The sequence below is a fragment of the Floridaenema flaviceps BLCC-F50 genome, from assembly GCF_041929275.2.
Classification (GTDB): domain Bacteria; phylum Cyanobacteriota; class Cyanobacteriia; order Cyanobacteriales; family Aerosakkonemataceae; genus Floridanema; species Floridanema flaviceps.
The window spans coordinates 535,172-996,544 of record NZ_JBHFNR020000002.1 but is presented as its reverse complement, the minus strand read 5'-3'; the positions used below and the strand labels follow the sequence as shown (position 1 = coordinate 996,544).

Genomic DNA, 461,373 nt, shown 5'->3' with positions numbered 1-461,373 from the left:
ATGAATGGAATGATAACAGTTAAAGGGTCTTCTTGTAATTCACTCAACACACTATAACCATCCATATCAGGCATCATAATATCGCACAGAATCAGATCGGGAAGTTGATTTTTTGCTTCTTGAATTCCGATCGCACCGTTTTTTGCGCCAATCACATCAAAATCTTCAGATTCCAGGATTTCTATGATATTAGCTCGCACAGATTCTTCATCTTCAATTACCAAAATTTTTGTTTTGCGATCGTTTAATTTCATAAGTAACCAGACCTAAATTTGTGTAAGTTAATTAATTTTGCTTGACTCCTCTGCGAAATTTGTCAGTGGTAAACTCACGGTAAATGTGGTTCCAATTCCCATTTCGCTATCTACTTTAATTGTCCCTCCATGTAAATCTACAGACTTCTTCACTATTGCTAAACCTAGTCCTGTTCCGGCAATTGAACCGACATTAGTTGCGCGATGAAAAGCATCAAATAGCCGTTTTTGATCTTCTACAGGAATGCCAATTCCTGAATCTTTAACCTCAAAGGTAATTTGATTATCTTGGCAGGAAACACTAAAATTAACTGGGGTATTTTCAGGAGAATATTTAGTAGCGTTGCTAAGTAAGTTAATTAAGATGTGACGCAGCAATTTGTCGTCCATTTTAACCTCTGTCAATGCACACTGAATATTTACATTCAGAGGATGCTGATTTTTATCAGCATTTTGGATGTCTTCTACTAATTCTCGACAGAATTTTGCTAGCTCAAGGGGACGGGGATTAAAATCTAGTTTTCCGGCTTCGGCTTTGCCAATTACTAGTATATCATCTAACATTTCAATCATGCGTTGGATAGCAGATTGAATTCTATGAATATGGGTCTTTTTCTTCTCTTCCGGCCATTCATTCATATACATTTCTAAGAGGTCAGTTGAGAAGAGAATTGTAGACATTGGTGTGCGAAATTCGTGGGAAACCATTGATACAAAACGAGATTTTAATTCGTTAAGTTCCCTTTCTTTTTCTAAGGCTTTTCGGATTTCTGATTCGGCTTTACACCTAGCTAAAGCAATTTCTACCGTAGTGTGTAAATCTTTTTCTTGAAAAGGTTTAACAATATAACCAAAAGGTTCAGTTTGTTTAGCACGTTCTAAGGTAGTGCGATCGGTATGAGCAGTCAAGAAAACTACAGGTAATTTTAACTGAGTGCGAATTTTTTCGGCGGCTTGTACACCATCGATCGCACCTTTTAACATAATATCCATCAGAATTAAATCTGGTTGAATTACAGCAGCTTTTTCAATAGCTTTTTCGCCAGTAGCTACAACAGCAGGGACGTTATAGCCTAATTTTTTTAAGCTATTTTTGATATCCATGCCTATAATTACTTCATCTTCCACAACTAAAATTGTCGCCGTCATTTTTCTTTTCCACTCCGGTTGGTAAATGTAATTTTGAAACTAGCACCTTGCTCGGAATTAATTTCAATTTCTCCATCCAATTGTTGGGTTAAATTGTAGACTAATTGCAACCCTAATGATTCAAGTTCTGTCACATCAAAATCTGGCGGTAAACCGATTCCATTATCACCGATCGCTAAAGTAATTTCGTTTGTCTCTTCTTGGCAGGAAAATTTAATATATAACTCTCCTTTCTCTTGGTCGCTGAAGGCGTATTTCAGCGAATTAGAAACCAATTCATTGATAATTAAACCGCAAGGAATTGCTGTATCAATATCTAATTCTATATGTTCTATTTGCAGGTTTAATTTGATGGAGCCTGTTGCTACATTATAAGAGCGAAATAGATTATCTGTCAGGTCACGGATGTAATCAACAGCATCAATTCTGGCTAAACCTTTAGATTGATATAACTTTTCATGAATTAGTGCCATTGACCTCACACGATTGTAACTTTCTGTGAATAAAATCAAGGCTTCTTCATCTTTAATGTAGCTAGATTGCAGCTTGAGTAAGCTAGAAATTACCTGTAAGTTGTTTTTAACTCGATGGTGAATTTCTTTAAGCAGAATTTCCTTTTCTTTAAGAGATGTTCTTATTTCACTTTCGGCTTTTTTACGTTCGGTGATATCTCGATACATCCATAAATGTCCTTTGTAGTTCCCTTGAACAAAAATTGGTGCATAATATTGTTCTAAAATTCGACCATCTGCCATTGAAATTTCTTCATTAATTGTTAGTTGTTGGATTTGCAAAATTTCTTGATGGCGTTGGACGATTTGCTCAGGATTTGCAAAACAATGTTGATAGGTTTTTATATAATCGGAAAAGTCAGCGCCAATTAAGGCACCAGGTACTATGGGTATATTGAAGATATCGCAGAATGCTTGATTGAGTAAAACAACTAGTTCAGATTCATCTTTTACTAAGATACCGAGTTGTAAGTTTTCAATCAATGTTGATAGGCGGGAAGTTGAGGCTCGCAGTTCTTCTTCTGCTTGTTTACGTTCAGTAATATCGGTTTGAATACCAATGTAATGAGTCAGAATTCCATCATCGTCGTAAATGGGTGAAATACTTAATTCATTCCAGAATAAGCTGCCATCTTTCCGATAGTTACGTAGGACAACTGTACAATCTTTTCCTTGGCGAATTGCAGTTCGCAGTCTTTCTAATTCTGCTTGTTCAGTTTCCTGACCTTGGAGAAAACGACTGTTTCTCCCTAATACTTCAGCAGCAGAGTATCCGGTGATTTTCTCGAAAGCTGGATTAACGTAAATAATGGGTTGATTAGGTATTCTGGCATCGGTAATAATAATACCATTGTTGCTGGCTGCGATCGCTCTATCTCTTAATTTTAAACTTTCTTCTATTGCTTTGCGTTCGGTAATATCACGACATACACAAATTAATCCGCCATCTGGAATTAAAGTGAGAGAAAGTTCTTCCGTGAAAGTTGTGCCATCGCGTTTTTTAGCAATTGCTTCTCCTTGCCATTTTCCTTGTTGCCAAACTAGCGGAATTACTTCCCTTTCTAATCTCTCAAGTTCTTCACTATTGTATAACTCATGCCAAGTTTTCCCGATTAATTCCTGTGCGCTTTCATAGCCAAAAATCTTAACGTGAGATTCATTCAGATAAGTATATTCTCCGGCAGAGTTAACAATAGCAATTCCATCACTGGCAGCTTCTACAGCAGCAATTTGTCGCCGCATTTTTTCTTGTATTTCTTTACTTTCGGTGATGTCGCGGCAAACTCCAACTAAACCTAGTGTTTCACCGTCGGATGACATATAAGGGGATTTAGTAGAAAGAAAAGTGTATTTTTTGCCATTGACTTCTGCCGTTTCTTCATAAGTCCAAGTGATTCCACTCCTAATAATTGTGTAGTCAAGCTCCCAAACTTGCCTACCTGTTTCTTTTGTGAATAATTCATCATCTCGCTTGCCTAAAATCTCTTCTACTGGACGCTGTAAAACTTTGGCTCCTACAGGATTAATAAATAAATAATGACCTTCTTTATCTTTGAGAAATATTGCATCATTACAGTTTTCTACTATGGTGCGGAGTTTATATTCACTGTCGCGCAATGCTGTTTCTGCTTGTCTGCGTTCAGTGATATCCATAACTACACCACTCATACCTAGAGTTTGTCCTAATGAATTACAAATTACATCACCTTTACCAGCAACCCAACGAATTGAGCCGTCAGGCAAAATTATGCGATGTTCAACGTTATATGGAATTTTTTGTTCTATGGCGTGAGAAATTTCTGTAATGAGATAGTCTCGATCGCCAGGGTGAATCAGATTATAGTAAGCTTGATAATTCCCTGGAAAAGTGCCAGGAGTATAACCAAAAATTATTTCCGTTTGCTCAGACCAAGTTATTTTATCAGTTTGAATTTCCCAATCCCAAGTTCCCATATTAGCAGCATTCAGAGCAATTCTTAATCGTCTTTCACTTTCGCTTAAGGCTGCTTCTGCTAGTTTGCGATCGCTAATATCAATAAACAAACCATCCCATAAAGTATCTCCATTAGCTTGTTTTTCGGGACGAGAAATGCCTTGCACCCATTTCAAATTACCCGATCGGGGAATGATGCGTCCTTCCCATTGCCAAGGTTGTAAAGTTTGTGCGGAAATTTTAGTTGATTCAATTAAAGATGGCAAATCTTCAGGATGAATAATATCAAAGCCAAGCTGAGGATTTGACTGCATTTCTTCTGGTTCTAATTCCCAAATTTGACTGCTACCAGGGCTAATATAAGGGAAGGAATGAGAACCATCATGATGTAGCACGTACTGATAAATCATTCCTGGCACACTGGCTGTTAGTTTTTGTAATCTTGCTTGACTTTCTTGCAGTGCTTTTTCGGCTTGTTTGCGATCGGTAATATCGGTAGAAATGCCACAAACAGCATAGATTTCACCATCACTATTTTTTAAAGGAAACTTCACCGTCAGATAAGTATGTAATCCATCTTCATGAGGTGCAACTTCTTCAGTATGTACCGCAGTTCCTTGTTCTCTTACCAGGCGGTTATTTGTGGCAAACACATTAGCAATTTCTGGCAACCAAAAATCATATATACCTTTACCAATTATTTCTTCTTTCTTCACATTAAATAAAGTTTCAAACTGACGATTAATTAGTAAGTATCTATCTTGAGTGTCGTATAGATACATAACTGCTGGTAAATTATCCAAAATTGCTTGTAATTGTGTTTGGCTTTCTCGTAATGAAGCTTCTGCAAGTTGGCGTTCTGTAATATTTCGATCGATTCCCCGATAACCTTTAAATATTCCCTTTTCATTGAAAATGGGAACTCCACTAGCTTCTATTACAACATAGTTACCATTTTTGTGAATCTGAGTATTCTCAAAACAGGTAAATGGTTGTTGTCTTGCCACAATAGACTCAAAGATTTTACTAACACGCTTCGCTTCTTCAGGCGGCATCAAATCCAGGGGAGTTTTACCTAAAATTTCTTCTGGTTCATAACCTAAAATTTCATTTATTTTCGGACTAACATAAGTATAAACAGCATTTTCATTGACTTCCCACACTACATCGCTACTAGTTTCAACTAAGATCCGAAATCTTTGTTCACTTTCCTTGAGTGCTGCTTGTGCGCGTTGGTGTTGCACAATTTCCTTTGCTAGTCCCCTAACTATTTGATTTAATTGTTCGGTGCGTTCTGCAACTTTAGTTTCTAATTGGGAGTTAAGTTTTTGTAGCGCAATTTCGGCACGTTTGCGTTCTGTAATATCACTAGCTACACCCAACAATTGAATAGTTTCACCATCTGAAGATAATATTGGTTTTTTTACTATCTGCAACCAGCGCACTTCACCTGTAAAATTAGTTAGTTGTTCTTCAGCAATAAATTTAGTTTTGCGGGTGGTCATTACCTCGCGATCGTCACGATCAAATTGTTGCGCTTCTCCTGAGTTTGGATTTAATTCTGCATCAGTTTTATCAAGCATTTGCTCAACAGTTAAGCTGACAATATCCGCGCAAGCTTGATTAGCTAAGACGAATCTACCCTCCCAGTCTTTAACAAAAATTAGATTGGGATTAGTATCAATAACATCTTGGAGAAATTTCTTTTGTTCTCTTAAGGCTGCTTCTGCTTTTTGCCGTTCTTGCAGTTCTATTTGTAATTGTTGGTAAAGATTTGCTTGATGAATGGCGATCGCGCAATGATCGGCAATTGCTTTCACAAAAGCTATTTCATCTTCTGTCCATTCTCGTTCGCGATCGCATTGATGTAAACTAATTCCGCCAATATAAGTTTGCTGATAAATCAACGGCATAATCATAATGGCACGAATATTACATTCTTGAGCAGCTTCCTGAATTTCCGCAGTCAGATTAGCATTTATTTCAGGTAAAATCAGCGGTTCACCTTGACTTATTTGCGAGTGATAAAGGCGGTAAAAATTGCAGCGTCCACTAATTAAACCTTCACATTCCGAAGTGAATTCTGAAACATAATAAACTGGTAGCTGACTAGCAGGATTTGGGCGAAAAATTAAGCAACGGCTAACATTTAATGCTTCATGCAACTGATTAACTGTAGTTGGCAAAATTTCCTCTAATATCAAAGTTTCCCGTATTGCTTGGGTAATTTGGTTAATTAGTGTCGCTTGCTGTACTTGTCGCTTCAGTTTTTCTGAATCTTGGCGCAGTTTTTCAGTTTGTTGCTGTACTTGCTCGGTTAATTCAGCATTACGACGAGACAAAATTTGCGCTTTTTCAACTTGAAGTTGTTGGACAAATTGTTGAGTACGTTTGAGCCGTCGATAAATCTGCATTGGTTCTAGCGATCGCAATAGTTCCATTGCTGTTATGATTCCCCATCGTCCACTCGAAAATTCACTTTTACCATCAGAAACTAAGAGTGTATCTAGGCGATCGTTTTGCATTTGCTGATAAGCATAAAGCAGCGAATTTGTAGGATTTAATTCCTGTCCTAATCTCCGCATAATTAAGGACGCTGGTGTTTGCGTTACATCCATTCCTAGCGCCCAAGCTTGCACTATTTGGCGTTCTGTAACTATTCCTATAGGGATAATTTTTTCTGGTTCTCTTTCAGTAGTGATTACTACTGAGTTGCCTGAATTTTCTCTAATTAACTGAGCAACTTTTTGGACGGAGGTTGCGCGATCGACACTCAGTATTTCACTGTTCATCACCTCCTCTACGGTGCCCAGTTTAAATAAATTTATCAAGTTTAAACCTTGAAGAATTGTTGTGGGCGTGACAATTCCTAATAACTCTTTTTGTTCATTAATAATTGGTAAATAACAAGTTTTATACTGTTGGAAAAATACTATTGGAGTAACGATATTTTCGCTCTGTGAAAAGCGCAGAGTAACTAGCCGTTTGGTAATTAAATCCCCAACTTTAATTTGATTATTTAGCTTAACTCCAGAGCCAATTAACTCTACCAAATCGCCCACAGAAAACACGCCCAAAATCTGGTCATTTTCCATTACTACAACATAATTACAACTGAGATTTTGTAAAGCCTCAGCTTGTTCATTTTCTTCTCGCCACTCATCACTAGAAATAGTACTTTTATTACCCTGTGAAAAACCCATCAGAGATAGGACATTTATCAACAGCGTATCAGCAGCTATCAGGGTAGGATGACGGTTAATAGCCTGCTCTAATTTGGGTAAGTTTAGCCATGAATCGTTAAATTGCATAAGTTTACCTATCATGAGGCTCGATCCTATTCAAAGGATAGCAAGCAATTTTTAAACGGGACTAGGAACTTGAGAAACGTTACCTCTAAGAGGGAAAGTAATGCGAAAAAATGTTCCACATTGCCAATCAACTTCAATATTTCCATCTAACTGATTAGTAAGATTATTAACCAACTGCAAGCCTAAAGTTTCGCTCATCTCAATATCAAAATCTGCTGGTAATCCAATGCCATTATCGGCAACTTCCAACAAAACGAATTGATTTTTTAGTACTGTTAACCTAATATAAATTTTACCACGAGAGCGATCGGGAAAAGCATATTTTAAAGTATTGCAAATCAACTCGTTAATAATTAATCCGCAAGGAATAGCTGTATCTAAATCAAAAAATATTGGCTCGACTTGGATATCTAAATCTATTCCTTGAGAAATTGGTGTGTGGGAAGAGACTAAATTGTAAACCAGGCTCTTAATATAATCAGCAGCATCAATTTGGGCAAGACCTTGAGATTGATAGAGTTTTTCATGAATTAGTGCCATTGACCTAACTCGGTTATAACTATCACTGAAAAGTGAGATTACTTCCCTGTCCTTGATATACTCAGATTGCAATTTAAGCAAGCTAGAAATAACTTGGAGATTATTTTTAACTCTGTGGTGAATTTCCTTTAGTAATACTTCCTTTTCTCGCAACGAAGTCTTCAGTTGTTGTTCTGCCTGTTTTTGTTCGGTAATATCAATTCCTACCGCTACAGCAGCTTGACCTTGCTGATACTTCTGAGCAGCAATTAAGTATTTTTTGATATTACCTTTAATTTTTGCATCAATGACTTGGTGATCGGCTTTTTGCGAACTACACATAAAAGAAGTCATAAAGTTAGCAAAAGCAAAGCTACTTTCTAAAAAACCCAGTTCTTTACCGAGAAAATTTTCTGCGGGTTGGTTAAAAGTTGTACACAAATGTTCATTGACACCGATATATTTTAGGTCAGAACTAATCCAAGAAACCAAGCCAGGAACAGCATCTAAAACTGCTTGCAGTTGGTCATTTGTTTGTTGTAGCGCCGCCTCTGCTTGTTGCCGTTCTTGCACTTCTGCTAGCGCCCTGTCTCTCATGGTGCGGTAATCGTGAACTCTTTGGGTAAGCTTTGTAACATCTTGGATAGAAAGTAAGGCATAGTAACTTCCATCAGGCGCAGGTTCAGCAGTAACGGTGGTATACTGCACTCGCAATTTTCCATCAGGTAAGTAAGCCGGAATTAGATGTTTGTGAACTTGTGACGAGAAGATTATTGATGAACCCCCGGCAAAGATTTCCTGGAGACGACTAACATATTTCGGTTGACTTAAATGAGGGAAATAAGTAGTAATATTAGCGCCGACTATTTTCTGTTTTGGCATATTTGTCCATTTTTCTAAACAACGATTCCAATAGATGACAACAAAATCTTCTCGTAACAGGCAAATACCAATGGGTATGCGATCGAGAATTTTAAATTTTTCCCCTGATTCTTCTATGCCGTTCATAACTGATTTTTTCTTGGCTTTTTTAGAAATTAGCTGGAAATGCGGATCTGTTTAGCGATCGCATTGGTAAATAAATCAAATCAGCACAATATCGTTAGGAATAATATTTTTGCAAAACTCAATCCTACAACCTATTTCTAACATAGTTATTTTTATTAACCTTGAGTAAGACTACGTTAGAGAATTTCTTGGTTTTCCGTATTACTACTGAGCTTAATTAACCCTCTATTTAAAGCCTGAGAAACGGTATTTTGTTGGTTATTTATAAGTAGGTGTAAATAAATAAAGTGATAATAGTTATATGAGGATGGGGCGGGCAGGATGCCCACCCCACAAGAATTACAGCTTTCTTGTGGGGTGGGCATCCTGCCCGCCCTACTTTTCACTTTATTTATATCTACCTACTTAATGAATTAAGTGAGAAGCGAATTTAACTACTCAGAATTGATTCAAAACGGCAAAATTTACAGCAGCCAGAACAGTAAATAAAGCCTATAATTATAGCATTAAAGTCAGAAAATTCTAAAGATGCACTCAGAACGCCCCTTTCTGGATCGTGATAAATACGTAAATCCCAAATTTGACACAAAGCAATTGATGTGATATTTATGGCGATCGCCCACACCATCAACAAGTCACAGCGTAGGGGTAATTCATGAATTACCCCTACGCTGTGACTAGCGGACTTCGACAGGAGATTTATTTGCTGGTGGTACATAGTACTCACCTTTTTCGTTAACTCCCACTACCCCCATAGATTCATTTCCTGTAATTAGACGAGCGCCACCTTTGCGAGTAAAATAATTCCAAGCCCACTGAATCATTACTATTAGTTTGTTATCAAATTCAATTAAGTAGTAGATATGCACAAACACCCAAGTCAGCCAAGCTAGGAAACCAGATAATTTGACAAAACCTAAATCCACTACAGCGTAATTTTTGCCGATAACTGCCAAACTTCCCACATCAACATAACGGAAAGGAAAAGCATTTTCACTACCTTTTAACCGCTGTTGAATCAGTTTAGCAACATATTCTCCTTCGTGCATGGCTACAGGCGCAACTCCCGGTAAAGGTTTGCCGTCTTGATGGGAAAAATTCGCCAAATCACCAATGACAAAAATATCGGGATAACCCTTAACCGTCAAATTTGGTTCCACAATAACTCTACCGACTCTATCTAATTGTACGCCTGTGCGTTCTGCCAAAACTTTGCCAACAGGAGAAGCTTTGACACCAGCTGCCCATAAAATTGTTTTAGCAGCAATTTGTGATTCTGTGTCTCCTTGTTTCATAGTTACTACATCGCCATCAATGTTAGTAACTAAAGTTTTAGTTAAGATAGTTACGCCTAATTTGTTTAAAGACTTTTCCGCTTTCGCAGAAAGTTCTGGTTTATAGGGAGGCAATATTCTATCCATGCCTTCCAAGAGATAGATTTTAGCTTCAGAAGTATCAATATTACGAAATTCTTTTCTTAAGGTGGCAAAGGCTAAATCTGCGATCGCGCCAGCCAATTCTACCCCAGTTGGTCCCCCACCCACAATCACAAAAGTTAACCAAGCACGGCGTTTTTCTAAATCAGTTTCCTTTTCCGCTGCTTCAAACGCCATGAAAATTCGCCGCCGCATTTCCAAAGCATTTTCTACTGTTTTTAATCCCGGTGCAGCTGTTTCCCAATGCTCATTCCCAAAATAGTGATGCTTAACTCCAGTAGCAATAATTAAAGTATCATAATCAACTTCACCACTATTTAAAAATAGCCTTTTTCGTTCAGGATCGATATCCTGCATTTCGGCTAACAATACTTGCGTATTTTGGTTATCACTTAATACAGCGCGGAGTGGAGAAGAAATATCAGCAGGAGACAAACTTCCCGTTGCTACCTGATACAAAAGTGGCTGAAACAAATGAAAATTTCGTTTATCAACCAAAGTCACTTTTACAGGAGCACGACCCAAAGCTTTCGCCGCATACAATCCACCAAAACCACCACCGACAATTACTACACGATGAGGTGTCTGATTTGTTTGTGCATCTATCATTAGAATTATCCTCTTTGCTAAAATTGAAGAGCGTTATTTTACTCAAACATTTCTTATATTAGCTATGCTTTCTTTTTAGTGTGGAATCAGCAAAATATACGTAGTGAAGACTACAAAACGAAATAGATCCCCGACTTCTTCAAGAATTAGATCCCCGACTTCTTGAAGAAGTCGGGGATCTAGATTGGAAAGCCCAAGAGCAAAAATTGATCTACTTAATTGAGTTAACTGCTGCTTGCGATCGAGATACAACAGCGGACGGCAAAGGAATATATCCTAAATCATCTGCCACGTTCTGTCCTGTGGTTAATCCATAATTCAAAGCTTGCTTCAGTGCTCTTGATTTATTTTGATCCGGGTATGTTTTGTAAGCCATGATCCAAGTGTAAGAAACAATTGGATAGGCATTTGCTCCCGGAGGATCTGGAACAAAGGCGCGTAAGTTGGAAGGTAACTGCACTGATGCTAACGCAGCCGCAGAATTAGAAGGAGTTGGTGCTACGAAATTTCCGGCTTTATTTTGTAAGGTAGCTTGTGAAATTTTGTTAGTTCTGGCATAGCCATATTCAATGTAGCCGATCGATCCTTGAGTTTGGAGAATTTGAGCAGTTACGCCTTCATTACCTTTAGCACCTGAACCTGTGGGCCAAGATACAGACCTACCTTCACCAACTTTACTTTTCCACGCACCACTAATAGCGCTTAAATGTTGGGTGAAAATGGCAGTTGTACCGCTACCATCAGCACGATAGATTACACTAATAGGCGTACTTGGTAACTTCACTCCGGGGTTATCTTTGGCAATTCTGGGGTCGTTCCAAGTCTTAATTTCACCTAAAAATATTGCAGGTAATGTAGTGCGAGAAAGTCTTAAAGAATTCACGCCAGGTAAGTTATAACCTACCACAACGCTGCCTGCGGTCATCGGAATTAACACTACGCCTCTGGAAACTTTTCCCATTTCCGCGTCAGTCATCGCCACGTCACTGGCACCAAAGTCTACGGTTCCATTGATTAACTGTTGTACACCCGCACCGCTACCAACCGATTGATAGCTGACTTGAATATTGGGATTAGTTTTGTTGAAGTCTGAGAACCAGCGTTGATACAAAGGTGCAGGAAAAGATGCGCCAGCACCAGTGAGAGTTACTCTACCTTGAGCTAAAAGCAATGAAGAGTCGTTGGCAGTAGCGCTTTGAGGACGGAAATGGTTGGAAGCGATAGTCGCAACAACAAAGGCTGAAAGACACAGAAAAACCAGCAGGTTTCTCCGCTTTAATCGAACTCTAACCGACATAGTTTAAAAATCTATTGGATTATGCTGTCGAGTATTGACAGTAGGGTTAGGTGATAAAGCGCAGGTTAAGGAATGTGTTTTGGAACACTAATTTATACAAATCTTTACAATCTTCTAATAAATAAATATATCTTTAGGAGTAGTTATTTTTTGGGAAATTCATGCTATATCATGTACCGAAAAAAGGGAATATGGTGCGTTAGGCGTAGCCGTAACGCACCCTACTGGATCAGCCTGTGTTTCTCATTCCGGCTGCGATACCGTTAATAGTTAACAATGCGCCTCGTAATAATTCGCCGCGACTGTGACGAGAGTCTATTACACCTGTGAGGTTTTGGGATTTGCTTTGGCGCAGGCGTTTTAGGAGGGAAACTTGTAAAAATCCTAGAGGTACAATGTTTCCGTTGCGGATTTGGACCGATCGCTGTAAGTCAGGATCGCCATCTAACAAACGTTTGTGATCGGTGATGTTTAAGACTAAATCGCGAGTTAAATGATACTCTTCTGCGATTTGAGCAAACAACTTTTCAAATCTGGGTAAATCTTCTGGTGCTGACAATTCTTTCATGTAGTAGTGAGCGATTTGTAAATCGACTTTTGATAAAGTCATTTCTACTTTAGAAATCACTACTTTGAAGAAAGGCCATTTGTAATAGAAGTAACGTAACAACTTGAGATTTTCTTGGGGGTCTTCTTGCAAAAATTGATTAAGTGCTGTTCCTACGCCGTACCAAGCTGGTAATAAAAAGCGGCTTTGTGTCCAACTAAATACCCAAGGAATTGCTCTTAATGTGCTTAAATCTTTTTTCCCGGTTTTTCGTCTAGCGGGACGAGAACTAATTTGTAATTGGCTAATTTCTTCGATCGGAGTTACTTGCATGAAGAAATCAACAAAGTCTGGTTGTTCGTAAATCAAAGAGCGATAATGTTCGCGAGATTTGTCAGACAATTCTTCCATGATTTCGTTCCAAGGTTCAATATTATCGAACCCTGTTCTGAGCAAGCTGGCTTGAATTACCGCTGTAGTAACAGTTTCTAAATTATACAAAGCTAATTCCGGCCAAGAATATTTAGAAGCTAAAACTTCGCCTTGTTCGGTAATTTTAATTCTGCCGTTGATTGTGTGTCCTGGTTGGGCTAAAATCGCCTCGTAGGAAGGGCCGCCACCACGTCCCACAGAACCGCCTCTGCCGTGAAAAATGCGGAGGGAAACGCCGTATTTACAAGCGATCGATTCCAAAGCTTTTTGCGCTTTGTGAATTTCCCAGTTACTACTTAAGAAACCAGAATCTTTGTTGCTATCAGAATAACCCAACATTACCTCTTGTAATGATGAAGGTAAGGAACCCATAGAGGTAACATTATTTCCCAGTTCCTTTTTCTTTTCTACTTCATACTTTTGATAACCACCAGCCAGTAAAGCGCGATAAAATGGCAACTCAAACAGAATTTGCATGATGGAAGGAGCTTTTTTCAAATCTTCCACTGTTTCAAATAGTGGTACTACTTGCAGAGTTCCTTCACCTGTGGAGGGATCGTAAAGTCCTGCTTCTTTGGCAAACAGCAAAACTTCTAACAGATCGCTGACATCATGGCTCATGCTAATAATATAAGTTTGGCAAATCTCTTGTCCAAACTCTCGCTGCATTTGCCGCACTACGCGCAATGTTTCAATTGTTTCGCAAGTCTGAGGACTAAAGGGCAATTCGTTAGGAACTAAAGGTCGTCTTGTTTGCAGTTCCGAAACTAACCATTTAATCTTTTCATCTTCTTCTAATTCATTATACTGACAAGGTAAAACTTGCAGATAATCAACTATTTCGTTGATGGCATCGGAGTGTCTGGTACTTTCTTGGCGGACATCTAAAGATGCTAAACAAAATCCGTAAACTTCTACCTGACAAATCAGCTGTTCTAAGTCGCGGCAAATTAAACCTGTTTCTTGTAAGTTGCGTTGAATTAATCGCAGTTGTGCCAAAAATTCTTCGGCTGTTTTATAGATCGGTGTTTGCGGTTTTTGTAGGAGAGATTCTGGTTGGAAAGCTTCGCCTTTGTAGAGTCGCCAATTGCGATCGCGTGTATACTCCAACCGCTTCTTCACATAAGATAACTTTAACCGATAAGGTTCTTGGCGATAGCGAATCGACAATTCCTCATAAACATCTGGCATTTGTAAACGGTTTTGTTCCAGAGATTCTAACAACTCTGGCAACACATCGCACCAGTGCAAAGACAAACTTAAACGATTAATTAATTTGTCTACCGATCCAATGTATTTCTGCAAAACTAAATGCCGTTGGTAACAAGCTGTTTGCCAACTAACTGCGGGGGTAACAAAGGGATTTCCATCTCTATCTGACCCTACCCAAGAACCAAACTTACAAAAATTAGGTTTTGGCGGACGCAGATCTCTCCACACAGTTTTTAACCCATTTTCTAATCTGTGATAGAGTAGGGGAATTGCTTCAAACAAAACTTCTTGGAAGTAGTGCAAAGCATAATCAACTTCATCCAAAACCGAAGGTTTAAACTGATGCAATTCATCAGTTCGCCACCACAGACGAATTTCTTCTGTTAACTCCTCTTTGAGTAACTTACCTTCCCAAGAATTTTCCGCTTCTTCGATCAGCGTACTCCCTTCTTCTAAATCATCAAGTTCTTGGAGAATCTTGGCAATGTGGCGCTGTTTATCTCTAATTGTATGCCGGACAATTTCTGTTGGGTGGGCGGTGAATACTAACCGAATGTCCAAATTGTCAATTAATTTTTGGACAGCTTGCGGCGGCATATTCAACTTTCGCAAATAAGGAAACAACCATTGGAAAGTACCCTTTTCTTTGCGCGACCAATTTGCGGCTTGCCAACTTTTTTCTAACGAATCTGTTCCGGGAACACTTTCTTTAGATTCTGCATCCAATTTAGTAAATGCTTGCAGTGCGGGATCGGGAACTTCTTGCTTAAACGACATTCGTAAAGCTTGTTGTTGCGCCCTTTGGTCGTAGTGCTGTTCCACAATATTAATTAACTGAAAATAAAGGGCAAAAGCACGCGCCGCACGGATGGCATCATTGATTTCTAAATTTTGAATGATCCGAAAAACTTCTTCTTCTTGAAGACTGTCGCCAGTTGCTTGTCCTTCTGGGGAACAAAGCGATCGCAAATAATTACACAAATCTACCAGTTCTTGACCGCATTCTGTGCGGAGAACGTGCTCCCATAAGTCCTCTACGACTTTAAGGCGATGCCGCAAAAATAGGTCTGATGGGGAAGCGAGATGAACTGCCTGATCGGATTGGAGTGTAGGACTCATAGGTGTTGTTCTTTCTATCCAAGCAATAATAACCAACAAATTTTACGAGGCTTATTGGGCTAGATTAGTGTCAGATTCAACCGATCTAGCTTGCCCAAGTACAGGAAGGCTCACAGGCAGAAGGTTCTAAGGCTCCAAGGAAATATTGCTTTTCTGTTCAGCTTTTACCTTTTTTTCTGCGCTGTTGCCCTCGAAAATCTTTTCTACAATTGTGTTATTCTTTTAGGTTTTGTAATTCGCGTCACATATTTAGTAGCCAGGTATGGGGAAATCCTACAGATTTTTGCCCCCACTGCACAAGTCTTAATCTCCTTCAGATTCAACTTTGGGAAATTGCAGCACTGGCAAGCGATCGCCGCGAAATACTTCTTCGCTTGCTTCCCCTAGTGCTTGGAGAAACTTTAGTGAAGCCTTTCCACATAATACACCTAGAAGTAAAGGGGCTGTAGCCAAACTGACTATTATTTCCACCGGAAAGGTTGCTTCTGGGGTTGGGGATGTTTGTGTTTCTGGTTGGTTGATGCTATTAGAGTTCATCTTGTACCTCGATAGTATAACTAAATAAGGCAGTGTTTCTTCTCCTAAGTCCTCTTTTTCGAGAAACTGTAAAATTGATTACTTTTTTCGGAGGAGGCAGCAACTACTTATTCATCAGAAAAGGGAACAGGGAATAGGGAACTCCTGAACAGTTTTCTCGATTTACTTTTCCCTGGGGGAGTGAGAGACCCTACTTATAGAAGTAGGGAGTTTTGGGTGGGCGGGTTTAAATCCCCTTGACATTAAACTTTGTTGCCTGTTGCCCGTTCCCTGTTCCCTCATTAATATTGTGAGACAGATTTGCCATTGGGAGGTGCAAAAATACCGATCAAATGATTGAATTTTGACCGGAGCAGGATATAATGCCACTCGTAATTTGATTTAGCGAGAAACCCGGGTCAGCATTCAAAAAAATTTTGGTTAGACCTCAGTTTCTTCCTCAGTCTTTAATTAAGCGCCCTAATGTTGAACATAGAGCAACGCCAAATTACATCTGACCCAATCAGCCTGACTCAGTGGGTTGAAAGAGAGCTAGTACTTGCGGGGATGCAGGTACGAGTCCGGGTACGGGAGAATACTCTGCATATTCTCTGGGAAGGTCAAGATTGTCCCAACAAGCAAAAAGCGATCGAGCGAGTGACACAAGCTCTGGAAGCTACTAAACTAGAAGACTTGTTGGGTGGGGAACATCTGCCAATTAACCGGGTGTTTCTTTACGGTCGGGTGTTGGGTGAAAAACGACCCAATTGGACAGAACAACTAGATATTCAACAGTTGCTCGCGCCAATAGTAGCCAATTCTGGAGAAGCCCCACCAGTTAAGAAGAGTCAAGAGTTAGCGATGAAATCAACCAGTGCGGGGACAACTTCAAAAACGGTTAGTGCTCAGGTAGTTGGTGATGCTGAGTATTGGGAAAGTCAGGCGCGTCAAGGTAATCCAGAAGCGATCGCTCATTATTTAACTAAGCTTCTGAGTCATCTGGGAGTGACGGTGAAAGTAGCTACCAAAATCCTCCCTGTGAAGACAAAAAGTAGCCACCGGGAAAATCCTTTTAAAAGTCAAGATTTAGGGACACCGAAGCAGCGGTTATGGGTATTCTGCGAAAGTGCTTACAGTCCCGATCCTTCCTTGTTAGCTGCACCCGTAGCGCAACAATTACGGGAGTTAAAGTTGGAAGGTTTCCAAGATGCGGTAATTCTCAGTCAGGTGACAGGGGAAGAGTCTCCTGATTGGATGCTACGGGTGGATTTAACGCTCCCCTCAGAGATGCTGCGGGAGTGGGCGCAGTGGGGGGATGAGGCAGCGATCGAACGCTTGCTCAACCGCCCGCAAGATCATGGTATGGAAATTTCGGTGGTGATTAAGGAGTCAACACTACATATTTCCTGCACTACGCCAAATTGGGAAAGAATTAAGCAATTGCACCTGGGAGATTACAATATACGCCCAGATATTGTGCCAAATAAGCATAAGGCGATCGCAAATCTCACCCCAATGTTAAGAAGCTTAGCTCCCCAAGGGTTGAAAGCAGCGATTATTTATGGTCACGAACATTTAGACGAAACCCCAGTTTGGGTAGAATGGTTAGATTTACCAGGGAATAATCATCCCCAATTAGCGCAGTCTACAAGGTCTTTAGCAGCGAATGGCGATGAAGAAGCTTTGGAATTTTTGCTCGGGCAATTATTAAATACAGATATTGATTGGCGGTTAGCAACAGGCGGGATTCGCATTCAAGTGCGGCGGCGCGAAGATTTGTTGTACGTCATGACTGATGCGCTAGTTTGTCCGCTGCAACAGCAAGTAAGTTCGCCCGTGCTTCAGTTGATCGGTGAACTGCAAATTCCGGGCATTGCTGGGGTAAGAGTTTACGGTCGGCGATCGGGGGAAAAACAACCGAGTTGGACTTTCGGAAAAGATTTTGCGGCTCGCGGTGTAGTAGTTCCTGAAACTGCCCCAGACTTTGCAACTACCGAACATTTTGTCACCGAAAAAATTGACTCGGAACCAGAAGATTCGGGTTTAAAAAGTGCGGCTCCCAATATAGAAGATATACCATCTGGTTGGCTAGAAACGCAAGTTGAAAAAGTTCAACAGGGAGTTAATAAATTTGGGCAATCTTGCTATGGGGTGTTAACGCGATCGCAAATTTGCACCCCCAGCGAAACCGGACAAAATTTCTTAGCTTTACCAGGAAATGCTAATTACAGCGGCGCAAGAGTAGCTTTGGTTTGGGGCGCTTTGGGCATTATGTTGGCTTTAAGTACAGATTTAATTGTCGGTAGTGTACTGAAAATTCCCGACAGTCCCCAACAAAATTCTGCGGTGTTAAATGATGCCGCTTTCCGAGAAAGATATGAAAATCTCACCCCGGAACAACAAGCAGCAGCAAACAGAGAATTAGTTCAGGAAAATACCACTCAAAACCGAAGAGATCGCCAGCGAAAACGCCGCCAATCAGAAAATATTTTTGATACCACTGGATTTACAAAACCAGGAAATACGGAAGTAAAGGTAGACCCAACCGGGGAAAATGTTACCTTAAATGTTAAACAGCCAGATTTCCCCAGTTTTGACAATGTTCAGTTTGATGAAAAGCTGGCAATTTACCAAAAGCAAGTGGAGAAACAAGGCCCACCTGATATATTAATTATCGGCAGTTCTCGCGCTATGCGTGGTATCGATCCGGCAATTTTGCAAAAAGCTTTAGCAGAGCAAGGTTACGGTCAAGCAAAAATTTTCAACTTCGGAATTAATGGCGCAACGGCTCAAATTGTTGACCTATTAGTTCGTCGGATTCTCACCCCAGAACAAATGCCAAAATTGATTATTTGGGCAGATGGCGCAAGGGCTGTTAATAGCGGGAGATTTGATTTAACTTATAGCAAACTGGCAGCATCTCCAGGTTACAAAGAAGTAGCAGCAGGGACATTTCATAAATCAGTTAAAACAGAAAATTTAGCTAATGAAACTCCAGAAAAGCAGTCAGAAAGTCCACCAATAGTGGCAGAATTCTCAGGAAATATCGGGGAAATAAAAGCCCAAGATGTTGATAATTTGTTAAATCAAAAATTAGGTGAGATTTCCGCAAGTTATGAAGAACGCGATCGCTTAAATGCCAAATTACGCGATTGGTTTGCCAATACTTTTGGGAAACCAGAGAAACCGGAGAAAGTGCGATCGGAAAATCAACAAATAGAAATAGAAGAACGTCCCCTGGATTGGGATGGTTTCTTACCAATTTCTCTCCGCTTTGAGCCTGAAACCTACTACGAAAAACACGCCAAAGTCAAAGGTGATTATGATACTGACTACAAAGATTTTTATTTAGGAGGGCCACAAAACTCCGCCTTAGAATCTTTAGTGGAGTATACTCAATCTCGGCAAATTCCCCTCGTTTTCATTAATTTACCCCTAACTAGAGAATACTTAGATGCCCACAGGCGACAATACGAAAAAGAATTTGAAATTTATATGTTGCGCCTTTCTTTAAGAAAAGGATTCGTGTTCCGCAATTGGAATCAATTATGGCCGAGAAAAAATGAATACTTCTCAGATCCCAGTCACCTAAACCGCTACGGTGCTGCTGCTGTAGCTAAAAGGCTAGCACAAGATCCCCTGATTCCTTGGCCCAAAAATAACGGGGAAGTGGGGAGATAGAGAGATGGGGGGATGGGGAGATGGGGGGATGGGGAGATGGGGAGAATCTGGGGGTTGGGGGTTGGGGTGTGGGGGTGTAGCGGAATATGTCTTCTTCCCCAAACCCTACACCCTTTCACTCCATCCCCAACCCCCAACCCCCTAACCCCTAACCCCGCCCTAGTCCCCAACTACCAACTACCAACTACCCATTACCAAGAATGACTTTTGTTTCCCTTTTATATGGCGTATTCCTATTAGCTGTCCTCGCAATTTACTGGTTAATTCAAAGTCAGTGGTTGCGGTTATGGATACTTTTGTTAGCCAGCGTAATTTTCTATGCTTCGATCCAAATTTATTACATTCCTCTACTTTTTGCCCTGACGTTTTTTAACTATCGCCTGGGATTAATCTTAGGTAAACGATCGCTATTAAGATTAAATTCTAAAGATTGGCGATTGTCTAATCAAGAATGGCAAACAGTACAAGAAAACTGGAATAAGAAACGCTTGCGCTTTTTATGGCTAGGGATTTTCTTGAATGTTGTCTTACTGTTTGGCTTTAAGTATATACCGTTCTTTTTAAATTCGATCGCATATCTATTTAACTTACCAGTAATCAAAGAACAAGCAACTTGGCTGAATCAACAACTAATTGCCCCCTTGGGAATTTCCTTTTTCTGTTTTGAATGTATCGCTTATTTAATTGATGTTTATCGCGGTGCGCCAGCTACCGGAAACTTCCTGAAATTTTCCACCTATAAATTGTTCTTTCCTAAATTAATTTCTGGACCGATTACCCGATATCATCACTTAGCAGCGCAACTAAATACCCTGCGATTTCCCAGCACCAATCAAATAGTTGAAGGACTTTGGTTAATCGCTTGTGGGGCAGTGAAAAAAGCCTTAATAGCAGATAGAATCGGCATTTTAGTCGGAGTCAGCTTTGATAATTTAGAACGTGCTGGTAGCGGAGATTTGTGGTTAGCGACCTTTGCTTATGGATTACAACTGTACCTCGATTTTAGTGGCTATGTTGATATTGCCTTGGGTACAGCTTTGTTAATGGGATTAAACTTACCGCCAAACTTTGATTTTCCCTATTTTACTACTAGCATTGCTGAATTTTGGCGACGTTGGCATATTACATTAGGAGATTGGTTGCGGAATTATCTTTACTTTCCCTTGGGCGGTTCTCGACAAGGTTTAAAACGCACCTGTTTAAACTTATTAATTGTCATGTTAATTGCCGGAATTTGGCATGGTGCAGCTTGGGGTTTTGTAGTTTGGGGTGCATATCACGGCATCGCTTTAGTAGTTCATCGCTTAACAGAAACTCTATCTGATAATGTTTCAATCCTGAAAAAATGGTGGCAAACTATTCCCGGTATAGTTGTAGCTTGGGCGATTACTCAATTAATGGTATTTACTTCTTGGATCTTTTTCCGATTGCCTAATTTAAGAGATGCGACTTGGGTATTTACTCATTTGTGGGGACACAATGCTGATATTCAGTTTGCCCAAAAGGTATACTTAGAAGCGATCGGACTACAAAGAGGAGAAATCGCCTTATTACTTTGGGCAATAGTCGCCATCATGGCAATAATTTTCGCCGGGGATCGCCGTTTAAAGCTACAACTAAATTGGCCGATCAAAATTATGTTAGTACCCCTGAGTTTGTACGCAGTTTGGATGTTAGCCCCCAAACAAGGTCTGCCTTATATCTACTTTGACTTCTAAACTTGTTAGCATTTGAATGCTGAGGCGAAAGTCCTGAGTCACTACTCGGCATTCATAACTAGAAATGGTATATACACGCCCTTTAGCTCGTTTGATTGAACAATTACAACGTTTACCAGGAGTTGGCCCAAAAACGGCACAACGCTTGGCTTTACATATTTTGAAACGTTCCGAAGATGAAGTACAAGCACTTGCCCAAGCTTTAATCGAAGCTAAAAAGCAAGTGGGTTTATGTTCCGTTTGTTTTCACCTATCAGCTGAACCAGTTTGCGAAATTTGCCGCAACCAAAACCGGGATAACCATACTATTTGTGTAGTCGCTGACTCTCGCGATGTCATTGCTTTAGAAAAAACGCGAGAATTTAGCGGCAAATATCACGTTTTAGGCGGTGTAATTTCCCCAATGGATGGCATTGGACCCGAACAATTAAATGTTTCTCCATTAGTCAGAAGGGTAAGTCAGCAAAAGCCAAAAGAAGTAATTTTAGCCATTACTCCTAGCGTAGAAGGTGAGACAACTACTCTTTATGTCGGTCAATTATTAAAACCTTTCACCAAAGTAACGCGAATTGCTTTTGGTTTACCAGTAGGGGGAGATTTAGAATATGCCGATGAAGTAACATTAGCCCGTGCTTTGGAGGGCAGAAGAGAGATAGATTAGGGGTATTAGTAATGGGAAAAGAAGGGATTTTTGGGATTTTATCCCATCTCCAAATCTCATTAAGTAGGTAGATATAAATAAAGTGAAAATTAAGGCGGGCTCTCCTGCCCGCCCCACAAGAGTTACAGCTTTCTTGTGGGGTGGGCTCTCCTAGCCCGCCCCATCCTCATATAACTATTATCACTTTATTTATTTACACCTACTTACTTGTTAATTATCTTGCTGTTTAGAATGTTCAATGCGAAATACATTGGAAAATAAATTTGCCAAAATTTGTTTACCTTCCAACGTTACGTCGAGAAATTCCAAAGCTGGTTCAATATAAGGGTAAACTACTCCCCAATAAAATTTGGGATAGTTTTTGCGTAAGTCATTGGGGTTTTTATAACCCAAAGTTTTATTCGTTCCTGTTTCTTCAAATTCATAAAACAAAGCACTAATTTTTTGTAAATAGCGGGGGTCACTTAATTGACCAATTAAATCCCCAGCACGAACTAAACCAGGATATTCCTTGGTATCCTGGTGGTCTTTATCATTTGGTACGGGAAAACGAGTTAGTTCGATATTCTTTTTGATGATGCTGGCATCAATAATTCTGTGACCGCCAAAACGTTCTTGAATAAATAATTTACCTCGGTCTACGTGATAGTTATTCAGACTTGCATCAGTACAACCAAAGGGTAGTGTAATCATCAAATCATCTATACCTGTAGCATATTTTCTTTCTGATGGTTTGTCAGTTCGGCAAACTCCTTTGACAAATCCGATATCATGACATAAAAGAGAAATGATACAATGTAACCAATCTTCACAAGTTACGCCACCCTCACGGATGTGTTTACCCCAAAGAATTTCCTGTCCCACTAAAGTGACATAAATTGTGTGTTCAACGTTGTGGTACAAAGCGTCGCTGTTGGCAATATTTTCTAGCGCCATGTTAGCCGCCCAGCCTATAATGTCGGCGTAGTCAGGTTTCAAACCTCCGTAATTGCGACGGTAGCCAGCTTGTATGTTTTCTACGAAACCATCGATCATGTATTTTGTCGGATTGTACATTAGTTCCCCCCCCCGGAAATATTTTCAATTGGTTGTTTGGGTAAGTATTGGCCTGCTTTATTAGTATTTTGATAGACTGTCCCTGGGAAAACTGCGTTAGTATTATCTGTTTTGTCTTAGAGTTCAAAATAAACCATTAATAGGCTTTAATAGTAGTTATAGCAATATTTTAAGCAATAGCAAACCAGAAAAGTCCATGTATAGAAAAATTATGGATCTATTTAATTTTTGATGGTTTAGGAAAAGTCTGTGCGATCAAATTAATTGATTCATAATTTTTCAGTAAAACTCTGTAAAGCTCAGTAATTTAAGGTTTATGGACAAGAATTCTAAATTTTTGTTATACTAATCCTGATTGCTCAGGGTGAATTAAGATGAGAGAATTTTAACCAGGCAGCAGCAATAGGAACTAAGTTGATTATATGGAAGTTGAGCAAGCTTTGGAATTTGTAGATAAGTTAGTCTATGATGATGCGGGAAAGTATTTGAGTGATTTAGAAAGAAAGGTATTTATTGGTTCTTGGTCGGGACTGACTTACGAAAAGATTCATCCTGAAAATCCTGAATATGTGGAAAAGGATGTTGCTTATAGGCTATGGAGAAAGTTATCTCAAGTATTAGGTGAAGAAGTTAAGAAAAAAACTTTACAAGGTGCAATAACCAGAGCATATAAAGCTAAAAATTCCCAATTAGACAGGACAGGTACAAGCAAGACTTTTTTTATTAGCTATCATCATCAGCAACCGGATACTAGTTTAGCTACGGAGTTAGAGCGATCGATCGCAGAATTAGGCGGACAATCATACAAGTTTCCTCTCAGTTTTAACAATGGGGTAGGAGGAAATTCTCATTCATATCAAGCCCAGGCAGATTGGGTGGCTGATATTAATCAGAAATTGCAGCAATCTGATTATTTCTTGCTGCTGTTATCTCCCGAATCTGCGGTAAGTGAAATGGTGATTGAAATTTTACGGCGGGTGCGGGAGTTGCGCGATCGCCAGCGAAATCATCAGTTAACATTATTAACTATTCGGGTAAATTGTCCAGCTAATACTATTTTAAATCATGATTTGCGTGGCTATTTAGCAGAAGTACGACAACGGGAATGGAATTCCCCTACTGATACGCCTTGTTTACTCGAAGAAATCAGTAATTTATTATCAGGAAAAGCAGTCGAATGGGATAAATCTACACCTCCATCGACTGACAGGGTTACGCCTGCAATTCCTTTACCAGTAGCGGAACCAGAAATACCCAGCGGACAAGTGCGCCTAGCTTCAGCTTTTTATGTGGAAAGAGTTCCTTGTGAAAATCAGTGCTACGCAGCTATTTCTCAACCTGGGGCGTTAATTCGGATTAAAGCACCCAGACAGATGGGCAAAACATCTTTAATGGCGAGGCTTTTGTATCATGCAGAAGAAAAATTAAGTTACCGGACAGTTCCCTTGAGTTTTCAGTTAGCAGATACAGAAATTTTTACTGATTTAAATCAGCTTTTGAGATGGTTTTGTGCGATAATTTCGCGCAAATTAGGTTTAGCTTCTCAACTAGATAAGTTTTGGAGTGATACCTACGGAAGTAAGGACAATTGCACAATTTATTTTGAAGAATATCTGTTACCAGCAGCAAATAATGCGTTGGTTTTAGGTTTGGATGAAGTCGATCGCATTTTCCAATACCCCAAAATTGCGGATGATTTTTTTGGGTTGTTACGTGCTTGGTTTGAGGAAGCGGGATATGGCAGTGGTGATAGTAATCTTTGGGGAAAATTGCGGTTAGTGGTAGTACATTCCACTGAAGTTTATATACCTTTAAATGTTAACCAATCACCCTTTAATGTAGGGTTGCCCATTGAATTGCCGGAGTTTAATTTCGAGCAGGTACAGGTTTTAATTGCGCGACATAACTTAAATTGGCAAACCAGTAAGATTGAGCAATTAATGGCTTTAGTTGGAGGACATCCTTATTTAATTAGATTAGCACTTTATCGAATTTCCCAAAACGAAATTACCTTAGAAAAACTTTTAGAAACTGCGCCCACAGAGGCGGGTCTTTATAATGACCATTTGCGGAGACATTTATGGAGTTTGCAACAGCATCCAGAATTAGCAGATGCTTTTGCTAAAGTGGTGACGGCGGACACAGCGATAGAATTGGAATCTGTGCCAGCATTTAAATTACATAGTATGGGATTAGTGAAATTTCAGGGTAATCAAGTAATTCCGCGATTTAATTTGTATAAGCTTTATTTTCGCGATCGCCTATGAACAAGCAATTAAGTATTGACCAATAGCGAGAGAATCATCAAAAAACTTTCTTCCATTCTGCCTTCTTGCACTAGCGGTGTTCTCTACTCATTAATAAATAATAATGATTACCACAGGAAACTTAACCTACACTTATAAAGTTGGCGGACATTTACCTTTAGATGCACCTAGTTATGTTGTGCGACAAGCCGATCGAGAACTTTATGAAGGTTTAAAAGCTGGTGAGTTTTGTTATGTCTTGAATTCCCGACAGATGGGAAAAACTAGCTTGAGAGTGCGAACAATGCACAGATTACAAGTTAAAGGTTTCGCCTGTGCAGCTATTGATTTAAATAAAATTGGTAGTCAGGATATTACGCCGGATCAATGGTATGCGGGAATCATGCGGCGGCTATTAACTAGCTTTCAACTAACAGAAAAAATTAATTTGCAAAGTTGGTTGCGCGATCGCGCTTTTCTCACACCTGTACATCGATTAAGCGAATTTATCGAACAAGTACTTTTAGAATCAGTTAACCAAAAAATCATTATTTTTATTGACGAAATTGATAGCGTTCTTAACCTCAATTTTCCCACCGACAATTTTTTTGCTTATATTCGTTCTTGCAATGAACCAGACAACCGAATTACTTTTGCTTTAATGGGGGTAGCAACTCCCTCCGATTTAATTCAAGACAAAAAGACGACACCTTTTAATATTGGACGTGCTATAGAATTAAATGGGTTTAAACTAGAAGAAATTGGCTCTTTAGTTGAAGGTTTAGCCCATAAAGTACGTCACCCTCAAGCTATATTAAAAACTGTGTTAGATTGGACGGGCGGACAACCATTTCTCACCCAAAAATTGTGTAATTTAATTTATAGTTTAGAAGTAGATATCCCCGCAGGTAAAGAAGAAAATTTTGTGGAAAAATTGGTGCGATCGCGTTTAATTGAAAATTGGGAAGCCGGGGATGAACCACCACATTTAAGAACGATTAGAGATCGGTTACTGACAATTAGTAAAAGATCGCGATCGCTACTCAATATTTATCAAAAAGTTCTGCGGTCAGAAGAAATTATAGCCGATGAAAGTACAGAACAAATAGAATTGCGTCTTTCCGGTTTAGTAGTTAAACACCAGGGAAAATTAAAAATTTGTAACCGCATTTATTCAGAAATATTTCACCATATCTGGGTTGGCAAAGCTTTAGCAGAATTACAAGCAGATTTTATCCAGGTTATTGAAGCTCAAGAGCAAAAATTACTTTCTATGTTAGATGCAATGGAAGGTAAAGCTTTTGAATTTATTTTGAAAGAAATAATCGGTTCAATCACCAAGAAATTAGGTGAATTGATGAATGCGGAACGCACCAGAATTTTTTTCATTGATGAAGAGAATCAAGAACTTTGGTCAATTACTGCTACAGATAGGTATGGGCAGCAACCAGACTTAGAAATTAATGTTAATAAACAAACAGAAAGTATTCTTATTAACTTCAAAAAACTCATTAATCAGCCATTTAAGTTTGGCAATGAAAATATTAATTTATTCCCAGAGGTAGCCCCAGAAAAAACTTCCTATCCCATATACAATAGATTAGTTATACCACTGTTTGATGAACAGAAAGATGTAGTCACAGTTATTCAATTAATTAATAAGCTTAAACCACATAATAATCCCCGCGCCTCATTATCAGAAAGAATCGATCGCCAAGGGTTTACTGAAATAGATGAAAAACAATTTGCTGAATATGCACCGAAAATACGCCAAATTCTGCAAAAGTGCCAATTATTTTATAAACAAACTCAAAAAGTCCAAGCATTAAAAGCCTTAACAGAAGCTACAGTATCTCTTTCCCAAACTAGTTTAGACTCAGAAGCTACTTTAACTAGAGTTATGGAAGAGGCAAAAAAATTGATGAATGCCGATCGCAGTACCCTTTGGCTTTTAGATCCAGAAAAAAATGAACTTTGGACAAAAATTCCCTTTGAAAATGGCGAAATTAAAGAAATTAGAGTGCAGGTTGGACAAGGTTTTGTTGGGAAAGTTGCTCAAACAACCCAACCTTTAAATATAGCTTTTGATCTTTACAAACATCCCGATTCGGCAACCGCCAAAAACACAGATCAAAAAACAGGATATCGCACTTGTAGTTTACTCTGTATGCCTGTTTTTAGCCCAGATGGAGAATTACTTGGAGTTACTCAATTAGTTAACAAAAAAAGACAGGGTGATTTTCCTAAATATAACCCAAATGATTGGCCTAAAGCACCAGAATGTTTTCAAGCTAGCTTCGATTCTCAAGATCAAAAATCGATGAAAACATTTAACGAACAAGCTGGCGTAGCACTGCATAATGCCAAGAAATTTGAGGCGTTAAAACAAGAATTAAAAAATCAACCCAATAACGTGGTGACGCAAGCTTTAGCGGTACTCACTAGCGTTATGGATATTCAAGGTTGTGATGAAATTATTGATTCAATTTTACGCAGAATTACCTTAAAAATGGGGAGGTCATTAAATGCCGATCGCACTAGCATCTTTTTATTAGATGAAGAAAGGAATGAATTTTGGTCAATTGTTGCTGAATCAGACAGTGATGAATTTCTCGAAATTCGCATTCCCACAAATAAAGGTATTCTCGGTGAAGTAGCAGCCTCGAAAAAAATTATTAATATTCCCTTTGATTTTTATGACGATCCTCGCTCAACTACAGCAAAGGAACAAGACAGAAAGAATAACTATCGTACTTATACAATGTTAAGTTCTCCGCTATTAAATGAGCAGGGAAATTTAGTAGCAGTGGTGCAATTACTCAACAAATTAAAACCTGGAGTTTCTAAAAGTAGACCTTTAGCAGAAAAGATCGATCGACTTGGTTTTACTATTGCTGACGAACAACGTTTGCTGAAGGATACTCAAGAAATTAAAATAGTTTTAGAAAGTTTCCGTTCCTATCATAAAACAGCGCGGGGACAAAGAGTAGCAGCGGCTTTAATTGCTGCCACACGCACTGTTAGTAACGGTAGCATGGAGATTAAAGAAATTCTCCAAAGGGTAATGGAAGAAGCGAAAAAACTTACCAATGCCGATCGCAGTACCCTCTGGTTATTAGATAATGATGAACGAGAATTATGGACAGAAATTCTCTTTGATGATGGTTCATTTAAAGAAATCAAAATTAAAGTAGGACAAGGTTACGCTGGTAAAGTTGCCGCCACCAAAAAACTATTAAATATTCCCTTTGATTTGTACAATCACGCAGACTCAGAAACCGCTAGGAAAACCGATCGACAAACAGGTTATCGTACTTGTAGTTTACTATGTATGCCAGTATTTAACCCTGATGGTGATTTGATTGCTGTCACCCAATTAATTAACAAAAGAAAAACCGGAGATTTTTCGGAATTTTCACTAGCTTACGATCTAGAAGTACCACATCAATTCCAAGCTAGTTTTGATGAAAGTGATGAAAAATATATGCAAATTTTCAATAATCAAGTGGGAGTAACCTTGCAAAACTCTAAGCTTTTAGAAAAATTGAAAGGTTACTTAGCGCAAAATGATTCAGCCAGATCCCCGACTTCTTAAAGAAGTCGGGGATCTGAAGTTAGATCCCCGACTTCTTAAAGAAGTCGGGGATCTGAAGGGGAGGGGATCTATATAGCCACTTACTGCGGAATGCGACTCATAATTCTTTTTTGACGTTCAGCAGCTTTATCATCATTTTCTGGTTCAGAATGCAGCGGAACTGTGGCAATAATATCGGAAAAATGATTAATATCTTGTTCAATTCCTGCTGCATTAGTATCATAATCAGGATTTCCCGGATCGGAACTAACTTCAGAGTCAAGAAAACCAGAATCCTCAAAATTTTCGACTGGTTTATTTGAATTTAATGTCATTCTCTTGTCTCCATTTAAATGCACAAATTACAATCAATACTGTTCAGTTAAGGCAGTTTAAAGCTGAAAAAAGTAGAGTTTGGTCAAGCTACACAATCGGAATAAAATTGCTCAGGTGTTAATTTGAAAAGCTAACTTGATTATATAACTATCTGTAGCAAAGTTCTCTGATTTAGCGATCGCAAAATTGGAGAAAATCTTAAATTAAATATTAAATTAATAAAAATAAGCCTAGCAGCGTCCCATGACTACTAGGCTTAGGAAAATACTTATTTAACAAAGGCTACTATTTTAATTTCTGCTTAATAAAAGTCATAATTTGAGCCTGTTGTTTCTTCAAAGCTTCTACCTCAGCATTCAACTTAGCAATTTGCTGTTTCAAAGCTTGAATTTCTCCTGCACTTGCACCATCGCCTGCTGCTGCGGGTGCTGCTGCGGGTGCTGCTGCGGGTGCTGCTGCGGGTGCTGCTGCGGGTGCTGCTGCGGGTGCTGCGGCTACTCTCAGCTTTACCTTTTCCATTGAACTTTTTAAAGCCGCCATCAATTGCTTTTGATCGAACGGCTTAACAAGAAACTCGACAAATTTAAAAGAAGCTTCGGGAATTTTTGATGTTACTTCTTCCTTACGCCCTGACATTACTACTAAGGGAATCTTGCGAAGTTCTGGTTGTTTTTCCAACTCTTGATAAACATCCCAGCCACTCATTTTCGGCAAGATGAAATCTAACATAATCCAATTCGGGCGTTCCTTCTTGGCGAGATTGAGCCCTTCTACACCATCTTTGGCTTCTACAATCTCAAACTTACCAGCAGGTAACATATCTTTTACCGTTTTACGGATCACTCCGCTGTCATCAATAACTAAGATTTTGTTTGGCACGACCAATTCCTCTAACAGGGACTATATTACGCTTGACTGAAGTTGCCTCTTAATCATAATGCTAGTTTAACCAAAGCTCTACAATGTGTATCATGCTATTTCTTAAGAGTTCTGTTAACCTCTTTAACATATAATTACTCCAATTATCATGTCTTCTGAAGCTAACCCAACAGTTATATCTGGTTTTGTCAATTCGCAAATGCGCGAGGAAATTGCAGCAATGCCTCCTTGGTTAAGACAGCGAAGCATCGGCAAAGCTAGTGAAATTTCTACAGTACAACGAATCATTAAACAAAGACAGATTCATACTATTTGTGAAGAAGGGCGTTGTCCGAACCGAGGCGAGTGCTATTCGCAAAAAACCGCAACTTTTCTCTTGATGGGGCCGACTTGTACTAGAGCTTGTGCCTTTTGTCAGGTGGACAAAGGGCACGCACCCATGCCACTTGACCCCCAGGAACCCCAAAAAGTTGCCGAATCGGTGCAATTGTTGGGTTTGCGTTACGTAGTGCTGACTTCAGTTGCTAGAGATGATTTGCCCGATGGGGGTGCAGGTTGGTTTGTGGCGACAATGGAAGCGATTCGCCAACTCAACCGGGAAACCCAAATTGAAGTATTAACCCCTGATTTCTGGGGAGGACTCTTGGGACAAGGGGACAAGGGGACAGGGGGACAAGGGGACAAGGGGACAGGGGGACAAGGGGACAAGGGGACAAGGGGACAAGGGGACAAGGGGACAGGGGGACAAGGGGAAGATGAAAGTGTTTTAGATCGGGGCAGCTTGGGAGCGAAAAACTCGCAGGAGGAGAAGCAATATCAGCGTATTGCCACTGTAGTTAGGGCAAAACCTGCTTGTTACAACCACAATATTGAGACAGTGCGACGGTTGCAAAACCCAGTGCGTCGGGGGGCAAAATACGATCGCAGCCTAAACGTTCTCAGAATTGTTAAAAATCTTGACCCAAATATCCCGACAAAATCAGGATTGATGTTGGGACATGGGGAAACCGAAGCAGAAATTATTGCAGCAATGGCAGATTTAAGGGCAGTGGGTTGCGATCGCATCACTCTCGGTCAATATCTCCGCCCCTCCTTAGAACACCTACCAGTGCAGAAATACTGGACTCCCGAAGAATTCGATCGATTGGGTGCGATCGCCCAAGAACTCGGCTTTTCCCACGTCCGTTCCGGCCCCTTGGTGCGGAGTTCCTACCACGCTGGAGAGTAAGCAGAGGGGCAGAGGGGCAGAGGGGCAGAGGGGCAGGGGGGCAGAGGGACAGAAGAGAAGTAATCTGACCAAAATATCAGTCTTTTAGTCCATTTCAATGGACTTGAGCTATTAGCCCGGAAATTGATTTCCGGGCGATTCACTGGAAACAGGTAGCAGAACACAAGATAAATTTTTCTCCTTTGCCCCTCTGCCCCCCTGCCCCTCTGCCCCTCTGCCCCCCTGCCCCCTTTGTTAAGAGACGAAAAGATTTATATCGGTTTGTACCAAAGGGTAAGGTTCTTTGGTATTCCTGTATAAAAGTCTAATCTTTTAGGAGCTAAACCTTATGGCTACCCCAGCTACCAAACCGACTGGCGCTACTGTACCCAAAACTGGTAAACCACCTTACCCATTTCGTACAGGTTGGGCGCTGTTTCTGTTAGCAGTTAACTTTTTAGTAGCTGCTTATTATTTCCACATCATTGAGTAGTCTCGCTTTTTTGATTTCCTAATTTGATCGTCGCTGCTACTTATAGCGTGCCTTTGAATAAACCTTGGGGACGAATGAGTAGCACGACGATCATCATTAAGAGTGCTACGCCTAATTTGTACTCGCTACCTAAGAAGGGAACGCTGAGTTCTTGGGCTAAACCGATGACTAGGGCACCTGCGATCGCGCCATAAGGGTTGCCAATACCTCCCAAAATTACGGAAGCAAACATCGGCAAAATCAAAAACCAACCCATATTCGGACGCACTGCGGTAATTAAACCATACATTCCCCCGCCCAAAGCCGTTAAACTTCCCGCAATAACCCAAGTCCAAATCACTACTCGGTCTACATTAATCCCTGTGACACGGGCTAAGTCAACATTATCGGCAACTGCCCGCATTGCTTTGCCAATTTTGGTATTTTGCAAGAGCAAATGTAATGCCACAATTGCTAAGATTGCCAAAATTACCACTAAGATGCGATAGAAAGCAATTCTGATGCCCAAAAATTCAATTGCTGGAACTACAGGCAAAGCATAAGATTGGTTGCCACCGCCCCAAATAAAAATGATGCCGTTGCGAAGAAATAACGCTAATCCGATCGAGATAATAATGAGGGTTGTGGAAGTGGCACGGCGATCGCGCATTGGCGACCAAATTATTTTTTCTGACAATAACATTGCCGCTACTGTACCGATCGCCCCTAATATCATCGACAGCCAAATATTTATGTTGGCAGTTGTATTCGCTAACCAAGTAAAATAAGCTCCCAGTGTCATAAAATCGCCATGAGCAAAATTGGAAAGGCGCAAAATTCCGTAAGTTAACGTTAACCCGACTGCTGCTAAGGCAATGACACTACCTACAGCAATTCCATTGACAAATAATTGTGCAGTTTGTTGCAGATCCATAATTTTAGTGAATTACCCTAACAGAAATTTGGGGAATGCTTATTTATCATGCCTGAAATTGATTAACATTGTACGTTGTTGCGCTTTAGCGCTACTAGGAGAGCGCTAAAGCGCAACAACGTACCTAGAGAGGAAAAAACTAAAAAAAAATTAATTTTCGCTTTTTTCTCTTGACTCTCCGCCTAAAAGGAGACTTTATCATAAAAGTTATGAATTCCTAAAAGCTGAAAATAGAGCTTTGGGAGGTTAAAAGATATGTTAATGCCAAACAGATTGTTAATTGCTCTTAGTCTCGTAGGTATAAGCGCAGCAACCTTAGCCACTACCCAAGTAACAAATGCTGGTTCACCCTCAACGGATCAAGAAACAAATTCTTCAGTAACAGGTTGTCCCGGAATGATGGGCGGCATGGGAATGGGAATGATACACTCAATGAGAGTGGAAAACGAAGCTGATTTTCTCACGCAAATGATTCCCCATCATCAAGAAGCGATCGCCACTGCGAAACTATTAAAAGCGGGTACGAATCGCCCAGAAATGAAAAAATTTGCTGATGATATTATCCGCGTGCAAAGTGCAGAAATTCAGCAAATGCAACAATGGTTAAAACAGTGGTATCCGAATCAAAATACCAAAGTAACATATCATCCAATGATGCGAGATTTAACTAAACTCAAAGGAAATGATTTAGATCGAGCATTTTTGGAAGATATGCGAATGCACCATAAAGGCGCAGTCATGATGTCTCATCAGCTATTAGGAAATAATTTGGCTAAACACAATGAAGTGAGTCAGTTAGCTCAACAAATTAGTATTAGCCAACGTCAAGAAATTCATCAAATGCAAGCTTGGCTAATCAGTTGGTTTAATGCTGGTGGTATGGGCATGATGAGGCAAAGAATGGGTAGTTTTGGCGGACGTTGGATGTAAATTTTAGATCCCCCTAAATCCCCCTTAAAAAGGGGGACTTTGAAATCAGTTTTTCCCTTAAAAAGGGGGACTTTGAAATCAGTTTTTCCCTTAAAAAGGGGGACTTTGAAATCAGTTTTTCCCTTAAAAAGGGGGACTTTGAAATCAGTTTTTCCCTTAAAAAGGGGGACTTTGAAATCAGCTTTTCCCTTAAAAAGGGGGACTTTGAAATCAGTTCCCCCCTTGGTAAGGGGGGTTAGGGGGGATCTAATCGGTAATCTTGATAACTAGTTGCGTTAATCCTAAATTCTGCGATTTAGTAAAATAGTTAGTAACAAAAGATCTCAAACAGGAGTAAAAGTTGAATATGGAATTAAAAGTTCCCAGCATGGCTTGTTCTGCTTGTAGCGATACTATTACCAAAGCGATTAAAACGATCGATCCTAACGCTGTGGTACAAGCCGATCCTAAAACTAAGTTAGTGAATGTAGAAACGAACAAACCGGAGACTGAAATTCGGGAAGCGATCGCATCTGCTGGCTATCCTGTTACCTAAAAAATTCAGGTAATTTAGAAATAGAACTTATCTCTAAATTACCTGATTTCAAAGCCATTATTGGTAAATTTAATGACCAATCATCCAAGGTCTGCTAGGCTCATGATGATGGTGTTTATGTGCATGAGAATGCTTAACTTCTGAACGATTAACTAAGCGAGGTTCTGCACTTTGATCGATCCGAGTTCTTAATGCTTGAGGTGTCATAATTAAGCCAGCTACAGAATAAACTCGTTTAGCTTCTGCTTGGCAAGTTGGGCAAAACATTGGCTTGTTAGTTTCGCTCATACTGCGGAATTTTTCAAAAGTTCCACATTTTTGGCAATCAAATTCGTAAAGAGGCATAGTTGATTTTAGATTTTAGATTTTGGATTTTAGATTGAAGATTTTCAGGGGATAAAAAGCTCTAAATTGCATGATTTCAACAGAAGAGAAAATTTTTGTAATTCTCTCCCCTGCTCTCCTGCTCTCCTGCTCCCCTGCTCCCCTGCTCCTATGTTGGTAAAACATTCTTTTCAAAAATTGCTGTGGGAACTGCGAGGGTACAACAAGCATTAGGAATGTCTACAATGCCACTAATTCGCCCTTCTACTGGTGCAGAACCTAAAAGCAGGTAAATTTGCTCTCCGGTATAACCGAATTTTTTGAAATATTCGATCGCATTCAAACAAGCACGCCGATAAGCAACATGAGCATCTAAATAATATTGTTGCCCGGTAAATTCATCAACCGAAATCCCTTCAAAAACCAGATATTCAGAATAGCGAGGTTCCACAGGTCCCGGTTTAAAAATTGGATTGGTTAATCCATATTTTGCTACGCCACCTTTAATAATATCAACGTGCAAATCAAGGTATCCTGCCATTTCGATCGCACCACAAAAAGAGATTTCCCCATCACCTTGGGAAAAGTGAATATCTCCCATTGAGAGTTTTGCACCTTCTACATAAACTGGGAAATAAATTCTCGAACCTTTGGACAAGTTTTTAATATCACAATTTCCCCCATGTTCGCGAGGCGGCACAGTTCTCGCTGCTTCTTTAGCAACTCTGTCATATTCTGCTCCTTTTAATGAGCCAAGAATTGCGTTTTGTGGGTTAGGTAATGCGGCTAAAGGTGGTACGCGATCGGGGTTAGTTGCTACTAAGTCTGCTTCCCGTTTATTCCAAGTAGCAAGTAAGTCATGAGAAGGCGCACAACCGATTAATCCAGGGTGAGGAATTCCAGCAAATCTCACATCAGGAATATGACGAGATTTAGTGTAAATTCCCTGAATATCCCAAATCGCTTTTTGAGCAATTGGAAAATGTTCTGTCAGGAAACCACCGCCATTTTCTTTTGCAAAAATTCCCGTAAATCCCCATTCATATTCTGATAATGTTCCCACATCTAAAATATCAACAACCAGAATATCTCCGGGTTGGGCACCGTTGACATGAATTGGTCCACTTAATACATGAACTACCGTTAAATCAACATCTTTGACATCGTTGGGATTGTCATTATTGCCAATTTGTCCATCTGTCCAATCTTTACATTCAATGCGAAATACAGCCCCCGGATTAACAGAAACTATTGCCGGAATATCAGGATGCCAACGATTATGTCCGACTAATGCTTGTTCGGTAAATGGTTTGTTCAAGTCTACTTTGAAGAGAACTTCAGGCATAGTATTCCCCTGATTAGTGAAACTTTTTTGGTGCTATCCGTCCCGCAGATTGGCTAATTAATTTTGCCTTTTAGCTGCACTTAAGTTAAAGATAACTATACCCGACATACTGTATTTTTGAATACAAAAAACTCTGAGAATTTGTAACTATTAATTGAGTTTTAAGTAAAGTATTGTATGGTAATATTTAGATAGTTGAACAAACTTTTAAATTTAATGCAAGCCAGATCCCCAGCCAGATCCCCGACTTCTTGAAGAAGTCGGGGATCTGTGAATGAATGGCAGGAAAAAGTTAATTTAATTTATGTTTATGCCGATGTGGTTAAATAAACTTAGCTGCATTATAATTTACACTAGTTTTATGTTAACATTTAAATCCTTGAACAACTTCTCAATACTTATTAATATAAAGTGGACAATAACACTACTGAGAAAATAGCTGGTTCTTTATCTTCTGAGTGGCAGGGAAAAGTTAATTTAATTTATGCCGATCGCCAAAACACCACCCAACTAATTCACAATTTAGCGATCGCCCCCCTAAAAGTACAAAGACCTTTTTATCCTGAAGGTACAGATTTTTGTCACAGCGTAATTTTGCACACTGCGGGGGGAATGGTGGGAGGCGATCGGCTTTCATTTGATGTGCAATTACAACCAAATGCTAAAGCTTTAATTACCACTGCTGCTGCTAGTAAAATTTATCGCAGTAACGGCTTTCAAGCCAAACAAAATATCCAAATAAAAGTAGATTCTGGCGCTTATTTAGAATGGCTACCTCAAGAAACTATTATTTTTAATGGGGCAAATTATCGGCAAGATTTACGGGTAGAATTAGCCCCTAATTCCAGTTGGTTAGGTTGGGAAATTAGTCGCTTTGGGCGTAGCGCCAGAGGTGAGAAATTCTTAACAGGAGAATGGCGCAGTTACACCGAAATTTGGCGACAAGGAAAACCTTTGTGGATAGATAGACAATGGTTGCCAGCAGGGGAAGAAATTATTAACAGTCCTCATGGTTTAGCCGGACAACCAATAGTTGCTAGTTTAGTTTGGGTAGGTGAAAAAGTCTCGCCAGAAATAGTAGGAAAAGCGCGAGAATTTTGGCAAAATCAACCTACTTTTTCTAGTAAAGGTGAAGCAGGAGTTACCCAAATAACTGAAGGCTTATTATGTCGATATCGGGGCGCTTCTAGTATAGAAGTAAGACATTGGTTTAAACGAGTTTGGGATTTGTTGCGGGTGAGTTTTTGCGATCGTCCCAGTTGTCCGCCAAGAGTTTGGCAGTAAAATTAAGTAAAGTATGTTGTTGCGCTTCAGCGCCAACTGTAGCGCTAAAGCGCAACAACGTACTAATTAATTACCAGATCATTTTCTAATTCTGAAGGTACGCCATCTCGCGCCAAGTTATTCATTTTTCCACCCTTTTGCAAAAAATCATTAATCATGGCAAAAAGTGCATTGACTTTGCGCGATCGCCATTCATCAGTTAACTTCACAACTTCCGCTGCTGGTAAACGACTTTCTAATGCTTCATAAAGGTAAGCTGCATGACCTGTTTCATCTTTTGCTACACTCAAAATTCCCTTTTTGATATTGTTACTAATGGGATCTTCTGGCAAAGCATTCGCCATTCGCACAAAATCTTTGCTAGCATCCAATTCTAGGATGTAAGTACTAGCCATAAATACATCCCAGTTAATATTTTCCGGTTTCAAATCTTCACTAGAATAACCCTGATAATATGCAGCAAAAAATGGACTGCGGTTGTTATTATTGCTTTTAGGTAAACTTTTGAAATCAATTACTTGCTTGTTCAATTGTTTCAAAGCTTGGGCAAAAATTTGTCCGTGACGACGTTCATCAGCAGCATGACGCGCCAATTTTTCTGCTAGCCAAGTATTGCCTTCAGCAGTCGCCCTTTGACTTAGTTTTTCCAAAAAAGGAACTGCGCCAGATTCAGAAAGTTGTAAACCTGCTAACATACTTGGACGAGTCAGACTGTCACGCATATTACGCGAAGTTACAAAAGCTGCTGCACTAGAGGTTAAAATGTGCAAAATGTTGGTGGTAAAGTTCATAATCGAGAGTTCAGTCCTTGTCTGGAAATTTTATGAAAATTAATTCAGAATGGTTGCTGATTCTGATACATTCTAAAAAGTGTGATTCAATAATTGCAACCAGAGTTTAGCCATGCAACTGACACCACAGGAAAAAGATAAACTTTTAATTTTCACCGCTGCCCTGTTAGCAGAACGCCGTAAAGAGAGAGGATTAAAATTAAATTATCCTGAAGCAGTGGCTTATATTACTGCTGCTATTTTAGAAGGTGCTAGAGATGGTCGTACTGTAGCAGAATTAATGAGTTATGGTAAAACCATACTCAGCAAAGAAGATGTTATGGAAGGGGTGGCAGAAATGGTGCATGAAGTACAAGTTGAAGCTACCTTTCCTGATGGGACAAAATTGGTGACTGTACATCACCCAATTTTATAACTGTTGTTAATAGTTTAGTCCTCATTCTGAAGATTGATTTGCAATTCTCCGTTGGAGAGGCTACGCCAACGCTTAAACTCACCCCAAACATCCCGGACTAACTATGAAGATTGCATTTATCATTTACAACGGATTAACTACTTTAGATTTTATTGGAGTATACGATCCAATTACTCGACTAAAAACAATGGGATTTGTCTCAGATTTGCAATGGGATATTTGTTCCCATTCTCCAGAAGTAAAGGATAACACCGGACTAGGTTTAATTCCGACAAAAGTTAAAGAATCTCTGCAAGAATATGACATGATTATTGTTCCCGGTGCAGTTGTTACTAGAAAATTAGTTGAGGATGCAGAATTCATTTCTTGGTTGCAAACTGCAACACCTTGTAAATACAAAGTTTCTGTATGTACAGGTTCTTTACTGCTAGGTGCAGCCGGATTTTTAGCCGGGAAAACTGCCACAACTCATCCTAATGCTTTCGCTGAACTAGAAAAATATTGTGCTTCCGTAGTAGATCAAAGAATAGTCGATCGAGGAGATGTAATAACCGCCAGAGGTGTGACTTCATCAATTGATTTAGGACTCTATCTCTGTGAGAAATTCTGCGGTTATGATGTAAAAGAACAAATCAGGCAACGCATGGATTACCCGCATAATAATTATTAATTTGAGGAGGATAAAATGATCCCCGGAGAAATGATCACACTAGAGGGTGAAATTGAATTAAATGCAGGTCGTTATACTCGAAGAATGTTGGTAGCAAATAGAGGCGATCGACCAATTCAAGTTGGTTCACATTTTCACTTTTATGAAGTAAATGAATTTCTAGAATTTGACCGCGAACAAACTAAGGGAATGCGCCTTGATATTCCTGCGGGTACAGCAGTACGCTTTGAACCCGGAGACGAAAAAGAAGTGGTGTTAGTACCCTTTGTCGGAAGTCGAGAAGTATACGGTTTTAACGCCAAAATTAATGGGAGTCTACCAACAACATAAAATTAGTAAATCGGATGATTTTTTATGTTTCTCAAAGATAGACAACGCCGCAATATTGACTACATACAAACGATAAAAGGAGTAGTTACTCTTTTAAGAGATCCCGGACAAACTGATTCAATTTACGATGTTGAAGAAGGTCTACGTAACATTAAAGCTGCTCAATTATCTGTAGAATTTCTCAAATCAAAACCAGAGGTAGCAGCAATCATTCAAGAACGTTATCTAGCGCCTCAACCAGATATGGATGCACTGCTAAAATTACCCAAAGGATCTTTAGGATATGAATACGCATCCTATCTCACAGCAGCAGGTTTCGATCCAAACTTTTACCGCAAAATTGAAGTAGTAGATGATGTCAGTTATGTGTTTTTAAGAATTCGCCAGAGCCATGATATTTGGCATATAATTACAGGCATGAAAACTGATGTGATTGGGGAATTGGGATTAAAAGGATTTGAATTAGCCCAAACTCGTAGACCAATGTCAATTATATTACTAGCTGGCGGGTTACTACGTACTTTGTTAAGTTCTCCAGAAGATTTGAATATGTTATTAGATCGCATTGCTGTCGGCTATAGAATGGGAGCTAAAGCTAAACCGTTTCTGGCGCAAAAATGGGAAGAGAATTGGGAAAAACCTGTGGCAGAATGGCGGGAAGAATTAGGAGTTGAATTGGCTCCTGTTTATGTTCCATAATAAGTTTAGAGTGGGCTAAATGCCCACTTGACTTTTTACCAATCAAAACGGAACGCAACCTTCTGCTTTCTGCTTGCTTGGGTAAGTCGCGTCTTTTTCCCGTGTGTTGAGATCTCAAATATGCAGTCTGACCTAAAAGTAAATATTCTCTTAGTGGACGATCGTGCAGAAAATCTGCTGGCTTTGGAAGCGATACTAGAACCTCTGGGTCAGAATTTGGTCAAAGCAAATTCGGGTATGGAAGCTTTAAGGTCGCTGCTAAATCAAGATTTTGCGGTAATATTGCTCGATGTGCAAATGCCGGAAATGGATGGATTTGAAACAGCAACCTTAATTCGACAAAGAGAGCGATCGCGCCATACTCCAATTATTTTTCAAACAGCATACAATACCAACGAAACTAATATATTTAAAGGCTATTCTATCGGTGCAGTTGATTATTTACTCAAGCCGATAAATCCGGCAATATTAAAATCAAAAGTGGCGACGTTTGTTGACCTTTACCAGAATACAGAACAGGTTAAACAACAGACTTTGCAACTTGTATCTATCAATGCCGAACTTAAGGAAAGTGAAGAACGATTTCGCTCTTTAAGTGTTTGCTCACCCGTCGGTATTTTCCAAACAGATATTGCCGGACTTTGTACCTATACAAATCCCCGTTGTCAAGCAATTTGTGGCTTTACGCTAGAGGAAAGTTTGGGAGAGGGATGGTTAAAATTTGTGCATCCAGACGATCGCGATCGTGTATTAACAGATTGGTATAGCTATACTCGTCAAGGTCGGGAATATTCTGATGAATGTCGCTTTATGTCAAAAGAGGGAACAATTCGATGGACTTATTTAAGGTCATCTCCTCTATTTTCCGGTCAAGGCGAACTCATCGGTTATGTGGGAACAATTGAGGATATTACTCAAGAGAAGCAAGCAGCAACGGAACTGAAAAAAGCCAAAGAAGAACTAGAGATTAGAGTAGAAGAACGTACATCTGAATTAACAAAAGCGATCGAAGATTTACAGAGCGAAATAGCTGAACGCAAGCGAGCAGAAGAAGCACTCCAACAAGCGAAAGAAAGCGCAGAGATCGCCAATCGTGCTAAATCGGATTTTTTATCTGTTGTCTCCCACGAATTAAGAACTCCTCTAACTTCTGTATTAGGATTTGCCAAAATTATTAAAAAGAAATTAGAGACAGTCGTATTTCCTGAAGTTAAAACCGAAGACAAAAAAGTGCAAAAAACAGTCAAGCAAGTCGAAGATAATCTTGACATCATCGTTTCTGAAGGAGAAAGATTAACTAACCTAATTAATGATGTCCTTGACCTAGCAAAATTAGAATCAGGAAAAATTGAATGGAAATTAGAACCCGTTTCGCTCAAGGAAATCATTGAACAGGCAACTGCTGCTACATCAGCCTTATTTTTGACAAAACCATTGCAATTAATTCAAGATATCGAACCTGAACTTCCACAGATAGTAGCCGACAAAGACAGATTAATCCAAGTCATCATTAATTTAATCTCTAATGCAGTCAAATTTACATCAGAAGGTTCGATAATTTGTCGAGTTAAGAAAACTAATAAAGAAGTCATCATTAGTATTATTGATACTGGGATTGGTATCGCCACAGATGACCAAAATCAAGTCTTTGAAAAATTTAAACAAGTGGGTGATACCCTAACAGACAAACCTAAAGGTACAGGACTCGGACTATCGATTTGCAAGCAAATTGTAGAATATCACGGTGGCAGAATTTGGGTAGAAAGTGAACTAGGTAAAGGCAGTAACTTTTCCTTCACGTTACCAACTGCTTCTGTAACAGAAGGTGAGTTATTAAAAACGGATATAAATACCCTTCTCAAGCAACTGAAAGATCATGTTGTAACTTCCACACCCACTTCCGTCGAACATCAAAAAACTATTTTGGTTGTAGATGATGAAGCGCCGATTCGGGAATTGCTCAGACAGCAGCTAGAAGCAGAAGGTTATAGTGTCAAAGAAGCTCAAAATGGTGTAGATGCAATTAGGCAAGTTAAACAAGAAATTCCCGATTTAATTATCTTAGATGTCATGATGCCTGCAATGAATGGCTTTGATGTGGCTGCCGTACTTAAAAACGATCCGAAAACTTTCAAAGTACCCATTATTATCCTATCAATTGTCGAGGACAAAGACAGAGGTTATGGTTTAGGAATTGACAGTTACTTAACCAAGCCGATCAATACAGAAGAACTGCTGACTAATATTGAAAGACTTCTGTCTCAAGGAACTTCTAAAAGAAAAGTTTTAGTAGTTGACGAAGATGCGTCTACCGTGAAAATACTAGCTGATGTTTTGCAAGCTAAAGGTTATAGTGTTGTTGAAGCGTTTAATGGTGAGGAGTGTATTGAAAAAGCAATTTCAGTCAAGCCTGATATGATTATTGTAGATTCAATTCTTTCAAAGCAACACAATCTTGCTAAGACACTACGATTTGAAAAGGGCTTGGAGAATGTCCTATTCTTTTTTATAGCAAACGGGAAAAAACATGATTCAGGTTAGTCTCAAAAAGCTACTTCTTAAAAAACAGTTTTCAGTAATTTTAAGTAACATCAATCAAGCTTTAGGCACTCCCATCAGTATTCAAGATCGGGGCGGAAATTTATTATGGGGTGAAGCAAGTAATAGCGAATTTAATAAATACCCTGTAACTGTCGAAGTCGAAAAAGAAATAATCGGCTGGGTAGTTGGCAATGACAAAGCATCAACAATTGCCCAACTTCTCAGCTACTTAGCTAATGAAGAATTAGAAAAAAAAATATTGGCGCGGGAAACTTTAGATAATTATAAAGAAATCAACCTTCTCTATAATATTTCCGAAAAATTTACGGCTTGTCTGGTACTCAAAGAAGTTGCAAAATTAGCGCTTAAAGAAGCCACAAAAATCATCAAATCAACAAGTGCATCAGCGATGCTGCTTTCGGAAAAAACCGGACATTTAGAAATCGTTGCCGCCTGCGGTAAGGAATATCAACATAAAACAATTTTGCTTCCTGGTGAAGGCATAGCTGGAAACATATTTTTAACAGGAATAGCAGAGATAGTTAATGATGTAGAGTCCGATCCGAGATTTGTTAGGGGTGCTAATCAAGTAAAATCTTTAATTTGCGCTCCACTCAAAACACAGGATGCAGTACTCGGAATACTTACTATCAGTAATGAGGAATTAGTTAATTATACAGCCCATGACTTAAAACTTTTTACTGCTGTGGCATCTCAGGCTGCATCTGCGATCGAAAACGCCCTCTTACATGAAAATAAACTAAAAGAAGAACGAATTAAAAGTAATCTAGAGCGATATATCCCCGCACAAGTTGTTCAAGCTATTTTAGAGAGCAAAGGATATATTTCCTTAGCTCCAGCTAACAAGAATATCTCAATTCTTTTTTCTGATATTAGAAATTTTACAACTAAATGTGAAGAATTAGCACCTGAAACCATTGTAGAATATTTGAATGAATACTTAACTAATATGGTTGAGGTTATATTTGAACAAGGCGGCACAGTTAACAAATTTGTAGGAGATATGATTGTGGCGATGTTTGGCGCACCCTCAACACTTGTTGATAATGAACGACGGGCTATTGAAACAGCAATTGAGATGCAAAACCGAATTAAAAATATTTCAGTTCCCTGGATTAGAAAGAATTTTATTACAGGAATTGGCTTAAGTTCAGGAGAGGTAGTTGTGGGAAACATTGGCTCTCCTCAACACATGGATTATACAGCCATAGGAGATAAAGTAAATATAGCATCTAGATTGCAATCGATCGCTAAAGGTGAACAGATACTCATCACCCAAAGCATCTATGAAGCTACTGAAAATTTGTTTGAATTTAAGGAATTTGGCACTGTACAACTCAAAGGTAAAAAAGAAGCTATTAAAGTTTTTGAAGTAGTTTATTAAAAAATATAAAACATTTATGAAAAAAATAATATTGATTGTTGATGATGAGCCTCACATCAGGCTTTTACTAGAACAAACTCTTGAAGATCTTGAAGATGAAGGGGTGGAAATATTAACTGCTAGCAATGGCGAGGAAGCCCTAGAGATTATCAAAGAACAAAAACCTGACCTTGTATTTTTAGATGTGATGATGCCGAAAATGAATGGTTTTGAAGTTTGTAACACCGTTAAAAATGAATTGGGTAGACAGGATATTTACATCATTATGTTGACGGCAAAAGGTCAGGAGTTTGATAAACAAAAAGGAAATGAAGTAGGTGCAGATCTTTATATGACCAAGCCCTTTGACCCGGATGAAGTTATGGAAAAGTCTATAAAAATTTTAGGTTTCTCAACATCAAACTAACCATACAATTAGGCTCATAACGTTTAATTAGCAAAACTTAATTATGGAATGGTACAACGAGCCACAAAATTGGCAAATTCAAGGTGATACAATCAGTGTTACTTCTAAACCAAAAACCGATTTTTGGCGCGAGACTCATTATGGCTTTATCCGAGACAATGGTCACTTTTTCTATCAAACAATTCAAGGAGACTTTGTTGTTGATGTCAAAGTTAGCGGTGAGTACCGGGATTTATACGATCAAGCGGGAATTATGGTGCGTTTGGATGAAGCTAACTGGTTAAAATGTGGCATTGAATTTGTTGAAGGTGTGCAACAAATTAGTGCTGTTGTTACTAGAACTTATTCCGATTGGTCAGTTGTACCATTGCTAGAAAATCCCGCTTCTATTTGGATTAAAGTAATTCGGCGTGGCAGTGCGATCGAAGTAAAATACTCTTTCGATGGCGAACAATACACAATGCTGCGATTGGCATATCTTACCCCAAAAGTAACAGTAAATGCGGGTTTAATGTGTGCCTCTCCCGATGGAAATGGCTTTTCCACTAAGTTTGAAGAATTTAAAATTAGTCAGTTGTGAGGAGTGATTATGAGTTACAGAATGAATCGGCGTGCTTATGCAGAAACTTATGGGCCAACTGTGGGCGATCGCATCCGTTTAGCCGACACAGAATTATTTATTGAAGTAGAACAAGACTTGACAACCTACGGCGATGAAGTCAAATTTGGCGGCGGCAAAGTAATCAGAGATGGCATGGGACAATCGCCAATTTCTAACAGTGATGGTGCCGTTGATTTGGTAATTACTAATGCTTTAATCGTCGATTGGTGGGGCATTATTAAAGCAGATATTGGCATTAAAGATGGCAAAATTTACAAAATTGGTAAAGCCGGAAATCCCTATATTCAAGACAATGTAAATATTATTATTGGCCCCGGAACCGAAGCTTTAGCCGGGGAAGGCATGATACTGACCGCAGGTGGTATTGATTCGCACATCCATTTTATTTGCCCGCAACAGATTGAGACAGCGATCGCATCAGGCGTAACCACAATGATCGGCGGTGGTACTGGCCCCGCCACTGGTACAAATGCTACGACCTGCACTCCGGGGCCTTGGAATATTTACCGAATGTTGCAAGCCGCCGATGCCTTCCCTGTCAACTTGGGATTTTTGGGCAAAGGTAACAGCAGCAAGCCGGAAGGTTTGGAAGAACAAGTACTTGCAGGCGTGATGGGATTAAAACTGCACGAAGATTGGGGAACCACACCAGCAACAATTGATACCTGCCTCAGCGTTGCCGATCGATTCGACGTACAGGTAGCAATTCATACCGACACTCTCAATGAAGCCGGATTTGTGGAAGCTACGATCGCCGCCTTCAAAAATCGTGCCATCCACACTTACCACACCGAAGGCGCAGGTGGAGGGCACGCACCAGACATTATTAAAGTGTGCGGCGAGTTAAATGTGCTACCTTCTTCCACCAACCCAACTCGACCTTACACTTTGAACACTTTGGAAGAACACTTAGATATGCTGATGGTGTGCCATCACCTTTCGCCCAGCATCCCCGAAGATGTCGCCTTTGCAGAGTCGCGCATTCGTCGGGAAACGATCGCAGCTGAAGACATTTTGCACGACTTGGGCGCATTTAGCATGATTTCCTCCGACTCGCAAGCAATGGGAAGAGTAGGGGAAGTGATTATTCGTACTTGGCAAACCGCCCACAAAATGAAGGTGCAAAGAGGAATTCTCTCCCCTACATCACAAGGAGAAATGCAGGAGAGAGCAGACAACTTCAGGGTAAAGAGGTATGTAGCTAAGTATACTATTAATCCGGCAATTACTCACGGAATTGCTCAATTTGTTGGTTCGGTAGAAGAAGGGAAATTAGCAGATTTGTGTCTTTGGAAACCTGCATTTTTTGGTGTGAAACCAGAGATAGTGATTAAAGGTGGTGCGATCGCTTATGCTCAAATGGGAGATGCTAACGCCAGCATTCCCACACCTCAACCCGTGCATACTCGCCCGATGTTTGCTAGTTTTGGAGGTGCGATCGCGGCAACATCTTTCACCTTTGTTTCCCAAGCAGCATTAGAAAGAGAAATTCCCACACAGTTGAAGTTGCAAAAGAGTGCGATCGCAGTATCAGGAACTCGCCAAATAACCAAGCGAGATCTGAAATTAAACGATGCTTTACCGCAAATAGAAGTCGATCCAGAGACCTATCAAGTTAGGGCAGATGGAGAGTTATTAACTTGTGAACCTGCCACAGTTTTACCAATGGCGCAACGATACTTTTTGTTTTAACAGAAATTTCGGTTTCAATTTTCCTCACACACTGCACCTAAAACCCGCAATGTTTCTTGCTGACCATCAGTTATACCTTTAACTTTTGTAATGTTCATTCCTTCATAAGGTCTTGGCACTCTCAAGGTTTTTAAACATTTATCTGTTTGGACATTCCAAAACTTAATTGTGCCATCTGAACTCCCACTAATTATAGTCTGATTGTTGGGACTAAAAGCCACCGATGTAACTTTATCAGTATGTTCTTGCCAAGTATGCAAACAATTTCCTGTGTTAACTTCCCACAGTTTTAAAGTACGATCGTAACTGCCACTAACTATAAATTTACCATTGGAACAGAATTTCACAGACCATACTGAATTTGTATGTCCTTCAAGTGTTTTTAGACATTCTCCAGTACTAAGATTCCAAATTTTTAAAGTACGATCTTCACTGCTACTAATTAAGAATTTTCCTTCAGGACTAAATGCCACCGATAACACATTATTAGTATGTCCTTGTAAAGTTTGCAGGCATTGTCCAGTAGTCACATCCCAAATTTTTATTGTCTGGTCATTACTGCCAGTTGCTATAATTTTGCCATTCGGACTAAAAGTAACACCAATAATCCAACTGTGATGTCCTTTTAAAAGTCGATAACTACCAGTTGTAATATCCCAAACTTTTATGTTGTTATCCTGACCTCCACTGGCTAAAAATATACCATCAGGACTAAATGCTACAGTCCAAATTCCTCCTTGATATTTCTGGGTTGGATATTGCAAAGTAAGACGCAATTGACCGTTATTGACATCCCAAAGTCTGATAGTTTCATCATCACCACTGCTAGCAATTGTTTGACCATCAGGACTAAATGCCACTGACCAAATCCAAGCAGTATGTCCGACAAAAGTTTGCAGACATTTTCCTGTTTCTGTATCCCAAAGTCTCACTGTATGGTCTAAATGGCTACTAGCAATTGTTTGACCATTAGGACTAAATGCCACTGACCACACCCAATTAGTATATCCTTGAAAAGTTTTAATACATTTACCTGATTGTGCATTCCATAGTTTAATAATTTGGTCATTATCTCCCGTTGCTACTGTTTGATTATCGCAGTTGAAGGCAAGCGATCGAATTGCACTATAATGTCCTTTTCCCGTTGCTTTACACTCACCAGTTTCCACATCCCAAAATTTGACAATTCCGGCAAAACAACCACTGGCTAAAGTTTTTCCATCCTCACTAAAAGCAACAGTTTTAATTTCCTTTTTATGTCCTTTTAAAATTTTCCAACATCTACCAGTTTTAGTATCCCATAATCGGATTGTTTTCTCATAACCAGAACTAGCGATCGCTTTACCATCTGGATTAATTGAAACTGACCAAATTGCATCTTCATGTCCAGTAAAAGTCTGAAAACATTTACCTGTTTCCACATTCCAAAACTTGATTGTGCGATCGTAACTTCCACTAATAAGCGTTTGACCATCTGGGCTAAAAATAACAGATAAAACCCAACCTTTGTGTCCGGTTAAAGTTGTCAGACATTCCCCTGTATTAGCATCCCAAACTTTGATTGTATTGTCATTACAACCACTAGCGATAAGTTGATTATTAGGGCTAAAAGCGACAGTCCATACCCAATTAGTGTGTCCGACTAAATTGTGAAGACACTTGCCTGTTTTCACATCCCAAAGTTTTAGTGTTCCATCAATACTGCTACTGACTAACTTTTCACCATCAGAACTAAAAGCAATGGATACTGTCCACCATCCATGTTTATGAAATGTGGTAATAGTTTGTTCATCCTCAATTCTTAACAAACGAATTTGACCATTGGAGTCACCTACTGCTAACATTTTTCCATCAGGACTGAATGCTAAAGCATGAATTCCTCCGAAAGATTGGGTAAAGACTGATTTGGTTAGGTCAGAATTGGTAAAATTGATGTTATGTAAATTTACTCCTTGAAAATTAGCTTGCCAAAGGGTAAGATGGGAAAAATCGTAATTTGTTAAATTAGTATTTAATTGTCGCAATAAATTGAAAACATTTCCGCCTGTGTATCCAGGTTGAAGCGGAGAATTTTTTCGGAAGTTAGCCAGAATAAATTTTAAATTTTCTTCTAAATTTATGGGAGAATTAAATATTTCAATGAGTCTGGTTTTGATGGGATTAAGAATAGTTCTAATTTGAATTTCTCTAACATAATCTTTACTATTAGCTAACATTAAAGCATGGTTGTTAAATAAATTAAATGCACCAGTTTTAACTTGTTCACAAACTCGCGATATAAATCGATCGGTTATATATTCCATTAGTACAGGTTGCAGGGTAAAATATTTGCCATTCTCGCTTTTTTCCAGTGGCACTTTAGACTGAAGCGATCGCAAATTTTCCCACAGACTTTCTCTAGCAATTACCGAAACTATATCATCTTTCAAGGCAGCTAGAGAAACTGGTTCTCGATGAATTGCTAACCAGTAAATTATTTCTTTTTCCCTATCTGATAAACGCTCAAAGTGCCACTCTAACAATTCCCGTAAATCGGCAAATACAACTTTTTTTTCTTGTAAAAATTCCGCAATACTCCCAGCAAAAATATCTTGAATATGATGTGCAGTTAATTCTAATGCTAAAGGATGACCATTGTAAAATTCAATAAGTTCTTGCCATTGCTGATCTGAAGCAGAGAAGTCACCAATTTCTTTAAAGATAGACTTTCCTTCCCCTGGATGCAATCCTTTTAACTCTAAAAAACGAACTGATTTATGCAAGCCTTCTAATCTGGCAATTTTATTAATTTTTTCCCTGCTAGTTAGCATTAAACAGCTTTGATGAGAAACAGTTGCAATTTTTTCAAATAGTTGACCGTATTCTTCATATCCTTGTTTGTATTTTCCGGCTGAGTCACCAGCTTCTAGTATAGTTTCGGTGTTATCTAAAATTAACAGACAACGATGGAATTTTAAATATTGCAACAATAGTGATATTTGCTTATCTAAATTATCTTGTATATCAGTGCTTCTTTGGTTAGATAAAAACTTAATTAAGTCAGTAATAATTTCGGAAATTTTGGGAGCGTTGAGTAGCGATCGCCAAATTACATACTCAAACTCTGCTGCTAGCGATCGCGCTAGCATTAATGATAAATCAGTTTTGCCAATTCCACCCATGCCTACAATAGCGACTAAGCGACAGCGAGCGTCTAAAATCCATATTTTCAATGTGGCTAATTCTGTTTCTCTACCAAAAAAAACCGGAACATCGGGTGCATCTCCCCAATCTTCATGTTGATTAGTAATTAACTGCTTTGGCGGTACAACTTTATTCAAAGGGGTTTTGGTAAATAAATTGCGATCGACAATTTCTTCCCAATTTAATTCTAAAACTTGACAAAAAGCTTTAAAAGTAGCACTTCCAATAGCCGTTCCTCTTAAAAAACGTTTCCAAGTAGTTTCTGAACAACCAGGAGCATAATAACAATTATCTGCTTCCCAATCGGTTTCTGGCGACAAAATTTTACTAGCTTCTATTAACCATCTTGGATTATCTACAGTCCAACCCTTTTCTTTTCTAGCCTGTTGAACTTGAGCTAATCCTGTTTTAGAAGCCTTGAGAGTAGGTGACATATATCATCTGAACACAACCTGTCAAGGTCAATTTTATCTCACTGCAAAACAGAGCCAATAGTAATGTTACGGAAATTTGCTGAGCTAAAAATGCACTGGTGGACAACCGAAAATTAGACGAAATTGTACATAGATGCGTAGTCTAAAATGCTACTAGTGAATCGACTCTCATCTGTTGACAATTTTTTGAGAATCCTGCCACTTTCTATGAATAGTTACTTTATCAACCGTGTTTTAGAACTGACCAACATTGAACGCAGTAAGTATGGTTTGCAACCACTAACATCAAATCCTCTGTTAGCGCAAGCCGCCCAAACTCACAGCCAAAATATGGCATTGCAAGACTTTTACAGTCATACAGGTTTAGATGGTTCCCAACCTTGGGATCGCATCAAGGCTGCGGGCTACCAATATTCACAGGCAGCCGAAAACATTTATGCCAGTCCTACCACACCAGAAGCAGCGGTAGAAGGATGGATGAACAGCCCCGGACACCGTGCCAACATTCTTAATCCTGCTTATCGAGAAATTGGCATTGGTTATTACTTTCTAGAAAATGATACAGGTAATGTTAACTGGCATCATTATTGGACACAAAATTTCGCTACACCGCTCAATGATACCCCAACGAACCCACTAATAATTGGCACTCCAGGAAATGATTTACTAACAGGTAGTGCAGGAAATGATACTCTTTTAGGAGCGGCAGGTAACGACACCATCAGAGGCGCAGCAGGAGATGATTATCTCAATGGCAACATCGATAACGACTTCGTTTTTGGTGATGAAGGAAACGATTTAGTCTGTGGTGGACAGGGAGACGATTTTGTTGTTGGTGGTGCGGGAAATGACTTTCATGTAAATGGAAATAAGGGCAACGATCAAGTTTTTGGTGGGGATGGAGACGACACTGTATATGGTGGTCAAGGTAATGATATTGTCCAGGGAGAAGCAGGAAACGATCGCCTTTATGGAGACTTGGGTGCAGATACATTAATTGGTGGTGCAGGTACAGATACTTATGTGTTAAGAGAAGATGCACCCGACATTATTTACTACAACGGTTTCGAGGACTTTATCGGCTTAACTAGTGATTTATCTTTCGGTAAACTTCGCTTTGTACAAGGATTTGATGAATTTGTTAAAGATGGGCAAATAGAAGCGCAAATTATCAATGCTAGTACAGGTAATCTTTTAGCAGTATTACCAGGTGTCAATATTACTTCCCTTGCTGCTGATGATTTTGTTTCGGTTTAGAGTTAGATTTTGAGTAGGAAAATTTATGTTGATTAACAACCTTCAAAAACTTACAAGCATCGCTGCAACTGTAGCTACTTTTTTTGTAACATTGCCAAACTTAGCCTATGGTTTCGGTGGTTTTGACAACCGCACTAATTGGGAAAAAGCGGTTTCTAATTACAACATAATTACAGAGGATTTTAATTCTCTCGTAGGTAACATTACCGCAGATACAAAACTTCCCTCCAATCTTGTCAACAAAGTTCCTTTTACTGTCAATTCAGGTGAAGCTAAATCAAATTGGGCAGCATTTGATATTGTTTTCCCTGACGAAGTAATAGCTTTTGGTTTTGATATGATCCAACCTTGGCGCTCACCCAATCGCGATGCCATACTAGGAAACGTCAAATTTTTTGACGATCAAAATAACATAGTTAATCATTTAGGCGTACAATTCACTAGCTACGATGAAAACTTTGTTGGTTTTTTCCTGGGTGAAAATTCACGAGTCCGTCGCATCGAGTATCTGTGGTGTGGAGTTTGGCAAGGCCCAGATCAGCCCCCTGGTTATTGTAAAGATGAATATGCTCAACAAACCATTGACAATTTTAGTTTTGTTACTCCTAAATCTCAGCAAAAATCTGTTCCCGAACCTGATAATAGATTAGGAATTTTAGGATTGGTTTTACTCACAATTGGTTTGTTAAAAAATTCCCAACGCCAAAGGAGCATTTAATTACTCTGAGTTTAGCAAAAGGCAGATAATAATTTACCCACATATTGGTAAAATTCACTGCGATCGCACTAGTGCTTAGTTAAAGAGGAAAAGTATTTTTCTCTTTAACTTTTCCCTGTTTAATAATAATTAATAACAGTAAAATCACTAAAAATTAATAACAAATTTACCAGACAACTGAGATTCCGTAAACTTACATAATTAAACCGAGCAAAAATATAATCAAGAAACTGGCAGATGCTGCCTTGACAGATCGTTAGCTAACACAAATCAAGATCGCACAACTGAACAAGCATGAAGTGTTACAAAAATTCTATTTGCTTAGTTCTGTCTTCGTGGAACCTGCGACCTCTTCCTCTGCCTTTTCCTCTGGTACTAGGAGAACCTCTATCTGGTGGGACAGCCTCAGCTATAATGATAGTTTCTGAACTAACTTTAGCCCTATTCTGAGCTTTCAAGTTAGGGTAAAAAACTAGAAAACTACTTAGCATGATTATTTCCGAAACAATTAAAACTAATTTCATTTGCTTTGACCTCAACTGCTTTTTAACAACTTAGATGAATTACGAGTGCAATTAGTTCCCTGTTTCAGACTAAAATTATGATTTCCATATCAATGCCTAATTCTATGTAGGCTCTACAGACGTTTTACAAGAGATCTCGTGACGATCAGGAAAGAAATTTTTCTTACTCTAGCACTATTGACAATAATTATAGAAAATGTTGAGCTTTCTGCAATAGGTGAAATTACGAACCTTTTGGTAATTTCAGTAAGTATAGGACTTACGCGAAAATTCTTATTTATTGTAAGTAAATCAGTTTTTCGAGCAATATACTGTCACCAGAAAGCCAAATTATTTTGTTTTTTACATCAATTCCCAAATCTAAAAATTAGGGAATTTTTGCACAAATACGGGGTGCGTTCGGATGAGCGACAAAGTAATCTTTTAACCATAAGCAACCCCGCTTGAGCAATTCATCTAAATCTTCCACAAGCCAACGCTTTACTGTACCATCTATTCCCGCAGTGACTAAGTATTTTCCATTGGGACTAAAACTCACACTGTAAACTCTACTTTCGTGACCGTTAAATTGGGCAATTAACTGTCCTGACGGCAACCATAACTGTGTTGTTCCGTCCTGTCCAGCAGTAGCCAATAGCTGACCATCTGGGCTATAAGTAGCATTCAATACTCCGCCCTGACTAGTAGTAAATTTGTTTAATTCTTGACCAGACAAATTCCAAACTCGAATGGTTGTATCAGTTCCAGTACTAACTAACTGCTGACCATCTGGACTAAAATTGACACTGAAAACTTCGCCTTCATGACCGGAAATAATTAACTGCTGACCCGACAAATTCCACAGCCGAATAGTGCCATCTTTTCCGGCTGAAGCTATGTATTTGCCATTGGGACTAAAAGTAACACTATTAACCAAGCCTCGATGACCTTTAAATAGAATAGGTGGTGGTGATGAGGAAATTTTCCAGAGGCGAACAATACCATCTTTTCCCGCTGTGACGATACTTTCGCCATCAGCACTAAAACTGGCACTATAAACGCTATCTGGATGAATTAGCGATCGCACTAACCTTTTTGATTCCCAACTCCATAATCTCACTTGTTTGTCATCTCCTGCCGTAGCTAACAGCTTTCCATTCCGACTAAAAACTACACTATTAACTCCATCCCGATGGTATTTAAATTCAGCTAATTGTTTGCCTTGGAAGTTCCAAACTTTAGCTATCCCATCTTCTCCAGCTGACGCAAAATACTTTCCATCAGGGCTAAAATTTACACTCCAAGCTTCTGGCCTATGTGCTACCCAACTTGATGCTAATTGCCGCGAACTTGTCAGAGGCCATTCAAAGTTCCAAATTCGCACTTTTCCATCTCCGCCTGCTGTGGCGAGGATTTTTTTATTGGGACTAAAGCTGAGACTGTCCACCCGTTTTTGATGACTGGGAAATTCTCCTAATAATTTTCCACACAAGTTCCAAAGTCTAGCTTTCCCATCAACTCCGGCAGTAGCTAAGTATTTTCCATCAGGACTAAAACTGACATTTAATACCGGGCTTCGGCTATTTGTCCATTTTTTTAAAGGTTGTCCCAATGACTTTTCGGCAATATTCCAAAGTCGAACAGTTCCATCATCTCCCGTAGTTGCTAAGCGTTTTCCATTGGGGTGAAAACTCAGACTAATCACCGCCCGTTGATGTCCTATTAACTTCTTAACTTCTCTTCCCGATGGCAGCCAAATTCTTGCTGTCCCATCTTCACCAGCAGTGGCAATATATTTGTCATCTGGGCTAAAAGTTGCATTCCAAATTGGGCCTGTGTGACCTTTTAGTTCTCCTAATTGTTTACCTGATAAATCCCAAATTATCGCCGTTCCGTCTTCTCCCGCAGTCACCAGGCGCTTGCCATCTCGACTAAAATTGACACTCCAAACTTGGCCTTTGTGACCTTTTATTTGAGTTAATTCTTTGCCTGATAAATCCCAAATTCTCGTTGTTCCATCTTCGCCCGCAGTGGCAATATATTTACCATCTGGACTAAAATTCACACTCCGCACTGACTGATTATTATGGCTTTTCAATTTGAGGATTTTTTGACCGTACTGGTCTAAAATTTCGATAATTCCATTCTCTGCTGTAGTTGCTATATACTGCCCATTAGGACTGAAATTCACACTAAAAACTCGACCTGAATCAATATTAAAATAATTTTGTTCATTAATGTTACCTAAAATATCTTGGAGAGTTGATACTGGGCTGAGTGCCGGATATTTCTGCCATGAATGCGAGGATTTAACGATTTCTTTTAAGCGATTTCCTGATTCGATCGCTGATAATAAAGCTTCTAATTCTTCATTTCTAAATTGTCGCAAAGTGTTGGCTGCTGATTGTTCTAATTTTACGCCTTCTTTTGCTTGTTTGGCTTCTTTGTTGGCTTGTTGAAGAGTGGTATTTGTCCAAAAAGCAACACCGATCGCACAAGCTGTAGTTAAAGCTAATCCCACAAAACCTGTACGAACTGTTCCTCTAGCTTTCTGCTGCGCTGCTTTTAAAATTCGATTTGCTTCAATTTGGACATTTAAGGCAACTTGCACCTGTTCTTTATCTAACTTTTGGCTAGCAGATAAAAACTCATAATCCTGATTGCCTAAATTTTTATTTTCCGCCCACGCTAAAGCATCCTGCAAAGCTTGACCATGCAATAATCGCGATTTATCCTGACAATTTGAAGCTAACCAAGCTGTCAATGTTTCGGCGTAAGGTCGCAGATTACTTAATTCTTTTTTCACCCAATCTAAATTAAAAACTGCAGCATAAATTGGATTGTAAATTTTTAATTTACCTTGTTGTTCGACAACTATACCTAATAAGCGCAATTCCATTGATTCTAAGCTACCATCAGCTGTGACTTCCCCATGTTGTAAAATTTGCTGATATAGTCCTAAAATTCTCGCTAAACGTTCACCTTTGTTCAAAAAGCGATCGCGAATTGTTCTCAAATGTTCCGGTTCATCTTGAGCTTCCCAATTTTCAATAATTCGGCTCTGCACTAAATTTTTCACCGCTTCTACTTCGGCACCTGCATCAATAAAAACTTCCCCATTTCGGATAATTTTACAAAGTCTTTGCGTCAAAAAAGGTTGTCCACCTGTCCAGTACAAAATCTCTTTTAACACCGCTTTAGGATTGCTAGCTTTATCCGCTATTCCACTAGCTAACGGCGCAGCTTCATCTAACTTAAACCCGGACAATTCTATAGCTTGACCAATATTAAAAGGCGTGCGGTTTTTATCCAAAATTAAATCCGAAGGAGTCGCTACACCTAATAAAGCAAAACTCAATCGTTGATAATCTGAATTTTCCGCCCTTTTGTTGTAACAGGCGCGAATAAAAGCAAAAAAATCATCACTAGAAAAATTTAAACTTAAAACACTGTCTATTTCATCGATAAAAATTACAATTGGTTTGTCAACTTCTTTTAATAAAACTGCTTCAATAAATTCACTAAAATTTTGTAATGGCGAAAGATATTGCCGATCGCGCCACCAAGTCCGCGAACTAACTTTTAAATTAAAATTAGTTACCAACTTGTGCGTAATTCCGGCATACCATTGTTCTATTGTAATATCCTGACTACCAATGGCAGTTAAGTCAATTCCCGCACAAACAATTCCTTCCCTTTTTAATCTCTGCATTGTTTGGACTCGCAAGCTAGATTTACCCATTTGTCGCGAGTTCAACACATAACAAAACTCTCCAGCTTTTAAAGCTTCATATAACTCTTGATCTGCTTGTCGCTTCACATAAGTCAGCGCATTTAGTGGTAAACTACCGCCTACTTGATAATAAGAATCTAAATTATGATCGTGATTCATAAGTGTATTATTGGAAGCGATCGCTATAAAATTTCTAGTCATTACTTTTGTAACCTCATTCATTAAATTTCTTCGTTTTGGCTAGATTTAGCGATGAAACAATCAGTTCAAAGCTATGTAGTTACACCTCCGATTTGTTTTAAGCCTTCAGGATGGCTATCTAAATAATCTCTCAACCAATCATCAGCTTTTGTTAATAACTCATTCAAACTGACAATTTCCCAAGTATTTACCGTACCATCCTCTCCTCGACTAGTTAAATATTGTCCATCAGGACTCAATCCTACACTACAAACTCTTGTATATTGGCTACACAACGAAACCAAAGGTTTCCTTAAATCCCAAATTCGGAATGTTCCATCTGCACCTGCGGTTGCCAAAAATTTTCCATCTGGACTAAAGCAAACATCCCGAACTGTACCCAGATGTCCATTCAATTTTAATAAAAGTTCTCCAGACAAATCCCAAATTTTAATTGTACTATCCTTACCAGCAGTAGCAATATATAATCCATCATGACTAAAGCTAATATTTTGAATTTCGCTATGTTCTGTTTGCCAGTGAAACATTCGTCGTTTAGAAAAGTCCCAAAGTCGGAGAATATTGCTTTTTTCGATCATTACTAAGCGTTGTCCGTCAGGACAAAAAGTAATTTCAGTAATTTTCCCCGGAATACTTTGATTCACTTTCAGTTCCAAAGGTTGTTGCTGAAAACGCTTCCATAAACGGACTATCCCATTACGAAATGCCGCAGTAACGCATTCTCCATTTGGGTAAAAACCAACAGTAGTTATCCAACTTGGATGAATATTTCTGTTAGCTATCTGTTGCCCTGAGAGATTCCAAAATTTAATGCCATCTTCAGCAATTGTAACTAAAATTTTCCCATCCGGGCTGAATTTAGCTTCAATTACTGCACTGCGATGACGATCAAATTCATGAATCTGTTGTCCTGAAAAGTGCCAAAGTCGAGTAGTATTATCCTCTCCTGTGGTAGCTAGATGCTGCCCATCAGGACTGAAATTAACATTCCAAACTTCTCCTTGATGAGCTACAAATTCAATTAACTTTTGCCCTGAGATACTCCATATTTGTACTTTACCATTTCGATCTCCAATTGCCAAATACTGACTGTCATGAGAAAACCTAATGGAAGTAATTCCTCGCCAATCAGCAAAAAATTTGTTTTTTTCCCGGATGTAGGTTAAAATAGATTGTAAAGCTACTAAGGGACTGAAGCTGGGATAGTTTGTTAAAGAAATTTCATCATTAATCAGCGATTTTAAAGCTTGTCCTGCTTGCAGTGCCAACATTAATGCGTCAAGTTGTTGGCTTTCAAATAATCGCAAAGCACTAATACCAGTTTGCTCAATACTTGCTGCTTCTTGAGCAATTTGCTCCTCATCTGACGCAGATGAGTGAATTTCTTTTAATTTTTGATGAGCTTGAGCAATTTCTCTCGTTTCTAATGATTGGCTAGCAGTTAAAAATTGAAAATCTTGAGTACTTAAGCTTTTATCTGCTGCCCAATCTAAGGCATCTTGTAATGCTTTTCCGCGCAATAAATAGGTTTCATCTTTTCTATCTGTGGCTTCCCAAGCAACGATCGCATCTGTATAAGGACGTAAATTAGCTAAAGATTCATCTACCCACTGGCGATTAAAAACTAACTCATAAATCCGATTATAAACTCGTAATTTCCCATCTTTTTTCACCACCAATCCCGATAATTGTAATTCTAATTGGTCGGAATTATTATTAGCAGCCATCTCCCCTTGCTGCAAAATTTGTTGATACATTCCCAGCAGTCTACCTGGTTGTTGGCAACTTCTCAATAAGCGATCGCGTATTGTCCGCAAATGTTCTGGTTCATCCTGTGCTTCCCAGTTGTCAATAATTTGAGAAGTAATAATCTTTTTAATCCAATCCTTTTGGTTATAAATCTTATTTTTTGGGTGGAAATTCGCTTCACAACTGAGATAATTCTGGATAATTCGACAAACCTTTTGCGTCAGAAAAGGCTGTCCACCAGTCCAGTCTAAAACCTCTTTTAAAACCACTTTAGGATCGCGAACTTTTCCCTGAAAACCTTTAAGTAAAGGTTCTGCATCTGCTAATTTAAACCCACAAAGTAGAATTGCTCGACCAACATTAAAAGGCGTACTTTGGTGTTTAGCATCAATTAAATCGCCAGGAGTAGCTACACCCAACAACGCAAAAGTTAACCGCTGATATTCTGGGCGATCGGCCCGATTATTATAACAAGCCCTAATCGCAGTAAAAAAATCATCGACTCGGAAATTTAAACTGAGAACACTATCAATCTCATCTATAAAAATGACAATTTTTTGATTAATGCGACTCAGCAATACTTCTTCAATAAATTCATGAAATCGCTGTACCGGAGAAAATAAATCTCTTTCTCGCCACCAACTGCGTAAATTAAAGTTACCCGCCAAATTAAAACTATTAACTAATCTTTGAATAACTCCCGCATACCATTGTTCCGGTGTAATTTGCTGACTACCGATCGCCGTAATATCGATCGCAGCACAAACCACACCAGACTCTTGCAAACGCCGCATCGTCTGCACTCGCAAACTAGATTTACCCATTTGTCGCGAGTTTAAAACATAACAAAATTCTCCCGCTTGTAACGCCTCAAACAACTCATCATCTGCCTGTCTTTTTACGTAAGTGGGAGCATCTACTGGTAAACTTCCCCCAACTTGGTACATATCCGCAGAATTTCTTAAGTTTAATTCAGCCATTCCATTTTCGATTAATTTTAGATTTTCTCCCCTGTTCCGAGAGTTCCGAGAGCGAAGCTGCTGCCTTAACTAGCAACTTAAATGACTAACAGTTTAATCTAGACGATCGCGCAAATAAAACCGATAGAGATCGCATCTTGGACTACATTCATTTCCTTGCAAATATACTAAACCCATACTATGCAATTTAAACGCTGATAAAGCTTCTAATCGCACTGGACTAGTAGCATTCATCACCTGTTTAATTCCGCTCGCCAATTCTGGATTCTGTTGTAAATTCCACAAATGTCGGCGTAAATGATCGGCATAAAGCCCTGCTTCCGTAGGCGCAACTGCTAACAATTCGTCTAAAGAAAGATCGCCCCTTTGAATATTATATAAAGCCAACCTGATCAAATAAGGATGACCCCCTACCATAGCCATCAACTTTGCAACTTCCGCCTCCTCCCATTGTAACCCATAACGCTGGGCTAAATCTTGAACTTGTACTCGATTAAACTCTGGTAATTCAATAGGTAAACCCACATTAAAAGGCGATTGATTAATACTAATCGGAATATAAACCTCCGTTGAATGTACCACCACCAACCGTAACTTTTTCCAAATATCCCGATTTTTAGCATCCTCATGCCAAGCTCGTAACAAACCAAAAAAATCAGCCGCAACTTCTGGATATTGAAACACACAATCCACTTCATCTAATCCCAAAACTAAGGGACTGTCGATATTCTGTAATACATATTCTTCAAAATAAGCAGTACAATTATCTTTACTGCCAAAAATCTCATCCCAATAATCATCCAACCGATTAGCTAACCGCAATCTTCTAGCGATACTAGCAGCAAACCAACGTAAAAATTTATCCAAATCAGTAAAAACTTTCCCATCAGCTAATTGAAAACTTAAAGAAACAGCATTAAAGCCAAAATTTGCCCCATGATGTAAAATTCTCGCTAACAAAGAAGTTTTACCCATTTGTCTAGGAGCCTTAATTCTAATTAAAGAACCAGGCTGTAAAACCGTTTCATAACATCTCGATTCAATGGGGGGTCTTTCCACATAAAAAATCGAAGCTAACTCTACTTGACCTTCTGGTAATTCTGGAACTTGAGGTAATTCTGGAATTGCTACAGGCAAAGGTTTAGCTTGGGAATCGGATATTGCTACAGGATGTTTTTGAGTTTCTGTAGTTTCTTCTTGTTCTCTTCCTTCCCTAACTATTTCGAGAATTTCTTGGACAATTTTCGGAGTATCTTCAGCATTATGCCATTGACGCTGCTGAATGCAACTTAAATATTCTCTTAAGTTGTAATTTAATGGGGAATTGAGGGGAAAATTCACCCTAATTGGCAGAATTACTGGTTTATTTTGGGAATTGCGATCGCGCAACTCCTTCGCCCTTCGCACCTCCTCAATCACCATTTCACTCGTCACCGACTTCTCAGATAACAACAACAATAAATAATCACTTTCTTTTAATTCTGCCTCAATTCTTTGCGGCCATCCTTCTCCCAAACGAATACTTTGTCCCGCCATAAAAGCTTCATGTCCCGCCGCTTTTAAAGCCCGATAAAACTCTTCCGCCAAACTCAAATCTGGATCGTGACTGCGATAGCTAATAAAAACTCTCTTATTAGTTGATTGACCAATATCTAAAGCCGGAATTTGGTAAACTGTTACAAGTTCTTCAATACCTTTAACTTCCCGTACCTGTTGATAAATTCCCGGTAACGGCAAGCGATTTTTCACCACATCATAGACCGTTTGCGAAATACAAATACCACCAGCTTGGGCTGCTGTTTGCAGACGTGCTGCCATATTTACGCCATGACCTTTAACCTTTCCCCCCGCAAAATGAGCCACATCTCCTAAATGAATTCCAATGCGATGTTTGAGTACATTATTTTCTGGCAATCCAGCAGCAGATTGAGCAATTACTTTTTGAATTTCTTGAGCACAAGCTACTGCATTTACCGCACTAGAAAAGTACATAAACAATCCATCGCCAGTATCTTCAACTACCCTGCCCTTAAATTGTTCACAGATTCGCTTCATTAGTTGCAAGTCACGGTGAACTAAAGCCAAGGTACGATTTTGGTCAGCAGCCATTTTGGAAGTATATCCCTCTACATCCGTAAAGACTATAGCGGCTAATGTAGAATCTGCTTCTATTAACGGTGTTTCCAGATTTTCCTTTGATTCCATAAGTGGAGTTTCCTCGGATTAACTCAGCTTAGAAAGCGTGAGGAAATTAATCATTTGATTTTAGTATTCACAAATTTTAGTTTAATTCCGGCACCGAATCAGGCTCAAAGAATAGCGATCGCCACACCATTTTGCTAAAATTTGCTTTCGTACCCTAATTTTCAGGTGATTTTTTTAGCTTACTGTCAGTAAAATTACTGCCCTAGAAATCTAACCTGAGAATTTATCCTTCAGTCTCTTGATGTTTTTCCTAACTCATGATTTTTCTCATTTTCTCAATAATTATTAACATTTCCGCTAAGATAGTCCCTGACTCTCAAGCCCAAACCAAAAACCCCACTTTCTTTCATTACTAACCTAAGTTCCTCGTTTTGCAAAAGCCTAGTTTATCCCCATATTTTTCCCCTGCAAATCGGGTATTTACATCAAGAAACTGGGATTTAAGGAATAGCGGTTTCATACGTAGTAACTTGATTTACCAGCAAAGATCTATTTCGGTAGGATGATGTAAAGTAAATCCTCAGTAGGAAAAAATATTACTAAAGTAGATTGACAATAAAACAGTTGCTAGAAATCATTTCAAAAACTTCCTCTAATATGAATCGTTTTTCATCCTCTAATTCTGTAGAAAAAGACCGTATTTTGGTTGTGGATGATTCACCTGATAATGTGTTTCTCATTCAAGCTATTTTGGAAGAAGAGGGCTATCAAGTTTCTACAGCTTCAGATGGTTTTTCTGCTATAGCTCTCATTGAAGAATCACCACCCGATCTATTATTGCTAGATGTGATGATGCCCGGAATGGATGGCTTTGAAGTCACCCTACGAGTGCGTCAAAATACAAGTTTACCATTCATGCCCATTTTGCTCATCACTGCTTACGACAATCTTAGTGTAGCCAAAGGATTAGACAATGGTGCTGATGATTTTATCCACAAACCTGTAGAAGTGGATGAATTACTAGCAAGAGTACGTAGCCTTCTCCGACTAAAACACAGCATAGACGAACGCGATGCTATTGCTCGTCAGAGAGAAGATTTTGTTTCCCGTCTCACTCACGACTTACGGACACCATTAATTGCAGCCGATCGAATGTTGGGTTTAATTCGTCAAGGAGCCCTGGGTGAAATCTCTCCCACTATACTAGAAGTGCTAGACACAATGGTTCGCAGCAACCAAAATCTCCTAGCAATGGTAAACACATTGTTAGAAGTATATCGTTATGAAGCTGGACGTAAAACACTCACTTTTAGCCAAGTTGATCTGACAGAAATCCTCAAACAAGCAGTTCAAGAATTGCAACCTTTAGCTGATGAGAAAAACTTGTGTTTAAATCTTGATTTAGGTAAAAAAGCCACAGATTCCTCAGATGGAAAAATTACTATCGAAGGCGATCGCTTAGAACTACATCGAGTTTTTATCAACCTAATTGGCAACGCCATTAAATTTACTGAAGCTGGATCAGTAGAAGTTCACCTGATAAATCAGGCTGAGAAAAATAGCAATTCTAAACCTTCAATTATAGTAGAAGTTGAAGACACAGGGCCAGGTATTTCCCCAGAAGATCAAACCAAATTATTTGAAAGATTCCGCCAAGGTAAACACAAACAATCTGGTAGTGGTTTAGGTTTACATCTCTCACGCCGCATTGTAGAAACCCACCAAGGAACCATTGATGTTAAATCAGAATTAGGCAAAGGTAGTTGTTTCACTGTCTCTTTACCAGTCAAACAATCCCACAATTCCTAAATTTGGGCAATTGTGTTTAAATATTAGACAGCCAAGAGTTCATTCCCAGATGATAATCAACTCTTGGCTGTCACTATTTATACCATTGTTTAAACAACACTTTAACTCAAATGATTACTCAACAATTTGCAGTACAAGATATTCTTCAGCAACAACGCAAATTTTTCTCCACTGGTAAAACCAAAGATATCGCTTTTCGGTTAACTCAACTAAAAAATTTAAAACAAGCGATTTTGGACAACAAAGATGAAATTATATCTGCCCTAAAAGCTGACTTAAAAAAACCCACATTTGAAGCTTATGTCCTGGAAATTGGGGTGCTCAAAGAAATTGATTATGCCATCAAAAATCTGAAAAATTGGACTAAACCTAAGAAAGTAGCAACTCCTTTAGAGCAATTACCAGGTTCAGCATTTATTTATCCCGAACCCTTGGGAGTAGTATTAATTATTGCACCTTGGAATTATCCTTTTCAACTGACAATTTCGCCTTTAGTAGGTGCGATCGCAGCTGGAAATTGCGCCATAGTCAAACCATCAGAAATTTCCCCTAACACCTCTAGTATTATTGCTAAAATCTTCCAAAAAACCTTCGCTCCAGCTTATATTGCAGTTGTAGAAGGTGGCGTAGAAACCAGCAAAGAACTATTACAACAAAAATTCGACCATATCTTTTTCACAGGTGGTACAGCGATCGGCAAAATAGTCATGGAAGCAGCTGCCAAAAACCTTACCCCAGTCACCTTAGAACTAGGAGGCAAAAGCCCTTGCATTATTGATAGCGATATTAACATCGAATACACCGCCCGCAGAATTTCCTGGGGTAAATTCATTAATGCCGGACAAACTTGCATCGCCCCAGACTATCTTCTAGTCAATCAAACAATTAAAAAACCCTTGGTAGAAAGCATTAAAAATTGCCTACAAGAATTTTACGGAGACGATCCAGAAAAAAGTCCAGACTTCGGGAGAATTATCAATCAAAAACAATTTAACCGTTTAGTAGAACTACTAAAAAGCGGTGAAATTATTATCGGTGGAAAAACTAACCCAGAAACTTGCTACATCGCCCCGACATTGATTGACAAAGTATCTTTAGATGCGCCAATCATGCAAGAAGAAATCTTTGGCCCTATTCTCCCAATCCTAGAATATAACAATCTCGAAGAAGCAATTTCCATAGTTAACAACCAACCCAAACCTTTAGCCCTTTACTTCTTCTCAAAAAATCAAGAATATCAACAACAAATTTTAGAGAAAACTTCATCTGGTGGCGTTTGTATTAACGATACCATCATGCACATTGGCGTTTCTGAATTACCCTTTGGTGGAGTAGGTAATAGCGGTATAGGTAGCTATCACGGCAAAGCAAGCTTTGATACCTTCTCCCATCAAAAAAGTGTCTTGAAAAAATCCTTTTTATTAGACCTTAAAGTACGTTATGCACCTTATTTAGGAAAACTAGATTTAGTGAAAAAAATCATCGGTTAAACGATTTGTAGAGACGTTTCATGAAACGTCTCTACACTTTTAGAAACCTCTCTAACTAGGTAGAAGTAAATAAAGTGAAAATAAAGGCGGGCAGGATGCCCACCCCACAAGAAAGCTGTAACTTTTGTGGGGTGGGCATCCTGCCCGCCCCATTCTTAGATAACTATTGTCACTTTATTTATTTGCACCTACTTACAATTTTAGTTGCTCAAAATCCGCTGTAACGTTCTTCGGCCCAAGGTTCACCCCGACGGTGATAACCATTGCGTTCCCAAAAACCCAATTCTTCCTGATTCAAAAACTCTAAACCATTAATCCATTTAGCGCTTTTCCAAGCGTAAAGATGGGGAACAACTAATCGCAAAGGGCCACCATGTTCGGCAGGTAAAGGTTCACCAAATAAAGTATGAGCAAAAAAGTTTTCCTCGCGCCAGAAATCTTCCATACTAATGTTAGTGGTGTAACCCCCGTAGCAGTGTTCCATGATAAATTTAGCTTTGGGGTTTACCTCAATATGCTGCATAAAATCTGTAACTTTTACCCCAGTCCACTGCACATCCAACTTCGACCAACGAGTGACACAGTGGAAGTCAGCAGTGAAATTACTTTGAGGCATTGCCATAATATCAGACCAAGAAAATCTTGCCTCTTTTGCTAAACCCCAAACGCGAAATTCCCAATTTTCAATGCTAACTTCGGGTGTACTACCATAAGTCAGTACGGGAAAACCTTTGCTTTCGTACTGACCGGGAGGAATACGATCGCTCATTTCAGGCCCAGGTTTCTTGAAAAACTTCCCCATCATTAAAATCCGATAACAATTTAGACTTTTTTGTGCTAACACAACAGAAGCAATCCTTTCCTTGTTGTGTCAGCAGTTATAGTTACATTTTGTAACAGAATCGGTAGCGGGATAGAAAATTGAGCGATCGCTAAAATTACACAAACTTCCAACCCATCTCTAGGATTCTTCGTCTTCTTCGTCTTCTTCCTTAGAAGGATAGACAAACGTAGAACGTCCAGACAAAATCGACTTACCCAAACTCAAAGCTTTTTGAGCTTGTAAAGCTGCTTTCCGTCTCCAAGTCGCTCTACGTTGGTCACGTTTTGCCTTTGATGTTTTCTTCTTAGGAACCGCCATAGTCCTGGATTTGCTATTAGTAGACAACCCTCCTATTGTAGGGCATTACTACACTCATTGAACCCAGATTTAAGAACCTCCCGCTCCGCCAGTACTTCCAGTTCCACCACCAACACCAGTAGCGCCAGTTCCACCACCAACGCCATTAATTCCATTGGCACCACCAACGCCATTAATTCCATTGGCACCACCAACGCCATTAATTCCATTGGTAGCACCAACGCCATTAATTCCATTGGTAGCACCAACGCCATTAATTCCATTGGTAGCACCAACGCCATTAATTCCATTGGTAGCACCAACGCCATTAATTCCATTGGTAGCACCAACGCCATTAATTCCATTGGTAGCACCAACGCCATTAATTCCATTGGTAGCACCAACGCCATTAATTCCATTGGTAGCACCAACGCCATTAATTCCATTGGTAGCACCAACGCCATTAATTCCATTGGTAGCACCAACGCCAGTAGTTCCAGTGGCAGCGCCAACGCCAGTAGTATTATTCAGACCATTTACACCTGTGTTATTCAAAAATACTGTACCAGTGGCATTGTCATTTCCAGGTATAGCTTGTAGCCCTGCATTACCAGAGGCGTTTTGTCCGCCTGCATTACCAGAGGCGTTTTGTCCGCCTGCATTACCAGAGGCGTTTTGTCCGCCTGCATTAACAGATAAAACGTTACCGTTGGGAAGCACTTGTGTACCACCGTTATTAGTTACAATTACGCCGTTGGGAAGTACTTGTGTACCATTTCCTGTAACTACAATTCCGTTGGGAAGTACACGCACACCGTTAGGAAGTGTCTGTCCGGCAGTGGCAACGTTTGTAGGTTGAGGTTGATTAGCAACGTTATTGTTGGGAGATGGGGTATTTCTTAAGCCCAGAAGCGATCGCGAAGTAGGAAAATAAGTAGCTAAGCGTTGAAGATCCTGACCACTTGCCCAAGTTTGGCGATCGACATTTAAAGCAAGAATGGGGACAATTTGACCAGCATTTTGACCCAAAATTGTCACAGAAACTCTTTTAGCTGAAGGATTTTGATTAAAAGAACGGGTTAAAGCATTTCTCGCAGCCGCTTGCGCCCTACCAACTAACGTATCGTAACTTTCATTTGGCTGACGATTCAAAGTAACATCAACACGAGTACCATTGCTATTGATCCGAGTTGTAGTTTGTGCCCAGGCCGGGGTAGTTATTGCCAAAGTACTTCCTAACCCTGCTAAAGCAAACAACATGGGAAAAACAAAATGGTAACTTTTTAGCCAAGACCGATTAAACTTCCGCATAATTAACCTAGCTCCTGATTCCCGATCGGCACCCACTGCGCTCTATCTAAATTCAGGTTAGCTAGGTGCTTTCTAAGTTTTATCTGCTCCTTGAAATAGAACTTGCCTAGTCTAGAGAGAGATTTGGGGAGGTGGGGAGGTGGGGAGGTGGGGGGATGGGGGGATGGGGGGATGGGGAGATGGGGGAGTAGGGGAAGTAACGGAAGTACGCGAACTATTTTCTTCCCACACTTCCAACACTCCCTCCACTCCCCCCACCTCCCCACCTCCCCACATCCTGTTCCCTTCTGCTTTTAATTTTGTGGGAGATCGGTTGGCGGTCTGTTGTTGATGTCGTCTCTTAATTCCCTCGTTCGGCGAATTAAGCCTTCACCATAAGTTGCTCTGGAACGAGGACGATTTTGTTGAGTATTAGTTTGTTGAGTTGGGGAAGTTTGTCTACCAGTTTGATTTTGATTGTTGTTTGTGCGCGCTCGATTCGCGGGAGTATTAGTTTGTTGAGTTGGGGAAGTTTGTCTACCAGTTTGATTTTGATTGTTGTTTGTACGCGCTCGATTCGCTGGAGTATTAGTTTGTTGAGTTGAGGAAGTTTGTCTACCAGTTTGATTTTGATTGTTGTTTGTACGCGATCGATTCGCTGGAGTATTAGTTTGTTGAGTTGAGGAAGTTTGTCTACCTGTTTGATTTTGATTGTTGTTTGTGCGCGATCGATTCGCGGGAGTATTAGTTTGTTGAGTTGGGGAAGTTTGTCTACCAGTTTGATTTTGATTGTTGTTTGTACGCGCTCGATTCGCTGGAGTATTAGTTTGTTGAGTTGAGGAAGTTTGTCTACCTGTTTGATTTTGATTGTTGTTTGTAGGCGATCGATTCGCGGGAGTATTAGTTTGTTGAGTTGAGGAAGTTTGTCTACCTGTTTGATTTTGATTGTTGTTTGTAGGCGATCGATTCGCGGGAGTATTTGAATTAGGTTGTTGAGTCCCGCCTCCCGTCCTATTGTTAGTGTTGGTCGGTGAATTTCTGTTAGTTGTACCGGAAGTAGGTCTTTGTCTTGGATTACCAGTACCAGCGGGAGCGTTATTTCCGGGGTTTGCAGGTGTTTGTCCCGGTGCTGCGCCTCCAGCAGTAAGGTTCAAGGGAAAGCTGGCAGTTTTATTAGTATCATCTACATTGCCCGTAAGTTCTTGGGTTCTTCCTTGGACTAGTAATCTCAGCCGGAAAGGAATAGGCCCACTTCGGGTAGCACAACGTTGATAAAGATTAACTTTAACCACATAATTACCGGGGGGAGCCCCGGTGTTAGGCCAGAATATATTTTCTACAGGATTAGTAATGGTATTTTGGCAACCTGCGTTACTATCAACGTCTAGCGCTCCTCCTGATGCTACTTTCTTGTTTTGGTAGAAAACTGTCTGACCGCTGGGGTCGGTGACGGCTAAATCAAGGTCGTCTCTGGTAGACCATCTGAGGGTGGTTTGAATTACGCCTGTGCCTAATGTTGGCTCTGGTCTTTCGCCAGCTTGAGGTGTGGCAGCGACAGGAGTGGGATCGTCAATTCTTAATAGAGCTTTAGAATTTGGGTAATAGGTAGACCAGCGTTGGGCGTTAGGATAGTTCTTCCAGTTTTCCCGACTGACTTCTAAGGTCAAAATTGGTGCGGATAGACCAATATGTTCGCCTGTGACGACTATGGAGGCTTCTGTAACTAGGATGTCATTGTCGAAGCTGCGTTGTGCTGCGGCTCTGGCAACGGTTTCGGCTCTGCGGGTTAAGGTTTGAAAAGATTCATTTGGTTGTCGTTCCAGTGTAATATTGACGCGAGAGGTGTAGGCTTGGGCGGCTAGTGGTGCGATCGCACTTTCAGCAGCCGAAAAACTGCCAGCCAACCCCAAAAAAACCAATAAACTCCAAGTTCCTATTTGCATTATTTCACCTCAAGATAAATACTGTATAACATCTCGTTGAGCACTACCCAATAGCATCCTAGACATGGGAGACATCACGCTATGAGCAATCAATGGTTGATCACAATTGGCATTAATCAATACCAACACTTCCAACCTCTAAATTACGCCCAAGCTGACGCACAGGGTTTATGGAACCTTGTAGTTAGTCGGGGCAGTTTTCTGCCGGAGCGCAGTTTGCTCTCTTCAGATACTTCGCCGTTTATTGAAGGTCAGTCTACTTACCCTTCGGGCGAAAATCTGAAGCAATGGCTGGATCATTTATGTCAGCAAGCAATTAAACAAGATGACTTGGTTTGGTTCTTTTTTAGCGGCTATGGTGTGAAGTGGGAAGGACAGGATTACCTGATGCCCATTGATGGCAACCCAGCTGATGTCAGCGCTACAGGGATTGCCATTAGAGAGATCTATGAAAAACTAAAGGCTTCTAAAGCGGGAACAATTTTAGTGTTGCTGGATATGAATCACCAGCAGGAACATCAAGAGGGTCCAACAGTGGTGGGGAATCAAACTGTGGAACTGGCTAGGGAAATGGAAATTCCTACGGTGCTTTCCTCTCAACCTGGTCAATTTTCTTATGAAGTTGGGGAACTGCAACATGGTTTGTTTACTGCGGCATTGTTGGAGGGTTTGCGATCGGGTGCTGGTTTGACTCTGGCTAGTTTAAAACGCTACTTAAGCGAACGAGTCCCAGAATTAAGTCAAAACCACAGTCGTCCTTTGCAAGAACCTGCAGTCGTGGTTCATCCTCCCGGCAAGAGTCATCAGGTAATTTTACCTGAACAACCTGCCTTTGTTGGTTCTAGTAATGGCGAATGGAGTCCTGTCACTGCTCAGTTAGTCGGTAGTGGCGCTACTACTACTGCTGCGGTAGCAACTACTTCTGCTGGAGAAAATCCTTTTCAAGCTGCTTTACGTAATCAACAAGAAGCGACGGCAACTCCTGCTTTATCAACTAACAATGGGCAATCTAGACCAGCAGATGCGGCTGAGGATGATGACGATCGAGATAATGGCAGCTTAGTGCAGAAGTTTCTCCTGTGGGGCGGCGGTTTAGTCTTGTTGTTACTGCTATTGTTGACGACTTTTGGACGCAATGTACTTTTCCCGGCTGGCGAACAAGCAGAACGTTCTGGCGGTGATTCCACTGTTGGTACAGTGACTCCCACTAAAAACTTAAGTGCTTTGGATAGAGCAAAAGTTTCGTTACGCAATAATCAGTCTAATTCTTATGTAGCGGCGATTAAGCAAGCTAGTAAGATTCAGCCCGGTGATGCACAGTATCGGGAGGCACAAGCCAGTATGGAGCGCTGGAGTCGCAATATCCTGGATGTGGCTCAGGGAAGGGCTAATTCGGGAAATTACCGAGGTGCGATCGCCGCAGCTAGTGTGGTACCCCAAGATCCTCAACCAGTTTTTGCTGATGCAGAAAGGCTAATTCGTCAGTGGACTCCTTTGGCGAAAAAGCAACAAGCAAATCAAGCTGTACTATCTACTGCTAAGGGATTAATTCGCCCCAATTCTGCTTCTTCTTACCTTCAAGCCATTAAAATGGCCCAGAAAATTCCCCCTGGAGATCCGGGGCACTTCCAAGCACAAACTCTGATTGCCCAATGGAGTCAAGTTATCTTGAATTTGGCTAGACAAAGAGCTAATGAGGGGAATTTTGCTTTAGCAATTCAAGCTGCTAATTTAGTTCCGGCTAATACGCCTGCTTATAAACCAGCTAGACAAGCGATCGGGCAATGGCAAAAACAAGTTAAATAACTTCAGGATCTCTCGGAGATGGGGGGATGGGGGGATGGGGGGATGGGGAGATGGGGGGATGGGGAGATGGGGGGATGGGGAGATGGGGGGATGGGGAGATGGGGGGATGGGGAGATGGGGGGATGGGGGGACAAGGGGACAAGGGGAATTTAACTAACTCAAAACTCAAAACTCAAAACTCTCCCCACCTCCCCACCTCCCCACCTCCCCACCTCCCCACCTCCCTACCTCCTCACTCCCGAACCTACCTCCCTGTTCAGGAGTTCCCTTTCTTCACTTTTTCATCACTTGTTTAACCGGAATTTCAATGGAAAATTCTGCGCCTACTCCCGGTTGAGAGGAACATTTAAGTTTTCCGCCATGTTTCTGCACGATTATTTGGTAGCTAATAGCTAATCCTAATCCCGTGCCTTTACCTGGTTCTTTGGTAGTAAAGAAAGGGTCAAAGATTCGGGATTTAATATGGGGTGGTATTCCTAAAGCATTGTCGGCAATTTTAATTTTTACTAAATTGTTTTGGCGGATTTTTGTAGAAATCTCTATCTTTGGTTGGTCGGAATTCTCGCTGTTGATTGGCTCGGTTTGTTCTTGAGTGCGACTTTTAGCTTCTAAAGCATCAATGGCATTAGACAACAGGTTCATAAATACCTGATTCAACTGACCAGCGTAGCATTCTACCAAGGGTAAGTTATCATAATTTTTGATGATTTGAATGCCGGAATGTCCTGCTTTTGGTTTGAGGCGATGTTGCAAAATCATTAATGTGCTGTCGATGCCTTCGTGAATATCGACTGGTTTAATGTCGGATTCATCTAATCGAGAAAAGTTCCGTAATGATAATACTAATTGTCTGATGCGATCGGCTCCTACATTCATGGAATTTAGCAATTTTGGTAAGTCGTTAGCGAGAAATTCTACGTCAATTTCTTCGGTTTTTTCTTGAATTTCTGGATGGGGCTGGGGATAATGTTTGATATAAAGTTGCAATAATTCTAGGAGGTCATGGCAGTAGTCGCTGGCATAAGTGAGATTACCAAAAATGAAGTTAACTGGGTTGTTAATTTCATGGGCGACACCTGCAACTAGTTGTCCTAAACTAGACATTTTTTCGGTTTGAATTAGTTGCGCTTGGGTTTTTTGTAAGTCGAGCAATACTAGTTCTAATTGTTTGGCTTTCGCTTGTTCTAATTGGGCAGAATTGCGAGTTTGTTGGTAAAGTTGGGCTTGCTGAATGGCGATCGCTGCTTGATCGGCTAATTGTTGTAGTAAATCTATTTCTGTGGCTAGCCAAACTCTGGGAGAATAACATTGATGCACAACTAATAAACCCCAAAGTATCTCGCCCATTCTAATCGGAACTACTAAGTTAGCTTGCACATTAATGCTTTGCAAAAACTCTGAATAACAAGCGGGAATATTGGATGCAAAAATGTCATTAATTGACCCTACTCTTCCTTGTTTATAAAGTTGAGCTATTTCTTCGGTAAAACAACCTTGTGGCCCGGAGAAACCTAAAATAGAAAGCCAACTGCCGATGCTCGATTCGACAATTACTTTGCCATGCCATTGTTGGGTAAATTGATAAATTACTACTCGGTCTGTGTTTAATACTTGGCGCACTTCTTCGACTATAGTTTGTAATATGGTTTTGAAGTCTAAGGTGCTGCGAATTTGGTCGGTAATTTGCTTTAATAGGTTAGCAAATATGAGTGAATGTTGTAATTGCGCTGTACGTTCTTTTACTTGATGGTCTAAATCAGCATTAAGTATTTGCACTTTTTGATATAACTGATACTGCTGTACCGCCATTGAAAATTCCGAACCTAAAGCTGTGGCTAATTCCAATTCTTCGGGTTTCCAATCTATGGCTAGACCTTTTTTTAATTCTAACCAAGCGGCAAAAGATCGCCGGGGATAAAGTTGTCTTTTGTCGGAATCGAATCGACCCGCCCAAAGGGTTTCTTTTTCTATTTCATGACGAAAAATTGTTAGATATCCCAAAAATTGTTGCCGATATTCTAAGGAAATCACCAATAATCCTCGGATTTTGGTAGGTTGAAATATTTCTGCTAATTGGCTAATTTGTGGGTCTTGATAAACATCGGCGATCGCCCATACAGAATTAACTAATGAAGTGGCAGGTTTTGGTGAAAATCTTTTTTGCCAAATCGGGTCTTCTTCTAATAAATAATTACTGTTTCGATGGATGAGAGGATCGTCGCCATAAGTATAAATTTTTATGGGATAATATTCATCTACAGCCATGTAAAGTCTGCCACCATTACCTTGAAAAATAGCAACGGTTTCTGCTAATGCTTCTTGTAATTGAATGGTATTTAATCGATGCAATTTGATGGCAACTTTGTTAATTGCTGCTTGTCTCTCTGCTTGTTGACGAGCTTGGGTTAATAAGTTACTTTGAGCGATCGCAATTGATACTTGATCGGCGATTTGCTGCACTGTATCCAATTGTATTTGGGAAATAGTTTTTGGGTCAGCATGATGTGATACAAGCAATCCCCAAAGTTTAAGTTTAGATTGTTGAGAATTCAGATCGTATTGTAATATCGGTACAACTACGGAAGATTTTACTCCCATTGCTGTTAGATATTCAATATGGCAGGGGTCTACTGGTCGATAGCGAATATCCTCGATTTCCAGAGGTTCTCCTGTTTGGGAACAATCTAAAGGACTTAAACCTATTTCGCCTGTGGTTACGTTTACCATTGAACGTTGTCGCGCACTGACAAACATTTCCCTTGCACTTACGGGAATGTCGTCTGCGGGAAAGTTCAATCCTAATAAGGAAGGAAGACGATTTTGGGCGAGTGATTCTGCAATTACCTCGCCACTGCTATCAGCGTGAAACTGATAGATCATGACGCGATCGTTATCTAAAAAAGCCCGAATTTCTGCTACCGTAGCGGTTAAAATTTCCTGTAAATCTAGAGATTGACGGATGCGATTAATCATTCGATGTAAAAGAACAGTTTGATCGATACTTGGCTGTGATGATTGAGAGTTACTAGTAAAGGGCATTTTTACAAAAAAGTTATAAATATTACCTGTCTATACTAATTGTTAAATAAAATTTACGCTAAAAGCTACAGACTTCATAAAAATAGGTATTTATTCGCAGACTTTAATTTTTGTCATCCAAATTAATTAAGTTACTCATTCTAGAGGTAGAAAGAAAAAGAGGGATTTCTTCTTCTTTCTTTTGGAGCAGTTTTTCTGGATTTTAGTTGCTTCTTTTTAGTTCCCTGATCTCCTGACGCACACTCATGAGAATTTGACCTAAATTATTTTGACCAGTATTATCTAAACCACAACCCCAATAATAGTCTGTGAGGGATTTTTCCACAATCATTTGTTCGCCAGTAGCCAAGAGGATTCCTTGGATGTCTGAGTGAGTGAGGAATTTGGTGAGTACAGCTTGACGCATTATAGAACATTTGACTTGTTCCCAGTCGGGGCGGACTTTGCGCGTGCGATCGCGTCCCAAAGATGCAGCTTTTTCCGGGGTGGTAGCAGCTTTAATTAAGGGGATGAAAACGCTATCTTTTGTACCTAAAAATTTATTTGCTTGGTAGTAATGTTCTACTGTTTGCCAATATTCTCCTTCAATGAAAATCCCATGAGGTGAAAAATTGGAAAAACAGCCGTAAGGTTCATAAACTTTGTAAAAATATATTACCATTCCCAACTGCTCTCGATAATTTTAGCTGAAACTATTGATTAATTCATCGATAATATAAACCATCTTATAGTAAAGTAAAAGTGAGTAGTTTAACAATATGGTTAGATTCAGGGAAGCAAAAGTTGCTAGGGAAAGGTAATAATTTGCTGACTTTGGGTGTAAGTGAACCTGCGAGCAAGGCAAATTTTACCACTAGGCAAAAAAGTAGTTTCGGCAAAGTAGGAATTAATTAATTATATCATCAATTAAAATTGGGCAAATTTATTATGACTAAATATAGATTAATTCTCCTAGCTGAAGCCATACAGTAAGAAAGTATAGGCTACTAGGAGAATTGCAAATGACCGAACAAAATCAACCCAACCTAGAAGAAAAACTAATCTCAGCAGCCATAGAAATGGGGTTATCTAATCAGCTAGATTCGGCAGAAAATCTTGATGTAGATGTGCGTACTAATCTGGTGGATATAGTCCAAGGAAAAGCACATTCTGTTTCCGTTTCTGGTCAAGATTTAGTGGTGCAAAAGGATATCCATTTGCAAGAGATGGAAATCCACACAAATCGGATTGCTATTAATCCTTTAAGTATGCTTTTTGGGGAAGTGGAACTTTCGCACCCAACAGATGCCTCTGCCCGAATTGTACTTTCAGAAGTAGATATTAATCGGGCTTTTAATTCGGATTATGTCCGTAGAAAGATGCAAGCTTTTCAGCTAGATGTGGATGGGCAAATTGTCAGTTTAGAAATGCAACAAATGAGGATTGAACTGCGGGATGTTAATACGATCGTCTTCAACGGTAGCACCATATTACATGAGGTCGGGAATCAGCGATCGCTAAATTTCCAAGCGGTAATTCACCCAGGTACTATTTTTGAACCTTTATTTATGGAGTCTTTTCAATGCAATCCGGCACCGGGCATTTCTCTACAATTTGCTGTAGCTTTAATGCAGAAGTTTAAAGATCTGGTATTCTCCCCATATTTTCTCATGGATGGAACAGCTGTTCGGGTGCAAAAGATGGAATTGGAAAAAGGCAGATTAACTATTTATACCACAGCTAAAATCACCGAGATTCCCTCATAAGGCATAGATAAATTGCCTGATTTTTAGTGCCGAATGAGTCCAAATAAATGTCTGTCGTGGTGCAGATACAAATTTTAACGAGGAGAACCTAAATTATAGGTTAGTAATGCCACATTTAATGATTCAAGATGTCAGTAGAACAACCAGGGTTAGGGGAACAAGCACTGAGTAAAGCCGCAGAAATCGGTTTATCAACTCAGTTGGATCAAGTTGAGGAATTGAACGTAGATATCCGCACTGAGCCAATTCAGCTAATGCAAGGACAGTTAGAATCTGTTGCGATCGAAGGCAAAGGTTTGGTAATGAAAGAAGACTTGCGAACCGAGAAATTGGAAATGCAAGTTGGCAATATTGCAATTAATCCTTTGAGTGCAGCTTTTGGCAAAATCGAACTTTCTCATCCCACACAAGCAGAAACGCGAGTTGTTTTAACAGAACAAGATATCGATCGCGCATTTAATTCCGATTTTCTGCGGGAAAAGTTACAAAACCTGAAGGTGAATTTGGCAGATCAACCTGTGACTGTAGATACTCAACAAGTAGAATTTAGTCTACCAGGTAATGATAAATTTAGCGTGGGTGCTACTTTTTATTTACGGGAAACAGGAGAAACAAAGCAAACTGCTTTTACTGCTGTTCCACAAATAGCATCTGGGGGAAATCGCATTTCTTTAGAGCAGGTGGAATATATCGAAGGTGAAGAAATTTCGCCTGAACTAACAGAAGCTTTGTTAGCTAAGTCTAGCGAATTATTAGACTTCACTAACTTTGAACTTAAAGGAATGTCTTTACGCTTGAAAAATTTAGATGTTCAACCAGGAAACCTTGTTGTAGAAGCTGAAGCTTATATTAGAAGTTTTCCTTCGTCTTAAACAAAGGAAAAACTCGGTTCGTTGTCAGGACTTTAGTCCTTTAATTCAAGAATATACGACTAAAGTCGTTACAACGAACTTAATGGATTTATTAAATTTTTTTATCTAAAACTATTAATTACTATGAGACAACAAACAAGAAATCTAGAACAGAAAGCAAGACTTGCTGCTGCCGATCCTTGGGTAGAAAAACTAGCAAGATTCGGCTTAGTTGCCAAGGGAATTGTTTTTTCGATCGTTGGTATTTTAGCAGCACAAGCGGCTTTTGGTTTGGGTGGTAAAACTACTGACACTGCCGGGGCTTTGCAAACAATTCTCACTCAACCTTTAGGCAAGTTTTTATTAGTTTTAGTGGCAATTGGTTTGTTTGGATATATGCTTTGGCGATTCATTGAAGCATTTTTAAACCCAGAGCGAGATAATATATTTGGGCGTTTAGGTAGTTTTATTGCTGGTGTAATTTATGCAGGATTAGCTTTTACTGCTGTCAAATTAATCTTAGGAAACAGAAGCAGTTCTGGGGAGCAGGCTACTCATGATTGGACGGCACGTTTCTTAGCTCAACCTTTCGGTCAATGGTTAGTAGGAATTGCAGGGGCGCTAATAATTGGAATGGGATTTTATGAAATTTATAAGGCTTACAAAGCTAAATTTCGAGAAGATTTAAACTGGCAACAAATGGATCGTAACGAGAGAACTTGGGCAACTAATCTTGGCAGATTAGGTTATGCTGCTAGGGGTGTGGTTTTCATGGCGATCGGCTTTTTCTTAATTCAAGCGGCGCGGTTGTCTAATCCAAATCAAGCTAGAGGTTTTGGTGGTGCATTGGCGGCGTTAGCAGCACAACCATTAGGCCCTTGGATTTTGGGAATTGTGGCGATCGGTCTAATTGCTTACGGTATTTATACATTGGTGGAAGCTAAATATCGCCGGATTAGAACTGCTTAAATATTAAAAAGGTACGTTGTTGCGCTTTAGCGCTATATGTTAGCGCTAAAGCGCAACAACGTACCTTAACTTTTTTGTTTGGTTGCGCGATCGCAATACTAAAAAATTCTGTAATTTGACAGATTTTTTACATTTATTTATTTTCTTATAATTGAGAAAATAGACTACTGCCCGGAGTTGGATAGATGGAAAGTTATGATGTGGTAATTATTGGTGCAGGACACAATGGGTTGGTGTGTGCTGCTTATCTGTTAAAAGCGGGATATAGCGTTTTATTGCTAGAAAAGCGATCGGTTCCTGGAGGTGCAGCAACTACAGAAGAAGTCATCCCAGACAAAGCGCCTGGTTTCAAATTTAACCTCTGTGCGATCGACCATGAATTTATTCATTTAGGGCCAGTAGTCGAAGAATTAGAACTGGAAAAATACGGCTTAGAATATCTATTTTGCGACCCAGTTGTATTTTGTCCCCATCCAGATGGAAAATACTTTTTAGCGCACCGTTCTTTAGAAAAAACTTGTGCGGAAATTGCCCGTTACAATGAACGAGATGCCAAAAAATATGCCGAATTTACTAACTTTTGGCAACGGGCAATTGGTGCTATGATTCCCATGTTTAATGCCCCGCCAAAATCAGTAGTGGATATTATTGGCAACTACGATTTGAAAAAGATCAAAGATTTAATTTCAGTCATCGGTTCTACTAACAAAACCCTTGACTTTTTACGCACCATGCTTACCAGCGCTGAAGATATTTTGAACGAATGGTTCGATGAGGAATTTATTAAAGCACCTTTAGCAAGATTATCATCAGAATTAGGTGCGCCTCCTTCGCAAAAAAATCTCGGTATCGGGGCAATTATGATGGCAATGCGTCATAATCCAGGTATGGCTAGACCTAAAGGTGGAACTGGTGCTTTAGTTAAAGCTTTGGTGAATTTAGTTACTAGTTTGGGTGGCAAAATTCTCACAGATCAAAAAGTAGAAAGAATCTTGATTGATAATGGTCAAGCTGTTGGCGTGCGGGTAGCTGGTGGCACAGAATATCGCGCCAATCGGGGGGTAATTTCTAACATTGATGCAAGGCGAGTATTCTTGCAATTAATGGATGAAAGTGATGTGGATGCTGCCGATCCAGAATTGCGAGAACGCTTGGAACGTCGCATTGTCAATAACAATGAAACTATCCTAAAAATTGACTTGGCAATGGATGAACCTTTGCGCTTTGTGCATCACAATCACAAAGATGAATATTTGATTGGTTCGGTGTTAATTGCTGATACAGTAAGACAGGTAGAAATTGCTCACAGCGATCCTTCAGTAGGTAAAATTCCTCTAGAAAATCCATCGATGTATGTGGTACAACCAACAATGTTAGATCCTTCGATGGCACCTGATGGCAAACATACTGTTTGGATTGAATTCTTTGCGCCTTATAATGTTTTTGGGGCGGAAGGAACTGGTTTGAATGGTACAGGTTGGACGGATGAATTGAAAAATAAAGTTGCCGATCGCGTCATCGATAAACTAGCAGAATATGCCCCCAATGTAAAGACTGCAACTTTCGCCCGTCGCGTCGAAAGTCCCGCAGAATTAGGCGAACGTTTAGGAGCATATAAAGGTAATTACTACCACATCGATATGACTCTAGATCAAATGGTGTTTCTCCGTCCTTTACCAGAATTAGCTAACTACAAAACCCCAATTGAAGGACTATTTCTCAGTGGTGCGGGGACTCATCCCGGTGGTTCAATTTCGGGAATGCCAGGAAGAAATTGCGCTCGCGTTTTCCTGCATTCTCAACAACCACTTGCCCAAACTTTAAGTGATGCGGCAAATTCGATTAAATCAACGGCAAAATCGATTTTCAAGACGTTCTAAGTTTTGAGGAGTTCCGAATAACATCTTAATTTGGAACTCCTACTAATCTCTCAATTGCAGTTAATAGAAGAGCATTTTTAACATGACTGACAAAATCTTAATTATTGGAGGAAGCGGCAGAATAGGTAGCAGTGTGGCGGCGGATTTAGTCAACCACACAGAGGCAGATGTTACTATTACAGGCAGACATCCAGAAACAGGAATTAAGATAGCAGAAAAATTGGGTAAACAAGTCAATTTTTTGGCTTTGGATTTAGCAGAGAAAGAGAAATTAAGAGAGGCAATTACTGCTAGCAGAATTGTAATTCATTGCGCTGGGCCATTTCATTACCGCGATGCTAATGTTTTAAAAACTTGTATTGAAGAAGGTGCAGATTATTTAGATGTCAGCGATCATCGATCGTTCACAAGTAAAGCATTAGAATATCATTCTGCTGCCCAAGCAGAGGGAATTACCGCTATTGTAAATACAGGAATTTTCCCCGGTATTTCTAATAGCATGGTGCGCCAAGGTGTAGAACAACTGGACAAAGCAGAAAAGATCCATTTAAGTTATGTAGTTGGTGGATCTGGTGGTGCAGGAATTACAGTGTTGCGAACAACTTTTTTAGGTTTACAACGTCCATTTGTGGCGTGGATAAATGGGAAATGGCAAGAGTTAAAACCTTATAGCGATCGCGAAATAGTCCAATTCCCTGCACCTTACGGACGCGCAGGCGTTTACTGGTACGATATGCCAGAAACCTTTACCCTTCCTGATACTTTTCCTGTCCAAACTGTTATTACAAAATTCGGTTCTGTACCCGATTTTTACAATTATCTTACGTGGTGGGTAGCGAAAACTTGGCCTACGAGTTGGATTCAAAATCGCTATGTAATTGAATTTTTGGCTAATGTAAGTTTTAAAATGACTAATGTTAGCGATCGCTTTAGCGGTATTGGTGTAGCAATTCGTTCCGAAGTAACCGGAGAAAAAGACGGTAAAACTGTAAATTATTGTTCTACTTTAGTCCATGAAAATACCGCAGTAGCCGCAGCTTACGGCACAGGCAGTATAGCAGAATTAATTTTAGATGGTAAACTAAAAAAACCCGGAGTTTGGCCCGTAGAACAAGCACTTCCTACCGATTTGTTTGAGCAAACAATGATAAGTCGAAAAGTAAAAATTCAGGAAGAGTGTTTATCAATTTAGGAGGTCTTTGACGATCTTTTTGCTTATAAACGAAAATGCTGCCAAGTTTGGCAGCATCCCAAGGTAAGAAAAAACGCAAGACTATGACTGAGTTAATAATAGATTAGGTTGATAAATGGTCAGCAAAAAAGTCCTCCTTTGAGTACGGGGATTTAAAGTTAGATTTTAGGTAAAAAACCATCCTTTCTATACATCTGTTTCCCCCGGATGTCGGAAATCTTCCCCAACAATAAACCTCGTTGTATTATCGGCAGGATATGTCTTAACGTAAATAAGACAACCATCTTTTGAAGCCGGGTTATAAGGGCAATTTGGTGCATACCGTAGCCAACTGTAAGTTGGATAATCCCCGAAGTCATCACTCCAAGTTCCTTGGATAACAAAGATTTCTTTAAGCTCAGTCTCAACGACATTAGATAACTTAGTACCAGGTTGCCACCGTTCAATCCAGACTTTTTCTGGGTATCCCTCTTGCTCATAGATGGGTTGAACCTGAATTTCTGCCACAGTTCCAGTTTGCCAAGGCAACTCGAAAATATTCGTTCTTACTTGTTGACGAGTCTTGCCACCGTGTTGGCGTAATTTAACAAAAGTTAGACATCCTTCATCACTAAAGGGGCGGTGGATAAAGCCTTCAGGATTCAGCATATAAGTTCCTGGTGGATGCACACCTGTTTCGTCTTGGAAGTTTCCTTCAAGTACCAAAATTTCCTCTCCACCTGGATGACCATGCAACGGGAAAAACCCACCAGGCTCGAATCGAGTCAGCATTGTTACTGGATGTTCTTGAACTTCTCCATCAGACTCAAAACAACCAAACAAAATCCCGGTAAAGTTTGTCTGATGCCAAATTAAGGAAGTTGGTAATACAGATGCGTGGATGTGTAAATCTGCGTGAATTTTTTGGGGTTGCCACAGAACAGAAGAAGATCCCATGTTTCAATTTGAATTAATGTTGGCGATAAAGGTCGTTATTTTTGCCAATTTTATCACGAAGAGGCTATTAGCTGAAATTGGAAATAAAGATAACTAATGACCAATTAAACAAGCTATTTTTAGCAAAAACTTGTAAATTAGTCAATAACCTTAATTTGGTAGAAAATTTCCCTTCTTAAACCATACCGCAGTATAGTCAATTCGATGAAGGTTAAATTGTTCTCCTCTCAAACGTTCAAAATCATGTAAAGCTTTCTTGCAACCGTCCCAATGACCGTAGTCATCCACCTGAATCAGACCATTAGGAACAACGCTGTCATAAAGTGTATTAAAGATGTCCATTGTTGATTCATACCAGTCTCCATCAGCGTGTAGTAAGGCAATATTACCGATCTCTGATTTATATTGAGGCAATGTTTCAGCAAACAAACCTTTAACAGGTACAACAATATCTTCGACGTTTAACAATTTGCAAATCGACTTTATATTTTCTGCGATTGGAGCTTTTAAAGTGCCAACTCCAAATCCTGTGAGATTTGCGGGTATTCCATTGTATATATCAACTTCAGTTGGATCTGGCATTCCTTCAAAAGTATCACAGGCATAAAGTAAGCGTGGGCGAAGGCTGTAGCGCTTAATTACGAATGCTAAAAGTGCTGCTGCTCCCCCTTTACAACTTCCACATTCAACAAAGTTTCCGGGAATATCTTCTATACAAACTTTCTTGGCTAGAGAGTAGAGTGAAAATAAACGTGCTTCACCTAATAAAGTATAGGGTCGGATAGCCGTAACAATTTCCAAGAATTCGTTGACTAAATCAGCTGATAAATTACTTACTGAATAGTTTTGCAAATGCTCTGGTAAATCCCAATTCACTTTGGGGTCGGGTTGATGTTGAACTGGCTCAATATTACCCCGCCAAGCAACTCCCATTATTTGCATAGTTTGATAGATCATTGTATTCCACCCTTTTTGTTTTAAGTAATCTAAACCTTCAGCAACTTCGGGAGAATTCAAATCATGAAATAAAATTAAAGCATCTGTCTCTGCCAATTGTTCGCAGATTATCGCATCATTGAGTGGACTTGGAGCATCATGAGAGCCATCAATAAAAAAGAACGACCACTTGCGTTGTAATTGTTGTGCTAATTCCTCTACTTTTTGTGGGCTATAACCGATGACTAGATTAACTAAGTCTATAACACCTGCACATTGCAGAGAATTAGTTACACTTTCATAGAAATCTTCTTTGGCTAATAGAGGGTCAATCACATCTAATTCCACTCCTGCTAAAGCTATATGACAGGCAGACCAACCATACCAACAGCCAATTTCTAAAGCTCTTTTACCTCTAAATTTTAGGGCAGTGTTATAAGCAATATGGGCTTCATCTCGACTGAGAAATCCTACATAGATGTTTCTTTTATCCACATACCAATTGTGAGGAATTTCCTGTCTTAGATAAGGCCAATTGGAAACACTGGGATCTTCCACAATCATATTAGGGAAACATTTGTCTGGCTTGATAATTTCAAAACCAGGGGAAACATAATCTCTATCTGCTAACAATTCTCTGTCAATAACTTCTACTGTTTCTTTTTTCATCTTCTCTTCCTTATAGGGACAACATTACTTCAACGGGTCATGTAAAGGCGACTCTAAAATTTCGCTTCTAGGTCAACCTTTAAAATTAACTCTGGCGACTCATTCACGGTTGTAAAGACAGATGACTAATGACCAATTAAATAAGCTATTCCTAACAAAAGCTTCTAAATTCGTCAATAATCTGAATATAGTTTTTAATTAGGTGGCGAAAATCAAAATTTTGTTTGGCATATTCTACAATTTCATGCCGATAAAATTTATTCTTTTCAATTAACTCCCCAATTGTATCGCAAACAATTTGTTGATTTTCTTCAGTAGCATTACTTAAAATATCATCTGGCAAAACTCGAATAAAATCTTTGTCGTGTAAGTTAGCACTAGCTGATTCAGAAACAACAACGCATAAACCTGCTGCCATTGCTTCGAGTACTACGAGTGGTGCAACTTCTCCATCACTAATTAGCACCAAACAGCTATAATTTGTGAGATTAGCATAAACTTGTGGTAGACTCCACATTCCTAAATGTTTTGTCGTCTTTCCTTCTTTAAAATCAGGATCGTCTAAAGGCCCAACAAAATCTAACTCTATCTTTCCATCGATCGTTTCTGCCAGTAATCTCTGCTGTTTTCTTGGTTGAATCCAACCTAAACAAACAGCTTTATTATTCCCTTTTTCTTTAAAATTCAACTTTTCAGTATCAATCCCGTTAGGTTGAACTTTGATATATCCAGAATATCCTTTATTTCTAAAAAACTCTTCTGTTGAACGAGAAGGAGTAATTATCCCAGGCACGCTTATGAAAGAGGCAAAAGCTTGTTTAAATTCTTCCTCCCATCTATCTTCTTTCAATAAGTAACCATAGTGGCAGGTTAAACAATATTTTTTTTGAAGTTTTTGATTAAACCTGTCTACAAAATTAATAGCGTGTGAATGGACGAAATCATAATTCCCCTCATTCAGGTATTTGATAGTTATGTCAGGATTTTTCTCATTAAAAAAATCAACGGTATGTCCCAGATTTTCTAAAAATTTTTTCGATTCACTCATCAAAGTATAAATAGAGTTTGATAATGGTGGTTCCGGCGCATAACCCCAACCAACAATAGCAATTTTCATCAAAAACCTCCCTTGGTAAAAAACTTCAAAGTTAAACAATATTCTCTTTTGATTTCTGATATAAACCAAAAATCAAAAGATAGAGGAACCCGATTTATCTGCGAAATAAATCTAAAATTTTCTCACAAATACTTTATCACAAAGCAGAGCAGTATCCCAAATTTGCAAAAAGAGGGGAAGTGGCTAAGAATATTCTTTCACCTTACCTTTTCTGCATTTTCCTTGTCCTGGCTTGGGTTGGTAGCCTAAATCACTAAAGGTTCGCAGGGAACAGTTAAGCGGATGGTTGAAATTTCGTAATTATTGTCGCCCCTGCGACTCAAGTCATGGGCTAAAAAATTATAGATTTAGTTGGTATCCCAAATTACTTCTATACGCTCTTGGGCTTTTTGTAAGGCTTTTTTGGGAGACTCACCTAACAATGCTGATTCAATGGCTCGACCAAGGCTTTCTGAGAGACGGGTATATCCAGCAATAATTGGTCGATTTCCCGCCCATTTCATTTGTTCTAAAAACACTTTTAACACAGGTTTTCGATCGAGAAATTTCTGATAAGCTTCACTTTGGGCAGATTTGATGTTAACTGGCAAAAAACCAGTTCCAATACTAAATTCAGTTTGAAATTGCTCGCTTAAAACATACTCTAAAAATTTCAGCGCTGCTTGCTCTCTTTCGGGCGTTGTTTTCATGACAAATACGTTTCCGGTGCTTCCGACTGTGGCTCTTTTTTTATCAACAGGTATGGGAAATACATCATAATCAACTTTACTTTTCATGATATAAGTCCAAGGCCCTGTCAACTGCATTGCCACACGCCCGTTAATAAAATTATCTTCCTCATAACCGCGATCTGGAAGAGAAAGTAAAGCCGATCGATCTTTGATAAAATCTTGCCAAAATTCTAAGGCAGCGATCGCTCCTGGATTAGTCAAATCAGGACGATTATTTTCTACTATTTCTCCTTTGGCACTCAGCAAAAAAGGAAACCAAGTAAAAACTGTCCATTCTCCCTTACCCAATGGTAATAACATTCCATACTGCTCAGGGCGCTTGTCACCATTGCGATCGATAGTTAATTTTTTGGCAACTTGTCGCAACTCTCCCCAAGTTTTAGGAACCTCAGTAATACCTGCTGCGGCAAATAGTTTTGGTCGGTAAAAAATGGCAACGTTACCACTATAATATGGCACCGACCAAAGATGTCCATCTAGCCACAATTCCTTAATTGTACTTGGGATAATTTCTGACTTTATTGGTAATTTATCTAGCCAATCTTCTAGCGATCGAATTGCTCCCAACTCTACAAACCGACCTGTAATTTGCGGATCGGATACAAGAAGATCTGGCGGAGCATTACCGACGACTGCTGTTAAAACTTTTGGCAATTGCTGTTCTGTTCCACCAACAAATATAGATTCAACTTGAATATCAGGATGTGTTTTATTGAATTTATCTACCAATTTTTCAAACACATCCCGATTAGCAGGAGGATTAATACCTTGCCATAGTGTCAAATGAACTATATTACTCTCTTTATTGACGGAATTTTGACAACTGGATAAAAATACTAGACACAAGCTGAGTAAAGTTCCTAAAATAAAAACTTTCTTTTTGACGGCTAGTGCTTGGATAAAAAAGATTACGTAATTCTGGAAGAAATGTTTTAAAATCATAAATATTATTTATCACACATCAAATTAATTCTCAAGTTTTCCGAGTCAAAATAAATAAATTTTATTGAAAAGTTCCTACTGATGAAGTATACTTAACAAAAGTTAAATCAATAATACAAGTAAATCTATTGTGGCTAGTCATATATTGATATCTAGTCTGGGAGAGCCATAAAATTATGCAAACATCAGCAGATAAATTATTGTTTATTTCTACTCCTGTTGGTGCGTTAGGTACAGGTATTGGAGGTGGTGTTGAACTGACACTATTTAACATTACCAAAGAGATGACGCGACGAGGATACAAGGTGGAAGTTATCGCACCACAGGGGTCTGTAATGCAGCCATTTATTGTGAAAGAAATTCCTGGGGAATTACAGATACCAGGACAAACACAAACCCGTACTAGCCCAATTACTATGCCAAAAAATTCTGTTTTGGCAAATATGTGGGAATATGCACGGCAAGTGCAAGCTGATTATGATTTAATTATGAATTTTGCTTATGATTGGCTTCCTTTTTATTTGACACCATTTTTTCATACTCCGATCGCTCATCTGATCAGTATGGGTTCTTTGACAGATGCAATGGATCAGATAATAGAACAGGTAGCAACTAAATTTCCAGGTACTATTGGCTTTCATACTCAAACACAAGCAGCGACTTTTGGGTTGAAACAGCAATGTACTTGTTTGCTAAATGGTATGGATTTATCTATTTATCAGTTTTGTAATCAACCAAGTCAAACCTTAGCTTGGGTAGGTAGAATAGCACCGGAAAAAGGATTAGAAGATGCTGTAGCGGCAGCAAAAATCACAGGTATTCCTTTAAAAATTTTTGGGATGAAACAGGATGAAAGTTACTGGCAGAAGATTTTTCAATACTACCCAGATACGTCGATAGAATACATGGGCTTTTTACCTACGATCGAGTTACAACAAGAATTAGGTAAATGTCTAGCTTTGTTAGTAACTCCCCGTTGGGTAGAAGCTTTTGGTAATGTTGCCATTGAAGCGTTAGCCTGTGGAGTGCCTTTAATTGCTTATCGGCGGGGTGGTTTGACAGAAATTGTCCAGGAGGGCAAAACTGGCTTTTTGGTAGAACCGGATAGTGTGCCAGGTTTGGTGGATGCTATTGGTCGGTTAAAGGAAATCGATCGCTATGCTTGTCGGCAACAAGCAGAAGCAACATATTCTTTGGAGGCGATGGGCGATCGCGTGGAAAAATGGTTTAAAGGTATTCTTAATAGATGATGCCAGATCTCAATCGCCTGGGTTTAATCTTGGGATTTACTGAGTTAAAAAATGGGAATAATTCTTTCTAGGGACAAGCTATGCGATCGCCCCTACCTGAAAAGCAAACTTTGCACTCTGCCCCTACTCACTGCCAAATCCTTGGGTAAAAATGCCTTCTTTTTCTGATTGAAAAATGTATTCATAATCAAACATCAAAGAATGAGGATGGCGAATTATGGAAAATCCAAAATCGCTAACAACTTCAGTAGAAAAAGTAAACATGACAAACTCAATTAGGCGCTTGTCTGGGATATTCGGTAATTGCACAAAGTAATCATGTTTTTCAAAGAAAACTTTTTCATGCTTGGGGACAATTACGCCATTCAATCTATGTGATTTTTGGATAGGTTTGATGATATGTTTAATAAAAGTTGCCGGAGATTTTTGCAAAGCTGTTAATCGTTCATGTTGCGCCCAACTCATTTGGAAAATCATTTTCAACAACTCAAATCCTAAGATGTAATTAAAAACGCTGTTTCGTTCTTTAGTACTTAGAACTAAACGTAAAGCTGATTCCAAATATAAATCAGGCTTGCGGCGTAAATCTTGAGAGGAATGAATAAAAGATTGGCGAACATATCTTTTGAGAAGTGCCTGATTAATTTCCGTGTTAATGTAAAATCTCCGCAAGTAACTTTCTAATAGCTGTTGTGCGTCTCGATCTTGTAACATTCGAGCAACTAAACCATCAGCGGTGTAATCATCTAAAAAGTCAGCTTGCACTTCTGGTGAAGCTGCACATAATAAATGACACAAAGACAAAACATAACGGCGTTGTTCCCAAGGTAAACTTTCAGCCCATTCTCTGGCAGGTGGGGGTAATTTTTCCAGCATACTTTTAGCAGTATTGGATTCAGCAATGTGAGTTGTTGGCGAGTTGAGTTCAGTCATAACCTGAAACTAGGGGTAGAAAAGAAGAACTTGAGCAAGAATTTTACTAAGGTGAAAAATGTTTAATTGAGCGCATCTCAAAAATTTACCAAACTAATCTCACTGCAAATTTCACCTTAGTTCTGTTCCATCTAACACTAGTATTCCCACATATCTTCCAATAAACCCACTCTTTTGTTTAACTATTTTTAACAATAAGTAGGCTAAAAACCCCAAAAGTCGGTGACATCGTATCCGAGTTGATCTAACATCTGACGCAGTAAAGGTAAGCTGAGTCCGATCACGTTGCTGTGACAACCGGAGATTTTTTCGATGAAAAGACCACCTTTACCTTCTAATGCAAAGCATCCTGCACATTTTAATGGTTCTCCAGTGGCAACATAAGCGGAAATTTGCCGATCGCTAACAGAAGCAAAATAAACCTCCGTTACCTGACAACGGACTAAGGTTTTACCCTGTTGTAAATCGATTAAAGCATGACCTGTTAACAACTCGCCAACTTTAGATCGCATTTTTTGCCAACGTGCGATCGCTTCCTCTGCATCAGCTGGTTTTCCGTAAATTTCCCCATTAATTGCCAAAACCGAATCACAACCTAATACTAACCCCTCGGTTTGTTGCGCTGCTACTGTTTGGGCCTTTCGCAACGCCAAAGTTTTCACTAATTCTCTAGGATCGCTAATATTTACCTGCGACTCATCAAAATCACTAGGTAAAACAATCGGTTCAATTCCCACATTTTGTAACAGGCGACGACGCGCCACAGAAGCCGAAGCTAAAATAAATTTTGGCATTTTGTTATTAGTCATTGGACATTTGTTATAAGTCATTTGTTATAGCAATATTTTTGCATCCGTTTCTATCTGTCTTCTACTTGTTGCTAGTCATTTGCCAAAAGTCAGGAATTCCTGACTTTTGACAAATGACCAATGACAAATGACTAATTTAATAAACTTGGAATGAATCAACAACTTGCTGGAACTGATTTTTTACATTCTTCCATCGCTTTTCTGTAGTTGAAGCATTAAAAGTGTAAAGTTTACCTTTACTAACAACTACACTAGCGAGATTATGTCGTTCTTGATTGGGCAATTTTACAGCATATTCCAAAAGGTAATAAGTTTTTCCGCTGCCTTCTCTTGCTTCTGCATTAACTAATTCTGCTTCTCTTCCCGATCCCGGAGGTGCGATCGCACTTTTGGATAATTTGTATCCTACCTCACCTGGACTTCCCAAGTCTTGAACAGTTTTACCTGATGCAACTGCACTAATTACCACGCTAACATTTTCTGTTTCTTCAATTAAATCATGAAACACCACATCAGGGCCATTTGCTACTTGCACCGGAATCCAACCATTAGGATATAAAAACTGGTATCCGTCGCTGGTATCAGTATAGCTTTTCAACCCGCCTGTAGGCGAAACGCAACCACTCAAGGTGACAGTCAGAACAATTAATAGTAGCGCTACAATTCGTTTTAGCATTTGTCACATTCCCTCGATCGATGTTGTAATTTTCTAGGCGGTTATATTTTCCCATTTATGGGACACTTTTTCGGAACTAAGAATTTTCGGAGAACAGGTAATGCTGACTACTAGCGAAATTAGATGGTTCGCTCGGGGTACAATACCACCAGCAATTGAAAATTGGTTTACTGCGGATGTATTGCGGGAAAACGATCGACCATTAGAACAGCGAGACGATTTGTATTTACTAATACCTGGATGTGAATTTTTGGGGGTGAAACTACGTCAAAATCGTTTAGAAACTAAGTTAAGAGTCACAGAATTAGGAATTTTGCAGTTCAGAAATAATGTAATAGGTGCCGCCGAAAAATGGCTGAAAACCACTTGTGAAGATCCGAAATTAGAGAGTTTAATTACTCCAGAGGTAGTTGCTAAAGGACAATGGGTGAAGGTGGAGAAAGCGCGATCGCAAATTCGCTATCTAGTCGCTGATGATTATAGTTTAACTCCAGCTTCCACAGAAGAAACTTCTCAAGAAGGTTGTAATGTAGAACTTACCCAATTAAGGGTTAATGATAATCCTTGGTGGAGTTTAGGTTTTGAAGCTTCGGGAACAGATGACAAGTTAATTTCTAATTTAGAGACTGTCGCTAAAAAACTTTTTCAAACCTTCCCCGAACCTCAATTAAAATTGGTAAATTCTTATGCTTATCCCAAGTGGTTATCCCTGTTTATTTAATTCTGTAAACCAGATCCCCGACTTCTTCAAGAAGTCGGGGATCTGCTGTGTACTTCACTTTTGCCAAAACCAATTTTCTTTAAGTTTTCTAATCTCTTGATTAGATATATCTTTGCCATCAGAACGGTAAATAAAACCTGTAATTCCTTGAGAAAAACGCGATCGATCTTGGCAAAAGAAAATCTCGATCGCCTTTCCCTGCTGTTTAACAACTATTTTTCGATTTGGACAACCAACCAAATAACGATATTTACAAGGAAGTTTAATTTCTGATTTTTGATTATTAGTTGTTTCTGTTAATAATTCTCCCCTTTTTACCATAGCAGCTACTTCCGCAAATGCCGGAAAATACTCATCAAAAGTTGCTAAACTCGGATTTGGCACATTCATTAATTGAATTGCTACCAGGGTAAATATGCTAATTGCCAAGGGAAATATAACTTTTTTACAATGCTGCTTTAACTCCCAAAAAGCATAAATAGGCCAGATAATCAACAAAGGTAAAAACAATAAATAATCGCTAACGCCTTGTTGTAAATAACTTAAAATAAAACCCATTAAAATGGCTATAAATAACATATAAAAAGCCACTTTAAATAAGACCTTAAAAAATAGACTAAACCGAACTGCTAATGATTTTTGTAAATTCACGTTAAATTTTATCGCCAAGTAGGGAGGCCAATAAAATAAAACCAATAAAAATAAAAAATTAACCCAAAATAAGCCGAAAAATTCCCCTAAACTACATTTAAACTTGCGAAAAATCAACTCCAAACAACTAACAATCAATACAATCAAAGCAACCCGCAAAACCAGAAAATTATTAGCGGAATTTCGCATATAATCGGAACACTAAATTTTTTGAACCACTCCAGGCACAGAGGACACAGAGAGCAGAAATAGAGAAATTTTCCCAGTCCCCAGTCCCCAGTCCCCAATCCCCAGTCCCCAGTTACTCAGCCATTAAACTAATCTTACGCGCCGTTCTGAGAATTTGTCCTGCCAAAATTGCTGCGCCGAAACCATTATCAATGTTGACCACGCCTACTCCCGCAGCACAAGAGTTCAACATTGTCAATAGCGGGGCAAGACCACCAAAACTTGCGCCATAACCAACGCTGGTGGGAACCGCAATCACCGGACAATCTGCCAAACCTGCCACCACGCTAGGCAAAGCGCCTTCCATTCCCGCAACCACGATTAAAACATTGGATTGGGCGATGACGTGGCGGTTACTCAGCAAACGGTGAATCCCTGCAACTCCCACATCCCAGAGACGCTGTACCTGAAAACCGGAAAGTTCGGCGGTTACTGCGGCTTCTTCTGCTACTGGCAAGTCAGCTGTTCCGGCGGAAAGAATGCCAATTGTCCCGGAATATTGAGCTTCTAAAGCAGCGGGAACGGTGGCACAAATTCGGGCATTTGGGTAGTAGTAAAGCTGAGGAATTTTTTCTTGGATTTCAGCATAAACTTCGGGAGTAATTCTTGTTGCCATTACTACCGGATTTTTTTGCCGCATCGCCTGAAAAATTTGGGCAATTTGATCGGGTGTTTTACCGGGTCCCCAAATCACTTCGGGAAACCCAGTTCGCAGTTGTCGATGATGATCGATTCTGGCAAAATCGCCCACTGATTCAAAGGCAAAATGCTTGAGTTTTTCCATTGCCATATCTGGGCTAACTCTACCATTTGCAACTTCTTCTAGTAGAGATTGTAATGCTTCGGGTTGAGTCATTCGATTTTAGATTTTGGATTTGGGATTTTCGATTGATTAGTTGCTCCAAAAACCCGGTTTCTCTTGCTAATTGGATGATTATCTGGAATTCGCCAATCCCAGAAACCGGGTTTTTAGCTGGTCTAATTTTCGGTTAATGGTAGTTCGTAAATGTTCCAGAATGCGCCGCCTAGTGCTGAGTATTTTATGCCTTTAATCCGATTTCGCACAGCTGCCAATGATAGCTGGTTAACCAAGTAAATTACGGGCACTTCTTCTTGGACAATATTCTGGAATTGAGCATAAATTTCTTTACGCTTAGTTTCGTCTAATTCTTGTGCTCCGGCAATCATTAAGCGATCGATCTCTTTTTCCCAATCAGAAACTACCCAACCATTTATCGGCGGTTCACCAGGCGTTGGCCCTTGGTTAAAGCTATGTAAGCCACCTGTGCTATTCCAAACATTAGCACCATCATTTGGTTCCACTCCTCCAGTTAATCCTAGTAAATAACATTCCCAATCTCTAGTATTAGAAAGTTTATCTACCAAGGTGCCAAAGTTAATCGGCGTAAAGTCAACTTGAATTCCAATTTTACTCAAATCTTGCTTGATTTGTGCGCCCATTGCTTCCCGGATTTTATTACCGCTATTCGTCATCAATGTGAAGCGGACACGATTACCATCCCAATCTAATAATTGCCCGTCTGCGTTATATTTGAATCCCGCTTTTAACAGCAATTCCTTAGCTTTGGCGGTATTATAATTATAAACTTTCAGCCCTTTTTCGGGAGATAGGTAATAGGGGCTTTGAACCGAAATAGGAGAATTCTGTGGTTTACCTAGTCCGCGAAAAGTATTGTTAATCATGGTTTGGCGATCGATCGCATAAGCCACCGCTTGCCGAAACTCCTTAGTATTAAACCACCGCGACTTAATGGGATTTACAATTGGCTGTCCCTTGCCATTTTTCGCCTTATTTAAGTTAAACGAAATAAAAGTTGTTCCCGAAGCAGGCCCACCATTATAAATTGTAAAGTTACCCCGTTTCTCTTCTCGCTTTACTAGAGAAAAGATGTCTGGTGATATAGCGATCGAATCCAAACTTCCCGAACGGAATTGCATTAAAGAAACATCCGTCGATTCTACAATTTGCCAAACCATTCTTTCAATATATGGCTGTTGTCTACCTTGGCTATCTTTCCGCCAAAAATAAGGATTTCGCTTAAAGATAATCCGCTGACTTGTGTCGTATCTTTCTAAAGCATAAGGCCCATTAACTACTATTTCATTAGGTGGAGTATTAACTCCCCAAGTTGTCAGAAATACAGGTTTACCATCTCGGTTTTTCTCATTAACATATTTTCTTAAAATATGTGCTGGTAATATCGGCACTCCAGTTACTCTTAAAAATGGGGCAAAAGGTTCAGGAACAGTAAATTCTACTCTAGACCCATCTAATTTTTTTACTGTTGGTAAAGCGCGATTTTTACCAATTCTCAATACATCTCTAGTATCAGTAGGAATTGCTTCATTCAAGTAGATTTCATTGTAAGTAAAAACTACATCATCTACCGTTAAAGGTTTACCATCCGACCATTTCAAATTCGGTTTAATAGTAAAAACTATTTTTTTCTTATCTTCCGAAATTGTCCAAGATTCAGCCAACGCTGGTTCAATTTTACCTGTTAAACCATTTTCCGTAACTAACCCCTCAAACATCACACTAGTAGGGCTAGGTGCTTCTTGAACCAAAGGCGGATTAAAAGTTTTCGGATCGCTAAGTAAGCTAGTAACAACTTGTGGAACTTGGGCAGTTGCACTTTTTATTTTTAAGGCGTTACAACTGGTAAGTGCGATCGCGCCCATGAACAACAACGCTAACAACAATACCGAAAACCTAATTCTTTTAATAGCCGAGTATTTCATCATTTATCTTCTCTAAAAATTAGCTAGGGAAATCTACCGTGACTGTAGCCAACCCAGAAAATTTTGGGTTCTGCTAAAATAATTTATACCTGCATCACGCAGAACTTGTTGAACTGCTGGTGTACCAAAATCTCTAGTGTTTCCACTTAGAAATACCTTAATTTCTGTTGGGTGCGAAGTTGCATGACTTAATATGGATTTGATAATCAAATTATCTACAATATCATCTTTAATCATCAAAGCCTCCGGTTGTGAAAGACTTATTTGTGATATTTCCTGAACTGTATTTACATTTAATGTAATCATTTCCGCTTTTCTCAACATTCGATCGACTGCTTCATTAAGGCGTTCCTGAATATCATTTAATCGATCTCTACTGCTAATTCTGACTTGTTCAAGGGAGGAAACTAAAGACTTTGCATGAATTGATGTTAGATCTCTTTTTGATTCATTGATTTGCTTCTCCAATTCTCTCTGAAATTGCTGGCTATACACTTTCTCTTTTTGCCATGTAGAAAGAACTTCAGCATAACAAATACTTGGCATAGCTAGACGGACTGTTTCTGGTGTACTTCTTAGCAATATACCTGCTTCAGCATCTTGTCCTTTAGCAATACTCATCAGAAAATTAGTTTCAAGATACAGTATCACTTTCCAGTACTACCTCAGATTTTGTTGTTCCATCTGCTAACAGTTGTAATAAACCAATTTTTTCTACTCTATCTGAAGCAGGTGGCTTTTCTGATTTCCAGTGATAAGCTAAATCTCTTAACCAGGCTTCCAGCAATGTTTCAAAATAGGGATCAAAAATTCGTTTATTAGCAAATTCAGGGTCATAGTGGCTAAGTATATCCGCAGTTTTGAGAGTCAGCAAAGGTTCCGCAACATTGGTACTTTCTCCTGGAAAAATATCAATTTCTGACAAATCAGCTAACATTAAAAAAGGGATCACTTTATTCAAATATTTACTGTACAATTTTAATTGAGAGAAGGCTTCCTGTTTTGCATGAGCTAAAGCTTTTACTTCAGCAATTAAAACCTCTTCTCCTTCATTATTGTAGGCAATAATATCGACCCATACTTTGCGAATAGATTTTGCGGTTTCCATTACCTTTCATCCTTTTAGCAAATCTCAAGTTTTACAGCAACTTAATCAGCTGCTACTAGCAAAGCTACAGAATAGGCACAAATTCCTTCTTCTCTTCCTTCTGGGCCTAATTTTTCGTTGGTAGTGGCTTTAATGCCAACTTGGTCAGGTTTCAATTCTAAAACAGCTGCTATGCGATCGCGCATTGCCGAAATATGCGGTTTCAATTTCGGGCGTTCCGCCACTATTACCGAGTCAATATTACTTACTCGCCAACCTTTTTCCCGGACAAGTCGATCGACCTGACTTAACAACATCAAACTATCAGCCCCGCCCATTTTGGATCGCTGGGCGGGAAATAATGACCGATATCACCCAAACTCAACGCCCCCAGCATCGCATCCATAATTGCGTGAGTCAGGACATCGGCATCGCTATGTCCCAATAACCCCAATTCATGAGAAATCTGGACACCTCCCAAAATCAAAGGTCGTCCAGATACTAATCGATGTATATCGTAACCGTTACCTATGCGAATGTTCATGCTATCTGCATCATGTTAGCGTACTCACTTAACATTTCATCATAAGTTAGGCTTTCTGTGTCAGATTGTGGAGTCCAAAGTAACTCAAAAATGGAAAGGTATTCTGGTGGAGTAGCCGCAATTTTTTCTAATGCTTGCTTCAAATCTTGAGTTGAGTAAACATCACCAAACATGGGGCGATCGTTTTCTGTGCCAATTAATAAAGTAACAACAATGTATGTTCCCGGTTCTTGATCTGGTTTAACATCTTGTTTAAGTTGGCGAACTTTCCCCTTAACATTAGACAAAGTTTCCGCACTAAATTTGGTGCGTTCTTCTATGGAAATCTGATTGAAGAGTTTTTCCGCTTCTGACCGACTCTTCACAGTTTTAGAACTAGCAGAAACGTGCGTCCAATTTTCAGGAGTTCGCAACAATGCTAACACCGATTCCTGCATTAATTCGGTTAATCCTTCAGGAGTGCTAGTATCAATTTGCAAGCTTAAATCTGTTAGTTGTTTCTGCACGACATGGGCTTGTGCTAATAACCCAATTTGAATTTTACTTACAGTAACAATATTATTGTCTAACTCTTTATTGCCAGTAGAAGGAGTTGTTATTTCCTCGACAGAACTGCTATTACTGCTAATTGCGTTTTTCAGGGCAAAGACGATCGCAAACGCCAAAATACCCAAAATCAAAATCAACACAATTATCGGCAACGGTGAATAATAATAACCGTAGCCCCCGCCATAATAACCCCCAGGCGCAACATACACATTTGTCGGACTTGTATAAGTAGGACTACTGCGATAACCTCCTGAATCATTATCAGAAAAACCTCGACTCGGAGCACTGCGGGAAGGCGAAGACCGATTAAAAGACCCCCCACCACTGCGCCCCCCACCACGTTTTGCTAATGCTTCCTGACCCACATTTAAGCTTACCTGTTTGTGTGTTGGCGTAAACTCAATGTTGACTGCATTAACTAGCAATAGGGAAAGGGCAGCTGTACACCAAAATTGCAACTTAGACTTGGTTTTCATATTTCAAATAAAGAACCTTTACTCCGATCTTAGTTCTTCCCTTTAGGTTGCCCTTTACCTCAGAGGCAATTTGCTTCCTTAATATTTCTTTATATAAACTTCCTTCCTTTTATAGATGCAATTGAAAACTTTTATGTTCTTATTTTCGATCGGTGGCTTCCCCGCCTGATTGTTCCAACCAAGTATTATATAAATCTGGACGGCGATCGCGAGTTCTTTCAATTTGCTGTTGTAGTCTCCAACGGGCAATCTGGGCATGATTTCCTGATAGTAATACATCTGGAACACGCCAACCGCGAAATTCTGGCGGGCGGGTGTATTGGGGATAATCTAACAAAATAGCTTCAAAACTTTCGGCTTTCAAAGATTCTTCTTTACCCACCGTTCCTGGTAGTAACCGTACTACACCATTAATTATCGTTAATGCTGGAATCTCTCCACAAGTTAAGATAAAATCCCCCAAAGATACCTCACGAGTTACTAAATTCAACACTCGTTCATCAACCCCTTCGTAATGACCACAAATAAGCACAAGTTGGTCATAATTTGTCGCCAATTCTTTTAATAATGGTTGATTGAGAGTTTCCCCTTGGGGAGTCATTAAAATTACATCTCGTTTTGGTAAACTTGGCAAAGATTCCACAGCAGCAAAGATCGGTTCTGGCTTCATTAACATTCCCACGCCACCACCGTAAGGTTCATCATCTACTCGTCGATGCTTATCTGTGGCATAATCTCTGGGATTCACCAGATTTACAGCAGCAATCTGTTTCGCTAAGGCTTTCCCCAACAACCCGGAACTCAGCGGGGAAGTAAAAAAATCGGGAAACAGGGTAACAACATCTATCCGCACAATTTTACAATTTAATCAGGAACAACTGTCTAGAGCAGGGTGGCAGAAATAACCTATCAGTTAAAAAAAGGAAAAAGCCGACTGTACAAGCCTTCTGCCTTGGAGCCTTGGAGCCTTCAGCCTTCTTGCACTAGTTTAGCTACAAAAGTTACCAAAATATAACAAGAATAATGTTAAAAATTTAGGACTCATTACCAATTCGTTTAATTTGCAGGCTGGCAAATTTTATATATCGATACTATCAGATTTTGACACTCACCGCCCTATAAGTGCGGTGATTCTCGCATCTACAGATACTCTCCACGAGGGAGAATATCCTTCATCGAGTTCAGGGTTGTGCCAATCAACCCATCCTCTAGACCGGATGAAACCATTGCAGTAGCATCTTTCTTTAAGTCTAGAGAACAAGAGAAACCATCCCATTGTGCTAGATTTCTCGAAGCGTTTAAATCAGCGTTGTGGTAGTGACCGTGAGGACAGTGAAAGTGATGCTTTTTCCTATCCCCAATAGTGCCACAAGTTGAACAAGATTTACTTGTGTATGGAGCCGGACGCTCGATCAGTTTCAATCCCTGAAGTGCCAACTTATAATCAAGTTTTTGCTCTAAAGAATAGTACGCCCAAGAATGCCTCGATTCCCCATTGTCAGAACGATTCTTTTTACTCTGCTTCATGGTGTTTCGACATCCTTCTAAATCTTCAATCACCACAATCTAAGTAAAGCCGTCCTTTTAGGACGGGGCTTTAGACCCAAAATTTTTGGTAAATATTGGCTAATTTCTCACAATGACGGACAAAAAAATTCATAAATGTTTAATAATAGGTTTTATAAACTACTATTATGTGTTAAAGATTACGATCGAGAGCGTTAACCATACTAGTACTGAATTCTGAGTAGGGAGTTACTTACTTTAGGATTGTTAGCTTTCTCATCATAATCGTGGGAGATGAGAAGGTGGAACTCAGGACAAAAATGAGGAGAACAAACATTTGTCAAGTATGGCTTAAAACTCAGGCTAACCGGAGAAGAGGAAACATAGAATGCTGCAATTAGAAGTTCAAGTACAGGAACAGAGAAAGCCCCAACCGATGAAAACAGCAGTGATGGTGATTGGTGGTGCTGAAGATAAAGTACATGGGAGAGAGATTCTCCACGCTTTCTTTAATCGTTCTGGGGGAGCAGATGCTCAAATAGCTATCATACCATCAGCGTCCCGTGAACCTGCAATTATTGGCGAAAGATACCGGGCGATATTTCAGGAGATGGGGGCGAAGCGGATCGAGTTGTTGGATATTCGCGATCGCGTCCAGTGCGAAGAACCCGCTTACCATGAATTCTTAGAAATGTGTACAGGTGTATTTATGACAGGCGGCGATCAGCTGAGATTATGCGGACTGCTGGCTGATACACCGTTTATGGAAAAATTACGCTTGGGAGTTTGGCAAGGTAGACTGACTTTAGCCGGAACTAGCGCAGGTGCAGCGGTAATGGGACACCACATGATCGCGGGTGGTGGAAGTGGCGAATGTCCCAACCGTTCTTTAGTAGATATGGCGACGGGTTTAGGTTTCTTACCAGAAGTAATTGTGGATCAACACTTCCACAATCGGAATCGCATGGCAAGATTAATGAGTGCTGTTTCCGCCCATCCCGATCGCTTAGGCATCGGTATTGATGAAGACACCTGTGCTTTATTTGAAGGAGACGGCATTATTCAAGTATTAGGAAAAGGTACAGTCACCATTGTTGATCCTTCAGAAATGTCTTATACCAATCAACCTTATGTCGGTGCTACCGATCCAATCAGTATTTATAATTTGAGGGTTCACATTCTCAGCTACGGCGATCGCTATGATATGCGTCAACGCAAAATAATTCCTTCTTTAGGTGAAGGATGTGTCTCCGATCAAACAGGAACATAAAATTAACCTACTGTTGTTCCTTTTACCTGTGGCTGAAAATGCTGAATCTGAGTGCTGGCTATTCTAGTCAACTAGTAGTATTTTTAACTTGGTTGCTTAAGCAATTTCCTTGACGCTACAAGGAAAAGCAAAAATGCTTCTAAAAAAAGGTTGCTAGTGAACAGTTTAGTGGTGCCTCTGAATTTGAAACTAGATAATTGTGTTTACTGCTGTCCTGCTGCTCAATGACTCTCGGATACTGCCATGAAAATTCTTAAAATCCAGACGTTACGCGGTCCTAACTACTGGAGCATTCGACGACATAAACTTATCGTGATGCGTCTCGATTTGGAAGAACTTGCCGATCGCCCATCGAACGAAATACCAGGTTTTTATGAGGGATTGGTTCAAGTTTTGCCTAGCTTAGTAGAGCATTTTTGTTCCCCAGGGTGTCGTGGTGGTTTCTTGAGTAGAGTCAAAGAAGGCACGCTGATGGGACACATCATCGAACACATCGCCCTGGAACTACAGATATTAGCCGGGGTCGAAGTGGGATTTGGTCGCACTCGTGAAACGCCTGAACGTGGGATATATCACGTCGTAGTCGAATACAAAGACGAACAAGCTGGTCGCTATGCAGTGCGGGCAGCGGTCAGGCTGTGCCAAAGCATCATCGACACAGGTAGTTATGCCCAGGCAGAATTAGAGCAAGATTTACAAGACCTGAAAGAAATGGCAGCGGATGCTGCTTTAGGGCCTAGTACAGAAACTATTGTTAAAGAAGCAGAAGCACGGGGAATTCCTTGGACACCTTTGAGTGCTCGTGCTTTGGTGCAATTCGGTCAAGGGGTATATCAAAAGCGAATTCAGGCAACTTTATCTTCGCAAACGGGAATTTTAGGTGTAGAACTAGCTTCAGATAAAGAAAGTACCAAACAAATTTTACGGGAAGCGGGAGTGCCTGTTCCCAGAGGAACTGTAATCAATTTCTTGGATGAATTGGAAGATGCGATCGCAGATGTGGGCGGCTACCCAATTGTAATTAAGCCCTTGGATGGGAATCACGGGCGCGGCATTACAATTAACATTACGACTTGGCAAGAAGCCGAAGAAGCTTACGATGCGGCAAAACAAGTTTCTAAATCCGTGATTGTGGAACGCTACTATCAAGGGCGGGATCACCGGATTTTAGTTGTCAATGGCAAAGTTGTTGCCGTCGCGGAAAGAATCCCCGCCCATGTAGTCGGAGATGGAAAATCAACTATTCAAGAATTGATTGATGAGACTAATCGCGATCCAAATCGGGGTGTGGGACATGATAATGTGCTGACGCGGATTGAACTCGATCGCACTTCCTGGCAATTGTTAGAAAAACAAGGTTATACCCTGGAAACAGTCTTGCCAAAAGATGAAATTTGTTATCTCCGGGCAACAGCTAACCTGAGTACTGGGGGGATTGCGGTCGATCGTACTGACGAAATTCACAAAGAAAACGTTTGGATCGCCCAAAGAGTAGCGAAAATTATCGGCTTGGATATTGCCGGAATCGATGTAGTTACAGCTGATATCACCCGTCCGTTAAAAGAAATGGATGGGGTAATTGTGGAAGTGAACGCCGCACCCGGATTTAGAATGCACGCTGCCCCTAGTCGGGGAATTGCGCGAAATGTGGGCGGCGCGGTAATTGATATGCTATACCCCCCAGGCACACCTTCCCGGATTCCCATTTTGGCGGTTACAGGCACTAACGGCAAAACTACAACTACTCGCTTGTTAGCCCATATTTACCGCCAAACAGGTGTGGTGGTAGGTTACACGACGACTGATGGCACTTACATCGGGGAATTTTTGGTCGAAAAAGGTGATAACACAGGCCCCCAAAGTGCTCAATTGATTTTACAAGACCCAACTGTAGAAGTAGCGGTGTTGGAAGCTGCTAGGGGTGGGATTTTGCGATCGGGATTAGGATTTGATGCCTCTGATGTGGGTGTTATCCTCAATGTCGCTGCCGATCACTTGGGCATTGCAGATATTGACACGGTAGAAAAATTAGCTCACGTTAAAAGTGTAGTAGCGGAAGCGATTCACCCCAATGGTTATGCAGTCCTCAATGCTGACGATCCGTTAGTTTCCGCAATGACGCAACGGACAAAGGCACAGGTAGCTTACTTCTCCATGAATCCCGAATCCCAGTTAATTAAAGAACATACTCGTTCAGGGGGAATTGCCGCAGTTTATGAAAACGGCTATATTTCGATTTTGAAGGGAGATTGGACGATTCGGATCGAACAGGCAGTTAACGTGCCTTTGACAATGGGCGGCAGAGCACCGTTTATGATTGCTAATGCTTTAGCCGCTAGTTTAGCTGCTTTTGTCCAGGGAGTAGATGTGGACGTGATTCGATCGGCAATTAAAACCTTCCGCGCTTCCAGCAATCAAACGCCCGGTAGAATGAACTTGTTTAACTTGGGCAAGTATCATGCTTTAATTGACTATGCCCATAACCCCCACAGTTACGAAGCTTTAAGCGGTTTCGTTCGCAGTTGGCCCGGTGAAAGAATTGGGGTAGTGGGTGGCCCTGGCGATCGACGCGATGAAGATTTTGTGCAGTTAGGGAAGTTAGCGGCGCAAATGTTCGATCGGATCATCGTCAAAGAAGATGATGATAACAGAGGCAGAGAAAGAGGCGATGGTGCCAGATTAATTATCGAAGGCATCAAACAAGCTAAACCAGACTTCAATTACGAAACAATTCTCGACGAAACAAAAGCGATTAATACCGCTTTAGACAGTGCCACTGTCAACAGCTTGGTAGTAATTTTGCCCGAAAGTGTAAGTCGTGCTGTCAGCTTAATTGAAGCCCGCAATCCCATCCCCGACGCAGTACAACAATCGCCAATGGTAGAATCTACCAATGCCGTTACTTCGTCAGTAGGGAATTAGAACCAGGGAACAGGGAACAGGGAACAGGTAAAAATTTAATTCTCCCCTTGTCCCCTTGTCCCCTTGTCCCCTTGTCCCCCTGTCTCCTGCCCCTCTGCTTCCTCCTCGGTTTTGTTCAATTCATTCTTGAAACCTTTTAAAGTTTTACCCAAAGCACTGCCCATTTCGGGGATTTTCTTAGGGCCGAAAATTAGTAGAGCGACTACAGCAATAATGCCAATTTCTGGTAATCCTAATCCAAACATTTGCACCTCCTGGGAAGTAGATTTACTGAGATAAGAACACCTTGAGGCAGAGCCTCTGTTTTTCGTTACCAGGTTCAACCTGGTAACGAGACGAAAGGAGGTTCTACCTCCATACTCTGCAAGATCTGAGTTTACTAATAGTGTATCTGATTAGGAGCGTTAGAAATTTTTGGGGAACGCAGATGAAAGCAGATTAACGCAGATAAACGCAGATGTAAGCGCAAGTTTGTTGTGGGGACTTCAGTCCTTCCCTTCCCTGCAAAAAACTACTAATGTCAAATTTCGGTTACTCTCTTTCTCTTCTTTCTTCTTATATTAAGAAGCAAAACTACCTGTACAAGTCTTGAATTCTTAACTTTAATTACAGTTTATACCAGATGGTAGATAAGTCGGCTATGCTGAAGTCGATTTTCCATAAGCTCTTGATTAGGTTCAAATAAGTCTATTATGAATATTCCGGCTATTGTCGATATTATAATCGGGTTAATTTTTATCTACCTAATTCTGAGCCTATTGGCTTCCGAAATTCAAGAATTAATTTCTACATTGTTGCAATGGCGAGCGCAACACTTAAGACAGTCAATTATTAATTTGCTAGCAGGTGATACAATCACCGATCAAAATATAGAGGCAGCCAAACGACTGACAAAGGATTTATATAATCATCCTCTTCTTAACGATATAAATCAAGAGGCAAGAGGATTATTTGCCACACTATTTCGCAAAATTACTTGGTTTTTTTCATGGATCTATCAAATAGTAACTGGTAGAGAAGAAGGAGTGTTTGGCAATAAAGTTAGTGCGCCGTCATATATTCCGGCAGAAACTTTTGCAACTGCTTTCATTGAAAGACTAGGAATTGCTAAACTGGTTGAGCCGCTGATTGAGGCAAAGTTCGATCGCTTTAAAAATTCGCTGATTGAAAATATCAGTACTATTCTTGACAGCGAAGCAAACATTCCGAACTTCCAAAAGCTTAAAGGAGACTTACAAACAATATATCTCCAGTTTACCAATCGTGATATTACCTTGATCGCAGCAATAGATCAAATGTCGCTAGGAATCGATCGGGTTATTAATCAATTAGGAGATGGAGAAGCAAAAACTAAACTAACTACTTGGAAAAAAGGTTTTTTTGGCAGACAGAATGAACTGGCGATCGTCAATGGTGGTTTGAAGCCTACAGTTGAAGAAGTTGCCAGCTTGGTCAATCAAAATAGTAGAACATACCAAGCTTATCAGGATACATTTATAAAATATTATCAACAAAGATATCAAAATGTTGTTAAGGAATTGGAGAATTTTCTAGTACTGTTAGATGCAAGTATTCAGATAATTATTAACGATAAAAACCCAAATTTTAGGACAAAAAGCGATATTTTGGCATCGCCAGAATATAAAAGAATTCTGGCAGATAATTCAAGTAAATCAAAGATTAGATTAAATATGCCTTTGTCTAATATATATGAGGAGATCGTCAAGATTATCGATAATAAAATCAAAGGCAATTTAAGGGCTAAAGATAATTTAGAGGCTTTTAAGCAAGGTTTTAGTGAAGAAGGACGAAAATTACTTAGATCCAAGCTCTGGAAATTGAAACGGAAAGAAACATTTTCAATTGGTCTTTTAGTAGGCTTTTTAATTGTTACTTTGCTGGCTATTTTTCCTTTAGCACCGCTATTTATTACTATTGAGGGAGGAATATTTTTTATTATACTGATGATTGTTATTTTTGCTGTATATTTACGGCTTAATCAAGATCGTAGTCCCTATAATTCAAACGAGCAAGAAACTCTTTCAAATTTAGTTGATGTATTTTTCTCACCCGCTCTTAACATTGAAAATAGTGGAAATCCTAACACAGGTAATGATGGAGAAGCCTTTACAAAGTTTATAAAGGAATTTACGCAGAAAATTGGAGAACTGAGACAACATCCTGATAAACTTGAATGGGAGTTGAGTAGACTGGGACAGAGTTTTCGGCAATACTACCGATCTTTAGTAATTAATAATGCAGATATTGATTTGCCGTTTATTCCTAGTTCTGTGAAACAGAGTATTGCTACATTGGTTAGCCGAGCAAAAACGAAAATCGATCGCACTGAAAATGAAGTTAATCAGCTAACAAAAGAAGTTGAAATTTGGTTCGATCGATCGATGGAGCGTTCATCAGGAGTTTATAAGCGCAATGCTAAAGGAATTAGCTTATTAATCGGCTTTGGATTAGCCGTTGTGACAAATTCTAACTCAATTTACATTGCAAATCGTCTGGCATACGACGAAGAATTACGACAAGCAGTAGTACAGAGAGCAGACAAGCTTATTTCAGAAAATGGCAAAAAAGAAGTTTCTGAAATTCTAAATGAACAACTTAAATTGCCGCTCGGTTGGAATCCGCGTGTGTTAGACAGACAGTTTAATTGTAATAGTCGGTTTCCAAAAGATGCTAGTGATAATGATTGGAATACAGTATTCAATAAATGTATCAGAAATAGTAAAAAGCCATCAAATTATTTTGCTCCCACTGCCATTTTAGTCATGATTGTGACTTCAGGCAAATGGTTAGTAGGGCTTTCGTTTTTAGTCGGATGGTTTGTTACAGCTATAGCAATTTCAATGGGGGCTTCGTTCTGGTTTGATTTACTAAATAAGCTGGTAAATGTGCGAAACACGGGCAGAAAACCGCCCTCTTCAGCAAATCAAACCTCTGTGAATTCTGAAGAAAGTTCTTAAGTTTGTTGTAAGGACTTTAGTCCTTCCTTTGTCTCAAGAAAACGACTGAAGTCGTTACAACAAACTGTTCAATCAGATGGCAATTTTTTAGTTTGAATTGGTAAATTTAACCAATCGCTGATTTCAGCAGCAAACCATTCGATTTCCGGTGGAGTTAACCCATGCCCAAATTGATATTCTTGCATTCCTGCCCAAATAGCGATCGCGCAAAGATTACCTTCAGCTAAGTATACTAATTCTAATTTGTTGATTTCTTCTCTGGGCATAGAACGAGGATTAAATTTAAAACTAAATAAGGTAGAAATTCCGGGACGAAATTTTAATTTTAACCCAAACAACTTGTAAATTAAAGAAATTTCTTGTTGATTTAAATGAAAGACAGATTTACCAAATAAACTAAAAATTATTTCTAATATCATGCCAATACCAACGCCCCAAAAAGGTAATGAAAATAATATAAAGAAAAGATTCATGCCGAAGGGCGCAGCGAAAAGGACTGTAATTGTCCATAAAAATACGCCGGAATTCCAAGCGATCGCAAACCAACTAAAAAATAAAATATGCGGTTGCAACCCTGCGGAAATGTTAATTTCTAAAAAGTCAGCTTTTTTATTCAGAATAACTTTGCTACCTGAAGGCTTTTTCGGAACTACAGAAATAGCATTTTCTAAAGGGTTTTCTAAAGCTTTCAACGCAGCTTCCGCAGAACTTAACCGACGATTTAAACTCGGTTCTGTCAGCAATTTTAACCAACGAGAAAAGCCCGGACTAATATTAGTAAATTGCTCAAATTCAAGTCTTAAATCTGTTTGGGGTAAATCTGCCGGATGAGTACCTGTAACTAAATAAATTAAAGTCGCCCCTAAACTGTACAAGTCAGAAGCGGGAACTGCCCTACCACCAAATTGTTCTGGTGGCATATACCCGTAAGTTCCTACTACTGTAATTGTCCCAGATTCTCTAGCGGCGAGAGTTTGTACTGAACCAAAATCTACTAAATAAACTTCACCTTTACCACCTGTAGAACTATTAGTCAAAAGAATGTTACTTGGCTTAATATCTCGGTGAATTATTGGCGGTTGATGTTGATGTAAATAAGTAAGAATTCCTAAAATATCTTTGGCAATTTCCTTAACTTCGCTTTCGGTAAAAGTTCTGCCAGCTTTCAGGTGTTCTTCCAAGGAATTAGCAGCAATATAACTTTGGACTAAGGCAAATCCCTTGTTATTCGGTGAGTTTACCTCAAAATAATTTAAATATCGGGGAATGGCTGGATGGGAAAGGCTTTTTAAGGTTGTTGCTTCCCGTTCAAATAGCTTGAAATCTTCCCATTCCAAATCATTACCGAAAGTTAGTAGCTTAATTACCACTAATTCTTGAGTTTGATTATCCCACGCTAGTAAAGTCCTCCGTCCGGCTTTTTTCCCTAGTTGTTGGCGAATTTCGTAACGTTCTTCCCACACAGTATCGAACATTATTTTTCTTCCACTATTGTCTCTTTTCGTTCTATTGTGGAGCAAGGTTTAATTGTTGAACTTTTTATTAACCGAATAATGTTACACACTGTAAAATCTTCCTTGCGGGAACAACAACACCCTTTAATTCGCCAACTTGCTGATTGTATTGAGTCTACTTGGGAACAATACTTACAATTGGAACCATATCACCTCCCAGAAGATTTGGGATATGTGGAAGGGCGACTGGAGGGGGAAAAATTGACGATCGAAAATCGTTGCTACCAAACTCCCCAATTTCGCAAAATGCACTTAGAATTGGCGAAAGTGGGTGCTTCTTTAGACATTTTACATTGCGTGATGTTTCCCCGTCCCGAATATGCTTTACCGATGTTTGGGACAGACTTAGTTGGCGGTAGGGGAAATATTAGCGCTGCGATCGTCGATCTCTCTTCAACTAACCCCGATCTGACTTTACCAGAAAACTACACAAATGCTCTTTCTGCTTTGCCTGCGATCGACTTTTCCCAACCGCGAGATTTACCAGAATGGGGCGATATTTTCTCAGAATTTTGTTTATTTATTCGTCCGGGAAATCCAGAGGAAGAAACGCAGTTTTTAACTAGAGTTCGCGACTTTTTAACAATTCACTCTCAGCAAGCAAGCATTGCCCAACCTGTTGACGAACAACGCCGCGAGGAAATTTTAACAGGTCAACGTTATTACTGCACTAAACAACAAAAGAATGATAAAACCCGCAGAGTTTTAGAAAAAGCTTTTGGGAATGAATGGGCAGAACGTTATATGACTACTGTTTTGTTTGATTTTGTTTAATTAGACAAATGTAAATAAAGTGAAAACTCTCGTCAGGCAGGATGCCTGCCCCACAAGAAAGCAATAAATCTTGTGGGGTGGGCATCTTGCCTGCCCCACAATTTCTGCCTTTCTGATGATGCTTTTACAAGACTCTTACCCAAAGTTTGACCGATCGGTAACTGAGGATGATAGACGACGATAGAGATCGCTAAGTTGAATTGCAACACCTGTCCAACTAAAGTTTTGTTGCACTCTTAATGATGCTTGTTTGCGGAGTTTTTGCGCCCAAATTTCGTCGGTCAGGATGCGATCGATCGCCCCAGCAAAAGCCTCCACATTTTGCGGTGCAACTAACAAACCAGTTTCTTCTGGCATCACTGTAAAACCCCCTGCTTTTACCCCTGCAAAACAGATGGTAAAATCTTCGTGACTATGTTTAGAAGAACTTAGTGCAAGTTTTGGATGTCAATTTTACTGAATGTAGCTAAAAGCGCTGAAATTTTGGTGCTATTAAGTAGGTAGATGTAAATAAAGTGAAAACTAGGGCGGGCTCTCCTGCCCACCCCACAAGAGTTAGAGCTTTCTTGTGGGGTGGGCAGGAGAGCCCGCCCCATCCTCATATAACTATTATCACTTTATTTATTTGCACCTACTTAATTCCAGAAATCTCGCAAAAGGAATTGAGCAAAGTTACAGGTTTACTGTCGCCAATTTGTCTGGCGTAAAACTGGTGTATGTAAATGTCCGTTGCTGCGTTCAAATCTTCCAGCTAAAATTTGTTGATAAACTGCTTCGTAACCATCGGTCATTTGTTTGACGCTAAAGTTATTGACTATGTGTTCTCGGCAAGTTTGGCGATCGATTTGTTCAATCTTCTTCACAGCGCTAATACATTCTGCCACATCCTTGCACAAGAAACCTGTCTTACCATCGGCAATAACTTCGGAAGCTGAACCTAAATTCATCGCAATTACTGGTGTACCAGCTGCCATAGATTCCACCATTACTAAACCAAAAGGTTCGCGCCAAGTAATTGGGAATAAAGTAGCAATTGCCCTACCCATTAATTGATTCTTTTGAATGTGATTTGCTTCTCCTGAATATTGAATTTGTTCGCCGTCAATATGTGGTTTAATTTCTCGTTCAAAATACTCTACATCAACCACATCAACTTTACCAGCCATTTTTAATGGTAAACCTACTGCTTTAGCAATAGCGATCGCATGATGCGGCCCTTTTTCTGGCGACATCCGACCCAAAAAAGCTAAATATGGTGGTTCATCAGGTTGGGGATAAAACTTATGACTATCAACGTCAATTCCGTTGTAAACCGTTGCTACATAATTTAACCCTAATTTAGATTCTTTTTGGGTATGGGAAATGCTGATGTAAGGTTGCTCTTTCGCATAAGCAAACATCTTTTCATTGTCGGGAGTAAAAATTCCATGCAATGTATGAACAGTGGGAGTTTTCACCAGTTTGGCATAAGGTAATGCTGTCACACCCGTATGGGAATGAATGATATCAAACTCTGATGCCCGTTCATACACCTGACTCAGTTGCAGCATTTCATAAACGCCGTATTCCTTCACACTCGGATCGAGTCTAATCGCACGAGGATGTACAGATTCAAGCTTAGCCAGACTAATAGAATCTCCTGATGCAAATAGCGTTACTTCCTGACCCCGCCGAACTAGCTCATCAGTTAAAAGACTTACTACTAATTCAATTCCGCCGTATGCTGGTGGTGGCACTCTTTCCCAGAGTGGGGCAACCTGAGCAATCCGCATAACAAACCTCCTAAAATCGAAAATTTCCAGTTAGAAGCGCCTGCTTTTTTGACTTCGGAGTGCGATCGAGCGACTCACTTGCACTAAAACTAGGGTTAGCGATAAGCACCATGCTTTTGCGAGAATTTAACCTGAATTCTATATTTTCAAATTACTTCTGGGCCAATCACCTAAGTAGGGAAATTCCTACCTCAAATAGTCAAAAAATGTATTTTATCTAACTGATTTTTTTCCAGTTTTACCCTTGTTGCCATCTATCTTCCGACACAAAGCTAAGTCAACCGCCCCACCCACTTTTGGGATGGGGCTTGTAACTAACCAGAAAAACTGGTTGAAACATCTGGGTTATTGACTGAACCCTGCTCCTGAGTCCCTGGGGTAGAGGAGAGAAAATAATCGTCGCGAATGTTCCTAGCAGCATTCAAAAAGGTTTATGCGTCTATATTTTTGTTCAGAGGAAGATGGCTCCTTATTTTACTGTAATTCATGTTCGGTAAATACTACCTCCCAGTAGATAAAAACAGCATCAGAAAGGTGGATTAGAAACGAAAATTTGGTAATATCACCCTGAATTACTGTTAGCTAATGAACTGCTGAGTAATCAATTTCTCAGAGAAATTAATCTGATTATTTCTTTGTTTTGTTAGTTGGTTTATTACCGGGCTGATCGCCTGGTTTACCTGCACCGTTACCTGGAGCTTTGGCTGCTCCTGGTGTTGGGGGTCGTCTCATTGGTGGTGGCGGTGGGGCTGCGGCTGCTCCACCTGCGGCTTTAGGCACATCTCTGCGAGTGGCAAAGCTAACATTAACACCATCATTAGATTGCTCTAAAACTAACAGTGGTGTAGGTTTCGCCTTCTGATCCCATTCCATGTGTACAATCCGACCTTGAATTGTCGGTTGCCAATTATCTTGTTCTTCGCTAGGACTCAAGAAAGTTTCAATGCAATCAATAATCTGATTGATTGTGGCAGAAGTAGCTTGGGTGGGTAATTTCATCAGCCGAATTTGAATTCGGAACAACACAGCCTTTTTTAGCTTTTACCCCTTCTACTGGTACATATTCAACATCAAACATTTCATCAACTTGTCTACCAGAAGCAGTAGCAATACCTACAGCTGTTTGTTGAGCTTGGCTGGGGCGGAGAGCGACGGCTATTTTTTCTTTTACCTTCACCTTGATTTGATTGACAATGGCAAAGTGAAATACTTCTTCTGCCATCCGCATCCGCAAATAATCTAGGTTAAACTCCCTCGAATAAACCAAGTCTGGATTAGTTTCCATCTTGCGAATTGTTTCCAGGGCTAACTTTAATTTTTTGTCCAGTTCTTTGATGCGGAAATCTTCAAACCTCACCTTTTTGTTCAATTTGTCGATCTGAAGCTTGGAATATATACCCAAAGCTATTAGCAGTAAAGCTAAACCTCCAGAGACTCCCATCCAAATGTCAAATGATGAATCGGTGGGATTAGGTTTTTTGGCAGGGGTTTGGGCTAACAGGGGATCTACGAGAATAATGGAAGCTGACATTAGTCTAATCCTACTGGGAACTAGGTATCTACTTATAGAATGCCCGTTTAAGAGGTAATTGCATCAACAAAGTCAATAAAACTAAAGAAATATAAATACATCAGTAGTTTCACTGAAAATGTTATTTGCTTAGCTAATTTAATATACACTTCCCCAGACTGGAGGCAAGTGCTTCAAAAACGGCTAGGGGTAATCAAACGGGAAATTTTACTTAGGAAAGGGAATAGGGAACTCCTGAACAGGGAACAGATATTTTTTTCCTTGTGCTTTGGGAATAGTTGGTAGCCCAAAAAACTATCACTATTAATTATGTTGTGAAAATGTTCAACAAATGTTCCGATCGACCATGATTCAACCTAATCTTTAATTTGGAAATAATTATCAGTAATTTTCGCCGTAGGTAAGAAAGGTAAGAAAGGTAAGAAAAGTAAGGATTAATTTTACTATAACTTTTAATGAAAGTTGGTTGCTTATAATACTATATGGTTCCCTAACGGGAACGGACTGGGAAAATTTAAGTTGGAAGCGTTAAAGAAAGCGATCGCAAAAGAAGGTAGATTTTCTGTAGCGATCGACCAAATAATTCTATCTAACTTTACTAAATAGAATTAATACAATGACAAGTAAAGCAATCAGACTAGAACTAACGAAACAACAGGCTCTAACACAAATATTACCCAATTGGTTAGCGCTTGTTTCCTTATTTATTGGTATAGTTGGCATATCCTTTGCGGCAATTTTTATTAAGTTGAGCGAATCAGAACTGAGTCCTTATGCGACGATATTTAATCGTTTATGGATCAGCACTGCCAGCTTAGGATTAGTCAATGGAATACAAGCGATTCGTCGTCGGTACGCACCAGATCAAGTAGAAAAATCGCCCAAAAATAGTGGAGATTTTACTAAATATATCTGGTTATTTGTGGGATATGGAACTTTTTTTGCCGCGTCCCAATTATTTTGGGCTTGGTCAATCACTCAAACAAGTGTGGCAATTTCAACAGTATTGCATAACTTGACTCCTCTGTTTACTTGTTTGCTAGCTTGGCTGTTGTTTGGTAAGCATTTTGACAACAAGTTCATTTTGGGGATGGTGATTGCCTTAAGTGGAGTAGTTGTGATTGAATTTGAAGATTTACAAGTGGCAACAGGCAAAGTTCAAGGAGATTTAGCAGCTGTAGTTTCAGCAATTTTAGTAGCGGGATATTTGCTGATTGTGGAAAGACTGAGAACTAAATTTTCGGCTAATAAAATTTTAATGTGGGGTTCAGCGATCGCCACATTAGCAACTATCCCAATTCTGTGGATAACTCAGGAGAGAATTTTTCCCTATTCTTGGAAAGGATGGCTGTTTGTAATTGGTTTAGCACTGGTTTGTCAAATTATTGGTCAGGGGTTAATTGTTTATAGTCAAAATATGCTCTCTTCTGGATTTATAGCGATCGCCTTTCTCCTAGATCCCGTACTCACTTCCCTGCAAGCTTGGCTGATCTTTTCGGAAAGGTTAAGTGTTTCTTGTTGGATAGCTTTTGCGGTAGTTTTATTAGGGATATATTTCGCTCAACTTAGTAAATCAGCGGTGAAAGAAGAAAGTAGGGGTAATTCATGAATTACCCCTACAACGGGGGATGAATTACCCCTACAACGGGGGATGAAATCCGACATTTTTAGGTAATCAAGAAGCAATTTGATTCAGATTGCCCGTCTAAATCTTTGGCAGCAAGAGTTATCAGCATCTTAGGTAGTAGAAGAAGCCGTACCTGTGGTTCGGTTGTGCTCACTGGAAACAAAGTTTTGTACTTTGTTAAATTGAGATTACGAAACATTAAAGGACAGGACACTACTATGAATGATCTGTCAAACAAAAACTCTGATTTCTTTGACAACGCCGAAGGTAACAACCTGCTTTGGCAATATGTGAAATCTATGCAACCAGAGGTGATCGGCGAACTTTCCAGGCCTTCCTCGGAAGCGGCTAAGGTAATGGAAGCTAACTTGATGGGGATGCTGGGAAATTTACCACCAGATCACTTTGGCGTAATGATTACTACCTCAAAAGAAAACCTGGGACGCTTGTTAGCTTCCGCAATGATGAATGGCTATTTTCTGCGGAATGCCGAACAAAGAATGGGTTTTGAAAGATATTTGCAGGCAGCAACAGAAAGTAGCGACACCGATCGCTAATGCAGAGTGGCAGTAGAATACAGTTAAGAACAAGTGAAAAAGCCCCGTACAAGCCTTTTTTCCTGGGAACCCTCTGCCTTGGGCCACTACTGCCAGGTTAATTTGGTAATCTCTTCAAATTGAAAGTTATTTACCAAATCTGTTAATTTATCGGCTAATTCGGCTTTTTCTGGGGTAATTTCTGCAATTAATTCCAGAATTTGTTCGTCATCGGCACAGCTAGCGGCGTGATTTAGTTGTGCTAACCATTCAGCAGACATGATAGATAGGTCAGCCGCTGTTAGTTTTTCGCTAATTTTCACTCTTGTTTTGCTTGTTTGATTTTGCTGAGTAGGAGTGGTTTCTTCGTATAAATAACGTACTCCTAAATGTTCGCTAATTTTGGCAAAAATTTCTGGGATGCGGAAAGGTTTGCTGACGAAATCATCACAACCAGCGTTTAAAATGCGATCGCGATCTTCATCAAAAGCGCTAGCAGTCAGCGCAATAATTATTGGGTTATGGCTTGATGATTTTTGACACAATTGCTTAATTATTTTGGTTGCTTCTAACCCATCCATTTGGGGCATTCGCACATCCATCCAAATCAAATGTGGTTGCCAGCTTTTACATAAATCAATCGCTTCTTTGCCATTAGTGGCATTGCAGACTTCAAAGCCAACTGATGTTAATACTTTATGCAAAAGTTGGCGATTTTCTTTGTTATCTTCCACTATTAAGAGGCGAAAAATGGGTTGGTTTGGTGCTAAGGCAATAACGTTGCCTAAGTTATTTTCTGGTTGGCGATCGCTAGTAATCCCAATATTAACATTAACATCAAATTTGACCGTAGTACCTTTACCTAATTGACTGCTAATACTAATATCTCCACCCATTAATTGGACAAATTGGCGGCTAATTGGTAAGCCTAAGCCTGTACCTTCCATTGATTTTCGGCCTGTTTCACTTTGAAAAAATGGCTCAAATAAATGCGTAACTTCCTCTGAAGATATCCCCGGGCCAGTATCTTCTATTTCAAATAAAAGTTGGCATTTAATTGCCGATTTTTCCTCATAAAACTGACGCGAACCATCAATAACTTTTACTCGCAATTTTACTGTACCCTGTTGGGTAAATTTAATAGCATTAGCTATTAAATTAATCAATACCTGCCGTAATTTACTTTCGTCAGTTTTTACATATTGAGGCAGGTCTGGTTCCCGGTAAAATAATAACTGCAAATTTTTTGATTTCGCTTTTAGCTGTAACATTTCTTCCAAACCATCTAGTAGATGATGTAAATTAAAAGAATTTTCATTGAAAGTTACCAAACCTGCTTCAATTTTAGAAACTTCTAAAACATCATTAATTAGGGAAAGCAAATGTTCGCCACTGCGCCCAATAATTCCTAAATATTCTTGCTGTTCTTCATCTAAAGAATGCAGGGCTAACACTTGAGTAAAGCCTAAAATTGCATTTAGCGGAGTTCGCAATTCGTGACTCATTTTCGCTAAAAATTGACTTTTGGCACGGTTAGCGGCTTGGGCTTCCACTGCGGCTTGTTGCAATGCTGACTGGTAAAATTTTAAAACTGCAAACATTAAAGCGTTGCGTAATTCTGCGGCAGCATCAATCTCAATTTGTCTCCAAGGCAAAGATTTTTCTCTAACTGTTTCTTTCCACAGTTCAAAAGAATTACGGGGCGAAAGATGTATAATTCCATCATCTTTTCTATCATCTTTAATTATGAGAGGTTCATTCGGATTTCCTCCCCAGTTTACTGTTTGAATTACTTCTGGTCTTAACCAAATTATTTGGTAAGTAATATCATCAACAAAAATAGAAATTGCTAATAAACCGCTGGTTGATTCTTTGATTTGCTTCGCTGCGGGATAAACTTGGGAAAGGCAGTTTGTATGAAATACTTCTTTTTGGCTGTAATGTTGTAACCAATTAATTATACCTTGGCTTTGTTCTCTGGTTGGGGTTTTACCAACTAAAGTTAAATTTTCACCAAAACAGATAATCGCACCTTGAGCATTGACTAGTTCTAATAAACTATTTTGTTTTTCCCTGAAAATCTGAGCATTAACATTGTTAACTAATAATAGACTTTTTAGTTCTTCCTGAATCACTTTGATTTTTTCGCTATATCTTTTAAATTCTTGTTGTTGTTTATTGACAATTTCTAGTGACATTACTTGCCCAAGTAATTCACATACTTTACGAATCTCATAATTTACATATCGGGGCGAACAATGATGACAAACTATTAGCCCCCAAAGTTTTTTATCTGTAATTAACGAAGTACATAAAGATGCTGCAACTCCCATGTTTTGCAAGTATTCTAGGTGAATAGGAGACACACTTCTGAGAACTGATAAACTTAAATTTAGAGGAGTATTTGTGACAGGATTATCTTTGGGGATAATTGGTACTGGCTGATAGTTAACATCAACGATTAATCTGAGCCAGTTTCGATAATATAACTGTCGGGCTTGTTTGGGAATGTCAGACGCAGGATAATGTAAACCTAAAAAAGGTTCTAATCCTTCTCGTTTATTTTCAGCAATTACTATACCACTTTCATCTGGCTCAAATTGATAAATCATTACTCGGTCATAACCTGTGATTTTTCTCACTTCTTGAGCTAATAATTCAGTCATTTCCTGGAAACTATTGGCTCTTTTAATATTCGTAATTGCTGCCTTAGCTATATGGTAAAAGCTGAGGGCAGAAAATTGCTTTTTAACTAAGCATTGCTCCATTTCTAAAATTAAAACTCCTTCGGAGCGATGAATTATACATTCAACCTCTTTGTGGGAGTCAACAGTTTTGATGGAGAGATTTAGCGGATTATATATATCTATATTTCCTGTGGCTATATATTCCTGTAATTGATTCAGTTGAGCTTGATTTAGGAACTGACCTAAACTATGATTAATTAATGATTCTGCCGGGATACCCAAAAATTCATCTGTGTTCTGACTAGCTTGCAGAATAATTAAATCCGGTTCTTGAAGAGTTAACAGTACACCATGAGGCTGGATGTAACCAGGGGTATGGATAGCCTGTAGCTCGCAATTTGTTAAATCAACTAATTCTGAGGAAACGAACTCTGTAAGATCCATTTTAAAGAAATTATGAAGAAATAAATGCTGTTGTAGAAAAAAACAAGGCTATGATTCCTTTTTAACATAAGTTAGGTACCTAAGTTGTCAAATAGAACATTTAGTTACCAAAAGGTGTGAAGCAACTAAGTACAATTTTGCCAGTAAGAGCAAAGGTTAACCGTGACAGTAAATCAGCCTCTCAAAAACTATATTAATGGGGAATGGCAGATATCTAGCGCCAGCAACTACTTAAAAGTTGTTAACCCCGCCACAACAGAAGTCCTGGGTACAGTACCATTGTCACCCGCAACTGAGGTAAATGCAGCAGTTGCAGCCGCAGCAACAGCGGGAAAAGTGTGGCGACAGACTCCGCCAACAGAACGAGTGCAGTATTTATTTAAATTAAAAAACCTCTTAGAAACCAGTTTTTCAGATTTAGCAGAAACCATAACTGTTGAGTGCGGTAAAACATTAACCGAATCTAAAGGTGAATTGCGAAGGGCGATCGAAAATGTGGAAGTCGCCTGTGGTATTCCCATGTTAATGCAGGGATACAACTTAGAAGATGTGGCGCGTGGCATAGATGAATTTATGATTCGTCAACCTGTGGGAGTCACGGCGATAATTTGCCCTTTTAACTTTCCGGGAATGATTCCTTTTTGGTTTTTACCATATTCCATTGCTTGTGGAAATACGGTAATTGTGAAACCTTCGGAAAAAGTACCTTTGACAATGGAAAAAATTTTCCAATTGTTAGAGCAAACGCAACTACCAAAAGGAGTAGTAAATTTAGTCAACGGTGCTAAAGAAGCCGTAGATGCTATTTTAGATCATCCTACGGTTCGGGCAATTAGTTTTGTTGGTTCCACACCAGTTGCTAAGTATATTTATAGTCGCGCCGCTGCTAATGGGAAGCGCGTGCAATGCCAAGGCGGGGCGAAAAATCCGATTATAGTTTTACCAGATGCGGAGATAGAAACAACGGTAAAAATTGCGGCTGATAGTGCTTTTGGTTGTGCGGGACAACGTTGTTTAGCAGCATCTTTGGCGGTGACAGTTGGAGAGGCAAAAAATACTTTTACAGAGGCGATCGCCAATGCTGCATCGAAGCGCGTGGTAGGATACGGTTTAGATCCTAACGTAGAGATGGGCCCTGTAATTTCTCCTGAAAGCAAACAAAGAATTGAAAATTTAATTCAAGTGGGTATTGATGAAGGGGGAAATTTATTAGTAGATGGCAGAAACCCGCAAATTTCTGGTTATGAAAAAGGTAACTTTATTAAACCGACAATTCTGCAAAACATTAACCCCAAAGGAGAAATTGCCCAGACAGAAATTTTTGGCCCAGTGTTAGGTTTAATTCACTTAGATACTGTTGAGGATGCGATCGCATTTATCAACAGCGGCGAATGGGGAAATATGGCTTGTTTATTCACTACAAATGGTGCCGCTGCCCGAAAATTCCGCTATGAAGCCGAAGCTGGTAATATTGGCATTAATATCGGCGTAGCTGCGCCAATGGCATTCTTTCCTTTTAGCGGTTGGAAAGCGAGTTTCTTCGGGGACTTACACGGACAAGGAAGAGACGCTGTAGAATTTTTCACCCAAACCAAAGTAATTGTAGAACGTTGGCCGAAAGATTGGTCAAGACAATTTTAAAACGGGTACGTTGTTGCGCTTCAGCGCTCTTATAGATAGCGCTGAAGCGCAACAACGTGCCTGATATTAATTTTAATTGGGAGCAATGACAATTAGATAGTCATATTCTGTCAATATGTAATGTGTTGGAGGGTTAGAAATTACTTCTCCTTCTTCGTCTTTTTGCACAGCTATTACAGTACTTTGATGGTGTTGTTTCATATAGATAAAAACTTCCAAAAATGTCAGACCAATTTTATCTTTAGGCAAAGGAATCTTATAAATTTGATTACCGTCTTGAGAACTGAAAATATCTGAAACTACCTGAGTAATACCATGATTAATACTAGCTTGGTAAATCAGCATACTACTTAACTCACTGCTGACAATTATTTCATCGGCGTTAGCTCTTTTACAGGTTTGAATATAAGCTGAATCTACTAATTCTACAATTGTGTAAGCATTACGATTAATACTTTCTACTGTTAAGGTAGAGAGAATAACTTTCGCATCACGAGCCAAATTATCTAAACTGTCATCACCTAAAATTATGACAGTTTTAGCCTCAGCTAGATTAGCACGATTTAAAGTGTCGTCAGATACTTGACCTTGGATAAAAAATAAATATTTATCATCAACTGGTTTACTGTCAATATTGGCAATTAAAACTATGGGGGCTGTTTTTGTTTGACTGTCACAACGCAATTCATTTAAAATTAATTTAGCGCGATAATTCCATTCGCATAATATGATGTGACTCTTAACTTGAAAATTGGTCATACCTCGATCTTCTTTGATTTTTCTATCTACTAAAATGCTGGCAATAGTAGCGCTGAAGGTAGCCAAAATGCCAATACCACAAAACATATTGACGATCGCAATTAACCTACCCCAAAATGTGGTGGGTGTAATGTCACCATAACCAACAGTGGTTAAAGTAACAATACTCCACCACAAAGCATCTGTAATTGACAAATTGGGTTCTAAGAACGATAAACCGATCGAACTAAATCCCAGGATAATTAGCAGAAGTAAAATTAGGCGATCGAGCTTTTCCCGTTGTAAAAAGTACCAGAACCTTTGGCTAGAAATTGGAAAGGTAGGATCTGGCTCTTTTTTTCGTTGCAAATTATTGACTCCTTGATTAAGAATACTTAAAAGCTAAGTTTATTCTACTGGGGAATTTCTAGATTCTTGATTATCTGAATTAGCGATCGGTACCACCAAAATTTTATCAACTCGGTTGCCATCCATATCTACTACTTCAAAACAAAAACCTTTCCACTCAAATTTATCGGTAGCGGTGGGAATTTTGCCTAAATGTGCCATGACTAAACCACCCATTGTGTTGTAACTGCCTCTTTCTTCACTAGTCAATTCTTCAATTTCAAACCTCTCTAAAAATTCATCTACAGATAACATTCCATCAATTAACCAAGAACCATCATCCCGTTGCACAGCTGAGGGTTCATCAGCATCATAAACTGAAGGAATATCACCAACAATTTCTACTAAAATATCATTGAGAGTAACTAAACCTTGAATTACCCCATATTCATCAACCACAAACACAATATGAGTACCTGTCTGTTTAAACATTTCCAGAATTTTTAACCCTCTGGTACTTTCGGGAACAAATAAAGGTCGGCGCAAAGAGCTAGATAAATCTAAAGGTTGAGAATTTAAACAGCGAGAAAGTATGTCGGTTACTGGTAACACACCAAGGACATTATCTAATTCTCTTTGGCAGACCGGAAAGCGAGAATGTTCGCTATTAGTAATTTTTTGCCGATTCACTTCTGCGGAATCTTCAATATTTAACCAAACAATTTCCGGTCTGGGTGTCATTAACGCACTGACTGGTCGATCGCCTAAGCGAAACACCCTTTCTACCATATCTTGTTCCGCTTCTTCAAAAGTTCCCGCTTCCGTTCCTTGTTCAATTAAAACTTTAATTTCTTCTTCTGTTACTTCGGGTTCCGCAGAAGGAGTAATTCCCAAAACTCGCACTACTAACTGAGTGGAAGCACCTAAAAAATAAACAAAAGGCGCAGTAATCATCGCCAAAAATCGCATTGGTATGGCAACAATTGCGGCAATGGGTTCGGGACTATTTAATGCCATGCGTTTCGGCACTAATTCACCGATAATTAAAGTTAAATAAGTAATAATTAAAATGGCAATTACGGAAGCGATCGTCTCTGCGTAAGATCTGAGAAACGGGATACTAGTTAAAATTGGTCTTAAATACCGAGAAATCGTCGTTTCACCAAAAGCACCAGAAACAATGCTCAACAAAGTAATGCCAATTTGGACTGTGGGGAGAAATTGATTCGGCGCATTTGCCAAGGACAAAGCGAGTTCAGCTTTGTTGTCGCGGGTAGCCATCTGTTGCAAGCGTACCTTGCGCGAGGAGACGATCGCCATCTCCGACATCACCAGAAAGCCGTTAGACACTATCAAAAGTAAGATAATCAGAAAATCAGTAGTAAAAGACATGGAATCTGAGAATATTAAGCAAAAACTAATTAAATGCTAAATCAGATGAGCCGATAATCTACTTCCAAAACTGCCAAATCAGGGGGTTTCCTTATTTAAAATAATCTGTAGTAGACGTAGAGCGAATTCTTCAACCCTTAAATCCAAAATCCAATGACCTTTTCTTCGATTATCCGTGCTTTAGGCCGATCGCCACTGACTAACGAAATTCTCACCAAGCTTAACCGACAACAGCATCTCAGGTTGAGCGGTGTTCCGCGTCTTCCCAAGGGTTTAGTTGCTTCGACGATCGCGCAAACTGCGGCAAAAAACCTGTTCGTCGTTACCGCTACTTTGGAAGAGGCGGGACGTTGGACGGCGCAGTTAGAAGCAATGGGTTGGCAAACGGTGCATTTTTACCCGACTTCGGAAGCTTCTCCCTACGAACCATTAGCGCCAGAGTCGGAGATGACTTGGGGACAAATGCAGGTTTTATCGGATTTGGTTAGTCATGGGTTGGTGGGTGAGTCAGCGGGTAAAATGGCGATCGTGGCGACTGAGCGATCGCTTCAACCCCATTTGCCACCATCAAACGTTTTTCAAGAGTATTGTTTGACTCTGAAGTTGGGAGAAAGCACGGATTTGGATGATTTTTCCCGAAAGTTGGCGCTTATGGGTTATGAACGGGTTTCTTTGGTGGAAACTGAAGGTCAATGGAGTCGTCGGGGAGATATTATTGATGTTTTTCCGGTTTCGGCTGAGTTACCTGTTAGGTTGGAGTGGTTTGGCGATGATTTGGAGAAGATTCGGGAGTTTGATCCTTCTACTCAGCGTTCTTTGGATAAAATTGAGCGTTTATTGTTGACTCCGACGGATTTTGCGGCGATTTATCGGGGAGTTGTGGGGGAATTGAACCGCGAAGACGCGAAGGACGCGAAGGAAGAGGAAGAAGACAAAGAAGAGAAAGAAGAGGTTTGGCGGTTGTTGCGATCGGCTTTTGCGGAACCTGCTTGTTTGTTGGATTATTTGCCGGATAATACTTTGATTGCTGTTGATGAACCGGAACAGTGTGAGGCGCACAATGCTGTTTGGTTTAATGCGGTTGAGGAACAGTGGAAGTCAGGGACTAGGGACTGGGGACTGGGGACTGGGGATGGATCTACTATTCCTAAGTTGCATTGTTCTTTTGAGAGTTGTTTGGGGAATGGTTCGCGGTTTCATCGGGTAGATTTGTCGGAAATTGCGGAAGATTCTTCGCTGAATTTGTCTAGTCGTCCGGTTCCGGCGACTCCCCATCAGTTTGCTAAGTTGGCGGAAACTTTACGGCAAGAAAGGGAACGGAATTTTGCAATTTGGATTGTTTCGGCGCAACCTTCGCGATCGGTTGCTTTGTTGCAAGAACATGATTGTCCGGCGCAATTTGTTCCGAATCCTCGCGATTTTCAAGCAATCGAAAAGTTACAGATTCAGCATACGCCTGTGGCGGTGAAATATTCCGGTTTGGCGGAGTTGGAAGGGTTTATTTTGCCGACTTTTCGCTTGGTTGTTGTGACCGATCGCGAATTTTACGGACAGCATTCTTTAGCTACACCAAGTTATATTCGCAAGCGGCGACGTGCAGCTTCTAAACAAGTTGACCCGAACAAGTTACAAGCGGGTGATTATGTAGTGCATAAAAGTCACGGAATTGGCAAGTTTCTTAAGTTAGAAAAACTAACAATTAATAATGAAACTCGCGAATATTTGGTAGTGCAATATGCTGATGGTTTACTCAGAGTAGCGGCGGATCAATTGGGTGGTTTGTCGAGATTTAGAAGTACGACAGATAAACCCCCGGAATTAAACAAAATGACCGGAAAAGCTTGGGAAAATACCAAGTCAAAAGTTCGCAAAGCAATTAAGAAACTGGCAGTTGATTTACTGAAATTATACGCTCAACGCGCTCAACAGGAAGGTTTTACTTATCCCGTTGATAGTCCTTGGCAAGAAGAAATGGAGGATTCTTTCCCTTACCAACCAACCCCGGATCAATTAAAAGCAACCCAAGATGTCAAACGGGATATGGAATCTCCTCGACCAATGGATCGTTTGGTTTGTGGTGATGTTGGTTTTGGGAAAACCGAAGTTGCAATTCGCGCAATTTTTAAAGCGGTGACTGCTGGTAAACAAGTTGCGGTTTTAGCACCAACAACAGTTTTAACTCAGCAACATTATCACACCTTAAAAGAGCGTTTTGCTCCTTATCCCATTAACGTCGGTTTGTTGAATAGATTCCGTACCGAAGAGGAAAAACGCGATATTATTCGCCGCCTCGCAACGGGTGAATTAGATATAGTTGTGGGAACTCAACAACTGTTAGGTAAAACTATCGCTTACCGAGATTTAGGTTTGTTGGTGGTGGATGAAGAACAGAGGTTTGGGGTTAATCAAAAGGAGAAAATTAAGAGTTTAAAAACGCAAGTTGACGTATTAACTTTGACCGCAACTCCAATTCCCAGAACTTTATATATGTCGCTGTCGGGAATTAGAGAAATGAGTTTAATTACAACTCCGCCTCCTTCCCGTCGTCCGATTAAAACACATCTTGCACCTTACGATCCTGAAGCGGTAAGAACAGCAATTCGCCAAGAACTCGATCGCGGTGGACAAATATTTTATGTGGTTCCCAGAATAGAAGGAATTGAAGAAACAGCGACAAAAATAAGGGAAATGGTTCCCGGTGCGCGAATTGCGATCGCTCATGGTCAACTCGATGAAGCTGAGTTAGAATCCACAATGTTAACCTTCAGCAATGGCGAAGCGGATATCTTAGTTTGTACCACAATTATTGAGTCTGGTTTAGATATTCCTCGCGTTAATACTATCCTGATTGAAGATGCACAAAAATTCGGTTTAGCTCAACTTTATCAATTACGAGGAAGAGTTGGTCGTGCAGGAATTCAAGCACACGCTTGGTTATTTTATCCGAAGAAAAGTCAACTTTCTGAGGCGGCGCGTCAACGTTTAAGAGCTATTCAAGAATTTACTCAATTAGGTTCCGGTTATCAATTAGCAATGCGCGATATGGAAATTCGTGGCGTTGGTAATTTGTTGGGTGCGGAACAGTCGGGACAAATGAATGCGATCGGTTTTGACCTCTATACAGAAATGTTACAAGAGGCGATTCAAGAAATTCGCGGTCAAGAAATTCCTCAAGTTGATGATACGCAAATCGATCTGTCTTTGACGGCGTTTATTCCGTCTGATTATATCACTGATATAGACCAAAAGATGAGCGCTTATCGATCGGTCGCTGCGGCTAAATCGAAAGAAGAATTAGAGCAAATTGTGGCGGAATGGAGCGATCGTTATGGCAATGTTCCCCCTGCTGCAAGACAATTGTTAAGAGTTATGGAACTCAAACAAGTGGCGCGGAAATTAGGTTTTTCGCGCATCAAACCTGATGGGAAACAGCACGTTATTTTGGAAACTAAAATGGAGGAACCAGCTTGGAATATCTTAGCGGGGAATTTGCCGGAAAATTTGCGATCGCGTTTTGTCTTTACTCCGGGTAAAATAACTATTCGAGGCTTAGGTGTGGTAAGTGCTGATAAACAATTACAAAGTTTAATCGATTGGTTAAGCAAAATGCAGGGAGCGTTACTAGAACCTGAACTCGCTCTTAATTAGTACGTTGTTGCGCTTTAGCGCTCTTATCAAGAATTGTTATAAGAGCGCTAAAGCGCAACAACGTACCTGACCAATGATAAATGACAAAGGACAAATGACAACTTTAGAAACTCGTCTGCGCTTCCTTCAGGAAGTGGCTATTTTTCAAGAAATTGAACATAATGATTTTTTACCAGAACTCGCTAAGAGTTTAGAAGAAGTTGTGTTTCCTGCTAATCAGACAATTTTTACTAAAGGTGATGAGGGACAATTTCTTTATATTTTGGTTTCTGGTAAGGTCAAGGTACATTTAGACGATTTCACTCTTGCTTATTTAGAACCGGGTAGTTATTTTGGGGAAATGGCGTTATTTGAATCTCGGACGCGATCGGCTTCTGCTACTGCTGTTGAAGAGTCTAAATGTTTAGTTTTAACTGGGCAACAAGTTTATCAAGCAATTAAGCAAAGTCCTGATATTGCTATCCATATTATTCAACTTCTTGCCCAAAGAATTCGCAAATTTAATCGACTTTTCGGCGCTTCCGAAGAACTGTTTTACTTAAAATTGAAAAAGTCAGCTTGAGTCTAACTCAGATCTTGCACTCAAAGGAGGTTCCACCTCCTTTGTCCTCGTTCCCTGGTTCAACCAGGGAACGAAGGATGGAGGCTCTGCCTCTTGGCGCAAGATCTGAGTATAAGTCGAAATGTTTTACATTAGAAATTAGGAATGGGTAATTGCTTATGATGCTCAGTGAAACTAACCTGCAACTTTTACAAGGTATCCCAATGTTTCGGGATATTGAACGCGAAGAAGTTTTATCACGACTCGCTAATAATTTCTCAGAAGTAGAGTTTCCCGCAGGTTACACAATTTTTAAACAAGGTGGAACTGGATCTTTCTTTTACATTTTAATTTCTGGTGTTGTACAAGTTCATTTAGGAGGTTTGCAACTAGCGCAGTTAGAAACAGGAGCATATTTTGGAGAAATGTCTATATTTGCTCCAGAACCTCATTCAGTTTCCGTAACAACTTTGTCACCTTGTAAATGTTTAGTATTAACCCAAGAACAAATTTATGAACTAATTAAACAAAACCCAGAAATTGGGGTGAATATTATTCGGGTACTAGCGGGGAGAGTGCGGGTATTAAATCAACAATTCAGTGCTTGTTTGCGCGGTTTCCTCACTATAGCTTGGGCAGATGGGGAATATAATGAAGAAGAAAAAGAAGTCATTGAAAATTTGCTCCAAGATAACATTTACCCCGATACGAATCTTGGTTCTCTACACCCAATTTCTGCTACAGAATTAGCCGCTGCTTTGCATGGCAATAAATCCTTAATTGAAAACTTTGTCAGAACCGCTGTAATTGTGGCTTTAGCTAATGGTACTTATTCGGAGTCTGAAGATAAAGTATTACGAGAGTTTTGTACTGCTTTATTAGGTCAAAAGTTAGATATTTTAGAAGCGTTAAGGGTTCTACTCAGCCCAGAAACTTTAGAAGTAAAGCCGCAAATATCTGCCAAAGGAAAAGCTGTTTTTCTTACTCCATACGAGGTATTACAACCTGTACGTAAATTCTTGGATGACATGGAAATTGATAGCCCTTATATGGCAAGATTTATGTGTAAAATGATTCCTCCCCAATGTCCTTTTGAACGGGATATAGTTTTATTTGGACATAAGGTGATACATATTCCGCCAATGTGTAAACTTAACCCTTTGTATGAACAGTTAGTAGGTTTGCGTTTTCGGGCGCTCTCTTATTTAGCCGATGAGTGTAAAGAGGATATTTCTCAATATATTTGATCCCCCCTAACCCCCCTTGCAAAGGGGGGAACTAGAGGAAAATTTGATATAACTCAAAAAATTTGATCCCCCCTAACCCCCCTTGCAAAGGGGGGAACCAGAGGAAAATTTGATATAACTCAAAAAAAGGTGGGTTTTATGCCCACCTAAATTTATGAAGAAGTTGGAAAACGGAAACTTAAAATTTAAACTTTTTCGCTTTGATAAGCCGGAGTAGTTGTAAGAGGAACGGCTGGAATTGATTCCTCAAGGTAAGTGTTTTTAGGCTTTGTTGAAAATAGCCCCTTGAGAATAAAAGAACTTAAGGAAGTAATCAAATATAAAGGTAAAACAAAAGGCCAAGAAATAGTAATTATAACTAATATTATCAAGGATAAAAAGTAATTCTCTGGAGTTTTTGTAGAGGAAGCTTTAAAAAATTTTAACCAGTTTTTGCCAAAATATAGACTGATCGCAAGATAAATACTTATTGAAGTGGCTATTATTAAGTTCACTGTAGTTCATCCTGAAAAACTTCCTACTAAGAGAATTGTAGTGTTGGCAAAAGTTAATTCAAGGATTTATCCAGCAGTTTCACACAAACTTCATCAAAGTCGAGGTTTTATAAAGTTTACTTTAAATTAGCGATCGCTTCCTCATAAACCGCCAAAGTCTCTTTATTCACTCGTGAAACATTTAACCACTCTAAATTTGTTCTAGCTTGGTTTTGCCATTTAAGCAGCATTTCAGGCGAATTCAACAAATTAGATATAGCATTTGCTAAAGCGCAACTATCTTTAGGAGGAACTAAAATACCAGCTTTTCCATTATCTAATGCTTCGGGTATACCATCAACATTGGTCGCCACAATTGCACAGCCAGCTTCTCGCGCTTCTGATAAGACTAAACCAAAAGGTTCTTGATGGGAAGCTAACACAAATATGTCGCAAGATAGAAGATATTTTTGCGGTTCTGGCTGAAAACCTTCAAAATGAATTCGGTTAGTAAAAGGTGTATTTTGCGCCTGAGTTTCAAATGTTACCCTATCCGGGCCATTTCCGACTAAATATAAATGTAATTCGGGAAAGTTAGCGGCAATTTTGCTAAAAGCATCAATGAGTTCAGTTATACCTTTGCGCTGATACATTCCGGCGACAGTAGCGATCGCCGGACGTTGTAAACTTAATGGTTGATACTCAGAAATATTGCGAGTGCGCGGACTACCCAAAGTGCCATTATAAACCACAGAAATTTTACTTTTAGGGATACCTCGGCGCATCATTGAATCAGCCACAGCATTACTAATTGCAATTACGCGATCGGCTAAACCCATTAATATTGAACTACGTTGAAATTCATTATGCACCGTTGAAATTAAAGCATAATTAAACCCCGGTTTTAATAATCTTGCTAATACAACTCCAGTCATCATGTGAGTATGCACAATATCCGGCTGAAATTCGCGTACAATTTCTCGATAATATCGAGCAGCCTTAGTTAAATTTACCGGATTTCTTGCCAGATTTAAAACAAAATGCTTCACTCCATATTTTGCCAACAAAACCTCAAATTCGCCCCCCGCAGAAGCAACAGCAACCTGATGACCTGCTTTAGCTTGGAGACAGGAGAGATCGATCGCCACATTGACAATACCATTACCAATTTCTTGAACGTGATTTAAAAGATGTAAAATTTTCACGGTTGGGGACTGGGGAATGGGGACTGAGGAAAAGAAAAAATTTGCTGGCACATTCAAAAAGGTACGTTGTTGCGCTGTAGCGCTAAAGAAAGGCGCTGAAGCGCAACAACGTACCTAGATAATTTTTCTGAGACTCAACACCTAAAACTTTTAGATATTGATCCACCACATTATCCACAGTAAAATCTAACGCTCTTTCCTGCAACAACTGGGAATTTGTCGGTTTTTTCAACGTCTCTAAAATAGCATTTGCCAAAGCATCAACATCTCCCACCGAAACTAACTTACCATACTTTCCATTTTCCAAAATCTCTGCTGGACCACTCGGACAATTAGTAGAAACAACCGGAGTACCAACCGCCATTGCTTCCGCTACCACATTACCAAAACCCTCCCAAGCAGAAGAAAGTACAAACAACTTCGCCTTTGCCATATAAGCGTAAGGATTATCTTTAAATCCCGGCATATCTACATCATTTTCTAACCCTAATTCTCGCACCAAAGCTTCTAATTGAGTACGCTTTTCCCCCTCACCCAAAATCATTAACTTAGCCGAAATTTGCTGTTTAACAATAGCAAAAGCTTTAATCAAAGTAGGAAAATCTTTTTGTGGTACTAACCGACCTACTCCTAGAATTACTGGCGGTTGTCCTGATGCAAACCAAGGGTGATTTATCGGTTCTTTCGCCTTATCAAATAATTCCGGCATCACCACAGGATTGTAAATTACATCGATGTTTTTTACAGGTATTCCTGAAATTTGCGAGACATCTTCAGCAACTCCTTGAGAAGCGGCGATCGTGCCATCAGCTAAGGGATACCATTGTTTAACTAACAATGGTCTAATTTTACTCATAATTCCAGAGTCATTTTTGAATTGTTGAGAAAGATTTGTTTGCACGCACATAATTACTTTTGTCGGTGTGCCAGCCAGACGTTTCGCCCAAGTAGCGGCGCTGAGGATATCTAAAGCAGAAAGTAAAAATGTAGGTTGTTCTTGTTGTAAGTAACGCCGCAAATTTAGGGTTTTCCAAAAGATTACAGGACTGCGGGAATTTAAGTTAATTAATCGCACTTCTGGAGGGACTTTTTCTAAATATTCGCCCTCTGCTTTGGCGAGAATTAAATCGGTTTTAATGCCTCGTTTAGCCATACCTGCGGCTAAGTGTAACATGGCTCTTTCTGCACCGCCACCATCGAGGTTGGGAAGGAAAAAACTGATAGAAGAATTTGGGTTAGTCATAGGTTTAGGATGGGTAGTTTTTACTGGGGAATGAGAGCAAGTATTAACGCTTTATCTGGTACGTTCAAATTGATAGTTGAAGTCGAGGAGATTCGTTGAGATGACATATTGCCATTGTCGTCTAAGGAATAGCTAATTACTTTTTTAATCCGCGTTTTCAAAGTAATAGTAACGGGGATATCTGGGGGTGTAATTTCGCGGATAGGACGACTGCTAATATCGCCGTTAGAAATTTCATGCCAAAGTGCTAAATAAAAGGTGCCATTTTGTTTTTGGAGTAAGAGGTGATGGATGTACTGAGTGCGATCGTACCCTGGAGGCGGATTAACAGAAATGCTGTAATCTAAAGAACCAGGAGTAAAATTAGCACCAGGCTCTTTGAGCAAGTTAATTACATTTTTCAAAGCTGTGTAAGCAGGTTTCGGACTTAGATCGTTACGCAACAAACCAAAATTTGCTTCTGGATTATCGGGGTTATTGAATTCATCAAGAAATTCATACGACAAGGTACGAATAATACCTTTACGAAAATATTCTAAAAATAAGCGTGGCATATATTTGCCGTGCATTCGCTCAGAAATACCTATTTTAGAAGTGTTGTAACCTGTTTCGGTTGCTGCCATTGGTTTATTACCAAATGGCGGTGCCAAAACATCAAAAGCATAAGGCCATTCATCAATATTAACTGCCGGAAAATTCCCCTGCCAAAAGTACTTTTCGATCGTGTTATAACTAAAAGGTTCGCTATAACTATTACCGCCACCTGGGTAGGGATGAAAACTTCCCCAATCAACATAATTAGTTAAGGTATCCTTTCCTAAAGGTGACTTGGTTTCGTAACCATAACTTTTTCCTAATGCTGGCCCAATTATGATGAGATTTCGCGTGTCAGAATCATCTTTAAAAGTAGTATAAAGGTCTTTTTGAAAAGCAATTACACCTTCGGGAAAACCTTGATTCTGATAAGAAATATTACTAGGAACCCAAAAAATATCTGGTTCATTGGGCCCCTCTACAGCATCAATAGCAGCAATGGGTTGATTAGCAGCTTTGATAGCATCTTTAAGTTGAGTAGGAGTACCTTCATTTGGTTGAACTCCCACTTGACTTTTAATTCCAACTGCCGCTAAATCTTGAATACGAGGAGTGAGAGTATCGCGCACATGACGGATACCTAATTCCACCAATTTTTGCTTGACTTCTTCATATCTGGAACCGTAGGGAGTATCGGGATAACCCCAGTGAGTAACTACGCCCATACTATCAACAAAAGCCTCGGCACTTTTAGCGATTTCAACATTAGTATTCGTTACAGCTTGGAGATTATCTGATTTAATTTCTTTCCCTACTGTAAGTACTAAAATACACAGTAAGGCGACTGTAAGTAGGGTGATTAATCTCTGTTTATTCATCTGCGTTTATCTCCGCTCATCTGCGGTTAAAAATTTCTTTCTTAATATCTCTATTTCCTCCTCACAAGACATCACCCGGATCAATAATTCGCTAATCTGTTGATTAATTGTTGTCAATTCAAAGCGTTGAGTAGCAAAAATTTGTGCTTGTTGGGCAATAGTTTCGCATAACTCTGGATGCTGACGACAGTGATTAATAATTTCTGCCAATTCGAGAGAATTTCCAGGTGTTACCAACCAACCTGTTTTGCGATTTTCAACTAATTCGATCGCACCTCCAGCTTTAGCAGCAACTACAGGTTTTCTACATAACATTGCTTCGACAATTACTCGCCCGAAAGGTTCAGGTGAAATTGAGGTATGAGTAATTAAATCGCAAGCTTTCATTAAAGGTACAATATCTGCTTGAAACCCTAAAAAATTTACCCTTTTTTCTAGACCTAATTTTGCTACTAGATTGTGTAATTGCAGGACATAATCTTCTTCACCAAATAGGGCATCACCAACTAAAATTGCTGTGACATTTTCCGGGCAATGGGTGAGTGCTTCAATTAAAATATGCTGCCCTTTCCAAGGGGATAAACGGCTAAAATGTCCAATGACAAATTGTTGTTCAATTCCTATATTTTGTCTAATGTGGTAAATTTTTGATTCATCAATCTCATAGTTTTTAGCTGTAAAACCATTATAAACAACTTGCGTAATTTCCGGTTTTCCTCCCGCTTCCATAAATGCTGTTTTGGTTGCTTGGGAATTAGCGATTACTAATGATGCGAAACGATTAGCTAATGTGACAGCGATTTGACGATTAGTTTTACTAAAATGTTCTAAAGAGAGAATGTCATGTAAGTGATAAACCAGAGGGCGATGGGTGAAGAAATTGGCGATCGCACCCACAACTAAAGCTTTTTGCGTGTTAGCATAAATTAAATCATAATCCCGGCTAATTTTAATTACCTTACTAATTAAAGGTGTAATTTGACCAAAACTACTTAAACCTTGAATTAAACTGCTTTCTTTAGTAACCTTTATTGCCCGATCGGTTAAAACTTGCACAGGAATTTGTTGTTGTTCTAGCAACTGTTTAAAAGCACCATCGGCAAACAACCCTACTAGACAGTTATCTCGATAGGGTTTAGCAATATCCAACAAGCACAATTCTGCGCCTCCAGGTTTCCCGCTTTGGTCAAGAAATAGAATTTTCATGAGCAATTTACGATAGGTTAACTATAAATCTTCCAGGGTGAGTTATGAGCAAAAAGCATATTTGTTAAATGCTGACGACTCAAATCTTCCGAACAGTATTTCTCGGCAAAGTGTTTGCCATTTTCACCGATTTTCTGACATTTTTCTGGGTCATTCCAAAGATTAATAATTGCTTCTGCTAAAGCATCTGGCGCAAATGCTTTGCAGGTAATCCCATTATAATCTTCTATTACATAGTCACTAACTCCACGAGAATTAGTAATAATAAATCCTTTGCTAAGGTGCATGGCAGCAACTAAAGTGAAATGACCACAGGGTATTTCTGCGCCTTTGAGTGGTAACACCATAAACCGAGAATATTTCAAGATATTCATAGCATGAGGTTCAGAAATATTTACTAAAACTTTGACATTTGGAGGAATTTCTAAATGTTTTAGATTACTAGGTCTAACCACAATAACCATCTTTAAATCCGGCAATTTCTTCATAGCTTCCATTAGAGTTTTATAGTCTCGCGCATTACCCCCAATAGCACAGATATAATCACCCTCCTCTAGTGGTTCTTGCGGTTCAATTTTCGGTGGTTTCATAGTCCAAAGTTTCGTTTCAATAAGTTCTTTGGAAATCCCGAAATATTCGCTGTAAAGTTGCTTTTCTAACTGGGAATGAACAATGAATTGATTGACTTTTTTAAAAGCCATTTTCATGAGTTTATGCTTTAACCCATGAGGCAATTCATGAAAGTTAAAAGAATAGGCAATATGTTTAGTTTTTCCGCCTAAAAAGAAGGCAAAAAAAGCACACCAAAATGATAGCCTGGGATTATGGGCAACAAGTAAATCAGCTTGATGTTGCTTGGCAGAACGAACTGCTTCTAAACAAGTACGAACTCCCGATAATCGAGTGTATTTTTCTAAAATTCCTCGCGGTTTATCATAATGAAAATGCCAATGGAGTTGATATTCGCTTAGTTCAGGTGCGAACCATTGCCAGTTTTCGCCCCAAGCTGGTGTACAGCAAACAATACTAGAAGGATTTTTCATGGTTAATAATCTGGTTTAAAAAAGAGTAAGTTGATTTTATTTATGGGGATTTACTTGAGATTCCTAAAATATGAATTCCTGTAATCTGTTTTTTTCGGCTCAGTAACATGACGATAATTTCCTTTAATTTCAAGATAAATACTTAATTTTTTTGAGCAGCATTCTTTTGTTGACTGTTGTATTTATGGGCTGCTAAAGCTATACCTAAAAATGCCCATAAAATAACACCAAATAATCCAGCCGTTGCACCATTGAAACCTATTTGGGCGAATACACCAATGCCAATAGCACGAGCAGCACTCATGAAAGGATCTAAACGAACTTCAGGGTATTGTAATAAGCTAAAAATTAGTAAAATAATGCCGCCCAAGTAAGGGATAGCGCCCAACCAACCAAATGAGTAAAAGGTATCTAAAATACCGCTATCAATATTAGGGCCTAAAGCTGCATTTCCTCCTAAGCCATTACCAATAATTTGTGTTAAAGCCAGACCTAAATAAGTTTGATAGCGTTCAGATCTTTCGTTGTAACTTACATCATCTTCAGCATTAGTAAGGGATTCTATCCTTGGTGCTATTACTGAAGAGAAAGGCTCGATATTAGCTAAGGGAACTACGAGAATTACTATTACTAAAAGTGTAAGAATTAAACGCATCTGCAACTTAGCTTTGAGTGATGAAGTTAAGATAAAAACTGCTACTAACCAACCTAACCAAACTGCTCTTGCTGATGATAAAAGTAAGGATAGATATCCCATTCCGGCAGATGCAAAACGTAAAGTTCCTTTGCCATTAAATAATAGTAATAAACCTGCCATCATTACTACGGCAAAGGGTTGAGGAGAATTCATGGTACTAAATACCCGAATTCCTAAAGGTTCAGGTGTGCCAAAGGCAACTGCTCCGGTATTGATAAGCCAAAATCTATCCCATTCAGGTGCTACTAAATATTGCCATATTCCGTAGCTTCCGGTTACTAATACTCCCCATAAAAAACTGCGTTGTATGTTTTGACTTAATTGCGGGTAATTTCGCCAATTTATAAATAAATGAAACCCGAAAGCGATCGGAGTTAGCCAGTTAAGACAGGCAAGCATAGTAGATATGAGGGGAGCTTGAATTAAGCCGATTAAAAAAGCGTAACTAACTCCTAAAAAAGATAGGATAAAAGGCAGCCCTCCTTGGGAATAGCTTTGGGGAAGATAGCGTAACAAAGAAGCTAATGTAATTAGTGTAACTAAGGGTGGTGCTAACAAAATTGGGCTAGGATCTACCCAGCCACTTTTGAGATCTACTAAGCGACGAATCCAAGGCGTGAGGAACCATAACCACCAAGTAAAACCTATGTAAAGAATGGGATATCGTCGATATAAAAATACTCCAACTATAAAAGATGCTGCGGGAAATATTAAACGGAAAATACCGCCTGCGTTCGCTAGTATGCAGACTGCTGTGAAGAGTGAAAAGCCTAATATTACTGTCCAAGCTTGGGCAGGTTGTAAACTAATAAAAAAGCTTTTTTTTGGGAGGGAATTAGTCATTAGCGATCGCACTTTCCTAAACAAGCTTGTTCATATAATGCCAGGTTTTTTTGAGCAATTTTTGCCCAACTATAAGTTTGTGCAGTCGCATAAGCATTGCGCCGCAATTGTTCTAACAAAGAACGATCTGTAATCAATTGTTCTAATGCTTCTTCAATAGCTTGGCTGTTTCTTGGGGGAATGACGATCGCATCATGTCCATCTCTAACAATTTCTAATGGCCCAGGTGTGGCTGTAGTTATTGGTGCTAAACCACAAGCCATTGCTTCAATTAATGCTACACCAAACCCTTCAGAAATTGTGGAAAAAAGTTTAATTTGATGACCTTTTAAAAGTTCTGGCAGAGTTTCGTTGGTGTAATAGGGAATGACTTTGACGCGATCGCGCACCCCTGGAGCAAAATCTGCATAAACTTGCGCTGGATCGGGACATTCAAAACATTTTGTTCCAAAAAAACTTACTTCAACTTGCGGATAACGAGCCAAAATTTTATTTAATGCCGGAACACTGTAATGAATGCCTTTTCGAGGAATGTAAGTGCCAATTTGAGCGATGCGAATTACAGAATTATCTGTTGTTGGTATCGACTCAAACGGCAAATTTAAAAATCTGTCTGCAACTCCATTAGGAACAACAGCTACTCGTTCAGGTTTCACTTTCAAATTTTGGGTTACATACTTAGCATCGCAACTATTAAGCAGTAAAACTAAGTCCGAATAACGCATGGATTTTTCCACTTCCCAAAGTCGTACACTACCCCGATAAAGAGGATATTTCCAACTTAATTTTATATTTCCTTGTTGTGTTTCTTGTAAATATTCTTGATGTTCAATATGTTCTAAACCGTGACAACGTGCAACTAAAAGCGGTCGATTTTTTCTATTATTTTGTAATAATCCCCATAGCCAACCGTCACCTGTGGAAGCATCTACTATATCGATTCCTTGCTGGTTACATTTGCCGATTTTGTAAGTTACAAACTCAGGAAAAGTAATAAATTTTGCTAGGCGATGTAACTTTTTGGGCAGGTCATCTAGGGAATAGTAATAAACTTGATGTCCTAGTTTTTCATATTCTTGACCAAGCCGCCAAGTGACTCCAGCAGCACCAGCATTGGTATCAAAATTGTAGTGACAAGTGAGCAGAATTTTCATGGGTTTGTTTGCTAATAGATATCTCTCGAAAAACTGATTCTAGGGTTTGAAAATTAGTGTGAGCGTTAAACTTTCTTTCGACAATTTGACGACCTTTTGCACCCATTTCTTTACCTAACTTGCGATTTTCTATCAGTTGTTGAATTCTGTTAGCTAAGTCAGTGCGATCGCCTGGTTGAATTAAAAAACCTGTTTCTTCATGACTCACAATTTCAGGAATTGCATTAACTCGACTGGCAATAATTGGTAAACCTGCTGCCATTGCTTCGATAAAAACCCAGCCAAAAGGTTCAGAATAAGTTGGCAAGACAAACAGATCTGCTTGATGATAAAGTTCTAACCATTTAGGCGTGTAGGCTTTAATATCTTGGTAAATGTAAACGTGAGGAAGATCGCATTTTATCGGTGTTTGCGTGACTAAATGTAACTCTGCGCGATCGGCAAATCTTTCCAGAAATACTTCTAAAAGGTCTTGTCCTCCCTTACGTTCAAAGTGACCACCAATAAATAAAATTTTGTAAGGTTTTTGCTCAATTTGTTTGGGTTTACTTGATAAAGGAATTTTATTGAGATCTACTCCAGGGTAAATAACTGTTACCTTGTTTTCGTCAATTTTATAGTCTTCAATGACAGATTTACGAGTTGCTTCCGAAAAAGTTATTAGCTTCGCCGCCGCCTGAAAAACTCTTTTTTCTAACAAAAAGTTAGGAGTGTAAGTCCAGCGGAAATTCGGGTCAGTTTTTTCGGTAGCTGCTTGAATAGCGGTAAAGTCAATGGTAATCGCCGTAGGTAACTTTTTCAGCAAATCTAATGCTAAGAATGCCAAAGGTTGAGTATGGAAATGCAGTGCTGAGTACTTTCTTTGGTTAAGTTTTCGATCGGTTAACCGCCGACTCATGTAAGCAAATCCCAGTTGCACGCGCAAGCGAGTAAAGTCGAGATTTTGTTTTTGAATCCAACGATTAGGAAAGTTGTAACTTAGCAATCTGTTAATTATTCTGGTAGTTAACTCTTTTTCATCGTTGTACCAGAAAAAATCTACTTTGCGATCGCCATTTCTGCCAAAATACTCCCGCATCAATTCTCCATAAGTGCGATGTCCTAGATAGCTTTCGATAATGGAAAGAACTTGACAATAATTATCCATAAAACTCTCATTCTTCCAGAACATTCAAAAGTACTTTTTCTACCCCATCAATCATGCTCTTTAAACTAAATTTGTTTAAAGTATATTCACGAATTCTTGTACCCAATTGGGGATTTATATCTCGCCAATCAATCATTTTATTCAAAGTATTTGCTAAATCCTGTTTATTTCCTGGTTCAAATAATCCAGCTTGAAATTCACCAGTTAAAATTTCTGGAATTCCTCCGATTCGGCTACCGACAACAGGCGTTCCACAAACCATTGATTCAATTACTACTCTGCCAAAAGGTTCTGACCATAAACTAGGTACAACTGTTAGATCGCTAACCTGATAAACTGAGGTAGGGTTACTTAAATGACCGAGGAATTCTACAGAATTTTCTATGCCTAGATCGATCGCAATTTGTTTTAAAGATTGCTTATACTCTTCCCCAGCTAAAGGGCATTCTTTTCCATCTGCTGAAAAGTGAAGTAGAGGTTTCCCAGCAATAAATAGTTTGGCTTTCTTGCCAGTTTTCAGAAATAAAGCAAACGCTTCTATTAAAAGTTCTAAACCCTTATCCTTATCTAATCTCCCCACATAAGAAATGACTCTAGTATCTTCGGGAATGTTCCATGAATTTCTTAATTGAGCAAGATTTTCGGCGGGTTTGAATTTCTCGAAATTAGTCCCGTTATATACCACATCAATTTTTTCCTCTGTTACGCTTAACTTCTGCAACCATTCATTTTTTGTTTGCTGAGAAACAGCGATAAACTGGTTGACTCCCTTAATGCCAATTCGCCTTTGAAGATTTAATTCTTCGCGGTTAACAGGTGGTGGAATTTGCAGATAACAAACGAAGGGTATTTGCTTAAATAAAGCTAACAAATAACCGTAAAAAGCATCAGGATATTGATTAATAAAGACTACACTATTCTCCTTTGCTGTGACTTTCCAAATATCTGTTAAACTTGGTAAAAATTTAATAATATCACTAATTTTTCGGCGATTGAAGCCATAACTATTTACCTTAATTACCTGTTCGCAAAATTCTTGATACCTCTCAACTAAATCTCCATGTTTAACATAAACCAAGCTGATTTTATGTCCCTTTTCTGACAGAGTGCGGCAAATTTCAAATAGGTTTAATTCTTGTCCACCACGAGCCGAAGATGGTTGCTGCTCTACAACAATAACGTGCATTAGTTTGCAATTATTGGTTATTTCGCTTAACAGTTGCGGTAATTTTAGTTTAGTTTCCGTCATTTTAATTAACCTCCTTGATTGACTTGATTACAGTAAATTTGAAATTAAATCTTTTGCTTGTTTCCCCACTACTTCCCAATTAAATCGATTTTGATATTCGTTAAATGATGAGCGAACTAAATTTTGGTATTCACTATAGTTATTCATCAAATTATTTATGTAATCGCAGTATTCAGCAATACTTGCTGTTATGGCAAAAGTTTTACCATTTAAACCATCGCGAATCAGGCTAGGAATCCCACCAACATTGGTTGTTAAACAAGGTAAACCGAAGGAATTTGCTTCACTTAAAACCAGAGGAGAACAATCTGCTTTTGAAGGCATAATGAAAAAATGAGATTCACAAAATAATTTATTTATTTGCTTTTTGCCTTCATCTGTCGATTTATTAATAAATCCTAAAACTTTTACAAAACCAGGCAAAGGTTCATCGGTTATAGGTTCACATCCCAGCACGAATAATTCTGTTTTTAGTCCTCTTTGATTTAATTCTTTAGCCACTTCCAGAGCAATATCTCCACCTTTTCTGAACCAATCTACGCCAATAAATAATAATTTGCAGGGAGTTCTCTGTTTTGATTCGACTATGTTATTAATAGTTTCGGTGTTGCGATCGCATTCTATATTGGCTCCCCAAGGAATTACTTTCACTTTTGCCGGAGCAATTCCATAAATTTTCATAGCAGATTCAGCCGCCCAATCAGATAAAAATATCACTAATTTACTTCGCTCAAAAGCAGCTTTTTCCATTTCATAAATATGCCTTTTAGTTTCACCGCATAGATTACTAAAAGCTGGGTACCAATCAACTAAAGCTGTTTGCGGTGCATCTGTCCAAAGTACGATCGGTTGTTGACATTCAAGATAGGCAACTGGTTGAGCATTTTCAGGACATACTATTATTTCAGCCTGAGAATTAGACAATTTTTGCGAAACTTGTAAGGCATAATCTTTAGTGATAGATGGCACAGCCCAACAATGATAAAACTTGTTGAAAACCTTTCTATATAATTTTCTTTTGGCTCTATTTACTAAGTTATGGTTTTGTTTTAAAGGGCTAATATAATCAATAGCTATTGATTGATTTTCCAGGTATTTGGCTAAGAAAGCTCCGGCTCCTCGAATGCCGAATAAATCTTTTTGCCATCCAGAACTATCGAAAACTTCATAACTAGTCACATAACCCAAACGCATAATTTTAATTCCTCGTTTTCGCCAATTAAAATTTATCCAACTTGACCTAATTCATGCTGCATTTGGTGATATTTCCAAAGTTTGCCACGTTGTTCTAGTAAATCGTTATATCTTCCCTGTTCGACAATTTTTCCTGCTTCTAAAACCACCACTTTGTCGGCTCTAACAATTGTCGAAAGTCGGTGAGCGATCGCAATTACTGTTCTTCCTTGAGACAGTTTTTCTAAAGACTCTTGAATTAACCTTTCGGAAACAGAATCTAAAGCACTTGTAGCTTCATCTAAAATCAGAATTTCTGGGTCACGGAGCAGGGCACGAGCGATCGCAATTCGTTGACGTTGACCACCAGACAACCTCACACCTCTGTCTCCTAATTGAGTATCAAAACCTTCCGGTAATTCCTGAATAAATTCCCAAGCATTAGCTAATTTAGCTACTGCCAAAATTGCTTTTTCATCAGCATTTTCTGTACCATAAGCAATATTATTTCGCACCGAAGTATTGAAAATAAAAGTATCCTGACTCACCACCGCCAACTGGCGGCGCAAGGAATTGATTTCAAACTCTCGTAAATCAATCCCATCAATTAAAATTTGCCCTGCTGTCGGATCGTAAAATCGCGGAATCAAATCTGCCAAAGTAGATTTTCCTGCACCCGAAGCTCCTACTAATGCCGTTGTTGTTCCCTTTTTGATTGTCAAGGTAACATTGTGCAGTACCAAATTATTTGCGTCATAACCGAAATCTACTGACACAAACTCAATGCCTCGTTCCAAACCGGAAAACTGTAATTTACCATCGATTAAATATGGTTTATTATCAGTTCTCAGCAGTTCTTTAATACTGCTTAAAGGCCCCTGAAAACTGCTAATTTGCGCCCGCGATCCATTCATCTGCCGGATAATTGGCATTAAGCGGAATAAAACAAATAAAAATGTTAATAATCCAGCAGGTTGAAGCTGTCCTTGAGGAATTAAAGTAGCGAAAGCCAGCAACAAAATTCCTACCAAAATTGCCGTTGCTCCCCCTTCCGCTAAAGGTTCAACAGATGCACTGGCAGCTAAACCTTTAATTGCTGCTTTTTTCAACTGGGAACTAGCACCATAAAATCTTTCCCGTTCAAAATCTTGAGTAGCAAAAGCCTGAACAGTGCGAATACCATTAATAAATTCCAGCGCTACTGAAGCATACCAACCACTAGCTTTTGTCCACTCAAAACTAGCTTCCCTTACTCTACCTAACAGCATAGTTATTGCTGCTGATAATAGAGCAAACAACATGACTGAAATCACTGTTAACTGCCAAGAGAGTAAAAGCATTGATATGAAATAAGCAATTAAGGTAGAACTCCTGGTAATTAAAAAAGAAGTAATGCCAAAAGCATAACAAATCTGGTGTACTTCCGAAGTTAAGCTATTAACTAACTCCCCGGATCGAGTTTTGGCAAAGTACCTTAAGCTTAGGGATTGTAACTGTTCAAAAAGCCTTTTTCGTAAGCGATCGGCTAAATTGTGATTAGCTATTTCGCTGTATACTTGACCTAAGTAAGTAAAGCCAGTTCTTAACAAAGTTACTAATAAAATTAGGGCAGAGACTCGATAGAGTCGTTCCATATTTGGAGCATTTATTCCCAAAAACCAAACATCAAACCAGTGAATTCCTGTTTGAATTGGCTGAGCTTGAGGATCGGTTAAACTTTGCAAGAAAGCTAAGAGAAATCCTACTCCGAATCCCTCAAAAGCGGCTGCTGTGAAAGTAAAAAACAGAGCTAACAGTGCAACTTTGCGAAGGTATTTAAACTCTCGCAAAATTACATAATTTTCTTGCCAAAATTTTGTAGCTTTGAGTAAATTACGAATAGGCTTTAGCTGTTTAATAATCATGCAATTTTCCCAGGTCAGTTGTGAACTAATAAGCGCCAAAACCGGAAAGGACTTTGAGCATGGTTAGTGGTAATATTTTTAAGTCTCGCCACAAAGACCAACTACGCAAGTATTCTAAATCGCCATGATTTACAGCATCTAAATCTAACAAATGCGATCGCGCTTTTACCTGCCAATCTCCGGTCATTCCTGGTAGTGCATTTAATCTTTTTTGTCCTTTTTTATTAATCCTGACAGCATCGTATAAAGCCCAAGGACGAGGCCCGACTAAACTCATTTCGCCCCGCAGTACGTTAAATAATTGTGGCAATTCATCCAGGCTATATTTACGCATCCAACGTCCTAAAGGTGTAACGCGAAAATCATCTTTGCATTTGTGCAAACCTTTCTGATTCGCCATGACTTGATGATGAAACTTTTCTGCATCCACTATCATTGTCCTGAATTTTAAGATGCGAAATAATTTGCCTCTTTCTCCCACACGCCATTGAGTGTAGAAAATTGGCCCTGAAGAGTAAGTGCGGATTAGTAGCGCCAGTGCAACCATCAGTGGAGCCAGTGCTGTGAGCAGTAAAGCCGCAACACTCCAGTCAAATAAACGTTTTAAGCCCCAACTAATCGGATTTCGCATTCTCGGTAGTCCGTGAGCCGAAGGCAGCCGTAAAAATACTGGTTTATTGGCTTGCTCGCAGGCATCTGCCCAAAGTCTTAGTTGACTCTCGCTGATCTCAGGATCGAGTAAAACAAGGCGTACAGGCGAGTTTTTCAAGCATCTTACCAGTAGTTCTCCGTTCTCCAAGGCTGGAATATAAGGTTGATTCGTGACTTGGCGGGAACTTACCAGCAACTTACCCAGTCTCCACTTAAGTACATACTTAGGTGTGGAGTAATCGAGGTTTTGTCGATCGCCTGGTATAAATTCTTTTAAGGCAGAAACTTTAAAAGTTGTCATTTCCATTTCCTTTTTACGAAATCACTTTTAGGAAATTTGTAGTTGATATTGCCATTAATCCATTAATAAAGATTCCAGTACTCAAGATAGTTGCACTAGTTCGATTTGTTTAGTAAGTAATGACCTTCGCTTTCATAGTCTAGTTATGAAGATTTATTAAAACGTCTATCTAAAGGATGAAGAATCTGTAAGCTTACTGACTTTAAAATCCTCAATAAGTAAAGTTGACTGAAGCGCTTTTTGGGTAGGCGATTACTGGATATACCTAATAGTTGATTTCAGGATATTTAGTATATCTTTTTACAGGATAACAAAAGAAAAAAAGGAGAGGTCGTTAATTCAGTTAGTATTCTTTTTTACTCATTAAATTGCGGCAACAACCGCAACAAAGAGTAGAGTAAAGTTATTCACTTTGACTCGGGAATTCAATTTTTTATCTACTTTTAGATAGATATACAACTGACAAGTTGTTGCTAACTTTGTTGTAAATTGATCGAGATTCAAACAACATTTATTTTTATGAAAATCGCTTTAGTACATGATTATTTAACTCAAAGAGGCGGAGCAGAAAGAGTTTTTGAACTGCTTTGTAAGCGCTATCCTGACGCAGATATTTTTACATCTTTGTACGACCCAGAGAGAACAATAGATTTAGGCGATCGCACAGTTCAGACCAGCTTCTTACAAAAAATCCCCAAAGCATCAAAGTATTTTCGGCTGTTGGCTCCCCTTTATTTCCCTGCATTTCGAGCTTTAGACTTACAAGACTACGACTTAATTATTAGTAGTTGTAGTAGCTTTGCCAAAGCAGTAAGAAAATCTCATAGAGCGAAACATATATGCTTCTGTCACAACGTCACTAGATTTCTTTGGGATACTCAAACTTATCTCCGAGAGTATGCAGATTACAAATTATTTGCTCCGGTAATTGAACCGATATTTGACATCTTGCGACAGGTAGATTTAAACTACGCCCAAGAACCTGATATTTATATTGCTAATTCACACACTGTAGCCAAGCGGATTCAAAAACATTATGGTAAACCAGCGATCGTAATTAACTATCCTATTGATACCCATCAATTCACATTTTCCGAATCCAAAGAAAATTTCTATCTTGCTTCAGCACGCCTACTAAGTTACAAACGGATTGATGTTATCGTCGAAGCTTTTAACTGGTTAGGATGGCCCATCTACATATTAGGTGATGGCCCAGAACGAGAAAATTTAGAATCCCAAGCTTTAGAAAACGTCAAATTTTTAGGTCATGTTAGTGATGCAGAACGCAGTCAATTAATGGCAAAAGCTTGCTCCGTAATTGTTGCTGCTCTAGAAGATTACGGTTTAGTTCCTGTAGAAGCAAATGCCAGCGGAACACCTGTAATTGCTTACGGTGCAGGTGGCGTATTAGACACTCAAGTTCCCGGAAAAACCGGAGTATTTTTTCATAAACAAACACCAGACGCACTGCAAGCAGCATTACTCGAAGCTCAGAAAATTTCCTGGGATTATCATACAATTCGTAATCACGCAGTAAGTCAGTTTTCAGAAACAGCCTTTTTTAGTAAAGTAGATCAAGCGATCGCGCAATTTGTTTAATTATTTTGAGGTTAGATATGGTGAGCGTTAATGCAAATAATTTTAATACAACTACTGAAAATGAGCCAGGTTACGGACAACTATTAGCAATTTTAATGCGTCGCCGTTACTGGTTATTAAGCATTTTTTCCGTAGTTTTAGTCATTACTACTATCATCACTTTAATTACTAAACCTACTTATAAAAGCTCCATGCAGCTATTAGTGGAACCTAACTATCAAGGCAAACGAGAAGATTCTAAAAATGCCGAAAATGACTTTGCTGATTCCAATGTAGAAATAGATTATGCCACCCAACTTAACTTAATGCGAAGTTCGCAATTAATCCAAAAAGCAGTAAATTTACTCCTGCCTCAGTACCCAAAGATTAAAGTTAAAGATATTAAAGATTCATTGGTAGTTAAGCAGTTAGAAGAAGATAAAGTTAACACCAAAATATTTGAAGTTACTTACATCGATAATGACCCAATCAAAACTCAAACTGTACTCGAAACTATTAAGCGTGTTTACCAAGATTATAACCGCGAGCAACAACAACTTCGTTTAAATAGAGGTCTATCTTTTATTGATGCTCAACTACCATCACTGCGAGAAAACACAGCCCAAACCGAAGCTGCTTTAGACAAATTTCGCAAAAGTGAAAACCTGATTGAACCCGAATTACAAGCAAAAGCATTAATTGAATCCTTAAAAGATGTTCAATACGAACTTCGTACAGCCCTTGCTCAATACCAAGAAGCACAAGCGCGGTTTCAAACATTACAACAACAAGTTAAGCGATCGCCACAAGATGCCGTAGTTTCCTCCCGCCTCAGTGAATCTACACGCTATCAAACACTACTCAACGAAATTCAAAAAATCGACCTAGAATTAGCCAAAGAACGGCAACGTTTCACTGATGATAATCCTGCCATTCAAAACTTACTAGAGCAACGTCAAAGACAACTAGCTTTACTCCAAAGAGAACAGCAAACAGTTCAAGGAAACAACATAGTTACCCCAACTACTCGCAATACAAATTTACTTCAACAAGGACAACTAGGCGAACTTGACGTTGACCTTTCTAGTAAACTTTTACAAGAACAAACCAATGTACTTGGATGGCAAGCAAGAGTACAAACATTAACCCAAAAAGCGCAGCAACTCCAAACCCAATTACAGCGATTTCCGGGAATGTTATCAGAATACAATCGTCTACAACCACAAGTAAAACTGAATCGAGAAACCCTGGAACAACTACTAAAAGCACGACAAGACTTAAGCTTAGAAATTGCTAGAGGTGGCTTTGATTGGCAACTTGTAGAAGAACCACAATTAGGCTTAAAAATTGGCCCTAGCATGAAGCGAAACTTGCTTTTAGGGGCAGTAGTGGGATTAATGCTAGGCGGTATAGTTGCCTTTATCCGGGAAATGATTGATGATGCTGTTCATACATCTGATGAATTGAAGAAACAAGTTGATTTACCATTACTAGGAATCATCCCGCAGTTAACACCTCAGATTAGAACTGAACCAATTATTCACTTACCTTTCCGTCAACAACCAATCTTAGCCTCGTCAACTATGGAATTAATTAGTTGGCAACCTTTTCGAGAATCTTTGGATTTAATTTATCAGAATATTCAATTAGTAAATTCCGCTGGTTCTTTAAAATCTCTGGTGATTACATCCGCCTTAGCTGGAGAAGGTAAATCTGCGATCGCATTAGGTTTAGCAATCAGCGCTGCACGTTTGCATCAAAGAGTATTATTAATTGATGCTGACTTACGCCGTCCTAGTTTACATAAAGAACTGAATCTTCCCAACGATCGAGGACTTTCCACATTATTAACAAGTGATGTTTCGCTAAGAGATGAAACTAGTGTTCAAATATCCCGACAACATAATAATATTTCCATTTTGACTGCGGGGCCAACTCCACTCGATCCAGCACAACTTTTAAGTTCGCAAAGAATGCGAGAATTAATGGCAAATTTTGAGCAATCTTACGACTTAGTATTGTTAGATGCGCCTCCAGTCTTAGGAATAGTAGACGCAATTTTAGCAGCATCTTTTTGCAGTGGTGTGGTATTAATTGGACGCATTGGTAGAGTGACTCGAACTGAATTAACTCAAGCTACCAATATGCTGCATAAATTAAATGTAATTGGTGTTGTCGCCAATGGCGCTGATGGATTTAGTAACGGTTACTCTGCTTACCCCCAGCAAAATCAGGAATTATTACAGGCAAGAATGAGATAATCAATCATCGTCATCAAATTCATCAAGAAATTCTATGCTCTCAACAAATTCATAAAGTTGGTCTTTTAACTCCTCAGCTTCATCCTCAATTTCCCCTGGTTCTTCATCATGAAGGAAATTGCGCTGACAACTGACTACATACATATAATCATCCATATCAAAAACAACTATTCCTCGATAAGCATTTAACCTTATGGGAGGATGATTGTTGTGAGAAACAGTCATAGTTGAACCTTGTGGCAGATCCACAACCGCAAAGTAAGCGCCAAAATTCAGGTCTGCTAGATATTCCTGATAAATTATTTTTGCATTAGGGATACTAGTCTGAATTGACTGAGAAAAATACTCATCTAAAATAGCTTTGAGATAGCTTTCTTTACCCAAATTTTCAATTTTTTCCGCCTCTGCGTCTACGTCATCCGCTTGCCAGTAATCAATTCTTAAAAGAGTGCCGAAATCATCGGAAAATGTTACCACCCCAGGTTGAGAATCTATTTTACCACCTCTTTCTATCTCGACCGGAACTGGGACGCTAAAATTACCTGTTGGCGAATCATAATATTCAAATTCCGATACTTCTAAATCATCAATCTCAGCTACATTTTCTAATACAGCATCAATAATTTCTTGAGCTTCTTCGTCTGGAATTTCCAAGGCAATTTGTAGTTCGGTTAAAAACTCTACTCCTTCGCCACTTACCTCTCCCTCTTCTACTAGCATAATTACTGCCGCTTCAAACGCATCTAGCGTTAAATCATCTGGGAGATATTGATAAGCTGTATTAAATAATGTTCCTAAATCTTCCTGTTCAGTAAGATCGAGTATTCGATCGACAAGTTCAGTTATTTCATCTTTTGAGTAATCAGCACAAAAGTCTGATTCCCAAAGAATATTTTCTAACTTTGTTAATTCTGCATCATCGTAATTGGGTTTTACTGCTTCAATAGCAACTATAGCGATCGCTGCAACAGTTTCTTCTGGACTCAGCATTTCTGTCAATCTATCTGAGTTGAAAATATTATCATATTTGCCCATAAGTTTCACTCTCAATCTGTACAGCTGTGATATTTATAGCAAATTTTCACTTTTATTCAAGAGTACAGCATTACATCAAGGCTAATATTTTACCTATTTCTTAATTAAAAATTAGTTAGTTTCTATCAGTAAAATCTCATCTATTTTCTTTTTTCGCTGATTTAGTAACAAAAACTACCAAAAAACTTTTGCTTATAGTTCACGAAAACTTTAACCAATGATTGATTCTTTTTATCTATTCCTTCATTCAAAAACTACTTTTTGCCGCTATATTAGTAATCAAGATGAGTTAGCAAGATAATCAAAAGAAAAACTTATGAATAGCATATTGATTAGCGATCGCACCACCGTAGCACAACCACAAACAACCAAGATTAGCCAAATTGACCTACTTCAACCCTTGCGCCAATGGTTTGATCAACTAGAGATTGCCAACCCCAAGTTAGCCAAATTCATCTACAAAGCGATTCCGGCGCAATGCCCCTTCGAGCGTGATATTGTATTGTTCGATCGTAAAATCGCCCACATTCCCCCAATGTGCAAACTCAATCCCCTTTACGATCAACTAGTAGGCTTGCGTTTTCGCGCCCTTTGTTATTTAGTCGATCAATGTGGAATGGACATCAGCTAAATCTATGCAAAGCACCACCGAAATTAAAGTGATTCATCAACCGAGTCAAGAACAACTCAACCAATTAGGCGTATCCAATTGGCCTATTTGGGCAAAAGAAGTATCAGAGTTTCCTTGGACTTACGACGAATCCGAAACTTGTTATTTATTAGAAGGCGATGTAATTGTTACACCTGTCAACGGTGAACCAGTGCAAGTAAAGAAAGGCGATTTAGTCACCTTTCCAGCCGGACCTCCGTCGAGTAAATCGAAAATCGAAAATCCCTTGACTCTCCCCTAAGCTGGATAGTCTACCCTAAGCTTAGAGGTTGAGAAAAGAGGAAAAAATATGTTAGTTCAAGAAAAGCCAAAGCAGATTGGTTTAATCGCCAAGCAAAGTGGCGTATCAATTAAAACTATTCGCTATTACGAAGAATTAGGTTTACTCAAAGCATCAGCTAGAACAGAAGGCGGATACAGATTATTTGATGCAGATATTTTATCTCGCCTCAGCTTTATCAAACGCGGTCAAAGCTTAGGATTGACTCTCGCAGAGATTAAAGAGTTTTTGCAGATTCATGACCAAGGGGAATTACCCTGTGAACACGCAAAAGTTAAGCTGCAAGAACAGATTACAGAGATTGATGAGCAGATTCAACAATTACTTGTCCTAAAACAAGAGTTACAAAGATTACTTTTAACTCAAGAAACTACTCTGACAAATCTTGAAAAAGTAATTTGTCCTGTAATTGAACAGAATTAAGTATTAAACATTTTTATAAAATGGTTTGTTGTAAGGACTTTAGTCCTTTTATCTAGGGAATAAGCGACTAAAGTCGTTACAACAAACTTAATAATAATTGTTTAGCCTGTTAGCTTAAATTTATTAAGTTAATAGGTTGTTTTTTCTGCCAACCCAACCTCAATAAATTAACAGAAAAATTTTTCATTTTTACTATTGACTCTCCAGTGTAGGTGAGAATTTAAGCTGATTTTAGTTGAGGAATTAACGAAAAAGGTTAGTCAACAACTAACAAATACATTGCTGGAGTTTGATTATGAAACGCTTAATTTTGGGAAGTTTGTCTTTCGTATTCTTGTCTCAAGTAATTACATCTGTAGCTCAAGCTCAAATTCAAGCAACACAATCAACAACAGACTATACCTCAAATTTGGTTCAACAACTGACTCCTTTCGAGTTAGTAAACATGGCTTACCAAGGCTATTTTCTGGAGCAAGGTATTCCTGGATATATGCTGTTTATTTCGGAGCATCACACAGGGAGATTGCGTGCAGAAACATTAGTTGAAGCTGCAATTAAAGCCAAGAGATTATCACCGCAAGTATTAACAGATCAAGGGTATTTGAATGCAGTGGAAGCGCAAATTAGGAGACTCATTGTTCGTTAATTCAGATCTTGTACCAGTTCCAATATCCGCCTGCGAATCAATTCGCAGGCTAATAGCAAAACTCCTCTGAAGAGGACTAAATATTTACAATCAAGTTGTAGGGGCAGGTTAAAATCACAGGTGCACGATTTTCGTTAATAAATTTGCCAATTGAATAATGCCTAATTCTAATTTCATAACCCTTAAAAGCTTACAATCCTGGGGGCTTGATGATAGCTAGGTTAACCACCATCCAGCCTCCAGGATTGTGAGAAAAAATGTAATGTTTCCTGACAAACCCGAAATTTAATGCAAAACTGCTCTCATTTATTCAGCAGTTGCTAATTCAGTTTCGGTGCTGCCGCGAGTGCGTTTGCGGGTTAAGCTGTTGAACAGCATCATACCGATCGCTTTAATCAAATTACCTTCTAATTCATTGAACATATTCATGTTCATGCCAAAAGCAGCATTTGCTTCGTCTACAATGCGATCGGCAGTAGCTTCATCGATCGGTAATTCATTCAAAGCTTGACGGTAGTTATTTTTAAAAGCCTTCTCATCAGGGATATCCTTGAATTCGTAGAAAGCAGTACCACCATCAGTTAAATTCATTGCCCGAACAGCAATACCTTTGAGGATTTGACCACCGGAAAGGTCGCCCAAATAGCGGGTGTAAGATTGAGCAATCAGCAATTCTGGCTCATTTTGGGAAACTTCGCGAATCCGTTGCACGTAGGCTTGAGCAGCAGGAGAAGGAGCCACTTGATCGCGCCAGTTTGGGCCAAAATAATAGCTGAGGTCTTGTTCTAAGCTTTTTTTGCGATTGAGTTCTTTAAAATAGATTTTAGAAAGGATGGGGTGATCCTTGTGCTTTTCCATCTCCTCTTCGATTTGTGAATAAACGAAGTAGAGATTAGCTACCAATTTCCGGTAGGATTCCTTTTCTACTACACCTTTTAAAAAGCACTTGACAAAACCCACATTTTCTGCCATTGAGTGAGATTTTTTGGTGCCTTCACGCAATTTGGTTGCTAAGTTACTGCTCATACTAAATTACTGTCCCTTAAATCTTTTGAGGAGCGTGTGATTTTTGCCAAAGGTTAAAAAACCCGCCTAGAAGTTAACCTTAGACTGATTTGATGAGAATTTTCATTAAGTTTTTTTACGAAATCTGGGGGACTGGGGATTGGTGATGACAGGCAAGATGCCTGTCCTACAGGATTGGAAAAAATACTATAATTTTGGTGATTGTATAAATTTTACTACGTAATGTAATGGCGAATATTTTAATTGAAGTTCAAGGGGAAGATGCGGTTGCGGCGACAGAAGAATTACTGGCAATTTCTGGATTATCGGGAAGTTATGAAGTTGATGAAGCAGTTGAAAGAGAAGTTTAAAAAACCAACCTTTCGGGAAATCAGTAGACGATCGCCCATTGCGACAACCTTTTCTTCTTCGTGTCCTTCGTGTCTTCGTGGTTCAATTAAAATTATTTTTAACCACACATGAACGATGTCTTTAGTTAACCCCTAAAAATCTTCATATTTTAGACATAACTTAGACACATCGTAGTAATAACTCATCCCTACAATGACTGGCTAAAGATAAATCAAGGTGATTAGGTCAAATCCAATTCCTGAAAACCACTTTGATTTAATTAACTTTATTTCGAGGATGTTAAATTTATGACTTTTGATGCACTTAAATCAAACCGTTTAGTACTTGGCGCGATCGCAGCTATTTCTGTAACTTCCTTGTCGATCGGCGGAATACCTGCTTTTGCTGCCACTCCAAATCAAAGTTCATCAACCTCTAATTCTCAGTCAAATACCACTACTGCTGCGAGTAACGCAAATCCATCTTTGAAACTAGGTAACCGGGGAGATAGCGTGAAAAAGCTGCAACAATACTTGAAGGAAAATGGATTTTATAAAGGTGAAATAAATGGTAACTTTGATAAAAACACCCGTGCTGCTGTTATCGCCTTTCAAAAGTCCAAAAAAGTAAGGGCAGATGGCGTAGTCGGCGCTTCTACTTGGGCACTGATGCAGTAAAAAGAATAAATAAAAAACTGGGTTTCTAGCAATCAGAAGCCCGGTTTTTTTATTCCAATGATTCTGCACAGCATTCTAGTTATCCCAAATCGGTTGTAAATTCAACACAAATCCCGGTAAAACATCTTCACCCGATAAACTCAAAACACCCTCTAACCTCTCCACTTCTCGATTCACCCGAAAAACTTCCACCATTCGCATTTTCGGAATAATCAACCAACCTAAAAGTAACCCATTTTCTAAATATTCCTGCATCTTCAGACGCACCTCTGCCAAATCATCCGACTCGGAAACTAATTCCACTACAAAATCAGGACAGATTGGCAAAAACTTCTTTCTTTGTTGGGCCGTCAAAGCTGACCATTTCTCTATTCTAATCCATGCCACATCAGGAGAACGAGTCGCGCCATTTGGTAAGCGAAAACCTGTGGAAGAATCAAAAGCTTTTCCTAATCGAGTTTGGCGATTCCACAACCAAAGTTGTCCGTCAATCTCGAAATTGCGATCGCCCGTTTCTCCCCCCGTTGGCGGCATAATAATTAATTCTCCTTTAGCTGTCAATTCCAATCGCAAATCCCGATTAGCATCAACCAATTCGGCAAATTTCTCATCCGTCATTTGCAAAACATTCGATAAGTTGAGGCTAACAGCATTCATATTAATTAATCTCCACTTCACAGAGAATTCTATTCATTCCAAATCGGTTGCAAATTCAACACAAATCCCGGTAACACATCCTCACCCGATAAACTCAAAACACCCTCTAACCTCTCCACTTCTCGATTCACCCGAAAAACTTCCACTGTCCGACTTTTTGGATTAATCAACCAACCCAAAAGTAACCCATTTTCTAAATATTCCTGCATCTTCAGACGCACCTCTGACAAATCATCCGTCTCCGAAACCAATTCCACCACAAAATCAGGACAGATTGGCAAAAACTTCTTTCTTTGTTGAGTCGTTAAAGCTGACCATCTCTCAATTCTAATCCATGCCACATCAGGAGAACGAGTCGCGCCATTTGGTAAGCGAAAACCTGTAGAAGAATCAAAAGCTTTTCCTAATCGAGTTTGGCGATTCCAAATACCCAAATCAACGTAAATCTCGAAATTGCGATTTCCCGTTTCTCCCCCCGTTGGCGGCATAATAATTAATTCTCCTTTAGCTGTCAATTCCAATCGTAAATTGTCATTCGCCGCCGCTAATTCGGCAAAGTTTTCGTCAGTCAATTTCACGACATGAGCTAAATTTAAAGTGACACTGTTCATTTTTGTTTACCCTCTAAGCCATAAATTAAGATCCCCCTAAATCCCCCTTAATAAGGGGGACTTTGAATTTATTTGAATCCGGTTCCCCCCTTGTTAAGGGGGGTTAGGGGGGATCTAAATATCCAAATCAGTCAGGTTCAATTTTGGCCCGTAGGTTTCGATGAATTCCCGTCTGGGTGCAACTCGATCGCCCATTAAGATGGTAAAAATGCGATCGGCTTCCGCTGCATCTTCAATTTCTACCTGTTTCAAAGTTCGAGTTTCTGGGTTCATTGTGGTATTCCAAAGTTGTGTAGGCATCATTTCACCTAAACCTTTGAACCGCTGAATTGTGTATTTGGCGTTAGCGGGAAATGCCCGAATTAATTCTTGCAATTCGCGATCGCTATAACAGTAATCATGATTCTTACCGCGCTCAACTTTATACAATGGAGGACAGGCAATATAAATATAGCCTTGCTCAATTAATGCCCGTTGATAGCGGTAGAAAAATGTTAGCAATAGCGTGCGGATATGGGCCCCATCTACGTCAGCATCAGTCATTATCACTATGCGGTGATAACGCAATTGGGAAGAGTCGAATTCTTCACCTTTAACGCCTAAACCTAAAGCAGTAATTAACGCTTGAATTTCGGTATTTTTGTAGATTTTGGCATCGTCGGTTTTCTCAATGTTGAGGATTTTTCCGCGCAAAGGTAGGATGGCTTGGAAACGTCTATCCCGCCCTTGTTTAGCACTGTTATGTACAAAAATACCACTGGCTAAGGCGAAGTTATGGGTATGAGGAACTTCGATATCGTAAACGTCAACGCACTCTTCTAAACGTTCAATAGAAACAATGCGGTGGTTGTAATTAGCAACTGCTTCTTGCGCTAGTAATTCATCACCTTCAAAGTAACGTTGACAGAAGGTATCGAATCGCAAAAGTGATTTATCTTTGGTTTCAGTACGGTAGGCGTTATAAGCATCTAAATCAAGAGTACCGGCCAAAAATTCAATTTGCTTGAGTGCAGCAATTGTTTTGCGATAGTAAGTTTCATGCAGCGCTTTTTGGCGTTTAGCACGAAATTGATCTGTCCATTGTTCTTGAGTTTTTTGTCGCCGCCATTCCAACAATTCTTGATTGTTCCATTGTTGTTTAGCTGCATCGGAGAGGGTTTCTTTTGCCTCTGGATGATTAGCATAATAATCGCGAACACGCTCAGATTGAGCTATACGATTATTAGCATCACTCCAATATTCTTGCTGTGCTTTTTGTAGCTGTTCATGATTTTGTTGGCGGTAGGTTTCATTGTTGTGATAAAACTCCTGCCATTTTTCCATCATGTAAGCTTTATAAGCTTCATCTTGCCACTGTAACTTAGCTTGTTCTGAGAGAATTTGGCGAGTTTTTTCTTGCCGCATTCTCTGACTCATCCGGCTGCGGAATTCTTTAGAAGTGCGAATTTTTCGGCACTTTTCAATTACATCTTGCCGATGCAATGTTTCAGCTACATGAAGGCGATGTAAAGCTAAATGTTCCTCAACAGGTAAGCGGCGAATATTTGTTGGGTTGTTGTTGTTTTTGTTGAAGTCAATATGATGACAATGATCGCCGTCTTTTTGCTGATAAACTCCTTGCCAACGGTTATACCAATCAGCTAAAAGATGAGTGAATAACCAAGAGTCAGAACGAGGGTTCCAAACCATCTCGTAACCGTTTATTGTAATTCCTGGTTCGCTGTTGTTAGATAGCTTTCGGTATAGTGGCATCAGGGAATCATCTGATGTCAATAATGCTGCTGGTTTATAACTGCCATCCCGCAACATGAAGCGGTGATCCGGTGTACAAATAATGGTTTCACCGTTATCCAATGTCAGTTTAATAACTTCAGCATTTGCCTTTGTCATTCTGGCATTAATAATCTTCTCAATGCCGATATTTCCGTCCTGGCGAATGGTGTAACAAAAATTCTGTTTACCTAGTGCTTGTTCAGCGACAATTTGTTTGAAGCTGAGGAAGCGACCATCGGCTAAAGCAACAAGTGTATCTCCAGAAAAACAGCCGCCCGCAGAGTCGCCTTCCACAATATAAATCTCAGATTCGGCGGGATCTCTTGAGCTACAATCTGCTAATTTACCGGGTAAAGGTGAAGATTCTAAAACTGATTTTCTGCGGACTAAATCACGGGCACGTCTAGCAGCTTCGGCGGCTTTAAAGGCTTGAATTGCTTTTTCTAAAATTGCATCAGCTACGGGGGGACGAAATTCTAAATACTCGGTTAATGCTTCGCCAACTAAACCTTCAACAATTCCCCGGACTTCTGGGTTGCCTAATTTGGTTTTGGTTTGTCCTTCAAATTCGGGGTCTGGTACTTTTACGGAAATGACTGCGGTTAAACCTTCGCGAATGTTTTCTCCGGCGAGGTTGGCATCAGCTTCTTTTAGTTTATTGCGTTTTCTGGCGATCGCATTTAACGTCCGCGTCAACACCGCTTTCAAACCTTCCAAATGTGTCCCACCGTCAATGGTGCGGATGTTATTCGCAAAACCTAAAAGATTATCTGTATAAGCATCAGTACACCATTGTAATGCTACTTCTAATTGCACATTATTCCGCTCTCCCTGCACAAAAATAATATCTTCATGCAGAGGTTGTTTTTCGCGGTTCATGTAAGCAATATATTCGCGAATTCCACCTTTGTATTCGTAGCTTTCTACTTTAGGAACACCGCTTTTCAGTAATTCTAAACGGTTGTCAGTAAAGGTAATTTTTACGCCAGCATTTAGGTAAGCTAATTCGCGTAACCGAGCGGATAAAGTTGTATAATCAAACTCTGTGCCAGTGGTGAAAATTTGCTCGTCAGGACTGAATGTTACTGAAGTTCCAGTGCGATTTTCTTTGATTGATTCAACCTGCAATTCGGTGACAGGAACACCACGTTCAAAGCGTTGTTTATGTACTTTCTTTTCTCGCCATACTGTAACTTCTAAATACTCGGACAAAGCGTTAACTACCGAAACACCAACGCCGTGTAGTCCCCCGGAAACTTTGTAACCGCCTCCACCAAACTTGCCTCCAGCGTGGAGAACTGTTAAAACCGTTTCTAGCGCTGATTTGCCTGTGCGAGGATGGATATCTGTGGGGATACCCCGCCCGTCGTCTGTCACTGTCACTGAACCGTCGGCGTTCAGGTCAATTTCAATATGAGTGCAATAGCCAGCCAGCGCCTCATCGATCGAGTTGTCTACTACCTCGTAAACTAAATGATGGAGTCCCCTTGGCCCCGTTGACCCAATGTACATTCCCGGTCTTTTGCGTACCGGTTCCAGTCCTTCCAGAACTTGAATCTGCTCGGCGCTGTAACTGCTTGTCATAATAAGGATTTCTCCAATAATGGCTTTGAGCCGTCTACTGACCCAAAAGGGAAAAAACACTCCAAAATTCTAGCACAAAAGGCTTAATGGCGACCGTAGCCCAAACTCATGAAAAATTTATTTAGGGGATTGACTCCTTTAAATAGATGCCCTTGAGGAAGGGTTTCAGAACAATTAAATCTCAAATCTCAAATCAAATGAGTGATTACCAACCAGCTTTAATTACTATTTGTGGCGCAACGGCAACGGGGAAATCGGGGTTAGCTTTGGTTTTGGCGCAACGGCTGAATTCAGCAATTATTAGTGCGGACTCTCGTCAAGTGTACCGCGAATTTGATATTGGTACGGCGAAACCTTCTTTGTTTGAGCAACAGTTGGTGCGACATTATTTAATCGATTTTTGTCACCCAAGGGTGACATTAACGGTGGCGGATTATCAGGAACAAGCTCAAGCATTAATTACTCAACAGCAGGAATCAGGAAGTGTGCCATTATTAGTTGGTGGTACGGGTTTATACATTCGTTCTGTGGTGCAGGGTTTAAAAATTCCGCGTGTTGCGCCGCAGTTGGATTTGCGATCGCAATTAGAAAACCTCGGACAAATTCAACTTTACGCTTTTTTGCAACAAGTCGATCGTGCTGCTGCCGAAAAAATTCACGCTAACGATTTAGTGAGAACTTTAAGAGCATTAGAAGTATTTTACGTCACTGGCAAACCAATTTCCGAACAACAAGGAGAAAATCCACCAAATTATCCAATTTTGCAGATAGGTTTAGAGTGTAATTCGGAAGATTTGCAAAAACGCATTGCGCGACGTACCGACAAAATGATCGCTGATGGTTTGGTAGCTGAGGTAGAAAGTTTGTGTGAAAAATATGGTGCTGATTTGCCTTTGTTGAATACTTTGGGATATGCGGAAATTAAACAATATTTAGCTGGGGAAATTACCCTGGAACAAGCGAAAGAATTAACTGTTTTGCATACAAGACAATTCGCTAAACGTCAACGCACTTGGTTTCGAGCTTATCCTGAAATTGAATGGTTTAATGCTGACGATCCTGATTTATTAGAAAAGGTTTGGCGGCGAATACAGGAGTTTGTTAAAGTTAAATAACTGTGAGATTAAGGGTTTTCGATCCCCCTAAATCCCCCTTATCAAGGGGGACTTTGAATTTGGTGCCTTCTGATTAATTAGGGTATTTCGCATTTTGTTCCCCCCTTATTAAGGGGGGTTAGGGGGGATCAAACCGACAAGAATTTAACTAATGGTATCGGGATTAATCCCTAAATTTCGCAGTTGTTCTGCTAATATTTGAGTGCGTCGTTCCGCTTCCGAAGCTCTATGTTCAGCTTCGGAGGCGCGTTGTTCAGCTTGCCGAGAACGTTCATCGCCAGTTAAGAGAATGTTACCTTGGCGATCGCACCAACGCAACCAAGTATCTCGCCTACCTTCAAATTCTCCCTCCCACAAAGTTACACCTAAATCAACTTGTTCTAACCAATTTTCAGAAATTTCAAAATAACGCATTCCTCGCAATTCAAAAACGCGCAAAGGCGAATCACTTAATTGCCTAATTGGATCTTGTACCGCTCTCTTCCCTTTTGCAAACTAAAGGAAACCCAAGCTAAGTTTATTTTCTTGCGGGGTGAATTACTGAAAAAACGTTGGGAACGTGCTTTTGCTCAAGTTAATTTAAATTATGAAGATTATTGTCTGTTTCTTAATATTCCCACTCGACCAGATTATTTAATGATAAATTTACTTTCGGATGTTTTTTTAGACACTATCGGTTGGTCGGGGGGAAATACATCTTTAGAAGCGATCGCTTGCAATTTACCAATAGTAACCCAGCCGGGAGAATTTATGCGCGGTCGCCATGCTGATAGCTTTTTAAAAATGATTGGCGTTACAGAAACGATCGCCAAAACCGAAGCAGAATACATCGAAATTGCTGTAAGACTAGGTTTAGATACTGAATGGCGGCAGGAAGTAGCTGTAAAAATAAAAACTAATCACGATCGACTTTTTGATGACCAAGTTTGTGTCCAAGCATTAGAAAAATTTTATGCTCAAGTTGTACAAGAGAATACTTTTCAGGCGAACAAATATTAGGTATATTAAAGTCTAACGATCTTTAGCATTAAAAACAAAAAAAATTCCCAATGCGAAAACTAATTAGAGGGTTGCGAGAATTTCAATCCAGCTACTTCACCAGTCATCGAGAATTATTCCAGAAGCTCTCAGAAGAACAGCATCCAAGAGCTTTATTTATTACCTGTTCAGACTCCCGCATCGATCCAAATTTGCTCACCCAGACCGAGCCAGGTGAACTATTTATTATCAGGAACGCAGGCAACATTATTCCCCCTTACGGTGCAGCTAATGGCGGGGAAGGAGCAGCAATAGAATATGCTGTGGTTGCTTTAGAAGTTAAACAAATTATCGTCTGCGGTCACTCTAATTGTGGAGCTATGAAAGGGTTACTGCAAATAGGCAAACTAGCTGAAGAAATGCCATTAGTTTATGATTGGTTGAAACACGCTGAAGCTACTCGGAGATTAATTAAAGAAAATTATCAGAACTACGAAGGTAAGGAACTTTTGGATGCTACAATTGAGGAGAATGTTTTCACTCAAATAGAAAATTTACGCACCTATCCAGCGATCCATTCCAAACTTCACAAAGGCGAATTGAGCATTTATGGTTGGATTTATAAAATTGAAACAGGCGGGGTTTTTGTTTACAGTATGGAAAGATGTAATATTCAAGCAAAACATGAAGAAATAGAATTTTCCTTATCAGAAAATACCGTACAGCCAACTGATTATAATACTTCAGGAATAAGTATCAGTTAATAAAAATTGTTTATAGTAAATTCAAAATTTGAGCGACTGTAGCCAGGGAGAAAGTTTTTTGTTAATTAATTCTTTTCAGAACGTTAAAAAGATTGTAGTTAAACAGGAAACTTTTTCTAGATCTGTTTTCATAGACAAATCTGACCTCACTGCCAGCCAAAAAAATCCCCATCTAAAGAGTTTTGGTGAAGATGGTGTCGCTATGTGTCAAAATCAGGGTAAGAATGCAGTACCAGTGCTGCTGAATAACAGTGACCTAATGCTTGGAAAAACGCTGCGTGGACGCTACCAAATTATTCGCCAGTTAGGAAGCGGGGGTTTTTCAACAACATTTGTTGCCAAAGATCTCGATCTCCCTGGTCAACCTCTGTGTGTTGTTAAACAGCTAAAATCAAATGATTCAGATCCCTCGATTTTACAGACAGTTAGGCGGTTGTTCGATACAGAAGCACAGGTACTCTACCGCTTGGGAAAACACGAACAAATTCCCCAACTTTATGCACATTTTGAGGAGAACCAAGAATTTTATTTAGTACAAGAATATATTGAAGGAGAAGATTTTAGTCAAGAATTACATACGGGTAAAACGTTTAATGAAGCTCAATTAATTGGGTTTTTGCAAGATGTTTTGCGAACCTTAGCTTTTGTGCATGAACAAGATGTAATTCATCGCGATATTAAACCATCAAATTTAATTAGACGACAAAAAGATGGGAAAATAGTTTTAATTGACTTTGGAGCAGTTAAGGAAATCAGAAGTTTGGTATTGCATTCTGGGGAACAAATGACAGGCACTATTTTAATTGGTTCCTCTGGGTATATGCCAACCGAACAATTAAAAGGGAAACCAAGGTTTAATAGTGATATTTATGCTGTAGGAGTAACGGCAATTCAATTATTAACTGGAAGCTCGCCAGAAGAGTTTGAGGAAGATGCAGAAACTGGGGAAATAATTTGGCGCGAGTACGCATCAATCAGTAATGAATTAACAGTAATTTTAGAAAAAATGGTGCGATCGCATTTTAGAGACCGCTATCAATCAGTTAAAGAAGTACTTGGCGATTTAGACAAATTACACAACTACACAGGTTCTCCTACCCAAATATTAATATCGGGAGAAAGTCAACATAGTTATTTCCAAAAATACTTTTATTTAGTGATTATTTTAGTGACAGTAGGCTTAAGTATTGGGGTTGCCAAGCTTTGGAATTCTCTGCAACCTGAAGAATCAGGAAGTTCCTCACCAGAAATAATTGTTACACCTACACCTAAACCTACATTAAGTTCTCCGAAAAATGAAGCTGTAGAACTCCTAAGACAAGGAAAAACTTTAATAGAATTACAGCGTTATGAAGATGCAATTAGTAGCTTAGATAAAGCCTTGCAAATTGATAGTAAATATCCCGAAGCTTGGATGAAGCGGGGTCAAGCATTAAGCAAATTGCAAAAGTATGAAGAAGCACAAAAATCTTATGAAGAAGCTTTGAAAATTAAATCAGAATATTCTCAAGCTTGGTATGAAAGAGGTTTAGCATTAGAACAACTAAATCGCTACGATCTGGCACAAGAATCTTTAATTAAAGCTATTGAAATTCAACCTAATTATGCTGAAGCTTGGTATAATTTAGCAGAAATACAAATCAAAGAAAAGAAATATCAAGAAGCTGAGATATCTTTAAATAAAGCCACAGAAATTAAACCAGATAATCAGGAAGCTTGGTATAAATTAGGTGTGGTTTTGAATCAAATAAAACAGCCAAAAAAAGCATTGATAGCGTTAAATAAAGCCTTACAAATTGACATAAACTATCTAGAAGCTTGGATAGAGCATGGCTCAACACTAACCCAATTAAAGCAAAATGAAGAAGCACTTATTTCCTTAAATAAAGCTTTAGAAATAAATTCCCAATTGGCAGAGGCTTGGCAAAAAAGAGGCTACATTTTGGGACAATTGAAAAGATATGATGAAGCGATCGCATCTTTAGACAAAGCCATCCAAATTAAATCAGATTATGCGGAAGCTTGGTATCAGCGGGGGGTAATTTTAGCACAGATAAATAATGAGGATGAAGCGATCGCATCTTTAGATAAAGCCATCCAAATTAAATCAGATTATGCGGAAGCTTGGTATCATCGAGGATTGGTTTTAGAGAAAAAGCAGAAATTCCCGGAAGCGATCGAAGCATATAATAAAACTATCCAAATTTGGCCTGCCAATCAAGAAGCAATTGCCAAACGCAAGCGCCTGCAACGAAGATTAGGACGTTAAATCAACTGTGATACTTCCCTTTTTGCCCTAAATTTTGCACAATATTCTTAAGAGTATTTAAAGCCTAATCCACCTATCCCCACTTTAAATCCCCATGATTACCCAAGAAAAACCTCAAATTAATTGGCAACCAATTATTAAACAATTTGCCGCCATTGTCGGTGAAAAAAACGTAGTGCAGCGTCGAGAAGAACTGCTAACTTATGAATGTGATGGACTCACCAGCTATCGCCAAAGACCAGCTATAGTAGTACTACCACGCACCACCGAACAAGTAGCAGCATTAGTCAAAATATGTGACCAAAACCAAATTACTTGGGTAGCAAGAGGTGCAGGAACGGGACTTTCAGGCGGTGCATTACCAATAGAAAATTGCGTCCTAATTGTTACCGCTTTAATGAATAAAATCTTAGAAATAGATTTAGAAAATCAGCGAGTAGTAGTGCAACCAGGAGTAATTAATAACTGGGTAACTCAAGCAGTTAGCGGCGCAGGATTTTATTACGCACCCGACCCTTCAAGTCAAATTATTTGCTCCATTGGAGGCAATGTTGCCGAAAATTCTGGAGGCGTTCATTGCTTAAAATATGGAGTCACAACCAACCACGTTTTAGGATTAAAACTCGTCCTTCCCGATGGTTCAATTGTTGATACTGGAAGTCCGATTCCCGAAATGCCTGGTTATGATTTAACAGGATTATTTGTTGGTTCAGAAGGCACTCTGGGTATTGCCACAGAAATTACTTTAAAAATACTCAAAACAGCCGAATCAATTTGTGTGCTTTTGGCAGACTTTACCAGCATAGAAGCCTGCGGTGCAACTGTGTCTGATATTATCAGCGCCGGAATTATTCCTGCTGGCATGGAAATCATGGATAACTTGAGCATTAATGCCGTAGAAGATGTAGTTGCAACTGGATGTTATCCTCGTGATGCAACAGCTATTTTATTAGTAGAAATAGACGGATTAGAAGTGGAAGTTGCTACTAATAAAAAACGCATTGCTGAAATTTGTCAAAAGAATGGCGCACGTAGCATTACCACAGCCAACGACCCCGAAACTAGATTAAAATTCTGGAAAGGACGGAAAGCAGCATTCGCCGCCGCAGGTCATGTTAGTCCTGATTACTATGTTCAAGATGGCGTAATTCCCCGCACCCAATTACCTTACATTTTGCGCGAAATAGAAGCATTAAGTGACAAATATGGCTATCGGATCGCTAATGTATTTCACGCCGGAGATGGCAACTTACATCCATTAGTTCTTTATGATAAATCAGTGCCGGGAGCATTAGAAAAAGTCGAAGAATTAGGAGGAGATATTCTCAAACTTTGCGTAAAAGTTGGCGGTAGTCTTTCCGGCGAACATGGCATTGGTGCAGATAAAAAATGCTATATGCCAGAGATGTTTACCCAAACAGATTTAGAAACTATGCAATGGATACGGCAAGTTTTTAATCCCAAAGATTTAGCGAATCCTGGAAAAATTTTCCCCACACCTCGCACTTGCGGAGAAGCAGCACGCGCTCAACTTCCAAAAGAGTTTGAGTCGGTAGAACGATTCTAAAATATGTAAAATAGTCAATAGCTACTCTCAATAATTAACTGTTTGATTAGGTAATGCCAATTTTACTAATGGCGATTTCATTTGTAGCAACACTCGTTATTTTTTGGCAGATGGGTGTTGCTACAAATTCTGGTTTGAGAATTGCTTTCTTAAAAGCTACAATTGTACAAGTAATTTTGATCGCTGTTCTTACGGAATGGTTAAGTTTAAATCGCGCAATAACATTTGAGTTTGTCAGCTTTGCTTGGAGTTTATTCGCTTTAATTAACTGCTTTGTAGCAATTTATGTAATTAAGCATAATCGCTATACTATTAACCGGGAACAAATTAAACAGCAATTTTATAACAAATTTATTGAGCAAAGTTTAGAAAATAGAATTATTCTGCTTGCTACTAGCTTAATTCTTGGCATTTGTTTGTTAACTGCTTTAGTTGCGCCTCCAAATAATTATGACTCGATGACTTATCATTTGCCAAGAATCATGCACTGGATACAAAACCGCAGCGTTGCTCATTATCCTACTAATAATTTACGGCAAATTTCTTTTCCCCCCGGTGCAAATTACATTGTGATGCAGTTGCAAATTCTGGCGGGAAGCGATCGCTTTGCCAACACCGTACAATGGTTCGCTTTTTTAGGTTGCATCTTAGGAACTTCTCTAATTGCCAAAACTTTTGCTAGAGAAAGTCAAATTATGACTGCCTTAGTCTGTGTTAGCATTCCAATGGCAATTTTACAATCTACCACCACGCAAACAGATTTAACCGTTTCCTATTGGTTAGTTTGCTTTACTTTCTTTATTTTTAGAACAGACAATTATTCTAAAATAGATATATTTTGGTTAGCAGCTGCTTTTGGGTTGGCTATTTTAACAAAACCGACAGCAATTATTTTTGGCACACCTTTATTAATAGTTTTGGGAATTCGCGCTTGTCGGAGATTTTCCCTAAAAAATATGGGACAATCTATCAGGATTACTGCAACAGTATTAATCCTTAGCATCAGTTTATCGTTGCCAAATTATTGGCGCAATTACCTGACTTTTGGTAACATTTTAGGTGATGATTCTGGTACCAGAAATAAAATTATTGGATTTGTGCCGCTAATCTCTAATATTTTGAGAAACTTAGCTTTGAATATACCAATAAAAAACTTTTGGCTGTTTGTGGAAGATTTCCATAAGTATATTTTACAAATAGATGTAAATAGTAGAGATATTACCTTCGGAGCGACAATATTTGATTATCCTTTTTTTGATATAGGATTAAAAACTCCCAATGAAGATTTTGTCAGTAATCCAATTCACTTAATTTTAGGAGTTATAGCTGTTTCTGTTCTAATAATTGATAGTATCAAAAATAGAAGAAACTATCAAAAGTTTTTAACTTTGGCTGGAGCGATTATTTTAGGATTTTTCATCTTTAGCGGACTTTTAAAATGGCAAATTTGGGGGAATAGACTACTTTTACCAGCTTTGATTATTGGTTGTCCCATAAGTGGTTATTTTATCACACATTACTTGTCTACAATAATACGAAAACTTCTGATATATTTACTAGTCTTTATTAGTATTATTTGCAGCTTTACCACTGTATATCATCCATTAATTCCCTTACCGAATAGTTGGACTAATGTCCGAATTTCCCAATCTATACTCTGGGGAGAACGCAATTATTTTTACTTTAGAGGTAATGATAAGCAACGGCAACGCTATCAAGAATTTTCCCGTTTAGCTAAGCAAAATCAATGTCAAGCGATCGGTTTATCTATCGGCAAAGATGATTTAGAGTATCCGCTTTGGATTACAATGGCTCAAGAAAGCTCAAAATCTTTTAAAATCAAACATCTAAATGTAAATAATGTATCTCATTCTTTACCACCAGAATTTCCTGACTCTGAAGTATGTGCAATTTTAAAAAGTAAATGAGCGACAAAGAAAGGCAAAATAAAATAAACATAAACGAGGTATGCAAAATGTTTATACATACCTCATAACATAAAATAAATTCAAAGTTTTGAACGAACTTTCTAGACATTTACGAAGTAGGTGGCGCTGAGATTGAGGTCGATCGCACCTTGTACGATCGCAATCAGTTCCAAACTAGTTTCATTGAGGAAAATGGCTGTACCCACTGCTAAACCCGTAGGTGACGCTCCCAAAGTATATCTCGAAGTGGAACCTGACAGTTGGATTGTATCTTCCAAGATATTAAAGTCAGTAATTAAAGCATAATCGCTGATGCCATTCGTGTTCAGATCGTTGTCGCTGTAAAAGACTTCCTGTGTAACGCCGAGCACAAAGCGATCGCCTCCATTGCCACCAGTTAAGCGATCGATCTCCCCAAAACCTCTGTCTACTACTGCATCTGCTCCTGTGAGTACGTCGTCGCCATCGTCGCCAAATAAGCGATCGCCACCAGTACCACCGAAGACAAAATCATTACCACGTCCGCCATTAATGAGATCGGTGTTGCTATCCCCAAACAGGGAATCATTGCCATCGCCACCACTAATTTTGTCATTTCCCGCGCCGCCACTAATGTTGTCGTCAGCAGCGCCACCTGCGAGATTATCGTTGTTGAGAGTACCCGACAAGTTGAGAACCACAACAACTTTATTGTTTCTAGTGCTGACATTGTTAACCCCAACAAATCCCGCATTGACTACCGTGTTTAGGTTTAACAGAGAGCCGTTGGACTGGGTAAAGCTGTTGCCTGCGAGCAATTCTGTGAACAGAGTATTAGCATAGCCATGATTGCCGATAAAACTCCTCTGTCCAGGTTGAAACAAGTCGTTCCGATTCGGGTAGATATCCAGAGCAGCCAAAGGATCGTCATAGCCCAATGTAGTACTGGTATGAAAACTAACAACACGAGCCGCATCAGTTGGATCTAGGCGATCGCTTGCACCCCTGCCCTCAAACGCAGGCCCAGCAGCATCTAATCCCACAATTTGCGAGATAGATCGCCCCGTAGATTGAAAATAGGCAGCACCAGTAAATCCAGCGATCTGCGCCCCCAGGCTGTGTCCGATAAGACTTGTATACACAGGATCTACGCCGCTATTTCTCAAGTAAGCAGCTACTTGATTGCCAACATCCCTCGTTCTGTTAGCAGAAGGGAAATAAAAGGGATTACGCGCTCCATCTTCCCAGTCCACCAGAATTATATTAGCGTTGGACTCCCGCTGGCGAAGGGTTTGGGCATGGTTAGTCATCCAATCAGTTGGCTGGTAATTGTTAGCAGCATTGCCGCCTGAGTTATTCCAGCCATGTACGATGATATAAGTCTGCGAGTTGCGATCGATTTGCAAAGAAAGGTCGATCGAACCATTACCCCAAATATTAAAATTGACCTGAACCATATTAATAATTCCTATGTTAAAAACAAACACTATTGGCAATTAAGGCTTATAGTGCGTCCGATGTTTCAGTGAATTGTTTAAAATCTAATTTCCGTAGCTTACCTAATCTAACCGGAAACTTACGTTCATACCTCCGAAAGACCCATAATTTTTTTTTACATTGGGGTACTGATGAGAATTATCAGGGAATGCCAATAACTGATAATCATAAAAAAACCCGGTTTCTTGAAGAAACCTGGTTTTTAGCCTAGATTTTTCCTAAATATCTCAGTCCTGTGCGCGTAATCTTCCAGGCATTTTTTATTTGTTTAATTGGAGATATTCTTGCCAAAACATAGTAGATGTCAGATCTTTAGCAGCATTTTCCCATTCTCTGCTAATAGATTGCCATTTAACACTAGCGATTGTCAAAATTACTAAACCTGTATTTAGACGTAAAATTAAATTAATTAGATGATTAATTTTCAAATTTAATAAATTCTAATTTAACCGTAAAAACGGTATTGTTAAAGTTAGCAACCCAGAAAGAAGTCGCGCCATAATAAATACGATCGCCACAATCATAGTTTACAAGTTCACCAATTTAAGTCGCCGGGAGGTAGAAGCAATGCTGGGAATGCGATTGGAAGAAAGTAGAGTTTATCGCGAAGCTAAAGAAGAAGGACAACTTGAAGGAAGACAGCAGGAAGCTGTTAATCTAGTTCTCCGTCAGTTATTACGCCGCTTTGGAGACTTATCCCCGGATCTCAGAACACGCATTTCTAACTTACCGCTATCTGTACTGGAAGATTTAAGTGAGGCGTTATTGGATTTTAGCAGTCTGGATGATTTGTCTGCTTGGTTAGAAGCACATTAGACTGCTAATAAAAGTAACCCTTGTAGAGACGCTGTATACAACGTCTCTACAAGTTTTTTTGGAGATGTCTAATGGTGAAGGATAATTGATAGAGTAGTAAAATTTACAACTATTTCTATAAAGGGGTTTTGATACTTGATAACACAGACTGCGATCGCTCAACAACTCACATCTATCCTTAACCCAAGCGCAATTTGTACCTGGGAAGAAATAGAAGCGACCCAACAAAACACCATCCTAAAAGTAACAGAAAATTCTCCTCCGAGTTGCGTTGTTTATCCCAATACTCAAGAAGAGTTAGGCGAAATTATCACCTGTGCTCATAAAAATCGTTGGCGCGTCTTGCCTTATGGGAATGCTAGCAAACTCTCTTGGGGTGGTTTAACGAAAAATATTGATTTAATTATTAGCACAAAGCGCTTAAATCGGATTGTGGAACACGCGATCGGTGATTTAACATTAACCGTAGAAGCTGGGGCAAAATTTGCTGATATTCAGGAAATTGTCGCCAAAGAAAAACAATTTCTCGCTTTAGATCCAGCTTATCCCCAAACAGCAACCATCGGCGGAATTGTCGCTACAGCTGATGCTGGTTCCCTGCGCCAACGTTACGGCGGCGTGCGAGATATGCTACTCGGAATTTCTTTTGTTCGTTATGATGGCAAAATTGCGAAAGCTGGTGGCAGAGTAGTTAAAAATGTTGCCGGATACGATTTAATGAAGTTATTTACGGGTTCTTTTGGCACTTTGGGAATTATTACTCAAGTCACTTTTCGACTTTATCCCATGTCAGAAGCTTCCCAAACTGTAGTATTAATTGGTGCCGCAGATTCTCTTGCTGAAGCTAACAAAATTTTGCTGGCTTCGGCTTTAACTCCGATCGCAATTGATTTATTATCCACTGAATTAGTCAATAGTTTGGGATTGGGTAAAGGTATGGGTTTAATTGCTCGATTCCAAAGTGTAACAGAAAGTGTTAAAGAACAATCAAACCGCCTTTTAGAAGTCGGGGAAAAGTTGGGTTTGTTAGGTAGCCATGTTTCGGGTAATGATGAAGTTAATCTATGGCAAGGATTACAAGATTCTATGTGGGAAGTTGACACGGAATTGGCGATCGCCTGCAAAATAGGAGTATTACCCACTGCTGCTGTCACCACCCTGACTCAACTGGATAATCTTGCCCCTGAAAGTATCGGTTTAATTCATGCTAGTAGTGGGTTGGGTTTGTTAAAATTTGATAGCTCAAAGTTGTCATCGGAAACTATTTTAAAAATGAGAAATTTCTGTCAATTAAACAGCGGTTATCTTACCCTTTTAGAAGCACCTTTGGCTTGGAAAAAACAGTTGGATGTTTGGGGTTACAGTGGCAATGCTTTGGATGTAATGCGAAAAATTAAGCAGCAGTTTGACCCTGATAATATTTTTAGTCCTCATCGGTTTGTGGCTGGGATTTAGTTTTAATTGAACCGCGAAGACGCGAAGAGCGCGAAGGAAGAGAAGATGCAGATTTCTGAGAAAGTAGTAACAAATAATGAGGATTTGCAGGGATTTGATCCGAAGAATCCGCCTAATCCAAAGTTAATTGATACTTGTGTACATTGTGGTTTTTGTCTTTCCACTTGTCCGAGTTATCGGGTGATTGGTAAGGAGATGGATTCTCCTAGAGGGCGCATTTATTTAATGGATGCGATTAATGAGGGTGAAGCGCCACTTGCTGAAGGAACGGTGCAACATTTTGATAGTTGTTTGGGTTGTTTGGCTTGTGTTACTACTTGTCCTTCCGGGGTACAATATGACAAGTTAATTGCCGCAACTCGTCCGCAAATTGAAAGAAATTATTCGCGGGATTTGCCGGATACTTTGTATAGGAAATTGATTTTTAATTTGTTTCCTTATCCCCAAAGATTGCGGGTTTTGTTAGCACCTTTGTTGGTGTATCAAAAATTGGGATTTCCTAAGTTTTTCCGGGCTACTGGATTACTGAAAAAAATCTCTCCTCGTTTAGGGGCGATGGAGTCACTTTTGCCTAATGTAACCGCTAAATCTTTTGTCGATACTTTACCAGAAGTTATCCCAGCTAAAGGGGAAAAAAGATATCGGGTAGGGGTGATTTTGGGTTGTGTACAACGTCTTTTCTTTTCTAAGGTAAATGAAGCAACTGTAAGAGTTTTAACTGCTAATGGTTGTGAAGTTGTCATCCCGAAAAGTCAAGGTTGTTGTGCTGCTTTACCAGAGCACCAAGGACAAAAAGAACAAGCCCAAACTTTGGCGCGACAAATGATCGATAGTTTTGCCGAAACAGGCGTTGATTTTATCATTATTAACGCTGCTGGTTGTGGGCATACTTTGAAAGAATATGGTCATATTTTGGCAGATGATCCTAACTATCGAGAGAAGGCAAAAGCGTTTGCAGCTAAAGTGAAGGATGCTCAAGAATTTTTAGCAGAAGCGGGATTAAAAGCGCCACTTTTACCAATAAGTGATAATGAATTGACAATGGTTTATCAAGATGCTTGTCACTTGTTACATGGTCAAAAAATTAGTATCCAACCTCGTCAATTGTTAAAGCAAATTCCTGGGGTGAAATTGCGCGAACCAATTGATGCTGCTTTGTGTTGTGGTAGTGCAGGTGTTTACAATATGCTGCAACCAGAAGTAGCAGAAGAATTGGGACAACAAAAGGTTACTAATTTGTTGAATACTGGGGCGCGGTTAATTGCTTCTGCTAACCCTGGTTGTAGTTTGCAAATTAGTAAGCATTTGCAAATTCAAGAAAAGGAAATTCCGATTATGCACCCGATCGAATTGTTAGATTATGCAATTCGCGGTGTGAAAATCGACGCATAAGTTGGTAGATAGTAAACTCTAAATAACGCAAGTTGCTAGTTATTAATTATTTCCTGTTCCCCCCTTGAGTAAGGGGGGTTAGGGGGGATATTCGGCTGTGATTACTAGGTTTAGATCCCCCCAACCCCCCTTAACAAGGGGGGCTAAGAAAGAGCCAGACTTATAACTAGCAACTTGAGTTAAATAGATGGTGCGTTACGCTAAAGCTAACGCACCCTACGAATAGAGTATTTACAAACAGGGTACAGTTACGTAAAATTTAGCTGGGCCTTCGCAAGTTACTCGTAGCTTACAATTTACACCTGTTCGATCGCTACACACCCGCGCAAATTTTCCCGCTACTGGCAAATCATTAAACCAAACTTCCGCTACGTATCCAGAAAAAGAGCGATCGCTAATTCTCCAAAAGCATTCTACCGCCTCTGTCGCCTCTGCAAATCTTCTGACTACTTCGTAAATCAGCGGTTTTCTATCCTTTGCATCTAAAGTATTAATCGATCGCCTTTTGACAAGCATTTTCATTGACATCAAGAAACTTTTACGGTATTAACATGAAAAACAAGCGATCGGATATAGTAAAAACACTGTACTTCTCCTAAGAATGATCAAGAAAATCAACCAATCAATTTCTCTTTTCCTTTGTTTCACCCTTTTGGGTTTAATATCCTGTAGCCCAAAAGCTCAAACTGATGAACTAGCCGCCACTGAACAGCAAGTCGAAGCTGCTAGCCCCCCCCCACAAGCAAAGCCAACTCCCCAACCTCCCAGCCAACTTTTTCCCATTAGTAAAAATGGTAAAGAAGGTTTTATCGATCGCACAGGAAAAGTTTTGATTCAACCTCAATATGATTTAGCTCTCGCTTTCTCCGAAGGTTTAGCACTAGTTAATATCAACTCTAAATGGGGTTATATTAACCCGATGGGAAAAATAGTAATTAAACCACAATTTGAGGAAGCCAGCATATTTTCAGAAGGACTAGCAGGTGTTAAAATTGGCTCCAAATGGGGTTATATTAACGAAACAGGAAAAATCATCATCAAACCTCAATTTCTTGAAGTAGAAGACTTTTCCGAAGGATTAGCATCAGTCAAAATTGGTAACAAATGGGGTTATATTAACCCCAAAGGTGAAGTAGTAATTAAGCCAATTTATGATGAAGTTACTCTTTTTTCAGAAGGACTAGCAGGTGTCAAAATTGGCAATAAATGGGGTCATATCGATAAAAGTGGAAAAGTAGTAGTTAAAGTCATCTTTGATGACAATAGTGTTTTTTCCGAAGGTTTAGCCTCAGTTAAAATTGGCAATAAATGGGCATTCATTGACCGAACCGGAAAAGTAATAATTAAACCTATCTTTGATGAAACTAGCATCTTTTCCGAAGGGTTCGCACCTGTAAAAATTGGGAATAAATGGGGGTTTATTAATAGAAAAGGCTTGGTAACAATTAAGCCCATATTTGAAGAAGTTAATGTTTTTTCCGAAGGATTGGCAACAGTTAGAATAGGTAAAAAGTGGGGATTTATTGACAAAACTGGGAAAATAGTCATTAAACCTCAATTTGATGAAGTAGATGGTTTTTCTGATGGACTGGCAACAGTGGGAAGCAATGATGATAAAATCGGTTATATTGACAAAACAGGTAAATTTGTTTGGCAACCAACTAATTAATGATTCATTTAGATTCAGTTGTGGTATAAACATAAAGAACAAAATGGCGACAAAAACTAAAGAAATCTGTTGCCGAAAGAAGTCACTATACCTATGAGAAAAATCAACAAAGCTATTCCCTTTTTTCTTTGCCTAAGTATTTTGGGTTTAGTATCCTGTCGCCCTGTAGAACAAACCCAAGCATCAACCCCCGTAAGTCAGCAAAATCAAACAAACAATAAACTATTTCCTGTCAAAAGCAATGGCAAATATGGCTATATTGACCAAACAGGTAAAATAGTTATTACTGCTCAATTTGATGAAGCTTTTGATTTCTCAGAAGGAATGGCAAAAGTAAAACTTGGCAACAAGTTTGGTTATATTGATAGCACAGGAAAAACAGTTATTTCACCCCAATTTGAGGATGCTGATGATTTTTCTGAAGGACTAGCAGGAGTGATGACTGATGGCAAAATGGGTTTTATTGATACTACAGGACAAATGATTATTTCACCTCAGTTTGATGATGCGGAAGAGTTCTCCGAAGGCATGGCAGAAGTAAAAATTGGTGAAAAATGGGGTTATGTTAATAAAGCAGGAGAAATAGTCATTGCGCCACAGTTTGAAGACTCGCAAAATTTTTTACAAGGACTAGCATCTGTCAAAGTTGGCTCCAAGTGGGGTTACATTGATAAAACCGGAAAATTTATTTGGAACCCTACAGAATGAGCAGTTACTTTTAATACTAAAAACTAACTAGAGGCGGGAATTTGTACCGCCTTTTTTAGTAAATTTAAGCACCTGGATATTGACATATTGACAATCATCTGCGATCGGCTAAACTATAATCAGATAAAGTGACTAAGTGTATTAAAATGAAGTTAAACTTAAATAAAATTTTTTTATTAACTCTTTTAGCTGCGTGCTTCAGTGTAGTTAGCGATCGCTTCCCAACAGCACTAGCTTCAGATACTCATAATACAACCCACGAAGCCAAACCAAAACCAGCAGAAGTTCCCACTCCTCAAAACAGTAACAATCAAAATAACAGTGCTTTAGTTCCCATCCAAGAAAATGAAAAATATGGTTATGCCGATCGCACTGGCAAAATAATCATTCCTCCTCAATTTGATGAAGCCAGGAAGTTTTCTGATGGTTTAGGCATGGTAAGAATTAAAAACAAATATGGCTATGTCGCAGAAACAGGTCAAATAGTTATTGGTTTAAAATTTGATGATGCTTTAGAATTTAACGAAGGATTAGCAGCAGTTAAAATTGGCAACAAGTGGGGTTACATCGACAAAACTGGAAATGTAGTAATTCCTCCTCAATATGATGAAGCAAAACACTTTTCCGAAGGATTGGGATTAGTAGGATTAGACGGGAAGACAGCTTCTCATGGTCATTCTGCTAACAGCCAACAACCTACTAGAAAATATGGTTATATTGACCGGAACGGGAAAGTAGTTATTCCCATAAATTTAGCTCATGCTTTTACCTTTTCCGAAGGATTGGTACAAGTAATAATTGATGAAAATCCTGATGTTCCATATAGCGGCAAATACGGCTATATGGATAGAACAGGCAAAATTGTAATTACTCCACAGTTTGGCTGCGCCGATCCATTTTCTGAAGGTTTAGCCAGAGTATCTATTAATAATAAAAATGGATACATAGATAAAACCGGAAAATTTGTCATTCCACCACAGTTTGATGTTGCTGCGAGTTTTTCGGGAGGGTTGGCAGAAGTCAGACTCGGTGAGAAATCGGGATATATAGATAGGACTGGAAATTTTGTAGAAAATATTAAAAAATAATAATTTGGTTTTGCTGCAAAATATAATATTCAGTGAGGGTGCAATGGGAGATGCAGACCATTTGGTTTTACTGTGGAATCTATTAAGTGAGGTCGGATGGGAGACGAAAACCGCAGCGCCAAGCTTGGAGGAAGTGCTCAGAGCAGTGCGATTATTACTGGGGATCGTAACACTGCTACTATTACCATTACCAATTACTATTACCGTGAAAATACAACAGTAATCCCTATTGAATCTACGGATGCTGTTGATAAAAATCTTCCCTGTCCTTATCGCGGTTTGTTTCACTTTGGGCCCGATGATGCGGAGTATTTCTTTGGACGCAAGGTGTTTGTAGAAGAACTTTTTGCGGCAACTCAAACTCGTAAATTTATCCCCTTGTTGGGTGCGTCGGGAAGTGGAAAATCTTCAGTGGTGTTTGCGGGATTAGTGCCAAAATTGCAACAAGTAGGACGCTGGAAGTTTACCTATTTTCGTCCGGGTGAAGGTGATGATCCTTTTCATGCTCTAGCTTTGGCACTTGTTCCTCTTTTCATGCCTAACCTAGTTGGCGATGACAAGTTACAAGAAACTCGCAAGATAGCAAAATCTCTTCACGAAAAAGTCTATCCTCTGTCTTATATTTTTACCGAAATCCAACACAACTACCCTCAAGAGCGGGTGTTGTTAATTGCTGACCAATTTGAAGAACTTTATACGTTGTGTCCAGATCAGAAAGTTCGCCATAGTTTTCTAGATACGTTATTAGCTTACTTTCAATCTTCTCCTGACAATACTACTGTCTTATTTGCCACCATGAGGGCGGATTTTTTGGGAAATGCTCTCTCCTATCGTCCAGTTGCAGATGTGTTGCAAAATGCTGATGTGAAACTGGGACCGATGAACCGTGAGGAACTTTCCCAGGTGATTGTCAAACCTGCGGAAAAGTTGGGGGTAACTTTTCAAGATGGACTGGTAAAACGCATTTTGGATGATGTGGAAGAGCAACCGGGAAATTTACCTTTGCTAGAGTTTGCTTTGACAGAGTTGTGGAACAAGCGCACGGGTAAAGAATTAACTCACAAAATCTATGAAGAAATTGGTCAAGTAGAAGGTGCTTTAGCTCGCCATGCTGATGAAAAATATCGCAACTTGACAGATGAAGAGAAAGAAAAAGTCCGGCGGATTTTTATTCAGTTGGTGCGTCCGGGGGAGGGGGTAGAGGATACAAGACGCATAGCGATGAAAGCAGAATTGGGAGAGCAAAGCTGGTCTTTGGTAAAACAATTGGCTGATGCTCGGTTGGTGGTGACAAGTCGCAATGCTACCAGCCAAGAAACGGTAGAGGTAGTCCATGAAGCGTTAATTCGCAATTGGAGTGAACTGCGACAATGGATGGATACAGACCGCAGCTTTCGCACTTGGCAAGAGCGATTAAGAGCAGCAATGTATCAATGGGAACAAACGCAACGGGATGAAGGGGGATTGTTGCGGGGAGCGGCGTTAGCTGAGGCCGAAGAGAATCTCAAACAACGCCGAGAGGATCTGAGTTCGGGGGAGCAAGAGTTTATTGAAGTTAGTTTAGCACTGCGCGATCGCCTACTAAACCAAGAGGAAAAACGTAGAAAGCGTCAGTTCCTAATCGCTTCCATTACATCGGTGGTGTTTGTTAGCTTGTCTATTGTTGCTGCATATCAATGGAGACAAGCAGAGATCGCTTTAATTGATGCTGCGACCCAATCTTCACAAGCTAATTTCAAGGTGAATCGAAACTCTTTGGATGCCCTAATTGATGCAGTAAAAGCGGGAAAGCGTTTGCAACGACTACCTTGGAGTGGTACAGACCAAGAACTCCAAGGTAGTGTTCTTAGTGCTTTGGCACAGTCTGTGAGTTGGGTGAGAGAACAAAACCGCTTGGAAGGACATCAACAAATTGTTCAGACTGTTACCTTTAGCCCCGATGGTCAGATGCTGGCTACAGGAAGCTACGATAACACCGTCAAGTTGTGGCGACGGGATGGAAGTCTATTCAACACTTTATCTGGACATAAAGACGCTGTAATGAGCGTCCGTTTTAGTCCTGATGGAAAGATGATTGCTTCTGGAAGCCAGGATGGAACGGTCAGGCTTTGGGACAGCAACGGCAACCTGATACGAGTGATTCCTGCTCACGATAATTCTTGGGTGATGAGCGTCAGTTTCAGCCCGGATGGACAAACAATTGCTTCTGCCAGTAATGACAAAACCGTAAAACTGTGGCGACTGGATGGTGAATTGCTCCATACCCTCAAGGGGCATCGGAATTTGGTAAGGCAGGTGAGTTTTAGTCCTAAAGGTAATCGGATTATCACGGTTAGTGATGATCAAACCATAAAGCTGTGGAGCCAGGATGGTAAAAAACTACTCAAAACTCTCGACAAACATTCTGACGCTGTTAAGAGTGCAGATTTTAGCGGTGACGGTCAGAGGTTTGCCACTGCTAGTGTAGATGGAACGGTGAAGCTCTGGAGTCAAGAGGGAGAACTTGTCACCACCTTTAGGCATCCTGATGTATGGAGTGTTAGCGTCAGTCAGGATGGACAAACAATTGCTTCTGGTAGTTCGGATGGAACCGTAAGGCTCTGGAGGCAAGATGGTAAATTAGTCGATACTTGGGTAGGGCATCAGGGAGCAATTCCCAGCGTCACTTTTAGCCCAGATGGAAAAATACTGGCAACAGCAAGTAACGATGGTGTTACAAGGCTTTGGCAAGTAAATCGAAGTAGGTTGACTGTTTTAATGGGACATCAAGACGATGTGCTTGATGCTGAGTTTAGCCCAGATGGTCAAAGAATTGCCAGTGCAAGCTCTGATGGAACAGTGAAAATTTGGAGTCGCCAAGGTCAGCCACTTTTGACTCTGGAAGGACATAAAAGTGAGGTTAATACGGTTAGCTTTAGTCCAGATGGAAAGAGCATTGCTAGTGGCGGCGATGACAACACAATCAAGCTTTGGGGTCTAGATGGACAACTCCAGAGAACACTAGAAGGGCATAAAAATAAGGTCATGTCTGTTAGCTTCAGTAATGATGGAAAGAGAATCGCCTCTGCCAGTATGGATGGAACCGCGAAACTTTGGAGTGTAGACGGTAAAGAACTGATAACTCTAAAAGGACACAGGGGTAGAGTGTTGAGTGTGGCTTTTAGTCCTGATGGACAAACAATTGCGACTGCTGGGGATGATCACATAAAATTATGGAGTTCAGGGGGTAAAGAACTCCAAACCCTGAAAGGACATACGAGTCCAATTTGGTCTGTTGATTTCAGTCGAGATGGAACAAGAATTGTTACTGGTAGTGCTGACAAGACAATTAAGCTGTGGAAACAGGATGGAACTTTAATCACGACACTGAGCGGACACGGAGCTATGGTGCTTTATGCTAGTTTTAGTCCTGATGGAAAAATGATCGCCTCTGCTAGTAGTGATCAAACAATCAAATTGTGGCAATGGAATGGAACATTAATCACAACGATGGTTGGACACGAGGCTATGGTGAATACTGTAAGTTTCAGTTCTGATAGCAAATGGTTGGCTTCTACGGGTGCAGATCAACTTATTTTGCTATGGGATGTGTCAGATATGAGTTTCCAGGGGTTGCTGAGGACAGGATGTAGTCATATAGACAATTATTTGCAAACTCAATCAAAAAGTTTAAAAAAACTATGTAATTGATGTAGATGAGTGCTACTTCTGAGGGTCTATGATTGAAGACTTTTCCCTCCCAGTCATTGGGTCTATGATTGAAAACTTTTCCCAGTCATTAATTTCCAATCGATCAGCTATGAGCCTGTCCTGTTTATGCTTATCTGCACAAACAAACTTCCCATTGTCTGCTTTTAGGGCAACCTTACCGTCTTCTTGCCGGAGCCATTCAAAACGTTCCCAGTCATCAATCTTATCACGGTTAGCTACTATCTTGCCCTCATAACCAGCACGTAGATCGGCACTGACATATTGCCCATTGTGAGCCTTTAGAGCAACCTTATTGCCTTCTTGCAGGATCAATTCAAAAGTTTCCCACGTATCAATTTTCTCCTCGTCAGCTACAACTTCGTTGCCACTGTGATCTTTAGCACTGACATACAAATTGTTGTATGCTTTTAAGGCAATTGATTTAGTAATCTTTATGTACCTTTCTGGATCTTGGGTTCTTGGAAAAGCAGCAGCCGTCCCTAGTGAAAATGCTTCATCTACAACGCTTTGATTAAGAAGTTTACCTTTCAAAGATTTGTAAAAGTTTTTGGAAAATTCGACTGCGCCTCTTCTTTCAATCATTTCACCCTTATTAATTCCAATCACACATTGAACATATGGAGAAATTAATTTGACAGCTTTATATGAGTAGCAAAAATGGAGAATTACATACTTCACATCGGGGGTATTTTCAAAAAATTCTTTCAGGTCTTGTGGTTTTGCGCGGTCGAAGTTGATTTGAGTATCACGAGTTTTAGGAATCAGGATTTTCCCATCCTCTGTACCGTGTCCACAAATGTGAATAATTTGAGGTCTAGGTGTGTAATCTAGAATTAGATCCTTAATCTGATTAACAGAGATAACATCTTGACGATCTACAGAGAACCCACTGTTACTTTCTTGCATTATTGTTTTAATTTCATTGAACTCATCATCTATACCTATATCCGGACTTAGTGTTGCAATATACAAGATTTTTTGTATAACTTGGTTCATATGCTAAATCTACTTCTAAATTTATGTAGGTGAAAATTATATCTTCAATTCTTTACGCTATTCAGCAGTCATGTTTTTGGTTTTATATTAGCTTTCCTTGTCTCAATTTTTGGTACTCTTTCCAGAAGAACTTTCCTGACCATTACCGGGAGAACTTTACTAACCATTACCAGTTCCCTTCTGCTGACCCTCACCAGTTCCCTTCTCTGCTCTGACTAGATCAAGATAAAGGACGTATTGGTCACGAAATAGCGTTTCATTTAGTTTTTCAACAGCAAGTTTTTCATTTTCATCTTTATCTAGTTTTACATAGGCAACACTTTCATCACTTTTTCTTTCTATAGTGACAGATTGTATTGTGCCATAGTTCTCAAAAAGCTTATGTAACTCGGATTCAGTAATATCAACGGGTAAGCCACTAACTTTAATCATTTTGAATGCACCTGATTTAACACAAACCTCAAGTTTTACCCTAAAAGATACAACACCAAGGTTAAAACTTCCACTTTTCTAATCTTATTGTTTACTATCGCCTTTAAATCAAAAGATTGTCCTAAAAAAAGGAAATTATTGAATTTTTCTCTAAAATTAGGGTATCCCATACCCGATCCATCTGTCAATATACTTGTTGGCTCAGATGTATTTAATCTGTTAAGCTGCTGCTCGAACCGGAATTGGTATCAAATAACACTATGAAAAAAATCCTCATCCTCTCCGCCAACCCCAAAAACACAGCTAATCTGTGCCTAGATGAAGAAGTGCGGGAAATCAAAAACACACTGCAACTATCTCCCAATCGAAACGAATTTCAAATCATCACCGAATCTGCGGTACGAGTCGATGATTTAACCCGCTTCCTGTCTCAGTATCAACCAACAATTGTTCACTTTTCGGGACATGGTTCTGGTACTGATGGATTAGTCTTAGAAGATAATTCTGGGCGTATCCAACTTGTCAGTACCCAAGCTTTAGCAAAGCTATTTGATTTGTTTCAAGAACAAGTCGAGTGTGTCTTACTCAACGCCTGCTATAGCAAAGAACAAGCCACCGCAATTCACCAACACATTGATTGCGTAGTGGGAATGAATCAGGCAATTGGAGATCAGGCGGCGATTAATTTTAGCATCGGATTTTATACAGCTTTAGCGGCTGGAAGGAATTATGAAGATTGTTTTAAAATGGGTTGTACCTCCATTGATTTGCAGGGAATTCCAGAGTATTTAACCCCGGAAATTAAATTTAGGCGACGGCGTTATCAGACACCAGAAAACTTTGAGAAAGATAATAGTGTGAATAATGATAATAAGAGCGGACAAGAGAGTTCGGTTTCTGTCGGGGGTCGTGTCAAAGATAGTGTAATCATAATAGGCGATCGTAAAATCAAAGACCGTTCAGTTCGTGTCGGTAATTATGTCACTAGCGGTGCAATTATAACGGGAGACAAAAACACTACAAAGGTGCATGATCAAGAAACTACTAGTTTACCCGCACCTGCAAGCGTCAACATAGAAACAGAACTCAACGCCTTACGTGAGATACTGGCAAAGTTAGAAAGCTCAGACCGTCGTAAAATTGATCGTGCCTTTGAAGATGCTCAAGATGAGCTAAAGGAGCCACAGCCAGATAAAGACGAGGTGGGTAATGCGTTAGAACGAGCTTTAAAGTATGCCCAGAAAGCGGAAGGATTTGCTTCTGCTATAGCAAAACTTCGACCACACCTGACTAATACTACTGCTTGGTTAGGCGAAAATTGGCACAAATTGTTAAGTTTGGTGAGTTAGCAATTTGATGTTGGTACGCATTTTAGCCCGCCTGCGAATCAATTCGCAGGCTAATAGCTCAAGTCCATTAAAATGGACTAAAAGCCTTGGAATATTAAGTATTTAGTCCTCTTTAGAGGAGTTTAGCTATTAGCCTGCGAATTGATTCGCAGGCGGATTTTGGGACTGGTGCAAGATCTGAATTGGGGGATCTTGCTATATTTCATCCAATAGATAGAGATAGGGAAATATAACTAAAAAATATGCCCAAAGGTGATTTAGAGAGCCAAGCATAGCCTTGTAAAGTCAAGAGGCTGCACTCATTATATTTGCGATCGCTATGGTAGACATCTATATTCTTGACCTGCTAGTTATCGGTTTATTACTACTAATTGTTACTTTAGCCTCTGGTTGGATTGCCCGATTACCCCTTTCTTTCGCCCTGATATACTTAATTGTTGGTATATTATTAGGGCCTTATGGCACACATTTAATCCAACTGCGTCCTGATGCTAATTTTTTGGAAAGATTGACAGAATTTGTGGTAATTGTTTCCCTCTTCAGTTGTGGATTAAAAATGAATCGACCGCTGAATCCTATTGCTTGGGGTTCCACAGTTCGGCTAATTGGTCTTTTGATGCCTATTTCCATTTTTGCGATCGCCTTTATCGGACATTTTCTCCTAAAAATGGACTGGGGCCCAGCAATTTTACTAGGCGCAATTCTAGCACCAACCGATCCAGTTTTAGCTTCAGAGGTTCAAATTTCCCATGTAGAAGATAAAGAAGAACTACGTTTTGGTCTAACCTCAGAAGGCGGTTTAAACGATGCTTTAGCTTTTCCTTTTGTTTATTTTGGTATTCACTCTTTAAAAGATAGTAATTGGGAAAACTGGTTTAAACAGTGGGTGGCAATTGATTTAATTTGGGCAATTGCTGCTGGTATTCTAATGGGTATTCTAGTTCCCAAAGCAATAGTTTGGATTGACAAAATTCTACAAAAATATCGTCCTGTTGATGTATTAATGGAAGATTTTGTAGCACTTGGCATCATTTTACTCACATATTCCTTAACAGAAATTGTCAATGGATATGGATTTTTAGCCGTATTTGTTGCCGGAATTATTGCTCAACATAGCTATCACAATCCAGAAAAACGCCTATCTCAATTAGAATTTACAGAAAGAATTGAAAAATTGATGGAAGTTGGGACTATTTTATTACTAGGTTCCATCTTAAGATTACCTCAAATTATACAATTTGCTGGGCAAGGATTATTAGTAGCAGCACTGTTAATTTTTCTGATTAGACCTGTAGGCGCTTGGCTTAGTACAATAGGAGGTGGTTATCCTCAAATCACCCGTTACTTATTTGGTTGGTTTGGTATTCGTGGCGTTGGTTCATTGTATTATTTAACTTATGCTTTTGGCGAAGGATTAAAAGATAATTTAGGAGAACAAATTGCCTGGATTACTTATATAACGATCGTAATTTCTGTACTTTTACACGGTGTTAGTTCTACACCATTAATGAAGTTGTACGAACGAAGTTTGGAAAAGCGTCGTGATAAAATTGCCAGTGAAGCAGGTGTTGGTAAAGCCTGACATTTTAGGCTAAATAACGCAATTTGCTAGTTATAATAATTGAGATTAACATTAGTACGTTGTTGCGCTGTCTTCGCTCTTATCGAGAGTAGTAATAAGAGCGAAGACAGCGCAACAACATACCTATTTCTAAGTAATTTTATTTTTTATGAACCGCCCAGACGCAGAGAACGCAGAGAGAAGAGAAGGAGGAGTTAATAACTCAAATAGGATTATTATAGATGCCATATTGAGAGAAGCTTCAGAACTTTATAATGCTGGTTATTTGCTAGAAGCAGCAGAAAAGTATGAGGAAATTCTACAAATAGATGGCGACTGTCCTGAAGCTTTGCATGGTTTGGCAATGCTGTATTTTAATCAAGAGAAATATCAGGATGCACTAGAAATTCTATCTCAAACTTTAAGTTTTGATGCTGTTAACCCTAACTTACATTACAGTTTAGGGTTGGTATTAGAAAAAATTGGTTATCTTGAAGAAGCAATTACAGCTTTTCAAAAGGTTATAGAACTTTTTCCTCAGTGGATTGAAGCTTATCATAGTTTAGCTAAACTCCTCACAGAAACAGGTAACTTTGCTCAAGCTGAAGCAATTTATTTGCAAGCAATAGAACTAGATAAAAATGATTACCTCAGTTATTTATATTTCGGCAATTTCTTGATGATGCAGCAGCAGATTGAGGAAGCGATTACCGCTTATCAAATAGCTTTACAAATCAAACCATCTGACTCTCTAATTCTGCAAAATTTAGCTATTGCTTACGCTGCTAAAAATGAATCAGCGCTAGCATCGCTTTATTTTGGTTATGCTGCTTATTATCAGGGAGATTATCAACAAGCAATTACTCATTTTCAAACTTTTCTCAATACCCAAACTGGAGAAGTTGATCTTTACTTTCACTTGTCCTTAGCTTTACAAGAATGTGGACAAACTCAAGAAGCAATTCAAATAATCAATGATGCTTTAAACTTATTTCCTAATAATTTAACTCTAAAGTTGGAAAATTTACGAATCTTGCCAATTCTCTATAAAACTCCGTCAGAAATAGAGTTTTATAGACAAAGATTTAGTCAAGGTTTATTAGAGTTAACGCAAGCAATAGATTTAGTAGCTACTGAATCAAAACAAAATGCTTTACAAGCAATTAGTTGGCGAACTAACTTCTATTTACAATATCAAGGTTACAACGATTTAGAGTTACAAAAAATTTATAGTAATTTTGTACATCAAGTAATGTCAGCGAATTACCCACAATGGGCAGAAAAGCAACAAGTTACACCTCTAAAACCAACTGATAAAATTCGCTTAGGATATGTTTCTGATAGTTTTCATTGGCATACAGTTGGCACAATCTTTCTTGGTTGGATAAAACATTGCCAAAACCAAGATTTTGAAGTTTACTGTTATTATATAAACCATCAAATCGACCAAATTACAGAAGAATATCAAAAATATAGCAATTACTTTTATCATATTACTCATAACTTAGAAGCTACTTGTCAACAGATTAATGCCGATAAATTACATATTCTCGTATTTCTAGATATTGGCATGACACCCCAAATGACAAAGCTTGCAGCATTGCGATTAGCACCAATCCAATGTGCAGCATGGGGACATCCAGTAACTACAGGATTGCCCACAATTGATTATTATTTATCGGCAGATTTGCTAGAACCAGAAAATGCTCAAGAGCATTATTCCGAGCAATTAATTCGCTTACCTAACATGGGAATTTGCTACAGTAAACCGCTAATACCAGCAATTACAAAGACTCGCGCAGACTTTCAATTGCGGGAAGATGCAATTATTTATTTGTCCTGTCAATCCCTTTTTAAATACTTACCGCAATATGATTATATTTTTCCTATTATTGCTCAAGAGGTTAGGCGATCGCAATTTGTTTTCATTGCTCACCCCATAAATGAAATAACCGAACAATTCCGCCAACGCATTCAACAAGAATTTACTAAAATTGACTTAAATTTTGACGATTATTGCCTAATTTTACCCCGCCAAAATCAACAAGATTACCGCCAACTTAACTTATTAGCTGATATTTCTCTCGATACAATTGGATTTACTGGATTTCTCACCACATTAGAGAGTATTGCTTGCAACTTACCAATAGTTACTTGCGTAGGTGAATTTATGCGATCGCGTCAAACTTCCGGCATTTTAAAAATGTTAGGAGTTACTGATACAATTGCTAAAAATCCAACCGAATATATCCAAATAGCTGTAAAATTAGGCTGTCAACCAGAGTGGCGACAAAAGATTGTAGAGCAAATTAAACATTCTCAAACTTCCCTTTACAACGACAAAACTTCCATAGAAGCACTCGAAGAATTTTATCGTAGAGTACACAGATCCCTTTAGATCCCTTTAGATCCCCGACTTCTTCAAGAAGTCGGGGATCTAGCTTGCGATCCCTTTAGATCCCCGACTTCTTGAAGAAGTCGGGGATCTAGCTTGCAAAAGAACATTTTGCTAACAACTTCGTCTATATCGAAAACAAGACAGGACTTCTCATGGACAACAATACCCGCAAAAAATTAATTCTAGCACCCAAAATCGCCTTCATTTGCCTTTCAGTAATTCTGCCATTAATCGGGAGTGTCAAAGCACAAACCGCCATCAACACCGAAATTATTGCTCAAGTGGAAAAACTCAGGGATACTGATAAAATAAAACGCTTAGAAGCAGTCAGAGAATTGAGAAAAATCGGTGTTCCTGCAATTCCCATTCTCACCGCAGCATTAGAAGAAAAAGAACAACAAATTAGGGGTGGTGCAGCTTTTGCATTAGGCGCGATCGGACCTGAAGCAAAAACCGCAATTCCCCAATTAATTACCATGTTAAAAGATGAAGATGAACAGGTAAGATTAGATGCTGCTGTAGCATTAAGAAGAATTGGTTCGCCTGCGGTTTCTGCACTCACGGAAGCATTAAAAGATGAAAATGTTTTAGTTCGTAGAGGTGCTACTTTTGCTTTGGCGGGAATAGGTGCAGAAGCTCAACAAACTATTCCTATACTAATAGAAATGCTCTCCGATAATGATGAACAAGTACGCTTAAATGCCAGCATAGCTTTAAGAGGAATTGGTCCAACAGCTACACCCGCACTTACAGAAGCATTGCAACACAAAAATCCTTTAATTCGCAAAGGTGCAGCGATCGCATTAGGACAAATTAACACAGAAATTTCCCAAGTTCGCAACCAACAAAATCAACGCGATAATTTGCGTCCAAACCCTTGTGTTACTCGTCCCAATATTTGTGCCCCTCGTCCCAATATCTCTACTCCTCGTCCTAATATTTGCAATCCTCGCCCTAATATTTGTGTTCCTCGTCCTACTCCTACTCCTACTCCTATTCCTCGCCGAACTCCACTACCAAAAACTTAAAGATTTGTCTCAACAGAACTAGGGAATGGTGCGTTACTAACGCACCCTACAAATTTTTTATATTTTCTTACTCTGGCGAAATGCTTTGTTAATCTTGTTTAGAACCGTTAGCTTTGTTACCTAGCAATTTAGTTAAATATGTTTCTAACTCAGGGGAAAGTTCTACTGGTACATTGCCGGAACTTAGATGTAATTCTTGTCGAGGGTAAGGAATTTCTATGTTGCGCTCTCGGAAAATTTCATCAATCCGAAAGTAAATATCACTTTTAATTAAAATCTGTCTTCTGGGTTCGGTGATCCAAGCAACTAAATCTAAGTTTAGATAATTTTCAGCATAGCTTTTAAAAAGTACGTTTGCAGGTGGATCGGAGGCTACTTCAGGATGCTCTTTAGCTACATCTAGCAAGGCTTGGCGCACTTTTTTTAAATCAGAATTGTAAGCAATTCTTACAGGTATTTTAATTAAAGCAACTGGGCTACCATGACTCCAGTTTATTACTTCTTTTTCGAGAAAATGGGAATTAGGAACAATAATCGAAAGTCGTTCTAAAGTGAGAATTTCAGTGCTTCTAACGCTGATTCGTTGTACTGTTCCCATAAATTCTCCGACGTTGATAAAGTCTCCTACTTGGATAGGACGTTCAAAAATAATTACTAAACCACTGACAAATTCTTTGGCAATTCCTTGTAAACCTAAGCCAATACCAACGCCTAAAACCCCGGCAAAAATTGTTAAGGAACTGAGGTCTAAACCCCAAATTTGTAGTAATAAAACTGTGCCAATAAAAATTAAGGTATAGTTGGCAATAGTGGCGATCGTCTCTTGATCTCCTAAGTTCATTCCCGTAAACGAGAGCACACGCGATCGCAACAAGTTTCTCACCACTTTAGTCAGCGATAAAAGACCGAAAAATAACCCAATCAGAATCGCGATTTGAATAACTGAATAGGAATTACTTCCTAAATTAACGATCGGTTCCGCTAAAGTGTAAACTATCACATTTGATATTTTTTGACTCCAGAATCTTGTTTGGGGAAACAAATTAGCAATATACAGCAAAGTGTATAACCAAATTCCTAGCCGCAGTAATTTTAAAACTAATTTTGCTAACAAATGAACCTTCGGCGGCGCAGCAGTTTCCCTCACTCTTTCTGGCGTAGGCAGTAACCGAAGCAACCAGTATTTCCAAAACCAACCTAACAACAAACTAACAACAATTGCTAACAAAACACATCCCAAAGAAACCAAGGCTGCATAACGATTATATCCCGGTCTTCTTTCTTTTTGTGCTTGATTAATAGCAGCTTGTAAAATATTTTGCCAGCGTTTCGCTTGCTCCTCTTTGGTAACTCCAACTGGTACATCTTTATCCGTAACAGTGACTAAATTAGTGCCATTAACCTGAATTACAGGAAAACTATTTATTTCCTGCACCTTTACCTGTGCTGGATTGCCTGATGCCACAGCCTGATTTAAAATTTGATTAGCTTGATTAGCTCTTAGTTCTGCATCAATCTCATTTAATCGGCTAAGCTTAAATAATTGTCGTCCATCAAGAGTAACAGGAGCAGTAGAATTTTGTTGTGCTAAAACAGGCATCACAGACAAAACACAACCTAAAATAAAGCTGAGGGTAATTATCTTCAGAGATTTCATCTTTCTTAAATAAAAGTCAATTAGCCAACTCATAATGATAACTTGTAGAAAAGTTCATTAACGGAGCATAACAATTTATGTCCTACGATTACGATCTTTTTGTCATTGGTGCTGGTTCTGGAGGATTAGCAGCTTCCAAACGTGCAGCTAGTTACGGCGCAAAAGTAGCCATAGCTGAACGAGATCTCGTCGGTGGTACCTGCGTTATTCGCGGTTGTGTACCTAAAAAACTCATGGTTTACGCCTCCAAATTTTCTCATTATTACGAAGATGCAGTAGGTTATGGTTGGAGTGAAGTACAACCTAGCTTTGATTGGAAAAAACTAGTTACTAGCGTGGATAACGAAGTTAAACGACTGAGTAAGCTACACATTAGTTTCCTCGAAAAAGCGGGTGTTGAATTAATTCAAGGCGATGCCACTTTGTTAGATCCTCATACCATAGAAGTAGATGGACGCAAAGTGACAGCTGATAAAATTTTAATTGCGGTGGGCGGAGAAGCAATTAAACCTGATATTCCCGGAGCTAAAGAATACGGCATTACCTCTCGCGAAATATTTCTTTTGCCAGAACAACCAAAGCGTTTTGCTGCGATCGGAGCAGGTTATATTGGTGTAGAATTTTCCTGTATTATGAATGCACTCGGTAGCGAAGTTACTCAGTTTATTCGCACCGATCGCATTTTAAGAGGTTTCGATGAAGACATCCGCAGCGGTGTTCAGGATGCCATGATCGAACATGGGATTAATATTGTCACCAATACCTATATCCCTAAAATCGAAAAAGTCTCAGATGGTTTAGAAATAACCTATTTGGACAAACAAAATAATACTGAAGAAAAAATCACCGTAGATGCAGTGTTAATTGCCATTGGTCGCGCCCCTAATTTAGCACATCTCGGTTTAGAAAATACTAATGTAGAAATTGTCCAGTGTGACGATCCTGATTTGCCCAATTTACATGGATATACCGTCAATTGTGCGATCGGAGTTGACGAATATAGCCGCACCACAGAACCAAACATTTTCGCTGTAGGAGATTGCACCAACCGAATTAATTTAACCCCAGTTGCAATTAACGAAGGTCGAGCTTTTGCTGATACTGAATTTGGCAATAATCCCCGAATTTTTAGTCATGAAACTGTTGCATCTGCGGTATTTTCTCAACCAGAAGCCGCTACAGTTGGCTTAAATGAATTAGAAGCTAAACAAAAGTACGGCGATGGGGTAAAAGTTTATCAGGCTCGGTTCCGTCCTATGTACCATAGTTTTACCGGAAAAAATGAAAAAGTGATGGTCAAATTAGTAGTTGATAGCAACACCGACAAAATTTTAGGTGCTCACATGATAGGGGAAAATGCTGCCGAAATTATTCAAGGTGTAGCGATCGCAGTTAAAATGGGAGCAACTAAAAAAGACTTCGATGCAACAGTAGGAATTCACCCTTCCACAGCCGAAGAATTCGTGACTTTACGATAACTCAGGTCTTGAACCAAGAGGCAGAACCTCCATTCTTCGTTCCCAGGTTGAACCTGGGAACGAGGATAACGAGGAACAGTTTTGAGTTTTGAGTTTTGAATTCTCCACCTCCCCAGTCCCCTTGTCCCCTTGTCCCCTTGTCCCCTTGTCCCCTTGTCCCCTTGTCCCCAACCCCCAACCCCCAACCCCCAACCCCCAACCCCCAACATTGAACCTCGATCGCACTTGCCCAGTCTAAACTGGAGATAACAACGGGTGAGGGAAAGACCATTGGTTTATCTTGTGCCAGGTGTAGGTGTGCCAACAGAAGACATATCCGACTCGGATTTAACAGAAAAGTGCTTACAAGGCGATAAACAAAGTTTTCGCCAACTTTATCAGCGCTATCACCAGCGAGTCAGATCCACACTGTACCAACTTTGCGGAACATCCGCGATCGATGACTTAGTGCAAGAAGTGTTCCTGCGAGCGTGGAAAGGTTTGCCGCAACTACGTCAGACAGCGCAATTTTCTACCTGGCTTTATCGTATTACCTGGAATGTAGCTTGCGATCAGCGACGGCAATTTGCCCAACAGCGCAATTTTAATACCAAATTAGAAACCCAAGACCCAAAACAATCACAATCACCAGCGCCCGACCTGATGCAACTACATTATCAGGATTTGGTACGACGCGCACTAGAACAGCTGAGTTTAGAACATCGGGCTGTAATAGTTTTGCATGACCTAGAGGAAGTTCCGCAAAAAGAAGTAGCCCAAATCTTGGGTATTCCGGTGGGAACAGTTAAATCTCGCCTATTTCATGCCCGTGCTGCGATGCGACAATTTCTCCAAAAACAAGGAGTTCAGCTATGAGTAACTTACCAAATGATGACCAACGCTTAATCGATTTCTTACGGCAAAATCGCCCAGAAGTTCCCCCATCTCCCCCCGACTTGGAAGAAAAACTTTTCTGTGCGATCGCATCTTCTCCCCCCCCACAACTGCACCATCATTCCCCAAATCATCCCTCTCGTTTTCGACAAGTATGGTTAGTTCCTCCCGCTATTGCTGCTAGTTTAGCCTTAGCTTGGGGTGGTAATTATTGGCGAGAAAATAACTCTTTAAATAACGCTTTCGCCACCATTAACTCTCTTTCGCCAACTACTGCCCCTCTACTAAATAAAACCATTTCTAAATCAAGTAAATTTCTCATTAGTAACTCCAACTATCTCCCTGTTCAAAATCGGAGCCAGAATCATCAAGAACTCGTTAAAATAGAAAACTTTTTAGAAAACAACTGGAATGGGGTTGTTACTAATAATTCTCCAGAAATGTCGGTAGAAAATATCCAAAACGAGTACTTAAATCTGGCTAAAACTAAAGCTTATTACCCAACTAAAAATCCAAATTTAGTTACTACAAGGAGATAGAAAACAATGTTATTCAGTCGTGCTTCTGCGATCGCGTTTTTAACCCTATCGATTAGCGCAGTTGCCATTGCTAACCCTAAACCTTGGTTTTCTCAACCTACTTCCCAAAATCCCAATCTACCCAATAACCATCCTAATCAAGATGTCCCCAAATGGATTCAAAGACTCAATCTCACAACAGAACAAGCTCAACAAATGCAGACAATTAGTAATAAGTATAGAGGACAAATTGTTGAATCAGCCAAAGCTTTGCGCCAAGCTCAATTTGAATTAGGTCAAATGTTGGGAAGCGATGCCAGCATAGATAGCTTGCGGCAAAAACATCGTCAAGTCGAAACCTTAAAACAAAAAGTGGGAACTTTGCGCTTTGAAAGTTTATTAGAAATGCGAGAAGTGTTAAATCCAGAACAACGTCGTCAAGTAGCGCAAAATTTACAAAATAGAATTAAAATGCAAAAAAAACATGATTCTCGCTTTCCAGAAATGCCGCCGCCACCAAGGGTAGTAGGGGAGAAGGATTAAAGCTTTTTTCTTTATTTCCTAGAATATGTAAATTAAATCCTCAAATCGATTAAGCGAATGAATTTGGAATACATTTATCTGCACGGCTTTGCTTCTAGTCCTAATTCAGTTAAAGCCAATTATTTGCGCGATCGCTTTTCCCAAAGCCAAATTCCCCTAACAATTCCTGACTTAAATCAATCCGACTTTACTCATTTAACAATGACGCGCCAACTGCGTCAAGTAGCAGCAACTTTCCCTCCCTCACCAACACCAGTCACTTTAATTGGTTCTAGTTTTGGCGGATTAGCATCAGCTTGGTTAGGCGAAAAACAACTACAATGTCAAAAACTAGTCTTGTTGGCTCCAGCTTTTACTTTTCTTGATCTGTGGTTTTCCGCTTTAGGAGAAACAACAGTTGAAACTTGGCAAAGGGAAGGATTTTTACCAGTTTATCATTACGGGTCAAAGCGATCGCTCCCCTTAAGCTACAACTTTGTAACCGACTTAAAACAATACTCAGAAACCAAAATTCAACGCCAAATTCCCACCTTAATTATTCACGGGATAAAAGATGAAGTCATCCCGATTCAAGCTAGTCGAGACTTCGCCGCCTCACGCCCTTGGGTAAAATTAATTGAACAAGACAGCGATCACTCCCTCGCCAACGTTTTACCAGAAATTTGGCAAGAAATTTCCACTTTCTGCCAACTGAGCAATTTTTAGAGGTAAAATTTAATCCTAAACAATAATGCCCAATCCCCTCTATGCTTAACTTTATTCGTTCCGATTTCGCTCAACTGGTTGCCTATCAACCCCACCCAGGCGGCACATCTGGCGAACCAGTTAAATCAGACATTACCATCGATCGCTTAGACTCTAACGAAAGTCCCTTTGATTTGCCTAACGAATTAAAGGAAAAACTGAGTTGGACTTATCAGCAAGTAATCGAAAATAATCGTTATCCAGATGGTAGTTATGTGGCGCTCAAAAGTGCGATCGCCGAATATGTCAACGAATCCGCACAAATCACCGACATTACCTTAGATAATATTTCTGTTGGCAACGGTTCCGATGAACTGATTCGCTCAGTTTTAATCGCCACCTGTTTAAAAGGAGAAGGTGCAGTTTTAGTCGCCAACCCTACCTTTTCCATGTATGGAATTATCTCCCAAACATTAGGAATTCCAGTAGTTACAGTCGGACGTTCCGAAAGTAATTTTGAAATAGATTTAGACGCAGCACAACAAGCAATTAATCAAACCCAAAATCCACCAATTCGCCTCGTTTTTGTCGTCCATCCTAACTCGCCAACAGCCAACGCTTTAACAGCAAAAGAATTAGATTGGTTGCGAAATTTGCCAGAAAATATTTTAGTAGTAATCGATGAAGCTTATTTTGAATTTAGTCAAACTACCGTCGCCGCTGAACTAGCACAACATTCCAACTGGATGATTTTAAGAACTTTCTCAAAAGCCTTTCGTTTAGCTGCCCATCGCGTTGGATATGCGATCGCCCACCCCCAACTAACAGCAGCCTTAGAAAAAGTTCGCTTACCCTACAACTTACCCAGTTTTACCCAAGCCGCTGCCTTATTTGCCATGAATTATCGGCAAGAAATACTCGCATCAATAGGGGAAATTTTAGCTCAAAGAGAACAACTAATTAACAGTTTATCTGGACACCCAGCCTTAAAAATTTGGCCTAGCGCCGCTAACTTTATCTATCTCCGTTTGCTCCCAACAACCACAGATCAAACCGCTAAACTAACAGCATTAACTCAACAACTAAAATCCCAAGGAACATTGCTCAGACAAATTAGCGGAGGATTAAGAATTACAGTAGGAACTCCCCAAGAGAATCAGCGATCGATCCAAAGACTAAAAACCACCCTAGAAAGTTTTGAGTTTTAAGTTTTAAGTTTTGAGTTTTAAGTTTTGAGTTTTGAGTTGGCAGTTTTGAGTTTTGAGTTGGCAGTTTTGAGTTTTGAGTTGGCAGTTTTGAGTTTTGAGTTGGCAGTTTTGAGTTGGCAGTTTTGAGTTTTGAGTACGGACAATTCATTAATTGTCCGTACAGGGAGAAAGTTTTGAGTTAAATAATTTCCCAAGAGTCCCAAGAGTCCCCTCTACCTAACCATCATTAACCCTTGCAGTTTTAATAGTTTGAGGAAAAACACCCACCAAAAGAGCAAAAGCTTCATCCGGTAATTGATCCAAAGTTTGGGAATCAAAAAAGTTTTCAAACTGAAACATCAACTTTTCCGCCCGTTGTAAGGGATCGTCATATTCTGTAGACTTTTTCATTAACCGGAGCCACTGAATGCGAATTTTATAAGCAGTTTGGCGATCGTCAAAAGTTTCTGGAACAATCAAAGAAAGATTCCCCACCGGAGTCACCCTTTGGCAATCTAAATCGCAGTTACCACCAACAGCAGCCCCAGGCCCAGCAAATTCAGCATGGTGAGGTTTATAGATAATTAAACCATTGCGCTTACAGCGATTAATCGTCAGCAACCTACCTTCTTGCAAATGTTCCGTAATTTCCGCAGCAGTAAGATTTTCGTATTCTTGGGGCATATCACCTTTTTGCTCAATCGTCAACAGTTAATTTTTAGCATAAACCCGATCGCGCTGCACTAGTCAAGCGCTTATGCAACAGTAATTGTCGAGGTTTTCCCAACAACAAACAAGCCCAATTAGAATCTACTTGGTGTAAGCGATAGCCCAACTGACTATAAAGCCCTCTTGCCTTGTGGTTGTTTTCCAGTACGTGCAAATACAGGTCTTGATAACCCCAATTTAAAGCAATTTGCTCACAAGCCAGTAATAATTGCCTCGCTACACCCCGACGACGGTATTCAGACTGTACCGCCAAATTGGACAAATAGGGATAGCCAGAGGAATTATAGAACTGCCAAGGATTAGTCGATCGCAAAGACATTTCCACCGTTCCCACCACACAATCCCGATCCGGGGGAGCAACTGTTCTCCCCCTTACCTCTTGCTCAACCAATTGATCTTGACGATCGCCGAGTTGAGAATCTTTGTAGATCCCCACCAAACAAACATAACGCGACGAACTAGATTGCAACCGATGGCGCAAATCTTCGTATATCCCCAAGCGAAACAGGGGATAAAACCAACCAGTAATACCGGAGCGAGAGTGAAAGCTATTAGCCAGGATTTCCGCCAAATAGCTTAAATCTTCGGTTTTAGCAGCACGGATTTGTAAAGGAGAAGAACCAGACAAAATTACCTCCGGTTCTTGCTGGGAGTTTTTTAGGAACCAGAACAAGAGCTTCACAACGGTTTACTTTTTTACTGTTACTTAAGCTAGAGCCAAGTTATGCTTAAGTTCAATCCCGGACAATCCAAAGTTGTATAAACTACGATTGGTGAAAGTCACTCTCAACTGCATTAGGATCGTACATAAGGGTGTATCACTTACAGAAAGTATAGAATTGTAAAACTAGGATACGGGTTATCTGCCTAGATCAGTTGAGAGCAGCAATGCTAAACTTGGTATTTCTTTAAAATAGCCTAACGCTTGTCGATGTTAATGTGTTTTCTCCTTATATTTAGGTAATACTTAGCGAACAGGTTTCCCGTCTCAGGCTTCCGGTTTCAGGAAATTCTCTTGACACCCCATAACTGAGTCAGGATACCCACTTCCGTAAAGCGTAATTATACGGAAAATTGCGCTAACGCTATGTGAATCGGACAATAGTCGGTGGTGAGTAGTGGATTGGAGTTAATGAAGGGAAAAATAAAACAGAATTGGTATTTGCTGCTTTTATAAATTGTCACCAGCTAATGCACCTTGTAATGAAACCATTTGCTTCTGGGATGACTTGCTTAGGCAGGAGAGGATTATATGAAGTCCCAACACACTAATAAACCGAAACTTCTGGTTGTTGATGATGAACCAGATAATCTCGACCTGCTGTATCGCACCTTCTATCGGGAATACAAAGTGCTCAAGGCAACATCAGGGACAGCGGCTTTGGAAATTTTAGCCAAAGAAGGAGATGTGGCAGTAATTATTTCCGATCAACGGATGCCGGGAATGAGTGGTACTGAATTTTTGAGTTTAACAGCCACTCAGTACCCAGATACAATCCGCATTATTTTAACTGGTTATACTGATGTCGAAGACTTGGTAGAAGCTATTAATAGCGGTAAGGTTTTTAAGTATGTAACTAAACCTTGGGAATCGGACGCTTTACAATTAGTAGTCCGACAAGCTTTGGATACTCATAATGTCTTGCGGGCGCGAACTCAAGAATTGTGCCGTACCCTGCGCCAAGAGTCTTTACTCAATACGGTTACTAATACTATCCGCTCCCGCACCGATCATCGGCAAATCCTGCAAACAATTGTAAACACAGTTGGACATATGTTGGAGGCGGATATCTGTATTATTCGTCCTTGTCATGATAATGCGATCGCTGATGAAAGTTTTGTCTATCGCAAGCGAGGCGTTGGAGAAAAATCACCAGAGAATAACAACCGATTAGCCACTACCTCAACAGATAATAGTTTGGCTCAAACAGTTTGGGAAACTCATGATGTCCACGTTATTGAAGATGTGGCAACAGATGAACAAATTCAAGGAGATAGTCCAGAAAAACAACAAAGATCGGCAGCTTTTGCCAAAGCGGGAATTCGTTCTTCTTTGGTAGTACCTTTAATTTGTCAATTGGAATTGACTGCTGTGTTAGCGCTGCATCAATGTACAGAAAATCGTCGTTGGCAAGATGATGAAGTACAACTAGTTTTTATGGTGGCAGATCAAGCTGCTTTGGCGATCGCGCAAGCACTCGCTTATGAAAGATCGATCGCAATGGCTAAACGTGAAGCTTTAGTCAATACTATTACTAATGCCATTCGTTATAGTCTCGATCCTAAAGATATTTTTTCCGCAATTACTAAACAACTTGGCGAAGCTTTGAATGTAGATGGTTGTGCGCTTTCTTTATGGACACCAGATGATGAATATGTCCAATGTGTAGGATTATATGATGCTAATGAATTAGGTTTGCAAGTGTTCGATGTGGAATTTGGCGAATTAGAAAATAATCACAAAAAAAGGCAAACAAAGGGAATCGAGAATCGGGAAGTAACAGGTGAATTACCTCATCACCACTCCCCAGTTACCACTCCCCAGTTCCCAATTAATCACAACTCAAAATCAACAATTACATCTTCATCTCGACTGCCGCAATCTTCAGTACCAATTTCCGCAAATCCGGTATTACAAAGATTGATAGAAACTCAACAACCAGTGGTAATTAATGATTTAGAAGCCATGCCGGAAATGCAGGGGTTTGATTTGCCTTTGCGGTCTTCAGCCAGGGCTTTAATGATGGTACCTTTGATTTGTGATGGACAATTAATTGGTAGCATTACTCTCCGGGAAGCAAGTTCGGTGAGAAAATGGCAACAGGTAGAAATTGATTTGGCGTTAGCTGTGGCAGCACAAGCGGCGATCGCAGTTCAACATTCTCGGCTATATCAAAAAACGCGGCAACAAGCTGAAAGATTATTAGAATTAGATCGGCAAAAAACTGAGTTTTTTCAAAATATCTCCCATGAATTTCGCACTCCCCTAACTTTAATGATGGGGCCGTTAGAATCAGCAGTAGCCCAAACAAGTGACCTGCCCCACCAACAAGCAGTAATTGCTTTAAGAAATACGCGCCGTTTACTGCGATTAGTTAATCAATTATTGGATATTCAAAGACTTGATGCTGGAAGAATGCAGGCGAGTTTTCGCCCCTGCGATGTGGTGATGATGGTAGGTCAAATTGTCGAATCTTTCCGCCCTTATTGTGAGAAAAAAGGTTTGCGTTTGGTGACAGAACTTCATTCTTGTCCCAAAGTTTATTTAGATCCAGAAAGATTTGATAAGGTAATTTATAATTTGTTATCTAATGCGATGAAATTTACTGATAATGGCGGTGCGATCGCCATTAAAGTAGAACCAGCAGGAGATCATGTTCGCCTACAAATTAAAGATACTGGAATTGGCATTCGCACCGAACAAATTCCCCATTTATTTCAACGTTTCCGCCAAGCTGAAGGTTCCGTTAACCGTTCTTATGAAGGTAGCGGTTTAGGTTTAGCTTTAGTTAAAGAGTTAGTAGAACTTCACGGCGGACAAATTTCTGTCGAATCAATTTATGGCGCGGGAAGCACTTTTACAGTTTGGTTACAAACAGGAATGGCGCATTTACCTTTAGATCAAATCTTAGAAGTACCAACCCAACTTCAAGCTAGTCGTGCTGCTGTAGAATTAGCAGATTTAGAGATTTTAGAAGCACCAGAAACCAGAGAAATTAGCAGAGAACAAGTAACAACAGAAATTTCTGTTGATTCTCATGAAAATTCTAACGCCCCGACAATATTAGTAGTAGATGATAATCCTGATTTACGGAGTTATGTTTCTGAAGTATTGCGTGCTTCCGGTTTTCAAGTGTTAACAGCTAGACATGGTGCAGAAGGTTTAAGCATCACAATAGACAGGCATCCTGATTTAATTGTCACGGATTTGATGATGCCGATCGTCTCTGGTTTAGATATGATTCGCCGGATTCGAGATTTGCCAGAAATTAAGGCAACACCAATTATTTTGTTAACCGCCAAAGTCGATGAAGATACCAGAATAGAAGGAACAGAACAAGGGGCAGATATTTATTTAGCTAAACCTTTTAACGATCGCGAACTTTTAGCCGCCGTGCGAAATTTATTAGCACTTAAAGTCAACGAACAAAAGTTGCAAGAGTTAAATAAATATCTCACAGAATCAGTATTAAAGCGCTTTTTGCCCCCAACTTTAGTGAATAAAGCAGCGACAGGAGAACTGTCATTAGATTTGCGCCCCGAACCAAAATTAGTGACAATTTTGTTTAGCGATATTGTTGGTTTTACCCAACTTTCTAATACTTTAAGAAGTCGGCGCGTTGCTGAATTACTGAATGAATATTTGGATTATATGACTAGGGCGGTATTTGCCAACGGTGGTACTGTGGATAAATTTATGGGTGATGCAGTGTTGGCGATGTATGGTGCGCCGGAAGAGTTGACACCGAATGAACAGGTGAAACGTGCGATCGCCACCGCCAGACAAATGCACTACTATTTAGAAGAACTTAACCAACGTTGGCGAGAACAAGGTATCCCCGAAATACAGTTCCGCTGTGGTATTCATCAGGGAACAGCAGTAGTGGGAATGTTTGGTGGTCAAGAACGAGCCGATTATACTGCGATCGGACCGACAGTGAACATCGCCTCCCGACTGCAAGCCTTAGCCCAACCTAACACCATCTTAGTTTCCGCCGCAGTCGCCGATTATCTGGACGAAGCGGAAATCACCAAGGGTAGTCCCCTGCAACTTAAAGGCATAGATGAAACCGTGTTGACTTTCGTAGTTGATAAAGCAGAAGGAAAGAAAGGGGAAAGGGAAAAAGTGAAAAAAATTGTGTAGTTGCCCAAAGTTGTGCTATCCTAGCTAGAGCGATGAACAAACTGAGGTTGTCGGTTGTAAGTCGCAATGCGGGCGTAGTTTAGTGGTAAAACTATAGCCTTCCAAGCTATTAATGCGGGTTCGATTCCCGCCGCCCGCTTTAAATCTGTTTTAGTTCATTTTTTCCAGCCTCAAAAGCTTGAATTTTTTCGTACAAGCTATCGACAGTCTCGCCTGCAAACACTTGATCTTTGGTTTTCAGGTAATCTCCCTCTCCTAAGTTACAGGCAGCTACAAAACGAGCGACTTTTAGGGGTTCCATGTGGGTTAGCAAGATTTCCAGTGCTTCTTGAATGACTTGTTTTTCAGTTGGCAGGTTTACTTTCATCTTCAATCTCCAAAATAAAATCTGCTGGATTCATCACTCTAAGGCTCAGAGATTTACACTTATTAATTAAACGTTTGTCGCAGGTTAGGAAATAATCGCTATTAGCTGCTTCGGCGCAGGCAATATGCAAAGCATCCATAGCTTTAACTCCATTTTGTTCTAACTCTTTGGCACGTAGGCGAATCGATTCATTGGCAATTTGTTGAACGCTGGCAAGGCTGAGATAGAGATTGACGGCTTTTGCGCGATCGGGATCGCTGTTGCGGCTGTTTTCATACTCTAAAATATTGGAGTTAACCAACTCTACTTGTTTGTTCTGGATCATTTGCAAGATTAGTAGCATCGCCTGGGTTTCTAGAAAGATTTTGACCTGGGATTGATCGTCAAAAGGGCGATTGAAAACGCTGGTGTCGAGGTAAAGACGCAGCCTTTTATTTATAGCCATCATCTCCTAAAAGTCCCATTCTTCAAACAGTTCTGATACCGCCATTGAAAAACCCGGTACTACTTCTTCGCCATCTAAGTTATCTTGAGGGCGGAGAAAGCGATCGGGTTCTGAAGAATGATAAACCAAAATATACTTTTCATCAGGATGGATCACCCAAACTAAGCGCGTTTCATTCTCGAAATATTCCACAATTTTGTTGTGAATTTCTTCAATAGTGTTGCTAGGAGAAAGAATTTCCACAGCTAGATCGGGAGAACCTTGGAAAAAGCCACGAGGAGGACGACTCAACCCCTGTAAGCGGTTCCTTGCAATAAAGGAAAAATCAGGAGAACGTTTATTTCCTCTTTTGAGGGTAAATGCTGTACTGGAATCACAAATGGCTCCAAGTTTGTTAGCCCGAATATACCCCCCTAAGACTATTGTCAAAATGCAAGCAACATAGCCATGTTCCATCCCTGAATTGCCCATATCCACAACCTCACCATTTACCAATTCGTAACGATGCCCATCTTTGGGTAATGCCATAAATTCTGCATCTGTCCAAACTTTCTTTTCAGTGGATACCGTCATAGCCTTAACCCCCTAAAATTTCCTCGAATCGCTACTTCCAGTTTGGCACTTTCCACAAACTACTCGTAACTCATTAACCCAATCTTGAGCATCCCTCCCTTCTAGAATGTATTAACTAGAGGTGAAACAATATGAATCAAGCATTGAGACAAAAAGCAGTTGTTAAACCTGGGGGAATCATTGAAATTAGTTCCACAGAATTGCTCCCAGGCACTACAGTAGATGTGATTGTGATTGTGGAAAGTTTACCGCAAAAGAAGAGAACAATGCGGAGTATGATTGGCACGGGTAAGGGGAGTTTTGCTACTTCCCAAGAAGCTGATGAATTTATTAGCAGGGATCGTGATTCTTGGTCATCTTAAATGCGATTTTAGGCGATCGAGTTTAGTTAAATACCAATGTTTTCATTTACAGGAAGCCTGCGATCGCCTAAACCCCCAAAATCTCATCAACAGTTAATTCCAATTCGGGAAAAGTGGGAGATATAATTCTTTGGGAACCTCTAAAAGCTGTAACTTGATAAACTCCTTCATTTAATTGATAAACAAAAACTGTAGGATTTTTGGGATTACCTAAATAATCTCTACTACCAATAGCTAAATAATCTACAATCCAATATTCAAAAATACCTAAACGTTGATATTCATCTAATTTATCAATGTAATCATCTTCCCAATTTGTTGATACCACCTCTACAGCTAATTGCAAAGGTTCGCGCAAAGCAGAATAAGCTAAACGGTTAGCACGCCAAACATCTAAATTTACTACACTAACATCGGGAAAACGTCCTTGTTCTCTGCCATTTTTTGTTAAAGTGGCAATCATAATTCTACCAGATACTTTATAATTTAAGTTGAGTCTGTCAACTTGTTTATTAAGTTGTTCTGTAATAAAATCTGCGATATCGTCATGTTGTCTAGTTGCTAATATTCTCACAATTTCCCCATCTACTAACTCATAACGACCATCATCAGGATATTGTTGCAGAAATTGCTCAAATGTTAGCTTTTGTTTTGACTGTGTTGGTGTGAGACTCATGCTGTTGTTTACCTTTTGGTGATTAAGGGAAGGTGTGTAACTACATTTTATTGATTTGGGTAGCTGTTTTGACTCTCGTCTCTGCGATTAGGTTAAATGTCGGGAAAGATTTATACTGGGTTGGGGTTAATTATCTTTTTTTTGAACCGCAAAGAACGCAAAGAGCGCGAAGGAAGAAGAAGAGAGAAGGGGAGGAAGATACGCCAATCGGGTAGTAGGGAATGGTCGGCGTTTTTGCGTTAAGATAGGGTGCGGTAGACTGTGGATAAACTTCAGAAGTGTCAGATTGTCTACGTTGACGCTAAGATTTTGGATGGGATAAGTGCTTCCCTAATGTAAAATTTTGTATTTGGTATTGTGCAGGGTAATTATTGATGACTCAGAGTGAAGCAGAAGTTCGGGCGCGGAAGGTAGAAGATTTGCGATCGCAGGGAATAGAACCCTATCCTAGCGAATCATATCAGCGATCGCATACAACGCAGCAAGTTAGGGACTTATTTAGTCAACCCGGAAAAGAACTCGAAAATGGACAAAACGATCCCGAAGAAACACCAATAAAAGTTTCTGGACGCATTACTTCTAAACGCGATAGTGGTAGCATTATTTTTATCGATTTACGAGATTCTACAGGTAGAATTCAACTGAAAATCGAGAAAAAAGTAGTAACAGGTGAAACTGGTTTATCTTTTAAACAAATTGAAAAACTTCTCGATGTAGGAGACTTTGTTGGTGCATCGGGAATTGGAAGTCGTACTAATAGAGGCGAGTTATCAATTCTCGTAAAAGAATTGGTATTATTATCCAAAGCTACTATTCCTTTTCCTGATGCTTATTACGGCGTTAACGATCCAGAAACTTGTCGCCGTCATCGGGAAATGGACTTAGCAGGAAACTTGGAATCTTTCCAACGTTTTGCACTTCGCAGTAAAATCGTCCAAAGCATTCGGAATTATTTAACCGAAACCGGGTTTTATGAAATCGAAACTCCGGTTTTACAAGCGATTTACGGTGGTGCTGCTGCACGTCCATTTATTACCCATCACAATGCTTTGGACGTAGATTTGTACCTGAGAATTGCGCCAGAATTGTTTTTAAAAAGGGCTGTTTGTGGCGGTTTTGAGCGAGTTTTTGAATTAGGAAGAGTATTTAGAAACGAAGGTGTTGATAGTACTCATAATCCTGAATTCACCTCTTTGGAAGTTTACCAAGCTTACGCTGATTACTTTGATATTTTGGGAGTGGTAGAAGAGGTATTTTGCTACGCTGCTAAAACTGTGCATGGAGATAAGCAGGAAATTGAATATCAAGGGGAAAATATTAGTTTAGAACGGAAATACGACCACAGCGAGAAGTTTCCTGGTTTTACTGGCAAACATTGGCAAGTGAAAACAATGGTGGAAGCGGTTAAAGATGACACTGGGTTGGATTTTGATAGTTTGGAATTGGCAGATGCAATTAGTAAAGCTGAACAGTTAGACTTGCATCTTTCTAATTTAGAAAAACAGAGTTTAGGCTATGTGCTTTATGCTGTTTTTGATAAGTTAGTTGCGCCAAAATTAATTCAACCAACTTTCATTATTGACTTTCCGGTGGAAGTGAGTCCGTTAGCAAAAGGACATCGTAGCAAACCTGGTTTTGTGGAAAGGTTTGAATTATTTATTGCAGGTACAGAGTACTCGAATGGTTTTTCTGAGTTGAACGATCCGAAAGAACAAAGAAAGCGGTTTGAGGAACAGTTAGCACAGAAAAACGCAGGCGATGATGAAGCACATCCGATGGATGAAGATTTCATTGAAGCTTTGTCTTTGGGAATGCCAAATTGTGCAGGAATGGGAATCGGAGTCGATCGATTAGTTATGCTTTTAACTAATACCCAAAGCATTCGTGATGTGGTGATGTTCCCCACAATGCGTCCTATCAAAGATCAGCAAGAAAATAATACTGAAGCAAAGTAGATTTAGTAGTTGCAAAACACTAAATCGATTTGGAAAAGTTCTTTTTTCTTCGCGCTCTTTGCGTTCTTTGCGGTTCAAAAAAAGATCTTTTTAAACCGCAGAGACGCAGAGGACACAGAGAAGAGAAAAGGAGAGGTTTAAGCTGAAGAACTTAAAATACGATCGACCACCCCTCACGATCGGCTTGTTTTTCGGTATAAGATACCCCATGAATCTTAATGCCACGATTATCCAGCAGTGTGATAATGCCGCCTTTGTTACCTAGTTGTACAGTTTCAGGTAACTTTACGACCAATGTGCTGCCCTTTTCCAGTGTTCCTGATAGAGGATGTTTGTTCTTTAATCGATCGGCGATCGCCCATCCAGTCAAATCAATTGATGCAGGTGAGGTGTTGAGTAAGGTTACTGTTTCTTTTCCCGGATCGGCACCTTCTGGATTGACAAGTGCCGCAATAATGCGAATAACTAAATCAGGTTCACCTTCAATTGGGGTTTGAGTTGGATCGCTTGGTTCAGGTTTTGCCGTAATGCAGTGTCCAGTTTTATCATCAGTATGCCAGCATTGTGACTGAAACTTGAGAAAGATACCAATCCAGCGATTTTCTGAGGGAAAGTGAATCAACAAGGCACCATCCTGCCAAACTCCATCATCTCGCTCAAACTTCTTGTCATTGCCTTGGTTCATGTGTATGTCATGAATGCCATTACCTGGCAGAAAACCAAAGATTTTGTCTTTAATATTACGTTCTGGCCCCCAACGTTCGCCAAATGCGTAGATCAGAGCATCTTCATCTGACATTGCCCGCTGAATATATTTGTCAATCTTTTCGTTTAAGTCATTATCTGGGCCAGGAACATTGAATGGTAATGGAATCATTTTCCTGCGATCGAACAGATTGCCCCGAATGAAATCTAATGCTAACCCACCAGGTTTGGATTCAAGACGCTTAAAACCCAGAGGTAAATTAACCAGGTTTGATGTAATTGGATGGACAAAGTTCTCGTCCATTAAATATTCCAATTCAGATGGACTGAGCTTTGAATTTGCATTAATTGCAATTCGGTAATCAGTATTATCATCGACTAAGTGAACTTGGTAATGAGCATTCGATGTCACTGCGAGTCGTCGTGCGATCGGACGACCCTTCAAAACACCGTATTCCTTCAACGGCATACTGTTCTCCTATTTATTAAAAAGGCAAAGAATGAATGCTGGGATCAGACGATGAACCCTACTTTTCTCCAGCAATTAAGCTTACTAATGATCTCCACAATTCTAACGATCCGATAGTAGTTTTTGGAGTACCCGTGAGGGTACTTTTTTGCGGTAGAACAGTTAAAGTAGATTCATCCGATCGCTTAATCAGATGGTTGAGCGATCGCAACTTTATTTCTCCCAGAATTTTTAGCATCATATAATGCTCGATCGGCTGCTATAATTAGTTCTTGTTTAGTCTGACCATGTATACCATAAACAGCAACCCCCAAGCTGACAGTATAAGTAATAGTAGTATGATGTACCATCACCTTTTCGTTTTGGATAGCACTTCGTAATCGTTCTGCTAAAACAACAGCATCCTCAACACTATCGACTCTGGAAACAACGAGAAACTCTTCTCCTCCCCATCGACCTAAAAGATCTTCTTGCCGTATGATTAGATTAAGGGTTTGTGTAAAATGCTTAAGAACAAGATCTCCGCTATCGTGTCCATAGTTGTCATTGATTGATTTAAAGCGATCGATATCCATCAAAATAAAAGTTATTTTATTATTTTTTCTTTGACAATAAGCAATTTCTCTATCAATTTGGCGTTCTATAGCACGGCGATTTAAAGTATTAGTCAGAAAATCACATTCTGCTAAAGTATTTAAGTCTTGATAAAGTCTTTGACAAACCATTGCGATGAATCCTGTTGTTATCAAAAAACTATTGATGAAACAGGCCATAAAATAAAAAACTTGAAACCCGTCAAGATTAAGCGCAAATAAAGAATTTGGAAGTTCATGGTTCACTGTGATTATAATTCGAGCTAATGTAAGACTGCTGTGTAATAAAAAGATAATCGCGGTAAAACGGCTGGAAATAAGCAGTCTTTTATCTCTATTATTTAGTAGTTGAGAAGCAGAAAATACACTAATTATAAAACTAATCCAAGAAATATTGATGATTCGTAAAGAAAGAGAATGTATAATATAAGTAAAATGAAAATGAATCCCCCAAAAAATACTGTTTAAAGCCAAAATCCAATAACGCGGGAACTTTTGTTCGGTAAAACATGAGATGCCTTGCAAACTAAAAGAATACCCGGCAGTTATTAATATATTAGCAATAATAATCGAAAAGAAATCAGAAATAGCTCCGCGAAAGACTATAAGAAAATATCCAAGGGAAACTAATGTATGGCCGACCAACCAATGGTTAATCCCTTTATATTGATTAGTCAGTACAAACAGCAAAACTAAAGGTATGATTTGCAAAGATAATAGAACTGCGCCCAGAAAAAGAATAGTGCGAATATCAAGATTCATTAGACTTTTTCCTAGTCAAAGGAATTAAGAGTAGTTTATTAAAGTTGGTCGATCGGATAATGTAGACTTCTCTAAAATTCTCTCACGGAATTAGTCTTTTGAGGTAGCCCATAATTTCAGCTTCAACAATCTGAATCAAAAAGTAAGTCTAATAAAATGACTAATGACTCTGTTTCTAGTAAGATGAAAAACGGACGATTCGAGGTAGATGGAGAGTAAAAAGTGCCTACGCTCGGTGTTAATATCGACCATGTGGCGACGATTCGCCAAGCACGTCGGACTGTGGAACCCGATCCGGTAGCAGCGGCGGTGTTGGCGGAGTTAGCTGGCGCTGATGGGATTACTGTACATCTGCGGGAAGATCGGCGACATATTCAAGATCGGGATGTGCGGTTGTTGCGGCAAACGGTTCGCACGCATTTAAACTTGGAAATGGCGGCGACGGATGAGATGGTGGCGATCGCTCTCGATATCAAACCAGATTACGTTACCTTAGTACCGGAACGTCGAGAAGAAGTCACCACAGAAGGCGGACTAGATATAGCGGGACAAGTCGATCGCCTGAGTCTAGTAGTAGATAAATTACAGAGTGCCGGGATTCCGGTAAGTTTGTTTATTGATGCCGATGAAGCCCAAATTGCCGCATCTGCTAAGGTAAAAGCTAAGTTTATTGAGTTGCATACGGGGAAATACGCCGAGGCGCATGACGAAGCAAGTCGGGAAAAGGAACTTCAGGTTTTAGTTAAAGGTTGTGAAATGGCGATCGCTTCCGGTTTAAGAGTCAACGCCGGACATGGACTAACTTACTGGAATGTTTACCCCGTTGCCGCAATTAAAGGTATGGAAGAACTCAACATTGGTCATACAATAATAAGTCGGGCGGTTTTAGTTGGTTTAGAACGAGCCGTCAGAGAAATGAAAGAAGCTATTCTTGGTCATTAGTCATTGGTCGTTGGTCATTGGTTATTGGTCATTGCTGAGAAAGTGATTTATTTTAAATTGTTTTCCAAATGACTTATGACTTATGACTTATGACTTATGACTTATGACTTATAACAAATGATGAAGGAAGATTGACAAATGGCAACTTATTACTACGTTTTGGCAAGTCAAAAGTTTTTGTTGGAAGAAGAACCGCTAGACGAAGTATTGCGGGAAAGAGTGAGAGACTATCACGAAAAAGAAAAACAAATTGATTTTTGGTTAGTCAAACAACCCGCATTTTTAGAAGCTAAAGAAATGGCAGCTATTAAAGCTAAAACTCCGCAACCAGCTTGTGCAATAATTTCCACCAATCAGCAATTTATTACTTGGTTAAAATTGCGCTTGGAATACGTAGCTACTGGAGAATTCACAGCGCCATCTAATTCTATTCCCGATCCCTTAGCTTCTTTAGCAACCGTTGCTTAAGCGCTTGCTAAAAAACAATTTTAAGTTTTAGGTTTTGAGTGTAAAACTTTCATTCAAAACTTATCACTGGATTACCAATTACTGAGCCATGAGTCAAACTGCGATTAAGGGAGCTTTTGCTACTTTAAGCTCTGCTTTAATAACAATTATTGGGTTAGGTGTGGGAGTGAACGGTGCTTTGGCTCAGTCTCGTGAGTCAACTTGTGAACCACCAGCAGCAGGGGAATATTTGTTATTTGTAGTAACAAAGAATCGCCAGAGTCAACGCTTATTACGGCAATCTCTTCCTAGTAACACTAAAGCTACAGTTTGCCGATATTTAGATAATATAGTGACTCGTGTTGGCGGCTTCACTAACTTGTCAGAAGCTCAAGATTTAGTACAAAATATCAAAGAAAGTACTGGTTTGTCTGCTTTTGTAGTCGAGCCAACCGCAGATGCAGGAGTTGCCGATCGACCTCAACCTACTTCTCCTCCCGCTCCTGTTAGTAATACACAGGAAAAACCAAAACCTCAACCTGCCACAGAGAGTTTACCTGCTTTTAATCCGCGATTATTAGGCAGGGGTTATGCTGTGTTGGTAGATTATGGAAATCAGCCGGAAATTGCGACTCAATTACAGCAACTTTTAGGGAAAAGAATTGGTTTAGCTTCTTTTGGACAAAGACCTTATCTTTTGGCTTTGTACACTAGTAATGAGAGAAATGCTAATAATACTTTTCGCCTATTGAACGATCGCGGTTTTTTAGTAATGTTAGTAGATGGAAATCGAGTAACATTGCTCAAACCACAAGTGGAAACTCCACGATGAGCCAGCAGGGGGGCAGGGGTGCAGGGGTGCAGGGGTGCAGGGGTGCAGGGGTGCAGGGGTGCAGGGGTGCAGGGGTGCAGGGGTGCAGGGGAGAAAAAAGAACAACAAACTTTCTTTATTTTTTAAAATAAAAATCTAAAACTTTAACTAAAAATCTGTAAGCAGGCAGAAGAAAACTTTTTACCTTTCTGATATTAATCATCTATTATTTATCATCACCCCTGCCCCTCTGCCCCTCTGCCCCTCTGCCCCTCTGCCCCTCTGCCCCTCTGCCCCTCTGCCCCTCTGCCCCTCTGCCCCTCTGCCCCTCTGCCCCTCTGCCCCTCTGCCCCTCTGCCCCTCTGCCCCTCTGCCCCTCTGCCCCTCTGCCCCTCTGCCCCTCTGCCCCTCTGCCCCTCTGCCCCTCTGCCCCTCCTGTCCAAAAGAGCTCCCCTGCTCAAAAGAGCTCCCCTGCCCAAAAGAGCCCTCTTGCCCAAAAGAGCCCCCTGCCCTCTGCTCAATAAGCTGGTGCTGCTAGGCAGGCAATAGTTACACCGAGAGCCGAGCCAACAATTACTTGAAAAGGGGTATGTCCAAGTAATTCTTTTAAACGATCTTCGTTAAAGGTGGGATGTTCGCGAAATAGCTCATCAATGATTTGATTGAGGATGCGTGCTTGTTTGCCAGCAGCTTGACGAACTCCAGCGGCATCGTACATGACGATAATGGCAAAGATGGCGGCGATCGCAAAATCAGGACTATTCCATCCCATTTTCAGCCCTACACCCGTTGCCAAAGCTGTGACTAAGGCTGAATGGGCGCTGGGCATACCGCCTGTTTCCACCAAAACACGGATATTAATTTTCCGGTTTTTGCCCAACTCGATGGCGAGTTTCGTAATTTGAGCAATTAAACTGGCAATAACAGCAACCAACAATATGTGGTTCTCTAGAAGACTCTGGCAAAATTCCTGCATATCAAGTTTGGCTTTTAGGTTGAATTTAGGATTATGTAGGATTCTGCTGTAGATTTTGTGGGCAGGTTTAAATGTTAAGTCTTGTAGGAGACAAAATTGACTAAATGTTACCTGTTCTACAGACTTTTAGTTAGTGCGGGTGGTAATAAATTCTGCGATCGCCAACAGCGGTCGAGCATTTTCCCCAAAAGGTGCTAACTCTGCCTTAGCAGCCGCCACTAATTGCTGAGCCTTGCATTTAGACTCTTCCAAACCCCAAAGGCTAGGATAAGTTGCCTTTTTCGCTTGTAAGTCCTTGCCTGCGGTTTTGCCCAACTCTTCTTGGGTAGCTGTAATATCCAGAACATCATCCACAATCTGAAATGCTAACCCAATATTTTCAGCATAACGAGACAATCTTTGCAAATCTGTGGTTGATATCCCAGCAATAATCGCCCCGCAAACCACACAAGCCTCTAGCAGAGCGCCCGTTTTATGGGTGTGAATAAAGTTCAGAGTTTCAATAGTAACATCTGATTTCCCTTCACATTCTAGGTCAACCACTTGACCCCCAACTAACCCAGCCGCACTCACCGCACGACCTAAACGAGCAATCACCTGCACCAAGCGTTCTGCCGGGACATTTTCTGTTTGAGCGACGATTTCAAAAGCATAAGCTAATAAGCCATCACCTGCCAAAATTGCGATATCTTCGCCATAAACCTTGTGATTTGTCAATTTACCACGTCGATAATCATCATTATCCATTGCTGGTAAATCATCATGGATTAACGACATCGTGTGGATCATCTCCAAAGCACAAGCAGTCGGCATCGCCATTTCGATCGTCCCGCCAGCCAGTTCGCAGGTAGCTAAACAGAGAATAGGACGCAAGCGCTTACCCCCAGCCATCAAGGAATAGCGCATGGCCTCATAAATTTTCTCAGGATAAGTTATGGGAAGAAAATCCTCTAACGCTGCCTCCACCAAAGCCTGCCGTTGGGCCAAGTATTTGCAGAGGTCAAAGGGAGGAGATTGCCCCTGTGCCGAAAACTTGTCGTCCGTAGCTACCATCCTTCGATTCCTTGATTGAGTCTACATCCGTAACAATTCTACAGGGGATGGGCGATCGCTAATTTGCGAATTTTTTATTCTTTGTCATTTGTCATTGGTCATTGGTCATTTGTCATTGGTCATTAGTCATTTGTCATTGGTCATTAGGGAAGAAAGGGAGCTTTCGGAGTTCTTCCCTACCCCCTACCCCCTACCCCCTACCCCCTTCTTCTGACTGTAACTCCAGACGGTATTGGCTAATAATAAAGCGACGGTCATCGGACCAATGCCGCCAGGGACGGGGGTGATGTATCCGGCTACGGTTTTGACGGCATCAAAGTTGACATCTCCGACTAGGCGGGAGTTACCTGCTTCGTCGGTGACTTTGTTGATCCCTACGTCGATGACAATGGCTTCTGGTTTAACCATATCAGCTGTAATTAGGTCTTTGCGTCCGGCGGCGGCGACTAAAATATCGGCATCGCGGGTGATTTCGCCTAAGTTTTGGCTGCGGGAATGAGCGATCGTCACTGTGGCATCGGCAGCTAGTAACATTAATGCCAGTGGTTTACCAACCAAAATGCTGCGTCCGACGACTACGGCTTTTTTACCTCTAAGGGGAATCTGATACTCTTCCATCAAGCGCATGACTCCGGCGGGAGTGCAACTGCGTAACCCCGCTTCTCCTCTGACTAAGCGCCCTAAGTTGACTGGGTGTAGTCCGTCTGCGTCTTTATCTGGGTCTATTTGGTGCAGCAAGGAGACGGAATCTAAATGATCGGGGAGGGGTAGCTGGACTAAAATGCCATCTACACGATCGTCTTTGTTGAGTTCTTCAATTACTTGTTTTAGTTCTTCCTGGCTAGTTTCTGTGGGGAAATGTTTGCCGAAAGAAGCTATTCCGACTTTTTCACAAGCTCGTTCTTTATTCCGTACATAAGCGGCGCTAGCTGGATTATCGCCTACCATGAGTACTGCTAACCCTGGGGGGCGACCAATTTTCGGTGTTAATTCTTCTACTTGCTGTTTTAGCTCGGCTTGAATTTTTTGGGCTAAAGCTTTACCATCTAATATTTTCGCTTCCATAGTTAATTAAATTGATACTCAAAGAGCCATTGGCTCTACTAGTTTCGCAAATACTGGTTAGTTTGATGGGGAATTTTAGAGTTATTTTTGATTTTTCCCTGTTTTCATCTAAGGACAGTAATAGTTAGTGGGTAGTAGCAGTCCCTTTACCGACTACCCACTACCCACTACCTACTACCAGCCTCATCTTAGAACTAGAAACTTGAGTTACTATCTAGGGGGATAATCTAGTTGTTTTTTGGTTACGCGAGATTCAGATTTGTTAGCGATCGCTTTGGGAAACTGGGATGAAACAAGAGTTAATTCAAATATTACAAGTTAGCACAATTACCTTCTTGCTGGGCGGGTTGTTCAGTTGTACCCAAGTTAAGGAATCAGGATTTAGTATTTTCTCTCCCGATGTTCCTGTGAGCAATGTTAACGAAGTAAAGCAGCAAAGCAAAGTTAATTCTACTGTTTACTTAAAAGGTAATGTGGGTAAGTTAATTCCGTTTTTGGAGAAACGAGCTTATGAATTAGAAGATGATACTGGCACTATTACTATAGTTACTAAAAATCCCTTCCCCAAACAGAAGCAACAAATTGTGATTCAAGGCAAGGTTTTGTATAAAAGTGTGCCTGCGGGTGGTCAAGAATTTGGTGAGTTTTATATTGAGGAGCAAAAGAGACTTTGAATACTAAACTTGTTCATGTAGCCGTAGCAATTCTTTACCGGAATGGCAAATATTTAATGCAATTAAGAGACAATATCCCAACTATTGTTTATCCCGGTTATTGGGCTTTTTTTGGCGGACATATTGAACCAGATGAACCTCCAGATATTGCAGTACAGCGAGAATTAAAGGAAGAAATTGGTTATGTTCCTTCAGTTTTACATCATTTCCGTAATTATCAAGATCCCAACGTAGTGCGTCATGTTTTTCATGGAGAGTTAACTGTGGAATTAAATGATTTAGTCTTAGGTGAAGGTTGGGATATGGGGTTATTATCAGTTGCAGATATTCAACGGGGTAATTGTTATTCGGAAATTGCGGGGGAAGTGCGTCCGTTGGGTGTTCCACATCAGCGAATTTTGCTAGACTTTGTAGAATCACAAATTGGTGTCATCCAAAACCAATAACTCTATCACCCACCCAAAATCCATCTGCGTTTATCTGCGTTAATCTGTGGATATCTGTGGTTAAATAAAACCCTACTCCACCTTTTGCTGATTGTACCGTTCCTTAAAAACTCTTTGCTGTATCTTATGTTCTACAATTCGCAAAGGATAACCTAAACTTTCCCGTTGTGAATCAGGTATTTCCCCACTAATTAAAAGCTTGGTGGGGAGCGATCGCAACTGAGGCAACCACTTTCTGATATACTCCCCATTAGGATCGAATTTTTCTGCCTGAGAAGCGGGATTAAAAATTCGCACAGGTTTGGGGTCCATCCCACTAGAAGCACTCCATTGCCAACCGCCATTATTAGCAGAAAGATCCCAATCATAGAGGTTTTGCGTAAAATATATTTCCCCCATTTTCGGGTTAATTAATAAATCTTTGGTTAAGAAACTAGCAACAATCATTCGACAACGGTTGTGCATCCAACCAGTTGATTTTAATTGGCTCATCGCTGCATCGACAATAGGATAACCTGTTCTTCCTTCGCACCAAGCTTGAAAATGTTCCGAATTATTATCATAAGGGAAATTTTTAAACGCTGGGCGATAAGCATCTTCTGCTAATTCGGGAAAGTGATACATTGCGTGTTGGTAAAACTCGCGCCAAGCTAATTCTTGTTGCCAACTTTTCACACTTTCTTGGGCTTCGTCGCTGCTACTTCCAGCGATCGCTTCCATAGTAGCATCCCAAACTGTACGAATACCAATTGCACCAAATTTTAACGCCGCACTCAGTCGAGATGTACCATCAATTGCCGGGAAGTTACGCTTTTCTTTATAGCTAAAAATCGCTTCATTACAAAACTCATCCAACCTTTCCTGTGCGGGGGCTTCTCCGGGTGCTAACATTAATTCATTATCCCAAATAAACCCTAAATCTTTGGCAGTTGGTAAGGGAATGGCACCAGCTTGATTGATTGCTTCTTGTTCTTGGGCGGTTAAACTTTCTCGATTTTCAAATCTGTCTACTGGCTCGGTTTTCGGTTTGCTAATCCAGTTTTTCCAAAAGGGACTATAAACTGTGTAAGGTTGATTAGCACCGCTTGCTATTTCGGCGGGAGAGTGCAATAATTGATCCCAGAATGTTTGAATGGCGATTCCTTTGTCTTTTAGGGCTTGGGTGATGGTGCGATCGCGCTCTCTAGCATAAGGTTCTACATCTAAATTCCAAAATACAGCTTTTGCGTTTAAAGCGATCGCTAACTTAGGAATTTCTTGGGTTGGTTGACCTTTTAAAATTATTAATTGGCTCCCCGCTCGCAGATAATTTTGTTGTAATTCCTGCAAACAACCAATCATATAAGTAACTCTGACTGCGGCGATATCTTTACTTTCTAAAATATTTGGATCGAGGCAAAAAACACCGATTACTTTGGCGCTTTGTTGGTTAGCTGCTGCTAATCCTATGTTATCGGAAATTCGTAAGTCTCGACGATGCCAGAAGAGTATTATGTCATTCATAGAAGATTGGATTTTTTAACCACAGATGTCCACAGATAAACACAGATACTATAATTAAATTATGGGTGGGTTTTTGTCCATCTGTGGTTAGATACATGAGAAATTTATTTCAGAAAGGGACGCGCCATAAAGAAGCTGGTTACAGATTTTGCGTCTACGGGTTCACCGGATATAATTGCTTTTTCTAATTCTTCGGGTGTGAGGAAAACTGTTTCCATATCTTCATCTTCGTCTTGTTGGGGTGGCTTTTCTAATGGTTGCAAATCTTGGGCGAGAAAAGCATAAATTATTTCATCGGAATAGCCGGGGGCTAGGAAAAATTCGCCTAACTTTTGCCATTTATTCGCACGATAACCTGTCTCTTCTTCAATCTCTCGCCCAATAGTAGAAAATGGATCTTCATTAGCTTCTATAGTTCCAGCGGGAAACTCTAATAAACGTCCTTGGGCAGCAAAACGATATTGACGCAATAATATTAATTTACCTTCAGGAGTTACCGGAACAGCTAAAGCACCACCAGGATGACGAATACATTCCCAGTCGCCTTCTACTTTGTTAGGCAGACGCAAACGAGTTACTTCAAAATTGAATTTACGACCTTGATAAAATAGGCGTTGTTTAATTATTTCTGGCGGTTCTTTACCTAATGGCATAATCAATTTTCGATTTTAGTCACACCTGAACAGTCTACCGCTTGCACGAGTTGCGCGATCGCTTTTCCTGATACAGGTTCAATCCAATTTGGTGCAATTTCTGCCAAAGGTACCAAAACAAACGCCCTTTCTCTCAACCAGGGATGAGGTATCGTCAGCCCTGGAGTCTCTAAAATCAAATTATCGAACAATAATAAATCTAAATCTAAAATTCTTGGCCCCCAGCGTTCTTGACGCACCCGACCAAATTTAGCTTCAATGGCTAATAGCGTTTCTAGCAACTCCCAGGGACTCATCTGCACCTTGAGCACAGCGCACCCATTCAGGTAATCTGGTTGTGGCGGCCCTACAGCTTTAGTACGATACCAGCTAGACTGAAGCTCTAAACTAATTCCAGAGGTTTGATCGAGCATTTTCAGGCTAGATTCCAGAATAGAGCGAGAGTCACCCAGATTACTGCCAAGAGCGATCGCACTTTGTCCAGATTTTCCCATAAACCCAAATTCCTTAACCCGATTTTCATAAATTAATTCTTTAGAATGAGCCTTTTAGCGAACTAAGTAGCGTTAATTAATAATAAGGGGATTTCCGGCGCTAAATGACCAAACCTACGTACTTTGCTAATTTCTCTTGCTAAATAGCTGTACTTTGTAGGTTAAAAATGTTCCCATAGTAGTAAAACTAGTTTGCGAAGTCTCCCAGCTTCCCTATCAAGCCGGAACGCTTCCTAGCTAATATAACAACGTTGCAATAGTTGAGATTAGAAACATGGAAACCAAGGAAACGCAACAAACTACTCCCACTGTAGAAGTCACCGTCGATCAAGGGGGGCCGATCATCACCAATACACCTGGTAGCACATCTACAAGCCAGGTGCAAGAATATTGGGATATTTTCGTCTCCTATTTGGCTAAACTGCCAGATTACCTGGGTGATTTCTTCAGCACCTACCAAAAACCCCTGATTACTGTTGGTTTGATTGTCGGTGCTTTTGTCACCGTCAAAGTCACCCTCGCGGTACTCGATGCGCTAGATGATATCCCTCTACTCTCGCCTTTCTTTGAATTGGTGGGTATTGGCTACTCCGGTTGGTTTGTGTATCGGTATTTACTCCGCGCCTCAAATCGTAAGGAGTTGGCTGACGAAATCAATGGCTTGAAAAATCAAGTAGTGGGCGGAAACAAAACCCCAAAAGTTTAATGATTAATTAACCACTTTTGGTGTTTTCTTAAGTCTAAAACCAAAGCGTCCGGGATTTCTCGGACGCTTTGGTTTTATCCTACTTATATTGGTAATCGCTTCACCCTGTACCTTTGGTTACTCACAGAAATAATTGCACCTGCTTCTAAATCTTCTTGACATTGACTTAAAACTTCAGCTAACCTTTCATTAATCGCCTGATAATTTTCATTTCCCAACCTAAACAAAATCACACTGGGTAACACTTCCCCACTTACTGCTAAAAGTTCAGCAAAATCTAAATCTACTGTTAATAAAATTCGCCCCTCAGCACGGGCTTTAATTAAAATCTCGTCATCCGGTAGCCGTTGTAATCCTTCATCCCGCAAGTGTACAATATCATATCCAACGCTACGCAACCAAGCAACTGTGCGGAGTGAAATTCCCATATCTGCTAAAAACTTCATTAGACTTTTTCAGCTGTGGTAAAGGTGTAAACTCGTTCTTGAGTTAACCACGCTGCATAAAGCAAAGATTGTCGAATATCTTCTGGTTCTAAATCTGGATATTCCTCTAAAATTTCCTGAGATGATTTCTCATTGGCTACTAAATTCACTACTAAAGAAACCGGAATTCGCATTCCCCGAATACAAGCTTGTCCTGCCATAATTTTAGGATTAAATGTGATGCGATCGAAACCTAGCATAAATTCATCCTCCAAAATAGTTTTCATTTCAATCATAATCTCACTTTAGAGGGAAACATTTATCACCAGTTCGATCGCAACTTAGTAAGTAGAGGACACAACAGCAAGGAAAAATTGAGGATGAACACAACCCAAACAACCGAGAAATTGCCAGAAATTACCCAAGTGGTTACAGAAATGGGTAAAGTGGCGGCGACAGCTGGACAAATCATGGCAAATGCAGCAGTAGATGTTGGGACAAATGTAGCTTTTGTTGCTACCCAAACTGGAAAAGCTGCTTTAGAAACGGCTGAAGCCGCAGGGAAACAAGGCTACGAGTTGATTGAAAAGACTACCCACACAGCTGGGGAAGCTGTTTCTGCTGCCTCGGAAAACTGGTGGGTTAAAAATGTCAGCGGTCTTTTTAAGTTAGATTGGATCTTTGCTGGAATGGATCAAGTTGACTTGGAAAAAGCTGCTGCTGCTGTGCAAAAGTTGCAAGCTGAATATCCCGAAGAATCACCCAGAGAAATCGCTCATCGAATTATTGTGGAAAAATCCACTTATGCTGGTGGTGTTGGTTTGGTTAGCAGTTTTGTACCAGGGATAGCTTTGGCTTTGTTGGCGATCGATCTAGTCGCTACCACTAGATTGCAATCAGAAATGATTCTCCAAATTGCCGCTGCTTATGGTTTAGACTTACAAGAACCTGCACGTAAGGGCGAAGTATTGGCAATTTTTGGCTTGGCGATGGGTAGTGGTAACGTGGTGAAATTGGGTTTAGGTACTTTGCGAAATCTACCGATCGCAGGCCCTGTCATTGGTGCTAGTACGAATAGTGCTGTGTTATACTCTTTGGGATTAGCAGCTTGTCAGTTCTACGAAACCAAGCTTCAATCAGGAAATCAATAGTAAATTCGCAACTGTTTTAATCAACAAATAAAAAAACTTAATCAATCCTCAGCGTTAAGCCTTGAGGATAGGTTGTTGGCGATCGATATCACTGGGAATTAGCCGCAAATATCACATCTTTTAATTTGATTAAATCACAAACCTACCTCCACAGATTTTTCATAGTGGAGACAATTGCCTGCTGAAAAATTGTATCCAGGCGAGGAGCAAGTTATGAAAATAATATTAACAATAAAATGGTTACTGGGAACCATAGCTCTACAATTTTTAGCCTTAAGTGTAGGTTGGTTAATTTTAATGTATTTTCTTGACTTCGGCAGGTAGAACACACTTCTGAGGAAACAAAAGTTATCCTAAGAAGCAACTCCTTTACTGAAGCGACGATGATTCACAAATTTAGCTTGTCCTTGTGTGTGTTGACGAGTGCAATTTGGGCTAGTACTAGCATTCCTGTGGTTTTTGCCCAAACTCCAGAAGCAGCTACCCAACAACTCCCGGCGACTACCCCTGTTGCCACACAAAGTTATAATAATGCGGTTTTGACTGCACAAGATTTACCCGGGTTTAAAGAACTACCCCCGGAAGTAACAACACAAATTCAGTCTCAATTTGAAATCCTCAGCACTCAATTGGCAAAAGCTGGAATGAAGCCAGAAAAGTATTTTGCTTTTATCGATGAAAAGAGTTTACAAATAGTTGTTGGTTTCACAGGTTTAATCTCGAATCAGTCAGATCAAGCAAATTTTGATTCGACTCTCAAACAAATGCAACAACCAGAGTATCAGCAACAAATGATCGCTCAAATAAGGGAATCTATCAAGTCAAATCAAGGGCTGAAAATTCTCGACTATGGGATGGTTCCAGGTGTAAATAATAATATTGCTGACTCTTCTTCGGGAATGTCTGTGGGAGTCGATCTGCAAGGGCAACTTTTACAGTTAGATTTAGCAGCTTTTCGGCGCAGTAATGTGGGAGCTTTTGCTGCTATTATGTACCGCAAGGGCGATCGACCATCCGTAAATTTAGATGATGTCGCTCGCAAGTTAGATACACGCATTGTCCAAACAGCTACCGGAACAATTCCTGCTGGTGCTAATGACTCACAAGTAACTCCTCCTAGTACTAGGCAAATGCAATAGTTTTTCGGGTTTTTTCTAATTTAAACTGAGATAAAGAGGCGGAGCCTGGAGTTTCTCGTTCCATTTGTTGAACCTGGGAAAGAGGTGGAAGGAGGTTCTACCTCCATTGCTGCCAGATCTAATTTAAAGGTCATTAGCCTGTTGCCTGTCAATTCGCTAATGACCTAATTGTTTGCCGCCAAAAGTGCCTTTTAAAGCTGAGAAAGTTGCGGCGAACGACCTTTTAAACCCGTCATAAGTTGCAGGGCAAACTTTTTAATAGGGGTGATGTTGCGTAACATCCATAAACCGAAACGGCGGATAAAAATCAAAGGTAAAAACTGATTAGAAAATGTTCGGTTTAAGAAATCAGTAAATCCCAAAATTACCCAATTTTCTCCTTTGCGCCAATTTTCGTAACGTTTAAGGACTTGGATGTTACCAATATCTTCGCCTTTTTGTTGTGCAGTTTTGAGAATTTGGGCGAGGGCAGCTGCGTCACGAATTCCTAAATTCATGCCTTGTCCGGCGACGGGATGACAACCATGTGCCGCATCTCCAATTAAGGCGAGTCTGGGTAAAGTGTAGCGATCGCTCTGCATTAACTGTACTGGAAAAATGTAGCGATCGCCTAACAATTCCAACTTCCCAAACTTGCCACCAGTGTAATATTCCAACTTCTGCAAAAACTCGGTTTCATCTAATTCTTGCATAGCTTTAGCATCAGCGTGAGGCCAAGTCCAAACAATTTGAAATCTATTTCCTGGTAAAGGCAAAACTCCCATCGGACCGCTAGGCCAAAAACGCTCGTAAGCTACATTATTATGGGGTTTTTCTGGTTTAATGGTAGCTACGAGGCAAGATTGCCAATAACGCCAACCGTGAGTTTTAATTTCCGCAGCTTGCCGAATCCGAGATTTTGCCCCATCAGCACCTACAAGTAAGCGAGTTTTAATTGTTTGCAATTCTCCATTTAAGCGCAATTCAATTTGCACAAAATCTTTCTGGTAATCTGCTTTTATTACTTCTGCCGGACAAAGATAAGAAACATTCGGAGAAGTTTGTAAAAATTCCTGCAAAGCTGTTAATAAAACTTTGTGTTCCGCAGCATATCCGAGTCTATCTGTTTCCAACTCTGGGGGATGAAATTGCACGATTTTGGGATAGTCAGCATCAGATAATTGAATTTGCTTAAAACTGGTAATTTGCGGTTCAATTTTGTCCCAAATGCCAATTCCTTGATAAATGCGTCCCGAAAGCAGGGAAATAGCGTAAGCGCGTCCTTTGGCGACGGAGACAGATTCGACTTGTGCTTCAATTAACGCCACACTAAGTCCAGAATCTTTTAAAGCAGCGGCGAGGGTAGCGCCGACAATACCACCACCGACGATTGCTAAGTCGTAGTCTAGTTTAATTTCAGATGTAGAGTTTACTGACATTCTTAAGTTAGTTGGTCTTGTGCGATCGATGTTATCTATCTTTATTGTTAAGGTTTGGGCGAATATTTTCAACGTTCAGACTGGGATATCAATCCTATAAACTCACTTGCTTTAACAATCTCAATTTCTCGATACTTCCCTAAAGCCAAAAGATGTTTGTCACCCGTAACAATATAAGCAGCACCTCCGACTACAGCACACTCCACAACCATATCATCATCAGGATCTTCTGCTACTGCCTTTAATGTTGCAGAAATTTCAACTAACCTTGAGTAACTGCGTACCTCTTCAACTGCTAGTTGCGCCATATCCTGAGAAAACTTAAATTTGAGTACCAATTTTTCCGCAAACTCATCCAATATTTCTTGGCAAGTCACTGATTCAACTTGTCCAATTTTCGCTAATGCCAAACATCGAAATGGATTACTAACGCAAGTTGCTAGTTATTAATTCTTTCGGAGTTCCCCCCTTATTAAGGGGGGTTAGGGGGGATCTTCGGCTGTGATGACTACGTTTAGATCCCCCCAACCCCCCTTAATAAGGGGGGCTAAGAAAGAGCCAGACTTGTAACTAGCAACTTGAGTTACTACTCGTAGACAACAAAGCAGAAATCAAAATATTGGTATCAAAAACCGCAACGTATCGCACTAATCCTCATGCACCACTTCGTCAATAAAAGCTTCTCGTTCTGCTTCAGTCATTGTATCCCAGTTATAACCTCGTTCTTGAGCAACAATTCTAACTTTTTCAACTCCATAGCATGAGAGAGACTCCCATTGTCCCCACTGTTGAAGAAGAAGGAATTTAAACACCTCAACTTGCTGTTCAATGGGTAGCTGTTTGACTAATTCAATGACTTGCTCATTGCTCAGTTTTAATGTAGGCATTTTATATCTTTTAAAGATTCTGGGAATCACTTCTAATCATAAACTGCTTCTTGCCGATCGAACTCTAAAAAAATTTCTTCAGCACTTAGAACTAAATCTTCTTCTGACAAAGGCGGAAATTCAAGTTGAACAACTCGCCGCAAAATCTCTACTGCAACGTCTAATCTTTCTGATTCTGGTAAGCGATCGAAAGTGCTTAAAAATTCTTCAACAGAAGTAGTCATAGCCACGATTTCAAACACTGCATGGGAGTTGTTAGACTGCTGCAACTACTACGAATATACCAGATATGATATAAAATACCACCAGGATTAAGATTATGAAAGAAGCTAAAAGAAAACGTTTAGAAGAAAAAGGCTGGAAAGTTGGCACTGTTTCCGATTTTTTAAGTCTTACTCCTGAAGAAACTGCACTCATTGAAATTAAGTTGGCTCTGAGTCGTCATTTAAAAGAACGGAGACAAAAATTAATGACGCAAACAGAATTGGCAGAGAAATTGCACTCAAGTCAACCGCGAATAGCTAAAGCAGAAAATGGTGATGCTTCTGTTTCTATGGAATTGCTGATTCGGGCAATATTGGCAACAGGTGCCACCCCTCAAGAAATTGGACAAATCATTGCACAAGTTGGTTAACGGAATACTAATAACAGGCATGGGTAAATAAAGTCTTGAACCAGATCGAGATTAACAAGAATTAGGCAATTTGAAGCGTTCTCGGTTCAGGGATAGATTCACCTTCTGCTTGCCAAGCTTCTAAGTACATTTCAATAACTTCTTCGCCGTTATGAATTGCTTCCTCACGAGTTTTGCCATGAGTACAAGGCATGATAACTAAGTCGGCAAATTCTGGAATTGTGACGAGGAAAAGCTGATCTTCGTCAGACCATTGAACGATCATACTGTATCGGCTCATGAATCCTCATTCTCCCTCATAACTCATTTGATAAATGCCAACAGATCGAACTCTTGACGAATGTCTAGAAGTGAGCGATCGAGCAAAGGTTCAAATTCTAAAAAAGGCACTCTTTTTTTCCGGTTGCGAGTCTTGAACCAAATCGCAATTAACTCTGGAATCAGTGGAGGAAGAACTTTAAAAATTGCTCCATAAAGCCAAAGTACACCTTTTTCTTTAATCATGTCATCGTACATAATATCAATCACTTGCTTATTCCTCTTTCTCATCTCCCGAAAGCGCTCAAAAGTACATTCACTTGTCCACCAGAATAGGGGCAGAATTTTTAGTTCATCGTACATACCTGTATCACAGCCATATATAACATGACCAACATCGTGTGCAAGCAAGATTTTGGCAAATTCAGGTGGCTGAGTATCGGGGGGAGTGATGTGAGGATTAAGCGCGTAGTATTCCGCTAAACCTTCTCGGAGGGTTTGAGTGCTGTCTTTGTTTACGTAACCAGGTAATTGACTCATATTCTATTTCGATACGCTAGTGTATCGTAAATTATAATAGCACTTATGAATGATGTTAGTAAAAAGTCACCTGGAAGACCTCGAAGCGCCCGATCGCATCAAGCTATACTGCGATCGACATTAGAATTGCTAGCAGAAGTTGGCTTTGAGGCGATGAGTATTGAAGCGATCGCAACTCGTGCTGGAGTTGGAAAAACAACGATTTATCGGCGCTACAGAAGTAAAGAGGAACTGGTTGCTGATGCAATTGAAAGTATGCGGGAAGAGGTGTTAATTCCTGATACGGGAAACCTTTGGAGTGACATAGATGCAATCATTGATAACGCTGCACAAATTACACTAAATCCTCTGGGGAGACAAACCGTTGCTATGATTATTAGCAGCGCTTCAAGTAATGCTAATTTTGCTCAGATTTATTGGACAAAATATTTACAACCTCGAAGAGAAGCTTTTGCGATCGTCATTGAACGAGCGAAAATCAGAAAGGAAGTTCAGGAAGATTTAGATCCCGGTTTGATATTCGATGCGATGAGTGGAATCATGCTTTACTCCTTAATATTTCCACCGACATCTGAATCTTGGACAGTATACGTTCGTCGTGCGCTCAATCTGCTTTTTAGATGAACTTTTTCTGAATAAAAAACGCCGCCTGGTGGCAGCGGGGTGAAGTATAAATTTTCAAAGATAGAAAAGGTAATAGCACTGTCATTGTCTTTACTGTACGTCGGAATCTGGGGGAGCTATTTGATAGCTTTGTTCAGGTTCTATATGTTGTACTCCTTCAATTTGGGAAAGACGATTAACTTGGTTTGAGTCAATTGAACCGCCGATCGTACCAACAGTTGGTAAGACTTGTTCAACTTCCAAACCTGCTGACTGTAAACTATTGGCAACTTCAGAAATGCGATCGACATGAGCATCGTCAACAGATATAGATACTTTTATTTTGGGCATATCAATTCCTCGAAGAAAGGATGAGTTCTCAGCAAGAATACTGTTTGTTAGTAAATAAACTAAACACAATACTCTCACTGAGAAGGTTAGCGACGAGTTGGCACCAAAACTATAGGTTTTATAGAGGTGCTTGGACTAAACCCACACCAACATCAGCAGAGGGCAGCGGCAACCGCTGAGCCTCCCGCATTAAAAGTCCCCAAAGAGCGTGTCCGGTTAGTCCAGTTGCTTCGGCATAGAGGGCGGCGATGCCTGCTACATGAGGAGTTGCCATACTGGTACCGCTAATGGTTCGATAGCGAGTGGGCATAGGCCAGGTTGAGTAGACATTAACTCCGGGACCTGCAATATCAATTTGCCCACCTTTGGGATTAATTGAACCATTAGAGAAGGCAGCAACTTGTAATTGAGCGTCTAAGGCAGCCACAGCCATGATTGATGGAGCATTGGCAGGATGACCTACTGGGTTGGGGGGGGATAACCGCTTGCCAGTGCTGGGATCTCTACTATCATTCCCAGCAGCAGCAACAATCAAAGTTCCCTGACGGAGTGCCCGTAGTCCAACTTGTTCGTAAACTTGGGAGTAAGTATCTCCAGGGCGCGTTGGTGCCTCTAAAGACATAGAAATTACTTTGCAGCCATTGGTAATCGCCCACTCAATGCCCGCTAAAATGCCACCATCAGCACCAGAACCTCTGTTGCTCAAAACTTTACCAGCAAAAATTTCTGCGTTATAGGCGATTCCGTAACGCGGTGCGATCGAAGGAGTTTTAGATCCACAAGCAGTTCCAATACAGTGGGTACCATGTCCATTTAGGTCTTGAACGGCTTCACCACTGATGAATGACTGACTAGTAATTTTGCGACCAGCAAAATCAGGATGAGTAAGATCTAAACCCGTGTCTAACACGGCTATTTTAATGCCAAGACCGCTGTAGGTAGTATTTACAACTTTAGTGGCTTGAAGTCCCCAAGTTGCTGAGTTATCTGCCAATAATGTGGCAGCAAGTTGGCTTTCTAATGGAATTGCTTGATTAGTTATATAGTTGACGGCATCTCGGAATCCTTTGAGATAATCAGTGGTAAGAACTGAGTTTAGGTTATCCTCGATCGCATAAACTACTCGCTCAGGTTCGACTGCTAAGATTGCTCCATCTGTAGCTGTGGCTGTTGTGATTGACTGAACTTGATTCGGGTCTAAAGAGACAACAGCAACCCCCAAATTATCAAAGACAACTGTATCTGCGCTTTCTAACTGTTCAGCAGAAAATGTATGATCTTCAAAGTCGGCTGCTCTGGCAACACTTTGAGTTCCTGTATTATCTATTAAAGCTCTGATGCCAGAATCAACGCCGTCTTCAGGTAACAAAACTAAGTAACGACCTGTGGTTTCCATTTTAAAAAAATCCTCAGATTGATTTGACGGTATATGTAATCTTTGTTGTTAAATGCTGATGCAATTAAGGCTGTAGCAATCTAACTACTGCTGGGAATGAATGCCACCCTCACGTTTCTCTATCTACTATGTGGGGCAAAAACAATCAGGGAATTTTCAGAAAAAGTTAAATAGAAATTTCCGGTTAATTAGGTGAGCTTGGAATAAAAAACCCCGCTAGGAAAAAAGCGAGGTAAAGTCTTGATGTTCGGAGACAGAACTTTTCTTAGGAGTTATTTAGCAAGTCCACAAATTAAGGGAAATGCAGATATCGCAGCGCTATCATTAAACTTGTGAATTTTTGATTTGTGGGATGTCTGATTTTGAAGGCGCTTTGACATTTATAGTATCTAATAGTGAGATGATGCAGCTTTGTCAAAGTTATGACGTTTTTGTGACAACAAATATTCTTTAAATAAAAAATGCTGCCTCCCGGCAGCGATGTGAAGTACAAATTTTCGGAGACAGAACTTTTATCTGGATGGAGTAGTTTACTACTGCTTCCTCATTGCTACATTACTTTTATGAGGCTTAACTGCGTGAGAACGTTTTACATGATTAGTTTTTATACTAGCTCTATGAGTACGATGAGGATGAGCTTTAGTCATTTGGTGATGAGTTTTGGCTGTAGCTGCTTGTGCGGCTGAGAAAGAAAATCCTACAGGAGCGACAACTACCGCTGATAGGAGTAATGCTGAGAATAATTTTTTCATAGCCTTTGTTATCCTGTAATCGATAATAGTAACTATTAAACAAAGAGATGACAAAGAGTTGTCAATTTTGTGGATTTTTTGTGACAGCAATGGAATGCAGCATTTTACACTTTTATTAGCAGAAATATTAAATGGTGCGTTACACTGCGTTAACGCACCCTACAAGGTTTAGGCGATACTTAGGGCGACTAAATCTTCGGACATCTCGAAGTTGGTGGTGACGTTTTGTACATCGTCTAAACTTTCTAAAAAGTCCATCATTTTGAGGAGCGATCGCGCTTGGTCTTTATCAACCACTTCTACGTTATTATTAGGTATCCAGCGCCATTCGGCTTCGGTGACGTTAAAACCTTTTTCTTTCAAAAATTGGCTGAGGTTTTCTAAATTTGTCACATCGGTAAAGACTTCTGCACCTGCTTCTTCTGCTTCTTCGTCTTCTGTTAACTCGTAAGATTCTGCGCCACCTTCTAAGGACGCTTCTAAAAGTTCGTCTTCATTCACTGCGCCGCTAATGATGCAAACGCCTTTTTGTTCAAACATCCAAGAAACACAGCCTGTTTCCCCCAAGTTTCCGCCATATTTGCTGAAAGCGAGACGCAAATCACCAGCGGTGCGGTTACGATTATCGGTGAGGGCTTCCACGAGTACGGCGACTCCACCTGCGCCATAACCTTCGTAACGGATAGATTCGAGGCTGTCGCCTGCACCTAGTTTACCAGCACCTTTGGCGATCGCTCTTTCAATATTATCGTTGGGAATTCCTGCTGCTTTTGCTTTGTCGATCGCAGTGCGGAGTTGAAAATTCCCTGCCGGATCTGGGATACCGCTACGAGCCGCAACAATAATAGCACGAGATAGTTGAGTGAAGGTTTTACCCTTTTTCGCATCAACTCTCTCTTTCTGACGTTTAATATTTGCCCACTTACTATGTCCTGCCATAGTCTCTTCTAACTCAACTAACCTTACATTAGGATAAACTCAAATCCTAGCAAATTGCTTTGGTTTATTTACCACCTGTGAAGGTGACACTTTGAATAAAGTAACGATTGAAAAAGGCGTAAATGGCTAGTGCGGGTAGAGTTAAGACCATTGAAGCTGCCATAATATAATTCCAATAACTGATATATTCGCCTTTAAAAGTGTTTAATCCCAAAGGTAGGGTAAACATTTCTTTATCGGACAAAATCAGTAAAGGTGTGAGAAAGTTATTCCAAGCACCCATAAAGATGAAGATTGCTTGTGCAGCTAAAGCAGGTTTTGCTAAGGGAAGGACAATTTGCACAAAGGTTTCCCAACGATTTAAACCATCCATTGCGGCGGCTTCTTCTAATTCTTTGGGGAAGTTAACAAAGAATTGCCGCATCATAAATATAAAGGTAGCATTTACGGCTGTTGGCACAATCAATCCTTGGTAAGAGTTCAGCCAACCGAGGTTTTTTAAGATTAAGTAACTGGGAATTAAGGTAATTTGTCCGGGAATCATTAATACTGCCAATATTATAAAAAAGAACAGTTGATTTCCGGGGAAACGAATTCTGGCTAAAGCGTAACCTGCCATTGAATTAAACAGGAGATTTAAGGCGGTGACACAAATAGCAACGAAGACGCTATTAAACAACCATCTGCCAAATAAAGGTTCTTGGGTAAAGATATTTTTGTAATTTTCCAGGGTGAACTTTTCGGGGATGAAGTTGATGTTTCCAGAGGAGATTTCTGGGAGGGTTTTGAAGGATGCGGAGATTGCCCAAGCGAAGGGGATGAAGGTGGCGATCGCATAACCAATCAAAATTAAGTATAGCAACAATTTCACCCAAGGCAACTTTTGCATAACTCCCCCTTTCTTAGTGCAACTTCTCTTCTTTAAAAATCGTTCTTTGGAGTACTGTCACCAACATAATCACCGCCGCTAACATTAACGCCAAAGCTGCCGCATAACCCATATCTAAACTCTTAAAAGCATACTGATAAATCAGTAAAACTACTGTTAAAGTTGAGTTGTTTGGCCCACCGGAACCAGCCGAAAAGATATAAGATTGATCGAATAGCTGAAAAGTGCCAATAATCCCGATAACGACAATGAAAAAAGTTACAGGTTTCAAGAATGGTAGAGTAATATTAAAAAATTGGTCTAACGCACTTGCACCATCAATTTTTGCTGCTTCATAAAGACTTTTAGGAATATCTTGTAAAGCCGCCAAATAGACAATCATATAAAGTGGTGCAGTTGACCAAATATTCATAATCATAATTGATTTTAGCGCCACCGATGGATCGCCAATCCAATTATAAGTCGGCAACCCTAAACCAGCCAAAATATTATTTAATAACCCATTCGAGTTATAAATCCACATAAAAATTAAAGTTAAAACTGCCGAAGCCGTCACCGTTGGCAGAAAAAAGATAATTCTAAACCAATGCCTTCCCCTAATACTGGAATTGAGAATTAAAGCCAAACCTAAAGCCAAAATAGTCTGAGTTGGCACAACGATTATGACATACTCAAAAGTATTCTGCAAAGCAATCCAAACCCGTTCATCTGCCAACATTCGCCAGAAATTCTTCGCCCCAATAAACCGCAAATTAAACTCCCCCAAAATTCGCACTTTATGGAAAGATAAAAATATGGCGTAGGCGATCGGCAAAATCGTAAAAACTCCCATAACAATCATAGTAGGAGCCATAAAAGAAAACCCAGCCAACCCCTCTCTAAACCTTCCCCTTTGCCAAACTCTTCTCATTCCTTCGCGTCCTTTGCGTCCTTTGCGGTTCAAAAAAAATTACCGACTCGCAGCAATTTCCCGATTAGCAGAAACCTGAGCCCTTTGCATCGCCTCATTTAAAGATTGCTCACCAATCAAAGCACTAATAAACTGATTATTAAAGTGCATCAAAACCGTAGGTAAAGTCTCCCCCGCTTGCCAAATTGTAGCATAATCAGCACCCGCAACAAACGGCGCGTACAAAGGGTTTTTATCATACCCCAATTCCGCAATTACAGACTGACGACTAGGCAAAACCAAACCTTGATTTGCCCAAGCTTTCATTCCCTGTTTACTAGTTAAATAAGCAATCAATTTCCAAGCTGCATCTTTATGCTTAGTTCGCTTATTCATTACATAAGCAACAGTATAAGCCATTGTACCTTTTTTTCCGGCAATTGTTGGCAGTTCAGCAGTCGCAAATTTTAACTGAGGAAAGGTTTCTTTTAAATAAGGAATTGCCCAACTACCTTCTATTACCATAGCTGCTTTTCCTTGACCAAACATTTCGCTACCTGTGCTGGCACCGACATCGCTAGGTTGGGCAGCAGTGCGATAGTTTCGATATAAATCTATAATTAATTGTAGACCTTTCAAACCTTCGGCAGTGGCAAAGGTAGCATAACCATTTTGATTAATTAAAGTGCCGCCAAAGGTTTTAATTAAAAAAGATTGTCGGGAGAGTTCGGGAATAATTCCTAAGCCATATTGGTCAATTCTGCGATCGCCATTCCCATCCCTAGTTAGTTTTTGGGAATCCTGACGTAATTCTGTCCAAGTAGCAGGAGGCTTAATTAACTTGGCAGCTTTAAATGCTTGTAGATTATAAAATAGAGCTAAAGTAGAGAAATCTTTAGGTAAGCCAAAAATTTTCTGATTATATTTAAAAGCATTCAACAAACTAGGAATAAAGTCAGATAAATTATATTTATCGTTAATATAAGAATTTAATGGTTCGAGGACATTGTTTTGCATCAATAAAGGTGCTTCAAAGGCATCTAAATAAAATACATCTGGTGCAGTGTCCCCAATTAAGCGAGTTTTAATCACATCCATATATTGCTGATTAATTACCTCGTATTTGACTTTAATATCAGGATATTCCCTCTCAAAATCTTGGAGTACCCGCCTCAATAACTGCGATTCATTGGGATTGCTTTGCCAACCGCTCAGTGTTACTGTAATTTTCGAGTTGTTACCCCTTGCAAAAGTACAGCTAGTTAAGGTTATAATTACCAACAGGAAAATTAACCATTTTACTCTTGTGCAAATCATTATTTTCCCCCTTACGAGTAACCTGTTAAGTCGAATGCTTCTGCAACCAAGTAAAATTTGATGCACAATCACCTACAGCCAAACTTATCGATCGCAAAAGAACTTTACAAAATGCCAGAATTAACAAAAACTGATGAGGTCTAGGTACTTTGTTTAATTTGAACATTTTAGCGCCCTTTTGGATAATGAGCAGACTTGCAAAATATGAAGGTTTGATGAGCAGCGAAGTGTTAAGTTTATGGCACAAAAGTTGGGTTGGATGTCAACCTTTGTTGAGCGATCGCGATCGGATAGATATAATTCGTTTAACATTGTGGCAAGGGGCAAATTATACTGCTTCAGTTTTGACGTAATTTAGCTAAAGACTTCAACTTTTCCCCTAATGCAACCTAAGAAACATGAGGAAAATTAAAGTCTAAGTCATAATAGTGTTGTAACTTTGAGGAATTTAATTCATGCCTATGGATCAGAAAAAAAATCGTGGTCATGTCATTAATCATGCGATTCGTGTACCCCAGATTCGCGTAATTGATAACGATGGCGGACACTTAGGAATTATGGATACTAGATCTGCCTTGAGTTTGGCTCAAGAAAGAGATCTAGACTTAGTAATGATTAATGATAAATCTGAGCCGCCTGTTTGCCGGATTATTGACTACGGCAAGTTTAAATATGACTTAGAAAAACAAGAGCGGAAAAATAAGAAAAATCAAGACAAAACTTCTGTTAAAGAATTGAAGATGCGCTACACAATTGAAGATCATGATTATCAAGTGCGCGTCAATCAAGCGGAAAGATTTTTGAAAGCAGGAGATAAAGTAAAAGTCACTATCAAGTTTCGTGGTAGAGAAAACCAACATAGTCATTTAGCGGAAAATCTGCTTAATGACATGGCAAAAGACTTACAAGAATTTGCAGAACTTCAACAAGCACCGAAAAAAGAAGGTAGCAATATGATTATGCTGCTTTCGCCTAAAAGTGCTGTTGTCAAAACTCCTACCACTAATACTCCCACTCCCACTCCTACTCCTACGCCTCCTAGCAAACCTAAACTAGTAGAAACTCAGCCTTCGGAAGCAAAAGTCTAAAACAAATTAGCCAATGAGATTTTTGGATTAAACTTTTCCTGAGTCAGAGGAATTTTAGTTTAGCTTATTAGGTTGAAGATAACTAAGCTATAACATATAAATAGTAGGGCAGAAATTTCTGTCCTACTAAATTTTTTTGAGGCTGGAAATATGAAACTGGTCTATCAACGTTTTGATTTGTTTGCTACTGAATATGATTTCATGGCAAGTTTGCAGAGTAAAAATGACTTCTTTATCAAGAATTTATCTAGGAATAGAAGCGCAGTTCTAGATATTGGTTGTGGCTCAGGTATTTTGGCTTTTGAGTTAGCTAAATACTACCAAAAAGTAGTTGCTATAGATATTTGCCAAGAAATGTTAGAGATTGCTAAAGTCAAAAGATCTGCTCCTAATATTCAATATCTACTGATGGATGCGGAAAATTTAATATTAGATGAAAAATTCGATTTGATTACTTCTGCAAATACCTTTCATCATTTACAAAATTTACCTGCTACTTTACAAACAATCAAACAATTATTGAAACCCGGTGGCAAAGTGGTTCTACTGGATAATGTTTCGGAAGTGGAAACACCAGCAACAATAGTTTATATATGGAGTGCTATAAGAGATTTCTTTCCCGATTGGAGGAAGTATGGATTGGGTACAGCTTGGAGGTTATTTAAATTTAGGACATCCCAACCTTGGTTAAGTCATTTAGCAACTGATAAATATTTGTCTGCACAGCAATTTAAACAAATATATGGTAGTTACTTTCCCAATTGCTCCTTGACAAAAATGGGTTGTTTTATGGGATTGGTTTGGATAAATCAGTAATTTATTCCTGAGTTTATCTATCTTTAGTTGTCCGTCAGTTGTTAGATGAATGTTGAATAAAGAGAAATCACCCTGGTAAATACAGAGATGCAATTTATTCAGGGGAATTGGTATGAAACATTTAATTTTTGGCGGTCTATCTGTGCTGTTATTGTCTGCGATGTCTTCACCTGCGGTTTTAGCACAAACAAACACCCAAAATTCAGTAGTAAACAACGAAGATTCGCAGTATTCAATTTCGCCATTTAATTTAGTTTCTATGGTTTATCAAGGTTTCTTTAAGGAACAGGGTGTTCCGAGTGCTGGGGCTTTAATTAATGCTTATAATTTTGGTAATGTCAAGGCTAGAGATATCGTTGCTGGTGCAGTGAAAACCGATCGGCTACCAGCGCAAATATTGAACGATCGAGATTACATAACAGCGGTAGATTGGCAACTGCAAACATTAAGAAGGCATGAATAGAAACTGATTTATATAGAAAATTGGTGAAATGCGATCGCTACTCCTCACCCAAACAAAGGTGTAGGAGTAGCGATCGTACTTCCCCATTTCTCCTCTACAATCTATTAGCACAAATTGCCGCCCCAATTAACCCAACTTGGGGATTTAAAACCACATGAACTGGTATTTTTTCCAGTAAATTTCTCATGCGACCTTTGTTAATAAAACATTGCATGAAACCGCCTTCTTTAATTAGAGGTAGAATTTTCGGCGCAATACCTCCCGCCACATAAAGACCAGCATAAGGTAACAGTTTGAGAGCCAAATTACCAGCTTCAGCGCCATAAAGTTGCACAAAAGTTCGCAGAGTTTCTTCACTTAATGGATCGGTTTTTTCTGAAGCAGCTTTGCCAATAACTGCACCCGGATCGACTGTTTTTTCACTGCTTCCAGCTTCTTGTTCCCAAGTCCTAATAACTTCCCCAATTTCCGGTGATTCACTAGCAATTTTTTTGTCTCGTAAAAACTGATAAATCGAGACAATACCCATTCCAGAAACTACTCGTTCTACAGATATTCTGTCAACTTGGTGTTTTTCTAACAGGTATTTCATCATTTGAAATTCTAGTTCGGTGCGGGGTGCAAAATCAGTGTGTCCGCCTTCTGTACCAAACACTTGGTAACTGTCACCTGAAGGTGTTAAAAATGCCTGTCCTAAACCTGTTCCTGCACCAATTACAGCAATGGGTGAATCAGCTTGAAATTTGCCAGCTTGTAAGGTATGTAAATCGGATTCTGTTAAACCCAAAATGCCATATCCTACAGCTACGAAATCATTAATTAAACTGATTTTGGGAATGCCTAATTCTTCTTGCAAGCGTTCTGCATCGAGAAACCAAACCAAATTAGTCAGTTTCACGCTATTGTTAACAATTGGGCCTGCGATCGCAAAACAAGCCTTTTCTGGCTGAGGTAAATAACCCAAATGTTCCGATGCTGCTGTCAGGAATTTCTGTACTATTGGCACTAAATCGGGGAAATCTTGACTCGGATAAGTCGCCTCATCTAAACTGTACATCGATCCTTCTGCTGGCTGTTCTACCAAACGCAGAATTGTCTTAGTACCACCAATATCGCCTGCTAAAAGTAACGTCATAAATCTAGTGGAAGCGGATTACTTTTTCAGTTTGACTCAAATGGGAAGTATCGCCATTAAGTTCCATTATCCATTGTCGATCGCGACGGACAATTTTTACCAAACAACACAAAGAAGCATTGATTTCTGGTGTTCCGCCAACTAATCCTTGACTCGTTCCCACCACAGATGCGCCATGTCCTACTAATAAAATATCCTCGGTAAATTCAGACACAAGTATTTTTGCTATTTCTGCCGATCTTGCCATCATTTTATCAACAGTTTCCGGGTATTCGGCAATCACTCTAGAGGTATAATTTTGGTCAATTCTGGGAAATTTTTCTTGCAATTCAGCAAAAGAAAGTTTTTCTGGAAACTCTGTCATCCAGTCAGGATTTAACCATTCACTTAACCCAGATTCCACTTTAATTGGTAAATCTAAAATTTCGGCTACTTGATTAGCAGTTTGTATAGTTCTTAAGAAAGGAGAGGCAAAAATATGAGCAATCTTTTCTCCTTTTAAGCGTTCTCCTAATTGCCTTGCTTGAATAACTCCATCATCAGAAAGTGGCGGATCGTAACGACGTTCTGCGGTTAAAAACCAATCGGGGTTGACAAAATCTAAGCGGTTTCCGTGACGGGCAATCCAAACTGTTTGTGACATAAAATAATTAGATTTACGATTGTATTACGGGTAACAATTACCTAAATATTTTCTGCAATTGCACAAACTAATTGTACCGCATCTTCAAAATAGATTACTTATATTTCTCCTCACGCCGTTCTTGCAACATTGCTTCTATTTCTTGGTCGCTTGGAGGCAGGTTATCCTTTTTTAGTAAACCACGTAAATCAGTTAAGGTTCCTGGTGGTATTGCTGGACGAGTTTGAGTACCTGTTAGTGGTGAATTATTTGTTTTAGCTAATCCAGTCATTCTTTCTATTATGTCATCTGGTATTGGTGGACGGGGATTGATATCGTTATTGATCGCTCGCACAATTGCCTCTACTAATTTTAGGCGATCGCTCACCGACAATTTATCAGCTTCCCGCTTTAATTCCTGCCAATTCATATCTTTTACCTCTCTGTTTGCCATTCAATATAGCAGTTATAAGTAGGTGTAAATAAATAAAGTGAAAATAGTTATCTATCAATGGGGCGGGCAAGATGCCCACCCCACAAGATTTTCAGCTTTCTTGTGGGGTGGGCATCTTGCCCGCCCTTGTTTTACTTTATTTAGATCTACCTACTTATTTGACTCTTGAATATTCGCCTTTTTTGAACAGCTGTTTGGCGGTATTGCTTCGACAAACGTGCCGAGTTTGGTGAAAACTGAGAGCAGGTTATGTCTGCATTCTTTATTTCATCCCAAATTCGAGTTAAAATCCCTTGATAATTAACCGCAGAGGCACAGAGGACACAGAGGGAAGATAGAGAAGATATCGGTGAACACTAACTCGCATTTGGTATCAATTAGCCAATTAATTCATCATTTTCCGATTCTTTTTTAACTAAAACCACCAAACAAAGACAACTAAAAAATAGTTTTGTAAAATTCAATACTTGACTATCTAAAACTATAAAAATACCTAATATAATCAAGAAAACAGCTACAAAACTATTGCAATAAGAAGTTAGTAACCGAGCAACAGTTAAATTATCTTTTAGTTTTTGGGCTGCATAGCACCAAACCCCTAATAACCAAAAAAATATGCTTATAATTACTAATAAATTGCTGAAAGAACTATGAGCAAATAAAGGTACATAAACACTAATATTATCTGTTCCATTAGCAATTGTAAGTGCTGCTACAGTATAAGTTTGGGGAGAAATCAAGTTATTAAGAATAGAGTTTATACTTAATTCCGTTGGTAATTCTACTTCCGATAATTCATCTTTTTTATTTAATAGACGATCGAGACCGAGAATAATGGGAATGAAACCTAATAACCCGATCGCATATTGGGTAATGACCAACCTGCCTAAAAAACCAGGTAGACTAGTAATTACTAATATTGTAAAGCCCATATATTGACCAAAAAGAATCTGCTGATAGCGAAAAGATGGATTTTTTTGCGAAAACAATAACAACAGAATAGCTAAGTCATCAATATTAGTGGCACAGAACGCTGTTACACCTGTAATAATCGTCGTTAATAACCCACTCATGGCGACAATTCCTAAATTATTGCCAAATTAATATTAATATTAAAAGGAACTTCTTTCATAAATCAACATGACTAGTATAGGGACAGCTATTGCCGAAGGAATCATCTCTTTTGCAGCCACGAATATTGATGACATCATTATTTTGCTGCTACTATTTTCGCAACTGAACGAGAGTTTTCGGCGGCGAAACATCATTATTGGTCAATATCTTGGTTTTACGATTTTAGTTGCTGCTAGTTTACCAGGATATTTCGGTGGTTTGGTAGTGCAGAAGGAATGGATTGGTTTGTTGGGATTACTACCGATAGCTATTGGAATTAAACAATTAATCGATCGCGACAAGGACACTGCACAAGTACAAACTGTAAGTAACGACTTTCAACAAAACTTACCCAGGAACTCATTGACGGCTTTTATTTTCAGTATTTTCAATCCGAAGACTTATCAAGTAGCCGCAATTACAATTGCTAATGGAGGTGACAATATTAGTATTTATATTCCCTTATTTGCTGGGCAGAATGTTAATGATTTACTAATAATTTTGGCAGTATTCTTTATCATGGTGGGTGTTTGGTGTGGAATTGCTTACTCATTAACTCTGCATCCTGATATCGCTTATGTGTTGGGTCGTTATGGTAAGCCGATCGTACCTTTTGTATTAATTGGATTGGGTTTATTTATTATGTACGAACGAGGAACTTTTGAACTGTTGCGATCGGCATTCAATTAAGCTTGATTAATTAGTTTCCAACTAACCATTGTTAAAATGCTATAAATAATCATACGTAGTGCAGGTTGTGGGGTGAGTTTGCAGAGTTTTGCACCAACTAAAACCCCCGGTACTGTACCTAACCAAATTGGCAAAACTAAGCCCCAATCAACCGTTCCTAAACCTAAGTGTCCCATCGAAGTAAACACTAATAAAATAGAAGCTTGGGAAATATCTGTACCGACTAATTTCTGCGAATCAAGGCGGAAAAAAGTAATTAATGCCAGCGCAAACATTGAACCAGAAGCTACGCTAGTTAAGCCAACTAAACAACCTAAAATTGCGCCAATTCCCATCGTAAACAACCGACCAGAATTAGTTGTTAAGTCAAATTTGGGCGGAGAAGGTAAATTTAATTTAGGCAAAAATAACTTTAATAATGATTGGGTTATGGCTGAAAAAGTAACTAACACCATCATGGTGCCAATTAAGCGAAGTAATATAGTATCTAAATTTAAACCTTCAATTTGTCTGAGTAAATATAAAAGTCCGATTCCAGAAAGCGATCCAGGTACACTTCCCAAAGCTAACCATTTGACTACTTCACAATCCAGAGTTTTTTGCTGCCAATGCTTAACGCTACCAATTACTTTCATTAACGTGGCAGCTACAACATCAGAACTAACAGCGATCGCAGGTGGCACTTGAAACAGGAAAATCAACATTGGTGTAATCAGCGATGCTCCGCCAATCCCTGTCAATCCGACCAAGATGCCTACTATAAAACTCAGTGGTGTTAGTAATAAATAACTCATATAACTCCCCTACTCCGAATATAACCTCCGAAACTACGGTCGCCGAGAACTTTACCTAATCTTTGCGATCGATTATCTTGCACTACGATTCGGCTCATTTGCAACTCTTTTAGGTTTTTTGAATTAACACCGTTAACTCGACCGACTTACCGTATTTTATCAGAACTATTACTAAAAAGCTATAGATCGTAGTATCTGCCTATACAGAATTGCCCAAAAGCCTATGTAGATCGAGCAAGCAGCAATTTAGTTCTCAATAATCAGCTGAATAATCAATCACTTCAAATTATCAATTCAGACATAACCTGGTTTTATCAACCACAATTACGGGAAAACCAACCGAGAAACCTGATTTGCTTCTAGAATAGTGATAATGTAACTAAGTTGACAAAAAAGAGTGATTATGTATAAGTATATTTTATAGATTACTAAATTGGTAATATTGTGGGGATTTAATAATAGTAAAAAAATCCTCAAAGTAGTTAGTAATTCTCTTGATTTTTACCCAAGTTTAATTTAGTATCTTTATTCATGAGTAAGTAAGAAATCAATGAAAATACATCTATCCTTAGAAACAATATATAAGCACATGAGTAATTGGCAAATGACATATTATCAATAAAGGAGAGTAGTGAATACTCCATATATCTATGGATGTAAGGAATTAGCTCTACGCATTACTAGAATAGTTAACATATACCTACTGGTGCTTTACAGCTATTTTGGAACTATCTAAAGCTGACATTGCTAAGTAGTAAAAAATTCTAAAAAAGAGGTGCGAACATTGAATATTTGGGAATTTACTTTATTAGTTTGGATAGGTTCATTTACTGCTGGCTTTGTGGGAGCATTGACTGGCTTAGGTGGTGGCGTAGTTATTGTTCCCTTATTAACTTCAGTATTTGCCGTTGATATTCGCTATGCGGTTGGTGCTTCATTAGTTTCTGTGATTGCAACTTCATCCGGTGCGGCATCTGCTTATATTAAGCAAGGTTTTACTAATTTACGGTTAGGAATGTTTTTAGAAGTAGCGACAACAGTGGGAGCATTAATTGGTGCTGCGATCGCGGCATTTATTTCCGTCAAAGCACTAACTATTGTGTTAGCAGTTGTTCTACTTTATTCAGCTTATTTATCACAACAACCACGTCCTGAACAGCTAGAAAATGAGTCAACAGATGGGTTAGTAAGCTATTTAAAACTCAATGGTACTTGTCCAACTCCCAACGGACTAATGCCTTACCAAGTTCACTCGGTTCATATAGGATTTAGCGTGATGGTAGTTGCGGGAGTAATTTCCGGTTTATTGGGTATTGGTTCGGGAGCATTTAAAGTATTAGCAATGGATCAAGCAATGCGGTTGCCATTCAAAGTTTCAACAACTACAAGTAACTTTATGATTGGTGTCACCGCAGCAGCTTCGGCGGGTGTTTACTTAGCAAGAGGTTATATCGATCCAGGACTTTCCATGCCTGTGATGTTAGGAGTATTACCAGGTGCTTTATTAGGCGCAAAAGTTCTAGCAGGAGCTAAAACTAAAGTTTTAAGAATAGTTTTTAGTTTAGTTTTGGTATTAATGGCTTTGAAAATGGTTTATAACAATTTATTAGGGGGGATTTAAAATGCAAAAATTAGCAGAGAATGAAACAGTTGGATTTAATTTACTTCAGGAAGATTTAGACAGGGGGATAAATGAATTTACCCATAAATGTGAGATTGATGAGGAGATAAAATACAGCAAAGCCAAAAGAGAACAACAACTAGGATTGTTACTCAGCAATCTTTTAAAATATGGAGTTTTTCTAGCTAGTGCTGTTGTTTTAGTGGGAGGGATTTTGTATTTAATACGTCACGGTACTGAACCTGCTGATTATCGAGTTTTTCATGGAGTACCATCGGAATTTCGTTCTCCAGAAGGGGTAATTAATGCAGTATTAGCAGGTCGTCGTCGAGGGATTATCCAATTAGGTTTATTGATTTTAATAGCTACTCCGATCGTGCGTGTAGCAATCTCGTTTTTAGCTTTTCTGCGTCAACGAGATTATGTCTACATCGTGGTGACTTTGCTGGTGTTATCAGGATTAATTTACAGCTTGATTGGAGCGTATCATTAAAATTCAATCGGGCAGTGCAAATTGAGTCAAATTCTGCAAATTTAATCGGATTTGATCGAATAAGGAAGTTGCGATCGCATCTAAGCTCTGAGTTGTTCCAACTGACAAGATAGCGAACATGATTAGGCTGAGAACACCAAGGGTAAAAGCGAGAAATCTTCCCCAACATCCAGGATTAATTTCCAGAAATAAAAGTTTCGATTGTCCGACTATAGAAATTAAAAGTAGAACCAATCCAGAAATTAACAAAATAGTATTTAAGGAGGTGCTAGTCATGGTAAAAACCTTTTTTAGTTACATTTTATTTGGTAGACTTTTCCATTATAGCTACCATTCAATTCGGTTTTTAAAACAATTAAAACTAGGTGGGAGCGGAGATTTTAAATTAATGTGATTAACATTTCTTCAAAAGCTTTGGCAAGTCGAGTTTGGAAACGCTGTTGATGCTTTAACTTTAAAATTGGTCGGACTATATCCAATTTTTGGTTCAAATTGTTGACGTTATCGATGATGGGAATTGAGCGTAAAGTACCAAGCTGTAATTCTTTTTTGCTCATCAATTCGGGAATAGCGGCTGCGCCTACACCATTTTCTACGGCAGCCTTGACCATTTCACTGCTAGTTAAAACCAAAATTACTTGCAACTCACTCGGATCTATGTTCCTATTTTTTAAAGCTTGTTCAAACATTTGTTGTGTTCCCGAACCAGATTCACGCATTACCCAATCTGTTGTGAAAAGTTCGTTTAAAAAAATGCTTTTTCTTTCAAACCAAGGATGGGATTTACCAACAACAATTTGTAAGCGATCGCTTCCCACCACTTCTTTATCTAAATTCTTTTTCACAGATGGTTTAACTTCCCCTGCCATTAATCCAATATCAAACAACCCCAATGCCGTTCCTTCGCAAATATCATCAGCATTAGCCAAAGTACAGTTAACAAAAATACCGGGATACAAACGCTTAAATTGGCTAATCTTTTCTGGTAGCCAATAGTTGCCAATAGTTAGGCTAGCGCCTAATTTTAATTCACCCCTTTGGAGGTTGTTTAATTCCCGCAATCCCCGTTCTGTTAAAGCAACTTGTTCGAGAATTTTTTTTGCCTCTATTTGTAGTAATTTACCTGCTTCTGTAATTTCAATATGGCGACCAATGCGATCGAATAATCTCACCCCATATTCTGCCTCCAAACTTTGAATTGCTGCACTAACAGCAGGTTGAGTAATGTATAAAACTTCTGCTGCACGAGTGAAGTGCAAATGTTCTGCTACGGCTAAAAAAATTCGTAGCTGATCGAGGGTCATTGATGACATTTCCTACCTCAAAACCGTACTTTGAAAACTTCCATAAATTCAATTTATGAGTTTAACAAAAAAGAATGTTTGATTTATACAAAAAGGGAGTTTAAAGTAACAATGAGACACTTAGGATTTAATTCAAGCTAAAGCAAATATGCAAAAACCAACTTAGCAGAAATCCACTTCAGTAAATCAAAGGAAAACGTTAGATGACGACTAAAAAAATAAATAATCACAGTACTCACGGTTTAAAACCAGACTGCCTTTCTTTCGGAGAAGTATTAGCACAGTCCTTTGCTGTGATTGCACCTACCACAATACCAGCTTCTAATCTTGGCTTAATTGTTGCCCTGGCTGGAAATGGCACTTGGTTAAGTTTTTTGATTGGCTTAATCGGGTTAATTTTTGTTGGTATTAACATTAACCAATTTGCTAGTCGTTCAGCCTCTCCAGGTTCACTTTATTCTTACATTGTCAAAGGTTTAGGGCCAACAGCAGGCGTAATTTGTGGCTGGAGTTTAGTGCTAGCTTACTTATTTACTGGAATGTCTGTTTTATGTGGTTTAGCTAACTTTAGTAGCATTTTAATTGGTCATTTAGGGATTCATCCTTCCAGCATTACGCTGTTATCACTTGGCGCAGGAATTGCTTGGTATGCAGCTTATAAAGACATCCAACTTTCAGCAATGGCAATGTTGTGGTTAGAAGGAATTACTCTCCTACTAATTTCAGTTTTAGGGGTAATTATTTGGTCACATACAGGCTTTGCTTTAGATTTACCTCAATTAACATTAGAAGGCGTAACTCCTGGTAACGTAGCAACAGGACTTGTCTTAGTAATGTTTGGTTTTTCTGGTTTTGAAAGCGCTACTTCTTTGGGTGATGAAGCAAAAAATCCTCTAAAAACTATTCCCAAAGCTGTAACTGGCAGCACAATTTTGGCTGGGTTATTCTTCATTCTCATGACCTACATTGAAATTTTGGGTTTTAGAGGTACAGGAGTATCAATTATTAACACCGAAGAACCTCTGGGTTTCTTATCGCAACAATTAGGAATGGGTTGGTTAGGAGAATTAATTGCCTTTGGTGCTTTATTTAGCTTCTTTGCTTGTGTCTTAGGTTGTATTAATCCGGCTGCAAGAATCTTCTTTTTAATGGCACGTCATGGATTATTTCATTCTTCTTTAGGGAGAGCACACTCCGCTAATAAAACCCCTCATATTGCAGTGACTTTATGTACTTTCATAATGTTTTTAGTGCCTGCTGTAATGTCTCTGTTTCACATTAAATTATTTGAAAGCATGGGTTATTTAGGGGCAATTTGTAGCTACGGATTTTTAACAGTGTACATTCTCATATCTATTGCTGCACCAGTTTACCTCCGCAATATAGGTCAATTGCGCCCTATCAATGTAGTAGTTTCAGTTTTAGCAATTGGATTCATGGCAATACCAGTTTTGGGTAGTGTGGGAATTCCAGGTAGTACACTTTTCCCAGTTCCAGAAGCACCTTACAATGCTTTTCCTTATCTATTTTTACTGTATTTAGTTGCAACTTGTGGCTGGTTTATCATGCAAAGATTTCGTTCCCCAGAAATTGTTACTTCAATGCAGCGAGGTATTGATTCAATTCACTCCCGATTTGAAAAATCTAACACCTCATACAGCAGTTCTCCGTTAAATGCAATTTCACTCGATCGGGAAGACTTGGAATAAATTTAGCCGATCGCTTTTAAATCATGACTAATTGACTAAACCCGAAAACTAACAAAAAGGATGAACTGTAAATGGATGGATTAATAACTGCAATTCCCACTGGATTAACAGCTTTTAGTGCTACCAACATTGATGATATTGTCATTCTCAGCCTGTTCTTTTCCCAGGTAAATACTAATTTTCGCCGTTGGCATATTGTTGCTGGACAATATCTCGGATTTACTGCATTAGTGATGGCTAGTCTTCCTGGTTTTTTTGGCAGTTTAATTGTGCCTCAAGCTTGGATTGGAATGTTAGGTATTGTCCCGATCGCGATCGGTATTAACAGCTTGATCGATCGCGATGATGATGAGTCGGACGATGAAGTAGAAACAGAACCTAAAAACTCTGTACTAACAAAGATTTTTTCTCCCCAAGTTTACGGTGTAGCAGCGGTTACTGTTGCTAATGGCAGTGACAATATCAGCATTTATGTACCACTATTTGCTAGCAGTACTTTGGCAAGTCTTCCGGTAATTCTGGCAGTATTTTTCTCGATGGTTGGTGTTTGGTGTTACACCGCTTATCGATTAACTCATTTACCTGCGATCGCTTCTACCTTGACTCGTTATGGTAAAAATATTGTTCCCTTCGTTTTGATTGGTTTGGGTGTGTTGATTTTGTGTAAAAGTCATACACTGGAAAGCAGTTCCTTAACTGTGATGACTCTACTAGCGATCGGCGGTTGTGTGCTTACTCAGGCGATTAACTATTGGCGATCGCCACAAGTCGAAAAAAATTAAACCCCCCTTCATCATTTCGATTTAACCTCAACTTTTTGACTAATTACAAGGAGATAACCATGAAATACTTGAAAATATTTCTTGTAGCTTTGGTAATTTTTGTTAATTTATTAGTTGCCAAACCTTCATTTGCTGACCCACCAAAATTCACTAAGAACCCCGACTACATCCAAGTCACTCAAGCATTAGATGAATTGTTGAAAGTTAAAGATTCCCCAGAATTACCAAAAGGTGTTACCCAAGAAGACATTCAAAAATCGATCGCAGATCTGCAATTTCAAAAATATGCTTTGGAATCCGGGATTAATTGGGGTCAATGTCGCAATGAAACCGGAAAAACCCTAGCTGTTTATGGTGCTAAACCCAAAAAATCGACCTCCACATTTGAAAATGCCATCTACTTTCTCGCAGATGGCGAAACCACCGATGATGAGTGGGATTGTGATGGAGTTTATTTACCAGGTGGAATCAAAATTGCAGGTTTAGGTAGTAACGGAAAAACACAAGAATTAGCAAATCCTGTAGCTGTTAAAATCCTTGATGGCACCCAATTAGTAGTCAAAATTAATCCCGACACAGGCGCAGTAGAATTAAACGTTCCTCCATCGGAAATTTTCAGCGCTGGTGATGCTAATTGGTTTATTCCCAATATTTCGCCAGACGCAATAGCTGCCAGAATTCCCAATGCACCAACAATAGAAAATGACTAAATAAGACCAAGAGAATAGCATTTTCAACTTTAAACAGCCAGGAGATTTTTCTTCTGGCTGATTTTTTGTAAACATTTAATTCAGATCTTGCACCAGTCCCAAAATCCGCCTGCCTTATCAATTCGCTTTTCTTATAGCTAAACTCCTCTAAAGAGGACTAAATACTTATAATTCTTATGCTTTGAGTCCATTTTAATGGACTTGAGCTATTAGCCCGGAAATTGATTTCCGGGCGGGCTAAAATGCAGGTGCAAGATCTTAGTTAAGCTATTAGGATTTACGCACTGACAGTATATATGGGGAAACGGTGCGTTACGTTAGCACGCTTCGCACCCTACGAATAGAGCTAACCGGGGGAGATGTCAAGTTATGCCTGTTCACCGGACTCGGACACCGAGTTTTGTATCCCAATGGAGCGGTTTATCTGCTTTTTGTAAAGGAGATTCTGGAATTTGACCCACCGACACGCCGTATTTCCAATCTGGGGGACAGATAGCGATATAGCGTGCATAGCCTCCCAAACCTCCTTTGAATTTAGGATATCCGATCGCCACCAGCGCCCCTGTTTCCGGCACCTTGTCCAGATTGGCGACTCCTTCGGCTTGGGTATATCCATTGTGCAACAGCCAAGCTTCTCCTTCCAAGGTGGGTGTACTATCTGTATCTAGGGGTTCGTGCCCGTGAAACAGAATCTGGCGCTGTAAGTGCAGGAACTTAAGCGCCTCTAGTGTCACCCCAGGAAACTTAGTCCTAGTAGCCAGTTCGGGGTTGGGCCATTCTTTAGACCAGTCCGATCGCACAAACACCACCGAACCAGAAGGAATTCTACCGTGCCGACGCTCCCAATCCTCAATATCCTTGACTGTGAGATGATAGTTGCGATCGCGTGCTACTTGCTCCTGCATCGGAATCACCACCAAGGGACGAACCGCAAAGGTAGCAGGTAACTCATCAAGCGCTGGATAATCAGGATTCCAGTGTGCTGGCGGATCTAGCTGAGTTCCTAGCTGATCGGTGGACAGGTCGTAATGGGTAGCTTCAAAGCCATCCTTTTGGTAATTGTATGGCTGACCTGTTTTTGGGTTAATGGTAGGTTCAAACTTAGACGGGCCAAATCCAGACCAGACAGGAATTGCAGGAGTAATTGTATGAGTAAGATCGACATATTTGGCTGAGGAGAGCGACTGTTGGTAAACCTGCCACAAAGTCGGTTCTGGGCGAGGCTGTGCTGCATTGATGGAGAGGCAAACAATTAGGCTGAAAAAGGTTACTAACAACAAAACTCCTAATTTTTTCATCTCATCTAATCCAATGAAAAGCTTGATTTGTCATATCAAATAGAAAAAAGAATGCCACAAATCGGAGATCCCCCTAAATCCCCCTTAATAAGGGGGACTTAATATCAATTCCCTAATATTTTGCTACAAATCAATCCCCCATCTCCCCGTCTGGAGGATCTGGAGCGTCAGCCATCTGTAGCAAACTAAAGGGAAACCATATAAAACCGAGTCTTGTTCCCCCCTTAATAAGGGGGGTTAGGGGGGATCGAGTCTTGTTCCCCCCTTAATAAGGGGGGTTAGGGGGGATCAAGCATCTGTAGCAAACATTTAGGTATAAAAACTGTTTAGTAAAGAAACCCAGTTTTTCAGTATCTTCCACTGGACTTTTACTTTTTTCTGGTTTAATATACGGTAAACCGATTGGGATTAAGGGTTTATATGGAAAGCAGCCAAAAAGTTGGTCAAGAGTTGAATATTGCTAAAGCATTGAACCCAGAACAGTTACGCCAAAGAATGTCTAAGGACTTTGCCGCAGTTTTGTTCAAAAAGCTCAAAGGTGGATTTTTTCTAGTTATTGGCTTTTTGCTTTCACCTTTGTCTTGGTGGAATGACTTGTTTTTTAATTTGCCGATCGCCTACGGTTTCGGTTATCTCTGTAGCTTACTGTCACCAACATTACTATTACCTTGCACAATAATTGGTTATTGGATCTCCTGTATCGCCGGAATTCTACTCATGCAAGCTGGAGTTATGGACGTTTTTCAAGACCAATCTAAAGAGCGTAATTTCAAAAAAGAATTATTGATGGGTATAGCTACTTCCACTGTCTACACCCTAGTAATTTTGGCACTCCTGCAACTAAAAATTCTCGACACTCCCTTAGAACTTTTCGGTAATTTGTAGTTGATGAGAAACCTTACTTTTGCAAAGTATTTACTAATTGACTCAAATCCAACACTTTTGGCCCACCCTCACCAATAATTAGAGGTAAATTCCCATTCCACTTTTCTATAGCTTGCTTCGCTAAAACTTCCGTTGTCAGAGTTTCGCGGACTAATCTTTGTGCTTCCGCCTCTCCCTTGGCAAAATTAACTTTAGCTTCCGCTTCCTTGCTAGCTTTAAGTGCTACAAACTCTGCTCTTTTTGCTTCTTGTTCAGCAACTTGTTTAGCTTCCACAGCATCACCAAATCGTTGGGAGAAATGCACATGAACCAAGGAAATATCATCAACTGCAATGTGATAAGTTATTAGTCTAGTAGTTAAACTATTATCTACTCCAGTTTTTACTTCTTCCCTTCTAGTAATAATTTCTTCTGCTGTGTATTTCGCCATCACAGCTTTAAGTATCTCTTCCACTGCTGGGTTAATTATTTTATCTATAACCGCTGTTTCATCTCCAATCTGTTGGTAAATTAAGTTAGCTTCTTCGGGGACAATGTGCCAATTAAGAGCAACATCCGTAAAAACATCCTGTAAATCTTTCGAGGAAGCTTCTGCGGATATTTCCTGTTTTTGTACTTGGATACTCAGTTTCTTAACAGTATTGACAATGGGAATAATTAAGTGAATCCCTTCTCCGAAAATATGATTCTGTACTTTTCCAAATCGCATTAACACTCCTCTCTCTCCAGCATTAACAATTACAAAAGGGGAGAAAAAAATTAGAGATAGTAGCAGAAAAGCAATTATTTTGCTGGCTCTTTTAAAAGTTTTGTTTTTCATTCCTAATCTGTACCTGGCTATTAAAACCCCTGTTATAAATATTATCTCCAAATCAACCTGGAAATTACCCAATATTTCTATTAATACTGAACTTAAAAAATAGTGAATAATTTTAAAAGATTATAGTATAATATTTTAAATACATTAAATTGAGCGATTAATCGTAGTTTGTTCTAAATAATATAAATATCTCATAAGGCTTGCTTTTTACACAAATCAGTAGAGACTAAAGCTGAAGATGGTTATGAAGCAAGTTAAAGTAGCTTTTTTGTAATTTTTTCTTCCAAATACCGGATAAGAAAAAAAGTAAAATTTAGCGATCGTTCTTAAAATACACAAAATCAATCGTCAAAGTGTGGTATGAATATAATTCAGTGTTAAAATTAAAATGATGAAACTATCTGCTAAAGTAAGATATGGTTTATTAGCCTTGTTGGAACTAGCCGATCATTACCAACAAAGCAGTTACTTACAAGTAGATGAAATTGTTGCTGCTCAGAACATTCCCTATCGTTATTTGATGCAACTGTTAATTTCCCTGCGACGTAGTGGGATTGTTCGATCGCATCGAGGAACAAAAGGCGGTTATTGTTTAACTAAAGCTCCAGAAAATATTACTTTATTAGAAATTGTCGCTTGCTTAGAAGGTATTCCTCAGTTAGACAAATCAGGTCAGGGAACAGCTGGATCTTTAGATAATTTATTAATTGAAGATATTTGGTTGGAAGCTAACCAATCAGTAATGGAGCTTTTTGCCAGCTATTCTTTAAAGAGTTTATCTGATAAAAGAAAAAAGATACGTCAATCAAACCAAATGTACCATATTTAATTAATTCATAATAATCTACCTCTTTTAACCGTTAAAAAAGAGGTATCTAGAATTCTATTATAAATTCTACAAACACTTATAGCTAACAAGATTTGTCTAAATTTCGTAATGCCATAATTCCTCTTCTTTAACCAGAAATCTATGTAAAGAAAGGCGTTCAATTAAACCTTGTTGTTCCAATTGAATTAAGACGCGAGTCACAGTAACGCGAGTGGCACCAAGCATTTCTGCAATATCTTGATGAGTTAACCGTACATCAATTAAATGCCCGTTTTTAACTTCATGACCAAACCTTTTTGCCAGCCAACTTAATAGTTTAATCACCATCACCTCGGTTCTTTTGTAGCTACGAATTAGCAGTAATTCTTCAGCTTGTTTAATATGCGCCAATAAAAGCTCTGTGATTTCTTGCCACTCTTGGGGGTGAAATGGGATTAATTCTACTTTGGTTAAGCACTCAATTTGGTAAGCTTCCACCTTTGACAAAGCTTTGCCAACGATATCTCCAGGTCCCCAAATTCCCAAAGTAACTGTTGTATCGTCTTCTAACCAAGTGGTTGCTTTGACAACGCCTGACTCGATTTTCCAAAGCTGGTTTGACTTGATTGGCAGTATTGAACGGGGACTGAATTGTTGCCGAATTGGTTTTACAGATTGTTTCGTTGAGAGTGTTGTAAAGAGCATGGTAGTGTAAAATACTGTTTGTCGATGTATTTAGCGTAGTTTTAACTATAGCAGTTTCTTGTCAAGGCACAATATGGGTATCAAAGTCGAGAATGTTTCTAAACGATTTGGCTCTTTCCTAGCCGTTGATGGGGTAAGTTTGGAAGTGAAAACAGGCTCTTTGGTGGCATTGTTAGGCCCGTCTGGATCGGGAAAGTCCACATTGTTGCGGATGATTGCCGGGTTAGAACTTCCTGATACTGGTAAAATCTGGTTGATTGGCGAAGATGCTACTTACCAGCCTGTGCAGGAACGCCACATTGGTTTTGTGTTTCAGCACTATGCTTTGTTTAAACATTTAACAATTCGCCAAAATATAGCGTTTGCTTTGGAAATTCGCAAAGTAGCTAAAAATAAGATTCAGCAGCGAGTTGAGGAACTTTTGCAGTTAGTTCAGTTGGGGGGTTTAGGCGATCGCTATCCTTCTCAACTTTCCGGTGGACAAAGACAAAGGGTAGCTTTAGCTAGAGCATTGGCAGTACAACCGAGAGTTTTGTTATTAGATGAACCTTTTGGTGCGTTAGATGCCAAAGTCCGAAAAGAATTGCGGAATTGGTTGCGAAATCTGCACGAAGAAGTGCAAATCACAACTGTATTTGTTACCCACGATCAAGAAGAAGCAATGGAGGTAGCTGATGAAATTGTGGTGATGAATCAAGGTTGTGTGGAACAAGTTGGTAAACCATCAGAAATTTATGATAATCCGGCAACTCCTTTTGTGATGAGTTTTCTTGGGCCAGTGAATGTTTTACCAAGTAATGCAGGCTTTTTACCTAGTAATAAACGGTTCACAGAAAAAGAGCAAATTTTCTTAAGACCTCACGATGTTTTAGTTCAGCTACAACCAGTTAAAGGTGCGGTAGCTGCGAGAGTTGACAGAATTATTTATTTAGGTTGGGAAATTCGCGTCGAGTTAGTTTTGGAGTCAGAAGAAAGAGTAAATGCTTACCTAAGTAGAGAGCGTTTTCTGCAATTGCAATTGCAGCCAAATCAACGAGTTTATGTGCAATATAAGAAAATCAAAATTTTCCCCGATCCGGTTCTGAAATAAGAGTTTTGCACCTAAAAAATTAATAAGTGCCAATCGTTAACCTCCAATTTTTAGACTTATGGAACCACCCCAAGAAACTAGCGATTATCCCAAAACTATTGAGCCGTTAGCACAGGTGAATTCTGAATTAGCCGCAAAAAAAGCTGTAACCAGGGCAAAAACAAGTTCGGAGCGAACCAGAGATCATTTAGCCAACGAAAGAACCTATTTGGCATGGATGCGAACTGCGATCGCTCTGACAGGTTTTGGAGTATTAATTGCACGCCTACGCTATTTGATTTCACCTGATGTACCAGGAACAGGTTACGGTTGGGCACTCGGCTTACTTTTTGCCGGAATTGGTTTACTAACAGTCTTACTTTCAACCCAGCACTATTTTTGGGTTTTGAGTGCAATTGATGCCGATACTTACCAACCTTCAAAACGGTGGGTAATTCTTTTTAGTTTAGTGGTAATGCTTTTAGGAACAGGTGTAATTTATGTTCTTTTAACTATGCCAACTAATTTAAAATTTTCAATATTTTAAAAAGCAAAAATTGTTTTGTTCATTTATTTAACAACGATATCATGTTAGATTCTCCCCCAAACAACCAAACTTACAGTCTTATGGAACTATCTTCCAAGCTGGAATATGCCTTGTTAGCACTTATAGAATTAGCCAGCCATACGACTAAAAAAGTTCCGTTAACTCTTAGTGAAATTACAACTAAACAGCCAATTCCTGAACGTTACTTAGAACAAGTTTTTACTAGTCTGCGACGTGGTGGTTTAGTACAAAGTCATCGTGGTTCTAAAGGTGGCTATGTATTAAGCCGTGAACCTTGGGAGATTACTGTATTAGAAGTTGTGATTTCTTTAGAAGGTGAGCAGAGAGAGAAAAAGCGATCGGATTATTGCACTGTAGAAAAGGAAACAATTTATAAAGTTTGGCAACAAGCTAATTCTGCTTCCGAAGCAATTCTCAGCCGTTATACTCTTCAAGATTTGTGTCAGCTGAGGGATGAGCGTAAACATAATAATCCTATGTATTATATCTAAACTAGTTTGAGGTACGTTGTTGCGCTTTAGCGCTAAAGCGCAACAACGTACCTAACAATCATAATTTTTATTGTGATAGATAGAGTGTTAAATTCATTTGATCTTTGCTAATTGTTTGATACTAAATCCGGGTTGATTACCCCCTTTTTATTTGAACCGCGAAGACGCGAAGAGCGCGAAGAAAGAAGAAGAAGATACGCCAATCGGGTTGCTAACACGGATTTGGTATCAGCTATATTTATAGCTTTTTCCGCCACTCTTCTAAGCATGAGTCAACCAAAATTTCTAAATTTTCATAATTGTCTATAGTCGCTAGATCTTTTCTGTAATATCTTAGCTCTATTTTATAATGCTCTATTTGCATTACAATTTTTACTTTGAGGAATCCTTTATTTGCATAACCAATATGTGAAACAGTTTTCCAATTAGTGAATATTCTGGCTCTAGCGCGGCTTGGTCTTTGCCTTAAAAAAGGTAGCCAAAGGAACAAAATAGCCTCATTTGAATTACTATTAAAATACAATTCTGCACATAAATTTTGACCTTTACCATACTTGAAATTTCCTCCATTAGCTGTTTCCTGCATCCGTTGATCAAAACTCAGAATTTTCTGCCGAATTTTTAATATTTGCTTTTGTTCTTTATCAGTACATTTAGCTAGGCGGTTAAGAAACGCTCTAGGAGGATCAGGTATATTATCCTTAGTTTCTTGTTCTTGAAACGGAATCTCTAATTTTGTAACTTTCTCATTCTCCAAATCTTTCAACTGAAGATAGTACTTTTCTGACTCTGCCAAAATCGTAAATTGCCCAAATTCAATAGACAAATGGTGATACTTTCTATCAATCAAATTATCTCGATGAAAACTTGGTGCAACAGCAATCAACCGCACAGGTTTTTCATAATCAATTTGCTCACTAAAAGCCTTTTTTTCGCACAAAGCATGATAATAGCGAGTTAGCTGCTGCACAACATATCTATCCTCAACATTCTTCAATTCCAAAACCACCAACTCTTGACTTTCACCCAAAGCTAAAATATCGCAAAATTGCCCATCTACAGAATATTGACGCTTCAGAGGAGTTAACCCAAACAACTGAGGTAAATTTAACCAGACAAAATCTTCCAAAGCAGCTTCGCTGGCAAATTCCCAACCTGTGCCAGTTTTTCTTAAACTAACTAAATCTAACATTCTGTCAGCACCATTAAAATCTGTTAAATTTAGTATTCCCACAGATAGACAAAATTTAACTAACTGGTAGAAGGTCAAATTATTAACCTTTCTTAAGTTTTCTACCTAGCCAGTAGCGGTTAGCCTTTCTATAATTTAAGTAAACTGCCCTATTAGTAGTGTTTATAGAAACAAAGGCAAAACAGATGCAAATTACAGATAGCGATCGCGCCGCCATCCGGTTTGTTATCGAACGCCAACTGGAAGCATTTCAGCAAGAGGATGCCATTACCGCATTCTCACTTGCTACCCCAGGAATTCAAGTTACCTTCCAAACCCCGGAAAACTTCATGGAGATGGTGCGTTCTTCCTACGAAGCAGTCTACCGTCCTCGTTCTGTGATATTTGAAAACCTGGCAATAGTCAACGGTGCTTTGGCGCAACCAGTATTGGTACTCGATCCCGAAGGAAACCCCAGAAGGGCGCTTTACCAAATGGAAAAACAACTCGATGGTAGTTGGCGAATTAATGGTTGTTTTCTGGTTCCGATCGAAGTATAACCATCTATTTAAAATTTCACTTGGGCGGACATACCTTTAATATTTGGTTGCCGCCTTTTTGAAATTCATACAACACCTGTTTAACTTCCACAGTATAACCTTGCATTTCCAATTTGTTAATTACAGCTTCTAAAATTGGTGATACTTCTCCCGATATATTTAAAATTGGAAAAATTCTCACTTCTTTAGCAACCCGACACATTTCTCGAATCGCTGCTAAATGGAATTCTTCTAAAAGTTGATCGGAATAAGTAAACAGGAAATGCGAGCATAAAGCTAAATCAAACTGACAATTATTAAAAGGTAAAACTGGCAAACCATGAGGCAAATATCGCCCTTCTTTTAGTCCAAAGTCAAAATCTGCCAAAAACTTTGCCATTGCTGCCATGCGTACCTGTCCTAAGTGTTCAGGAGAGGTAATTTCCTGCCACACATAGCAATCTAAATTAGCTTTCACGCCATTCACAACTGCTGAGTAAGTATCTTGAATTCGCTGCCTAATTTCATCAGCAGTAAAATAGTAAACCGGATCGCAAGATATGACATTATATCCTTGCTCAGTCATTTCCGCATTAAAACTAGCAGGGCCACCAGCACAATCTAAAATATTTAACTTTAACTCATCTGTAGTGAGATTAAACATTCTCACATATTCATCCAAACTGCGACCCCAAGGAATGACATTTTCCAGTTTTAAACCCACTGAATCTTTTCTCCCAAACAACATAAAAATAAGGGTAGGAATTACCCACCCCAAACAAGAGATTATCAAAAGCTGATGATTAATTCAACGATCGCTTTTCGATCGACTTAGCTAAGGATCTTGCACCTGCGATTTTGGCCCGCCTGCGAATCAATTCGCAGGCTAATAGCTCAACTCCACTGAAGTGGACTGAAAGCAAATAAATCTCAAATATTTTAGTCCTGTTTAGAGGACTTTCGCTATGAGCCTGGGAATTGATTCCCAGGCGGATTTTGCGACTGGCGCAAGATGTCAGTTAACCTAAACTAGGCGCAGCTTCCAAAATTTCTCTCGGTACTCGTTGGTATTGCTTAAAGTTTTCTACAAACTTCTGCGCCAAAGCTTTCGCTTTTTCTTGATATGCTTCTGGGTCACTCCAAGTTTTAATCGGATCTAAAATATTACTATCTACACCCGGAACTGACTCAGGAACTAAAATTTGGAAAATTGGATGGTGATGGAATTTTACATGATTTAATTCACCACTCAAGGCAGCTGATATCATAGCACGAGTATCTGCGATCGCAATCCGTTTACCCACACCATAAGGCCCACCAGTCCAACCAGTATTTACCAAATAAACATCAGCATTATACTCAATAATTCTGTCGTACAGCATCTCAGCGTAAACAATCGGAGACAGGGGTAAAAATGGCTTACCAAAACAAGAAGAAAATGTCGCTTGCGGTTCAGTAATTCCCCTTTCTGTACCAGCTAAATTACTGGTATAACCAGAAATGAAATGATACATTGCCTGTCTATTTGTTAACTTAGAAATCGGAGGCAAAACACCAAAAGCATCAGCAGTTAAAAAGATCACAGTTTTTGGATGACCACCAAAACCAGGAATTACACAATTCGGAATAAATTCTACAGGATAAGCAGCCCTAGTATTTTCCGTAACGCTGCTATCATTGTAATCAGGAACTCGTTTTTCTGGATCGATCGTCACATTTTCAATTAACGAACCAAAGCGCAAAGCTTCCCAAATTTGCGGTTCATTCTTCTTACAAAGGCGAATAGTTTTAGCATAACATCCACCTTCAAAATTGAAGATTCCTCGCGTTGACCATCCATGTTCATCATCACCGATCAAACGGCGTTTTGGATCGGCAGATAACGTGGTTTTTCCTGTGCCAGAAAGACCGAAAAATAAAGCTGTCTTACCATTTTCATCCATATTTGCCGCACAGTGCATTGGCAAAACATTCCGTTTCGTCATCAAATAATTCATGAATGAAAACACGGATTTTTTCATTTCGCCAGCATAGTGAGTTCCACCAATTAAAACAATTCCTTTCAAGAAATTGACAACAATAAATGCTTCGCTATGAATGCCATCAGTTTCTGGATCGCCTTGTAAACCGGGAACGGAAATTACTGTCACATCTGCATGATGATGCTTAAGTTCTTCTGCTGTTGGTCTAATAAACAATTGATGCACAAATAAATTGTGCCAAGCAAATTCATTTACTACTCTTACACCTAACCGATATTCAGGATCGGCACCAACATAACCGTCAAAAACATATAAATCTTTGCCTTGCATATAAGCAAGTGCTTTCTTGTACAGTTGATCGAATTTCTCTACAGAAATCGGCACATTTACGCCGTTCCAATCAATCTCATCATGAATGCTTGGTTCGTCAACAATAAACTTATCTTTAGGCGATCGACCTGTATACTTACCTGTCTTCACAAACACCGCGCCATTCTCGCCTAAAATACCTTCTTGGCGTGCTAAAGTATGTTCTACTAACTGCGATACTGATAAATTACGATACACATTACCGCAATTTTTAATTCCTAAAGACTCTAACCTAGTGCTTTTTCCATTCTTTGATTCGCCTACTTGGAAAAAGCTGTGTTCCAAACGGCTGATAGCTGACATATTCAGGGAATCTAGGGGGTAAGTTTCTGTGTTCACCATAATTAGGCACCCGCCTTGTAAATTAGGTTTTAACCTAGTACAAAAAGGCAGAAGGCAGAAAGCAGAAGGAAACAAGGTTTATCCAAAGCTTTTTCACTTGTTTGGTGTAGTTATTCCTGTCGCACTGCACTAGTTTTTTTTACCAGGTATTTAGGCTTTCCTATTAACTTTTACCAGAAAGTTTCGGGATAAAGTTACTTATTAAGAAAATTTTGTATATTTTAATACTGTTTTGGAATTTGTAAACAAAATACAACCTAATGAGAGGCGCACTTTTATGCAAAAAACGCATCTACTAATTGTATATCTTACATTATTTTTTTGCCGATAATTCCCTAATGCAATCTAATTGCTGAAAGGGATGATTTATTTGCCAGTTAGTCTTACTTATCCTTCAAAATAGTGATATATTTTTAGTTTGGATTATGTCGGAGATTATACATTTTTACTTTAGTTTAACCAATAATTGAGTAATTGTGTAATTTCTTACTTTATTGAAAGTACTTTAGCTAAAGTTTTTTTACTTTAGTCACCTAACCAACAATTAGTAAAATAACAATCAAAAAAGTAACTAACAAGTTTGTTGTAAGCACTTTAGTGCTTGCTTTGTTAGCGAAGAACACTAAAGTGTTTACAACGAACCTGATTAACTCATCATTAGTTGAGAGGGGGTATTACGATTGCGAATTTCTGGGGAAAGCACTTGATTTAATTTGCCACTGCGATAACCTTCTAAATCCAGAGTTACATAAATAAATCCAAACTCTTGAAAAGCAGTGACTAATTGAGGTAAATCGGTAGTTAAAACAAACTCTTTAATTTGTTCGGGTGCTAATTCAATTTTTGCGGTATCTCCAGTCGATCGCACGCGCAGATTTTGCCACCCCAACTTCCGCAAATAAAGTTCTGCTCTCCCGACTCTTTGTAATTTAGCGATCGTAATTTCTTCCCCATAAGGAAAGCGAGAACTTAAACAAGGTTGAGCAGGTTTATCCCACCAAGGAAGTCCTAAAAATTTAGAAATTTCTCGCACTTCCATTTTCGTAATTCCTACTTCCGCTAAAGGCGATCGCGCACCCCGTTCCTTAGCTGCTTGAATCCCCGGACGATAATCTCTTAAATCATCCGCATTTACCCCATCTACAACATAAGGATAACCCAAACTTAAAGCTAAAGGTTTTAGGGTATCATGCAATTCACTTTTGCAGAAATAACAGCGATTTATTGGGTTAGAAGTGTAATTCGGATTCTCCATTTCATGAGTTTGAATTACTTGATGTGGAATCCCAATTTGTAGTGCTTGAATCTTGGCATCTTCCAAATCTTCTGGTAATAAAGAAGGCGATTGGGCAGTTATAGCCAAAGCGCGATCGCCCAAAACATCATAAGCAACCTTCGCCACCAAAGTACTATCAATTCCTCCCGAATAAGCAATAATCGCCCGATCCATTTGGGCGAAAATTCCTTTCAGTGCTTCTAATTTCTGCTCCAACATAATTCCCAATCTCACTTCAATCATAACTTAAGACCCAGATCCCCGACTTCTTCAAGAAGTCGGGGATCTAAAAGGGATCTAGATTCATTTCACCAAAAAAGCCGCACATTCAACATGAGGAGTTTGGGGAAAGAAATCAGCAGGTTGCACTCTAACTAATTGATAACCACCAGCACACAATATTTTCAGATCGCGTGCCAAAGTCGCAGGTTTACAACTAACATAAACAATCCGACTCGGCTGAATTTGCAACAGAGAATCTAACACAGCGCGATCGCAACCTTTCCTCGGCGGATCTAACAACACAATATCCGGCGTTACTTGCAACTGTGGCAACAAATTTTCTACCTCTCCCACCTGAAAACTAGCATTAGTAATCTGATTCAAAATAACATTCGCCTCAGCTTGTTCCACTGCCTCCCGTTGCACTTCCAAACCAACTACTTGGCGCACCAATTTTGCCAGAGGCAAACTCATCGTACCAATGCCAGAATAAGCATCAACCAAAACCTCATTTCCTTGTAAATTAAGTTGCCCAATAATTTCTTTTAACAGCAACTGGGCCACTTCTGTATTTACTTGGAAAAAGGTATCGGGGCGAATTTGAAACTCTAGATCGGCAAACTTTTCTCGTAAAAAAGCTTTTCCGGCAATACAGCGGGTTTCTTCGCCGAAATTAGCGTTAGTGCGATCGGGATTACGATTCAGCGACACCCCCACCAACTGAGGATAACGCTTCAACCACGCTTCTGCCTGAGCCTCAATACCAGGCAAATCCCAATCCTTCACCACCAAAGTTAACAACATTTCCCCCGTGCGTCGCCCAATCCGCAGCGACAGATAGCGTACTTGCCCCCGATGGTGTTTTTCGTTATAAATGCGCCAACCCCGTGCTTGAATGTCCTGCTTTACCTCACTCAGCAAAGGATTTAACCTAGCATCCTGTACCGGGCATTGATTCAAATTCACAATCTGATGAGATCCCTTTTGGAAATAGCCCGCCTGCACCTTCTGGATAGACGACAAACCCACAGGATAAGTAGATTTATTCCGATACCCCAAAGCCGAATCCCCCGCCAAAACCGCATCCACAGGTGGCTCAGAAATTCCGCCAATCCGTTCCAAAGCTTGAATCACCAAATTCCGCTTTGCTTCCAATTGATACTCATAGTTAATATGCTGCCATTGGCAACCCCCGCATTTATCCGCCACAATGCAGCCAGGGCGGGTACGATGGGCAGAGGGTTCAATAATCTCTTGGAGTTTGCCAAAGGCGTATTGTGGCTTAACGCGGAGTAAGCGGGCGGAAATGCGATCGCCCACCACCGTATCCGGCACAAACACCACCCTCTCCCCAAAACGCCCCACCCCATCCCCCGTATCCGAGAGATCGGTAATCTCAACCTCAACTAACCGCCCCTGTTTCCAAAGGTCATCCAAATTTTCACTACCAGTTTGTAACAAAATGTTTCCAGTTTTAACCATCTTTCCAACTTTAAATTTTAGATTTTCGATTCAATTTCTCCCCATCTCCCCATCTCCCCACCTCCCCACCTCCCCATCTCCCCATCTCCCCATTCCCTTGCGTCCCTTCATATCGGTAAACTACGAAATGGTATCCTCAGACCTTCTAATAAATCATGAGTGTAGTAAGCCAAGTTATTCTCAAAGCCGACGACGAACTCCGTTATCCCAGCACCGGGGAACTGACTGCTATTAAAAACTTTTTTCAAACAGGCTTAGTGCGGACAAACATAGCCGCTACCCTAGCCGAAAATGAAAAAAAGATTGTTCAAGAAGCCAGTAAACAGCTATGGCAGAAACGTCCTGACTTCATTGCGCCCGGTGGCAATGCCTACGGACAACGCGAACGCGCCCTCTGTCTGCGAGACTATGGCTGGTACTTACGCCTAGTTACTTATGGTATTCTCGCTGGTGATAAAGAACCAATTGAAAAAATTGGTTTAATTGGCGCACGCGAAATGTACAACTCTCTCGGTGTACCCGTACCCGGCATGGCAGAAGCCATTCGTTGCCTCAAAAAAGCTTCCTTAGCACTTTTGAGCGATGAAGAAGCCGCCGAAGCCGCACCTTACTTTGATTATCTCATTCAGGGGATGTCTTAATCTTCAGCCTTAGCGTTAGAAGCAAGACCTTACCTTGTTAATTTTAATCTGTTTCCCCACCCTTGTTGGTGTTTCCTAGCTCCAAAAATGTTAGAACACTGACAAAAGGTGGGGAAATTTTATGAGTGAAAACTTAGTGAATTTACGGAAAGTTTTTGACAATAAAAAACCGACAGTTTACTTGTTTGCACTGTCGGCTGATTGTGTGTTCCCTGTCGATGACTCGGCTAGAGTTCAGTTGTTAGTAGTATGGCTGTTTAAAAAAGCTTTGATAGCGATCATAATCATCTTTAACCTGTGATATCGATCACTAACTAAAAGGATTAAATACGTAGGGTAAATTTTTCGCAAGCTGAGTCGATCGCATGGGAAATTTCCAAAGATTTGCTGACACTTATTTCCCTTAAACTTAATTTAAATCATTGCTTAAACCTAATGTGAGAACCGACACAATTTTTTATCAACTATTTCAGACATTCCCTAGTTTACTATCTCAATGTCGCAAGAGGACTCCCGTCACAGTAGGGGTAATTCATGAATTACCCCTACGACTGTGAGATGAATTGCGACCTTTGAACTCAGATTGAGCGTAGCGAATCCTTCATGTTATTGAGTAAAAAGCATAGCGATCGCACTTTTCATGGAGTAGTAAATTCTCAGGCGATCGCATCCTAATTTATGTCAAAATATAATTAACTCCCCCCATATAACAACCAAATTGTGTGAAAACCGACAACATCTTTTATCAGCTATTTCAAACCTTCCCAAATCTACTATTTGAACTCATCGGTCAACCCCCATCAATAGCACAAAATTATACTTTTGTCTCACAAGAAGTCAAAGAACTATCTCGTAGCTTTGATGGTGTATTTTTACCATTAAAAAACACTCCCGACAATCCGATTTATTTTGTAGAAGTGCAGTTTCAACCAAAAGCCGACTTTTACTGGCGCTTCTTTGCCGAAATATTTGTCTACCTGGGTCAATATCAACCTGCTAACGATTGGCGTGCAGTTGCCATATTTGGAAAAAGAAACTTAGATCCTGGAATACCAAGACAATATCGAGGATTACTTGCAGATCAACAAGTAATATTTGTCTATCTTGATGAGTTAATTCAAATACCGGAACCTTCCCTAGCATTGGGCATGGTACAACTAGTAGTGGGAAGCGAAGAAACAGCAGCAACAGTTGAGTTAACTAACCGACTGATGCAGCAAGCAAGGGCACAATTATTGGATGAAGGATTCAAGCAGAAAGTTTTAGAATTGATTGAAAGCGTATTAGTTTACAAGTTTACCGCGTTAAGTCGTCAGGAGTTAGAAGCTATGTTTGGATTAAGCGATTTAAAGCAAACCAGGTTTTATCAAGAAGCAAAGGAAGAAGGTAAAGAAGAAGGCAAATTAGAAGGCAAGTTAGAAGGCAAGTTAGAAACAGTTCCCTTGTTATTGCAGTTAGGTTTGAGTGTTTCAGAAATAGCAGAAAGATTAAGCTTGGATATAGAAGCGGTGAGGCAGGTAGCACAAGCATCTTCTGGGAATTTTCAGCAAGGATGATTTGGCGGGATTTAGAATTGAGCGATATGCCTACGGCACGCTGATGCGATCGCACTCACATTAAGTAATAAATTCATAGGCGATCGCTTTGCCATTTCTTGATTAACAAGCATAGCGATCGCTTTTCACTATAATATAAAAGGAAAATCTTTGCTTTGTAATTTTCAGTTATGCTACCTTTTCGGAAAAAAATTGTCACAGATGAATCAATGAAACCAGTTGCCGTATTGATTGATTATGAAGACTGGCAGAAAATTGAACAACTATTAGCAGAATCTCAATTAACAGAAAAAGAGGATTTTAATATTTCCCAATATGCAGGTGTTATAAAATTAAGTGAAGACCCTTTGCAGTATCAGTACAGAATAAGGGATGAGTGGTAGTGACAAACCCTTTAATTTTGTTAGATACTAACATTGTTTTGTACTACTTGGGTGGTCGTTTAACTAGCCCCTTGCCGTCAGGAAATTATTTTATTTCTGTGATTACAGAGATTGAATTGTTATCTTATCCTAGTCTCACTGCGGACGAAGAGTTACAAATTGGTGATTTTTTAACTAAAATTACTGTAGTTGGGCTAGAGGGAAATATCAAAGAATTAGCGATCGCCTTTCGGAAAAATTACAGCCTGCGGTTGGCTGACGCAATAATTGCAGCAACGGCACAATCTTTAAATGCAGTTTTGTTAACAAATGATCTGAGATTAGCTAATTTAACAGAGATTACAGTACAGTCATTGCCAATATTATAAGTTAGAGCGATCGCACTTTTGATTGAGTAGTAAATTCATTGGCGATCGCATCCTAATTTATGTCAAAATATAATTAACTCCCCCCATATAACAACCAAATTGTGTGAAAACCGACAACATCTTTTATCAGCTATTCCAAACCTTCCCAAATCTACTATTTGAACTCATCGGTCAACCCCCATCAATAGCACAAAATTATACTTTTGTCTCACAAGAAGTCAAAGAACTATCTCGTAGCTTTGATGGTGTATTTTTACCATTAAAAAACACTCCCGACAATCCGATTTATTTTGTAGAAGTGCAGTTTCAACCAAAAGCTGACTTTTACTGGCGCTTCTTTGCCGAAATATTTGTTTACCTGGGTCAATATCAACCTGCTAACGATTGGCGTGCAGTTGCCATATTTGGAAAAAGAAACTTAGATCCTGGAATACCAAGACAATATCGAGGATTACTTGCAGATCAACAAGTAATATTTGTCTATCTTGATGAGTTAATTCAAATACCGGAACCTTCCCTAGCATTGGGCATGGTACAACTAGTAGTGGGAAGCGAAGAAACAGCAGCAACAGTTGAGTTAACTAACCGACTGATGCAGCAAGCAAGGGCACAATTATTGGATGAAGGATTCAAGCAGAAAGTTTTAGAATTGATTGAGAGCGTATTAGTTTACAAGTTTACCGCGTTAAGTCGTCAGGAGTTAGAAGCTATGTTTGGATTAAGCGATTTAAAGCAAACCAGGTTTTATCAAGAAGCAAAGGAAGAAGGTAAAGAAGAAGGCAAGTTAGAGACAGTTCCTCTATTATTGCAGTTAGGTTTGAGTGTTTCAGAAATAGCTGAAAGATTAAGCTTGGATATTGAAGCAGTGAGGCGGGTAGCACAATCATCTTCTGGGAATTTTCAGCAAGGATGATTGGAGCATTTAGAATTGAGCGATATGCCTACGGCACGCTGACGCGATCGCACTTTCATTAAGTAGTAAATTCAAATGCGATCGCTTTGACATTTCTTAATTAACAAGCAGAGCGAGCGCACTTTTCATTGAGTAGTCAATTAACAGGCGATCGCTTTTCCATTTCTTGATTAACGAGCATAGCGATCGCACTCACATTAAGTAATAAATTAAAAGGCGATCGCTTTGACATTTCTTGATTAACAAAACTGCGATCGCACTTTTCATTGAGTAGGAAATTGAAAGGCGATCGCACTTTCATTTCTTCATTAACAAAAAGGCGATCGCACTATTTAAACTGCATTATCATAACGCTGAATACGAGAATTATGAATCCTAGAATTCCTCTTCATAAGATTGATTCATCGCTTCCTTGTTATTCATGGCAGTTTCAATAATAGACTTGAATTCTTTGCAACGTTCCCTAACTCGATTTTCTAACCATGCAAGCATTCCTAATTGGCTGGCATCATTGGCTTTGGCAATTATTCCTATAGTTAAATCTGACATTGATAGGCGTGTCCGATTACAGAGATGCAATAACCTAGCTGTATCATCGGAAGAAACATCCCCATCACCAATGAGAGTTAAATCCATAATTCTTTGTTCATAAGCAACTTTTGTTTCCTGCTCTGTCAAAGTTGCCCGAATCAAAGTTTCATAGAAAGACCCACCAAAAAAGCCTTTTTTTTCTTGACGATCGACTGATAATTTCACAGCTTACTCCTAACGGTAGAATCGACCACCAGCTGACAACAGTTTCCAAATAAACAAAAACATAGAACAAGAGGGATAACACCACCAAATGATTTCCCAATTAACTGGGGTTTTCCCCTGAGACTTATTGAACAGATAAGCTAATCCCAAAAAAACTAGCCCAGTAAAACAGAGAGAGAGAATCCCTGCTACAGTACCGCCAAAACCACCGCCTAGCGTACTTCCCAGGACTATACCAAGGGGTATAGATGTGGGAATCCATCCCAAAAAATACTTGGGAGTAAAAAGTCTGTCTTCAAACATTTTCTTTCTTTTTTAAGTCTTGTGTTAATCTTCAAGTCGCACAGATTCACGTCGTCTGTTACCCCAAGGCATCTCACTACGTATTAGGACAGCTTCTTCAAGCCTTGGTTCGTTTGTTTCTTTATATGCAAAAAATAATTGCCCAGCCGCTCCCGTGTCTAAAAGCATAGCTATTGCCTTGCTCCCATTGCGCCACTTTTTAACATGAGCTTGCAAGCGATCTTTAATACAACTTCTTGACATTCCATAATAGAGAGAATTATCATTTTCTCCCCATATTGCATAAATTCCTTTTAAATTATTGGGAACTTCATTAACATTATCAGGAGTAAATCTTTGAGTAATTGACCAACTCATACCACGCTTCCTTGTATTATTCTTTAGACAATAAAATTCTTAGTCTCCTGGTTGTTTTTCCATCTTGAGACTGTGTGGTTTTACACTATTATCGTATACCCATACGTTTCTCGTATAGAGTCTTCTTAACGAAATTTATAGGATTTTACTGTCCTTTACACGATTTCTTGATATGACGTTTTCCTTGGGCAAGCGTCTTAAAGCTACCCGTGAATCACTTGGTCTGACACAAGAGCAGGTCATCGAACAGCTAGAAAATCGCTACGGTATAATTTTGAGCCAACAAGCTATATCCACCATTGAGAACGGGAAACGCAAGGTAGATGCAGAAAGGGAATTACCTGCATTTGCAGGGATATACGGCAAAACTATTGATTATTTCTACGAAAGCTTACAATTACCCACAACACCTGCATCCACACCCATACCCAAACGCAAGTCAGTTGTTACTATTGACCTGGAAGCATTGACCGATCGCGATAAGCTAGAACTAGCAGCAGAACTGATTCACAACGTCTTACAAGAAACCTAGCTATCGGAAAACAATGGAAACTGAGCAACAAGACATAACATTACTTAAAGAAGCAGAACGTCGATTACATCAGCTTTCCCCAGATCGATTGCGTGTAGCGGTTGACTTTCTCGCTTATTTGCAAGAAAGAGAAGAAAATGAGGCAACAGAAGAACTTTTGAGTATTCCTGGTTTTACAGAAGCGTTCCGCGAAGCTGTAGAGGAAGCAGAAGTAGGGGAAGTTGTGTCTTTCGATCGCATCCGTCGTCATGTATGAACTAACATTAACTCGAAAAGCACAAAAGTTTTACGAACAGGCAGAATTATCATTAGTAGAACGACTAAACCGCTGCTTTGAGCAACTACGGGAAAATCCCTACGAACATCCTAATATTAAGTCCCTTAAAGGTAATTTTGCTGGATGTTTTCGTTATCGAGTTGGTGATTGGCGAATTATTTACAGAATAGATGAAGAAAATCAAATCATTACCATTTTGCTAATTGTACATCGAAGAGAAGCATATCGTTAATATAGTGAGTTGACTGGAGAGAGTTTTTAGCGATCGCGATAAGCTAGAACTAGCAGCAGAACTAATCCACAACGTCCTACAAGAAACTTAGCTAACGGGAAAACAATGGAAACAGAAGTTAAATTCAATTTAGAGATTTCACAAATACCTGAAGCAGTCCGGTTAGAAGCAGAAAAAAAAGCAAAAGAAGCCTACGTAATGACATTATTGCGGCACGCCGATATCAGTGCTGGAAAAGCTGCAAAACTGCTAGGTATAGATAGATGGCAACTTTCCGACTTAATGAGTAAGTACGATATCTCCCCATTTCCAGATCAAACACGCGAAGAATTAGAACGTGAGGTAGAACAAGCGAAACGCATCTTGGAGAAATACAAGAAGTGATAGTTGTTTCTGACACTACACCCTTAAGCGAACTAGCAAAAGTAGGACAACTGAATATTCTTCGAGATGTTTTTGGACAAGTAATTATTCCCCAAGAAGTTTATACAGAAGTAACCACAGGAACACATCCAGCTGTAAGAGAAGTTCCCTTAGCAAGTTGGATCGAAGTGCGCTCAGTTAGTGATTCTCAAAAAATACTTGTTCTTCAAGCAGCTACAGATCTTGACTTAGGCGAATGCGCGGCAATTATACTGGCAGAAGAGTTGGGTGTAGATCAATTATTGCTCGACGATCTGAATGCACGCAGAATAGCACAATCTCGAAATCTACCTGTTATTGGTACAGTTGGTACACTTTTACTTGCCAAAGATGAGGGTTTAATTCCCAATGTCAAAGATATTTTAGACCAACTAATTTCACAAGGCGCACGCATTAGTCAACAAGTTTACCAGAATGCTTTAGCGATCGCACAAGAATTATCACCATAGATCTATACGCCCTCACCGATCGCGATAAGCTAGAACTAGCAGCAGAACTAATCCACAACGTTCTACAAGAAACCTAGCTAACGGGAAAATAATGGAAACTGAGCAACAAGACATAACATTACTTAAAGAAGCAGAACGTCGATTACATCAGCTTTCCCCATACTTAATATTCTTAATATTCAAAGGCTTTTAGTCCATTAAAATGGACTTGAGCTATTAGCCCGGAAATTGATTTCCGGGCGGACTCGCATCGCAGGTGCAAGATCTCAGTTTTAACGATCGCCAATGAACCACAAAACCTCAACCAACCTAATTAAATTTATCTTGCCTCATCCACAGGTTGACTTACAGCATTTCCAATTCCATATCTGCGTTTAATTTCTGCTCTCCACAACTCACTAGAAGGTCTTCTTCCAGTTGCACCAAATCGATCGGTAACGGGAGTGCCAGAACTGTCTATGCCATAACTTCTTTTAATTGCAGCACGCCAACGTTCACTGGCAAATTTGCGTCCCGAACTGCTAAATTTGTTAAATCTATCAGTAACCGGAGTCGGATAATTTCCAATTCCATATCTTCTTTTAATTTCCGCTTGCCATAATGCAGAAGATGGTCTTCTTCCAGTTGCACCAAATAGATCGGTAACCGGAGTCGAATCATTTCCTATCCTAATTCTTCTTCTATTATTATCTGCTTGTGCTACTGAATTTACAGATTTATTAGCTCTATTTCCTACAGTAATTTTTAACGGTCGTCGATAATTAGTATTAAAAGAATTTCTCTTCTCTTGCACTCTATTAACTACTGAATTAGTCCTTTTAGTAGCAGCAGTGCGATAATTATTGCGGTGTCTCTGCTTCGTTGGCGATCGCTGACTTACTCGTTCAGTGTTATAAACCCTAGAACGTGCCTCTGTTGGCAAATTTGACTTGACAATCAATGCCACAGATACCGTTAACACTGATGCCACGATGCCCGCTATAAGTCTACGATTAATCAGATTGCGAAGAGGAAACATCACACTTAGGCTAGAAAAACCTAGACTATTTTACAGAATCAAGTCACCAGCCTCGTGATTTTTTACTAAAATTTTTAAATCGTCGCATAAAGAAAGAAAAATTCTCTTAAATAGATAAATTCTCTGAAGATAAGTTGAAAATTGGTAAAATTTTTCTGCTTTAACCGACTAATGAGCACAATCAATCGATAAAATTGAAGCCTGTGCCTACTGTGCAAGGTTCCATGTTTACTAACACTCCCTTTTCTCCCGAAGAAATCGCCGCCGAAGGTCTAAAACCCGAAGAGTACCAAGAAATCGTTAACCGTCTTGGTCGCCATCCTAACAAAGCAGAGTTAGGAATGTTTGGCGTAATGTGGTCAGAACACTGTTGTTACAAGAACTCCCGACCCTTACTTAAACAGTTTCCCACAAGTGGCGATCGCATCCTCGTTGGCCCAGGAGAAAACGCCGGAGTAGTAGACTTAGGCGACGGACAAAGACTAGCCTTTAAAATCGAATCCCACAACCACCCCTCCGCCGTCGAACCCTTCCAAGGCGCAGCCACAGGCGTTGGCGGCATTCTCCGTGATATCTTTACAATGGGTGCGCGTCCCATAGCCGTGTTAAACTCCCTCCGCTTCGGTTCCTTGGAAGATGCCAGAACTCGGAGAATATTTAGCGGTGTAGTTGCAGGTATTGCGAACTACGGTAACTGCGTCGGAGTACCCACCATTGGCGGCGAAGTTTACTTTGATCCTGCTTATTCGGGAAATCCCTTAGTTAATGCAATGGCAATGGGATTAATGGAAACTGCCGAAATTGTTAAATCTGGTGCAAATGGCATTGGCAATCCCGTGTTATATGTTGGTTCTACCACCGGACGGGATGGCATGGGTGGCGCGAGTTTTGCTAGTGCGGAACTGAGTGATGCTTCAATGGACGATCGCCCTGCCGTGCAAGTAGGCGACCCATTTATGGAAAAATCTTTAATAGAAGCCTGTTTAGAAGCATTCAAAACAGGTGCAGTTGTCGCCGCGCAAGATATGGGTGCAGCGGGAATCACCTGTTCAACTTCCGAAATGGCAGCTAAAGGTGGAGTAGGAATTGAATTAGATTTAGATAAAATTCCCGTCCGCGAAACAGGCATGGTTCCCTACGAATATCTATTATCTGAATCCCAAGAAAGAATGTTATTTGTTGCCCACAAAGGCAGGGAACAAGAATTAATCGATATCTTCCATCGTTGGGGTTTACAAGCAGTTGTTGCCGGAACAGTTATCGAAGAACCTATTGTGAGAATTCTGTTTCAAGGGAAAGTAGCTGCGGAAATTCCAGCGACAGCTTTGGCAGATAATACACCAATTTATCACCGAGAATTGTTACCCGAACCGCCAGAATATGTGCAGAAAGCTTGGGAATGGCAACCTGATTCTCTCCCAGTTTGTACAAGTCAAGGAATTGAAATTTCCGGCAAGTTCCAAACTTGGAATGATATCCTTTTGACTTTGTTAGATACTCCTTCAATTGCTTCTAAACGTTGGGTTTATCGCCAATACGATCATCAAGTTCAGAACAATACAGTTTTGTTCCCTGGTGGTGCCGATGCTGCAGTTGTAAGGGTTCGTCCTTTGGAAGGTGAGGTAAATCCGACAGTTTTAAACAAAGGTGTAGCGGCAACAGTTGACTGTAATTCCCGTTATGTTTACCTTAATCCTTATGAAGGTGCCAAAGCAGTTGTTGCGGAAGCAGCAAGAAACTTAAGTTGTGTTGGTGCCGAACCTGTTGCTGTTACTGATAATCTAAATTTTGGTAGTCCTGAAAAACCTGTAGGTTATTGGCAATTAGCAGAAGCTTGTCGAGGTATTGCGGAAGCTTGCGGCGAGTTTAATACGCCTGTGACTGGTGGAAATGTTTCTCTTTATAATGAAACTCTCGATAGTGAAGGAAATCCGCAACCGATTTACCCAACTCCTGTAATTGGAATGGTGGGAATAATTTCTGATCTTACTAAAGTTTGCGGTCAAGGTTGGCAAAGTGAAGGCGATGTTATCTACCTTTTAGGTTTACCAATAGAATCGAAAGTCGAAAATCCCAAATCACAAATCGTTCTGGGTGCTTCGGAATATTTAGCGGCAATTCATGGGATTGTTGCCGGAAAGCCGCCGGAAGTAGATTATGATTTAGAACGTATTGTGCAAGCTGCTTGTCGAGAAGGTATTCGTCAAGGTTGGGTACGATCGGCTCATGATTGTGCTGAGGGAGGTTTAGCTGTTGCTTTGGCGGAAGCTTGCATCAGCGGTAAGTTAGGTGCCCAAATTAACTTAGAGATTTCTTCAGAACAAACTCAGCGTTGGGATAATCTGCTGTTTGGTGAAGGTGGCGCAAGAATTTTAGTCTCGGTAATGCAAGATCGGGCAGAAATTTGGGAATCCTATTTAAATGAAGCACTAACTAATTATTGGCAAAAAATTGGCAATGTGGAAAAAGCGAATAGCAATTTACGAGTTTTCACGGCTGACAAGGTTGCCTTGATTGACGTTAGCATTACAGTGGCAGGCGATCGCTATTCTCATGCAATTGAACGTCGTTTAGCAGTTTAGTTAACAAGTTCTACTAAACTCGCAAAAGCCTTGTCTTGTCTGATTTCCATCAAGTATAAAACTACCAAAAAAACTATGTGTGAGCAAAATTAACGGGGGCATTTCCCGGAAAACTGCTCTTCGCTGCTAAGTTCAGTTCGCTAGAGCGATCGGCTTTTAACAATGCTATTGTTAAGAAGATATTAAGTTAGGTTAACTCTCGTTAAATTTTTTGCTTTCATAGCCTCTATCTGATTCTCTATCTCAATCTTAGGAGCCAAACCGTAGCATGATTCCCAACCATTCCCTAGACTCTGAAGAGTATCCTGCTGACATCAATCAAAATCGCCCGGATAAGCCCGAAGAAGCTTGTGGCGTTTTTGGGATTTACGCCCCAGGAGAAGATGTCGCCAAACTTACTTACTTTGGGCTGTATGCTTTGCAACACCGAGGTCAAGAATCAGCAGGAATTGCCACCTTTGAAGGCAAACAAGTGCATCTACATAAAGATATGGGGTTGGTTTCTCAAGTCTTCAGTGAATCAATTCTGCATCAACTGACTGGTACTCTAGCCGTCGGACATACTCGCTACTCTACTACAGGTTCGAGTCGGGTGGTTAATGCTCAGCCAGCAGTTGTAGATACTCGTTTAGGGAAGCTTGCTTTAGCACACAATGGTAATCTTGTCAATACAACAGTCTTACGGGAAAGATTACTAGAAAGGGACTGTAACTTAATTACCACAACCGATTCGGAAATGATCGCTCATGCGATCGCAGAAGAAATCAACGAAGGACACGACTGGTTAGAAGGTGCAATCCGAGCTTTTCATCAATGCCAAGGAGCCTTTAGCTTAGTAATTGGCACCCCTCAAGGAATGATGGGAGTCCGTGACCCCAACGGCATTCGTCCCTTAGTTATTGGCACTTTACCCAGTGACCCAGTGCGCTACGTTCTCGCCTCAGAAACCTGCGGATTAGACATTATTGGTGCAGAATACCTGCGAGATGTAGAACCAGGAGAATTAGTTTGGATTACGGAAGCAGGTTTGGCATCCTTCCACTGGACAAAACAACCCCAGCCAAAACTTTGTATCTTTGAAATGATTTATTTTGCTAGGCCCGATAGCATCATGTCCGGCGAAACTTTGTACAGCTATCGGATGCGGATTGGCAGAATATTAGCAACAGAATCAGCATTAGATGCAGACATTGTAATTGGAGTACCAGACTCAGGCGTTCCCGCAGCCATTGGTTTTTCCCAAGCTTCGGGAATCCCTTATGCTGAAGGTTTGATTAAAAACCGTTATGTAGGTCGCACCTTCATTCAACCAACCCAAAAAATGCGGGAAACGGGAATTCGCATGAAACTTAATCCCCTAAAAGATGTTTTGTATGGGAAACGAGTGGTAATTGTTGATGATTCCATCGTCCGGGGAACCACTAGTCGCAAAATAGTTAAAACTTTAAGAGATGCTGGCGCAACTGAAGTTCACATGAGAATTTCTTCACCCCCAGTAACTCACCCTTGCTTTTATGGCATTGATACAGACAATCAAGACCAATTGATTGCTGCTACTAAATCAGTTGGGGAAATTGCCAAACAAATTGATGTTGATTCTTTAGCTTATCTTAGCTGGGAAGGAATGCTCAAAGCTACCGGAGAAGACCCCAAAAACTTCTGTTCTGCTTGCTTTACTGGTAATTATCCAGTAACAGTTCCTGAACCAGTAAAACGTTCTAAACTAATTTTAGAAAAAGCTTTCAGTTAATTGTTCGTTGTGAGGACTTCAGTCCTTCTCTTAGATTAAGAAACCACTGAAGTCATCGCTACGTTAAGTAGTTTGTTGTGAGGACTTCAGTCCTTCTCTTAGATTAAGAAACCACTGAAGTCATCGCTACGTTAAGTAGTTTGTTGTGAGGACTTCAGTCTTTCTCTTAGATTAAGAAACCACTGTTAGCGCTAGTCGTCACAACAGACATTCGGAACGACTGAAGTCGTCACAACAGACATGATGGTTAATTCGCATTAAGTAACCGCAAAAATTTGCGGATTAACCCAATTGTTATTGCTGGAACTTCTAACTGTGGAGTTAAACCTACGTTTTCTAACTCTTGAAAATAACGCACCGAATTGGGGTTTAAATTAGCTAATCTCCTACCCAGTTCTGGCTTACTAAACTGAGACTCTTTCCCCCAAATAAAAGCCGTTGGTATATTCAATTGCGAGATATACAAAGATAAATCAAACGATAAATTCCCTCGGACAAAAGACAGTGCTGCATATTCCGCATTTGGTTGGGAAGCCGATTCTAAATAAGCTGCGACTATTTCTTCATAAACGCGATTACTATCAGCAAATTGCCGTTCTTCTAAAAATGTCCGAATGGCACTTTTATTGGCAATACCAAGGTTGTAAATTAAACTGTCAACTCCTGGTATGCTTAACAGTTGACTAAAAAAATTGCTGACAGAATTTCCGCCAAAATCTGCTAATCCCGATGGTGCAGTCAAAATCAAGCACTTAAATAAACGCGGATTTGTCACCGCCAACCGCATGAGTAAACCAGCAGTTAAAGAAGACGCTACTACTGCTACAGGTTCGGTACAAGTCTGTTCAATAAACTCTGTAATACTTTGTAGATAATCATCAATCTGGTAATTCCTTTGAGGATGATAGGAATTACCCCAACCAATTAAATCTGGTGCTAAAATCCTGTATTCATCTGCAAAAGCGGGATAGACTTTAGACCACTCATAAGCAGAGGAACCGCCGCCAAAGCCATGCAAAAATAAGAGAGTCGGTAAGTCTTCTTTAACAGTCGCGTCTTTAGGTTGCCATAATTCTCCTGCTGCTGTGTAGTAAACCATTTTTCCCAGAGAAGTCATTACTGAACGTAGCTCAAACCCCTGTGGCAAAAACATAAAAACACCTCCTGTTTCTGATTTTTTGATTTTGTGTTTTTCTGCTAATTTCAGTTTGGCAGGGAATTTTAATGATTAACCCTTTTCCTACATGGTAGTGGAAATGGACGATCGCACCGCCAACCACCGCCATTATATTTCTGCCTGACTTTTCTGAACTTTTCTCAAAGGAATTACCCAGAAACTAAACTTTCTGTAAACTTTTTGTAAAATTTCCGGGCAAACAGTGAGGAAATTAGAGGTGCTAAATGCTTGTAGCAAAAGCGATTTACCCATTACTGCCCAGTTCGACTCTACCAAAGGGAAAAGTTGATTTCCTGAGAATCTTAAATAATAATGAAGTATAAACTCTCATCTGTGTCAACTCAGAAATCTGAAGTGGAAAACAAACAAATAAATTATGTGTAGGTTTGTTAGGATTTTCCCAAAATTTTATGAACGAATGTGTAAGTAAATTAGCATCTACCAAAATTAGCAGGAAATAAAGAAAACTTATTGAACGGAATCACTGCTAATTGAATGTTTTATAAAATTCACCATCATCTCACATCTGAGTTTACAGCGCCAACTTAATTGATTGATTACTCATTTAGGTGGAATAAAATGACTAAAAATAGCCTCATGGTTAAGGAATTAGATATTGAACAGAACCAGTTGGAAATATCGGCTGCAATAGAACTGCTGATAGATGAAAAGACTGATGCAGAAATTCATCTGGTTACTGCCCAACGAGATCAAGAAATATCTACACCTGTAACAATTGTGACACCCGCCCAAGTTTACCTGAATTTTGAAGACTTGATGTGTTTTGAAGTTGTCGATCGCCAATTTCAAAAATGGGGTGTAATATTTAATAATTGCATAGCTATTCGTCCCTCCAATCCAGCTTATCCAGCAAACTCTGGCAGTACAGTCTTAATGGGAGCACCCAAGAGTGGATGGCTAGAAGCTGTGTTTTACCACCCGGTTAAAACTGTCAGTGCTGTTGTCACTACTTCTCAGAAGTTGGTATTAGCAGCTTATAACCAAGATAATCAACTGCTCAAAGAAGTAGAGATTTCCGAGCCAAATTTAGCTGGTTATGACTCTTCAATTCCACCAAACGAATTACTGAGTGTTACCGCCGCAGATATTTATAGAGTTACCTACTGTGCTTTTGATGGTCAATTTACTTTGGATGACTTTAAGTTTCAGCTGTAGCTGAAATTATCCTGAGAGACTTGAATTAAGTTTAGCCAAGTTTTGTGTAGCAGCAGATGCTATTGTTTCTATAAGTCGGTGTGGAGTGATTCTCCACATCACAAGAACTTTATTATCTGGCAGGTAAGAAAGGTGGCACAGGCTTCCTCTTGGTGGCAAGATGTAGTTAATCAACTCCCCAACTCGTTGTTTGTGGAGTTCCAAAGCCAAAGTAGAACTTTCAAATTTTTCTCTGGTAAACAGTCAAGTAGTTCGAGATACTTACTGTTAGGTTTGATTGTGGCGATGACGATCATATTTAGCAACAGGAGGTTGTTCGGAGCAACCAGCATCGGTGTGGTAACGATGTGGTTAGTTTATCGGCTACAATCGGGCAATTGGCAGTCTTATTGGTCTTCCTTGCGCCAATTATTGACAGGTGCAAATAGTCAGTTGGCAGTAGCGGTAATTAGCGGTGGATTTGCTACGCTGTTTAGTTATGTGGCGATCGCGATCGGTACTCAAACTCAAAGCTCTTGGATTAGTCTTGCTATATTGCTCCAAGCTCTAGGGACTCTAGCAATTTTAGGACTACTGGTTTGGCAAATCCTGGCCCAGCAAACAAAACCAGACCAAGCCAAGCTTGACCAAATGCTAGCAGATTTAACTCATGCAGACCCTTTAAAACGTTTAATTGCCGTTCGCTATTTAACTAGTTCCGTCGAACGATCTGATTTTAATCACAAAATCTGGATTGCTGATTATTTTCGGCTCATGTTGAATCAGGAACAAGAAGCAATCATTCGTGATGCCATTCTCGACGGCTTAAATCTATGGGAAAATTATCCCAAATTGGGTGAAGCTACCGCCCCTTTCTCAATGCCAGTCAATGTAAAACGCCATGACGTGAAGGCGAGAAAGCTCCAGGGGCAGAGGGGCAGAGGGGCAGAGGGGCAGAGGGGCAGGGGAGCAGGGGAGTTTTTCCCTAACCCCTAACCCCTAACCCCTAACCCCTAACCCTAGTCCCCAAAATCAGGATTTTTATTGCTAATTTAAACTTAGGTGTTGTTTCATCTTGTTTAATGCAACTGGCTCCTGTTTTTCCGATTTTATATCGTATTTTGCAACCTACCTTTCCCTCTTGTCTGTGGTCGGGAAGCGTTCAAGAACCGATGGTGGCTTTAACTTTTGATGATGGCCCCCATCCTCAGTATACGCCTCAGTTATTGTCCGTTTTAGATAAGTATGAGATTCCTGCCAGTTTTTTCTGGTTGGGTGTTTGTGTGGAAAGGTCGCCAGAGGTAGCGAAAGCAGTTTATCAGCGAGGACACTGGGTAGGTTTACATGGGTATAATCACCAGATGTTTACTAGCTTCACTTCGCCAATTTTAAAGCAGAATTTGGCAAAGACACAGTTAGCGATCGCTCAAGCTTGTGCGTTAGATTGGGACTACGTTCAAACTCATGTTAGAGATGTTCGCCCTCCTAATGGTGTTTTTACACCCCAGATTTTAAAATCTTTACAAAGCTGGAATTATCGCCCAGTAATGTGGAGTGTAGTTCCTGAAGATTGGGTACTACCTGGAGTCCCTGTTGTAGTACAAAGAGTATTATCTCAAGTGCAAAATGGTGCGCTGATTGTGTTACATGATGGATTTTTTGGTGGTGCTGATGTCGCCCAAACCACAGACCTAATTGTGAAAAAATTGCTCCAGCGCGGGTTTAAGTTTGTTACAGTGGAGCAGCTTTGGCAACTTAGTGGAGTAGTTTAATTAACCTATGTTAACGAATATTCACACAATTACCGCGTGCGATCGGAGAAATGTAAAGTTCTGGTAAATTTATTTAGCCAACTAGCTGTCATTTCACATCAGAGTTAATTAGAATGACAGAGTGTAGATTAGTCATTTGTCAAGACTACTACGGCTGAAACTTAGTACTTTGATGTCAACAGAGTTTCCGTGACTTAAATTTAAGGATGCTTTGATCTAAAGTCACTTCTGCGGTACTAAGCTTTTGTGGCTACTGTGGTAGCTCCTAGTTAGGTGAGACGAAAAACTTATTTAACCAGATTCCACTTACATCAGGAATCATTAGCGACCAAATCATCTAAAAAGCCACAAAATCCAGCAAAATGGTCTAACATGACCAATGGCAATAGAAACTACCAAATTAGTTCAACTAAACTAGCTGAAAATGGGTGCAATACTTTACGTAGGCTTATTCGCAACTCTAAGGACAAAAACCAATTGGTTAGCGTCCAGCCTATTGTCTAAAATTTTGTGGGGAAAGTTCACCTGAACTGTCTATCCAGCAAGAAAGCAGGTGAAATTATACCCTAAAAAAGCAGAATAATTTCGATGTTTAGCATCTTTAGGCAAAAGCCGATGCAACCATAAACTTTCCCTAATTTTCCAGTGGAATGGAGACATCGAAAAACTGCATGGATAAAAGCAAAAACTGCTGGCAATTTTTGTGAGAAAGGCTACAATCGTAAAGATCTTGACAAGACCCAACAATAAATTCAGCCACTTACGCTTCCGATAAACGCTTAAGTTTTAACTGCGAAGCATAGTGTTTTTCCCCTAACCAGTTACTTAATAATTAAGCTTTTAATGCTTGTTTGTCTTTTACTGGTTAATATGTTGGGAGATTGATTGCATCATGATGTTTAGTTGTTGATTTTGTTAACCCAAAGGAGCATGAGGAACGCGGCATGACCCAGGCTAACAACGTACTTGAAAACCTGCAACCCCCTACGCTTGAAGAACTAGCATTCTTCGCAGAAGAAGTGGAAGATGCGGATCAAGACGAGTTTTTAGAAGATGTGTCCCCGGAAGAAGACGATGGAAAGCCTGGTAAGGTACGCTCTAACCGTCGTCGAGCGCAAACTAAGAAAAAGCATTATACAGAAGACTCTATTCGCCTGTATTTGCAAGAAATTGGTCGGATTAGACTGTTACGGGCGGATGAAGAAATCGAATTGGCCAGAAAAATTGCTGATTTGTTGGAATTGGAACGGATTCGAGAGAATTTGTCCGATCGGTTAGAACGTGACCCCCACGATCGAGAGTGGGCGGAAGCGGTAAATATGCAGTTGCCTGCGTTCCGTCATCGCCTCCATTTGGGGCGACGTGCGAAGGACAAAATGGTGCAGTCCAACCTACGTTTAGTAGTTTCGATCGCTAAAAAATACATGAATCGCGGGCTGTCTTTCCAAGATTTAATTCAGGAAGGTAGCTTAGGTTTAATTCGGGCAGCTGAAAAATTCGATCACGAAAAAGGCTATAAGTTCTCTACTTATGCGACTTGGTGGATTCGTCAGGCAATTACCAGAGCAATTGCCGATCAATCTCGTACCATTCGTTTGCCTGTTCACTTGTACGAAACCATTTCCCGCATTAAGAAAACTACCAAGTTGTTGTCGCAAGAAATGGGTCGCAAACCTACTGAAGAGGAAATTGCTACTCGCATGGAAATGACCATCGAGAAGCTGCGATTCATTGCTAAATCTGCTCAATTACCTATTTCCCTAGAAACCCCCATCGGTAAAGAAGAAGATTCTCGATTGGGGGATTTTATTGAGTCGGATGGCGAAACACCAGAAGACCAAGTTTCTAAGAATTTGCTGCGCGAAGATTTGGAAAGTGTTTTAGATACTCTTAGTCCAAGAGAACGAGATGTTTTACGTCTGCGTTATGGTTTGGATGATGGGAGAATGAAGACTCTCGAAGAAATCGGGCAAATTTTCAACGTGACTCGCGAACGAATTCGTCAGATTGAGGCTAAGGCTTTACGGAAGCTGCGTCATCCGAATCGCAACAGTATTCTTAAAGAATATATTCGTTAGCAACTTTTTTACCATACTTTGAGCAGGTTCCAGTAGCGATCGCTATTGGAGCTTTTGTTTATGCCAAAAAATAGGGAGCCTTTTCACTCCCTATAAACTGTTCGTTTCAGATTGTCAGAGGTAAAAAGAATCGAAAAATTACAGCAAACCTAAGAAATGCAGAACACCTTGACCGGAAACTAGCTCAGTAATTACAGCAGCAATAAAACCAATCATTGCTAACCGACCGTTCCAATTTTCAGCTTGAGGTGTGAAGCCGAATTTAACATCGTTGCGATTTTCACCTTGCATAGTCCCAACTCCGTAAATGAAGTTTTATTAAGTCCTGTAAATTAATGTAACTGATGCTTAACCAAAATGCAACTATTAGCCTAGACCGAAAGACGGAGACGTACTGCTGAAAATTACAACAAACCCCAAAAATGGAGAACTCCTTGATGAGAAAATAGTTCAATTAATACTACGGCTGCGAAACCTATCATTGCTAAACGACCATTCCAAATTTCTGCTTGGGGAGTAAAACCCGTTTTCCAGGCGTTGCGTTCTTGAGGCTCGGTAATTGGTGTTACTTGGGTGGTGTCTTGCATCTTGAAAACTCCCAAAAAGTATGAATTAATGTAAAGAGCTATTAAATAATGTAAAAATAATTGCAGAAATTAGGCTCTGTCGGAAGTTAGAGATTGTTATTTCCAGAGATACTTTTAGCTAATAATTTCTAAAGTTAAATAGAGTCAGAAAATTGATTAGCAGGAGCAAAAGAGATGAGTTACCCATCAGCACCTTGGACATTAAAAGGTTATGCCGTGCAAACTGTTCAGTTAGTGGATATTGAGCGATCGCGCCCCTTAATTCCCCAAGAATTAGAAATTGTTTCAGTTTGGCCCGGAAAAACCATTGGAGGTGTTTATTTATCCTCCTATAAATTGGGTTCAACCTTGGAATATAGCGAGTTAATTGTAGTTGCTGGAATGGTGAGTTATGCCGGAAAATTTGGTTCTTGGATTTCTCACATTTATGTAGACAATTCCGACTCTGTAGCTGGTGGTAGAGAAATTTGGGGATTACCAAAAGAGTTAGCAGAATTTACTTGGTTAACAGGAGACAAGTCTAGTGTAACTGTTAGACAAGGAGATAAAGAACTTTGCAACCTTACTTACACTAAACCCAGTTTGGCATTGCCTGTTTCTTTAGCTTTGTCAAGTTTCAGTTCTTCAATTTCCGATTTTCTGTTATTCAAAGCTGAATTTGCAACTCGTGTAGGATTAGTGAGAGGGAAATTGCAAGTACCTACAGAGAGTCCTTTTGCTAGTTTAAATTTCGGTCAACCTTGGTTAACAGTTTATGCTGATGATTTGCGTTTAGCTGTCAATGCGCCAGAAGTAGTAGGTGAGAGGAAAGTTGAGTTTAGTTATTCTTGAAAATGAAGAATTGGCGATCGCACTTCTTTATTGTGGTGGGTGGTGCGATCGCAATTAACAGCCTAAGATATAAGCAAAAGCATACTAAAATATTTAAATAAACCGATTTATCATGCAAAATCTAAAATTTTAAATCGAATGAGTGTCACCAAAACCAAAAGATTCACAACAGACGAATATCACCGCCTTACAGAACTCGGATTTTTTAAGGGAAATAACCGAGTAGAATTAATACGCGGAGAAATCATCCAAATGGCAGCAAAAAATACACCTCACTCTGTTTGTAGTACTCGGTTATATCGGGAGTTATTAAACTTAATTCAAGAACAAGCGACAATCAGAGGACAAGAACCAATTATTATATCTAACAATAACGAACCTGAACCAGATTTAGTAATTGCACGAAATCAAGATGATGATTACTTGGAAGCACATCCTAGACCCAATGATATATTATTATTAATTGAAATTGCCGATTCTTCTTTAAATTATGACCAAGAAGTTAAATTAACTCTATACGCTGAAGCAGGTATTTCTAATTACTGGATATTTAACTTAGTAGCAAATTATCTAGAATCTTACAGCGAACCATATCGAGATCAAAAAGGTAACTTTGGTTATCGTCGAAAAGTAATTTATTTGCCAAATGAATCAGTTAATTTGCCTTCTTTTCCTGAATTAAGTCTCGATTTGTCTAAAGTTTTTCCCAGAATGAGAAATTAGAATTAATAGTTGTAGCAGTTTACTCCCCAACTTCAGGTAACAAATCAGCAACACCAAACAACTGGGCAAGACCAGATTTTTTGAGATAAGCTTGCCGTTCAGCATGAGTCATGATTACCTTTGTCCCAGCTTTTACTTCGTCGCTGGTCAAAATAGGTTGGGATTCTGTATTAGCTTTCTTGTCGTTTGCAGAAGATTCTGGCTGCTGTGGGTGAAAATTTGTCGGCATATAGGCTAATCAATTAACTTTGGTAAGTAATGTTCTAGACTGATAAAGCAATCATCTCAATCAGAAAAGGAAACAGACGATGCGACTCTCTCAAATGTTATTTGTCACATTACGGGAAGACCCAGCCGAAGCAGAAATTCCTAGCCATAAATTATTACTCCGCGCAGGTTATATTCGTCGCATCGGTAGCGGAATTTATGCTTATCTTCCCTTAATGTGGCGCGTGTTGCAAAAGGTTTCGCAAATTGTGCGCGAAGAAATGAATGCTACAGGCGCACAAGAATGTTTATTACCACAATTACAACCTTCGGAATTGTGGAAAGAGTCTGGTCGATGGGATACTTATACTAAAGCTGAAGGTATCATGTTTGCGCTTACCGATCGCCAAAAGCGCGAATTAGGTTTAGGGCCAACTCATGAAGAAGTAATTACAACAGTTGCTAAAGATATGATTCGTTCATATCGGCAATTACCGCTACATTTGTACCAAATTCAAACTAAATTCCGCGATGAAATTCGCCCTAGATTTGGGTTAATGCGGGGGAGAGAATTCATCATGAAAGATGGTTATTCTTTCCACGCTGATGAGGAAAGTTTGAAGAAAACTTTCCAAGATATGCACCAAGCTTACAGCAATATGTTGCGGCGCAGTGGGTTAGCTTTTCGGGCGGTAGATGCTGATTCTGGTGCGATCGGGGGTTCCGGTTCTCAAGAGTTTATGGTATTAGCAGAAGCGGGAGAAGATGAGGTTTTATATACAGAAGATGGCAAGTACGCCGCTAACGTAGAAAAGGCAGTTTCTTTACCTGCGGATGCCGAAACTTCTGCTTTTACGAGTTTTGAAAAACAGGAAACTCCGGGAACTGACACAATTGAAAAACTCTGTAAATTCCTGAAATGTTCGCCTACTCAAGTAGTGAAGAATGTACTTTACCAAGCTGTTTATGATAATGGGATGACAGTTTTGGTATTAGTAAATATTCGGGGCGATCAAGAAGTTAATGAAGTCAAATTGCTTAATGAATTGACTAAGTTGGCTGATAAATATGGCGGTAAAACTGTTCTATCGCTGACTGTTCCTGATGCAGAAAGTCAGGAGAAATGGGCGGCGAAATCTTTACCTTTGGGTTATATTGCTCCCGATATTGGTGATGAATATATTGCGGCGAATAAACAGGTAAGTCCGAAGTTTTTGCGCTTAGTTGATAAAACAGTTGTTGAGTTAAAGAATTTTGTTACTGGGTCTAATGAATCTGGTTATCACGTTGTTGGTGCTAACTGGAATTCTGAGTTTAAATTACCAGAATTAGTAGTCGATGTACGCAAAGCTAGACCGGGCGATCGCGCTATGCACAACCCCGAACAAACTTTAAAAAGTGCCAGAGGAATTGAAGTTGGACATATCTTCCAATTAGGGACAAGATATTCTAAAGCAATGGGCGCAACCTACACTAATGAACAAGGGGAAGAAATACCTTTAGTTATGGGTTGTTATGGTGTGGGTGTATCGAGATTAGCTCAAGCAGCAGTAGAACAATCTTACGATAAAGATGGGATAATTTGGCCTGTGGCGATCGCACCTTATCACGCCATTATTTCCATTCCCAATGTCGCAGATGCTCAACAAATGGAAGTAGGGGAAAAACTTTATCATCAACTCAATCAAGCGGGAATTGAAACAATTTTAGATGACCGCAACGAACGGGCTGGGGTAAAATTCAAAGATGCTGATTTAATTGGCATTCCTTACCGGATTGTGACTGGGCGATCGCTCAAAGATGGTAAAGTCGAAATCGTTGAACGTGCTACCCATCAATCCCAAGAAATTGCCATTGATGAAGTAGTATCTACCCTGAAGCAATGGATAGAAGAAAAAATTCAGAAATAGTGAAAAATTGAGTGCGATCGGTTGAGTTCCAGCAGTTTAAATGCTTGAATAGTTTGTTGTAAGCACTTCAGTGCTAAAACGCTAAAGCGTTTACAACAAACAATTTACTCAAGGTTTGTTGTAAGCACTTCAGTGCTAAAACGCTAAAGCGTTTACAACAAACAATTTACTCAAGGTTTGTTGTAAGCACTTCAGTGCTAAAACGCTAAAGCGTTTACAACAAACAATTTACTTAAGGTTTGTTGTAAGCACTTCAGTGCTAAAACGCTAAAGCGTTTACAACAAACAATTTACTCAAGGTTTGTTGTAAGCACTTCAGTGCTAAAACGCTAAAGCGTTTACAACAAACAATTTACTTAAGGTTTGTTGTAAGCACTTCAGTGCTAAAACGCTAAAGCGTTTACAACAAACCCACTCACTTAAATCTTTTTAAGCTTATGGGATTTCTCACCATATTTCTATCAGCATTTCTGGGTGTACTTGGATCTGTAGGCTTTTTTGTCGATCGCTTTGCGGAAAATGCCATTCGCCAAAGATTTCAAAGAATAGAACAACTACAAGTTCGCATTGATAACGCTCCTAACTATCAATTAATTGGCGGTAAAGTACAAAGAGTAAGAGTTGCCGGAAGAGGTTTTTGGTTAACTCCAGAAGTCCGCATTGCTGTTCTAGAATTAGATACCGATCCGATAAGTGCAAACATTCAAGCACTTAGGGGAGGAAGAGTATCGCCAACAGCTTTACGTCAACCAGCAAAAGCTGCATTTAGATTAGTATTAACGGAAGAGGATGTCAATAAAGTATTGCGATCGCCCAAAGTTTCCCAACAATTACAAAGATTAAGTGCTAGCTTTTTAGGTAACATGGGTGGTCAACAATTAGAAGCTTATGAAATTATTAATCCTCGAATTGAATTTTTGCCGGAAAATCGCTTGCGATTCCAAGTAGAATTACAGCAAAAACAAGGAACAGGAACTGTGCAAACTAACTCAGAACAAAAGTTGGCAATAATTGCCGAATCAGGATTAAGAATAGTTAATGGACATCAGTTGGAATTAATTTCCCCAGCAGTTTCAATTAATGAAAATACGATTCCTGAATTTCTGATTGGTGCTTTAGCGCAAAATTTTATTGATGAGTTGGATTTGAAAAAATTGCAAAAGTCGGGAATTACTGCCAGAATATTAGATTTTGAAGTGAATCAAGACAATTTGGAAATAGCTGCTTTTGTACAAGTAGAACCACTTGCACAACCACCAGCACAACCAGAAGCACAACCACCAGCACAACCAAAGGAGTAAAGTAAATTTATGCAACAGCGCCAAACAATTTATCAGGTTTCTCTAGGCGCAAAGGGAGCGATCGCAATTCTACTTTTAGCTATTAGTAGCGGGGCGTTTTTGACTAGCTGTAATCCTAACAGGGACGAAACCACCGTTCCGACAACTCAACTTACCACACCTGTCATAACGCCAAAACCAAACACACAAAACGCAACAATAAAAGCACAAACAAAAGGACAAATCTACTTATTACAAGATAAAAACGGTAAAATTCAGCTAGTAGCTCGTCCTGTTACTATTGAGCAAAAAGCCACAAACCAAGCTGGTATTTTAGAACAAAGCTTTAAAAGTTTGTTAGCTCAATCAAAAAGTACTACTGGGAATAATCAACCCACCTCCGCAATTCCCCAAGGAACCAAACTGCGAAGCATCAAAGTAAACAAAGATGCAATTACCGTTGATTTATCTCCAGAATTTACTACGGGTGGTGGTTCTGCTTCCATGACTGGGCGCTTAGGACAGGTGATTTACACTGCCACTAGTTTAAACCCCAAAGCTAAAGTATTCCTCTGGGTAAATGGAAAACCTTTAGAAACTTTGGGTGGAGAAGGTTTAGTAATATCTCAGCCCATAACCAGAGAAATTTTTCAGAAAGACTTTCCCCTATAGCCAGATGATACTGCTTAGAGTGAAAAACTTAAAGATAACAAGGAAACAGGGGAGAATTTCAGAGGATTGAATAGCAATCGCAAAGCAAAAATTCTCCTGTTCCTCATTCCTTGCTCGCCAAGCTAAAGTCGCGGAAATGACGAGCTTGTTGTTCGATTCGAGTAGCCAAGCGATCGCATACTAAATTACACAACTCAAAAATTAACTCATCTTCCACCTTGTAATAAGCGGAAGTTCCTTCAGTGCGACGGCTCAAAATGCCTGCTTGTAGCATCACTTTGAGATGTTTAGAAACATTAGCCTGACTAGTTTGGGTTGCTTCCACCAACTCTTGGACACACTTTTCGTCGTCGCGAAGTAAATTTAAGAGCCGCAGACGCATTGGCTCACTCAAAATGCTGAAATATTCAGCTACTTGTTGCACAACTTCTTGTGATACAGGTTGCGCTTGTTTCATTGAACTACTTTGGAGGGACTGATCCCCAGATTTTACCAGTTCTGTTTTCGATCGCAATAGATTAACTCTAGTCTCGCTGAAAATTGGCACTTTTCACCCATCAGGATTAATCCGAATTAGTGGTTGACCATATTCTACAGGTTCTCCGTTTTCTACTAAAATTTGCATCACCTGCCCGGAAACTTCCGCTTCAATCTCATTCATTAACTTCATTGCTTCAATGATACAGACTGTTTGCCCAGTGCGAATGCGATCGCCCACTTCCACAAAAGCGGCTTCCCCTGGAGCCGGAGAGCGATAAAACGTTCCCACCATCGGTGAATTTACTGTCACCCATTTAGCATCCACTGGCGCAGAAGCCGCTGGTGTGGCTGGTGTGGCTGAAACAGCCTCACTCACCCCACCATTTGGCATTTCTTTGGTTGGACTTGGCACCCCGGTTGTGACGGCTGGCATCATCTGCGGGGATGCTAGCACCTGATTACTCGGCCCTGACACTTGAGAAACGCTGATACCGATGCTTTTCCGCATCGTTAGTTCAAAATCAGCGCTCTTGAGTGTCAACTCCGCAATATCGGTTTGACTAAAAACTGTCAATAGCTCACGGAGTTCATTAAAATCCAATTCCACAGTTTATTTAGCCCCGTTAAGTTTGTTTTGGGTAAATCAATTCGGATTTTGGATTAACGAAAAAATCCAAACTCCCAAACTAATTATTCTCGACCTAAATATTTATCGTCACGAGTGTCAATTTTAATCCGTTCCCCTACAGTGATAAACAGAGGAACCATGATTTGAGCGCCTGTTTCGACGATCGCAGGTTTAGAACCGCCTGTCGCCGTATCTCCCTTGACACCGGGATCGGTTTGTGTTACTTCCAACACAACTGAGTTAGGTAATTCTACTTCTAGTACCTGCTCGCCCCAGCGAATGACGTTCACTTCCATACCTTCTTTCAGATATTTGACGCGATCGCCAATTTGTGCCGCTGAAAGCCGACCCTCTTCATAAGTTTCCATTTCCATGAAAACGTATTCATCACCTTCTTTATAGGTATGCTGCATTGTACTTTTTTCCAAAGTAGCTTGGGGTACACTTTCCCCAGCCCGGAAAGTCCGTTCCATAACTTTACCACTTTGGACGTTTTTCAGCGTTGTCCGCACAAAAGCTGAACCTTTTCCCGGTTTAACGTGGAGGAATTCCACAACCTTCCATACGCTTCCATCTAATACAATTGATACACCGGGTCGAAAGTCGTTACTCGAAATCATGAACCTTTTTTCCTGGGCAGAACAATCGGGACTATTAATTGTACCTCTCTTGGGGGACGGGTGATTAGGGGACTGGGGACTGGGGACTGGGGACTGGGTACTGGGTACTGGGGACTAGGAGAGTTTTGAGTTGCAGGGGCAATTCATGAATTGCCCGTACAGAGTTTTGAGTTGTAGGGGCGGGTTTTGCTGAAAGATTATCTATGGGATACAAAGCTTATTTACTAAACCCGCCCCTACCGAATTTCCCCATCTCCCCAGTCCCCAATCCCCAATCCCCAGTCCCCAATCACTAGTCCCCCATTGTGGGAAAATCTAAAATTGTGACGATATCAGAAATCTAATTATGTCTGGTTTGAGTCTTGCAGTCTTGAATGTGCCCAAACGCTGGCTAAAAACTGGCATCTTGGCGTTACTGTTAGTCACCCTGTCCATTGGTCTTTGTGCTGCTGGTGTGCGGGAGAGTCGTTTACCACAGGGGAATGCTATTACTGATGGTAAGGCGCTGTTGCGGTATTCTTTGCCGATCGATAATCAGCAAGTCAGAGCACTGCAAAAGAGTTTGGAAGATATTCCCCAACAGTTGCGGGGTAAGCGTTGGAGTGCTATTAATGGTGATGTCAAGAAGGCTGCTAGTATTGTTGGCGATCGTCAATCTGATTTATTAGCCAGTATCCCAGATGACCAAAAACCCCAAGCCGAAGCTTTGATTAATCAAATTAGTGAAAGTCTCGTTCCTCTCAAAGCTGCCGCTGAAGCTAAAAATCGCCCAGAATTGTTGGATCAAACTTCTAGTATCCTCAATTTGGTAGGGGAATTAGAAGAGTACATGGTACAAAAATTCCCCTTTGAAGTACCTGCCGAATATAGCAATTTACCTCAACTCAAAGGTCGTGCTACCGTCAAAATGACTACGGAAAAAGGCGACCTGACGCTAGTACTTGATGGCTATAGCGCCCCTGTCACCGCTGGGAATTTTGTCGATTTGGTACAACGTGGTTTTTATAACGGTTTACCTTTTACCCGCGCTGAAGAATCCTACGTCCTCCAAACAGGAGATCCACCGGGTAAAGAACAAGGTTTTATTGACCCTAATACCAAAAAATATCGGGCTATTCCCCTGGAAATTTTGGTCAGAGGCGATGAAGTTCCTCTTTATGGCATTACCCTAGAAGATGCTGGACGTTATCGCGACCAACCTGTGCTACCTTTCTCAGCTTATGGTGCGGTGGCAATGGCTAGACCAGAATCAGAAGTTAATGGCGGTTCTTCTCAGTTTTTCTTCTTTTTGTTTGAACCAGAATTAACACCTGCTGGTTTAAATTTGTTGGATGGTCGCTATACCATTTTTGGTTTTGTTACTGAAGGGAAAGACGTTTTACAAAAGCTGAAACAAGGTGACAAAATTGAATCTGCAACAGTGATTAAAGGTGCAGAAAATTTAGTTCAACCTTAGAAAAGCTCCTCCGACTAAAGTCGGGGCTATACAAACAAAGTCCGCCTACGCGGACTTAATAACCTGCTTGCGGCAGGTTTGGTTTGTGTAGTAGCGATTTTAATCGCCAAAATCTTTTTAAGCTTTTTTCCCAATAATCATCGAAGTTGCTATGAGCAATCTTTCCTTAGCCATAAAATCATTGTTCGTAGTCTTTGCCTTTCTTGCCATTTTAATTGCGTTACCAGCAGTTTTGTTTGGCGTAATCCAAAAATGGCAAGTTATTTTTTTAATGGTGGGTTATTTGCTGTTTTTTTCGGGGAATGTTTGGCGGGTTTGGCGCTATGGTAAGTTAAGTAAGACTAATGAAGATGCTCAATTTAAAGATGTTTCGGGTTTGGTAATTTTAGCGGGACAATTTATTGCTATCCTAATTATCTATTGGTGGGCAATTTATGATTTTTCGCGGTTGTCAAAAACTGATGAAGTTTGGCAGGTGGTTGGGATTATTATTGTGGTGTTAGCGATCGCAATTAATCAACTGGCTATTCGCACGCTCAAGGGTTTGTTCGATCACATTACCATCAAACCAAATCATCATTTAGTCACTACAGGTATTTATAGTCAAGTGCGACATCCCGTATATCTTAGCTATGTTTTATTCCTAGTTGGATATTGCACGATTCTACAAAGCTTTGTTAGCCTAGTACTGAGTGTAGTTAGTTGTACAATTTGGTTGGAAAATAGAATTAATATAGAAGAAAAAATGCTGATTCTTAAGTTTGGCGATCGCTATCAAGCATACCAACGCAAAACTAAAAAAATCATTCCTTTTATCTACTGAAAAAAACAGGTGCTTAAATTATGGCAATTCTAGAATATTTATTGGTAATGTCTCTGCTAGGAATAACTGGGGTTGTCCTATTTAGGGCAGCTGAATCAAAGAGTAAACAGCAAAAATTAACTAATGCTTTTTATCGGTTATTGGAAGATAGAGATAGTTGTGTTTCGTTGATTCAATTATCCGCAACCGCTAGGGTGGAACCGCAGTTAGCTAAACAATATTTAGATGAACAGGTGAAAATATTTGGGGCGTTTCCCGAAGTAGATAATGACGGAAATACTTATTATCGATTCCCCAAAATGTAGTCATGTCTGAGTCAAAGTTGGAACCAAAAGTTAAAGAGATTGGCGAACAAGGTTTACTGCAAAAATTACACCGTTTTTGTCCTGCTGATATAATTGGCGACGATGCAGCAGTCATTCAAACTTTGCCAGAACAATCTTTAATTGTCACAACTGATGTGTTAGTTGAAGGGGTGCATTTTAGCGATCGCACTACCTCCCCAGAAGACGCAGGTTGGCGTGCTGCTGCTGCTAATTTATCAGATTTGGCGGCGATGGGTGCTACACCTTTAGGAATAACTGTAGGTTTAGCAATTAATGGCGAAACTCCTGTTAGTTGGGTGGAGAAACTTTATCAGGGAATGAACCATTGTTTGCAAATTTATCATACTCCGATTGTCGGGGGTGATGTAGTGCGATCGCCAATTAACACCATTTCAATTACTGCTTTTGGGCAAGCTAATCCTAATTGTATTATTCGCAGAGGAAATGCTCAACCGGGATATGCGATCGTAGTTACAGGAATTCACGGAGCCTCAAAAGCTGGGTTAGAATTATTACTAAATTCAGAAATCGGAAAAACCCTCAGCGACACCGATAAAAATACATTAATTAAAGCCCATCAACGCCCTAAACCCAGATTAGATATACTACCAATACTTTCGGAAATATTATCATCCTACTCCCCAATCCCGATCGCCGGAATGGATAGCAGCGACGGATTAGCAGACGCAATTTTACAAATTTGTAATTTTAGTAAAGTGGGGGCAAAAATTGAGCGATCGCAACTTCCCATACCACCAGCTTTTCCCCATTGGTTATCCCCACAGCAAAGTTTACAATGGGTATTATATGGAGGCGAAGACTTTGAATTAGTCTTGTGTCTTCCCCTGGAAATTGCCGAAACTTTAGTCAATCAGTTAGGAAAAGAAAGTGCCATTATTGGCAGAATTACCAAAGAGAAAACTGTGCAATTAATTGATAGTACAGGCAATTATCCCGATGAAATTTTGCATCTCAGTCAGGGATTTCAACACTTTAAATAAGATCCCCGACTTCTTGAAGAAGTCGGGGATCTGGGAAGCATTAATCTTTAGTTTACTAACTGTCTTTTAATGGAACATACTGCTAACAGAACTATCTTCGTGAATCCGCCATATAGTTTCACCTAAAACATCAGCTACAGATAAAACTGTCAACCCTGGAAAGCGGAGTTGTTCACTAATTGGTAGAGTATTAGTGACAATTACTTCTTCAAAAACGCCGGAAGATAACCTTTCAACTGCTGGGGGTGAAAATACCGCATGGGTAGCGCAAGCATAAACTTGACTTGCCCCTTCTTGACGCAGCAGACGTGCACCTTCTGTAATAGTGCCACCCGTATCAATCATGTCATCTACTAACACCGCCGTTTTACCAGCGACATCACCAATGACGTTCATTACTTCCGCTACGTTGTGAGCTTGACGACGCTTGTCGATAATTGCCAAAGGAGCATCATTGAGCTTTTTCGCAAATGCTCTAGCTCTAGCGACACCGCCCACATCTGGCGAGACTACTACAATATCAGAGAGTTGCTTAGCCTGGAGATAGTCTAAGATAACTGGCGAACCGTAGACATGATCTAAAGGAATATCAAAATAACCTTGAATTTGTCCTGAGTGCAAATCCATTGCCAGAACGCGATTAGCCCCAGCTTCGGTAATTAGGTTAGCAACTAACTTAGCAGTAATTGACTCGCGCCCTGCGGTTTTGCGATCGGCACGGGCATAGCCATAATAGGGAATCACTGCGGTAACTTGCCTAGCGGAAACCCGACGGCAAGCATCAATCATAATCAGTAATTCCATAAGGTGATCGTTTACCGGGCGGCAAGTTGGCTGAATCAGATAAACATCACAGCCCCGAATTGATTCCTGAATTTGAATATAAATTTCTCCATCAGCGAAATGCTTATAGAGCATTGGGCCTAAGTCCATTCCCAGGTAGCGAGCTACTTCCTGGGCTAGGGGAATATTAGCGGAGCCAGAAAACAATCTCAAGCGGTTATTAGGAGAGATTGATGGTGATGTTGGCTGAAGAGTCAAAGTGGCAGAACGAATCACAGCAGACCCTCGAAGCATTGTTTAATGATATATTATCATTTTTGTCTGTCCAAAATCTGCTAAATTTTTCTAAATTTGTGTTCATAAAACTATTGCTTAAGTGAAATACTCTAAGTAATTTAACCCACTTATTGACCTCTTACTTTAGGGAGTGTCATTAAATTACGGGCGATCGCATACTCTAGTTAATGATTTGTTGAGATAACTTGTAGATAACACTGAGAAATTTTACAGACAACCGGATTATTTATGTAAAGATTAGGTAAAAAATGATATTTTATCTTCACGATTACTTTACATTACTTACCCTACTCGACGATCGTCCTAGAGACAATGAAACCTTTCAAGTTAAGCTAGAATGCTTCCAGCAAAAACGTTTCGTCATTACCTTTGCCTGCTTAATTAACTGCAATGCAACCACCGCTTCCCAATGGAACAATTCTGCAAAACCGCTACTGTTTACTCAATATTTTGGGTCAGGGGGGGTTTGGACGAACTTATCTTGCCGAAGATCGAGGGCGTTTTCAGGAAAAATGCGCTTTGAAAGAATTTATTCCCCAACACCCAGGTAGTGAAATTTTACAAAAGTCTAAAGAACTTTTTCAACGGGAAGCTAGCATACTTTATCAAATTAAGCATCCGCAAATTCCCCAGTTTCGCGCCGCCTTTTCCCAAAATCAACGTTTATTTTTGGTACAGGACTATGTGGAAGGAAAAACTTATCGGGAGTTACTTGCACAACGGAAGTTGAAAAACGAAAGGTTTACCGAAGCAGAGGTTTTGCGGTTGTTGCAGCAATTACTGCCAGTGCTAGATTACATTCATAGTCAAGGAATGGTTCACCGAGATATTTCCCCGGATAATATTATTTTACGAGAACGCGAACGCACACCAGTATTAATCGACTTTGGTGTAGTTAAAGATATCGCTTCTAAAGTGCAATATCCTGATTTAACTTTGTCAGCAACTACAGTGGGAAAAATGGGTTATGCACCTTCGGAACAAATTCAAACCGGAAGGGCTTATCCTAACAGCGATCTTTACTCTTTGGCAGTAATGGCAATTGTATTACTCACAGGGCAGGAACCGCAAGTATTATTTAATGAAAATACACTGTCTTGGAATTGGCAAAAGTGGATACCTCCAGTTAATCCGGTGTTGGCGCAAGTGTTGAATCGAATGTTAAGCTATCGACCGGGCGATCGCTACCCCGATGCCCGTGCAGTTATTCGCGCTTTAGCATCACCTCCTACTTTAACTACTCCAGCCAATTCATCAACCAAAAAATCTCCTTCTCTACCACCAAAACCTACTAACGTTCCCGACCTTTCCGAATTTAAAACAGTAGTAGTTGCCCGGAAATTTGAACCAAATTCTTCTGTAACTAAACCCGCCCCGGCGATCGTTCCTGCCGAGAAATCTGTTTGGGATAATCCTTTTATGGTGTTTTTGGTGGGGCTAGTTTTGGCTTTATTTGCTGGAGTAGGTTCTTGGTTTTTAGTCAGTTACTTTTTGAATGAAGGGTTTCTGTTCCGCAATCTACAATTACCCAGAATTAGTAATGAATCTTCAACGGCAACACCTACACCTTTAGCAATTCCTAGCGAGGTGTTTCCTGATGCTACTCCCACCCCAAAAGTTGAAGAAACTCCCGATCCTGAACCTGTAACTTCTAGTAAACGCCTTAACCCAATTCCCGGAGAAACTTTAATTGCTGAAGATAAGTTAAAGTATAATGCCACAATTAATTATATTATTTCTGGAACTCAAGGACAAAAATTAAGTGCTTTGTTAACTAAAGAAGGAGTATTAATGACAGTTTTCGCACCTAATGGAGAAACGGTAGATAATCAGTCGAGAAGAGTTACTCGTTGGTCAGGAACACTGCCTTACAATGGTGATTATACAATTGAGTTGGGTACAGTTAAAGGTGTGTCAGAAAGTAACTATAAACTGGAGTTATTTTTAACTAATGCAGAACCAACTCCTACACCAAGTCCGATCGAAACCCCTACTCCAGGGTCCACACCTATTCCCACAGAAACTCCGGGGGCAAATATTTTAATTGACGCAGAATTAATTAACTTCCCTGACGGGGGAATGGGTACACAAATTCTGTCCGATCGCACTAGTCCCGCAAGAATTAAACGTTATTTGCTAAACTTACAACCAGGTCAAGTGGTAAGTGCCAGAGTTCTCAGTGGTAATGCAACTTTGGATATTCGGTATCCTAACGGTGAGTTAGTCGAAAATGCCACAGGGTTGGGAGAATGGGAATCAAAGATCGATCGCGCAGGAGAATATAAAATTGATATCAAAACAAATCAAGACAGTGTATTTTCTTTAGATATTACGGTTAAATAGTAGTGTTATTTGTCATTTGTCATTTGTGTAAAAATTGAATTAGGACTTACGCCTCGGCTCTATTCGTAGGGTGTGTATAGCCTGCGGCATTCAAGAAAAACGCCAGTGGAACGCACCGTTCCACCATATATAGAGTTAGTGCGTAAGTCCTATGAATAAAAACCAACTAGTGATTGACCAACTACCAACTACCAACTACCATTACAGATGAAAAGTTTACTGATTGCTGGTACAGATACAAACGCCGGAAAAACTGTTTTAACTACAGCGTTATTTGCTTATTTACAGAAATATTATCCGAGTCAGAAAGTAGGAATTTTTAAACCATTGCAAACAGGAGAAGGAGATAAGGAACTTTACAGCCAATTATTTTCCCTCAATCAATCGGAGATTACACCATTACATTTTAGGGCACCTTTAGCACCACCGATAGCTGCCCAAAAAGAAGGTAAGGAAGTAGATTTAAAAATTGTTTGGCAAGCTTTTACTACTTTGCAACAACAGCGAGATTTGGTTTTAGTAGAAGCTTTAGGCGGTTTAGGTTCACCGATAACTTATGAATTAACCGTAGCAGATTTAGCGAGAGATTGGGCATTACCAACGGTTTTAGTAGTGCCGATAAAATTGGGTTGTATTGCTCAAGCTGTGGCAAATGTAGCTTTAGCACAGCAGTCAAAAGTTAAGTTAAAAGGGATTGTTTTAAATTGTGTGCAACCTATTTCCGAACAAGAAATTACTGAACTAGCACCAATTAGCTTAATTCAATCTTTGACAAATGTTCCCGTTTTAGGAATTATGCCATATTTAGCAGATGCTCAAGATTTGGAAAAATTGGCGCAAGTAGCAGGGAATTTAGAGTTAGAAAGTTTAATCAGCTATTAGTCATGTTAAGTGGCTCTCTCGGTACTTATTGTGATAAATAAAACTGATTAATGTGTGGAATGCTTGATTTCCAAGGAATCCCAATCCCTAGTCCCTAGTCCCCTTGCACTTCTGTTTTCCACCACCAGTACAAAAGAGCCAAAAAAAGAGATTCGCGATCGCTAGGTGTGCGAAGTGTGCGAATCTCTAGAGTCTAAGAATGGTTCCGCTTGGGTTTACTTAGAAGGTTTGAGTGGCAAACAGGTTGGAGTATTGTTTTTTGAGCAGATCGAGTTCGTCATTATCCAATGGCAGGTGTCGTTCGCCCAATCCTAATTTTTCTCCCATAACATCGTGTTCTAAACCGAGAACATGACCGAACTCGTGGGTTACGGTTGAAAGGAGATCGGCTTTGCCAACAGCAACTTGATCGAGTGAACTAGACCAGCCGTGACCGTCTGCATCATCATCGATCTGGACTGTGGAGCCGTCAGTGCTGCCTAATAAGGTGCCACCCAGGTCGCCGATCAGTACGTCGGTATGGCGCAACTTATCGAGGCTGTCACTGTTTACGCCTTGGGCAGCCCAGTAATCAATGGCGGCATTGACAACGGGGGAAAGTTCGTTTTGGGTTAGGATCGCGCCACCAGCGATCGCAGTACCGTTGAGAGTGAGCGCGGTGATCGCCTGCTTGTACTTCAAGGTAATGCCTTTGAGGTCAGTCTCCTCAATGGTTCCATTCTTACCAACATCGGTGTTGAAGGTGTATTTAACTGTTGGTAGGGTTCCTTGTGGTAAACCGACTACACTATTCGTATCGTATTTCACTCCGATCACATAGAGAGAGCCAACTGCATCAGGTGTGAAATTGATGGTTACGTCACCTTTGCTCAGCCCACTACCGAAGACCACCTGACTGGATTGCAGTTGTACTTGGGTGGCTGTCTCACCTGGATCTATCTTGCCGTTTTTGTTGGTATCAGTAACCTTATACAGCTTGACATCGTTGAGGGTGGTGCCAAAATTCCATTCCGTATTGCCGGGGTTAGTAGTATTGCTAACAACATCAAGCCCGTTGTTGCTCTGGTCGATTAAGACAGAGATTGAATCGACCTTTTTATCGTTATTAGCATCCACTCCCTTAATGGTATTGGAAAGTCCCGTGTAGTAGAAGAAAACACCTGGGTTCGTTTGGTTGATTAAACCTTGATTTGTGCTGTATTGGATCGCTCCGCCCAGAGAGGCATAGTACTGGTCGAAGTCTGAAGCCGTACCATTGATATACTGTTGCGGTGTTACTCCCGTCGGTGTGATTTGAGCATAATCGATCGGTGTCCCCGCTTGGTGTCGAGGTGGGAGTAACGTTGTTTTCGTAAGTGACCGAGAGGACATCTGCGTTTTGCACGTAGAAAATGGGCTGGGGATCGGCAGTCAGTGGATCGGTGAAGGTGTAAGTGCTCTCTTGAGTGGGAGAATTAGTAATGCCGCCTGGATTATTGGGAATGTTTTGAATGCTCGTGTTGTAGGTATTCAGATAGGCAAAACCGCCTGCTTTCGTGTTCGCCTGATAGTAGTTTAGATTGACACGGATACCATAAGTTTGAGTCGTGTCTAGGTTAGTTCCTTGAAACCAGTAGGGTACGGTGTCTCCCTCAAGATAGATGGCTTGGTTAGGGTTGGCTTGTCCGTTTGCCCACTGTGGGTTATGGCTTCCCTTTAGGAGGTCTTCCCATTGTTGGTAATTAATGCCCGGCCCAGCATCTTTAAACGTTGTCGTTGCTATTTGCCCATTTGAACTTTTCGCAGTCAAATTCAACGTCGCATTCAACGCATCCGGCGTACCGCTCCCTGTGCCATTGTTATCTGTAGGTACGAACCAGGTAGTCACAATTTGACCATTAGCAACCTCATCGAGATCGCCCTTGCCACCATCTGTAATCGAGAAGGGCTTATAGATATCTGCGTCGCCGTCATACCCTGGATTTTTAGGGTCATCAGAGATACTGAACTCAACCGTCGAGCCTGGTGTAAAATTACTCGCCGTAATCGTTACCGTTTCACCGGGCGCGTATATCAAGTTAGTTAACAACAAAACAGTTATTTACATTACAAAAAAGCTGGTGAATTACAAAAAACTAGCATTATGAAAATTTGATTATCGGCTAGCGACCGTTCATCGAGACAAATCTGTTCAGGAGTTCCCTTTACTCACCAAAATGTCCCGCTTGATTACCAATAGCCTGATTAGCAATATTTGTATTAAATAAAAGCTTAATATAGATGAAACAAATTCTCGGTAATTAGTTTTATAGACCTAAATTAAAAAATATCAATGAATGCCATTTCTGCTAGTTTAGGAAAATGTGTCTTTAGGTGGAGCGCTATTGCTGTGGCTGTAATTTACCTTATAAGAGGTGATTTAAAAATTTAGTTTATGGATAATATATTAGAGCGATCGCGCCAACTCAAACAAAATTTAGTAGAATTTGTCCTAGAATCTGAAGGAGACTTGGCAGTAGCTTTAGAATCTTACGTTGCAGCTAATTCCCATGCAGACAATAAACTTTATGGATCGGCTTACGAAAGAAAGTTATTAATTGATAGTTTCTTGACAGAGGGAAAAGTTAAAGGGCAAACACCGATTGATTTGTTTTTGGCAAATCAGCCGGAATTATCAGAGAGCGATCGCAATTTAGTTAAAAAATGGCAAAATAGCTTTCTCGGCTTGTTTGCTGTGCAAAAAATTTTACCAGATGGCTTTGAATTAATGAACTGGTTATCAGATAAACATTATACTGTTAAGCCAAATGATAGCCGTGCATTAGCAGAAATGGCTAATTTTAAAAATGGAGAAATTTTACTCACCAGAATTTCTCCGGTTACTGATGATTATTGGATGTTTTCTGGCCCTTGTTTACCAATGGGTAATTTAGGAAAACCAAAATTAGCAGTCGCTATTGGGAATTTTAAAGATCTACATAAAAAACATCTTTACAGTGATGCCCCAGATTTATTAGAAGCAGCTTGGCAATCTGTAGAACAATATCACCAAGATTTTCTAGATTTCTTTGGTAGTGATGAAGTGACAATGCCTGGATATCAGCTAAACAAAAAGTTTACCGAGTTTCAAGAAGTTCTCACTAAAAAAAGATTGGCAGCAATGGGAATAGATAATTCTAAGTCGCTGGAAGAAATGGCAGAAGAAGCTGGAGTTTCCCCGGAAGAAATTGCCGAAGCAGCAAAAGAATTAGGCGCAAATTCTCAGGAAGTTACCCAGCTTTTCCAAAACAATGGTAAACCGAAAATGATGCTGCCCAAAGTTGAATTACCGGACAATATCAAAAAAGCTGAAGAAGTAACAGTTATTGCCCATCCTCGCTGGGGACAGGTAATTTTGCCAAATTACACAAAGTTTAAATCATTATTGGTGACAGAAGATTGGCAGAATATTCCTAATGGCGACAAGGTAATTCGTAAATATTTGGTAGAGCCAGAAGTAAATGTTTTTGTCTGGAATCGTTTAGCTAAAGAGTATCCCACAGAGTTAGAAAAGTTGTTACAGAAATACTTAAATCGTCCTAATTTTAAATTAGAAAAAGATTTAAATCCTGTACTTCAAGCCTATAAAAAGCCCTTAGAACCAGAACTCCCGGAAATTGCCAGCGTTCCGATACATTTGCATAATTTGTTTTTAGAAGCGATCGCAGAAGTAGACAAATCCAAAGTTAAACCCAAAACCCCCAAAAAATCAACAAAAGGGTTTGGGAAATAATCAATTCAGATCCCCGACTTCTTCAAGAAGTCAACTCACTCAGATCCCCGACTTCTTCAAGAAGTCAACTCACTCAGATCCCCGACTTCTTCAAGAAGTCAACTCACTCAGATCCCCGACTTCTTCAAGAAGTCGGGGATCTAAATTCATCATTCTGTAAATAATTTGAGTTAAATTGGCTTGAATTTGGGGGAAGTTGCTATTAGTAAGAATGGGTACATGAACAAAGATGCAATGAGTTTTTAATTGCTGAGTTTTTAAATGATGGAGAATTGAGTAGTAAAGTCCCTCACAGACAAATTTACCAGCATCGTGACTGATTTCTACTCCGCTTAAATCAGCAATTAGTCGCTCTACATCTACCCAAGTTTTAATTACATCCTGTTCCCGGCAAGCAAGAGATTCTACTGTTAAATTGAGTCGGCTTTCCGCCATGCCGCAACAAACTATAATATCTGGTTGTAACGAGTGAATTTGGGCAATTACGCGATCGCTTGCTTGCTGAATATCCACAGGTAACTGGCGCAGAAAAGTTAACAATAAAGTAGAATTAATTTCTGGACTTTGGGCAATTTCTCTTAATAAATCATCAGATGAATTAGACTTCTGGTGAGGTAGCCAAGTTGTAAAAGAAGTTAACAGGACTTTTTTGCTCATATCCAATTAAAATGGAAACAGTTGTTTGATATTAACCAGGGGAGGGAAAATGGCAGTTATTGCTGTAGTTGATTATGACATGGGGAACTTGCACTCAGTTTGCAAAGGTTTAGAAAAAGCTGGTGCTACTCCCAAAATAACTGATTCACCCAGAGAAATTGCCCAAGCTGATGCAGTTGTTTTGCCCGGAGTGGGATCTTTCGATCCGGCTGTGCAACAATTGCGATCGCGTAATCTAGTCGAACCTATCAAACAAATAATTGCTGAAGGTAAACCCTTTTTAGGCATTTGTTTAGGTTTACAAATTTTATTTGATAGCGGCGAAGAAGGCAAAGAACCAGGTTTAGGTATTATACCCGGAACAGTTCGCAGATTTCGCCCCGAACCCGGATTAACTATTCCGCACATGGGATGGAATCAATTAGAAATTACTCAACCAAATGCCCCAATATGGCAAAATTTAGCTACTCAACCTTGGGTTTATTTCGTCCATTCTTATTATGTCGATCCGATCGATCCACAAGTTCGCGCCGCCACAGTAACTCATGGTAGCCAAAAAGTTACAGCTGCGATCGCTAAAGATAACTTAATGGCAGTACAATTTCACCCCGAAAAATCATCGGAAACGGGATTACAAATTCTCTCTAATTTTGTTAGCAGAATTCAAACTCCAGTTGCAATGGGCGGGTTTTGATTGAAGTCTAATCGCTGTTGCATTCAAAGCTTTGGCTAAACCCGCCCCTACTAAATCAAAATGAGTCTGAGAATTTACGGCAACCGCCTGCTAAAAACTTTACCAGGTCAAGATACCCGTCCCACTCTAGCCAGAGTTAGAGAGGCAGTTTTTAATATTTGGCAAGGCACAATTGAAGATTGTCGCTGGCTAGATTTATGCACTGGAAGTGGTTCAATGGGGGCGGAAGCTTTATGTCGAGGTGCTAGTTATGTTGTAGGAATTGAAAAATCAAGTCGTGCCTGTACAATTATTCAACAAAATTGGCAGCAAGTCGCTCATTCAGGGCAAAACTTTCAAGTTTTGCGCGGTGATGTTTTGCAGCGATTAAAAAGTTTAGAGGGGCAGAAATTCGATCGCATTTATTTCGATCCTCCCTACTCTAGCGAATTATATCAACCTGTGCTGGAAGCGATCGCGCAATATCAACTTTTAGCTCAAAATGGTGAACTTGCAGTCGAACATAGTCCAAATTTGTGGAATGTAGGAGAAATTCCTGGGTTAGTAATTTGTCGAGAAAAAGTTTATGGGAATACTGCTTTAAAATTTTATGCTTTAAATGAATCTTTCCAGACGCTTGATGAGAGCGAAATTACTATCCCTAAATCCGCTAGATCCCCGACTTCTTGAAGAAGTCGGGGATCTATACTGTGTATCATTACCGAAGTAAAACTTTAACAAGTTTAGGGCTTAAATGTTCCGCTGTAAATGCAGGTTCATTGGGTGGATAAAGTTCCTCTTCAGCGAAGTTAAATCCATTTTCTTTAGCGAGAGCGACTAATTCCTTAACCCGTTCGCAACTTTTTAATTTCTCTCCAATTTGAGGATCTACTTCAACTTTTTGGACAAAAGATTTAATTTCTTTAACAGACATGATGAACTCCTTTGTGGTTTTTTTTACACTGCTAATGCTTTGTAATTTTTGATGCGATCGCCTGGTGCAACTCCTAAAATTTTTGCTAACCAAGGTGGTGGGGAAGTGGTTAGTGCGCGTTGTAATTCTACCAACACTTCTCTAGCTGCGCCGCCTTTTTCCTTCTTCATGGGATAGACTCCGCCTTGAATTACTTTGGCAGCAGCAGGTCCCCCGATCGCTACAATATACAAAATCGGACAATCTTTAATTAAATCGACACGAAACCTATTTTTATCTTCCGCGAATTCTGCTTCTAAGGTCGATCGAATATCAATCAGTCGTATTTCTTCCGCTGATAATTGATAAATTAAATAACGCAGGCAAGAACCGAAATGTCCATCTAATTCTTCTCGATTATTCGACGCTACAGCCACCCGAATAGATTGCGGCATATCACCTTCTTGATAAGGTTCAATAGCTGGTAATCTATCACTTTCACCAGTTTCACCCCATAAAATTCTTACCGCTTGTTTGAATGCGGCTATTTCCTCTGTATTGGCATCTTCCCCATGTTCTTCTCCATCGAGTTCATAAGTTTGTCCCAAAGCTGTTTTCAAGTTAGTAACTGTGATCCGACTTAAGGATTTTTCGTCAATTTCACCACCCAAATAATCCAGTAATATTTCTAGAAACTCCTTAAGACTTAATTCGGGAAATAATCGTGAAGCCAAGGCAATTCGCAAGGCTACTTCATCTGAAAATGGCTGTTCCGGCATTGTTGTATTCTCTCTCGATCGTTAACAGGTATAGCTTCTGCTTGTTTATTCAAGACATTGGAGGCTTTAAGTAAGAAAGTCATCTTTTAGGATTACTTTCCCTATTAGATAGGAATCAACTTAATGATTCGGTATTTTTGAATACTGAAATTCCGTTCAAATATTTTTTTACTTTAATCAACAAATGTTCATATTTAGTACATTAATTTTATTATTTTACTGGCGAGCAAGGTTTGACGATAAAACGAGTATTATCCCCAACTGTCACATTACAAGAATATTCAATTGTCCCATTTGTGCCTACATTGTTTTTAATAATATTTCCAGTTCCTCCTAAACTAGACCTAGCTACAATGTTGCCACTTAATTGATTATCATCTATTAAAACTTCAGACATAGAATGAGGCGCATTATTAGTGTCTGCTACTACGTAAATCATGTATTTATCAACTTCTGGTGCTGATAATTTATTCCCTTTAATTGTCACCTTTTTAATTTCTGGAACTTTATAAATGCCTACATAACCATTGCCTTGGTTGTTGACAATTTGCGATCCATTTACAGTAGTACCACCGCAACATTCTTGAATTAAAATCCCCTCTCCATCAACGCTAAGATAGGGAGTATCCATCACTTGATGCCTGTAAACTTGATAATTGTTCCCTTCAATTTTCACATTCCAACCAGACCAATCGATCGCACGATTTTCAAAAGTAACAGCACCTCTAGGTTGACGAATTCCAGTAGGATCGGTCCACCATACTTTATTAGCTTGATCCAAAATTACATTATCTTTAATAATTAATCCATCACCCGCCGCATGAATAGCAACCCTCATTTTATGAAATACCCAATTATCCCGAATCACCACTCCCTTGCGAAAAAGTCCCGGTTCATTTTTGGGGTTAGCTGCTAATGCAAAACCTTGAGGTTTAGAACGATTAACTACAATTCCATAATGATTACCATAATCAAAAGGTACTTTATTACCTTCTGCGTAAGTAATCACCTCTTTTTTATCTAAAGATTGTACTTTATATCCGGGTTGATCGTAATTATCAGTAATGGTATCATTAACCCGATTATTAGCAACTAAAACATTAGCTAAAGCACTAATTTTAATGTTGGCAGTGAAGCGATCGCTATACCGCATCCAAGCTTCTTGAAAAGATGAATCTGGCACCTGATTAGATGGATCGGCAACATTATTATTGCGAACCCCAAAAATTACAATATTTTGTTTTTTGACAGTATCAACATCTCCCCCAAAATTGATTCCCGCACGATTAATATCTAAATTAACCACACCAATATTACTATCTGATTCAGCATTACTAGTAAAAATTTTTTTAAAAGCTTTAGTATTATCTGTTCCATTTCCCGAAAAACTCGGTTCATACTTAGGAAAAACCAGCTTACTTGCAGGCGCATACTTATCAGCTTTAGCATCTGTTACCTCTGGGGTTTCCCCACGAAGCACCACCCCATTTTTAAAAAATATACTATCAGTAAAATTGTAAGTTCCTGCCGGAAAATAGATAACTCCGCCACCATTAAACACAGCAGCATTCATTGCTGAATTAAGCTGATCTACTAAATTTTTACCGGTAAAATCTTTAATATTATATACACAGCCCCATTTGATATTATTAGTCCAAGGATAGGTATTTTCTCCATATTTCGCAGCAATGGGATTATCACTTGGGCCACCTGTTTTACTACCACAGTTGGGCGATCGACTCAGCGATATTACACCAGAAGATTGAGAGCTAACTTTTGGAGAATTGGAACCAAACAACCAATAAATTCCCCCAGCTAATATCAGGAAAATTCCCAATCCTAAGCAAAATAACAGTAAATACTTGACTAAACTTCTGCGCGATAACTTCTTCATCTTGCACCCTCCCAAAGACTAATAGCATAAATTTCAATTACTTACTCTGAGGTATTTTTGCCAATTGAAAAACCTGTTCAGCAGTAATTTCTAAACCCTCAAACAAAGCATCAATTAATGGCGTATTTCCCATATAAGTTTGGGGTGGCGCATCAGGATAAAAAACTGTAATACTTCTCGCTTGACTATCTACTACCCAAACTCGCAAAACTCCTGCATCCAAATAATCTCTTGCTTTAGCAGCTAATTGCCCAAAAGTTTGTCCCGGTGAAATTATTTCCACAACTAATTCTGGGGGAACAGAACAGGCTCCTTCTTGCTCCCAATCAGGAGGAAATCGCTCAGCAGAAATGTACAAAAGCTCTGGTATTGGTACCCAGTCTCGACCTCTTCGAGTTAATTTAATGGCTAATTCTGGACAAACTTCACCTCGTTGAGCGCACCATTCATAGAGCAGCTGAAGTAGTACCCTAGTCAGCCGAGAATGAAATTTTTTAGGTGTCATTTTTGGTATTACCTCACCATCCACCAATTCGTAAGTTATATCATCTTCTGGAAGCACTAGAAATTCTTCTAGAGTCAGGTTTTTTCTGGTTTGTAACATAACTGTGCCATAAAATTGCTAAGTAAAAAGCAGTAGGCTCATAGTTCGAGACTGCTATGATTAGTTTATCGTAGTAGATTCAGAATTGTACTGATTGGAGATAAATATATGCCTTCACCCTTTCCAGGGTTCGATCCTTATTTAGAAAATCCTGATTTTTGGCCTGAAGTTCATAATCGATTAATTGTCGCACTTGCAGATTCTTTAGTTCCCCAAGTTCGTCCTAAATATGAAGTGGCTATTGGGAAGATAATTTATGAAATTGCTCCTCTTAATAATGATAATTCTCTATTAGTTGGTGTTCCAGATTTAGCAGTAAAACGTCAGTCTTCTAATATTAATCAATCGAACTCTCAAATCGCTGTTGCTGTTGCTTCTTCTCCGGTGCAACCAATAACTCGTACCAATACCTGAAAAAATTAAACAAAATTATTTAGAAGTAAGAGACATAGGAACAGGTTTAGTTGTTACGGTTGTAGAAATTTTATATCCAGTTAATAAACGTTCTGGGGAAGGACGAGATAGTTATTTACAAAAACGGCAACGAATTTTAGGAAGTTTAACGAATCTAGTAGAAATTGATTTAATCAGAAGTTTCCCAGCAATGCCAATTCTAGAAAATGATATTCAGTCAGATTATCGGGTTTTAATCAGTCGTTATAGCCAACGACCGCAAGCAGAATTGTATGCCTTTAATTTGCCAGATTCTCTTCCGACTTTTTCTTTGCCTTTGCGATCGCAAGATGTTGAACCTACAGTTAATTTACAGCAAATCTTTACAGAAATCTATGATAAAGCAGGTTACGATTATCGAATTGATTACACCTCAGAAATCGTTCCACCCTTATCAGAACAAGAGCAAGCTTGGGTTAAGCAGTTGTTAGAAAAAGTACCGGATTAGAGAAATTTTATTCAAACAATACATTCAATCCCAAAAAATATCTGCCTACCACAGTACATCTATATATACATCTGTGTTCATCTGTGACTTCGGCGAGCGCTCAGTCGAGCCGTGCATCTGTGGACATCTGTGGTAAAAAAAGTAGGGACAGGACATCATAAAATCATGTCGATAATCCAAAATTTTAATGATGCCGTGTCCCTACGCATCAACAAAAACCCCAAAACAAAAAAGCGCCCTCTTTTTGAGAAGACGCTTTTTTGTTAAAGATTAATTATCTCAAAGCCTTAGCCATTGATCGCAGGAGCGCTCAAAGCAACAGGAGCAACTTCAGCAGAAGCCAAGTCGAGTGGGAAGTTGTGAGCGTTGCGCTCGTGCATTACTTCCATACCCAAACCAGCACGGTTGATTACGTCTGCCCAAGTCCCAATTGTCCGACCTTGTGAGTCAATTACAGATTGGTTGAAGTTGAAACCGTTGAGGTTGAAAGCCATTGTGCTTACACCCAAAGCGGTGAACCAGATTCCGATTACGGGCCATGCACCTAAGAAGAAGTGCAAGCTGCGGCTGTTGTTGAAAGAAGCATATTGGAAAATCAAACGGCCAAAGTAACCGTGTGCGGCTACGATGTTGTAGGTTTCTTCTTCTTGACCGAACTTGTAACCGTAGTTTTGAGATTCGATTTCGGTGGTTTCACGCACCAAGGAAGATGTTACCAAAGAACCGTGCATTGCACTGAACAAGGAACCGCCGAATACACCAGCCACACCTAACATATGGAAGGGGTGCATCAGGATGTTGTGCTCTGCTTGGAACACCAACATGAAGTTGAAGGTTCCAGAGATTCCCAAAGGCATTCCATCAGAGAAGGAACCTTGACCCAATGGGTAGATCAAGAATACTGCGGTAGCTGCGGATACTGGTGCGCTGTACGCTACGCAGATCCAAGGACGCATACCTAAGCGGTAGGACAATTCCCACTGACGACCCATGTAGCAGAATACACCGATCAAGAAGTGGAAAATTACCAACTGGTATGGGCCACCGTTGTACAGCCATTCGTCTAAGCTGGCTGCTTCCCAAATTGGGTAGAAGTGCAAGCCAATGGCGTTAGAAGAAGGTACAACTGCTCCAGTGATGATGTTGTTTCCGTAGATTAAGGAACCAGCTACGGGTTCGCGGATACCATCGATGTCTACTGGAGGTGCAGCAATGAAAGCGATGATGAAGCAGGTGGTTGCGGTTAGCAGGGTGGGGATCATCAATACGCCGAACCAGCCAATATATAAGCGGTTTTCGGTGCTGGTGATCCAGTTGCAGAACCGTTCCCAGACGTTAGCGCTAGAGCTACGTTGAATGGTTGTGGTCATTGTTGGATAATTGCGATGATTTATTTTTCTAGGTTCTGAGCGGTTTGTTTGCCCGCCTAAATATACATTAAGGGATTTGTTGCGGTTTGTAAAGTATTTGTTGCAATTAATTTAATTGTTTAATCTTATGGTAGATATCAGAACTGCTTATGGAAGGCAGTAGATCCCCGACTTCTTGAAGAAGTCGGGGATCTGAGGGGGGATCTGAGGGGATCTGAGCAGGACTATTTCCGCCGTACTGCACTAGGAACAGTTTCCTTTTTTGCTTTTTCTGAGGTAGGCTGAAGTTTCAGACCGGAGAGAATTTGGCGCACATTCAAAGCTAGAAAGCGATCGACCGGAATATAAATCCGATAGATCGGGCGTTGAGTATCTTGGTAAGTTCTTTGAAATCCCAGAACTCTCGATATTTCTCCAGCAAAGGGATTGATTGCCACACTATGTAAATCGCAGAGATTGGGAAAATCAACTTGTACTTTTACCAAAGTTTTCTGTAAATCTTCCACAAAATCACAGAGCGTCTCATACTCCATGTATGGATTATCGATTAGGCAAGCTCTGAGAAAGGCGGAACTGCAATCTTCATCTCCCTTAACAGCCATTTTAAAAGGTTCATTTTGCATATCGGAAGTCAAGAAGCGAGTTTTTCCGGGAGGGAGAAAGAAATTCGCTTCTGATTCCTTTACAGTTGGGTAAATAATCGAAATTCCTACGGGATGCAAGTTATCACTCCGTCGCAACACCCGCATTCCAGTGGAATATTGCTTTGCCCAATCGCGTAATGTTCGGGTAATCTGGTGAGGAGTTGCGGTGGCATCTTTTGCCGTTTGCACGTAATGCCGATCGATCAAATTAGCAACCGGAACCGCATCAGTTCTGGGATTAAAATCATCTATGATTAATTCCACTGGTTTTACTGGCTCTGGTGGGGGATAATCGCACCCACCAAGCACAATTTGAATACAAGTAGTGTTACCATCAAAGTGTTTTTCAATTAAACCGAGTGCTGCTAATTGATTAAGCATCATTCCCGCAGCCCGATCGCCACCCCGGTCTTTTTCACCATAGAATAGTTCCGCTGCCTCCTTGTGAGTACAAGCTACCCATCCTTGCGGCAATTCTAATTTTGTCAAAGGTTGCACTAAGCGTCCATCTGATTCTTGTAACTGTTTCACCAATAAGTATGCCCACAAGCGAACAAAATACTCAGCCCTTCGCTTGGTAAGTCCACCCCCCCGCTTCACCAACATGGAAACATAGCTACGCTGCTGTTCGATCGGAAACCACTTTTCTAAGTATTCTGGGTTCATAGAAGTAAAGTGAATCAGGTAATTTTTTACAAGCTATCGGCAAGAGTGCGGCACATCTTGATGATGGAAGCACACAGGGAGTAGGGAACAAATATTTTCTGTAACCTTTTCCCGGCGAATGGTTGGTAGCCTTTTTCCAGAAGCACCCTTTAGGGTGAGGTTTTTCCTGACTACTAGACCGAGAATTTGTACAGAAGCAACAAGTTTGGCTACAAATGCCAGGAAACCATATCCCGAAGCGGGGCTAAATAGTAGCTACAGTTTTTGCTTTAAGAGCACTAAAGGCTGATGTCGGCTATTTTGGGGTTTTCTGGCTCCATCAGCTTTTAGTTTAACAAAAAACTTCACCCTACTTCAGGTTGATTCACTCAACTGGAGTCCTTACGATATGACTTCTCCAGACTGGTGAGTTCAACGCCTTACTCATTGCATCTTCACTTTTAGCAAAGAGAGAATGGGCTCATAGCGAGAGAGAAATGAATTATGAACGCTCATTCACTGACTGTTAATCTAGAAACATCTCCAGAAATTAACGCTGTAACAAACGCATTATTTAATTCTCCTTGGATGGTTTTAGCTGAGTCATTAAGAGAAGGTGTGATGGTAATTTCGCGCCATGTTAAACCTATCTATATGAATCTACAAGCTAAGGAAATTAGCCAAAAATTGTCAGTTGGCGATCGCCATTTAAGCACTTTACCATTAGAAATTTCCGAAATTTGCTATCGGTTAATTAAACAGGGTATAGGTTATCAACAATCGATCGTTACCGAATGTTCAACCGCCGAACAACAAACAATTCGGATTCGCGCCAGTTGGGTAAACTTAGGTGTTACTGATGCTAATTTACCCGCAAGCGAAAATCAACAGATTTTGATTTTCTTAGAAAATCGCAATCAAATTCTGCAAGAAGATTTACAATTCGAGCAACAAAAGTATCAGTTAACCGATCGCGAAATCGAAATTTGGTCGCTGCTACGTCAAGAATACAGCTATCAAGACATTGCCGAAAAGCTGCATATCAGTTTAAACACCGTCAAAACTCATGTCAAAAACATCTACGCCAAAAAACGTTGGCACCAATTAAAAGACAGCGATGAGGAGTAAGTGTTTGGCAAAATGGGGAAGAGTAAGTCTCGCCAGTCTTGGGAGTTTAGCTAAAATTAATTTAGCCGTCAATCATCAGTAAAAATTTAATTTATGTCAGCTTCTACTTCCCGCCAAATCACTTACAGTCCTGCTTATACCATCGTCCCTACCTATGAATGTTTTAACCGATGTGCTTATTGCAATTTTCGCACCGATCCAGGTAAAAGTCCTTGGTTAACTCTTGCTGATGGGGAAATTTTACTCAAGTCTCTGCAAAATACAGGCGTTTGTGAAATTTTGATTCTTAGCGGCGAAGTACATCCCAACTCACCTTTACGAAAAGCTTGGTTCGATCGCATTTACCACCTCTGTAAACTAGCACTCTCTTTAGGATTTTTACCGCATACTAATGTTGGGCCATTAAGTTTCGCAGAAATGGCACAATTAAAAACTGTCAATGTTTCAATGGGTTTAATGTTAGAACAATTAACACCCAGTTTATTAAACACAGTTCACAAAAATGCACCCAGTAAATTACCAGAATTAAGATTAAAACAGTTAGAATTTGCAGGTGAATTAAAAATTCCTTTTACTACTGGTTTGTTGTTGGGTATTGGGGAAAATTCATCAGATTGGTGGGAGAGTTTGGAAGCGATCGCCAAAATCCACCAACGCTGGGGAAACATTCAAGAAGTAATCCTCCAACCCCACAGTCCCGGAACTCAACAAACTGGACAATTTCCCGCTTTTGATACTCATTTATTACCCGAAATAATCACGAAAGCCAAACAAATTTTACCCGCAAAAATCACAATTCAAATTCCTCCCAACTTAGTCCAACAACCAGAATTATTATTAGCTTGTTTAGATGCAGGTGCGAGAGACTTAGGGGGAATCGGACCAAAAGATGAAGTGAATCCAGATTATCCTCATCCCCATTATCAGAAATTAACTCAAATTTTGCAACCAGCGAGTTGGGAATTAGTGCCACGTTTGCCAGTATATCCGCAATATGATGATTGGTTAACTGAAGAATTGCAAATTAGTGTTAAGCGGTGGCGACAAAAGAAATAATAATTGGCTAAATTGAACCACACTTATTCCTAAGTAGTTGCTTGTTTTTTTAATCTATCTTAGATAAGATAACTAAAATAAAGTTGTATTTTTAGTTGAATAATGGAGATTTACTTCAAATCAGCCCAAGTCACCCTTTACCAGGGAGATTGCTTAGAGGTGTTGCGATCGCTCCCGGATAATTCAGTTAATCTTATTCTGACAGATCCGCCTTATCATTCTACTAAAAAAGCTAATATTGTGGGTGATAGAGATTTTAAGAATGATAGAGACTACTTAAATTGGTTAGACAAAATAGCAGAACAATGGCAAAGAGTATTAACTCCCAACGGTTCCCTTTACTGTTTTGCTTCTCCTAAAATGGCAGCAAAAATCGAAGTGATGTTAGATGAACGGTTTAATGTACTAGCATCAATTACTTGGACAAAACCAAACGATCCTGGTTATGATGGTTGGAAGCAAAAAACAAAAAAAGAAAGTTTACGAGCTTGGTATTCACATACCGAACGAATAATTTTTGCTGAGTCAGCATCTAAAGAAGAACCAAAACAATCAGCATTTGGCAGCTTGCTAAAGAAAACGCGCAAAGCAGCAGGATTATCAACTATTCAACTCACAGAAGCTATTGGTGAGTATGGGAGTATAAATCATGGTGGTGCAGTATCAAATTGGGAAACTGGCAGAAATATTCCCGATCGCACTCAATACGAAAAACTAAAATTAGCCTTTTCTAAACATAGTCCGCAAATTCCAGAATTACCTGATTATGAAACAATAATTAGACCTTTTTATGTAACGGCTGATATACCCTACACAGATGTTTGGGATTTTCCCACAGTCAAACCTTATCCTGGTAAACATCCAGCAGAAAAGCCATTAGATTTAATTACTCATATTATCAAAGCCAGTTCTTACCCAAATAACGTTGTGTTGGATTGTTTTGCTGGATCGGGTGTTGTTGGACAAGCTGCTAAAATGTTAGGTCGTCAAGCAATTTTAATTGAAATTGAAGAACGTTGGTGTCAAAAAATTGCGGTGCGCTGTTCTGAGCCAACTCAGTCATTACCAGAAGTTAAAAAAACAGCTTTTGAGTGGCAGAAAGAACCTTTATTTCAATTATTGACAACCGGAGACGGCATTTAACTTAAACTATTTAATTCTTCCATTATTGCGGAGTACATCCTCCATCCATTTTAAAGTTAAATCAACACCCCAATCTCTAGCAGCTGCATTACAGTGATGATGCCCCCATCCAAGGTTATAACTTTTTACTAATAACTCTAAAACAATGATTACAAATACTCAAAAAGTCGATCGCACCTTGTAACCAAGAAACCACATTTGTATAATTAGTATACAAAAATTTTAGTTACAGACATTTTATGACCAATGATAAGACTTATAAAGAACAGTTGACGAAGTGCGATCGATCTTTGCAGACCAACCCAGCAAATAGTCAGCTTTGGTATGACAGAGGAGATGCGCTTGCCAACTTAGGTCATTATCAAAAAGCATTAGCCAGTTTCGACAAAGCCACAGAACTACAACCGCAAAACTGCGGCGCTTGGGTATTTCGAGGAGTTGTGTTAATTCACCTACAGCGTTATAAAGAAGCCCTCAACAGTTGTAACCAAGCATTAGAAATTAAGCCTAACGATAGCGAAGCTTGGACATTTCGGGGTGCGGCATTAGCTAAATTAGGTCGCCAACAAGAAGCTTACCTGAGTTACGAAAAAGCATTGGGGGGGAAAAAAGAACCATCGCCTTGGCGAACACAGGTGTGGAAATTCTTCGACTTCTTCAACAAACACAGTTTCCAGTCGTGATTGATTAAAATAGGTAATACCCCATTCGCAGCCAGGTTACTGGTAAGGAAGTCCTATAGAAACGATTTACGGAAACCTTCAGGGTCTAAAATCTAGTCAACTTAAGCAGCTAGAACGACTGTATCACCAACGTCTTCCGGGCGATCGCATCACCACGCCAGAATTCGCCCAGCGTTTAGGTGCCATTAGTGCGGAAATTAACCAACCTGTGTGCGCCTATATTAACCGTCGGGGACAAGTAATTCGTGTAGGTGTGGGAACGCCCAGACAAACGCAAATTCCGCCCTTGGAACTACCTCGCTATGGTGCTGAACGACTCAGTGGTATACGTTGCATCGCTACGCAACAAAAAACCGATCCACCCAGCGAAGCAGACTTGACAGCAATGGCGATTCAACGCTTAGATGCTTTAGTCAGTCTCACCTTTACCGAAGAAGGATTTGAACGCCGAGGCGGTGGCGCAACTGGGTATGTCAAAGAAACCTATTTAGCGCATCTCGTCCCTAATACGGGAGAAAAGTCGGAACTCAACGGACAAGCTGCTTGGACAGTTTCTTCACCCATGAGTTTAGACCTGTTAAGCAAACAAGACTTATTGGAATTAGTCGAAAACTTAGAAGCAGAATTCCAAAGAGAATTTGTCGCCCAACAGGTAGACCTTGACCACGATCGCGTTTTAATAGTAGGTTTGCAAACAGATAACCTCAAGCCACAGGAATTTCAAAACATCCTCGATGAATTGGCAAGGTTAGTCAACACAGCAGGCGGAGAAGTTTTGCAAACTATCAAGCAAAAGCGTTCTCGTTTGCATCCCCAAACCGTTGTCGGTGAAGGTAAAGTGCAAGAAATTGCCCTGAGTGCCCAAACATTAGGCGCAAATTTAATTGTATTCGATCGCGACCTCTCCCCCGGACAAGTTCGCAACCTGGAAACCCAAATTGGCGTGCGCGTAGTCGATCGCACTGAAGTAATATTAGATATCTTCGCCCAAAGAGCCCAATCTGGAGCCGGGAAATTACAAGTAGAACTCGCCCAGTTAGAATATATGCTGCCTCGACTCACAGGTAGAGGACAAGCAATGTCTAGGTTGGGTGGTGGTATTGGTACTCGCGGTCCGGGTGAAACAAAATTAGAAACCGAACGTCGGGCTATTCAACGTCGCATCGCCCGCTTACAACAGGAAGTTAACCAATTACAAGCGCACAGAACAAGACTGCGGCAAAACCGTCAGCATAAAGAAGTTCCCTCAGTAGCTTTAGTAGGTTACACCAACGCTGGCAAATCTACCCTGTTGAATACACTGACTAACGCCCAAGTTTACACCGCAGACCAACTGTTCGCCACCCTCGATCCTACTACCCGACGCTTGATGATTCCCAATGCAGATACTGGGGAACAAATGGCGATCGTCCTCACCGATACAGTAGGATTTATTCACGAACTACCCCCAGCATTAATGGATGCTTTCCGCGCCACTTTGGAAGAAGTCACCGAAGCAGACGCTTTACTGCATTTAGTAGACCTTTCCCATCCCGCGTGGCAAAGTCAGATTCGTTCGGTAATGGCTATTTTGTCAGAAATGCCCATTACTCCGGGTCCCGCTTTAATCGCTTTTAACAAAATTGACCAAGTAGACAGCGACACCCTCGCCTTAGCGCAAGAAGAGTTTCCCCAAGCAGTGTTCATTTCTGCAAGCGATCGCTTAGGATTAGAAACACTGCGTCAGCGACTCGCCTTATTAGTCAATTATGCGCTTGTGCATCATTAAAAGGTATGCCACCCAGATCCCCGACTTCTTGAAGAAGTCGGGGATCTTGATTAGAAGCTCAGTACCCAGATCCCCGACTTCTTGAAGAAGTCGGGGATCTTGATTAGAAGCTCAGTACCCAGATCCCCGACTTCTTGAAGAAGTCGGGGATCTTGATTAGAAGCTCAGTAATTTAACTAGTATATTTTCTAAGTAAGGAACACCCCGTTGTGATAGCGGGGTTAATTTTTTCCTAGTCTTGAGCTAACTAAAAATTGCTATCTTACGCAAACTTACTGAGGGAAAACTATTTTTTTCAACACCACTAATTAGGAATCTTTTAAGTACTATTACTAGAAAGTTTCGGTTTTTATTTTCGGGATTGGCGATCGCATTTATTCAGGCAACAAATCTCGGAAAATCAACCGTGTAATCACTGATAATTTAAGAACTTATCAAAAGTTTATTTAGTAAAATTCTAATTTTAGATTCGGGAAAATCCCTGAGACAGTTGTCAGTATTAAGCTGAAAAATTGTCCAGTCTAGAATTAATTTTTGAGTATGTATGAAGATATGAAGAAGATCGTTAATTACTGTAGACAAAGCTTTTCTGAGTTGATTACATTAGATTTGAAATACAGTAAACACACCCGTTAACTGTTAAACAAACCCTCCCATAAGTTTTTTATTTAAGTCTTTGGTTAGGGTAAACCCCAACTAATTACAAAAATTCATCCCGGTCATCAGGCGATCGCATCTCAACCAAAAATTAGTCTCGCAATCAAACTGTCGTAAATTCCAGTTATTTAGTTAAATGAAAATGTTGAAACACTTCCCAAAACTAGTTCTCGGTCTGTCTGCACTATCCTTAGTTGCGATCGGACAAATCTCTAAAGCAGATGCGGCATCCGTTACATTCACTGGCACAGGCACCAATACATACGAAAGTCGGGGGCAATATAATGGGCTGGCAGCATCAGCTATTTTTGATGATGCCTTGAATCCGGGGAAACTGACAATTACTCTATCTAACATAGGGCCGGGTGCCTCAGTACCTTCGGATATCCTTACCGCACTTTTCTGGGACTATAATGGCTCTCCCTTGTCTAACTTATCTTTGTTCTCAGCTACAGCTCCATTACTAACCAATGGTCGAACTAATGTGAACCTTGCGGGTTCTCTTGATGAATGGAAATTACCCAATGGTAGCATCACTGCTATCAGCCAAGACTACGGTATAGGTACTGCTGGTTTGGGAATTTTCCAAGGTGGTGGCGGACAGCAAATGGATTACGGTATCGTCAGCAATCAATCTTACGACCGTGCAAATCCAGCAGTATCAGGTGGAACTTTTGTGAAAGGTTCTGCAACCTTCGTTTTAGCAGGTTTGCCCACTGGTTTCGATATAGGCAAAATTGGAAATGTTCGCTTCCAGTACGGTACAGCCCTCAACGAACCTAGCATTACACAGGGCATTACAGTTAATTACAGTGGCTACACTCCCCCATCACAACCACCCTCAACAGGCGGTGGTAGCAGCGATAGCACAAGAAGGGTTCCTGAACCTGGCACAACACTTGCTTTGGGTGTAGTTGCTATCAGTGCGCTCAAACTACGTAAACGCAACAGCGTAGCTCAAGCATAATCGATCTTCAGATGGCTGCCATTTGAGAGTTTGACCAAGAGAGACTAATTAGTTTTTGGGTTTCTGGTTGAAGTGGGGCTAGATCGAGATTAGAAGTAGAAAACTACTTTTAATCTCGGTCTTTTTTTATTTTCAGGTTTTATGGTTAGCTAAACATAAAAGCCTTCTTCTGTTGAGCTTTCTGCCTTCTTGCACTAACTACTCTGTTTCACTGAATCATCCAGCACGAATCTATTTTTAGCTATGTAATCATACGTAAAAATGAAGTGTTTGTAGAGCTAATATTTGGAATCAAAAATTCTACTATTTGGAGAGCGATCGCTTAAGTCTAGATTAATACGGCTCTAAATTCTTTGCCATCACATTCGATTATTTTTTACATCAGTAAAAACCTCTTATCACATATCAATTTACTAAATCGTATTCAAAGATACTAATTTATGATGATTTGGTAAAACTTGCCCTATTTCTCTAGGCAAGGGCGATCGGGGTAGCTAGAGTTATATCAAGACACCCAGATGACCAACTTAAAGAAATCATATTTCAAGTGAGAATGTTATGAAAAAAAGTCTTTCTGCTCTGCTCGGATCTTCTTTATTAGCGACAACCGTTGCTATTGCCTCTTCCACTTTAACTGCTTCACCAGCTAAAGCATTACAATTTACATTTGATAACATCACTAACAATAACCCTGACAACGCAGCAGCTGGAGAATCTCAGTTATTTTTAAATGTAACAGATGCAGCTGGTACAGAAAACCTCAGCGCTACCCAAGCTGTGTTTAAGTTCAGCAACGTAGGGTCTGCTGCATCTTCGATTACCCAAATTTACTTCGATAACTCTAGTGCTTTAGGAAGTATTGCCGGGATCTCAGACAGTGGTGTAGGTGTGGACTTCAGTGTTGCCACCGGAAATCTGAATCTGCCAGCCGGGAATAACGTTAACTTTAACGAAGACTTCGGTGTAAAAGCTAATAACCCAGTACAGCCTATGGGTGTTAATCCCGGAGAATGGGTTAGCGTTCTATTTAATTTAAATGCAGGCCAAACTTTACAGAACGTTTTTAGTGATTTGGCAAGTGGTGCTCTGCGTGTCGGTTTCCACGTCCAAGGGTTTGCCAATGGTGGAAGTGAAAACTTTGTAAACAATCCTCCCAGCGTAACTCCTCCACCCCCAAGTGCATCTGTACCAGAACCAGCAACTATGGCAGGTTTGGGTTTAGTCGGTGCTTCTTTGATGGCATCCCGTCGTCGGAAACTTAACAAAACTGCTTAATTTTGAGTTGGTAGATTGGCAATAGAGTTTCCTGTGCATCGATACTTGGGCTAAGTGAAAATTTTTCGGTTGACTTATAGTTATAAATTGGGATTAGAAGGCAGATGATACTTCTAATCCCAATTTTTTATCGGAAATTGGTCGTTGGTAAGTTGCTCGGTTGATGCCTTTAAAATTAAGAAGTGTTTCTTTTCGATCGAGGATACAATGGCTGCTAACGTAGAAATCTACACTTGGAGTACTTGCCCCTTCTGCATTCGTGCTAAAAATTTACTGAACAAAAAGGGTGTTGAGTTTACTGAGTACTGTATTGATGGAGATGAAGATGCACGGGGGAAAATGGCTCAACGTGCCAACGGACGACGCTCTCTACCGCAAATTTTCATTAACGACCAACATATCGGCGGTTGTGATGACCTTCATGCTTTAGATAAGGCAGGTAAACTCGACCCACTCCTGGTATAGTCTTTAATCGTTGGTCTTTGGTTATAAATCACCAATGACCAATGACTGATGACCAATGACTAATAACAAAACGATGAAATTTGCTTTTATCATTGACCCAATTCAAAAGTTAGACCCTGGTCACGATACCAGCGTAGCGTTCATGGAAGCTGCTCAACAATTGGGTCATGAAGTTTGGATTACGCAAGCGGAAAGTTTAAGTGTGGTTAATGGTCAAGCTTGGGCTCTTTTACAAAGGGTGCAACTGACTCCAGTACAATTAGTAGACGGACGTTGGTTAATTACTCTGCCTTGGTTTGAATTGGGAGAAAATGTTTTTCAAGTTTTGGAAAATATGGATGCTGTTTTTATGCGAACAGATCCACCTGTAACAATTCCTTATCTTTATGCTACTTATATTCTTGATTACATTAATCCAGAAAAAACACTAGTCATTAATTCTCCGAAAGGCATTAGAGCGGCTAATGAAAAAATGTATGCGCTTCAATTTACTGAGGCAATACCGGAAACAATTGTAACTCCAGATAAATTGGTAATTCGGGAATTTGTGGATAAAAAAGGGGCAGCAGTTCTTAAACCTTTGGGAGGTAAGGCGGGGGAAGGTATTTTATTTTTGGAAGGGGGCGATCGCAATTTCAATTCTTTAATAGAACTGAGCACTTTGCAAGGTCGAGTTCCAGTAATGGTGCAAGAGTATTTACCCGCTGCTAAGGAAGGAGATAAACGGATTATCTTACTTAATGGTGAACCTATAGGCGCTGTAAATCGCGTTCCTACTGGTAAGGAATTTCGCGGTAATATGGCTGTGGGTGGTCAAGCTGTGGCGACGGAAATTAGCGATCGCGAACTCCAAATTTGCGCCCAAGTCGCCCCCGTGTTAAAACAAGATGGTTTAATCTTTGTTGGTCTTGATGTGATTGGTGGCTACCTTACAGAAGTAAATGTTACTAGTCCTACAGGTGTGCGAGAAGTCGATCGACTTAGCGGTACTAAACTCGGTTATCAAGTGATTCAATGGATAGAGCAACACGCAAAAAAGTAATGCTAAAGTTGGCTTAAATAAATGAGATAACTGCTGAGTTAGTTCTCTGGAATAATGAGCCATGACACAAAGTAACGAGACTCAAGAGATTCGCAAGTGGGGAATGTGGGCACATCTGTCTTCCCTCATTTGGATACCTTTCATATTTATTGGCTTTACTTTACCTGTTCTGAATATTATTGGGCCATTAACTATTTGGTGGTTCAAAAGAAGCGACGATTCTTTTATTGATGAACAGGCAAAAGAGTCAATAAACTTTCAGCTTTGTTTTACAATCTACAATTTTATAATGGCGCTAATTTTATTAGTTCCAAGTATAATCATAGGCTTAACTAGAATTGCTGCCATTGGGAGAAGTGGAACCGAACAAGATGGTGATATTCTTTTTGGTTTAAAATTAGGTACGTTGAGTTTTTCTTTAACCATACTTCTGGCTATTGCTCAATTGATTTTAGTAATCAATGCCTCTCGTAAAGCCAAAAATGGTGAATTCTACCTCTATCCTTTTACTAATCGTTTTTTGAGATAAGTTCATGTCTGTAGCATCTGCTCAAAATTCAAAAGTTGGTGTCGCTGTTGTGGGAACTGGATTTGGGGAAAAAGTCCATATTCCCGGATTACAAGACAACCCAAATACTGCTGTTGTTGCGGTTTATAATCGCGATTTAGCTAAGGCAAAAACTATCGCATCTAAATATAATATTCCGCATGGTTGTACTTCTATGGAAGAGATTTTAGCTTTGCCGGAAGTCCAAGCTGTGAGTATTTCCACGCCGCCATTTTTGCATTATGAAATGGCGAGTCAGGTGTTACAAGCTGGAAAACATTTATTATTGGAAAAACCTACGACTTTGACGGCTATTGAGGCTAGAGAATTATATCATTTGGCGAAGAGGCGTGGTGCGATCGCCACAATGGATTTTGAATTTCGTTTCGTACCCGCTTGGATGATGCTATCAGAAATGTTAGCGGCAGATTATGTGGGAAAAAAACGATTAATTAAAATAGATTGTTTAGTTCCCAGTCGTGCTGATGCGATGCGCCCTTGGAACTGGTATGCGCGAAAAGCTCAAGGTGGTGGCGCATTAGGCGCTGTAGGTTCCCACATTTTTGATTATATTAGTTGGTTATTTGGCCCTGTACGGCGCTTATCTGCCAAATTAATTACCACTATATCCACTCGTCCTGACCCCAACACAGGTGAAATGAAACCTGTGGATGCTGATGATGCCTGTATGTTGATGCTAGAGTTGGCAGATGGTACACCTTGCCAAATTTGTATTAGTTCGGTGACTTATCAAGGACGAGGGCATTGGGTGGAAATTTATGGCGATCGCGGTACTCTAGTTTTAGGTAGCGATAACCAAAAAGACTATGTTCACGGTTTTCGTCTCTTAGCTGCACCCGCAGGAAAAAACCTTTCGGAAGTTGTAATTCCCAACAGATTAGCTTTTCCCCAAAATTACACAGATGGCAGAATTGCACCTTTCATCCGCGTTGTTGATAATTGGGTACAAGGAATTAATCTCGGCGCGTCGCAGACACCTTCTTTAAAAGAAGGAGTTTATTCACAATTATTGATGGATTTAGCTCACAAATCCAATGATACTGGTCTTTGGGTGGAAGTTCCCGATCTACAGACATTTTTAGCTAATAGTTAGAAGATTGACGGCGCAAACCCTTGGTTTTCAACTCATCTTCTAGCTTATTGGCTAAGTTGATCAGGAACTTAACATTACTAATGGTAACTTCCAGACCTTCCTCACTTACTGGGCAACCATAACGAGGAAAGTTTTCATTGGGATGTTGCCAACGTATCCATAGTTTTCCATTGATAACTTTAGTGCTGATTGCCCATCCTTTGTAACGGACAGGGATTTGCTCTAATTGGCTATCAAATAACTTTTGAGCAGCATTCGACTTGGTATGTTGAGATTCTTTGGAATCTTTAAAAGTGGTAGGCATTTTTGCTTGTTCTTTAATTCAACAATATTAAATATCCTGTAAAACTCCCAGAGGAGTAGTGATGCAGCCTGCCCTTTAAAAGTGATGCTGTCAGATGGATTTGGTGAGGGAAAATTCACCTCCTTCGTGACTTCATTGCCGACCCTTTTGTGACAAGTGTCACACTCAACTAGATGAAATCTGCCTTTATTATGTCTTAATTATAAACTGGCTGTTAGGCACAAAATGTATCTTGCTTGTCCAGAAATTGTAAATAATAGTGTCTTTAATGTGTGTATTTATTTTGCGATAAGGATTCTTTTACGGCTAAATAAGACTTAATAATTGAGTATTTTTACCAGAAAATTTTTATTAAAAATTCGCAATTGAACTTAAAGTTACTACATAAGTTAATGACATCAGGAAAATATTAAGGAAATATGAATAATTCTAGAGGCGACGAATATTAAAACAGCACCATTCTTGTCTGCGCCAGAGAGTAGCAACGATCCAACCTTGTTGTTCTAAAACATCAGCCACAGGTTTTGCTTGTTCTACGAGAATGCCACTGAGAATGCCCCAGCTGGTAGGTTTGACGATCGCCCCCATTTGCGGCAACAAGTCAATAATTACCTCAGCGAGAATGTTGCAGACAATACCATCTACCGGACTATCGATTAATTGTTTGACGCGATCGACACTTCCCTGTTCGATAATTAAACGTTCCGAACTAACATTATTCAGAGTCCGGTTGCTGCGGGCGGAACGTACAGCCAAAGGATCGGTATCCACAGCATAAACTTTTTCGGCACCTAGTAACACCGAGCCTATCGAGAGAATACCAGAACCACAACCGATATCTGCTACGACTATGTGAGAGTCAGTTTCCGGATCGGTTAAGCGCATTTCCAAAGCTTCTAAGCAAAGTTGAGTGGTAGCATGATTACCCGTACCGAAAGCTACGCCGGGATCGAGGCGGAAGACAATGCGATCGGTGTCAGTGGGAACAGGTAGCCAAGCGGGGTTGATTAAGAAGCGATCGCCAATTTCTTGCGGTTGCCAATGTGCTTTCCAACTACTTGACCAATCTTCCTCATCTATTAAATGCCATTGCATAGCGGGTAATGGCAAACCCAAAACCAGTGCATCTTGACGTAACCATAAAGAAAGCGCTGCTAAATCCAATAATTCGGCTTGTTCTTGCGGTAAGTAAGCCTTAACTAAGCAATGATTTCCTTTAATTTCACTAGCAGTTCCCCGACAGCCAAAATTTTCTAGTCGCCAGAATAGTGCTTCTTCTAAAACTGGATCGCAGAAAATTTGTAGTTCCCACCAACTGTTTGCCATGTTTGAAAATTTACGCGACAGATTAACACCCAGGCGATCGATTTTGGATTTTGGATTTTAGATTTTAGATTGGGGATGGAAGAAAAACCTAAAATCGATCGAGTTTCAGATTTTAGATCGCATAACAATCTAAAATCCAAAATCTAAAATCTCAAATTTACAGAGTTACAGTGTAAGCATCGCGAATTCCGGGAACTTTGAGAATTTCAGTTAAAACTCCTTCCGGTAGGGGGTCGTCGAGACTTAGCACCATTACCGCATCACCGCGAACAATTTTGCGACCTACCTGCATACTGGCAATATTGACATTAAAACTGCCTAGTAAAGAACCGATTTTGCCGATAATTCCTGGCATATCCCGGTGCAGAGTAAATAACATATGGTGAGTTGGCGGGACATTGATCGGGAAATCATTAATATCTGTGATGTGAATTTCCCCATCACCCAACAAAGCGCCTGTAACTGAGTGTTCGCCTAAAGATCCCTTCGCTTGTAAGTGTAAGGAACCAGCATAATCACGCACTGCGTTATCTCTGGTTTCGATGACGCGAATTCCCCGTTCTTTGGCTTCAATACCAGCATTGACGTAGTTAACTCGTTCTCGCAGTGCTTGGTAAAGCAAACCTTTCAAAGCAGCGATGACTATGGGTTTACTGTCATTAGTTGCCAATTCTCCTTGCAAATGGACGTTGAGACTTTCGACTCTTCCGCCTGCAAGTTGACTGACTAAATTGCCTAAAGTTTCTGCCAGTCGCAGATAAGGCTTGAGTTTTTCCAAAACATCGGGGTACAAACCGGGGATGTTGACGGCGCTGCGGGCGGGTAATCCTAATAATACATCGCGGATTTGTTCGGCTACATCGATCGCCACATTCACCTGTGCTTCAGCGGTAGAAGCGCCTAAGTGAGGAGTGAGGATCACATCTTTACCCATTTCGCATAACGGCGACTCACCCAGAGGTTCTTTCTCGAACACATCCAAGGCTGCTCCGGCAATTTTACCTTCTTTAACTGCTTGTGCCAAAGCTACTTCATCAATGATGCCGCCCCTAGCGCAGTTGATAATGCGGGCGGTGGGTTTCATTTTGGCTAAAACTTCAGCATTGATCAAATGGGTAGTTTCAGGAGTTTTGGGTATATGCAGGGTAATGTAATCAGCTTCCCGGAATAGCAAATCCATATCTACCAAACGACAGCCGATTTGTTCGGCACGTTCAGTAGAAATAAATGGGTCATAAGCTAATAGTTTCATGCCCATTGCTTTTGCTACTGCGGCTACGTGAGAGCCTATTTTACCTAAGCCGACAATACCGAGAGTTTTTTTGTAAACTTCTGCGCCAACGAATTTTTTACGTTCCCATTTTCCACTTTTAACTGAAACGTTGGCATCAGGGATTAGACGAGAGAGTGCTAGCATTAGGGCGATCGCGTGTTCAGCAGCTGCGATCGTGTTACCTTCCGGGGAGTTAACTACGACAATACCTTGTCTGGTTGCCGCAGGCACATCTACATTATCAACACCAACCCCGGCGCGACCAATAATTTTTAGCTGTTTAGCAGCTGCGATCACTTCTTGAGTAACGCGAGTTTCGGAACGGATCATTAGCGCGTCATATTCGGGAATGATCCTCACCAACTCTTCTGCGGGTAGCCCAGTTTTTACGTCAACTTGGGCTACTTGGGATAAGATGTCGATGCCAGCTTGGTCTATTGGATCGGATACGAGAACCTTTGACATGAGTAGTAAGTGAGTTTAAATAAGAAAGCAGAAGGCAAAAAGCAGAGGGCAGAAGGCTTTTATAGGCTTATACAAAGCTTTTTCACCTTTTTTAACTGCAATAGTTATTGCTACCTTGTACTGGTTTGCCACCATGAAAAATCTTTACAGTAGGTCATTCTAGCGGCAAACGACATTACCGATTGAGATTTGCTAGAAAGTTTTTAGATGAAGGCAGAAGGGTAATGGGTAGTTGGTAGTTGGTAGTTGGTTGAATTTGTGTCCCTGGAGTCCCTGGAGCCTTTGGTGTTCCCATCACTGCTACGCTGTTAAAAGTAACCGATGTTGTTGAGTTTATGAATTATCTTGTTGCTGTTTTGAGCGATCGCATTCAGGCAGAAGCAGCTTACTCTGCCCTAGAAAAAGAAGGTTTTGCGATGGATAAAGTTACCATCTTAGGCAGAGGCTACAAAAGTGCCGATGAATTTGGTTTAATTGACCCCAACGAACAAGCGATTAAACAAGCTAAATTCATGGCATTTTGGTTAATTCCCTTTGGTTTTGTCGCTGGGACTACCTTCAGCGTCATCACTGGGTTAAATACCTTTGCTTGGGCTGGTGAAATCGGCAATCATTTAATTGGTGGGGTTTTAGGTGCGATCTCCGGGGCAATGGGCAGTATTTTTGCTGGTGGGGGAACTGGTTTAATTTTTGGTGGTGGTGATGCTTTACCCTATCGCAATCGCTTAAATGCTGGTAAATATTTAATTGTAGTGAAAGGTTCGGAAACTCTGACCCGCCGAGCTACTAATATTCTCCGTCAGTTTGAACCCGAAAATATGCAAGGTTACGTGGATCAAAATGTCTAAAAATCATCCCAGCAGCAGTTTGCGAATCAAAACGGCACGCTTAAAGTTAATTCCATGCCCTTTGGAAGTAGCGGAAGCGAGTATTTTTAATCCGTCGCGAGTAGCTGAAATTTTGGGGGCGGGTGTACCGGAAGATTGGCACAAAACGGAGGTGCAAGATTTTTTACCAATGTATGCTCAAATGCTGGTGGACGATCCCACAAAGTTGGGTTGGGGTGTTTGGTTGATGATTCAAACTCAAGAGAATATGTTAATTGGCGATTTGGGTTTTGGTGGTAAACCTGATGAGTCGGGAAGTTTAGAGATGGGTTATGAGGTGTTTGCTGCTTATCGAAATCAAGGTTACGGTTTTGAGGCGGTAGAAGCTTTGGTAAATTGGGCTTTTTCTCACCCAGAATTAAAGAGAATTGTTGCCCATTGTCCTGTGAATAATTTAGCTTCTAGGCGAATTTTGCAAAAGTTGGGCATGGAACGGTTACACTTAGTAGAAATGCCAGAACTTCCAGATACTGAAGTTTGGAAATGGCAGTTAATCAATCAATCTAAAATCTAAAATCTAAAATCTAAAATTGTCCGATGTTACCTAGAGAAGAACTGTTAAAAGGTGTAGAAAATCGAGACTGTGCGGCTAGAGTAATTGATTTAGCCCAACAGGCAATTAAAACTTGGGAAATTGTGTTTTCTGACTTTCTTTCGCCGCCTGAGTTGGCAGAAGTTCAGAGGATGTTTGGTAAGTTGACGGAGGTGCATTTGTTGGCTTGGGGTGGTTATCCACAGGCGGAAAGACAGCGTTTAGCGATCGCACGTTCCGAACTCCCTTTAGACATCTCCCAAGTAGAAATTGCTGCTTTAGAAATTGCTGGTAATTTCTTATTCGATCCAGCAACTCACCGCGATTTTTTAGGCGCAATGTTAGGTTGTGGAATTAATCGGGAAAAAACTGGTGATTTAATTGTTTTGGGTGAAAGAGGTGCTCAAGCAATTGTAGTTCCCGAAATGGTGGAATATTTAGAAACGCATTTGGAACAAGTGCGATCGGTCCCTGTCAGAACTCAACGCATTGAAATTAGCGAATTAAAGATTAAAGAACCGAAGAAGAAAGAGTTAACAACGGTAGAAGCTTCTTTGCGGTTAGATGCGATCGCTTCCGCTGGTTTTGGAATGTCTCGCAGCAAAATGGTAGATTTAATTGATGGCGGTGATGTGCGCGTTAATTGGAAAGAAATCACCCAAGCTAGTCATCAATTAAAATCAGGTGATTTAGTAGCAATTCGCGGCAAAGGACGTTTAGAAGTTGGGGAAATTGCGGTAACAAAAAAAGACCGTTACCGCGTACAAATGACTAGGTATATGTAATAGCTCGTTGGTAACAAATTTAATTGGGCAGTAAATACATCTGTTTATTAGCCCATAGATAGATGTATAGATGAACAAGTTTAATATTATGAGGTCTATTAACAATTAATGTTGAGTAGTTTGGAGGCTTTCTCTGAATGGATAGAATGAATAAATTGATTATCGGGGTTGGGATGTTTGTGGGTTCTACAATTGGTAGCTATGTCCCAATTTTGTGGGGTGCAAGTCTGTTTTCCTTGTCTTCGATCCTCTTTGGTGGTATTGGTGGCGTTCTGGGAATTTTTATTGGGTATCGCATATCAAAATATCTGGGTTTTATCTAAAGATAAGACAAAACCCAACCTACGCAAATTCTGAATCAAACTCAAGACTTAACAAGCATTTGTTCTTTTTCAGGTTTTACAGAAACTTTCAGCGGATCGTAACCTAACTGTTCACTAATCCGTTCCCTAGCCAAAACTCGGTATTCCCAAAAATGCTCTCCAGCCGCACATAAACCCAAATACATATTGAGAAGTTGCGGTTTTATTAACAAAATTGTCAATAATTGTTGCCAAAACTGTCGGCGAATTTCTGGACTGCGTATACCCTGATGCCAGATTACCTGGGAAACTAATCGCAAACCCTTACCCAAGGGAAATTGCATTGTTTGCTTTCGTTCTGCTGGCGAATTAATCTTGAGACATTGCTTAAAACAGCGTTTCAGATAGTTTTTTGGTTCATACAAATTCCAGAAACCTTCGAGATATTCTTTGGCAATTTCAGCAACAGGACGAGTGGGGATAAAATTCATCAAAGTATTTTGATCTCCCACTTTAGTAATACCAACACCCTCTACTAAACGTTGTTCTTTTTCCAAGCGATGCCACAATTGAGTATTAGGTAAAGCTTGGAGAATGCCTAGCATAGGTTGAGGAATACTGCTTTGTTCTATAAATGCTTCAATTCGCTTACCTGCGCCAGAACGTTCGCCATCAAAACCGAGAATAAATCCTGCATAAATCAGCATACCTGCCTGATTAATTTTGCGACAAGCTTCGATGAGGGGATGGCGAGTATTTTGTAGTTTGTGAGTTACTTTCAAACTGTCTTGATCTGGGGTTTCAATGCCGAGAAATACGGCATAAAATCCAGCTTGATTCATCAAATCTAAAAGTTCATCGTCTTCTGCCAAATTTACAGAAGCTTCAGTCATGAAAGTGAAAGGATAATTATGTTGCTTTACCCAAGGAATTAATTCTCTTAAAAAGCGTTTGACGTTACGCTGATTGCCAATAAAGTTGTCATCAACGATGAAAAGTGAACCTCGCCAGCCTAAATCATAAAGCTTTTGCAATTCTGCTATTGCTTGACTCGGTTCTTTGGTGCGAGGTTTGCGACCGTAGAGGGTTATGATATCGCAAAACTCGCAGTTGAAGGGACAACCGCGAGAAAACTGAATTGCCATCATGAAGTAGGCATCGCGTTTGAGCAGATCAAAGCGAGGCATCGGACTTTGGCTGACATCAGGTTTTTCCGGGGAGCGAAAAATTCCTTGCGCTTCGCCTTGATTAAGTGCTTCAATAAACTTGGGAATTGTGATTTCCCCTTCATCGAGGATCAGGTAATGCGCTCCTGAGTCAAGGGCTTTTTGGGGAAGCGATGTGGGATAGGGGCCACCAACTGCGACTTTTTTGCCTAATTTTACTGCTTTTTGAATTAAAGCGTGGAAATCTGATTTCTGCACTAACATCGCAGAGAGGATAACTAAGTCACACCATTGCCAATCTGCGTCTGTTTCGAGGTTAACGTTGCGATCGCAAAATCTAATTTCCCATTCTTTGGGAAGGAGGGCGGCGACTGTAATAATTCCTAGAGGTGGAATAACTGCTTTAAATCCAGCTATTTCCATGAAGCGATCGTAAGACCAAAAGGACTGGGGAAACTGAGGATAGAGCAATAATGCTTTCATTCTTTAGACCCTTAGTGCTGTTTCGGTTCACTCTCTCGATGAACAGATTCTGAAGTAGATTCAGTTTGGATTAGCTTATCCATCACAGAATCTGTCTGTGCAATTGTTTTCTAAACAGGCATTTCTTGATAACAGTGGCTACAACGCCAATAAATACCTCCTAAACGGATATGACGCAGTAAAGAGTTTGAGCAACAAAGGCAAGTATGCCGATCTCTCATAGATTGGTTCATTGTGGGGCTAATACTTCGTCGCTGACCACCATTGATCAGGTCGAGGGGTGACGCGATCGGAGTGGTTAATAAAGCTAGCATTTTATAAAAACCAGTATTTTAATTAGGCTTTAAGTATAATTCCCCTTGACAAGGAATACGTCTATCGATAGGAATAGAGGAATTTTGATTTATGTGGTATGGTAAACAGGAATCGTAAATCGCGGGCTTGATAGCAAAAGCACTGCTGGATACAGCTAAGTAAGCCAAGTCCTTGATGAGGTTGAATTACAATTGAAAATACAAGCGTTGGATATCAAAATGGGCGATCGCATCATTGCTTACTGCAATAATAAGATGCAGATCTGTACAGTGAAACGCATTCTAGATTCTGGTCAAACAAATAATATTACGCTATCGGTATTCACTTCTGACCATTATCGCATCTCCGTCTCCCGCACAGTCAGGTTTAAACGAGACGCTTTAGTGGATTTGGCGGGTTAACAGTTTACACAGAAAAATGTCCAGTTAGCCTAATTTGTAGACTTGTAAATTTGTTGAGAAACAGAGCCTAATAGCAGTAGTAATTAGTGGAAAACCACAAGTAATTACTACAGAACTACTAACTACTTAATCCAGATATCCAAATGCTTGTAGTTTTTGCCAAACTTTGGCTACACTTTCGGCTTCTGTTTCTATATCTGTGTGACATTCTACATCTGGATTAATAGGAACTTCGTAAGGATCGTCAATTCCGGTAAAGTGTTTGATTTCCCCCAATCTCGCTTTTTTATACAATCCTTTAACATCTCTTTTTTCGCAAACATCTAAAGGCGCATTCACAAAAACTTCAATAAAGTCACCGATTTTTGATTTTACTTCTTGGCGAATTTCCCGATAAGGAGAAATTGCCGAAACTAAAACAATTACGCCATTTCTGGTTAATAAATGGGCGACAAAACCAATACGGCGAATGTTTTCGTCTCGATCTTCTTTACTAAAACCTAAACCTTTGGTTAAGTTCTGGCGCACAATATCTCCATCGAGAACTTCTACTAAATATCCTTGCGATCGCAACTCCTGTTCCACCGCTTTGCTAATCGTAGTTTTCCCTGCACCACTTAAACCAGTAAACCATACTGTAACACCACGTCGCATCATTTGTATATTTTCCCTAAAAAATCCGGCAATTTATCTTATTTTAAATTTTGGTTGAGCTAGATTGGAATAACAATGCTACTGATTAGGTATTGATTATGTCTCGTCTCACAGGTCGCGCTTGGGAAATTTTACGTGCGGAAGTGGAAAAGTGTGTGGGAAAAGATCCTCTGTTGAAAGTACAGCGAGATATCGTACTTAAACGATTAAATAAATTGCGAGACCAAGACGGCGATCTGGCTACTTATGAAGAATTACGTGATACAGTTAGCGATGTTTTCCCTAATTTCAGCGATAAAGTTCTCCAAAAAGCTGCTAAAGCTAATCGTCCTCCAGGTGCGTGGGATACAGTTAAATGGGTGGTGGGAATTGCAGGTGCTACTGCTGGCACGATTTGGGTATTAAACTTACCTTATCCGATGATTCGTTGGCCTGTGGCGCGAACTGCACCGATTTTGCTGCTACCTAGTTACATGAAAATGGATCATGATTACCGACAAGCGATCGTACTGGTAGAACAAGCAGATCAGCTGGTTAATCGAGCAACTAGTCAAGCAGATTTGATTTTGGGAGAACAAAAGGTCAAACAAGCACAAAAACATTTGGATGGTTTACCTGTTTGGTTTTTAGATTATCAACCGCAATATAGGTTTTGGTTTGGATGGAATTTTACTTTTGATGAATTTCGTTCGGCGCGTGCTAATATAGGGCGAATGGAAGCGAAACTGTTTCAAGAAAAGCAAGCTCAAACTTTGTTGGAACAGGGAGAACAAGCTTTAAATACGGCGAAGCAGCAACATAGTGTGGCGAAAAGTTGGGAAGAACGTCAAAAAGCGATCGCGGCTTGGCAAGTTGCTTTAGATCAATTAAAACAATTACCAAAAGAAACTTTCGCTGGTAAAGGATCGCAAGTCAAAATAGCAGCTTATCAACGGGATTTTCAGCAAATTTCGACTTTAGCTACGGAAAATGAACGCACAGGCACTTTAATGGATGCAGCAAGGCAATTTGCAATGGCTGCGGCTGTCAGGGGACAAAATCCACCTCATAGTGCTGCCCAATGGCAAGAGGTGGAAAAATTGTGGGAACAAGCGATCGATAGATTAGAGAAAATTTCTTTAGAAGAATCGGGTTATTTAGAAGCACAAAAGTTACTAATTACTTATCAAGGTAATTTGGGAATTGTGAAAATTAGGCGACAAGCTGAGGAAAGTTCTGTTGCTGCATTAACGACAGCAAAACGGGAAATAGAAAATTTATTAGCTAGTAATTCTGGAGGACGCGATCGCAATCAAATGATGAGCCAAATTCAAAGTATAATTTATGAATTACAAAAGGTGCAAACTGGAACAACAGTTTACCAAGAAGCACAAGAATTGATGCAATCTGCTCAGAAAAAACTCAAGGAAATGCCGCAATCTTCTTTGGGAAATTAGAGAACACTTGAATCCCTTGGTTTGTTGTGAGGACTTTAGTCCTTTGATGTAAATAATACGACTAAAGTCGCTACAACAAACTTAAGGCATGATATCACACACTTTTTGCTAAAGGTGAAATTTCTGCCATATCCAATATTTCGGGAATTAAATCTTCTCGTTTAATTGCCATCAAATGGACACCGTGACAAATTTCTTTTGCCATTTTTACTTGTTCGGCGGCAATTTTCATTCCTTCCCGCAATGGGTCTTTGGCGGTGGCTAGGCGATCGATAATCGATTGCGGTATTTCAATTCCCGGTACACAGCGATTTAAAAATTCGGCATTCTTCGCTGATTTAATTAAGAAAATTCCCGCTAAAATTGGCTTATTACTACCAACTGCAATTTGATTCATGAACTTTTCTAAGCGATCGAAATCCGCAATTAATTGACTTTGGAAAAACTGCGCCCCAGCTTGTAATTTTCGCTCAAAACGCCGTTGTAAACCTGACCAACTATGTGATTGCGGATCGACAGCTGCACCGACAAATAAATCAGTCGCACCATCAGTTAAAGGTTTACCATTCCAATCAAAACCATGATTCATTTTGTCGATTAATTGCAGCAACCGCACAGATTCTAAATCAAAAACCGCTTTGCAGTCGGGATGATCTCCCGCTTTCACCGGGTCGCCAGTCAGGGCTAAAATGTTGTGGATACCAAGGGCGTTTGCACCCATGAGATCTGCTTGTAATCCAATGCGATTGCGATCGCGACAAGCAACCTGACATATTGGTTCAATCCCATGTTGTAACAAAATGGCTGAAGCGGCTAAAGGGCACATCCGCAACACCGCCCGACTACCATCGGTAATATTCACCGCATGAACTCGACCTTTTAAAAGTTGCGCCATTTTCAGCATCGAAGTTGCATCGCCTCCCTTGGGTGGCGAGACTTCAGCGGTAATTAAAAATTCTCCTGTTTTAACAGCGTTACGAAAATTATTCAATGGTCTTGGGTATGGCGTACTGTGCATTATGAGAAACCTTGGTTTTGGCGACTGGGTACTAGGGAGGGGGTTAGGGGTTAGGGGTTAGGGGTTAGGGGTTAGGGAAAAACTCCTCAAGCTCCCTTGCTCCCCTGCACCCCTGCACCTCTGCTTCTAGAGAGGTTGGGAATAGCCCATTGCGGCTTTTACTTCTGCTAGGGTTTGATTGGCGATCGCACCAGCTTTTTCCTTCCCTTCGCGCAACACTGATTCCAGATAACCCAATTCATTCATCACCGCATAATATTTATCTTGAATTGGTTTAAGAGCATTAATCGTTGTCTCAGTTAACAAAGGTTTAAACTGACCCCAACCCATATCTGCACATTCCGCTGTAACTTCTTCTTTTGTCTTGCCAGAAAGCAGCATATATAAAGTTAACAAATTTCGGCTTTCCGGTCTTTCCGGGTCATCAAAAGACAAACCACGCACCGGATCAGTTTTACAGCGCTTAATTTTCTTTTGAATTTCATCTGGCGAATCTAACAAATTAATTCGACTCAATTCCGAAGGATCGGACTTAGACATTTTCTTTGTCCCATCCGTCAAACTCATTACTCTTGCACCTTCCGTCCGAATTAAAGGATCGGGTAACTTTAACACTTTTTTGCCATTACCAAACAAATGATTAAACCGCACCGCAATATCACGAGTTAATTCTAAATGCTGCTTTTGGTCTTCACCTACAGGCACTTTATCAGCTTGGTAAAGCAAAATATCTGCTGCCATTAATACTGGATAATCCAACAAACCAGTATTAACATTTTCTCCCTGCTTTACTGCTTTTTCTTTAAACTGAATCATATCTTGCAACCAGTTTAAAGGCGTAATGCAATTTAGTAACCAAGTTAATTCACTATGGGCGGGAAGATGAGATTGCACAAAAATACTCGAATAATTTAAATCTATGCCGCAAGCTAGATACAAAGCCGCAATTTTATATGTATTCTCCGCCAATGTAGCTGGATCGTGAGGAACTGTGATCGCGTGCAAATCAACCACACAAAAAAAGTTATCGTACTCGCTCTGTCCTTCTACCCAATTGCGAATCGCTCCCAGGTAGTTACCCAGGTGAAGATTGCCAGTTGGTTGAACCCCAGAGAGAACTCGCTGTTTCGCCATAAATTTCTTAAACTATCTGGAACCTGCCTAAAGGTTGTTTAAATAACTCACTTAACTAGTTTTACATTTTTTGTTTCTCAAGTTTTCGGCAATTTCCTGAAAGCATCTACCAATAAGCTTCACAAAACTTTACTAAAATCTCCTTTTCGTTTTGAATAAATGGGAAGTAAGCTGGAAACCAAGCAGATTTTTGCAAAATCAGGGTAATTACACAAGCGAGATCATTTTATCGCGTTTTTTCTCTAGTTTTTTTCAAATTACTAATCTTTTTACGGAGCAGGGGGGCAGGGGGACAGAAGGGCAAGGAAACTCTTGAACTCAAAACTCAAAACTCAAAACTTACCCCAGTCCCCAGTCCCCAGCCCCCACTCCCTACTTTCAAAGCAACTTCAGAGGTTAAAGAGATGAAAGCTTTACTGATTTGGCCGAATTTTCCGAATTCTTTTTGGGGTTTGTTAACTGCTCCTAAAATTTTGTCTAAACCTTTCTAAACTTGCTCGAAAGATGTGCTAAACTGCCATTATGAGTAAGCTAACTATATCAGAAGCAGCAAAAATCAAAGGGGTGTCAGTTTCCACGTTGAGGAGGTGGGAAGCCGAAGGAAAACTTACACCCGAACGCACATTGAATGGTCACAGGCGTTATGACTTGGCTCAATTATTAGGAATCAAGTCAGATAATGCTATAACAATTGGCTATGCCAGAGTTTCTAGCCATGACCAAAAATCAGACCTAGAAACACAAAAGCAAGTGTTAGAGCTTTTCTGCGCTCAACATGGTTGGCAATATCAAGTAATAGAAGATCTAGGGTCTGGGCTGAATTACAGTAAGCGAGGTTTACAACGATTAATCAGAATGATTACCGATAATCAGGTAGAAAGATTGGTGTTAACTCATAAAGATAGATTGCTGCGATTTGGCTCGGAATTAATCTTCAGTTTGTGCGAACATTTTGGCACAGAGGTAGTAATAATTAACCGCACAGAAGATGCTAGTTATGAGGAGGATTTAGCCAAGGATGTCCTAGAAATTATTACTGTGTTTTCTGCTAGACTGTACGGCAGTCGCAGCCATAAAAACAAAAAAGTTGTAGAGGAGTTAAGAGAAATTGCTCAAAAGCTTTAAGACAAGACTAAATCTAAACAATAAACAACGCACTTTAGTAGCTAAACACGCTGGAGTAGCTAGACACGCTTGGAATTGGGGATTAGAAATTTGTTTGAACGCTTTGGCTAACAATCTAAAACTGCCAACAGCTATTGACTTACACAAAAGGTTGGTAGCCGAAGTGAAATCAGCAAATCCTTGGTACTACGAAGTATCTAAATGCGCTCCTCAAGAAGCATTGCGACATCTTCAAAAAGCGTTTCAAAGTAGTTTCACGATTCCAGGAAGAGGTAAACCAAAGTTCAAAAAGAAGCATATTAAAGATAGCTTCTACTTGGAAGGCAGCATCAGAATCTCTGGCAATAAAATTAAGTTACCGAGAATTGGATGGGTGAAATGTGCGGAAATTTTACCAACCACGCAACCGAAAAATGTTACTATCTCAAAAAGGGCAAATGATTGGTACATCAGTGTTAAATACGAGCTAGAACCTAAACTTACTCCGAAACTCAAAAATCGCATTGGAGTTGATATCGGAATTAACAATCTTGCCACTTGCTCGGATGGTACGATTTTTCCAAATCAAAAGGCTTACAGAAAACAGAAAAGAAAGCTATCACATCTGCAACGCTCTGTTTGCCGGAAGCAACTTGGCTCTAAAAATCGTACTAAGGCTAATTTGAAAGTAGCTAAATTGCACCGAAAAATATCCAATATCAGGCAAAATGCGCTGCATAAAATAACGACTTGGTTAGCTAAGAACCACAGCGAAATAGTTATCGAAAATTTGAACATTTCCGGTATGCTCAAAAACCATCGTTTAGCTAGTGCAATTGCTGATTGTGGATTTTACGAATTTAAAAGACAGCTAAAGTACAAGGCTATTTGGTACGGTGCAATAGTAATTGAAGTTGACAGATTTTACCCAAGCTCTCAACTTTGTAGTTGTTGTCATCATCGACAAAAAATGCCACTCTCAAAAAGAACTTTTAAGTGTGGCAATTGTGGGGTAGAAATTGAGCGAGATCTTAATGCCAGTATCAATTTAGAAAACTGGCATCCAGATATTGATTATCCTTTAACCGTCAGTTCGACGGGGTTAGCCTGTGGAGCGCGACCTGAACTGGTCATCTAGAATGAGGAACCCTGTCCTCTAGGAGTTTCACACTTCCTACCCTCACGTAAAAGACTGTTAAAAGAGTCCGGTCACGGTTTAGTAGGTAACGAAACAACCGGAATGCAGACCACGAAAGTAGCCGAAGCTATCAGCCTAAGATAGTTAGGAGCAAGAGGGATTTCTTTGAACGGTGAACGCAAGTGAACTGTCACAAGCTGCGTCATCAAACGAGGAACCAAATAAGGCTGAAAGGTTCCTATGAGGGGGCTAAAGACTTCCACATTCTTAAACCGTGTGAACAATAAACCTCATCGCAGTATAGACAGCACCTAACAAAGAAAAGAAAACTAGACGATACAACAGGGTAAACCCTACAAGGTCTAGGGAAAGGTCGAAAACCCTAGTAAGTCAAAGGCAACAATGACAGAAACCCCTGGAGGGTAGAGGATGGGTGAAAAAGCGAATGCTGATTTGTAATGAATCAGATAGAGGTTCAAAATTTGCCTCTGACCGAAAGGAAAGCAGACTTCACCTGGGTCTTATACGAAAGACGAAATGACTAAGAAATCGAATCTGATGACAAGTTAGATACCGCCATGAAAATGACAGTAAACGGACAAAAGAAACAGCTAGAAGATTGGAGCCAAATTAATTGGCGACAAGCCCGAAAAGCTGTGAGAAATCTACGTCAAAGAATCTTTCGTGCCAAACAACTTGGGTTATTTCGTAAGCTACGAAGCCTACAAAAGTTAATGCTAAGAAGCTACGCAAACCTACTGTTAGCAGTCAGACAAATCACTCAAACCAATGACGGTAAAAAGACGGCAGGGATTGACAAGGAGGTTATAAACACCCCCGCACAAAGAGTGAAATTTGTACGTAATTGGAAAGGAACAAAACCCAGTCCCACAAGACGAATTATGATTCCTAAACCAAACGGCAAAAAACGTCCTCTTGGTATCCCAACCATTAGAGATAGAGTCATGCAAGTAGTAGTGAAAAACGCACTAGAACCCGAATGGGAAGCCATGTTTGAAGACAATTCCTATGGCTTCAGACCCGGTAGAAGTTGTCAAGATGCAATAGAACAATCCTTCATCAGGGTATGCAAAGGAAGAGACAACTGGGTACTAGAAGCTGACATCAAAGGTTTTTTCGACAACATTGCCCACGAAGCCATTCTCGACAGTATTAGCCACTTTCCACAAAGAAAGTTAATAAGAGAATGGTTAAAAGCTGGATTCATGTTCCAAGGGAAAATTAACCCGACAGAACTTGGCACACCACAAGGAGGGGTAATATCCCCGCTCCTAGCCAACATAGGATTGCATGGGTTAGAAACATACATAAAATCCACCAATCCGAAACTTGGCGTGGTGAGATACGCTGATGATTTCATAGTTACAGCTAGGGACAAAGGAAGTCTCGAAAAAGCACAAATCCAGATTCAGCAATGGATGAGAGAAAGAGGCTTAGAACTCAGCACTGAGAAGACGCTAATCACGTCAATGGAAGATGGTTTCGACTTCCTTGGTTTTAATCTAAGACACTATAGCGGTAAACTGCTAACCAAACCATCCAAAAAGAAAGTATTAGCTTTCTGTAAAAGGATAGGAGAGGAAATCAAACGTCTGAATGGTCAAGAACAAGAAGTAGTCATCAGAAAACTGAATCCGATTCTCAGGGGTTTTGCTAACTATTACAAAGGTGGAGTTAGCAAAGAAACCTTCAGCTATATCTCACACCGAGTATGGCAATACCTTTGGCATTGGGCAAAGCGTAGACACCCCAAGAAAGGCAAAAAGTGGGTGAAAAACCGTTACTTTAAGACCATCCAAAATAATCAATGGACGTTCGCCTGCGAAAGCGAACGCCGTAGGAAAAAGGTGACAATCACCCTATATCCTATCTCAAAAACACCCATTGAAAGGCACATAAAGGTTAAAGGTAGCGCGTCACCAGATGACCCGTCCCTAAAAGATTATTGGGATAAACGTCACCAAAAGAACGGGAAATCATACTGGGAGAAAGGCTCAAAATATTACGAAGTAGCCCTTCTCCAAAATTGGAAATGTCCCATCTGCGGTGAACTATTAATCAATGGGGAAGAGGTAGAAACCCACCACATAGTACCTGTAGCTAAAGGCGGTCTAGACGACACAGACAACCTACAGCACTTACACGCAGCGTGCCACAAACAGGTACATTCAAAACCCAAGTTGAAAGGCTTGAAATAAGGCTTGAGCCGGATGATGGGAAACTGTCAAGTCCGGTTCTTAGGGGAGGTGCGGGTAGTGATACCCAATCCTTACCCGACGAGTCAGACAAGCTTAATGGCACTGCCGTTAAGGATTCTATGAAGCAGGAAGCAAACATCAGTCTACTTAGGTAGATTTGAGTAGGTTTTGCAGAACGGTTATCAGGAGACTTTGCATTTGGCGGGTTTGCGATCGACCAATCCACCGTTAGGATTGATTACAGTTGCAGCGATGTTGCCGAAAGAGTGGGAAATTAAGTTTGCCGATCGCAACGTTGCACCAGAAACCGAAGTAGACTGGGCATGGTGCGATATGGTAATTATCTCGGCAATGATTGTGCAGAAAGCCGATTTTCGTGCCTTGATTCAAAAAGGTGTCGCTTTAGGTAAAAAAGTGGCTGTCGGGGGGCCCTTTCCTACTTCTGTACCGGAGTTTGCATTGGAAGCAGGAGCGCATTACCTGATTTTAGATGAAGGTGAATGCACAATCCCCATGTTTTTAGAAGCTTTGCAAAAAGGAGAAGAACGAGGCATTTTCCGTTCCCCGGAAAAACCAGATGTTACCCAAACTCCCATTCCTCGCTTCGATTTGTTAAATATGGATGCTTATTTAGCAATCACGGTGCAGTTTTCGCGAGGTTGTCCGTTCCAATGTGAATTTTGCGACATTATCAATCTGTACGGACGCAAACCGCGCACTAAAACGCCCGAACAAATGTTAGCGGAATTGGAAGTGCTTTATCAAATGGGTTGGTATCGTTATGTGTTTATTGTGGATGATAATTTCATCGGCAATAAACGCAATGCCAAGCTATTTTTAAAAGCTTTAATTCCTTGGATGGAAGAACGCAATTATCCATTTATTCTGCTGACGGAAGCTTCGCTGAATTTGGCAGAAGATGACGAGATGATCGAGTTAATGGTGAAAGCTGGGTTTACGATCGTATTTATGGGAATTGAAACTCCCGATACAGAAAGTTTGCTCGGCATCCACAAAAATCAAAATACACGCCATCCATTAGTAGAATCTTGCCAGAAAATTACCAAAGCCGGACTACAAATCATGTCCGGTTTTATTATGGGTTTTGATGGCGAACGTCCCGGCGCTGGCAAACGCATTCAAGAATTTATTGCTGCTACAGGAATTCCCCAAGGTCAGTTTAGCTTACTGCAAGCTTTACAAAATACTCAACTGTGGCAACGTTTGGAAAAAGAAGGTCGTTTGGTGAATGGTTTGGGAACATTTCACCAAGGCGCAATTATGAATTTTGTTCCCACAAGACCTGTAGAAGAACTAGTTGAAGAATACATTGATGCCTTTTGGAATATTTACGAACCAATGCCATTTTTAAAACGCACTTTCCGCCATTTTATGATGATGAATGGTTGGCGTGGTAGGTTGATGCCGAAGATTACGACTAAGGAATTACGTTTGTTTTCTGCGGTCTGTTGGCGACAAGGTGTTTTACGTTCGACTCGCTGGCTTTTTTGGTGGCAGTTTTTGGCGATCGCACTTCTCAAACCCCGTCTATTTTATGATTATATGACAGGTTTGGGTGTAGGCGAACACTTCTTTAAATACCGTTATGAAGTGCGAGATCAACTTTTAACACAATTGGCAGCAATAAAACAAGCCAAAGCAAAACACCAAGAGGAAGAGAGTTATCAACTCACATCTGTTTAATAGTATTGAACAACCCAGTTTCTTCAATAACTGGGTTTTTTCATGAGTTATCTTCACTATGGTTCGTTGTGAGGACTTTAGTCCTTCTATCGCGCCCGGAAACGACTCAAGTCGTGACTACAAACCAGTTCGTTGTGAGGACTTTAGTCCTTCTATCGCGCCCAGAAACGACTCAAGTCGTAACTACAAACCAGTTCGTTGTGAGGACTTTAGTCCTTCTATCGCGCCCGGAAACGACTCAAGTCGTGACTACAAACTTTTTAAGTAAAAAATCCGGGTTGTAATACCTCTCCTCTGAAAGACTGACAAGAAGTTTTGTTTTTCTCACTAGAGGAATCTAAAAGTATGAGTGCTTGGAAAAATTTGCTAGCTACCTTTTCTTTAGTTTCTCTTTCTGCGTTGGGTTCTCTTGGTTTTGGTATCAAACCTAGTACCGCATCAACTCTATATTTCCAACCTTGTGAAACAATACAAACATCATTTATTGATGATGAATATGATGACTACCAAGAAGCCTCTAACCGAGTAAGTTGCAGTCGAGTTGTTACTAATGGTGGCAGACTTCACATTCGTCGATCGCCCGGTGGACAGCTGATCGGTTATGCTTACAATGGCGGTTATGTCAGAGTAATTCCTAATAGTTATTATCGGGGTTGGGTAAGGCTTTCCACAGGAGGTTATGTTTCCACTAGATACCTCAGACCTTGCCCAAGATATTTTGCTGGTTAAGGCACTGGTGACAGGCAGAATCAGTAAAAATTAATCAGAAAATTTATTAGGAGATGTTGGAGAAAAAAAGTTTACATTTCTTGGTTTTTCTTCACTCTCCCTTGCGGTGTTGGTAAGGGTGTCTTGATGCCAAGCTTGATAGAAGTCGGGGTAGGGGAGGTTTTGGGCGTAGTGCCAGATTAATTCGTAGCATCTCTCATCAATTTGCTGAGAGTTGTTGAAGTTGGCTTTGAAGGCTGCGATGATGGCAAACTGCTTATCTGTTTCGATTTTTTTCAAGTTGCTTTCCACTTGCCAACGGCTGCAATCAGAAAGATTGCGAGAATTAAGCAGTTGCACTAAAGCATCTATCGCTTTTTGATTGCGAATACCAATTTCTCCTAAGATGGATGCCACTAGACGACAGGTGTCATTATCAAGAGCGGGTGAATTAAGCAATTGTACCAAAGTATCAATGCTTATTGGATTACCAATGCTAATTTTTGACAAGCTTTTTGCCACTTCGTCAGTGAAGCAATATTTAACACCGGGATCTACAAGATCCGGTGAATTAAGCAGTTGCAGCAAAGCATCGATCGCGGTTTGATTTCCTTTGCCAATATTCCCTAAGATTTTTGGTAATGTCAAAAGGATACCTTTATCAATACCAGGAGAATTAAGCAGTTGCAACAAATTATCGATCGCTATTTGATTACCTGGGTCAATTTCCCCTAAGATTGTTGCCACTCGACAACGGGTGAAATTATTAAGATCGGGAGAATTGAGCCGTTGCTCCAAAGTATTGATCGCGGTTTGATTTCCTTGACCAATTTTCTCTAAAATTTCTGGTAATTTCCAAGTGATGAAATCCGCATAGGAATCGAGTGAATTAAGCCATTGCACTAAAGCACCAATGGCTATTTCATTGCCTGGATCGATATTCCATAAACTGTCTGCCACTAGACAACGAGTGAAATTATCAATATGGGGAGAATTGAGCAGTTGCACCAAAAAATCTATGGCTGTTTGATTGGCTAAAGCGATTTCCCCTAAATGTGCTACCATTTCTTTATGTATGGCAAAACCAATATTCTCAGAGGTAAGCAGTTGCACCAAAGCATCGATCCCTTTTTGATTTCCTGTAGCAATTAACCCTAAATTTTCTATCTCTTCCCCACAACTGTTTTGATCGAGATGCCAAGAAGTGAGGCACTGCACTAAAGCGTTGATCGCTTTTTGATTACCGCCAATTAGCCATAAATTTCGTACCATTTGGCGACGGGTATAATAATCAAGATAAGGAGAGATGATCTCTTGCACCAAAGCATCAAGGACTTTTTGATTTCCTGGGGCAATTCGCCATAAGCTTTCTGCAATATGATTGCGGGTGAAATAATCAAATTGAGGAGAGATCAGCAGTTGCACTAAAGCATCGATCGCTTTTTGATTCCCAACTGCAATATTCCCTAAGCTTTCTGCCGCTTGGCAACGGGGATCTTTGAAACGCCCATTTGGTTCAAGATAGATTAGTCCTTGCACCAAAGCATCGATCGCTTTTTGATTTCCTTTGCCAATTTTTCCTAAGTTTTTTACCACTGCGATAGTGATTGGGTGATCGAGATATGGTGAGTTGAGCAGTTGTACTAAAGTATCGATCGCGGCTTGATTTCCTTGACCAATATTCCCTAAGCTTTCTGCCGCTTGCCAACGGGTATTTCGATCAAGATCTGGTGAGTTGAGCAGTTGTACTAAAGTATTGATCGCAGTTTGATTTCCTTGACCAATTTTCCCTAAGCTTTTTGCCGCTTGCCAACGGGTATTTCGATCAAGATCTGGTGAGTTGAGCAGTTGTACTAAAGTATCGATCGCAGTTTGATTTCCTTGACCAATATTCCCTAAGCTTTCTGCCACTTGCCCAGGGCTGTATCGCTCCAGATCGGCTGAAATGAGCCGTTGCAGCAAAGCATCGATCGCAGTTTGATTTCCTTGACCAATTTTCTCTAAGCTTTTTGCCACTTTTGCACGAGTTTCATCAGATATATGGGGATAATTAAGCACTTGTGCCAGAGCATCAATAGCTGTTTGATTTCCTTGACCAATATTCCCTAAGCTTTCTGCCACTCGGCAACAGGTGTTTTGATCGAGATCTGGTGAGATTAGCCGTTGCACCAAAGTATCGATCGCTGTTTGATTACCCATGCCAATTTTTTCTAAGCTTTCTGTCACTTGGCTATAGGTTTCATAACACAGATTCGCAGAGGTGAGCCATTGCACCAAAGCATCGAGCGCTGTTTGATTTCCTTGACCAATATTCCCTAATATTTTTGCTACTTCCCTACGGTTGTAATCATAAAGATGGGGTGAGTTGAGCAGATAGGCCCAAGCATTAATAGCTATTTGATTACCAGGATCGATTCTCCCTAAGCTGAATGCCACTGTCCAACAGGTTTTCTCATCGAGATGGGGTGAGTTGAGCAGTTCGACCAAAGCATTAATAGCTGTTTGATTTCCTTGACTAATTTTCTCTAAACTGGATACCACTTCACAGGTGTAATGGCGAGAATTTAGCAGTTGCACCAAAGCATCAATGACTGTTTGATTTCCTTGACCGATTTTCCCTAAACTGTATATCACCTCTATACGGGCGTAATAATTCAGATTCAAAGAGGTGAGCAGTTGCACCAAAGCATCGATCGCTGTTCGATTGCCTGGGTCAATTTCCCCTAAGCTTTCTGCCACTTTTAGACGGGTTTTATCACTAAGATGAGGAGAATTGAGCAGTTGACTCAAAGTATCGATCGCTGTTTGATTACCTGGGCTTATTTTACTTAAGATTTCTAATACTTGCCAACAGGTATTAATATCAAGATGGGAAGAATTTAGCAGTTGACTCAAAGTATCGATCGCTTTGGCTCGGTGCGTTTGTAAAAATGCCTTTCTTGCTACATCGCTAATTATAGGTAAAAAATGTATCCAATAATTTTCTTGATTGTGGTAATAACCTAAGTCCCACTTAACGATTTGACCTACTAATTCATCGGTTTGGGAATAATCTTCAAACTCGGCAATTCCGGCAGCCGCTAAAAAATACGCTTGATATTCATAAAAGCCTCTATCTACTCTAAATTCATGGCTCCATTCTCCACATCCATCCTCAAAATTAACCAAAGCATCAATAAATTCCTCTTTCTGCTTTCCTTCTATCTCCCCTCGCCCCAACCACAGCAAAATTACCTCTCGCCACTGCCTCTCAAAAATGCGGTAACTGCAATCAGAAACCGGGGGAATTTGGTGAAGTAAGAAAAAGTGCCAATCCTCAATTGCACAAGCGGCGAAATATTCCTGAAACGTCGGATGGAAGAAAGCGTAAACAGGCTTTTTCGTGCGGGTATCCCTGTCAACTAAAACCAACCATCCCAATTCATCTGCTCTCTTAAACCACACCTCCTCCATCTGCTCAATCGCAAAATCTTGCTCAATCCGAAACCGATTAACGCTCTCCATTGCCGCTAAAGCCAACTTTGCCAAAGCTTGTTGAATCTGTTTTTTATCCCTCTGGTTTAATACTCGCTGTTTCTTGGAGAATTCCTCTTGTTTCCACTCAAAAAAATAAGTGGTAAACTGCTCGTAAAGTGCCGCCTTCGTTTGGGGCAATTCCTGTTGGGGAACGCACCAAGACTGACACAACATCGACAACCGCAGGGGATTGCGTACCATTCTTCTAATGTTATCTTTTCCCGGTTCTTTTAACTGTCTTGTTAAGCGTTTTCCCTGTTCTTGCCAAAAAGTTTCATTGCCAGAATTGCGCCGTTTCTCATCCTGAGAAGCCTCTTCAAAGAATAGGCAAATAAACTCATCCACATCATCCGGTTCAAATTCCAAAGTTTTATAAGTATCAAAATCCGTCAGGGTATTGCTAATCGCCGCATCCCAAACATTCAATCGACAAGTTAGCACCACCCGCGCCTTACCCACCCAGTCAGTCAGTTGTTCCTGAATTCTCGCCAACGCCTCGATAGGGGAAGTCGCCGCCATTTCATCCACCCCATCCAACAGCAACCACACTTTACCTGCTGCGAAAAGTTGCTTGAATGATTTTCTGATTTCTGGAGTGACATTTTCGGCTTCAAAATCGATAAATTGCAGCGCTTTGGAGAACCAATTATTGAGTAAATAATCGGCAATTGTGCTAGAACGTAAATCTGCCAATCGAATACAAATGGGGAAATCCGGGGTATTTTTCGCCAAACGTTGGGCCAATTCCCCTAACAGCGTAGTTTTCCCCGCACCCGGTTCGCCAATAATCGCGATATGCTTGCCTTTTTTGGTGTGATTTTCGGCAATAACTTTGAGGAAAAAAGCATCATCTTTATAAGTTTGGACGATTTGCAGTTCTGGTTCTTTCTGCGGTGGCGACTCTTCCCCTGTGGCGTTTTGTCTGGGGTTTGGTGTTTTGGGACGGTCCATTAATCCCAAGGGAACGTAAATATTTAATTCATATTGTTGTGCTGTTGCTTGGCGGCGCAGGTGTTGGGTTGCTAATACTTTGGTGCAGATTTCGCGCCAGTTTATTTCTGTTGGTGTGGTTGTTGGTGTGGGTGGGTTTAAGTCTTTTGGATCTACTATTTCGTTTATGTCTAAGTTTAAGGCTTGAACAATTCTAATTACAGAATCATTATCAACTGCTTGACCACGAAAAAACCGCCCCACTGTTTTTTCATCTACTCCCGCTTTTTCAGCAATGTCTTCATAACTCAGGGGTTTGCTGTTAGCATCTTTTAAATTAGCTTTCGCTTCTTTGAGTTTTTGAATTCCGTTTTGAGTCGGCGGAATGCCACGAGGTTTACGGCTTGAATTCATAAATAGAACATTAATGATATAGGCAATATTAACATTTTTCGCTATCCTCCGATCCGCTTGGGATTGATAATCTTATTGGTAAAAGTCAGCCTATGTAGGGGCGAAGCATTTGGGCGATAAGTTCTGCAACCCACAAAAGATTTTTGTATCCAAATGCTTCGCCCTCCCCCACAGATAACCTGTATCTACTATCTTGCGCCAAGGCAGGGCGAAGCATTCGGGATTTACATATTTTGGCTGAGTATTATAAATTGTCGCCCGAATGCTTCGCCCCTACACAGATTAATTTGCCAGCAATATCGTTGATTTCCAGGTGGGTATGGGTGAAGGGACAGAAAGGGACAGAAAGGGGAATTTATTATCTGTCTGTTTCTTGTCTGGAAGCTACCCCAAACATCAGGGTATTTGTAGGTTATTGATGTTCAAGAAAACCTATTTCTACCCAATTATTAAAAGCCATCCTTTCTCAAAATCCAAAAATTCAGCTTTTCATTAGCTAACTCCTGTTCTTCTCGATCGATATTTTGGCTAATTGTTCCTTTGTCTTCGCCCCTGCAACAACGTATTTATCCTTTTAACCCCTAAACCTAGCTAACAATTCCTCACGGGATAATTGCAACAACAAAACAGCAAATTCCTCTGAGGGTAACTCCAACAAAGGCTCAATAATTCCTGATAGTTCTTCATCCAAAACCCCAAATTTCGCCCGCAAGAAATTTTCGATCATGGTGCGGCGTTCCGTTCTTAATCCTTCCTGTAAAGCCTCTTCTCGCCATTTTAAAAGTAGTGGTGATAATTCCATAATTAACTCCTGTTCTTCCCGATCGATATTTTGACTTGCTTGGATGGTTGCTCGCAAATTAGCCAATAATAAAAGAGCATTTGAACGTAAGGGATGATTGGGGGAAAGTTCCCCTATTTCATTAATAGCCTGTTTTTGGACATTTCCTTTACCCAAAAGTCTCAGCCATAGCGTCTCCGGGGTGCGTGGTAACTGGTGAATTACGACAATTCCGGTTTTTAGATACTCTGGCAAAAAGTATACTCCAGGTAGCCAGTTATTTTCATCAGCTTCAGCTTTAAAGCCATTTAAAATTGCTCTGGAAACAGTAGGCGAAAGTATCCATAACCAAGGTAAATCAGTTTCACCAACACGGTTGTTTTCTCGCTGACTCTGGCGGAGTAAATTAGCGTGTACATCAAATAGTTTACTGATGCAACTGCGAATTTGGTTAGGGTTTACTGCATTACGGAAAGGTTCAAAAATAGATGGCGTACTAGCAAATCTTCCCAACAATCCTAACACTTGTGCATCTCCCCTTTGTTCTGCTGGGTAAGGTGTAAACCACACATCTATTTCTCGCACCTCGCCAGGGACATCTCGGCTGGTTTCTACTTCACCCAGAGGTGTTAATAACTCCTTTAAATAGTCCTTGGCAAATTGGTCATAAATAAATTTTGTCATTTAAAATTTAGTTATTAATTAGTTTTTTATATTATTATTCATGTTACCATACTAAGCAATAAAATCAGTAATTTTAAAATTCCTAAACATACTTATGAACTTTCTCGGAATAGACTTAGGTTGGAAATCAGGCGCAAGTGGTTTATGTTGCTTAAATTGGCAGAATAACCACCTGGAATTACTCGATTTAGATCGTCGCGAATCTATCTCGGATATCCTTTCTTGGGTTGATACTTTCGCACCCGCAACAACCCCCGCAATTATCGCTGTAGATGCGCCTACTTTGATTCCCAATGCAACAGGAATGCGCCTCCCAGATAAACTCACTCATAAATTATTCCATCGCTATCACGCTGCTTGTTATCCGGCAAATTTAGGGCGACCTTTTGCCCAAAGAACAGTCGAATTTGGCTTAAGTTTAGAAGTTAGAGGTTTTGCCCATGCTGCAACAATAGAACCGCAAAGATTAGGCAGATATCAAATTGAAGTGTTTCCTCATCCCGCAATTGTAAATTTATTTAGTTTAGACCGGATTTTGAAATATAAAAAAGGTAAATTAGCCGATCGCCGCGCCGAATTAATAAAACTACGCTATTATATTTTAAATTACTTACCAAATCTGCAACCAAAACTTAACTTAATTGAATTACCAGAAATTCCCCTCACAGGTTTAGCTATGAAAAGTGTAGAAGACCAACTCGATAGTTTAATTTGTGCTTATGTTGGTGCTTACTGGTGGTATTGGGGAAATGAACGTAATTTAGTTTTAGGTGATAATTCTACAGGTTATATTGTGGTTCCTAATTCTTTACATAATCCATTAAATTTAACTTGAAGATCTTTTTTTTTACCACAGATATCCACAGACAAACACAGATAAATTCGATAATTTGTAGCCCCCTCACCGTGAACGGGGAGGGGGTTGGGGGTGGGGTTTATTGTGCCCAAAGAATCAATCCCAAATCATAAGGATTGCTAAGATATTCATGCTTAGGTAAAATCCGCAAAGACATTCCTTGCAAACCACTAGAAGTGTAGGTAATATTGCCAGTGTAAATGCTAATTCCATTCGGATCGACACCTTGGTAATCCATTTCTGTTGGCGTTCCGTTGACAATATCTCCGTTAGCATTTAATAAACCAGTGTACAGTTCTACGCGCACATGATCGGAACTAATTCCTGCTAAATTAATTCTGGCTTTCACATGAACTGTTTGATTGATTTGAATTTGTTCTCCTTCAGAAACATCAACACTTTCAATTTTAATGTCGTACCACTGGTCAAACATTTTGTTTTTCCAGTCAGCTAGCTCTTTAGCAGGATCGTAGTTTTCCGAAGTCATGGTAAAGTAGCGATCGCTAGCAGCAAAATAAGCCCTAGACGCATACTCTCGCACCATTCTTGCCGTATTAAAATAAGGACAATTGATGCGAATTGCATCTTTCATTTTGCTCACCCAACCGCGAGGAGTACCTTCAACATCGCGATGATAAAATAGCGGTACTACCTCTTTTTCAATGCAATCATAAAGTGCATTTGCTTCCACTTCATCTTGATAATTTGGGTCATCATAATCTTCCCCATGACCAATAGGCCAACCAGTGCGGACATAATCAGCTTCATCCCACCAACCGTCCAAAACACTGAGGTTTAAAAGACCATTCATTGAAGCTTTCATCCCACTAGTACCAGAAGCTTCTCTCGGTCTTCTGGGAGTATTTAACCACACATCGCAACCTGCTATCATGTGTCGCGCAACATTTAAATCGTAATCGGGAACAAACACTACATTCCGACTCAAATTTTCTTCCCCAATTACATGATTAATTGCTTTAATTAACTCTTTACCTGGAATGTCTTGGGGGTGTGCTTTTCCCGCAATCACAAATTGCAATCTTCGCGACTTATTTCCTAGCATAATTCGCTTGATGCGTTCCATATCTCGCATCCACAAAGTCGCCCGTTTATAAGTAGCAAATCGACGGGCAAACCCAATAGTTAAAACACTCGGATCGAGAACTTCTGCTGCTTGGGAAATTTGGTCTACTGAAGCACCCCTTTCGCGGTATTTTCTGACCAATCTTTCTCGAACAAATACGATTAATTCGGCGCGACAACGTTCGTGATATCGCCATAATTCTTCATCGGGAATTGCTGCTACTTTATCCCACAAAGGATCGCCGCTTGATGCCCTTTCCCAACGGGGGCCTAAATAGCGATCGTACAAACCCTGCATCACCGGAGAAACACAACTACGCGCATGAACGCCATTAGTAATTGATGTAATTGGTACTTCATCCACAGGTAAACTCGGCCAAAGTGCCCGAAACATTGCCCGTGAAACTACACCATGCAATTTGGCAACCCCATTCACAAAAGATGCCATTTTAATCGCCAAAATTGCCATACTAAATGGCGCACTTAAATCGCCTGTGTCTTCCCTTCCTAAAGCCAAAAATTCTTCTTTTTGTAAACCGAAAATATCTGCATAGTAACCCAGGTAATAAAGGATTTTATCAGGAGGGAACAAGTCAATTCCTGCTGGGACAGGAGTGTGCGTAGTAAAAATGCTACTAGCAGCAATTACCTGTTTTGCTTGAGCAAAATTTAAACCTTGTTCTTGAATTAAAACTCGAATTCGTTCCAATGATAAAAAGGCAGAGTGACCTTCGTTCTTATGAAAAGCTGTTGGTTTTAAACCCAAAGCTGTTAAAGCACGCACCCCACCAATTCCTAACATCATTTCTTGGTGAATCCGCATATCAATATCACCGCCATATAATCTGTCAGTGATATCGTGGTCGTACTTACTTGGGTTGGCATCAATATTAGTATCCAGCAAATACAAAGGCACAGTTCCTACTTGCACCCGCCAAATTCGAGCATAAACTTTTCGTCCCGGATAATCTACTTCTATGCGAATTTCTGAACCATCTGGATGGCGTTCCAGATGCAAAGGCATATTGTAAAAATCATTGATTGGATAATGTTCAGTTTGCCAACCATCAGCATTAAGAAATTGGCTAAAATAACCTTCTTGATAAAGTAATCCGACCCCAACTAAAGGTAATCCTAAATCACTGGCAGATTTTAAATGATCTCCGGCTAAAACACCTAAACCACCGGAATAAATGGGTAAGCAATCTGTTAACCCAAATTCCATAGAAAAGTAAGCGTAACATTCGGTTAGGTTCGCAGGTAATGAGTCATATCCATGAGGTAAACCTTCTGAATCTTCCCCACTACTTGCTACTTTTGTACCTGTACTTAATTTGCGGTTTTTATGATACCAAGTTAATCGATGATGGTAATCTTCTAATTGTTGAGCCGCCCTTTCCATTTGGGCAATAAAACCTTCGTCTTCTGCTACTTCCTGCAATCGACTTTGGGAAATTGTACCAAGCATTAAAACTGGGTTGTGACGGCTAGATTCCCACAAATCTCGGTCTAAACGACGAAATAAATCTTTGGTATCGACGTTCCAATCCCAGTGCAGGTTATAAGCTAACTGCCGCAAGGGTTCTAAGCGCGGCGGTAAGGAAGGTGTAACGTTAAATGTCCGAATTGGCTGCATCTTGAGCAGAACCTCTTAAGTCTCATTAAGGTTATTTTTACCTCAGTTCTGCCTGAAGTCACGATATCTTAATAGTTTCTTGGGAGATAGTTTAACTCTCCTTAGTAACTCAAAAATCTATCTTAGGTAAGGAGCAAAATTTAAAGTTTTGGCTAAACAAGATGTAAGGATAATGTTAATTTTATTCAACTATTACGAAAAAAGTAAAATTTTTGTAAACTTTGTGCGGAATAGTATTTGATTGATGTGTCAAGACTAATTTTTATCTTTGGTGTAAAAAACTTGTTATTTACCTATTACTTGTCAATTACTACTGATATCTAAATAAAAACTATGAGTAGGCAAAGTTATTTTTTGGGTAAACGTGGTGCGATCGCATTAAGCATACTATTGATGTCAACGACCCAGAAATTCGTAGAATGGCAAATCAATAGGTACGTTGTTGCGCTTGGGCGCTACAGAAGAGCGCCCAAGCGCAACAACGTACTTAAAAAGTTAGACCACCCATTATTGGGTGGTCATACAGTTTCGGTATAGCGCTTTCGGTATAAAATGGAGCTGAGCCGAATTGAACGGCTGTCCAAACCGGGTATTTGCCTCCCGCTCCTTCACAGGTTTAGCCTATCTGATCCTCAAGGCGGGAATCGTCCATTATCCCGGACGATAGGATTCTCTGGTGAGTTCTTTGCTAGTAAATCTACCAGAGACAACTTACTAGCGCATCCGTTGGGGTTGTTTCTGTATTCCTTAACGGAGTCGGTTTACAGATGCTCGTAACCTGTTTTAGAGATTATTAAGCAACAGCAACTGTTGCGCGAGCAAAAGGAACGATGTTGTTTTTCGCCTTTACTTTTTTTTGAGCCCGGTATTAGCGAGAGAAGACTCACTCTCGACCTGTATCACGAGACAGTGTTCGCCGACCTGTCGAAACCATTACAGCCCCATGTCTCACACTTCTTATTATAGTGCTTTCCTCAGTGCTGTGTGTAAAAAATATATGAAGATTTTTCGATAATCTAGTAAAGTTGAGTAGCGGCTTCTGTCATCTGGGTATTAACCGAATCTGATTTTTGGGCGATCGCACCTTGTCCGTATTACTACCTACAAACAGATATCTTTCAGCGCATTTGCCGGGAAATCATTTTTTCCAACTCAGCTTGTGTTTGATGCAAAAGTTCTTCTCGGCTGTCTGCGGCTTGCGTTAAAGTTGGCACTAAGTTACGCGCTTGTAAAGCCATGTGAAGTTGGAGATGAGCTACGTACTCGCTAAAATCTTCACGAACTGTATTGTGGCGGGCTGGAATTGATTGCAAGTTCAAAGTGTTCTCCATGCTTTAATCTCAACTCTCTTGGTTCGGAAAGTCAACATGAACGAAGGTATCACGACAGTTTTGCCATCAGTAAATTCTGTAATGAACTTTAACGTTTTTTATGATTCTTTGTTGCAAAGCATAAAATTTGCACTTTAAATGTTTAAATTTCTTTTCATTTGTACGGATGAGATTGTATGAAACTTGGTTGGGAATTTGGTTCACTTTCTCAAGAAGAGGATGCTAAACAACTAGCAGCTATTCTTGGTCAATGTTTTGCTGTTGGCGACACTCAGAAGTATTTCGATCGCTTAGGAAGGGAGAACTTCCGGGTAGTCACAGAAGGGGGAAGAATAGTTGGTGGTTTGGGTATATACCAGATGGGACAATGGTTTGGGGGTAAAAGTGTCGCGATGGCGGGACTAGCAGCGGTGGGAGTACCGCCGGAACAGCGGGGAACGGGGGTAGCTTTTGAGTTACTGTCGGGGACGCTTCGGGAACTCTACGAAAGGGAAGTACCCATTTCCGCACTTTATCCGGCGACGCAAAGATTGTATCGAAAAGTCGGTTATGAACAGGGGGGAAATGCTTGTATTTATGAGATACCGACTAAAAGTATCGGGTTGAGCGATCGCACTCTTCCCATCCAACCAGTAACTCCGATTAATTACACAATTTTTTCTGACATTTATTCTCAATCAGCCATTAAAATAAATGGCAATCTCGATCGGAACCCAGCAATTTGGGAGGGAATTATCCAGCCGCGAGAACAGGAAATAATCTATGCTTACTTGGTCGGTACCCAAAGTCAACCAGAAGGCTATATTATTTTCCATCAAAAGGCCAAAGAATCCCAATTAATAATTTTAGATTGGGTAGCTTTGACAACATCAGCGGCGAAACGTTTGTGGACATTTGTCGCCGATCATCGTTCTCAAATTGAAACAGCTATGTGGCGCGGTTCAGTTGTTCACCCACTACTATTATTTTTGCCCGAACAAACAGCTAAGGTAAGAAATTCTAGTATGTGGATGCTACGGATAATTGATGTAGCAAAAGCACTCTCAAAACGTGGCTATCCAGTAGGGGTGGAAGCTGAGTTACACTTAATGGTTCAAGATGATTTGTTGAGCGATAATAATGGGAATTTTATTCTCAGGGTGTCTGGTGGAAGTGGTGAAGTGACGAGGGGAGGTAAAGGTGAGTTAGTGTTAAATATACGTGGACTCTCACCTCTTTACACGGGACTTTATACACCCCGCCAATTACAATTTAGTGGTTTTTTAGAAGCTAGCGATCGAGTTCTTGCCACTGCCACAGAAATTTTTGCCCTTTCTGTACCTTGGATGGCAGATTTCTTTTAATTATTTGCTCTTTTGTATTTATAGCAACTACCAAAATAAACAATGTTTTTCTTGCCTTCTACCTTCTGCCTTCTGCCATAGTAGTTCTTAGTTGCCTGTTCGTTGGGGAAATGATTTTATTTGCGGGAGATCCTCACGGTGATTTTCAACCAATTATTCGGGGTGTAAAAGCTTACTCTCCGCAAGCTGTGGTGTTGTTAGGTGATTGTGATTTAGATCGATCGCTTGATGAAGAACTTGCCGAAATAATAGATAAAACAGAAGTTTGGTTTATTCCCGGTAATCATGATGGCGATCAAGATAGTTGGTATGATAACTTGTTTGGGTCTAAGTTGGGCGATCGTAATTTACATGGCAGAGTAGTAGAAATTGATGGCAAAAGAATAGCAGGTTTAGGCGGAGTTTTTCGCGAAAAAATTTGGCGACCTCCCGCAAAACCCAGATTTCCCACTCGCCAAGATTTACTACATACTTGCGGTAGGGGACAACGCTGGCGTGATAGCATTCCCCGCAAACATCATGTAACTATTTTTTGGCAAGAATATGCCGCACTTTGGAAACAAAAAGCAGACATTTTAGTTACCCATGAAGCGCCATCTTCCCATCGTTTTGGGTTTAAAGAATTGGATGATTTAGCTTTAGCACTTGGCGCAAGTAAAATGTTTCATGGTCATCATCATGAACATTATAGTAGAACAATTTGTCGGGGTAGTATTACAGTGCATGGAGTAGGTAAAGCAGGCATTTGTGATGAAAATGGTAATGTTTTAATCCTTGGAAAAGAAGATTACCAACCCCGTCTAAAATGGTCAGCAACGTGAGAAGTAAGTAGGTGCAAATAAATAAAGTGATAATAGTTATATGAGGATGGGGCGGGCAGGATGCCCACCCCACAAGAAAGCTGTAACTCTTGTGGGGTGGGCATCCTGCCCGACGATAGTTTTCACTTTATTTACCTATACTTAAGTAAGTATAGGTAAATAAAGTGAAATGGTGCAAACAATTCCGGCTAATGAGGTGATACTTCGCGAACTCAAACAGGCATTTGGGTTACATCAGGCTCAAAATCAAAGCTTTTTCTGGGAGTGGTCTACTGATTATTCACCTTTGAGCGAGGTAGAACAGCATTTGTTACATCGGGTGAAAGCCAATTTTGTGGAATTGATGGAAGATCCACCAATGCTAGAAAACAGCGTCAAAATGGTAGTGCTGGCTCCGTTACTAGATTTAGCGGGTTTTTATCACAAACCGTTTCGGATTGAAACAGAAACTAGTGTCGATGTGGAGTTAGAAGATGAAGGTAAAGTGATTCGGGGGCGGATTGATGTGCTAGTGTTGAAAAATCGCTTGTGGCTGTTGGTGATTGAGTCGAAGCGAAGTGATTTTGCGGTGACAAGGGCAATTCCTCAAGCACTGGCTTATATGTTGAGCAACCCAGAGATGGTTCAACCCACGTTTGGCATGATTACGAATGGGAATGAGTTTTTGTTTTTGAAAGCGACTCGCCAACCGACTGCGGAATATGCAAACTCTAGGCTTTTTTCGTTGCTCAATCCAAGTAATGAACTTTATCTTGTGTTGCAAATTTTGAGGCGATTGGGAGAGGAAGCGATCAAAAGTTCGTTGTAACGACTTCAGTCGTACATTCCTAAAGAAAACGACTGAAGTCGTCACAACGAACCAATCAAAACTCAGAACTTTCTTGAAGATTAACTGGTTCCTCATCTGCGAAAGGAATTTCTATAGCTTTCTTAGTCGATTTTCTTTTAGTAGAATTGCGTTGATTTTGTACACCTTCCCTTAAGCCTACAGCAATTTTACTATGTTTTTCTATTTGTCCCATTACTTGTTTTGCGCGTTGAATTACTACAGGAGGTAAACCTGCTAAACGTCCGGCTTCTATGCCATAAGATTTATCTGCGCCGCCCGGTTGTACTTGATGTAAAAAGACAATTTTATCGGGGAATTCTTTCACAGTTACTTGATAATTTGCTACGTTTGATAACAGCGAAGCTAACTCGTTTAATTCATGATAGTGAGTGGCAAAAATTGTTCTTGCCTTAATCTCTGTTGCTAAATATTCTGCTACCGCCCAAGCAATAGAAAGTCCATCAAAAGTTGCTGTACCTCGCCCAATTTCATCTAACAAAACCAACGATTTTGCAGTAGCATGATTTAAAATATTCGCAGTTTCGTTCATTTCTACCATAAAAGTAGATTGACCTGTCGCTAAATCATCAACTGCGCCGACACGGGTGAAAATGCGATCGCAAATTCCCAAAGTCGCCCCCTTAGCTGGCACAAAACTCCCAATTTGCGCCATTAATTGAATTAAACCCACCTGCCTTAAATAACAACTCTTCCCACTCGCATTTGGCCCTGTTAAAATAACTAAATCTGGGCTGTTATTGGTCATTTGTCCTTCGTCATTTGTGCATCCTAATTTAGTAGAATTCGGCACAAAAAACCCTGAAGGTAAAGACTGTTCAACCACCGGATGTCGCCCATCAAGAATATTAACTTCTCGCCCTTCAATCATATTAGGACGACAATAATCTTGAGCTACTGCTATCTCTGCTAAACCGCCTAAAACATCAGCAGCAGCAACAGCACGAGAAATATTGCGAATTAACTCAGCTTCTTGGGCAACTTCCGTCCGCAAACTCACAAAAATCTCATATTCTAATCGATTCAAATCTTCTCGCGCTGTGAGAATTCGATTCTCTCTTTCCTTTAATTCCGGCGTAATATATCTCTCTTCATTAGTAAGAGTTTGTTTCCGAATATAATTATCAGGAACTTGGTCAGCTTTAGCACGAGAAATGCTAATATAATAACCGAAAGATTTGGTATAACCTACCTTTAAATTAGAAATCCCAGTTCGAGTTCTTTCGGTTGCTTCTAAATTCGCCAACCATTGTTGATCGTCTTCCGCCTCTTGGCGCATAGCATCTAATTGAGCATTTATTCCGGGGCGAATTAACCCACCTTCGGTAATATGAATTGGCGGAGATTCAACTAAGTGATTATGCAATCTTTGGGCTAATTGTTCTAGAATTGGCGGAACTTTTTGTAAAGCTCTTAAATAGGGAGAACGGGCATTTTCTACTAATCTTGCTAATTCTGGTAAGCGCTTTAAAGAATCAGCTAAAGCAACTAAATCTCTGGCGCTAGCTGTTCCCGAACCTGCACGTCCTGTCAATCTTTCTAAATCGTAGATTTGCCGTAATAATTGGCGTAATTCATGGCGCAAAGAAACATTTTCTACTAATTCTTGAATTGTATCTTGTCTAGCTCTAATTCCTTTAAGATCTAATAATGGTTGCAATAACCAACGACGCAAAGAACGTCCGCCCATTGTAGTGCAAGTTTTGTCGATCGCCCACAATAAAGAACCATGAAAACTCCCATCTCTAACAGTTTGGGTAATTTCTAAATTGCGGCGACTTTGATGATCGAGAATTAAGAAATCTGTTAAAGTATAAGTACGTAAAGGTTGTAGTGGAACTTGATTATTTTTTTGGGTATCTTCCAAATATTGTAATAAACCACCAGCAGCACGCACCGCTAAAGGGAGATGTTCGCAACCTAAACCTTCTAGCGATCGTACTTTAAACTTCTGCAAAAGTCTCTGTTTTGCCTCACCCAAAGTAAAGGGAATTTGCGGACGTAAAGCATAACAAAAATTTGGCGGTAATACATCAGGTAAATGTTCAGATTTCTCTCCCGGACGTAGTAAACTACCTAAATCGGGTGCATTAGTTGGAATCAGCACTTCCGCAGGTTGTAAACGCATTAATTCCTGAGATAAATGCTCTAAATTACTTGATTGAATAGTTAAGAATTCACCTGTAGAAATATCTGCATAAGCTAAACCCCAATGCGTGTTAGCAATTACAACCGCTGCTAAATAATTGTTACGCCGTCCTTTTAACATTCCCTCTTCTAACAACGTTCCCGGCGTAAGAACTCGCGTCACTTCTCGCTTAACTAAACCTACAGCATCAGCAGCATCTTCTACTTGATCGCAAATCACAACTGCATAACCTTTTTCTACTAATTGAGTTGTGTAACGTTCCCAAGCATGGTGAGGTACACCTGTCATCGGTACTCTACCAACTTCACCCCCATGTTTGCTAGTTAAAACTAATTCTAATTCTCTAGCTATGACGATCGCATCTTGGAAAAAAGTTTCAAAGAAATCTCCGACTCGATACAATAATAATGAATGAGGATATTTATCTTTTACTTCAACATAATGCTGATACATTTTGCTGAGTTTTTCGCGATCGATTACTCGGTAATCAGCATTGGGAATCTTTTCTTCTTGAACTTTCTTATTTTTGGGGTTTGGGGTAGATGCAGAGTAAGTCATATAAAAGAAATCAACCTTTTGATGAGTTCACTGTTTAAATTTATAAGTTTTAGATTTTTTGAACCACAGAGGCGCAGAGGGCACAGAGAGAAGAGAAGGAGAGTTTATCAGTTAAATAGGTTGGCTATAAAGTAGTTATTTTCTCGTTGTTTTTTGCTCAAATTCTACTTCTCCTTTTATTTTGAGGTTTAGTTGACGGTGAGGATTCCTGCGTTTTCATATACTAACTCAAGTTGCTACTATTGAATAAGTATTTAGTCCTATGAAAGAGGAGTTTAGCTATTAGCCTGCGAATTGATTCGCAGGCGGATTTTGGGACTGGTGCAAGATCTGAGTATACGTCGTAGGGTACCTCATAAAGTCAAAGTTATTTATGACTCACCTAAAATTGTACTCTCTAAAAAGCATTGCTCCATGAAACAAGAATCACACCGTAAAGCGTAGCTTAACGGGAGAGTGTCAAAAATTTACCAACCTAAGTCGCGAGGAGATAGAAGCTATGTTTAGTTTAAGTGACTTGAAACCAACCAGATTTTATCAAGAAGCAAAAGCTGAAGGTAAACAGGAAGGTAGACAGGAAGGGAAATTGGAAGGTAAACAAGAAGGTAAACAAGAAGGGAAATTAGAAGGGAAATTGGAAACAGTACCTTTGTTGTTGGAATTAGGGTTAAGTATTGAACAAATCGCGGAAAGATTAAACTTGGATTTGGAATTGGTGAGGACAGTGGCGGGAAATTTTGCGGCTGATACCTTGTCGGAAAATAATTAAGAGAATTCAATGGATACGATCGCACTTCCCCCCCAACTATAACTCCAGGGGGGTAATTTTTTAATCCCAAATCCAAAATCGTCTATACTATTACCCGCCTATAAACAGCGAAACTAGCATCTATCTTTATAAGTGCGAGGACAAAGTGAAAATATTAGTAGTTGGTAATGGCGGAAGGGAACACGCCTTAGCTTGGAAACTCTTACAATCTCCACAAGTAGAACAAGTATTCGTAGCTCCTGGGAATGGCGGAACGGCGATAATGGAAAAATGCCAAAATGTGCCGTTAGCTGTCGATGATTTTGCCGGAATTGGCAATTTTGCTCAAGAAAATAGCATTTCTTTAGTTGTAGTTGGTCCCGAAGTTCCCCTAGCTTTGGGAATTACTGATGCTCTACAATCTCAAAATATCCCGGTTTTTGGCCCTAGCAAAGCAGGTGCTCAAATCGAAGCGTCAAAAGCTTGGGCAAAAGCTTTAATGGAAGAAGCAGGAATTCCAACAGCGAAATCTGCAACTTTCACCGATGCAGAAGCGGCGAAAGCTTACGTCACCCAACAAGGCGCACCTATTGTAGTAAAAGCAGATGGACTAGCAGCGGGAAAAGGCGTAATAGTCGCGCAAACAGTAGAAGAAGCACAAACCGCAATTACCGCTATCTTTAAAGAAGGTATTGGCAAAAGCATAACCCAGTCCCCAGTCCCCAATCCCCAGTCCCCAATCCCCAATCCCCAGTCCCCAATCCCCAATCCCCAGTCCCCAGTCACCGTAGTAATTGAAGAATGTTTAATTGGTGAGGAAGCTTCCGTTTTAGCTTTGACGGATGGGGTGACAATTCGCCCTTTAATCCCTGCTCAAGATCATAAACGGATTGGGGAGGGAGATACAGGGCCGAATACTGGGGGAATGGGTGCTTATGCGCCTGCGCCTTTGGTGACACCTTCCCTTATGGAAAGGATAGAACGAGAAGTGTTGGAAAGAGCGATCGCCACCCTAAAAAAACGCCAAATCGATTATCGCGGCGTACTCTACGCCGGACTAATGATTTCCCCCCAAAGCGAATTAAAAGTCCTAGAATTTAACTGTCGTTTCGGCGACCCAGAAACCCAAGCTGTGTTACCCTTGCTGGAAACACCTTTAGAAGAACTCATGTTAGCCTGTGTGGAACAGCGACTTAGCGAAATGCCGCCGATTCGCTGGAAATCAGGCGCTTGCGTTTGTGTAGTCATGTCTTCCGCTGGATATCCCGGAGATTATCCCAAAGGTAAAGAAATCACAGGCATTTCTCAAGCCGAGTCAACTGGGGCAGTAGTATTTCATGCAGGGACTAAATTCGACCAAACTTTAGTCACCGATGGCGGCAGAGTTTTAGGAGTTACGGCGGTAGGCGAGAATATAAATAGTGCTAAAGCCCTCGCTTACACTGCTGTCGATAAAATCCAATTTGCAGGCGCATACTATCGACGGGATATCGGTGACAAAGCGATCGCCTAACTTTTTTTGCAAATAGCCTTTAAAGTATGAATAGCGATAGAAGTTTGGCAATCAGGCAAACTTCTTAGTTCACACTCCCTTTGTTGTCCTCCATCCTTTGTTAAGATGCTGGTCCTCCTGAAAACAATTCGAGAAGCTATCGCCCACTGGTGGTCAGAGTTTACACTGCAAACAAGGTTAATGGCTGCTGCTACCTTGATAGTCTCTTTACTAATGAGTGGTCTTACCTTTTGGGCAGTTAATACCATTCAAGAGGATGCTCGTCTCAACGATACCCGTTTTGGTCGGGACTTGGGAATCCTCTTGGCAACCAATGTATCTCCCCTAATTGCCGAAAACAATCTGACGGAAGTCGCACGTTTTTCCGAACGTTTCTTCGATAACACTTCCAGCGTCCGCTATATGCTTTATGCGGATACAGAGGGCAAAATCTTTTTTGGTCTTCCTTTTTGGCAGTCGGAAGTCCAAAATTCCTTAACTATTGAACGTCGCATCCAACTGCCTCCAGATTACGCCAGCAATTCAGAGTTGCCAATGATTCGTCAGCATCGCACTCCCAATGGGGAAGTTACTGATGTGTTTGTGCCTTTAACTCAGGGGGGCAAATATTTGGGAGTTTTGGCAATTGGTATTAATCCCAATCCGACTGTAGTCACATCATCTCATTTAACTAGAGATGTGACGATCGCAGTTTTCGTATCAATTTGGGTAATGGTAATTCTCGGCGGTGTGATTAATGCCTTAACAATTACTCAGCCAATTAAAGAATTAGTAGTTGGGGTAAAAAATATTGCTGCGGGAAACTTCAGGCAGCGGATTGATTTGCCATTGGGAGGAGAATTAGGCGAGTTAATCTCCAGCTTCAACGAAATGGCAGAAAGACTGGAAAGTTATGAAGAACAAAATATCGAAGAGTTGACCGCAGAAAAAGCGAAATTAGAAACTTTGGTTTCTACAATTGCTGATGGTGCGGTTTTACTTGATACTAATTTACAAGCCATTTTAGTTAATCCCACTGCCAAACGGATTTTTGGTTGGGAAAATTCTAACTCTAACGTTGTCGGGGAAAATGTTTTATATCATCTTCCCCAAGAAGTTACCTCGGAACTGACTAGACCACTTTATCAAATGGCAAAAGATCAAGGTGATAAAGAAGGCGCAGAATTTCGGGTGACATTAACTCAACCGACAAATCGCACGATTCGGATTTTATTAACTACTGTTCTCGACCAATATCGGGAAAGTGTCAAGGGCATTGCGATGACGGTGCAAGATATTACTCGCGAAGCGGAACTCAACGAGGCGAAAAGTTATTTTATTAGTAATGTTTCCCATGAGTTGAGAACGCCTTTATTTAATATCAAATCTTTCATTGAAACTTTGCACGAATACGGCGAAGATTTAAACGAAGAACAACGCAAGGAATTTTTAGAGACAGCGAATAACGAGACCGATCGCCTAACTCGTTTAGTCAATGATGTTTTAGAATTAACTCGGTTAGAATCATCCTGCCGTATCTATCATTTTGAAGCCTTAGATATTGCCCAACCAATTGAACAAACACTCAGAACTTACCAACTAAACGCTAAAGACAAAGGTATTGAGCTAATTCAGGAAGTAGATCCTGATTTACCACAAGTTATAGGACACTACGATTTACTATTACAAGTGTTTGCTAACTTAATAGGTAATGCCCTAAAATTCACTCCTTCTGGCGGTAAAGTAGCAATTCGCGCTTATCTATTAAACCCAGAAGAAAACTCCCACACCCAAACCCAAACACCCCAGGTAAGAATTGAAGTTTCTGATACCGGAATTGGCATTGCACCAGAAGATCAAGAAGCAATTTTTGAGCGTTTCTTCCGAGTCGAAAATCGCGTACATACCTTAGAAGGAACAGGATTAGGACTTTCCATTGTTCGCAACATTATCGAAAAACATCACACCAGAGTTCACTTAGTCAGCGAAGTTGGCGTAGGCACAACTTTCTGGTTTGATTTGGCAGTTTTCCAACCAAAAGAAATAAGTGAAGAAAAATTACCAACTCTGCAAGAAACATCGGAGTTAAAAAGTTCTACCGCTGCCAGTTTGTTTTAGTGTGAATGTTACCGCAAAAGGGTAATTAAAAAGCTAATCAACAATAAAATTAGCAAGAGAATCCAAAGCGAATTCCGCTTAAACCAAAACTGAAATGATTGATTAGGCTGCGGTTTAACTGCCATTTTTGGCGCATTAATATCTTGGTAAAGCGTACATTCTCTAGCATAAGGTCGCTGAGGATAATTACAAGTATCGTCAGCGTGATAAACGCAAGTATCACATAATGGCGCTTCCCCAGTAGCCCGGTGTAAAGGAATACCCGGATGACCGTGTGCTTTTAACTCCAAACGGCAATAAGGACAAGTAATTGCTTGGGGTTTAATTGGTTGTTGACAACGAGGACAATTAGACATTGAGAATAACAACGTAACTAATTATTGATTATCTTAAACTGGGACTGGGGACTGGGGACTGGGGACTGGGGACTGGGGACTGGGCACTGGGCACAGGGGACAAGGGGACAAGGGGACAAGGGGACTCTTGAGAATTTTGCCTTCTGCCTTCTGCCTTCTGCCTTCTGCCTGTTTTCTGTTACCTTTCCTCAGCAAAATCTCCCATTTTAGACCGCTAGCCACTATCTTTCCGAATCTGTAGAACATTCACTTAATACCCATTTAACTTTCTTTGCCCCTCTGCCCCCCTGCCCCTCTGCCCCCCTGCCCCTCTGCCCCCCTGCCCCTCTGCCCCCCTGCCCCTCTGCCCCTCTGCCCCCCTGCCCCTCTGCCCCCCTGCCCCTCTGCCCCTCTGCCCCCCTGCCCCTCTGCCCCTCTGCCCCTCTGCCCCTCTGCCCCTCTGCCCCCCTGCCTCTCAAACGTGGGGAAACTTGCGGACTTGGTACTCTTTGGACTCCAGCATTTGATAGGAGTTGCCCATTGCTTGGCTAAAGCGTTGTTCTGTTTCATCCAGTAACTTTTGGGGAAAGGATTCCCATTGTTCGCGACTTGCCCAGTGAATGACACAAATTACTTCTGTGGGAGAGTCAGGGCTAATCCAAATTTCCTTGCCTAAAAAGCCGGGACTTTTAGCCAGGACTGCTGTCCAGATTTCCGTATCTTTTTGGATAAATTCTTCCCGTCGTTCTAAATCTACTTGAAACTTGAGCCACTCTATTACCATCGGCATACCCCATCAAAAAATCGAAAATTGAAAATCTCAAATCTAAAATCGGATGACACAATGGAATTGTGTGCCGGAATGCACAAGTTCCAGCATAGCTATATGGGCGATATTTTAATTGCCTTTTTTGAGCAAGGAAGTGGGAAAAGAGCATGGATAGCAATAATTGGCTGAAGCAGCTATTGATGGTGGGCGTAGGTACGACATCTTTGGTGGCAGAGAAAATTCGGGAAGTTAGCGATGAGTGGGTTAAGGAAGGTAAAATTAATCCTGACCAAGCGAAGGCGTTTGTTGATGATTTGATGAATCAGTTGAAGTCAGATCAAGGTAACAATTTTGAGGCGCAGATGCAGCGCCAGATGCGAAATATGATGCAGGATTTGGGTGTGGCGCGTCAGTCGGAAGTGGATGAGTTACGGGGAAGGATTGACCGTTTGGAACGTCAGGTGCGTGACTTGGAAAATAAGCTGTGGCGTTAAGAAAACTGCTAGGATTTGATGGCAGCTGCAAAGATTTCAGGGAGGAAGAATTTTGAAAGCGATTCTGATCAGCGTTGCAGTTATGCTGGTCTGTGGGTTAATTTTGCTGGTGGCGCAAATTAGCAGCGCCCAAAAGCCAGCTTTAGCTGATGAACTAACTGCGCCTCAACAACAGGTGGCTAGTTCAGCACCCCAAGGTACTTTATTTGCGAGTAATACTATGTCTAATCCATCAAGTGCTGATTCGGGAAATGAAGCAGCCGTTACCACGCCTTCTGGCCTAAAGTATGTCGAGTTGGTAGAAGGAACTGGCGCTACTCCGAATGCTGGTCAAACGGTGGTCGTGCATTACACTGGCACTTTGGAGAATGGGAAGAAGTTTGATAGTTCGCGCGATCGCAATCAGCCCTTTTCCTTTAAATTAGGTGCAGGAAAAGTGATTAAAGGCTGGGACGAAGGACTCAGCACCATGAGAGTTGGCGGTCGTCGTCAACTAATCATTCCCCCAGAATTAGGTTACGGTCCTCGTGGCGCTGGTGGAGTTATTCCCCCTAACGCCACTCTCGTTTTTGATGTGGAACTGTTGAGAATACAGTAATTAGAAGGGAACAGGGAACAGGGAATAGGGAACAGGGAATAGGGAATAGGTAACAGGGGAAAAATTTATTTCTTCCCTGCCCCCCTGCCCCCTATCCTCGATGGGGGGATGCCATATTTCGGAAACGGGTAAATTGAGGATCGAAGAGTAATTTGATTGCTCCTGTTGGGCCGTTGCGGTGTTTGGTAATAATTATTTCTGCTACGCCTCTGTCAGGAGTGTCTGGGTTATAGTATTCATCACGATAAAGCATGATTACTAAATCTGCGTCTTGTTCAATTGAGTTATGAACTACGATGTTATTGGCAATGAAATTATGAAAATAAGGAACCGTTAAATCGTAAACTTCAGCCTCACCATCTGCTTCTATAGAGATTATTTCATCCCAATAAACATCGCTGGTAGCTAATCTTTTAATCTCATCAGATTTAACAATTAAAGCTAGTTTATCTGCTCTTGTACGGCTCAAGTTTTGCTTATACAAGGTAGTTCCACAATATTTATTTCCAAGTAAAGTCTGTGTCTGTCTCGTAGTTAATCCATACTGCTGCATAGCTGGGACAGCATACATTCTCCATATATCATTGGGAATAATATCTCTGTTAGTATTTGCTGTACGTACTTGAATATAGTTGCCTATTTCTCTGAGACTTTGTTGTTTGTATTTTCCCACAGCACCCACTAATTCAACAAAGCTTTCTAAATCAGGTCTACCAGTTACCCAAACTTGATATTGATCTCTTCCTTTATTGAGTTGTGGAACTACAGATAGTCGAGCATTAATACCAAGACGTAGTAATAATGACTGAACATCTCGCGATAATCTCTCACTGCTGGAAGTATAGTAAACATTAGGATAACTAGACTTTCCTTGAACTGGTCTAATACAACCATCTGTACTCCAAAGATGACGCAAGAAAATACTAATAGCAGTTTGAGGTTGTTCAAAAACTTCATTAGGAATAAATTTTTCATAAGACCTCAAACCAAAAACACCCATAGTATTTAGCCATTCAACCAAGGGATTTCTAATTTTATGGGTAAGATGATAACTTGCGGCAAGATAGACTTGATACCAATTACGTTCTTTAACAATTCTTGGTTTAATTAAATCTCCGAAAACTTCAATAGCTAAGGAAACAACTGTGTTTGCTAAATCTTCTTCTCTGGTAGTATATTGAATGGCGTGATTTGGTAAAGTACAACCATCTCCTATTAAATGACCGAGTAATCCGAGTTCAGAATTAGTCATCAATTGTTGAGATGGACTTGCTAAAGAGCGAGGTAAAGCAATACGGGAACCTACTTCTAATTGGTCTAATCTTTGCCAACCGTTAATTGTCAAAAATTTATGATTCCCAGTTGCTTTAATAGTACGTCCTAAGCGTGTGGTTAATTTTAAAACTGGTTTAATTCCTGTGGAAAAGGCATTGCTGACAATAGCCTTTTCTAATTTCATTGTAGTTTGATTAAGCGCCCAAACATTAAAACCAGATTTTCCGACTAAGCTGCAAATTGGTACTTGAACGCCACTATCTGCTAATGTAACTAAAGTATCACCTGTTAAACATCCTGATTCTCTCAAATCTGCCATCATTGGGCGTTTATTTGTTCTGGCTTCTACTCCCCGACTTAGCTGAGATAGGGCGATTACTGGTACGTTTAATTCACGGGCTAAACCTTTTAAACTTCTAGTAATTTTCGATAATTCTTGGACGCGATTATCGCCTCCTCCTTCCATTAATTGCAAGTAATCTATTAAGATTAATCCTAATTCTGAGCCGATTTCTGCTTGCAAGCGTCGGGCTTGACTTTTCATTTCGGTGACTGTAATGTTGGCGGAGTCGTCAATGTAAATTGGGAGTTCGGTTAATACTCCTAATGCACGATTTAAAAAGTCCCATTCGTTTTGACTAATTCTACCCGATCGCAAACGGTTACTTTCAATTTCTGCTTCGCCAGATAACATTCTTTGTACCAATTGCTCTTTTGACATTTCTAGGCTGAAAACTGCGATCGGTAATTTATGTAACCGAGCAATTTGGTAAGCTATTCCTAAAGCAAAGCTAGTATTGTGAACGCAAATATCATTAGCTAAAAAGTTGTGAGTTTCAGGAATAGTTAAATCATATACTTGTTTGTAGCCAACTGACTCAATAGAAACTATTTCATCCCAATAAATTTCACTGGTTGCTAACTGTTGAAGTGGCAAATTTTCTAAAGCTAATGCTAACTTAAAAAGCTTTTCTCGTGATAAAGCCCTTTTACCAACGTGGATATTACTATAACCTTTGATTCCTGCACGTTGGGCTAAATGCTGCCAAGATTCACTCCCTTTAGCTACTGCTATTTGTTGCCAAATTTCTTTAGGAATTAAATCTTTGTTTGTTTGATATCGCTTACTAACTAAAGCTTGCTGCACTTTTAAAAGTGCTTTTTCTTTACCAAAAATACTAATTTCGGCAATGAAAGTTTTAATAGATTGGGCATCAGTAATGTCTAATTGCCAAGCTTGTCTCCGACTATCTTTATATTTAACAGAACGCTTTTTGAGTGTAGCTATGATTCCAAATCGTAGCAGAAGATGTTGAATTTGCCGAGCCATTTTTTCGCTGACTGTACAGTATCCTAACTGTGATTGACCACTAGCAAGAACTGTCGCCCATCCATCGGTAGCAAAAAGTCGGTTTAAAAATAGGGCGAGTTGCGATCGCTCTAATTGAAAAACTATCCCTGGTATAATTTTATCATGAGCATTTCCAATTAAATATGCCAATAATTTTATTTTTTCTTCGCTTAATCTTTCCTGACCAAAAACATTTAACTGTCGCGGTACAGCAATTTTTACACCTGGTTTAAGTTCTGCAAGTGGACACCATCCATTTATTGTTAGATAAGGATGTGTAATTGTGGTTTCAATAGATCTTCCTAAACGAGTTGTTACCCGAAAGACAGGTTTTATGCCATCATCTACAAATGCGGATGGTTGAGTAAAGTAAAATTTGCCATCTTTTCCCAATGTTAATAATTTAGCATTGCGAGTATTGTAAATATCCTGAATTGTGACAACTCTGCCATCGGCTAAAAGTATTTCACTGTCGGCGCTACAACATTTTCCCATTGAGGGTCTGCCAGCTACAATGATTAAATCCGATCGCTGAAAACCGCCTGTCATGGCATCTAAATCATAAAAATCGCAAGTTAGTCCGGGTAAAGTTAATTCTTGATTTCGGATTTCTAATTCTTGAAATGTATGAATTAAAGTTTCCGAAATTGATACTAAACCTTGTTGGGGTCTTTCTTGGGTAATGCCGAAAACTTTTTCTTCGGCTTCATCAAGAATAATCGGTAATTCTTTAGCTGTATCGTAACCTAATTGAGCGATCTCATGTCCGACATGAATCAATTTGCGGCGAAGATATTTGTCTACTATTAGTTTGGCATATTGGTCAATGTTAACGGCGCTGACGGTGCGATCGACCAACTGCACCAATTTACTTTGACCGCCAATTTTATCTAATAATTTATGATCGGCAAGCCAAGCCATTACTGTTAATAAATCAGTTGGCTTACCTTGACTATGTAAAGTTGATGTGGCGCGATAAATAATTTTATGGGCTTCTAAAGAAAAAGATTCGGAAGTTAACAGATCGGCAACGCGGTTAATTGCTTCGGGATCGATGAGAATACCGCCTAAAATCGATTCTTCAGCTTCGATATTTTGCGGAGGTAAGCGATCGCCAACACTCTGAAAATTAATAGAGTCAACCATAATAAATATTGGCTAATTATATAGTCAGCCATTAGCCATTGAGCAAAAGAATATCCAAATGACTAATGACTAATGACCAATGACAAACCCCAAATTAGCTTGCAGTTCCAAGAACTATAATCTCTATTTGGGCAGATACTTCTGGGTGGATCTTAACTTCTGCTTTGTAGGTACCAGTTTTGCGAATTTCGGGTAAAGTAATACCGCGACGATCGACTTCATGACCAGTAACTTGCTGAATGATTTGTGCAACTTCCTTATTGGTCACACTACCAAAGATAGCATCTCCTTCCCCAGCCTGCTCCCGCACGGTAAAGTTACCGACTCTTTCGATCGCAGTTTTGATCGCCAATGCTTGTTCCTTAAGTTCCGCAAGGCGTTGACGTTCTTGTTCTCTGCGGCGTTCTACTTGTTTGAGAATTCCGGGAGTAACGTGAGTCGCAAATTGCCTGGGAATGAGATAATTACGCGCATAGCCGGGGGCTACATCCACAACGTCGCCAGATCTGCCCAGCTTGTTGACATCTTGTAATAAAACTAATTGAACTCGTTTGCTCATGAGCGTTCCTGTGGAGCCTGGGTAAAATATATCCGAACATACAATATTAGCGAAATGTGGGGAGCGATCGCAATTTCTGACAATCTCCTCATTTCGCTAAATCTGACTAAATTTAAAAGTGATCTTTCATTCCCCGCAGTTTGGCAAAGGTTTGTATCGGGTCTTGACTCTTCACTGCTGATTGTAAATTAGGATTATCCCAACGTAGAAAGGGATTAGTTTGCTTTTCGGTTCCTAACATTGATGGTACAGTTGGCTGATGGCGATCGCGAGCCGTTCTCACCTCATCATATCTAGCTTGCAACTCCGAGTTTGTCCGATCTACAGTTAAAGCAAATTGGAGATTTTTCAGCGTATACTCATGAGCACACCAAACTCTAGTATTGTCCGGTAAATTCCGCAGTTTCCCCAAAGAATCAACCATTTGTGTGGGTGTACCTTCAAACAGTCTGCCACAACCACCAGCAAACAAAGTATCGCCGCAGAACAACTCTCCTGTTTCCCCCTCCATAGTTGGAGGAAAATAGTAAGCAATGTGGGCGCGAGTATGTCCGGGAACAAAAATAACAGAAGCTAGGCGATCGGCAAAAGTAACCTGAGCACCTTCTTTTAAAAATACCTGTTGTCCGGGAATTCTCCCTTTGTCCTCTGCGCCTCCATAAACACAAACATTGGGAAAACTTGCCATTAACTGCTGATTACCCCCTACGTGATCGTGATGGTGGTGAGTATTAAAAATAGCAACTAACTTGGCATTCAGAGTTTCCAGTGCCCGCAATACCGGGGAAGCTTCTGCTGGATCGATCGCAGCAGCAGTATTCGTTTCGCGATCGTGTAATAAAAAGATGTAATTGTCCGATAGTGCAGAGAGTCGGTGAACCTGCATACCAAGGTACCTCAGTAGTAAGTAAGATGAACGCAGCTAATTCGCCACAACAAGAAAAAGCAGTATGATTGCTTTAGTAATCGATCGGCTGTAAATATTTTGTTGGCCTTAGTGGTAGTTTACTGCCAAGACATGGGCAAACTATAAAAGAGGTCAATTTCATACATGAGAGGGAACTTCCAGGGCAAGTCTGCTGTTAATGTTAAGCAAATAATCGACCAGATCTTAATTTCGGGGCAAGTTAGTCGAGAAGAGTATATGCAGCTTACCTCAGCTATACTTTCAGACAAACAAATTACGGAAGAAGACCGCCGTCAAATTAATCACATCTTTGATTATTTACAAGCTGGTCGGTTGAAATTAATAGATTAGTTACATTCAGGAAAAATGTCACAAACCAAACCTACTATTTTAGTTACAGGTGGTGCCGGATACATCGGTTCCCACGCAGTCCAAGCACTCCAAAAATCAGGCTATGATGTGGTGATTTTGGATAATTTAGTTTATGGACATCGAGATATTGTAGAGAATGCGTTAAAGGTAGAGTTAATCGTTGGTGATACTGGCGATCGCGCTTTACTAGATAACTTATTCTCTAGTCGAAATATCGCCGCAGTCATGCACTTTGCTGCTTATGCTTATGTAGGTGAATCTGTAACCGATCCGGCAAAATATTATCGCAACAACGTAGTAGGAACTCTGACACTTTTAGAAGCAATGGTAGCAGCTAACGTGAAGAAATTTGTGTTTTCTTCTACTTGCGCTACTTATGGTGTTCCCAAAACAATTCCGATTCCCGAAGATCATCCCCAAGATCCGATTAACCCTTACGGTGCAAGTAAGTTAATGGTAGAACGGATATTAGCGGATTTCGATGTTGCTTATGATTTTAAATCCGTCTCCTTCCGTTACTTTAATGCCGCTGGTGCCGATCCTAATGGTTTGTTAGGTGAAGATCATAACCCCGAAACTCACTTGTTACCTTTAGTTTTAATGGTAGCTTTAGGTAAGCGGGAATCAGTTTCAATTTTTGGCACAGATTATCCCACTCCTGATGGCACTTGTATTCGGGATTATATCCACGTTTGTGATTTAGCAGATGCTCATGTTTTGGGTTTAGAATATCTGTTGAATGGTGGAGATTCTAACATATTTAACTTGGGTAATGGCAGTGGGTTTTCCGTGAAAGAAGCGATCGACGCTGCTAGAGAAGTCACAGGGAAAGAGATTAAGGCTGTAGAGTGCGATCGTCGTCCCGGAGATCCGCCAATGTTAGTTGGAAGCAGCGAAAAAGCCCGGGTAATTTTAGGTTGGCAACCTCAATATGGCGATATCAAAGATATCATAACCCATGCCTGGAATTGGCATCAAAAACGTCACGCATGATCGGGAATATTTGTCAGACGGTTAGTTAACTGTCTGACAAAAGTTTTTAATTATGGTTGCTTCTACATTTCACTAATCAACAATAAGTTTGAGGTTAAGATAGATGATAATAATATCTGCAAAGTCTGGACAATTGGGTAACAGATTATTGCTTTTTGCTAATTGTATTGCCTTTGCTATAGAGAATAAAATTAAGGTGTTAAACCCAGCTTTTGAAGAGTATGCTGAGTTTTTCCAATCAACTTCTCGTGACTTGTTTTGTGCTTATCCGCCTGTAAGATTGCCAATAAAGGTAAGTAAGTTTGCGCGAAGTAAATATTATCAATTTAATCGACGTTTAGCCGAGAGTGGAATTTTTAAAACTGTTAACTTAACTAGAGAAAAGCCTTTTAATTGGAGTGATTCTAAATTTACTGAGGAATTGCAAACAAGTGCGATCGCTTTTATGCAAGGATGGCTGTTAAGAGATGGATGGTTTGTTAAAGATACTGCTTTATTACAAAAACATTCAACAGCAATTAGAAAATACTTTACTCCGTTAGAAAAGTACAGACTCAATGTGGGTAAACTAATATCAAGTATAAGAAACCAGGTTGATATTCTCGTGGGAGTACATATTCGACATGGAGATTACGCCACACATCAAAATGGCAAATACTTTTACTCTAGTGAAGACTATGTGAAAGTAATGAAATCGGTAGAACAGCTTTTTCCTAATCAAAAAGTCGGATTTCTAATTTGTACAAATGGAGAATCAGATCCCAAATTATTCCAGGGTTTGAATTACTTTTTTGCCAATAATCAAATTATTGAAGATATGTATGCCTTAGCTGAATGTGATTATATTGTAGGGCCACCAAGCAGTTATACAATGTGGGCATCTTTTTATGGCGATCGACCTCTCTATAAAATCAGAGATGTAAATCAGGAGCCAAAATTGCCTGAATTTGTACATTTTTATGAATGGCAAGGAGTTTTTCACTACCGAGAAGATTGGAGTCAAAGTTTTTGGGAATGGAAAAATTGAGGAAATTTAAAACAAATTGCTAACAATTGCTAATCAATATGACTGACAAATTACCACCAATTTATTTTTACATTCCCGAAAAGCAATGGCCTATGGGATATGTAACAAACAGTCCCGAAGAATATGGACAGTGGATGAGTTCTTGGGGTAGTAGATATGGCAGAGGTAAGTATGACTGGACTTTACTAACTTATCTTCATTTAAAAGCCGATGGATTTCCCTGTGAATTGATAAATCATATACCTGCTGAAGGAATTGTTGTCGCGCATAAAGATTTTTTTTCTGATAACTTACGACCTTCGCCAAAGTTGCTGATAGTTTGTATTAAAGTAGACCGCGATCCGCACCCATATTCTCAAGTGCAAATTGTGCAAAATCCTCAAGATGAAATGTTGAAGCGATCGCCAAAATTATGGCAGAGCTACACTATCAGGTTATGGGTGCAAAGTGGGTTAATTCCTCGCGATCCGACTCGTGGCGATCGCTTTGAAAATATTGGCTTTTTCGGTGTTACAGGAACTTTAGCACCTGAATTGCAAAAACCAGAATGGGAAGAAAAACTTCATAAATTAGGTTTGCGCTGGCAAATAGTGGAACCAAATAGCTGGCATGACTATAGTGAAACAGATGCGATCGTTGCTGTACGTAGCTTTGATGGTAATACATTTGATAGCAAACCTCCCTCAAAGCTAATTAACGCTTGGTTAGCTGATGTTCCCGCAATTCTTGGCTGTGAAACTGCATACCGCAAAGAACGCCGCAGCGAACTTGATTATATAGAAGTAGCCTCAGTCGAAGAGACAATTAACGCTCTTTGTCGCTTACGTGACGATCGCAACTTGCGTCAAGCAATGGTAGAAAACGGCAGAATTAGGGGAAAAGAAATGGGAAATCCCAGCATCGTTTCCCGGTGGCGTTATTTCTTAACAGAGGTAGCTACTCCCGCCTATTACCGTTGGTCTAAAGCTGGGAAATGGTATCAGCAAACATTTTTGTTTTATCGATATCTAAACTTGAAACTAAACAGCTTAAAACTTCGCATCCAAAAACTTTTTAGGACTGCAAAATAGCTGGTTATTACCCATAAAATAGGCAATTCAAATTAAGTAGATTGAATAAACTAGGAGTAGAAAAAAGGTATGAAAGTTTGTTACTTTATCCAGACTCACAAATGTCCAGAGCAGATTTATCGATTAGTTCGCACGATTAAACAATCAAGCCCTAATTCTATAATCCTGCTGAATCATAATTTCCGTAGTAGCCCTTTAGATCTGAGTCCTATTGAAGATTTATCAAATGTTCATCTACTCACGAATCAAGAAACTTTAGTTAGAGGAAACTTTTCTTGCCAAGTTCAACCCTATTTAAATGCTATCAATTGGTTATTTGAAAATAATTGTGAATTTGATTGGCTGATTAATCTCACAGGTCAAGACTACCCAACCCAGCCAATTTCAGAAATTGAAGACTTTCTCGCCAAAACGGATAGTGATGGTTTTATTCGCTATTGGGACGTTTTTGGAAAAGACATTCCTTGGAATAAAGAAAAAGGATTTAAGCGTTATTATTGTCAGTATTGGCGAGTTCCCGGACGCAAAGCATACAGTTTCTTGAAAACATTACAGAAACTAAAGATTATTAAAAAATACACTCCTCTGCAATTTTATTTAACTTACGGGCCATTGCTGGGGCTACCGAGTCGGTCAGTTCCCTTTAACAAGGAGTTTATTTGTTATGGAGGTTGGGCGTGGTACACTCTTTCTAGAAACTGCGTAGAATATATCAGAGAGTTTGTTAAAAACAACCCAAAAATAGTTGATTACTATAAAAAAACGGTAGTACCAGAGGAGTCTTTTGTCCAAACTATTCTGGTCAATAGCAAAAAATTTAAGCTAGTTAATGATGATAAACGTTACATAGATTATTCATCAGCTTTTCGCGGTTCTCCAAGAATTTTAACAATTGACGATTATGAGACTATCACTAATGGTAATTACCATTTTGCGAGAAAATTTGAGCTAGAAGTAGATAGAAAAATTCTCGATCGATTAGATGATGCACTTTTACTCAAATCAGATGCTTAAGGAAAAACAAACATGAAATCAGCAACGAAAGGTTTTATCACAATTTTGACAGGTCTTTACTCTTTTCAAGACTGCATCCACTTTTTAGCTTCCGTGAGGAAATTCCATGAGGAACCAATTGCCATTTTGATCGATCGCGTTCCGCCAATTTTACACCCTTTGCTTAAAGCTCCTGGAAATGTAACATTAATACCTGCACCAGCCAGCGAAAATCCAGTATTAGCATCTCGATTAGCTAAGTTAGCTTTATATGAAAAATCACCTTTTGAGAAAACAATATATCTAGATTGTGATATTTGTTTACTCTCAAAAATTGATGAAGTTTTTGATTTCTTAGATGCAGCAGATTTTCTAGTAACCGAAGATGTTCAGCCGTCAATTGTTAAAGCTTCCAACTTGCTAAGAGTTAAGCAAGAGATATTACCAACTCTTCAATCTGTCGGATTACCACTTAACGAAAATAGCGTCCAATATAATGGAGGATTTTTGGGATTTAAAAAGAGCGCCAAAACTCAAGAATTTTTCCAGAAGTGGGGAATGTATTTTGACATAGTGAGAAACAATCAAGATGTGCTGTTGTTAAAAGATCAAGGTGCTTTCGCTGCTGCGATCGAAACTGTAAAACCACAGATGAAGATTCTCTCACCTATTTATAACTATCTGGACAAATGGAAGAGCAATTACAATATTAATGAACCAGTCAAAGTTTTACACTGTACTTATCCTTATCGTCCTCAATATGCTAAGGATATAACTCGTTCTTTTTCCACGAGAGTTTTTGATAAATTAGCCACCTTATTCCTACCTAACCAGGTAAAAAATCCCTGGCGTAGCAGATAGGTTAAACTATGAGGTGATTGGCATAAGACCTAAATGAAAACTTTTTCCAAGATAACGATACTAGTTGGTGATTTAGCAAGTGCTGGTTTAATCCGCGCTTACTTGCTAGCAAAATCCTTATTACAGGCAGGATACGAAGTTGAGATAGTAGGATTTATTTTAGCTCAGGAATTTTACAAAGAAATTCCCAATGATGTAAAAATTATTGCTATCAAATTAACTGACTATCCAGGATTTTTTCAGCCTATTGGCGAAGTAATGAAAGCAATTAAAGGAGATTTGATTTATGCAGTGAAACCTCAACTAGCTAGTTTTGGAATAGCTCTGCTCAATAGATTATATACTCAGCGACCTGTAATTTTAGATATTGATGACTGGGAACTCAGTTGGCATGGTGGAGATGAGTGGCAATATCGCCCTACATTAAAGCAATTAGCTAGAGATATTCTGAAAAAAGATGGCGCTTTAAGATATCCAAATCATCCATTATATTTAAAGTGGATGGAGGGATTAATTAATCAAGCAAATGCTATAACCACACACACTCATTTTCTCCAAAAACGTTTTGGTGGAGCATTTGTTCCCAATGGCAAAGATACTGTATTATTCGATCCTAAGAACTATGATGATAAAGAGTGCAGAAATCGCTATGGCTTAGATGGATACCGAGTGCTGATGTTTCCAGGAGCACCACGTCCTTACAAGGGTTTGGAAGATGTTTTAGTGGCTTTGGATAAACTGAATCAACCAGACTTAAAATTAGTGATTGTTGGTGGCAGCCCCTATGATGATTATGATGATAAACTCATGCAAAAATGGGGAAATAGGATTATTAAGTTGTCGAAGTATCCTGTAAATCTGATGCCGGAAGTGGTAGCTGCTGCTCACATTGTAATTGTTCCACAACGCGATACTCCAGCTACTCAAGCGCAATTTCCTTTAAAAATAACTGATGGTATGGCAATGGCAAAGCCAGTTTTAGCAACTAAAGTAGGAGATATACCGTCCATACTGGGAGGAACAGGGTATCTTGTAGAACCTAGTTCACCAGAGCAATTAGCAGAGAAAATTGAGTGGCTATTCCAAAATTTGGAAGAAGCGCAAGAAAAAGGAAAGCAAGCAAGAGAAAGATGCGTGAAGTACTACAGTATAGATGCAATGTCAGCTATACTTGCAGAAATCATTCAAGGCTTGGAGCCGAAACGATCCAAAATTTACTAAAAATGTTTTGTTTTTAGTGAGTAAGGCTTAATCAATATATACTAGGGAGCGCTAAATGACTTCCAATACATTTCTATTAAAATTTGCCCGTCGTTATCCAGTTTGGATTTTGATGACAATCATACTGGGGTTTTCAGGTGCTTTATTTAATGGTGTGAGTACTACTCTAATTGTGCCAGTACTATTAAATTTTTTAGGGCAGAGCATAGCTGTTAAAGGTGCGCCACCACTGATCCAAAAGCTAATTTCACCCTTCTCTGGTGTGCCAGTACAGTATCGGCTAGGAATAATGGCATTAGTAATTTTATTAGCAATTGTTTTAAAGAATATTGCTAGCTATGGCAGTAGTTTAGTATCAAGTTCTTTGATGCGAAAACTAACTTCAGACCTGCGAGAAGAAGGAATAGCGTTATTATTAGAAGTTGATTTAAGTTATTACTCCCAAATGAAAGTGGGAGATTTACTCAATCGTTTGGGGGCAGAAATTGGTCGTGCTGCTGGGACAATTGGTACAGTAATTAGAATCATAAGTATTGCAATTACAATTCTAGTATTTACGGGATTACTAATAGCAATTTCTTGGCAACTGACAGTGGCAACAACAATATTGATGAGTTTAGTGGCATTAGTTAATCAATATTCAATTGCCCGCTCTAGAGTCTTTGGCAAAGCGCTATCAGAAATGTCGAGAGCTTATTCAGTAAGAGTGTTAGAAGTCCTCAGTGGGATTAGATTAGTTAAGTCTGTTGGGAATGAAGAAGTTGAGTATGACCGTTTGCATAAGTTAATTCGCGATCGCGAAAAGGCTGATTTCCAAACACAAGTAGTAGGTGCAGCAATTGGTCCGGTTAGTGAAGTGGCTGGCATTTTAGTAGTAATGGGAATTGTGATTTTAGGTCGCTTTTTCTTAAGTTCTCAAGTCCAATCATTTTCAGCTATATTGCTGACTTATTTATTGGTACTTTTTCGATTACTGCCTTTTATTGGTCAGTTAAATAATGCTAGGAGTCAACTTGCCAGTAGTAATGCCAGCGTGGAAATGGCACAGGAGTTCTTGCGGCGTGATAATAAACCATTCATGAAGAATGGTGAGAAAAAATTTGAGCAATTACGCCAAGGAATTCATTTCAATAAAGTCACTTTTAATTATCCCAATCATGAGAAATTAACTCTCAAGGAAGTGGATTTGTATTTACCAAGGGGGACAACTTTAGCTTTAGTGGGGGGATCGGGTGCTGGTAAGTCAACTTTGGCAGATCTTTTACCGAGATTTTATGACCCTACTTCTGGCGCTATTACTATAGATGGAATTGATCTGCGGGAATTTAATTTAAAAAGCCTCAGAACTGCAATGGGAATTGTCAGTCAAGAAACATTTCTCTTTAATGAGACGGTGCGGAATAACATTGCTTACGGACATCCTGAAGCGACGGATCAGGAAATTTTTGAGGCGGCAAAACGAGCAAATGCTTATGAATTTATTGAAAAATTACCCCAAGGATTTGAAACTTTTATTGGCGATCGCGGCGTGATGTTATCTGGTGGACAACGACAAAGATTGGCGATCGCTCGTGCGCTGTTACAAAACCCAGATATCTTAATCCTTGATGAAGCTACCAGCGCCTTAGATACAGTTTCCGAAAGGTTAGTTCAACAAGCAATAGATGAACTTAGTCGCGATCGGACTACCCTAGTAATTGCTCACCGTCTTTCTACTATCCAAAAAGCCGATCAAATTGCGGTTCTAGAACAAGGTCGAGTTGTGGAAGTTGGTAGTCATGAAGAACTTTTAAATAAAGGTGGTTTCTATACAAGACTTTATTCGCTGCAATTCTCCGAAACCTCTGACAATGTATTTGACCGTAATCAAGAAATTCGCCATCAACTGTCTTATGACGTGCGGACTAAACTGAATAGTTTGATCGGTAATTTGAGGATATTAGCTGATAATTTGGTAGATACTCCTGAAGAACAACAGGAAATAATCACTGAATCATATACATCAGCTTTGAGTTTACTACAAAGCATGGAACGCTTTGAGCATAGCAACCAATTACCAATAAAATAAGCATAAAAAACGACCAATGACTAAGCACTATATATTTTTTACTAGAAATGTCTTACCCCAGCCTCAAGCTCATTTAGTGCAAGTTGCTCATTCGGCAAATGCAGCTGCTAACTTGGGTTATCCCGCAGTTTTAGTATATTTGCATCAAAAGAGCAACTTAGCAAATATTGGGGAACTGTTTTATCCTTTTCATCCCCAACCACCTGAAGAAGATTTAGCCAGATTTTATAATCTTCAAGATCAACTAAAAGTAGCTGCTTTGCCTACGCCTTGGCCGCTCGATCGAGTTGGGGGAAAATTTACTCATATCAGCACAGTAATCTCAAAATACTACTTTCCGGTTCACATATTACCCCGGACAAAAATTGTCCATACCAGAGATTGGAACTTTGCCAAAACAGCTATTAAACATAGCATTCCGGTAATATACGAACATCATCACCATGAAGATAAAAAATTTGAACCGGAAATTGTCAATCATCCCCTATTTCAAATTTCTGTAACTGTTGCTGATACCGTCCGAGATAGCATGATTGAAAATGGTATGCCACCGGAAAAAGTAATTAAACTACACAATGGGTTTAATGAAATTTTCCTGAAAAGACAACCAGAAGCAGCAGCAGATTGGCGCAAAAAATTGCTAAGTGATGGAAGGGAGAAATTAGTAGTTTACTCTGGTGCATTGAGTAAGTTTAAAGGTGTTGATTTGCTAATTGATGTAGCTAAAGAATTACCACAAATTCAATTTGTTTTGGCAGGTGGTAATGAGTCACAAATACAAGCTTATCAACAGATATCTAGAGAAAAACAACTGCAAAATGTGACATTTTTAGGTTATTTACCGCAAAATGAATTGTCTTGTTTACTACAAGCAGCTGATGTTTTAGCTCACCCGCATTGTGCTGGAAAAGAAGCGAGTTTTACCTCTCCTTTAAAGTTATTTGATTACATGGCTTCAGGCACTCCCATTGCAGCAACAGAAATTCAACCTTTAATGGAGTTTAAATCTTCTCCCGCTGTGGTTGGGTGGTGCGAACCAGACAACCCGAAAGCATTTGCTCAATGCTTAGAAAAAGTTTTATTAACCCATCCCAGACGAGTAGAAGGTTACACAGATAACATGGATTTTGTGCGCCAGTTTTCCTGTGAAAATAGAATCGCCAAAATTCTTAGTTATGTAGAAGATTCTATGCGTCCAGAATTAGTTAATTAGTAATTTTAGTTATTTAAGCAGGGTAGATATATGGGTAAAAAAATTGTCGGGATGTTGAGTTCATATCCAAATTTGAATCAACTTGATTGGTTATGGCAGCAAACTCCACATAATTTTGGGATTTGGGGCAATATTCAAATGCTTGCCCAAGCGGAAAAACCGGATTTTTTATTACTTTATAATTTTGCTGGCTTGCGGAAGGTAACTACCAAAAAGTTTTGGTTTTCCCAACCGGAAAGTTACAATATTTACTACCCGGAAGAAGAAATGAGACAACTACTTCGAGGTGTACCAAAAGAACAGGTTGTCTTTCTTTGGCGAGAACCACCCCTAGAGGAAGTTGTTGGGAGAAATAAGGCTTCTTATGAGTGGGCAAAAAGTTACTGCGGTCATATTTCTGCGCCAGATGATGCTGCACCAAACCCAGATTATATGCCTGCTATTTGGTATCATTCTAATTCTTTTCGGGAGTTAAATGAAATGGGTTGTCCAGAAAAGGTAGAGAGTTGTAGCTGGATAACTTCTGGTATTAGTCGTACTGCTAATCATCGTCAGCGATTGGAATTTTTGCGATCGCTAAAATCAAGCGAAATTAAGTTCGATTTATATGGTCGAGGTTTACCAGACTGGGCTAAAGCTGCTGGGGAACTTAATAATAAATGGTATGGGATGGCACCTTATTACTATAGTTTGGCGATCGAGAACTACGCTGATAATGATTGGTATATTAGCGAAAAAATGTGGGATGCTTTATTAGCTTGGTGCTTGCCAATTTATTATGGGGGTTCAGCAGCAGATAAGTTGTTGCCTCCTGGTAGTTTTCTCAGACTACCCAGTTTAGATGAAAAGGGAGTAGCCTATATTAAAGAAGTAACTGCTACACCAGATGCTTGGTATGCTGCTAAAGATGCGATCGCACAAGCAAGGCAAATCGTTCTTCACAAACTAAATTTATTGGAATGGCTATCCAATTTCACAAAAAACTTCTCCTGATTCATTAAATTTTTGGAGACTCCAATGACCGATGGTATTTACATATTAGCTAACGATGTGGTGTACAACCAACTGGTAGCCTTACTGAACAGTATCGAAGTAAATGCAGGTAAAGAATATCCAGTTTGTGTAATTCCTTATGACGATCGCCTAGAACAAGTTCGTCAAGAAGTTGCAGCGAGAAAAAATGTTAAATTATTAGAAGATAAAGCTTGGATCGATCGTTGGGAAAATTTCGCCACAGAAATTTGGAAAGCTCATCCAAATGCTTTTAATATTTGGCAAGAAAGAGGTCATACAGGTGTGTACCGGATGGGAATGCACCGACGCTTTGGCGGGTTTGATGGCCCATTTGAACGGTTTATTTACTTGGATGCTGATATTTTGGTGCTAAATTCATTAGAACCAATCTTTCAGCGTTTAAATGATTATGACTTTGTAGTTTATGATTTTCAATACAAAGACCCTACTCACGTATACAACGTAAATTCTGAAAAATTGTTAAAGGTATTTGATAAACAACGGATTGATTCAGAAATATTTTGCGCTGGGTTGTACGCTTCTAAAAAGGGAGTCTTTGACGAAGAAAGGAGAAATTACCTTTTATCGAAGTTGCAAGAAGGTGATGCAGAAATATTATATCAAAATGGGCCAGATCAAACAATCCTCAATTACATGGTTATGAAATCTGGGATTTCTTGCTATAATTTTTCGCGTCAATTGTCGGCAGATGAAGTAACAGGATGTTGTGTAACTTCTCCTCACTTCGAGGCACGACATAATGTGTTGTACGATAAAGGAAAGAGGTTAATTTACTTACATTACATTGGGTTATCTTCTAAACTATTTAACAGACTTTGTGAAGGAGAAAATATTGATTTTCCCTATCGAGATTTGTTCTTGCATTATCGCTATTTGCACGAACAAGAATTGCAGCCAAAATTTACAGGTAAACCAAAACCATATAATCCACCACCCAGTTTAGCAACAAAAGTTTTGCGAAAATTGGGATTAAAACGTTGAGGAAAAAGAAATGAGTCGTGGTATTTATATTGTGGCAAATGAGAAAGTAGGGGAAAATGCGATCGCACTTTTAAACAGCATCCGCTACTACGATCCCGAAGTGCCAGTATTTTTAATTCCCTTTAATGACGATTACCAAAATTTAGCAGCAACGCTTACCCAGAAACATAACGTTCAAATTTTTCCCGACCTAGAATTTCTCAATCAATTTACTAATAAAATTGGTGAGATTTTCGATCGCGACTTTCTCGCCCTACCCAACAAAATGCGAAAATTAGTAGCATGGTTTGGCCCCTTAGATGAATTTCTCTACATTGATACAGACATTATTGTATTTGAGAAAATCGCTAACCTATTAGATTACTTGTCAGAATATGGCTTTATTTGCTGTGACTATCACCACGCAGGTAGAGGACTGCAAGATATTTTTGCACCCGACATAAAAGAAAAGGAAATATTTACCGAAGAACAGTTAAGCGATGTTTTCAATAGTGGCTTTTGGGCATCCAAAAAAGGCGCAATTTCCGAAACTCAGATGTATGAATTGTTGCGGGAATGTTCCCAACATCGGGAATACTTTGACTTTTCTCGACAAGTTACAGATCAACCAATTCTTAATTATATAATTCTCAAAGCAATTCCCAAACGACTTAACCTCGTGAAAATTCCTGGTGGAGGGGCTGGAAGTTGGGCAGGTTCAAAACATTTTCAAGAAAAAGATCGTGCCCTTTATGATGGGGAAAAACGACTACAATATGTCCATTGGGCTGGTATTGCCATGAAACCAGGTGCACCCTATCAAGAAATTTGGGAATACTACCGTTATCTTAACGAACCAAAACCAACTCAAACATCTACCGCCCAGACAAGTAATTTTTGGCAGCAGACGATCGACAAAGTTAAAAAGTTATTCTAAAAAATTAGGCACGTTGTTGCGCTTGGGCGCTCTTATCACCATTGGAATAAGAGCGCCCAAGCGCAACAACATACCATTAATTGATTTCTAATACTTTGAAGGTTTTATTTTCAAAGACTTGAGGAAATTGAGAAGCTTTTTTCGTCGGCACAATCCAATATTTAACAGGGAAACGAGATTGGAGAACTTTTACATCTCGATCGGACATTTTTTCATATAAAGACTTCAGGGTTTGTCTCGCCTTTTTCTCAGTTAAACCTGATTCAGTAATATCAACACCTAAAGCCTTAATTCTTTGGGCCCATGCCTTTACATAAGGTCGATCCCAAAGGATTGCAGAACCATCTTTCCAAGTAGCAAAAGCTGGACGTTTTGCCAAACCGCGAAAATTTTCTCCCCAGCCAGTAGGGTCTACAATGAATACCGCATCACTAGAAGTATTAGCATTTGCCCAGTTAGCAACTTCTACAAGTGTGGATGCTGGTTGCTTAATAAAAGCCCCTGCAAAACTCTTACTTTTTGACAGGTCACTTAGAAAATTTTGTAATCCAAATAAGAAAACGCAAAGTGTTAGTAGAATAGCCAAACGATTGGGACTTACTTTACACAAAAGATAGTAAGCTACGGGATGCAAAATTAGAGCAATGATGCAAACGGCAATAATATAAGGCCCTAAAATTGGATTCCAAATCAAAATTGTAGCGCCAAAAACTGCTGCTAAAAATGCTCTCCTTTGCCAACCTTTTGTTTCTTCTAATTTGACAGCACAAGCTGAAACAAAAGCGACTGCGGCGAAGCAATACCATAAGTCAGTTCCTCTGGCAGGGTGCATGACTATCATCGCAGGCGACTTAGCAATATAAGCAGCAAAAAAAGCGTAAGCCAGCCAGAAAATACTCACTCCAGCCCAGATTACACTATGCTTAAATAGCTTGCCAATTCTATCTCTATATTGATAGAGGAAAGTTAACAGTAAGATGATTAAAAGAGCGAATCGCCCAAATACTGCTTTGTTCCAAGTTAAGGGATAAAGATGATGAGGAAAACGCACTTGAGTAGCAGTCAGCCACAAGCTGTTATCAGTAGCACCTCGACCAAATGCAGAGAGGGTGAGGAGTATGGCTGGAGAGGCTAATATGAGGAATAAACCGAAGGCTGGTAGCCATTTTTTCCAGGCTTTTAAGTAACTGGAATCTAGTAAAAATACCGCCCCAAAATATGTTAAAGCATAAGTTCCATACATACTGTTTAAGTTAAATCCAATTGCTGTCCAAATAGCGCACCAAATTGGATTGAATTTATAGAGAGATGCGATCGCCAGTAGAAAAAATGGTATAGATAAACCAGTCTGTTCAAAGGTATTAGGAACGATCGTACCTGAACCTAAAATTGGGTCGAGAGCTAAGGCGAATAACGCCATCGCACCGACAGCAGCGAGTTGAGATTTAGGGGCAAAAGTTTGGGCTAGGTGATTGGCAGCATAAATTAAAAACAGTCTATAAACCAGAAATAAAGTCAGTAGTAAAGGTTCTAGCGGAATAACTTTGACAAGTAAGGCTATGACTCGCCAAAGCATAGATGAATAATATGGCAGCGTATCGCCAAATGGATCGTTGGGATATAAAGTGGGATCGTTAAGTTTATAAACCAGTGGTATTTGTAAAGCTTGGTTACTGGAGTAAATAACGTATCCTGTGATTAGTAATGAGGAGATATAGAAAAGCAGAATATAGACATAAGTGGGTATTTTAAAGTCAATTAGTAGCAGTTTTTTCCCGGCAAATTTATTGTAAGAAGCAACGCTTGACGGAGTTTTTTCTTTAGCTGATAGTGATTCTTCATTCATAGTGAATTCTTCTTTTTAATAGGTAGCAATACTTTTTCGATAACGGGTTAGCTAACTTTATCAAAGCCGATCGCAATTACTAGCACAAATCAAACATTATTTTATCTAACTAACCTCATTATTCATTACTTTTATACTTTATGATCAACCTTTTTAACTTCAGTGTTTATACTAACTTTATCTAAATTAAAACGACATAAACCGTACCACCTAGCCGCTAATAATATTCCTAGCAGGAGAACTCCGCCAAAGAAGTAATACTCAGATCTTGCACCAAGGCTAAAAACTGGGTTTCTTGGCCTACAGTGCGTAAGTCCTAATTTTGTATAAAAAAGCCAGTCCTTAACCACAAGTTAAAAGGACTGACTTATAATAATTTTTTAGCTGAGTGATTAATAGCATCAGGAGAGAATTAATTCTCTCCCAAGCTTTCAGGAAAAATTTAGCTGAAAGAATCTAAATCTAAAGCTTTCGATCCTCCCTTGTTTAACTGCATTAAAAGTTTGCCAAGTTGAGACCAAACTAGCCAACCCATAAAAACTGTCAGTGGGATAGAAATTGCGTAAGAAAGCCAAGTAGGAAAGCCAAAAATCTCTAACCCAGAGCCTAGAAAAACGCAAACTCCGATACAAATTCCGAAAAAAGGCAGTTGTAACTGCGTTCCTTGTAATTTGGCAATAATTCGAGAGGAACGAGTTCTCGCCCATTCTTGTACCAGTTCTTTAAGTGTTGCTTCAAAAGCTAAACCTGATGTAAGTCCTGCTAGCATTCCAGCTACTAGCAGAAAGTAGGGGGGGTCTTGAACTATGAACACGAATCACTCCCGAAACTATTAATTCTGAGATTAAATCTTATCAGGCAAAGGATGTTTTACTGTAAAGTTTGGCGACCGGAAAAAGCTGCCAATGCTTCTACAGATGGTATGGTTGAAAATTCTGCCAATGCGCCCAAAGCGGCGTTAAATATTTGGGCTGGCTTGATTTCATTTTTAATCAAATTCCAAAGACGTTGGACTTCTTCGGTATGCAGTCGATCGTCCTCTGTTAAAGCCAGAACTAATTGACGACGGAGGAATTTACCTTCATCAGACAGGAGGTATTGTAAACCGAGTTGGGCGGTGGGGAACAGATCGAAAGTGTCGTCTGTACGAGCGATCGCAATCAGATTTTCTAACCGCTGCCATTGGAATCTACCATCTTTAAACAATACCTCAATCAAACGTCGCCGTAACTGAGGAGTTTCTCCGGTTAACAATCTTCGCGCCACATAAGGATAAGCAACTTCCACAATCTTAAAATTCGGATTAATGCTCAGTGCTAAACCTTCTTGTGTCACCAAAGAACGAATAATTAAGGCAAATTTAGCGGGAACGCGGAAGGGATAATCGTACATTAATTCCGAGAAGCGATCGGTAATCGTTTTAAAATTAAAATCCCGCACGCTTTCGCCCATCACATCGCCCAACACTGCTTCTAATGCCGGAACAATAGGATTAATATCGGTTTCTGGAGTTAAAAAGCCGAGTTTAACAAAATCCTCTGCTAAATGCTCGTAATCTTTATTAATTAGATGTACGACAGCATCGACCAGGGTTTCTTTTGTCTCCTGCTCTAACTGATCCATCATCCCGAAATCAATATAAGCCATTTGACCACCCTGCACCCATTTGCTAGGTTGTCTTTCTGCATCAACAGGACATTGCGGCGGTATAGCAAATAAGTTACCAGGGTGTGGATCGGCATGGAAAAATCCATGTTCTAATAACTGTTGTAATCCTGATGTTACCCCAATCCGAATAATCGCATCGCTGTCGAGTCCTTGTTTTTCGAGTTCTTCGGTGTTGGTGAGTTTCAGTCCGTAAATCCATTCTAAAGTCAGCACTCGATGGGAACTATAGCGCCAGTAAATCACGGGAACTTTTACTTCTGGATTATCTCGGAAGTTGGCAGCAAATTTTTCGGCGTTGCGCCCTTCGTTTAAGTAATCAATTTCTTCAAATAGCTTTGTCCCGAATTCATCGACAATTAAGGTTAAGTCATGCCCTAAATTCAGAGGTAGCCAAGGTGCTAACCAACTTGCTGCCCAACGCATTAAATATAGGTCTAAAGTTATAACGGGAAGCAAGTTAGGACGTTGGACTTTAACTGCTACTTCTTCACCTGTTTTGAGTCGGGCGCGATAAACTTGCCCTAAGCTGGCGGCAGCGACTGGTTGCGGTGAAATACTTGCGTATGCTTCGGTTATCGGTCTTTTTAATTCGGTTTCGATAATTCTAAAGGCGATCGCAGTATCAAACGGTGGTAATTGATCTTGTAATTTGACTAACTCTTCTAAAAAGTCTTTACGAATTAAGTCTGGTCTTGTTGAGAGTGCTTGACCTACTTTAATAAATGTCGGCCCCAGGTGAGTGAGTATTTCCCGTAACTGGCAGGCTCTTCTTGACTTATTCTCCTCTACTTGCCCCGACCATTCATCTAACTTTAACCCTAAAATAAACCCGGCAAACATCCAGATTACGGTTAAAGTTCGCCATAGTGCTAACCAAGGACGTTTTTTGTAGTAATTGGCGATCGCTTGTGGATTGTACCTTCTTGACTCAGCTAGTTGATGTTGACTCACGCTTATGTCTGCCTGTTGAAACGAAAAGTTTTTTTTATGAAATGGCTTCCTTTAGGAACGCCTTTATTTCACCCAATCACAAGAATAGTAATGATCTCTGGGTAATACTTCCGCAAAATTTGCTAACTTTACCCGTCGATTTTTACTTTTATTTTTTACGTTTTATTAACTCCAGTATACAAAACTATAATACTTCCCGTCCAAAAGAATCAACTATTGGGGATCAATGATTCTCTTTTATAAAGCAAATGCTTTTTGTCAATTTTCATTAATAAATCTTATTAAAAGCTATCAACGAAAATTTACTTCAGAAATACTGTTAACGAAGCTAGAACTACAGCTAAATCAGGATGCTCAAGAGTAAAATCTTAGTTGGTGTTTCAGTTTTACGGGTAATTCAGAGGATTTTCAATAATTAACCCTTCTTTTGCTGCTGCTGTATTCAACTCATTATCGGCAGATACAAATATTGCAGCGGGCAAACTGTTAGTTAAACAAAGAGTATTTATCTCCAAACCTACTGCCAACTGAACTGCATCATAACCTCGTAATCCATTATTTTCAGCTAATTCCATTGCAGAGTTAATTATTTTCTCTGTAATCTCAACTACTTGATAGTCGGAGTTTAGGTCATTCCTCAACTGATTACACGCGGCGGTAGCGTCCGTAGCACTAATACTTCCCCCAAGCGCCCGTCTTGTAATTGCAGCGACAATCTCAACACTTGTGATGGCAGCAACTAGTATGTCGTTGTTTAATGCAGGGTCAAACAAACTTAATATCCATGTTGAACCTATTTCGTTAATGTAGCGCTTGACTAGCGCACTGCTATCTATAAAATATGTTGCCATCTAGCGACGTTCCTCGATAATTGTTTCAGAAACAGGTTTACCATGTACCTGAATGAATCGTCGTTCAGTTTGTTGAGCAAAAGCGTTTTGTTTGATTTGTTTTACTAAGCCAGAATTTAGTAGTGCTTGGTGAAATTTAGTTTGTTGAGTTAGTTTTTCTATCTCTTCTTCTCGACGGATAATAACTTTTTTAACTTGCCGTAATTCATCTAAATCGAGGGTTTCAAGCTGAGTGAGAATTTGGTTAAGGTTTGTCTTTGCCATAAAGTTCCTCTTTCTACTTAGGCTATTTAATATTTTAATGTGGTTTTAGCGCTGAAGATGGCGTGGATCGATCGCTCTAACCACAACAATCCCCATTGAATTTTTGACGTTTCTCACATATCTTTGTAGATCGCGGGCAGTTGTTACCGTTCCCGCAGGTGAAGCGTGAATAAAACCAACTCTGCCGTTAGCATAACGATAAACTAATCCCGTATGGGTGAAATCTAAACCGGGAATATCGGTAGCAACAGCAATAATATCTCCTGGTTGGAGTTGGGAATAAACGCCACTAATGCGATATTTGGGAATATAATTAACAGTTAATCCTGCTAAATGAGATTCCATTTCCACAATACATTGATAATTAGCATCATTGTTAACCATTTGCGGGTATCGGTTGCGATTTTTGCTCATGAAATTGAGGGTAGTCTTCTGGCTGATACCTCCTAAATCAAGAGAAATATTCTGCACATTTCCCCGATTTTGATTATCAATAATCCAATCGGAAAAGTAATGTAAGCGGTGGCAATATTCTGGGAGTTCTCCGTTGCGATAACGTTGATTTTGCAGATGATTGACAAAGGTTTGATAAGAGTAATCTTTAACTGCTATTCCGCGAGCGATCGCTAAAACTGTTTCGACAAATAAAACACAATCAAACTTATCTAGCGTGACAAGTAAAGTTTCTGGATTTTGTTGATCTAATAAATTTGCTTTGTACTCTGCGCCAAGGAAAGATTTAGCAACTTCCTGCATAATTTCGCTCATAGAGAGATTAGATAAGTTCTGCTCTTGAGCGTATTGCATCAGTTTTTGAAAACGTAATTCCTCAGAATTCACTACTTTTTGGACTAAAATATCTTTTTGCTTTTGCAGTGCCAAATTTATGATTTCATCAGCAGTTATACCAACCAAAAACTGCGGTTTTAGTGGAGTATAATTTGGTAAAAATGAGCGATTTGCAGTAGCTTGGCAAACAACGAAAGGTAAACTACTTGCGATCGTACTCAATACAACTACCTTAAAAAATTTGCTCATTTGTCAAAGTTAGGAAAATTTGGCGATTGAATAACTTTCCGTTAACGACAGTATCATAGTAAGGGTTACGTTTATTGGATTTACTCCTTGTGGAAACGCAGCAACCTTAAAAGACTGGGAGAAATAAGTGATACCTTCGCCATCGCCACAATTACAACGAGAGTTGGGAGTTTTCGGTGCTATCATGATGGGCTTGGGTTCGATTATCGGCACAGGCGTATTTGTTAGCATTGGGATTGCTGCCGGAATAGCAGGCCCAGCAGTAATTTTAGCAGTAGCAATTGGGGCATTAGTCGCAATTTGTAACGGTTTAAATAGCGCCCAACTTGCTGCTAATCATGCCGTAAGTGGGGGTACTTACGAATATGGTTATAAATATCTCAATTCTTGGTTGGGATTTACCGCAGGTTGGATGTTTTTAGTCGCAAAAAGTGCTTCGGCGGCGACTGCTGCATTAGGTTTTGCGGGATATTTACTTAATGCTTTTCGGATATCTAATCGAAATTTGTTAGTTGCGATCGCATTAATTGCTGTTGCTTTGTTTACAGTAATCATTCTCACGGGAATTAAGCGATCGAATCTGGCAAATATCATCATTGTCTCCATTACTTTATTATCACTTGGCTTTTTTATAATCGCCGGATTACCAAGATTAGCATCCCAAGGCTTAACCAATCTTACACCTTTTTTTGCTACTCCAAATCAAGAAACAGTTAATCCAATTACAGCAGTACTTCATGCTAGTGCTTTAATGTTTGTTGCTTACACAGGTTATGGGCGAATTGCTACTTTGGGGGAGGAAGTCAGAGAACCGAGAAAAACTATTCCTAAAGCAATTATTTTGACAATGATAGTCACAATGTTGCTGTACATTGTAGTAGCAATAGTGAGTGTGGGAACTGTAGGTGCAGACACACTTAGTCAAGCAGCAACTAGCAAAGCAGCACCCTTAGAAGTAGCGGCGCGAAGCTTTCGTATTCCGGGAAGTTCTCAGATTATTGCTATTGGTGCAATTACTGCCATGTTAGGAGTACTTCTCAACTTAATTTTAGGTTTATCTCGCGTAGTTTTGGCAATGGGAAGACGTGGAGATTTACCGAGAGTTTTTGGCAGATTAAATGAGACAGGTACGACTCCATTTTGGGCGGTAGTAATTGTGGGAATTGCGATCGCTTTACTAGTTTTAATTGGCAATGTTAAAACTACTTGGTCTTTCAGTGCTTTTAGCGTGTTAATTTATTACGCAATCACCAATTTAGCAGCATTAGCAATTCCATCTGAAGGAAGACTTTACCCAAAAGCGATCGCTTGGTTAGGATTATTAGCTTGTTTATTTCTCGCCTTTTGGGTAGAACAACAAATTTGGTTAACTGGATTAGGATTGATTATCGCAGGATTAATTTGGCATCGAGTTGCCCAAACAGTGAGAAATAGAAACGACTAAGTAGGTAGATATAAATAAAGTGAAAAGTAGGGCGGGCAGGATGCCCACCCCACAAGAAAGCTATAAATCTTGTGGGGTGGGCATCCTGCCCGCCCCATCCATAGAATGGTGCGTTACGTTAGCACTAACGCACCCTACGCGCTATTAATGATCTGAAATTGGAGGAGTTAACACAGTATTAATTTGAGGTGGCGGATCGTTCAAAGAGAGAGTTAAATGTGGTGTGGGAATATGATGATCTGTGCGAGTAGGCGTGACAGCGGTTCCTAAAGCAAAAAACTCAATTACATGGGAACTCCAAGAATATTGATGTTCATGAATATTTGCTCCAATAATTCCTTCTGCTTGCAGGTGTGCGGCTTCAACTTGCATCCGTTCCATTGCTAATTCACGAGCATCATAAAGTGCTTGGGTAAAGTTAGTCATTTCTACATTTTTGCCAATATTTCTAAACCATTGTCCCAAACTTTGATAAGCAACATGATAAACACAATTTCCCATGACTAATCCTAATGGACGATAGCCTGCTCGTAACAGCGTCCAAAAGTCTTGTCCAGAGAGTTCGCTGGTAAATGGTTTATCATGAATTGTGCGATAAGAAATTGAGCGATCGCTTGCTTTAACTGCCGTTCCGATCGCCACAAATTCTGCCATATTTGGTTCCCAAATCATGTGTTTAGCACTCAATCTTACCCCCACAATTCCATCTGCACCCAAAGCTTCTGCTTCTTCTTCCATTCTGCTCATTGCTAATTCACGGGCATGATACATTGCTTGGGAAAGCACCGTCATTTCCATGCTTTGAGTGATTCCTGCCCACTGAAAACCAATATGATACATTGAGCAACCAACCACCAAACCTAAAGGCTCAAAACCTGCTTCTTTGACTAACAAAAACTCATTAACAGAAAGATCGCTGGTAAATAAATTGCTTTGTTTACCGCCTTTTTGCATCATTGTTAACCGTTCGCGGGCGTGTTCCGGCAAATCGTTAGCGATCGGAGGATTTTTGCTAAATTTCGGCTGTTGATTCGTCATAAAAAATGCTCAAGATTTAGAAAGTGGGTAGAACATTAAAGTTTTGCTAACAGGGTTTTCAATTGGTATATCATCTTCAACAATTGCTGTACCAATAGCTACGAAATGTGTCAAAAAATCTTTAAAAACGCCTGTGTAATAGAAAATAGATAAGAAAAACTGAATGATAATAATTAGGATTATTCCCATAGCGAGAACGCCAAATAAAGCTGTGGCAGCAATGCTGTCACGATTGACAATTGCCGCAAATAAAGCAATAAAAACCCCTAAAATAAATAACGAAGACAAACAGCCAAGAAAGTTCTGAGGTCGATAGACAATTATTTCCTCTCTGGCTTCAATTTGCATTCCAACTGCACCTGTAGCACCCAATTTTTGCATATCTTCCATCAGGCGCATAATGGCTAATTCCCGCGCATCTTGAAAGCCTTGGCTAAATTGTGTTAATTCTTGATTTCTCCTGGCGCGACCAAACAAACGATTCCAAAAAGATTGGTTCATTAAAGCGCGGGTATTGCGATCGCTATGCACATAATAAGAACAAGCGCCAAATGCTAATCCTTTGGGATAGTAACCTGCTTTCCGCAGTTGCCAAAATTCCTGCCCACTTAAATCGCTGGTAAAAGGTTTTGATGTCGGAGGACGACCTGGAATGCGAATTGCGGTTCCAATTGCCGTAAATTCTATCATTCCTATATTCCAACCTTGGCGACGCTGTTGCAGACGCACTCCAATTACACCATGAGCACCAAGTAAGGCAGCTTCTTGCTGCATTCGACTGACAGCGAGTTCGCGAACAGCTAATTGAGCTTGAGTTAAAGTTTCTACCTCTCCAGTGCGATCGCGATAGCCGCGAAAATAACCAAAGAATCCCACTTTGTAAAAGCTACTTCCCATCACCATTCCGATAGGTTCGCATCCAGCTTCACGAGTGAGCAAATATTCGTTAGTACTGAGATCGCTAGTGAAAAATTGTTTGCCAAGGCGCTTTTGTGCATCAATACGATGACGGGCACTCTCAAATATTTTACCTTGTGAGTTTGGCGATCGCATTTTAATAACACCAGCACTCTTTGAAACTTGAGGATCGGACTGATTTATTAATCCTATCCCCACTTTAGTTACACGCCAGATTTGTTTACCAATCTTCTCAAAGAGTCCCATATTTTTACTTCCTAGCCTAAAATAAATTGGCTCAAAGCATCGCGAACTTTGGCATCGCGGGCAGCTGTTTCAGCTAATGCCTTAGCGACTTGTTGACTCCATTCTTCCAGAGAAATTTCCGTACTTTTAATACTTACACCACGAATCACTTTATTCATTCTGGCAGCGATCGATCCATAACGTTCTCGGCTGATTTGGTAATGGTAATCGTCAAAACAAAGAGTGACAGTTTTGATTGCCCCGAAACCAAACCAACTTCGCTGTACCTGCGTATTACGAGGGAGAAACCGCTTTAACTTGCGGACAAGTAATTCCAAAAGTTCGCCTGATTCCTGACGATCGATCGATAAAGCAGCCGCCAAGACATCCACAGTGAGTGCTTGATTAAAATTATCTTCCATTGAGCAAGCGTTCCTTGCTAATTGCACTTGTTTATATATTAATCATTTCCAAGTTAATTTGAGGTTAACTTAAAGCTGAATCAAATTACCTCTGCAATCGATAAAAAATTCCTTGTTTACATCTGCGTTTATTTGCGTTTATCTGCTTTCATCTGAGTTAAAAAACAAATTTCCAGCTAAGTAACGCAAGTTGCTAGTTATTAATTCTCTCCTGTTCGCCCCGTAATGTTAATAGCGAAGCTTCCGCTGGTTCCCCCCTTTGTAAGGGGGGTTAGGGGGGATCTAACGCTGTGATTACTAGGCTTTGATCCCCCCAACCCCCCTTACAAAGGGGGGCTAAGAAAGAACCAGACTTGTAACTAGCAAATAGAGTTAAGTACTAAATAGGGGCAAAAAGCATTAAGAATTTGCCCCTAAATAACAGTGAATTAAGTGTTCACATTTGACTTAGCTTCCAAAGTTTCTACGCGACTTTTCAATTCCTGATTTTCCTTTTTCAGTAAATCAAGTTCTTCGCGTAACTGTTTCACAGATTGATCGGTACCTACATTTTTCTGCACCTTTTGTACTGCTTCTTCTGCAATACGACGCACTCTGCCATCAGGCGTTTGATTCGCTAAAGATTGCAAAACCGGAATTGCTTTCGCTGTTTCCATTTGTCCTAAAGCCATGACAACTGCTACTTGAGTTAGGAAGAAAGTTTCCTTGGAAATATCAGCTAATTGTTCCACAATCCACTCAACATTATTAGCAGTTTGTCCGGTGGAAATTGTGCCTAAAGCGCGAATTGCAGCTAACCTTAAAGCTTGAGGAATTCCGGGGTGAGTGTATTCTAAAATCAGGTTTAAAGCAACTGGAGAAGTCTTTAATTGGCTTAATCCTGCGATCGCGCCAACCCGAACTACTTCATTCCAACCAGCCCTTTCTCTTAAGATAGTAGAAAGTAGCGCGATCGCTTCATCTTCTTTATCTTTTAAAGTCGCTGAATTTATCATGCCACCCAGAGAATTAGCTGCCGCTGATTCCACATAATAACTATCATCACCCGCTTGCAACAATTCTTTTAATGCTGTATAACTTTCAGTGGTTTTGATGTTAGCTAAAGCATTAACCACAGCCCGACGCACTAACGGATTATTATCTTTCAATCCCTTAGCTAAAGCAACTCCAGCTTGATCGAGTTTGATTTCCGAAAGTTGTTTGGCAACTTCTACTCGCACACCCCAAAAAGCATCATTTTCTAAGGCTTCTGATAAAGCTTTAATAGCTTCTAAACCACCTTTTTTCGCCAAAGCTTCTGCCGCAAAAATTCGCGAAACTGGATCGGGGTCATATTTTAATTGCGCCTTCAATTCGGGAACTGCATATTCCAAAGCAACGGTTTTTAAGCAGTAATTTCCCAAGTCAAAACTGATAAAATCAGGTTTCTCGGCTAAGGGGAAGTAAAAACTTTGTTGCTGTTCATGTACTCGCACGGTAAAGGTTTTAAATTCTGAGAATTTCTCATCCTTTACATAACCAAAGGCAATGGGAATTTTCAGATCGAACAAATCATTTTTACTCCCATTGTTACCTGATTTCGCCTGAGTTTGGGTTACGGTAACTTTCGCCAGTTTGCTATCAGCATCCCAGGAATAAGCAACTTTGTAATCGGGATGTCCACCTCGGTAAACATACTGATCGAATAAAAACAGTAAATTGCGACCTGTAGCTTTTTCGATCGCCCTTAACAAATCAATAGTTTCTACTGTTTTGTGAGCATTTTCTTGGACAAAGGTATGAACTGCCGCATTAAACAATTCATCTCCCAATTCTCCGCGAATCATGTGATAAACACAAGCACCTTTTTCGTAAAGGTGGCGATCGTAAAGTTCGATCGCTTCCCGATAAACATGAGTTACAATTGGACGGCGATAGCGACTGCTATCTTCCGCTAAATAACTCCGCGCTTCATTCAAAATATAGTAAGCAGCATCATCTTTTCCGTACTCTTTTTCCGTCCAAAGTACTTCCGAATAAGATGCCATTCCTTCTTTAATCCAAGCATGAGACCAATGTTTAATTACCACCAAATCACCGAACCATTGGTGGGCGAGTTCATGGGCGACTAAACTTTCACTTATCCGGTTATCTAACGATGCCCTTTCATCTAACAAACATCTGTCAGTTAAAAGAGTAGTAGAAGTATTCTCCATTCCCCCAAAAATAAAATCATCGACGCAAACTTGGGCGTATTTGGGAAATGGATAAGGATAACCAAATTTTTGAGTGAAAAATTCGATCATCTTTGGCGTTTTGCCCATCGTCCGACGGGCATCTTCTTCCCGAATTTTCTCTACATAATAAGTGACAGGTTTGCCATTCCATTCATCCTGAATTTCGGCAAAATCTCCTACCGCTAAAGTCATTAAATAAGTAGGATGAACTTCCTTTTGCAACCAATGGTAAATTTTCGCATCTCCCGCATCTTCGGTATTAATTAATTCCCCATTGGAAATAGCAATTAAAGGTTGGGGAACTTGCACTCGAATTTCGGAAGTTGCTAGTTGTCCGGGATAATCAAAACAGGGAAACCAAAAACGCGAATCTTCATCTTCTCCCTGCGTCCAAACTTGCGTCGGTTTGTTGGGATAATGTTCGTTAGGAGTGATGAAATAAATCCCTCGTTGGGGGTTTTCCGCAGCGTAAGCAATAACGATCGTAATCGGTTTTCCTACCTGCGTCGGGGTGGCGAGTCGAATATGCAACTGTTCGCCATCGTACTCAAAATTTTGCGCTACATTATCAACCTGAACTGAATGAATGTTCAAGTTCACTGCGTCTAAGGTCAAATTTTCAATTCCCGATCGCACTGGTGCTAACCTGATGCTACAAGTCCCTTTACAAGTATGGTTGGGAATATCCAACGCCAAATCTAAAAAGATGTGCTCTACTTGTCCGGGGCGATCGGGATTATAATGCGGTCGGGCTCCGGGCAATTCAAAAGATTTGTGACTATTAGTTTCAGAATCGAAATATGATTGCAACTTCATCTCGGCTCAAGCCTGCGTGACAATGGAAGCGATTATATATACATTCCAGGGTAACGCCTTTAGGACTCAACTTACTTCTACATCTGGATCTGCCAGAATGCGTATCTAAAAGCACAAATTTCTTACTAAAGATTTATAAGAAATGTTACTTAGGGATGAATTTCAAACAATTATATCCAATTTCCTATTGCCAAATTTCAGAACTACTCTAAAATTTACTCATTGTTAGTTACACAATTCTACGCAGACAACAAAATATCCCTGTTAGTTGCCCCCCTGTGGCTTAAGCAAAAGTACTCATCAGTACTTAAGTAACCCAAAAAAAATTTTTCAAGAAAGTATTGTCAGATCGTGAGGTGAGGATAATGTTAGCCCAAAAAGTTTCTCAAGTCTCTAAAGTCTCTAAAGTCTCTAAAGTTTCTAAAGTTTATAAACTCAAAACTTTAGGTGTTGGCGCAGCAGTTCTCATTGCTAGTGGTGTCACAGGTGGTTATTTATACTTACGAGGTGTTTTTAGTGATGTCAGTCCATTAGCCAGCGCTAGATTAGTTCCAGATGAAGCATTAGTAGCAGGTGTAGTGTCTACCGATGGAAAAGTTTGGTCAAAATTGCAACAATTTGGCACTGAAGAAGCGCAAAAAATTGTCAGCGATAGTCTGGCTAGCCTCCACAAACAAATGTTTGCTGAAAATACAAAGATAGATTACGCAAAAGATATTCAGCCTTGGCTAGGTAGTGTAATGTTTGCGCTTTTACCAAGCAGCACTACACCAGTAGTTGCCACTTCTACCGCCACTATAGAGGAACCAAATTATTTAGTTATTATAGGTATTAAAGATAAAATTAGCGCTATAAGTTTTGCTACTAAGTTGAAAAAATCGTCTGGTGGGGAAAAACAAGAGAGTAACTATAAAGGTGTAAAGATTTGGGAATGTGCAAATAACAATCAACACCATTACATAGCTTTATTAAACGAGCATTTGGTGATCTCGCCGCAGAAGAAATCATTGGAAGCAGCAATTGATACTTTTAAAGGTGAACCTTCATTTGCCGATAAAGTAGGTGCTACGTTGATGTTGGAGAAAGGTGTAGATTTACCCAACGAAATCGCGGAAATTTATGTACCGGAATCGCAAAAGTTGATTACCGAAGTGCTGGATAAACAGGAGATTATCAGCCAGTTAGCTCCAGCATCAATGAAGCAATTAAAAAATATGAAATCTGTGGTAATGGGGGTAGAAATAGATAATTTAGGAATTAGGATGAAAGCGATCGGAGAAAACCAGCAAAACCCCATTCAACAAGCAGAGTTTCAACCCACGCCAGGGAAAATGGTATCTAAATTCCCCTTGAATACAGTAGCTTTAGTCAGTGGATATGGAATTAGTCAAGGTTGGAAAGAAGCAGTAGAGCAAGCCAAGAAAAATCCCCAATTTAATGCTCAGGTTAACGAAATTCGTAATTATCTTAAACAAAACGTGAATCTGGACTTAGATAAAGATGTTTTGCCTTGGATGGATCGAGAATTTGCGGTTGGTGCATTTCCGGCGACTGAAGGTGTTTTAGCACCGATGGGTTTTAGTGCAGCTTTAGTTGTGAAAACTAGCGATCGCCAAACCGCCGAAACCGCATTAAAAAAATTAGATAAACTCGCCAGAACTAATTCTATAAATATCGATCGCCGACACATTGAAGGCAAACCAGTTACCGAATGGTCAAACGATCGAGGAGTATTATTAGGACATGGTTGGTTAGACAAAGAATCAATGTTTGTCGCCGTCGGTCGTCCTATTGTTGAAGCAATGGCAAGCAGTTCCAAAACCCTAGAAAAAAACCAAGCTTTCCAAACAGTTACCAGTTCCTTACCTAAACCAAATACAGCCTCTTTTTACGTCGATATGGACACAGTAATGTCTGTATTTAATAGTAACTTTCTCCTGAACCTTCAACTACCTCTTTCCTCAGATACCTGTGCGATCTTAAATTCCATTCGCGGCATTGGACTCACAGCGAATAAAGTTAACCCATCAACCAGCCAAATGGAAATAGTCTTTGCCTTAAAATCAAAAGAATCACAGTCATTAGCCAAAGGTCAATAGTCATCATAAAGTAAAAGTTCGTTGTATCGACTTCAGTCGTAAAAGTTCGTTGTATCGACTTCAGTCGTACATTCCACAACGAAGAACACTGAAGTGTTCACAACGAACCTGTTTGATTAGTGGTACAATCTAAAGTTTGTACTAACGACTTTAGTCGTTTCTTTAAGATAAAAGGACTAAAGTCCTGACAACAAACCAGACTAAAATAATAACTAATCAGATGACTGCAACAGTAAATAATACTCCAGGGTTAGCCTCTCGCTTAGTTAATGGAGTTCTAGCAATTAAACCTTTGGCAGCTGTCGCCAAGCATCAAGCTCGTGAGATGATGATTAAAAGAGCCGAAAAAATTGGTGTATATTGGCGGCAGGAAGCCGAGAAACTACGTCAGCAAAATTGGGAAAGTTACTTACACAAAGTACAAAATAACAACTTAACTTATCCTGAATATTATGTGCGATCGTTCCACGCTTACGAAGAAGGAAACCTCGGCTGGGGACCCGCATTAGAAGTCGAATCTGCCGCTCATGCAGTCCATTCTACAATCTGGTCTAAAGTTCCCGCAATTGACGGAGATGCCAAACTTCGGGAAAGTTATCATAACATCGTAAAACAGCAAATTTCTACCCCGCCTCAAGATATTTTAGACTTGGGTTGTAGCGTGGGAATGAGTACTTTTGCACTGCAAAAAGTTTATCCCCAAGCAAAAGTTACAGGCGTTGATTTATCACCTTATTTTCTAGCAGTAGCAGAGTATCGTTCTCAACAGAGAAATACTCCAATTAATTGGGTTCATGCTGCTGCGGAATCAACAGGTTTACCAAATGCTTCTTTTGATTTAGTTTCCATCTTTTTAATGTGTCATGAATTGCCACAATCCGCAACTAAAGAAATTTTCCGGGAAGCTAAACGTTTGTTGCGTCCAAATGGTCACATTGCCATTATGGATATGAATCCTCAATCTTCAGCTTACAAGAAAATGCCGCCTTACATTTTCACTTTACTGAAAAGTACTGAACCTTACTTGGATGAATATTTCACATTGGATATTTCCCAAGCTTTAGTAGAAGCGGGTTTTTCTGCGCCAACTATTACTCCTAATAGTCCGCGCCATCGCACAATAGTTGCTCAAGTAAATTAGCAATTAATCTTTCTTATAACGCAAGTTGTTAGTTAGAAATGTTGATGTTTGATCCCCCCTAACCCCCCTTACCAAGGGGGGAACTACAGCCTCAACCTGTCGGTGTTGTCATTACTACAAACTCCTTACCAAGGGGGGAACGGCAACCAATTTCAAAGTCCCCCTTGATAAGGGGGATTTAGGGGGATCGAAAAGGTCTAAACTGTTAACAATAAGCTTAGGTTAAATAACCTTTTTTACTCGATCGATCTGCGGATTTAATTTTTTTTTACCTTCTTCAATATTTACTGTTTCTCCCCATTTTGGCTGTTTTTGTTGGCTGATGATTAAAGCTGTTGCGGCTTGATAATCTAAAGCTTTAGAAAAATAGAAACCTTGCCCTTGTTCGCAACCGAGTTCCTTTAATTGAGCGAGTTGAAATGAGGTTTCTATTCCTTCGGCAACTACATCCATTCCTAAAATGTGAGCTAAAGTAACAATGGCGCGAACAATTTCTAAGTTCTCATCATTGGGATTGATTAAATTGACAAAAGAGCGATCGATCTTCAAAGTGTTCACCGGAAACCGATGCAGATAACTTAAAGACGAATAACCTGTCCCAAAATCATCAATACTTAGTTGAATATCCCTATTTCTTAACTGTAAAAGTATCGAATTTGCAACTTCAGCATTCTCCATTAACACGCTTTCTGTAATTTCTAATTTTAAGCAATTACTATTTAGATGCGTCTCTTGTAAAATCCGATCGATCTGGTTAATTATTTCCCCGTCTTTAAGTTGTTTTGTTGAAAGATTAACACTAATTTTCCAGTTTTTAGTGTGAGGAAACCTTACTTGCCAAGCGTACATTTGGTGACAAGCTTTGGCTAAAATAAACTTTCCCAAGGGAACAATTAAACCTGTTTCTTCAGCTAAGGGAATAAATTCAGCAGGGGAAACTAAACCCTCGTCTGGATGTTGCCAACGTACTAAGGTTTCAAAACCTGCGATCGCACCCGTTTTTAATGAGACAATTGGCTGATAGTAAACTATAAATTCTTGGCGTTCTAATGCCTTTCTCATATCAGTTTCCAATTGCATAATTCTCAATACATGAGCGTGCATTGCTTTATCAAAAATTTGGTAACGCGCTTTGCCTAAATCTTTAGCACGATACATCGCAATATCCCCATCCCGGAGCATATCTGCTCCCTGTTCATAACCTGTAGTAGAAAGAGCAATACCAATACTAGCACTAGTAAAAACTTCTTGACCTGCTATTTGGAAAGGCGATCGCAACATTTCCTCAATTCTTTGAGCAATTATAGTTGCATCTTGGATATCTTTTAACCCATCAAGTAAAATTACAAATTCATCGCCTCCTAAACGCGCAACTGTATCTATATTTCGCACACTTTTTTCTAATAAATTAGCAACTTCAATTAATAGTTGATCTCCTACAGCATGACCTAAACTATCATTCACTACTTTGAAGCGGTCTAAATCAATAAATAGCACAGCAAATAAATAGGTTTCATACCTTTTAGCACGTCTAATTGTATATTCTAAACGTTGATTTAAAAATTTTCGATTAGGTAATCCTGTAAGTACGTCATGGAAAGCATCATGAAGCAATTTTTCCTCGATTTCTTTACGTTCAGTAATATTAACAACTTGCACAATATAATGTAGTGGTTTATGATTTGTATCCTTAACTAAGGATACCTGTAAAATTGCATATACTTTATTTCCAGACTTTGATGAGTAACAAGTTTCTACTTGCCAGGAAGGTGCTTTATTTAAGAACAACTCTTTAGTAGTATTAAATTTATTAGCTAAGTAATCGGGATGAATTATATCTATCAATGTTAGTTGCAATAACTCTGCTTCCGAGTAACCTAAACAGTTACACAAGGCAACATTAACCCTCAGAAATTGACCGTTAAGTGTGGTCAGTGCCATGCCAATAGGCGCTAATTCAAAAATCAAACGAAACTGTTCTTCACTCTTTTTTAATTCAGCTTCTGCTTGTTTGCGATCGCTAACATCTAACACCAACGATAAAACAGAAACCACATTACCAAATTCATCTAATAAAGCAGAATTGTACCACTCACAATCTAAAATTCTCCCATCTTTCGTATAATTACGATTATAATTAACATTTATAGGATCTTTCGCAGTTCTCGTCGAAACAGCATTTTCATATACTCCTTCAACATCCGTTTCAAAAACAAACTGCCATTCATCCCAACACTTTCCTAGTACTTCTTCTGCTTGCCAACCAAATATTTTTTCCGCTTGTTTTGACCAACGTTTTACCCTTGATTGATTATCCCATTCCACCACTCCAACAGGTGAATTTTCCAAGTGAAAAGTTAACTGCTCTAGAGTTTGTTTTAGGAATTTTTCTGTTTGATTAACCTCAGAATTTTCATCAAGCATTTTCGTTTGTGACTTTTGGTTAAAGAATATTAAAATAATTGAAAATTTCTTATTATTTTAGTTTATTTGTGATAAAATTGTCTATAAATTTTTGTTTAACACGAATTAGTCAATAAATATTATTATAAAGTTACATTATAATTAACTCTTCTTAATAAGATAAATTAATCAAAGCATAGTCTTAACTTAATCTTTTCATATTAATTCTATAGTCGAACCTTAACTTAATGGCGAGATATTGAATGGTTGGATAGTCGCAATTATTACTGAAGCTTTTGAGCACTAGTACAGCGCGGCAGAAATAATTGAGCAGTTGAAAATAGGTAAAAAGCTAAACAGAAAAACCCTTTTCCCTTCTGCCATCTGCCCTCTGCCTTGGAGCCTTCTTGCCACAAGTAAATTTTTAGCGCTGCAATTACTTCTATTAAAAAGGAAGGAAATTTTTAAATCATGGTAGATTCCTACGTAAGAAATGTGCCGGGAAATCCGGGCTACGAATTTGTGCCGCTGTTAACAGTGGGGGATGAAATTCCCTTAATTCAAGGTACTGTAGGTAACTTTCAGACAGTTCCAGGAAGAACATTTACGTTTGTAGGGATTCCTGACGGCATGGGAATCTTTGAAACTACAAACAACTATTACGTTTTTATCAATCATGAAATCTCCGATACTACTAGTACAGGTACTCCCATCACTTCTGTCGCTCCAGGAGGGAGAATTCAAGGAGCGAGAGTATCTTTACTCGTATTTGACAAAAACTGGAATATCATTGGCGGTAAAAACCTAATTGAAAGAGCAGTAGATACCACTGGTGAGTATGTCTTAAACACCACAACAGGTGCTTATACCAATGCAGCAAACGGGAGAAGTTTTGCTTTCACTCGTTTTTGTTCTGCTTACCTCGCAGAAAGCGGCTTTGTTGATGCCAATGGTCAGCCAATTCCAATATATTTTGCTCCTGAAGAAACTACAAATAACACCACCACAGGAGCTTCCGTAAGTCGAGGTTGGGCAGTATCTCCTAATGGTGTAGCATTAGCGATCGACGGCTTAGGTCGTTACGCCAAAGAAAACGTAGTTTCCGCCTCCCAATATCGCGCCACCAACTCCGACAAAACCGTACTTTTCGCTGCGGAAGACTTTACCAACGGCGAACTTTATATGTTTGTGGGTCAACAAACTGCACAAGACCCCAACGGTTTCCGGGATGGTCAACTATATGTGCTCAAACTTCAGGGATTCGATAATGAAACTCTAACAAAAGGCACAAAAGTCAACGCCACTTGGACACCAGTCCCCAAAGACGTTGCCCTTGACCCTACTGGTGCAGTCCTCAGTAGTTGGGTAGATGCTTCTGGTCGTTCCACTAATTTCCGGCGGATCGAAGATTTTGCCGAAGATCCGAACAACCCAGGCACTTTCTACTTCGTCACCACAGGCACTGCTGACAAAGTTGGTGGCGGGACAACCACCAATGCTGCGGAAGCAGAAAACCCCTACGGTAAAATGTACCGCTTCAGTCTCAATCCCAACGATCCCACTGGACAAATCAATAACTTTGAATTGGTACTCAACGGTGGCCCTGATACTGGTGTCAGCTACGACAACATTGTTGTCGATAAAAAAGGCCGCGTGATGATTATGGAAGACGAAACCGCCTTTGGTGGTGACGTAATGAAAGCTAGAGCCAGAGAAGCTGGAATTTGGGAATACAACATAGCCACCGATAAAGTTACATTTGTGGCGGCTCTAGATGAAAGTGCTGCTGGCGAACAGTTTGACAACACCAGCGTACCGGGCGAATGGGAAACCTCCGGCATCGTCGAAGTTGGCTCTGGTAGACAATTCTATCTGTTCGATGTTCAAGCTCACACCGTCACCGATCCGAGATACGTCGAAGGTGGTCAATTAATCTTAGCTCTATGGAAAGGGCCAGATACATTGAAAGCAACAGGGGGTCAATTTCTCAATGGTTTCCAAGGTAATGACACTATCACTGGCTCAGGTGGAAATAATACCTTACGTGGCGGTCAAGGTAATGATGTATTGACTGGTGGCACTGGTGATTTTCTCTTTGGCGACAAAGGGAATGATTTGTTAATACCCGGTAAAGCTAACGATGTAAATGGCAATGCAGGCAATGACTTTATCAATGGGTCTATTAATTCCAGTGGTAGTACTCTGCGTGGTGGTCTAGACAATGACACAATTATCGGTGGAAGTGGCGATTTAATCTTTGGCGACAAAGGTAAGGATGCTTTATACGTTGGTGGTGGCTCTAACACTTTAACTGGTGGTGCAGATGCCGATCAATTTTGGATTGCTAATAATAACTTTCCTGCTGCTCCCAGTAGGATCGCCGATCTCCAAATAGGTACAGATGTAATTGGAATTGGCGGTTTGGGAGTGAGTAGTATTAGTTCTCTCACCTTTACCCAAAAAGGTGGTGATGTACTAATTAGTCTCTTTGGTAAAGACTTAGCGATCGTTGCTAACGTCCAAGTCAGCGCTCTAACTGGTTCCCCCTCCACTTTTGTATTCACCTAAGACTCATAACTAGCAAATTGAGTTAATAAAAAAATCGCACCCCAATAATTAATGAGGTGCGATTTAAACTTAGCAAAAACCTTAAATTCTCACTAAAACTTGCTCGTTCAATTTGCCATTAACTGAATTTTCCAATGGAGTACCATACACTTCACAGGAATTATTCGGACTTTCCATTAACTTAACTTTGAACAATTCTGCTCCTAATTTCCGAATAGGTTCCTGCAATAAATCGCGAATATGAACCGCAATATTTTCTGCTGTCGGCACAACTTCCGCAAAGTAAGGAATATCTTTATTCAAAAAAGTGTGATCGAATGGTTCTACAACATAATCATCAACCACCTTTTGCAATTCCCCCAAATCTACTGTCATTCCCGTGCGAGGATCGATTTCCCCTTTCACAGTTACTTCTAAATGATAATTATGTCCGTGACCATTAGGACGAGCACACTTACCATAAATCTCACAATTTTTCTCATAACTAAGGTCGGGACGAGCTACCGATGGGCAGCACTAAAATGAGTGGCAATGCTGAGGTATGCTTCCATTTCGTTTCCTAAATAATCAGCCCAAAGTTCTGGATGTTCAAACAATTGAATTCGCACAATTGGTAAATGAGGCGCTAACCGCTGCCAAATTACCCGCGCTATATTTTCTGTAGTTGGTAGAGTTTCTTGAAACTCTGACCAAGCATCATTGAGATAAGAAAAATCTAATTGACTGGTGACTTCCTGCTTAATGATGTGTTTTACATCAGACAGGTTTAACACCATGCCATATTCATCCAGTTCGCCTGCCATGTAGACATACAGGACATAGTTATGTCCATGACCGGGCGCACGAGCGCAAGCCCCAAATTTTTGCATATTTTCAGCTTCACTCAACTCTGGCAACCAATACAGATGACTGGCTGAAAACTTAGCCCGACGGTTGATAATACACTTCATGCTGGGAGGAGCAAAGATGAAATTGTGAAGATTCGTAAAACGACTCTAATTCTAGGATACAGCATGGAAGGACTCTAGGTGCTTCAGGGGCAAGGAAGCAAGAAAATTCCTTAACTCAAAACTGATAACTCATAACTCAAAACTTTCCCAGTTCCCTGTTAAACAAAACTCCTAAAAGCTGTTTGTGCCTCTTGTCTTAGTTGGGAGGCGATTCTAAACATTTCATGACCTGTGTGTAAATAATGGTCATCGTAATTTAAGCTAAAAGTTTCTAATTCGCTAATGCCATCTCCTACTTGATTCAAGCAATAATAGAGTCTGGCAGCAACACCAGCTAAAGGAGAAGGATTGGGCATAGAGGTAAAAATTTGTTGAGCTTGAGAAAGCAAATCCCGACAATCCTTTAAGTAATCTTGGAAACTTTCCATTAATTCATCATCAAAAGGATCGGCTGAAAGTTCGTCAATTTGTTCTTTGATGGGATTAATAATGCGACAAATTAAGCGGTTAACAGGTTGATAAACCACAGTCAACCATAGTTGAATTTGCCGATCGACATCTTGAGTAGTTTGTCGCTGTTTTTGATATTGTTTTTGGGCGGCTTTGGTTCTTTGTTGCCAATTTCCAACCGGACTAAATGAACTATTTTTTAATTGTCGATCGTAAAACTCCCGCCGTTGCGGATCGCTTAAAATTTCATAAGCAGCATTTAGCCGCACAATTTGCTCATGATCGGCTGTGTCTTGCTGACTATCGGGATGAAAAAGTTTTGCCAATCGCCGATAAGATTGTTTAATCTCTGCTTGTGTTGCTCTTGGGCTAACTTGCAGAGTTTGGTAGTGATTTAACTCCGCCATTCGATTTTAGATTTTCGATTTTCGATTTTAGATTTTTCCCATAAGTGAATTTAGGGACTTGTACCAGAGAATTACAGAAGCCTTCTGCCAACTTTTCACTAGTTTAAGTTAAGCCAAAAGTTGATAGCTTCAATTCTGGATCTTGAAACAAAGGCGTACTTAAATAACGTTCGCCAAAACTGGGTTGAATCATCACAATCAGGCGACCTTCGTTTTCTTTTCTTTGACCAACTTTAATCGCGGCAAAAAGTGCAGCCCCACTGGAAATTCCCGAAAGTAAGCCTTCTTCTTTAGCTAAACGACGAGAGTATGCGATCGCATCTTCATCCTTAACCTGAATTACCTCATCAATCAAATCTACCCGCAACACCTGGGGAATAAAACCCGCCCCAATCCCTTGAATTTTATGTGGGCCTGGATTTCCCCCGGACAACACCGCACTGTTAGCGGGTTCAACTGCGATCGCCAAAAACCCCGGTTTGCGCTGCTTAATTACCTCAGCTACACCAGTAATCGTACCCCCAGTACCCACACCAGCCACCACAATATCTACCTGCCCATCCGTATCTTGCCAAATTTCTTCTGCCGTCGTTTCCCGGTGAATTTGGCTATTAGCCGGATTGCGGAACTGTTGCAACATATAAGCATTCGGCGTTTTCTCCACAATCTCCTGCGCCCGTCGAATAGCCCCAGTCATCCCCTCAATACCCGGAGTCAATTCCAATTGAGCCCCATAAGCCCGCAACATCGCCCGCCTCTCATTACTCATAGTTTCGGGCATAGTCAAAATCAACCCATAACCCTTAGCCGCCGCCACCATTGCCAAAGCAATTCCCGTATTTCCCGAAGTCGGTTCCACCAACACTGTTTTCCCCGGAGTAATTAGCCCCTCCCTAGCAGCAGCATCAATCATACTCACACCAATCCGGTCTTTCACCGAAGCAGCTGGATTCATTCCCTCCAACTTCACCACAATCTTTGCCAAACAACCCTCTGATTGCGGAATTCGGTTTAACCGTACCAAAGGGGTACGACCAACTAACTCAGTGATATCGTCAGCAATTCGCATAATTTTCTCCCTATATCATTAGTGATTGGTCATCAGTCATCAGTCCTTAGTCATTGGTTATTAGTTATTAGTCATAGTTCTTTACTTCTGCATTCCTCTACATCTGTCGAACAGCAAAATTCCACAAATGACAAACAACTAATCACAAATGACAAAATCACAAATCAGATGTAATACATGATATCTAGCTGACGTTTAGCATCGCGCTTTTCACACAAATCTTGTAATGTATACTTTTGTAAAACCGCATTTGCCGCCTGACAACCTTCTTGCCAAATTTCTCGCAGCAAACTACTCTCTAAAGTCGTTTTATTCCCTGATTCCTTCTGGGTCGATTGAGAATCAGACCCTTCTAAACAGCAAATCACTTCAAATAAATTAATTTTCCAGGGTTCTCTGCCTAGCAAATAGCCCCCCTTGGCTCCTCGTTGACTACGCACCAAACCGCAACGCCTTAAAGTTGCTAGTAACTGTTCCAAATAGCGATCGGGAATATTTTGCTGCGCCGCAATTTGCCGAATTTGCAGAGGTTCACCACTTTGATAATGAGTTGCTAGCTCTAGGAGAGCCAGTAGCGCATATTCACTTTTACACGATAGTTCCACGAATTATCCCAAATTTACTGAATTGCTACAAAATTCCTAAATTAAATACACAGAGTAGAAAAGGGTAATTTAAATACCCCAGTTCTACACTAGGGTTTAGTTCCATTTTATCTTAATGGAGCAAGAAGACTCTCGTCATAACGTAGTTTGACGGGAGATGAATTGCGACCAACTCGCCTCAAATTGAGAGTAGCGAATCCTTAACAAAAAAGTTGAGTTGTAAACCTAATTTCTGTTAGAGTATTAACAGGTTGTGTACCCTTGAGAACGTGAGGAAACAGGCTTCCGGCGTGAGCGTCAGCCGAAAGCTAAAACGTCCTACTCCCAGATCTCAAAATTCCTATCCGTCAATGGTGTAAAAGTAAGTCCAAACGGTAAGGACGAAAAAGAAATCAAATAGGGTAGGGCATACCCGAATTTACGCTTGGGGAGTAGTCCATTAGAGTGCTTGCCCTAAAAGGTGTAGTCGGACTAGACATGAAACTGTAAGACCAAAACTAGCTTGCTAGTAGAGGCAAGATTCAGCCCAAGAATCCCCCGTTACAGCGTTAGCTTAACGGTGAGAGTGTCAAAACGCCAGTGTCCTGAATGCTTTCCGCTTTTAAGGATCTGTGCGATCGCCAAATTTTCTAGCAACAATCAAAAACCCGGTCTCTGAGTCAACCTCAATCATCGCAAGCAATGATTTTAGGACTTACGCACCCAGATCCCCCAACCCCCTTCCCAAGGGGGCTATTAAGTTCCCCCCTTGGGAAGGGGGGCTATTAAGTTCCCCCCTTGAGAAGGGGGGCTAGGGGGGATCTAGGTTTCAGGCTAAGAGTGCGTAAGTCCAAGATTTTTCCTAGAAACCGGGTTTTTTACCTCAGCCCTTAATAAAAAAAACCCCCGTTCAAAACGAGGGCTTTTCAGTTTCTTCAGTCAGACTCACCTAGAACGAGAAGGTGGTTCTGAGAGTACCAATAAAGATGTCATCATTGTTCTTATTCTGTTCTGGTGCCATCAACCAAATCACACCAGGAGTCACAGAAATGTTATCTGTCAGCTGGAACTTGTAGAACCCTTCAATGTGCCAAGGCAAATCGCGGCTAAAGTTAGAACGAGGCCCAGCACTCATTCCAGCTACGTAAGGTTCAATACCTGCGAATAAACCTAACAAGTTACCCGGTTTACCCAAGTTGGGAACAGCAATACCAGCCCCATAGCTCCAAATGTCAGCACTACCACGACGAATCAAAGTAGCATCCGTGTACATACCCCAAGCACTAATCGAGAAGTACTTGCTCAAACGTAAGTTACCAGAAACACCGTATGAGTTAGTCACAATTGGAGTAGCACCTCTTGCTCTACCATTTGACCCTGCGCCGAATAGCAGAGCAGATGGGAGGTTCGCAATACCTGTACCTACTATCCCATTGAAACCAGGGCCACGTTCAGGTGATGTACTACCACCAGCAGAAAAGATATCAGACCCAGTAGTGTGGTAAGCGTGAACGTAGGTTAAAGCTAAGTTGAAGGTATCGCAGAAGTTTAGGTCTAACTGTCCTAAAGCAGAGTAGTTACCGTTAAACAGACCATTTTTGTCCAGTGGGCTGTTAGCACTACCAGGAGCGTTACCTGTAACATTTGCTGGGATAATACCCTCGCCACCTGCAAAGTAACCACCAGTAATCGAGGTACCTCTCAAGAAGCTACCAAATCCTCCCAAACCAAAGCTAATGGCTCCACCTGCGCCACCACCAATCCGATAAATCGGGTTAGATTGCGCGAAGGCAGAAATTGCACCGTTACCGCCATCTCCATCAAAGAAGTAGGGGTTTTTCACATCAACGTAGTCAGAGTGAATACCGCCTACAGCAGATAAGTAGAGTTTAGAACCACCTAAGAAGGCTGTTTCATAAGCCAACCAGTCCAAGGCTACGCTGTTGTTGCCTGTGCTACCAACAAAATATTGTAGAGTACCTTCTTTGGTTGAGCCTGCGTTAGAACCTCCAAAAGCGGTTTGAGTACTAGTGCCAAACAGGGGAGTAGCAGGAAAATTATTCCACTGCACGGCGTTACCAGCTGTAATCCGGGTATGCAGTATATCTTTACCTGTGAAGCTGGTTTGGAATTCTAAACGTACCCTATCTTGGAAAACAGTATTGTTTCTGTCTTCTACACCCAAGCGGCTTCTTCCGCCTCGGTAATTTACTTGACCCCTTTGACCACCCCAAACGTCAGCAATAGCAAAAATCGCTTCCCCTTTCAGTTTGGTCGTAGTCGAGAACTGCTGGGCTTCTACTTTGGTAACACGAGCTTCTAGGGCATCAACTCGACCTCGCAGGGTAGCTAGTTCAGCTGCAAATTCTTCTTGCAGACGTTGTAGAGCCGCTAAATCTTCTCTACTTACACCTTGAGGCAATGCCGCAATTAATTCCTGAATCCGATCCAAGCAACTATTTAAACCAGCTGCAAACTCATAACGAGTTAACGCTCTGTTTCCACGATAGGTGCGGTCTGGATAACCTTCAATACAGCCGTAACGCTCAACCAAAGATTGCAATGCTTGGAAAGCCCAATCTGTTGGTTGTACGTCCCGCAGCTGGGAAACGGAAGTCACCTGACCGGAAGCTGTTCTTCCTTCTCTGCTGTAACGAATGATTTGGTCAATTGAATTTGGTGCATTAACAGGTGCTGCTTGAGCCACTGTATTTTCCTTCACCGTTACAGACACTTGCGCTTGGTTTTGTGTCTTGTCTAAAGCTTTTAGCCCATTGCCGTCAGCTTGATTTTTCGCTGTTATTTCTGGTTGCTGTTCGGGATTAGCTGTTGCACTTAACAGCTTTTCCTCAGTCCGATCGATCGCACTTGGCGTTGAAGCTACTTCAGCTGCTGAATTAGTTTCTGTGGCGATCGCTGAAGGGCCAAACACCAGGGTCGCTCCCAGGATTGCCGGACTGAACAGCAGTGATTTCCACAATATTTTAGACATTTTCCTCTAGTCCTCACACCACTCATACAGAATCGCTGGATTCATTTAAGTTCCCCGCTTCACTCCTTAGTTTAGCCTTTAGAAAAGCTTTGTGCGGGGTAATGCTTTTCTTAAACTAAGGTTAACTCTATTTTTTATATATCTGATAGGTGAGGATCGCTATTTGCGCTTAAGGAGATGGAACTGAAAACTTTTATTAAGTCTTCTGCGCCATTCCGATTCCACCTATCACACCTTGCACCAGCACTTCCAATATATAAGCTTACAACTAGTCTAATCAAGAGTAATCTGATTAGTTTAAGTAGTCTCCTGCATTGACAATCTACATTCACAAGCCTAGTAGTGATGCAAGTTAACTCTACATTAGCAAATCTACTTAATTTTTTTCTTTGTTTCTGCTATTTTTGCGAAAACAAAATTATTTTATAGCTTAACTAAACAATATGGTTAGTTAGCCCTACTGACTGACAATTACTACTGTATTATCAAACACCCCATAAATAACTATCCGCTCTCATAAGCAGTGACCGGATTACAATTTAGCCACTGTACTATGAGAGCGGTCTAGCGGGTCTTCAGATTGCAACCAGACTGCCGGGATTTCTCTAAATTCAGCCCAGCACTCGCAGCTACTTACAGTACTGTTAAAGTACCAAGCTTCTGCTAGAGAACGGTCCCGGCGCACAGCCGGCTAACTGCAACCTGATGACCCATGATTTTACTACTATCTGTCATGGGCATCACCTCCTTGTTGCCTAAGCGGTCTTTTTCTCAAAGAGTGTTGAGCATTACGCCGCTCCGAAAAACTTACTCAAACTTACTCAAGTCAAACAACTATGGTTTAACCCAAGTAAATTCAATGTTTTCTTCTTGCTTCATCGAGTTCTTAATAGTTTGACTATTAAGTTTGCTTAACTCTCCACTAGCAATCCCCGTTGAGCTAACGGTTGTGGGAAATTCCATATCTGGATGCCAGTTTTATAACAGGATGCTGGCATTGAGATCCCGATAAATTTCCCTTCCACTAAGATAACACGCTCTGGGAAAAAAGCAAGAGTAATTTTGGAAAGTAAGAGTAGGGAGTAGGGGGTAGGGGGACAAGGGGACTATTGAGAATTTTTATACCAAATCCGGGTTAGTTACCCCCGTTATTTTTGAGGGGAAGGGGGAAGGGGGAAAGGGGAAGGGGAAGAAGGGGAAGCAGGATATTGGCTTTAAAGGTAATACCACATCCGGAGCAAAAACCCTTGCCCCTGCCCCCTTCCCCCTTCCCCAGAAAAAGGGGTTTTTCACCCGGATTTAGTATTACTTCTGTCTTGGAGCCTTGGAGCCTTTTGCCTTCTGCTCTCTGCCTTCCTCCAAAAAAAAGACCCCTAATGAATAGGTGTCTTTTGAGTATGAAAAAATTTTGTTAAAGCTTACAGAGCGTTACCACGAGGCAGAACTTCTTCAGGGAAGACAAAGTGCTCGTGAGGTTGGTCGGCTGGCGCTAACCAAGCACGCAGACCTTCGTTGAGCAGAATGTTCTTGGTGTAGAAGGTTTCAAACTCTGGGTCTTCCGCCGCACGTAACTCTTGGGATACGAAGTCATACGCCCGTAAGTTGAGTGCTAAACCGACAATCCCTACAGAGCTCATCCACAAGCCTGTGACTGGTACGAACAACATAAAGAAGTGTAACCAACGTTTGTTGGAAAACGCAATCCCGAAGATTTGCGACCAGAAACGGTTCGCTGTCACCATAGAGTAGGTTTCTTCGGCTTGGGTGGGGTTGAATGCCCGGAAGGTGTTGGAGCTATCTCCGTCTTCAAACAAGGTGTTTTCTACTGTTGCTCCGTGAATGGCGCAAAGTAAGGCTCCACCTAGTACGCCTGCTACTCCCATCATGTGGAAGGGGTTGAGTGTCCAGTTGTGGAATCCTTGTAAGAACAGGATGAAGCGGAAGATTGCGGCTACTCCGAAGCTGGGTGCGAAGAACCAGCTGGATTGTCCCAAGGGGTACATCAGGAACACGCTGACGAATACGGAAATCGGCGCGGAAAATGCGATCGCATTATATGGGCGAATCCCCACTAACCGTGCGATTTCAAATTGGCGCAACATGAATCCGATTAATCCGAAGGCTCCATGTAGAGCCACGAAGGGCCATAATCCACCCATTTGGCACCAACGGGTGAAGTTCCATTGGGCTTCAGGACCCCACAAGAACAACAGGGAGTGTCCCATGCTGTCGGCGGGGCTGGATACGGCTACTGTTAGGAAGTTGCAGCCTTCTAGGTACGATGAGGCTAGGCCGTGTGTGTACCAGGAGGTAACGAAGGTGGTTCCGGTGAGCCATCCGCCGAGTGCTAGGTATGCACAGGGGAATAGCAGTAATCCAGACCAGCCGATGAAGACGAACCGATCGCGCTTGAGCCAGTCATCGAGGACATCAAACCATCCTCTTTCTGCTGGGGCACGTCCTACTGCAATAGTCATTGCCCAAATCTCCGAATATTTTATGAGTACAGGTTTTGGATTTTAGCCTCGCTGCACTGTTTCCAGTTTGGCTAAGGCACAGAATTGTGGATAACGTAATAAGACTTTACGTTTCTTTACTGTCTTCTCATTATAGGGGCAAGTTTTGAATTTTTCATCCCCATTACTGAATTCTCATAAACTAGAAGTGTGTAGCGCAATTAACTAAAATCTCGAAACGCCTAATGTTCACTATTGACATGACTTTAAAGAACACTCCCTTCCCTTATTCAGTGCAAAGGAAGGAGGAATCGGACGCGATCGCTCTCTATGAGCAAATTCTGGCAGCTATGCGTTCCAATGACCCAAAAATTCTGGAACTGACCTGCGAAAAGCAAACAGAGAAAAAAATAGCGATTCTCACCAGTGAAATCCTAGCTGTGCAATTATCTCAGAAGTCAAGTGCTGCCGCTGCTGGCAGACCACCAGGCTTCTTAATGATGGCTGGAGAATAAGAATTTAGTTGGAAATGGTGATTAAATGACTGAATCTGCCATTACAGTGCGAGATCTCTGCTTTAGCTGGCCTAAAGGTGAATCTGTGTTCAAATCCTGCTCTTTGGATGTACCTAAAGGACAATTTTGGATGCTTTTGGGTACTAATGGCAGTGGTAAGTCAACTTTGCTGAGATTACTGGCTGGGTTATTAACTCCTCTAGCGGGTGAAATTCAAATTTCCCAGCCTGTAGGCTTCGTTTTCCAAAATCCAGATCATCAGTTAGTTATGCCTACTGTTGGGGCAGATGTGGCTTTTGGATTGGTAGCGGAAAATCTTCCCCAAAGGCAAGTGCGCCAGCGAGTAGAAGAAGCTTTAGCGGCTGTAAATTTGTGGGCCTTACAGCGACGACCAATTTATGCTTTGAGTGGGGGGCAAAAACAACGGGTGGCGATCGCAGGTGCGATCGCTCGTCGTTGCGAAGTCTTACTCTTAGATGAACCTACCGCCCTTTTAGATCCAGACAGTCAGTTAGACCTAGTTAAACAAGTACAACGCTTAGTTCATTCCCAAGGCATCACTGCGCTTTGGGTAACTCACCGTTTAGATGAGTTAAATTATTGCGACGGTGCTTTCTTACTAGAAAAAGGTCAACTTGTCGATCGGGGCGATCCCGATCGCTTAAAACAACGCCTCATGCAGGTAGAGGGGATAAGTTCCTAGTGCGGGGGAGCATAGGGGAGCTTTTCCCTAACCCCTACCCCCTAACCCCTAACCCCTAACCCAAATGCAAATTTTGATTACTAATAAGATTATGAATTATTATCAGATATGTTAAGTTTAGAAAAATTTTGGCATTGAACAATGACACCACCTTCGCCGTCAGCATTTTTGCTAGTGGACGGCTACAACATCATAGGATCTTGGCAAAAGCTGCTTACTTTGCGCGATCGCAAAGGATTAGAGGCCGCCCGCGAAGAGTTGATTGAACTCCTAATTGAATACACAGCCTATCAAGGCTATCACACTCAGATCGTATTTGATGCCCATTATCGCGCAACACCTGGGAATGCAGAAGAAATTACTAATAACTTATCTGTTCATTTCACAGATTTTGGGCAAACAGCAGACACATATATAGAAAAAGCTTGTGCTACCCTGCGCCATGAGTTGCAGAAATTTCAACGAAGGTTGATTGTAGCAACATCAGACAGAGCACAGCAACTAACTATTATCGGATACGGCGCAGAATGGATGTCCGCACACAAACTAGTGCAAGAAGTAGAATTTACTAGCCATCGGGTGCGCCGAAAACAGAAATCTAAAAATCAATCCCCTGGTCGTTTCTTGTTCAGTTCCCTAGACCCAGAAGCTCAAAAGCGCCTTGCCCAAATGCGTTACGGGCTAAAGTAAGCAACGATTTTTAGAAATTTTGAAAAAGTGCTTGACAACCCCTGTCGATTCGGCTAGTATTATTAATCGTGGCTCGAAAGAGCAAACATTCCTCGGTAGCTCAGTGGTAGAGCGGTCGGCTGTCAGGAGCAGATGTAAGTGTAGCAAATTTACTTGCATTTCCTAGCAGCGCTATCCGGCGACGGATAGTGGAAAATCGGGTGAATTCAAGGAAACCGCAGCACTTCGGGTGGCGGCAACCCTGATCCAAGTCTGGCGAAAGGCAGTGATTTTCACAGGTAGCCAGAAAGGAGCAGAGACTACGGATGAGGAGCCTAACCAATAAGTCCGACAGCGCCCGACATCCCAAGCGGATGATGAGATAGTCCACCCCCAACGGAAACGTAGGGATAAGTGTAACCGATTGGTCGTAGGTTCGAATCCTACCCGGGGAGTTTTGTATAAGGATGAAGGATGAAAGATCGAGTTTCTGGCTTTAAACTTTCAACTTCTGACTTTGCTAAGTTTTGGTTAATAGAACCGGATGTAACTTTTTTAAATCATGGTTCTTTTGGCGCTTGTCCGATACCTGTGTTAGAAGCGCAAGATAAGTTTCGCCAACAGTTAGAACGGCAACCGCTAAAGTTTTATCGAGAGATGGAAGCATTACTAGATGCAGCCAAAAATCAGTTAGGTGATTTTGTGGGTGCAGATGCTTCCGATTTGGTATTTGTTCCCAATGCGACGACTGGGATAAATGCGGTTTTGCGTTCTTTGTCTTTTCGTCCGGGAGATGAGTTACTGACGACTAGCCAAGAATATAATGCTTGTCGCAATGTGTTGAATTTTGTCGCCGAAAAGACGGGGGCGAAGGTAGTAGTTGCAGATGTACCTTTTCCCATAAATGCGCCAGAACAGGTGATTGAGGCGGTGATGGGATGTGTTTCACCGCAGACAAGGCTGGCACTTTTAGATCATATTACGAGTCAGACGGGTTTAATTTTTCCGATTCAGCAGTTAGTTAAAGAGTTAAAAGATAGGGGAATTGATACTTTGGTGGATGGTGCTCATGCACCGGGAATGGTATCTTTAAATTTGCGGGAAATTGGGGCAACTTATTACACGGGTAATTGTCATAAGTGGTTATGTGCGCCTAAAGGTGCGGCTTTTCTGTATGTGAGGCGAGATCAACAGTCTTTGATTCATCCGATGACTATTAGTCACGGTGCTAATTCTCTACGTACTGATAAGTCACGATTTCAGTTAGAGTTTGATTGGATGGGAACAGATGACCCAAGTGCTTATTTGTGTGTAGCGGAAGCGATTAAGTTTATGGGTTCTTTGTTGCCTGGTGGATGGTCGGAATTAATGACCAGAAATCGAGCTATGGTGTTACAAGCTAGAGAGTTACTGTGTGAGGTTTTGGGTGTTGCGCCACCTTGTCCAGAGGAAATGATTGGGGCGATGGCGGTGGTGTGTTTACCGGATGATTGTACTCAGTTTGTGAAGACGCGATCGATCCCGCCGATACATGATCTGTTGTGGGAAAGGTTTAAAATTGAAGTGCAGGTGATTTATTGGCCGGAGTATCCTAAACAGTTGTTAAGAATTTCGGCGCAAATTTATAACAAAACTGAAGATTATGAATATTTAGCAGAAGTGTTGCCAGAATTGTTTAAGGAGTATGAGCGAATGGTACTAAGTTAAGCAAAACTTGTTACCCAGATCCCCGACTTCTTCAAGAAGTCGGGGATCTAGATTCAATTGTTGTAATATTGCGGTCTTCCATACTAGAGATTATATGACTTTAGGATCGCCTTCTAATCCATTTTTTGCCGGATCAATGATTTCTGATCCTCGGTTTTTTGTCGGACGTAAAGCGGAACTCGATACAATTACGGCCAGGATGACTGGTTCGCCGCCTGTTAGTGTTAATGTGGTGGGAAAAGGTCGAATTGGTAGATCTTCGCTGTTGTATCACTTTTTTCAGACTTACGAACAAAGGGTACAAAATCCGCAACGTTATGTAGTGGCTTATTTTAATTTGTCCAGTCCGCTGTTTCATCGGGAAGAGGGGTTTTATTTGACGATCGCTAGAGAGTTGTATAATTTGCCCAAGGTGCGATCGCAAAAGGTATTAACTAAACCATTTCATGTAAAAAACTTTGAACGCCACACTTTTTCAGTGGTGTTGGGAGAGTGGAAAAGACAGGGAGTTTTACCTGTACTTTGCTTAGATGAATTTGAAGCCTTGTTCCATCATCCCAAAGAATTTAATAATGGATTTTTTGATAATTTGTCTTTTTTGCTCAACAGCAATATTTTAATGTTGGTGATAGCTTCCCACAGAAAATTAGACTATTACCAACATCGTTACAAGTTTACTTCTAACTTTTTCCATTTGGGTGATGTAATTAAGTTGGGAGACTTAACTGAAGAAGAAGCTAAGGAGTTGGTAAGTTTACCTGTAACTTTGGGTGGTGAAGCTGCTTTAACTTGGGAAGAACAACGCCTTGCTAGACAATGGGGTGGAAATCATCCTTTGTTGTTGCAATTAGCAGCTAGTTTATTGTGGGAAGCACATCAGCAAAATTTAGATTTTCAATGGCCAAAAGAAAAGTTTATCCAAAAATCTCGTGGGATACCGAGAAATGGATTGAAAGGTAAATTTTGGCCTTTTGGTAGTTAATTAGGGTTTAATCCGGGAAGTTTGCCCAATCTTCCCAACGTGCTTGGTCAATCTCCTGATTAGAAAGCCTTTGTCCTTCAGAGGGTGCTGTCCAAGCGGGTGGCTGTGATTGGTTCCAAGCGGGTGGTTGCGGCGCGTTAGAGTGACCATTTCCGACTTCGCGTTCAATGTTCATAGCCATTTGCTGAATTAAACGCACCTTGTCTACGGTGGAAAGCTGCAATGCTTGGTTCAAAACGTCCTGAAAGTTCATGTGTGATCCCGGATTACTGGCCTGCATTGTAACATTATTGCAACAATTGGGGATTAGGGATTGGGGACTAGGGATTGGGGACTGGGAATTGGGTTAGTCTAGAGTCCTAGAGGTAGCAGTAGTTTGGCGATGAATAAGGTTAGGTAAATAGTGTGTAGATGATAATTTGATTATTACGCCATTACAATGAAACAGACTTAGCTGAAGATATTTGCTACTCAAAATCTTGATAAACTGTTGATTAAAGTATAGGTAAAACAAATGGACTGGCGAGAATATATCCATTCTGAGCCAAAAATTCTGGTAGGTAAACCAGTTGTTAAAGGAACTAGGCTATCAGTTGAGTTTCTGCTTGGGTTATTTGCGGTTGGATGGACAGAACAGCAAGTTTTGGAGAATTACCCTTCTTTAACTTCTGAAGCATTAAAAGCGGTATTCGCTTTTGTTAGGGTAAATTAATTTATGGATTAGGAATGCGATCGCCAATTGGTATTAGACCTCTCTAACAAAGAATCTCAAAGGCAGGCAGGATGCCTACCCCACAAGAGTTTTTGGAGAAGTCTATTGTTTATTTTCGTTATCAACCTTTAACACCAGAAGAACCTGGGGAAAATTTACTTAGTTTATTAAATGTAGAAGGTTTGTCTTTGCCAGGGAGATTTACTGTTGTGGAGCGATCGCAAATCCGTCAGCGTCCATTACCGTAAAATGAGGTTGGGAGAGTGCGATCGCAAGTTAGAATTGAGAAATATAATAGTGAGTCATGCTAGGATTAGGCTTTACTTGATTATCAGTTTAAATAATTATGAGTGTAATTATTCCAGATGAAATTTTACAAGCTACTCGGATGTCGGAAGATGAGTTAAAACAAGAAATTGCTATATTGCTATTTCAAAAAGAAAAGTTAACGCTAGGACAAGCAAGCAAACTAGCAGGAATGAATCAATTTTTATTTCAACATTTACTAGCGAGTCGTCAAATTCCTTTGCATTATGATGTAGAAGATTTAGAAGCCGATCTCAAAACTTTGCGGGAGATGGGCAGATTGTGATTGTTGTTAGCAATACTTCTCCGATTAATAATTTAGCTGCTATTGGTCAGTTAAGTTTATTGCAACAAATTTATGGTCAGATAGTTATTCCTAATGCTGTTTATCGAGAGTTAACTAATATTCCGGTTGCTGGTACGATCGAAGTAAAAACATTTGAGTGGATTGAAAAGCGAGAAGTAACAAATTCAACTTTGGTAAAAACCCTACAATTAGAAATCGATGAAGGTGAAGCAGAAGCTATTGCATTGGCTATAGAATTAAATGCAGATTTGCTGCTCATAGATGAGAGAATAGGAAGAATAGTAGCATCTCGTTTAGGGCTGAAATTTATCGGAGTTTTAGGAGTGTTACTAGAAGCTAAAAGTCAAGGATTAATTTCTACAGTTAAACCGTTACTCGATCGCCTAAGTGTATCAGGTTTTTGGATAAATGAGAAGCTGTATAATCAGGTTTTAAATTTAGCAGGTGAGTCTCTCTAATTCTTGATAGTCAAAAAACAGGCGGAACAACAATAATTTTCAGTTAAAAAGCCGGGTGTGTTCATTACCGTTATTGTTATTTATAATAAAACATAATCAGTTTTTGAGCATGAATGGATGATGAATAAATTTGTCGCACCAATTAATCTAGAATTATCGACTGCTTCTTTGGATCAAGGCGAACAAGCAATTCTACAAGAAATTGCTTTACAGCTATACGCCCAAAATATTTTTACTTTTGGGCAAGCACGTCGTTTGGCTAATTTATCTGTCTGGGAATTTCAGCAAGTTTTGGGACAAAAAAATATCGATCGCCATTACAATGAAACAGACTTAGCTGAAGATATTAATACAATTCAAACAGGTTCTTGGCTGTTGTGAAAGTTATTTCTAATACTACACCTCTAATAAATTTTGCTGCCATAAATCGGCTTGATATTTTACAGACTATGTTTGGGCAGATTGTGATTCCCCAAGCGGTATATGATGAAACAACTGGTTCTAGTTTCCCAGATTCGCAAGTTGTTCTGCAAGCAATTAGTTCAGGATGGCTTCAAGTTTGTAGAGTATCGACTATAGCAAGGGAAATTTCTCTAACACTAGATGAGGGAGAACGGGAAGCAATTGCTTTAGCGATCGAAACAGGCGAACAGCGAATTTTGTTAGATGAACGTGAAGCACGTCAAGTTGCCCAAAGTTTAGGATTGCAAGTAATTGGTACTCTTGGTATTTTGTTGTTGGCAAAAAACCAACAGATAATTCCTCAAGTAGAACCTTTACTTGATGCAATGATTGATACTGCTCAATATTGGGTTAACCCTACACTTTATCAACAAGTTTTACGACAAGCAGGAGAGGTTGTTGAGGATACCTAATTTAATTAGTTTATTAAGTTTAGCAGGTTTGTTTTTGCAAGGGAAATTTACTGTTGTAGAGCGATCGCAAATCCGTCAGCGTCCATCACCGTAAAACTGAGATCTTGCACCTGCGCTGTTAGCCCGCCCGGAAATCAATTTCCGGGCTAATAGCTCAAGTCCATTTAAATGGACTGAAAGTATAAGAATTTTAAGTATTTAGTCCTCTTTACTGGAGTTTAGCTATTAGCCTGCGAATCAATTCGCAGGCGGATTTTGGGACTGGTGCAAGATCTGAGTAAAAGGGAGTTGGGAGAGTGCGATCGCTATCTTCTTTTATTAAATGAAACAGCTTTAGTTGAAGTCATTAGCATAATTCAAAAATGTCCACAAAGGGTTGAAATGAAGAAACATCATTACCAAAACTCAACTTCAAATTTTGCAGAAAAATCAAAAGTTTCATTTTTAATTCGCTCAATGTTAACCTTCAAGTCTACTTGGGTTGGTATATTCAGGGAGAAGGCTATGTTTAAATTTGTTTTTGACTCGCTAGTAACACTCAAGATGTAGGTTTCTTTTTCTATTGGGACTCCTGCTTCACGTAGTTCCAAGAGGCTATTAATATGATCATCTGAGAGCCATTGGTATTTGCTCATATATTCTTTAGCTTTATCCAATTTTGGCTCATTCTGAGCGAAAGTACGCTCAATAATAATTTCCTTTTTCATTTTTGCTTCAGCAATTTTCTGTGCTTCAGCCGAACCTCCACCATAGGGAGTGTTAGCACCACCAGATAACTTTTCTTGGCTATTACTTGTTACGATCTCTGCGTTTATTACAGAGACTTTTCGTGCAGCCAGTAGACCACATAAAGTGGAAAAAAGAACACACTTTGCTTTGGCAAAAGTGTAGGATGCTTCTGAGGCATTAGCATAAGAAGAAGGGTCATAAGGACTTTGAATAAGAATCGCACCTGGGTTGAATAAAGCACTACCTTTTAACTTTTCTATAAGAGGAGTACTTTTGATTGTAGAAGCATCTATTAAACATACTTGCTCATTGTGGAAGATACCGCGTGCCGCCAACCCTTCCTGATTAGGTTTATTACTCACTTGGGTAAGTTGCTGTAAGCCAAGGCGAGATACGATCGCAATAACTCTGCGTTTCTCTGGTTCTTCTGGAATCTCATCATAACTCATTTTAGTTAATTTCCCTTCCTGCTTAATTGAATTGCCAATCATCGAAGTATCTATCTTTTTTTCCTCTTGTGACCGTTCATTAGGGAATCGATCAAAAGACGGATTATAAACAACATCACAGTATTGCTGATTGCAACTAGAGTCGCTAGAAACCAAACCAGATTTTTCAGCAATGTTTGTTGGGCTGCTGTCCAAATTTCTTCTGTCGGAATTTGATTCTGTATTAGCCATCCCAGAGTCAAAGGAACTACTACGACCGTTCCGTATACCAATAAATTTCCTGCCAGCATATTTATTAATTGTTCGCGTCTTTTTTTTTGCAAAAGCTCCTTTAATACTTGTGTAATTTCTGCTTTTGTATCTGAAGATAAATTTCTTCCAATAGAATTCACAAACTCTATAATTTGATCCTTAATACTCTGAATCCACCCATTTTCTGTATCGGAATTTAGCTCTCCATTTGGAAACTCACCATAACTAAGAATAGGTGCAAGCCGATTATAGCTATCGCGCTCATCTGGAATCGTTTTAATCACAAAATCGGCTTGCTTATAATAAACGATTACGTTGGGCGAAATAGATATCTTTTTACCCGTTGAAGTTACATCATCCATCTGCAAAACAAGATGTTGACGCTCTGCTTTTTTTTCAACTGGGTCTAGCTTATGCTTACCACTAGATATAATATTTGGAGATAAATTATCTAGCTGCTGTGCTGAATGAAAAAGTGCTTCTGATTTCATAATTATTTACCCATTTCTTGAACAACTTTCTCTAACAGTTTCTTTTGACTATCTTTATCCTTGAGGCTTCCAATAATTATTGTCATACCTTGACAGTTTCTTTTAATAGCTTCGTTGTTGGAAAACTCTTGATGATACTTACTTTCCTTGTTATTTTTATAAAAATTTTCGTCTATAACATCGAAATGATTCCCTATAATAAAGATATCTTTTTTCTTTTTTTCATCTTTCTTTTCTTCACCTTTCTTTTCTTCACCTAATGGGTTAATCCATTTTTGAAGGTTTTTTAAATCTTCTTTAACACGATTTTTAGTTTCAAATTTAATCTGGTCAGGGTTTCCTTTGTTATTAATTTCATCGGTTTTGTCTATTCCTCTAAGTAATGCTGCTGCATTAACAAGATATAAAACAATATTAGCAGACTCGAATTCTTCTTTCCACTTACCATTGTCACGGTATTCCTCACTACCGGGTAAATCAACAGCATCCTTAAACCTAATTGTTTCAGTTTTTTCTTGTATATTAAGAACGATAAATGAAGATTTAGTTTTCTTACGATTTACTGTTTGTTCTATTTCCACAGCTGTTAGATTAAGTGCATTTAGTAAAATGAAGAAAGTTGTTTTACCTGATCCTCTAGCTCCAAGTACTGCTATTTTTTTACCTTTTAAAGTAGTGATAATTTTTTCCCATGTCGCCCATATTGCTAATGTGCTACTAACTACCGAAAATAACATAAGACCTATAGTAAATGGTTCCATATTTTAAGAAAGAGTATTCCATTGTTTTATAAATTGAGAACCAAGCTTTATAGTTCTGGTTTCCTTACCTGAACTTAAAATATGCAAATTTTTATGTGCTACATGGCTCGGTTTATCATGTACAGTAGAGCTTTCCATAATGCTAGACCGATCGCACCCAACATGAAAAGACGGAAAAAGGTGGAAAAAGGCGGATCTTTCTTAAATTTTTGTAAAGTTTAAAACCAAGGTGGAAAAAGGCGGATATGGGCAGATTAAGTTGGTTATAATAACTCCAGTCTTTTCACATACCTACCAATGGACAGTCGTGAGGTGTTGCAATTTGTAGATGAAGTAGTTCATGCCAAAACAGGTAAGCATCTAAATGATTTGCAACGGGGAATTATTGAGGGAACACTGAAGCGGCGAAAATATTCTGATATTGCAGAAGATTATAATTGTACGACTGGTCATACTAAGGAAGTAGGTTACGAACTTTGGCGAATTTTATCTGAAATTTTTGGCGAACCTGTTGATAAAAAGTCTCTTCAATCTGTTTTAGAACGGCAATCAAATCTGAATATATTTTTAGGTAATAAAAGTAATAATATAATTAATTGCATAAATTTTGGTTCTGAAAAACTCAATTTTCCCCTGAATAAAAATCAATCTGAAACTACAGAATTTCAGCAGAACAATAATAGTCAACTTAAGCAGGAACAAATTAATAGATTAAGACAGTTTGGTTTAACTGACGAACAAATAGCAGAGGTGCTAGAGCTACCCCTGGAGGCGATTAAGTGGGTTGAAATGAAGGAGTAATTTACTTGAGAGTATTGAAATTATTATAAATTACTTATTCCAGAAATGATTCGCCTAGCTAAACCTAAAGCTTGCTCAGTTTTTGCTGACAGTTTTGGAAAAGAATCATTGTAATCAGCTTGGTTGCGAAAATCGCGTAAACGCTGCAATTTTTCGCCCAATTTTCGCTGCTTTTCGTCAGCACTATTCTGAAATTGTTCAATAACATATTTGTGAGTTTTTTCGCGGGGGATTGTTAACCGATCGCAATCTCTTAAAAAATTGCGTGCTTGAATAAAAGCAGAATAGTATGCTCTACTAATAGCTGAACGAAGTTTAGCCTCCTCACTAGAAACTTCAGTAGTGTTACCAGCAAGTTCCCGCGCTAAATTCAGGTATTCCGACCAATTAAAAGTCATTTTATTCTAAACTATCTAAGTTAAAAAACATCTTTCCTTGCCCTCTATTTGGCACTTCTATCCACCAATCATCTAATAAATCCATCCTATCCAATGCTGCTTCTGTTTCTAAGTTGGTAGCAATGTAAACAACTAAATGGGGGTCATCAATTTCTGGATCGGGAACGTATTCTAGAAAAAGTGGTGAATCGGGAAAATGTTGGCGAATCTGGGGGTGTGCTTCTAGCAACAAGGGAATTAGGAAAGGGTGTTTTTCCAGAAAGTCTAAAACTTCGGTTTTTTGGCGTAAGTTATATAACTTTTCTAAGGATTCAATATCGAGGTTAGCCAGACTTTTATGTAGTAACATCTGGGCTAGGGTAGTGCGATCGATCTGACGGCGTTTTGCTTCTTGGGTTAAGCGATCGTTATCTTCTTTTGCTAGTTGAATATTCAGCGTATTTGTTTCGCTCATTTTTTTCTCTGCTTTTTTTCCTGCACTACTATCGCATCTTTTTGCACAGTTACTTGTCTCTATCACTCCTCAAAAGGTTCTTGAAAAAGTGCTGACAAATCGCGGTAGCCACTGATTACCCTTAAAATCTCAATTCCCCCTTCAATTGGACGATAGAAAATTAGGTAATCATCAACTGGAAAACTCCGCAACTCCTCAAGAAGTTCATCACGTTTACGTCCCATATTTGGAAAACTTGCTAAATTCTGACACTTTTGATTAACTTTTTTCAGAAACCGTTCTGCTACATCAAAACCACTATTATCAGCAATCAAATCAATAATGGTTTCAATATCTCGACTAGCAGTTGTAGTAAAACGACAAATATTACTCATAAACCAGAATCAACACGACGTTGTTGTAGTTTCTGTTGCAGTTGGGAGAAAACCGTTTCCCCATCCACAACTTCACCCCGTTCTGAGGCTTCAACGCCGAGCATAATTTCCCTTTTCAATTCCTCAAACCGTCCTTTATAAATGCGTTCTCGTTCTTCTAATAGCCTGATACCTGCTACGATCACTTCTTGAGCAGAAGAATACTTACCACTTTCTACTTGACTGGCAATAAACTTCTCAATTTCTGAACTTAACGATATATTCATTTGGGACTCCGCCTGTTTAATGATCGCAAACAAATTGAAACCAAATTAATCGAAAAAAATCAGTTTAACCATTAACTTGCTCAAGCCAATTAGTTAAATCTGTTTCACTCTGGAAATCGAGGATTGCTTCTCCCAAATCTTCAATACGATTTACGGGTAAACTGCGGATTTGTTCTTCTATGTTGGGTGCGATCGATCCAAATCGACGACTCAACAATCGCATCACAAAGGAAACAGCTTCTCGCTGAATTCCTTGCTCAATTCCTCGCTCGATTCCTTGCTCAATTCCTCGCTCAATTCCTTGCTCAATTCCTTGTTGGTTCGCATCTTGAATTCTTTCTAGATACAATGGTGATAATTGCATAATTAACTCCCGATCTTCTGAATCTAAGTCTTGTCGAGCCTCTAAAATGGCGAACAAATTCGATAAAAGTTCGAGTACGCTGTCTTTAAATGGAGTTGCGTTGGGTAGAGAGTTGAACTGAGCGATCGCACTTTTTTGCACATTTCCTTTTCCCAACAATCGCAGCCAGAGAGTTTCCGGGGTGTTAGGGAGTTGGTGAATAACTACGATCGCAGTTCGCAACGCTGGCGGGAGAAAATAAACCCCCTCGCCAAAGTTTTCCAATTCTAAATTAGCACCAAAACTGTCCAAAATGGGTTTAGAAAGGGTGGGCGTAAAAATCCAAAGCCGGGGGCGATCGCAATACAGGCTGAGTTAATTTTGCCACTAAATATCCTCCCTTGGCTGAGATCTTGCACCTGCGCTTTTAGCCCGCCCGGAAATCAATTTCCGGGCTAATAGCTCAAGTCCATTAAAATGGACTGAAAACTTTAGTATTTAGTCCTCTTGAGAGGACTTTACCTATTAGCCTGGGACTTGAGTCCCAGGCGGATTTTGGGACTGGTGCAAGATCTCAGTTGGAAAGTTCGCCCATTCCTCCCGACGTGCTTCGTCAATTTCATCTGCTGAAGGTGCTTGTCCGAGATCGGCACATAAACCCCATAATGATTTACGAGGAGTAATTTGATTACAAACTAATTACCTTTCTATATCAGGTGTTAATTCCTGAATCAAACGCACCTTGTCCACAGGCGAAAGCTGCTCCGCTAAGTGCAAAACTTCTTCTAATTTCACAACTTTTCCCTTGCACTACTTAGCAAAATTCTAGCATTAGTATTTAGTTGGGCTTTAGAGCTATAATTTTAAGCAAAAGAAAGTGAAAATATTTATTTAAAGATAGGGCGGGCAAGATGCCCACCCCACAAGAGTTACAGCTTTCTTGTGGGGTAGGCATCCTGCCTGCCTTTTACTTACTCTTCAATTTTACTATGCTCAACTTCTGCTATTTTCAAAGGTATTTTTACTTCCTGCGGTGGTGGTGTTATTGCTTCTAAAGAAGTACCTACTAAGCAAACTCCTACTAAACTAACTGCGTGCAAATTTGCATCTTCTAATTCAGCACAAAGTAAATTTGCTCCGGTTAAATTCGCGCCTGTTAAATTCGCACCTCGTAAGTCTGCTTCTTCCAAATTGGCATTACTTAAATTTGCTCCTTGTAAGTCTGCTTGACTCAAATTTGCACCATGTAAATTAGCACCACTGAGATTAGCACCTCGCAAGTCTGCGGCGCGTAAATCTACCCCTTGTAAATTTACACTCATCAAATTTGCACCACTTAAAAAAGCTCCAGCAAAAGACGCTTGGGTTAATTTTGCTCCCATTAAATTTGCGCCTCTGAGGTTACTTCCCCGCAAGTCAGCACCAGTTAAATCTGCTTGCATTAAGTTAGCACCTAACAGAGTTGCTCTTACATCTGCTGCTACTAATTGAGCGCTTAATAAGTTTGCGCCTTCTAATTTGGCGCTTTCTAATTTAGCACCGCTTAAATTAGCGCCAACTAAGTTAGCACCAGCGAGATTAACTCCTCTTAAATTGCTGCCAGAAAGGTCTTCTTCTTCTAAGTCTACCCCTGGCAGTTGTTTAATTTTTCCGGCTCGAATAGCTGCAATATCCATGAATTTAATTAACTGTTAGTTTGGAAAATATTTTGTACTTCTTCTGACAATTCTGGATCGAGTAACCACATTCCAGTTGTTACTTTGGGTGGGATAACTTGCAAGTCTAATCCCTGTTGTAAACCCATAACTAATAAACCTAAAGTTTCTACTAGTTTCGGGTCCCATCGTTCGTTAGCTTGGGCTTGAAATTCTACTAAAGCTTTAGTTAAAGCTTCTGATTTACTGAGGTTTTCTGTTTCTTTTAGGAGTTGATTGACTCGTTGTTCAAAGTTGGTGATTAATCCCAATATTCTCGATTCTAATGGTATGGCATCGTAGGCGAAACCTCCGGGATAACCACTGCCGTTCCACCATTCGGTTTGATGGGTTAGGATGTGTGCGATCGCCTGCAATCGCGGCATCGCTCTTAATGCTTGTACACTAGGTTCTAAAGGACAACTAGGCGCTTCATCTAAACCTGTAACTGTTGTTACTCCCAAAGGTACTAAACCATGCAATAATCCCGCTAATCTTAACCGTTTAATTTGCCACGCTGGTAGATCCAAAAGTTGCCCCATAACTTCGGCTAAAGCGGCTATTTCCGCTGTCGCCATTGGATTTCCAGTATTAGCTAATTCCATTAATTGCGCCATCCGCACAAAGGCTTGCAATTCGTTGGAAACTAAGTTTATGTCTAATTCTTCATGATGAGAAGGTTGTAATTGTTCAGCGATTAAATCTTGTTGACTATGTTGTAAATAATCAACAACGCGAGAAACAATTTCTCCTAAATTATCTTGTTGGGCGTTAGCAGCTTGGGCGGTGATTTCTTTGACTTGGGCGGTTAATTTTTGCTCTAATTCTGGGTCGTATTTGGCGATGTGCGCGATCGCTAATTCCACTGTTTCTAATACTAACCCAGGTTCAAAAGTCCAAAACCCATAAAATTTCCGTTCTCGATCTTCCTCTGGTACTCCTTGTACCCCATAATCTTGAGGGGTTAATTCTTGACAAAGTACCATCGCTGTGTAGCTGGGCGATAGGATCATTAAATGCCATTCTTGGGCTACGGGATCGATCGTTTCTAAACTCACCAACTCTACATTTGACATCTGGCTGGTGGGATGTTCTGCAAAACCAGAGTCGGGTGCTGCCATAATTACAATTTGCCGAGATTTTTTGGCAATATCACCATATCTGTCTGCTTCTTGAAGATACCATTTCCCTCTTTGAAAAGCGGTGATCATGAGGGGGGAGGTGTTCGAGGTCAAAATGCTATCTTCTAGGGCATGGCAGAGGCCAACCAGTGTATTTTTATAGTAGACTCCAAACCGCAGAGGTCTGGGGCTGGATTTGTGGGCATCAGCTAGTTTTTGCAGAATTGAACCTTGTAGCATGGTTTTTTTTTATTAAACCGCAAAGAACGCAAAGAGCGCGAAGAAGAAGAGAAGGTTTTGAAAGAGAGTTTTTGGAGGTAGGGTGGGTTGATGCCCACCTTACTCGATTTTATTAGACTTTGAGTAGTTGTTTTTCGGTACGTTCAATTGGCGAGGTTAGTGCTTGTTCTAAGTCGGCGCAACCGAGTCTTTGTTCTAAAATTCGCATGACTTCGCGCCCAAAATCATCGGGGTTTTGTCGCCATGCTTGCAAGCAAACTTCGCCAAAGAATGAACCGAGTGGTTCGGGATTCCACAGGAGTTTTTTCGCTGTCCAAGGCATTAAACTCATGGGATCGTATCCTGGTTTGAGGATATCATTTTTGAACGCATATTCTTCTAAATGGGTGTGGGGTTGTAACCCAATGAAAAATATGGCTGGTTCAACTTTTTCTTCGCCAAAAATTCGCTCTAGTTCCCGATGGTAAGCTATAGTTTGGCGAATTGTTTCTGGGGTTTCGTCAATGACGTTAAATGAGTAGTTTACTGAAACTAGGTCATTAAATCCAGCGGCTTTTAAGTCTCGGCAGTTTTGTAAGACTGTGCGAAGATTATAGCCCATTCGCATTTTTCGCACTAGTTCTTGGGAACCACTGGTAATGCCAATTTCAAAGTAGTTCATTCCGGTTTTTACCATCAAGTCGCACAATTGAGGTGTCAAATTGTCGGCTCTGATGTATGCTGCCCAGTGGATATCTTTCATGGCAGAATCGACGATTTTTTGTAATAATTCAATGGCATCGTCGATGAATTTGCGGGCGGGGATAAACTGAGCGTCAGTAAACCAGAAATTGCGAATTCCTCGATCGTACAATTGGCGCATTTCCTCGACAACTTCATCCGCTGGGTTAATGCGGACTTGTTTACCTTCAATTACTGTGTAAACACAATAGCAGCAATTGTGCGGACAACCTCGCTTAGTTTGTACGCCAATGTAAAAGTCTCGATCTTGCAAATAATACTGGAATTCCGGCCAAATTTTTTCGATGTAGTCGTAGTTGCAGGCAGTTTTTTCAATGTTAGCGGGTGCTTCGTGAATTAGTTTTTCTCGTGGCGCACTTTCTCCCACTACATAACACTTTTCCCCGCTAATATCTTGTTGGCGCAACAGTTTTTCTAACAGCGCTTCTCCTTCTCCCACAGAAACGATCGTTCCTTTGGGTAAGCTTTTCCCTAACTGTTCGTAAAATACACTGACTGCACCACCACCAACGATCGATCGCGCATCCGCATTATACCTCTGCGCCCGTTTCAATCCCCGCTTAATTAAACCCAGATTACGCCACAGTTCATTGTAATAAGCCGTAGTTACCCGCAACCCACCCAGCGCCCCCCGTAATTTCACTAGGGGATTTTTCGCATAGTAAAACTCAAAAGCGTGTTGTAAAGGGTTCCCTCCTCTACCTCCCACTGGTGCATAAATCTGGATGTCGCGCCAAGAAAATACCAGCAAGTTCGGCTGAAACTCATCGACACAAGCATCCAACGCTGAACCAAAATCCAAGGGCGGTACTGTTCCTAAATCAAATATCCGCTGTTCCACTGCCGGAAACAACTTCTGCACATGATCTGCTAAGTAGACAACCCCAATCGGAAATATGGGATTACAAGGGAGACGAACATAGAGTATCCGAGTTTCCATCCTGCGACTCTCTCTAGTTAAGGATTTCTCTGGCTTTCCTAAGCAAAAAATTTGCACAGGAGCTCAGGGCGATTTTATATAAAGACTATTTTTTACATAACTTTACGATAGCACTGCTCACACTCATAATTCAGCAATTCACCTGAGATTTTTCCTTACCTAACTCTCCGAACAGCAGATTTTACCGCATAATTTCTCACTCAATTCTAGGTTCAGTCCTATAAATTAAGCTTATTTATATTATAAGTATTATTTATAAATAAAGTAAACAGCAATAATGAATACAATTATAAAAATAATATTTATATAACTGTACCAACAGAGAGATTTACAGAATATTTCAACTAAAATTCACGGAATTTATGGGGTTGGTAGTCGGATTTACAAATTCCTGGGATCGCTAGTGTTAAGCTTAATAATGTAACCCCTTTTCTGACAAATCTCCGCAGTAACTATGGCTCAAATTCTTGATCCCCTACCACCCGATTACAAAAATGGTATTGTTTGCTGCTATGTGAATGCCACCAGCAAAATACAGGTTGTACGGATTAGCAACATTCCAAATTGGCACTTTGAACGAGTAGTTTTTCCCGGACAAAGACTAGTCTTTGAATCTATGCCACAAGGTTTACTTGAAATTCATACGGGTATGATGGCTAGCGCAATTTTGTCAGATAAAATACCTTGTATAACTCTCCGCATCGATATGGAATTAAATGAATCAGAAGATGGAGATGCTGAAATGGAAGAAGCTGAAAGTTCCCAGAAGGAATTAGTACAACTCCAAAGGTAATAGACTTTTAATTGCTTGTGCTTTACCTAATTCTAAATAAAAATTTCTTTTCGATAACACTTTAGTTAATCAAGGTAGCCGCCATAATTACATAATTAATAGTAGGAATGCTAAACAAACTCATCAGTAATCGGTAAATACTGAAGGGTGAAACATTCCTACTGTGTCCCATGTTAAGTTTTGGTGTTTTACCTTGAATTTACCCGATTTTATTTGGTTATGGAAAATAGCCGCTTGGTCAATGGGATTGTCTTTAGGAGCTTATTTGCTGCTAGGGATGACTGGAGTTTGGATATCTTATGCTCGTTTATTTAGGCAACAGCGTCCTGATTGGCTGCGACCATTTCATTACCAGATTGGTGGTTTGATGGTCGCTTTAGTATTATTATTGTTAGCGATCGGCATTATCGGCACATTGGGTCACTACGGCAGTTTAGGTCATTCGCCACACTTACCAACTGGCTTAGCAGTCGTCGCCTTAGTTTTGCTTTCTGCTGGCAGTGCTACCCAAATCAGCCCCCGCAGACCTTGGGTAAGATATCTTCACGTTGGGACTAACATTGTGCTATTGGTGGGATTCCTGTTAGTTACCCTGACTGGTTGGAGCGTTGTGCAGAAGTACTTGCCTTAGCAGCCATTCCTCTCTCCGCGAAATTACTTAAGTGTATACACGGAAACATTTTACTTATATCTATCTAATGATGGATTTACGTTTTTCTATAGTTTCCGTAAATATACTCAAATATAAGCATGGAAATAAGTTTCAGGCGTGCAAAGATGTCGTACTCTCCCGTAACAGAAGGTTTTTTGGTGGTTGGGGCAAAAGGTTCACCTGTGATCGAGAAATCACGACAAGGTAATTACGCCTTGGTATTCTTGAACCGAACTGATGCGAATCACTATTTTAAGCAAATGTGCCAACTTCGCCGAGTCCCACAGCAGGACTATAAAATTAGTACTATGCCACTTCATCTCATCCAACGCTTACTTAGTCACGCTAGAGTGCGAGTCTGCGTGATTGAAAACTGGGATAAGCTGGTTTCTCAACAGCTAGTCAGCCAAAAAGCATAAACTTAACTAAACAGGTAAAATTTAGCCAGAAAGCTAAGAAAAGTTTGTAATTAACGTCAAGCTTTGGTTTGAGAAAGAATTAGTAGAATTTTGCCTCTAGCTGCAATTAGGCAAGAATTTCACACCTGCTATTGTTCTTTAAGTATGGGATCGAGGTTAAATTATTAAGAAAAGCGTTGCAATTTTCCTATCCCAGCTAATCCCGTGAATCAACTAACATCAGAAACTAACACAACTAGCGAAGTTTCCGTCTTTCGTATTTCTCCCCTCATCCGTTTCACCTTGTTGAGTTTGTATATTGCACTGACTATTCCCTTACCGTTTTTGGCTGATGTGACAGATGCACCTGTACCACCTGTGTTACTTTGGGTGGGGATTGCGATCGGGGCAATTGCAGTTTATGGTGCTTTAAGTGAAAGAGTGATTTTGGATAATCATGGCATTCAAGTCACTTACCCAAAATGGTTTCCCCAACTTCTCCGCAAAGGTTGGTCTTTACCTTGGACAGAAGTTAAAGAATTGAAAATGCGTACTACCGGACAAGGGGGAATAGTCTATTATTTCCTGAATAATTCCGGTCAAGGGTTTTTATTGCCCATGCGTGTGGTAGGATTTGCCAAAATGGTCAAACTGGTGGAGGCGAAGACGGGTATTGATACCCAAGATGTCCGACCTTTGGCTCAACCTTGGATGTATTTGATTTTGTTAGTATGTACGCTGATCCTATTTTTAGCTGATATTTGGACAATCTCGACGGCTGTTTCTCTAGGTGGTTAAGATAACAGCAGAAGATTCTGCTACCAGACTTTTTGCCAAAGTCTGAATCGGATTTTTTTACCACAGATGTCCACAGATAAACACAGATTAACACAGATGGGATGACTGATTTTTGCCAGAGGTATTGACAGATTGTTGTATTTACAAAAATACGGCAATCTGTGCCGCTCTGAAAACAGATACTAATTTTATTGGTGTGGGGAGTGAGTGAGTTATCTAAAGAGGAAATTTTTCAGGAAATTGGCAAAATCATTGCTAATTTTAACCTTTATGAATGTGATGACTGTGTTAGGGCAATAATGCAGTGGTTAGGAGCAAATGGAATTGAGGGAAAGATTATTAAATTGAAGACAAAGTATAATGAAGATTTTATTCTCAGTGAGCGCTTGGAACTTCAAGGAATTACAGAGGCAGTAACGATTAATGGAAGACATTACGGTGTGGAAGTTTTGGGTTTGGTATATGATAATATTTCACCAACAGGGATGACATTAGAGGATTGGCAGAAAGATTTTCACTGCCCAAGTGAAGAATTTATAATAGAGCATATAGACAGTTTATAAAAATAGTTTTGAAACAATCATAAAATTATGAGCGGAATGTTTGAGATTTTAGAAAAGATTAGAACTAGACCAGGGATGTATATCGGTTCTGCTTCGGTGAGCGATTTATTTATGTTTTTGGTGGGATATAAAACTGCTAGACGCGAGTTGGGAATTGAACTTTGTGAGTCAGAAAAGGATTTTGCTGAACATTTCCATGATTGGGTACAACAACGTTTTAATGTGCGGACTAACAACTCTTGGGCAAAAATTATTTTGCTATTTACTCGTGATGAAAAGGATGGTTTTGATTGCTTTTATAAGTTGTTGGATGAGTTTAAGCAGCGGGATCAGAGTTTAGATGAAAATGGAAAAAAGGTGATTCAAACTTATCCAGTAGTTAATCAGGTAGCTGAAGAAGTGGGATAGCCAATATATTAAGAGCAAGAGCTAAAAGCATTATTTTTTCACCAATTGCGACAATCAAGACATCTTTTACGCTTACTTAGCCCAAGGTTCATCATCTGGATTATAGATGCCTTCACTGATTGCAAACGCTTTAAGTTCACGATACGCTGCAAGAAGAGATGAACGATTACCCCAGTTATCACCTTTACCACCTGTGAAGTGTTCACCAGGAAACGGATTAATGAAAGTTCCTTTTTCACTAATCAAGTATTCATCTAAAATACTTAGCTTTGTATAGTCCCAGTCAAGGTCAAATACTAACTCAAAAGCAATCAAGAAATCTTGAATTCGTTTATTCAATTCGTTGTCCATAATTTGAACTCCCAATTTTGTTAAATTAAGAAAACTTAGCTAACTTATTTATGATCGCATCCCCAGATAAAATTCCTCAATTAAAAGTTTCCCAAGTTAGTTTGGCGGCGACGGTAGGGATGGGTTTTTTGCTTCAGGATATCTCTTTTGAGGTGTTTGCTGGGGAAAGAGTTGCTATAGTTGGGCCATCTGGTGCGGGAAAAACTTCGCTGTTACGGTTGTTAAATCGCTTAAATGAGGCGAGTAGTGGCAAGATTTTGCTCGAAAATCAGGATATTTGCGAAATACCGCCTACTCAACTGCGTCAGCAAATAACTTTGGTTTTGCAAGAGGCGAAACTTTTGGGAATGACGGTACAGGAGGCGATAAGTTATCCTTTGGTGTTGCGGCGTTTCCCGGCGACGCAGATTAAGGAACGGCTAATTTATTGGATGGAGAGGTTACATATTCCCGAAGATTGGCAAAATCGCACGGAAATCCAACTTTCTGCGGGACAAAGGCAACTGGTTGCGATCGCACGCGCCCTAATCATCCAACCTAAAATTTTACTCCTAGATGAGCCAACTTCCGCATTAGATTCCGGTCGTGCTTCTTATCTAATCCAACTTCTTACCCAAATCGCCCAAGAATTTGGTACAACCATTCTCATGGTTAATCATCAATTAGAATTGGCGGAACAGTTTTCTACCAAGGTTTTACATTTACACCAAGGAAAATTGGTGGAATTTATTGCTTCCGAGAAAGTTGACTGGAAACAACTGCGCCAAACTTTTATAGACTTGGAACGGCAAGAAGCAGAAGAATGGTAAGATTGGGGATTGGGTACTGGGGATTGGGTACTGGGGATTGGGAAAGTTCTGAGTTGTAGGGATAGGTTTAGCAGTTGAACAGAAGACCCTCCCTTAGAGGATTTTAAATTAATAAACTTACCCAGTCCCCAGTCCCCAGTCCCCAGTCCCCAATCACTTACTAATTGGTAAGGGTTGATTAGCAGCGGTAGGCTGAGAAAATCCCCTTTCGGGTGTTGTTCGGTTTCGCTGTTCCTCTACTCCATTATTATCGGAGTTGTCTTGCCCAGAATTATAACCATTAAGGAACTCTGGGTTAAACCGATAGCCAACATTGCGGATAGTTTGAATTATACTCGGTTGACGGGGATCGGTTTCTAGTTTTTTCCGTAGGGAAAGGACGTGAGTATCAATAGTTCGGGGATTATCTATTGCATCGGGCCAAGCTCTGTTTAATAATTCGGAACGACTTAATGGTAGTCCTCCGGCTTGTGCCAAAACGTATAACAGGCTAAATTCTTGAGGTGTTAAATCGATTAACTCTTCTTGGAAACGTACCCGACGCTGCACCAAGTCGATTTTTAAGTCCCCATAATCCAGGTAAGCTGGGGGGATGTTCATTCTATTGCGCCGAATCAAAGCTTCGATTCTGGCTAGAAATTCTTGCATTCCAAAGGGTTTTGTTAAATAATCATCTGCGCCTGCTTTTAATCCCGCCACAATATCGGCTTCTGTATTCCGTGCAGATAGCATGAGAATGTAAGGTTGGTGCTGGCGTAATAACCAGCGACAAAATTCTAAGCCATCTCCGTCGGGAAGTTCGGCATCGAGAACTACTAACGTCGGTTGACGTAGGTGAAAAACTTCTCGCGCCTGGTAGAGGCTGGCAGCTTGATAGACACGATATCCTACCTGCTGTAAGTGCCAGCCAAGTAGCGATCGCAGATGCGGATTACTTTCAACTATTTGAACACTAACTGATGCCACAGATGCTTGCCTTCCTTGGGCTTAGCGAACTTCAAATTAGCAGGAAATGCTGACAATTTTTGTAACGAATGTTACTGCTATCCCAGTTATACTAATCGCCTTCTGCTATTGGCGAAAATCAATTAGTCTTTGCATCTTGAAGCAAAATAATTCTTGAAAGGCTATCACCATCTAATCATTCTCCTCAAACATAAAATTCTTACTTAATTTATGACTTATCTTTAACATATCTTCAATTCTTTTTTCTAATTACTTACTTGCGGCAGTACACCTTGTTTTCCGGGTTTACTACCTCCTTAAGACATAGCTTGAGGTTAGAGATAGGGTATAAATGAAGTTAAAATAAAAACATGAGAGTGATTCGTCTGGAATCACTAGCTACTTGCACCTTAAACAATCCAAGCTTTCTGGTTTTGTCAACCTAGTCATTTGTGGGCGACCACAAATTTTAACAACCAGTAACTTCTGCTAAATAGAATGCCAACGGTTTATTATACATTAGTTGCTACTCAAAGACAAATTGCTGGTTCAAAAGCCAGATCGGTTCCAGAGGAAGCTAAGCAAATTTAGAATAAGCCGGACATCTAAAATTTTGGGGAAGCTTTGGTAAAAACGATTGACATTACTATAAGATACTGTTTTAATCCTGACACCTGTCGCCAAATAATCTGCTTCTAGATAGTGTGGACAAAAGGAAAATCTCAGTTATCCTAATCAATAACCAGAATGAAACCAACGTTTGACCGTTTTCGTCAATTTATTTAGGAAAACAGTAGATTTCAACAGATTATTATGCTACAAGACACACAAACTATTCGCCATTACCAGAAACTTACTGATTCCCTAGTTGAAATGTGGAATCGGGGTTATAGATTCGATAGTTTACGGCTTTATTTGGACGGCTATTTAGCAGCTTTACGCCAAAGTAGAGCTTTAGAACCGTATCACATTCATCGTTTGGAAGAAGAAGCTACTCGTTACATTTACGATCCATCAAATTTTGAATTACCACTACCAGAACCCGAATCTGATTATTATTAGTTTTTTTTCAGATGGGTGGCAAATGGTAATAGGAGGCTAGCGGCGCTAGTTGCCAAAGCAAGCGTCGGTAGCTGATGGTTTTGTTAAGTAAATGATTGAAATATTTAATATAAATTGAGCAAAGCTGTTATTGATTCTAATGATTAATTGATGATGCCAAACTTGCTCAAAATCGATCGTTAAAGTTAAAATTTATCTCTTACTGGCTGTTAATCTTGATTGATTGCTTCTTGTTCTTCTGGGAGTAAAGAAGTTTCGGCTGGGATTTCTGGCTGTGAGGTAGCAATTGCTTTGGATAATTTTGGTTTAATCAGTAAACTGACTCCAATTGCCCAAGCGACAGCAACCGTCCAACCTGCTAAAATATCGCTGGGGAAATGTACGCCTAAATATAAGCGAGTCCAGCCAATAGCTACAACAAATAAACTGCCAAAAATCAGTATTGGTACACACCAAATAGTTCCCCAAGTTAAAATTACTAAAGCTGCGACTAAAGTCATACTGGTCATAGCATGACCGCTAGGAAAAGCGTAATCTAATTCGGGGGCGGGTGATTGCCAAAGATGGGGACGGACTCGGTGTAGGATTTCTTTGGCGGTGCGATTAATGATAGTAGCGCCTGTAGCAGTGATGAGTAAAAATGTGAACGATCGCCACTGTTTCTGGAACAATAAGATTAGGGAAATTAGTAGTACGATCGGGAAAACAATTTTAATAGAACCGAATTTCGTTAAATTCACAGCTAAAAGATCCAATTGTCTCCTTGATGTTTCATGAATTGCTAGTAAAATAGGTTGATCCCAAGGAAAACCAGCAGCATTTTCTCTAAGTTCGACTGCCAATAAAGTAAAAGTTTGCAAAGGTAAATAAATTCCTAAAAATAACAATAGTAACCCGCGCCAACGGGCGATGAAAAGTTGTTCAATAAACTGGAAAAATCTTTTCAGCATATTACCAAGAGTTAATCAGGTTCTTCTTTATGATATAACTGAATGCTAAAGTTAGCAGTTCCCAATTTGTCTGTATGGTCAATCTAGAATCTCAAATCAAATGTCCTCATGCCAAAGGAGGAAAAATTCGCTGTGTTTAAAATTTAATTCTTCGCTAAAATGAGCTAGTAAAAACTACTTTCGCAGCAGATAAAGTGACTATAATTACAAAAACTATCTGACGGTACAGTAGAAAATTGGAAAAATCTTACCTTACCTTAAAATTGCCTTAAGGTTTTAAAGATATGCTTCATAATGACAAATCATAAGTATTGAAACAACAGACATTAACTCCAAATTGTCTGCTACTTGACAAAACAATACTGAAATTATTGTAGAGCAAAAGTAATCTCAAATTATGCCCAAAGTACCTCACCGCACTAAAATCGTTGCCACTCTTGGCCCTGCTAGCAATACGCCAGAAGTAATTGAGAAACTAGTGAAAGCAGGGATGAACGTTGCGAGACTAAATTTTTCTCATGGTAGCTATGAAGATCACGGACGCACAGTTTCTCTGCTAAGAAATATTTCGGAAAAATTAGATACGCCGATTACAATTTTGCAAGACTTACAAGGGCCAAAAATTCGAGTAGGTTTGTTGTCTAATGGGGCAATGGGTTTAATTGAGGGTGAAAAAGTTACACTTGTACCCATTTCAGAGTATGAAGATAAACTTGATACGATACCTATTGATTATCCTGATTTAGCAGCAGATGCTAATCCAGGCGAACAAGTACTTTTAGATGACGGACTTTTGGAACTGAGAATTAAAGAAATTGCGGGAAATACAGTAGTATGCGAAGTAATTAAAGGCGGAATTCTGAAAAATCGCAAAGGGGTAAATTTTCCTAACTTAAATTTACGTTTACCTTCTTTAACTGAGAAAGATCAGCAAGATTTAGAGTTTGGTATTGCCCAAGGAGTAGATTGGATTTCTTTAAGCTTTGTTCGTAAAGCAGAAGATGTTCGCAGCTTGAAAGAAATATTAGCTGCTAAAGGTGCAGATATCCCTGTAATTGCCAAAATTGAAAAACCGCAAGCTATCGCCAATATAGAAGAAATCGTCAATGAATGCGACGGTTTGATGGTAGCAAGAGGTGATTTGGGTGTAGAACTGAGTCCCGAAAAAGTGCCGCTTTTACAAAAGCGAATTATTCGGATGTGCAATCGCAAAGGTATTCCGGTAATTACTGCTACCCAAATGTTAGATAGCATGATTAATAATCCTCGTCCAACTCGTGCAGAAGCAAGTGATGTTGCTAATGCGATTATTGATGGAACGGATGCGGTGATGCTGTCTGGTGAATCGGCGGTGGGAAGCTATCCGGTAGAAGCAGTAGAAATGATGGCGCGGATAGCTTATGAAGTGGAAAAAGATTTGCAATTTGAGAATAATCCGGCGGCTAAAAGTGATGAAACTCATGCTTTAAGTGAGGCGCTTAATTCCATTGACAAAACTTTACCATTACGTTGTATTGTGGCTTTTACAAGTACAGGTTATACGGCGTTAATTGCTTCCGCAGAACGTCCAAAAGCGCCTGTAATTGCTCTAACGCATAATATCAAAGTTTACCACCGTTTAAATTTAGTTTGGGGTGTAACTCCTTTGTTGTTGGAGTACGAAGTGGAGACTTTTGAAAATGCACTTTGGCAGGCGGAAACTTTTTTGGTACAACGGAAATTGGCTGCAATTGGCGATCGAATTTTAGTTATGGGTGGGATTCCAATGCAGCGTGCTGGAGGTACTAATTTCATGAAAATTCACACTATTACTGTCTAGAAAAAAGGTACGTTGTTGCGCTTCAGCGCTCTTCTGTAGCGCTGAAGCGCAACAACGTACTTTCAAAGGTTTCTTTGTTTGGTAATGAGGGTTGTGCGCCTTTTTTAGTTGTGGCTAAAGCGCCTGCTGCTGCACCCCATTTAATCGCTTCTCGTAAAGATAAACCACTATCAAAAGCAGCTGCCATTGCTGCATTGAAAGCATCGCCAGCGGCTACAGTATCGATCGCATTTACTTTAAAAGCTGGTAGCATAAAACTTTCGGTAGCAGTGGCACAAAAAACTCCTTTACTTCCTAGTTTTAATACTACCGTTTCTACGCCTTTACCGATCAAAAATTCGGCGGCTTTTGTCATTGTTTCTTGATTAGTAATCTCAAATCCTACTAAGCGACTTGCTTCGGTTTCATTTGGGGTAATTACATCAGTTAAAGAGTAGAGTTCATCAGGTAATTTTTCTGGTGCTGGTGCGGGGTCGAGAATTACTTTTACTTTGGCTTTTTTTGCTGCTTCTGCGGCAGCGATAATTGCTGGAATTGGCACTTCTAATTGTAATAATAAAACGCTGGCATTGGGTAAGAATTTTTCTAATCTTTCGACATCTGTATGGTTAACTTTGCCATTGGCACCGGGAACTACTATGATGGTGTTTTCGCTGCGATCGTCAACAGAAATTACTGCTACCCCAGAACTTGTAGTATCATCTATTAAAATTGAGTCCGTTTGCACACCTGCAACTTTTAAAGATGCCAGTAATTCTTGTCCAAAATTATCATTACCAACACGCCCTATCATATAAGTAGTTCTGCCTAAAAGTGCGCTACCAACTGCTTGATTTGCGCCTTTACCTCCGGGTGCGGTAAAAAAATCATAACCCAGGAGAGTTTCTCCCGGAACTGGTAAACGAGGACTCCGGGTGACGAGATCCATGTTGATGCTGCCGAAGACGATTATACTCATGTTTAGGAGTTTAATTATGCGAATTTATCTTGCTGGGCCTGATGTGTTTTTACCCGATCCGATGAAAGCTGCTAAGGCGAAACAAGAGATTTGTCAGAAGTACGGTTTTATCGGGATGTTTCCTTTCGATAATAATCTAAATTTAACCCATTTGTCTCCGAAAGAGGCGGGTGTTGCGATTTATAAGAGTAACATTAAATTAATGGATAGCTGCGATTTAATTGTTGCTAATATGACTCCGTTCCGGGGATCAAGTATGGATGTGGGTACGGCTTTTGAAATGGGTTATATGACGGCGCAAGGAAAGCCTGTTTTTGGTTACACTAATGATGGGCGTTTGTTTGCTGACAGGATTCCGCAAATTTCGGCTGATTTGGATAATTGGGGAATGGCGATCGAGCATTTCAACATGGTAGATAATTTAATGTTAGAAGCGGCGATTATTGTGAGTGGCGGAGAGTTGAGAAGTCAGCAAATAACACCGGGAAATTATTATACTGAATTAAGGGTTTTTGAAGAAGTAGTTAAAATTGCTGCAAAGAAGTTGAAGTAATACATTAATATGATTACTCCAAAAGCTAAACCTAAAATTATTCTCGATACCGATCCCGGTGGGGATGATTCTTTTGCTTTGCTGTGGTTATTGAGTTTAGTAAAACAGGGTTTTACCGAACTAGTTGCTGTTACTACGGTAGATGGAAATGTTCATGCAAGATACACTTTTGCAGGTGCTAGTAAACTTTTGAAATTAGCTGGTTTTCCATCAATAGAAGTTGGCAAAGGTGTGATTGGGGGATCGGAAAGCGATTTAGAAGATGCGGGGGGGATTCATGGTGCTGATGGGATGGGAAATCTGTCACATACTTTGCCGGAAATTGATGTTAGTTATGAAGATGCTGCTTATTCTGATGATATTTTAATTGAGAAGTTGCAGGCTAATCCGGGGGAGGTTGTTGTGATTGCGATCGCACCTCTAACCAACTTAGCATCTGCTGAGAAAAAATGCCCTGGCATCCTGAAAAATGCGAAAGAAATTATCATTATGGGAGGTGCGTTTAAAGTCCCTGGAAATATTAGACCAGAAGCAGAATTTAATATTGCTTATGATGTGGAAGCTGCGGCGACAGTTTTTGCTAGTCGAGATGATATTGTCGTGATCCCGCTTGATGTGACTAAACAGCTAATTTTTACTAATGAAATGGCTAAACAAGTTAGTCAAATTAACCCGGAAAGTGGGATTTCTAAGTTTATTGTTTCTCTGTGTGAGTTTATGACTAAAACTGCGCTTGCTTTTCGAGAAACTCAAGGGAAACAAGGCTTTTTGGTGCATGATGCTGCGACTTTAGCTTATCTGTTTTATCCTGAAACTTTGTTGTTTCGTCGCGCTGATGTGATGATTGAAACTAAGGGGGAATGGACTAGAGGTAAAACTCTGTTTGATAGGCGGAATAAGACGAAATTTGGTGCTAATGCTTGGGTAGCAATGGAGGTTGATAGCGTTAATCTTTTGGCGGTGATGATTGAAGATTTAAAGGTTCTTATTTCGCTAGATCTAGATCCCCGACTTCTTGAAGAAGTCGGGGATCTGGGTAGCAGTCTTCTTTGAAAAATGTATCCTAAACTACGAAAATTCTTAAATAAATTTTGTATACTGTATACAATAGGGTCAGAAAGAGCTTAAGGAGTTACAGCCTTGATTCTGTCCGCGCAGCCGATCGAGAGGAGCAAATCGCTCCAAGAGCAAACTTACCAAGCATTGCGATCGAGCATCATGTCAGGGGAATTGGTTTCTGGCGATCGCTTGGTGGAGACGCAGCTAGCACAGCAATTGCAAGTCAGCCGCACGCCCATTCGGGAGGCGTTGCGCCAACTTCAGCGAGAGGGACTTGTGAGAGCGGATTCTAATGGTGGTTTGCGGGTGACGGCGATTTCTGTGACAGATGCAGTGCAATTGTATGATTGTCGCATAGCTTTGGAGCAAGTTTCGGTTGCGGGTGCTTGTGAAAATGCTAGCGAATTACAGTTGCAAACATTGGAGAAATTTGTTATTCAAGCAGAGAAATTGACACAGCGAGGAACTTCGGAATTAAATAACTTTCAATTGCTAGATTTAGACTATCAATTTCATCGTTTAATTGCGGAGAGTTCCGGGAATAAATGGTTAGTTTCTCTGCTGGATCAAGTATTCGACAAAATGATGCTGTTGCGGATTAAAACAATGCGCCAGAACCCCAAAGTTTTGGAAATTCGGATTGAGCATCAAGAGATTTTTGCTGCGATCGCCCAGCGCAACATCCAAATGGCAACCGAGGCAATTCTAAATCACTTAATGGCAAGTAAACTTAGAGTTGCTGAGGAAGTTAGGAATTTGGGGACTGGGGATTAGGGACTGGGGACTGGGGACTGGGGACTGGTAACAAATTTGCACCAAGTTAATGATTCAAACTAACAGTAACATGAAAAGAATTTTTATTTGTGGATCTGCTTTAAGAGGGCAACCGGATCACGGAAATTTGCAAAATGCCAAATTTATTAAACCTGCAAAAACTCAAGCATTGTATCGCTTACACGCAGCAGGTAATGGTTGGCATCCAGCAATTTATCAAGTAGAAACCGGAGGAATTAGTATTCCGGGGGAAGTTTATGAAATGACACGAGAGGAATATGAATATCTTTTAGATAATGAACCACCAAATATGTATCCGGGCGATGTAATTTTAGAAGATGGCGAAACTTTAACAGCTATGCTTTATCCTCAAGAATTAGTAGAAGAATACAATTGGCCTGATATTTCTCATTATGGTGGTTGGGCAGCATATAAACAAGATGGTGAGAAAGTAACTGCTTAAAAAATGTCATTGGTCATTGGTCATTTGTTTTTTTGCTTTTAGGAGGCAACAATAATGATGATAGCTTCCACGTTATCCATTAATAACAAGCGGCTTAAGGAAAGTATAGAAAAACTGGCAGAAATTGGTCAAGTTGCTGATGGTGGAGTGACGCGAATTGCCTTTAGTCAAGAGGATATTGCTGCCCGAAATTTAGTGCAGAATTGGATGATTGAAGCGGGGATGAATGTTCGCATTGATGCAGCAGGAAATATTATTGGTCGTTATGAGGGAAAACAGCCAAATTTTCCGGCATTAGCAACAGGTTCTCACATTGATACTGTACCTAATGGAGGTCGATATGATGGCAATTTAGGTGTGTTAGCGGGAATCGAAATGGTGAGAACATTCAATGAGAATAATATTAGACTGCAACATCCTATTGAAGTAATTGTTTTCACTGACGAAGAAAATACAATGATTGGTAGTAAAGCAATGGCGGGAACAGCTAAGTATGATGCTGAATTTTACCGCCTTGCGGATGGTACACCAATTGAAGAAAGTTTAGCGAAAATGGGGGGAGATTGGGCGGAAATAGTTAGTGCAAAACGCGATCGATCTGATATAGCTGCCTACATAGAATTGCACGTAGAACAAGGGGGAATTTTAGACAATCTCGGCAAACAAATAGGAGTAGTTGAAGGTGTTGTCGGGATGTATCGAGGAATAATTACTGTTACCGGAAAAGCAAATCATGCCGGAACTACGCCAATGGAAATGCGGCAAGATGCCTTAGTTGCAGCTTCCCAAATTGTCCTAGCAGTCAATGATTTAGGCAAAAGAATGCCGGGAAAACAAGTAGCAACAGTCGGTAAATTTAACGTATTTCCTAACGCTACAAACAGTGTACCCGGACTGGTAGAAATGAGCATTGATGTGCGAGATTTATCCGCAGAAAATGTCAAAAATCTGATTGCCAAACTAGAACAACAGTTAACAGAAATTGCCGCTAATACTCAAACCAAAATTAGTTTAAAACCTTACTTATGGGTAGATCCAACATTAGCAGCTGTTGAGATTCAAAAGGCGATCGCAAACACCTGCAATCAACTAGGATTATCCCATTATAGTTTACCCAGTCGCGCCGGACACGATGCCCAAGAAATCGGACGTTTCACCGACATGGGAATGATATTTGTTCCTAGCATCGAAGGAATTAGTCACTCCCCCAAAGAATACACCACACTCGAACAATGTACCCAAGGAACAAACGTATTACTAAACGCTTTCCTACAATTAGATCAACTTTATTCAACTCAGATTTTGCATCAGTCCCAACACCCGCCTGCGAATCAATTCGCAGGCTAATAGCTTAAGTCCACTGAAGTGGACTAAAACGACAGGTGCAAGATCTGAATTCAACAAATAAAATGTAAAATCTCAACTAACATATAACTCTCTTCTCTTCCTTCGCGTTCTTTGCGTCCTTTGCGGTTCAAAAAAATGTACAACCTAAAAATTGTTATCATTGGCGCTGGTATTGGCGGACTAACAACAGGAATAGCCCTAACAAAAGCTGGCTACCAAGTCGAAATATACGACAGAGTAAAAGAACTACGCCCCGCAGGTGCAGGAATTTCCCTCTGGTCAAACGGCGTAAAAGTTCTCAACAAATTAGGACTTGGTGATAGAATGGCTGCCATTGGCGGACAAATGGATCGGATGCAATATCGAAGTTGTAAAGATGAATTACTCAACGATATTAGCCTGCAACCATTAATAGCAGAAGTCGGACAACGCCCTTATCCAGTCGCCCGAACAGACTTACAACAAATGCTGTTAGAAGCATTTCCCGGTCAAGTTAAATTAGGTAGTAAATGTGTAGGATTTGAAGAATTTGGTGATAGCGTAACAGCAATTTTTGAAGACGGATATACAGCGACAGGAGACTTATTAATTGCCGCTGATGGCGTGCGTTCTACCTTGCGTCCTTACATTTTAGGAACAGAAATTGAACCTCGTTATGCTGGATATGTTAACTGGAATGGATTAGTAAAAGCTAGTGAAGATTTATCACCAAAAAACACTTGGATGCTTTACGTTGGCGAACACAAACGTGCTTCAATGATGCCAGTGGGGGGCGATCGCTTTTACTTCTTTTTCGATGTACCATTACCCAAGGGCACATCTACCCCACCAGAAGCAAGACAACAGGAATTAGCTAATTTTTTCCAAGGTTGGCCCCAACCTGTGCAAAACTTAATTAAACAGATTAATCCCTTAGAAACTAATCGTTTAGAAATCCATGATATCGGCCCAATAGATACTTTTGTGCGTGGTAGAGTCGCCTTACTTGGGGATGCTGCCCATAGTACCACACCCGACTTAGGACAGGGTGGTTGTCAAGCGATGGAAGATGCAGAAGTGCTAACTCGCTATCTTTTAACAACAAATATCAGCGTGGAAGATGCACTAAAAAGATACGAGAGAGAACGCAAGGAACGGGCAAATGCGATCGTTTTGAAAGCGCGAAAACGTGCCGATCAAATTCACGGAAAAGAACCGGAAATTACGGAACAATGGTATCAGCAATTACGGCAAGAAAGTCCTTTAGATGTTACTAATGCTATTAGCAAAACTATTTTAGGAGGGCCGTTGCGTTAATCTGGTTTTTTAACCACAGATATCCACAGATGAACACGAGATTTACACAGATAATATGGCAGGTAAATTAACTACTCATGTTTTAGATACTGCACAAGGTTGTCCAGCGCGAGATTTGGCGATCGAACTTTGGTCAATAACACCTGAAACCAATGAAAAAACCCTCTTAAAAACCATTCGTACCAACCAAGACGGACGCACAGATTCACCTTTAATTGAAGGCGAACTTCAGCAAGGAATTTACGAACTAGTCTTTCACGTAGGCGAATACTTCAACCAACACTTAAAAGACTTACCAAAACCGCTATTTTTAGATCAAATCCCCATTCGTTTTGGCATTGCAAATCCGCAAGCACATTATCACGTTCCTCTCCTAACATCACCTTGGTCATACAGCACATATCGCGGAAGTTAATCTAAATCACAAGATGGATTTACCCAACATTGAAACATATCTTACCCCCCAAAAATTAGAAGAACTAAGTAACTGGGAAAAAGGATGGACTTGGTTAGCTGGAGGTACTTGGTTATTCAGCGAACCGCAACCCCAAATTACCACCTTAGTTGACCTGCAAAACTTCGGATGGTCAGAAATAGAAATTAACTCCGAAGGTTTAACAATTGGCGCAACTTGTATAATGAGTCAATTATTAAACTACAATTTCCCCGAAAATTGGACATCAATAAAAGCATTAAAAAGCGCAGTTAATGAACTAGCATCTTTCAAAATTCAAAACGTCGCCACAGTCGGAGGAAACCTTTGTTTAGCATTACCAGCAGGAACATTTGCGCCAGTAATGGTACTCTTAGACGCTAAATATCAAATACTTCCTTTATCAGGCGAACCTTATTGGATTTCCGCCTTAGAATTTCAAACAGGCGCAAAGCAAACAATCCTGAAATCAGGAGAACTTTTGCGAAAAATATTCATCCCCAAACAAAACTTAGAATTACAAGTTAACTACCAGCGAATTTGTCTTGCTTCCGCCGGACTTGCTATATCAATAGTAGTAGCAGCTTACAATCCAAATACCCAAAAAATCAAATTTGCAATTAGCGGTTGTATACCCTCACCCAAATTAATTGAATTTGCACAAATACCCACAATAACCGAGATCACCCAAAAACTTAACGAAACAATTCCATTAACTGATTATCTCAACGATACAACCGCATCCAACACTTATCGCCAACATATTACCCAAATTTTAATGAAGCGATCGCTAAAATTTTAAAGATTAATTACAAAACTCCCATAACAATCCTTTCTTTCCTCTCTTTCTTTGCGTCCTTTGCGTCCTTTGCGGTTCAAAAAAAATGCCTTTAAACTTCCAAATTAACAATCAAAACTATAACATTACTTGTCATCCCGGCACAAGCTTATTAAACTTACTTCGCCAACAAGGATGGATGGGAGTTCATAAAGTTTGCGAAACAGGAGACTGTGGAAGCTGTACAGTTTGGGTAAACGAAACACCAGTTCATAGCTGCATTTTTCCCGCCCATCGTGTTAACAAGTCCCAAATTACAACCATCGAAGGACTAGCAAAAGACGGCGAACTTTGCCAAATGCAGCAAGCATTTATCGACGAACAAGGATTTCAATGCGGATTTTGTACCCCCGGAATGATTATGTCCGCCGAGAAATTAGACTTTTCCACAGAAGAAGAACTTCGCGCCGCAATGGATGGAAATCTCTGTCGTTGTACCGGATATCAAGCAATAGTTGAAAGCATCAAAAAAGGCAAAAATCTAAATAATTCCCCCAATCTTGTAGGACAGGCATCCTGCCTGTCAACCTCCCAAATAGGACAAAGCATTCCCAAACAAGATGGTTATGAAATTGTTACTGGAAAACCAATTTATACCCCAGATTGGGCACCAGAAGGAACATTGCATTTAAAGGTTTTGCGATCGCCCCACCCCCACGCCAGAATCCGCAAAATTGACACCACCAAAGCAAAAGAATTACCCGGAGTTCACGCAATCTTTACCCATGAAGATGTTAGCAGAATTCCTTACACAACCGCCGGACACGCTGAACCTGTACCCGATCCTCATGACCATTATTTGTTAGATAATAAAGTGCGATTTATTGGCGATCGCATTGCAGCAGTAGTCGCAGAAACACCCGCGATCGCAGAAACAGCTTGCCAATTAATAACAGTAGATTATGAAATTTTACCTTATGTAATTGACCCAGTATTAGCAATGGGTGATAAGGTGAAAGAGATGGGGTTTAAGGATGACAGGCAGGATGCCTGTCCTACGGGATTGGGGATTGGGGAGTTAACAAAACGACCAATTCCTATAATTCATGATGAACCGGAATCTTATCAAATTCACGACGCACAACATAACATTTCTGGGGAAGTATTGATTGAAAAAGGTGATTTAGCTAAGGGATTTGCAGAGGCAGATTTAATATTAGAAAATACCTATACTTTACCAGCAGTTCAACATACGCATTTAGAACCTCATATTAGCACAAGTTGGTTAGAAGAAGATGGCACATTAGTAGTTAGATCCAGCACTCAAGTTCCCTTTCACTGTCAACGACTCCTCGCGCAACTCTTCAATTTACCTAAAGAGAAAGTGAGAGTTTATAAAGCAAATATTGGCGGAGGATTTGGCAACAAACAAGAAATTTTAACTGAAGATCTTTGTGTTTTAGCAACATTAAAAACAGGTCGTCCTGTGCAATGGGCGTTTACCCGCAATGAGGAATTTACTGCTACAAATAGCCGCCATGCGATGAAGGTTCACCTGAAAATTGGGGTGAAAAAAGATGGGAGTTTAACTGCTGTGGAAATGAATGCGATCGCCAACACAGGCGCTTACGGAAATCATGGCACACAAGTAGTTTTCCTCACCGGAACAATGCCATTAGGATTATATCGTTGTCCGAACCAAAAATTTCACGGTCGCTCAGTTTATACTAACACAATGCCAGCCGGAGCATTTCGCGGATATGGAGCAACCCAAGGCTTTTTTGCAATGGAATGTTTATTAGATGAAATAGCCGAAAAGTTGAAATTAGATCCCTTAGAATTCCGGCGACAAAATTTAATTAACACCGAAGATTCCCTGCTATTAGGAGTTGAAAGACATTTCAAAATAGTCGGTAGTTGTGGATTAGATGAAGCATTAACAAAAATCTCTGAAGTATTAGAATATCAACCAGGAACACCACCAAAAATTAACGGACATTTGCGCCAAGGAGTAGGTTTTGCTGTCGCCATGCAAGGAAGTGGATTAGCCAAAATCCATACAGCAAAAGTTAAAATGGCACTTAAAGAAAATGGTCGATATGAATTAAGAACTGGTGCAGTAGATGTTGGTACAGGCGCAGAAACGACTTTGAGACAAATCGCCGCTGAAGTTTTAAATACAACTTTTGACCAAATTGATATTATTGCTAGCGACACCAAAGAAACACCTTTTGATGCAGGTTCTTATGCTTCTGCTACTACCTATATTTCAGGTCAAGCGGTAATTTTAACCGCCCAAAACTTACGAAAATTGTTATTAAATAAAGTTAGCGAAATTTGGCAAACTGTTCCCGAAGAATTGGAATTAAACGGCATTTTAATTAAATCAAAAAATTCCTCAATTAATCAAGAGATTGACTTAGAAAGTTTAGCTAAACTCAGCGATCGACCATTAGTAGCAGAATCAGAATATGCAGCAGAACGTTCTACCCTAACCTTCGCCGTTCTAGGAGTAGAAGTAGAAGTAGATACAGAAACCGGAAAAATTAAAATATTGCGTTGCGTCCAAGCAATTGATATTGGCAAAGCGATTAATCCGCGCATTTGTGAAGGGCAAGTAATTGGCGGAATAGTGATGGGATTAGGGTATGCTTTAACCGAAGAATTGCACTTCGATGAACAAGGAAAAATCATCAATCCCAACCTTCGTACCTATCGCGTATCCCTTGCCAAAGATGTGCCACCAATAGAAGTATTTTTGATTGAAAAATCAGATCCTTATGGGCCTTTTGGAGCGAAAGGAGTAGGGGAAGTTGTGATTAATTGTGTTGCTCCTGCGATCGTTAATGCTGTTGCAAATGCTACCGGAATTAGACTCAAACAATTACCAATAACACCCGAAAGGCTGTGGCAAGCAGCACAGGCGTTGCATAATAGAGTATGAATTCAGGAACATACAGATATGGAGCTAGATGAACTTAAAAAACTTGTCCGAGGGGGGCAGTTTACAGCTATTACCTTAGATACATCAATTTTTGATGCTCAACATTTAAGGCTAGAGTCAGGGCTACTTAAACAATTAGAACAATTTCAAAATAGTTCTACAAAATTTCTTCTTTCTCAAGTGGTTAAGGAAGAAGTATTATCACATTTAATAAATAATACAAAAGAAACAAGAAATAAAATTGAAAAAGACTTGAAAGAAGCTAAGAAATATTGGCAAGTAGAAGATTATGATATCGAAGTCATAAAAGAACTCATTTTTGTTGGACGCGAAGCACAGGAAATTGCATCTGAGCGATTTAACCAATTTGTAGAGTTGACATCTCTAGAGATAATTGAAGCCCAGAGTTATGTAAGAATTGATGATTTAATACAAAAATACTTTCAAGCTCAACCACCATTCGCGAATACAGGTAACAAGAAAAACGAATTTCCTGATGCTATTGCTTTAATGTCCTTGGAAGGATGGGCTAATGAAAACCAAACAAGAATTATTGTTGTTACAAGAGATAATGATTGGAAAAACTTTTGTAAAGGCTCTGAAAGGCTGATTGATATCGATGACTTGGCAGCAGCTTTAGGGCTGTTTCAACTTCAAGATGCTGATGATATCTGTAAATATTTATCAGAAAGATATGAGAAGGGCGAACTAAAGGATGTAAAAGAGGCAATTTATAATGCTTTGCAGTATCACATGAGCAATATTGAAATTTCTCCGAAGGCTAGTTCTGCATACTATTATGAACAGGAATCGACAGAAGTAATCTTTAATGGATTTGAATTTAGGCTTCTTGAGACACCCAACGTAATATTTAGACCAGTTAAGTTAGATAATGATGGTTTAGTGGTTGAATCGAAATTAAGCATTAATGTCAATATTGAAAGTACCTTTTGGTTTTCTGTATATGATTCTATAGATAAAGACTATGTTTCAATGGGGAGTAGTAGTGAAAATATACCAACTAATTTAGACGTAAATATTTTAATCACATTTATAGGAAATTTAGATAAAATCGGCGCAGAGGTTGAAGTGGATGATGTTGAATTGGAAACTACAGTGTTTAAAGTCAATTTTGGGATGATTGAGCCAGATTGGGTAGATGAGGACTATGATGTAGATGAGGACTATGATTACTAAAAATCGTTGTAACAACCATGTTAATATTGCCAATACTCAAATTTAAAAGAAATTAGCTCAAATTAGCTTTGATGCCGGATATGAATTACCAACTATTTGTACACCTTACGAGCTAATGGGAGAGTAGATATGTGGAAAGATGAAGTTCTTGAAGAAATTTACCAAATTCGTGAAGAACACGCCAAATCTTTTAACTATGATTTAAAGGCAATTTGTGATGATTTGCGGAAGCGGCAAGCTATTAGCGACAGAAAATTAATCTCAACACCCCTCAAACAACCTAGACAGCAGGATAACAAATCATTACATCCAACTGCTTGAAAGTTAGCTTGGTTTTTATACAGCTAAAAATCCGATCGCCCTCCCCCCCAACAACAAACAAAATCATTTTCGCAGGTAGATCGATCGCCATCAGTTAAAATCAAATAAACTTCTAATTCAGGAGTCTTTATTGTGACCACAGCATCAAACAAAGAACCAGCGATCGTTCGGACAGAAAGAGGATTGACGATCGCAGATACACGCATTACTCTCTACGATGTAATGGATTATCTTACTGCTGGTTATCCAGCAAAACTAATTCGCGAAAAACTATCTCTTAGCGATCGTCAAATTACTGCTGCACTATCCTATATCGAAGCTCATCAAGCTGAAGTAGAAGCCGAGTATCAAGAAGTTTTGCAAATCGCCCAAGAGAATCAGCAATATTGGGAAAATCGCAATCGCGAACACTTTGCCCGACTTGCCACAATGCCCTCAAAACCAGGTCAAGAAGCTCTCCGTGCTAAACTCCAAGCTTGGCAAGAAAGGCTTAAATCCAAAGTATGAATTTTCTGATCGACCATAATTTAAAAGGGCAAGCTACTCTTTTGTGGGGAACGATCGCTGCTGAAGGATGGCTGGAAGTTTTGCCCATTCGCTTTGTCTTATTTGAAGAAGTTGGTTTATCTGAAAACAGTAGCGATCGAATTGTTTGGGAATTTGCTCAAACAAACCAGATGATTATATTAACTGCAAACCGAAACATGAAAGGACTGGATTCACTAGAGCAAATGATTCGTGAAGAAAATACAACTACATCATTGCCTGTCGTTACAGTTGGAAATAAAGAAAGAATTGATGAGCAAATTTACCGTGAGCGATGTACTATTCGTCTAATTGAAATCTTATTTGACCTTGAGAACTATCTGGGAGTTGGTCGCCTCTATATCCCATAATTGGACAACGTTATACCTTAGATTTCACAATTGAATGGCAGAATAAAAGTGCAAACCTGCGAAGTGGTTGGATCGTTGAACATGGTTCGGAAATTCCTAAATTAACCACCTGCTATCCTCTGTAATTAGTGAAGGTAACTAGCGTGATTAACAATACAGTTAAATTATTAGATGTTGTCGCTTTAACAGTTGACTTACCGCAGTACAATCTGTGGCGAGGACAAGTTGGAACAGTGGTAGAAATATTAGCCAATGGTACAGCTTTTGAAGTTGAATTTAGCGATCGCAATGGGCACACCTACGAATCATTAGGATTGCGTCCAGAGCAAATTATGGTATTGCGTTTTGAGCCAGTACCACCCGATACAAAAACTGAAATGGTAGTCGTATAACATCGATCGCCCTCCCCCCAACAACAAACAAGATTATTTGCACAGGTAGACCGATCGCTAAAACCCCTAAACTTATAGCTACAATGTTTTTTTATGATTAGACTTTTGGGGATAAAACACGATGAAAACTCGTAGCTTTACAGTCATTGTCTACAAAGAAGAGGATACTTACATCGCTGAATGTCCCGAAGTTGGCACAGTCGATCAAGGTGAAACTATTGAACAAGCAGTTGCCGGACTCAAAGAAGCAACACGCCTCTATCTTGAAGAATTTCCTTTACCTGAAACCTCTCCTAGATACATAACTAGCATCGAGGTTAGCTATGCCTAAATTGCCACGAATCTCAAGTAGAGAGGCAATTCGCGCACTAGAGCGTTTAGGATTTGAGCAAGTTCGTCAAACTGGTAGTCATATTGTAATGAAAAAGGCAACTCAGGAAGGGACTATTGGCTGTGTTGTCCCTGTGCATCAAGAATTGAAAGTTGGTACATTGAGCGGCATTCTTAGCAAGCACAAGCTACAGTTGAAGAATTTATTGAGAATTTGTGAGTTCTCACTTTTGCTGATTTCTGGATAATATGATTTCCACAGATTGATCGATCGCACTATCAATAAATTTGCTCCAACAAACCTAATGATTCTGTAAAAACTAGATTGATGCTGACGAAGTAGTGTATATTATTTTCTGAATATAGCAAATATAACAAACATGGCGAAATTTCATCTTTTCTTGACTAGTCTTTCCCTGTTCTCTCTCACAACTCTCACTGGTAGCAGTTTTGCTCAAATTAAGCCCTTTAATCAGCAAACGTTGCAGGCGCAAGGAACTACAACTACCACAGCTTCTTGTCCTTTAGAAGCGAGTATTGCTGTAACATTTCTACGCTCAGAGTGTCGGGAAGTTCAACTGCAAGAACCTAGAACTTACTACCGCTACTACAGCAATGATGGTAATAAATTTGGTCGATATCTCACCACAAATCGCTACGAAAAAAATGTAGATGTCATCAGGAACTTAGCCTTAAAACAAGAGTGGGGAAACAAAGCAACAATCATGTTACAAGTTACTGTACCTGCTGGAACTATGGTATATGAAGGTATAGTTGCGTCCCAAGAACCGTCAGCCTGTTATCCTGGTGGTGGTCAGCAGACCTTTATTAAAGATTCAAAAGATCCGAATATAAAATGGTCTGAAGGTACGCCAATGCAAGTTGAAGAATTTAAATGTCCCTAAACAGTTTCTAGACAAATCAAATGGAAGCGAAAAAACAAGAATTTTTGCAGCTAATCGATCGCGCGATCGGCCTCAGTGAGAAAATGCAAGGTACTACCCCGAATAGTACAGAAAAATTAAACACATTGGTGAGCGAATTACAAAGAATCAAAACCAATGTGATGAGCGATCGACTTCAACCATCGGAAGGAACCCTAACCTTGGGGTTGGCGCGTGAAGTAGCTGATTGGGTAGAACCTTTAAATTCACCTTTGTTGGATGCTGTTGGCGCAATCGAGCTTTATTATCAACAACAATTCTAGGTTCAAGAGGGAGGGTTTAACCCTCTCTTGAACGAGAACACGAGAACTGTTTCAACATGAGTAAAGAAAGAATGGATGTTTCTTACTTGAAGTTTATAATAACGAAGGAGAATTCTTAGGAGCAATTACAGACGGAATAAACTGGGAGGAGCAACCACTCGATCATCAAAACTATTACCATATTACTCCTGTTTATGGAGAGCCTGGTGATCCTTTATGGTTTTTGGAAAACATTCAAGAAGTTTAATGTTAATTTTTAGTGATTCAACCTAGCCTAATAACCTAATTTAGAATAGCAATGACAAATTACCAAAAAAACTTTGCTATCATTTTAGCTGCCGGAAAATCTACCAGAATGGGAGCTTGTAAAACCTCTCTTCCCTGGTACAACAATCAAACACTCCTGCAATATCAAGTAACAGAATTTCTCAAAGCAGACTTCATCCCAATAGTAGTTTTATCACCACAGAATGCTGCTTCTCAGCCTAACTTACCTTCAGAAACTCAAATAATAATTAACCCTAATCCTGAGCTTGGTAAAACCAGTTCTATTCTCACAGGATTAACTCAAATCCCCCAGGATTTTACGACTTTAGCAATATCAGCAGTAGACCAACCACGACCTAGAGAAGTTTACCAAAAATTGGGCTATTTTCATCTATTAAATAAAGCTTTGATTACCGCGCCAACTTATAGCGATCGCATCGGACACCCCCTACTATTTTCCCCTGAAATGTTGCCCTACTTAAACTCAATTTCCGAAGCAACTCAAGGATTGAGGCAAATAGTTAAACAATTCAATTCGAGCATTCAAAAAGTAGAATTTAATCACCCAATTGTTTTAGCTGATTTAAACACACCTGAACATTATCAAACATGGTTTAGTAGTCATTTGTCATCCGTCATTAGTCATTTGTAATTTGGTTAACCAATGACAAATGACCAATGACAAATGACTAATTACTAACAGGTAACAGCGCCGACACTACTGGAAGAAACTAACTTGGCATATTTATACAATACGCCAGTAGTATAACGGGGTTCTGGGGGTTGCCATTCTGCACGACGACGGGCTAATTCTTCGTCAGAAACGTGCAATTCTAACAACCTAGCATGGGCATCTATGGTAATAGTATCGCCTTCTTGGACGATCGCGATCGCACCACCCACAGCCGCCTCTGGTGCCACATGACCTACCACCATTCCGTAAGTCCCACCAGAAAATCTGCCATCAGTAATTAACCCAACAGAATCACCTAATCCAGCCCCAATAATAGCTGAAGTTGGTGCTAACATTTCCCGCATTCCGGGGCCACCTTTCGGCCCTTCATAACGGATAACTATTACATCTCCAGCCTTAATTTGATTCCCTAGAATTGCCTGTAAACACAACTCTTCCGACTCAAAAACTCTCGCTGGGCCAGTAATTTTTGGGTTCTTAATTCCGGTAATTTTTGCCACCGCACCTTCAGTCGCTAAATTACCTTTTAAAATCGCCAAATGTCCTTGAGCATACATGGGATTATTCCAAGGACGAATTACATCTTGATTAGCTGGTGGTTCATCAGGAACATCGGCTAAAACTTCGGCAATAGTTTGACCTGTAATTGTCAGACAATCACCATGAATTAAATCATGCACTAAGAGCATTTTCATTACTTGAGGAATGCCGCCAACTCGGTGCAAATCAATTGCTACGTATCTACCCGATGGTTTTAAATCGCAAAGAACCGGAACTCTGGCGCGAATAGTTTCAAAATCATCCAAAGTTAACTCTACACCAGCGGCGCGAGCGATCGCCAAAAAATGCAACACCGCATTCGTCGAACCACCCACAGCCATAATTACAGAAATCGCATTCTCGATCGACTTCCGAGTAATAATATCACGAGGTAGAATTTGCTTCTTAATCGCCTCCACCAAAGCATAAGCAGACTTTTCTGTACTCTCCGCCTTTTCCGCATCCTCAGCTGCCATCGTCGAAGAATAAGGCAAACTCATCCCCAACGCTTCAAAAGCAGAAGACATCGTATTTGCCGTATACATTCCCCCACAAGAACCAGCACCCGGACAAGCTTTGCGTTCAACCTCAATTAATTCCGTCTCATCAATTCTGCCAGCGCTGTATTCTCCCACAGCTTCAAACGCACTCACAACAGTTAAATCCTTACCATTGTGATGACCGGGCTTAATCGTACCACCATAAACGAAAATAGCCGGAATATTCATCCGTGCGATCGCAATCATCGCCCCTGGCATATTCTTATCGCAACCGCCAATAGCCAGAACACCATCCATACTCTGACCATTACACACCGTCTCGATGGAATCGGCAATCACCTCTCGCGACACCAGGGAATATTTCATCCCCTCTGTTCCCATCGAAATACCATCGCTGATCGTAATAGTGCCGAAAATTTGCGGCATCGCCCCCGCAGCACGAAAACTAGCTTCCGCCTTGAATGTTAAATCATTAATACCCATATTGCAGGGCGTAATCGTACTAAATCCGTTAGCAACACCAACAATAGGTTTAGTAAAATCTTGATCGCCAAAACCAACCGCACGCAGCATAGCGCGATTCGGAGTTCGCTGTACGCCTTGGGTAACAACTTGGCTTCTCAGATTATCGGGCATGGGAAATCCTTATATGCTTATATCTTCTGTCATTGATCATTAGTTAATAGTTGTCAGCCTGATGTGAGCAAAATCCCAAAACAAGGCAATATTAAGAATAAAGGAAGTAAACAACGGGAAAACTTGATCTTCCCTTTCCTTAATGCCCTCTTATCCAGTAACCAACAACTCATCAACTCTCATAACCAATGATGCTCGTATCTGATTCTCTCAAATGCACTGTAATTTGGACGCACAAGATCAGGAAAGTTTACCAAAATCATCCGTTAATTGGGAATTATCTATAGGAAGAGATCTTAAATTCCATAAGCAGAGCATTTAGTTCTTGCAGAGCTTCTCCGATTCGAGAAAATTTTCTGAGGACAAATGCTCCGCTGTTAAATCTATGAGGAAAAGAATAATGAATGCTGATGAACTCTTAGAACGATATGCTGCTAATGAGAGAGAATTTTTGGATCTCGACTTGCATGGCGTATCTCTGATAGGTGTTGACTTGAGCGAAATTAACCTGCGTGGCTCAGATTTAAGCGAGGCTAATTTAACCGGAGCTTCCTTAGTGGGAGCAAATTTGCGGGAAGCTAATCTTAAAGGAGCAATTCTCCGAGCTAACCTTTGCGAAGCTAATTTAATTGGTGCCAATGTCACTGGAGCGGACTTAAGCGCCGCTAACCTCACAGGAGCTAGTTTAAGAACTGCTCAGTTAGAGGATAGCAAACTCATGGGAGCTAACTTGAGCGAAGCGAACCTGAGTGAAGCCAACTTGCGCCGCGCCAACCTCAGTGGAGCTAAGTTAGTTGATGCGCCCATGAGTCGAGCCAACTTAATCAATGCTGTCCTGAGTGGTGCCATTTTAGAGGGAGCTAACCTCACCAATGCGATTCTCAGCGGAGCTAATCTGGAAAAAGCTAAATTGATCCAAGCTATTCTCAACGGAGCAGTTCTAGAAAGAGTTAACTTGAGTGGAGCAGATTTAAGTCGGGCCAAAATGATTGGCTGCAATTTAGCTGGCGCAGATTTAAGCAGCACTAATATGAGAAGTGTCAGCATTAGTTGGTCAACCTTGCGTGGCGTGAATTTACAAGGAGCCAATCTCTACCGTGCTAAACTTACTTGGTCTAATTTGACTGGCGCAGTTTTACGGGGCGCAATTTTGATTGATGCCAATATCAATCGAGCAAATCTAAAAAATGCTGAATTAGATGGGGCAATTATGCCCGATGGCAGAACTTTTGAGTAAATTAATTGCTATTGGTAAGGGTGCATCATATCAATTTTAGATTTTAGATTTTAGATTTTAGATTGACACCAATTCTACTCTTTGCTTTTGGCACTACTTTGTGATTACGAAAAAGTCAACCCCCAATACTGCTTTTTTAGTAATAGAGGTTGACTTTTCAATTAAAGGGGCGAAATAGCAGCTAAAAGTAACTTTTTAGTGATTTGTTACCCCTAAAGCCTTTAGGAGTCTCCATTCTCCTTTAAATAGGCTTCTATGGCTTCGGTTGCTAACTGAACCAGTGGCTTACCTTGACGAGCAGCCGTTTGTTTTAGACGATCGTACACATCATCGCGGACGCTGATCCGACGACGAATTTTGTTTGGAGTCGTACTTTGAGTGGTTGCAGTTGTTTCGGTTGATTCCACGGGCGTTAGAACTTCTGTTTTCTCCATACCAGAATTAACTAGATGACCATTGGCTAACTCTACATCAGTTGGTGCAGTCTGGTATGAGGTGCTAAAGCTTCTCAGTGCTTCAAATCCTACTCGATCGCAAAAATCACCGAAGCTTTCGGGTTTTTCTTGTTGTAGTTGTTCTTTGCGGAAATAAACCAATAATGGCTCTAAGGTGGTTTCTAAGTCTTTAATGCTTACCTTGTCCATGTAGGGTTGTGCTAACCGCGTTTGATCGCGATCGCCACCTAACCAAATTTGATAGGCATCCGGCCCTTGACCCACAAAGCCAATTTCTGCTAAATATGGACGAGCGCATCCGTTAGGGCAACCTGTCATTCTGACTACGAAATGTTCTTCTTTGAGTCCGACTTTTACTAGTAATGTTCGCAGTCTTTCCAGAATGCTAGGAATAATTCTTTCGGCTTCGGTTATTGCTAAACCGCAGGTTGGTAAGGCGGGACAAGCCATTGAGTAACGGACTAAGGGATCGATTTGAGTTTCGGTTTTGATGCCGTTGCGATCGAGTATTCCCTGAATCTCTCCCTTAATTTTCCCATCAATTTCCGCCAAAATTAAATTTTGATGCGGGGTCAAGTACATGGGTAATTGGTATTTCTGCACGATTTCTTTCAGTGCAGTTTTTAATTTAAAATCCCCTTCGTCTTTAACCCGACCATTCTCAATGGAAATACCCAAAAACAGTTTTCCATCTCCCTGTTCGTGCCAGCCTAAAAAGTCTAAATATTTGAATTCTGGCAGGGGTTTAAATGGTTCTAATTTCTTACCAAAATATCCTTCTACTGTTTGCTTAAATTTGTCTAATCCCCAATCTTCGATCAGGTATTTCATTCTGGCATGACGGCGGTTTGCGCGATCGCCATTATCTCTCTGCGTCGCTACAATTGCTTTCACTAAGTCGTAAACATCCGCTTTATCTACATAACAAAGCGGATCTGCCAATCTAGGAAATGTTTCTTCTTGATTATGTGTCCGACCTAAACCACCACCCGCAAACACATCAAATCCAATTAATTCTCCCTCCGAGTTAGTAATCACAACTAAACTCAAATCTTGGGAAAACAAATCAACTGAATTATCCCCCGGTACAGTCACAGAACATTTGAATTTACGGGGCATATAATTAGTCCCATAAATCGGTTCTTTTTCGTCTTCTAAGTTAGTACCGTTAATGTTGCGTTTTCTCGCTGCTACTACTTCGGGATCTTCTTCGCCAGAAATCGCTTTTTCCCCATCTAGCCAAATTTCGTAGTAAGCTCCACTTTGGGGGCTTAGTAAATCAGCGACGTTGTTGGCATATTCCCAAGCATATTTGTATTCTGGGCGATTTTTGTAAGGTGCTGGTGGTGCCATCACATTACGGTTGATGTCACCGCAAGCGCCCAAGGTTGAACCCATGTTTTTGACGATCTCTGCGATCGCTGTTTTCAGATTCTTCTTTAAAATGCCATGTAGTTGGAAACCTTGGCGAGTAGTCGCTCTGATTGTCTGGTTGCCATACTCATCCGATAATCTATCTATGGTCAAATAAAGTTGTGGGGGAATAAATCCTCCCGGACTACGGGTACGCAGCATAAACTGGTAATCCTTTTCCTGACCTTTCACCCGATTATCCCGATTGTCTTGCTGATAAGACCCGTGAAATTTTAAGATCTGAGTGGCGTTTTCGCTAAAACTGTTTGTATCTTGTAAAAGTTCAGTAGCAACTGGTTCGCGCAAATAATTACTCTGTTCTTTTAAACCTTCTACTTTAGAAAGTTTCCGTGCTGTGGCTGTTGGTGTGGCAAACTGGGTCATGGAACTATTCTGAATTTGTACTTAGGACTTCCCTCAGATGTTCTTTCTCACCCCCAAGTCTGGATGGTGAAACCTCTGATTTATTAATCCCGGTAATCCGGTCGGAATTATGGATTTTACCATATTTTATCACACTTAGGATACAAAAGTTTGTTAATATAGAAACTTTTGCTAGTTACTAATTTTCTTAAGATTTACCGGAAAAGAGGTCAGGAATAATTACCTAGCAGACTTTAGGGATGCGGATGAATGATATTAATATTTCTTAAGGAATATCAAAAAATCTTGCAAATTGTTACTTTATAACTTGATAATTAAACTCTAGGGACAACAAGTTCTAATTTTTTTAATGGTCACAGTTTGAAAATATGAGAACTGTGGAGTAGTGTATCTGTCGCGTGCGATCGGGCTGATTCATTAATTAACATCGCACCGGGGCAAAGATTTGCCCCCAACTTTTCCAAATCATACCAGTCCATTTACATCACTTTCTGGAGTACTCCTAATGTTTGGTTTTATCAAAAATATACTCTCTTCTGACAAATCAGACTCAACTGCACCCAAAACAAAAAAGCAGAAAGGTTACTTTTTAGAACTAGATGATTCAGCAACTCCCCAAACCACTAACGGCAGTAAACCAGCCGCTAAAGCCAAAGCTGAACCCGCACCAGTAGCCAAAACTTCGCCCACTCAAGTGCAGGAAACTATAACGATCGAACCAGCTAAAGCGGAACCCAAGCCGGAAACCAAACCAGAACCAGCCAAAGCTGAAACCAAACCAGCCAAAACCTCAATCAAAAAAGCAAAACCCGCACCCGCAGAAAAGCCGGAACCCGCCCCAACTCCTGCACCAGTAGCAGTTACTAAGGAGAAGAGTCAACCAGAAGCAGACAAAACCTTTGCGCCTAAGTATCTCGGATCTACTGGTAGCAATGGTCGTCGTCGTCCGGGCGCGAACATGAGTTCCTTCTTGGAAATGGCGCGTAAGGTTAAACCTTCTAATCAGTAGAAAGGGAACTCCTGAACTCCTGAACGGGGGACAAGGGGACAAGGGGACAAGGGGACAAGGGGACTGTTGAGAATTTTTATCTTCTGGCTTTTGCCTTCGAGCCTTCGAGCCTTATGCCTTCGAGCCTTCTACCTTCTACCTTCTAGCTATTGCTTGAGAAAAGCGAGGCTACTGTACAACTGAAAAGCTGAGTCCCAGTGGGTTGGCTCTCTGCGGAATAAGGTAATGTGGGATGGAATTTGGTTTAAAAGTTCAGCGTAGTCGAGTACAGTTTCAGCAAAAGGGGTGAAATCAGACCAGACTTTTGCTTGTGGCGTTTGATGACTTAAGAAATCGAGTAAGCCGTTCCAGTTAATTCTCGTGGTAGCTTGCTCTGGATCGGGAACAAAAGTAATACCCTGCTGAAACTGGTAGTTACTATCCCACAACCGCAGAATGCAGTTTCTCGCTGGTAGGTGTAAGTCACAAAATTGGGCGTAGTCTTGGGTTTGTACTTTGCGCTGAAGTTTTCTGCGGAAGTCGAGGTCTACGACTTCTTCAAAAATGGGCAGTTGTCCAAGGACAAGTTGAGTGACTTCTTGCCAGTCAAAAGTTAAGGAACCTAGCTGACCTTGTTGGTTGTAGCAAACTACGGTGGGTTGAGGATAAATTGATTGAAAGTAGCTGACACGGAAAACGTTGATTTTCTCGATATCAGCTAATTTGATCCAAAAGCAGGGAATTTTGGCGTTAAGTAATTGTTGACCGTAAAATCGCAGTTCTCCGATCGCACCTGTTCGGAACAACCGCCAACCTCTACTCTGTAATTTTAATCTCGCACTGTAGGGGTCAATATTCATAATCTGAGCAAAGTTTTGGGCGGCAAGTTGTTTAGCCTCGCTACTCACTGGTTCTAAAATTAATACGCCCGGTTGAGTGTCGCTAGGATCGGCTTTGGCTTTAGCGATCTCCTCTCGGCGTTTTTCTTTTTGGGCTTTTTCAATGTTTTGTAATCCCTGACGTGCTTGGGAGATAATTTTTGGGTTGATAGTATCCCGCAATAGCTGACGATAAATAGTTTCGGCTTTTTCCAGTTTGCCTGTCACTTCATGCAAACGGGCGGCGTACAAGTGCCCCCAAGGGTTTTGGGGCGATTCTTTCAGTAGGATTTTAAGTAAACGTGCGGCTTCCCGGTAGTCTTTCCGGTCAAAAGCGGCGGCAACTTGGTTAATCATTTTTCCCTGAAAACCTTTTTTATAATCTCTCCAATCTAATATTTCCCTTTTCTACTGGATTGAGATCTTCAGATCCCCGACTTCTTTAAGAAGTCGGGGATCTAAGGGATCGTTTCTGCGGTTGCTGCTACCAGGGAAAGGGCAACTATTGGGGCGAGTACGGCGGTGAGGATACGCTTTCCTAATGATACGGTTTGAAATTCGGCGGCGCGAGCTTCAAGTATTTCCCTCTCTGTCCATCCTCCTTCGGGCCCTGTTGCTATGGTAATTCCTGTGTTGGGAGATGGGGTTAAATAATTAAGTAAATGGGGCGAGTTGCCTCTGGCATAACAAATATATTTTGCTCCATTAACTAGGGAAAAGCTATTTTTAAATGGGATTGGTTCCAGGATTTCAGGAACTATTTGCCGTTCGGATTGTTCGGTTGCTTCGGTGGCAATGCGCCGCCAACGATCGATCTTTTGTGGGCTGGGTTTTAAGAGGGTCCGATCGCTAATTACTGGGATAATTTTAGTTACTCCTAATTCAGTTGTTTGTTTGACTACTTCATCAAATCCATTTTTCGGTAAGGCTATGATTAGGGTAATTGCGATCGGTAATTCGGTTTTAATTGCGATCGGTTCAATTATTTCTGCTTGTTGATTTACGAGTTTAGCTAACCACCATTCTCCCTGTCCGTTCATGGCGATGAAGCGATCGTCTTTTTGTAAGCGTAATACTCGACTTAAATAATGATATTGTTCTGGTGTTAGGGTGATTTGTTGGTTTTCTATTTGGTTTGGGGAAATTGTTACCCTTTGAAGTTGAGTCATTTTAGAACGCAGATTAAAGCAGATAAACGCAGATGAACGCAGATGTTTTTGTAGGTTTTTGGTGGGAGTTTGAGATTTAGGATTTTTTTACCACAGATATCCACAGATGCACACAGATGAACACAGATGTTAGCGTTATCTTTATTGTTGGGAGGCAGAGGTTTTTTCGGAATTGTTGCGGATTATTTCTCTAACTTCCATTAAAATTATTCCTAATCTATTTTTGCCACTACCGTCAGCGCCACAACCCCAATAGTAATCAATTGGTGAGTTTTCTACTATTTCTTCTTCACCTGTTGAAAGTAAAATTTCCCGAATATCTGCATGAGTTTGAAACTTTTTTAAGACAGCTTTTCGCATAATTTCTTCTTTGACTTGTTCCCAATCAGGACGCAAAGGACGTTTTCTATCTCGTCCCATTTTGGCAGCATCTTTGGGGTTTTTTACTTGGCGGATTTGTTCACAATGAGGTGTACCAGCAAATTTTTGAGCTTGAAAATAATGTTCGCTTGTAGGCCAATAAACTCCTTCTAATTCAAACCCATGACGAGAAAAATTGGAAAAACAACCATAAGTATCGCGGGTACTGTAAAAATAAATATTCATAGTTTTTCACTAAACAAGATTTCGAGTAACAATCAAAATCAACAAAAATCATAGTAAAAAATTAGCAATAGTAATATTCCGAATTCTCGGAACTTTTAGCCTCAAAAACTTGCTGTATTCCCAAGCATCTTTGAGAGAAAGTTCAAATTTGATTTCCATAATTAGATGATTTTTTAACCTGTATGTTTGTTAATTGCTCTGGCAGATAGTACTAATAACTCAAGTTGCTAGTTATTAATTCTTTCGGAGTTCCCCCCTTTAGTAAGGGGGGTAGTGGGGGGATCTAAAGGCTGTGATTACTAGGTTTTGATCCCCCCAACCCCCCGTGATGTTAATAGCTCTTCTTGGGCTGGTTCCCCCCTTAATAAGGGGGGCTCCAGGGGGGATCTTTTGGGGGGCTAAGAAAGAGCCAGACTTGTAACTAGCAACTTGAGTTAATATACTCTACCTGGAACTATTGCCGCACCATGTCGTCTCCGGTTTTGGTCAAATTTTTCACTAGTTTATCCTCAGAAATTCAAAAAGGGGACGATCTTTCGGTATTATAGAGAACTGTCTTACCTAGTTGACCGATAGGTTCGGCTGTTCACACCTTCTGGAGATACTGCAATGTTTACCCTTAAAGTTGTTGTCAATGTTGTCGTTGCCTTCTTTGTCTTACTATTCGTCTTTGGATTCCTGTCTAATGATCCTTCTCGTAACCCCAAACGTCGCGATTTGGAATAATACGCTCTTAAACTACCTCCTAGCTTGTCTGGGCGGGGTTTTCCTCGCCCAGTCAGCTATTTATGCGGTTGGGGCTGTGCGTCTGGGTTGTTCGATCGCTTCGTTGGGGTGAAAAATGCCCTACCCAGATTTGCCTCCTGAACCACCTGCGATCGTGCAACATTTACCAGCCCAAAATCTTGTCCCCGCAGATATATCTTTATCTGCAAAAGATTTGAGCAAAAACTCCGGTGAAGTTGCACTAAATAGCGAAATTTCAGCAAATTTGCCCGAAAAACCTGATGCTGCGCCGCTTCCCGCTAGTACAGCTACTAGCGCCGCTTTGTTGGGTGAAGCCCAAACTTTGGCACTCCCGCAACAAAGGGAAGTGGAAGTTAGCGATTGGAAGCAAGAACAGGCTTTTCCTGAAGTTACTAACCCCAGTTTTGGGTCGCAAGAAATCACCCAGGAACTAGATTTGCCTTTGGAAGGGCATATCGCCCCGATTATTGGCCCAATTGAAATTGGGTCGCCCACCCCACCAGTCAATGTTCCGGCTTTGGTGGGGATTGTTGAGGTGTCCTCAGACCGTCAAGAGTTCGATATCATACGGCAAATTTTTACGGCGGAAGGGAATGTGGTGGTGCGCTACCAAGGCGGTGTGCTCGATGCCGATCGTGTACAGGGGAACTTGGCGACTCGCGTGACTGTCGCTGAAGGTGATGTGGCTTTTCGGCGCGGGAATCAGCTCTTACGTGGGGAAAGGTTGGTTTACAATTTTGTCCAAGATACTGGCACCCTACAAAGAAGTCGGGGGGAAATTTTTTCCCCTACCAGTGGTGTGGAGTTGACTTTTGACTCGGAAACTGCTTTGGCGAATCCGGCTTTGGTGGTCGATCGCCCATTGAGCGATCGCTTACTCGAAGACCAACCAGCACAGCAAGTTAGAGGCGCAGAAGGTTTGACTTTTGCTGTTGGCGGCGGGAGAGCTAATGTCAATTTACCAGCAGTCAGAAGCGGTCGCCGGGGTCAGGTAAATCGCATCCGCTTTGAAGCGGAAAATCTGGAGTTTTACCCAAGAGGTTGGACTGCTACCAATGTCCGTATTACTAATGACCCATTTTCGCCCCCAGAATTGGAAATCCGCACGCCCCGGGCTGTATTAACACGGGAGTCCCCGTTGCGGGATGTGGTAGATACGGTAAGACCACGCATCGTTTTCGATCAGGGTTTTTCTCTACCACTTTTACAATCGCGCTTTGTGTTCGATCGCACGGAACGCGAACCACCCATTGCCCGTTTTGGTTATGATGATGGCGAGCGGGGTGGCTTGTTTATTGAAGCACCTTTGACTTATTATTTGGGCCCTAGAGTTAGATTACGAGTAACACCACAATTCTTTCTCCAAAGAGCAGTTACTAATGGTTTTGGTAATCCAGCGGAATTGTTTGGTTTAAGAAGTGTCATGACCGCAAGTTTAACGGAACGAACTGTGGTTGTGGCTTCGGTAATTGTGAGAAATTTTGACTTTTCGGAAGAACCAGAAGAAAAAGTTCGGGCTTCTTTAAGAGCACAACAAATTATTGGTACTAAATATCCCCATCGCTTATCGCTTGAGTACAGTTTTCGCGATCGCTTGTTCAATGGTTCTTTAGGTTTTCAAGATGTTTTCCAATCTTTCGGCGCAGTGTTACTTTCTCCCGTTTTTACTTTGGGAAATACAGGAATTAATCTCACTTATCAATTAGGCGCACAATATATTAATGCGAATACCGATCGCTTAGATTTACTACCCCCTGTATTTGATCTTGAGAATCCTCGCACTCAATTAGGTCGGTTTCAAGCTGCTGCTAATATTAGTCGTGGCATCTTTCTTTGGCGCGGTAAACCTTTACCAGCAACTCCAACCGAAGGGTTAAGATATACTCCTTATCCAGTAATTCCTTTTGTACAATTAGTACCCATTTTGTCTGGTAATACTAGTATTTATACAAGTGGAGATACCCAAAGTTCTTTCACCTTTAGTATCGGTTTACAAGGTCAATTCGGACATTTCTCCCGTCCATTTTTCGATTACACTGCTTTTAATATCCGGTTTAGTAAGGTGTTTTTAGAAGGTTTATCTCCCTTCTTTTTTGACCGGATTGTTGATGAACGAGTCCTTTCTTTTGGTCTGACTCAACAAATTTATGGGCCTTTTAGAGTCGGGTTTCAATCATCTTTTAATTTGGATACTAGAGAAAGCATCAGCACCGACTTTTTCTTAGAATATAGTCGTCGGACTTACGGCGTGACTATTCGTTATAACCCAGATTTACAACTGGCTGCTGTTGTCCTCCGAGTTAGCGATTTTAATTGGAATGTCGGCGCTGAACCATTCCAAGGTTCCGGTGTCCGTTTTATCGATACAGGTGTGATTCGGGAAACAGATTAATCACTGTTCGTTGTGACGACTTCAGTCGTTCCTTGCCCGTTTTGTCGATACAGGTGTGATTCGGGAAACAGATTAATCACTGTTCGTTGTGACGACTTCAGTCGTTCCTTGTCCGTTTTGTCGATACAGGTGTGATTCGGGAAACAGATTAATCACTGTTCGTTGTGACGACTTCAGTCGTTCCTTTGCTTAAAATAAACGACTGAAGTCGTTACAACAAACTAGATTTTTTATCTAAATATTTGTTGAATTTCTCGCCAAATTGCTAGCAATAGTTCTTCAATAAAAAACATTGTTCGATCGACTATTTCTAATGCCTGCTCTAACGGATGTTTAATATAACCTGTGGCAGTAGCTTGAATTTCTATCCAATCTGAGCTATTATTATTTGTAGTATCTATTAGGGAATTTTCAGGAGCAGAATCAGGACTAAATACAATGGTTTCAACAGAGTTATTAGCAGTGGTTTTCTTCTGAATAATTACTTTTGAAGTTGGCGATCGAAGTTCCCATTGTTCTAGTTTGGTTTCACCGGGTAAAGGCTGAGAAAATAAATCTGACTCCGTTAACCAAAAATCAGGATCGGTAGGTTCTAAATTCTGATTATTAGCGTTAACGAGGTTGGATTCTGGAGTTAATTGGGTGGTTTTTCTAGAACCAAAAAAGTATTCAACGGCGGCTTTAATTAAAACTTCGATTCTTAATTTTAAATCAGGGGAATAGTTTGTTTCCTCTGTGAGTGACTCTTGCAACCGAGCTTTAAATAAAAAGCTGAACTTTTGAGAATGATGGATTAAAAAACTGGGGACATTAGCTACAACCAGAGTACCTGTTTCTATTGTGGCGATCGCGCGATCGACATTTGCCAACAAAGATGTATCATTAACTTCAGGCGGGTTTTCTGATTCTAGACCCAATTGATTTTGAGTGAGGAAATTTAACTCTTGCTGACGTTCTTTTAACGCTTGAGTTCTCTGTTTTAACTGCTGCGTTCGGTATTGTAACTCCCGATTTTTCACCTCCTGATGCAGTTGTAAAGTCTCTTCTTGAAACAGATTAATTGCACCAGCAACTTTTCCCCTTTGCATCCAAGCCATAAATTTTTGCCATAAACGAATTGGCGGTAAAGCATTTTCGCTACTAGCTGGCGGGGGTAAATACATCGCTGGGCGCAAAGCATCTTGAACTAAACGTTGATGATGCCAATATTGAGCTAATTCTAAACTAATTTGTTTTTTCAGATCTTGTTGCTGTTGTTGAGTTAAAATATCTAAAATTCCATTTTGCCGATCTATTAATACTAAATGACGATTTTCCGGTAAGGTAGCTATTCCCTGAATTTCCTGATGATTAACGCGAGGATTTTCAACGGTGGAAACCGGACTTTTGGCAGTGCTTACCACCAACTCAGCATTAACCAAACTTT

418 protein-coding genes, 1 tRNA gene, 1 other RNA gene and 12 pseudogenes (2 of these 432 only partly in view) are annotated in these 461,373 nt (G+C 40.1%); 232 read left to right on the top strand and 200 right to left on the bottom strand.

The genetic code is table 11. From position 1 onward, the window contains the following. From ACE1CI_RS24480 to ACE1CI_RS24440, 9 genes are all read right to left on the bottom strand, one after another. Nucleotides 1-254, bottom strand: partial view of an ATP-binding response regulator gene (locus ACE1CI_RS24480; protein ID WP_413266459.1) — the start only. It extends 487 nt beyond the left edge of the window; the window shows 254 of its 741 coding nt (coding positions 1-254); the start codon lies at nucleotides 252-254; the stop codon falls past the left edge of the window. A gap of 27 nt (nucleotides 255-281) precedes the next feature. Then, nucleotides 282-1,403 carry a hybrid sensor histidine kinase/response regulator gene (locus ACE1CI_RS24475; RefSeq protein WP_413266460.1) on the bottom strand — a complete coding sequence of 374 codons (1,122 nt, stop codon included), beginning with the start codon at nucleotides 1,401-1,403 and terminating at the stop codon, nucleotides 282-284. After that, on the bottom strand, nucleotides 1,400-7,159 hold the full coding sequence (locus ACE1CI_RS24470; protein ID WP_413266461.1) for a PAS domain S-box protein: 5,760 nt from the start codon (nucleotides 7,157-7,159) through the stop codon (nucleotides 1,400-1,402). The genes ACE1CI_RS24475 and ACE1CI_RS24470 overlap by 4 nt, the downstream gene beginning before the upstream one ends. A 51-nt stretch (nucleotides 7,160-7,210) precedes the next feature. Continuing rightward, nucleotides 7,211-8,686, bottom strand: coding sequence for a histidine kinase dimerization/phosphoacceptor domain -containing protein (locus ACE1CI_RS24465; protein WP_413266462.1), 1,476 nt, complete (start codon nucleotides 8,684-8,686; stop codon nucleotides 7,211-7,213). A gap of 430 nt (nucleotides 8,687-9,116) precedes the next feature. Next, nucleotides 9,117-9,404 (bottom strand): hypothetical protein, encoded by a 288-nt coding sequence (locus tag ACE1CI_RS24460; protein ID WP_413265853.1) that lies wholly within the window; start codon nucleotides 9,402-9,404, stop codon nucleotides 9,117-9,119. Then, entirely contained in the window at nucleotides 9,364-10,731 is a 1,368-nt protein-coding gene (locus ACE1CI_RS24455) for an NAD(P)/FAD-dependent oxidoreductase (protein WP_413265854.1), read from the bottom strand. The genes ACE1CI_RS24460 and ACE1CI_RS24455 overlap by 41 nt, the downstream gene beginning before the upstream one ends. Nucleotides 10,732-10,942: 211 nt before the next feature. Further along, the gene (gene pstS / locus ACE1CI_RS24450) at nucleotides 10,943-12,028 is read right to left on the bottom strand and encodes a phosphate ABC transporter substrate-binding protein PstS (RefSeq protein WP_413265855.1); all 1,086 of its coding nucleotides are present in this window, start codon (nucleotides 12,026-12,028) and stop codon (nucleotides 10,943-10,945) included. Nucleotides 12,029-12,257: 229 nt separating this feature from the next. Continuing rightward, the gene (gene ppc, locus ACE1CI_RS24445) at nucleotides 12,258-15,338 is read right to left on the bottom strand and encodes a phosphoenolpyruvate carboxylase (protein WP_496615779.1); all 3,081 of its coding nucleotides are present in this window, start codon (nucleotides 15,336-15,338) and stop codon (nucleotides 12,258-12,260) included. 303 nt (nucleotides 15,339-15,641) lie between these two features. Then, a complete protein-coding gene (locus tag ACE1CI_RS24440) occupies nucleotides 15,642-15,875 on the bottom strand; it encodes a hypothetical protein (protein ID WP_413265857.1) in 234 nt (77 codons plus the stop codon). Nucleotides 15,876-16,337: 462 nt separating this feature from the next. Between ACE1CI_RS24440 and ACE1CI_RS24435 the strand changes: the two genes are divergently transcribed. From ACE1CI_RS24435 to recR, 3 genes are all read left to right on the top strand, one after another. Continuing rightward, complete coding sequence (locus tag ACE1CI_RS24435; RefSeq protein WP_413265858.1) at nucleotides 16,338-19,535, top strand: hypothetical protein; 3,198 nt, start codon at nucleotides 16,338-16,340, stop codon at nucleotides 19,533-19,535. A 200-nt stretch (nucleotides 19,536-19,735) separates the two neighbouring features. Next, on the top strand, nucleotides 19,736-21,253 hold the full coding sequence (locus ACE1CI_RS24430) for an MBOAT family O-acyltransferase (protein ID WP_413265859.1): 1,518 nt from the start codon (nucleotides 19,736-19,738) through the stop codon (nucleotides 21,251-21,253). Nucleotides 21,254-21,317: 64 nt separating this feature from the next. After that, on the top strand, nucleotides 21,318-21,914 hold the full coding sequence (gene recR / locus ACE1CI_RS24425) for a recombination mediator RecR (RefSeq protein WP_413265860.1): 597 nt from the start codon (nucleotides 21,318-21,320) through the stop codon (nucleotides 21,912-21,914). A gap of 210 nt (nucleotides 21,915-22,124) precedes the next feature. Here recR and ACE1CI_RS24420 read toward each other — a convergent pair whose 3' ends face one another. Beyond that, nucleotides 22,125-22,970: an Npun_R2479 family HD domain-containing metalloprotein gene (locus tag ACE1CI_RS24420; protein WP_413265861.1), complete on the bottom strand. Its 846-nt coding sequence runs from the start codon at nucleotides 22,968-22,970 to the stop codon at nucleotides 22,125-22,127. A gap of 422 nt (nucleotides 22,971-23,392) precedes the next feature. On the opposite strand from ACE1CI_RS24420, the gene ACE1CI_RS24415 reads away from it, so the two are divergent. Together ACE1CI_RS24415 and ACE1CI_RS24410 are read left to right on the top strand one after the other, a co-directional pair. After that, the gene (locus ACE1CI_RS24415; protein ID WP_413265862.1) at nucleotides 23,393-25,237 is read left to right on the top strand and encodes an AAA-like domain-containing protein; all 1,845 of its coding nucleotides are present in this window, start codon (nucleotides 23,393-23,395) and stop codon (nucleotides 25,235-25,237) included. Between the two features lie 103 nt (nucleotides 25,238-25,340). Continuing rightward, complete coding sequence (locus ACE1CI_RS24410) at nucleotides 25,341-28,811, top strand: GAF domain-containing protein (protein WP_413265863.1); 3,471 nt, start codon at nucleotides 25,341-25,343, stop codon at nucleotides 28,809-28,811. An 80-nt stretch (nucleotides 28,812-28,891) separates the two neighbouring features. On the opposite strand, the gene ACE1CI_RS24405 is transcribed toward ACE1CI_RS24410, so the two are convergent. Together ACE1CI_RS24405 and ACE1CI_RS24400 are read right to left on the bottom strand one after the other, a co-directional pair. Then, nucleotides 28,892-29,125 carry a hypothetical protein gene (locus tag ACE1CI_RS24405; protein WP_413265864.1) on the bottom strand — a complete coding sequence of 78 codons (234 nt, stop codon included), beginning with the start codon at nucleotides 29,123-29,125 and terminating at the stop codon, nucleotides 28,892-28,894. A 286-nt stretch (nucleotides 29,126-29,411) separates the two neighbouring features. Beyond that, complete coding sequence (locus ACE1CI_RS24400; RefSeq protein WP_496615778.1) at nucleotides 29,412-30,005, bottom strand: response regulator; 594 nt, start codon at nucleotides 30,003-30,005, stop codon at nucleotides 29,412-29,414. A 148-nt stretch (nucleotides 30,006-30,153) separates the two neighbouring features. Here ACE1CI_RS24400 and ACE1CI_RS24395 point away from each other — a divergent pair, with 148 nt between their 5' ends. Next, nucleotides 30,154-31,233: a lipoyl synthase gene (locus tag ACE1CI_RS24395; RefSeq protein WP_459564098.1), complete on the top strand. Its 1,080-nt coding sequence runs from the start codon at nucleotides 30,154-30,156 to the stop codon at nucleotides 31,231-31,233. A 328-nt stretch (nucleotides 31,234-31,561) separates the two neighbouring features. Continuing rightward, nucleotides 31,562-31,705: a photosystem I protein PsaX gene (locus ACE1CI_RS24390; protein WP_496615777.1), complete on the top strand. Its 144-nt coding sequence runs from the start codon at nucleotides 31,562-31,564 to the stop codon at nucleotides 31,703-31,705. 40 nt (nucleotides 31,706-31,745) lie between these two features. Here the strand turns inward: ACE1CI_RS24390 and ACE1CI_RS24385 are convergent, their stop codons facing one another. Next, a complete protein-coding gene (locus tag ACE1CI_RS24385; RefSeq protein ID WP_496615776.1) occupies nucleotides 31,746-32,618 on the bottom strand; it encodes an ABC transporter permease subunit in 873 nt (290 codons plus the stop codon). Between the two features lie 255 nt (nucleotides 32,619-32,873). Between ACE1CI_RS24385 and ACE1CI_RS24380 the strand changes: the two genes are divergently transcribed. Together ACE1CI_RS24380 and ACE1CI_RS24375 are read left to right on the top strand one after the other, a co-directional pair. Then, on the top strand, nucleotides 32,874-33,548 hold the full coding sequence (locus ACE1CI_RS24380; RefSeq protein WP_413261215.1) for a DUF305 domain-containing protein: 675 nt from the start codon (nucleotides 32,874-32,876) through the stop codon (nucleotides 33,546-33,548). Nucleotides 33,549-33,894: 346 nt separating this feature from the next. Continuing rightward, nucleotides 33,895-34,083 carry a heavy-metal-associated domain-containing protein gene (locus tag ACE1CI_RS24375; RefSeq protein ID WP_413261214.1) on the top strand — a complete coding sequence of 63 codons (189 nt, stop codon included), beginning with the start codon at nucleotides 33,895-33,897 and terminating at the stop codon, nucleotides 34,081-34,083. 69 nt (nucleotides 34,084-34,152) lie between these two features. Here ACE1CI_RS24375 and ACE1CI_RS24370 read toward each other — a convergent pair whose 3' ends face one another. Both ACE1CI_RS24370 and fmdA read right to left on the bottom strand, forming a co-directional pair. After that, nucleotides 34,153-34,428 carry an FmdB family zinc ribbon protein gene (locus ACE1CI_RS24370; protein WP_413261213.1) on the bottom strand — a complete coding sequence of 92 codons (276 nt, stop codon included), beginning with the start codon at nucleotides 34,426-34,428 and terminating at the stop codon, nucleotides 34,153-34,155. 148 nt (nucleotides 34,429-34,576) lie between these two features. Further along, nucleotides 34,577-35,752: a formamidase gene (gene fmdA / locus ACE1CI_RS24365; protein WP_413261212.1), complete on the bottom strand. Its 1,176-nt coding sequence runs from the start codon at nucleotides 35,750-35,752 to the stop codon at nucleotides 34,577-34,579. Nucleotides 35,753-36,163: 411 nt separating this feature from the next. Between fmdA and ACE1CI_RS24360 the strand changes: the two genes are divergently transcribed. Then, nucleotides 36,164-37,036 carry an urease accessory protein UreD gene (locus ACE1CI_RS24360; protein WP_413261211.1) on the top strand — a complete coding sequence of 291 codons (873 nt, stop codon included), beginning with the start codon at nucleotides 36,164-36,166 and terminating at the stop codon, nucleotides 37,034-37,036. Between the two features lie 62 nt (nucleotides 37,037-37,098). Here ACE1CI_RS24360 and ACE1CI_RS24355 read toward each other — a convergent pair whose 3' ends face one another. Continuing rightward, nucleotides 37,099-37,827 carry a ferritin-like domain-containing protein gene (locus ACE1CI_RS24355; RefSeq protein ID WP_413261210.1) on the bottom strand — a complete coding sequence of 243 codons (729 nt, stop codon included), beginning with the start codon at nucleotides 37,825-37,827 and terminating at the stop codon, nucleotides 37,099-37,101. Nucleotides 37,828-37,939: 112 nt separating this feature from the next. Between ACE1CI_RS24355 and ureA the strand changes: the two genes are divergently transcribed. The 9 genes from ureA (at nucleotide 37,940) to ureC (ending at nucleotide 46,607) form a co-directional block, all read left to right on the top strand. Then, a complete protein-coding gene (ureA, locus tag ACE1CI_RS24350) occupies nucleotides 37,940-38,242 on the top strand; it encodes an urease subunit gamma (protein WP_413261209.1) in 303 nt (100 codons plus the stop codon). Between the two features lie 103 nt (nucleotides 38,243-38,345). Beyond that, nucleotides 38,346-38,912: a DJ-1/PfpI family protein gene (locus ACE1CI_RS24345; protein WP_413261208.1), complete on the top strand. Its 567-nt coding sequence runs from the start codon at nucleotides 38,346-38,348 to the stop codon at nucleotides 38,910-38,912. Nucleotides 38,913-38,927: 15 nt separating this feature from the next. Then, a complete protein-coding gene (locus tag ACE1CI_RS24340; protein ID WP_413261207.1) occupies nucleotides 38,928-39,242 on the top strand; it encodes an urease subunit beta in 315 nt (104 codons plus the stop codon). 24 nt (nucleotides 39,243-39,266) lie between these two features. Further along, nucleotides 39,267-39,941, top strand: coding sequence for a Coq4 family protein (locus ACE1CI_RS24335; protein ID WP_413261206.1), 675 nt, complete (start codon nucleotides 39,267-39,269; stop codon nucleotides 39,939-39,941). A 120-nt stretch (nucleotides 39,942-40,061) separates the two neighbouring features. Then, on the top strand, nucleotides 40,062-42,482 hold the full coding sequence (locus ACE1CI_RS24330) for a response regulator (protein WP_413261205.1): 2,421 nt from the start codon (nucleotides 40,062-40,064) through the stop codon (nucleotides 42,480-42,482). Further along, a complete protein-coding gene (locus tag ACE1CI_RS24325) occupies nucleotides 42,469-43,887 on the top strand; it encodes an adenylate/guanylate cyclase domain-containing protein (protein WP_413261204.1) in 1,419 nt (472 codons plus the stop codon). The genes ACE1CI_RS24330 and ACE1CI_RS24325 overlap by 14 nt, the downstream gene beginning before the upstream one ends. Before the next feature lie 16 nt (nucleotides 43,888-43,903). After that, nucleotides 43,904-44,293, top strand: a complete 390-nt coding sequence (locus ACE1CI_RS24320) for a response regulator transcription factor (protein ID WP_413261203.1) — start codon at nucleotides 43,904-43,906, stop codon at nucleotides 44,291-44,293. Nucleotides 44,294-44,336: 43 nt separating this feature from the next. Next, nucleotides 44,337-44,873, top strand: coding sequence for a DUF1349 domain-containing protein (locus tag ACE1CI_RS24315; protein WP_413261202.1), 537 nt, complete (start codon nucleotides 44,337-44,339; stop codon nucleotides 44,871-44,873). A 9-nt stretch (nucleotides 44,874-44,882) separates the two neighbouring features. Beyond that, the gene (gene ureC / locus ACE1CI_RS24310; RefSeq protein WP_413261201.1) at nucleotides 44,883-46,607 is read left to right on the top strand and encodes an urease subunit alpha; all 1,725 of its coding nucleotides are present in this window, start codon (nucleotides 44,883-44,885) and stop codon (nucleotides 46,605-46,607) included. 14 nt (nucleotides 46,608-46,621) lie between these two features. Here the strand turns inward: ureC and ACE1CI_RS24305 are convergent, their stop codons facing one another. Next, nucleotides 46,622-50,224 carry a WD40 domain-containing protein gene (locus tag ACE1CI_RS24305; protein WP_496615773.1) on the bottom strand — a complete coding sequence of 1,201 codons (3,603 nt, stop codon included), beginning with the start codon at nucleotides 50,222-50,224 and terminating at the stop codon, nucleotides 46,622-46,624. Between the two features lie 207 nt (nucleotides 50,225-50,431). Between ACE1CI_RS24305 and ACE1CI_RS24300 the strand changes: the two genes are divergently transcribed. Both ACE1CI_RS24300 and ACE1CI_RS24295 read left to right on the top strand, forming a co-directional pair. Then, the gene (locus ACE1CI_RS24300; protein WP_413261199.1) at nucleotides 50,432-51,481 is read left to right on the top strand and encodes a CAP domain-containing protein; all 1,050 of its coding nucleotides are present in this window, start codon (nucleotides 50,432-50,434) and stop codon (nucleotides 51,479-51,481) included. Between the two features lie 25 nt (nucleotides 51,482-51,506). Further along, a complete protein-coding gene (locus ACE1CI_RS24295; protein WP_496615772.1) occupies nucleotides 51,507-52,199 on the top strand; it encodes a hypothetical protein in 693 nt (230 codons plus the stop codon). Between the two features lie 891 nt (nucleotides 52,200-53,090). On the opposite strand, the gene ACE1CI_RS24290 is transcribed toward ACE1CI_RS24295, so the two are convergent. The 3 genes from ACE1CI_RS24290 to ACE1CI_RS24280 all read right to left on the bottom strand — a co-directional run bounded on the left by ACE1CI_RS24290 (nucleotide 53,091) and on the right by ACE1CI_RS24280 (nucleotide 61,570). Further along, the gene (locus tag ACE1CI_RS24290; RefSeq protein WP_413261196.1) at nucleotides 53,091-56,636 is read right to left on the bottom strand and encodes a WD40 domain-containing protein; all 3,546 of its coding nucleotides are present in this window, start codon (nucleotides 56,634-56,636) and stop codon (nucleotides 53,091-53,093) included. Between the two features lie 71 nt (nucleotides 56,637-56,707). Then, entirely contained in the window at nucleotides 56,708-59,365 is a 2,658-nt protein-coding gene (locus ACE1CI_RS24285; protein WP_496615771.1) for an AAA-like domain-containing protein, read from the bottom strand. Between the two features lie 93 nt (nucleotides 59,366-59,458). Beyond that, a complete protein-coding gene (locus ACE1CI_RS24280; RefSeq protein ID WP_413261194.1) occupies nucleotides 59,459-61,570 on the bottom strand; it encodes an AAA-like domain-containing protein in 2,112 nt (703 codons plus the stop codon). Between the two features lie 597 nt (nucleotides 61,571-62,167). Here ACE1CI_RS24280 and ACE1CI_RS24275 point away from each other — a divergent pair. Together ACE1CI_RS24275 and ACE1CI_RS24270 are read left to right on the top strand one after the other, a co-directional pair. After that, nucleotides 62,168-63,319 carry a hybrid sensor histidine kinase/response regulator gene (locus ACE1CI_RS24275; protein WP_413261193.1) on the top strand — a complete coding sequence of 384 codons (1,152 nt, stop codon included), beginning with the start codon at nucleotides 62,168-62,170 and terminating at the stop codon, nucleotides 63,317-63,319. A gap of 110 nt (nucleotides 63,320-63,429) precedes the next feature. Next, entirely contained in the window at nucleotides 63,430-64,809 is a 1,380-nt protein-coding gene (locus ACE1CI_RS24270) for an aldehyde dehydrogenase (protein ID WP_413261192.1), read from the top strand. Nucleotides 64,810-65,017: 208 nt separating this feature from the next. Here the strand turns inward: ACE1CI_RS24270 and ACE1CI_RS24265 are convergent, their stop codons facing one another. The 4 genes from ACE1CI_RS24265 to ACE1CI_RS24250 form a co-directional block, all read right to left on the bottom strand. Then, the gene (locus ACE1CI_RS24265) at nucleotides 65,018-65,614 is read right to left on the bottom strand and encodes a sulfite oxidase-like oxidoreductase (RefSeq protein ID WP_413263457.1); all 597 of its coding nucleotides are present in this window, start codon (nucleotides 65,612-65,614) and stop codon (nucleotides 65,018-65,020) included. Nucleotides 65,615-65,770: 156 nt separating this feature from the next. After that, nucleotides 65,771-65,950, bottom strand: a complete 180-nt coding sequence (gene rpmF, locus ACE1CI_RS24260; RefSeq protein WP_413263455.1) for a 50S ribosomal protein L32 — start codon at nucleotides 65,948-65,950, stop codon at nucleotides 65,771-65,773. Between the two features lie 69 nt (nucleotides 65,951-66,019). Beyond that, entirely contained in the window at nucleotides 66,020-67,240 is a 1,221-nt protein-coding gene (locus ACE1CI_RS24255) for a beta strand repeat-containing protein (protein WP_496615769.1), read from the bottom strand. 293 nt (nucleotides 67,241-67,533) lie between these two features. Further along, complete coding sequence (locus ACE1CI_RS24250) at nucleotides 67,534-69,162, bottom strand: DUF2135 domain-containing protein (RefSeq protein WP_496615768.1); 1,629 nt, start codon at nucleotides 69,160-69,162, stop codon at nucleotides 67,534-67,536. An 81-nt stretch (nucleotides 69,163-69,243) separates the two neighbouring features. Here ACE1CI_RS24250 and ACE1CI_RS24245 point away from each other — a divergent pair, with 81 nt between their 5' ends. Then, on the top strand, nucleotides 69,244-70,968 hold the full coding sequence (locus ACE1CI_RS24245) for a caspase family protein (protein WP_413263195.1): 1,725 nt from the start codon (nucleotides 69,244-69,246) through the stop codon (nucleotides 70,966-70,968). Between the two features lie 273 nt (nucleotides 70,969-71,241). On the opposite strand, the gene ACE1CI_RS24240 is transcribed toward ACE1CI_RS24245, so the two are convergent. Next, nucleotides 71,242-74,007, bottom strand: a complete 2,766-nt coding sequence (locus ACE1CI_RS24240) for a GAF domain-containing sensor histidine kinase (protein WP_413264128.1) — start codon at nucleotides 74,005-74,007, stop codon at nucleotides 71,242-71,244. 202 nt (nucleotides 74,008-74,209) lie between these two features. Continuing rightward, nucleotides 74,210-74,668, bottom strand: a complete 459-nt coding sequence (gene ybiA / locus ACE1CI_RS24235; protein ID WP_413264127.1) for a riboflavin biosynthesis intermediates N-glycosidase — start codon at nucleotides 74,666-74,668, stop codon at nucleotides 74,210-74,212. A 340-nt stretch (nucleotides 74,669-75,008) separates the two neighbouring features. Between ybiA (ACE1CI_RS24235) and ACE1CI_RS24230 the strand changes: the two genes are divergently transcribed. The 5 genes from ACE1CI_RS24230 (at nucleotide 75,009) to ACE1CI_RS24210 (ending at nucleotide 80,644) form a co-directional block, all read left to right on the top strand. Then, nucleotides 75,009-75,752 carry an LmeA family phospholipid-binding protein gene (locus tag ACE1CI_RS24230; RefSeq protein WP_413264126.1) on the top strand — a complete coding sequence of 248 codons (744 nt, stop codon included), beginning with the start codon at nucleotides 75,009-75,011 and terminating at the stop codon, nucleotides 75,750-75,752. Between the two features lie 128 nt (nucleotides 75,753-75,880). After that, nucleotides 75,881-76,624 (top strand): LmeA family phospholipid-binding protein, encoded by a 744-nt coding sequence (locus ACE1CI_RS24225; RefSeq protein WP_413264125.1) that lies wholly within the window; start codon nucleotides 75,881-75,883, stop codon nucleotides 76,622-76,624. 123 nt (nucleotides 76,625-76,747) lie between these two features. Next, nucleotides 76,748-77,572, top strand: a complete 825-nt coding sequence (locus ACE1CI_RS24220; protein ID WP_413264124.1) for a DUF1206 domain-containing protein — start codon at nucleotides 76,748-76,750, stop codon at nucleotides 77,570-77,572. A gap of 185 nt (nucleotides 77,573-77,757) precedes the next feature. Next, nucleotides 77,758-79,452, top strand: a complete 1,695-nt coding sequence (crtO, locus tag ACE1CI_RS24215) for a beta-carotene ketolase CrtO (RefSeq protein ID WP_413267332.1) — start codon at nucleotides 77,758-77,760, stop codon at nucleotides 79,450-79,452. Between the two features lie 82 nt (nucleotides 79,453-79,534). Then, entirely contained in the window at nucleotides 79,535-80,644 is a 1,110-nt protein-coding gene (locus ACE1CI_RS24210; protein WP_413267331.1) for a saccharopine dehydrogenase family protein, read from the top strand. Nucleotides 80,645-80,830: 186 nt separating this feature from the next. Here the strand turns inward: ACE1CI_RS24210 and ACE1CI_RS24205 are convergent, their stop codons facing one another. From ACE1CI_RS24205 to ACE1CI_RS24190, 4 genes are all read right to left on the bottom strand, one after another. Next, a complete protein-coding gene (locus tag ACE1CI_RS24205; RefSeq protein WP_413267330.1) occupies nucleotides 80,831-81,580 on the bottom strand; it encodes a cupin domain-containing protein in 750 nt (249 codons plus the stop codon). A gap of 150 nt (nucleotides 81,581-81,730) precedes the next feature. Further along, entirely contained in the window at nucleotides 81,731-83,185 is a 1,455-nt protein-coding gene (locus ACE1CI_RS24200; RefSeq protein WP_413267329.1) for a class I SAM-dependent methyltransferase, read from the bottom strand. A gap of 151 nt (nucleotides 83,186-83,336) precedes the next feature. Then, nucleotides 83,337-84,302 carry a glycosyltransferase family 4 protein gene (locus ACE1CI_RS24195; RefSeq protein WP_413267328.1) on the bottom strand — a complete coding sequence of 322 codons (966 nt, stop codon included), beginning with the start codon at nucleotides 84,300-84,302 and terminating at the stop codon, nucleotides 83,337-83,339. A 347-nt stretch (nucleotides 84,303-84,649) separates the two neighbouring features. Continuing rightward, the gene (locus ACE1CI_RS24190; protein WP_413267327.1) at nucleotides 84,650-85,975 is read right to left on the bottom strand and encodes an ABC transporter substrate-binding protein; all 1,326 of its coding nucleotides are present in this window, start codon (nucleotides 85,973-85,975) and stop codon (nucleotides 84,650-84,652) included. A 176-nt stretch (nucleotides 85,976-86,151) separates the two neighbouring features. Here ACE1CI_RS24190 and ACE1CI_RS24185 point away from each other — a divergent pair, with 176 nt between their 5' ends. Further along, on the top strand, nucleotides 86,152-87,225 hold the full coding sequence (locus tag ACE1CI_RS24185) for a glycosyltransferase family 4 protein (protein WP_413267326.1): 1,074 nt from the start codon (nucleotides 86,152-86,154) through the stop codon (nucleotides 87,223-87,225). Between the two features lie 123 nt (nucleotides 87,226-87,348). On the opposite strand, the gene ACE1CI_RS24180 is transcribed toward ACE1CI_RS24185, so the two are convergent. From ACE1CI_RS24180 to psbP, 3 genes are all read right to left on the bottom strand, one after another. Next, nucleotides 87,349-88,158, bottom strand: a complete 810-nt coding sequence (locus ACE1CI_RS24180) for a cobyrinic acid a,c-diamide synthase (protein ID WP_413267325.1) — start codon at nucleotides 88,156-88,158, stop codon at nucleotides 87,349-87,351. A gap of 203 nt (nucleotides 88,159-88,361) precedes the next feature. Beyond that, nucleotides 88,362-88,967: a Maf family protein gene (locus ACE1CI_RS24175; RefSeq protein ID WP_413267324.1), complete on the bottom strand. Its 606-nt coding sequence runs from the start codon at nucleotides 88,965-88,967 to the stop codon at nucleotides 88,362-88,364. 136 nt (nucleotides 88,968-89,103) lie between these two features. Further along, the gene (psbP, locus tag ACE1CI_RS24170; protein WP_413267323.1) at nucleotides 89,104-89,643 is read right to left on the bottom strand and encodes a photosystem II reaction center PsbP; all 540 of its coding nucleotides are present in this window, start codon (nucleotides 89,641-89,643) and stop codon (nucleotides 89,104-89,106) included. A gap of 100 nt (nucleotides 89,644-89,743) precedes the next feature. Between psbP and ACE1CI_RS24165 the strand changes: the two genes are divergently transcribed. Further along, nucleotides 89,744-90,364 carry a hypothetical protein gene (locus ACE1CI_RS24165; RefSeq protein ID WP_413267322.1) on the top strand — a complete coding sequence of 207 codons (621 nt, stop codon included), beginning with the start codon at nucleotides 89,744-89,746 and terminating at the stop codon, nucleotides 90,362-90,364. Between the two features lie 54 nt (nucleotides 90,365-90,418). Here the strand turns inward: ACE1CI_RS24165 and ACE1CI_RS24160 are convergent, their stop codons facing one another. The 9 genes and pseudogenes from ACE1CI_RS24160 to ACE1CI_RS24120 all read right to left on the bottom strand — a co-directional run bounded on the left by ACE1CI_RS24160 (nucleotide 90,419) and on the right by ACE1CI_RS24120 (nucleotide 98,225). Beyond that, nucleotides 90,419-90,943, bottom strand: a complete 525-nt coding sequence (locus ACE1CI_RS24160; RefSeq protein ID WP_413267321.1) for a hypothetical protein — start codon at nucleotides 90,941-90,943, stop codon at nucleotides 90,419-90,421. Nucleotides 90,944-91,316: 373 nt separating this feature from the next. Continuing rightward, the gene (larB, locus tag ACE1CI_RS24155; RefSeq protein WP_413267320.1) at nucleotides 91,317-92,099 is read right to left on the bottom strand and encodes a nickel pincer cofactor biosynthesis protein LarB; all 783 of its coding nucleotides are present in this window, start codon (nucleotides 92,097-92,099) and stop codon (nucleotides 91,317-91,319) included. 122 nt (nucleotides 92,100-92,221) lie between these two features. Next, entirely contained in the window at nucleotides 92,222-94,006 is a 1,785-nt protein-coding gene (locus ACE1CI_RS24150) for an ABC transporter substrate-binding protein (RefSeq protein ID WP_459564146.1), read from the bottom strand. A 33-nt stretch (nucleotides 94,007-94,039) separates the two neighbouring features. Continuing rightward, nucleotides 94,040-94,627 (bottom strand): PIN domain-containing protein, encoded by a 588-nt coding sequence (locus tag ACE1CI_RS24145; RefSeq protein ID WP_413267318.1) that lies wholly within the window; start codon nucleotides 94,625-94,627, stop codon nucleotides 94,040-94,042. Between the two features lie 13 nt (nucleotides 94,628-94,640). Further along, complete coding sequence (locus ACE1CI_RS24140) at nucleotides 94,641-95,114, bottom strand: hypothetical protein (RefSeq protein WP_413267317.1); 474 nt, start codon at nucleotides 95,112-95,114, stop codon at nucleotides 94,641-94,643. Nucleotides 95,115-95,155: 41 nt separating this feature from the next. Continuing rightward, nucleotides 95,156-95,637 (bottom strand): annotated as a pseudogene (gene ispF, locus ACE1CI_RS24135) (2-C-methyl-D-erythritol 2,4-cyclodiphosphate synthase). Then, complete coding sequence (locus tag ACE1CI_RS24130) at nucleotides 95,634-96,662, bottom strand: DUF1517 domain-containing protein (protein WP_413267315.1); 1,029 nt, start codon at nucleotides 96,660-96,662, stop codon at nucleotides 95,634-95,636. Before ACE1CI_RS24130 ends, ispF begins: the two are co-directional and overlap by 4 nt. Nucleotides 96,663-96,801: 139 nt before the next feature. Continuing rightward, complete coding sequence (trmD, locus tag ACE1CI_RS24125) at nucleotides 96,802-97,515, bottom strand: tRNA (guanosine(37)-N1)-methyltransferase TrmD (protein ID WP_413267314.1); 714 nt, start codon at nucleotides 97,513-97,515, stop codon at nucleotides 96,802-96,804. 287 nt (nucleotides 97,516-97,802) lie between these two features. Continuing rightward, a complete protein-coding gene (locus tag ACE1CI_RS24120; RefSeq protein ID WP_496615765.1) occupies nucleotides 97,803-98,225 on the bottom strand; it encodes a zinc ribbon domain-containing protein in 423 nt (140 codons plus the stop codon). Nucleotides 98,226-98,556: 331 nt separating this feature from the next. On the opposite strand from ACE1CI_RS24120, the gene ACE1CI_RS24115 reads away from it, so the two are divergent. Both ACE1CI_RS24115 and cphA read left to right on the top strand, forming a co-directional pair. Further along, nucleotides 98,557-99,438 carry a cyanophycinase gene (locus tag ACE1CI_RS24115; protein ID WP_413267312.1) on the top strand — a complete coding sequence of 294 codons (882 nt, stop codon included), beginning with the start codon at nucleotides 98,557-98,559 and terminating at the stop codon, nucleotides 99,436-99,438. 243 nt (nucleotides 99,439-99,681) lie between these two features. Then, entirely contained in the window at nucleotides 99,682-102,360 is a 2,679-nt protein-coding gene (gene cphA, locus ACE1CI_RS24110; protein WP_413267311.1) for a cyanophycin synthetase, read from the top strand. Nucleotides 102,361-102,395: 35 nt separating this feature from the next. Here the strand turns inward: cphA and tatA are convergent, their stop codons facing one another. Next, nucleotides 102,396-102,605 (bottom strand): twin-arginine translocase TatA/TatE family subunit, encoded by a 210-nt coding sequence (gene tatA / locus ACE1CI_RS24105; RefSeq protein ID WP_413267310.1) that lies wholly within the window; start codon nucleotides 102,603-102,605, stop codon nucleotides 102,396-102,398. 591 nt (nucleotides 102,606-103,196) lie between these two features. On the opposite strand from tatA, the gene ACE1CI_RS24100 reads away from it, so the two are divergent. After that, nucleotides 103,197-105,338: a hypothetical protein gene (locus tag ACE1CI_RS24100; protein WP_496615764.1), complete on the top strand. Its 2,142-nt coding sequence runs from the start codon at nucleotides 103,197-103,199 to the stop codon at nucleotides 105,336-105,338. Nucleotides 105,339-105,406: 68 nt separating this feature from the next. Here ACE1CI_RS24100 and ACE1CI_RS24095 read toward each other — a convergent pair whose 3' ends face one another. After that, nucleotides 105,407-106,813: a protein kinase domain-containing protein gene (locus ACE1CI_RS24095; RefSeq protein ID WP_496615763.1), complete on the bottom strand. Its 1,407-nt coding sequence runs from the start codon at nucleotides 106,811-106,813 to the stop codon at nucleotides 105,407-105,409. 78 nt (nucleotides 106,814-106,891) lie between these two features. Here ACE1CI_RS24095 and ACE1CI_RS24090 point away from each other — a divergent pair, with 78 nt between their 5' ends. Then, nucleotides 106,892-107,626, top strand: a complete 735-nt coding sequence (locus tag ACE1CI_RS24090; RefSeq protein ID WP_413267307.1) for a phycocyanobilin:ferredoxin oxidoreductase — start codon at nucleotides 106,892-106,894, stop codon at nucleotides 107,624-107,626. A 135-nt stretch (nucleotides 107,627-107,761) separates the two neighbouring features. On the opposite strand, the gene ACE1CI_RS24085 is transcribed toward ACE1CI_RS24090, so the two are convergent. The 3 genes and pseudogenes from ACE1CI_RS24085 to ACE1CI_RS24075 all read right to left on the bottom strand — a co-directional run bounded on the left by ACE1CI_RS24085 (nucleotide 107,762) and on the right by ACE1CI_RS24075 (nucleotide 110,929). Beyond that, a complete protein-coding gene (locus ACE1CI_RS24085) occupies nucleotides 107,762-107,983 on the bottom strand; it encodes a hypothetical protein (protein WP_496615762.1) in 222 nt (73 codons plus the stop codon). A gap of 323 nt (nucleotides 107,984-108,306) precedes the next feature. Beyond that, nucleotides 108,307-109,398: a glycosyltransferase family 4 protein gene (locus ACE1CI_RS24080; protein ID WP_413267305.1), complete on the bottom strand. Its 1,092-nt coding sequence runs from the start codon at nucleotides 109,396-109,398 to the stop codon at nucleotides 108,307-108,309. A 627-nt stretch (nucleotides 109,399-110,025) separates the two neighbouring features. Beyond that, nucleotides 110,026-110,929: pseudogene (locus ACE1CI_RS24075) on the bottom strand (hypothetical protein). A 462-nt stretch (nucleotides 110,930-111,391) separates the two neighbouring features. Between ACE1CI_RS24075 and ACE1CI_RS24070 the strand changes: the two are divergent. The 3 genes from ACE1CI_RS24070 to ACE1CI_RS24060 all read left to right on the top strand — a co-directional run bounded on the left by ACE1CI_RS24070 (nucleotide 111,392) and on the right by ACE1CI_RS24060 (nucleotide 113,113). Further along, nucleotides 111,392-111,535, top strand: coding sequence for a hypothetical protein (locus tag ACE1CI_RS24070; protein WP_413267303.1), 144 nt, complete (start codon nucleotides 111,392-111,394; stop codon nucleotides 111,533-111,535). A 10-nt stretch (nucleotides 111,536-111,545) separates the two neighbouring features. Further along, on the top strand, nucleotides 111,546-112,538 hold the full coding sequence (locus ACE1CI_RS24065) for a DMT family transporter (RefSeq protein WP_413267302.1): 993 nt from the start codon (nucleotides 111,546-111,548) through the stop codon (nucleotides 112,536-112,538). Nucleotides 112,539-112,774: 236 nt separating this feature from the next. Then, entirely contained in the window at nucleotides 112,775-113,113 is a 339-nt protein-coding gene (locus tag ACE1CI_RS24060; protein WP_496615759.1) for a DUF760 domain-containing protein, read from the top strand. Nucleotides 113,114-113,199: 86 nt separating this feature from the next. Here the strand turns inward: ACE1CI_RS24060 and ACE1CI_RS24055 are convergent, their stop codons facing one another. Next, on the bottom strand, nucleotides 113,200-116,223 hold the full coding sequence (locus ACE1CI_RS24055) for an ATP-binding protein (RefSeq protein WP_413267300.1): 3,024 nt from the start codon (nucleotides 116,221-116,223) through the stop codon (nucleotides 113,200-113,202). A 162-nt stretch (nucleotides 116,224-116,385) separates the two neighbouring features. Between ACE1CI_RS24055 and ACE1CI_RS24050 the strand changes: the two genes are divergently transcribed. Next, nucleotides 116,386-117,864 carry a CoA-acylating methylmalonate-semialdehyde dehydrogenase gene (locus ACE1CI_RS24050; RefSeq protein WP_496615758.1) on the top strand — a complete coding sequence of 493 codons (1,479 nt, stop codon included), beginning with the start codon at nucleotides 116,386-116,388 and terminating at the stop codon, nucleotides 117,862-117,864. Between the two features lie 72 nt (nucleotides 117,865-117,936). Here the strand turns inward: ACE1CI_RS24050 and ACE1CI_RS24045 are convergent, their stop codons facing one another. Next, nucleotides 117,937-118,971 (bottom strand): ion channel, encoded by a 1,035-nt coding sequence (locus ACE1CI_RS24045; protein ID WP_413267298.1) that lies wholly within the window; start codon nucleotides 118,969-118,971, stop codon nucleotides 117,937-117,939. 39 nt (nucleotides 118,972-119,010) lie between these two features. Continuing rightward, nucleotides 119,011-120,342, bottom strand: coding sequence for a hemolysin family protein (locus tag ACE1CI_RS24040; protein WP_413267297.1), 1,332 nt, complete (start codon nucleotides 120,340-120,342; stop codon nucleotides 119,011-119,013). 153 nt (nucleotides 120,343-120,495) lie between these two features. On the opposite strand from ACE1CI_RS24040, the gene mfd reads away from it, so the two are divergent. From mfd to ACE1CI_RS24025, 3 genes are all read left to right on the top strand, one after another. Then, the gene (mfd, locus tag ACE1CI_RS24035; RefSeq protein ID WP_413267296.1) at nucleotides 120,496-123,990 is read left to right on the top strand and encodes a transcription-repair coupling factor; all 3,495 of its coding nucleotides are present in this window, start codon (nucleotides 120,496-120,498) and stop codon (nucleotides 123,988-123,990) included. Nucleotides 123,991-124,084: 94 nt separating this feature from the next. Then, nucleotides 124,085-124,552, top strand: a complete 468-nt coding sequence (locus ACE1CI_RS24030; RefSeq protein ID WP_496615756.1) for a cyclic nucleotide-binding domain-containing protein — start codon at nucleotides 124,085-124,087, stop codon at nucleotides 124,550-124,552. Between the two features lie 158 nt (nucleotides 124,553-124,710). After that, complete coding sequence (locus tag ACE1CI_RS24025) at nucleotides 124,711-125,778, top strand: Mo-dependent nitrogenase C-terminal domain-containing protein (RefSeq protein WP_413267294.1); 1,068 nt, start codon at nucleotides 124,711-124,713, stop codon at nucleotides 125,776-125,778. 185 nt (nucleotides 125,779-125,963) lie between these two features. Here ACE1CI_RS24025 and ACE1CI_RS24020 read toward each other — a convergent pair whose 3' ends face one another. The 13 genes from ACE1CI_RS24020 to hepC all read right to left on the bottom strand — a co-directional run bounded on the left by ACE1CI_RS24020 (nucleotide 125,964) and on the right by hepC (nucleotide 141,479). Beyond that, nucleotides 125,964-126,272, bottom strand: coding sequence for a hypothetical protein (locus ACE1CI_RS24020; protein WP_413267293.1), 309 nt, complete (start codon nucleotides 126,270-126,272; stop codon nucleotides 125,964-125,966). Between the two features lie 116 nt (nucleotides 126,273-126,388). Beyond that, nucleotides 126,389-127,456, bottom strand: a complete 1,068-nt coding sequence (locus tag ACE1CI_RS24015) for a glycosyltransferase family 4 protein (protein WP_459564145.1) — start codon at nucleotides 127,454-127,456, stop codon at nucleotides 126,389-126,391. Between the two features lie 82 nt (nucleotides 127,457-127,538). Beyond that, on the bottom strand, nucleotides 127,539-128,699 hold the full coding sequence (locus tag ACE1CI_RS24010) for a glycosyltransferase (protein WP_413267291.1): 1,161 nt from the start codon (nucleotides 128,697-128,699) through the stop codon (nucleotides 127,539-127,541). A 20-nt stretch (nucleotides 128,700-128,719) separates the two neighbouring features. Further along, nucleotides 128,720-130,111 carry a hypothetical protein gene (locus tag ACE1CI_RS24005; protein ID WP_413267290.1) on the bottom strand — a complete coding sequence of 464 codons (1,392 nt, stop codon included), beginning with the start codon at nucleotides 130,109-130,111 and terminating at the stop codon, nucleotides 128,720-128,722. A 6-nt stretch (nucleotides 130,112-130,117) separates the two neighbouring features. After that, nucleotides 130,118-131,317, bottom strand: coding sequence for a glycosyltransferase (locus ACE1CI_RS24000; RefSeq protein WP_413267289.1), 1,200 nt, complete (start codon nucleotides 131,315-131,317; stop codon nucleotides 130,118-130,120). Nucleotides 131,318-131,334: 17 nt separating this feature from the next. Then, a complete protein-coding gene (locus ACE1CI_RS23995) occupies nucleotides 131,335-132,360 on the bottom strand; it encodes a glycosyltransferase family 4 protein (protein ID WP_413267288.1) in 1,026 nt (341 codons plus the stop codon). A gap of 142 nt (nucleotides 132,361-132,502) precedes the next feature. Continuing rightward, nucleotides 132,503-133,900, bottom strand: coding sequence for an O-antigen ligase domain-containing protein (locus ACE1CI_RS23990; RefSeq protein WP_413267287.1), 1,398 nt, complete (start codon nucleotides 133,898-133,900; stop codon nucleotides 132,503-132,505). Then, complete coding sequence (locus tag ACE1CI_RS23985; RefSeq protein WP_413267286.1) at nucleotides 133,900-135,054, bottom strand: glycosyltransferase family 4 protein; 1,155 nt, start codon at nucleotides 135,052-135,054, stop codon at nucleotides 133,900-133,902. Before ACE1CI_RS23985 ends, ACE1CI_RS23990 begins: the two co-directional genes overlap by 1 nt. Continuing rightward, nucleotides 135,020-136,201 carry a glycosyltransferase family 4 protein gene (locus ACE1CI_RS23980; RefSeq protein WP_413267285.1) on the bottom strand — a complete coding sequence of 394 codons (1,182 nt, stop codon included), beginning with the start codon at nucleotides 136,199-136,201 and terminating at the stop codon, nucleotides 135,020-135,022. The genes ACE1CI_RS23985 and ACE1CI_RS23980 overlap by 35 nt, the downstream gene beginning before the upstream one ends. Before the next feature lie 7 nt (nucleotides 136,202-136,208). Continuing rightward, a complete protein-coding gene (locus ACE1CI_RS23975) occupies nucleotides 136,209-137,387 on the bottom strand; it encodes a glycosyltransferase (RefSeq protein WP_496615894.1) in 1,179 nt (392 codons plus the stop codon). 90 nt (nucleotides 137,388-137,477) lie between these two features. Beyond that, complete coding sequence (locus tag ACE1CI_RS23970; RefSeq protein WP_413267283.1) at nucleotides 137,478-138,644, bottom strand: glycosyltransferase family 4 protein; 1,167 nt, start codon at nucleotides 138,642-138,644, stop codon at nucleotides 137,478-137,480. Nucleotides 138,645-138,676: 32 nt separating this feature from the next. Then, a complete protein-coding gene (gene hepA, locus ACE1CI_RS23965) occupies nucleotides 138,677-140,527 on the bottom strand; it encodes a heterocyst formation ABC transporter subunit HepA (RefSeq protein WP_413267282.1) in 1,851 nt (616 codons plus the stop codon). Between the two features lie 25 nt (nucleotides 140,528-140,552). Then, nucleotides 140,553-141,479: a heterocyst development glycosyltransferase HepC gene (hepC, locus tag ACE1CI_RS23960; protein WP_413267281.1), complete on the bottom strand. Its 927-nt coding sequence runs from the start codon at nucleotides 141,477-141,479 to the stop codon at nucleotides 140,553-140,555. Between the two features lie 519 nt (nucleotides 141,480-141,998). On the opposite strand from hepC, the gene ACE1CI_RS23955 reads away from it, so the two are divergent. After that, nucleotides 141,999-143,078: a glycosyltransferase gene (locus ACE1CI_RS23955; protein WP_413267280.1), complete on the top strand. Its 1,080-nt coding sequence runs from the start codon at nucleotides 141,999-142,001 to the stop codon at nucleotides 143,076-143,078. Nucleotides 143,079-143,095: 17 nt separating this feature from the next. Further along, the gene (locus ACE1CI_RS23950; protein ID WP_413267279.1) at nucleotides 143,096-145,318 is read left to right on the top strand and encodes a GumC family protein; all 2,223 of its coding nucleotides are present in this window, start codon (nucleotides 143,096-143,098) and stop codon (nucleotides 145,316-145,318) included. Here ACE1CI_RS23950 and ACE1CI_RS23945 read toward each other — a convergent pair whose 3' ends face one another. Next, on the bottom strand, nucleotides 145,319-146,353 hold the full coding sequence (locus ACE1CI_RS23945; RefSeq protein WP_413267278.1) for a tellurite resistance TerB family protein: 1,035 nt from the start codon (nucleotides 146,351-146,353) through the stop codon (nucleotides 145,319-145,321). Nucleotides 146,354-146,669: 316 nt separating this feature from the next. On the opposite strand from ACE1CI_RS23945, the gene ACE1CI_RS23940 reads away from it, so the two are divergent. From ACE1CI_RS23940 to ACE1CI_RS23925, 4 genes are all read left to right on the top strand, one after another. Beyond that, the gene (locus tag ACE1CI_RS23940; protein ID WP_496615754.1) at nucleotides 146,670-146,984 is read left to right on the top strand and encodes a Mo-dependent nitrogenase C-terminal domain-containing protein; all 315 of its coding nucleotides are present in this window, start codon (nucleotides 146,670-146,672) and stop codon (nucleotides 146,982-146,984) included. A 4-nt stretch (nucleotides 146,985-146,988) separates the two neighbouring features. Further along, nucleotides 146,989-147,264 (top strand): cupin domain-containing protein, encoded by a 276-nt coding sequence (locus tag ACE1CI_RS23935; RefSeq protein WP_413267276.1) that lies wholly within the window; start codon nucleotides 146,989-146,991, stop codon nucleotides 147,262-147,264. Nucleotides 147,265-147,312: 48 nt separating this feature from the next. Continuing rightward, a complete protein-coding gene (locus ACE1CI_RS23930; RefSeq protein ID WP_413267275.1) occupies nucleotides 147,313-147,726 on the top strand; it encodes a heavy metal-responsive transcriptional regulator in 414 nt (137 codons plus the stop codon). Between the two features lie 295 nt (nucleotides 147,727-148,021). Next, nucleotides 148,022-148,372 (top strand): hypothetical protein, encoded by a 351-nt coding sequence (locus tag ACE1CI_RS23925; protein WP_413267274.1) that lies wholly within the window; start codon nucleotides 148,022-148,024, stop codon nucleotides 148,370-148,372. A 306-nt stretch (nucleotides 148,373-148,678) separates the two neighbouring features. On the opposite strand, the gene ACE1CI_RS23920 is transcribed toward ACE1CI_RS23925, so the two are convergent. Beyond that, nucleotides 148,679-149,398 carry a biliverdin-producing heme oxygenase gene (locus ACE1CI_RS23920; RefSeq protein ID WP_413267273.1) on the bottom strand — a complete coding sequence of 240 codons (720 nt, stop codon included), beginning with the start codon at nucleotides 149,396-149,398 and terminating at the stop codon, nucleotides 148,679-148,681. 227 nt (nucleotides 149,399-149,625) lie between these two features. On the opposite strand from ACE1CI_RS23920, the gene ACE1CI_RS23915 reads away from it, so the two are divergent. Next, on the top strand, nucleotides 149,626-149,748 hold the full coding sequence (locus tag ACE1CI_RS23915) for a hypothetical protein (protein ID WP_413267272.1): 123 nt from the start codon (nucleotides 149,626-149,628) through the stop codon (nucleotides 149,746-149,748). A 288-nt stretch (nucleotides 149,749-150,036) separates the two neighbouring features. Continuing rightward, nucleotides 150,037-150,405, top strand: coding sequence for a peptidoglycan-binding protein (locus ACE1CI_RS23910; RefSeq protein WP_496615753.1), 369 nt, complete (start codon nucleotides 150,037-150,039; stop codon nucleotides 150,403-150,405). A 75-nt stretch (nucleotides 150,406-150,480) separates the two neighbouring features. Here the strand turns inward: ACE1CI_RS23910 and ACE1CI_RS23905 are convergent, their stop codons facing one another. The 3 genes from ACE1CI_RS23905 to gyrB all read right to left on the bottom strand — a co-directional run bounded on the left by ACE1CI_RS23905 (nucleotide 150,481) and on the right by gyrB (nucleotide 155,030). Continuing rightward, complete coding sequence (locus tag ACE1CI_RS23905; RefSeq protein WP_413267270.1) at nucleotides 150,481-151,062, bottom strand: Uma2 family endonuclease; 582 nt, start codon at nucleotides 151,060-151,062, stop codon at nucleotides 150,481-150,483. A gap of 29 nt (nucleotides 151,063-151,091) precedes the next feature. Continuing rightward, nucleotides 151,092-151,673: a Uma2 family endonuclease gene (locus tag ACE1CI_RS23900; protein WP_413267269.1), complete on the bottom strand. Its 582-nt coding sequence runs from the start codon at nucleotides 151,671-151,673 to the stop codon at nucleotides 151,092-151,094. Nucleotides 151,674-151,787: 114 nt separating this feature from the next. Then, complete coding sequence (gyrB, locus tag ACE1CI_RS23895) at nucleotides 151,788-155,030, bottom strand: DNA topoisomerase (ATP-hydrolyzing) subunit B (protein WP_413267268.1); 3,243 nt, start codon at nucleotides 155,028-155,030, stop codon at nucleotides 151,788-151,790. Nucleotides 155,031-155,227: 197 nt separating this feature from the next. Here gyrB and miaA point away from each other — a divergent pair, with 197 nt between their 5' ends. Continuing rightward, a complete protein-coding gene (gene miaA / locus ACE1CI_RS23890; protein WP_496615752.1) occupies nucleotides 155,228-156,145 on the top strand; it encodes a tRNA (adenosine(37)-N6)-dimethylallyltransferase MiaA in 918 nt (305 codons plus the stop codon). 144 nt (nucleotides 156,146-156,289) lie between these two features. Here the strand turns inward: miaA and ACE1CI_RS23885 are convergent. Further along, nucleotides 156,290-156,619, bottom strand: a pseudogene (locus ACE1CI_RS23885) (Uma2 family endonuclease); the annotation flags it as partial. A 33-nt stretch (nucleotides 156,620-156,652) separates the two neighbouring features. Between ACE1CI_RS23885 and ACE1CI_RS23880 the strand changes: the two are divergent. The 5 genes and pseudogenes from ACE1CI_RS23880 to ACE1CI_RS23860 all read left to right on the top strand — a co-directional run. Next, nucleotides 156,653-157,144: pseudogene (locus ACE1CI_RS23880) on the top strand (O-linked N-acetylglucosamine transferase family protein); the annotation flags it as partial. 50 nt (nucleotides 157,145-157,194) lie between these two features. After that, nucleotides 157,195-157,887: a carbonic anhydrase gene (locus ACE1CI_RS23875; RefSeq protein WP_413267264.1), complete on the top strand. Its 693-nt coding sequence runs from the start codon at nucleotides 157,195-157,197 to the stop codon at nucleotides 157,885-157,887. Between the two features lie 202 nt (nucleotides 157,888-158,089). Continuing rightward, nucleotides 158,090-160,156, top strand: coding sequence for a tetratricopeptide repeat protein (locus tag ACE1CI_RS23870; protein WP_496615751.1), 2,067 nt, complete (start codon nucleotides 158,090-158,092; stop codon nucleotides 160,154-160,156). A gap of 94 nt (nucleotides 160,157-160,250) precedes the next feature. Next, nucleotides 160,251-161,723 carry a glycolate oxidase subunit GlcD gene (gene glcD / locus ACE1CI_RS23865; protein WP_413267262.1) on the top strand — a complete coding sequence of 491 codons (1,473 nt, stop codon included), beginning with the start codon at nucleotides 160,251-160,253 and terminating at the stop codon, nucleotides 161,721-161,723. A 68-nt stretch (nucleotides 161,724-161,791) separates the two neighbouring features. After that, a complete protein-coding gene (locus ACE1CI_RS23860; RefSeq protein WP_496615749.1) occupies nucleotides 161,792-163,651 on the top strand; it encodes a glycosyltransferase family 39 protein in 1,860 nt (619 codons plus the stop codon). 101 nt (nucleotides 163,652-163,752) lie between these two features. Here ACE1CI_RS23860 and ACE1CI_RS23855 read toward each other — a convergent pair whose 3' ends face one another. Both ACE1CI_RS23855 and ACE1CI_RS23850 read right to left on the bottom strand, forming a co-directional pair. Continuing rightward, nucleotides 163,753-165,087 (bottom strand): alpha/beta hydrolase family protein, encoded by a 1,335-nt coding sequence (locus ACE1CI_RS23855; protein ID WP_496615748.1) that lies wholly within the window; start codon nucleotides 165,085-165,087, stop codon nucleotides 163,753-163,755. 300 nt (nucleotides 165,088-165,387) lie between these two features. Then, nucleotides 165,388-165,555 (bottom strand): hypothetical protein, encoded by a 168-nt coding sequence (locus tag ACE1CI_RS23850; protein WP_413267259.1) that lies wholly within the window; start codon nucleotides 165,553-165,555, stop codon nucleotides 165,388-165,390. Between the two features lie 34 nt (nucleotides 165,556-165,589). Between ACE1CI_RS23850 and ACE1CI_RS23845 the strand changes: the two are divergent. The 4 genes and pseudogenes from ACE1CI_RS23845 to ACE1CI_RS23830 all read left to right on the top strand — a co-directional run. Continuing rightward, nucleotides 165,590-165,688, top strand: a pseudogene (locus ACE1CI_RS23845) (hypothetical protein); the annotation flags it as partial. Nucleotides 165,689-165,694: 6 nt separating this feature from the next. Beyond that, complete coding sequence (locus tag ACE1CI_RS23840; RefSeq protein ID WP_413267258.1) at nucleotides 165,695-165,943, top strand: DUF4351 domain-containing protein; 249 nt, start codon at nucleotides 165,695-165,697, stop codon at nucleotides 165,941-165,943. A gap of 135 nt (nucleotides 165,944-166,078) precedes the next feature. Continuing rightward, nucleotides 166,079-167,398 (top strand): FAD-binding oxidoreductase, encoded by a 1,320-nt coding sequence (locus tag ACE1CI_RS23835; RefSeq protein ID WP_413267257.1) that lies wholly within the window; start codon nucleotides 166,079-166,081, stop codon nucleotides 167,396-167,398. Nucleotides 167,399-167,443: 45 nt separating this feature from the next. Continuing rightward, nucleotides 167,444-168,790 carry a (Fe-S)-binding protein gene (locus ACE1CI_RS23830; RefSeq protein ID WP_413267256.1) on the top strand — a complete coding sequence of 449 codons (1,347 nt, stop codon included), beginning with the start codon at nucleotides 167,444-167,446 and terminating at the stop codon, nucleotides 168,788-168,790. 231 nt (nucleotides 168,791-169,021) lie between these two features. Here the strand turns inward: ACE1CI_RS23830 and ACE1CI_RS23825 are convergent, their stop codons facing one another. After that, the gene (locus ACE1CI_RS23825) at nucleotides 169,022-169,312 is read right to left on the bottom strand and encodes a hypothetical protein (RefSeq protein ID WP_413267255.1); all 291 of its coding nucleotides are present in this window, start codon (nucleotides 169,310-169,312) and stop codon (nucleotides 169,022-169,024) included. Nucleotides 169,313-169,391: 79 nt separating this feature from the next. On the opposite strand from ACE1CI_RS23825, the gene ACE1CI_RS23820 reads away from it, so the two are divergent. From ACE1CI_RS23820 to ACE1CI_RS23805, 4 genes are all read left to right on the top strand, one after another. After that, the gene (locus ACE1CI_RS23820) at nucleotides 169,392-170,459 is read left to right on the top strand and encodes a WG repeat-containing protein (protein WP_413267254.1); all 1,068 of its coding nucleotides are present in this window, start codon (nucleotides 169,392-169,394) and stop codon (nucleotides 170,457-170,459) included. A gap of 93 nt (nucleotides 170,460-170,552) precedes the next feature. Then, nucleotides 170,553-171,167, top strand: coding sequence for a WG repeat-containing protein (locus ACE1CI_RS23815; protein ID WP_413267253.1), 615 nt, complete (start codon nucleotides 170,553-170,555; stop codon nucleotides 171,165-171,167). A gap of 146 nt (nucleotides 171,168-171,313) precedes the next feature. Further along, a complete protein-coding gene (locus ACE1CI_RS23810; protein ID WP_413267252.1) occupies nucleotides 171,314-172,255 on the top strand; it encodes a WG repeat-containing protein in 942 nt (313 codons plus the stop codon). Between the two features lie 96 nt (nucleotides 172,256-172,351). After that, nucleotides 172,352-175,945, top strand: a complete 3,594-nt coding sequence (locus ACE1CI_RS23805; protein WP_413267251.1) for an nSTAND1 domain-containing NTPase — start codon at nucleotides 172,352-172,354, stop codon at nucleotides 175,943-175,945. A 12-nt stretch (nucleotides 175,946-175,957) separates the two neighbouring features. Here the strand turns inward: ACE1CI_RS23805 and ACE1CI_RS23800 are convergent, their stop codons facing one another. Next, on the bottom strand, nucleotides 175,958-176,962 hold the full coding sequence (locus ACE1CI_RS23800) for a fascin domain-containing protein (protein ID WP_413267250.1): 1,005 nt from the start codon (nucleotides 176,960-176,962) through the stop codon (nucleotides 175,958-175,960). A gap of 159 nt (nucleotides 176,963-177,121) precedes the next feature. Then, nucleotides 177,122-177,394 (bottom strand): hypothetical protein, encoded by a 273-nt coding sequence (locus ACE1CI_RS23795; protein ID WP_413267249.1) that lies wholly within the window; start codon nucleotides 177,392-177,394, stop codon nucleotides 177,122-177,124. A gap of 260 nt (nucleotides 177,395-177,654) precedes the next feature. Between ACE1CI_RS23795 and ACE1CI_RS23790 the strand changes: the two genes are divergently transcribed. The 4 genes from ACE1CI_RS23790 to ACE1CI_RS23775 all read left to right on the top strand — a co-directional run bounded on the left by ACE1CI_RS23790 (nucleotide 177,655) and on the right by ACE1CI_RS23775 (nucleotide 183,730). Further along, on the top strand, nucleotides 177,655-178,743 hold the full coding sequence (locus ACE1CI_RS23790; protein ID WP_413267248.1) for a CHAT domain-containing protein: 1,089 nt from the start codon (nucleotides 177,655-177,657) through the stop codon (nucleotides 178,741-178,743). A gap of 319 nt (nucleotides 178,744-179,062) precedes the next feature. Then, complete coding sequence (locus ACE1CI_RS23785) at nucleotides 179,063-180,325, top strand: cation:proton antiporter (protein ID WP_413267247.1); 1,263 nt, start codon at nucleotides 179,063-179,065, stop codon at nucleotides 180,323-180,325. A gap of 148 nt (nucleotides 180,326-180,473) precedes the next feature. Further along, the gene (locus ACE1CI_RS23780; RefSeq protein WP_413267246.1) at nucleotides 180,474-182,702 is read left to right on the top strand and encodes a tetratricopeptide repeat protein; all 2,229 of its coding nucleotides are present in this window, start codon (nucleotides 180,474-180,476) and stop codon (nucleotides 182,700-182,702) included. Nucleotides 182,703-182,854: 152 nt separating this feature from the next. Further along, complete coding sequence (locus ACE1CI_RS23775; RefSeq protein ID WP_413267245.1) at nucleotides 182,855-183,730, top strand: HEAT repeat domain-containing protein; 876 nt, start codon at nucleotides 182,855-182,857, stop codon at nucleotides 183,728-183,730. An 88-nt stretch (nucleotides 183,731-183,818) separates the two neighbouring features. Here the strand turns inward: ACE1CI_RS23775 and ACE1CI_RS23770 are convergent, their stop codons facing one another. Beyond that, on the bottom strand, nucleotides 183,819-185,420 hold the full coding sequence (locus ACE1CI_RS23770; RefSeq protein WP_413267244.1) for a mechanosensitive ion channel family protein: 1,602 nt from the start codon (nucleotides 185,418-185,420) through the stop codon (nucleotides 183,819-183,821). A 44-nt stretch (nucleotides 185,421-185,464) separates the two neighbouring features. Here ACE1CI_RS23770 and gor point away from each other — a divergent pair, with 44 nt between their 5' ends. The 6 genes from gor to ACE1CI_RS23740 all read left to right on the top strand — a co-directional run bounded on the left by gor (nucleotide 185,465) and on the right by ACE1CI_RS23740 (nucleotide 190,691). After that, complete coding sequence (gor, locus tag ACE1CI_RS23765) at nucleotides 185,465-186,865, top strand: glutathione-disulfide reductase (protein ID WP_413267243.1); 1,401 nt, start codon at nucleotides 185,465-185,467, stop codon at nucleotides 186,863-186,865. Nucleotides 186,866-187,120: 255 nt separating this feature from the next. Continuing rightward, nucleotides 187,121-187,720: a sigma-70 family RNA polymerase sigma factor gene (locus ACE1CI_RS23760; protein ID WP_496615746.1), complete on the top strand. Its 600-nt coding sequence runs from the start codon at nucleotides 187,121-187,123 to the stop codon at nucleotides 187,718-187,720. Then, nucleotides 187,717-188,277 carry a hypothetical protein gene (locus ACE1CI_RS23755; protein ID WP_413267241.1) on the top strand — a complete coding sequence of 187 codons (561 nt, stop codon included), beginning with the start codon at nucleotides 187,717-187,719 and terminating at the stop codon, nucleotides 188,275-188,277. Before ACE1CI_RS23760 ends, ACE1CI_RS23755 begins: the two co-directional genes overlap by 4 nt. A 6-nt stretch (nucleotides 188,278-188,283) precedes the next feature. Then, entirely contained in the window at nucleotides 188,284-188,799 is a 516-nt protein-coding gene (locus ACE1CI_RS23750; RefSeq protein WP_413267240.1) for a Spy/CpxP family protein refolding chaperone, read from the top strand. Nucleotides 188,800-188,856: 57 nt separating this feature from the next. Then, nucleotides 188,857-189,504, top strand: a complete 648-nt coding sequence (locus tag ACE1CI_RS23745; protein ID WP_496615745.1) for a YqiA/YcfP family alpha/beta fold hydrolase — start codon at nucleotides 188,857-188,859, stop codon at nucleotides 189,502-189,504. A 41-nt stretch (nucleotides 189,505-189,545) separates the two neighbouring features. Next, a complete protein-coding gene (locus ACE1CI_RS23740; RefSeq protein WP_413267238.1) occupies nucleotides 189,546-190,691 on the top strand; it encodes a histidinol-phosphate transaminase in 1,146 nt (381 codons plus the stop codon). Nucleotides 190,692-190,907: 216 nt separating this feature from the next. Here ACE1CI_RS23740 and ACE1CI_RS23735 read toward each other — a convergent pair whose 3' ends face one another. Together ACE1CI_RS23735 and ACE1CI_RS23730 are read right to left on the bottom strand one after the other, a co-directional pair. Beyond that, on the bottom strand, nucleotides 190,908-191,378 hold the full coding sequence (locus ACE1CI_RS23735) for a hypothetical protein (RefSeq protein WP_413267237.1): 471 nt from the start codon (nucleotides 191,376-191,378) through the stop codon (nucleotides 190,908-190,910). Between the two features lie 10 nt (nucleotides 191,379-191,388). Beyond that, a complete protein-coding gene (locus tag ACE1CI_RS23730) occupies nucleotides 191,389-192,072 on the bottom strand; it encodes a GNAT family N-acetyltransferase (protein ID WP_496615893.1) in 684 nt (227 codons plus the stop codon). Nucleotides 192,073-192,651: 579 nt separating this feature from the next. On the opposite strand from ACE1CI_RS23730, the gene ACE1CI_RS23725 reads away from it, so the two are divergent. Together ACE1CI_RS23725 and ACE1CI_RS23720 are read left to right on the top strand one after the other, a co-directional pair. Next, nucleotides 192,652-196,263 (top strand): response regulator, encoded by a 3,612-nt coding sequence (locus ACE1CI_RS23725; protein ID WP_413267235.1) that lies wholly within the window; start codon nucleotides 192,652-192,654, stop codon nucleotides 196,261-196,263. A gap of 68 nt (nucleotides 196,264-196,331) precedes the next feature. Further along, nucleotides 196,332-196,402: transfer RNA gene (locus tag ACE1CI_RS23720), tRNA-Gly, on the top strand. Here ACE1CI_RS23720 and ACE1CI_RS23715 read toward each other — a convergent pair. From ACE1CI_RS23715 to ACE1CI_RS23705, 3 genes are read right to left on the bottom strand one after another with little or no spacing between them, the layout of a single operon-like run. Next, complete coding sequence (locus tag ACE1CI_RS23715; protein ID WP_413267234.1) at nucleotides 196,403-196,630, bottom strand: hypothetical protein; 228 nt, start codon at nucleotides 196,628-196,630, stop codon at nucleotides 196,403-196,405. Beyond that, nucleotides 196,608-197,078: a type II toxin-antitoxin system VapC family toxin gene (locus ACE1CI_RS23710; protein ID WP_413267233.1), complete on the bottom strand. Its 471-nt coding sequence runs from the start codon at nucleotides 197,076-197,078 to the stop codon at nucleotides 196,608-196,610. The genes ACE1CI_RS23715 and ACE1CI_RS23710 overlap by 23 nt, the downstream gene beginning before the upstream one ends. Nucleotides 197,079-197,081: 3 nt before the next feature. After that, on the bottom strand, nucleotides 197,082-197,648 hold the full coding sequence (locus ACE1CI_RS23705) for a Uma2 family endonuclease (protein ID WP_413267232.1): 567 nt from the start codon (nucleotides 197,646-197,648) through the stop codon (nucleotides 197,082-197,084). Between the two features lie 131 nt (nucleotides 197,649-197,779). On the opposite strand from ACE1CI_RS23705, the gene ACE1CI_RS23700 reads away from it, so the two are divergent. Then, nucleotides 197,780-198,010, top strand: a complete 231-nt coding sequence (locus ACE1CI_RS23700; RefSeq protein WP_413267231.1) for a hypothetical protein — start codon at nucleotides 197,780-197,782, stop codon at nucleotides 198,008-198,010. Between the two features lie 67 nt (nucleotides 198,011-198,077). Here the strand turns inward: ACE1CI_RS23700 and ACE1CI_RS23695 are convergent, their stop codons facing one another. Beyond that, the gene (locus tag ACE1CI_RS23695; protein WP_413267230.1) at nucleotides 198,078-198,686 is read right to left on the bottom strand and encodes a Uma2 family endonuclease; all 609 of its coding nucleotides are present in this window, start codon (nucleotides 198,684-198,686) and stop codon (nucleotides 198,078-198,080) included. Between the two features lie 374 nt (nucleotides 198,687-199,060). On the opposite strand from ACE1CI_RS23695, the gene lysS reads away from it, so the two are divergent. After that, entirely contained in the window at nucleotides 199,061-200,641 is a 1,581-nt protein-coding gene (gene lysS / locus ACE1CI_RS23690) for a lysine--tRNA ligase (protein WP_413267229.1), read from the top strand. Nucleotides 200,642-200,792: 151 nt separating this feature from the next. Here the strand turns inward: lysS and ACE1CI_RS23685 are convergent, their stop codons facing one another. Further along, nucleotides 200,793-201,815 (bottom strand): DUF2278 family protein, encoded by a 1,023-nt coding sequence (locus tag ACE1CI_RS23685; protein WP_413267228.1) that lies wholly within the window; start codon nucleotides 201,813-201,815, stop codon nucleotides 200,793-200,795. Between the two features lie 185 nt (nucleotides 201,816-202,000). Continuing rightward, complete coding sequence (locus ACE1CI_RS23680; RefSeq protein WP_413267227.1) at nucleotides 202,001-203,170, bottom strand: GGDEF domain-containing protein; 1,170 nt, start codon at nucleotides 203,168-203,170, stop codon at nucleotides 202,001-202,003. Between the two features lie 222 nt (nucleotides 203,171-203,392). Between ACE1CI_RS23680 and ACE1CI_RS23675 the strand changes: the two genes are divergently transcribed. The 3 genes from ACE1CI_RS23675 (at nucleotide 203,393) to ACE1CI_RS23665 (ending at nucleotide 205,391) form a co-directional block, all read left to right on the top strand. After that, complete coding sequence (locus tag ACE1CI_RS23675; protein WP_413267226.1) at nucleotides 203,393-204,112, top strand: pyridoxine 5'-phosphate synthase; 720 nt, start codon at nucleotides 203,393-203,395, stop codon at nucleotides 204,110-204,112. A gap of 138 nt (nucleotides 204,113-204,250) precedes the next feature. Further along, complete coding sequence (locus ACE1CI_RS23670; protein ID WP_413267225.1) at nucleotides 204,251-204,580, top strand: MgPME-cyclase complex family protein; 330 nt, start codon at nucleotides 204,251-204,253, stop codon at nucleotides 204,578-204,580. Nucleotides 204,581-204,668: 88 nt separating this feature from the next. After that, nucleotides 204,669-205,391 (top strand): hypothetical protein, encoded by a 723-nt coding sequence (locus ACE1CI_RS23665; RefSeq protein WP_413267224.1) that lies wholly within the window; start codon nucleotides 204,669-204,671, stop codon nucleotides 205,389-205,391. Nucleotides 205,392-205,887: 496 nt separating this feature from the next. Here ACE1CI_RS23665 and ACE1CI_RS23660 read toward each other — a convergent pair whose 3' ends face one another. From ACE1CI_RS23660 to folD, 3 genes are all read right to left on the bottom strand, one after another. After that, nucleotides 205,888-206,346 (bottom strand): divergent PAP2 family protein, encoded by a 459-nt coding sequence (locus tag ACE1CI_RS23660; protein ID WP_413262345.1) that lies wholly within the window; start codon nucleotides 206,344-206,346, stop codon nucleotides 205,888-205,890. A gap of 126 nt (nucleotides 206,347-206,472) precedes the next feature. After that, nucleotides 206,473-207,399 (bottom strand): geranylgeranyl diphosphate synthase CrtE, encoded by a 927-nt coding sequence (crtE, locus tag ACE1CI_RS23655; protein ID WP_413262344.1) that lies wholly within the window; start codon nucleotides 207,397-207,399, stop codon nucleotides 206,473-206,475. A 183-nt stretch (nucleotides 207,400-207,582) separates the two neighbouring features. Next, a complete protein-coding gene (folD, locus tag ACE1CI_RS23650; protein ID WP_413262343.1) occupies nucleotides 207,583-208,464 on the bottom strand; it encodes a bifunctional methylenetetrahydrofolate dehydrogenase/methenyltetrahydrofolate cyclohydrolase FolD in 882 nt (293 codons plus the stop codon). A 287-nt stretch (nucleotides 208,465-208,751) separates the two neighbouring features. Here folD and ACE1CI_RS23645 point away from each other — a divergent pair, with 287 nt between their 5' ends. Continuing rightward, nucleotides 208,752-209,138 carry a hypothetical protein gene (locus tag ACE1CI_RS23645; RefSeq protein ID WP_413262342.1) on the top strand — a complete coding sequence of 129 codons (387 nt, stop codon included), beginning with the start codon at nucleotides 208,752-208,754 and terminating at the stop codon, nucleotides 209,136-209,138. Then, nucleotides 209,135-209,584, top strand: a complete 450-nt coding sequence (locus ACE1CI_RS23640) for an NUDIX hydrolase (RefSeq protein WP_413262341.1) — start codon at nucleotides 209,135-209,137, stop codon at nucleotides 209,582-209,584. The genes ACE1CI_RS23645 and ACE1CI_RS23640 overlap by 4 nt, the downstream gene beginning before the upstream one ends. Before the next feature lie 72 nt (nucleotides 209,585-209,656). Here the strand turns inward: ACE1CI_RS23640 and ACE1CI_RS23635 are convergent, their stop codons facing one another. From ACE1CI_RS23635 to folK, 3 genes are all read right to left on the bottom strand, one after another. Beyond that, nucleotides 209,657-211,087, bottom strand: coding sequence for a cryptochrome/photolyase family protein (locus tag ACE1CI_RS23635; protein ID WP_413262340.1), 1,431 nt, complete (start codon nucleotides 211,085-211,087; stop codon nucleotides 209,657-209,659). Nucleotides 211,088-211,191: 104 nt separating this feature from the next. Further along, on the bottom strand, nucleotides 211,192-211,740 hold the full coding sequence (locus tag ACE1CI_RS23630) for an NUDIX hydrolase (protein WP_413262339.1): 549 nt from the start codon (nucleotides 211,738-211,740) through the stop codon (nucleotides 211,192-211,194). A gap of 2 nt (nucleotides 211,741-211,742) precedes the next feature. Then, on the bottom strand, nucleotides 211,743-212,234 hold the full coding sequence (folK, locus tag ACE1CI_RS23625) for a 2-amino-4-hydroxy-6-hydroxymethyldihydropteridine diphosphokinase (RefSeq protein ID WP_413262338.1): 492 nt from the start codon (nucleotides 212,232-212,234) through the stop codon (nucleotides 211,743-211,745). A 274-nt stretch (nucleotides 212,235-212,508) separates the two neighbouring features. Here folK and ACE1CI_RS23620 point away from each other — a divergent pair, with 274 nt between their 5' ends. Next, complete coding sequence (locus ACE1CI_RS23620) at nucleotides 212,509-212,940, top strand: CAAD domain-containing protein (RefSeq protein ID WP_413262337.1); 432 nt, start codon at nucleotides 212,509-212,511, stop codon at nucleotides 212,938-212,940. A gap of 83 nt (nucleotides 212,941-213,023) precedes the next feature. Here the strand turns inward: ACE1CI_RS23620 and ACE1CI_RS23615 are convergent, their stop codons facing one another. Then, on the bottom strand, nucleotides 213,024-213,386 hold the full coding sequence (locus ACE1CI_RS23615; protein WP_413262336.1) for a DUF5615 family PIN-like protein: 363 nt from the start codon (nucleotides 213,384-213,386) through the stop codon (nucleotides 213,024-213,026). After that, on the bottom strand, nucleotides 213,386-213,625 hold the full coding sequence (locus ACE1CI_RS23610; protein ID WP_459564003.1) for a DUF433 domain-containing protein: 240 nt from the start codon (nucleotides 213,623-213,625) through the stop codon (nucleotides 213,386-213,388). The genes ACE1CI_RS23615 and ACE1CI_RS23610 overlap by 1 nt, the downstream gene beginning before the upstream one ends. A gap of 120 nt (nucleotides 213,626-213,745) precedes the next feature. Here ACE1CI_RS23610 and ACE1CI_RS23605 point away from each other — a divergent pair, with 120 nt between their 5' ends. Continuing rightward, on the top strand, nucleotides 213,746-214,516 hold the full coding sequence (locus ACE1CI_RS23605; protein ID WP_413262334.1) for a hypothetical protein: 771 nt from the start codon (nucleotides 213,746-213,748) through the stop codon (nucleotides 214,514-214,516). Between the two features lie 383 nt (nucleotides 214,517-214,899). Then, nucleotides 214,900-215,655 (top strand): hypothetical protein, encoded by a 756-nt coding sequence (locus ACE1CI_RS23600; RefSeq protein WP_413262333.1) that lies wholly within the window; start codon nucleotides 214,900-214,902, stop codon nucleotides 215,653-215,655. Between the two features lie 191 nt (nucleotides 215,656-215,846). Here the strand turns inward: ACE1CI_RS23600 and ACE1CI_RS23595 are convergent, their stop codons facing one another. The 4 genes and pseudogenes from ACE1CI_RS23595 to ACE1CI_RS23580 all read right to left on the bottom strand — a co-directional run bounded on the left by ACE1CI_RS23595 (nucleotide 215,847) and on the right by ACE1CI_RS23580 (nucleotide 218,184). Then, nucleotides 215,847-217,073: an FAD-dependent hydroxylase gene (locus ACE1CI_RS23595; RefSeq protein ID WP_413262332.1), complete on the bottom strand. Its 1,227-nt coding sequence runs from the start codon at nucleotides 217,071-217,073 to the stop codon at nucleotides 215,847-215,849. A gap of 68 nt (nucleotides 217,074-217,141) precedes the next feature. Then, nucleotides 217,142-217,489 (bottom strand): annotated as a pseudogene (locus ACE1CI_RS23590) (putative toxin-antitoxin system toxin component, PIN family); the annotation flags it as partial. Nucleotides 217,490-217,720: 231 nt separating this feature from the next. Next, entirely contained in the window at nucleotides 217,721-217,960 is a 240-nt protein-coding gene (locus ACE1CI_RS23585; protein ID WP_413263194.1) for a hypothetical protein, read from the bottom strand. Between the two features lie 32 nt (nucleotides 217,961-217,992). Then, the gene (locus ACE1CI_RS23580; protein ID WP_413263193.1) at nucleotides 217,993-218,184 is read right to left on the bottom strand and encodes a hypothetical protein; all 192 of its coding nucleotides are present in this window, start codon (nucleotides 218,182-218,184) and stop codon (nucleotides 217,993-217,995) included. A 95-nt stretch (nucleotides 218,185-218,279) separates the two neighbouring features. Here ACE1CI_RS23580 and ACE1CI_RS23575 point away from each other — a divergent pair, with 95 nt between their 5' ends. Further along, on the top strand, nucleotides 218,280-218,594 hold the full coding sequence (locus ACE1CI_RS23575) for a helix-turn-helix domain-containing protein (protein WP_413263192.1): 315 nt from the start codon (nucleotides 218,280-218,282) through the stop codon (nucleotides 218,592-218,594). Nucleotides 218,595-218,655: 61 nt separating this feature from the next. On the opposite strand, the gene ACE1CI_RS23570 is transcribed toward ACE1CI_RS23575, so the two are convergent. After that, a complete protein-coding gene (locus ACE1CI_RS23570) occupies nucleotides 218,656-218,874 on the bottom strand; it encodes a type II toxin-antitoxin system HicB family antitoxin (protein WP_413263191.1) in 219 nt (72 codons plus the stop codon). 23 nt (nucleotides 218,875-218,897) lie between these two features. Continuing rightward, nucleotides 218,898-219,392 (bottom strand): hypothetical protein, encoded by a 495-nt coding sequence (locus ACE1CI_RS23565; protein WP_413263190.1) that lies wholly within the window; start codon nucleotides 219,390-219,392, stop codon nucleotides 218,898-218,900. Between the two features lie 45 nt (nucleotides 219,393-219,437). Here ACE1CI_RS23565 and ACE1CI_RS23560 point away from each other — a divergent pair, with 45 nt between their 5' ends. Beyond that, on the top strand, nucleotides 219,438-220,016 hold the full coding sequence (locus ACE1CI_RS23560; RefSeq protein WP_413263189.1) for a TetR/AcrR family transcriptional regulator: 579 nt from the start codon (nucleotides 219,438-219,440) through the stop codon (nucleotides 220,014-220,016). Between the two features lie 90 nt (nucleotides 220,017-220,106). On the opposite strand, the gene ACE1CI_RS23555 is transcribed toward ACE1CI_RS23560, so the two are convergent. From ACE1CI_RS23555 to ACE1CI_RS23525, 7 genes are all read right to left on the bottom strand, one after another. Further along, nucleotides 220,107-220,346: a hypothetical protein gene (locus ACE1CI_RS23555; protein ID WP_413263188.1), complete on the bottom strand. Its 240-nt coding sequence runs from the start codon at nucleotides 220,344-220,346 to the stop codon at nucleotides 220,107-220,109. Nucleotides 220,347-220,464: 118 nt separating this feature from the next. Then, the gene (locus ACE1CI_RS23550; RefSeq protein ID WP_413263187.1) at nucleotides 220,465-221,742 is read right to left on the bottom strand and encodes a S8 family peptidase; all 1,278 of its coding nucleotides are present in this window, start codon (nucleotides 221,740-221,742) and stop codon (nucleotides 220,465-220,467) included. 533 nt (nucleotides 221,743-222,275) lie between these two features. Then, nucleotides 222,276-222,494 (bottom strand): hypothetical protein, encoded by a 219-nt coding sequence (locus tag ACE1CI_RS23545; protein ID WP_413263186.1) that lies wholly within the window; start codon nucleotides 222,492-222,494, stop codon nucleotides 222,276-222,278. Nucleotides 222,495-222,662: 168 nt separating this feature from the next. Then, nucleotides 222,663-223,433 carry a YebC/PmpR family DNA-binding transcriptional regulator gene (locus tag ACE1CI_RS23540; protein WP_413263185.1) on the bottom strand — a complete coding sequence of 257 codons (771 nt, stop codon included), beginning with the start codon at nucleotides 223,431-223,433 and terminating at the stop codon, nucleotides 222,663-222,665. Between the two features lie 64 nt (nucleotides 223,434-223,497). After that, entirely contained in the window at nucleotides 223,498-224,322 is an 825-nt protein-coding gene (locus ACE1CI_RS23535) for a carbohydrate ABC transporter permease (RefSeq protein ID WP_413263184.1), read from the bottom strand. 13 nt (nucleotides 224,323-224,335) lie between these two features. Next, nucleotides 224,336-225,175, bottom strand: coding sequence for a carbohydrate ABC transporter permease (locus ACE1CI_RS23530; RefSeq protein WP_413263183.1), 840 nt, complete (start codon nucleotides 225,173-225,175; stop codon nucleotides 224,336-224,338). A 96-nt stretch (nucleotides 225,176-225,271) separates the two neighbouring features. Further along, nucleotides 225,272-226,528, bottom strand: coding sequence for an ABC transporter substrate-binding protein (locus tag ACE1CI_RS23525; protein ID WP_413263182.1), 1,257 nt, complete (start codon nucleotides 226,526-226,528; stop codon nucleotides 225,272-225,274). 185 nt (nucleotides 226,529-226,713) lie between these two features. Here ACE1CI_RS23525 and ACE1CI_RS23520 point away from each other — a divergent pair, with 185 nt between their 5' ends. The 4 genes from ACE1CI_RS23520 to ACE1CI_RS23505 all read left to right on the top strand — a co-directional run bounded on the left by ACE1CI_RS23520 (nucleotide 226,714) and on the right by ACE1CI_RS23505 (nucleotide 228,895). Beyond that, nucleotides 226,714-226,881 carry a hypothetical protein gene (locus ACE1CI_RS23520; protein ID WP_413263181.1) on the top strand — a complete coding sequence of 56 codons (168 nt, stop codon included), beginning with the start codon at nucleotides 226,714-226,716 and terminating at the stop codon, nucleotides 226,879-226,881. A 102-nt stretch (nucleotides 226,882-226,983) separates the two neighbouring features. Continuing rightward, nucleotides 226,984-227,616, top strand: coding sequence for a translation initiation factor IF-3 (gene infC / locus ACE1CI_RS23515; protein ID WP_496615742.1), 633 nt, complete (start codon nucleotides 226,984-226,986; stop codon nucleotides 227,614-227,616). A 150-nt stretch (nucleotides 227,617-227,766) separates the two neighbouring features. After that, on the top strand, nucleotides 227,767-228,432 hold the full coding sequence (locus tag ACE1CI_RS23510) for a class I SAM-dependent methyltransferase (protein WP_413263180.1): 666 nt from the start codon (nucleotides 227,767-227,769) through the stop codon (nucleotides 228,430-228,432). 112 nt (nucleotides 228,433-228,544) lie between these two features. Then, nucleotides 228,545-228,895, top strand: a complete 351-nt coding sequence (locus ACE1CI_RS23505) for a hypothetical protein (RefSeq protein WP_496615741.1) — start codon at nucleotides 228,545-228,547, stop codon at nucleotides 228,893-228,895. A gap of 94 nt (nucleotides 228,896-228,989) precedes the next feature. On the opposite strand, the gene ACE1CI_RS23500 is transcribed toward ACE1CI_RS23505, so the two are convergent. The 4 genes from ACE1CI_RS23500 to ACE1CI_RS23485 form a co-directional block, all read right to left on the bottom strand. Continuing rightward, complete coding sequence (locus ACE1CI_RS23500; RefSeq protein WP_413263178.1) at nucleotides 228,990-230,030, bottom strand: glucokinase; 1,041 nt, start codon at nucleotides 230,028-230,030, stop codon at nucleotides 228,990-228,992. 4 nt (nucleotides 230,031-230,034) lie between these two features. After that, nucleotides 230,035-230,673, bottom strand: coding sequence for a histidine phosphatase family protein (locus ACE1CI_RS23495; RefSeq protein WP_413263177.1), 639 nt, complete (start codon nucleotides 230,671-230,673; stop codon nucleotides 230,035-230,037). A 94-nt stretch (nucleotides 230,674-230,767) separates the two neighbouring features. Beyond that, the gene (locus ACE1CI_RS23490) at nucleotides 230,768-231,082 is read right to left on the bottom strand and encodes a hypothetical protein (protein WP_413263176.1); all 315 of its coding nucleotides are present in this window, start codon (nucleotides 231,080-231,082) and stop codon (nucleotides 230,768-230,770) included. A gap of 401 nt (nucleotides 231,083-231,483) precedes the next feature. Next, nucleotides 231,484-232,179 carry a cadmium resistance transporter gene (locus tag ACE1CI_RS23485; RefSeq protein ID WP_413264205.1) on the bottom strand — a complete coding sequence of 232 codons (696 nt, stop codon included), beginning with the start codon at nucleotides 232,177-232,179 and terminating at the stop codon, nucleotides 231,484-231,486. A 67-nt stretch (nucleotides 232,180-232,246) separates the two neighbouring features. On the opposite strand from ACE1CI_RS23485, the gene ACE1CI_RS23480 reads away from it, so the two are divergent. Continuing rightward, a complete protein-coding gene (locus ACE1CI_RS23480) occupies nucleotides 232,247-232,909 on the top strand; it encodes a cadmium resistance transporter (RefSeq protein ID WP_413264206.1) in 663 nt (220 codons plus the stop codon). On the opposite strand, the gene ACE1CI_RS23475 is transcribed toward ACE1CI_RS23480, so the two are convergent. After that, nucleotides 232,906-233,703, bottom strand: coding sequence for a sulfite exporter TauE/SafE family protein (locus ACE1CI_RS23475; protein ID WP_413264207.1), 798 nt, complete (start codon nucleotides 233,701-233,703; stop codon nucleotides 232,906-232,908). The genes ACE1CI_RS23480 and ACE1CI_RS23475 overlap by 4 nt on opposite strands. Before the next feature lie 784 nt (nucleotides 233,704-234,487). Here ACE1CI_RS23475 and ACE1CI_RS23470 point away from each other — a divergent pair. Then, nucleotides 234,488-235,324: a sulfite exporter TauE/SafE family protein gene (locus ACE1CI_RS23470; RefSeq protein ID WP_459564048.1), complete on the top strand. Its 837-nt coding sequence runs from the start codon at nucleotides 234,488-234,490 to the stop codon at nucleotides 235,322-235,324. A 1-nt stretch (nucleotide 235,325) separates the two neighbouring features. Continuing rightward, entirely contained in the window at nucleotides 235,326-235,817 is a 492-nt protein-coding gene (locus ACE1CI_RS23465) for a DUF1634 domain-containing protein (protein WP_413264209.1), read from the top strand. A gap of 3 nt (nucleotides 235,818-235,820) precedes the next feature. Here ACE1CI_RS23465 and ACE1CI_RS23460 read toward each other — a convergent pair whose 3' ends face one another. Together ACE1CI_RS23460 and ACE1CI_RS23455 are read right to left on the bottom strand one after the other, a co-directional pair. Continuing rightward, nucleotides 235,821-236,093 (bottom strand): hypothetical protein, encoded by a 273-nt coding sequence (locus tag ACE1CI_RS23460; protein ID WP_413264210.1) that lies wholly within the window; start codon nucleotides 236,091-236,093, stop codon nucleotides 235,821-235,823. Nucleotides 236,094-236,197: 104 nt separating this feature from the next. After that, nucleotides 236,198-237,121 (bottom strand): LysR substrate-binding domain-containing protein, encoded by a 924-nt coding sequence (locus ACE1CI_RS23455; protein WP_459564049.1) that lies wholly within the window; start codon nucleotides 237,119-237,121, stop codon nucleotides 236,198-236,200. Nucleotides 237,122-237,324: 203 nt separating this feature from the next. Between ACE1CI_RS23455 and ACE1CI_RS23450 the strand changes: the two genes are divergently transcribed. The 3 genes from ACE1CI_RS23450 to ACE1CI_RS23440 all read left to right on the top strand — a co-directional run bounded on the left by ACE1CI_RS23450 (nucleotide 237,325) and on the right by ACE1CI_RS23440 (nucleotide 240,322). Further along, nucleotides 237,325-238,830, top strand: a complete 1,506-nt coding sequence (locus ACE1CI_RS23450) for an APC family permease (protein WP_413264212.1) — start codon at nucleotides 237,325-237,327, stop codon at nucleotides 238,828-238,830. 71 nt (nucleotides 238,831-238,901) lie between these two features. After that, complete coding sequence (locus tag ACE1CI_RS23445; protein ID WP_413264213.1) at nucleotides 238,902-239,612, top strand: cadmium resistance transporter; 711 nt, start codon at nucleotides 238,902-238,904, stop codon at nucleotides 239,610-239,612. Between the two features lie 59 nt (nucleotides 239,613-239,671). Then, a complete protein-coding gene (locus tag ACE1CI_RS23440; RefSeq protein WP_413264214.1) occupies nucleotides 239,672-240,322 on the top strand; it encodes a hypothetical protein in 651 nt (216 codons plus the stop codon). A gap of 377 nt (nucleotides 240,323-240,699) precedes the next feature. Here ACE1CI_RS23440 and ACE1CI_RS23435 read toward each other — a convergent pair whose 3' ends face one another. Continuing rightward, nucleotides 240,700-241,620, bottom strand: coding sequence for a cyclase family protein (locus tag ACE1CI_RS23435; protein ID WP_413264215.1), 921 nt, complete (start codon nucleotides 241,618-241,620; stop codon nucleotides 240,700-240,702). Between the two features lie 420 nt (nucleotides 241,621-242,040). Here ACE1CI_RS23435 and ACE1CI_RS23430 point away from each other — a divergent pair, with 420 nt between their 5' ends. Further along, nucleotides 242,041-242,505 (top strand): DUF7980 family protein, encoded by a 465-nt coding sequence (locus tag ACE1CI_RS23430; protein ID WP_413264216.1) that lies wholly within the window; start codon nucleotides 242,041-242,043, stop codon nucleotides 242,503-242,505. A 13-nt stretch (nucleotides 242,506-242,518) separates the two neighbouring features. On the opposite strand, the gene ACE1CI_RS23425 is transcribed toward ACE1CI_RS23430, so the two are convergent. Next, nucleotides 242,519-243,325 carry a prohibitin family protein gene (locus tag ACE1CI_RS23425; protein ID WP_413264217.1) on the bottom strand — a complete coding sequence of 269 codons (807 nt, stop codon included), beginning with the start codon at nucleotides 243,323-243,325 and terminating at the stop codon, nucleotides 242,519-242,521. 388 nt (nucleotides 243,326-243,713) lie between these two features. Between ACE1CI_RS23425 and ACE1CI_RS23420 the strand changes: the two genes are divergently transcribed. Continuing rightward, nucleotides 243,714-244,154 carry an RrF2 family transcriptional regulator gene (locus ACE1CI_RS23420; RefSeq protein WP_413264218.1) on the top strand — a complete coding sequence of 147 codons (441 nt, stop codon included), beginning with the start codon at nucleotides 243,714-243,716 and terminating at the stop codon, nucleotides 244,152-244,154. A 96-nt stretch (nucleotides 244,155-244,250) separates the two neighbouring features. Here the strand turns inward: ACE1CI_RS23420 and ACE1CI_RS23415 are convergent, their stop codons facing one another. Continuing rightward, a complete protein-coding gene (locus tag ACE1CI_RS23415; protein ID WP_496615739.1) occupies nucleotides 244,251-244,838 on the bottom strand; it encodes a helix-turn-helix domain-containing protein in 588 nt (195 codons plus the stop codon). A 73-nt stretch (nucleotides 244,839-244,911) separates the two neighbouring features. Here ACE1CI_RS23415 and ACE1CI_RS23410 point away from each other — a divergent pair, with 73 nt between their 5' ends. The 3 genes from ACE1CI_RS23410 (at nucleotide 244,912) to ACE1CI_RS23400 (ending at nucleotide 246,966) form a co-directional block, all read left to right on the top strand. Beyond that, nucleotides 244,912-245,928, top strand: a complete 1,017-nt coding sequence (locus ACE1CI_RS23410; protein ID WP_413264220.1) for a sulfate/molybdate ABC transporter ATP-binding protein — start codon at nucleotides 244,912-244,914, stop codon at nucleotides 245,926-245,928. A 58-nt stretch (nucleotides 245,929-245,986) separates the two neighbouring features. Continuing rightward, entirely contained in the window at nucleotides 245,987-246,454 is a 468-nt protein-coding gene (locus ACE1CI_RS23405) for a YidH family protein (RefSeq protein WP_413264221.1), read from the top strand. 80 nt (nucleotides 246,455-246,534) lie between these two features. Further along, entirely contained in the window at nucleotides 246,535-246,966 is a 432-nt protein-coding gene (locus tag ACE1CI_RS23400; RefSeq protein WP_413264222.1) for an RrF2 family transcriptional regulator, read from the top strand. 238 nt (nucleotides 246,967-247,204) lie between these two features. On the opposite strand, the gene ACE1CI_RS23395 is transcribed toward ACE1CI_RS23400, so the two are convergent. Next, the gene (locus tag ACE1CI_RS23395) at nucleotides 247,205-248,236 is read right to left on the bottom strand and encodes an endonuclease NucS domain-containing protein (protein WP_413264223.1); all 1,032 of its coding nucleotides are present in this window, start codon (nucleotides 248,234-248,236) and stop codon (nucleotides 247,205-247,207) included. 107 nt (nucleotides 248,237-248,343) lie between these two features. Between ACE1CI_RS23395 and ACE1CI_RS23390 the strand changes: the two genes are divergently transcribed. Beyond that, nucleotides 248,344-248,697, top strand: a complete 354-nt coding sequence (locus ACE1CI_RS23390; protein WP_413264224.1) for a DUF4864 domain-containing protein — start codon at nucleotides 248,344-248,346, stop codon at nucleotides 248,695-248,697. A gap of 16 nt (nucleotides 248,698-248,713) precedes the next feature. On the opposite strand, the gene ACE1CI_RS23385 is transcribed toward ACE1CI_RS23390, so the two are convergent. The 4 genes from ACE1CI_RS23385 to rlmD form a co-directional block, all read right to left on the bottom strand. Continuing rightward, nucleotides 248,714-249,400, bottom strand: a complete 687-nt coding sequence (locus ACE1CI_RS23385; RefSeq protein WP_413264225.1) for an SAM-dependent methyltransferase — start codon at nucleotides 249,398-249,400, stop codon at nucleotides 248,714-248,716. Between the two features lie 295 nt (nucleotides 249,401-249,695). Next, a complete protein-coding gene (gene pckA / locus ACE1CI_RS23380; protein ID WP_413264226.1) occupies nucleotides 249,696-251,369 on the bottom strand; it encodes a phosphoenolpyruvate carboxykinase (ATP) in 1,674 nt (557 codons plus the stop codon). Between the two features lie 646 nt (nucleotides 251,370-252,015). Then, nucleotides 252,016-252,864 carry an ATP-dependent sacrificial sulfur transferase LarE gene (larE, locus tag ACE1CI_RS23375; RefSeq protein WP_413264230.1) on the bottom strand — a complete coding sequence of 283 codons (849 nt, stop codon included), beginning with the start codon at nucleotides 252,862-252,864 and terminating at the stop codon, nucleotides 252,016-252,018. Nucleotides 252,865-252,948: 84 nt separating this feature from the next. Further along, nucleotides 252,949-254,349, bottom strand: coding sequence for a 23S rRNA (uracil(1939)-C(5))-methyltransferase RlmD (rlmD, locus tag ACE1CI_RS23370; protein WP_413264227.1), 1,401 nt, complete (start codon nucleotides 254,347-254,349; stop codon nucleotides 252,949-252,951). A 155-nt stretch (nucleotides 254,350-254,504) separates the two neighbouring features. On the opposite strand from rlmD, the gene ACE1CI_RS23365 reads away from it, so the two are divergent. The 6 genes from ACE1CI_RS23365 to ACE1CI_RS23340 all read left to right on the top strand — a co-directional run bounded on the left by ACE1CI_RS23365 (nucleotide 254,505) and on the right by ACE1CI_RS23340 (nucleotide 258,210). After that, nucleotides 254,505-254,990 (top strand): bilin-binding protein, encoded by a 486-nt coding sequence (locus ACE1CI_RS23365; protein WP_413264228.1) that lies wholly within the window; start codon nucleotides 254,505-254,507, stop codon nucleotides 254,988-254,990. Nucleotides 254,991-255,111: 121 nt separating this feature from the next. Continuing rightward, nucleotides 255,112-255,291 (top strand): hypothetical protein, encoded by a 180-nt coding sequence (locus ACE1CI_RS23360; RefSeq protein ID WP_413264229.1) that lies wholly within the window; start codon nucleotides 255,112-255,114, stop codon nucleotides 255,289-255,291. 421 nt (nucleotides 255,292-255,712) lie between these two features. Then, nucleotides 255,713-256,546 (top strand): Rpn family recombination-promoting nuclease/putative transposase, encoded by an 834-nt coding sequence (locus ACE1CI_RS23355; RefSeq protein ID WP_496615737.1) that lies wholly within the window; start codon nucleotides 255,713-255,715, stop codon nucleotides 256,544-256,546. 170 nt (nucleotides 256,547-256,716) lie between these two features. Then, the gene (locus ACE1CI_RS23350) at nucleotides 256,717-256,929 is read left to right on the top strand and encodes a RelB antitoxin-like protein (protein ID WP_413264142.1); all 213 of its coding nucleotides are present in this window, start codon (nucleotides 256,717-256,719) and stop codon (nucleotides 256,927-256,929) included. Continuing rightward, nucleotides 256,923-257,297: a type II toxin-antitoxin system VapC family toxin gene (locus tag ACE1CI_RS23345; RefSeq protein ID WP_459564046.1), complete on the top strand. Its 375-nt coding sequence runs from the start codon at nucleotides 256,923-256,925 to the stop codon at nucleotides 257,295-257,297. Before ACE1CI_RS23350 ends, ACE1CI_RS23345 begins: the two co-directional genes overlap by 7 nt. A 103-nt stretch (nucleotides 257,298-257,400) precedes the next feature. Beyond that, nucleotides 257,401-258,210 carry an Rpn family recombination-promoting nuclease/putative transposase gene (locus tag ACE1CI_RS23340; protein WP_496615735.1) on the top strand — a complete coding sequence of 270 codons (810 nt, stop codon included), beginning with the start codon at nucleotides 257,401-257,403 and terminating at the stop codon, nucleotides 258,208-258,210. A gap of 136 nt (nucleotides 258,211-258,346) precedes the next feature. Here ACE1CI_RS23340 and ACE1CI_RS23335 read toward each other — a convergent pair whose 3' ends face one another. The 4 genes from ACE1CI_RS23335 to ACE1CI_RS23320 form a co-directional block, all read right to left on the bottom strand. Continuing rightward, nucleotides 258,347-258,511, bottom strand: coding sequence for a hypothetical protein (locus tag ACE1CI_RS23335; protein WP_413263313.1), 165 nt, complete (start codon nucleotides 258,509-258,511; stop codon nucleotides 258,347-258,349). A gap of 74 nt (nucleotides 258,512-258,585) precedes the next feature. Further along, nucleotides 258,586-258,966: a hypothetical protein gene (locus ACE1CI_RS23330; protein ID WP_413263314.1), complete on the bottom strand. Its 381-nt coding sequence runs from the start codon at nucleotides 258,964-258,966 to the stop codon at nucleotides 258,586-258,588. Nucleotides 258,967-258,975: 9 nt separating this feature from the next. Further along, nucleotides 258,976-259,269, bottom strand: coding sequence for a hypothetical protein (locus tag ACE1CI_RS23325; protein ID WP_413263315.1), 294 nt, complete (start codon nucleotides 259,267-259,269; stop codon nucleotides 258,976-258,978). Between the two features lie 24 nt (nucleotides 259,270-259,293). After that, complete coding sequence (locus ACE1CI_RS23320) at nucleotides 259,294-259,626, bottom strand: GIY-YIG nuclease family protein (protein ID WP_413263316.1); 333 nt, start codon at nucleotides 259,624-259,626, stop codon at nucleotides 259,294-259,296. 172 nt (nucleotides 259,627-259,798) lie between these two features. Here ACE1CI_RS23320 and ACE1CI_RS23315 point away from each other — a divergent pair. The 5 genes and pseudogenes from ACE1CI_RS23315 to ACE1CI_RS23295 form a co-directional block, all read left to right on the top strand. Beyond that, nucleotides 259,799-259,930 (top strand): annotated as a pseudogene (locus ACE1CI_RS23315) (XRE family transcriptional regulator); the annotation flags it as partial. Between the two features lie 241 nt (nucleotides 259,931-260,171). Next, entirely contained in the window at nucleotides 260,172-260,414 is a 243-nt protein-coding gene (locus tag ACE1CI_RS23310; RefSeq protein WP_413263317.1) for a hypothetical protein, read from the top strand. Then, nucleotides 260,407-260,667, top strand: coding sequence for a type II toxin-antitoxin system RelE family toxin (locus ACE1CI_RS23305; protein WP_413263318.1), 261 nt, complete (start codon nucleotides 260,407-260,409; stop codon nucleotides 260,665-260,667). Before ACE1CI_RS23310 ends, ACE1CI_RS23305 begins: the two co-directional genes overlap by 8 nt. Before the next feature lie 105 nt (nucleotides 260,668-260,772). After that, nucleotides 260,773-261,051 (top strand): UPF0175 family protein, encoded by a 279-nt coding sequence (locus ACE1CI_RS23300; RefSeq protein ID WP_413263319.1) that lies wholly within the window; start codon nucleotides 260,773-260,775, stop codon nucleotides 261,049-261,051. Next, complete coding sequence (locus ACE1CI_RS23295) at nucleotides 261,048-261,539, top strand: PIN domain-containing protein (RefSeq protein WP_413263320.1); 492 nt, start codon at nucleotides 261,048-261,050, stop codon at nucleotides 261,537-261,539. The genes ACE1CI_RS23300 and ACE1CI_RS23295 overlap by 4 nt, the downstream gene beginning before the upstream one ends. A 319-nt stretch (nucleotides 261,540-261,858) precedes the next feature. Here the strand turns inward: ACE1CI_RS23295 and ACE1CI_RS23290 are convergent, their stop codons facing one another. Further along, nucleotides 261,859-262,509 carry a hypothetical protein gene (locus ACE1CI_RS23290; protein WP_413263321.1) on the bottom strand — a complete coding sequence of 217 codons (651 nt, stop codon included), beginning with the start codon at nucleotides 262,507-262,509 and terminating at the stop codon, nucleotides 261,859-261,861. A 272-nt stretch (nucleotides 262,510-262,781) separates the two neighbouring features. On the opposite strand from ACE1CI_RS23290, the gene purL reads away from it, so the two are divergent. Together purL and purF are read left to right on the top strand one after the other, a co-directional pair. After that, nucleotides 262,782-265,139, top strand: a complete 2,358-nt coding sequence (gene purL, locus ACE1CI_RS23285; RefSeq protein WP_413263355.1) for a phosphoribosylformylglycinamidine synthase subunit PurL — start codon at nucleotides 262,782-262,784, stop codon at nucleotides 265,137-265,139. Between the two features lie 268 nt (nucleotides 265,140-265,407). Next, nucleotides 265,408-266,889, top strand: a complete 1,482-nt coding sequence (gene purF, locus ACE1CI_RS23280; protein ID WP_413263322.1) for an amidophosphoribosyltransferase — start codon at nucleotides 265,408-265,410, stop codon at nucleotides 266,887-266,889. Between the two features lie 247 nt (nucleotides 266,890-267,136). On the opposite strand, the gene ACE1CI_RS23275 is transcribed toward purF, so the two are convergent. Then, a complete protein-coding gene (locus tag ACE1CI_RS23275) occupies nucleotides 267,137-268,042 on the bottom strand; it encodes an alpha/beta fold hydrolase (protein WP_413263323.1) in 906 nt (301 codons plus the stop codon). 603 nt (nucleotides 268,043-268,645) lie between these two features. Between ACE1CI_RS23275 and ACE1CI_RS23270 the strand changes: the two genes are divergently transcribed. The 4 genes from ACE1CI_RS23270 (at nucleotide 268,646) to rpoD (ending at nucleotide 273,071) form a co-directional block, all read left to right on the top strand. After that, a complete protein-coding gene (locus ACE1CI_RS23270; RefSeq protein ID WP_496615733.1) occupies nucleotides 268,646-269,242 on the top strand; it encodes a hypothetical protein in 597 nt (198 codons plus the stop codon). Nucleotides 269,243-269,374: 132 nt separating this feature from the next. Then, the gene (locus ACE1CI_RS23265) at nucleotides 269,375-270,217 is read left to right on the top strand and encodes a hypothetical protein (RefSeq protein ID WP_413263325.1); all 843 of its coding nucleotides are present in this window, start codon (nucleotides 269,375-269,377) and stop codon (nucleotides 270,215-270,217) included. An 86-nt stretch (nucleotides 270,218-270,303) separates the two neighbouring features. After that, nucleotides 270,304-270,993 (top strand): polysaccharide deacetylase family protein, encoded by a 690-nt coding sequence (locus tag ACE1CI_RS23260; protein ID WP_413263326.1) that lies wholly within the window; start codon nucleotides 270,304-270,306, stop codon nucleotides 270,991-270,993. A 944-nt stretch (nucleotides 270,994-271,937) separates the two neighbouring features. Next, nucleotides 271,938-273,071, top strand: a complete 1,134-nt coding sequence (gene rpoD, locus ACE1CI_RS23255; RefSeq protein WP_413263327.1) for an RNA polymerase sigma factor RpoD — start codon at nucleotides 271,938-271,940, stop codon at nucleotides 273,069-273,071. Nucleotides 273,072-273,209: 138 nt separating this feature from the next. On the opposite strand, the gene ACE1CI_RS23250 is transcribed toward rpoD, so the two are convergent. Together ACE1CI_RS23250 and ACE1CI_RS23245 are read right to left on the bottom strand one after the other, a co-directional pair. Continuing rightward, complete coding sequence (locus ACE1CI_RS23250; RefSeq protein WP_073592551.1) at nucleotides 273,210-273,362, bottom strand: CAB/ELIP/HLIP family chlorophyll-binding protein; 153 nt, start codon at nucleotides 273,360-273,362, stop codon at nucleotides 273,210-273,212. Between the two features lie 113 nt (nucleotides 273,363-273,475). After that, complete coding sequence (locus tag ACE1CI_RS23245; protein ID WP_413263328.1) at nucleotides 273,476-273,658, bottom strand: CAB/ELIP/HLIP family chlorophyll-binding protein; 183 nt, start codon at nucleotides 273,656-273,658, stop codon at nucleotides 273,476-273,478. Between the two features lie 174 nt (nucleotides 273,659-273,832). On the opposite strand from ACE1CI_RS23245, the gene ACE1CI_RS23240 reads away from it, so the two are divergent. Both ACE1CI_RS23240 and ACE1CI_RS23235 read left to right on the top strand, forming a co-directional pair. After that, nucleotides 273,833-274,489 carry an acetoacetate decarboxylase family protein gene (locus tag ACE1CI_RS23240; protein ID WP_413263329.1) on the top strand — a complete coding sequence of 219 codons (657 nt, stop codon included), beginning with the start codon at nucleotides 273,833-273,835 and terminating at the stop codon, nucleotides 274,487-274,489. A gap of 138 nt (nucleotides 274,490-274,627) precedes the next feature. Continuing rightward, on the top strand, nucleotides 274,628-275,212 hold the full coding sequence (locus ACE1CI_RS23235; protein ID WP_413263330.1) for a Uma2 family endonuclease: 585 nt from the start codon (nucleotides 274,628-274,630) through the stop codon (nucleotides 275,210-275,212). A 19-nt stretch (nucleotides 275,213-275,231) separates the two neighbouring features. Here ACE1CI_RS23235 and ACE1CI_RS23230 read toward each other — a convergent pair whose 3' ends face one another. Next, nucleotides 275,232-275,441: a hypothetical protein gene (locus ACE1CI_RS23230; RefSeq protein WP_413263331.1), complete on the bottom strand. Its 210-nt coding sequence runs from the start codon at nucleotides 275,439-275,441 to the stop codon at nucleotides 275,232-275,234. 79 nt (nucleotides 275,442-275,520) lie between these two features. On the opposite strand from ACE1CI_RS23230, the gene proS reads away from it, so the two are divergent. The 3 genes from proS to ACE1CI_RS23215 all read left to right on the top strand — a co-directional run bounded on the left by proS (nucleotide 275,521) and on the right by ACE1CI_RS23215 (nucleotide 279,281). Continuing rightward, on the top strand, nucleotides 275,521-277,329 hold the full coding sequence (proS, locus tag ACE1CI_RS23225; RefSeq protein ID WP_413263332.1) for a proline--tRNA ligase: 1,809 nt from the start codon (nucleotides 275,521-275,523) through the stop codon (nucleotides 277,327-277,329). A 437-nt stretch (nucleotides 277,330-277,766) separates the two neighbouring features. After that, nucleotides 277,767-278,630, top strand: coding sequence for an LmeA family phospholipid-binding protein (locus ACE1CI_RS23220; protein WP_413263333.1), 864 nt, complete (start codon nucleotides 277,767-277,769; stop codon nucleotides 278,628-278,630). 9 nt (nucleotides 278,631-278,639) lie between these two features. After that, nucleotides 278,640-279,281 (top strand): GerMN domain-containing protein, encoded by a 642-nt coding sequence (locus ACE1CI_RS23215; protein ID WP_413263334.1) that lies wholly within the window; start codon nucleotides 278,640-278,642, stop codon nucleotides 279,279-279,281. Nucleotides 279,282-279,384: 103 nt separating this feature from the next. Here ACE1CI_RS23215 and ACE1CI_RS23210 read toward each other — a convergent pair whose 3' ends face one another. The 3 genes from ACE1CI_RS23210 to efp form a co-directional block, all read right to left on the bottom strand. Next, nucleotides 279,385-279,738, bottom strand: a complete 354-nt coding sequence (locus ACE1CI_RS23210) for an ArsR/SmtB family transcription factor (protein WP_413263335.1) — start codon at nucleotides 279,736-279,738, stop codon at nucleotides 279,385-279,387. 93 nt (nucleotides 279,739-279,831) lie between these two features. Further along, on the bottom strand, nucleotides 279,832-280,368 hold the full coding sequence (gene accB, locus ACE1CI_RS23205) for an acetyl-CoA carboxylase biotin carboxyl carrier protein (protein WP_413263336.1): 537 nt from the start codon (nucleotides 280,366-280,368) through the stop codon (nucleotides 279,832-279,834). A gap of 83 nt (nucleotides 280,369-280,451) precedes the next feature. After that, entirely contained in the window at nucleotides 280,452-281,009 is a 558-nt protein-coding gene (gene efp / locus ACE1CI_RS23200; protein WP_413263337.1) for an elongation factor P, read from the bottom strand. Between the two features lie 346 nt (nucleotides 281,010-281,355). Here efp and ACE1CI_RS23195 point away from each other — a divergent pair, with 346 nt between their 5' ends. From ACE1CI_RS23195 to thiL, 4 genes are all read left to right on the top strand, one after another. Next, nucleotides 281,356-282,465: a peptidylprolyl isomerase gene (locus ACE1CI_RS23195; RefSeq protein WP_413263338.1), complete on the top strand. Its 1,110-nt coding sequence runs from the start codon at nucleotides 281,356-281,358 to the stop codon at nucleotides 282,463-282,465. Between the two features lie 151 nt (nucleotides 282,466-282,616). Further along, nucleotides 282,617-283,288, top strand: coding sequence for a methyltransferase family protein (locus ACE1CI_RS23190; RefSeq protein ID WP_413263339.1), 672 nt, complete (start codon nucleotides 282,617-282,619; stop codon nucleotides 283,286-283,288). Between the two features lie 20 nt (nucleotides 283,289-283,308). After that, nucleotides 283,309-283,593, top strand: coding sequence for a hypothetical protein (locus ACE1CI_RS23185; RefSeq protein ID WP_413263340.1), 285 nt, complete (start codon nucleotides 283,309-283,311; stop codon nucleotides 283,591-283,593). 2 nt (nucleotides 283,594-283,595) lie between these two features. Beyond that, nucleotides 283,596-284,615 (top strand): thiamine-phosphate kinase, encoded by a 1,020-nt coding sequence (thiL, locus tag ACE1CI_RS23180; RefSeq protein ID WP_413263341.1) that lies wholly within the window; start codon nucleotides 283,596-283,598, stop codon nucleotides 284,613-284,615. A 66-nt stretch (nucleotides 284,616-284,681) separates the two neighbouring features. Here thiL and ACE1CI_RS23175 read toward each other — a convergent pair whose 3' ends face one another. Further along, a complete protein-coding gene (locus ACE1CI_RS23175) occupies nucleotides 284,682-285,692 on the bottom strand; it encodes a ribose-phosphate pyrophosphokinase (protein WP_496615731.1) in 1,011 nt (336 codons plus the stop codon). Between the two features lie 393 nt (nucleotides 285,693-286,085). Here ACE1CI_RS23175 and ACE1CI_RS23170 point away from each other — a divergent pair, with 393 nt between their 5' ends. Further along, nucleotides 286,086-288,038, top strand: a complete 1,953-nt coding sequence (locus ACE1CI_RS23170; protein ID WP_413263342.1) for a protein kinase domain-containing protein — start codon at nucleotides 286,086-286,088, stop codon at nucleotides 288,036-288,038. 207 nt (nucleotides 288,039-288,245) lie between these two features. Continuing rightward, the gene (bioD, locus tag ACE1CI_RS23165; protein ID WP_413263343.1) at nucleotides 288,246-288,920 is read left to right on the top strand and encodes a dethiobiotin synthase; all 675 of its coding nucleotides are present in this window, start codon (nucleotides 288,246-288,248) and stop codon (nucleotides 288,918-288,920) included. 219 nt (nucleotides 288,921-289,139) lie between these two features. On the opposite strand, the gene ACE1CI_RS23160 is transcribed toward bioD, so the two are convergent. Beyond that, nucleotides 289,140-290,036, bottom strand: a complete 897-nt coding sequence (locus ACE1CI_RS23160) for a zinc metalloprotease (protein ID WP_413263344.1) — start codon at nucleotides 290,034-290,036, stop codon at nucleotides 289,140-289,142. Nucleotides 290,037-290,040: 4 nt separating this feature from the next. Continuing rightward, nucleotides 290,041-290,787, bottom strand: coding sequence for a hypothetical protein (locus tag ACE1CI_RS23155; protein ID WP_413263345.1), 747 nt, complete (start codon nucleotides 290,785-290,787; stop codon nucleotides 290,041-290,043). A 546-nt stretch (nucleotides 290,788-291,333) separates the two neighbouring features. Between ACE1CI_RS23155 and ACE1CI_RS23150 the strand changes: the two genes are divergently transcribed. Next, nucleotides 291,334-292,671, top strand: coding sequence for a DUF7986 domain-containing protein (locus ACE1CI_RS23150; RefSeq protein ID WP_413263346.1), 1,338 nt, complete (start codon nucleotides 291,334-291,336; stop codon nucleotides 292,669-292,671). A 90-nt stretch (nucleotides 292,672-292,761) separates the two neighbouring features. On the opposite strand, the gene ACE1CI_RS23145 is transcribed toward ACE1CI_RS23150, so the two are convergent. After that, nucleotides 292,762-293,328 carry a pyroglutamyl-peptidase I family protein gene (locus ACE1CI_RS23145; protein WP_413263347.1) on the bottom strand — a complete coding sequence of 189 codons (567 nt, stop codon included), beginning with the start codon at nucleotides 293,326-293,328 and terminating at the stop codon, nucleotides 292,762-292,764. Between the two features lie 49 nt (nucleotides 293,329-293,377). Between ACE1CI_RS23145 and hisH the strand changes: the two genes are divergently transcribed. Together hisH and rsmD are read left to right on the top strand one after the other, a co-directional pair. Beyond that, on the top strand, nucleotides 293,378-294,022 hold the full coding sequence (gene hisH, locus ACE1CI_RS23140; protein WP_413263348.1) for an imidazole glycerol phosphate synthase subunit HisH: 645 nt from the start codon (nucleotides 293,378-293,380) through the stop codon (nucleotides 294,020-294,022). A 60-nt stretch (nucleotides 294,023-294,082) separates the two neighbouring features. Next, nucleotides 294,083-294,691, top strand: coding sequence for a 16S rRNA (guanine(966)-N(2))-methyltransferase RsmD (gene rsmD, locus ACE1CI_RS23135; RefSeq protein ID WP_413263349.1), 609 nt, complete (start codon nucleotides 294,083-294,085; stop codon nucleotides 294,689-294,691). 28 nt (nucleotides 294,692-294,719) lie between these two features. Here the strand turns inward: rsmD and ACE1CI_RS23130 are convergent, their stop codons facing one another. The 4 genes from ACE1CI_RS23130 to ACE1CI_RS23115 all read right to left on the bottom strand — a co-directional run bounded on the left by ACE1CI_RS23130 (nucleotide 294,720) and on the right by ACE1CI_RS23115 (nucleotide 298,191). Further along, the gene (locus tag ACE1CI_RS23130; RefSeq protein WP_413263350.1) at nucleotides 294,720-294,935 is read right to left on the bottom strand and encodes a Nif11-like leader peptide family natural product precursor; all 216 of its coding nucleotides are present in this window, start codon (nucleotides 294,933-294,935) and stop codon (nucleotides 294,720-294,722) included. Nucleotides 294,936-294,958: 23 nt separating this feature from the next. Then, nucleotides 294,959-295,693, bottom strand: coding sequence for a dinitrogenase iron-molybdenum cofactor biosynthesis protein (locus tag ACE1CI_RS23125; RefSeq protein WP_413263351.1), 735 nt, complete (start codon nucleotides 295,691-295,693; stop codon nucleotides 294,959-294,961). A 211-nt stretch (nucleotides 295,694-295,904) separates the two neighbouring features. Continuing rightward, nucleotides 295,905-297,587 (bottom strand): glycosyl hydrolase family 28-related protein, encoded by a 1,683-nt coding sequence (locus ACE1CI_RS23120; RefSeq protein WP_413263352.1) that lies wholly within the window; start codon nucleotides 297,585-297,587, stop codon nucleotides 295,905-295,907. A 37-nt stretch (nucleotides 297,588-297,624) separates the two neighbouring features. Continuing rightward, nucleotides 297,625-298,191 (bottom strand): Uma2 family endonuclease, encoded by a 567-nt coding sequence (locus tag ACE1CI_RS23115; RefSeq protein ID WP_413263353.1) that lies wholly within the window; start codon nucleotides 298,189-298,191, stop codon nucleotides 297,625-297,627. A gap of 108 nt (nucleotides 298,192-298,299) precedes the next feature. Between ACE1CI_RS23115 and ACE1CI_RS23110 the strand changes: the two genes are divergently transcribed. Both ACE1CI_RS23110 and ACE1CI_RS23105 read left to right on the top strand, forming a co-directional pair. Next, nucleotides 298,300-298,605 carry a DUF4058 family protein gene (locus ACE1CI_RS23110; protein WP_413263354.1) on the top strand — a complete coding sequence of 102 codons (306 nt, stop codon included), beginning with the start codon at nucleotides 298,300-298,302 and terminating at the stop codon, nucleotides 298,603-298,605. Further along, nucleotides 298,598-299,092, top strand: coding sequence for a DUF4058 family protein (locus tag ACE1CI_RS23105; RefSeq protein WP_496615892.1), 495 nt, complete (start codon nucleotides 298,598-298,600; stop codon nucleotides 299,090-299,092). Before ACE1CI_RS23110 ends, ACE1CI_RS23105 begins: the two co-directional genes overlap by 8 nt. A gap of 287 nt (nucleotides 299,093-299,379) precedes the next feature. Here ACE1CI_RS23105 and psbA read toward each other — a convergent pair whose 3' ends face one another. Both psbA and ACE1CI_RS23095 read right to left on the bottom strand, forming a co-directional pair. Next, entirely contained in the window at nucleotides 299,380-300,462 is a 1,083-nt protein-coding gene (gene psbA, locus ACE1CI_RS23100; RefSeq protein ID WP_413263358.1) for a photosystem II q(b) protein, read from the bottom strand. 224 nt (nucleotides 300,463-300,686) lie between these two features. Continuing rightward, complete coding sequence (locus ACE1CI_RS23095) at nucleotides 300,687-301,772, bottom strand: hypothetical protein (protein ID WP_413265921.1); 1,086 nt, start codon at nucleotides 301,770-301,772, stop codon at nucleotides 300,687-300,689. Between the two features lie 483 nt (nucleotides 301,773-302,255). Between ACE1CI_RS23095 and ACE1CI_RS23090 the strand changes: the two genes are divergently transcribed. The 11 genes from ACE1CI_RS23090 (at nucleotide 302,256) to ACE1CI_RS23040 (ending at nucleotide 313,596) form a co-directional block, all read left to right on the top strand. Further along, complete coding sequence (locus ACE1CI_RS23090; RefSeq protein WP_496615730.1) at nucleotides 302,256-302,879, top strand: LuxR C-terminal-related transcriptional regulator; 624 nt, start codon at nucleotides 302,256-302,258, stop codon at nucleotides 302,877-302,879. A 93-nt stretch (nucleotides 302,880-302,972) separates the two neighbouring features. After that, nucleotides 302,973-303,935 carry a 7,8-didemethyl-8-hydroxy-5-deazariboflavin synthase subunit CofG gene (cofG, locus tag ACE1CI_RS23085; protein ID WP_413265919.1) on the top strand — a complete coding sequence of 321 codons (963 nt, stop codon included), beginning with the start codon at nucleotides 302,973-302,975 and terminating at the stop codon, nucleotides 303,933-303,935. A 102-nt stretch (nucleotides 303,936-304,037) separates the two neighbouring features. Beyond that, nucleotides 304,038-305,078 (top strand): DNA methyltransferase, encoded by a 1,041-nt coding sequence (locus tag ACE1CI_RS23080; protein WP_413265918.1) that lies wholly within the window; start codon nucleotides 304,038-304,040, stop codon nucleotides 305,076-305,078. Between the two features lie 239 nt (nucleotides 305,079-305,317). Continuing rightward, nucleotides 305,318-305,761, top strand: a complete 444-nt coding sequence (locus ACE1CI_RS23075; RefSeq protein WP_413265917.1) for a tetratricopeptide repeat protein — start codon at nucleotides 305,318-305,320, stop codon at nucleotides 305,759-305,761. A 55-nt stretch (nucleotides 305,762-305,816) separates the two neighbouring features. After that, complete coding sequence (hflX, locus tag ACE1CI_RS23070) at nucleotides 305,817-307,529, top strand: GTPase HflX (protein WP_459564101.1); 1,713 nt, start codon at nucleotides 305,817-305,819, stop codon at nucleotides 307,527-307,529. A 799-nt stretch (nucleotides 307,530-308,328) separates the two neighbouring features. Next, nucleotides 308,329-309,153: an XDD4 family exosortase-dependent surface protein gene (locus tag ACE1CI_RS23065; protein WP_413265915.1), complete on the top strand. Its 825-nt coding sequence runs from the start codon at nucleotides 308,329-308,331 to the stop codon at nucleotides 309,151-309,153. Between the two features lie 558 nt (nucleotides 309,154-309,711). After that, nucleotides 309,712-310,428: a PEP-CTERM sorting domain-containing protein gene (locus ACE1CI_RS23060; protein ID WP_496615727.1), complete on the top strand. Its 717-nt coding sequence runs from the start codon at nucleotides 309,712-309,714 to the stop codon at nucleotides 310,426-310,428. Nucleotides 310,429-310,635: 207 nt separating this feature from the next. Beyond that, nucleotides 310,636-310,893 (top strand): glutaredoxin 3, encoded by a 258-nt coding sequence (grxC, locus tag ACE1CI_RS23055; RefSeq protein WP_413265913.1) that lies wholly within the window; start codon nucleotides 310,636-310,638, stop codon nucleotides 310,891-310,893. A 73-nt stretch (nucleotides 310,894-310,966) separates the two neighbouring features. Then, the gene (gene gshB / locus ACE1CI_RS23050) at nucleotides 310,967-311,935 is read left to right on the top strand and encodes a glutathione synthase (protein WP_413265923.1); all 969 of its coding nucleotides are present in this window, start codon (nucleotides 310,967-310,969) and stop codon (nucleotides 311,933-311,935) included. 61 nt (nucleotides 311,936-311,996) lie between these two features. Then, a complete protein-coding gene (locus ACE1CI_RS23045; RefSeq protein ID WP_413265912.1) occupies nucleotides 311,997-312,464 on the top strand; it encodes a DUF4870 domain-containing protein in 468 nt (155 codons plus the stop codon). A 4-nt stretch (nucleotides 312,465-312,468) separates the two neighbouring features. Further along, on the top strand, nucleotides 312,469-313,596 hold the full coding sequence (locus tag ACE1CI_RS23040; RefSeq protein ID WP_413265911.1) for a Gfo/Idh/MocA family protein: 1,128 nt from the start codon (nucleotides 312,469-312,471) through the stop codon (nucleotides 313,594-313,596). Here the strand turns inward: ACE1CI_RS23040 and ACE1CI_RS23035 are convergent. The 3 genes from ACE1CI_RS23035 to serA form a co-directional block, all read right to left on the bottom strand. Further along, on the bottom strand, nucleotides 313,586-313,900 hold the full coding sequence (locus ACE1CI_RS23035) for a hypothetical protein (RefSeq protein ID WP_413265910.1): 315 nt from the start codon (nucleotides 313,898-313,900) through the stop codon (nucleotides 313,586-313,588). The genes ACE1CI_RS23040 and ACE1CI_RS23035 overlap by 11 nt on opposite strands. Before the next feature lie 429 nt (nucleotides 313,901-314,329). Further along, on the bottom strand, nucleotides 314,330-315,226 hold the full coding sequence (gene prmA / locus ACE1CI_RS23030; RefSeq protein ID WP_413265909.1) for a 50S ribosomal protein L11 methyltransferase: 897 nt from the start codon (nucleotides 315,224-315,226) through the stop codon (nucleotides 314,330-314,332). Between the two features lie 157 nt (nucleotides 315,227-315,383). Beyond that, a complete protein-coding gene (gene serA, locus ACE1CI_RS23025) occupies nucleotides 315,384-316,964 on the bottom strand; it encodes a phosphoglycerate dehydrogenase (protein WP_413265908.1) in 1,581 nt (526 codons plus the stop codon). A 335-nt stretch (nucleotides 316,965-317,299) separates the two neighbouring features. On the opposite strand from serA, the gene ACE1CI_RS23020 reads away from it, so the two are divergent. From ACE1CI_RS23020 to ACE1CI_RS23005, 4 genes are all read left to right on the top strand, one after another. Continuing rightward, nucleotides 317,300-317,812: a hypothetical protein gene (locus tag ACE1CI_RS23020; RefSeq protein WP_413265907.1), complete on the top strand. Its 513-nt coding sequence runs from the start codon at nucleotides 317,300-317,302 to the stop codon at nucleotides 317,810-317,812. Next, complete coding sequence (locus ACE1CI_RS23015; protein WP_413265906.1) at nucleotides 317,805-318,365, top strand: GNAT family N-acetyltransferase; 561 nt, start codon at nucleotides 317,805-317,807, stop codon at nucleotides 318,363-318,365. Before ACE1CI_RS23020 ends, ACE1CI_RS23015 begins: the two co-directional genes overlap by 8 nt. 23 nt (nucleotides 318,366-318,388) lie before the next feature. Beyond that, nucleotides 318,389-319,168, top strand: coding sequence for a photosystem II electron transport protein, Sll1252 family (locus ACE1CI_RS23010; RefSeq protein WP_413265905.1), 780 nt, complete (start codon nucleotides 318,389-318,391; stop codon nucleotides 319,166-319,168). 146 nt (nucleotides 319,169-319,314) lie between these two features. Then, nucleotides 319,315-319,491: a hypothetical protein gene (locus ACE1CI_RS23005; RefSeq protein WP_496615724.1), complete on the top strand. Its 177-nt coding sequence runs from the start codon at nucleotides 319,315-319,317 to the stop codon at nucleotides 319,489-319,491. Nucleotides 319,492-319,532: 41 nt separating this feature from the next. On the opposite strand, the gene ACE1CI_RS23000 is transcribed toward ACE1CI_RS23005, so the two are convergent. Together ACE1CI_RS23000 and ACE1CI_RS22995 are read right to left on the bottom strand one after the other, a co-directional pair. Further along, on the bottom strand, nucleotides 319,533-321,119 hold the full coding sequence (locus tag ACE1CI_RS23000; protein ID WP_413265903.1) for a B12-binding domain-containing radical SAM protein: 1,587 nt from the start codon (nucleotides 321,117-321,119) through the stop codon (nucleotides 319,533-319,535). Nucleotides 321,120-321,229: 110 nt separating this feature from the next. Beyond that, nucleotides 321,230-321,433, bottom strand: a complete 204-nt coding sequence (locus tag ACE1CI_RS22995) for a hypothetical protein (protein ID WP_413265902.1) — start codon at nucleotides 321,431-321,433, stop codon at nucleotides 321,230-321,232. Between the two features lie 192 nt (nucleotides 321,434-321,625). On the opposite strand from ACE1CI_RS22995, the gene ACE1CI_RS22990 reads away from it, so the two are divergent. Next, nucleotides 321,626-321,835 carry a hypothetical protein gene (locus ACE1CI_RS22990; protein ID WP_413265901.1) on the top strand — a complete coding sequence of 70 codons (210 nt, stop codon included), beginning with the start codon at nucleotides 321,626-321,628 and terminating at the stop codon, nucleotides 321,833-321,835. A 126-nt stretch (nucleotides 321,836-321,961) separates the two neighbouring features. On the opposite strand, the gene cysC is transcribed toward ACE1CI_RS22990, so the two are convergent. Further along, nucleotides 321,962-322,492, bottom strand: a complete 531-nt coding sequence (cysC, locus tag ACE1CI_RS22985) for an adenylyl-sulfate kinase (protein WP_413265900.1) — start codon at nucleotides 322,490-322,492, stop codon at nucleotides 321,962-321,964. Nucleotides 322,493-322,587: 95 nt separating this feature from the next. On the opposite strand from cysC, the gene ACE1CI_RS22980 reads away from it, so the two are divergent. Beyond that, nucleotides 322,588-323,925: a hypothetical protein gene (locus tag ACE1CI_RS22980; protein WP_413265899.1), complete on the top strand. Its 1,338-nt coding sequence runs from the start codon at nucleotides 322,588-322,590 to the stop codon at nucleotides 323,923-323,925. A 94-nt stretch (nucleotides 323,926-324,019) separates the two neighbouring features. On the opposite strand, the gene ACE1CI_RS22975 is transcribed toward ACE1CI_RS22980, so the two are convergent. Then, nucleotides 324,020-324,943, bottom strand: a complete 924-nt coding sequence (locus ACE1CI_RS22975) for a methylenetetrahydrofolate reductase (RefSeq protein WP_459564100.1) — start codon at nucleotides 324,941-324,943, stop codon at nucleotides 324,020-324,022. Nucleotides 324,944-325,069: 126 nt separating this feature from the next. Further along, a complete protein-coding gene (gene trpS / locus ACE1CI_RS22970; RefSeq protein ID WP_413265898.1) occupies nucleotides 325,070-326,077 on the bottom strand; it encodes a tryptophan--tRNA ligase in 1,008 nt (335 codons plus the stop codon). 522 nt (nucleotides 326,078-326,599) lie between these two features. On the opposite strand from trpS, the gene ACE1CI_RS22965 reads away from it, so the two are divergent. The 5 genes from ACE1CI_RS22965 to ACE1CI_RS22945 all read left to right on the top strand — a co-directional run bounded on the left by ACE1CI_RS22965 (nucleotide 326,600) and on the right by ACE1CI_RS22945 (nucleotide 332,971). Then, nucleotides 326,600-327,202, top strand: coding sequence for an IS607 family transposase (locus ACE1CI_RS22965; RefSeq protein ID WP_413265897.1), 603 nt, complete (start codon nucleotides 326,600-326,602; stop codon nucleotides 327,200-327,202). Beyond that, complete coding sequence (locus ACE1CI_RS22960) at nucleotides 327,186-328,319, top strand: RNA-guided endonuclease InsQ/TnpB family protein (protein WP_413265896.1); 1,134 nt, start codon at nucleotides 327,186-327,188, stop codon at nucleotides 328,317-328,319. The genes ACE1CI_RS22965 and ACE1CI_RS22960 overlap by 17 nt, the downstream gene beginning before the upstream one ends. A 578-nt stretch (nucleotides 328,320-328,897) precedes the next feature. After that, nucleotides 328,898-330,538 (top strand): group II intron reverse transcriptase/maturase, encoded by a 1,641-nt coding sequence (ltrA, locus tag ACE1CI_RS22955; protein ID WP_496615221.1) that lies wholly within the window; start codon nucleotides 328,898-328,900, stop codon nucleotides 330,536-330,538. Nucleotides 330,539-330,706: 168 nt separating this feature from the next. Beyond that, nucleotides 330,707-332,242: a B12-binding domain-containing radical SAM protein gene (locus tag ACE1CI_RS22950; RefSeq protein WP_413266861.1), complete on the top strand. Its 1,536-nt coding sequence runs from the start codon at nucleotides 330,707-330,709 to the stop codon at nucleotides 332,240-332,242. 345 nt (nucleotides 332,243-332,587) lie between these two features. Continuing rightward, entirely contained in the window at nucleotides 332,588-332,971 is a 384-nt protein-coding gene (locus tag ACE1CI_RS22945; RefSeq protein ID WP_413266862.1) for a hypothetical protein, read from the top strand. A gap of 30 nt (nucleotides 332,972-333,001) precedes the next feature. On the opposite strand, the gene ACE1CI_RS22940 is transcribed toward ACE1CI_RS22945, so the two are convergent. Continuing rightward, nucleotides 333,002-337,810, bottom strand: coding sequence for a HEAT repeat domain-containing protein (locus ACE1CI_RS22940; protein ID WP_413266863.1), 4,809 nt, complete (start codon nucleotides 337,808-337,810; stop codon nucleotides 333,002-333,004). Nucleotides 337,811-338,384: 574 nt separating this feature from the next. Next, complete coding sequence (locus tag ACE1CI_RS22935) at nucleotides 338,385-339,275, bottom strand: hypothetical protein (protein WP_413266864.1); 891 nt, start codon at nucleotides 339,273-339,275, stop codon at nucleotides 338,385-338,387. Between the two features lie 94 nt (nucleotides 339,276-339,369). Here ACE1CI_RS22935 and ACE1CI_RS22930 point away from each other — a divergent pair, with 94 nt between their 5' ends. After that, a complete protein-coding gene (locus ACE1CI_RS22930) occupies nucleotides 339,370-340,110 on the top strand; it encodes a DUF429 domain-containing protein (protein WP_413266865.1) in 741 nt (246 codons plus the stop codon). A 100-nt stretch (nucleotides 340,111-340,210) separates the two neighbouring features. Here ACE1CI_RS22930 and glgP read toward each other — a convergent pair whose 3' ends face one another. Continuing rightward, the gene (glgP, locus tag ACE1CI_RS22925; protein WP_413266866.1) at nucleotides 340,211-342,850 is read right to left on the bottom strand and encodes an alpha-glucan family phosphorylase; all 2,640 of its coding nucleotides are present in this window, start codon (nucleotides 342,848-342,850) and stop codon (nucleotides 340,211-340,213) included. 333 nt (nucleotides 342,851-343,183) lie between these two features. Between glgP and ACE1CI_RS22920 the strand changes: the two genes are divergently transcribed. Then, entirely contained in the window at nucleotides 343,184-343,387 is a 204-nt protein-coding gene (locus ACE1CI_RS22920) for a hypothetical protein (RefSeq protein WP_496615723.1), read from the top strand. A gap of 13 nt (nucleotides 343,388-343,400) precedes the next feature. On the opposite strand, the gene ssrA is transcribed toward ACE1CI_RS22920, so the two are convergent. Both ssrA and ACE1CI_RS22910 read right to left on the bottom strand, forming a co-directional pair. Then, nucleotides 343,401-343,793: a transfer-messenger RNA gene (gene ssrA / locus ACE1CI_RS22915) on the bottom strand. Nucleotides 343,794-343,968: 175 nt separating this feature from the next. Further along, a complete protein-coding gene (locus tag ACE1CI_RS22910; protein WP_413264585.1) occupies nucleotides 343,969-344,181 on the bottom strand; it encodes a hypothetical protein in 213 nt (70 codons plus the stop codon). Between the two features lie 176 nt (nucleotides 344,182-344,357). Here ACE1CI_RS22910 and ACE1CI_RS22905 point away from each other — a divergent pair, with 176 nt between their 5' ends. The 3 genes from ACE1CI_RS22905 to ACE1CI_RS22895 all read left to right on the top strand — a co-directional run bounded on the left by ACE1CI_RS22905 (nucleotide 344,358) and on the right by ACE1CI_RS22895 (nucleotide 347,153). Continuing rightward, nucleotides 344,358-345,524 carry a GNAT family N-acetyltransferase gene (locus tag ACE1CI_RS22905; protein WP_413264586.1) on the top strand — a complete coding sequence of 389 codons (1,167 nt, stop codon included), beginning with the start codon at nucleotides 344,358-344,360 and terminating at the stop codon, nucleotides 345,522-345,524. Nucleotides 345,525-345,634: 110 nt separating this feature from the next. Continuing rightward, nucleotides 345,635-346,345 (top strand): metallophosphoesterase family protein, encoded by a 711-nt coding sequence (locus ACE1CI_RS22900; RefSeq protein ID WP_413264587.1) that lies wholly within the window; start codon nucleotides 345,635-345,637, stop codon nucleotides 346,343-346,345. Nucleotides 346,346-346,514: 169 nt separating this feature from the next. After that, nucleotides 346,515-347,153 (top strand): type I restriction endonuclease, encoded by a 639-nt coding sequence (locus ACE1CI_RS22895; protein ID WP_496615721.1) that lies wholly within the window; start codon nucleotides 346,515-346,517, stop codon nucleotides 347,151-347,153. Nucleotides 347,154-347,208: 55 nt separating this feature from the next. Here the strand turns inward: ACE1CI_RS22895 and mutS are convergent, their stop codons facing one another. After that, the gene (gene mutS / locus ACE1CI_RS22890) at nucleotides 347,209-349,899 is read right to left on the bottom strand and encodes a DNA mismatch repair protein MutS (RefSeq protein ID WP_413265955.1); all 2,691 of its coding nucleotides are present in this window, start codon (nucleotides 349,897-349,899) and stop codon (nucleotides 347,209-347,211) included. Nucleotides 349,900-350,362: 463 nt separating this feature from the next. Here mutS and ACE1CI_RS22885 point away from each other — a divergent pair. The 3 genes and pseudogenes from ACE1CI_RS22885 to nblS all read left to right on the top strand — a co-directional run. Then, nucleotides 350,363-350,668: pseudogene (locus ACE1CI_RS22885) on the top strand (Rpn family recombination-promoting nuclease/putative transposase); the annotation flags it as partial. Between the two features lie 145 nt (nucleotides 350,669-350,813). Further along, entirely contained in the window at nucleotides 350,814-352,160 is a 1,347-nt protein-coding gene (gene purD, locus ACE1CI_RS22880) for a phosphoribosylamine--glycine ligase (protein ID WP_413265953.1), read from the top strand. 105 nt (nucleotides 352,161-352,265) lie between these two features. Continuing rightward, nucleotides 352,266-354,257 carry a two-component system sensor histidine kinase NblS gene (nblS, locus tag ACE1CI_RS22875; protein ID WP_413265952.1) on the top strand — a complete coding sequence of 664 codons (1,992 nt, stop codon included), beginning with the start codon at nucleotides 352,266-352,268 and terminating at the stop codon, nucleotides 354,255-354,257. A gap of 8 nt (nucleotides 354,258-354,265) precedes the next feature. Here nblS and ACE1CI_RS22870 read toward each other — a convergent pair whose 3' ends face one another. Then, nucleotides 354,266-354,613: a zinc ribbon domain-containing protein gene (locus tag ACE1CI_RS22870; protein WP_413265951.1), complete on the bottom strand. Its 348-nt coding sequence runs from the start codon at nucleotides 354,611-354,613 to the stop codon at nucleotides 354,266-354,268. A gap of 454 nt (nucleotides 354,614-355,067) precedes the next feature. Continuing rightward, entirely contained in the window at nucleotides 355,068-355,376 is a 309-nt protein-coding gene (locus tag ACE1CI_RS22865; RefSeq protein WP_413265950.1) for a TIGR03792 family protein, read from the bottom strand. Between the two features lie 27 nt (nucleotides 355,377-355,403). Between ACE1CI_RS22865 and ACE1CI_RS22860 the strand changes: the two genes are divergently transcribed. Genes ACE1CI_RS22860 through ACE1CI_RS22850 form a run of 3 tightly spaced genes read left to right on the top strand, consistent with a single transcriptional unit; the run spans nucleotide 355,404 to nucleotide 356,453 of the window. Then, nucleotides 355,404-355,550 carry a hypothetical protein gene (locus ACE1CI_RS22860; protein ID WP_413265949.1) on the top strand — a complete coding sequence of 49 codons (147 nt, stop codon included), beginning with the start codon at nucleotides 355,404-355,406 and terminating at the stop codon, nucleotides 355,548-355,550. Continuing rightward, entirely contained in the window at nucleotides 355,529-355,855 is a 327-nt protein-coding gene (locus ACE1CI_RS22855; RefSeq protein ID WP_413265948.1) for a phasin family protein, read from the top strand. The genes ACE1CI_RS22860 and ACE1CI_RS22855 overlap by 22 nt, the downstream gene beginning before the upstream one ends. Nucleotides 355,856-355,907: 52 nt before the next feature. Next, nucleotides 355,908-356,453 carry an FKBP-type peptidyl-prolyl cis-trans isomerase gene (locus ACE1CI_RS22850; protein ID WP_413265947.1) on the top strand — a complete coding sequence of 182 codons (546 nt, stop codon included), beginning with the start codon at nucleotides 355,908-355,910 and terminating at the stop codon, nucleotides 356,451-356,453. Between the two features lie 91 nt (nucleotides 356,454-356,544). Here ACE1CI_RS22850 and ACE1CI_RS22845 read toward each other — a convergent pair whose 3' ends face one another. From ACE1CI_RS22845 to gloB, 3 genes are all read right to left on the bottom strand, one after another. Then, nucleotides 356,545-360,225, bottom strand: coding sequence for a replicative DNA helicase (locus tag ACE1CI_RS22845; RefSeq protein WP_413265946.1), 3,681 nt, complete (start codon nucleotides 360,223-360,225; stop codon nucleotides 356,545-356,547). A gap of 94 nt (nucleotides 360,226-360,319) precedes the next feature. Continuing rightward, a complete protein-coding gene (gene rplI / locus ACE1CI_RS22840) occupies nucleotides 360,320-360,784 on the bottom strand; it encodes a 50S ribosomal protein L9 (RefSeq protein WP_413265945.1) in 465 nt (154 codons plus the stop codon). 112 nt (nucleotides 360,785-360,896) lie between these two features. After that, nucleotides 360,897-361,670, bottom strand: coding sequence for a hydroxyacylglutathione hydrolase (gloB, locus tag ACE1CI_RS22835; RefSeq protein ID WP_413265944.1), 774 nt, complete (start codon nucleotides 361,668-361,670; stop codon nucleotides 360,897-360,899). A gap of 387 nt (nucleotides 361,671-362,057) precedes the next feature. Between gloB and galE the strand changes: the two genes are divergently transcribed. The 11 genes from galE to ACE1CI_RS22780 all read left to right on the top strand — a co-directional run bounded on the left by galE (nucleotide 362,058) and on the right by ACE1CI_RS22780 (nucleotide 374,441). Then, complete coding sequence (galE, locus tag ACE1CI_RS22830; RefSeq protein WP_413265943.1) at nucleotides 362,058-363,056, top strand: UDP-glucose 4-epimerase GalE; 999 nt, start codon at nucleotides 362,058-362,060, stop codon at nucleotides 363,054-363,056. Nucleotides 363,057-363,159: 103 nt separating this feature from the next. Continuing rightward, the gene (locus tag ACE1CI_RS22825) at nucleotides 363,160-364,083 is read left to right on the top strand and encodes an alpha-1,2-fucosyltransferase (protein ID WP_413265942.1); all 924 of its coding nucleotides are present in this window, start codon (nucleotides 363,160-363,162) and stop codon (nucleotides 364,081-364,083) included. A gap of 38 nt (nucleotides 364,084-364,121) precedes the next feature. Continuing rightward, a complete protein-coding gene (locus ACE1CI_RS22820; RefSeq protein WP_413265941.1) occupies nucleotides 364,122-365,153 on the top strand; it encodes a hypothetical protein in 1,032 nt (343 codons plus the stop codon). 69 nt (nucleotides 365,154-365,222) lie between these two features. Next, entirely contained in the window at nucleotides 365,223-366,167 is a 945-nt protein-coding gene (locus ACE1CI_RS22815; RefSeq protein ID WP_413265940.1) for a beta-1,6-N-acetylglucosaminyltransferase, read from the top strand. A gap of 12 nt (nucleotides 366,168-366,179) precedes the next feature. Further along, entirely contained in the window at nucleotides 366,180-367,007 is an 828-nt protein-coding gene (locus ACE1CI_RS22810) for a hypothetical protein (RefSeq protein WP_413265939.1), read from the top strand. 33 nt (nucleotides 367,008-367,040) lie between these two features. Continuing rightward, a complete protein-coding gene (locus tag ACE1CI_RS22805) occupies nucleotides 367,041-368,228 on the top strand; it encodes a glycosyltransferase family 4 protein (protein WP_413265938.1) in 1,188 nt (395 codons plus the stop codon). A gap of 55 nt (nucleotides 368,229-368,283) precedes the next feature. Continuing rightward, nucleotides 368,284-370,296 carry an ABC transporter ATP-binding protein gene (locus ACE1CI_RS22800; RefSeq protein ID WP_413265937.1) on the top strand — a complete coding sequence of 671 codons (2,013 nt, stop codon included), beginning with the start codon at nucleotides 368,284-368,286 and terminating at the stop codon, nucleotides 370,294-370,296. 16 nt (nucleotides 370,297-370,312) lie between these two features. Then, nucleotides 370,313-371,509 carry a glycosyltransferase gene (locus ACE1CI_RS22795; protein WP_496615719.1) on the top strand — a complete coding sequence of 399 codons (1,197 nt, stop codon included), beginning with the start codon at nucleotides 370,313-370,315 and terminating at the stop codon, nucleotides 371,507-371,509. Nucleotides 371,510-371,539: 30 nt separating this feature from the next. Continuing rightward, the gene (locus tag ACE1CI_RS22790) at nucleotides 371,540-372,502 is read left to right on the top strand and encodes a glycosyltransferase family 10 domain-containing protein (RefSeq protein ID WP_413265935.1); all 963 of its coding nucleotides are present in this window, start codon (nucleotides 371,540-371,542) and stop codon (nucleotides 372,500-372,502) included. A gap of 24 nt (nucleotides 372,503-372,526) precedes the next feature. Continuing rightward, nucleotides 372,527-373,525 (top strand): Npun_R2821/Npun_R2822 family protein, encoded by a 999-nt coding sequence (locus ACE1CI_RS22785; RefSeq protein WP_413265934.1) that lies wholly within the window; start codon nucleotides 372,527-372,529, stop codon nucleotides 373,523-373,525. 10 nt (nucleotides 373,526-373,535) lie between these two features. Beyond that, nucleotides 373,536-374,441 (top strand): Npun_R2821/Npun_R2822 family protein, encoded by a 906-nt coding sequence (locus ACE1CI_RS22780; protein WP_413265933.1) that lies wholly within the window; start codon nucleotides 373,536-373,538, stop codon nucleotides 374,439-374,441. A 76-nt stretch (nucleotides 374,442-374,517) separates the two neighbouring features. Here ACE1CI_RS22780 and ACE1CI_RS22775 read toward each other — a convergent pair whose 3' ends face one another. The 6 genes from ACE1CI_RS22775 to ACE1CI_RS22750 all read right to left on the bottom strand — a co-directional run bounded on the left by ACE1CI_RS22775 (nucleotide 374,518) and on the right by ACE1CI_RS22750 (nucleotide 381,059). Next, entirely contained in the window at nucleotides 374,518-376,287 is a 1,770-nt protein-coding gene (locus ACE1CI_RS22775; RefSeq protein ID WP_413261245.1) for a DUF6798 domain-containing protein, read from the bottom strand. 442 nt (nucleotides 376,288-376,729) lie between these two features. After that, nucleotides 376,730-377,056: a hypothetical protein gene (locus ACE1CI_RS22770; protein ID WP_459563980.1), complete on the bottom strand. Its 327-nt coding sequence runs from the start codon at nucleotides 377,054-377,056 to the stop codon at nucleotides 376,730-376,732. A gap of 101 nt (nucleotides 377,057-377,157) precedes the next feature. Continuing rightward, the gene (locus ACE1CI_RS22765; RefSeq protein WP_413261243.1) at nucleotides 377,158-378,906 is read right to left on the bottom strand and encodes an ABC1 kinase family protein; all 1,749 of its coding nucleotides are present in this window, start codon (nucleotides 378,904-378,906) and stop codon (nucleotides 377,158-377,160) included. Between the two features lie 386 nt (nucleotides 378,907-379,292). Then, nucleotides 379,293-379,757, bottom strand: a complete 465-nt coding sequence (locus ACE1CI_RS22760; protein WP_413261242.1) for a type II toxin-antitoxin system VapC family toxin — start codon at nucleotides 379,755-379,757, stop codon at nucleotides 379,293-379,295. After that, nucleotides 379,758-380,021: a hypothetical protein gene (locus ACE1CI_RS22755; RefSeq protein ID WP_413261241.1), complete on the bottom strand. Its 264-nt coding sequence runs from the start codon at nucleotides 380,019-380,021 to the stop codon at nucleotides 379,758-379,760. Nucleotides 380,022-380,066: 45 nt separating this feature from the next. Next, nucleotides 380,067-381,059 carry an N-acetylmuramoyl-L-alanine amidase-like domain-containing protein gene (locus tag ACE1CI_RS22750; protein ID WP_413261240.1) on the bottom strand — a complete coding sequence of 331 codons (993 nt, stop codon included), beginning with the start codon at nucleotides 381,057-381,059 and terminating at the stop codon, nucleotides 380,067-380,069. A 130-nt stretch (nucleotides 381,060-381,189) separates the two neighbouring features. Here ACE1CI_RS22750 and ACE1CI_RS22745 point away from each other — a divergent pair, with 130 nt between their 5' ends. Further along, complete coding sequence (locus ACE1CI_RS22745; RefSeq protein ID WP_459563979.1) at nucleotides 381,190-382,503, top strand: APC family permease; 1,314 nt, start codon at nucleotides 381,190-381,192, stop codon at nucleotides 382,501-382,503. Between the two features lie 144 nt (nucleotides 382,504-382,647). Here the strand turns inward: ACE1CI_RS22745 and ACE1CI_RS22740 are convergent, their stop codons facing one another. The 4 genes from ACE1CI_RS22740 to ACE1CI_RS22725 all read right to left on the bottom strand — a co-directional run bounded on the left by ACE1CI_RS22740 (nucleotide 382,648) and on the right by ACE1CI_RS22725 (nucleotide 388,138). Then, nucleotides 382,648-383,541, bottom strand: coding sequence for a heavy metal-binding domain-containing protein (locus ACE1CI_RS22740; RefSeq protein ID WP_413264968.1), 894 nt, complete (start codon nucleotides 383,539-383,541; stop codon nucleotides 382,648-382,650). 9 nt (nucleotides 383,542-383,550) lie between these two features. Beyond that, entirely contained in the window at nucleotides 383,551-384,705 is a 1,155-nt protein-coding gene (locus ACE1CI_RS22735; protein WP_413264967.1) for a heavy metal-binding domain-containing protein, read from the bottom strand. Between the two features lie 11 nt (nucleotides 384,706-384,716). Beyond that, entirely contained in the window at nucleotides 384,717-385,106 is a 390-nt protein-coding gene (locus tag ACE1CI_RS22730; protein ID WP_413264966.1) for a hypothetical protein, read from the bottom strand. Nucleotides 385,107-385,534: 428 nt separating this feature from the next. Next, nucleotides 385,535-388,138: a M1 family aminopeptidase gene (locus ACE1CI_RS22725; RefSeq protein WP_413264965.1), complete on the bottom strand. Its 2,604-nt coding sequence runs from the start codon at nucleotides 388,136-388,138 to the stop codon at nucleotides 385,535-385,537. 365 nt (nucleotides 388,139-388,503) lie between these two features. On the opposite strand from ACE1CI_RS22725, the gene ACE1CI_RS22720 reads away from it, so the two are divergent. Next, nucleotides 388,504-390,237: a DUF3352 domain-containing protein gene (locus tag ACE1CI_RS22720; protein WP_496615716.1), complete on the top strand. Its 1,734-nt coding sequence runs from the start codon at nucleotides 388,504-388,506 to the stop codon at nucleotides 390,235-390,237. Nucleotides 390,238-390,457: 220 nt separating this feature from the next. After that, nucleotides 390,458-391,378: a class I SAM-dependent methyltransferase gene (locus ACE1CI_RS22715; protein WP_413264963.1), complete on the top strand. Its 921-nt coding sequence runs from the start codon at nucleotides 390,458-390,460 to the stop codon at nucleotides 391,376-391,378. Between the two features lie 222 nt (nucleotides 391,379-391,600). On the opposite strand, the gene ACE1CI_RS22710 is transcribed toward ACE1CI_RS22715, so the two are convergent. Continuing rightward, entirely contained in the window at nucleotides 391,601-393,802 is a 2,202-nt protein-coding gene (locus ACE1CI_RS22710; protein WP_496615715.1) for an EAL domain-containing protein, read from the bottom strand. A 450-nt stretch (nucleotides 393,803-394,252) separates the two neighbouring features. On the opposite strand from ACE1CI_RS22710, the gene ACE1CI_RS22705 reads away from it, so the two are divergent. Beyond that, on the top strand, nucleotides 394,253-396,349 hold the full coding sequence (locus ACE1CI_RS22705) for an alkaline phosphatase PhoX (RefSeq protein ID WP_413264961.1): 2,097 nt from the start codon (nucleotides 394,253-394,255) through the stop codon (nucleotides 396,347-396,349). 81 nt (nucleotides 396,350-396,430) lie between these two features. Here ACE1CI_RS22705 and ACE1CI_RS22700 read toward each other — a convergent pair. The 7 genes and pseudogenes from ACE1CI_RS22700 to psbD form a co-directional block, all read right to left on the bottom strand. After that, nucleotides 396,431-397,299: pseudogene (locus ACE1CI_RS22700) on the bottom strand (6-carboxytetrahydropterin synthase). Nucleotides 397,300-397,457: 158 nt separating this feature from the next. Continuing rightward, on the bottom strand, nucleotides 397,458-398,156 hold the full coding sequence (locus ACE1CI_RS22695) for a J domain-containing protein (RefSeq protein WP_413264959.1): 699 nt from the start codon (nucleotides 398,154-398,156) through the stop codon (nucleotides 397,458-397,460). 103 nt (nucleotides 398,157-398,259) lie between these two features. Continuing rightward, nucleotides 398,260-399,225, bottom strand: coding sequence for a cysteine synthase A (cysK, locus tag ACE1CI_RS22690; RefSeq protein WP_413264958.1), 966 nt, complete (start codon nucleotides 399,223-399,225; stop codon nucleotides 398,260-398,262). A gap of 164 nt (nucleotides 399,226-399,389) precedes the next feature. After that, the gene (locus ACE1CI_RS22685; protein ID WP_413264957.1) at nucleotides 399,390-399,830 is read right to left on the bottom strand and encodes an RrF2 family transcriptional regulator; all 441 of its coding nucleotides are present in this window, start codon (nucleotides 399,828-399,830) and stop codon (nucleotides 399,390-399,392) included. A 928-nt stretch (nucleotides 399,831-400,758) separates the two neighbouring features. Next, entirely contained in the window at nucleotides 400,759-402,801 is a 2,043-nt protein-coding gene (locus ACE1CI_RS22680; protein ID WP_413264956.1) for an iron uptake porin, read from the bottom strand. A gap of 834 nt (nucleotides 402,802-403,635) precedes the next feature. Further along, the gene (locus tag ACE1CI_RS22675; RefSeq protein ID WP_413264955.1) at nucleotides 403,636-403,764 is read right to left on the bottom strand and encodes a hypothetical protein; all 129 of its coding nucleotides are present in this window, start codon (nucleotides 403,762-403,764) and stop codon (nucleotides 403,636-403,638) included. A 455-nt stretch (nucleotides 403,765-404,219) separates the two neighbouring features. Continuing rightward, nucleotides 404,220-405,278 (bottom strand): photosystem II D2 protein (photosystem q(a) protein), encoded by a 1,059-nt coding sequence (psbD, locus tag ACE1CI_RS22670; RefSeq protein WP_496615593.1) that lies wholly within the window; start codon nucleotides 405,276-405,278, stop codon nucleotides 404,220-404,222. 224 nt (nucleotides 405,279-405,502) lie between these two features. Here psbD and ACE1CI_RS22665 point away from each other — a divergent pair, with 224 nt between their 5' ends. The 5 genes from ACE1CI_RS22665 (at nucleotide 405,503) to ACE1CI_RS22645 (ending at nucleotide 409,833) form a co-directional block, all read left to right on the top strand. Next, a complete protein-coding gene (locus tag ACE1CI_RS22665; protein ID WP_413267817.1) occupies nucleotides 405,503-405,772 on the top strand; it encodes a UPF0367 protein family in 270 nt (89 codons plus the stop codon). A gap of 25 nt (nucleotides 405,773-405,797) precedes the next feature. Continuing rightward, entirely contained in the window at nucleotides 405,798-406,475 is a 678-nt protein-coding gene (locus tag ACE1CI_RS22660) for an ABC transporter ATP-binding protein (protein WP_413267818.1), read from the top strand. Between the two features lie 141 nt (nucleotides 406,476-406,616). Continuing rightward, complete coding sequence (locus tag ACE1CI_RS22655; protein ID WP_413267819.1) at nucleotides 406,617-407,165, top strand: NYN domain-containing protein; 549 nt, start codon at nucleotides 406,617-406,619, stop codon at nucleotides 407,163-407,165. Between the two features lie 453 nt (nucleotides 407,166-407,618). Next, on the top strand, nucleotides 407,619-408,851 hold the full coding sequence (locus ACE1CI_RS22650) for an aminotransferase class V-fold PLP-dependent enzyme (protein WP_413267820.1): 1,233 nt from the start codon (nucleotides 407,619-407,621) through the stop codon (nucleotides 408,849-408,851). Between the two features lie 94 nt (nucleotides 408,852-408,945). Next, nucleotides 408,946-409,833 (top strand): nSTAND1 domain-containing NTPase, encoded by an 888-nt coding sequence (locus tag ACE1CI_RS22645; RefSeq protein WP_413267821.1) that lies wholly within the window; start codon nucleotides 408,946-408,948, stop codon nucleotides 409,831-409,833. 7 nt (nucleotides 409,834-409,840) lie between these two features. On the opposite strand, the gene ACE1CI_RS22640 is transcribed toward ACE1CI_RS22645, so the two are convergent. Next, the gene (locus tag ACE1CI_RS22640) at nucleotides 409,841-410,086 is read right to left on the bottom strand and encodes a hypothetical protein (RefSeq protein WP_413267822.1); all 246 of its coding nucleotides are present in this window, start codon (nucleotides 410,084-410,086) and stop codon (nucleotides 409,841-409,843) included. Nucleotides 410,087-410,347: 261 nt separating this feature from the next. Between ACE1CI_RS22640 and ACE1CI_RS22635 the strand changes: the two genes are divergently transcribed. From ACE1CI_RS22635 to ACE1CI_RS22610, 6 genes are all read left to right on the top strand, one after another. Continuing rightward, nucleotides 410,348-410,545 (top strand): DUF433 domain-containing protein, encoded by a 198-nt coding sequence (locus ACE1CI_RS22635; RefSeq protein WP_413267823.1) that lies wholly within the window; start codon nucleotides 410,348-410,350, stop codon nucleotides 410,543-410,545. Between the two features lie 71 nt (nucleotides 410,546-410,616). Further along, nucleotides 410,617-410,793 (top strand): hypothetical protein, encoded by a 177-nt coding sequence (locus ACE1CI_RS22630; protein ID WP_413267824.1) that lies wholly within the window; start codon nucleotides 410,617-410,619, stop codon nucleotides 410,791-410,793. A 98-nt stretch (nucleotides 410,794-410,891) separates the two neighbouring features. Beyond that, nucleotides 410,892-411,137 (top strand): UPF0175 family protein, encoded by a 246-nt coding sequence (locus tag ACE1CI_RS22625; RefSeq protein WP_413267825.1) that lies wholly within the window; start codon nucleotides 410,892-410,894, stop codon nucleotides 411,135-411,137. Further along, nucleotides 411,134-411,616 carry a PIN domain-containing protein gene (locus tag ACE1CI_RS22620; RefSeq protein WP_413267826.1) on the top strand — a complete coding sequence of 161 codons (483 nt, stop codon included), beginning with the start codon at nucleotides 411,134-411,136 and terminating at the stop codon, nucleotides 411,614-411,616. The genes ACE1CI_RS22625 and ACE1CI_RS22620 overlap by 4 nt, the downstream gene beginning before the upstream one ends. Nucleotides 411,617-411,736: 120 nt before the next feature. Then, a complete protein-coding gene (locus ACE1CI_RS22615) occupies nucleotides 411,737-411,997 on the top strand; it encodes a UPF0175 family protein (protein ID WP_459564158.1) in 261 nt (86 codons plus the stop codon). Further along, entirely contained in the window at nucleotides 411,994-412,491 is a 498-nt protein-coding gene (locus ACE1CI_RS22610) for a PIN domain-containing protein (RefSeq protein ID WP_413267828.1), read from the top strand. Before ACE1CI_RS22615 ends, ACE1CI_RS22610 begins: the two co-directional genes overlap by 4 nt. Nucleotides 412,492-412,886: 395 nt before the next feature. On the opposite strand, the gene ACE1CI_RS22605 is transcribed toward ACE1CI_RS22610, so the two are convergent. Genes ACE1CI_RS22605 through ACE1CI_RS22595 form a run of 3 tightly spaced genes read right to left on the bottom strand, consistent with a single transcriptional unit; the run spans nucleotide 412,887 to nucleotide 415,173 of the window. Continuing rightward, nucleotides 412,887-413,711, bottom strand: a complete 825-nt coding sequence (locus ACE1CI_RS22605; protein ID WP_413267829.1) for a hypothetical protein — start codon at nucleotides 413,709-413,711, stop codon at nucleotides 412,887-412,889. Nucleotides 413,712-413,719: 8 nt separating this feature from the next. Beyond that, nucleotides 413,720-414,412 (bottom strand): hypothetical protein, encoded by a 693-nt coding sequence (locus ACE1CI_RS22600; protein WP_413267830.1) that lies wholly within the window; start codon nucleotides 414,410-414,412, stop codon nucleotides 413,720-413,722. Between the two features lie 2 nt (nucleotides 414,413-414,414). Beyond that, complete coding sequence (locus tag ACE1CI_RS22595; RefSeq protein ID WP_413267831.1) at nucleotides 414,415-415,173, bottom strand: GTPase domain-containing protein; 759 nt, start codon at nucleotides 415,171-415,173, stop codon at nucleotides 414,415-414,417. 81 nt (nucleotides 415,174-415,254) lie between these two features. Between ACE1CI_RS22595 and ACE1CI_RS22590 the strand changes: the two genes are divergently transcribed. Continuing rightward, entirely contained in the window at nucleotides 415,255-415,395 is a 141-nt protein-coding gene (locus tag ACE1CI_RS22590; protein ID WP_413267832.1) for a hypothetical protein, read from the top strand. 75 nt (nucleotides 415,396-415,470) lie between these two features. Then, the gene (locus ACE1CI_RS22585) at nucleotides 415,471-415,974 is read left to right on the top strand and encodes a helix-turn-helix domain-containing protein (RefSeq protein WP_413267833.1); all 504 of its coding nucleotides are present in this window, start codon (nucleotides 415,471-415,473) and stop codon (nucleotides 415,972-415,974) included. 23 nt (nucleotides 415,975-415,997) lie between these two features. Here ACE1CI_RS22585 and ACE1CI_RS22580 read toward each other — a convergent pair whose 3' ends face one another. From ACE1CI_RS22580 to ACE1CI_RS22545, 8 genes are all read right to left on the bottom strand, one after another. Continuing rightward, entirely contained in the window at nucleotides 415,998-416,372 is a 375-nt protein-coding gene (locus ACE1CI_RS22580; protein ID WP_413267834.1) for a HEPN domain-containing protein, read from the bottom strand. 1 nt (nucleotide 416,373) lies between these two features. Further along, complete coding sequence (locus ACE1CI_RS22575; protein WP_413267835.1) at nucleotides 416,374-416,826, bottom strand: hypothetical protein; 453 nt, start codon at nucleotides 416,824-416,826, stop codon at nucleotides 416,374-416,376. Between the two features lie 62 nt (nucleotides 416,827-416,888). Continuing rightward, nucleotides 416,889-417,200, bottom strand: a complete 312-nt coding sequence (locus ACE1CI_RS22570) for a type II toxin-antitoxin system RelE/ParE family toxin (protein ID WP_413267836.1) — start codon at nucleotides 417,198-417,200, stop codon at nucleotides 416,889-416,891. Then, on the bottom strand, nucleotides 417,197-417,466 hold the full coding sequence (locus ACE1CI_RS22565) for a type II toxin-antitoxin system ParD family antitoxin (protein ID WP_413267837.1): 270 nt from the start codon (nucleotides 417,464-417,466) through the stop codon (nucleotides 417,197-417,199). Before ACE1CI_RS22565 ends, ACE1CI_RS22570 begins: the two co-directional genes overlap by 4 nt. A gap of 64 nt (nucleotides 417,467-417,530) precedes the next feature. Next, nucleotides 417,531-418,121 carry a DUF4351 domain-containing protein gene (locus tag ACE1CI_RS22560; RefSeq protein ID WP_413267838.1) on the bottom strand — a complete coding sequence of 197 codons (591 nt, stop codon included), beginning with the start codon at nucleotides 418,119-418,121 and terminating at the stop codon, nucleotides 417,531-417,533. A 659-nt stretch (nucleotides 418,122-418,780) separates the two neighbouring features. Further along, nucleotides 418,781-419,485 (bottom strand): pentapeptide repeat-containing protein, encoded by a 705-nt coding sequence (locus ACE1CI_RS22555; RefSeq protein WP_413267839.1) that lies wholly within the window; start codon nucleotides 419,483-419,485, stop codon nucleotides 418,781-418,783. 8 nt (nucleotides 419,486-419,493) lie between these two features. Continuing rightward, on the bottom strand, nucleotides 419,494-420,864 hold the full coding sequence (locus ACE1CI_RS22550) for a DICT sensory domain-containing protein (RefSeq protein ID WP_413267840.1): 1,371 nt from the start codon (nucleotides 420,862-420,864) through the stop codon (nucleotides 419,494-419,496). A 112-nt stretch (nucleotides 420,865-420,976) separates the two neighbouring features. Next, a complete protein-coding gene (locus tag ACE1CI_RS22545; protein WP_413267841.1) occupies nucleotides 420,977-422,545 on the bottom strand; it encodes a photosystem II high light acclimation radical SAM protein in 1,569 nt (522 codons plus the stop codon). A gap of 454 nt (nucleotides 422,546-422,999) precedes the next feature. Between ACE1CI_RS22545 and ACE1CI_RS22540 the strand changes: the two genes are divergently transcribed. The 6 genes from ACE1CI_RS22540 (at nucleotide 423,000) to ACE1CI_RS22515 (ending at nucleotide 426,157) form a co-directional block, all read left to right on the top strand. After that, nucleotides 423,000-423,338, top strand: coding sequence for a DUF1830 domain-containing protein (locus ACE1CI_RS22540; protein WP_413267842.1), 339 nt, complete (start codon nucleotides 423,000-423,002; stop codon nucleotides 423,336-423,338). Between the two features lie 193 nt (nucleotides 423,339-423,531). Further along, on the top strand, nucleotides 423,532-423,969 hold the full coding sequence (locus ACE1CI_RS22535; protein ID WP_413267843.1) for a DUF4079 domain-containing protein: 438 nt from the start codon (nucleotides 423,532-423,534) through the stop codon (nucleotides 423,967-423,969). 146 nt (nucleotides 423,970-424,115) lie between these two features. Continuing rightward, on the top strand, nucleotides 424,116-424,409 hold the full coding sequence (locus tag ACE1CI_RS22530; protein WP_413267844.1) for a hypothetical protein: 294 nt from the start codon (nucleotides 424,116-424,118) through the stop codon (nucleotides 424,407-424,409). Between the two features lie 204 nt (nucleotides 424,410-424,613). Further along, complete coding sequence (locus ACE1CI_RS22525; RefSeq protein ID WP_413267845.1) at nucleotides 424,614-425,186, top strand: hypothetical protein; 573 nt, start codon at nucleotides 424,614-424,616, stop codon at nucleotides 425,184-425,186. 203 nt (nucleotides 425,187-425,389) lie between these two features. Continuing rightward, nucleotides 425,390-425,749 carry a papain fold toxin domain-containing protein gene (locus ACE1CI_RS22520; RefSeq protein ID WP_413267846.1) on the top strand — a complete coding sequence of 120 codons (360 nt, stop codon included), beginning with the start codon at nucleotides 425,390-425,392 and terminating at the stop codon, nucleotides 425,747-425,749. 27 nt (nucleotides 425,750-425,776) lie between these two features. Continuing rightward, a complete protein-coding gene (locus ACE1CI_RS22515; protein ID WP_413267847.1) occupies nucleotides 425,777-426,157 on the top strand; it encodes a hypothetical protein in 381 nt (126 codons plus the stop codon). A 72-nt stretch (nucleotides 426,158-426,229) separates the two neighbouring features. On the opposite strand, the gene ACE1CI_RS22510 is transcribed toward ACE1CI_RS22515, so the two are convergent. Continuing rightward, on the bottom strand, nucleotides 426,230-426,508 hold the full coding sequence (locus ACE1CI_RS22510) for a hypothetical protein (RefSeq protein ID WP_413267848.1): 279 nt from the start codon (nucleotides 426,506-426,508) through the stop codon (nucleotides 426,230-426,232). Between the two features lie 50 nt (nucleotides 426,509-426,558). Between ACE1CI_RS22510 and ACE1CI_RS22505 the strand changes: the two genes are divergently transcribed. Further along, nucleotides 426,559-427,317: an ABC transporter ATP-binding protein gene (locus ACE1CI_RS22505; RefSeq protein ID WP_413267849.1), complete on the top strand. Its 759-nt coding sequence runs from the start codon at nucleotides 426,559-426,561 to the stop codon at nucleotides 427,315-427,317. A 153-nt stretch (nucleotides 427,318-427,470) separates the two neighbouring features. Here ACE1CI_RS22505 and ACE1CI_RS22500 read toward each other — a convergent pair whose 3' ends face one another. Beyond that, complete coding sequence (locus ACE1CI_RS22500) at nucleotides 427,471-428,283, bottom strand: response regulator transcription factor (protein WP_413267850.1); 813 nt, start codon at nucleotides 428,281-428,283, stop codon at nucleotides 427,471-427,473. Between the two features lie 792 nt (nucleotides 428,284-429,075). Between ACE1CI_RS22500 and ACE1CI_RS22495 the strand changes: the two genes are divergently transcribed. Beyond that, nucleotides 429,076-429,324, top strand: coding sequence for a DUF6761 family protein (locus ACE1CI_RS22495; RefSeq protein ID WP_413267851.1), 249 nt, complete (start codon nucleotides 429,076-429,078; stop codon nucleotides 429,322-429,324). Nucleotides 429,325-429,533: 209 nt separating this feature from the next. On the opposite strand, the gene ACE1CI_RS22490 is transcribed toward ACE1CI_RS22495, so the two are convergent. Next, nucleotides 429,534-430,274, bottom strand: a complete 741-nt coding sequence (locus ACE1CI_RS22490; protein WP_413267852.1) for a phosphatase PAP2 family protein — start codon at nucleotides 430,272-430,274, stop codon at nucleotides 429,534-429,536. Between the two features lie 397 nt (nucleotides 430,275-430,671). On the opposite strand from ACE1CI_RS22490, the gene pyk reads away from it, so the two are divergent. Continuing rightward, nucleotides 430,672-432,093: a pyruvate kinase gene (pyk, locus tag ACE1CI_RS22485; protein ID WP_413267853.1), complete on the top strand. Its 1,422-nt coding sequence runs from the start codon at nucleotides 430,672-430,674 to the stop codon at nucleotides 432,091-432,093. 22 nt (nucleotides 432,094-432,115) lie between these two features. Here pyk and rbsK read toward each other — a convergent pair whose 3' ends face one another. Then, entirely contained in the window at nucleotides 432,116-433,051 is a 936-nt protein-coding gene (gene rbsK, locus ACE1CI_RS22480; RefSeq protein ID WP_496615712.1) for a ribokinase, read from the bottom strand. Between the two features lie 16 nt (nucleotides 433,052-433,067). On the opposite strand from rbsK, the gene ACE1CI_RS22475 reads away from it, so the two are divergent. From ACE1CI_RS22475 to ACE1CI_RS22375, 21 genes and pseudogenes are all read left to right on the top strand, one after another. Beyond that, on the top strand, nucleotides 433,068-433,604 hold the full coding sequence (locus ACE1CI_RS22475; protein WP_413263594.1) for a nucleoside 2-deoxyribosyltransferase: 537 nt from the start codon (nucleotides 433,068-433,070) through the stop codon (nucleotides 433,602-433,604). A 9-nt stretch (nucleotides 433,605-433,613) separates the two neighbouring features. Continuing rightward, a complete protein-coding gene (locus ACE1CI_RS22470; protein ID WP_413263595.1) occupies nucleotides 433,614-434,657 on the top strand; it encodes a nucleoside hydrolase in 1,044 nt (347 codons plus the stop codon). 87 nt (nucleotides 434,658-434,744) lie between these two features. Then, a complete protein-coding gene (locus tag ACE1CI_RS22465) occupies nucleotides 434,745-435,437 on the top strand; it encodes an FCD domain-containing protein (protein WP_496615711.1) in 693 nt (230 codons plus the stop codon). Between the two features lie 70 nt (nucleotides 435,438-435,507). Beyond that, nucleotides 435,508-435,900 (top strand): allophanate hydrolase-related protein, encoded by a 393-nt coding sequence (locus tag ACE1CI_RS22460; RefSeq protein WP_413263597.1) that lies wholly within the window; start codon nucleotides 435,508-435,510, stop codon nucleotides 435,898-435,900. 54 nt (nucleotides 435,901-435,954) lie between these two features. Then, on the top strand, nucleotides 435,955-437,247 hold the full coding sequence (locus tag ACE1CI_RS22455; protein ID WP_413263598.1) for a Zn-dependent hydrolase: 1,293 nt from the start codon (nucleotides 435,955-435,957) through the stop codon (nucleotides 437,245-437,247). A 135-nt stretch (nucleotides 437,248-437,382) separates the two neighbouring features. Beyond that, complete coding sequence (hpxO, locus tag ACE1CI_RS22450) at nucleotides 437,383-438,543, top strand: FAD-dependent urate hydroxylase HpxO (RefSeq protein WP_413263599.1); 1,161 nt, start codon at nucleotides 437,383-437,385, stop codon at nucleotides 438,541-438,543. A 55-nt stretch (nucleotides 438,544-438,598) separates the two neighbouring features. Continuing rightward, nucleotides 438,599-438,958 (top strand): hydroxyisourate hydrolase, encoded by a 360-nt coding sequence (uraH, locus tag ACE1CI_RS22445; protein ID WP_413263600.1) that lies wholly within the window; start codon nucleotides 438,599-438,601, stop codon nucleotides 438,956-438,958. A gap of 13 nt (nucleotides 438,959-438,971) precedes the next feature. Then, nucleotides 438,972-439,778, top strand: coding sequence for an FAD binding domain-containing protein (locus tag ACE1CI_RS22440; RefSeq protein WP_413263601.1), 807 nt, complete (start codon nucleotides 438,972-438,974; stop codon nucleotides 439,776-439,778). Nucleotides 439,779-439,860: 82 nt separating this feature from the next. Next, on the top strand, nucleotides 439,861-442,698 hold the full coding sequence (locus ACE1CI_RS22435; RefSeq protein WP_413263602.1) for a molybdopterin-dependent oxidoreductase: 2,838 nt from the start codon (nucleotides 439,861-439,863) through the stop codon (nucleotides 442,696-442,698). Between the two features lie 18 nt (nucleotides 442,699-442,716). Continuing rightward, nucleotides 442,717-443,895, top strand: a complete 1,179-nt coding sequence (locus ACE1CI_RS22430) for a PIN domain-containing protein (RefSeq protein ID WP_413263603.1) — start codon at nucleotides 442,717-442,719, stop codon at nucleotides 443,893-443,895. A 13-nt stretch (nucleotides 443,896-443,908) separates the two neighbouring features. After that, nucleotides 443,909-444,022: pseudogene (locus tag ACE1CI_RS22425) on the top strand (type II toxin-antitoxin system VapC family toxin); the annotation flags it as partial. Between the two features lie 2 nt (nucleotides 444,023-444,024). Next, complete coding sequence (locus tag ACE1CI_RS22420) at nucleotides 444,025-444,216, top strand: hypothetical protein (RefSeq protein WP_413263604.1); 192 nt, start codon at nucleotides 444,025-444,027, stop codon at nucleotides 444,214-444,216. A gap of 132 nt (nucleotides 444,217-444,348) precedes the next feature. After that, the gene (locus tag ACE1CI_RS22415; protein WP_413263605.1) at nucleotides 444,349-444,723 is read left to right on the top strand and encodes a DUF433 domain-containing protein; all 375 of its coding nucleotides are present in this window, start codon (nucleotides 444,349-444,351) and stop codon (nucleotides 444,721-444,723) included. Further along, a complete protein-coding gene (locus ACE1CI_RS22410; RefSeq protein ID WP_413263606.1) occupies nucleotides 444,720-445,112 on the top strand; it encodes a DUF5615 family PIN-like protein in 393 nt (130 codons plus the stop codon). Before ACE1CI_RS22415 ends, ACE1CI_RS22410 begins: the two co-directional genes overlap by 4 nt. 2 nt (nucleotides 445,113-445,114) lie before the next feature. Then, nucleotides 445,115-445,237, top strand: a pseudogene (locus tag ACE1CI_RS22405) (DUF6883 domain-containing protein); the annotation flags it as partial. A gap of 18 nt (nucleotides 445,238-445,255) precedes the next feature. Further along, nucleotides 445,256-445,504 carry a DUF4926 domain-containing protein gene (locus ACE1CI_RS22400; protein WP_413263607.1) on the top strand — a complete coding sequence of 83 codons (249 nt, stop codon included), beginning with the start codon at nucleotides 445,256-445,258 and terminating at the stop codon, nucleotides 445,502-445,504. 121 nt (nucleotides 445,505-445,625) lie between these two features. Beyond that, entirely contained in the window at nucleotides 445,626-445,835 is a 210-nt protein-coding gene (locus ACE1CI_RS22395; RefSeq protein WP_413263608.1) for a type II toxin-antitoxin system HicB family antitoxin, read from the top strand. Next, a pseudogene (locus ACE1CI_RS22390) lies at nucleotides 445,828-446,054 on the top strand (type II toxin-antitoxin system HicA family toxin). Before ACE1CI_RS22395 ends, ACE1CI_RS22390 begins: the two are co-directional and overlap by 8 nt. Nucleotides 446,055-446,214: 160 nt before the next feature. Beyond that, entirely contained in the window at nucleotides 446,215-446,739 is a 525-nt protein-coding gene (locus ACE1CI_RS22385) for a hypothetical protein (RefSeq protein ID WP_413263610.1), read from the top strand. A 20-nt stretch (nucleotides 446,740-446,759) separates the two neighbouring features. After that, entirely contained in the window at nucleotides 446,760-447,041 is a 282-nt protein-coding gene (locus tag ACE1CI_RS22380; protein WP_496615710.1) for a hypothetical protein, read from the top strand. A gap of 298 nt (nucleotides 447,042-447,339) precedes the next feature. Then, nucleotides 447,340-447,960, top strand: coding sequence for a nucleotidyltransferase family protein (locus ACE1CI_RS22375; protein ID WP_413263612.1), 621 nt, complete (start codon nucleotides 447,340-447,342; stop codon nucleotides 447,958-447,960). A gap of 44 nt (nucleotides 447,961-448,004) precedes the next feature. On the opposite strand, the gene ilvD is transcribed toward ACE1CI_RS22375, so the two are convergent. Continuing rightward, on the bottom strand, nucleotides 448,005-449,678 hold the full coding sequence (gene ilvD, locus ACE1CI_RS22370; protein ID WP_413263613.1) for a dihydroxy-acid dehydratase: 1,674 nt from the start codon (nucleotides 449,676-449,678) through the stop codon (nucleotides 448,005-448,007). A gap of 400 nt (nucleotides 449,679-450,078) precedes the next feature. Between ilvD and ACE1CI_RS22365 the strand changes: the two genes are divergently transcribed. Beyond that, nucleotides 450,079-450,915, top strand: a complete 837-nt coding sequence (locus ACE1CI_RS22365) for a pentapeptide repeat-containing protein (protein ID WP_413263614.1) — start codon at nucleotides 450,079-450,081, stop codon at nucleotides 450,913-450,915. Between the two features lie 221 nt (nucleotides 450,916-451,136). Here ACE1CI_RS22365 and sir read toward each other — a convergent pair whose 3' ends face one another. Beyond that, a complete protein-coding gene (gene sir, locus ACE1CI_RS22360) occupies nucleotides 451,137-453,167 on the bottom strand; it encodes a sulfite reductase, ferredoxin dependent (protein ID WP_413263615.1) in 2,031 nt (676 codons plus the stop codon). 505 nt (nucleotides 453,168-453,672) lie between these two features. On the opposite strand from sir, the gene ACE1CI_RS22355 reads away from it, so the two are divergent. Continuing rightward, nucleotides 453,673-454,176 (top strand): hypothetical protein, encoded by a 504-nt coding sequence (locus ACE1CI_RS22355; RefSeq protein WP_413263617.1) that lies wholly within the window; start codon nucleotides 453,673-453,675, stop codon nucleotides 454,174-454,176. Nucleotides 454,177-454,322: 146 nt separating this feature from the next. Here the strand turns inward: ACE1CI_RS22355 and ACE1CI_RS22350 are convergent, their stop codons facing one another. The 3 genes from ACE1CI_RS22350 to ybiA (ACE1CI_RS22340) all read right to left on the bottom strand — a co-directional run bounded on the left by ACE1CI_RS22350 (nucleotide 454,323) and on the right by ybiA (ACE1CI_RS22340) (nucleotide 456,808). After that, nucleotides 454,323-455,390 carry a tetratricopeptide repeat protein gene (locus ACE1CI_RS22350; protein ID WP_413263618.1) on the bottom strand — a complete coding sequence of 356 codons (1,068 nt, stop codon included), beginning with the start codon at nucleotides 455,388-455,390 and terminating at the stop codon, nucleotides 454,323-454,325. A gap of 101 nt (nucleotides 455,391-455,491) precedes the next feature. Continuing rightward, nucleotides 455,492-456,202, bottom strand: coding sequence for a 16S rRNA (uracil(1498)-N(3))-methyltransferase (locus ACE1CI_RS22345; protein ID WP_496615709.1), 711 nt, complete (start codon nucleotides 456,200-456,202; stop codon nucleotides 455,492-455,494). Between the two features lie 141 nt (nucleotides 456,203-456,343). Continuing rightward, nucleotides 456,344-456,808, bottom strand: a complete 465-nt coding sequence (gene ybiA / locus ACE1CI_RS22340; RefSeq protein ID WP_413263620.1) for a riboflavin biosynthesis intermediates N-glycosidase — start codon at nucleotides 456,806-456,808, stop codon at nucleotides 456,344-456,346. Nucleotides 456,809-457,417: 609 nt separating this feature from the next. On the opposite strand from ybiA (ACE1CI_RS22340), the gene ACE1CI_RS22335 reads away from it, so the two are divergent. Further along, on the top strand, nucleotides 457,418-457,534 hold the full coding sequence (locus ACE1CI_RS22335; protein WP_073592861.1) for a photosystem II reaction center protein I: 117 nt from the start codon (nucleotides 457,418-457,420) through the stop codon (nucleotides 457,532-457,534). 115 nt (nucleotides 457,535-457,649) lie between these two features. Beyond that, complete coding sequence (locus tag ACE1CI_RS22330) at nucleotides 457,650-459,947, top strand: DUF3769 domain-containing protein (RefSeq protein WP_413263621.1); 2,298 nt, start codon at nucleotides 457,650-457,652, stop codon at nucleotides 459,945-459,947. Nucleotides 459,948-460,177: 230 nt separating this feature from the next. On the opposite strand, the gene ACE1CI_RS22325 is transcribed toward ACE1CI_RS22330, so the two are convergent. After that, nucleotides 460,178-461,373: the 3' portion of a hypothetical protein gene (locus tag ACE1CI_RS22325; protein ID WP_413263622.1), read on the bottom strand. The gene runs 325 nt beyond the window's last position; only the last 1,196 of its 1,521 coding nucleotides appear in the window; its start codon lies beyond the right edge, outside the window — the gene reads right to left on this strand; its stop codon occupies nucleotides 460,178-460,180.

Coding starts and splice junctions, on each gene's coding strand:
- ACE1CI_RS24475 (WP_413266460.1), bottom strand. CDS start 1,403: ATGACGGCGACAATTTTAGTTGTGGAAGATGAAGTAATTATAGGCATG.
- ACE1CI_RS24470 (WP_413266461.1), bottom strand. CDS start 7,159: ATGCAATTTAACGATTCATGGCTAAACTTACCCAAATTAGAGCAGGCT.
- ACE1CI_RS24465 (WP_413266462.1), bottom strand. CDS start 8,686: ATGAACGGCATAGAAGAATCAGGGGAAAAATTTAAAATTCTCGATCGC.
- ACE1CI_RS24460 (WP_413265853.1), bottom strand. CDS start 9,404: ATGTACCACCAGCAAATAAATCTCCTGTCGAAGTCCGCTAGTCACAGC.
- ACE1CI_RS24455 (WP_413265854.1), bottom strand. CDS start 10,731: ATGATAGATGCACAAACAAATCAGACACCTCATCGTGTAGTAATTGTC.
- pstS (WP_413265855.1), bottom strand. CDS start 12,028: ATGTCGGTTAGAGTTCGATTAAAGCGGAGAAACCTGCTGGTTTTTCTG.
- ppc (WP_496615779.1), bottom strand. CDS start 15,338: ATGAGTCCTACACTCCAATCCGATCAGGCAGTTCATCTCGCTTCCCCA.
- ACE1CI_RS24440 (WP_413265857.1), bottom strand. CDS start 15,875: ATGAACTCTAATAGCATCAACCAACCAGAAACACAAACATCCCCAACC.
- ACE1CI_RS24435 (WP_413265858.1), top strand. CDS start 16,338: ATGTTGAACATAGAGCAACGCCAAATTACATCTGACCCAATCAGCCTG.
- ACE1CI_RS24430 (WP_413265859.1), top strand. CDS start 19,736: ATGACTTTTGTTTCCCTTTTATATGGCGTATTCCTATTAGCTGTCCTC.
- recR (WP_413265860.1), top strand. CDS start 21,318: ATGGTATATACACGCCCTTTAGCTCGTTTGATTGAACAATTACAACGT.
- ACE1CI_RS24420 (WP_413265861.1), bottom strand. CDS start 22,970: ATGTACAATCCGACAAAATACATGATCGATGGTTTCGTAGAAAACATA.
- ACE1CI_RS24415 (WP_413265862.1), top strand. CDS start 23,393: ATGGAAGTTGAGCAAGCTTTGGAATTTGTAGATAAGTTAGTCTATGAT.
- ACE1CI_RS24410 (WP_413265863.1), top strand. CDS start 25,341: ATGATTACCACAGGAAACTTAACCTACACTTATAAAGTTGGCGGACAT.
- ACE1CI_RS24405 (WP_413265864.1), bottom strand. CDS start 29,125: ATGACATTAAATTCAAATAAACCAGTCGAAAATTTTGAGGATTCTGGT.
- ACE1CI_RS24395 (WP_459564098.1), top strand. CDS start 30,154: ATGTCTTCTGAAGCTAACCCAACAGTTATATCTGGTTTTGTCAATTCG.
- ACE1CI_RS24390 (WP_496615777.1), top strand. CDS start 31,562: ATGGCTACCCCAGCTACCAAACCGACTGGCGCTACTGTACCCAAAACT.
- ACE1CI_RS24385 (WP_496615776.1), bottom strand. CDS start 32,618: ATGGATCTGCAACAAACTGCACAATTATTTGTCAATGGAATTGCTGTA.
- ACE1CI_RS24380 (WP_413261215.1), top strand. CDS start 32,874: ATGTTAATGCCAAACAGATTGTTAATTGCTCTTAGTCTCGTAGGTATA.
- ACE1CI_RS24375 (WP_413261214.1), top strand. CDS start 33,895: ATGGAATTAAAAGTTCCCAGCATGGCTTGTTCTGCTTGTAGCGATACT.
- ACE1CI_RS24370 (WP_413261213.1), bottom strand. CDS start 34,428: ATGCCTCTTTACGAATTTGATTGCCAAAAATGTGGAACTTTTGAAAAA.
- fmdA (WP_413261212.1), bottom strand. CDS start 35,752: ATGCCTGAAGTTCTCTTCAAAGTAGACTTGAACAAACCATTTACCGAA.
- ACE1CI_RS24355 (WP_413261210.1), bottom strand. CDS start 37,827: ATGAACTTTACCACCAACATTTTGCACATTTTAACCTCTAGTGCAGCA.
- ureA (WP_413261209.1), top strand. CDS start 37,940: ATGCAACTGACACCACAGGAAAAAGATAAACTTTTAATTTTCACCGCT.
- ACE1CI_RS24345 (WP_413261208.1), top strand. CDS start 38,346: ATGAAGATTGCATTTATCATTTACAACGGATTAACTACTTTAGATTTT.
- ACE1CI_RS24340 (WP_413261207.1), top strand. CDS start 38,928: ATGATCCCCGGAGAAATGATCACACTAGAGGGTGAAATTGAATTAAAT.
- ACE1CI_RS24335 (WP_413261206.1), top strand. CDS start 39,267: ATGTTTCTCAAAGATAGACAACGCCGCAATATTGACTACATACAAACG.
- ACE1CI_RS24330 (WP_413261205.1), top strand. CDS start 40,062: ATGCAGTCTGACCTAAAAGTAAATATTCTCTTAGTGGACGATCGTGCA.
- ACE1CI_RS24325 (WP_413261204.1), top strand. CDS start 42,469: ATGATTCAGGTTAGTCTCAAAAAGCTACTTCTTAAAAAACAGTTTTCA.
- ACE1CI_RS24320 (WP_413261203.1), top strand. CDS start 43,904: ATGAAAAAAATAATATTGATTGTTGATGATGAGCCTCACATCAGGCTT.
- ACE1CI_RS24315 (WP_413261202.1), top strand. CDS start 44,337: ATGGAATGGTACAACGAGCCACAAAATTGGCAAATTCAAGGTGATACA.
- ureC (WP_413261201.1), top strand. CDS start 44,883: ATGAGTTACAGAATGAATCGGCGTGCTTATGCAGAAACTTATGGGCCA.
- ACE1CI_RS24305 (WP_496615773.1), bottom strand. CDS start 50,224: ATGTCACCTACTCTCAAGGCTTCTAAAACAGGATTAGCTCAAGTTCAA.
- ACE1CI_RS24300 (WP_413261199.1), top strand. CDS start 50,432: ATGAATAGTTACTTTATCAACCGTGTTTTAGAACTGACCAACATTGAA.
- ACE1CI_RS24295 (WP_496615772.1), top strand. CDS start 51,507: ATGTTGATTAACAACCTTCAAAAACTTACAAGCATCGCTGCAACTGTA.
- ACE1CI_RS24290 (WP_413261196.1), bottom strand. CDS start 56,636: ATGACTAGAAATTTTATAGCGATCGCTTCCAATAATACACTTATGAAT.
- ACE1CI_RS24285 (WP_496615771.1), bottom strand. CDS start 59,365: ATGGCTGAATTAAACTTAAGAAATTCTGCGGATATGTACCAAGTTGGG.
- ACE1CI_RS24280 (WP_413261194.1), bottom strand. CDS start 61,570: ATGGAATCAAAGGAAAATCTGGAAACACCGTTAATAGAAGCAGATTCT.
- ACE1CI_RS24275 (WP_413261193.1), top strand. CDS start 62,168: ATGAATCGTTTTTCATCCTCTAATTCTGTAGAAAAAGACCGTATTTTG.
- ACE1CI_RS24270 (WP_413261192.1), top strand. CDS start 63,430: ATGATTACTCAACAATTTGCAGTACAAGATATTCTTCAGCAACAACGC.
- ACE1CI_RS24265 (WP_413263457.1), bottom strand. CDS start 65,614: ATGATGGGGAAGTTTTTCAAGAAACCTGGGCCTGAAATGAGCGATCGT.
- rpmF (WP_413263455.1), bottom strand. CDS start 65,950: ATGGCGGTTCCTAAGAAGAAAACATCAAAGGCAAAACGTGACCAACGT.
- ACE1CI_RS24255 (WP_496615769.1), bottom strand. CDS start 67,240: ATGCGGAAGTTTAATCGGTCTTGGCTAAAAAGTTACCATTTTGTTTTT.
- ACE1CI_RS24250 (WP_496615768.1), bottom strand. CDS start 69,162: ATGCAAATAGGAACTTGGAGTTTATTGGTTTTTTTGGGGTTGGCTGGC.
- ACE1CI_RS24245 (WP_413263195.1), top strand. CDS start 69,244: ATGAGCAATCAATGGTTGATCACAATTGGCATTAATCAATACCAACAC.
- ACE1CI_RS24240 (WP_413264128.1), bottom strand. CDS start 74,007: ATGCCCTTTACTAGTAACTCTCAATCATCACAGCCAAGTATCGATCAA.
- ybiA (WP_413264127.1), bottom strand. CDS start 74,668: ATGGTAATATATTTTTACAAAGTTTATGAACCTTACGGCTGTTTTTCC.
- ACE1CI_RS24230 (WP_413264126.1), top strand. CDS start 75,009: ATGACCGAACAAAATCAACCCAACCTAGAAGAAAAACTAATCTCAGCA.
- ACE1CI_RS24225 (WP_413264125.1), top strand. CDS start 75,881: ATGTCAGTAGAACAACCAGGGTTAGGGGAACAAGCACTGAGTAAAGCC.
- ACE1CI_RS24220 (WP_413264124.1), top strand. CDS start 76,748: ATGAGACAACAAACAAGAAATCTAGAACAGAAAGCAAGACTTGCTGCT.
- crtO (WP_413267332.1), top strand. CDS start 77,758: ATGGAAAGTTATGATGTGGTAATTATTGGTGCAGGACACAATGGGTTG.
- ACE1CI_RS24210 (WP_413267331.1), top strand. CDS start 79,535: ATGACTGACAAAATCTTAATTATTGGAGGAAGCGGCAGAATAGGTAGC.
- ACE1CI_RS24205 (WP_413267330.1), bottom strand. CDS start 81,580: ATGGGATCTTCTTCTGTTCTGTGGCAACCCCAAAAAATTCACGCAGAT.
- ACE1CI_RS24200 (WP_413267329.1), bottom strand. CDS start 83,185: ATGAAAAAAGAAACAGTAGAAGTTATTGACAGAGAATTGTTAGCAGAT.
- ACE1CI_RS24195 (WP_413267328.1), bottom strand. CDS start 84,302: ATGAAAATTGCTATTGTTGGTTGGGGTTATGCGCCGGAACCACCATTA.
- ACE1CI_RS24190 (WP_413267327.1), bottom strand. CDS start 85,975: ATGATTTTAAAACATTTCTTCCAGAATTACGTAATCTTTTTTATCCAA.
- ACE1CI_RS24185 (WP_413267326.1), top strand. CDS start 86,152: ATGCAAACATCAGCAGATAAATTATTGTTTATTTCTACTCCTGTTGGT.
- ACE1CI_RS24180 (WP_413267325.1), bottom strand. CDS start 88,158: ATGACTGAACTCAACTCGCCAACAACTCACATTGCTGAATCCAATACT.
- ACE1CI_RS24175 (WP_413267324.1), bottom strand. CDS start 88,967: ATGACTAATAACAAAATGCCAAAATTTATTTTAGCTTCGGCTTCTGTG.
- psbP (WP_413267323.1), bottom strand. CDS start 89,643: ATGCTAAAACGAATTGTAGCGCTACTATTAATTGTTCTGACTGTCACC.
- ACE1CI_RS24165 (WP_413267322.1), top strand. CDS start 89,744: ATGCTGACTACTAGCGAAATTAGATGGTTCGCTCGGGGTACAATACCA.
- ACE1CI_RS24160 (WP_413267321.1), bottom strand. CDS start 90,943: ATGTTATTTATAGCCATTTTAATGGGTTTTATTTTAAGTTATTTACAA.
- larB (WP_413267320.1), bottom strand. CDS start 92,099: ATGACTCAACCCGAAGCATTACAATCTCTACTAGAAGAAGTTGCAAAT.
- ACE1CI_RS24150 (WP_459564146.1), bottom strand. CDS start 94,006: ATGAAATACTCGGCTATTAAAAGAATTAGGTTTTCGGTATTGTTGTTA.
- ACE1CI_RS24145 (WP_413267318.1), bottom strand. CDS start 94,627: ATGAGTATTGCTAAAGGACAAGATGCTGAAGCAGGTATATTGCTAAGA.
- ACE1CI_RS24140 (WP_413267317.1), bottom strand. CDS start 95,114: ATGGAAACCGCAAAATCTATTCGCAAAGTATGGGTCGATATTATTGCC.
- ACE1CI_RS24130 (WP_413267315.1), bottom strand. CDS start 96,662: ATGAAAACCAAGTCTAAGTTGCAATTTTGGTGTACAGCTGCCCTTTCC.
- ACE1CI_RS24115 (WP_413267312.1), top strand. CDS start 98,557: ATGCTGCAATTAGAAGTTCAAGTACAGGAACAGAGAAAGCCCCAACCG.
- cphA (WP_413267311.1), top strand. CDS start 99,682: ATGAAAATTCTTAAAATCCAGACGTTACGCGGTCCTAACTACTGGAGC.
- tatA (WP_413267310.1), bottom strand. CDS start 102,605: ATGTTTGGATTAGGATTACCAGAAATTGGCATTATTGCTGTAGTCGCT.
- ACE1CI_RS24095 (WP_496615763.1), bottom strand. CDS start 106,813: ATGTTCGATACTGTGTGGGAAGAACGTTACGAAATTCGCCAACAACTA.
- ACE1CI_RS24090 (WP_413267307.1), top strand. CDS start 106,892: ATGTTACACACTGTAAAATCTTCCTTGCGGGAACAACAACACCCTTTA.
- ACE1CI_RS24085 (WP_496615762.1), bottom strand. CDS start 107,983: ATGCCAGAAGAAACTGGTTTGTTAGTTGCACCGCAAAATGTGGAGGCT.
- ACE1CI_RS24080 (WP_413267305.1), bottom strand. CDS start 109,398: ATGCGGATTGCTCAGGTTGCCCCACTCTGGGAAAGAGTGCCACCACCA.
- ACE1CI_RS24065 (WP_413267302.1), top strand. CDS start 111,546: ATGACAAGTAAAGCAATCAGACTAGAACTAACGAAACAACAGGCTCTA.
- ACE1CI_RS24060 (WP_496615759.1), top strand. CDS start 112,775: ATGAATGATCTGTCAAACAAAAACTCTGATTTCTTTGACAACGCCGAA.
- ACE1CI_RS24055 (WP_413267300.1), bottom strand. CDS start 116,223: ATGGATCTTACAGAGTTCGTTTCCTCAGAATTAGTTGATTTAACAAAT.
- ACE1CI_RS24040 (WP_413267297.1), bottom strand. CDS start 120,342: ATGTCTTTTACTACTGATTTTCTGATTATCTTACTTTTGATAGTGTCT.
- mfd (WP_413267296.1), top strand. CDS start 120,496: ATGACCTTTTCTTCGATTATCCGTGCTTTAGGCCGATCGCCACTGACT.
- ACE1CI_RS24030 (WP_496615756.1), top strand. CDS start 124,085: ATGACAACTTTAGAAACTCGTCTGCGCTTCCTTCAGGAAGTGGCTATT.
- ACE1CI_RS24025 (WP_413267294.1), top strand. CDS start 124,711: ATGATGCTCAGTGAAACTAACCTGCAACTTTTACAAGGTATCCCAATG.
- ACE1CI_RS24010 (WP_413267291.1), bottom strand. CDS start 128,699: ATGACTAACCCAAATTCTTCTATCAGTTTTTTCCTTCCCAACCTCGAT.
- ACE1CI_RS24005 (WP_413267290.1), bottom strand. CDS start 130,111: ATGAATAAACAGAGATTAATCACCCTACTTACAGTCGCCTTACTGTGT.
- ACE1CI_RS24000 (WP_413267289.1), bottom strand. CDS start 131,317: ATGAAAATTCTATTTCTTGACCAAAGCGGGAAACCTGGAGGCGCAGAA.
- ACE1CI_RS23995 (WP_413267288.1), bottom strand. CDS start 132,360: ATGAAAAATCCTTCTAGTATTGTTTGCTGTACACCAGCTTGGGGCGAA.
- ACE1CI_RS23990 (WP_413267287.1), bottom strand. CDS start 133,900: ATGACTAATTCCCTCCCAAAAAAAAGCTTTTTTATTAGTTTACAACCT.
- ACE1CI_RS23985 (WP_413267286.1), bottom strand. CDS start 135,054: ATGAAAATTCTGCTCACTTGTCACTACAATTTTGATACCAATGCTGGT.
- ACE1CI_RS23980 (WP_413267285.1), bottom strand. CDS start 136,201: ATGGATAATTATTGTCAAGTTCTTTCCATTATCGAAAGCTATCTAGGA.
- ACE1CI_RS23975 (WP_496615894.1), bottom strand. CDS start 137,387: ATGCACGTTATTGTTGTAGAGCAGCAACCATCTTCGGCTCGTGGTGGA.
- ACE1CI_RS23970 (WP_413267283.1), bottom strand. CDS start 138,644: ATGCGTTTGGGTTATGTGACTAGTTATGAAGTTTTCGATAGTTCTGGA.
- hepA (WP_413267282.1), bottom strand. CDS start 140,527: ATGATTATTAAACAGCTAAAGCCTATTCGTAATTTACTCAAAGCTACA.
- hepC (WP_413267281.1), bottom strand. CDS start 141,479: ATGACAACTTTTAAAGTTTCTGCCTTAAAAGAATTTATACCAGGCGAT.
- ACE1CI_RS23955 (WP_413267280.1), top strand. CDS start 141,999: ATGAAAATCGCTTTAGTACATGATTATTTAACTCAAAGAGGCGGAGCA.
- ACE1CI_RS23950 (WP_413267279.1), top strand. CDS start 143,096: ATGGTGAGCGTTAATGCAAATAATTTTAATACAACTACTGAAAATGAG.
- ACE1CI_RS23945 (WP_413267278.1), bottom strand. CDS start 146,353: ATGGGCAAATATGATAATATTTTCAACTCAGATAGATTGACAGAAATG.
- ACE1CI_RS23940 (WP_496615754.1), top strand. CDS start 146,670: ATGAATAGCATATTGATTAGCGATCGCACCACCGTAGCACAACCACAA.
- ACE1CI_RS23935 (WP_413267276.1), top strand. CDS start 146,989: ATGCAAAGCACCACCGAAATTAAAGTGATTCATCAACCGAGTCAAGAA.
- ACE1CI_RS23930 (WP_413267275.1), top strand. CDS start 147,313: ATGTTAGTTCAAGAAAAGCCAAAGCAGATTGGTTTAATCGCCAAGCAA.
- ACE1CI_RS23925 (WP_413267274.1), top strand. CDS start 148,022: ATGAAACGCTTAATTTTGGGAAGTTTGTCTTTCGTATTCTTGTCTCAA.
- ACE1CI_RS23920 (WP_413267273.1), bottom strand. CDS start 149,398: ATGAGCAGTAACTTAGCAACCAAATTGCGTGAAGGCACCAAAAAATCT.
- ACE1CI_RS23915 (WP_413267272.1), top strand. CDS start 149,626: ATGGCGAATATTTTAATTGAAGTTCAAGGGGAAGATGCGGTTGCGGCG.
- ACE1CI_RS23910 (WP_496615753.1), top strand. CDS start 150,037: ATGACTTTTGATGCACTTAAATCAAACCGTTTAGTACTTGGCGCGATC.
- ACE1CI_RS23905 (WP_413267270.1), bottom strand. CDS start 151,062: ATGAATGCTGTTAGCCTCAACTTATCGAATGTTTTGCAAATGACGGAT.
- ACE1CI_RS23900 (WP_413267269.1), bottom strand. CDS start 151,673: ATGAACAGTGTCACTTTAAATTTAGCTCATGTCGTGAAATTGACTGAC.
- gyrB (WP_413267268.1), bottom strand. CDS start 155,030: ATGACAAGCAGTTACAGCGCCGAGCAGATTCAAGTTCTGGAAGGACTG.
- miaA (WP_496615752.1), top strand. CDS start 155,228: ATGAGTGATTACCAACCAGCTTTAATTACTATTTGTGGCGCAACGGCA.
- ACE1CI_RS23875 (WP_413267264.1), top strand. CDS start 157,195: ATGCGAAAACTAATTAGAGGGTTGCGAGAATTTCAATCCAGCTACTTC.
- ACE1CI_RS23870 (WP_496615751.1), top strand. CDS start 158,090: ATGTGTCAAAATCAGGGTAAGAATGCAGTACCAGTGCTGCTGAATAAC.
- glcD (WP_413267262.1), top strand. CDS start 160,251: ATGATTACCCAAGAAAAACCTCAAATTAATTGGCAACCAATTATTAAA.
- ACE1CI_RS23860 (WP_496615749.1), top strand. CDS start 161,792: ATGGCGATTTCATTTGTAGCAACACTCGTTATTTTTTGGCAGATGGGT.
- ACE1CI_RS23855 (WP_496615748.1), bottom strand. CDS start 165,087: ATGGTTCAGGTCAATTTTAATATTTGGGGTAATGGTTCGATCGACCTT.
- ACE1CI_RS23840 (WP_413267258.1), top strand. CDS start 165,695: ATGCTGGGAATGCGATTGGAAGAAAGTAGAGTTTATCGCGAAGCTAAA.
- ACE1CI_RS23830 (WP_413267256.1), top strand. CDS start 167,444: ATGCAGATTTCTGAGAAAGTAGTAACAAATAATGAGGATTTGCAGGGA.
- ACE1CI_RS23825 (WP_413267255.1), bottom strand. CDS start 169,312: ATGAAAATGCTTGTCAAAAGGCGATCGATTAATACTTTAGATGCAAAG.
- ACE1CI_RS23820 (WP_413267254.1), top strand. CDS start 169,392: ATGATCAAGAAAATCAACCAATCAATTTCTCTTTTCCTTTGTTTCACC.
- ACE1CI_RS23815 (WP_413267253.1), top strand. CDS start 170,553: ATGAGAAAAATCAACAAAGCTATTCCCTTTTTTCTTTGCCTAAGTATT.
- ACE1CI_RS23810 (WP_413267252.1), top strand. CDS start 171,314: ATGAAGTTAAACTTAAATAAAATTTTTTTATTAACTCTTTTAGCTGCG.
- ACE1CI_RS23805 (WP_413267251.1), top strand. CDS start 172,352: ATGGGAGACGAAAACCGCAGCGCCAAGCTTGGAGGAAGTGCTCAGAGC.
- ACE1CI_RS23800 (WP_413267250.1), bottom strand. CDS start 176,962: ATGAACCAAGTTATACAAAAAATCTTGTATATTGCAACACTAAGTCCG.
- ACE1CI_RS23795 (WP_413267249.1), bottom strand. CDS start 177,394: ATGATTAAAGTTAGTGGCTTACCCGTTGATATTACTGAATCCGAGTTA.
- ACE1CI_RS23790 (WP_413267248.1), top strand. CDS start 177,655: ATGAAAAAAATCCTCATCCTCTCCGCCAACCCCAAAAACACAGCTAAT.
- ACE1CI_RS23785 (WP_413267247.1), top strand. CDS start 179,063: ATGGTAGACATCTATATTCTTGACCTGCTAGTTATCGGTTTATTACTA.
- ACE1CI_RS23780 (WP_413267246.1), top strand. CDS start 180,474: ATGAACCGCCCAGACGCAGAGAACGCAGAGAGAAGAGAAGGAGGAGTT.
- ACE1CI_RS23775 (WP_413267245.1), top strand. CDS start 182,855: ATGGACAACAATACCCGCAAAAAATTAATTCTAGCACCCAAAATCGCC.
- ACE1CI_RS23770 (WP_413267244.1), bottom strand. CDS start 185,420: ATGAGTTGGCTAATTGACTTTTATTTAAGAAAGATGAAATCTCTGAAG.
- gor (WP_413267243.1), top strand. CDS start 185,465: ATGTCCTACGATTACGATCTTTTTGTCATTGGTGCTGGTTCTGGAGGA.
- ACE1CI_RS23755 (WP_413267241.1), top strand. CDS start 187,717: ATGAGTAACTTACCAAATGATGACCAACGCTTAATCGATTTCTTACGG.
- ACE1CI_RS23750 (WP_413267240.1), top strand. CDS start 188,284: ATGTTATTCAGTCGTGCTTCTGCGATCGCGTTTTTAACCCTATCGATT.
- ACE1CI_RS23745 (WP_496615745.1), top strand. CDS start 188,857: ATGAATTTGGAATACATTTATCTGCACGGCTTTGCTTCTAGTCCTAAT.
- ACE1CI_RS23740 (WP_413267238.1), top strand. CDS start 189,546: ATGCTTAACTTTATTCGTTCCGATTTCGCTCAACTGGTTGCCTATCAA.
- ACE1CI_RS23725 (WP_413267235.1), top strand. CDS start 192,652: ATGAAGTCCCAACACACTAATAAACCGAAACTTCTGGTTGTTGATGAT.
- ACE1CI_RS23715 (WP_413267234.1), bottom strand. CDS start 196,630: ATGAAAGTAAACCTGCCAACTGAAAAACAAGTCATTCAAGAAGCACTG.
- ACE1CI_RS23710 (WP_413267233.1), bottom strand. CDS start 197,078: ATGATGGCTATAAATAAAAGGCTGCGTCTTTACCTCGACACCAGCGTT.
- ACE1CI_RS23705 (WP_413267232.1), bottom strand. CDS start 197,648: ATGACGGTATCCACTGAAAAGAAAGTTTGGACAGATGCAGAATTTATG.
- ACE1CI_RS23700 (WP_413267231.1), top strand. CDS start 197,780: ATGAATCAAGCATTGAGACAAAAAGCAGTTGTTAAACCTGGGGGAATC.
- ACE1CI_RS23695 (WP_413267230.1), bottom strand. CDS start 198,686: ATGAGTCTCACACCAACACAGTCAAAACAAAAGCTAACATTTGAGCAA.
- lysS (WP_413267229.1), top strand. CDS start 199,061: ATGACTCAGAGTGAAGCAGAAGTTCGGGCGCGGAAGGTAGAAGATTTG.
- ACE1CI_RS23685 (WP_413267228.1), bottom strand. CDS start 201,815: ATGCCGTTGAAGGAATACGGTGTTTTGAAGGGTCGTCCGATCGCACGA.
- ACE1CI_RS23680 (WP_413267227.1), bottom strand. CDS start 203,170: ATGAATCTTGATATTCGCACTATTCTTTTTCTGGGCGCAGTTCTATTA.
- ACE1CI_RS23670 (WP_413267225.1), top strand. CDS start 204,251: ATGGCAACTTATTACTACGTTTTGGCAAGTCAAAAGTTTTTGTTGGAA.
- ACE1CI_RS23665 (WP_413267224.1), top strand. CDS start 204,669: ATGAGTCAAACTGCGATTAAGGGAGCTTTTGCTACTTTAAGCTCTGCT.
- ACE1CI_RS23660 (WP_413262345.1), bottom strand. CDS start 206,346: ATGCAGGAATTTTGCCAGAGTCTTCTAGAGAACCACATATTGTTGGTT.
- crtE (WP_413262344.1), bottom strand. CDS start 207,399: ATGGTAGCTACGGACGACAAGTTTTCGGCACAGGGGCAATCTCCTCCC.
- folD (WP_413262343.1), bottom strand. CDS start 208,464: ATGGAAGCGAAAATATTAGATGGTAAAGCTTTAGCCCAAAAAATTCAA.
- ACE1CI_RS23645 (WP_413262342.1), top strand. CDS start 208,752: ATGAAACAAGAGTTAATTCAAATATTACAAGTTAGCACAATTACCTTC.
- ACE1CI_RS23635 (WP_413262340.1), bottom strand. CDS start 211,087: ATGAATGACATAATACTCTTCTGGCATCGTCGAGACTTACGAATTTCC.
- ACE1CI_RS23630 (WP_413262339.1), bottom strand. CDS start 211,740: ATGCCATTAGGTAAAGAACCGCCAGAAATAATTAAACAACGCCTATTT.
- folK (WP_413262338.1), bottom strand. CDS start 212,234: ATGGGAAAATCTGGACAAAGTGCGATCGCTCTTGGCAGTAATCTGGGT.
- ACE1CI_RS23620 (WP_413262337.1), top strand. CDS start 212,509: ATGGAAACCAAGGAAACGCAACAAACTACTCCCACTGTAGAAGTCACC.
- ACE1CI_RS23615 (WP_413262336.1), bottom strand. CDS start 213,386: ATGAAGTTTTTAGCAGATATGGGAATTTCACTCCGCACAGTTGCTTGG.
- ACE1CI_RS23610 (WP_459564003.1), bottom strand. CDS start 213,625: ATGCTAGGTTTCGATCGCATCACATTTAATCCTAAAATTATGGCAGGA.
- ACE1CI_RS23605 (WP_413262334.1), top strand. CDS start 213,746: ATGAACACAACCCAAACAACCGAGAAATTGCCAGAAATTACCCAAGTG.
- ACE1CI_RS23600 (WP_413262333.1), top strand. CDS start 214,900: ATGATTCACAAATTTAGCTTGTCCTTGTGTGTGTTGACGAGTGCAATT.
- ACE1CI_RS23595 (WP_413262332.1), bottom strand. CDS start 217,073: ATGTCAGTAAACTCTACATCTGAAATTAAACTAGACTACGACTTAGCA.
- ACE1CI_RS23585 (WP_413263194.1), bottom strand. CDS start 217,960: ATGCCTACATTAAAACTGAGCAATGAGCAAGTCATTGAATTAGTCAAA.
- ACE1CI_RS23580 (WP_413263193.1), bottom strand. CDS start 218,184: ATGACTACTTCTGTTGAAGAATTTTTAAGCACTTTCGATCGCTTACCA.
- ACE1CI_RS23575 (WP_413263192.1), top strand. CDS start 218,280: ATGAAAGAAGCTAAAAGAAAACGTTTAGAAGAAAAAGGCTGGAAAGTT.
- ACE1CI_RS23570 (WP_413263191.1), bottom strand. CDS start 218,874: ATGAGCCGATACAGTATGATCGTTCAATGGTCTGACGAAGATCAGCTT.
- ACE1CI_RS23565 (WP_413263190.1), bottom strand. CDS start 219,392: ATGAGTCAATTACCTGGTTACGTAAACAAAGACAGCACTCAAACCCTC.
- ACE1CI_RS23560 (WP_413263189.1), top strand. CDS start 219,438: ATGAATGATGTTAGTAAAAAGTCACCTGGAAGACCTCGAAGCGCCCGA.
- ACE1CI_RS23555 (WP_413263188.1), bottom strand. CDS start 220,346: ATGCCCAAAATAAAAGTATCTATATCTGTTGACGATGCTCATGTCGAT.
- ACE1CI_RS23550 (WP_413263187.1), bottom strand. CDS start 221,742: ATGGAAACCACAGGTCGTTACTTAGTTTTGTTACCTGAAGACGGCGTT.
- ACE1CI_RS23545 (WP_413263186.1), bottom strand. CDS start 222,494: ATGAAAAAATTATTCTCAGCATTACTCCTATCAGCGGTAGTTGTCGCT.
- ACE1CI_RS23540 (WP_413263185.1), bottom strand. CDS start 223,433: ATGGCAGGACATAGTAAGTGGGCAAATATTAAACGTCAGAAAGAGAGA.
- ACE1CI_RS23535 (WP_413263184.1), bottom strand. CDS start 224,322: ATGCAAAAGTTGCCTTGGGTGAAATTGTTGCTATACTTAATTTTGATT.
- ACE1CI_RS23530 (WP_413263183.1), bottom strand. CDS start 225,175: ATGGCTCCTACTATGATTGTTATGGGAGTTTTTACGATTTTGCCGATC.
- ACE1CI_RS23525 (WP_413263182.1), bottom strand. CDS start 226,528: ATGATTTGCACAAGAGTAAAATGGTTAATTTTCCTGTTGGTAATTATA.
- ACE1CI_RS23520 (WP_413263181.1), top strand. CDS start 226,714: ATGAGCAGACTTGCAAAATATGAAGGTTTGATGAGCAGCGAAGTGTTA.
- infC (WP_496615742.1), top strand. CDS start 226,984: ATGCCTATGGATCAGAAAAAAAATCGTGGTCATGTCATTAATCATGCG.
- ACE1CI_RS23510 (WP_413263180.1), top strand. CDS start 227,767: ATGAAACTGGTCTATCAACGTTTTGATTTGTTTGCTACTGAATATGAT.
- ACE1CI_RS23505 (WP_496615741.1), top strand. CDS start 228,545: ATGAAACATTTAATTTTTGGCGGTCTATCTGTGCTGTTATTGTCTGCG.
- ACE1CI_RS23500 (WP_413263178.1), bottom strand. CDS start 230,030: ATGACGTTACTTTTAGCAGGCGATATTGGTGGTACTAAGACAATTCTG.
- ACE1CI_RS23495 (WP_413263177.1), bottom strand. CDS start 230,673: ATGTCACAAACAGTTTGGATTGCCCGTCACGGAAACCGCTTAGATTTT.
- ACE1CI_RS23490 (WP_413263176.1), bottom strand. CDS start 231,082: ATGAATTGGCAGGAATTAAAGCGGGAAGCTGATAAATTGTCGGTGAGC.
- ACE1CI_RS23485 (WP_413264205.1), bottom strand. CDS start 232,179: ATGAGTGGGTTATTAACGACGATTATTACAGGTGTAACAGCGTTCTGT.
- ACE1CI_RS23480 (WP_413264206.1), top strand. CDS start 232,247: ATGACTAGTATAGGGACAGCTATTGCCGAAGGAATCATCTCTTTTGCA.
- ACE1CI_RS23475 (WP_413264207.1), bottom strand. CDS start 233,703: ATGAGTTATTTATTACTAACACCACTGAGTTTTATAGTAGGCATCTTG.
- ACE1CI_RS23465 (WP_413264209.1), top strand. CDS start 235,326: ATGCAAAAATTAGCAGAGAATGAAACAGTTGGATTTAATTTACTTCAG.
- ACE1CI_RS23460 (WP_413264210.1), bottom strand. CDS start 236,093: ATGACTAGCACCTCCTTAAATACTATTTTGTTAATTTCTGGATTGGTT.
- ACE1CI_RS23455 (WP_459564049.1), bottom strand. CDS start 237,121: ATGACCCTCGATCAGCTACGAATTTTTTTAGCCGTAGCAGAACATTTG.
- ACE1CI_RS23450 (WP_413264212.1), top strand. CDS start 237,325: ATGACGACTAAAAAAATAAATAATCACAGTACTCACGGTTTAAAACCA.
- ACE1CI_RS23445 (WP_413264213.1), top strand. CDS start 238,902: ATGGATGGATTAATAACTGCAATTCCCACTGGATTAACAGCTTTTAGT.
- ACE1CI_RS23440 (WP_413264214.1), top strand. CDS start 239,672: ATGAAATACTTGAAAATATTTCTTGTAGCTTTGGTAATTTTTGTTAAT.
- ACE1CI_RS23435 (WP_413264215.1), bottom strand. CDS start 241,620: ATGAAAAAATTAGGAGTTTTGTTGTTAGTAACCTTTTTCAGCCTAATT.
- ACE1CI_RS23430 (WP_413264216.1), top strand. CDS start 242,041: ATGGAAAGCAGCCAAAAAGTTGGTCAAGAGTTGAATATTGCTAAAGCA.
- ACE1CI_RS23425 (WP_413264217.1), bottom strand. CDS start 243,325: ATGAAAAACAAAACTTTTAAAAGAGCCAGCAAAATAATTGCTTTTCTG.
- ACE1CI_RS23420 (WP_413264218.1), top strand. CDS start 243,714: ATGATGAAACTATCTGCTAAAGTAAGATATGGTTTATTAGCCTTGTTG.
- ACE1CI_RS23415 (WP_496615739.1), bottom strand. CDS start 244,838: ATGCTCTTTACAACACTCTCAACGAAACAATCTGTAAAACCAATTCGG.
- ACE1CI_RS23410 (WP_413264220.1), top strand. CDS start 244,912: ATGGGTATCAAAGTCGAGAATGTTTCTAAACGATTTGGCTCTTTCCTA.
- ACE1CI_RS23405 (WP_413264221.1), top strand. CDS start 245,987: ATGGAACCACCCCAAGAAACTAGCGATTATCCCAAAACTATTGAGCCG.
- ACE1CI_RS23400 (WP_413264222.1), top strand. CDS start 246,535: ATGGAACTATCTTCCAAGCTGGAATATGCCTTGTTAGCACTTATAGAA.
- ACE1CI_RS23390 (WP_413264224.1), top strand. CDS start 248,344: ATGCAAATTACAGATAGCGATCGCGCCGCCATCCGGTTTGTTATCGAA.
- pckA (WP_413264226.1), bottom strand. CDS start 251,369: ATGGTGAACACAGAAACTTACCCCCTAGATTCCCTGAATATGTCAGCT.
- larE (WP_413264230.1), bottom strand. CDS start 252,864: ATGTTGGAGCAGAAATTAGAAGCACTGAAAGGAATTTTCGCCCAAATG.
- rlmD (WP_413264227.1), bottom strand. CDS start 254,349: ATGGTTAAAACTGGAAACATTTTGTTACAAACTGGTAGTGAAAATTTG.
- ACE1CI_RS23365 (WP_413264228.1), top strand. CDS start 254,505: ATGAGTGTAGTAAGCCAAGTTATTCTCAAAGCCGACGACGAACTCCGT.
- ACE1CI_RS23360 (WP_413264229.1), top strand. CDS start 255,112: ATGAGTGAAAACTTAGTGAATTTACGGAAAGTTTTTGACAATAAAAAA.
- ACE1CI_RS23350 (WP_413264142.1), top strand. CDS start 256,717: ATGCTACCTTTTCGGAAAAAAATTGTCACAGATGAATCAATGAAACCA.
- ACE1CI_RS23335 (WP_413263313.1), bottom strand. CDS start 258,511: ATGAAAGTGCGATCGCCTTTCAATTTCCTACTCAATGAAAAGTGCGAT.
- ACE1CI_RS23325 (WP_413263315.1), bottom strand. CDS start 259,269: ATGTTTGAAGACAGACTTTTTACTCCCAAGTATTTTTTGGGATGGATT.
- ACE1CI_RS23320 (WP_413263316.1), bottom strand. CDS start 259,626: ATGAGTTGGTCAATTACTCAAAGATTTACTCCTGATAATGTTAATGAA.
- ACE1CI_RS23310 (WP_413263317.1), top strand. CDS start 260,172: ATGGAAACTGAGCAACAAGACATAACATTACTTAAAGAAGCAGAACGT.
- ACE1CI_RS23305 (WP_413263318.1), top strand. CDS start 260,407: ATGTATGAACTAACATTAACTCGAAAAGCACAAAAGTTTTACGAACAG.
- ACE1CI_RS23300 (WP_413263319.1), top strand. CDS start 260,773: ATGGAAACAGAAGTTAAATTCAATTTAGAGATTTCACAAATACCTGAA.
- purL (WP_413263355.1), top strand. CDS start 262,782: ATGTTTACTAACACTCCCTTTTCTCCCGAAGAAATCGCCGCCGAAGGT.
- purF (WP_413263322.1), top strand. CDS start 265,408: ATGATTCCCAACCATTCCCTAGACTCTGAAGAGTATCCTGCTGACATC.
- ACE1CI_RS23275 (WP_413263323.1), bottom strand. CDS start 268,042: ATGTTTTTGCCACAGGGGTTTGAGCTACGTTCAGTAATGACTTCTCTG.
- ACE1CI_RS23270 (WP_496615733.1), top strand. CDS start 268,646: ATGACTAAAAATAGCCTCATGGTTAAGGAATTAGATATTGAACAGAAC.
- ACE1CI_RS23260 (WP_413263326.1), top strand. CDS start 270,304: ATGCAACTGGCTCCTGTTTTTCCGATTTTATATCGTATTTTGCAACCT.
- rpoD (WP_413263327.1), top strand. CDS start 271,938: ATGACCCAGGCTAACAACGTACTTGAAAACCTGCAACCCCCTACGCTT.
- ACE1CI_RS23250 (WP_073592551.1), bottom strand. CDS start 273,362: ATGCAAGGTGAAAATCGCAACGATGTTAAATTCGGCTTCACACCTCAA.
- ACE1CI_RS23245 (WP_413263328.1), bottom strand. CDS start 273,658: ATGCAAGACACCACCCAAGTAACACCAATTACCGAGCCTCAAGAACGC.
- ACE1CI_RS23240 (WP_413263329.1), top strand. CDS start 273,833: ATGAGTTACCCATCAGCACCTTGGACATTAAAAGGTTATGCCGTGCAA.
- ACE1CI_RS23235 (WP_413263330.1), top strand. CDS start 274,628: ATGAGTGTCACCAAAACCAAAAGATTCACAACAGACGAATATCACCGC.
- ACE1CI_RS23230 (WP_413263331.1), bottom strand. CDS start 275,441: ATGCCGACAAATTTTCACCCACAGCAGCCAGAATCTTCTGCAAACGAC.
- proS (WP_413263332.1), top strand. CDS start 275,521: ATGCGACTCTCTCAAATGTTATTTGTCACATTACGGGAAGACCCAGCC.
- ACE1CI_RS23220 (WP_413263333.1), top strand. CDS start 277,767: ATGGGATTTCTCACCATATTTCTATCAGCATTTCTGGGTGTACTTGGA.
- ACE1CI_RS23215 (WP_413263334.1), top strand. CDS start 278,640: ATGCAACAGCGCCAAACAATTTATCAGGTTTCTCTAGGCGCAAAGGGA.
- ACE1CI_RS23210 (WP_413263335.1), bottom strand. CDS start 279,738: ATGAAACAAGCGCAACCTGTATCACAAGAAGTTGTGCAACAAGTAGCT.
- efp (WP_413263337.1), bottom strand. CDS start 281,009: ATGATTTCGAGTAACGACTTTCGACCCGGTGTATCAATTGTATTAGAT.
- ACE1CI_RS23195 (WP_413263338.1), top strand. CDS start 281,356: ATGTCTGGTTTGAGTCTTGCAGTCTTGAATGTGCCCAAACGCTGGCTA.
- ACE1CI_RS23190 (WP_413263339.1), top strand. CDS start 282,617: ATGAGCAATCTTTCCTTAGCCATAAAATCATTGTTCGTAGTCTTTGCC.
- ACE1CI_RS23185 (WP_413263340.1), top strand. CDS start 283,309: ATGGCAATTCTAGAATATTTATTGGTAATGTCTCTGCTAGGAATAACT.
- thiL (WP_413263341.1), top strand. CDS start 283,596: ATGTCTGAGTCAAAGTTGGAACCAAAAGTTAAAGAGATTGGCGAACAA.
- ACE1CI_RS23175 (WP_496615731.1), bottom strand. CDS start 285,692: ATGCTTCGAGGGTCTGCTGTGATTCGTTCTGCCACTTTGACTCTTCAG.
- ACE1CI_RS23170 (WP_413263342.1), top strand. CDS start 286,086: ATGCAACCACCGCTTCCCAATGGAACAATTCTGCAAAACCGCTACTGT.
- bioD (WP_413263343.1), top strand. CDS start 288,246: ATGAAAAGTTTACTGATTGCTGGTACAGATACAAACGCCGGAAAAACT.
- ACE1CI_RS23150 (WP_413263346.1), top strand. CDS start 291,334: ATGGATAATATATTAGAGCGATCGCGCCAACTCAAACAAAATTTAGTA.
- ACE1CI_RS23145 (WP_413263347.1), bottom strand. CDS start 293,328: ATGAGCAAAAAAGTCCTGTTAACTTCTTTTACAACTTGGCTACCTCAC.
- hisH (WP_413263348.1), top strand. CDS start 293,378: ATGGCAGTTATTGCTGTAGTTGATTATGACATGGGGAACTTGCACTCA.
- rsmD (WP_413263349.1), top strand. CDS start 294,083: ATGAGTCTGAGAATTTACGGCAACCGCCTGCTAAAAACTTTACCAGGT.
- ACE1CI_RS23130 (WP_413263350.1), bottom strand. CDS start 294,935: ATGTCTGTTAAAGAAATTAAATCTTTTGTCCAAAAAGTTGAAGTAGAT.
- ACE1CI_RS23125 (WP_413263351.1), bottom strand. CDS start 295,693: ATGCCGGAACAGCCATTTTCAGATGAAGTAGCCTTGCGAATTGCCTTG.
- ACE1CI_RS23120 (WP_413263352.1), bottom strand. CDS start 297,587: ATGAAGAAGTTATCGCGCAGAAGTTTAGTCAAGTATTTACTGTTATTT.
- ACE1CI_RS23115 (WP_413263353.1), bottom strand. CDS start 298,191: ATGTTACAAACCAGAAAAAACCTGACTCTAGAAGAATTTCTAGTGCTT.
- ACE1CI_RS23110 (WP_413263354.1), top strand. CDS start 298,300: ATGCCTTCACCCTTTCCAGGGTTCGATCCTTATTTAGAAAATCCTGAT.
- psbA (WP_413263358.1), bottom strand. CDS start 300,462: ATGACCACAACCATTCAACGTAGCTCTAGCGCTAACGTCTGGGAACGG.
- ACE1CI_RS23095 (WP_413265921.1), bottom strand. CDS start 301,772: ATGAACCCAGAATACTTAGAAAAGTGGTTTCCGATCGAACAGCAGCGT.
- ACE1CI_RS23090 (WP_496615730.1), top strand. CDS start 302,256: ATGAACGCTCATTCACTGACTGTTAATCTAGAAACATCTCCAGAAATT.
- cofG (WP_413265919.1), top strand. CDS start 302,973: ATGTCAGCTTCTACTTCCCGCCAAATCACTTACAGTCCTGCTTATACC.
- ACE1CI_RS23080 (WP_413265918.1), top strand. CDS start 304,038: ATGGAGATTTACTTCAAATCAGCCCAAGTCACCCTTTACCAGGGAGAT.
- ACE1CI_RS23075 (WP_413265917.1), top strand. CDS start 305,318: ATGACCAATGATAAGACTTATAAAGAACAGTTGACGAAGTGCGATCGA.
- ACE1CI_RS23065 (WP_413265915.1), top strand. CDS start 308,329: ATGTTGAAACACTTCCCAAAACTAGTTCTCGGTCTGTCTGCACTATCC.
- ACE1CI_RS23060 (WP_496615727.1), top strand. CDS start 309,712: ATGAAAAAAAGTCTTTCTGCTCTGCTCGGATCTTCTTTATTAGCGACA.
- grxC (WP_413265913.1), top strand. CDS start 310,636: ATGGCTGCTAACGTAGAAATCTACACTTGGAGTACTTGCCCCTTCTGC.
- gshB (WP_413265923.1), top strand. CDS start 310,967: ATGAAATTTGCTTTTATCATTGACCCAATTCAAAAGTTAGACCCTGGT.
- ACE1CI_RS23045 (WP_413265912.1), top strand. CDS start 311,997: ATGACACAAAGTAACGAGACTCAAGAGATTCGCAAGTGGGGAATGTGG.
- ACE1CI_RS23040 (WP_413265911.1), top strand. CDS start 312,469: ATGTCTGTAGCATCTGCTCAAAATTCAAAAGTTGGTGTCGCTGTTGTG.
- ACE1CI_RS23035 (WP_413265910.1), bottom strand. CDS start 313,900: ATGCCTACCACTTTTAAAGATTCCAAAGAATCTCAACATACCAAGTCG.
- prmA (WP_413265909.1), bottom strand. CDS start 315,226: ATGGCAAACAGTTGGTGGGAACTACAAATTTTCTGCGATCCAGTTTTA.
- serA (WP_413265908.1), bottom strand. CDS start 316,964: ATGTCAAAGGTTCTCGTATCCGATCCAATAGACCAAGCTGGCATCGAC.
- ACE1CI_RS23020 (WP_413265907.1), top strand. CDS start 317,300: ATGAATTATCTTGTTGCTGTTTTGAGCGATCGCATTCAGGCAGAAGCA.
- ACE1CI_RS23015 (WP_413265906.1), top strand. CDS start 317,805: ATGTCTAAAAATCATCCCAGCAGCAGTTTGCGAATCAAAACGGCACGC.
- ACE1CI_RS23010 (WP_413265905.1), top strand. CDS start 318,389: ATGTTACCTAGAGAAGAACTGTTAAAAGGTGTAGAAAATCGAGACTGT.
- ACE1CI_RS23005 (WP_496615724.1), top strand. CDS start 319,315: ATGAATAAATTGATTATCGGGGTTGGGATGTTTGTGGGTTCTACAATT.
- ACE1CI_RS23000 (WP_413265903.1), bottom strand. CDS start 321,119: ATGAAAGCATTATTGCTCTATCCTCAGTTTCCCCAGTCCTTTTGGTCT.
- ACE1CI_RS22995 (WP_413265902.1), bottom strand. CDS start 321,433: ATGCTAGCTTTATTAACCACTCCGATCGCGTCACCCCTCGACCTGATC.
- cysC (WP_413265900.1), bottom strand. CDS start 322,492: ATGATGCGACGTGGTGTTACAGTATGGTTTACTGGTTTAAGTGGTGCA.
- ACE1CI_RS22980 (WP_413265899.1), top strand. CDS start 322,588: ATGTCTCGTCTCACAGGTCGCGCTTGGGAAATTTTACGTGCGGAAGTG.
- ACE1CI_RS22975 (WP_459564100.1), bottom strand. CDS start 324,943: ATGCACAGTACGCCATACCCAAGACCATTGAATAATTTTCGTAACGCT.
- trpS (WP_413265898.1), bottom strand. CDS start 326,077: ATGGCGAAACAGCGAGTTCTCTCTGGGGTTCAACCAACTGGCAATCTT.
- ACE1CI_RS22965 (WP_413265897.1), top strand. CDS start 326,600: ATGAGTAAGCTAACTATATCAGAAGCAGCAAAAATCAAAGGGGTGTCA.
- ltrA (WP_496615221.1), top strand. CDS start 328,898: ATGAAAATGACAGTAAACGGACAAAAGAAACAGCTAGAAGATTGGAGC.
- ACE1CI_RS22945 (WP_413266862.1), top strand. CDS start 332,588: ATGAGTGCTTGGAAAAATTTGCTAGCTACCTTTTCTTTAGTTTCTCTT.
- ACE1CI_RS22940 (WP_413266863.1), bottom strand. CDS start 337,810: ATGAATTCAAGCCGTAAACCTCGTGGCATTCCGCCGACTCAAAACGGA.
- ACE1CI_RS22935 (WP_413266864.1), bottom strand. CDS start 339,275: ATGACAAAATTTATTTATGACCAATTTGCCAAGGACTATTTAAAGGAG.
- ACE1CI_RS22930 (WP_413266865.1), top strand. CDS start 339,370: ATGAACTTTCTCGGAATAGACTTAGGTTGGAAATCAGGCGCAAGTGGT.
- glgP (WP_413266866.1), bottom strand. CDS start 342,850: ATGCAGCCAATTCGGACATTTAACGTTACACCTTCCTTACCGCCGCGC.
- ACE1CI_RS22920 (WP_496615723.1), top strand. CDS start 343,184: ATGAGTAGGCAAAGTTATTTTTTGGGTAAACGTGGTGCGATCGCATTA.
- ACE1CI_RS22910 (WP_413264585.1), bottom strand. CDS start 344,181: ATGGAGAACACTTTGAACTTGCAATCAATTCCAGCCCGCCACAATACA.
- ACE1CI_RS22905 (WP_413264586.1), top strand. CDS start 344,358: ATGAAACTTGGTTGGGAATTTGGTTCACTTTCTCAAGAAGAGGATGCT.
- ACE1CI_RS22900 (WP_413264587.1), top strand. CDS start 345,635: ATGATTTTATTTGCGGGAGATCCTCACGGTGATTTTCAACCAATTATT.
- ACE1CI_RS22895 (WP_496615721.1), top strand. CDS start 346,515: ATGGTGCAAACAATTCCGGCTAATGAGGTGATACTTCGCGAACTCAAA.
- mutS (WP_413265955.1), bottom strand. CDS start 349,899: ATGACTTACTCTGCATCTACCCCAAACCCCAAAAATAAGAAAGTTCAA.
- nblS (WP_413265952.1), top strand. CDS start 352,266: ATGCTGGTCCTCCTGAAAACAATTCGAGAAGCTATCGCCCACTGGTGG.
- ACE1CI_RS22870 (WP_413265951.1), bottom strand. CDS start 354,613: ATGTCTAATTGTCCTCGTTGTCAACAACCAATTAAACCCCAAGCAATT.
- ACE1CI_RS22865 (WP_413265950.1), bottom strand. CDS start 355,376: ATGGTAATAGAGTGGCTCAAGTTTCAAGTAGATTTAGAACGACGGGAA.
- ACE1CI_RS22855 (WP_413265948.1), top strand. CDS start 355,529: ATGGATAGCAATAATTGGCTGAAGCAGCTATTGATGGTGGGCGTAGGT.
- ACE1CI_RS22845 (WP_413265946.1), bottom strand. CDS start 360,225: ATGGTTGACTCTATTAATTTTCAGAGTGTTGGCGATCGCTTACCTCCG.
- rplI (WP_413265945.1), bottom strand. CDS start 360,784: ATGAGCAAACGAGTTCAATTAGTTTTATTACAAGATGTCAACAAGCTG.
- gloB (WP_413265944.1), bottom strand. CDS start 361,670: ATGCAGGTTCACCGACTCTCTGCACTATCGGACAATTACATCTTTTTA.
- galE (WP_413265943.1), top strand. CDS start 362,058: ATGTCACAAACCAAACCTACTATTTTAGTTACAGGTGGTGCCGGATAC.
- ACE1CI_RS22825 (WP_413265942.1), top strand. CDS start 363,160: ATGATAATAATATCTGCAAAGTCTGGACAATTGGGTAACAGATTATTG.
- ACE1CI_RS22820 (WP_413265941.1), top strand. CDS start 364,122: ATGACTGACAAATTACCACCAATTTATTTTTACATTCCCGAAAAGCAA.
- ACE1CI_RS22815 (WP_413265940.1), top strand. CDS start 365,223: ATGAAAGTTTGTTACTTTATCCAGACTCACAAATGTCCAGAGCAGATT.
- ACE1CI_RS22810 (WP_413265939.1), top strand. CDS start 366,180: ATGAAATCAGCAACGAAAGGTTTTATCACAATTTTGACAGGTCTTTAC.
- ACE1CI_RS22805 (WP_413265938.1), top strand. CDS start 367,041: ATGAAAACTTTTTCCAAGATAACGATACTAGTTGGTGATTTAGCAAGT.
- ACE1CI_RS22800 (WP_413265937.1), top strand. CDS start 368,284: ATGACTTCCAATACATTTCTATTAAAATTTGCCCGTCGTTATCCAGTT.
- ACE1CI_RS22795 (WP_496615719.1), top strand. CDS start 370,313: ATGACTAAGCACTATATATTTTTTACTAGAAATGTCTTACCCCAGCCT.
- ACE1CI_RS22790 (WP_413265935.1), top strand. CDS start 371,540: ATGGGTAAAAAAATTGTCGGGATGTTGAGTTCATATCCAAATTTGAAT.
- ACE1CI_RS22785 (WP_413265934.1), top strand. CDS start 372,527: ATGACCGATGGTATTTACATATTAGCTAACGATGTGGTGTACAACCAA.
- ACE1CI_RS22780 (WP_413265933.1), top strand. CDS start 373,536: ATGAGTCGTGGTATTTATATTGTGGCAAATGAGAAAGTAGGGGAAAAT.
- ACE1CI_RS22775 (WP_413261245.1), bottom strand. CDS start 376,287: ATGAATGAAGAATCACTATCAGCTAAAGAAAAAACTCCGTCAAGCGTT.
- ACE1CI_RS22770 (WP_459563980.1), bottom strand. CDS start 377,056: ATGCTAGCAGGACTTACATCAGGTTTAGCTTTTGAAGCAACACTTAAA.
- ACE1CI_RS22760 (WP_413261242.1), bottom strand. CDS start 379,757: ATGGCAACATATTTTATAGATAGCAGTGCGCTAGTCAAGCGCTACATT.
- ACE1CI_RS22755 (WP_413261241.1), bottom strand. CDS start 380,021: ATGGCAAAGACAAACCTTAACCAAATTCTCACTCAGCTTGAAACCCTC.
- ACE1CI_RS22750 (WP_413261240.1), bottom strand. CDS start 381,059: ATGAGCAAATTTTTTAAGGTAGTTGTATTGAGTACGATCGCAAGTAGT.
- ACE1CI_RS22740 (WP_413264968.1), bottom strand. CDS start 383,541: ATGACGAATCAACAGCCGAAATTTAGCAAAAATCCTCCGATCGCTAAC.
- ACE1CI_RS22735 (WP_413264967.1), bottom strand. CDS start 384,705: ATGGGACTCTTTGAGAAGATTGGTAAACAAATCTGGCGTGTAACTAAA.
- ACE1CI_RS22730 (WP_413264966.1), bottom strand. CDS start 385,106: ATGGAAGATAATTTTAATCAAGCACTCACTGTGGATGTCTTGGCGGCT.
- ACE1CI_RS22725 (WP_413264965.1), bottom strand. CDS start 388,138: ATGAAGTTGCAATCATATTTCGATTCTGAAACTAATAGTCACAAATCT.
- ACE1CI_RS22720 (WP_496615716.1), top strand. CDS start 388,504: ATGTTAGCCCAAAAAGTTTCTCAAGTCTCTAAAGTCTCTAAAGTCTCT.
- ACE1CI_RS22715 (WP_413264963.1), top strand. CDS start 390,458: ATGACTGCAACAGTAAATAATACTCCAGGGTTAGCCTCTCGCTTAGTT.
- ACE1CI_RS22710 (WP_496615715.1), bottom strand. CDS start 393,802: ATGCTTGATGAAAATTCTGAGGTTAATCAAACAGAAAAATTCCTAAAA.
- ACE1CI_RS22705 (WP_413264961.1), top strand. CDS start 394,253: ATGGTAGATTCCTACGTAAGAAATGTGCCGGGAAATCCGGGCTACGAA.
- ACE1CI_RS22695 (WP_413264959.1), bottom strand. CDS start 398,156: ATGGCGGAGTTAAATCACTACCAAACTCTGCAAGTTAGCCCAAGAGCA.
- cysK (WP_413264958.1), bottom strand. CDS start 399,225: ATGCGAATTGCTGACGATATCACTGAGTTAGTTGGTCGTACCCCTTTG.
- ACE1CI_RS22680 (WP_413264956.1), bottom strand. CDS start 402,801: ATGTCTAAAATATTGTGGAAATCACTGCTGTTCAGTCCGGCAATCCTG.
- ACE1CI_RS22675 (WP_413264955.1), bottom strand. CDS start 403,764: ATGGAATTTCCCACAACCGTTAGCTCAACGGGGATTGCTAGTGGAGAG.
- psbD (WP_496615593.1), bottom strand. CDS start 405,278: ATGACTATTGCAGTAGGACGTGCCCCAGCAGAAAGAGGATGGTTTGAT.
- ACE1CI_RS22665 (WP_413267817.1), top strand. CDS start 405,503: ATGTTCACTATTGACATGACTTTAAAGAACACTCCCTTCCCTTATTCA.
- ACE1CI_RS22660 (WP_413267818.1), top strand. CDS start 405,798: ATGACTGAATCTGCCATTACAGTGCGAGATCTCTGCTTTAGCTGGCCT.
- ACE1CI_RS22655 (WP_413267819.1), top strand. CDS start 406,617: ATGACACCACCTTCGCCGTCAGCATTTTTGCTAGTGGACGGCTACAAC.
- ACE1CI_RS22650 (WP_413267820.1), top strand. CDS start 407,619: ATGAAAGATCGAGTTTCTGGCTTTAAACTTTCAACTTCTGACTTTGCT.
- ACE1CI_RS22645 (WP_413267821.1), top strand. CDS start 408,946: ATGACTTTAGGATCGCCTTCTAATCCATTTTTTGCCGGATCAATGATT.
- ACE1CI_RS22640 (WP_413267822.1), bottom strand. CDS start 410,086: ATGAACTTTCAGGACGTTTTGAACCAAGCATTGCAGCTTTCCACCGTA.
- ACE1CI_RS22635 (WP_413267823.1), top strand. CDS start 410,348: ATGGACTGGCGAGAATATATCCATTCTGAGCCAAAAATTCTGGTAGGT.
- ACE1CI_RS22630 (WP_413267824.1), top strand. CDS start 410,617: ATGCCTACCCCACAAGAGTTTTTGGAGAAGTCTATTGTTTATTTTCGT.
- ACE1CI_RS22625 (WP_413267825.1), top strand. CDS start 410,892: ATGAGTGTAATTATTCCAGATGAAATTTTACAAGCTACTCGGATGTCG.
- ACE1CI_RS22615 (WP_459564158.1), top strand. CDS start 411,737: ATGAATAAATTTGTCGCACCAATTAATCTAGAATTATCGACTGCTTCT.
- ACE1CI_RS22605 (WP_413267829.1), bottom strand. CDS start 413,711: ATGATTGGCAATTCAATTAAGCAGGAAGGGAAATTAACTAAAATGAGT.
- ACE1CI_RS22600 (WP_413267830.1), bottom strand. CDS start 414,412: ATGAAATCAGAAGCACTTTTTCATTCAGCACAGCAGCTAGATAATTTA.
- ACE1CI_RS22595 (WP_413267831.1), bottom strand. CDS start 415,173: ATGGAACCATTTACTATAGGTCTTATGTTATTTTCGGTAGTTAGTAGC.
- ACE1CI_RS22590 (WP_413267832.1), top strand. CDS start 415,255: ATGCAAATTTTTATGTGCTACATGGCTCGGTTTATCATGTACAGTAGA.
- ACE1CI_RS22585 (WP_413267833.1), top strand. CDS start 415,471: ATGGACAGTCGTGAGGTGTTGCAATTTGTAGATGAAGTAGTTCATGCC.
- ACE1CI_RS22580 (WP_413267834.1), bottom strand. CDS start 416,372: ATGACTTTTAATTGGTCGGAATACCTGAATTTAGCGCGGGAACTTGCT.
- ACE1CI_RS22575 (WP_413267835.1), bottom strand. CDS start 416,826: ATGAGCGAAACAAATACGCTGAATATTCAACTAGCAAAAGAAGATAAC.
- ACE1CI_RS22570 (WP_413267836.1), bottom strand. CDS start 417,200: ATGAGTAATATTTGTCGTTTTACTACAACTGCTAGTCGAGATATTGAA.
- ACE1CI_RS22565 (WP_413267837.1), bottom strand. CDS start 417,466: ATGAATATATCGTTAAGTTCAGAAATTGAGAAGTTTATTGCCAGTCAA.
- ACE1CI_RS22555 (WP_413267839.1), bottom strand. CDS start 419,485: ATGGATATTGCAGCTATTCGAGCCGGAAAAATTAAACAACTGCCAGGG.
- ACE1CI_RS22550 (WP_413267840.1), bottom strand. CDS start 420,864: ATGCTACAAGGTTCAATTCTGCAAAAACTAGCTGATGCCCACAAATCC.
- ACE1CI_RS22545 (WP_413267841.1), bottom strand. CDS start 422,545: ATGGAAACTCGGATACTCTATGTTCGTCTCCCTTGTAATCCCATATTT.
- ACE1CI_RS22540 (WP_413267842.1), top strand. CDS start 423,000: ATGGCTCAAATTCTTGATCCCCTACCACCCGATTACAAAAATGGTATT.
- ACE1CI_RS22530 (WP_413267844.1), top strand. CDS start 424,116: ATGTCGTACTCTCCCGTAACAGAAGGTTTTTTGGTGGTTGGGGCAAAA.
- ACE1CI_RS22515 (WP_413267847.1), top strand. CDS start 425,777: ATGAGCGGAATGTTTGAGATTTTAGAAAAGATTAGAACTAGACCAGGG.
- ACE1CI_RS22510 (WP_413267848.1), bottom strand. CDS start 426,508: ATGGACAACGAATTGAATAAACGAATTCAAGATTTCTTGATTGCTTTT.
- ACE1CI_RS22505 (WP_413267849.1), top strand. CDS start 426,559: ATGATCGCATCCCCAGATAAAATTCCTCAATTAAAAGTTTCCCAAGTT.
- ACE1CI_RS22495 (WP_413267851.1), top strand. CDS start 429,076: ATGCTACAAGACACACAAACTATTCGCCATTACCAGAAACTTACTGAT.
- ACE1CI_RS22490 (WP_413267852.1), bottom strand. CDS start 430,274: ATGCTGAAAAGATTTTTCCAGTTTATTGAACAACTTTTCATCGCCCGT.
- pyk (WP_413267853.1), top strand. CDS start 430,672: ATGCCCAAAGTACCTCACCGCACTAAAATCGTTGCCACTCTTGGCCCT.
- rbsK (WP_496615712.1), bottom strand. CDS start 433,051: ATGAGTATAATCGTCTTCGGCAGCATCAACATGGATCTCGTCACCCGG.
- ACE1CI_RS22475 (WP_413263594.1), top strand. CDS start 433,068: ATGCGAATTTATCTTGCTGGGCCTGATGTGTTTTTACCCGATCCGATG.
- ACE1CI_RS22470 (WP_413263595.1), top strand. CDS start 433,614: ATGATTACTCCAAAAGCTAAACCTAAAATTATTCTCGATACCGATCCC.
- ACE1CI_RS22460 (WP_413263597.1), top strand. CDS start 435,508: ATGAAAAGAATTTTTATTTGTGGATCTGCTTTAAGAGGGCAACCGGAT.
- ACE1CI_RS22455 (WP_413263598.1), top strand. CDS start 435,955: ATGATGATAGCTTCCACGTTATCCATTAATAACAAGCGGCTTAAGGAA.
- hpxO (WP_413263599.1), top strand. CDS start 437,383: ATGTACAACCTAAAAATTGTTATCATTGGCGCTGGTATTGGCGGACTA.
- uraH (WP_413263600.1), top strand. CDS start 438,599: ATGGCAGGTAAATTAACTACTCATGTTTTAGATACTGCACAAGGTTGT.
- ACE1CI_RS22440 (WP_413263601.1), top strand. CDS start 438,972: ATGGATTTACCCAACATTGAAACATATCTTACCCCCCAAAAATTAGAA.
- ACE1CI_RS22435 (WP_413263602.1), top strand. CDS start 439,861: ATGCCTTTAAACTTCCAAATTAACAATCAAAACTATAACATTACTTGT.
- ACE1CI_RS22430 (WP_413263603.1), top strand. CDS start 442,717: ATGGAGCTAGATGAACTTAAAAAACTTGTCCGAGGGGGGCAGTTTACA.
- ACE1CI_RS22420 (WP_413263604.1), top strand. CDS start 444,025: ATGTGGAAAGATGAAGTTCTTGAAGAAATTTACCAAATTCGTGAAGAA.
- ACE1CI_RS22410 (WP_413263606.1), top strand. CDS start 444,720: ATGAATTTTCTGATCGACCATAATTTAAAAGGGCAAGCTACTCTTTTG.
- ACE1CI_RS22395 (WP_413263608.1), top strand. CDS start 445,626: ATGAAAACTCGTAGCTTTACAGTCATTGTCTACAAAGAAGAGGATACT.
- ACE1CI_RS22385 (WP_413263610.1), top strand. CDS start 446,215: ATGGCGAAATTTCATCTTTTCTTGACTAGTCTTTCCCTGTTCTCTCTC.
- ACE1CI_RS22380 (WP_496615710.1), top strand. CDS start 446,760: ATGGAAGCGAAAAAACAAGAATTTTTGCAGCTAATCGATCGCGCGATC.
- ACE1CI_RS22375 (WP_413263612.1), top strand. CDS start 447,340: ATGACAAATTACCAAAAAAACTTTGCTATCATTTTAGCTGCCGGAAAA.
- ilvD (WP_413263613.1), bottom strand. CDS start 449,678: ATGCCCGATAATCTGAGAAGCCAAGTTGTTACCCAAGGCGTACAGCGA.
- ACE1CI_RS22365 (WP_413263614.1), top strand. CDS start 450,079: ATGAATGCTGATGAACTCTTAGAACGATATGCTGCTAATGAGAGAGAA.
- sir (WP_413263615.1), bottom strand. CDS start 453,167: ATGACCCAGTTTGCCACACCAACAGCCACAGCACGGAAACTTTCTAAA.
- ACE1CI_RS22355 (WP_413263617.1), top strand. CDS start 453,673: ATGTTTGGTTTTATCAAAAATATACTCTCTTCTGACAAATCAGACTCA.
- ACE1CI_RS22350 (WP_413263618.1), bottom strand. CDS start 455,390: ATGATTAACCAAGTTGCCGCCGCTTTTGACCGGAAAGACTACCGGGAA.
- ACE1CI_RS22345 (WP_496615709.1), bottom strand. CDS start 456,202: ATGACTCAACTTCAAAGGGTAACAATTTCCCCAAACCAAATAGAAAAC.
- ybiA (WP_413263620.1), bottom strand. CDS start 456,808: ATGAATATTTATTTTTACAGTACCCGCGATACTTATGGTTGTTTTTCC.
- ACE1CI_RS22335 (WP_073592861.1), top strand. CDS start 457,418: ATGTTTACCCTTAAAGTTGTTGTCAATGTTGTCGTTGCCTTCTTTGTC.
- ACE1CI_RS22330 (WP_413263621.1), top strand. CDS start 457,650: ATGCCCTACCCAGATTTGCCTCCTGAACCACCTGCGATCGTGCAACAT.